Genomic DNA, 461,373 nt, shown 5'->3' on the forward strand with positions numbered 1-461,373 from the left:
TGGATCATGGATCCGTATCCCTTCTCTGTCTCTGGGGTCGATACCGACCGAACCCCGCCTAAAAAATCACCCCGCCACGGACGAACCGCAGCGGGGAGGAGCGGCCGCTTAGCCGTTCCCTCGGTGGAACACAAGGTTCCAATGTAAACCGTCATCCTGACGAAAGTCAGGACCCAGAGCCAAAGGCGTTGCACCTGGCAACTCTGGGTCCCGGCGTTCGCCGGGATGACGGGATCTCGGTTCAGCCCTCGGCCGAAGCCCGCTCCGGCGTCGCGTGGGTGTTGACCCGCTCGATCACCTTCCAGGTCTTCAGCTTGGAGATCGGTGCGGTCTCTTCGATCCGAACCGTCTCGCCCTGCTTGAACTCGTTGCTCTCGTCATGAGCATGATACTTCTTCGAGCGACGGATGATCTTCCCGTAGAGCGGGTGCTTCACCTTACGCTCGACGTTCACGACCACCGTCTTGTCGCCCTTGTCGGACACGACCAGACCGGTCAGCACGCGCTTCGGCATGATACGTTCCTTACTTCGCGGCTTCAGCGCTGGTGCGCTGAGCCTGCAGGGTCTTGATGCGAGCGATGTCGCGGCGGACCTCACGAACGCGGCTCGGCTTTTCGAGCTGGTTCGTGGCGGCCTGGAAGCGCAGGTTGAACTGCTCGCGCTTCAGTTCGCCGAGCGACTCCGACAGCTGGTCGTCGCTCTTGGTCTTCATGTCGTCGATACGAGCCATGATCTTACTCGCCTCCCAGATGCGAGGTGTCGCCCAGGCGGGCAACGACCTTTACCTTGATCGGCAGCTTCATGGCCGCCCGCTCGAACGCCTCGGCGGCGATCTTGCCGTCGACGCCGTCGAGCTCGAACAGGATCCGACCGGGCTTGACGCGAGCGGCCCAGTATTCCGGCGCGCCCTTGCCCTTACCCATGCGGACTTCGGCTGGCTTTCCCGAGACCGGAAGGTCTGGGAAAATGCGGATCCACAAACGCCCCTGGCGCTTCATGTGACGCGTGATCGCGCGGCGGGCCGCCTCGATCTGGCGTGCGGTGATCCGGTCGGGTTCCATCGCCTTGAGGCCGTAGGAGCCGAAATTGAGCGAGAAGCCACTCTTGGCGTCGCCCGAAATCTTGCCCTTGAAGGCCTTCCGGAACTTGGTCTTTTTGGTTGCAGCATGTCTGTTCCTGCCCCTTAGCGACGATCGTCGCGCTGCGGCCGCACGCCGGAGGTCTGAGCCTCCATCATGATGCGGTCGTACGACGTCGGATCGTTGCCGAGAATCTCGCCCTTGAAGACCCAGACCTTCACGCCGCACACGCCGTAAGACGTGTGCGCCGTAGCCTCGGCATAATCGATGTTCGCGCGCAGCGTGTGCAACGGAACCCGACCCTCACGATAGCTCTCCGACCGTGCGATCTCGGCGCCGCCAAGACGGCCACCGCAGTTCACCCGGATGCCCTCGGCACCGAGACGCATCGCCGACTGGACCGCACGCTTCATGGCGCGACGGAAGGCGATACGACGCTCGAGCTGATCGGCGATGCCCTGCGCGACGAGACGCGCATCGACTTCCGGCTTGCGGATCTCGACGATGTTCAGCGACACGGTCGACGACGTCATCTTGCCGATGGTCGAACGCAGCTTCTCGATGTCCGCACCCTTCTTGCCGATGATCACGCCAGGGCGTGCAGCGAAGATGGAGATGCGGGCCAGCTTGGCCGGACGCTCGATCACCACCTTGGAGATCGCGGCCTGCGGCAGCGTCTTCATGATGAATGCGCGGATCTTGAGATCCTCGAGCAGGAGCCGACCATAGTCGGCGCCTTCGGCGTACCAGCGGCTATCCCAGGTACGGTTGATCTGCAGACGCAGACCGATGGGGTTGCTCTTCTGACCCATTATGCTTCTTCCTGCTCGCGCACGACGATGCGCAGACGGCTGAATGGCTTGAGGATGCGGGTCGACTTGCCGCGGCCGCGGGTGGCGAAGCGCTTCATCGTGATCGACTTGCCGACCGAAGCCTCGGCGACGACGAGTGCGTCGACGTCGAGGTTATGGTTGTTCTCGGCGTTGGCGATGGCCGAGGCCAGCACCTTGCGCGCTTCGATCGCCATGCCCTTGGTCGAGAAGGCGAGGATGTTCATCGCATCGCCGACCTTCTTGCCACGGATCAGCGCAGCCACGAGGCCGAGCTTCTGCGCGGAACCACGGATCTGCGTACCGACCGAAAGCGCCTCGTTGTCCGCGACCTTGCGCGGGCTGACTTGCTTAGACATCAGCGCTTGCCCTTCTTGTCGGCGGAGTGGCCGGGGAAGTAGCGCGTGGGCGCGAACTCACCGAGCTTCATGCCGACCATGTCCTCGTTCACCGAGACGGGAACGAACTTGCGGCCGTTATACACGTTGAACGTGAGACCCACGAACGACGGCAGGATCGTCGAGCGACGCGACCAAGTCTTGATCGGCGAACGCGCGTTGGTGTCCTGGGCGGTTTCTGCCTTCTTGAGCAGATGAAGGTCCACGAAGGGGCCCTTCCAGACTGAACGAGCCATGTTAGCCCTTCCTCTTCGTCGAATGACGCGACCGGATGATCATCTTGTCGGTCGACTTGTTATGACGCGTGCGCGCACCCTTCGTCGGCTTGCCCCAAGGCGTAACCGGATGACGGCCACCCGAGGTACGGCCTTCACCACCGCCGTGCGGATGGTCGACCGGGTTCTTGGCGACGCCGCGCGTCAGAGGACGGATGCCCATCCAGCGCGAACGGCCTGCCTTGCCCAGGTTCTGGTTCTGGTTGTCGGGGTTCGAGACCGCGCCAACCGTCGCCATGCAATCGCTGCGGATGTAGCGCTGCTCGCCCGAGTTCAGGCGGACCATCACCATGCCCTTGTCGCGACCGACGACCTGCACGTACGTGCCGGCCGAACGGGCGATCTGACCACCCTTCATCGGCTTCATCTCCACGTTGTGGACGATGGTGCCGACCGGCATCTGACCGAGTTCCATGGCATTGCCTGGCTTCACGTCGGTCTTCTTGGCCGCGAGAACCTTGTCGCCGACGGCCAGACGCTGTGGCGCCAGGATATAGGCGAGTTCTTCGTCCGGGTACTTAACCAGGGCGATGAACGCGGTGCGGTTGGGATCATACTCGATCCGCTCGACGGTGCCCTCGACGTCCCACTTGCGACGCTTGAAGTCGATGTAGCGGTACTTCTGCTTGTGACCACCGGCGATGCCGCGCGAGGTCACATGGCCCTTGTTGTTACGGCCGCCGGTCTTGTGCTTACCTTCGGTCAGCGCCTTGACGGGGCGACCCTTCCAGAGCGACGACTTGTCGACCAGGATGAGACCGCGGCGTGCCGGCGATGTCGGATTATAATGCTTGAGTGCCATGGCCTCAGATCCTCGTCGTCACGTCGATGGACTGACCGTCCTTCAACGTCACGATTGCCTTTTTCATGTCCGAGCGCGAGTAGTTCGTGCCCTTCCACTTCTTGGTCTTGCCCTTCTGGACGAGCGTGTTCACGCCGACGACGTTCACGTCGAACAGCGCCTCAACGGCCGCCTTGATCTCGGGCTTCGTGGCGTCGTTCGATACCTTGAACACCACCGCGTTGTGCTCCGACAGAGTCGTCGTCTTCTCGGTGATGTGCGGGGCCAGGATAACGTCGTAATGACGATTATCGATGCCCGCCTTCTGCTTCTTAGCCATGGAAGCGCGCCTCCAGCTTTTCGACAGCGGCGCGCGTCAGCACCAGCGTGTCATGCTTCAGGATGTCGTAAACGTTCGCGCCGGCAGCCGGCATCACGTTCACTTCGTACAGGTTGCCCGCAGCGAATGCGAAGCTGGTGTCGACCATGTCGCCGTCGATGACGAGCGCACGCTTGCCGAAGCCGAGCTTTGCGAGATCGCCCTGCAGCGTCTTGGTCTTGCCACCCTCGACAGCCAGGCTGTCCATGATGACCAGCGAACCCGCCTTGGCGTGGCTGCTGAGCGCCATCCGCAGGCCGAGCGAGCGAACCTTCTTGTTCAGCGACGGGTTGAAGTCACGGACGCGTGCGCCGTGTGCCTTACCACCACCGATGAACACGGGTGCGCGACGATCGCCGTGACGAGCCGTACCGCCGCCCTTCTGGCGACCGAACTTCTTGCCGGTGCGTGCGACGTCTGCGCGCTCACGGGTGCCACGAGCCGTCTCGCGACGCTTCTCGAGCTGCCAGGTGACGACGCGGTGCAGGATGTCGGCGCGCGGATCGAGGCCGAAGACCTCGTCGTTGAGCTCGATGTCCGCTGCGTCAGTGCCGGCGAAAGATGAAACCTTGATCTTCACGCTCAGCCCTCCTGGCCGTCGGCTGCAGGTGCGTCGGTCGTTTCGGCCGGCGTGTCTGCTGCGGTGTTGCTGTTTGCGGTCTTGAGACCGGCGGGGAACGGTGCGTCGGCGTGGCGCGCGACCTTCACCGAGTCCTTGACGAAGAGCCAGCCGCCCTTGGAGCCAGGAACCGAACCCTTGACGAACAGGAGACCACGCTCGACGTCCGTCGATACGATCTCGAGGTTCTGCTGGGTGCGATACTTGTCGCCCATGTGGCCGGCCATCTTCTTGTTCTTGAAGACCTTGCCCGGATCCTGGCGCTGACCGGTCGAACCGAGCGAACGGTGCGAGACCGACACGCCGTGGGTTGCCCGCAGACCGCCGAAGCCCCAACGCTTCATGCCGCCCTGGAAGCCCTTACCCTGGGTCTTGCCCTGGATATCGACGATCTGGCCTGCGACGTAATGGTCGGCCGAGATCTCGGCGCCAACGTCGAGCAGGCCGTCTGCGTTCACACGGAACTCATGGACGACGGCCTTGGGCTCCACTTCGGCCTTGCCGAAATGGCCACGCTGCGGCTTTGCGACATTCTTCGACTTGGCGACACCTGCACCAAGCTGGACGGCAGTGTAGCCGTCACGATCCATTTCGCGAACGGAAACGACCTGATTGCCTTCGAGTGCCAGAACGGTGACCGGCACGTGCCGACCATCTTCCTGGAACAGGCGGGTCATCCCCATCTTCTTCGCGATCACGCCAGTACGCATGATCTTGTCCCTTCCTAGACAGAGGCCCCGTCGGACTATTCCTCGGGGGCTTGCGGACCATGTCCGGAGCGAGCTCCATGATGCGTCCACCTGACCCCATCCCCGGCAAAAGCCCTGAATGGAGTCGGTTCAACCCGGTAAATACGAAACGTGCCCCGTCCCGGGCTGGTGCTCCTGCAAATGCGGAAGCGTGACGGGGGACGCTGCCCCGTCGGTTTTCACCGACGGCGGTATCCCAATGTCGAACGGCGCGGGACCGTTACCGGTCGACCGCGCCGCGCCAGCCCTTAGGCCAGCTTGATCTCTACGTCCACCCCTGCTGCGAGGTCGAGCTTCATGAGCGCATCGACCGTCTGCGGCGTCGGCTGGACGATGTCCAACATACGCTTGTACGTGCGCACCTCGAACTGCTCGCGCGACTTCTTGTCGATGTGCGGGCCGCGGTTCACGGTGAACTTTTCGATGCGCGTCGGAAGGGGAATCGGACCGCGGATGAGCGCGCCGGTGCGGCGTGCGGTGTCGGCGATGTCGCCAGTGGCCTGATCGAGCACACGGTGATCGAACGCCTTCAGACGAATGCGGATATTGCTGTCCATAGTCCCTACCGATGCGAAAGAGCGGGCCCGTTTCCGGGCTCTTGCTGGTTGATGTTTAAACCGAAGGCGGGCCATTACGGGAGAGTCGGCTGAAATGCAACCGGGGGTTGCGGGTTTTCGCCGGTTACGAGCGAGGAATGGGACATCATCGGACGGTGCCCTATCCTCCCCTCCGTCGCCTACGGCGCCACCTCCCCCTGCGGGGGAGGATTGTAGCTGTCGACGCTTCGCCGCTAAGATCACCCCGCTACTGATCCTCCCCCGCAGGGGAGGTGGCGCCGAAGGCGACGGAGGGAGGCAAGCGATGCGGCTCGAAGGATCCCTACCCGCTCGCAGCAACGCCAAGCGCCTGCGAAAACAGATGACCCCGCCCGAGATCGCCCTTTGGCTAGCACTACGAGCTAACGAAGAAGATCTACGCTTCCGAAAGCAACACGCCGCAGGCCCGTACGCCCTGGATTTCTACTGCGCCCCAGCCCGACTCGCAGTCGAAGTCGACGGCGAAGCTCACAACCACGGCAACCGCCCAGAACGAGACGCAACCCGCGACGCCTGGCTAGTCGCCCAAAACATCCAAGTCCTCCGCTACCCAGCCCGAGAAATGCTAGCCAACCTCGACGACGTACTCCGCCAGATCACGTCCGTCGCACTCCAACGCCGAACCACCATCGAGAGCTAATCGCCCCTCCCCTCCGACGCCTCCGGCGCCACCTCCCCAAGCGGGGAGGATCGGGAAGGAAAGCGGACCGTCCGCTTTGGACGAAGCGCGGTAGTTAGCGGGCGTTCGTAGCCGAAAGAGAGCAACTGTCAGAACGCCCATCCCACGCGCCCCCTCGATCTAGGCAACGATCGTTCGCAACTAACCCCCGACCTGCCCAGCCAACCGCCATACCGACAATTAGCGCCAGCAAAATGATGAGCACGATACGGCGGTTCATATCGGCAAGCTGCCGGGTATATGGAGAATGGTCAATGTCCGCTGTGGAAGGAAAGCGGACAGGCCGCTTTAGGAGGCGACATTCCCAAACCGGTTACCAAGCCAGTCCTACAGTCGAAGAAAGCGATACGCGCTCGCCTACTCTGACGTCATGACATCCATGTTGGAGCGACGTGCGCTTCTTGCCAATGACCTGAGCGGTCGCGAACCAACGCTAGCACCCAACCGCCGCCTTGGCCGAACGTGCCGAACTGGCCTCTGGTTACGAGCGCGTGCTGACCGGTTGAATAAAGTGCAGCTAACGAAACGTCTACTATCATAACATCTTGATCTTTCGCGTCGATAGCTTTTGTAACTTCCACTTTACCAAAACGAACTCGACGGTTTTTTAGAAATGTGCGAACTGATAGGCAGTTAACCACCGCACTATAACGCGTATAATCACGATTTTTAAACTCAGACATCATACTTCGGGATGGTGACGCAGTGCCATTACCCTTTGCGTACTGCGTTGGCGACCAGTTATAGATCGAGTTCGATATCTCTGAAGTTTTAGCACCATCCCATCCGGAAAATATCAACGGGGTGTCTACGGCTTCGACCATGCTTTGAACTACAGACAACGAGGCAGCACAAGCCTTCTGCGTTGCGTCAGCCCGTAGCAACGGTAACCGATCGTGCGGTGCCATTGATTGTAAGGTAGCTGCGAGCACATAGCCGAGCATTAACATCTAATCTGCTGTCCTCTTATGCTGCGAAAGTGGCAGCATAAACCGCGACGCTGAATAGCCGCAAGTGGTCGTGTCCGGTCGGGCGCGTGGAACCAATGAGCGGGACTCGAACCCGCCAAACGAACGCCAGTACAGAGCCGCCCACGCCAACCGTGTCGGGGGCCGGCCGCAACTCAGCACCTGAATGAAAGGCGGCAATCAGGAACGTGGATCAAGGTGTTCGATGGCCAATAGTGGGCGTTAGCGGAATGGCCGGATAGGGAAGGAAAGCGGACCGTCCGCTTTGGAGGCCACATCCCAGGAAATCGACCACTGAACGGGTATCCTAGATGCACCAGTATTTTGCATGGCTGGAGCCTTCAGTTCCTGCCGTTTCTGAGCTGATGCGAAATCCGTGAATTGTGCATCACAAACGCCAAGATTGGGGACTGCCAAATAACCCTTAGGTGAAATCAGATCGTTGTTACGGATCGACGATCTTCGAAGGTGTAACTCAGCCCAGCCGCCAGTGCCCCCTCGTTGCGTGTACGGCGTCTTCGCCGCTGAACGCCGTTGGCAGCATGACCGTGGCTTCAGCTTGGCCATTTGGAAGCGTCTTGGGGCCGGACACTGGCAGAGCAGGTCGCAGCGCACCCTGGAGAGAGACAAAGCGCTTCACGTCGACCGTCGAGCCAACAACCGTCAATCGCTTCTGCACCTGCGTAGTTGTGCTAGATTTTTGGCTGCACCCCGACAGGGTTGTGAAAGCGACCGCCGAGGCCAACAAGACATGTTGTAAACGCATCGTCTTCTCTCCCGCACCGTTGAGTGACGTACGGTGGCATAGAAGACAGATGCTCGCAATTGTGCGTCAGTTGACCAGCATCCGCTTCTTCCTCTGATGCAAAAATCTTGATTTTTGCATCACGAGTGACCGATGCGAAATCAACCTGAACGAATGACCCCGTTCGGGAGCCGTGATCTGCAGCCCGAGCGTCCGGCATTGGGCGATAACGGACTACGTTGATCGATCTTGCCGCCAAGCTTTTCGCGCGCGCAAAACAAAAACGAAAAAGCCCGGCCTCTCTTGCGAGAAGCCGGGCTCTTCGATCACCTCCCGAAGGAGAAGATGCTTACTTGTCGATCTGGCTGACGACGCCTGCACCGACGGTACGGCCACCTTCGCGGATCGTGAAACGCTGGCCCACGTCCATGGCGATCGGTGCGATCAGCTTGATGCCGAGCGACACGTTGTCGCCTGGCATGACCATCTCGGTGCCCTCAGGCAGTTCGACGGTGCCGGTCACGTCCGTCGTACGGAAGTAGAACTGCGGGCGGTAGTTGGCGAAGAACGGCGTGTGACGGCCACCCTCTTCCTTCGACAGCACGTACACTTCCGAGTTGAAGTCGGTGTGTGGCTTGATCGTGCCCGGCTTGCAGAGCACCTGGCCACGCTCGACTTCGTCACGTGCAACACCGCGGATCAGTGCGCCGACGTTATCGCCAGCCTGGCCCTGGTCGAGCAGCTTGCGGAACATCTCGACGCCCGTGACCGTGGTCTTGCGGACGGTCGGGTGAATGCCAACGATCTCGACTTCCTCGCCTACCTTGACGATGCCGGTCTCGACGCGGCCGGTGACGACCGTACCACGACCCGAGATCGAGAACACGTCCTCGATCGGCATCATGAACGGCTTGTCGAGCGGACGCTCGGGCTGCGGGATGTAGTCGTCGACAGCCTGCATCAGCTCGGTGACGGCGTCGGCGCCGAGCTTCTGGTTCGAACCCGACAGTGCGCAGGTAGCCGAACCCTTGATGACGGGGATGTCGTCGCCCGGGAAGTCGTACGAGCTGAGCAGCTCGCGGATTTCCATCTCGACCAGCTCGAGGATTTCCTCGTCGTCGACCAGATCGACCTTGTTCATGAACACGACCATGGCAGGCACGCCGACCTGGCGTGCGAGCAGGATGTGCTCACGGGTCTGTGGCATCGGGCCATCCGTCGCCGAAACGACGAGGATCGCGCCGTCCATCTGGGCTGCGCCGGTGATCATGTTCTTCACATAATCGGCGTGGCCCGGGCAATCGACGTGCGCATAGTGACGGTTGGCCGTCTCGTACTCGACGTGTGCGGTCGAGATCGTGATGCCGCGCTCGCGCTCCTCGGGAGCCTTGTCGATGTTGGCGAAGTCGACGGCGGTACCGCCGGTCGTCTCTGCCAGAACCTTCGTGATCGCAGCGGTGAGCGACGTCTTGCCATGATCGACGTGACCGATGGTGCCGATGTTGAGATGCGGCTTGTTCCGCTCAAATTTTGCCTTGGCCATTGTTTCCTACCTTCTGATCTCGTATTCCGGTGCCACCCCGGGAACCGCGCGAACGCGGCCCAATAGCGGCTGTTAAAGCGTTGCGCCAGCCCCTGCTTAGGGAGAGGCCGACGCGGAAGTAAATTCCGCATCGTCGAACTTCGGTCGCTGACCGAAGCCGGCCGGCCTTTCGGCGTCTCCGAGCCAGGAAAACCCGGCTCGGCGCGCCTCGGGCTTACGCCAGCTTAGCCTTCACCTCGTCAGCAACATTCTGCGGCACTTCGTCATAGTGCGAGAACTGCATCGAGTACTGCGCGCGACCCTGCGTGAACGAGCGAAGCGAGTTCACGTAGCCGAACATGTTGGCCAGCGGGACCATTGCCTCGACCGTCTGTGCGTTGCCGCGGCTGTCGGTGCCCTGGATCTGGCCACGACGGCTGTTCATGTCGCCGATGACGTCGCCCAGGTAATCCTCCGGGGTGACGACTTCGACCTTCATGACCGGCTCGAGCAGCGTGATGCCCGACTTCTGTGCGACTTCGCGCATTGCGCCACGAGCACAGATTTCGAACGCCAGCGCCGACGAGTCGACGTCGTGATACGCGCCGTCATACAGCACGATCTCGAAATCGATGATCGGGAAGCCGACCAGCGAACCCGACGCAGCGGTTTCGCGGAAGCCCTTCTCGATCGCCGGCAGATATTCCTTCGGAATGTTGCCGCCCTTGATCTCGTCCTTGAACGTGATGCCCGAACCGCGCTCGCCCGGCGTGACCTTGACCTTCACGCGACCGAACTGGCCGGTACCACCCGACTGCTTCTTGTGCGTGTAGTCGACGTCGACCGGCTTCTTCAGATATTCGCGATACGCGACCTGAGGAGCGCCGACGTTCGCCTCGACCTTGAACTCACGCTTCATGCGATCGACCAGGATCTCGAGATGGAGCTCGCCCATGCCCTTGATGATCGTCTGGCCCGACTCGGGGTCCGACGAAACGCGGAACGAAGGATCTTCACGTGCCAGACGATTAAGCGCGACGCCCATCTTCTCCTGGTCGGCCTTGGTCTTCGGCTCCACCGACAGCTCGATCACGGGCTCGGGGAATTCCATCCGCTCGAGGATGATCGGTGCGTTCATTGCGCAGAGCGTGTCACCGGTCGTGGTGTCCTTGAGACCCGCGAGAGCGACGATGTCGCCAGCGAAAGCCTCCTGGATGTCCTCACGACTGTTCGCATGCATAAGGAGCATGCGACCGACCTTTTCCTTCTTGTCCTTGACCGAGTTGGTGACCTGCGATGCGGTCTCCAGCTTGCCCGAATAGATGCGGGCGAAGGTCAGCGTACCGACGAACGGATCGTTCATGATCTTGAACGCGAGTGCCGAGAACGGAACCTCGTCCGACGAAGGACGCTCGTCCGGCGTCACGCCGTCGAGCTTCAGACCCTGGATCGCGGGAACGTCGAGCGGCGAAGGCAGATAGTCGACCACGGCGTCGAGCAAAGGCTGCACGCCCTTGTTCTTGAACGCCGAGCCGCAAACGACCGGGACGAACGCCATGCTCAGCGTACCCTTGCGGATCAGCGCCTTGAGGTCGGCGACGCTCGGCTCGTTACCCTCGAGATACGCCTCCATGAGGGCATCGTCCTGCTCGACGGCCATCTCGATCAGCTCGCTGCGATACTTCGCAGCCTTGTCGGCCATGTCCTCGGGGATCTCGGCATATTCGAACTTCGCGCCCAGGCTCTCTTCGAGCCAGATAATCGCGCGGTTCTCGACGAGGTCGACGAGGCCCTTGAAGCCGCCTTCCATGCCGATCGGAAGATACAGCACGGCCGGGCGCGCGCCGAGGCGCTCGATGATCGAGTTGACGCAGAAGTAGAAATCGGCGCCGGTCCGGTCGAGCTTGTTGATGAAGCACATGCGCGGCACGCCGTACTTGTCGGCCTGACGCCACACGGTCTCGGACTGCGGCTCGACGCCGGCAACGCCGTCGAAGCATGCGACCGCACCGTCGAGCACGCGGAGCGAACGCTCGACTTCGATCGTGAAGTCGACGTGGCCGGGCGTATCGATGATGTTGATAAGGTGCTCTTCGCCCTTACCTTCTTCGGCGCGCCACTTGCAGGTGGTCGCAGCCGACGTGATCGTGATCCCGCGCTCCTGCTCCTGCTCCATCCAATCCATCGTCGCGGTGCCTTCGTGCACTTCGCCGATCTTGTAGGACTTGCCGGTGTAATAGAGGATGCGCTCGGTCGTCGTCGTCTTGCCGGCGTCGATGTGCGCCATGATGCCGATGTTACGGTAACGGTCGAGCGGATGGCTGCGGGCCATGATCGTGCTTCCTTAAGGATATGGGGAGCCGAACGTGCCGGCTCCCCATATATAGGTGTTTGCGTTACAGGCGAAAGACCGCCCGTGACGCGGTTACCAATGCTAGTCTTCGAAGCCCGCTTTTACCAGCGGTAGTGCGAGAATGCACGGTTGGCTTCCGCCATCCGGTGCGTATCTTCACGCTTCTTCACCGCGTTGCCACGGTTGTTGGCGGCGTCCATCAGCTCGCCCGACAGCCGTGCGGCCATCGTGTTCTCGCTGCGCGAACGCGCCGCACCGATCAGCCAGCGGATCGCCAGCGCCTGCGCACGCTCGGGACGCACTTCCACGGGAACCTGGTAGGTTGCACCACCGACGCGACGCGAACGGACTTCGATGCCCGGCTTCACGTTGTTCAGCGCATCGTGGAAAACGCCGATCGGGCCGCGCTTGGCGCGCTGCTCGACGGTTTCGAATGCACCGTACACGATCAGCTCTGCGACGGACTTCTTGCCGTCCAGCATGACGCTGTTCATGAACTTCGACAGAACCTCATCCCCGAACTTGGGATCAGGCAGAATGACCCGCTTTTCGGGACGACGACGACGTGCCATTTTATATTCCTTCTAAACTTCAGCCTTGGTGATCAGATACCTGATCGGCTTACTTCGGACGCTTGGCGCCGTACTTGGAACGCGACTGACGCCGGTCCTTCACACCCTGTGTATCGAGCACGCCGCGCAGGACGTGATAGCGGACACCGGGAAGATCGCGGACACGACCGCCACGGATCAGGACAACCGAATGCTCCTGAAGATTGTGGCCCTCGCCCGGGATGTAGCTGATGACTTCGCGCTGATTGGTCAGGCGAACCTTGGCCACCTTGCGCAGAGCCGAGTTCGGCTTCTTCGGGGTCGTCGTGTAGACGCGCGTGCAAACGCCACGCTTCTGCGGATCCGCTTCCATCGCAGGGACCTTCGACTTGGCCTTCTGCGGATCGCGGCCCTTGCGGACCAGCTGGTTGATCGTCGGCATTGAAGCCTTCACCTTTCAAGTGGTTACTTTGCTGGAGCCATGAGGCGCCTGAGAATACAAAAGGACCATAGGAGCGCGGAGCGCCCTCAGGCCCTGGAATGCATCCAGCAATGTTCAAGCATGCCCGGCGGGAAAGACTCCCGAAGAACAGGGCGCGCCTATAGGTCAGGACGGGGTCGGGGTCAACGGGGCGGAATCGGTTTGGTCGCGCAAGCCCTGGAGTTAACCGGGCCGAAACCGTCGCCGCCATATGCGCTGCCTATGCACCTGTCTCGAACATCGTGGCAACTGCCTCCGGTTGCGCTCACACTAGCGATTGCGGCGCTGGCGCACGCCGCGCTTTGGTCGTTTCGGGCCGAGGACGTGGATACCTTCCTGATCCCGTGGTTCGATCACATTCGTTCGACGGGCGTCATCGACGCGTTCGCGACGCCCTTCAGCAACTATACGCCGCCATATCTATACCTGCTGGCACTGGTCACCCCGCTTGGTGTCGTGCTGCCAGGTCTCACGGTACTGAAGCTCCTATCGATGCTGGGCACCGTCTCGCTCGCGGGCGCCTTGTGGCGCCTCTTCAGCGCGCTCGATGCACCATCGCCCCAGCGCGCCGCAGCGCTGACCCTGAGCCTGCCGTCGACCCTGCTCAACGCCCCTTTACTCGCACAGTGCGACGCGATGTGGGCTGCCGCTTGCGTGATGGCGTTGGCGATGGCCGTCGAGCGCCGCCATGCGTCGATGCTCACCTGGCTTGGCCTGGCGATCGCGTTCAAATTGCAGGCCGCATTCTTCGGGCCGTTCGCCGTCGCACTACTCTTGAACCGGCGTGTCGGCATGCATCTATGGCTCATCGCCCCCGCCACCGCGTTCGCAACTTTACTACCGGCTTGGGCGGCGGGCTGGCCGATCGCCGACCTGCTGACGATCTACGTTCGCCAAACAGGCCATTTCGATCTGCTTTCGCTGAACGCGCCAAATCCTTGGATCATCGTGCAGGCCCTGCCCGTCCTTCAGGACCTCCCCTTACAGGGATACGCCATGGCGATCGCGATCGGCGGAAGTGTCGCGTACATCGCGTGGCTAGCCTCACGCCGAATCGGGCCGGAACTCATTCTGCCCGCGGCGTTGTTGGCGCCATTGCTCCTGGTCGGCACATTGCCGCGCATGCACGAGCGTTATTTCTTCCTCGCCGATATTCTCGCCTTTGCACTCGCGGTGACGATGCGAAATCGGGCGGGGTAGTCGATCGCTGCTCTCGTACAGGCTGGCTCGAGCCTGGCGATCCTCGGCTATGTGTTCGACACGCAGGCGCTGTCGATGCTCGGCGCCGTCGCCATGATCGTCGCGACCTACCGGACGGCAAAGCTTGCAACCCGATCAATAGACAACCGAACCGCGGAAACATCCTCGCCCATTCCCTGCGAGGCCATCGCCCGTACCGCCACGACTGGCGGCGAGGCCCTCAGCGCTAGCGCCTGACCGACGGCGTCGCGATAGCCGTTAGCAGCGCTCTCTCGAAACGTGCGGGATCCTCGACTTGCGGCGAGTGGCCCAGACCTTCGAGCATGACGAGGTTCGCATTCGGCATCTGCTTCACCGCACGCGGTGCGACCGCCGGGATCGCTTCAAGGGACTTGCGTAGGTTCGCCGGCGCCTGCGCGCGGCCGAAGGCGGTTTTGTCGAGCGTACCGATGATCAGGGTGGTCGACGGGGTGATCCGGTAGAGTTCGTGCGCGACCGGCTGAGTCTTGATCATCTCGCTGGTCTTGGCCTGCGCCAGCGCGACCGTATCGCGCCCTGCCCCCTGATACATACCGGCCTGCATCCAAACCCAACGATCGTAGGCGGGCCTCCACACCCCATGGTAATAATTCTCGAGCTGATACGCCTTGATCGACGCGTAGCTCGTCTTCTTCTCGTTCGCCCAGAGCGTATCGACGTCGGTGTAGGGCACGCCCTCCTCGCCGCGATCCTTGAGGCCGAGCGGATTGACGAGGACGAGCTTCTCGACCGAGGCCGGGTAGAGAATGGCGTAGCGCATCGCGAGCATGCCGCCCATCGAGTGCCCGACGATCGTCGCCCGCGTGATGCCGCGCGATTCGAGCAGTCGCTTGGTGAACGTCGCCAGCATCTCGAAACTATACTGCGCCGCGCGTGGCTTGGACGATTTGCAGAAGCCGATCTGGTCGGGGACGATGACGCGGTAGCCGGTGTCGATCAGCGCCTGCGCGGTGCGGCCCCAGGTCGCGCCGCAGAAATTCTTGCCGTGGAGCAGGACGACGGTGCGGCCATTGGGACGCTGTGGCGCGATGTCCATGAACGCCACCTGCGCAGGACTGCCGACGATATCGACCTCCATCGTCTGGACCGGCCACGGGTAGGTGAAGCGTTCGAGCTGCGGCCCGAGATCGGGTACCTGCGGAACCGGCGCCGCCCCCATGAGAAGCGCCGCGACCGGCATCGCCAGCATCATCAATCCCGCCTGCATACGATTACGCTTTCCTACATCCCACGATACGGCGTACGGTTAACGGGCAAACACGACCGTGTGCAACGCATCATCCTCATGGTGACGAATTGCACGCGAGACGCTTGCCCTTCGCGAAAACGCTGGGTAAGGGGCGCGTCCGTGTAGGAGTGTAGCTCAGTTGGTTAGAGCGTCGGTCTCCAAAACCGAAGGCCCTCGGTTCGAATCCGAGCACTCCTGCCACCCCTTTAAATTCAAATTTTGAAGCGCACCGTTTCCGACGGTGCATTCGCACGTCCATCACGATTGCAGAAAGTGCATTTCGTAATGCATTTTTCGCAATTGCTCTATCCGGTGCTGCGATGCACAACGATCAGGCCTTTCAGGCATCCTCTCCTAAAAACTTTCATGGCCGGTCTCGTACCGGCCTTTTTTCGTCCGCGTTCGGCGTACACCGGCCATGCCGTCGTCAAGCCGAACGATAAACAGAAACCGTGGGAGCGGAGCCGCCGGTCAAACCGGCACCGGCAAGACGATCGTGCGGGGGATCGAGTGACCCAAGCGCTCTCCCCCGCCACTTCTTGGCCGACGCGCCACTTCTCCGGCCATCGCCCTCCTCTCTTCCGGCACGTGCCCTGCCCCTCTCCTGCCGCGCACTTGCTTTCACCTGTGACGGCAGCTATCTGCCGCGCTTCCGACAGCGAGGACGGACCTGCCGTCGCGGCCCTTCACAGGGAGCGGCTAGTGGGTTTATGCCTCGCATCTCAGTTTCTCAATCAGCGGGTTCGAAGAACATCGTGGCGAAGACGTCCCCCTCGAATTCATCCAGCAGGTCCGCAACGAGACCGCGAAGGTCACGTGGCCGACGCGTCGCGAGACGGTCATGACCGGCGTGATGGTGGTGATCATGACGACGATCCTCGCGCTGTTCTTCCTGGGCGTCGACTCGATCCTGCAAGCGATCGTCTCCGCCCTCCTCAAACTCGCTCAGTAAGCAAGGTTCCGTCATGGCGCGCTGGTACATCATTCACGCCTATTCGGGCTTCGAGGGCAAGGTCCGCGACTCGATCATGGCCGAGGCGACCCGGATGGGTCTCGAACAGCTCGTCGAGCAGATCGAAGTCCCGACCGAAACCACGACGGAAGCCCGTCGCGGCAAGAAGATCGCGGTCGAGCGCAAGTTCATGCCGGGCTATGTGCTCGCCAAGCTGAACATGAACGACGACGTGTATCACCTGGTGAAGAACACGCCGAAGGTGACGGGCTTCCTCGGCAGCATGGGCAAGCCGCAGGCGATCAGCGAGGCGGAAGCCACGCGGATGCTCAACAGCAAGGAAGAAGCCGCCGCGGCGCCCAAGCAGAAGATCAAGGTCGACTACGAGATCGGCGATCAGGTCAAGGTCCTCGACGGCCCGTTCGCGACCTTCAACGGCCTGGTCGAAGAACTCGACTTCGACCGCAGCCGCGTCAAGGTGTCGGTGTCGATCTTCGGTCGTGCGACACCTGTGGAGCTCGAGTTCGAGCAGGTCGAACGCAGCAAGTAGGCCAAGCCGCACGCGATCAGCCACAGGCTGATCGCGAGACGGCGCCAGCCCGGCCGGCGGGCCACCGGCCCGGCCGACGACGCGGGATTTACTCCCGCGTCGCTTTTTGCGTGACCTTACGCAGCGCGCGCGCCAACACCCCTCGTGTTCCGTCATTCTGACGAAAGTCAGGATCCAGAATTACGCTGGTGTGCTCGGCTCTGGGTCCCGACTTTCGTTAGGATGACGGAAAGAGACGAACGGTTTGCACCCGACAAATCCTTTTGGATTTTGACGACACCCAGCATGCAGAACCACTTGCCTCAAAACTACTCACTGTTCCGCCGACCACAGGACCCTGGGCACTCGGCTTTGGCGTTATGAAGGGGCAAGCGAAGCAAGCGCTTTTGATAGAAACGCCCAGTGTTGGCCATCCAGCCGAGCCTCCAGCATATCCGGAACCGGTCGCCTGTTCATTGCTCAGCCAAGGCCGATCAAACGGGGCGATTATACCTAACGGTTTGAGCGACACGCTTAGGCAGGCTCACCAGAAGCGGTCGAGCAGTTGCTGGCGAGCGATAGCGAAACGCAACGCTCTACGTACTTGCCTGGAACAAGCAGGGAACATACGTGTTGCACAGCGCGTGTCGTTGTGTTAGCGCGCTATGTAACTTGACGGGGACAAAATGACATATTCGCCGGCTGTCGAATCTCGCCTGTCGAAACCTCAAGTGCATAAATTTGCCGAGTCGATTGCCCAGCAACTCAGCTTCACGGCAGGCGATGACATTCATGCTCTCATCGAGAGGATGGGTGGAGTTGTCCAGATTGAAGACACGCTACTTACTGACCCGGAACACACCGGCAGTCTATACGTCGAAGGCCCATCCAAATTTAGGATTGTAGTCCCTTCGCACACCAGCCCGGAACGCGATCGGTTTACGGTTGCACACGAACTTGGCCATTATGTGCTTCACTATCTCTGGGCTAAGAAAAGAACCCGGCCCTCCCAGATCGGGTTGTCGCTTTCCGCCGTGGATCAGAACGCATTGAGTGGGAGGCAAATTGGTTCGCTGCGGCATTCCTAATGCCCGAAGCTTCGTTCCGTTCGGTGTATGCCGAGAAGGGCGGTGACATTAGATCGGTCGCCGATAACTTCCTCGTTTCTACCGCTGCGGCTGAAGTTCGCGCCAAGGGATTGGGGCTAATTAGTTGACGGTTCCGGTATGTCCGCCGTTTCTCGAGCTCCGTTTGCGCTTGTTTCTCAGCGCGGACATTGTGGGTTCAACATCACTAAAACAGACTCGCGGCCGCCCAGGGGGTCTGAGGACGACTGGAAAAGCGGTCCGGTTTGGTTTTCGGCCATCCAAGGTTTTCTACTTCGAAGCCGCTCAGGCATTTCTTCAGCAATGGGCAGATCGCAAAGCGAAGAGCGAGCTTCCAGTAGAGCTATACGGGAATGAGCCTGAGTTTTGGAAGTCGATCGGCGACGAAGTTTTATTTGTAAAGGAACTGGGCGACCACCGCCAGATCGCTACTACGCTCACGTGTTGGTTCCAAGCTGTCGACCGAATGCGAACCTTCCTTAAGGGGAGAGCTCATCCCTTGATGTTAAATGTACCGCTTGGGTAGCAGGATTTCCTTACCGCAATCGAGAAGTAGTAATCGGCAGATATCCGAGTGCCGCAAGTGAGCGCGTTGAGAACTATTACCAAGCCAGCGGCAACCTCCTCAACTCGATCTACACGGACAAAGACAGTACTGGTCTATCGGTGGACTATATTGGTCCCTCAATTGACACTGGCTTCCGCCTGACGGGTTTTTCATCGAGCCGTAAAATGGTGGTGAGTGTCGACGTTGCATACCTTATCTCGATGACGAGCTTCGACGGAGAAGTCAGCAGAATCGACTTGAACTACGATGGATCGCACACCCTAAAGGGGTGATCGGTGGCGCGTCTTACCCAGTTTTCTGGATCAACATGAGTGGCAGTCACTCGCTCGCAGTCAAAGAAGATAAGCTGCGAGCGCAAACTATTGTAAACCGTGAGGATATCAGGGAGTATTGCGACGCGTTCTATAAGGAGTATGCCAGCTTTACCTTCCGACCGTTCATCAAAGGCGACGTCGGCCAAACGTTGGCCAAGATGCCAACGTGGTATGAAAATTACCACGCTCTGCTCGTCAAAAACTTTAACCTGCCAGACAATGAGTATGACACCGAGGCGCCAGAACAAGACTTGCCCGGCGCAGACGCAGAGCAGGTAGTCGATCAAGAAGACTTCGACGAACTACTCGTTGATATTGCTCTAGCCGATGATGCAGACCGCCCCTCTTCCTTCGGTGCGGGCGACGCCGTGCATCATCACAAGTTTGGCGACGGAACTGTAACGGAGTTGACGGAAATAAGCTTGATGTCTTTTTCAGGGATGCAGGCGACAAGCGTGTAATGGACAGCTTTGTGACAGCTATCGAGCCTTTTTAGTCTTAGCTCGACTCAGTTGGTGGTAAGATCAAGGAACGTTGCCCAGCGTGCATCAATCCACTCCGCTTTCAGGCAGTTCGCGCGTTGGCAGGCGACTTCAACCTTGTTGCTGATCGTGTGGACCTACTCAATGACATGCGTTTGATTTGACAAGTTCCGTGATATGTATGTCCTGATCTTCTGGGCTGTTATTTGGCGCGCAAGCACATGACCAATAGTTCGCTAATGCGAACTGCCGCCGGAAATTGGTCATTCCACATAAGCCCTAAACTGAAAATGCTATTTCCGCCCTTTCAACCGCCACCCGCCGAACAGCGCAACATCGGGGTCGTGCGAGGTCTTCGTCGGGTCGGCCTTGCTCCAGCCGGTGACCTGATCGAGCGCCGGCAGGTGTACCGCCCTCGGCGCCGGATACGGGTTGGTCAGCGTCGGTTCGCCGCGTTCGTTGCGGGCGGCTTCGGCGAGGTCGAAGGCTTCGCGGTCGCGGGCTTGGCGGGCTTCGTACATTGCCGACAGGCGGTAGCTGTGGGCTTCGTTCGATTCGCCGCGGCGGCGTTTGATGTGGGGCGGCTCCTCCTGGAGGTGGACCGTCTTGGCGTGGAGGTGGAGGAGTTGCAGCGCCTGGTTCGCGGTCATCGGCGGGATCGGCGGGGGATCGTTGTGGCGCCATTCGTCATGGTCGTGCGCGCTGGGCAGCGATCCGGCGAGCAGCGCGGACTCGACCTGTTCGTAGCCGGCCTCCAGCGCGAGGCGCATCTCGCGGGCGAAGGCGGGGCTGGCTTGGCGGCGGGCGTAGAAGGCGGAGTGGCTGAAACCGGCGGCGGCGGCCGAGAGGCGGATGTTGGCGGTGGCGGATAGCGCGGTGAGGAAGGCTTGCTCGGCGGCGTGACCCAGGCGGTTGGCGGGCGGGCGGCGGAGTTGGAGGCGGCCGTTAGCAGTTCTTGTCGTGGTGGGCGTGGTGTCGGTGCGTCGCGGTTGGGGCGAGCCCCTCCACCCCCGACCTCCTGGTCGGCGGTCTCCCTCCGTTCCGGGGAGGATCTTTGAGAGCGGCGGAGGCGAAGGCGAGGGCGGCGTCCCATTTTGCGGCGAAGGCGGGGTGGGCGGCGCGGCGCTTGGTGAAGGTGGAGCGGTTATAGCCTAGCGTGCTGGCGGCTTCGCGGGCGTTGCCGGTGCGGCGGAGGGCGGCGAGGAAGACGGCGTTCTGGGCGGCCTCGGCGGCGGGTGAACTGGTCGGGGGTGAACGGGCGCGCCATCGCTAGTGGGTCTGCCTCGATATCCTACCATTGCAAGGGGGTTGTGCTGGGTTCGGTGGGGCTGAGAATGTTTCCCCGTGGAGGCGGGATTGAGGCTGGGCTCCCGCCTTCGCGGGAGAACAAGTAGGCGGACGATGGGAGTCGTTAGGAAGGGATTGTTCACGCGAAGGCGCGAGGGCGCGAAGAGAAGTTGGAGGAGAAGAAGATTCGGGGTTCGCGCGGAGGCGCGGAGGCGCGGAGACGCGGAGGAAAAGGGCGCGGAGAAGAAGGGGCAGCGGGTGTTGCCGCTTTGCGGGTTTTCGGGTATGCGCGCCGACTTCCACCTTGATTGTTGGAATTGCGGAGGTTGCCGACACGGTAGCCGCCATCACCGCTAGGCTCACCGGGCGAGGCGCTGTTGCGCTCAAAGCCCAATATAAGAGAGTGACATGGCTAAAAAGATTACCGGATACATCAAGCTGCAGGTGCCTGCAGGCGAGGCAAAGCCCGCGCCGCCGATCGGGCCTGCGCTGGGTCAGCGCGGCGTGAACATCAGTGGAGTTCTGCAAGGCGTTCAACGCCGGCACGAGCGAACTGAAGAAGGGCATGCCGATCCCGACCGTCATCACGGTCTATGCGGATCGCTCGTTCTCGTTCGAGACCAAGACCCCGCCTGCCTCGTACCTGATCAAGGAGGCCGCCGGTCTCAAGTCGGGTTCGAAGGAGCCGGGCAAGGTCGTCGCCGGCAAGATCAAGCGCAGCCAGCTGAGCGAGATCGCCACGACGAAGATGAAGGACCTCAACGCCAACGATATCGACGCTGCGACGAAGATCATCGAAGGCAGCGCCCGCGCAATGGGCCTCGAAGTGGTGGAGGGCTGAGATCATGGCTAAGCTGAGCAAGAAGCAGAAGGCCGTCACGGTCGACCTCGTCAAGCTGCACGGCATCGACGAGGCCATCGGTCTCCGCACGGTCGGGCGCCACGTCGAAGTTCGACGAGACGATCGAAGTCGCGCTGAACCTGGGCGTCGATCCGCGTCACGCAGACCAGATGGTCCGCGGCGTGGTGACGCTGCCCAAGGGCACCGGCAAGACCGTCCGCGTCGGCGTGTTCGCCCGCGGCGCGAAGGCTGAAGAGGCACTCGCAGCAGGCGCAGACGTCGTCGGCGCCGAAGACCTGATGGAAATCATCCAGGGTGGCACGATCGATTTCGATCGCTGCATCGCGACCCCGGACATGATGGGCATCGTCGGTCGCCTCGGTAAGGTGCTGGGTCCCGCGGGCCTGATGCCGAACCCGAAGCTCGGCACGGTGACGATGAACGTCGCCGCCGCGGTTCAGGCGGCCAAGGGCGGCCAGATCGAATACCGCGTCGAGAAGGCCGGCATCATCCATTCGGGCATCGGCAAGGCGTCGTTCCCGGCGGAAGACCTGCGCGCGAACTTCGACGCATTGGTCGACGCGGTGGTCAAGGCCAAGCCGACCGGCGCCAAGGGCGCAGTACGTCCAGAAGGTCGCGATCTCGTCGACCATGGGTGCAGGTATCAAGGTCGATACGGCTGAGGCTGCAGGCGCGTAGCCGCACGCGGCTAGCGAAAGCTAGCCACGAGACGGCGAGCGCCCGGCCGGCGCGGGCAACCGCGACCGACGAGGACGGATTTACTCCCGTCCTGCCGCTGGAGATAGAAAGGGCCGGAGCGATCCCGGCCCTTTTTGCGTGTGGAGCAAACCGGTCGTTCGACGCCCCCTCCCTCACGCCATCCTGACGAAAGTCAGGATCCAGAGTTACGGATGGTGCCCCATGTGGCTCTGGGTCCTGACTTTCGTCAGGATGACGAGAGTGCGTGATCCGCCCGAACGGCTCCGAGGCTTGTTTCCCGCGAAGGCGGGATCCAGACTGGGCTCCGCCTTCGCGGGAGAACAAGGAAGCGCGCGCGTGTTCGAGATCACACGCGCCAACGAACACGAGCCCCACCCCGAACACACAAACTTGACTCCCCGCCAATTCCGCTAAGGCGCACCTTCGTTCGGCGGGCTTGCTCGTCGAACTCCGTCCGAGACAGTGGGTGCACAGGGTTTGCCGGTGCTTAATCTCCCACCTAGACGGGGAATGAGATTTTGTCGGCCCATCTGCGCGCCGCCCCTCTCCCATGCCCCATCGACGAGACACCCCGGAAGCGCGGGTTTGTCTGCGCCTCCGGTTAGTAACCGAGATCACTGCGCAAGCGGTGAACTCGTAAAACGTGGAGAATGGCATGGATCGTGATCAAAAGACCGCGGCCGTAGCCGAGCTGAACCGCACCTTTTCCGAGGTCGGCGTCGTCGTTGTCACGCGCAACCTCGGCCTGACCGTCGCACAGTCCACTGTGCTGCGGAACAAGATGCGCGACGCCGGCGCGACCTACAAGGTCTCGAAGAACAAGCTTGCCAAGATCGCAATGGACGGCACCGACTACAGCTCGCTGGGCGACATGCTCACGGGTCCGGTCGGTCTGGCCAGCTCCATCGATCCCGTCGCGGCCGCCAAGGTGGTCGTGGAATTCGCGAAGACGAACGACAAGTTCGAAATCGTGGGTGGGGCGATGGGCGCGACGACCCTCGACGTCGACGGTGTGAAGGCGCTCGCAACGCTGCCCTCGCTGGACGAACTGCGTGCCAAGATCGTTGGCCTCATCGTGGCACCTGCCACGAAGCTGGCAACGATCACGCAGGCTCCGGCAGCGCAGCTCGCGCGCGTGCTTTCCGCCTACGCGGAGAAGGAAGCCGCCTGATCTTGCAGGCCTTTCGTTACCTTTTTTGAACTGATGGGGCACGAGCCCCGAGATGGAGATTTATCATGGCAGACCTGAACGCGCTCGTTGAGAGCCTGAGCGAACTGACCGTTCTCGAAGCAGCTGAGCTTTCGAAGCTGCTCGAAGAGAAGTGGGGCGTTTCGGCCGCAGCAGCGGTCGCAGCACCGGCAGCAGGCGGCGGCGCCGCTGCTCCTGCAGCAGAAGAGCAGACCGAATTCGACGTCATCCTGACCGGCGACGGTGGCAAGAAGATCAACGTCATCAAGGAAGTCCGTGCGATCACCGCGCTCGGCCTGACCGAAGCCAAGACGCTGGTCGAGTCGGCTCCCAAGGCCGTCAAGGAAGGCGTGTCGAAGGACGAGGCCGCCAAGATCAAGGCGCAGCTCGAAGCAGCCGGCGCTACGGTTGAGGTTAAGTAAGCCGCAGCTGGAAAGACGATTTAGCCAAGGCTAAATCGCATTCCAGCAAGGCCGGTCGGCGGCATTCATGCCGACCGACGAAGCAGGGGCTTTGCCCCTGCTGGCCGCAGCTAAGAAAAAGGGCGGCCCCAGCAATGGGGTCGCCCTTTTTCGTATCCGAGAAATCGGGCGGGTAAGGCCGCCCTCCCCGCCCCGTCAGTGTGCGGCTGCGATCATCCCATCAGACAGATCAGCCCGGCGGACGTTACCCGGCATCAGATCCACCCCAGCCTTCGACGCGGCACGCACTGCCGCGTAATATCCACCGGCCGCCATGGCTGCGGTCAGCCAGCCGACGAGCAGCGAATCGGCGATCAGAACCGGCCACAGCAGAACTTTGGGGCCAGCGATCGCGAGTGCAGCCGCGGCATAATGCGGGATCATTAACGGCAGGATCACCGCAATCGAAAAGGCGAAGGTCCACGGCACATGGCGCGCCATGATCGCGATCGACCGCCGCGGGCCGACGGTGGCGTTGCCGAGCGCGGCGGCCACGCCCCAGGCGAGCAGCAGATTGCCGACGATCATGCCGACGACGAAGCTCACTGCCAGGACCGCGCCCGTTTGGGGGAGGCCAAAGAGTTGCAGGGCGGCCAGTCCGAGCTGAAACATGCAATAGACAGCGAAGAGCCGGATCGCCTTCGGATCGGGCCTCGCGGCGAATGTGGCGTCACGATCGGGCTGAAAACGGGTGACCCAGTAGAAGGGTATGGTCAGCGCCGCGACCTTGAGCATACCGAAGGCCATGCGCAGCGGATGATGCTCGGTCGCCTTGGCCGTGGCGATGCTGTCGTACATGCCGATATGCACCTCGACCGCGTGCTGGAGCAGTTCGAATACGACCGGGACCAGCGCGAGCAACGGGCATGCGATGAGAACCGCCACGCTCCCGCTGTATGTGGCCTTGAATGCTTGCCAGAATGTCATGCCTCTTCCCCCTCTTGCGTAAAACTCAGTATCTCGCCCGGCTGGCAGTCGAGCACGCGGCAGAGCGCCTCCAGCGTCGAGAAACGGATCGCTTTCGCCTTGCCGGTCTTCAGGATCGACAGGTTCGCCATCGTGATGTCGACGGTCTGCGACAGCTCGGTCAGCGTCATGCCGCGCGCGGCGAGCACGGCGTCGAGCGTGACGATGACGGGCATCAGACGGTCATCGCCAGATCGTCGCGCATCGCCGCGCCGAGCCGGAACACGCGGGCGAGCACGAAGATCATCACCACGCCAATCCATCCGGTGAAACCGGGAACCCACGTCGCATGTTCGACGCCAATGCGGTCGAGCATCAGCACGATTGCGCCGAAGACGAGGTCCAGCATTTGATAGGCGCACAACGCCCAACCGATCCGCTGAAGCCGGTCGGCATTGGCGACGACGAACGGATCCCCAGCGCGCACGGTCTCGACGATCGCCAGCAGGCGACTGAAAAGCTGGTAGACGGCAGCGCAGACAGCGATGGTTATCACCGCAACGATGCGCAGGTACGCGATCGTCTCGGCGACGTGCTGGCCGTGATATTTGGTGGAAATCTGGGTTGTGAGCGCGTCGCCGAACACGAACGACAAGATGATCGCGATCACGAAACCGATAGCGACCACCCAGTTCAACCAGTGCGCAAACCGTACAAGTCCGCTTGCGATGCCTAGAAATCGATCCAGCATGCCACCCTCCGTTTATCGAAAAACGATATGTATCGTTTATCGATAAACGTCAAGCATGCGGTTTCTGCTGTCCGGTGCCCTCAGCGTTCGAACTCTGCACCGTGGGGCGAGCGGCAACGGTCGTGAACATGCGCGCGGGCGCGTCGAGCCAGAACGGGGCGAGCTTGGCGGAGTCGACGCGTTCGATGCCGACGACCCAGGCACGCGCCGTCTGGGCGTCGTCGCCGGCGGTGGCGTAGAGGATGTTGGTGGCGACGACGGGGACGAACATCGGGCGGTTGGCGGCGGTCATCGTCTGGATCGCGTCGCGGGCGATCGCCACGACGGTGCGGATGGTGCGCGATTCGCCGGGTGCCAGCGCGAGGCGGCGTGGCCGGACGACCGATCGGGGCGGCATTGAACCGGGCGAGATCGGTGTCCTGACCTGCGTGCGCGGTAAGGAGGGCGATACCGGTACGGATCGCCTCGGCTGGCGCGGCGCCGGTGTTGGTGACGACGAGTTCGCACTCGACCGTGGCGCTGAGAAGGTTGAGGCCGGCGCGCAAGGGGCGGAGATCGCAGGTGACGCGGGCTCGGGGGCCGCCGGCGGCGGCGGGGGCGTTTTCGCGCGGGGTTCGAGGAATTTCCGGCGCGGCGATCGCGGTCGTGGGGACTGGTGCGACGGCAGGTGCAGCCGGCGTCGCTTTGCCTCCACTGGGGTGGTGGCGGCGGTGGCGGCAGGACGCGCAACGGGTTCGGGTGCCGCGAGCTCCGGTGTTGGCTCGGCGACGGCTTCGAGCTCCATTTGGTCCTGACGACGGCCGCGAGGTTGCGGCGGAGCACCCACAGTGCGGCGAGCACCACGACGATGACGGCGAGCGAGAGCCAGAGCGGCATCGCCCTGCCCGTCTCCGGCGCGGTGATCGTCGGTTGCGAGGTCGGCGCGGGCGTCGCATCGGGTACGGTTTGCGGCGCGGGCTGCGGGGCTGCATCGGTAACCGGTGCCTCCGTCGGCGGCGGGGCCACCGTTGGCTCGGGTGCAGGTGTCGCTACCGGGGCAGGCTCGGCTACCCGGGCAGACTCGGCCGAGGTCGACGACCGTGCAGCGTCCGTGGCGTTGCGGGTCCGCGCTTCCGGTTCGTTGCGCGCGGCGGGACGTTCGGTCTTTGCCGCATTGGTCTTTTCGGTAGCAGGCTTATCCGTAGGGCGCGGGCTCGGCGTGCGCTGCGGTGTCGGCGTCTCGGTGGGCAGGACTATCTTCGGCGCGTCGGGGATCGGGACGGTCGCGTTGGTCTGCGGCGCGGGTTCGCCAGCTCTTCCAGTCCGCGAACGGGCGCGGTCTGCTCGGTCTGCGCCAGCGCCGGGCTTGCCGACGCGAGCATCGTCATGGTGGCGAGCAGGGCGGCCAGCGCCCCGCGGTCGGTCGTCATCGTCGAAAATCCCCTGCGCGCGGTCGTCGCGTCGTTGTGTGCGGGGGAGGCTGAACACGGCCCTACGGCAACCCGCGATGCGACGAGGCGCACCTGGGTAGCGGTGAGACGTGGGTGGGGTTGTGGTGGGGGTGGCGGATCGGGGGCGGTGTGGCGTTAGTCGATGCGGTTGCTTTGGGCGCGCTGTGAGCGACCGGAGGAGCGGACACAGAGCTGCGGTTTCGCGTGCTCCCCCTCCGTCTGGCAAGGGCCAGCCACCTCCCCCTGGCGGGGAGGATCGACCAGCCACCCCCTCTGGCGGGGGGAAGGATCGAAGGTGCCGCGGGGTTGCCCTATTCTCGACACCGGTACAGGCCATCGGGGATGCTTCCGACGATGAGATCGCCCGTGATGATGCTTCGATTTCTTCCGTTCTGCGCGCTGGCCGCGGCCCTCATGCCCGTGGCTGCGCAGGCCGATCCTGCGCCGTTCGACTTGACCGGGCCGACCCTGCGCGTCGCCGTCACGCATGGGACGACGACGCTGCCGATCGCGCGGGTGCCCAAGCTCGCGACCGGCGACCGCGTGTCGATCGCGGCGGATCTGCCAACCGGCAAGAAGGACGATGGCGCACGCTATCTGCTGGTCGCGGCATTCCTGCGCGGTGCGACCGAGCCGCCGCCGAAATCGTGGTTCTTCAAGGCCGAGACGTGGAAAGAGAAGAAGAACGCGCTCGCGTTGAAGGTGCCGGAGGGGCGCGGCAACTTGTCGTGTTCCTGGTGCCGGAGAGCGGCGGGTTCGATGCGGTCGTGTCGGCGGTGCGCAAGCAGCCGGGAGCGTTCGTGCGGGCGGTGCAGGATCTCGACCAGGCGTCGCTCGATCGCGCGCGGCTCGATGCGTTTCTCGACGGGATCCATGCGCTGGAGCGGACGCGGCCCGAGCGGATCGAGGCGGTGTCGCCGTTGCTGTCGCGCAGTCTGGCGATCAAGCTGAAGGCGGAGTGCCTCGATCTGGCGGCGGACCTGCAAGCCTCCTGCCTGACGCAAAGCCGCGATTCGCTGGTGCTGGCGGATGGGCAGAGCTCGACGCTGGCGGATACGCTGGTCGGTGCGCCGACCGATCTGGCGTTGCAGTTGAGCGCGACGCCGGAGGGCGGGCTTGGGTATTACAGCCCGTATATCGGCGTGGTGCGCGATCTTGCGAAGATCTTCGGCGCGTTCCAGTCGACGCAGTTCCGGTATATTCCGGCGCTGGCGCGGGCGCATGACGATCGGCTGGCGCTGTTGCTGAATGCGGCGCCGTCGTTTGCGAGCCCGAAATCGGTGATGGTGGTCGCGATGCCGGTGATCGAGACGGGCGCGCCGCAGACTCCGACGATGCGGCGGGCGGAGGCGGACCGACTCGTCTGTGCGGCGCGGCCCGATCTGGTGCTGCCGGTCGAGGGGGCGCCGCTAATCTATGCGACGAAGTTCGCGCACGACATGAGCTTGCGCGTGACGACGCCGCAGGGTGGCGTGGTCGAGCTGCCGGTGCAGGCGGATGCCGAGCGCGGCGGCTATGTGCTCGATCAGGTCGGGATGCGGACCGCTGGGCTTGGCAGCGTGACCGATGCGACGTTGCATGGCCGCTGGGGGTTCACGCCGTTCGACGGGCCGCGGTTTCGGTTGCAGGTGCCGCGCGCCGGCGGATGGACGATGGTCGATACCGATCCCGAGAGCCTGGTCGTAGGCCGCGACAATGCGGTGGCGCTGGCGGGGCCGACGCCGAGTTGCGTCGAGGCGGTGACGCTGGTGAGCGATGCGGGTCAGGTGCCACTCGCCTGGACGACGACGGGGATCGGATCGGGCTGACCCTGCCGCTGGCAAAGACCGCGCCGGGGAAACTGTCGCTGCTGGTGAAGCAATATGGCGTCGAGGCGCCGGACAAGATCGCGCTGACCGCGCTCGCCGAGGCGGGGCGGATCGATGGCCTGACGCTGTATGCGGGCGATGCTGCGGGGACGCTCGCGGGGACCAGGCTGGATCTGGTCGCGTCGATGACGGTGGACGGCGTGGCGTTCAAGCCGGGCGAGGTCGTGCGGGCCGACAAGGTGGATCGGCTGGGGTTGGTCGCGGATACGGCGCCAGCGTTTGCGGCGGGTCAGGCGAAGACGGCGCTCGTCACGTTGACGGATGGACGGAAGCGGTCGGTGAAGTTCGTCGTCGCGGTCGCGCGGCCAAAGGCGACGCTGATCGCCAAGAGCGTAGTGGCGCCGCCCTCGCCCGGGCTTCCGGTCGTGTTGACGGGCGATACGGCCATTTCCCAGGATGCCCGGCTGACGTTTTCGCTGCGCGCCGAGGGTACGCGGTTTTCCGCTGGCGATAGCGTCGAGATCGCGACGGCGGACGGGAAGACGACCACGAGTGTTTCGTCGGGGCGCGGGTTGACCGTGCAGAACGATCGGATCGCGGTGGCGACGGTCGAGCCGGGCAAGGCGCTTGGCGTTTCGGCGCATGGGCCGCTCAAGTGGCGACTGGTGCAGAATGGGGTCGCGGGCGACTGGGTGCCGTTGACGACCCTGGTGCGGGTGCCGGGTGTTACCGGGGTGACGTGTGCGGAGACGTGCATGCTGGCGGGGACGGATCTGTTCTTGATCGAGTCGGTGGCGGCGAATGCGGGGTTTGCGGAGGCGGCTCTGGTGCCGGAGGGGTTTACCGGGGGGCGTTTGCGGTGCCGAAACCGGTTGGGGGATGCTGTACCTGCGGTTGCGGGATGATCCGGGGTGACGGCTACGGTGGCGGTGACGGTGAAGAGCTAGAGGTCCGGTCCTGCGATCCTCCCCGCCAGGGGAGGTGGCTGGCTCTTGCCAGACGGAGGGGAGGCAAGCAAAACCGCCGCTCCGTGTCCTCCCCTCCGTCGCCTTCGGCGCCACCTCCCCTGGCGGGGGAGGATCGCGAAGCCTGCGTATTCTTACATCCCGCCCCCAAAGGCTCACGGGATCAGGCGGTCCGCGCGGAGTTGTTCGAACAGGTCGAAGAACGCGTCGTCGGTGGGCTGATACTCCTTGAACCCGAGCCGGCGGCTCTTGCCCATGTCCGTCACCACCTCGATCGGGCGGCCGAGATCGGCGTCGGTGTGCCAGGGAGACGCGAGGCGGGACAGATCGGCCTCGGCGAGGCCTTCGCGGGCGGCAATCTCGCGCCAGATGCCGGCGTCATCCTTCATCTGTTCCTCGAGCGGCAGGACGGTGCCGTCGAACGGGGCGGCCTCGATCCCGAACCAGTTCTGCGATGCGGCCCCACAGCCAGCTCCAACGGAAGACGTCGCCGTTGACGACGTTGAACGCCTCGTTGCGGGCGGTCGGCGTGGTCGCGGCCCACAACAGGTGATCGGCGAGCAGGCTGGCGCTGGTCATGTCGGTAAGGCCGTTCCACTGCGCGGCCGAACCGGGGAAGCGGAACGGGCGCCCGGTCTCGCGACACAGCGTCGCATAGACCGCGAGCGTGGTGCCCATGTTCATCGCGTTGCCGACCGCCTTGCCGATGATCGTGTGCGGGCGGTGGACGCTCCAGCCGAAGCCGTCGCGCTCCGCCGCCTCGAACACCGCGTCTTCCTGCGCATAGTAGAAATTCTCGACGTCGAGGCGCCCTTGTTCCTCGCGGAACGGGGTCTGCGGGAGGACGCCCTTCCCGTACGCCTCGAACGGTCCGAGATAATGCTTGAGCCCGGTGACGAGCGCGACGTGGCGGACGCTGCCGCCGGGGCTGAGCGCGCCGAGCAGGTTGCGGACCATGCCGCCGTTCACGCGGATGTTCTCCGCCTCGCTGTCCTGGCGCGACCAGGTTGCGATGAATACCGCATCGGGCCTGATGCCGGTCAGGGCCGCCTCAAGGCTGCCTGGATCCTGCAAGTCGGCGGCGACCGGCTGCACACCGTCCTGTTCGGTCGGCCGGCGCGCGAGGCCGTATACCGCCCAGCCCGCCTTCACCAACGCCGCCGCGGTCGCGCTGCCGACGATCCCGCTCGTACCCACTACCAATGCCGTTCCGGCCATGTGCAATTCCCGTATCTGGTGATGATCCCGTGACGTCCCAAACGCGCCGAATTTTGGAAGGGGTCCACGGCGTCCCGTTTGCGGTGGCGGCGGGTGCGCGGTTGTGGCTATGGGGCGCGGATGACCGCATCGGATCTCCAGAGCCTGTTCGTCACCAACCTCGTCCGGTACAATAGCGGCGATCGGCGGCGGTGGCGGCTGATCGTCGGCGATGTGAAGGTCTACAGCCTCGCGACGCACGCGCATTGCAACTGGGCGGTGACGCCGTCGGGCAGCGCGAGCGAGGTCGACGCAGTCGAGCGGCTGGCGGACCGACTGCGCGAGGATCATCCTATCATTACCGCCGGCTGACGGCATCTCATCTTACGCAGGAGCGACACATGGCGAAGCAATATTGGGCGCAGATCATCGAACTCGACGAGGAGATGACGGCCGCGACGATCCCGGGCGCGACGGATCACGAGGATGCGGCGGATTCGCTGGTGGCGGACTTCGTCGGCGCAATGGGCGGCGAGATCACCTCGGGCGCGGTCCGCGTCTGGGTGCAGGGCGGGGTCGAGAAGGTCTATGACTGGAAGGCCGACTTCACGATGCCCGACATGGATGAGATGGGCGACGAGGACGAGATGGAGGTCGAGGGCGAGATCGAATTGACCGAGCGGGTTTGATCGACTTGCTCCCCTCCCTGGAAGGGAGGGGTTGGGGGTGGGTCGGCCAGTTGTCGGACGTCTTCCTTCCCAAGCGGCCTACCCACCTCGGCCCCTCCCTTTCAGGGAGGGGTGAAGGTCAGGGGACGGTTTGGCCCGCCGGCGCGAGTTCGTGCCATTCGTGGCCGTCATGAGCCAGAAGCGTGTCCGCCGCAGCCGGGCCGAGCGTGCCGGCTTCGTACGGCTCCGGAATGCTCTGGTCGGTCGCCCATAGATCGAGGAACGGCTGCACCGCGGCCCAGCCGGCCTCGATCGCATCGGCGCGCTGGAACAGGGTCTGGTCGCCGGCGAACAGGTCGTAGATCAGCGACTCGTAACCGGTCAGGTGGCCGATATCGAACGCGTCGGCGTAGCGGAAGTCGAGCGCGATCGGGGCGGTCGCGACTTCGAGGCCGGGACGCTTGATGTTGATGTCCATGCTCAGCCCCTCGTCCGGCTGGATCTGGATGATCAGGCGGTTGGGCGGAAGCATGTCCGCCGCTGCGCCCGGGAACGAGGCGAACGGCACGGGCTTGAAGGTGATCACGATCTCGGTGTCGCGACAGGTCATCGCCTTGCCGGTGCGCAGGTAGAACGGCACCCCCGCCCAGCGCCAGGTGTCGACCATCAGCTTCAGCGCGACATAGGTCTCGGTATGGCTGTCCGGCGCGACGTCGGCGGTGGCGGTGTAGTCGGGGACGTCGTGGTCCTGCACCTTGCCCGCCGTGTAGGCGCCGCGGACGCCGTTGCGCTTGGCCTGTGCGGGCGAATAGGCGCGGACCGCCTTCAGCACCTTGCCCTTCTCGTTGCGGATCGCCTCCGCATCGAAGTTCGCGGGCGGCTCCATCGCGACCATCGCGAGCAGCTGGAACAGATGGTTCGGTACCATGTCGCGCAACGCGCCGGTCGCATCGTAGAATTTGCCGCGGGTGCCGACATCGACGGTTTCGGCAGCGGTGATCTGGACGTGCGCGATGCAGTCGGAATTCCAGACGCGCTCGATCATCATGTTCGCGAATCGCGCGGTCATGATGTTCTGCACCGTTTCCTTGCCGAGGAAATGATCGATCCGGTAGACCTGTGCCTCCGAGACCTTGTCGAGGATGCGCGCATTGAGATCGCGCGCGGAGGCAAGATCGTGGCCGAACGGCTTCTCGATCGCGATCCGACGGAAGGCGTGCGGGGTTTCGGCCATCAGGCCGTGCTCCGCGAGCTTGTCGACGATATCGCCGAAGAACTTGGCCGGGACCGCGAAGTAGAACGCGACGTTGCCGGTCACGCGGGTCTTGAGCTGTTCGTAGACGTCGTCCTTGGTGAAATCGCCCTGGAGATACCCGACGCGATCCTTGAGGCGGGCCCAGGCCTCGCCTTTCTCGCCCGCGCCCTCGCCGCCCTTGGCATCGAAGCTGCCAAGCGCATCGCGGAGCGTCTGGTCGTTCCCTCGTCGATGCCGACGCCGAGCACGTGGAAGTCGTCGCCGACCAGGCCCAGCCGCGTCATGTTGATTAGCGCCGGCATCAGCAGCCGGCGGGTGAGATCGCCGAACGCGCCGAAGATCACGAGCGTCGTGGGCGGTGCTGGCTTCACGGACTTGCTCATGATTTCGCCTCGGACATGCATCGACCCTTTCTACGGCAGTTCTGGGGTTTGGGTGGTTCTCTCAAACAGCGTAGCGTGCGCCGATGTTCCCGACACCCGGTTGTGTCGCGCTCACCCGGGCGATCAGGTCGCCGTGAGGATATTGTCGCCGAAAGAGCGTGCGTCGACCTCGGACCAGTCGAGTTCCTCCTGCAACCGACGATAGACGTCCTCGGCGATTTCGCCGCTGTCGCGCATCCGGTGGAGGACGACGCGCTGGCAGGCGATCATCTCGAGGTGGAGTTCGTCGAATTCGGAGGTGGCCTGCGGATCGTCCGCCTCGGCGGTGACCTTGCCGGCCGCGCCGTAGCGGAAGCGCAGCGCGTCCGCCGCCTCGCCGGCGCGCGCGGGCAGGACGGCGAGCCCGGCCTCGATCAGACGTTTCCGCGCGGGCGCGATCTCGTCCGCGAGCCCGGAATCCGCACCGAGGTTCAACCGTCGGATCAGCGGGCCGAGCGTAAGCCCTTGCAGCATCAGCGTACCGATCACCACGCCGAACGCGGCGAGCACGATCAGGTCACGGCCCGGCACCGAACTCGGGAGCGCGAACGCAGTGGCCAGCGTCAGCAGCCCCCGCATGCCGGACCAGGACAGGATCAACGACGCATTCCACGGCGGCGGCTAGGGAGCCAGGACGGCGTATAGCGGCTGGCGATCACGCCCTCCACGAAGCGCACGAAGAACACCCACGCGACTCGCGTCACCAGCACGGTCGCGAGAACCGCGGCGGCGAACCCGATCGCCGGCCAGCGCTCGGCCGCGGGCAGACGCTCCAGCACGTCGCGCGATTGCAGCCCCATGAGTGCGAAGGCGATGATGTTGAGGACGAGGACCGCCGCCGACCATACCGCCGCACTCTGAAGCCGGTCGCGGGCCGGCTGGCCGATCAGGCGGCGCTGCGACACGATCATGCCGAAGGTGACGACCCCCAGTACGGGCGAAATGTGCAGCCGCTCGGCCAGCAGCCAGATCCCGAAGGTCACTGCGAAATCGGCGAGGCTGGCGCCCAGCGTGCCTGCGAACAGCGGTGCGACGCGAAGATAGATCCATGCCGACAGCGCGCCGAAGACGATCCCGCCCGGCACCGCGGCGGCGAGCGCGAGCGGCGTCACCGGCGTGTCCGAATGCGTCGCGAACGCCACCGCGAGCCCGAACAGGAGCAGTGCGGTGGCGTCGTTGAGCAGGCTTTCGCCCTGAAGTAGCAACAGCCCGCGGCGGGGAATGCCAACCTCGCCCAGCACGGCCTCGGAAGCGGCGGCATCGGGCGGCGCGACGATCGCCCCCAGCGCGAAGGCGGCAGCGAGCGGTAGGCCGCCGAGCGTCATGCCGACCAGCGCGACCATCGCCGCGGTGACGAGCACCGCGAACACCGCCAGCGACAGGAGCGGGAACCAGTAGCGCCGCAACGCCCGCGGGCTGGTGTGATAGGCCGCGTGGAGCAGCGCCGGCGCGATGAACAGCGCGAGCGCCAGATGCGGCTCGACCGCGATCTTGAGTGCGAACGGCAGCAGCGCGGAGCCGAGTCCTGCTGCGGCGAGCAAGGTGGGATACGGGACGTTCAGCTTGCGCGCGAGGACCAGCAGGACCAGCGCGGCGAGCAGAATCGCATCGAGGCTTTCGAACAATTGCACGCGGGCGCAACGGGCGGCGGCGGCGGATGGGCCCGACGCTCGATCGGGGCGGGGCGGAAGGCCAAAAAACCACCCCGTGCGTGACGCACGGAGTGGCCTAGGTTCAGGGAGGAGGTACGCTATAAGCGTACCGTACGGCGCCGCGAAAGGGGGGACACGATGCCGTACAGGATCTAAATGGGTGAGCCCCGTTTTGGTTCAACCCTTGTTGCGACGCACCGCAAATAATTTTTCGCGCGGCGTTCTACCGACTGTTCAGCGACGCCGGAAAACCGGGGCCATCCGCTCCAGAACCGGATCGCGGAGCAGCACGTGATGACGCAGCGCGGCACCGATATGGAGGACGACGAGCGCCAGCATCATCCAGCCCAGAACGCCGTGCGCGTCATGCCCCAACCGACCCGTCGCGACCGACACCGGCAGGTAAGGAATGTCGAACAGACCGAACCAGTTCAGTGGCGAACGCTTGGCGCTGCCCGACACCATCAGCCACCCGGTCAGCGGCAGGGCGATCATGAATACGTAGAGCAGCGCGTGCGCGGCATGCGCGAGCGCCTTTTCCCACATCGGGGTATGAACGGGTAGCGGCGGCGGGCGATGCGCCAGCCGCCACGCGATCCGTCCTGCGGTCAGCACCAGCACGGTGATGCCCAGCGCTTTGTGCGCCCCCATCAGGCTGCGCAGCGCCAGCACTGAATCATGCAGGAGGCCGACCGCAATGTTGAAGATGACCAGCAGCGCGATCGTCCAGTGGAACCAGATCGCCACCCTCGAGTAGCGGTCCGGCACGTGTCCGTTCGGACGATCCTGCGCTGCCATGTGTCTTCCTTCGATAGAGGGCTATGCCGTCGCGATCATACGTTGAACGGGGTCGGCGCGGCCATCTGAGGCTGCGGCGTCTGGCCGAGCTGCGCCTGGCGCGCGAAGATGTCACGCATCAACGACAACGAGAAGAGGTGTGCGTAGAGCAGCGGAAGCATGCCCGACTTGCTCATCTTGCGCAGCGCGTCGCCGCGCAGGTCGATCAGCTTCTCCTCGTTGATCATCTGGAAGCCGCGATAGACGAACGGCTGCTCGGCACCATCGGGCTGGATCGTGACTTCGCCGTCCATCAGCAGGTCGAGCTCGCGCAGTTCCTTCATGAAGTTCTGCGTGCGTGCGCCGGCCTGTTCGAACGACTCGTTGAAGCCGAGGATGTTCTTGGTCAGCTCGGTCGGCTGGCCGTTCTCGAACAGCGCATCGCCGTCCTCGAACTCGCCGAGCGTCGGCGAGGTCGGATCGAAGCAGAGCGACAGCTCCTGTGCGTCCGGGTGCAGGCGCGCGAGCATGTACGGGTAGCGACGGACATAGGCGGGAACGTAGAACGTGCTTTCGGTCAGCTTGCCGTCGTCACCGACGAACACGTTGACGCCCTCGTTCAGGCCCATCAGCGCGAGCGGGATCGCATCGTCGCCGGTCGAGAAGACGATCGGCATGTGGCGCTGGACCAGCGGGAACTCGTCGACGGTGATCGGGATGGCGTGCTGGCCGACCAGGAACGGCGCGCTGTCCTGCGGGCGGACCTTGTAGTTGGCGTGCGTGTCGCTCGAGAGCGGCTCGAGGCCGTTGTAGAAAAGCGGAAGCTGGGCGGCGCTGGCCATGTTACTCTCCGGATCGGTCAGATTTGAGCCGGCGGCTGGTGCCACCGATTGGGGCGAGGCTGTATGGTGCGGGGCGGGCTGGTGCAAGTGTGACGCGCTTTTCGAGGGTGGGACGCGTGGTTCGGCTTCCGCGATTCCTACCCGCCGAGTGCTCCTTCGATCCTCCCCCGCCAGGGAGGTGGCTGGCACTTGCCAGACGGAGGGGGCGGAAAGGGAAACCTCTGTTCCGTGTCCTCCCCCTCCGTCACCTTCGGCGACACCTCCCCTGGCGGGGGAGGATCGAGCAATTCCGATGTTGCGGGTCGCGCTAGACGAGCTTGCCGGGGTTGAGGATGCCCAGCGGGTCGAGTGCGGCCTTGATCGCCCGGAGCGCGGTCATCCGCGCCGGCGACGAGAGGCGTTCGAGTTCGTCGCGCTTCATCTGGCCGATGCCGTGCTCGGCCGAAATCGAGCCGCCCGCCGCCGTGACGAGATCGCCGACGAAGCGGGTGACGACTGGCGCATCCTCGGCATACCAGTGCGCAGGGTCGGTGCCGGGGGCGGCGCGGACGTGGAAATGGACGTTGCCGTCGCCGAGATGGCCGAAACCGCTGGCGTGCGTACCGGGGAAGCGCGCGTCGCACACCGCCGCCGCCTCGATCATGAACCGCGGCATCGTCTCCACGGGAATCGAGATGTCGTGCTGCGTCGCGGGGCCGAGCGCGCGTTCGGCGGCGGACAGCGAGTCGCGGAGCAGCCAGAATGCGTCCGACTGGGCTTCGCTGGTGGCGATCGTGGCGTCCTCGATCGCGCCGTCCTCGAACGCCTTGGCGAGCAGGCGTTCGAGGAGCGAGCTGGGGGATTCGCCTTCGGTGGAGGCCTCGGTCGCCTCGATGAGGAGGTGCCAGGGGTGGTGACCGGCGAGCGGGGCGCGGGCGTTCGGGAGATGCGCCACCGCCGCGTCGAGCGACTCGGCGGGGAGAATCTCGAAGCTCTCGATCGCGTCGGTCTTCGCCTGCATCGTACGCAGGAGTTTCAGTGCAGCCTGGGGGACCTGATGCCGACCCACGCCGTACCGCGCGCCGCGATTGCCGGAGCGAGGCGGAGCGTAGCCGCGGTGACGATCGCCAGCGTGCCCTCCGCGCCGATGAACAGCTGGTCGAGGTCATAGCCGCGATTGTCCTTCTTCAGCGCGGACAGGCCGTCGTGGATGCTGCCGTCGGCGAGCACCGCCTCGACGCCCGCGACGAGGCCGCGCATCGTGCCGAACTTCAGGACCTGCGTACCGCCGGCGTTGGTCGAGACGAGCCCGCCGATCGTGGCGGTGCCGCGCGCGCCGAGCGTCAGCGGGAAGCGCCACCCCTGCCCTTGCGCGGCGCCGTCGAGGTCGGCGAGGATCACGCCGGCCTCGGCAATGGCGAGCCCAGCTTGCGCATCGACGCTGCGGATGCGGTTCAAGCGACGGAGCGACAGGATCAGCGCCCTGCCGTCCGACGGCGCGGTCGCGCCGCCGACCATAGAGGTGTTGCCGCCCTGCGCGACCAGCGGCACGCTGTGTTCGGCCGCCGCCTTGACGATCAGCGCCACCTCCGCAGTCGAGCTGGGCGACAGCATCGCGGGCGCCGCGCCGTGAAAACGGCCGCGCCAGTCGTGCAGCCAGGGATCGATGTCGGCGGGGTCAGTGACGATCGCCTTGGCGTCGAGATGCGGCGCGAGCGCGGCCAGCATCGCGGCTTGCGAAGGCGTCAGGGTTGCTGTCTGAATTTGAACCACGTGAGCAGCGCTGGACAAAATTCATCGCGCGTTCAACGATTGGCCCTAACGGTTACGTCAACATGATCCATCCCGCGATTCCCGCCACCCTGCTCGCGCTTGCGGGCCTTTCGTCGCGGCCCCTTTTCTGCGGGCGGGCGCGATGTCCCCCAGCCTGGATTCGAGCTGGACGGCGTGCAGGTCGCGCAGATCTCGATCCACCAGCGCGTCATCATCCGCGTGCCCCGGATGAGCCGGGCGCCGGCGCGGACCTTCTCGCCGCCGCGGGAGTGGAAGGAGCATAAGGGCCCCAAATGCATCGCGGTCGCCGAGATCGCCGGCGCGATGCTGAACAAGGAGGGCGCGGTCGACCTGGTGATGGACGACACGACCCGGCTGCGCGCGCGGCTCGACGGCGACTGCAGGCCGCTCGATTATTATTCGGGATTCTATCTGCGGCCGGGGCCCGATGGCCTGATCTGCAAGGATCGCGATGCCATCCGCATGCGCTCGGGCGCGCGGTGCGAGATCGATGGGTTCAAGAGTTTGCGGCTGAAGAAGTAGCGGGGTCGGGCCGCTAACGTGCTTGGCGGATGCAAGGTCACCTGTTCCGTCATCCTGACGAAAGTCAGAATCCAGAGTAACTGACGGTACGCTGCTTGGCCCTGGATCCTGACTTTCGTCAGGATGACGGGATTTTGCGGAAGTGCGCCAGCCACCGGTGCCTCTCCATCCTCCATTCACCGCGTTTCCTTGACATTTGTCGCTAAATCGGCGAGCGCCGGAACGCTTGAGGGCAGTGCATTTCACCCTCCATTTACCGGACATTTGCATGAGTTTTGCCGACCTCGGCCTCTCCGACGAACTGCTCAAGGCAGTCACCGACTCCGGCTATACCGAGCCGACCCCGATCCAGGCTGGCGCGATCCCGTCCGTGCTGATGATGCGCGACATCATCGGCATCGCCCAGACGGGCACCGGCAAGACCGCGTCGTTCGTGCTGCCGATGATCGACATTCTCGCGCATGGCCGCAGTCGCGCGCGGATGCCGCGCTCGCTGATCCTCGAGCCGACGCGCGAACTCGCCGCGCAGGTGGCGGAGAATTTCGAGAAATACGGCGTCAATTCGAACCTCTCGATGGCGCTGCTGATCGGTGGCGTGTCGATGGGCGACCAGCTCGCTGCGCTCGAGAAGGGCGTCGACGTCCTGATCGCGACGCCGGGCCGGCTGATGGACCTGTTCGGGCGCGGCAAGATCATGCTCAACGGCTGTTCGCTGCTGGTGATCGACGAGGCGGACCGGATGCTCGACATGGGCTTCATCCCCGACATCGAGGAAATCTGCACGAAGCTGCCGAAGCAGCGCCAGACGCTGCTGTTCTCGGCGACGATGCCGCCGCCGATCAAGAAGCTGGCGGACAAGTTCCTGACCAATCCCAAGACGATCGAGGTGTCGCGCCCGGCGTCGACCAACCTCAACATCAAGCAGTATCTGGTGCCGGTGCCGAGCCAGACCGCCAAGCGCGACACTTTACGTAGGATTCTGGCGCAGGAAGAGGTGACCAACGCGATCATCTTCTGCAACCGCAAGACGACAGTGCGCGACCTGAACAAGGTGCTGAAGCAGGCGGGCTACAAGTCGGGCGAGATCCACGGCGACATGGAACAGCCGCAGCGACTGGCCGAGCTCGAACTGTTCAAGACCGGCGCGGTGACGATCCTAGTCGCGTCGGACGTCGCGGCGCGCGGGCTCGACATCAAGGGCGTGTCGACGGTGTTCAACTATGACGCACCGTGGCATCCGGACGACTATGTTCACCGGATCGGCCGGACGGGACGCGCGGGGGCTACGGGCACGGCGTACACGTTCGTCGCGCCCGACGATGCCGAGAATATCATCAATATTGAGAAGCTGACCGGGCAGACGATCGAGCGGTTGAAGGGTGCCGAGCCCAAGGCTGCTGCGGCACCTGCCGTGACCGAAGACGAGGGCACGGCGCGGCGCGCACGGCCGCGTCGCGGGGCGCGGTCCGAGACGTTTGCGCCGGTGCCGGTTGCGGCGGCGGTTGCCGAGGAGTCGGATCGGCCACGTACGCGGCGGGTGCCGCGGGCGGATACGGTCGCCCCGGCGATCGTCGCCGAAGTGCTGGCTGCGGCCGAGCCGGTTGCGGCGGCCAAGCGTCCGCGCTGGGAGCGTACGCCGATCGACGAGCCCGTGCCCGCGGTGAAGCCGCGCGTTGCGGAACCGGCACGGGTCGAGCCGGTGCAGGTCGAACCGGCGTATGTCGAACCGGTTCGTGCCGCGCCTGCGCGGTCGGAGCCGGTGCGGTCGGAACCGGTGCGTTCGCAACCTGTTCGTTCGGAAGCCGCGAAGGTCGAACCGCCACGGACGGAGCGCATTCCTGCGGATCCAACCGGTGGTCGCCGCCAACCGGTCGCCGATACGCCGGCGGATGGCTGGAACGGACCATTCCCGAGCTTCCTGAATGCCGTGATCGGAGGATATGAATGATGTCGATGCGCCGTATCGCCGCGCTTGCCCTGCTCGCCACCGCGGTCGCGGCCCCTGCCGCTCCCCGTGCGAAGGTGGTGGCGCCGCATGTGAATACGGCGAGCTTCGACAAGTTGCCCCAGCCTTTGCCGCTGCCGTATAATGAGTCGGCGAACGCCAATGCGCAGGTTGCGGCAGCGCGTGCGCGGGCACTGAAGACGCACAAGCGCTTGCTGATCGACCTCGGCGGCAACTGGTGCCTCGACTGCCGACTGCTTGCGGGAACGATCGACCTGCCCGAGATGAAGCGCTTCGTGGACAGCAAGTTCGTGGTGGTGACGGTCGACATCGGCCGCTTCGACAAGAACGGGCAGATCGCTGCGGGCTACGGCATCAAGGGGCGGCTGAAGGGCGTGCCGGCGGTACTGGTGGTCGATCCGCGGAGCAATCGGTTGCTGAACGCTGGGCATGAGACCGAGCTGGCGGATGCGCGGTCGATGGGGCCTCAGGCTCTGGCGAACTGGCTGGCGAAGTGGGCGGCTTGATCCGGGATTTTGAAAAACGTTTAGCGCTTTTTTGTTGCTGACCTGAAGCGATTGACGGGGCTCGCCTGCTCCACTGCGTCGCCCTGTTTGGCTTGCCCTCACCTATCGCCGCCTTCGGCCTCTCTCCTCTCCCCGATGGGAGAGGGAATGGGTCCGAGGCAGCTTTACCGGGCGAGCTTTTGCTAGCGGTTGATGCTCGTTCGACACTGGCTTCGTCGTTGCGAAGCAGTCCGGCGCGCGCCTCTTGCTCCTTTAGTCGGGAATCCGTCGTGCGGCGTTGGTCGCGACGCAATCGGCTCTCCAGGGAGCCGGTTTATGCCGCTCCGTTCGCTCTAATCCACGCCGTCATCCTGACGAAAGTCAGGACCCAGAGCCACGGGCGTTAGCTCCTGAGATCCTGGGTCCTGACTTTCGTCAGGATGACGGGTTTGGTTGGCGGGTCGCTCGCTCTTACGCAGCGACCGGGATCAGCGCATCGTCCAGCGCGCCGGCGCGCACATAGCCCGGGCGTGCCTTCAACCGATCGGCATAGTCGGCGAACGCCGGGCGGTCGGGAAGCGAGCCGAATTGCAGGCCCCAGATGACCTGCGATCCGACATAGACGTCGGCGGCGGTGAAGCGGTTTCCAGCGATGTGATCATGCGCGGCCACCGCGCGCTCCAGCACGTCGACGGCGGTGTCGTAGCTGCCATAGCCGATCATGCGCTGCTGGCTGTCGGTGGGCACGACGCCGAGCGAGCGGTTGCTGATCGCGGCTTCGAGCGGGCCGGCGGCGTAGAACAGCCAGCGATAATAGGCGGCGCGTTCGTCGGGGTGCGGTGCGAGATCGGCGTCGGGGAATACATCGGCAAGATACGCGCAGATCGCGGCGCATTCGGTGACGGTCTGGCCGTTGTGAACGATCGTCGGGACCTTGCCCATCGGGTTGATCGACAGGAACGGCTCGGTCTTCATCGTCGAGGCGTAGTCGAGGACGACGGTGTCATACTCAGCGCCGACTTCTTCGAGCATCCATCGGGCGATCCGGCCTCGCGACATCGGGTTGGTGTAGAGCGTTAGCGTCATGCGGGCCTCCCGAGAACGGATCGTGAACGAAGATCTCATGGAGTAGGGCCGCGGTCAAGCGGCTGCTAGCGAAGTAAGCTTGTTCTCCCGCGAAGGCGGGAGCCCAGGCTGGGCTCCCGCCTTCGCGGGAGAACAGGGACGTGGAGGGCTGGGCTCGGTTGCGGGCCCCTCAACCTTCCCCCGTTACACCAGCGCCTTGTCGAACAGCGCGAGCATCCGCGCCCAGGCCTTGTCTGCCTGGGCTGCGTTGTAGACCTTGCTGTCGGGCGGGCACCAGCCGTGCATGGTGCCTTCGTACACCTCGATCTCGGCCGGCAATTTCGCTGCTGCGAACGCGGTACGAAGCGTGTCCTTTTCGGTGGGCGAGCGGGCGTCGTCGTTGGCGGCGATCGCGATCAGGTACCGGCCCTTCATCTGCGGGATCAGGAGATGCGGGCTGTCGGGTTTGTCGGTGACGAAGCCGCCGCCGTGGAAGGTCGCGCCGGCGCGGATGCGGCTCGGCACGGCCGCGGCGGTGCGCAGGACCATCGGGCCGCCCATGCAATAGCCGGTGCTGGCCAGCCCACGCTTGCGGTCGGTCTGCGGCTGCGCGTCGATGAACGCGGCAAAGGCCTTGCGTCGCGGACGGTGCCTTCGGCGGTGAGCGCCTCGCGGAAAGGCGCGATGCGGCTTTGACCTCGGGCTGATCGTAGGATCTCGCCGGGCTTCAGGAACGGCGCCTTGGTCGAGCGGTAGAATTGGTTGACGACGAGCACCGCGTACCCCGATTGCGCGAGCCGGTCTGCCATCTGGCGGAAGGCGGGGCGGAGGCCCATGATGTCGGGCCAGATCAGCACGCCGGGGTGCTTGCCGGTGGCGGGCGCAACGAAATAGGCGTCGGCCTTGCCGTCGGGGTGGTGATCGAAACGTCGCGGCCCTTGATGACGGCGGCGTTGGCGGGGGCGGGCAGCAGCATGGCGAGACCCGCCGCGCCGGTCATGACGCCGAACTGGCGCCGCGAGACGCCGGCCAGATACGCTTCGTTATCGTCTGCGGTATGCTCGTCGCACATGGGGCTATCCTCTTGAATTTGGCCGCATGCTAACTCAGGCCGCGCGCCACCACCATACGCCATCTTGGATGTCGCGGGTCGCTCGGCCTTCGACTTCGAGGCGGCGGAGATGCGCGAGCGCTTCGCCGGTCGCCATGCCGAGGACGTCGGGGCCGATCGCGCGGCGGAACAGGCGACCGAAACAGTCGACCGCGCGGCGGGGCTCGGCGAGGAAGACGGCGAGTTCGTCGAGTCGCTCGCGGTGTTCGAGGTCCATCGCGTCGAGGCGGGTGTGGAGGCCGGTGAACGGGTCGCCGTGGCCGGGGAGGACGAGCAGGTCTGCCGGCAGCGTCTTGAGTTTTGCGATCGAAGCGAACCATTCGCCCAGCGGGTCGGCGTTCGGTTCGGTGACGCCGAGCGAGACGTTGGGGCTGATACGCGGGAGGACCTGATCGCCCGCGATGAGGATGCCGCCGGCTTCGTCGTACAGGCACGCATGTTCGGGGCAGTGGCCGGAGCCGGTGACGATCCGCCAGTCGCGGGTGCCGATGGTGAGCGTGTCGCCGTCCTCGATGCGGGTGTAGCTGAGCGGGAGGGGCGTGATGATCTTTCGGAAGCCGGCCCAGCCCTTGGCGGTGGCGTGGTCGATCTGGTCTGGGCCCCAACCTGCGCCGCGCCAGAAGGCGAGCATTTCGTGCGGGACTGACTCGCGCGCGTCGGCGGCGAGCATGCGCGCGGTGAGCCACTCGGCTCGGGTCATGATCAGGGTGCGGCATGGTGGTCGCACATCCAGCCGGCGAGGCCGATATGGTCGGGGTGGAAGTGAGTGCCGATCATCTTCGTGATGCGAGTATTGGCTTTGGGACCGCTGAAGATGGCTTTCCAGGCGTCGCGGGCTTCGGCCGTGTTCATGCCGGTGTCGACCAGCGCGTCGCCATCGGTGTCGGCGAGGAGCCAGCAGTTTACGTGTTTCAGCGGGCCGGGGATCTTGAGGCGGACCCAGTCTATGCCGGGGCGACCTCGAATACGTCACCGGCTTCGGGCTCTGCGCCGCCGAAGGGGTAGATCAGGCCCTTGTGGCTGGTCGGCGCGAAAGCTTTGCTGAGTTGGGTTGCCATCCGTTGCGGTTAGCAACTGGATGTGGCGGGAGATAGTGCCGCTGCACTGTGGCTGACGCCTGGCTAGCTGAACCACGCGACCTTCTCGATCCTCCCCCGCCAGGGGAGGTGGCTGGCACTCGCCAGACGGAGGGGAGGCAAGCGCCACCTCTGTTCCGTGTCCTCCCCCTCCGTCACCTTCGGTGCCACCTCCCCTGGCGGGGGAGGATTAGATTGGCGAATTCGTGCAAGTTCCGTCGCCCCGGATCTGTTCCGGGGTCCACCCTTCCGCGAACTATATTCTATCGATTTTGCGGGACCGTGGATGCCGGAACGAGCCCGGCATGACGGATAAGGGGGTCGCCCCCGCTTCGGGTTGAGTCTGGGCTCGGCGGTTGGCGGCCCTCGCTAGCCGTATCGTAGGAGGTGAACGCGGGCCCACCTCTACCCCCTCCCGCTTGCGGGAGGGGAAGAAAGGTCAGCGCTTGAACGGGTCGTCGAAGAGCGGCTTGACGGGGAGGACGCCGCCGTCTGCCACGAACTGTGCGTCCGCGGCTGCCTGGGTGCGCTCGGCGCGGAGCTGCTGGAGGAGCACTTCGCGGTCGCCTTCGAGGCGGGTGTCGGTGGGGGCTTCCATGCCGGCTGCCTTGGCCGCCTTCGCCACTGCTGCGTCCAACTCGCGCTGCGAGGTGAGACCCAGCGTGACCGGGTCCTTCGGGGTGATATTGGCGATGTTCCAGTGGCTGCGGTCGCGGATCGCGGCGATCGTCGTGCGGGTGGTGCCGATCAGCAGCGAAATCGCGCCGTCGGTGATCTCCGGGTGGTTGCGGATGATCCAGGCGATGCCGTCGGGCTTGTCCTGGCGCTTCGAGACCGGCGTGTAGCGCGGACCCTTGGTACGGCGGACCTGCTCGGGACCCTTGATCATCTTGAGCTGGTAATCGGGATCGGCAGCACCCTTGTCGATCTCTTCCTGCGTCACCTCGTGCGCGCGGACGGGATCGCGACCGGTCAGCTTGGTCGACGTCGTGTCGTCGGCGATCGCCTGGATCTCGAGGATGTGCAGGCCGCAGAAGTCCGCGATCTGCTCGAAACTGAGCGCGGTATTGTCGACCATCCAGGCGGCGGTCGCGTGGGGCATGAGCGGCTGGGCCACGGCGGAAACTCCGTAAAAATAGAAAGGGCCGCCCCTTTCGGAGCGGCCTGACATGAGAGAGACTTAGTGCGCGGCGGGCTATCAAGCAAGCACGCAAGCATGAGGCGGCATCAGGCCGCCATGAGCGGACGGTCCAGCGGGCGATCGAGCGGCACCAGCGCGTGCAGGAACTGGCGCGCGCTGGCCGGCCAGCTGTAGCGCGCGGCATAGGCGGCGCAGGTGACGCGGTCGCGGGTGAGTGCAGCGGCGATCGCGCTGTCGAGGTCGTCGTGCATCGCGCCGACACGGGTGTCGAGGACATCGATCGGGCCCGTGACGGGATAGGCTGCAACGGGCGTGCCGCACGCCAGGGCTTCGATCATGACGAGACCGAAGGTGTCGGTGCGGCTCGGGAAGACGAGGACGTCGGCGGTGCGATAGGCGGCGGCGAGGTCGAGGCCCGAGCGTTGGCCGAGGAACACCGCGTCCGGAAACCGGCGTGCGAGCGAGGCGCGCGCGGGGCCGTCGCCGACCACGACCTTGGTGCCGGGATGCGCGGAGGACAGGAACGCCTCGATATTCTTCTCGACCGCGACGCGGCCGACATAAAGTTGGATTGGGCCGGGCAGCGCCGCCATCTCGGGGTCGCGCGCGCCGTCGAGGCCGAACTGCGCGAAGTCGACGCCCCTGCCCCATTCGCGGACCTGATTCAGGCCGTGTTCTGCAAGCGCCTTCGCAACAGATGGCGTGGAGACGAGGATCGACTGCGCGGGGCGGTGGAACCAGCGGATGTAGCGCCAGATCCAGTCGGGGTTCGCGCCGGTGCGGGCGGCGACGTAATCGGGGAACTGCGTGTGATAGGCGCTGGTGAACGGGAGTGCGCGGGCGAGGCACCACGAGCGCGCGGCGAGGCAGACCGGGCCCTCGGTGGCGAGGTGGATCGCGTCCGGCCCGAAGCTTGCCAGCATGCGGCCGACCGCGCCGGAGCGGGCGAAGGCGAGGCGGATCTCGGGGTAAGTCGGGCATGGCATCGAGGCGAAGCGCTCGGGGGAGACTACCAGGACCTGGTGGCCGATCGATTCGAGTTCGCGCTGGACCGACTGGAGGGTGCGGACGACGCCGTTGACTTGCGGGCTCCAGGCGTCGGTGACGATCGCGATACGCATCGGTCTTCTCTCCATTTTACCCCTCTCCCCAAGGGGAGAGGGAGGGGCCCGCCGCACTTGCGGTGGGAGGGTGAGGGCACGCTTTTGTTTAGTGCGGTGGACTTGCCCTCACCCTCGCCGCTTCGCGTCTTTCCCTCTCCCCGACGGGGAGAGGATTTTGGGTTAGGCGGCCAACGCGACGACCTTGTCCTTCTGCGCGCGGCGATTTCGTCGCCCCAATGGAGCAACTCCATGCGGCCGTCGAAATGCTCGACCAACGCGGTGCAGCCTTCGACCCAGTCGCCGTCGTTGTAATATTCGATGCCGGCGATCTCGCGCATTTCGGCGGTGTGGATGTGGCCGCAGACGACCCCGTCGACGCCGCGCGCATCAGCGGCGTGCGCGACGACCTCCTCGAAGTGCGAGATGAAGGCGACCGCGTTCTTGACCTTGGCCTTGGCGTGCTTCGACAGCGACCAATAGGGCATGCCCATCCGGCGACGCGCGCCGTTGACCCAGCGGTTGAGGCCCATCAGCATCGTGTAGGCCGCGTCGCCGATATGCGCGACCCAGCGATGCGCGAGCGTGATCGCATCGAACTCGTCGCCGTGGAGCACCAGCAGGCGACGCCCGTCGGCGGTCTCGTGGATTGCTTTGCGGCGGATCGAGATGCCGCCGAAGTCGAGCCCCGAATATTGCCGGAACACTTCGTCGTGATTGCCGGGGATGTAGACGACGCGCGTGCCGCGCTTGGCGCGCTTGAGCAGGCGCCAGAGGACGTCGTTATGGGCGGCGGGCCAGTAGAATTTCTTCTTCAGGCGCCACCCGTCGATCATGTCGCCGACGAGGTACATCGTCTCGCTGTCGACGTGATCGAGGAAGTCGTTGAGCATGCCCGCGTTGCAGCCCCGCGTGCCGAGATGGACGTCGGAGATCCAGATCGTGCGGTACTGGCGCCGCTCGACGATCGGCTCCGGGATGGCGGGGCGCGAGTGGATGAAGTCGGCGATATCGGTGATGTCGGCGCCCATGATGCTAGATGGCGAAAACGTCGTTACGGCGTTCATGAGCTCGTCCCCCGGCAAGGTATCCCTCGCCGCGAGTATTAGCGGAGTATTGTTACAGGGTGGTCGCAGTCCGGTGACTGTTAGAAGTCAGCGCCGATAGCGTGTTTCCCCGCGAAGGCGGGGATCCAGTCTGGGCTCCCGCCTTCGCGGGAGAACAAGCTTTGGTTTTGATTAGCGCCTCAAGGAGACCACCCCGGCGCAGGCCGGGGTGGTGCAGTTTGAGTGGTAGGCGTTTGCCCTCCCCTCACTCCATCGTCAGCACGATCTTTCCGACGTGGTCGCCGGCTTCCATCCTCGTATGCGCGGCGGGGGCGTCAGCGAAGGCGAACACGCGGTCGATCACTGGCTTCAGCTTGCCGGCCTCGACGTGCGGCCAGACGGTGCGGGCGAGTTCGTCGGCGACCAGCGACTTGAACGCGGTGTCACGCGGGCGGAGCGTCGAGCCGGTCAGCGTCAGGCGGCGGCGCATGATTTCGAACAGGGGGACCGTCGCCGTCATGCCGCCCTGGACCGCGATCGAGACGTGGCGGCCGTCCTCCGCCAGGCATTGCAGGTTGCGCGGGACGTAATCGCCGCCGACCATGTCGAGCACCGCGGCGACGCCCTTGCCGCCGGTGATCTGCTTCACGCGCTCGACGAAATCCTCGGTCTTGTAGTCGATCGCGTGGGTCGCGCCGAGGCTGAGCGCGGCTTCGCACTTGGCCTTCGAGCCGGCGGTGACGATGATGTCGATGCCGAAGACGTTGCACAGGCCGATCGCCATCGTGCCGATCCCGCTGGTGCCGCCGTGGACGAGTACCGTGTCGCCTTCGGTGGCGTAGGCGCGTTCGAAGAGGTTGGTCCAGACGGTGAAGAGCGTCTCGGGCATCGCCGCGGCTTCGACCATCGTCAGCGCTGCGGGCACGGGCAGGCACTGGCCGAACGGCGCGACCGCGTATTCGGCATAGGCGCCGCCGGAGATCAGCGCGCAGACCGACTGGCCGATCTGTTCGTCGCCGACGTCTTGGCCGACCGCGACGATCGTACCGGAGATTTCCATGCCGAGGATCGAGGGCGCACCGGGCGGGGGCGGATACTTGCCCTGGCGCTGCATGACCTCGGGGCGATTGACGCCGGCCGCGGCGACCTTGACGAGCACTTCGCCCGGCCCGGGCTGCGGCACCGGACGATCGACGAGCACCAGCACGTCGGGACCGCCGGGCTGTTCCGGGTCGATCGCCTTCATGACGTCAGGTACACTTAAGTTACTGGATTGGTTTTCGGGTATCGCGGTCATCTGCTCGTCACGTCCCTTTTGAATTCCGCGCCTTATTGACATCACTCGGGTGCGGGTCAACGTTGCAGACACGATGGACCTGGAAGACGCCCCCTCCCGTCCCGACGATCTGCTTGACGCACTTGTGCGGCAGGACCTCGATCCGTTGTCGGTCGCCGAACTCGATGCACGCATCACCGTGCTGCAGGGCGAGATCGCGCGCTGCCAGGTCAAGAAGGACCGTGCCGTCAGTCATCGCGCCATCGCTGACGACCTGTTCAGGCGGTGACCGGCGCGGCGGTGCCTCTGTTCGCTGCCACGGCATCGACCGGCACTGTTCGATCGACCATTGCCGCATGGCCCCATCCCGCCGTCATCCCAGCGAACGCTGGGATCCAGAGCCATAAGCGTCCGCGGTCTTGGCCCTGGATCCTGGGTCGAGCCCAGGATGACGGAGCAAGGAGGAGCGCCGCGTGATCTTTAACCGACGCAGGAACGGTCGGGCCACGGTTCAAGTGCTTGATGCGACCGATATCAGTTCCGACATAGTGGCAAAGGGCTTGCGTTCTCGCGGCCCGACAGGAGTATTGTAAATGCCATCATTTGCACCCGCCCTCGAGACCACGCTGCACAAGGCGCTCGAGGCGGCGTCGTCCCGGCGCCACGAATATGCGACGCTGGAGCATCTGCTGCTCGCGCTGATCGACGACGAACATGCGTCGAAGGTCATGACCGCGTGCAACGTCGAGATCGGCGAACTGAAGAATACCGTCGCGCATTACCTCGATAGCGAGCTTGATGCGCTGAAGGTCGATGCGGCGACCGACCCCTCCCCCACCAGCGGGTTCCAGCGCGTCGTCCAGCGTGCGATCCTCCACGTCCAGTCCTCGGGCCGCGACGAAGTGACGGGTGCCAATGTGCTCGTCGCCCTGTTCAGCGAGCGCGAGAGCTATGCGGTCTATTTCCTGCAGCAGCAGGACATGAGCCGCCTCGATGCGGTCAGCTTCATCAGCCACGGCGTCGGCAAGGGTGGCCAGCAGGCGACTGAAGCCTCCACGCCAAAGGGTGCCGACGACGAGAAGCCGGCCAAGGGACAGGAGAAGGGCAAGACGGAAAGCGCGCTCAAGCAATTCACGGTCGACCTCAACGAGAAGGCCAAGAACGGCAAGGTCGATCCCCTGATCGGGCGCGGGCCGGAGGTGGATCGTACGATCCAGATCCTGTGCCGCCGGTCGAAGAACAACCCGCTCTATGTCGGTGATCCCGGCGTCGGGAAGACCGCGATCGCCGAAGGCCTGGCGCGGAAGATCGTCGAGGGTGACGTGCCCGACGTGCTGTTGCCGGCGATCATCTACTCGCTCGACATGGGCGCGTTGCTGGCGGGCACGCGGTACCGCGGCGACTTCGAGGAGCGACTGAAGGCGGTCGTCAACGAGCTCGAGAAGCTGCCGGACGCCGTGCTCTTCATCGACGAGATCCACACCGTGATCGGTGCGGGCGCGACCAGCGGCGGCGCGATGGATGCGTCGAACCTGCTCAAGCCGGCTTTGTCGGGCGGCACCATTCGTTGCATCGGCTCGACGACGTACAAGGAGTTCCGCAATCACTTCGAGAAGGACCGCGCGTTGCTGCGGCGCTTCCAGAAGATCGACGTGAACGAGCCCACGATCGAGGATACCATCAAGATCCTCGCGGGCCTGCGCTCGGCGTTCGAGGATCACCACAACGTCAAGTACACGCCCGATGCGATCAAGTCAGCGGTCGAGCTGTCGGCGCGGTACATCAACGACCGCAAGCTGCCGGACAAGGCGATCGACGTGATCGACGAGGTCGGCGCGATGCAGATGCTGGTGCCGCCGAACAAGCGCAAGAAGACGATCACGCCGAAGGAGATCGAACAGGTCATCGCGACGATGGCGCGGATCCCGCCAAAGTCGGTGTCGACCGACGACAAGCTGGCACTGGCCACGCTTGAGACGGACCTGAAGCGCGTGGTGTTCGGGCAGAATGCGGCGATCGAGAAGCTGTCGTCCGCGATCAAGCTGGCGCGGGCGGGTCTGCGCGAGCCGGAGAAGCCGATCGGCAACTATCTGTTCACTGGGCCTACCGGTGTCGGCAAGACCGAAGTCGCCAAGCAGCTGTCGACGATTCTGGGCATTCCGCTCCAGCGGTTCGACATGTCCGAATATATGGAGCGGCATTCGGTCAGCCGTCTGATCGGTGCGCCCCGGGCTATGTCGGGTTCGACCAGGGCGGCCTGCTGACCGATGCGGTCGACCAGAACCCGCATTGCGTGCTTCTGCTCGACGAGATCGAGAAGGCGCATCCGGACCTGTTCAACATCTTGTTGCAGGTGATGGATAACGGGCGGCTGACCGACCAGCACGGCAAGTCGGTCGATTTCCGCAACGTCATCCTGATCATGACGACCAATGCGGGTGCCAGCGACATGGCGCGCGAGACGGTCGGCTTCGGGAATCTCACTCGTGAGGGCGAGGACGAGCAGGCGGTTCAGAAGATGTTCACGCCGGAATTCCGCAACCGTCTCGATGCGGTGGTGCCGTTCGGGTACCTCCCGACCGAAGTCGTGGCGCGGGTGGTGGACAAGTTCATCCTCCAGCTCGAACTCCAGCTGGCGGATCGCGGCGTGCACATCGTTCTCGACGACGAGTCGAAGGCGTGGCTGACGACCAAGGGCTATGACAAGCTGTACGGCGCACGACCGATGGGTCGCCTGATCCAGGAGAAGATCAAGCAGCCGCTCGCCGAGGAATTGCTGTTCGGCAAGCTGGTGCACGGCGGCGAGGTGACGGTGAAGATGAAGGACGGCGCGCTGTCGTTCGCGATCGAGCCGGCCGCGCCGAAGAAGCCGAAGAAGAAGGGCAAGGTGGAGACGGTCGACGCGAAGTAATTTCGGGTTGCGGTTGAGTTTGAAGGGCCTGACGTCGGAGCGATCCGGCGGCAGGCTTTTTGGGGCTGGGTCGGGCGGTCGTTGCGGGACGGGTCGACAGTCAGGGTTCGGTTCGGAACCGCTTGCCGCAAGGGAGCGTGTTCCCCTGCGAAGGCGGGGGCCCAGACTGGGCTCCCGCCTTCGCAGGAGAACAAGGAGCAGGTGCTGCGCCTGAATGCTTGGGCACTTCTACCCTAAACACCAGCCCCCCGACCGCCACCAGCCCTCCCCAATCGAACTTGCCCCGCCCCGCTTGCGATCCTCCCCGCCAGGGAGGTGGCGCCGGAGGCGACGGAGGGGAGGACACGGAACGCGGGTTATCCCTTACCTCCCCCTCCGTCTGGCAAGAGCCAGCCACCTCCCTGGCGGGGGAGGATTCAGTAGGGCCGGCACTAACGTTTACCGATAGTTGGGGAAGCGTTGCTAGCGTCGGGGCATGGAACGCTTGGCATGGCTGCGATGGATGATCGGTGCGCTCGCGCTGGCGTTCGGGCTTGCCGTCGCCGCGCCGGCCGTCGCGGTCACCGGAACGCCGCTTGCGGTATGCGTCCGCCCCGCGCTGCCCGGACAGACGGCGGCCGCGCTGTTCGCCGAGCCGGCCGGTTTCGACTGCGCCACCCCGCAGACGCGGTTCGGCGGCGGCGACTTCTGGATCCTGTCGCAGCGCCTGCCGACGGTCGACGGCGACGACGCTACCGTACGAATCGGCAGCACCTGGGTGAACCGGGTCACGCTGTTCGTGCTGTATGCCGACGGGTCGATCCGCCGGACCGGCTTCACCTCGCGCACCGCCGGGCGCTCGCTCGGGCTCGGCGCGGTGATCGTCCAGCCATTGCCGCGACACGATGCGACGCCGGTCCGGCTGCTCTGGCATGTCGAGGGCGCGGCGAACCTGCGCGGGTTGATGCTCGGCCCGGCGATCGCGAGCCACGACCAGCGCGACACTACCGAGATATTGCTGGCGGCGCTGTACGGCGGCTTCGGCGGCATGGCGATCGCGCTGATCGTCTACAATCTCGCGCTGTGGGGCGCGCTGAGGCAGGCGTTCCAGCCGGCCTATTGCCTGCTGGTGCTGTGCCTGCTCGCCTATGCGCTGACCTCGTCGGGGGCGCTCGGGCAGATGCTGCCGGGGCTGGACAATAATGATCGCCAGCGGCTGAACGCGCTGTTCCTCGCCGGTTCCGCCGCCGCCGCTCTGCTGTTCGCGCGCACCTTCTTCGAGCGCGCGGTGTTCGCCGGGTGGCTGCGCCCGGCGAGTACGATGGTGATGGCGGCGTTGCTGTTCACCGGGCTGGTATGGGCGGCCTTCGCGCCGTGGCATTTCCATATGCTCGATACGCTGCTGGCGAGTGCGTACCTCGCGCTGCTGGTGCTGATACCCGTCGTCCTCTTCCGGGCCTGGCGCGCGCGGAGCAATTTCCTGTGGCTGTTCGCGCTGGCGTGGAGCGTACCGATCGTGGTGGCCGCGCTGCGCGTCGCCAATGCCTTCGAACTGCTCGCGTGGAGCATCTGGCTCGACAATTCGACGATCCTGTCGATGGCGCTCGAATCGATGCTGTCGAGCCTGGCGATCGCGTACCGGATCCGGCTGCTCAGCGTCGAGCGTGATACGGCGCGCGAACAGGAGATCGCCGCACGGCTGCTGGCGGATACCGAGCCGCTGACCGGGCTGCTCAATCGGCGCGCGTTTTTGGCGCAGGCGATCGGGCGGCCGGGCGACCAGATGCTGCTGATCGCGGATGTCGATCACTTCAAGCGCGTCAACGAGAGGATCGGCCATGACGGCGGCGACGAGGTGCTGCGGGTGGTGGCGCGGGCGCTGCGCAACGCGGTGCCGCCCGACGCACTGGTGGCGCGGATTGGCGGCGAGGAGTTCGCGATCCTGCTCGACGCGACCAGTGCCATCGCGCCCGACGCCGTGCTGGAACGCCTGCGCAGCCAGCGTATGCCGTTCGACATCGTGGTGACCGCGAGCATCGGCGCGTGCACCGGGCCCCTGCTGTACGAGAAGGACTGGAAGCTGCTCTATAACTGCGCCGACCGTGCGTTGTTCGCGGCAAAGGCGGCGGGGCGCGACCGCGCGCGCGAGGCGCCGCCGGTGTGCATCGCCGCCTGACCGCCGTCTGCCCATCGTCTGCCCGCCGGGCGACTTGTCGGCGAAGGCGATTTGCGACATGATCGCGCGCATTGCCGGGGGGACAGGATGCGGAATCGTAAGGGAATGCTGGTGCTCGCAGGGGTGATCGCGTTGACCGCCATCGCCGTGCGCCACCCGACCGTCGACCTGCAGCTGGTCACGCATGATTCGCGCGATCCTTCGCCGCACCGAATGCAGGCGGCGGTCGACTTCCGCCTGGTCGGCGTGTCCGTGCTGTATACCTGGACGGTGAACCGGTTGCGCTGAACACGGGCGCCACGTCCTTGACCCTCGTCCGGTGCCTGCGCCATAGCGGCCGGCATGGACACGCCGATCGAAGACCTCGCGTTCGAGGATGCACTGAAGGAACTCGAGCTCATCGTCGGGAAGCTGGAAAGTGGCGATACGCCGCTGCAGCAGGCGATCGAGCTGTACGAGCGCGGCAACAAGCTGCGCCAGCGTTGTGCCGACCGGCTCGATGCGGCGCAGGCGCGGATCGAGGCGATCCGGCTCGATGGCGACGGCAAGCCCGCGGGCGTCCGTCCGTTCGCGGCAGGCTGACGCGGTGAGCGACATGCCTCCCGCGCTGTCCGCGGCGCTTGCCGAGGTTTCGGCCGAGATCGACCGGCAGTTCGACGAATTGCTGGCGATTCCCGACGATCCGCGCGGCGACCTGTACCGCGCGATGCGGCATGCGGCGATCGGCGGCGGCAAGCGGCTGCGGCCGTTGCTCGTGTTCGCGACCGCCAATCTGTTCGACGTGGCGCGCGAATGCTCCGCACGGGCGGCGACTGCGATCGAGGCGATCCACGTCTATTCGCTGATCCATGACGACCTGCCGTCGATGGACAATGACGACATGCGCCGCGGCAAGCCGACGGTGCACAAGGTGTTCGACGAGGCGACGGCGATCCTGGCGGGCGACTGCCTGCACGCGATGGCGTTCGAGATCCTCGCCGATCCGGCGACCCATCCCGATCCATTCGTGCGGATCGAACTCGTCCTCGACCTCGCACGCGCCGCCGGGCCGAACGGCATGGCGGGCGGCCAGAAGATGGATATCGAGGCGGAGTCGACGCGCTTCGACCTCAACACCGTCACGCGGCTCCAGCAGATGAAGACGGGCGCGTTGATCTCGGCGTCGGTCGAGGCAGGGGCCATCCTCGGGCGCCTGCCGTCCGAGGGACGTGTCGGGCTGCGCGGCTATGCGCATGACCTGGGGCTCGCGTTCCAGATCGCCGACGACCTGCTCGACGCCGAGGGTGACGAGGCGGTCGCGGGCAAGAAACTGCGCAAGGACGAGGGCGCCGGCAAGGAGACGTTCCTGTCGCTGCTGGGCCCCGAGCGCGCGCGCGAACAAGCGCGGATGCTGGTCGACCAGGCGGTCGCGCACCTGCACAGCTATGGCAAGGAAGCCGATCTGCTGCGGGATATCGCGCGCTACGTGCTCGAACGCGACCGCTGAACCGACAACCGGAGAGTCCGACATGACCGCACGCATTGGTGTCTATCCCGGCACGTTCGATCCGGTCACGTTGGGCCATATGGATATCATCCGGCGCGGCGCGAAGCTGGTCGACCGGCTGGTGATCGGCGTCACGACCAACCCTTCGAAGTCGCCGATGTTCACGATCGAGGAGCGGATGGCGACCGTCCGCCGCGAGGTCGCCGGGATCGGCGGCGACATACAGGTCGTCGAGTTCGATTCGCTGCTGATGGACTTCGCCGAGCGGCAGGGCGCGAAGGTGATCGTCCGCGGACTGCGTGCAGTCGCCGATTTCGAATACGAGTACCAGATGGCGGGGATGAACCAGCAGATCAATCCGCGCGTCGAGACGGTGTTCCTGATGGCCGATGTCGCGTTGCAGCCGATCGCGAGCCGGCTGGTGAAGGAAATTGCGTTGTACGGCGGAAATATCGCGAAGTTCGTGCCGGAATCGGTGCGCGAAGAGGTGGTTGCGCGGGTCGAAAAGATCGGCCGCAAGGGGAGCTGATCTTCTTCGCCCCTCCCTGGAAGGGAGGGGTTGGGGTGGGTCGGGTTCCGCTTGGTCCAGAGGTGGTGGCTCAAGCTGGCCTACCACCCCAGCCCCTCCCTTTCAGGGAGGGGAGCAGTTCGGCGTACTCTGCCCCCGCACGTTCAGATTGGCGCAAGCCGGGAATTGCTCTAAGTGGCGGCAGCCTGGTTGCGCCGGGCCTCTTGCGAGTGGGAATTTGATGCGCTTTTTCGTCGGAATGTTCGCGTTGCTCGGGTGCCTGGTCACGGTGCCGGTCGCGGCGCAGAAGAAGGATGTCGTGGCAGCCCCTGCGCGCCTGACGCCGCCGCTCACGACCGATACACAGAATCTGCTGCTGCTCGACCTGTCGACCGGTGGCCGCGTGACGATCTGGCTGCGGCCCGACGTCGCGCCGTTGATGGTCGAGCGGATCAAGACGCTCACGCGCCAGCATTTCTATGACGGCCTCGCGTTCCATCGCGTGATCGACGGCTTCATGGCGCAGGGCGGCGATCCCAAGGGCGACGGCACCGGCGGATCGACGCTGCCCGACGTGAAGGCGGAGTTCAATTACCTGCCGCACGTCCGCGGGGCCGTCTCGGCTGCACGGTCGGACAAGGAGGACAGCGCCAACAGCCAGTTCTTCATCGTCTTCCAGCCGCGCCTCAGCCTCGACAAGAAATACACCGTGTTCGGCCGCGTGATCGACGGCATGCAGTATGTCGACGCGATCGAGCGCGGCGAGCCGCCCGCGAACCCGTCGCGGATCGTCCATGCCTATATCGCGGCGGACAATCCTCCGGCGTATGTCGCGGGCCCGCCTGCCCCGGCGCTCGGCGCACCGGTTACGTTGCCGGGTACGGCGACCGGTCCGGATGCGGCCAAGCCCAAGCTCGCACCGGCTGCCCGCAAAGCGCAGGTCAATAAGGCTCCTGTAAAGAAGTGATCTCGCGTTGAACGTCGACCTTTTCGACTTCGACCTGCCGACCGACAACATCGCGCTCCGCCCTGCGGCGCCGCGCGATGCTGCGCGGATGCTGGTGCTCGAAGGTGATCACACCACGGATGCGGGCGTGTCGGACCTGCCTTCGCTCCTGCGGCGTGGCGACATGCTCGTGTTCAACGATACGCGGGTGATTCCGGCGCAGCTCGACGGGCAGCGCGGCGATGCCAAGATCGGCGCGACGTTGCACAAGCGCGAGGGACCGCGACGGTGGCGTGCATTCATCCGTAATGCGCGGCGGCTGCGCGATGGCGACGTGATCGAGTTCGCCAACGGCGTCAGCGCCGCGGCGGTCGATCGCGAGGACGACGGGAGTTACGCGCTGGTGTTCGCGGGCGACGAGCCAATCGAGCTGCTGCTCGAACGCGCGGGGCACATGCCCCTGCCCCCGTATATCGCCGGCAAGCGCCCGACCGACGAACGCGATGCGGACGATTACCAGACGATGTTCGCGTCCGAGCCGGGTGCGGTCGCGGCTCCGACGGCGGCGCTGCACTTTACGCCGAAGCTGGTGGCGGCGCTCGATGCGGCGGGCATCGGGCATGCCACGCTGACGCTGCATGTCGGCGCGGGGACGTTCCTTCCCGTGAAGGCGACCGATACGACCGAGCACAAGATGCATGCCGAATGGGGTCGGATCGATGCCGCCACCGCCGATCGGCTCAATGCGGTTCGCGCGAACGGTGGTCGTGTGATCGCGGTCGGGACGACGTCGCTGCGGCTGATCGAGAGTGCGACCGGCGAGGACGACGTGATCCGCCCATTCGATGGCGACACCGCGATCTTCATCACACCAGGGTATCGGTTCCGTGGGATCGACGGGCTGATGACCAATTTTCACCTGCCGCGATCGACGTTGTTCATGCTGGTGTCGGCGCTGATGGGACGCGAGCGGATGCAGGCGGCGTATGCGCATGCGATCGCTGAAAAGTATCGTTTCTACAGCTATGGCGACGCCTCGCTTCTGCTGCCATGACAGGCGGCATGCTGCTCGCTCTAGCTCTGCTCCAGGCCATTACCGCCGCCCCGCCGCCCGCGGGGACGCCACAGCCGCCCGCAACGATCTTCGCCGAGCCCGCGGCCATGTTCATCGCCGCTTGCGATGCGAATGGCGATGGCCGCGTGACGCAGGCCGAGCTGACCGCGTGTGTCGCGCGAAGCTATGCCACCGCCGAGGGCGCGGCGACGGGGTCGATCGGGTACATCGCCTATGCCGATTGGGCGCAGGCGTGGCTGGGTGATCGCAACGCGTTGCCGAGCCCGTTCGAAGTCGATCGCGACGGCGACAATCGGATCACGCTCGCCGAATTGCAGACGCGGTTCGCGCAATTCTTCGCAAGGTTCGACCGCGACAAGGATGGCATGCTGACCCGCGCCGAACTCATCACCATCCGCGGCGCGCCGGTCGGCGATCGCTACGGCATCCGCAAGAAACGCTGATACCATGACCCGCCCTCGCTTCGACTTCACCATCTCCGCCACCGACGGCAAGGCGCGCACGGGCGTCATCGCGATGCAGCGCGGCGACATCCGCACGCCCGCGTTCATGCCGGTCGGCACCGCGGCGACCGTCAAGGGGATGAAGCCCGCGGACGTGGTCGGTGCGGGCGCGGACATCATCCTCGGCAACACCTATCACCTGATGCTGCGACCGGGCGCCGAGCGGGTCGCGCGACTTGGGGGCTCCACGCGTTTTCGGGCTGGTCGAAACCGATCCTGACCGATTCCGGCGGCTATCAGGTGATGAGCCTCGCCGATCTCACCAAGCGCTCCGAGGAGGGCGTGTCGTTCAAGTCGCACCTCGACGGCACGCGGCATCTGCTCAGCCCCGAGCGGTCGATCGAGATCCAGCGGCTGCTCGGCTCGAACATCGTCATGGCGTTCGACGAACTGGTGCCGACGACCTCGACGCGCGAGGTGCAGGCGGCGGCGATGGAGCGATCGATGCGCTGGGCGAAGCGGTCGCGCGCGGCATTCGATAGCGGCGAAGATCATGCTGAGAACAATGCGATCTTCGGAATTCAGCAGGGTGCGCTGAACGAGGGATTCCGGAAGTCCTCGGCGGATGCGCTGATCGATATCGGTTTCGACGGCTATGCGGTCGGCGGACTGGCGGTCGGCGAGGGCCAGGAGGCGATGTTCGGCTGCCTCGACTTCGCGCCGGACCAGCTCCCGGTCGACAAGCCGCGCTACCTGATGGGGGTCGGCAAGCCGGACGACATCGTCGGTGCGGTCGAGCGCGGGATCGACATGTTCGACTGCGTGATGCCGACGCGGTCGGGGCGTACCGGCCAGGCGTTCACGCGCACCGGCCCGATCAACATCCGTAACGCGAAGTTCGCCGAGGATATGGGGCCGCTCGATCCCGCCTGCCCCTGCCCGGTCTGCGCGACCTGGGGTCGGGCGTATCTGCATCACCTCGTCCGGTCGGGCGAAATGCTTGGCGCAATGCTGATGACGGAGCATAACATCTGGTTCTACGAAACGCTGATGGCAGACCTGCGGGCGGCGATCGCCTCGGGAACGCTGACGCAGTTCGCGAATGATTTCCGCGCGGTGTATGCCCGGAAGAGTGAAGGAGAGCCCAAGTGACCATCAAGATCGATAGCGATACCCCGAACGAGATCCTCGCCGCCGCGAAGGAGGCGAAGCTGCAGGCCGAAGCCGCCGCGCACAACGCCGCCGAGAAGGCCAAGAGCTGGCCGCTCGCGAAGATCGGACTGGGCGTCGGGATCGGCTCGGCGGCGATCGCGGGCGCGGTGCTGTTCGCGAACCGCAACAAGTAAGGACCTCCATGCGCCTCCTCCGCTCCGCTTTGCTGCTGACCGCGGCATGTCTTCCCGTGGCGGCGGTGGCGCAGACCGCTCCCGCACAAGTTTCGGTCAAGCCGATCGCCTATACCGAGCGCACGCTGCCGAACGGCCTGCGCGTCTATGCGATCCGCGATACCGGTACGCCGAACGTGTCGGTGCAGGTCTGGTACGATGTCGGTTCGAAGGACGACCCCAAGGGCAAGTCCGGGTTCGCGCACATGTTCGAACATCTCATGTTCAAGTCGACGCGCAACCTCGTGTCGGAGCAGATGGACCGGCTGACCGAGGATGTCGGCGGGTATAACAACGCGTCGACCAACGACGACTATACCAATTATTACGAGGTGATCCCCGCCAACCACCTCCAGCGGCTGCTGTTCGCGGAAGCCGACCGGATGGCGAGCCTCGTCGTGGAGCCCAAGAGCTTCGGGTCCGAGCGCGACGTCGTGAAGGAGGAATTGCGCCAGAGCACGCTCGCTCGGCCCTACGGCAAGCTGTTCTCGCTATATTATCCGGCGCTCGCTTATACCGCGCACCCCTATGCGCGGGGGACGATCGGCAGCCTGGAGAATCTCGAGGCGGCCGGAATCGATGACGTTCGCGCGTTCCATGCGACCTATTATCGGCCGGACAATGCCATCCTGGTGGTGTCGGGCAATTTCGATCCGGCACAGTTGAACGGCTGGGTCGATCAGTATTTCGCCAAGATCAAGAAGCCGGCGGCGGCAATTCCGCGCGTGACGGTGGCCGAGCCGGCGCGAACCAAGGCGGTGACGCGCACCGTGTACGAGCCGAACACGCCGTTGCCTGCGGTGCTGGTCAGCTATCACGTGCCTGCCGACCGCGATGCGGATAGCGCGGCGCTGACCGTGTTGAACGCGGTGCTGGCGACGGGCGAGAGTTCGCGGCTGTACGAGAACGTGGTGTACCGCGACCAGGTCGCGCAATCGGCGGAGGCGTTCCTCGATACCAAGCAGTCGACCGGCAATCTGGTGGTCTATGCGATCATGGCGGGCGGCAAGACGGCCGAGGCGGGTGAGGCCGCCTTGAAGCGCGAGATCGCGCGGTTCAGGGATGCACCCGTGAGCGCGGCCGAACTGGCCGAGGCGAAGAACGAGATCCTGACCCAGTCGATCCAGTCGCGCGAGACCGCTGAGGGCAAGGCGAGCACGCTCGCCGCCGCGGTGTTGATCGATGGCGATCCGCAGGCGGCGGACAAGCAGCTTGCGGCGATCGCGCGGGTGACTGCGGCGGATATCCAGCGGGTGGCGCGAAAATATCTGGGCGAGAACCAGTCCGCGACGATCCGCTACATGCCGATCGCCGACAAGCCTGCGACCGGCGTTGCCGATACGATCGCGGTGGCGCCGACCGTCCAGGTCGCGGAGCTGAAGGCGCCTGCGGATATCGAGATCGTGACGCCTGCGCCCGACGGCCAGGGCGTGCAGCCGCCCGCGCCGAGCGCGCCGGTGTCGCCGACGATCCCGCAGCCGGTAGAGGTTCGCCTGGCCAACGGCATGCGGCTGGTCACGGTGGAGCGGCACGACCTGCCGATCGTCACCGCCTATCTGGTGACTGCCGGTGGTGCGGCGACCGATCCGGCGAACCGCGCCGGCGTGAGCAGCCTGGCCGCGGAATTGCTTACCAAGGGGACCAGGACGCGCTCGGCAACGCAGATCGCGCGGGCGATCGAGGGCTTGGCGGCGCGATCGGCAGCGCGGCGGGCAGCGATGGCGCGTCGGTCGACGTGACGGTGAAGTCTGATCAGCTTGCGCCGGCGATGGCGATCCTCGCGGACGTGGCGGTCAACCCGGCCTTCGCCCCCGAGGAAATCGAGCGAGCGCGCACGCAGCAGGTCGATGCCGTCACGCTGGCGCTTAAGAACCCCGCGCAGGTCGCCGGGCTCGTCGCGGACCGTGCGGTGCTCGGCGGATCGCCTTATGGGGCACCGATCGGGGGGACGCCCTTGTCGTTGAAGGCCATCACCCGGCCCGATATCGCCGCGGCCTATGCACGGAGTTTCCAGCCGGGCCAGGCAACGCTGATCATGGTCGGCGACGTCACCGCGGCGCGTGCGAAGGCGTTGGCGGAGGCGCAGTTCGGACGCTGGCAATCGGCTGGCGCAGCGCCGGCGAAGGCGCCCGAGGTCGTGTATCCCAAGCCTCGCGTGATCGTCGTCGACATGCCCGAGGCGGGTCAGGCAGGCGTGGTCGTCGCGCGGCCGGCGATTGCCCGGAACGATGCGCGCTATTACCCGCTGGCGGTCGGCAACACCGTGCTCGGCGGTGGCTTTTCGTCGCGGCTGAACCAGGAAATCCGGATCAAGCGCGGGCTTGCCTATGGCGCGAGCAGCGGGCTGGATGCGGGCAAGACACAGGGGACGGTCGCCGCGCGGACGCAGACCAAGAATCCGACCGCAGCGGAGGTCGTGACGCTGATCGCCGCGGAGATGGCGCGGCTGGGGTCGGCGCCCGTGCCCGCCGCCGAACTGGATACGCGCAAGGCCGTGCTGGTCGGTAATTTCGGGCGCGGAATCGAGACGACGTCGGGCGTTGCCGGTATTCTCGGCGCGTATGTCCAGAACGGCGTGCCGCTGGGCGAATTGCAGCGCTACACCGGACAAGTCGGCGCAGTCGATCCGGCGGCGGTGCAGGCGGCGGCGGTCGCGTTGCTCGATCCGAAGGCGGCGAGCATCGTCGTGGTCGGCGACGCCAAGCAGTTCATCGAACCGCTGCGCAAGGCGTATCCGAACGTGGAAGTGATCCCCGAGGCTGCGCTGAAACTGGATACCGCAACCTTACGGTAAGCCATCGGTGCTAAGCCGATCCGTGCCCCGACGGCCGATCGTGATCCGGAAGGGCATGACGCGTCGGTGGTAACGGCAGGGAAGGATATGTGAGATTATCGTCCTTCCCCTGTCGAGCCACGCATACCGAACCAGAGCAATGGGCGTTCTATGTTTTGGTACGGAGCAAGGCAGAAACCGCTCCGTCACCCCGGACTCGTTCCGGGGTCCACGGTTCCGCAAGCCCGAGTCCCTCGATCTTGCGGCACCGTGGATGCCGGAACCAGTCCGGCACGACGGAGAAAAGAATTGATTGGCGTTTAAACTGAATGTCGATCGGCCCCAGCCAGCTCCGTCCCGCGGTGGGACAGCCGAAATTCGGACGGGATCGGCCCGTGGAAATCGGCTATTCGATAGCATTGTTCAAGTGTGTGAGCATTCCGCTCATTCCGGCATCATGAGGTCATAGCGTGCGCGTTCGGGTGCAGACGGTTCGGCTGATGCGTCGCATCTGGTTGGCGATGGTCGCCACGGTGCTGGTGATCGGCGCCGGCATCTCCGCGCACGCGGCTCTCCGGGGCATTTCCGCGCGCAATGCTGCGCGCGATCGGGCGATGGTGGCGGCGGATACGCGCGCAGTGTCGAACGCGATGCCGTCTGTCGATCAGGAAACCGCGGCGCCAGCGGCTGGCGTGACGGGGACGATCGACCTGCCCGATCTGCCGATCCCCGCGGGCGCGGTGCTGGATGCGGGCGTCGTGCCCGCACGGCCGTTCTCGATGGCGGGCGCGTCGGCACTCGACCGTGACCGCGCGCTGCAATGCCTCACGGCCGCGATCTATTACGAAGCCGCCTCCGAGTCCGACGCCGGGCAACAGGCGGTGGCGCAGGTCATCCTCAATCGCGCGCGCCACCCGGCGTTTCCGGGGACGGTGTGCGGCGTGGTGTATCAGGGATCGGAGCATGCCGGCTGCCAGTTCAGCTTCGCCTGCGACGGTGCGCTCGCCCGTATGCCGGCGCGGGCGGCGTGGGTGCGCGCGGCGCGAGCGGCGGGGATGGCGCTGGCGGGCTATGTCTATGCACCCGTCGGGCTGGCGACGCATTATCACACCTATGCGGTGACGCCGGCATGGAACCGGGCGCTGGTGATGACCGACGTGGTCGGCGCGCATTTCTTCCATCGGTGGAAGGGGTATTGGGGCACGTCCGCCGCGTTCAATCAGCGCTATGCGGGCGGCGAGCCGGTGCCGGGGCCACATATGACGTTGCCCCCAGTCGCGCCGCCGACACCGCAGATGATCGCTGCGGCTGGGGCAGCGGCGGTCGCCGTTCCGGTGCCGGTCGCGCTTGCGGAGGTTAAGCCGGTGTCTGCCAAGCCAGCCGTGCCGGTCGTGACGGATATGCTGCCACCGGAATCGCAGATCCTCGATCGGTGGAAGGATTCGGGGAAGCCGTTGAAATAGGTGCCGGTATCGGGCTAGTACCTTTTCACCCTGCCACTCCGGGTAGGGAAAGATGCCCTTGCTCTGACGCGAGCACCGGTTGGATCAGGCCGGACGAAGAGTTTTTGCACGCGGAGGCGCAGAGGACGCGGAGATGGTGCGCTCGGGGGCCCCTACCCGACGTGCATGAGCAGATCGACTTTGGATTTGGTCTTGCAACCCAGAGTGACTCGACAGTGCGCAGGACCTTCAGCCAGGCGCAGAGCAGCTCCAACCGACAGAGCGCCGCACATCTCAGTGTCTTTCCCGCGCAGGCGGGGATCCCTGTTGGCAGGTTTCGGCGAACAGTCTTGGACATCTGAGGATATGGGTCCCCGCCTCCGCGGGGATGACCAGGGATCGTAAAGTTGCTCAGGCTCCTTGTGGCAGCGCGGCGCCAAAGCCGTGCAACTTCGCAAGATGTAGAATGCCGAAGCGCCGGTGTTTGATCACTGGCGGCTCGGCTGAAGCCTCCGCGCTCTCTGTGTCTCCGCGCGAACCCCTTCATCTTCGACCGAGGTCCAATGCATCGACGCGCAAGAAAAACCCGAGCGCATCGCTGCACTCGGGTTTCATTCAATGCGATCTGTAGTCGACGGTTCGCCTATTCGGCGGGGACCATCGACGGGGTGCCGATCATCATGCGTTCGCCACCGGGGGCGGCTTCGCGCGCGGCGCGGAGGATCTGGGTGCGTTCTGCGCGCGAGGCCATGTCGTCCCAGGCCTTTTCGGCGCGGCGGCAGCGATCACGAACATTGTCGAGTTGCGCAGCATCGCCGTTGCGACGCTCTTCATCAGCGCGGGCCCGGTAAAATTCTGGATTATCGGCCATGCTGGTGCGCTCCTGCGAGAGAATTAGATAGAGTTGGTGCGGCGATCCGAAGACCGCCGCACCGCAACCGAGATCAGGCGGCGGACCGAAATCCGCCAGCGAGATCAATCGGCTGGCTGGAGGTTCACGGCCGACTGCTTGCCGCGCTTGTCGGGCTCGAGCTCGTAGGTGACGCGCTGGTTCTGGTTCAGCGTCGGCATACCGGCGCGCTCGACTGCGGTGATGTGCACGAAGGCATCATTGCCGCCGCCATCCGGCGCGATGAAGCCATAGCCCTTGTCGGCGTTGAAAAACTTGACGGTTCCGGTGATAGCCATGAGGTGGCTCCTTCTTAGTAGAGAGTAACCCGACGTTCGGGCGACTCGTGCCGCGGAGCAGGGAAAGAAGGAGAAAGGTGCCGCAAAGCGCCAAGAACCGTCGATATGCGACTGTAGCTGAGCACTATATGGGCCAAGACCGCCGTAATTGCAAATCTTGCCGGTAAAATGGGTCAAGAACTGCGTCGATTACCGCACATATTATTTTTACGCGCACCGACCGAGACATCCATAATTTGAAACGACCGGCGCCGATATTTCGGCGCCAGTCGAGCAATTTAGCGGCAGCGGGTGTCGTTGCTGGAGCGATCGACCGCACGTCCGGCAAGCGCACCGCCGGCCGCACCGAGGACGGTGCCGAGCAGCCCCGAGCCGCCAGGCGCAATGACGTTGCCGAGGACGCCGCCCGCGACTCCGCCGACGATCAGCCCGGTGGTGCCATCGTTGCGGCGGCAGTAATAGCGGCCGTCGTTACCGCGATAGATACGCTCGTTGCGCGACAGGCGGCGCTCGCGATAGCGGCGGTCGTCGCGGTAGTAACGGCCGGCGTCGTAGCTGCCATAGGCAGGATCCGGCCGGTTATAGTCGTAGGACCGATAACGCGGGTCGACGCCGTAGCGGCTGCCCCCGTCGCCGACGCAGCCGGCAACCATGGTAGAGGCGGCCAGCAGGCCCAGCATCGCAACGCGCATTTCGTGTCCTTTCAGAGAGTTGGTACTGAAAGCGTAATGATCGGCGCCGACATTTGGTTGCCGGCGCCGAAACGGCCTTAGTCCTTGAGGTTGGCAGGCACCGTGCCGCCGTTCTTTTCCAGCTCGCGCATCACGGCCTTGATCAGCCACATGTTCATTTCGGCGCTGCCGTCCTTCGCACCGGTGTAGCCGAGCTCGGTGGCGAGTTCCTTGCGGTTGTCGAGGCTCGAGATCGAGATCGAGCAGCTTCATCAGGTCGACGATCGAGGTGCGCCAGTTGAGGTCGGAACCCTTCTTCGCAGCGATACCCGAGAGGACGGCCTCGACGTCGACCGCCTGGGCGGGTGCGGCCTGTGGGATCGGCGCGGCGGGCGTCGGCGTCGGCTGGGCGGCAGTGGTCTGCGGCGCGGGGGTCTGGGGTGCGGGGGCGGGAGCCGCCTTGGGCGTGCCGAAATGACCGCTGCCGAGCGGGCCCTTCTCACCAAAGATAGCGGACTTGATCTTGCTGAAGATGCTCATGGGGGTCTCCGTCGATTAGAGTGACGGCGGGAGAACGCCCGATCCGGGATTTGGGTGCAGGCCCGGCGAGCCGCTGCGGCGGATCGTCCGCGCGCTGCGACTGGGCGGGATTGGCTTCGGCGTCGCCTGTCCGTTGCGGATCGGGCTTGGGCGCGGGTTCGGGTCCGGGTTCGGGTTCGCTGTTGCGCGAGATTGGCGGGCTGGCGTGGGAGCGTGCTCGACCTTGGACTTTCGCGCAGGGCCGAGCATCGGCCATCGCGCGGAGCCCGTCGGAAGAGCGGTCATCTGCGCAGGGTCCTGGCGAGTGCTGTCTACGGTCGCGGTAGGCGGCGACCTCGGGCGCGACCGGGATGCGGCGGCGTCGACATTCGCTTGTTCTGCGAGGACGTAGCGGTCGGGGTCGCGGAAGGTGTGGGGGGATTGGAGTTTCGTAGCGAGGCGCGACGGTGTCCGCGCGACGTGGCTGCGGGGCGGCCGAATAGCGTGCCTTCGCCATGATCGATCCTCGCCTGACAGCAGGACCGATCGGGTATGCCGGATCGAAATGTGTAGGACAGCGGTCTCGGCCCCTCTTACCATCCCGTCATCCCGACGAAAGTCAGGATCCACGGGTATCAGATGTATCGTTCGAGGCTCTGGATCCTGACTTTCGCCAGGATGACGGCGTAGAAGGGGTGACGGCTGGCTCAGCAGCGGGGTGTGGAGCGAAGGCATGCCACGGCGCTTGGCAGAGGGGCGTGGCGCGGGCGCGCTCGCAGGCGCCCCCCGTCATACCGGGCTTGTTCCGGTATCCACCATTCCGCGTGACCGCCGCTATCGGGTGTGAGGAACCTTGGACCCCGGAACCAGTCCGGGGTGACGGGGCGGCGTCAGTATCGGGATCGACCGAGAGATTGTCCTATCCTCCCCCGCCAGGGGAGGTGGCACCGAAGGTGACGGAGGCGGAGGACACGGAACCTGCGTTGTCCTTGCCTCCCCCTCCGTCTGGCAAGTGCCAGCCACCTCCCCCTTGCGGGGGAGGATCAGGAAGGCCCGCCTCAGCCGAGCGTCGAACCGCGCTCCGCGGCGAATGACGGCGCCGGGCCGGTGGCGGGGCGGAGCGACTCGCGCTCGGCCTTGGTCGGGACGGCGGTGGGATCGGGGCGGAAGGCCTCCGGCGCGCGATCGTCGGCACCGGGGCGCGGCTTGTCGAGCGCGAGATCGGGCGCGGCATGCTCGGCGGGGTTCTTCTTCGAGCGCAGGAAGACCGCGAGCAACGCCCCGCCCAGGCCTATCGCCGCGGCGCCAATCGAGAGCGCGTTGCGGCCGAACGTTTTGGGCTTCGGCTTCCGGTTGGACTGGTGGGGATGGCGATGGTCGAAATTGGGCATGGAGTTCGTCCGGTGTTGTTGGCTCGGGAGACTCAACGGGTCGGGACGCTGGGGTGTTCCGCTGACGAGGCTTGACGATACCACCTGTCCGTCGCACCTTCCCGCCATGACGCTCGCCGGCTTTCCCCGCATCTCGATAGACCCCGGCGTTTGCGGCGGTCGGCCCGTTGTCACGGGCACGCGTGTTCGGGTTACCGACGTTCTCGAAATGCTGGCTGGCGGCGCGTGTATCTCGGAGATCGTTGCCGACTTTCCCTATCTAAGCGAAGCCGATGTGCAGGCGACATTGCGCTATGCGGCAGCGACGACCGATCATCCGGTGGTGCTGGCCGCCGAATGAAGTTCCTCGTCGATGCGCAGCTACCTCCGGCTTTGTGCAGGTGGTTGCGCGATCGCGGCGAGGACGCGACGCATGTTTCGGAGATCGAGATGCTTGCCGCGAGCGATCGGGCCATCGCCGCCCGTGCCGAGGTGGACGGATCGGTGCTGGTGAGCAAGGACGACGATTTCGGCTATCTCCGGCACCCGGACCGGTTCGCTCTGTTGTGGCTGCGCTGCGGCAACGCGTCCAATCGTGCGTTACTCGCATGGCTTGAGCCGAGATGGGATCAAGTCGCGTTGCTACTTCGGAACGGCGAACGGCTTGTGGAAGTTCGCTGAGAAGATAAGTTCTAGGACAAGGAACGCCGCCGCGTCGCACCGCGCCTAGAATGACGAGGACACGCCAGCGTAGACCGACGAACGGCTCGAGCGCGGCGAAGTAGCAGTCGGCGGCAAGGTGGTGCGGCCGGCGAACGGAACGCTCACGCAAGCAGGGCGGCCGCCGCTGAGCGACGCGGCCAAGCAGCAGGTCACGTTGCGGCTCGATCCGGACGTGCTGGCGAAGTTTCGCGAGGGCGGGCCGGGGTGGGAGGGGCGCATCAATGCAGCGCTACGGGCGGCGGTCGAACCTAGAAATGGCATTTGGATAACGGCGCAAATCTTGACGATCAGGTAACGACATAGGCGAAGATATTGTTCGACTCAATCGCCGCTGTGCATAATGTCGACGCGGCAGCAAGCATCGATGCGAAGACGTTCCATATCAAATTTCAGATACTGATTTTACCGTACCGTCAATTCCGGATTTTTTTAACGCCAATTCAATACTTTTCACGGCCACATCAGACGCTGGCTTGCCAAATGACACAATAACCCTGCCGCCCCCCAAATCTGTCCCAAAGAGACTAGATTCGTCCAAAATCGCTGCAATCAATGCATCTGCGCTGTGCAGATCCTGGTCGAATTCAACTAAGGCACCGGACATTGCCCTTTTTTGAATCACTTTCTGCGTCAGCGTAGCCGGATCTTTAATCACGAGTTTTTCTCTAGCACTAATAGTATCAAGACGAGCGGAGATTGCGTCCAACCTCTTCTCGACAAGCGTCTCAAACGGAACTGCTCTTCCCGACACATCAAGAAAATCTATTTCGACATCCTTTAGAAACGGCTCATATTTTCCAGCATCAAAGGCTTTATACTTCTCGATGATAGACAACTTGAGCTCATCGAAAAATTGCTCCATATCTATTATATTCAAATCACTTGGGTAAAATAGCGTTTGAAAGTCCTTAATATCGAATGGAATGACGCTACCGTTTTGGGCAACTACAATTGTAGGTTTTTTGACGTCAACCTCATTCCAAGCTCAAGCATTACATTGGGATTTAAATCACTAATGTCGCAAACTAAAATTGACACTGAGAATAGATTGCTCAATATACGAGGCGTAATTCTGTCAACGGAAGACCCCTCCCAAACATTTTGGGGGATAAATCCTGCGCCAACAATCACACGATGTATGAGCTGCTGAACACGAAGCCAGTGAATCGTTTCATGTTGTGCGGTTTTCGAGATTGGCATAACAACGCCACAAATATTTCGGGCTATGGCGACCTCACTTGTAGAATCATCGCCAATATCTGTGTTTTTTGGCTTTGTCATACGCCCCAACTCGCACCTAGATCAATCGGAATGACGATAGAAACCGCCAGCATTCACTTCCGGTGAAAGTATATGCCTTTTTAAATATCTCGATAGCCCTGACAAAGCATGTCCTATGTCGGAGCCATGCAAATACTAATCCATAGCCTCTAACACCCGCTTCTCCAGCAATGGCGCAAGATACTTCCCGTGAAGCTGCCCTTCGCCTTCGCCACCTTCTCCGGCGTGCCTTCGGCGACGATCTCGCCGCCCTTGACGCCGCCTTCCGGGCCCAGGTCGAGGACCCAGTCGGCGGTCTTGATGACGTCGAGATTGTGTTCGATCACGACGACCGTGTTGCCTTGCTCGACCAGCGCGTGGAGGACTTCGAGCAGTTTGCGCACGTCCTCGAAGTGGAGCCCGGTGGTGGGTTCGTCCAATATATACAGCGTGTTGCCGGTGGCGCGGCGCGAGAGTTCCTTGGCGAGCTTGACGCGTTGCGCTTCGCCGCCCGAGAGCGTCGTCGCCTGCTGGCCGACCTTGACGTAGCCGAGGCCGACCTCGACCAGCATCGCCATCTTGTCGCGGATCGGGGGACCGCCTTGAAGAACTCGGCGGCGTCCTCGACCGTCATGTCGAGCACGTCGGCGATCGAATGGCCCTTGAACTTCACCTCGAGCGTCTCGCGATTGTAGCGCGCGCCGTGGCAGACGTCGCAGGTGACGTAGACGTCGGGGAGGAAGTGCATCTCGATCTTGAGCACGCCGTCGCCCTGGCACGCCTCGCAGCGGCCGCCCTTGACGTTGAAGCTGAAGCGGCCGGGCTTGTAGCCGCGCGCCTGCGATTCCGGCAGGCCGGCGAACCAGTCGCGGATCTGCGTGAAACTGCCGGTGTAGGTGGCGGGATTGCTGCGCGGGGTGCGGCCGATCGGCGACTGGTCGATGTCGATGACCTTGTCGAGATACTGGAGGCCGGTGATCTTGTCGTGCTTGCCCTGGACGATGCGCGCGCCGTTCAGCTCGCGCGCGGCGGCGGCATAGAGCGTGTCGATCGTGAAGCTCGACTTGCCCGAGCCGGAGACGCCGGTGATGCAGGTGAAGGTGCCGAGCGGCAGGCTGGCGGTGACGCCGCGCAGGTTGTTGGCGACCGCGTTGTGGACGGTGAGCTTCTTGCCGTTGCCCTTGCGCCGCGTTGCCGGGACGGGGACTTCGCGCGTGCCGTTGAGATAGTCGGCGGTGATGCTGCCCTTCGACTTGAGGATCTGCTTCAGCGTGCCCTGCGCGACGACCTGGCCGCCGCGGACGCCGGCGCCGGGGCCCATGTCGATGATGTAGTCGGCGGTGCGGATCGCGTCCTCGTCATGCTCGACGACGAGCACGGTGTTGCCGAGATCGCGCAGACGGCGGAGCGTCTTGAGGAGCATGTCGTTGTCGCGCTGGTGCAGGCCGATCGAGGGCTCGTCGAGGACGTAGAGCACGCCGGACAGGCCGCTGCCGATCTGGCTCGCGAGGCGGATGCGCTGGGACTCGCCGCCGCTCAGCGTGCCAGAGGTGCGGTCGAGGTTGAGGTAATCGAGGCCGACATTGTTGAGGAAGCCGAGCCGCTCGACGATCTCCTTGAGGATGCGTTCGGCGATCGCGTTCTGCTGGTCGCCGAGATGCTGCGGCATGTCGGTGAAGAACTGGAGCGCGTCGACCACCGAGAGATGCGTGGCGTAGGAGATGTCCTTCATCGCGATCTTGACCGCGAGCGCCTCGGGTTTCAGGCGCGCGCCACCGCGAGACCTCGCAGGGGGCCGCGGACTGGTACTTGCTCAGTTCCTCGCGCATCCAGGCGGACTCGGTCTGGAGCATGCGGCGGTTGAGGTTGCCGATGACGCCCTCGAACGGCTTGGAGACGTCGTATTTCTTCTTGCCGTCGATGAAGGTGAGCGTGACGGGCTTGCCCTTCGAGCCGTGCAGGATGGTGCTCTGGACCTCCGGCGGGAGGTCGCCCCACGGCGTCTCGATGTCGAACTTGAATTCGCGCGCGAGGCTGCCGAGGACCTGCATGTAATACGGGCTCGGAGGGTTGGATTTCGCCCAGGGGACGACCGCGCCCTTCTTGATGCTGAGCATGTGGTTGGGGACGACCAGGTCTTCGTCGAACAGCAGCTTCTCGCCGAGGCCGTCGCAGGCCGGGCACGCGCCCTGGGGGCGTTGAACGAGAACAGGCGCGGCTCGATCTCGGAGATGGTGAAGCCGCTGACCGGGCAGGCGAACTTCTCGCTGAAGACGATGCGGCCGTCGGGGGCGTTGTTGCCGAGGATTTCGGACTTGGGGTGTGGGGTTCGACCGGGTCGGCGGGGTCGACATAGGCGAGGCCGTCGGCGAGTTTCAGCGCGGTTTCGAACGATTCCGCGAGGCGCGTGGCGATTTCGCCGCCTACCACCAAGCGGTCGACGACGACTTCGATGTCGTGCTTGTACTTCTTGTCGAGCGCGGGGGCTTCGTCGATGTCGTGGATCTCGCCGTCGATGCGGACGCGCGCGAAGCCCGCCTTCTGCCATTCGGCGAGTTCCTTGCGGTACTCGCCCTTGCGACCGCGGACGACGGGGGCGAGCAGGTACAGGCGCGTGCCCTCGGGGAGCGCCATGACGCGGTCGACCATCTGGCTGACGGTCTGCGCCGCAATGGGTTCGCCGGTGGCGGGGAGTACGGGATGCCGACGCGCGCCCAGAGGAGGCGCATATAGTCGTAGATTTCGGTGACGGTGGCGACGGTCGAGCGCGGGTTGCGGCTCGTGGTCTTCTGCTCGATCGAGATGGCGGGGCTGAGGCCCTCGATGTGGTCGACGTCGGGCTTTTGCATCAGTTCGAGGAACTGGCGGGCATAGGCGGAGAGCGATTCGACGTAACGGCGCTGCCCTTCGGCGTAGATCGTGTCGAAGGCAAGGCTCGACTTGCCCGAGCCGGACAGCCCGGTGATCACCGTCAGCGTGTCGCGGGGGATGTCGATGTCGACGTCCTTGAGGTTGTGCTCGCGCGCGCCGCGTACGGAAATCTTGGTCAGCATGAGGCGGTCTGTTCCATATTTGTTCGGATGCGGCAAGCCTTGTACGGCGCCGTCAGGTCGGTTGCAGAGATGGGTAACGCGGGTGCTTGGCGAAAGGGGGCATTGTGGCGCGGCCCGGTGATACTTACATGGTGTATTGGATAAGCAATACAGTTCTGGAGCGTGACATGGGCAAGAAGAAGGACGAGCGGAAACGGCGCGAGCGCGAGGTCGAAATCGACATGCGGGCAACCGGGCACGATGCGGGCGCGCGGGACGACGACGGGCACAAGCGCCACAAGCATGACGGTGGCAAGCATGCCGACCACAAGCATGGGGGCGCCAAGCATGAGGGCGGGGCACCGTTCGCCGGGATAGCCGCGACGATCGCGCGGCAGATGGGAACGCCGGTCGGTCGGCAGATGATCGCGGCTGGGCTGATGGCCGCGGCGACTGCGATTTCGAAGCATGACGCGAAGCCGAGCGTGCGACCGACCCCGCCGACGCCCCTGCCCCGCCTGTTCCACCTCTGCCCGACCCGCTGCAACGTCGGAGCCGACCGCTGCGAAGATCGAGCCGGATGCGGGTACAGATGCGGGCAAGTCGTCGGGTACCGGGCCGTTTGCTGGCGACACCGCCGAACTGCCTCGCAGCGAGACGAACGCGCTGCCGCCCGAGTTCGCCAAGGTGATCGATTCGGTCACGGTCGGGCTCGAACGGTTGTTCGTCGGGTTCGGGCGACCCAAGGATACGCCGCCTACGAAGTGACGGGACTTGCGTCAGATATCGAGCATGCTCTGGCGCGCTTACCCCGATGGATGAAGCTTTCCCGTCACCACTTCCAAAACGCGGCCTTGGTTGATTTCAAGCAAGGCCGCGATTTGACGCCGATATCGCGGTTTCCCATCGACAGGGCGTCGTGTCAGGCGGCTCTGGAATAGGGTTCGGACGTGCGGCGGCGGTCGCCCTTGGCGCGGTACATCGCTTGGTCTGCCCGCGCGATCAGGTCGGCAAGGGGTTGCCGGGCGTGGTCCTCGATCAGGCCGATGCTGACGCTTGGCGCGGAATCCGACGGGCAATACTGGGTCATGGTCCGGGCAAACTGGCTGGCGATGCGGTTGGCGATCGCGCCGGCCTGGTCCGCCGGGACGTCCGGGAGCAGGCCGAGAAATTCGTCGCCACCACAGCGGACGAGATGGCCATGTTTGCCGAGCGTTTCGTGGGCGATGTCGGCGAGCGTGCGCAATGCGGCGTCACCGGCCGCATGGCCCTGGGCGTCGTTGAGCGTCTTGAAGCGATCCACGTCGAGCATCATCACCGCGAGGCGGCGCGGCGCGTGGCGGCCGGTTAAGGTGCCGGCGATCCGGTCCAGCCCTGCGCGATTGAGCGCGCCGGTTAGCCAGTCGCGCTCCAATTGGTCGCGCAGGGCGTTCTGGCCGCGCTCCGCCTGGAGAATCAACAGCGCGAAGGCGCGGAAGATGATGAAGGCGATCTGGCCAGCGGCGAGCCAGGCGGCGAGATCGTCATGCACGCCGGTCAGACGCGTGCCGATATGGTCACCGCAGGCCAGCCATGCGCGACCCAGAAACATCGGTACGGTGACCGCGAACAGTGCGGCGACGATCCAGCCGGTCTGCAACGATCTCGCGCCGCGCCAAGCGGACCGCGGCAATCACGACGACGATATCGAAGCCGGCACGAACGGTGCTGAGATAGGCAACGCGAAAGTGGAAATACGCGGGGTCATCGCTGACGATCAACGGGGCGGCGAGGACGGCGGCGATCGCGAGCAGCGGTGCCAGGCGCGCTTCGGGACGGGCGAACCGTAGGACGGCGCCGGCGATCAGCGCATACCCGATCGCGGCAGCCGGGTTGCCCGCGTTCGGCGCCCACGCGACGCCGATACTGTCGTTCAGAACCGCCATCATCGTGCCGAACCCGACGACGAGGTGGCCGCCACCCCATAGCGCCGCCCAGCTGCCGAACCGGCCGGTTGCGACCGTGATGAGATGGACGAACCCTGCGACGAGCATGCCGAGCGCGGCGATCACGTAGAGGGTAGTAAGATCGAGCGCCACGGACACCTGCTTGTTCGTTCGTTTCGTGGGCTAATAGGCTGGCTTTGCTAAGGATTCGTTTGGGTTGGGTGGAGCGACGGAAGTTTGCGTTCGGGGTTTGGTATGCGTGCGGGTTCACGCGAGCGGTCGTTGGCTCCACAGGCCTCGCCGTGAATCGCGCGCCACTTTGCCGCGCTCACCCGTCCTTCGCATGTCGTTCCGGCGGATGCGGGGACCCATGGTCGCCGACCGGGTTATGATAGTCCTATCTCGCCGGGTTCACCGCGACCGTGGGTCCCGGCGTTCGCCGGGATGACGGATTGGGGGCGGCGGGGCGTTCCGGATGGTCTTGAGAGGGGTGCGGGGCTTGAAGTGAGATGCGGTTGGCGCCGGTGCGTCCTTTGTCCTGTGGACGCAAAGAGGGCGCCGGTGGGTTACCACCCGCGCCCTCTCAAAATTCAGCTTAGGCTTGGCTTGGCCGGACAGGGGCAAAGCCCCTGTCGTCGGACGGCGCTGGAGCGCCGCCGGCCGGGCAAGCCGCTTTGAATCCATATCTAGCTAATGCTAGATATGGATGGGCTTGCCCTGTACCGCCATAGCCGCTTCCTTGATCGCCTCGGCATGCGTCGGATGCGCGTGGCAGGTGTAGGCGATGTCCTCGCTGGTCGCGCCGAATTCCATCGCGATGGCGGCTTCGGCGATCAGCGTTCCCGCCAGCGACGAGACGATCCAGACGCCGAGGACGCGGTCGGTCTTGGCGTCGGCGATGATCTTCACGAAGCCGTCGGTGTCGCGGTTGGTCTTGGCGCGGCTGTTGGCGGCGAACGGGAACTTGCCGACCTTGATCTCGGTCTTTTCCTTGGCCGCCTCTTCCGTCAGGCCGACGCCGGCGATCTCCGGCATCGTGTAGACGACGCTCGGGATGACGTCCTCGTTGACGATTCCAGTCTGGCCGGCGATGTTTTCCGCCACTGCGACGCCCTCGTCCTCGGCCTTGTGCGCGAGCATCAGGCCGGGGATGCAGTCGCCGATCGCCCAGACGCCATCGACCTTCGTGCGGAAGCTGTGATCGGTCTCGATCTGGCCGCGCTTGTTGAGCTCCAGGCCGATGGCTTCGAGGTTGAGGCCGTCGACGTTCGCCTTGCGCCCGATCGAGACGAGCACCGCGTCGGCGGTCAGCGTCTCGGATGCGCCACCGGCGGCGGGCTCGACGGTGACGGTCGCGACGCCGTTATCGACGGTCACGCCGGTGACCTTGGTCGAGAGCTTCAGCTCCATGCCCTGCTTCTTGAAGAGCTTGGCGGTCTCGCGACGGACTTCGCCGTCGAAGCCGGGGAGGATCTGATCGACGAACTCGACGACCGTGACCTTCGCGCCGAGACGACGCCAGACCGAGCCCAGTTCGAGACCGATCACGCCGCCGCCGATGACCACCATGTGCTCGGGGACCTTCGGCAGCGCGAGCGCGCCGGTGCTGTCGACGACGGTGGTCTGGTCGACCTCGACGCCGGGGAGCGGCATGACGCTGGAGCCGGTGGCGATGACGATGTTCTTCGCGGTGACCGTCTGGCCGTTCACGTCGACCGTGTGCGCGTCCTGGAACGCGGCCTTGCCCTTGAGCCAGGTGACCTTGTTCTTCTTGAACAGGAATTCGACGCCGCCGGTGAGTTCCTTGACAGCTTTGGCCTTCTCGGCGTGCATCTGGTCGAGGTTGAGCGTGACGCCCTGGAAGTCGATGCCGAACTTGGTGAGGTGGCCGCCCTTGGCCTCCTCGTAGATTTCGGAGGCGTGGAGCAGCGCCTTGGACGGGATGCAGCCGACGTTGAGGCAGGTGCCGCCGAGCGTGTCGCGCGATTCGGCGCAGGCGGTGCGCAGGCCGAGCTGCGCGGCGCGGATCGCCGCGACGTAACCGCCGGGGCCCGCACCGATCACGAGGACGTCATAGTCGTAGTCAGCCATTGTCTTTGCTCTTCGCTGGGAGGGGAACAGCGCGGTCACGCTTCGTCCCGATGACAGTCATATGGCCATTGCACGCCTCGAATTCGAGTAGCGGCAACAACCGCGGAAGGATGTGTTCGACGTTATCCGGCTCGAACCGGACATAGATGATGCCGGGCGGCGGGGTCGCTTGCTTCAGGAAAACCAGTTCACCGAAATCACGATCACACGTAATTAGGAAGCGATCGTCGGCGACCGCATATGCGAGAATGATATCGTCTTTCTCGTCGGGTAAAATGACCGAAGCACGTACGACATCGTGTCCGGCTGTACTCAGAACGCGAGCGATGCGGCTACCGATGTTCGCATCGCACATCAGCCTCAAGCCGCGCGTGCCCGACCGATCGCGACATAGCTTTCGTCGTGCATGAGATCTGCGGCAAACAAGGCGGCGGCGCGGAGGTGCTCGGAAAGCACCCCGGATATTCTTCCGCGATCTGGTCATAAGACCAACCCGCACCGACCAGCTTCAGGACGCGTTCCACGGTATAGCGCGTACCCCGAAAAACGGGCTTGCCGCCCATGATGCCGGGGTCCGAGTGAATGTGGTCGCGCCAGTCCATTGCTACCTCACAGGTCGATAAGAATCCGCGTCGGATCCTCGATAGCATTTTTCAGCGCCACCAGGAACGTCACGGCTTCGCGGCCGTCGATCAGGCGGTGGTCGTAGCTGAGCGCGAGGTACATCATCGGGCGTATGACGATCTGGCCGTTCACCACGACCGGGCGCTCCTCGATGCGGTGGAGGCCGAGGACCGCCGACTGGGGCGGGTTGATGATCGGGGTCGACATCAGCGAGCCGAACACGCCGCCGTTCGAGATCGTGAAGGTGCCGCCCTTCATCTCGTCCATTTTCAGCGCGCCTTCCTTGGCGCGCTTGCCGAAGTCGCCGATCGTCTTCTCGATCGTCGCGACCGACATCTGGTCGGCATCGCGGATCACGGGGACGACGAGGCCGCCCGGCGACGAGACCGCGACCGAGATGTCGGCGTAATCGTGATAGACGATGTCGTCGCCGTCGATCGATGCGTTGACCGAGGGAATATCGCGCAGCGCCATGGTGGCGGCCTTCACGAAGAAGCCCATGAAGCCGAGGCGGACGCCGTGCTTCTTCTCGAACAGGTCCTTGTACTTGGCGCGCGCCTCGATCACCGCGGTCATGTCAACGTCGTTGAACGTCGTCAGCATCGCCGCCGTGTTCTGCGCTTCCTTGAGGCGCTTGGCGATCGTCCGACGGAGGCGCGTCATGCGGACGCGCTCTTCGCCGCGGCCGGATGCGGCGGGCGCTGCTGCCGGTGCGGGGGCTGCGGCAGGAGCAGGCGCGGGCTTGCTCGATGCAGCCGCGGTCACGTCTTCCTTGGTGATGCGACCGTCGCGGCCGGTGCCCTTGACGGTGCCGGGGTCGACGCCGTGCTCGAGCACCGCGCGGCGGACCGACGGGGAGAGTGCGGCGGGGGAGTCGCTGGTGCCGGCGCCGGACTGGTCGCCGTAGCCTGCGCCGGACTCGTCCTTGGCAGGAGCAGCGGCTGGCGATGCCGTCGCAGCAGGTGCGGGCGCAGGGGCCGACGCGGCGGCGCCGTCGCCTGCGTCGATCGTGGCGAGCATCGCGCCAACCTGCACGGTGTCGCCGACGGCGACCGCGTGCTGGCCCATGACGCCGGCGACCGGCGACGGGACCTCGACCGAGACCTTGTCGGTCTCGAGGCTGGCGATCGGCTCGTCGACCGCGACGGGCTCGCCGGGCTGCTTCAGCCACTCGCCGAGGGTGGCTTCGGTGATCGATTCACCCAGGACGGGGACGGTGACTTCGGTTGCCATGTTTGCTTCTACCTCTTCAATCCCCGCACGGGCGGAGATGCAGGAATTGAGTTATGCGCCAGCCTTGCCGGCAGAGCGTTCGTCTTCGGTTTTGCGCGCGCGGCGGATTTCGTCGCGTACGGAGTGGCCGAGCGCGTCGGCGACGAGAGCGCCCTGCTCGGCCTGGTGACGCTTCATCAGGCCGGTCGCGGGCGACGCCGAGGCGTTGCGGCCGGCATAGCGCGCCGCTTCACGGGTGAGTTCACCGTTGCCAGCGCCTCCTCGATCAGCGGCTCGACGAAGAACCAATAGCCGTTGTTCTTCGGCTCTTCCTGCGCCCAGACGATCTCTTCCAGGTTCGGCATCCGCGCGACGCGCTCGGCGATGGGCTCGCCCGGGAAGGGATAGAGCTGTTCGACGCGAACGATCTGCGTGTCCGTGTCGCCGTGGGCGTCCCGTGCCTCGATCAGGTCGTACGCGACCTTGCCGGTGCACAGCACGAGCCGCTTCGTGTCGACGTCCGCCGCACCGTTGGTGTCGGACAGGAGACGGCGGAAATGGCTGTCGCCCTGGAAATCCTCGGCGTTCGAGACCGCGAGCTTGTGACGTAGCAACGACTTCGGCGTCATCACGATCAGCGGCTTGCGGAAGTTGCGATGCATCTGCCGGCGGAGCAGGTGAAAATAGTTCGCCGGGGTGGTGCAGTTCGCGACCTGGATATTGTCGTCGGCGCACGACTGGAGGAAGCGCTCGGGACGCGCCGAGCTGTGCTCAGGCCCTGCCCTTCATAGCCGTGCGGGAGCAGCATCACGAGGCCGTTGGCGCGGAGCCACTTGGACTCGCCGGACGTGATGAACTGATCGATCATGATCTGCGCGCCGTTGACGAAATCGCCGAACTGCGCCTCCCAGAGGACAAGCGTCTTCGGGTCGGCGAGCGCGTAGCCGTACTCGAACCCGAGCACGCCATACTCGCTGAGCGGGCTGTCGAGCACTTCGAAACGGCCGTGTTCGATCTCCTGCAACGGCACGTACTTGTGCTCGTCGGTCTGGTCGACCCAGACCGCGTGGCGTTGCGAGAAGGTGCCGCGGCCCGAGTCCTGGCCAGACAGACGGACGCCATAGCCTTCCGAGAGCAGGCCGCCGAACGCGAGCGCTTCGCCCGTCGCCCAGTCGAAGCCCTTGCCCGACTTGAACATCTCGCGCTTGGCATCGATCACGCGGTTGAGCGTCTTGTGGATCTTCACGCTGTCCGGGATGGTCGTCAGCGTGCGGCCGAGCGAGTCGAATAGCTTCTGACTGAGGCCGGTCTCGACGTTGCGGCGTGCCGACGCGCCATCGGTGGGCGCGCTGAGGCCGGTCCAGCGGCCGCCGAACCAGTCGGCCTTGTTGGGCTTGTACGACGATCCGGCTTCGAACTCGCCTTCGAGACGGAGCGTGAATTCCTTCACGTTCTCGTCGATCCAGGCCTGGTCGATCACGCCTTCCTTGATCAGGCGATCGCCGTAGACCGAGCTGACTCCCGGGTGCTTGCGGATGATGTCGTACATCAGCGGCTGCGTGAAGGACGGCTCGTCGCCCTCGTTGTGACCGAAGCGGCGATAGCACCACATGTCGATGACGATGTCGCGGTGGAACTTCTGGCGGAATTCCATCGCCATCTTGGTGGCGAAGGTGACCGCCTCGGGGTCGTCGCCATTGACGTGGAAGACCGGCGCCTGGACGCCCTTGGCGACGTCCGACGGGTAGGGCGACGAGCGCGCGAACTGCGGCGAGGTCGTAAAGCCGACTTGGTTGTTGATGATGAAGTGGACGCAGCCGCCGGTGTTGTAGCCGCGGATGCCGGAGAAGCTCGAGGCACTCCCAGACGATCCCCTGCCCCGCGAACGCCGCGTCGCCGTGGATCAGCACGGGCAGGCTCGCGACGTGGTCCTTGAGGTCGTTGTTGAGCGTCTGGATCGCGCGCGTCTTGCCGAGCACGACGGGGTCGGCGGCTTCGAGATGCGACGGGTTGGCGACGAGGCTCATGTGAACCTTGTGGCCGTCGAACTCGCGATCGGTACTGGTGCCGAGGTGATACTTCACGTCGCCCGAGCCGCCGATGTCGTCGGGGTTGGCCGAACCGCCGGCGAATTCGTGGAAGATCACGCGCAACGGCTTGGCCATCACGTTCGCCAGCACGTTGAGGCGACCACGATGCGCCATGCCGATGACAAGCTCGCGCACGCCCATCTGGCCGCCATACTTGATCACGCTCTCGAGCGCGGGGATCATCGATTCACCGCCGTCGAGCCCGAAGCGCTTCGTGCCGACATACTTCTTGCCGAGGAATTTCTCCCACTGCTCGGCTTCGATGACCTTGTTGAGGATCGCCTTCTTGCCGTCGGTGGAGAATTCGATCGCCTTGTCCTGGCCCTCCATGCGCTCCTGGAGGAAGCGGCGCTCCTCGACGTCGGAGATGTGCATGTATTCGAGGCCGACATTGCCGCAATAATTCTTGCGCAACGTGTCGACGAGCTCACGGATCGAGACCCATTCGAAGCCCATCGTGCCGCCGAGATAGACCTTCCGGTCGATGTCGGCGTCGGAGAAGCCGTGATATTCGGTCTTAAGATCCTCGGGCATCTCGCGCTTCGACAGGCCGAGCGGGTCGAGATTGGCGGCGAGATGGCCACGGACGCGGTAGGTGCGGACGAGCAGCTGCGCGCGGATCGCGTCGGCGGCGGCCTTGGCAATCTCGTCCTTCGAGACGGGAGCTGGCGCTGCTGCGGCGGGGGCAGGCTTGCCACCCTTGGCGGGCTTGGGCGCAGGCTCCATCTGGGTGGGATCGAGCGCTGCGGTCAGGTCATCCGTCGTGGTGAGCGGCCAGCGGGCGCTCTCCCAGCTCGGGCCCTGCGCGGAACCTTCGAGACCCTCGAAGAACGCGCGCCAACCGGATTCGACCGAGGCCGGGTCCGCGTTGAACTTGGCGTATAGCGTCTCCACGAACGCCGGGCTGACGCCGGCTGCGATATCGCTGAAATCCTGGCCTTCGTAGCCCATCACAACCGTCCTCTTTGTGTCCCCGCGAAGGCGGGGACCCAGACTGGGCCCCGCCTTCGCGGGGGAACAACCTTCTTTAACTTAGCCCTTCAAGACGCTCAGCAGCGTCTCGCCGAGCAGGCTGGGGCTTTCGAAACGCGGATCCCGGCAGCTTCCATCGCCGCGATCTTGCTCTCTGCGTCGCCCTTGCCGCCCGATACGATCGCGCCGGCATGGCCCATGCGACGGCCCGGAGGCGCCGTGCGGCCGGCGATGAAGCCCGCCATCGGCTTCGACCGACCGCGCTTGGCTTCGTCGCGGAGGAACTGTGCCGCCTGCTCTTCTGCGTCGCCGCCGATTTCGCCGATCATGATGATCGACTGGGTTTCCTCGTCGGCCAGGAACAGCTCGAGCACGTCGATGAAGTTCGTGCCGTTGACCGGATCGCCACCGATGCCAACCGCGGTCGTCTGACCGAGACCTGCGTTCGACGTCTGGAACACCGCCTCATAGGTGAGCGTGCCTGAACGGCTGACAACGCCGACCGAGCCCTTCTTGAAGATCGAGCCGGGCATGATGCCGATCTTGCACTCGCCGGGGGTCAGCACGCCGGGGCAGTTCGGGCCGATGAGGCGCGACTTGGAGCCCGACAGCGCGCGCTTGACCTTGACCATGTCGAGCACGGGAATGCCCTCGGTGATCGCGACGATCAGCTCGATCTCGGCGTCGATCGCCTCGAGGATCGAATCGGCGGCGAAGGGGCGGCACGTAGATCACGCTCGCGGTCGCGCCGGTCATCGCCTTGGCTTCGGCGACGGTGTTGTAGACGGGGAGGTCGAGGTGGGTCGTACCACCCTTGCCCGGCGTGACGCCGCCAACCATCTGCGTGCCGTATTCCAGCGCCATCTTGGTGTGGAAGCTGCCGGTTTCGCCGGTCATGCCCTGAGTGATGACCTTGGTATTCTTGTCGACGAGGATGCTCATCTTGTCTCGTTCCTTACCACCCCGGCGAAGGCCGGAGCCCAATTGGGAAAGCGGTCATGGCAGTGCGATGCGATCGTAAAGGTCGTCCCAAGCGGGATTGAAACCGTTGATCTCACGCAGCTTCCAGTCTCGTTTCCACTCCTTCATGTGCAGCTCACGCTGCCGGGCGGCTTCCCAACTACCGGCCAACTCATACCAGACGAGCAGCTTGCAGTCGTATTTCTTCGTGAACCCGGCGACGACGGCGTTGCGGTGTTCCCACACGCGCTTTGCCAGGTTCAACGTCGAGCCGAGGTAGATCGTGCCATTATACCCGCTGGCCATGATGCAAACGAACGCTTGTTCTTCCATCAGCGGGGACTTCCCAATTGGGCCCCGGCCTTCGCCGGGGTGGTGCGATCCTTACCTCACCTCAAATCAGCTCACGTCTTCAAATCAGTTCAGCGAACCATCGATACCCTTGCAGGCCACGATCAGTTCCTTGACCGCATCGACCGAGACCTGAAGATTGCCCTTGGCCTCCTCATCGAGCTTGATCTCGACGATCTTCTCGACGCCGCCAGCCCCGATCACCACCGGCACGCCGACGTACAGATCGTCCAAACCATACTCGCCCGAGACATACGCCGCCGCCGGAAGCACGCGCTTCTGGTCGTACAGATACGCTTCGGCCATCGCGATGCCGCTGGTCGCCGGCGCGTAATAGGCCGAGCCGGTCTTCAGCAGCGCGACGATCTCGCCGCCGCCGCCGCGCGTGCGCTTGACGATCGCGTCGATCTTTTCCTGGCTCGACATGCCCATCGCGATGAGATCCGGCACCGGGATGCCCGACACGGTCGAGTAGCTGATGACCGGGACCATCGTGTCGCCGTGGCCGCCGAGCACGAAACTGGTGACGTCCTTGACCGAGACATTGAACTCGACGGCGAGGAAATGGCTGAAGCGCGACGAGTCGAGCACGCCGGCCATGCCGACGACCATGTGATGCGGTAAGCCCGAGAACTCACGGAGCGCCCACACCATTGCGTCGAGCGGGTTGGTGATGCAGATCACGAACGCATTCGGCGCGTTGGCCTTGATGCCCTCGCCGACCGCCTTCATGACCTTCAGGTTGATGCCGAGCAGGTCGTCGCGGCTCATGCCGGGCTTCCGTGCGACACCGGCGGTGACGATGATGACGTCCGCGCCGGCGATGTCGGCGTAATCGTTCGAGCCAGTGATCTGCGAGTCGAAGCCTTCGACCGGGCCGCACTGCGACAGGTCGAGCGCCTTGCCCTGGGGGATGCCCTCGGCGACGTCGAACAGGACGATATCGCCAAGGCCCTTGAGTGCTGCGAGGTGCGCGAGCGTACCGCCGATGTTACCGGCGCCGATCAGCGCGATCTTCTTGCGAGCCATTCCAATCCGTCTCCGTCTGATGTGCGGGGTGATTGGTGACGCCGGTTACGCGCATTATACCGCTACGGCAACCGCTAAAGCGGAAAAAGCACCTCGTTATTGCAACTCGTTCGCATGAGCAATAAGAAGCAACGTGTCAAATCGAACCACCCCGGCGAATGCCGGGGCCCAATTGGGGAACGTTGCTGACTGAGCACTGGACGCTGTTACTGCGACCTTCCCAAGTGGGCCCCGGCCTTCGCCGGGGTGGTATTTGGGGCGGATTAAAGGTGCCCTTCCGCCAGATATTCCTCGGACCGCATCTCCTCCAGCCGGCTGATCGTGCGGTCGAACTCGAACCTCCCGTCACCGCTTTCGTAAAGGTCCCCCGGCTCCGCATCCGCTGCCGCGAGCAGCTTCACCTTTATGCTCGTACAACGCGTCGATCAGCGCCACGAAGCGCGCCGCCTCGTTGCGGTTCTCAGGCCCGAGCTTGGGAATGCCAACCAGGATCACGGTGTGGAACTTCCGCGCGATGGCTAGGTAATCGGCCACCCCCTCGCCTCTCCGCACAGCTTCTTGAAGCTGAACACCGCGACGCCCTTGAGCGACTTCGGCACGCGCAGGGTTCGGCCCTGAACGATCAGGTCCTCGGCGGGAACGTGCTCGCTGTCGTCGGTCGAGAAGTCGGTAAGACGGAAGAACGCAGCCGACAGTTGCGCGGTCGCCTCGGGACCGTTGGGAACGAGCCACGTGTCCTGGCTGCCGAGCCGGTCGCGCCGATAGTCGACCGGGCCGTTGAGCGGGAGCACGTCGAGGCGCTGTTCGATGGTCGCGATGAAGGGCAGGAAATGCTCGCGGTTGAGGCCGTTCTTGTAGAGATCCGACGGCGGGCGGTTCGACGTGGTGACGATCGTCACGCCGGAATCGAGCAGCGAGGTTACCAGCCGCGACAGGATCATCGCGTCGGGGCTGTTGGTGACCATCATCTCGTCGAATGCGAGCAGGCGGGTCTCGTCGGCGATCGCGGTGGCGACGGGGACGATCGGGTCGCCGACTTCCTTGCGGCGCTCGGCGGCGATGCGCGCGTGGACCTCGAGCATGAACTCGCCGAAATGGACGCGGCGCTTCTGCTCGACGGGGGCGTTGGCGAAGAAGAGGTCCATGAGCATGGACTTGCCGCGACCGACACCGCCCCAGAGGTAGACGCCGCGGGGGTCGGGCTTCTTGGAGAAGCGGGCGAAGAAGCCGGTGAATTTTGGGGTGGCGAGTTCGGTGGCGAGGGTGTTGAGGCGGGCGGCTGCGGCGGCTTGTTCTGGGTCGGGGCGGAGTTCGCCTGACGCTACGAGGGCTTCGTAGGCTTTGAGTACCGTCATTTCCGTTCCCCCGCGCAGGCGGGGCCCAGGCCCCAGGCGTTGTATGTGTGGCTCCTGGACTCCCGCGTGCGCGGGAGAACAGGGAGGTGCCGGTGCTATCTGGCAGTCGGCTTGCGGATCGTGGCCGAGAAGGCGGCGATCTTGGTTTCGTCGTCCCCTTGCACCACGAGGCCCCGCAGGAACAAGAGCCGGCCGGTTTCCTTGAGGACTTCGACCTGCGCCTCGATCGGTGCGCCGATCTTTCCGCCGCCGATAAATTGCGTGTTGAGATCGAGCGTCACCGCGGTGCCGGCGGTTATCAGGCCGAAGCCTCTTGCGGCTGCAAACAGCGCGACGTCGATGAACGCGAGGAGCGCGCCGCCGTGGACGTTGTTCTGGAGGTTGGAGTGGCGATGCTCGGGGGTGATGCGGACGCGGACGATGTGCCCATCGACGCGGTAGAGCATGGGGCCGAGCAGGGTGTTGAAGCGGGTGGGGTCGGAAAGCGACCAGCTGCGCCAGCCTGGGTTGGCGGGGTCTTCGGCTTCGACGAAATGGGGTTTGTCAGTCATAAATTGCCGTTCGTGCCGAGTAGAGACCGAGCATAGTCGAGGGCTCGTATCGAGGTACATGTCCTTCGATACGCCTTCTCGACAAGCTCGATGGCTACTCGGGACGAACGGGAGTGGGGGCAAGAGATAGTGCCCTCACCAAACAACAGGATCAGACGATCCGTTCGGCTTCCATCTTCTTGATCTCGGCGATCGCCTTGGCGGGGTTGAGGCCCTTGGGGCACGCGTTCGCGCAGTTCATGATGGTGTGGCAGCGATACAGGCGGAACGGATCCTCGAGTTCGTCGAGGCGCTCGCCGGTCATCTCGTCGCGGCTGTCGGCGAGCCAGCGATAGGCCTGCAACAGGATCGCCGGCCCCAAGAACTTGTCGGCGTTCCACCAATAGCTCGGGCACGAGGTCGAGCAGCAGGCGCACAGGATGCACTCGTACAGGCCGTCGAGCTTCGAGCGGTCTTCCGGCGACTGGAGGCGCTCCTTGCCCGAGGGCGGCGGGGTGACGGTCTGCAGCCACGGCTTGATCGACGAATATTGCGCGTAGAAATGCGTGAAGTCGGGGACCAGGTCCTTGATCACGTCCATGTGCGGCAGCGGCGTGATCTGGACCTCGCCCTTGCAATCCTCGATCGCGGTGGTGCAGGCGAGCCCGTTCTTGCCGTTGATGTTCATCGAGCACGAGCCGCAGATACCCTCGCGGCACGAGCGGCGGAAGGTGAGCGAGGAGTCATGCTCGCTCTTCATCTTGATCAGCGCGTCGAGCACCATCGGGCCGGTGTCGTCGAGATCGAGCGCGAACGTGTCGTAGCGCGGGTTCTCGCCCGAGTCCGGATCGTAGCGATAGACCTTGAACGATTTCAGACGCTTGCTGTCCCCCGAACCCTGACTCGTAGAGGCGTGCTTGACGCCCTTCTTGACGACGCTGTTTTTCGGGAGCGAGAATTCGGCCATTGCGAGCGGTCCGTCCGTGGTGTGATTATAGGTTATGGGAGCCGATACATGACACGGGCCCCGCTCGCAAACGGTTAGCTTCGCGGGTGCAACATGGGTCACCCGCTGCGCCGCGCCGCCATTCGTGGCCTGCTCAGATGATATCGAGGATGAGGCCGAGGTCGCGCGCCTCTTCGGCCTCGATGTACCAGTTCGAGGGGGCCTTCTTCTTCAGCTCATCCAGCGATACCTTCGAACCCTCGACGATCGCGCGGAAGCCCTCCTCCTGGATGTTGATCGAGTCCTCGATCTCGTGGAGCTTGGCCTTGAGCGCGTAGGACAGCGTGTTGAGCGGGCCGTTGAGCTCGATCGTGCTCTGCATCTGGCGCTCGTGGATCATGATGCGGCTGCCGCGCGTCAGGAAACGGCTGTCGACCGGGAAGGCGGACATGAACGTCGCACCGGCGGAATAGACCGCGACCTTGCCGAGGAAGAGCGTCTCGCGGTCGGTGTATTCGCGGAGCAGGCGGATGTTGTCGCCCATCGCGCGGGCGACTTCGGGGTCACCGCCGAGCGTGGTGATCGAGACGACGAGCGGGCCTTCGGTGGGGGCCGCGACGAGCTGCGACTTGAAGGTATCGTACATCGCGTCGTCGACGGGGCCGTGGAGGTGGACGTGGGGGCGGCCAGCAGTGGGTAGTTGCGGGCGTTCGAGGCGGGGGATGTGTCGGTCATGCCGCGGCTAACTTTTGCGGGGGAGTGGGTTCCGGTTGGGTTGCGGCATATCAGCATATTCGGGATATCGTTATAACTTTGTAAGCACGCGCTACTGATGGTATCGGTGCGGGAGAAGGAAATTTACGATGCGGACGTCATTGCGGAAGATGGGTAATTCAACCGGGATGATCGTGCCGCGGTCGATCCTGGGGGCGATCGGCGTCACTACCGGCGCGGCGATGGATCTGCGCGTCGAGGACGGCAAGCTGATCGCGACACCGGCCGAGCAGGTCGCGCGGGACGGTTGGGCCGACGCTGCCGCCGGACTTGCTGCAACCGGCGAAGAGCAGGAATGGCTCGGCGTCGGCGTTGCCGACGACGCGACACTGACGTGGTGAGCGGCGCGTGAAGCGGGGTGAGATCTGGCTGGCGGCGCTCGATCCGACGGTCGGGAGCGAGATCCAGAAGACGCGGCCGTGCCTTGTCGTTTCGCCCGACGAGATGAACGATCATCTGCGGACGGCGATCGTCGCGCCGTTGACGACGGGGAGCCATCCGGCGCCGTTTCGGGTGGCGGTGACGTTCAAGGGGACGAGCGGGTTGGTGCTGCCGGATCAGATGCGGACGATCGACCGGGGTGGTTGATCAAGCGGTTGGGGCGGATCGATGCGCAGACGCTCCGCGCGGTGCTGGATGTGTTGGGGGAGATGTTCGCGGTTTAGGCGCGGCGGTCGGGGATCGCGGAACCCTCTTCGCCCCTCCCTGGAAGGGAGGGGTTGGGGGTGGGTCGGGTTCCACATATTCGAACCGTCGTGGCTCGAGCCGGCCGACCCACTCGGCCCCTCCCTTTCAGGGAGGGGGGACCCGTGGGTTTGGGTGGCTTTACGCTTCCCGGTTTGTGCGCTTGTGCTGGAGGATCCAGCCTACGAGGCCGCCGGGGACTCCGCCCACTAGCGAGAAGAGCGCGTAGAAGGTTATTGCTATCTTTTGGGGCTCTTCGCCTATGCCTCGGGTTTCTATGCCGTAGACGTAGATCGCGGTCAGGATGGCGACGGCCGCCGGCCACAGGAAGCCGGCGATCATCGGTTGGAAGCGCGTCAGGAGCCCCACCGCGACGGGCACCAGGAACCCGATCGCGATGATGGCCCAGATCATCAGTAAACCCGCTTCTTGGGCTTGATGTAGTCGATGTCGTCGGTGAGCGTGTAGTCGTGGACCGGGCGGAAATCGATCTTGGTCTCGCCGCCCTTGCCGCCCCAGCCGTCGAAGGTGGTGATGGTGTGCTTCATCCAGTTCGCGTCGTCGCGCTCGGGGAAATCCTCGTGCATGTGCGCGCCGCGCGACTCGGTGCGGTTGGCGGCCGAGTTCATCGTCACCACCGCCTGGCCGATCAAATTGTCGAGCTCCATCGTCTCGACCAGATCGGTGTTCCAGATCATGCTGCGATCCTTCACGGCGACGTCGGTCATCCGGTTGTAGATCCCAGCCATCTTCTCGACGCCCTGGTTCAGCAGCTCGGTGTCGCGGAACACCGCGCAATGCTTCTGCATGGTCTGCTGCATGTCGAGACGGATCTGCGCGGTGGGCGAACCGCCCGACGCGTTGCGGAACGTGTCGAGACGGGTGAGCGCCAGTTCCTCGGAACCCTTGGGCAGCGGGGCGTGGCTCGTGCCTGGCTTGAGCGTGTCCTTGATGCGCAGGCCAGTCGCGCGGCCGAACACCACGAGATCGATCAGGCTGTTCGAGCCGAGGCGGTTGGCGCCGTGGACCGACACGCAGGCCGCTTCACCGACCGCGAACAGGCCGGGGACGACCGCGTCGGGGTTGCCGTCGACGAGGTTGACGACTTCGCCGTGGAAGTTGGTCGGGATGCCACCCATGTTGTAATGCACCGTCGGCGTGACGGGCAGCGGCTGGCGCGTGAGATCGACGCCGGCGAAGACTTTCCCGGTCTCGGTGATGCCGGGCAGGCGCTCGGCGAGCACCTTCGGATCGATGTGATCGAGGTGGAGGAAGATGTGGTCGCCGTTCTTGCCGACGCCGCGGCCTTCGCGCATTTCGAGCGCCATCGAGCGGCTGACAACGTCGCGCGAGGCGAGGTCCTTCGCCGACGGGGCATAGCGCTCCATGAAGCGCTCGCCCTCGGAGTTGGTCAGGTAACCGCCCTCACCGCGTGCGCCCTCGGTGATCAGCACGCCCGCGCCGTAGATGCCGGTCGGGTGGAACTGGACGAACTCCATGTCCTGGAGCGGCAAGCCGGCGCGGAGCACCATCGCGTTGCCGTCGCCGGTGCAGGTATGCGCCGAGGTCGCCGAGAAATAGACGCGACCGTAGCCGCCGGTGGCGAGCACCGTCTGGTGGCTGCGGAAGCGGTGGATCGAGCCGTCTTCCATGCACAGCGCGATGACGCCGCGGCAGACGCCGTTTTCCATGATCAGGTCGAGCGCGAAATACTCGACGAAGAAGTCCGTGTTGTACTTCAGGCTCTGCTGATACAGCGCGTGGAGCATCGCGTGTCCGGTGCGGTCGGCGGCGGCAGCGGTGCGCTGGACCGGGGGCCCCTCACCCATGTTCTGCATGTGGCCGCCGAACGGACGCTGATAGATCGTGCCGTTCTCGTTACGGCTGAACGGCATGCCGGCATGTTCGAGCTCGTACACCGCCTGCGGGGCTTCGCGGCAGAGATACTCGATCGCGTCCTGGTCGCCGAGCCAGTCGGACCCCTTGACGGTGTCGAACATGTGCCAGGTCCAGTGATCCGGCGAGTTGTTGCCGAGCGAGGCGGCGATGCCGCCCTGCGCTGCAACCGTGTGCGAACGGGTCGGGAAGACCTTGGTGATGCACGCGGTCTTCAGCCCGCTCTCGGCGATGCCCATCGTGGCGCGCAGGCCGGAGCCGCCGGCACCGACGACGACCGCATCATAGGTATGATCGATGATCTTGTAGGCAGCTGACATTACGCAGGAGCTCCGGAGAAGGCGACCTTCAAGATCGCGAACAGGGCGATGCCGCCCAGCGTCAAGGTGAACAGGTTGAGGAGGATCATCGTCACGACACGGCTCTCGCCGTGCTGGTAATCCTCGATCACGACCTGAAGACCGAGACGGAAGTGATAGAATACCGAGAAGATCAGCAATGCCATCGGCACCGCGACCCAGGCGGACTGCAACCACAGGTGGACCGCGGCGTAATCATAGCCGGGCATCCGCGCGACCGAGATCATCAGCCACAGCATGAGGAACAGGTTCGAGCCCGCCGTCAAACGCTGCTGCCACCAGTGATGCGCGCCGTGTTTGGCGCTGCCCAGGCCGCGGACGCGACCGATTGCCGTACCGCTACCCATTACTTGATCCCCATGTAGAGCCAGAACACGATCGTCAGCGCGACCGAGGCGACCATCGTCGCGAGCGCGCCCATCTTGTTCCGCTTCAGTTCGTAGCCGGCGCCGATATCGAGCACCATGTGGCGGATGCCGGTCATCATGTGCTGGAACAGCGACAGCGTCAGGCCGACCGCGACGATGTAGCCGAGGATGTTGAGGCCGCCCGTGTCGGTGGTGAACACGTCGACGAAGGTCGCATAGGCCTGATCGCCCGCGGCGATCGCGGCGAGCCACCAGACGAGCAGCAGGCTGCCGACTGTCGCCATCCCGCTGCCGGTCGCGCGGTGCAGGATCGAGACCAGCATGTGCGGGCCCCATTTATAGACCTGCAGATGGGGAGAAAGCGGGCGTGCCGGGTTGCGCGATGCCAAGGGCGGAGTCCTCGAACCAGAAGATGACGAACCAAAATTATCTTGGTTCACAATATATAGATCGGGCGACCTATTAGCCACCGCGTGCTGCGATGCAACCCATTGGGCGCGGTGCGATAACCCATGACACCGCGAACCGTGCTGCTGCCGGAGCCACGATGCCGGACGGAATTACCGGACGGGACGGATGCGAAATGATTTTGCGCGGAGGCCGCGGTGCGACCGATCCCTAACCCGGCCTTAAGACATACGCTGTAGCGCCGGATGCGCATACCCGATCCGGAGTCCATCGTCTTGACCACCACCGACCTGCCGGTTCCCGGCGCGATTGCGGCCTCTATCGACCTCGCGGCACGGCTGCGGGTTTTCGACTTCGACGGGACGCTGAGCAACGCGAGCCGCGAAGTCTGGGCGGCGCTGGCTCCCGAGATCACACATGTCTCGAAGGCGTATTGGGAGCAGTGGCTGCGCTGTTTCTCCGACGAGCGGATCTGGGCACCGCACGAGACCGAGCAGATGATCGAGGTCGGCTGCACGTTCCTGCGCAATCGCTTCCTCGATACGAGCGGGCGCGCCTGGATCGAGTCGGTCGAGCGATCCGTCGCGGCGGCCTATGTCGCCGGTGTGTCGCCGATGGCCCTGCTGTCGATGATCAGCGCGAGCGACCGTGCTGCGCTGGAGGTGCTGATGCGGCGGGTCGACCGGTCGGATGCCAAGCTGCCGGTCTATATCGATACGCTGATGCGGCTGTCCGCGCTGGAAGGCGAGATCACGGTCGCGATCTACAATTCGTACAGCACGCATTCGGCGCGGGTCGCGCGCGATACGCTGGCGGCGGAGTTCCGTGACGGGATCGCGGCGATGGTCGAGACCGCGACCGACGAGGGCCACATGCTCCGCGAACAGGCGTTGCGCAGCTCGGCGTCGACGCGCGCGGTGCTGGGCAAGGCAAGCGAAGTCGCCGCCGCCGCCGAGCAATCCGCGGTGGCGATGCGCGAGGCGGCACAGACCGCCGCCGGCCTGATCCGCGCGATCGAGGATGCGCGCACCGAAGTCGAGGCGGCCGCCGAGATCGCCAACCGTGCGTCCGCGCAGGCAGGCCAGGCGGTCGGCATGTCCGAGACGCTGAGCGATCATGCGAAGTCGATCGAGATCGATCCTGGGGCTGATCCGCGACATTGCCGGACAGACCAACCTGCTCGCGCTGAACGCGACGATCGAAGCGGCGCGCGCGGGCGATGCCGGGCGCGGCTTCGCGGTGGTTGCGCAGGAGGTGAAGAGCCTCGCCAACCAAACCGCGCGGGCGACCGACGATATCGCCGCGAAGATCGCCGCGATCCAGTCGGCGACACGCTCGACCGTCGATACCAACGCCTCGATCAAGGCGACCGTGGCCGAGGTGCAGGAAAGCGCCGACCGGATCCGCTATGCGATGGAAGCACAGGCGCAGACGGTGACCGCGATCACCGCGGCGGTCGACGAGACCGCGCTGGCGGCGGATTCGATGTCGACCACGATCGCCGCGATCCGCGAGGATACAGAGACGGTCGCGACCGAGATCGACGGCGTCGGCCGCGGCTTCGACGTACTGGATACACGGCTGGGCAACCTCAAGAACAGCGCAGGCGATTTCGTCGCGAAGGTCGCTGCATAACGGACCCTCAGGAGGGGCGATGATCGAGCATCAGGAGAGGATTTCCAGCCCACCCGTCCAAGACGGGGGGCAGCCTGCCGGTTCCGAACGGACACGGGAGGGCGCGCGCACCGGCCCGAAACTGGGGCGGCGACCAACGGCCGCTGCGCGAACGCGTTCGTGACTATGACTGGGACGGGCTGATCGAGCCGGCCTGTGCCACGCTCAGCGCGCTGCTCGAACCCGAAGATCACCGCAAGATCGCCGAAACCTTCTGGCGGCATTATCTGTCGCTGGAATCGGCGCAGCATATCCGGCGTCATTTCACACCCGGCCTGCTCGAACAGCGGATCACGGCGAGCGGCAACTATGTCCGGCTGCAATATAGCGCGCCCACCGACGATGCCTGGAAGGCGATGGCGATCAGCCATGCGGAGGATTCGCATCGCTCGGGCATCCCCTGCCCGCGCTGCTCTCGTCGCTGGCGTTTGCGCACAGCGTCACCCTGAACCTGATTGCCGACCGGCTGGGTGCGGACATGTCGGCGATGCGGACGCTGAGCGACGTGGTGCAGCGGCTGGCGCTGATCGAGGCGGACATCATGGCGTCGCATCTCGGCGCGAGCGATGCCGAGGCGGCGCGGGTCGAACGTCAGACCCGCGCGACCGAGTTCCAGGGCAGCATTGCGGCGTCGATCGAGCACACCGCTGCGCTGGGGGCACGGATCCGGGTGCAGGCGGCGGGGGCATCGGCCTCGACCCGCAGCATGTTGTGCAAGGCGAGCGAAGTCGCGGCGGCGGCGGAGCAGTCCGCAGTGGCGATGCGCGAGGCGGCGCAGACCACCGCCGGGCTTATCCGCGCGATCGAGGATGCGCGCACCGAGGTCGAGGCGGCGGCTGCCATCGCCGACCGTGCCTGCACGCAGACCGGCGAGGCAGTTGGCGTGTCCGAGGCGCTGAGCGAGCATGCCAGATCGATCGAATCGATCCTCGGGCTGATCCGCAGCATCGCCGGGCAGACCAACCTGCTCGCGCTGAACGCGACGATCGAGGCGGCGCGGGCGGGCGATGCCGGGCGCGGCTTTGCGGTGGTGGCGCAGGAGGTCAAATCGCTCGCCAGCCAGACCGCGCGGGCGACCGACGACATTGCCGCCAAGATCGCCGCGATCCAGTCGGCGACCGCGGCGACGGTCGCGACCAATGCGGGGATCAAGGCGACGGTGACCGAGGTGCAGCACAGCGCCGACCGCATCCGCCACGCGATGGAGGCGCAGGCGCGCACCGTCAGCGCGATCACCGCTGCGGTCGACGAGACGGCGCTGGCGGCGGACTCGATGTCTATGACGATCGCGACGATTCTGGGCGAATACCGAGGCGGTGGCGGCGGAAATCGACCAGCTGGGCCACGCGTTCGGTGACGTCGACGACCAGCTTGGTGTGTTGCGCGGGGCGGCGGACGGGTTCTCGGCTAGCGTGGCTTGAGGGGGCGTCCTTTAATCTGGAGGGCGTGCGAAAAGCTTTTTCGCGCAGAGGCGCAGAGGACGCAGAGAGTGTAGCAGAACCGCAGGTTCCTCAGAATTGCCGTATTGGCACGCCCTCGCCCCGACGCGCCCGCCCTCTGCGTCCTCTGCGCCTCTGCGCGAACCCATTTCTCACTTGAGCTCAGGTGACGGCCATAGCCTGCGGCGCTAGAGCTGAGGCATGACCATTCTTCTTACCGGCTCCAGTCGCGGTATCGGCGCGGCTATTCATGCGGCGCTGACCGACGCGGGCGTCTCCGTCATTGGGCATGGGACCGCCAGCGGCATCCCTGCAGACTTTAGCGATCCTGCGGCGGCCACTGCGTTGTGGAACGCGGCGCTGGAGCAGGCTGATGGCGCGATCGATGTGCTGATCAATAATGCGGGGTGTTCGAGGCATCGCCGCTCGCCGACGACGACTGGACCGCGCAGTGGGAGCGGACGATGCGGATCAACCTGACCGCGTCGGCCGAGCTTTGCCGGTTGGCGGTGTTGCACTGGCAGGCTCGGGGATTCGGCGGGCGGATCGTCAATATCGCCAGCCGCGCGGCGTATCGCGGGGATTCGCCGGCGCACTGGCATTATGCCGCGTCGAAGGCGGGGATGGTGGCGATGACCAAGACGATCGCCCGGGGCTATGCTCGCGAGGGGATTCTGGCGTTTGCGGTGTGCCCGGGGTTCACGATGACCGGGATGGCGGAAGATTATCTGGCGAGCCGCGGGGGCGATGCGCTGCTGGCGGATATTCCGCTCGGCAAGGTTGCCGATCCGGCGGAGGTCGCGTCGGTCGCACGCTATTGCGCGCTCGAGGCGCCGGCTTCGATGACGGGGTCGGTGATCGACGTGAATGGGGCGAGCTATGTCCGATAGTTGGAAGCTCACCCTCCCCTGCACGCGGGCGGAGGCCGAGGCGATCGATGCGAGTGACGATCTCGGTGACGAGATTCCGGGCGACGCCGTCCTGATGACGACCGAGGAGATCGAGGACGACGTCGAATCGTGGCGGCTCGATGCGTATTTCGAGCAGGAGCCCGATGCCGATACGGTGGCCGCGGTGCGCGCGCTGGTGCCGAGTGCGGCGGGGGCGACAATCGCGGTCGAGCAGCTGGGCGATGCGGACTGGGTGACGATGAGCCAGGCCGGGCTGGAGCCTTTGTCGGTCGGGCGGTTCTTTGTGCATACGGGCGCGCATTCGGGGGCGGTGCCGGCGGACAAGCGGGCTTTTCTGATCGAGGCTAGCAGGGCGTTCGGGACGGGGCATCATGAGACGACCAGCGGGTGTCTGGCTATGCTTGATGGGTTGGCGGATGCTTCGTTTGCGAACGTGATCGATATCGGGACGGGGACGGGTTTGCTCGCGTTCGCGGCGGCGCATCTCTGGCCTGACGCGGCAGTGATGGGGACGGATATCGATCCGGTCTCGATCGATGTTACGGCTGAGAATGCTGAGCTGAATGGGGTCGAGGGGATCGATCTGGTTGTCGCGGACGGGACGCTGAACGATGCGATCGTGGCGCGGGCACCGTATGATCTGGTGATCGCGAATATTCTGGCGGGGCCGCTGGTGTCGATGGCGCCGGAGATCGCTTCGATTTCGGATGTCGGGGCGACTGTCGTGCTGGCGGGGTTGCTGGAGACTCAGCGGGCCGGGGTCGTGGCGGCGTATGAGGCTTGCGGGTGTTCGCTGGAGGCGGTCGACCGGCAGGGGGATTGGAGTGTGCTTCGGTTGAAGGCTGGGGCGGTGCGGTTCGTGGCGGAGGGGCCGTTCGATCCTAAGGGGCGTGATGGGTGGGCTTTGGATATCTGAGGGAGCCATGCCCCCCAGAAGGATGTTCGCAAAGGTTGCCCTCACCCACTTCCGGCACCACCCCGGCGGAGGCCGGGGCCCAATTGGGCGAACCTTCGAGATAGACCGGTCCGCCATTCCAATTGGGCCCCGGCCTTCGCCGGGGTGGTAGCCTCTCGGGGGACGCCTATGCGGTTTCGGCGGCCACTTTCGCGTTCGCGTAGTCCTGCGTACCCGCCGTCAGCACGACATCACCCGGCTCGACCCGCGCGACCGGAATATCCGGCAGCGCCTTCAGTTCCTCGTACAGCGGTGCGAAGTCCGTCTCTACCGTCAGCCGCAGCAACTCGTCGAAGCTCGGGATGACGAAATAGTTCTGCTGGAAATCGTCGATCCGGTACTCGGTCCGCATTACCCGGGCGAGATCGAGCGCGATGCGGTTGGGGCTCGGGTCGTCGAGCGCGAAGCGGGTTTCGGCGAAGCTGGAGACGATGCCCGAGCCGTAGATGCGCAGGCCTTCGGGTTCGGCGATCAGGCCGAACTCGACCGTGTACCAGTAGAGCCTTCCCAGATATTTCAGCGCGTCCAAACCCAAAGCGCGCTGGCCGCCGCGGCCGTAGGCGGCGAGGTAGTCGGCGAAGACCGGATCCGCCAGCATCGGGACGTGGCCGAACACGTCGTGGAAGACGTCGGGTTCCTGGAGGTAATCGAGCTGGTCGGGGCGGCGGATGAAGTTGCCGGCGACGAAGCGCCGGTTGGCCATGTGGTCGAAGAACACGTCGTCGGGGACGAGGCCGGGCACCGCGACGACCGACCAGCCGGTGAGCTTCATGAGGCGTTCCGAGAGTTCCTCGAAATCGGGAATGCCGGGCTTCGACAGCTTCAGCACGTCGAGGCCGCGCAGCCAGGCGTTCGAGGCGCGGCCGGGGAGCAGCTTCGACTGGCGTGCGAACAGCGTGTCCCAGGTCGCGTGATCCTCCGCCGTGTAGGCCGCCCAGTTCTGCGGGATCGTCCAGTCGGGGGCGCCTTCGGGCGGGGTGCTCAGTACGTGCGTGTCATTGGCCATGCGGCTGGTCTAGCATGACGGCATGAAGACGGAAACGCGCTGGATGCGGTGGATTTTATGGGCGGTCGCGACAGTTTTGGGGCTGGTTGCGAGCTATGCGGTGGCGGGGCTGATCGGTGGGTCGATCCCGAGCAATCGCGATTGGCGGGCGCCCGCCGAGGGCGTGCATATCTTCGTCGAGAGCAACGGCGTGCATACCGGGATCATCGTGCCGAAGGTGGCGGCCGGGGTGGACTGGCGCGGGGTGGCTCGGGCGGAGGATCTGCGTGACCCACGTTATGGCGCGTTCGACCATGTTTCGTTCGGGTGGGGGAGAAGGCGTTCTATCTGGAGACGCCGACCTGGGCGGACGTGAAGCTGCGCACCGTGGTCGGCGCGGCGTTCGGTAGCACGCGTACGTTGATGCATGTCGATCATTTGCCGAGGCCGCGTCAGGGGATGGGGCTCGGGAGATCGTTGTCACGCCGGCGCAGTATCGGCGGTTGGCGGCGTATATCCGGGCGAGCTTTCGCGATGGGGGTGCGCGGTATCGAGGGTATGCGGGGTATGATGCGTTTTACGAGGCTAACGGGCGGTATAGTGCGGTTCGGACGTGTAATGGGTGGACGGGGGATGCGCTGCGGTTTGCGGGGGTTCGGGTTGGGTGGTGGACGCCGTTTCCGGTTACGGTGATGAAGTGGTTTTAGTCGCTGTCCTGCCCGCTAGATTGTTCTCCCGCGAAGGCGGGAGTCCAGACTGGGCTCCCGCCTTCGCGGGAGAACAAGGAGGCAGACGGAGCATTTGTTCGGGCCACCACCCCGGCGCAGGCCGGGGCCCAATGGGAAACAGCGGTAACCGCGCGCAGTCCGTCGGTGGCGACGTCACCCAGCTGGGCCCCGGCCTGCGCCGGGGTGGTCGTGGAGGGGACGGGGTGGTAGTGCGGGAGGACGGCGCGCCGGGCCGCTCAGTTTCCTGCGCGGTAGCCCTGGTATTGGGTGCATTCGGAGCGCTGGGGGTCCTTGTTGCAGCGTTTGGCGAGTTCCTTGCGCTGCTTGCCCTCTTCGGCTTCCTGCTTGCGCATCTTCTTGCCGTAGTTGCGGTCCGATTCTTCCTGGCTGGTGGTGGTCCAGTCGACCGCCTTGCCGGCGACCTGGAACGGCGCCTTCACAATCGAGGTTGCGGTGCTGATGCAGCCACTTACGAGGAACGGCAGCAGCGCCAGCACGGGAAGATATCTACGCATTTACTTCACTCCTGCGCGTGCAGTTCCCGGACTCGGTCGCGCGCTTGGGACCCGTATAGCGGAAAATCGGTGAAGAAACCGTCGATACCTTGGGCAAGTCCTGCGTCGATCTCGGCGGCGATGTCGCCGTGCGCGGCGGGGTCGGGGCCGCGGCGGAAGCGGGTCGGTTCGAAGTAGTTTTCCGCGCGGTAGGTCCAGGGTGGACGCGCAGGCCGGCGGCGTGCGCGTCGGCGACCAGCGGCGTTGGGGTCGCGTCGGTCCAGAGCATCGCCTTGTCGGGGCCGATCCCGTACGCATAGGCCGCGATCGCCTTGAGCCCGGCCGGCGTGATCATCGCCGCATAGCTCGGCTGCGCGCCATCGGCCGGGGCGCCCTCCCCGGCCATCAGCTGGATCAGGCGGACCTTCGTCATCTTATGAAGGCGCTGGAGGTTGGCGACCTCGAACGACTGGATGAAGACCGGCGCCTTCGCCGAATCCCAGCCCGCCTCGCGCAGTTCGGCGACCAGTTTCGCGTCGGTCGGGTGGCCGATCTTCGCGAAATAGGTCGGGTGCTTGGTCTCGGGATAGATGCCGATCGTCCGGCCCGTCTCGGTGGTACGGCGCTTGGCCAGCGCGATGATCTCGGCGAGCGTCGGGATCTGGAACTGGCCGTCATACGCGGTGTTAGTGGGGCGGAGCTTGGGCAAGCGTTCCTTCGCGCGCAGCGTCTTCAGTTCGGCGAGCGTGAAATCCTCGACGAACCAGCCGGTCATCGTCTGGCCGTCGATCGTCTTGGTGGTTTTGCGGCTAGCGAACTCGGGATGGTCGGCGACGTTGGTCGTTTCTGCGATGTTGTTCTCGTGCCGCGCGACGAGGACGTCGTCCTTGGTCGGCACCAGATCGGGCTCGATGAAGTCCGCGCCCTGGTCGATCGCGAGCGAATAGGCCGCCAACGTGTGCTCGGGTCGGAGCCCGCTCGCGCCGCGGTGCGCTATGACGATCGGGGGCGACAATCGGGGAGAAGCTGGCGTCATCGCGGCAGCTTGCCCGCTCGTCGCCGCCAGTGCCAGCGCAACTATGTATGAGAGCCTGTCGCAATAGGAAACGATTGAGCGCATCGGCGTTGAGTCCTCGAAATCCGAACATTCCCGGCACATTCAACCAGGGGCACCGCCATGCATTTCACGATCAATGGTCAATCATATGACGCCGAGCCCGATATTCGTACGTCGGTACTCGACCTTTGCCGCGAGCATCTCGGGCTGACGGGCTCGAAGAAGGGCTGCGATCATGGCCAGTGCAGGGCTTGCACGGTGCTGATCAACGGACGTCGCGTCAATTCCTGCCTGACGCTCGCTGTCATGCATCAGGACGACGAGATCACGACGATCGAGGGGATCGGCCAGCCGGGCAACCTGCACGCGTTGCAGGACGCGTTCGTGCGGCATGACGGGTATCAGTGCGGGTATTGCACACCGGGGCAGATCTGTTCGGCGGTCGGCATGCTCGACGAGGTCAAGAAGGGCTGGGCCAGCCATGCGTCGGGCGACCTGACCGATCCGAAGTTCGACGATGCCGAGATTTCCGAGCGGATGAGCGGCAATCTGTGCCGCTGCGCCGCGTACCCGAACATCGTCGATGCGATCCGCGAAGTCGGTGGGGCCGAGCCCGCAGGCCGGACCGCGGACGAGAAGGATGCCGCGATGGAAGCTAACGCGCGCGGGGAGCTGGTGGCATGAAGACCTTCACGTACGAGAAGCCCGCTACGCCCGAGGCTGCGGTCAAGGATATCGATACCAGCGGCGCGAAGTTCATCGCGGGCGGTACCAACTTGCTCGATCTGATGAAGTTGCAGGTCGAGACGCCGGACAAGTTGGTCGACATCTCGCGGCTCGGTCTCGCGAAGATCGAAGAGCGCGAGGATGGCGGGCTGACGATCGGTGCGCTGGTGCCGAACAGCGATCTCGCCGCCGACCGCCGCGTCGTCGCCAAGTACGAGGTGCTGAGCCGGGCGTTGCTCGCCGGTGCCTCGGGGCAGTTGCGCAACAAGGCGTCGACCAGGGGCAATCTGCTCCAGCGGACGCGCTGCTATTATTTCTACGACACGGCCGCCGCGTGCAACAAGCGTGAGCCGGGCAGCGGCTGTTCGGCGATCGGCGGCTTCAACCGCATCCTGGCCGTGCTGGGGACGAGTGAGCATTGCATCGCGACGCATCCGAGCGACATGGCGGTGGCGATGCGCGCGCTCGACGCGACGATCGTGACGCTGAAGGCGGATGGCGATCGTCGGCGGATCTCGATCCACGACTTCTATCGCCTGCCCGGCGATACGCCGCAGATCGAAAACGCGCTCGAAGCGGGTGAGTTGATCACGCACATCGAGCTGCCGGCGCCGCCCAAGGGCAAGCAGGAATATCGCAAGGTGCGCGATCGTGCATCCTATGCGTTCGCGCTCGTCTCGGTGGCGGCGATCGTCGATGTGCAGGACGGCGTGATCGCGTCGGCCTCGCTCGCGTTCGGCGGGCTCGGGCCGATGCCTTGGCGCAATCCGGCGGTCGAGGCGGCGCTGGTCGGCAAGGCGCCGTCCGATGCCGTGTTCGAGGCTGCGGCGACGGCGTTGCTCGCCGATGCCAAGGGCTATGGCTCGAACGATTTCAAGATCCCCCTCGCCCGTCGCACGCTGATCGCGACGCTGCGCAACGTTACGGGAGCATGAGCATGTTTGGTCTTGGCACTACGAATAGCCTCACGATGGACAAGCCGCATCCGGACAGTCTTCTGGATACGGGCGTCCAGGGCGTCATCGGCAAGCCGCTCGACCGAATCGACGGGCCGCTCAAGGTTACCGGTACGGCGACCTATGCGGCGGAATACCAGTTCGCGAACATGGCGTATGGCGTGCTGGTCGGCACGAAGATCTCGGCGGGGAAAGTCGTCTCGATCGACGTCGATGCGGTCAAGTCGATCCCCGGCGTGATCGACGTCGTCACCGACTTCGACCGGTTCATCCGCGTCGCGGCGCAGGGTGGTGCGACCGATGCACCGACGCAGGGCGTGAAGGACATCGCGTTCTTCGGCCAGATCGTCGCGATCGTGCTGGCCGAGAGCTTCGAGGTCGCGCGCGATGCCGCGGCGCGGCTGCCGATCGAATATGACGAGGCCGAGGGCCAGTACGACTTCGGCGCGCATCGCGACGAGACGCGGACCCCGCCGGACGACGCGACGCCCGCGCATTTCAAGCAGGGCGACGTCGACAAGGCTATGGCCCAGGCGGCGGTGACGATCGACTCCACCTACATCACGCCGAGCCAGAATTCGGCGGCGATGGAGCCGCATGCCTCGACCGCGGTGTGGGAGGAGGACGGCTCGCTGTCGCTGTACGGCGCGTACCAGATGCCGACCTCGGATGCGCAGCAGCTCGCGAAGTCGCTGGGGATGTCCGAGAAGAAGGTGCGGATCATCGCGCGCTATATCGGTGGCGGGTTCGGGTCGAAGCTCGGCATCGCACCCGAGAGCGTCGCGGCGGCGATCGCGGCGAAGCAGCTCGGCCGTCCGGTCAAGGCGGTGATGTCGCGTCCGCAGGTGTTCGAGGCGACCGTGCGGCGGTCGAATACCGAGCAGCGCGTGCGGCTGGCGGCGGATGCGTCCGGCAAGCTGTCGGCGATCGGCCACGAGACGCTGGCGTCGAACCAGTCGACCGAGGATTATTTCGAGCCTGCGGGGATCGGCACGCATATGCTGTACGGCGGCGAGAACCGGCTGATCACGCATGAGCTGGTCGATGTGAACTTCGTCGTGTCGGGCTCGATGCGCGCGCCTGGCGAAGCGGTCGGGATGCTGGCGCTGGAAGGCGCGATGGACGAGCTCGCCGAGAAGCTCAACATGGATCCGATCGAGCTGCGCAAGCGCAACGATCCGACGATCGATCCCGAGAAGGACGTGCCCTATTCGTCGCGCAACCTGACGCGTGCGCTCGACGAGGGTGCAAAGAAGTTCGGCTGGGACAAGCGCACGAAGGCCGGGACGCGGCGCGAGGAGAGTGGCTGATCGGCATGGGCGTCGCCGGTGCGGTGCGCGGCAACATGCTGATGGAATCGTCTGCCAAGGTCGAGATCCATCCGGACGGCTCGGCGACGGTGTCGTCGGCGATGACCGATATCGGCACCGGCAGCTACACGATCCTGGCGCAGATCGCGTCCGAGATCCTGGGGATTCCGGTGGCGAACATCACGATGGCGCTGGGCGATACCAACGATCCTCCGGCGGCGGGTTCGGGCGGGTCCTGGGGTGCGGCGTCTTCGGGGACGGCGGTGTATCTGGCGTGCGAGATGCTGCGCGGGAAGATCGCCAAGGCGATGGGCGTCAACGAGGACGGCGTGACGCTGAAGGACGGCAACGCGATCGGCGACAACCGCTCGACGCCGATCGGCGAGCTGGTCGGCAAGGGGCTCGAGGCTACCGGGCACGTCAAGCCGGGCAAGCAGGAGAAGGAGACGACGCAGGCCGGGTTCGGTGCGCATTTCGCCGAGGTCGCGGTAAACGTCGTCACCGGCGAAACGCGGGTGCGGCGGATGCTGGGGTCGTTCGCGGCCGGGCGTGTGCTCAACGCCAAAACTGCGCGGTCGCAGTGCCTCGGCGGGATGACGTTCGGGATCGGCGCGGCGCTGACCGAGGATCTGATCCACGACACGCGGACCGGCAAGCTGGTGAACCACGATCTCGGCGAATATCACGTGCCGGCAAACGCCGACATTCCGCAGATGGATGTCCACTTCGTCGACGAACGCGATATCCATGCGAACCCGATCCACGCGAAGGGGATCGGCGAGCTGGGGATCTCGGGTGCGGGCGCTGCGGTGGCGAACGCGGTGTACAATGCGACGGGGATCCGGGTGCGCGAGTTCCCGATTACGCTCGACAAGTTGCTGGATCAATTGCCGGCTGTTTGAGGGCTGACCTGAAGTAGGGGCACCGCTCGAATAATCACCCCCCCGGCGGAGGCCGGGGCCCAATTGGGAAGGCTTTGATAACGGAGAATTGTCCTCCGTTACCTTGGTCTCCCAATTGGGCTCCGGCCTTCGCCGGGGTGGTTGCGGCGGATGAGGGGTGCCCTCGTCAAATGCCCCCGCCCTTCCCATATCTCACCCGCCACCCGAGGACTCCAGAATGAACGAACACGTGATGGATGCGGCGTTTCGGCCGGGTGGTCTCGACCGCGCGAAACAGGGCGTTCTGGGGCTTGGGCTCGACCGGATCGAGGGGCCGGCGAAGGTCACCGGCGTGGCGGACTATGCGTATGAGGGCACGCCCGACGGGATCGCCTATGCGGCGATCGTGGGTACGCCGGTTGGTAGCGGGCGCGTCCTCGGTATCGACGTTTCTGCTGCCGAGGCTTTGCCGGGCGTCATCGCGGTCATTCATGGCGACTCTCGCATGCCGGCCGGCGAGTCCAATTCGCGCGCGATGCCGAAGTTCGATACCGACGTCATCCTTCACCTCGGCCAGCCGGTCGCGATCGTCGTTGCGGAGGATCAGGCGATCGCGCGCGATGCCGCGGCACTGGTCGTGGTTCGCACCGAGGCGGGCGAGGATCGGTTCGACGTCGAGGCGCAGCCGGTCGATACCAAGGCCGAGATCGGCTTCCTGCCGCCGGTCGACAAGGGCGATCTCGACGCGGTGATGGCGGACGCGGCGGCGACGCTCGACCGGACCTACACGACGCCCGTGCATTTCCCTGCCGCGCTGGAGCCGCATGCGACCACCGCGTGTTGGGAGGGCGACAGGCTCACGGTCCGTACCAGCAACCAGGTGATCGGCGGCGCGCGTAAGACGATCGCCAAGGCGCTCAAGATCGATCCGGATAAGGTTCGCGCGCTCGCCCCCTATGTCGGCGGCGGGTTCGGCGGGAAGACCGGCGTCGGCGCGGAGGCGATCTTGGCCGCGATCGCGGCGGAGGTCGTCGGGCGCCCGGTGAAGATCGCCCTGCCCCGCCGCCAGACTGCATATATGGTCCATCACCGCTCGCACACGACGCAGCGGATCCGGATCGCCGCGGACGAGCACGGCGTGATTTTGGGGATGGGTCATGAGAGCGTCGTCGCGCAGAACGACGATGGCGAGTTTCTCGAACCGGTGCCGTTCGGGACGTTGCCGCTGTACCGGGGCGATGCGCGGCGGTTCAAGACCGACCTGGTGCGCGTCGACCTGCCCGCGAGCGGGGCTGTCCGTGCGCCGGGCGAGGCTGTGGGCACGTTCGGGGTCGAGTGTGCGATGGACGAACTGGCCGAGCATCTCGGGATCGATCCGATCGAACTGCGGCGGCGCAACGAGCCGGAGACCGATCCGGTGAGCGGCAAGCCGTTCTCCACGCGGCGAATGCTCGATTGCTACACGCAGGGCGCCGAGCGGTTTGGCTGGCCTAAGACCTTGCCGGCGCCGGGATCGGTGCGCGATGGCGAATGGCTGGTCGGGATCGGCATGGCGGCGAGCTTGCGCGGCAACTTCACGGTCGAGGCGCAGGCGCGCGTGCGGCTGGAGGCGGACGGGCGCGCGACGGTCGAGTGCGACATGACGGATATCGGCACGGGGACGTACACCATCCTTGCGCAGACGGCGGGCGAGATGTTGGGGTTGCCGGTGGCGGACGTGACCGTGCGGCTCGGCGACAGCGACCTGCCTGCGAGCGCGGGGTCGGGCGGGTCGTTCGGCGCTGGCAGTGCGTGTTCTGCGGTGGTGCTGGCGTGCGAGGATATCCTGGGCGCGCTGGCGTTGCGCATGAATGCCGCGCCTGAGGATCTGAGCCTGCACGATGGGTGCGTGAGTGCGGGCGGGCGATCGGTGAAGCTCGCCGATCTGGTGCGCGGCGAGCCGATCGTAGCGATGGGCAAGACCGGGCCGGGTGCCGAGAGCAAGCGCACTAGCCAAGCCAGCCACGGCGCGCACTTCGTCGAGGTCGCGGTGAATACGGTAACGGGCGAGACGCGCGTGCGGCGGATGCTGGGCGTGTTCGACGTCGGGCGCGTGCTCAACCGCAAGACCGCGACGAGCCAGATCACCGGCGGGATGGCGTGGGGGATCGCCTATGCGCTCAGCGAAGAGGGCATCGTCGACACGCGGACCGGGGCGTTCGTGAACCCCGATTTCGGCGAATATCATGTCGCGGTGAATGCCGACATTCCGCAGCTGGAGGTGCATTTCATCGAGGAGATCGACGACTCCGCGAACCCGGTCGGGGCGAAGGGCGTTGGGGAACTTGGGATCTCCGGCGCCGGCGCGGCGGTAGCGAATGCGATCTACAACGCGACGGGGTTCGGGTTCGCGACTTTCCGGTGACGCTCGACAAGCTGCTGGCGGGTTTGCCGGCCGTCTGACGGAACCACTCCGCCACCCCGGACTTGTTCCGGGGTCCACCGGACCGCACATCGAACGCTGAGGGTTTGCGGCACCGTGGATGCCGGAACAAGCCCGGCATGACGGAAGAGAAGACATGGCCGAAAACGATAGCGTGATTGCCGCCGCGAAGACCTGGAAGGGCGAGAAGATGGCGATCGCCACGGTCGTCTCGACCTGGGGCTCGGCGCCGCGACCCAAGGGGAGCCATATGCTCGTCCATGCCGATGGCCGGTTCGAGGGTCCGTCTCCGGCGGTTGCGTCGAGAGCGATATCCTCGCCACCGCCGCCGAGGTGATCGCGGGCGCGCCGTTCCAGGTGCGCAACTACGGCGTGGCGGATGCGGCGGCGTGGGAAGTCGGACTGCCGTGCGGCGGCGAGATCGCGGTGATGGTGCAGCCGGTGTCGGCGGAGGATTCGATCCCGAGCTGTTCGACCGGATCGCGGATGCGCGCGATCACGGCGATGCGCTGACGGTGACGACCGATCTCGAGACCGGGCATAGCGACGCGCGGCCGCTGGAGACGGGCGAGGTGTTCGTCAACCGCTACGATCCGCCGCGCCGTCTGCTGATCGTCGGCGCAGTGCAGATCGCGCAGGCGTTGGCGGGGCTTGCGCGCGAACTCGGGATCGAGACGGTGGTGATCGATCCGCGTGCGCGCTTCCTGACCGATGAGCGGTTTCCGGGCGTGACGCTCGACGATCGCTGGCCGGACGAGGCGATCGCCGCGTATCGCCCGGGGCCGTCGACCGCGGTCGTGACGCTGAGCCACGACATCAAGATCGACGATCCCGCGCTGATCGCGGCGCTCGCGTCCGATGCCGCCTATGTCGGTGCGCTCGGCAGCCGCAAGAGCCACGCCGCGCGGCGGAGCGGCTTGCCGCGGAGGGCGTTACGGCCGAAAATATCGACCGGATCGATGCGCCGGTCGGGCTCGACATTGGCGCGATCGGACCGTCGGAGATTGCGCTGTCGGTCGCGGCGGCGATGATAGGAGCGTTCAATGATCGCCGCTGAAGACGTCTTCCTGATCCTGCTCGCCGCAGGCCGCTCGGAGCGGTTCGGGATCCCCAACAAGCTCGAGGTGCCGTTCCTCAATAAGCCGCTCGGGATGCACGTCGTCACGGCGTTCGAGAACATCCCGTTCAAGCGACGGCTGGTGGTCACCGATGGCTGCAAGCTCGACTTCCTCAGCCATCATTTCGAGGTGGTGCATAACGAAGACCCGTCGTCGGGCATGTCACAATCGGTGAAGTTGGGCGTGCAGCGCGCGAAGGACGAGGGGGCGCAGGCAGTGCTGATCGCGCTGGCCGACATGCCGCGCGTGACTGCGGCGCATATTTACCGGATGCTCGATGCCGCCGACAGTGCCGGTGCCGTCGTCGCGTCGAGCGATGGCGAGAAGCCGAGCCCCTGCCCTGTTCGGGCGCGATCGGTTCGATTTCCTGCTGACGCTGGACGGCGATGCGGGCGCGCGCGACTTGGTGAAGGCGGGGCGGCACGTCGTGACCGCGCCGGCCGAGCTGATCGATATCGACACGCCCGAGGATCTGGACCGGCTGCAGGCGCTGGTCCACGATCCCAAGGCGGCGATCACTCGTGCCTTAACGCGTCGATAGGGTTCATCGCGGCGGCGCGGCGTGCGGGAAATAGCCGAACACCACGCCGATCACTGCCGAGATGACGAAGGCGAAGATGTTGATTTCGGGCACGAACAGCCACTGAACCTTGATCAGCGGCGCGATGATCGCGATCGCGAGCTGCGCGATGACGAGGCCGACGACGCCTCCGAGGCACGACAGCGCGATCGCCTCGACGAGGAACTGCATCAGCACCTCGCGCGCGACCGCGCCAATCGCGAGGCGGATACCGATCTCGCGCGTGCGTTCGGTCACCGACACCAGCATGATGTTCATGATGCCGATCCCGCCGACCACCAGGCTGATCCCGGCGACCGCGGCGACAATGCCTGTGAGCAATGTCGTAGTGCCGGTCAGCGTGTCCGAAATCTGCTTCGTATCGAAGATGTTGAAGTCGTCTTCCTTGCCCGCGGTGATCGTCCGGCGTTCGCGGAGCAGGTCGGTGATCGAGGCCTGGACGGTCGCGGTCGAGAATTTCTGATCGACGCCGACGAGCATCAGGCGGATGTCCCGGCTGCCGGTGAAGCGGCGCTGGACCGCCTTGATCGGCATGATGACGACGTCGTCCTGATCGCCGCCGAACCCGGCTTGGCCGCGGGCGGAGAGTACGCCGACCACGTCACAGCTGATCGCGCCGATCCGCATCCGCAGGCCGACCGCGTCCCCGCCACGGAACAGGTTGGTACGGACGGTGTTGCCGATGATGCAGACGGCCTTGCCAGCGGCTTCCTCGACCGGCGAGAAGATGCGGCCTGCGGCGAGCGGCCAGGGCTGGACCTGAAAATAGGCGGAAGTGGTGCCGTTGATCGTGGTCGACCAGTTCGCGCCCTCGTAGATCGCGGTGGCGGTGGCTTGCGCCTGCGGGGCGACCGCGGTGACGCCGGCGATCTGGTTGGCGATCGCCTCGACGTCCTCGGGCTTGAAGTCGGGCGGACGCGGCCCGCCGCCACCGCGGCCGAAGCCTTGGCCGGGGCGGATTTGCAGGATGTTGGTGCCGAGTGCGGAGATCGACTGCTGAACGGCGGCCGTCGTCGCCTTGCCGAGGGTGACCATCGTCACCACCGCGCCGACGCCGATGACGATGCCGAGGATGGTGAGGAACGACCGCAGGAGGTGGCGGCGGATCGAGCGGAGCGCGAGGGACAGTGTGGTGCCGAACATTACCGGGCAGCTCCGCTATCGAGGGCGCCGCACTGCTGCTCCCTCCCGCTTGCGGGAGGGGTCGGGGAGGGGTTCGCCCCACCGACCGGACGCCAGTACGTACGTCGCGCCCTCCCCTGACCCCTTCCGCAAGCGGGAGGAGAATGCGTTGCTCTGCGCGCTCACGATTCCACGCTTTCGCCCTGGCGGTGCTGGCTTTCGATGCGTTCTACCAGGCCGTCCTTGAAGTGGACCACCGTCCTGGCGAATGCGGCCATGTCGGGTTCGTGGGTGACCATCAGAACCGTGATGTTCTTCTCTGCGTTCAGCCGCGTGAGCAATTGCATGATCTCGACCGAGCGTTCGCTGTCGAGGTTGCCGGTAGGCTCATCCGCGAGCAGCACGTCGGGGCTCGTCACCAGCGCGCGGGCGATTGCGACGCGCTGTTGCTGGCCGCCGGACAGTTCGGCCGGGGTGTGGTCCCACCAGTCCGCCAGGCCGACCGTGTCCAGGCTCGCCATCGCCGCATCCCGGCGCGCGCGCTTCTCGTCGCCGCGGTAGAGCAAGGGAGCTCGACATTCTCCAGCGCGGATGTGCGTGACAGGAGGTTGAAGCCCTGGAACACGAAGCCGAGATACTTCCGACGGAGCAGCGCGCGCTGGTCGCGGTCTAGCGTTTCCACATGATACCCGCGGAACAGGAAGGTCCCGTCGGTCGGCACGTCGAGGCAGCCGAGGATGTTCATCGTCGTCGACTTGCCCGATCCCGACGGCCCCATCACCGCGACGAAATCGCCCGCCGCGATATCGAGGTCGACGCCCTTGAGCGCCTGGAACATCGTCGCGCCCTGCCCGTACGTCTTGGTGACGCCGCGCAGACTGATCAGCGGGGGCGGATTACTGGCCACCGCCCCCACCCTTGCTCGCGCCGCCCGAACGGCGTGCGCCGCCGCCGCTGCGCTTGGTGTCGTCCGATCCGCTGGCCAGCTGCCCGGTGATGACCTGCGCGCCGGGCTGAAGATTACCCGACAGGACTTCGGTCATCGTGCCGTTGGTGTCGCCGGTGGTGATCTGCACGGCTTGCGGCGTGCCGTCCGCACCCTTGACGTAGATCGTCTGCTGCGCGCCGCGGCCGAGCGTCGCGGTCCGCTCGGCCCCGCCGCCGCCACGCCGCGGACGGAAGGTCAGCGAGCCGGCGATGCCGCCACCCGCGTCGCCCGTCGCCGCGGTCGGCTTGAAGCGCAGCGCGGCGTTGGGGACGAGCATCACGTTGCGCTTGTCCGAGGTGACGATGTCCGCGGTCGCGGTCATGCCCGGGCGCAGCGTCAGCGACGGGTTCGCAACGGTCAGGTCGGCCGCATAGGACACGACCTGACCCGTGGTCGACGTCGTGGTCGTGGTGCTCGACGAGGTCGCCGAGCTGACCGTCAGGTTCGAACCGAGATCGACGCGGCTGATCGTCGCCGGGAAGGTCTGGCCGGGGAACGCGTCGACGGTGAAGCTGGCCTTCTGGCCGATCTTGACCTCGCCGACGTCGGCTTCGTCGATCGCGACCTCGAGCTTCATCTTGGTGAGGTCTTCGGCGATCACGAACAAAGTCGGCGTGTTGAACGACGAGGCGACGGTCTGGCCGGGATCGATCTGGCGCGCGAGTACGACGCCGGTAACGGGCGAGCGGATGATCGCCCGCGCCCGCTGAGTCTGGTTCTGCGCGAGGAGCGCGCGGCTGGCGGCGACGTTCGCTTCGGCGACCTTCTGCGCCGCGACGGCGCGCGCGTAATCGGCGCGGCCGGTCTGGAGTTCGGTCTTCGACGGAACGCGACCGCCCGACAGGCGCGAGACTTCCTCGAGGCGGTTCAGCTGCGCGCGCGCCTCGGCGACGGTGGCCTGTGCCTGCGCGACCTGCGCCTGGTTGGCGGCAAGCTGTGCGCTGGTCTGGCGGATCTGGTCGTCGAGCTGTTCGGGGTCGATCAGCGCAAGCGGCTGGCCGGCGACGACGCGGTCGTTGACGTCGACCACGACCTTGGTGACGAGACCCGACAGCTGCGAACCGACCGTGACCTGCGTGGTCGGCGCGAGCTTGCCGGTAGCCGAAACCGTGACCGTCAGGTTGCCGCGTTGGGCGGCCTGCGTCGAATATTGCGTCTGCTCCTTCGCGCCGAAGCACTTGGCGAGCAGCAGGCAGAGCAGGACCACGCCGACCGCGATCACCACCCACTTTATGTAGCGTTTCCAGGGGGCCTGCGGCTTCACGCCGAGGAAGTCGTCGATCGATGCGTCGGCCATCAGCGTGCCTCTGGATTGGATATGGGCGCTTGCGGGATCACGGTGGAATCCCAGCCGCCGCCGAGCGCGGCATAGAGTGCGATCAACGCGGTGGCGGCATCGGCACGCGCTTGCGTCGCCCCGTTGCGCGCGGACAGGAGCGCGGTTTCCTGCTGGTTGAGCGTGGTGAAATCGGTGAGGCCGGTGCGGTACTGGCTACGGCTGAGGATCGCGGAATTGTTCGACGCGTCGAGCGCGATCGCGAACTGGCGCTCGCGTTCCTGCGCGGCCTGGAGCGCGACGACGGCGTTCTCTACATCCTCCAACGCGGTGAGGATTGTGGATTTGTAGAGTGCGAGCGCACCGTCGGCGGCGGCTTCGCTGGTGCGGACCTGGCTTCGCAGACGCCCGCCGTTGAAGATCGCCTGCGTCAGCCCGGCGAACAGGCTGCCGGTGATCGCATCGCCGATGCTGCCGATCGAGGTCGCGTTGGTGTTCAAATTGCCGGTGATCGCGAGCGCCGGATAAAGCTGCGCCTTGGCCACGCCGATCCGCGCTGTGGCGGCGGCGAGCGCGCGTTCGGCCGAGCGGATGTCGGGGCGCTGGCGCAGCGTATCGGCGGGGATGCCGACGCCGACCGCGGCGGGACCGGTCGGGATCGCCTTCACGGGCGCCATCATCGCCCGGAGCGCGCCGGGCGCCTGCGCGGTGAGCACGCCGATCCGCGCGACCGCGGCGGCATATTGCTGGTCGAGGCTGGGGATCGTCGCGGCGGTCTGCGCGCGCTGGGCGCGGGCCTGTTCGGCGTCGACGCTGGAGACGAGCCCGGCCTGGACGCGGAAGCCGGCGATTTCGAGATTGTCGTCCTGGATCGCGAGCGAGGCGCGGGCGTTGGCGAGCTGCTGCTGATAGAGGCGGGCGAGAACGTAGTTGCGCGCAACCTCGCTCTCGACCGAGATCAGCACGGTGGCGTAGTCGTAGCCCGACGCGGCGTAATCGGCGCGGCTCGCCTCGACGGTGCGGCGGATCTCGCCGAAGACGCCGACCTGGTAGCTGGCGCTGGCGCCGAGCGTGAAGCTGTTGGCGCCGCCGCCGCCGGTATCGACGACGGTGCCGTCGGGCAATGTGAACGACCGCCCGCCGCCGCGGACATTCTCGTTGCGCTGATAGCCGGCCGAGCCGCTGAGCGTGGGGAGCAGCGAAGCACGGTTCTGGAGCAGGCTTTCGCGCGCCTGGCGGAGGCGGGCGACGGACTGCGCGATGTCGAGATTCGAGGCGGCGGCCTGCTCGACGAGTTGGCCGAGGACGGGGTCGTCGAACTTCTGCCACCAGCGGGTGAGGTCTTCGGGTTTGGTTTCGGGGGTGACCGAATAGGCGTCGGGAACGCCGAGCTCGGCCGCCGTCTTTGGGTGGTAGTCCGGGCCGACGGTGCAGCCGGCGAGCAGGACGCCTGCCGATAGGACGGGTGCGAGGAGGAAGGCGCTGACGCGGGACATGGGCGGCAGGCATGACCAACGGGCGTTTGCTAGTCCAGCGGTTTTGTGTCGCGAGGTGTCGCAGGCGGGGTGGATTGGAGGGGTGTGGGGCGCCAAGCGATGCGTCGGCGTCGTTGGTTACTCTCCTATCGCTGGGTTGGGAGACGGGATCGGGGGAAGACGGGGGCCGTCTTTCTCCCTCCCTGGAAGGGAGGGGCTGGGGTGGGTCGGTCCGCTCGTGCCACTGGCGTCGCGTGATGCGGAAGCCGACCCACCCCTACCCCTCCCTTCCAGGGAGGGAGAAGATCCCGAAGGTGGGCCGGCGCCGGATGTCTCTCCGCCCCAGTCATCCCGGCTACAGTCACCCCGGCGGAGGCCGGGGCCCAGTTGGAACGTCGGAGGGTCATGGAGCGCAGCGCGTATCATCACCGTCCCCCAACTGGGCCCCGGCCTTCGCCGGGGTGGGTGAGTTTGCGATGTCGTTAATGCCAATTTGTTTCCCCGCGAAGGCGGGGACCCAGACTGGGCTCCCGCCTTCGCGGGAGAACAATAAGGCGACGGATTCCGTGGAAGCCACCGAAAAATAATCGAACCGCCTCCGTTCCAATTTTGCAGTGCAGCGGAACGTAGCGGCACCTCTGCGGGTTGGGGGAACATGCTAGCCGAACGCCAGCCCGCGACTGATGTCCTCGCGCCGCCGCTTGCCGTGCTCGATCCGCCACCCGTGGCCCTCGACAATGTCAGTCTGTTCTTCGATTTCGACGGGACGCTCGTCGATCTCGCACCGACCCCGATGCCGTGCTGGTCGATCAGCGCCTGCTCGACCGGCTCGATACGCTCGCCGAACGCTTCCCCGGACGCGTGGCGATCATCAGCGGGCGCTCGATCGCACAGCTCGATGAAATGCTCGGCCGCCACGCACAGCTGTTCGCGGTCGCGGGCAGCCACGGCGCCGAACGTCGCACCCCCGAGGGCGGCCACGTCGCCGCCGAACGCCCCGCCTCGCTGGAAGCCGCCGCGGACGCATTGCGCGCCTTCGCCGATGCCAACGGGCTCGTCTATGAAGCCAAGAGCCTCGGCGCCGGGTTGCACTACCGGATGTCGCCCGCGTTCGAACCCGACGCCGTCCGCCTCGCCGAGGATCTCGCCGCCGCCCACGGCCTCACGCTCCAGCGCGGCAAGATGATGGTCGAGCTGCGGACCCCGGCGACAAGGGCGCGGCCTTGCGCGAATTGATCGCAGCGCCGACAATGGCAGGAAGCATGCCGTACTTCTTTGGCGACGACGTCACCGACGAAGACGGCTTCGAGGCCGCGCGTGCCCTTGGTGGCGCGGGCATTCTCATCGGCGAGCCGCGCCCGACCGCAGCCGCCTACCGCCTGAACGACGTTGCCGCGCTCCGTGATTGGATCGCCGCCATATTGGAATCATGATGACCGCACCTATCTCCGCCCTCGCCCAAAAAGCCGACATGAACCTCTGGCCGATCGGCAATTGTCAGGTCTCCGCGCTGATCGACAAGACCGGGACGTTCGTCTGGGGCTGCGTGCCGCGCGTCGACGGCGACCCGGCGTTCTGCGCCCTGCTCGGCGGCGATGCGCCCAAGACCGGGTTCTGGGCGATCGAACTCGAGGGCGGCGCGAAGACCACGCAGGCCTATATTCGCAACACGCCGATCCTGGTGACCCGGCACGAGGACGAGGCCGGCAACGCAGTCGAGGTGATCGATTTCTGCCCGCGGTTCGTGCGCGAAGGCCGCACCTATCGCCCGACCAGCTTCGTCCGGATCGTCAAGCCGGTCGCCGGCTCGCCGCGGATCCGCATCCGGATGCGCGTCGCAACGAACTGGGGAAGCCGACCGAGCATACGCAGGGGTCGAACCACATCCGCTTCCTGATGGACGACCAGACGCTGCGGCTGACCACCGACGCGCCGGTCGGGCATATCGTCGGCGAGAACTGGTTCCGGCTCGAGCGCCAAATGCACCTGTTCCTCGGCCCCGACGAGAGCTTCGCGGGCGTGCTGCACGAGGCGGCCGAGGCGATGCTGTCGCGGACCAAGGACGAGTGGCGGCACTGGGTGCGCGGGCTGGCGACGCCGGTCGAATGGCAGGACGTGGTCATCCGCGCCGCGATCACGCTGAAGCTGTGCCAGCACGAGGAGACCGGCGCGATCGTCGCCGCGCTAACCACCTCGATCCCCGAGCATGAGGGGTCTGAGCGCAACTGGGACTATCGCTACTGCTGGATCCGCGATGCCTATTATACCGTGCAGGCGCTGAACCGGCTGGGCGCGCTCGACGTGCTGGAGGGCTATCTCGAATATCTGCGCAACATCGTCGACGCATCGAAGGGCGGCCATGTCCAGCCGCTCTACGGTGTTGGCGGCGAGGCGATCTTGATCGAGCGGATCGAGAGCGACCTGCCCGGCTATCGCGGGATGGGTCCGGTGCGTGTCGGCAACCAGGCGTACGAGCAGATCCAGCACGACGCGTACGGCCAGATCATCCTGTCGGACGTCCAGGCGTTCTTCGACAAGCGGCTGTTCCGGATGTCGAGCGAAGAGGATTTCAAGAGCCTCGAACTGGTCGGCGACCGCGCGTGGGAGACGTACGACAAGCCCGACGCAGGGCTGTGGGAGCTGCGCACCAAGGCGCATGTCCATACGTATTCCGCGGCGATGTGCTGGGCGGCGTGCGATCGGCTGGCCAATGCGGCAGGAGTTCTCGGGCTCGAGGATCGCCGGACGTTCTGGGAAGAGCGTGCGAACACGATCCGCAACGTGATCGAGCAGTCGGCATGGCGCGAGGATACGCAGCGTATCTCGGCGACATTCGGCGGCGACGATCTCGATGCGAGCCTGATCCAGCTGCTCGACCTGCGCTTCTTCGCGCCCGACGATCCGCGCTTCCAGTCTACGCTCAAGGCGGTCGAGGAAGGCCTGCGGCGTGGGAGCCACATGCTTCGGTACGCGACCGAGGATGATTTCGGCCTGCCGCACACCGCGTTCAATGTCTGTACCTTCTGGCTGATCGAGGCGCTGCATGCGACCGGCCGGACCGCAGATGCGCGCGAGCTGTTCGACGAGATGGTCGCGCGGCGTACCCCTGCGGGCCTGCTGTCCGAGGATATCGATCCGAACACCGGCGAGCTGTGGGGCAATTACCCGCAGACCTATTCGCTGGTCGGGCTGATCAACTGCGCGGTCCTGCTTAGCAAGCCGTGGAGTGCCGTCCGATGAGCCGCCTCGTCGTCATCTCGAACCGCGTCCAGTCGGTCGATGCGCCTTCGGGCAACCAGGGCGGCCTCGCCGTCGCGCTGCTTGCCGCACTTCGCGAAAAGGGCGGGGTGTGGTTCGGCTGGTCGGGCGAGACCACCGAGACCTTCACCGGGCACATCAATTTCCAGCAGGGCAAGGGCGTCACCACCGCGACGATCGACCTCGAAGAGCAGGATTTCGACGAATATTACAACGGCTATGCAAACCGCACCTTGTGGCCGCTGTTCCATTACCGGATCGACCTGACCGAGTTCGAGCGCGATTTCTCCAGCGGCTATGCTCGCGTGAACAAGCGGTTCGCGGAGACGGTGCTGCCGTTGATCGAGCCCGACGATCTGGTGTGGGTGCATGATTACCACCATGTCCCGCTCGGCCGCGAGCTGCGCAAGCTGGGCGTCGAGAACAAGATCGGGTTCTTCCTCCACATTCCGTGGCCGCCGATGGCGATGCTGCTGTCGCTGCCGAGCCACCGCGCGCTGGTCGAATCGATGTTCGCGTACGACGTGGTTGGGTTCCAGACGCAGGACTGGCTCGACAGCTTCCTGCATTATGTTACGAGCCAGCTCGACGGCGTAGTCGGCGAGGATGGCTGGGTGACGGTCGGCGATCGTACGATCAAGGCGATCACGACGCCGATCGGGATCGAGACGGCGGACTTCGAGAAGTCGGCGAACAGCGACGCGGCGCGGCATTCGAAGGAACGGATGTATATGTCCGCGACCGGCCGTAGCCTGATCGTCGGGGTCGACCGGCTCGATTATTCGAAGGGTCTGGCCGAGCGGTTCGCGGGCTACGAGCGCTTCCTCGGCTCGCACCCGGATCGGCGCGGGCTGGTCTACATGCTCCAGATCGCGCCGCCCTCGCGCGAGAAGGTCGATACGTACCAGGAAATCCGCGCCAACCTCGATTCGATGTCGGGGCGGATCAACGGCGAATATTCGGACATCGACTGGACGCCGATCCGGTACGTCAACCAGGGCTTCCCGCGCGACGTGTTGGCGGGGATTTATCGCGCGGCTCGCGTCGGGTTAGTGACTCCACTGCGAGATGGGATGAACCTAGTCGCGAAGGAATATGTCGCGGCGCAGGATCCCGAGGATCCGGAGTGCTGGTGCTGTCGCATTTCGCAGGCGCAGCGACGCAGTTGAAGGACGCGGTGCTGGTCAATCCGTACAGCCCCGAGGAAATGTCCGACGCGATCGACCGGGCGCTGAAGATGCCGCTGGCGGAACGGAAGGCGCGCTGGGAGAAGCTGATCGACAACGTCCGGAAAGAGGACGTGATGTGGTGGTGCGAGCTGTTCATCACCGCGCTCGAGGCGGTGCCGGAGCACGTCGAGGCCTGACGTCTTGCCCCCTCCCTGACTTCTCGCCCCCTCCCTGAAAGGGAGGGGTTGGGAGTGGGTCGGCCTGGAACTGCCGGCTCGCTCGCCAAGCAGCCGACCCACTCCCGGCCCCTCCCTTCCAGGGAGGGGGAAGCTAGACCCGACCCGCCGGGTCCGCCGCCATTAGCAGGCGGTTCCTTGGAATCGCTTCGGGCATTTCCTCGCGGATATACTTCAGCAGCGCCTCACGGACATCACAGCGCAGGTCGAACGCGATCGCCGCATCCTTGGCGGTCATCAGCCCACGCAATTCGATGCAGTCCGTCTTCACGTCCGTCACCTGAAGGTTGTAGAACCTTTTGTCCCAGCGCGGGTTGGACGTGACGATCTCTCCCAGCTTCTCGCGCAGCCGCGGCACGTCGGCGGACGGATCGAGATACCAGAACACCGATCCCATCAGCTGGCTGGTCTCGCGCGTCCAGTTCTGGAAGCTCTGCTCGAGAAACTTCGAGACCGGCACGACGAGGCGGCGTTCGTCCCAGATCTTGATGACCACGAAGGTCAGGTTGATCTGCTCGACGCGGCCCCATTCGCCGTCGACGATCAGCACGTCGTCGATCCGGATCGGCTCGGTGAAGGCCATCTGCACGCCAGCGATCAGGTTCTTCAGCGCAGGCTGCGCAGCGGCACCGACGACCAGGCCCGCGATACCCGCCGATGCCATCAGCGTGACGCCGATCGAGCGGATGCCGGGGACGCTCAGCAGCATCAGGCAGACGCTGATGAAGATGATGAAGAACGTGCCGATGCGTCCCAGGATCGCCGCGCGCGTGCGCTTGCGGCGGGCGCGGAGATTGTCCTCGACCGAGATGTCGGCGCGGATCTCGATCACGTCCTGGAACGCACGGAGAGCCGCGACCGCGAGCCAGCCGAGCAAGGCGGGGACGAGGAAGCCAAGCAGTTGCTTCCACAGATCCTCGATGTCGTTGTCCATCGGCAGGATTCGCGCGACAAACGCGACCGACACCGACACGAATACCGCGCGCAGCGGGCGGCGGACGCGGGCGAGGACGAGGCCGTCGGTCTTGGCGGTCGAGCGGCGCTGGGCATGGCCGGCGATCCGCATCGTCAGCCAATGCGCGACCAGCGCGACGAGGACGGCCGCCGAGACGACGGCGACACTCTCCAGCCAGACCCATTCGGGGGTATGTGGAGCGATCTGAACATGCGCATTCAGGCGCAACGATCGGGTGGATCGGGATGTTCCGCTGCAGTGCAGCATTTTGATCGTCGAACCGAGGATTGAACCTCGGAAGGCCACCACTCCGGCGACAGCTACTACCCTTACCGAAGCCACCCGGCGGAGGCCGGAGCCCAGTTGGAAAGGTGGCAATAACGGCGGACCGTCCGCAGTTAATCCCGTCCCCCAACTGGGCTCCGGCCTCCGCCGGGGTGGTAATGCTTTTTGCTCCTGTTTACGTGCCGTCTCTGGCGATAGCCGATGACGTCTCCCCCGATCATGCCAGAACCACCCGACCATGATCGCCCAGAGAATCAGACACTTCCTGAGCGAAGAGGACTGGCAGTTCGCCGAACACGAACGCCCCGTCCTCCCTGGCTCCCCCGGCTCGCCACTCCATCCGAGACACCGCCAGATCGCCTATGCGCTAATCGGCATATTGCTCGGGCTGACGGTCGGCTTCGGCAACGCGCTGATCAGCGCCAACACCTACACGCTCCAAGGCGCACTCGGGCTCGATCCGGCGGAGATCGCGTGGTTGCCGACGGTCTACGTGATGACCAACGTCAGCATAAACCTGCTGATGATCAAGTTCCGCGCGCAGTTCGGGCTGCGGCCGTTCGCGATGATCTTCCTGATCCTCTACGTGCTGATCACGCTCGCGCATCTGTTCGTCCACGGCTTCGCGACCGCGATCGCGGTGCGCGCGATCAGCGGAATGGCGGGCGCGGCGCTGAGCAGCCTGTGCCTGTATTACATGATGCAGTCGCTGCCGGCGAAATGGCGGCTGAAGGCGGTCGTGCTCGGCATCGGCATTCCGCAATGCGCGACGCCGCTCGCGCGGCTGTTCTCGCCGGACCTGCTGGCGATGTCGCAGTGGCGCACGCTGTACCTGTTCGAACTCGGGCTCGCATTGCTCTCGCTCGCAGCGGTCGCCGCGCTGCGCCTGCCGCCGACCACGCGGAGCAAGGCGTTCGAGCCGCTCGATTTCCTCACCTTCGTGCTGTTCGCCGGCTCGACCGCGCTGTTCGCCGCCGTGCTCGGACTCGGGCGGATCGTGTGGTGGACCAACGCGCCGTGGATCGGCTGGGCGCTCATAGTGGCGATCCCGATGTTCGCCGCGGCGATCGTCGTCGAGCATCACCGCGCCAACCCGCTGCTCAACACCCGCTGGCTGGGCAGCGCCGACATCGTCCGCTTCACCATCGTCATCGTGATGGCGCGGATCGTACTGTCCGAACAGACCTATGCGTCGGTCGGGCTGCTGACCGTGCTGGGCCAGAACAACGACCAACTCGTGCCGTTCTTCCTGATCATCTTCGTGGCGTCGGTGGCTGGCGTGATCGCAAGCGCGGTGACCTTGGACGTCGAGCGGCTCGGCCATCCGATCATGCTGGCGATCGGTCTGGTCGCGGTGGCGGCGTGGTTCGATTCCTACGCCACCAGCCTGACGCGCGCGCCGCAGATGTACGTGCCGCAGGCGATCATCGGCTTCTCCGCGACGTTCTTCCTCGGGCCGGCGCTGCTGTTCGGCATGACGCGCGCGCTGAAGGAAGGCGCGGGGCACATCATCAGCTTCATCGCGCTGTTCGGGATCATCAATTCGCTCGGCGGGCTCGGCGGCACGGCGTTGCTCGGCAGCTATCAGGTGATCCGCGAGAAGGCGAACAGCGCGGCGCTCGTCCAGCAGATCTCGCCGACCGACCCGATCGTCACGCAGCGCATCGCCGCCGGAGGCGCAGCGGTCGGCCGGGTGATCGTCGACCCGACGCTGCGCAACGCCGAGGGCGCCGCGATCCTATCGCAAACCACGACGCGGGAGGCGAACGTGCTTGCGTATGCCGACGTCTTCCGGTTGATCGCCGTTCTTGCTGGCGCGACGTTCGGGTATCTGCTGTTCCTGCTGGCGAGACGCGCGCGACGCGAACGGCGCGCGCGGCTTGAGGGACTACATGAGCGACGCACGCAGCCCAGTGGCCGAGGGGCCGGCGACCGAAGAAAAAAGGCAGAGGTGGCCGCTGTACCGGCCACACCGGCCACGCCGGTCGGATCGGGCTGGCGTCCGCAACCGCCGAGCCGCAACGTCATCATCGTCATCGTGCTGCTCGCGGTCGCGGGCGTGTGCGCGGTGCTGGCGGCGTGGCGCCTGCCGCCGTTCGCGACGAGCTATCAGTCGACCGACAACGCCTATGTGCGCGGGCGGACGACGGTGATCAGCCCGCAGGTCAGCGGCTATGTGACGCAGGTGCTGGTCCGCGACTTCGCCGATGTGAAGCAGGGCGATCCGCTGGTGAAGATCGACGACCGCATCTATCGCCAGCGCGTCGATCAGGCACAGGCGCAGGTCGATGCGCAGGCCGCGACGCTCGCCAACAGCCGGCAGACGGCGGCCAGCCGCGAGGCGACCTTCGCGGCGCAGGACGCGGCGGTTGCCAATGCCGAGGCGCAGTTGATGCGCGCGCAGGCGGACATGGCGCGCGTCAACGATCTGGTAGTCGACGGATCAGTAGTCGCTGCGCGAGCGCGATCAGACGCTGGCGGCGCTCCGACAGGCGCAGGCGCAGGTCCAGCAGGCAAAGGCCGCGCGGGAAATCGCTCGTCAGGATATCCGCACGGTCGAGGTCGGGCGCGGTGGCCAGCAGGCGGGCGTCTCGGGTGCCGAGGCCGCACGACAACTCGCGCGGATAGACCTCGCGAATACCGTGATCCGCGCGCCGGAGACGGGGCGGTTAAGCGAGGTCGGCGTACGGCTCGGGCAGTATGTGACGGCCGGGTCGCAGCTGATGTTCCTGGTGCCGCCGGAGACGTGGGTGATCGCGAACTTCAAGGAAGCGCAGACCGCGCGGATGGTGGTCGGTCAGCCGGCGTCGTTCACGGTCGACGGGTTGGCGAACGCGCGGCTGACCGGGCGGGTCGAGCGGATCTCGCCCGCAGCGGGCTCCGAGTTCGCGGTGCTGAAGGCGGACAATGCGACGGGCAACTTCACCAAGGTGCCGCAGCGGATCGCGGTGCGGATTCGGGTGGATGCGGGGCAGCCGCTCAGCGCACGGTTGCGGCCGGGGATGTCGGTGCAGGCGCGGGTGGATACGGCCGGCGGGCCGGGGGTGCGGTGATGGGCCACCGTCACCGCAGACTTCCCCTCCCTGAAAGGGAGGGAAGACGCGGTAACGATACTGCACACTATTCTGTCGGTGAGAGCCGGCACCCTGACGCATGTCACCACGCCAGCAACGGCCACCACCCCGGCGAAGGCCGGGGCCCAGTTGGGGGACGGCTGTAACGGAGCGCAGTCCGCTATTACCTCGACATCTCCAACTGGGCCCCGGCCTTCGCCGGGGTGGCGTAGCGTTGCGGGGTGGCATCGCGCACCAACATGGCGGCGCAGTAAAAACGTAGGTGCCCTCACCCTCACCCTCCTCGCCACCGGATGCATAGGCCCCCGCCCCGAGTCCCCCGCGACAACCGCCGTCGCCCCGCCTCCAGCCTGGCGCACCGCACTCGGCACCGGGGCGCCGATCCGCGCGGACTGGTGGGCCGCGTTCGGCGACCCAGTCCTCACCGGCCTCGTCGCGCGGGCGCTCGCCGACAGCCCCGACCTTGGCTCCGCCGCCGCGCGCATCGACGAAGCGCGCGCCGCCGCCCGCCTCGCCCGCGCGCAACAGACGCCGCTCGTCAGCGGCTCGGCGCCGAGCACCACCGGCCAGACCGTCAGCCCGTTCGGGACACCCTCCGACGCGATCGGCACGCAGCCGGCGGTGTCGATCAGCTACGACCTCGACCTGTTCGGACGCCTCCGCCTCGCAAGCCAAGCCGCGCGTGCGCAGTTGCTCGCCAGCGAAGCGGCGCGCGACACGGTACGGCTGGGCATCGCGAGCAGCGTTGCGACCGGTTACATCACGCTCCGCGCACTCGACCAGCGCCTGGCCGTCGCGCGCCAGACGCTGGCGGCCCGCGCGGAAGGCCTGCGTATCGCGCGGCGACGCGCCGAGACCGGCTACACCTCGAACCTCGAACTGCGGCAGTCGGAGGCGGAATTCCACGCCACCGAACAGCTCGTCCCCGCCGCCCAGCTCGCGATCAGCCGGCAGGAGAATGCGCTGAGCCTGCTGCTCGGCGACAACCCCGGTCCGATTCCCCGCGGCCGGACGCTCGATCAGCTGGCCGCACCGGCGATTCCCGACGGCCTGCCCGCCGACCTGCTCCGCCGCCGCCCCGATCTCTATCAAGCCGAGCAGACCTTGGTCGCCACCGACCGCTCGCTCGACAGCGCGCGTGCGGCGATGCTGCCGAACCTTGCCCTGACCGGCTCGGCGGGCGTGGTGCTGTCGACGGCTCTGGCAAACCCGATCGCGGTGTTCTCGATCGGCGCGAGCGTGCTCAGCCCGATCTTCGACGGCGGGCGGCTCGGCGCGCAGGCCGATGCCGCGACCGCGCGCCGCGACCAGGCCGCGTTCGCCTATCGCCGGACTGCGCTCCAGGCGTTCCGCGAGGTCGACGACAGCCTGGCGGGGTGCAGCGCTCGGGCCAGCAGGCCGTCGCGCTCGCCGGCCAACGCGATGCGCTCGCGGGGCGTTGCGCAATGCCTCGAACCGCTACCGCGCGGGGTATTCGGCGTATATCGACCAGCTCGATGCGCAACGCGGGTTGCTGACCGCGGAGCTGTCGCTGGTGCAGGCGCGGGCGGACCGGCTGACGGCGTATGTGACGCTGTACCAGGCGATGGGCAGGGGCTGGTCTCGCGAGGATGCCGAGGCGGTACAGCGATAGTGTTTCGCCGCGGACACGGGGCAACCCGCCGGTAGGAGGCCGCCCGATCATGCATTTTCCTGCCACACTTCGCCCGTACAGCCTCACGCCATGAAGGCCATCATCCTCGCCGCGGGTCACGGATCGCGGTTGCTGCCGTTGACGCTCACCACGCCGAAATGCCTGGTCGAGGTGGGCGGTCGCGCGATCCTCGATCACCAGCTCGACGCGGTCGCCGCGGCCGGCTTCGACGGTGCGGTGGTGGTCGGCGGCTACCGGATCGACCAGATCGCCGCGCATCTGAGCGCGCGCATCGGTGGTCTGCCTACCGAGCTCGTCTTCAACCCGTTCTGGTCGATCGCCAACAGCATCGGCAGCGTCTGGGCGGCGCGCGCGTATCTCGAAGAACCGTTCGCGCTGATGAACGGCGACACGGTGTTCGATGCACCGATCCTGCGCGCTGCAGTGGCCGATCGGGTCGCGGGCGTGACGCTGGTGATCCAGCCGCTCGCCGAACCCGGCCTCGACGACATGCTGGTCGAGGCGGACGGCGACCGGATCGTCGCGGTCGGCAAGCACTTGGTCGGGCACAGCGCGACCGCGCGTTCGCTCGGGCTGATCGTGTCCACCGGCGGGACGACCTATGCCGACGCATTGCGCGCGGTGATCGGCGAGGAGGACGGCATCCATGCCTATCACCACGCCGTAGTCCGTCGCGCCGCCGAGACGGTTGGCGTCCACGCACTGCGGATCGCCCCTGACGCGCGCTGGCAGGAGATCGACCGGCCCGAGGACATCGCGCAGTGGCAGCACGACCATGATGCGCTCGCCGGAGACGGGTCGGGCGCATGACGCGGAAGGTCGCGTTCCTGTTTCTCGGCGAGACGTTGCTGATCCCGCATCTCTATCCGATCGTCGAGGCGCTGACCGCGACGTCCGATGTGCCGATCGAATTGTGGGTGAGCACGTCTGTGCACGAGACGTTGCTGGCGCGGTGGACCGCCCCCTTCCCCACCGTCCGGATCCGCCGCGCACCCGGATTTCGCGCGGTCGTGGATGACGGCAGCGGGCGCAATCCGGTGCTGCCGGCGAAGATGCCGATGCTGCTCCGGCTGCTGCCGTATCTCCGTAGGGTCGACGTCGTGGTGTGTGCGGAGCAGACGAGTCTGTGGCTGCCGCGGTTGTTTCCGATGCGGGCGAAGTTCGTGAAGACCTCGCACGGCGTCGGCTCGATGAGCGCGCGCGACGATCCAAGGCGGCGTGCGGCGGCGTTGACCCTGGTGCCGAGCGAGCTGGAGCGGCAGACGTATCTCGACCGCGGGTTCGCGCCGGAGCGGTTCGTTGCGACGGGGTATGTGAAGGCCGATTTCACGCACCGTACGCATGCCGCGCCGCCGTTCGCGGATACGCGGCCGGTGGTGCTGTATACGCCGCATTGGCAGCAGCATCGCTCGTCATGGTGGCGCTGGGGGGCGGACGTGGTGCGGCGGATCGTCGCGGACGGGCGCTACAATCTGATCTTCGCGCCGCATCAGCGTCTGATCGAGAAAGCTCCGGAGGTCGCGGACTTGATGCGCGAGATCGGCGATTTGCCGCATGTGCACTGCGACATCGACGGCTTCGCGATGGTCGACGGGAGTTATACCGGCGTGGCGGACGTGTATCTCGGCGATACGTCGAGCCAAGTGATCGAGTTCCTGATGCGCCCGCGGCCCTGCGTGTTTCTCAACGCGGGGGTGCCGCCTGGGAGGGCGATCCGAACTACGCGATGTGGGTTTGCGGGGAGGTCGTGGACGACGTCACGGATGTGGTGGCGGTGTTGGACCGGGCGGCTTTGATGCATGCGGAGTATGCGGCGATTCAGGCGGAGTTCGCCGGGCAATCGCTTGGGGCGGTCGAGGGAGGCGCGGCGCACGCGGCGCAGGAAGTCCGTCGACTAATGGAAGCCACGCCGGCTCGTTAAATCTGCACCACCCCGGCGAAGGCCGGGGCCCAATTGGGGGACGTTGCCAACGAAGGACTGCGCGAGGTTACTCCGGTCATTCCAATTGGGCCCCGGCCTTCGCCGGGGTGGTTCCGGTCGGGGCGGTGGTTCGGGAGGTATGTGCCTCCACCCACTCTCCCCTCTCGCTTTCACGACCAGATCGGGTAACGGGTGCGGGATGGTAGATTCGACAGCCCCTACGCCAGCGCTCCGCACCGTCCGGGCGAACGACACGCTGCTCTGGGGCATGACCAATGCCGAGCGGATCCGGCGGATCGGCGTCGCGCAGGGGTTGGCCCCGGATACCGACGACAGCACCGGCCCCGTCATCCTCGCCAACCTCGCCTACGCGTTCGATCCGGTCTGGATCGCGCATCTGAAGTCACGCCCCGGCACCGTCGTCACGCGCACCGGCGTCCCCGTGCTCGCGCATGTCCGCGACGCCGACGAGCGCGCGCGGATGACCGCAGCGATGCTCGGCGAGGCGCCGCTGGTCACGGGCCTCACCGTGATCGCCGCCGAGGCCGAGGAAGGCATCCTCAACGAAGCGTTGCGGAAACGCGAACGGCCGTTCGCCGAACTGCTCACCCCGGCCGCGGTGCCGGCGATCGAACGCGCGAGCTATGTCGGCGCGTACAAGGGCGTCACCGACCTGCTGACCAAGTATCTGTGGCCCGAATGGGCGCTGGCGATCACGCGGGTCTGCGCGCGCGCCGGGATCACGCCGAACCAGGTGACCGCGCTCGGATCGGTGCTGTGCATCGTCGCGACCGTGGCGTTCTGGCATGGCTGGTTCTGGACCGGCCTCGCGACGGGGCTGTTCTTCATGGTGCTCGACACCGTCGACGGGAAGCTGGCGCGGTGCACGATCACCTCGTCGAAGCTTGGCAACGCGTGGGACCACGGGGTGGATCTGGTGCATCCGCCGTTCTGGTGGTGGGCCTGGGCGGCGGGCTGCGCGCCGTATGGGCGACCGCTTGAGGACGGCGTCTTCTGGGCGGTGATCGGGACGATGCTGTTCGGCTATGTCGCGCAGCGGCTGATCGAGGGCGCGTTCATCGTTCGGTTCGGGATGCATATTCACGTCTGGGAGCGGTTCGACAGCTGGTTCCGGCTGATCACCGCGCGGCGCAATCCGAACATGGTGATCCTGTTCGCGGGGTTGTTGGTGACGCGGCCCGATTGGGGATCGTCGGGGTCGCGGCGTGGACCGCGATCTCGCTCGTGGTGCACTTGGTGCGCCTAGTGCAGGCGATGCTGCGCAAGGCTCGGGGCGAGACGTTGGTGAGTTGGTTGGCTTGAGGCTTCGCGGGGTCGCTACCTGCTAACGCCGAGCCCCTCCTTCCGTTCGTCCTGAGTAGCCATCGAGTAGCTGGTCTTGCAGCGTATCGAGATGGCGTATCGAAGGACAGGTTGGCGCGGTGAACATGTGCTTGATACGAGCCCTCGGTACGCTCCTGACGGAGCTACTCGGTCTCTACTCAGCACGAACGGAGATGGGGGATGCGGCGAGCCCTACCCCTCAACCAGCGTTTTCGGCCGGCCGATCCACCAGAGGCAGTAGATCGCGAGCGCGTACAGGAACCGGCTGTGATCCCGCCTCCCCGCGCGGTGATCGGCGAACACCTTGTCGACCGCGCCGGCGCGCCAGATGCCCTGCTCCCGCACGCCGCTGTCGCGCCAGAGCTGCTCCGCATACGCCCCGAAATCGCCCGCGAACCACGCCGCCAGCGGCATCTGGAAGCCCTGTTTCCGCCGGTCGAGAATCCCTTCCGGCAGCCACGGCGCGATGGCCTCGCGGATCACGAATTTGCCGATCTTGCCGTGCAGCTTCATGTCGGCGGGCATCGACAGCGCGAGGTCGACCATCCCCTGCCCCAGCATCGGCACGCGCACCTCTAGCGAATGCGCCATGCTCGCGCGGTCGACCTTGGTCAGCATCGCGCCGGGCAGGTTCAGCGCGAGGTCGGCGAGCCCGAACTGTTCGAGCGTGTCGGTCGAGATCGCGTCGGGATCGGGGAAATATTCCGCGACCAGCGCGGCGATCCCGCCCTCTTCCTCGGCGATGAACTCGGCCGAGAAGATCTCGCGGCGGAAGGCTTCGTTCGTGATCTGCGTCTTGGCGAAGAACCGCGCGATGCCGTTCGGAAGCGCGGCGCTGCCGGTGGTCTTTCGCCAGCGCTGCAACACCGCGTTTGCATGGCGCGACGGCAGGGTCGGCACCGCGTCGAGTGCGCGGGCGAGACGACGCAGCGGCGCTGGCAGCGCCCCGATCCGCCGCTCGGTCGCGTGGCGCTTATACCCGAAGAACAGTTCGTCGCCGCCATCGCCCGACAGCGCGACCTTCACCTCCTGCGCGGCGATCTGGCTGACGTACCAGGTCGGCACCGCGGACGGGTCGGCGAACGGCTCGTCATAGCAATGCTGGACCTCGGGCAGCATCGCCTGCGCATCCGCGAGTTCCAAGGTGCGCGTGACGTGGTGGCAGCCGAGATGCCGCGCGATCGCCTCGGCGTGCGGCGATTCGTCGAAGCGCGGGTCGGGAAGCCGATCGTGAAGGTGCGGACCGGGCGGTCCGACACCTGCGCCATCGCCGCGACCACCGCGGACGAATCGACGCCGCCCGACAGGAACGCGCCGACATCGACGTCGGCGACCATCTGCTTGCCGATCGTGTCGAGCCATTCGTCGCGGAACCGCTCGATCCACTGCGCCTCGGACCGCGGCTCGGCGGGATGATAGGCCGGCGTCCAATAGGCGCGCATCGTCGGCGTACCGGTCGCCTCGACGGTCATCACGTGACCCGGCGGCAAGGTCCGCACCTGCGCGTAGATCGAGCGCGGGGTGCGGACATGGCCGAAGCTGAAATAATCGTGGAGCGCGCGGCGATCGACGTCGAACGCCATGCCGGGCAGCAATGTCAGCGTCTTGAGCTCGGAGCCGAACGCGAACCCGGCGGCCTGGTCGGTATAATATAGCGGCTTGATGCCGATCGGATCGCGCGCGAGGATCAGGCGTCGGGCGTGCGCATCCCACACCGCGACCGCGAACATCCCGTCGAGTTTCGACCAGACGTCGTCGCCCCAGCGTTCGTAGCCGGCGAGGATCACCTCGGTATCGCCCGCGCTGTCGAACACGCGCCCCAGCGCCTGCAACTCGCGCCGCAATTCGCGGAAATTGTAGATCTCGCCGTTGAAGACGAGTGCATAGCGGCCGTCGGGTGAATGAAACGGCTGGTGGCCACCCTCGATGTCGATGATGCTCAGCCGGCGCATCCCGAACCCGAAATCGCCATCGGTCATCACGCCCTGATCGTCGGGCCCGCGGTGGAGGATCGCGTCGCACTGCGCCGTAATGAGGGGCGCGGTCACGAGGCGGGGCGAGACCGCAGCGCCACCTCGCGCATAAAGGCCGGCAATTCCGCAGATGACGAACGATCCCTCGCATGACGGCAGCACCGCCGCCCGATCGCGCGCGGTCTAGGAGCCGCCCGCCGCTTTGTCACCTTTGGGCGCCCCGACCCCTTCTTCACATCTGACGGCCCCCGAAACCTTGCCGCACCCGCCGTCGCGCTCTAGGGGCCGGTCGCAGATGGTTCAGGACCCTGCTCCTTCTCCGGCCCCGGCGGATGCGCCGGCACGTGCCGGCACGACCGGGATTTTCCGGGCGGCGGCGCGCAACCTCGGCTGGCTGCTCGCCAGTCGCAGCGTGCTGGCGATCCTGTCGCTCTTCTATCTCGGCTTTGCGACGCGCACGCTGGGCGTGGTCGATTTCGGCCGGTTCGCGCTGATCTCGGGGGCGGCGCAGGCGCTGGCGACCTTCGTCGGCTTCCAGACATGGCAGATCATCGTCCAATACGGTGTCGAGCCGATCCAGCAGGGCGACACGCCGCGGCTCGCGCGCCTGCTCCGGTTGTCGGCGATCCTCGACATCTGCAGCGCGCTGGTCGGTGCCGTGCTGACCGTCGCGATCCTGTTCGCGTGGAGTGACGGGTTCGGCATCCCGCCCGACCTGATGCGCGACACGCTGATGTTCGCGGTGGTGCAGCTGATCACGATCCGCTCGACCCCACTCGGCATCCTGCGGCTGCGCGACAAATTCTCGTTGTCGGCGGTGGCGGACAGCATGACGCCGATTATGCGCTTCGTCGGTGCGGGCGCGGCGATGATCTTCGAACCGACGATCCGCGGGTTCATGCTCGCCTGGGCGATCGCCGAGATCGTCACTGCCGCAACCTATTGGATCATGGTCGCGCGCAGTGGCGACCTGCGCCTGCTCGCGAGCGGCCGGGGAACGTGGCGGCAGGTCCGTGACGAGAATCCCGGCATCGTCCGCTTTTCGCTCAGCACCAACGCCAGCGCAACGCTGGGCCTGTCGAGCAAGCAGATCCCGCTGCTGCTGGTCGGCGCGTCGATCGGGCCGGCGGCGGCGGGTGCGTTCCGGCTTGCGACTCAGCTGGCACAGGCGCTGGCGAAACTGTCGCAGATGCTGTCGCGCGCCGCCTTCCCAGAGATCGTCCGCGCGGTCCGCACTGCCGAGCCGTCGCGCCTACGCCGCATCCTGGTCCGGACGATGCTCGCCAGCACCGCGGCGGCGCTCGTCATCCTCGCGATCGTCGCGCTGGTCGGCGAACCGATCCTGAAGCTGGTCGGCGGCAAGTCGTTCGTCGGCGCCTACCCGGTGCTGTTGTGGCTGGCTGCCGCCGGGTGCTTCGACCTCGCCACGGTCAGTCTCGACACGGTGATGACCGCGCTGCACCGCGCCGGCACGGTGTTCGCGATCCGCGCGGTCGGAGTCGGCCTGCTGTTCGTCGCGGCATTCGTGCTGATGCCCGCCTATGGATCGGCGGGTATCGCCGCGGCAGTCGCCACCGGATCGGTCGCGGTGGCGATCCTGCTGGGGTTCGCAGCGGCCCGGATGACCCGCACGCCGGACGAAGCGCAGCCCGCATAGAGCCCCCGGCAAGCTCCGGGCGGGGGCGATAAACGCCCTGTTCACGTCGCAAATGTCATCTGCGCGCCGCTCTATCGCCACTATTTTCGGGTCTTAGTCTGCCGATGAACCATGTAATTCTTATGGCGCTGGGTGCGGCCGTCGTGCTCGCGCCGGTCCAGGCGCATGCCGCCGAGACCTGCGAGGGCACACCGGGCAATGGCAACGCCAAGCTGATCCTCGAGGCGACGACGATGCACAACCATGTCGGCGAAGTCGCCTTCACGGTCTATCCTGACGACAAGAAGCGGTTCCTGGCGAAGGGCGCGAAGCTGGCGCGCGCGCGCGTGTCGGCGGCGAACCCGCGTGCCTGTTTCTGGCTCAAGCCCGGCTATTACGCGATCGCGCAATATCACGACGAGAACAGCGATCACGATTTCAACCGGACGCTGTTCATGCCGAAGGAGGGCTTCGGCTTCTCCAACGACGCCCCGACCTCGATCGGGCTGCCGTCTTTCGAATCGGCGCGTACTGCCCTGCCCGCCTCCGGCACCGTCGTACGGATGAAGATGCGGTATCGCCGATAATATGCGTCCGGACTGCGCCTGACGCGGAACGGAAATCTTGCTGACACAAATTTGTAGCGGTTCTGTACCGTGACGGGTATCTCTATATCGTGGCTGATGCTGTTTCGAACTTCGACGCCTTTGGCAGGCAATCGCTCTCCCCTCCAGTCGCGCCCGCGTGGCTGCCTGAGGGGATGTTCGATTCGGCTGCGTCCGAACGCGCCAGCGTGAACCCGCGCGAGGCAGCCGCGAAGATTCGCACCGGCATCATCTGCAACCCGAAGAGCCATCGCAACCGCAGCAGCGTCGAAGCGACCAAGCCGTTCCTGTCCGGCACCGTCCTCGCCGTCACGCCGCGTACCCAGGCCGAGCTGGCCGAGGTGCTGACCGATTTCGCGCGCCACGGCATCGAACTGCTCGTGATCGACGGTGGCGACGGCACGATCCGCGACGTGATGACCGCCGCCGCGCGCGTCTGGACCGGTGCCGCACCGCGCGTCGCGATCGTTCCCTCGGGCAAGACCAACGCGCTCGCGCTCGATCTCGGCATTCCCGACACCTGGACGCTCGATCAGGCGCTGACCGCAGCGCGCCATGGTCGCGTGAAGCTCCGCAGCCCGGTCGAGGTGATCCGCAAGGACAGCGGCGCGAAGCTGTGCGGCTTCCTGTTCGGCGCCGGTGCGTTCGTCGACGCCACCGCGCTCGCGCAGCGCACCCACCGCGCTGGCGCCTTCAACGGTGTCGCGGTCGGGCTCGCGCTGTGTTGGGCGATCCTGCAGACGCTGTTCGGCGGCGCGAACAGCGCGTGGCGCGCCGGCAACCGGATGCGGATCCGCTTCCAGTCCCGCGGCGACGAGGGCGCACACGCCGCCGGCAAGCATGCCGACACCGATCGCGCACGCTACATCCTGCTCGCCTCGACGCTGAAGCGCATGCCGATCGGCATCCGTCCGTTCGGCGTACCGCGCGCCGGACTGAAGACTTTGGTGGTAGACGCGCCGCCGCGCTGGCTCGCCGCCGCGACGCCGCTGATCGTCGCCGGCTCGCCCGCCGCCTGGCTCGACCGCGCGGGCTATCACCGGATCGATACACCGAGCTTCGACCTGTCGATCGACTCGGGCTTCATTCTCGACGGCGAAGTCTATCCCGGCGGCGACCTGACCGTCCGCGAAGCGCGCGCGCTCAGTTTCGTCGTCCCGTGATCACGCTCGGCGACGTCGTCCGCCGCCAGTTGCACGTCCCCACCATCCCCGCGGTCCGCGACGTCTCTGCGATACTCGCCGAGAGCGCGGTCGGGACTGTGGCGGTGCTGTTCTACGGCTCGAACCTGCGCACCGGCGCGACCGAAGGCGTGCTCGATTTCTACGTGCTGACCGCAGGCCCGCCCGAGCGCGGCATGTGGCCGACCGTCAGCTATCGGGAATTCGACCTGCACGGCGAGACGTTGCGCGCCAAGATCGCGACCATGCGCCTCGCGACCTTTGCCAAGGCGGCGGCGGCGCGGACGCTAGACACGACGATCTGGACGCGGTTCGTGCAACCCTCCGCGCTCGTCTGGGTCCGCGATCCGGATACCGCGGGGCAGGTGGCCGAGGCCATTGCCGACGCGGCCAAGTCCGCCGCGCGCTTTGCCGCCGCGCTCGGCCCCGAGACGGGCACCGCCGACGAGTATTGGCGCGCGCTGTTCCGCCAGACCTACGCCGCCGAACTCCGCGTCGAACGCAAGGGCCGCGAGGGGCAGATCCTCGGCTTCGACCCAGGCCGATATAGCGAACTCCTCCCGCTCGCCTGGACCGCCGACGGCATCGCCTTCCGCGACGAGGCCGGCATGTTGAAGCCCGACCTGCCGCCGGCACGACGTCGCGCCCTGCTCCAGGCCTGGGCCCACCGCCGCCGCGCCGGCAAACCGATCAACGTCGCCCGCCTGGTACGCGCCGCCTTCACCTTCGAGGGCGCCGCCCGCTACGGCATCTGGAAGGTCGAGCGCCATACCGGTGTCGCCGTGCCGCTGACCCCGTGGCGCGAGAAACATCCGATCCTCGCTGCACCCGGCGTGTTCTGGCGGGTCTGGCGCGCGCGGGCGCAGACCGGAGCCAAGACGGTATGAGCGCCTCTGCTGACCAAGGTTTCAGCGCGTTGATCCTTGCCGGATCGCGCGGCGGCGTCGACCCCGTCGCTGCCTATGCCGGCGTCTCGCACAAGGCGCTGATCGAACTCGACTGCCAGACCCTGCTAGCCCGCGTCGCGCAGGCGCTGCGCGAGGCCGGCGCGACGCGGATCGCAGTCTCGGTTTCCGACGATGCCGTCCGCGACGCCGCCACCGCGCTAGGCCTCACCGTCCTGACCGCCGCATCCGGCCCCAGCCGCAGCGTCCGCGACGGCATCGAGGCACTCGGCACGCCGCTGCTGGTCACCACCGCGGATCACGCGCTGCTCCGACCCGAATGGATCACGCGCTTCCTCGCCGACGCACCCGCGCACGCCGACGTCGCCGCGCTGCTCGCCCGCCAGGACGTGATCGAGGCCGCCGCACCAGGCACGCGCCGCACCTATCTCCGCTTCGCCGATGGCGCGTGGTCGGGCTGCAACCTGTTCCACTTCGCCACCCCCGATCGGTCGCCGCACTCGATCTGTGGGCGCAGGTCGAGGCGGATCGCAAGCGGCCCTGGCGGATCGTCCGCCGGCTCGGGATCGGCACGCTGGTCCGGTACATGTCCGGTCGCCTGACGCTGGTCGCCGCGCTCGCGCATCTGGGACGTCTCGCCGGCCTCGACGCCGCCGCGGTGGCGACTCCGTTCGGCCTCGCGGCGATCGACGTCGACAAGCCAGCCGACCTCGACCTCGTGCGGGACCTGATCGCCCGTCCCTGAGGCCGACAGCGCATGGCCGGTACCGCACCGCCGACCACGTCATCTTTCGCGGAGAAATTGCCTCAGGCTACCGCTCCCCCTGTCCCCGAACCGCCGCTTGGTGCAAAGCGCGACGCATGCAGACGCTCGCGCCCCACCCCGCCCCGACCGCCACCAGTTCGCCCGCGATCGGCATCTACGGCAGCGCCGGACGCATGGGCCGCGCGATCGTCGATGCGATCGAGGCGGCGGGCGCGTCGCTCGCCGGCGGCGTCGATGCCGGCGAAGACCCGCCCCGCTCGCGCGGACCGCCAACGTGCTGGTCGATTTCTCGACCCCTCCGCGGTCGAAGCCCATCTCGCCGCCGCGCGCGCTGCTGGTACCGCTATCGTGATCGGCACGACCGGCCTGTCGCCGCAGCACCAGTCGATGATCGACGCCGCCGCCGCCGACATCGCGATCCTCCAGACCGGCAACACCTCACTCGGCGTCACGCTGCTAGGCATCCTCGTCCGCGAGGCCGCCGCGCGGCTGGGCGCCGACTGGGACGTCGAGATCGTCGAGATGCACCACAAGCACAAGGTCGACGCACCGTCGGGCACCGCGCTCCTGCTCGGCGACGCCGCAGCCAAGGGCCGCGGATCATCGCTTGCCGAACTGCGCGTCGACAGCCGCGCCGGCCTGGTCGGCGCGCGCACCGAAGGCACGATCGGCTTCGCCAGCTTGCGCGGCGGATCGGTGATCGGCGACCATAGCGTCATCTTCGCAGGCGAAGGCGAGCGGATCGAACTCAACCACCGCGGCGACGATCGCTCGATCTTCGCACGCGGCGCGGTCCGTGCCGCGATCTGGCTCGCCGGCCAGCCCGCCGGCCGCTACCGGATGGGCGACGTACTCGGGCTGTGACGCGGTGAAGAAGGCCGACGTCATCGAGTTCTACGCGCGTCTGGCCGAGGCCGACCCGCACCCCGAGACCGAACTCGAATTCGTCAATCCGTACACGCTCGTCGTGGCGGTCGCGCTGTCCGCGCAAGCCACCGACATCGGCGTCAACAAGGCAACGCGCGCCCTCTTCCGCGAGGTCGACACGCCGGAGAAAATGGTCGCGCTTGGGATCGACGAGCTGAAGCGCCACATCAAGACGATCGGGCTGTTCAACACCAAGGCGAGGAACGTAATCGCGCTCTCGCAGATGCTGATCGACGATTACGGCGGCGAAGTCCCGAATGACCGCGCCGCCTTGGAGCGCTTGCCCGGCGTCGGCCGCAAGACCGCGAACGTGGTGCTCAACGTCGCATTCGGCGCGGAGACCTTCGCGGTCGACACGCATATCTTCCGCGTCGGCAACCGCACCGGCCTCGCCCGCGGCAAGGCCCCGCTCGCGGTCGAACTGAAACTCGACAAGGCCACCCCCAGCCGTTCCGCCTCCACGCGCATCACTGGCTCATCCTGCACGGCCGCTATGTCTGCAAGGCGCGGACGCCCGAATGCTGGCGCTGCATCGTCAGCGATCTCTGCGCCTACAAACCCAAGTCGCCCGCACCGAAGAGCAAATCGGTGACGCCTGTATCACCGGACGCGCTCACCGATCCGACACCCGAAGCGCCGTAAACGCGAAAACGTCTGGCGCGCGCTGTTTCGCTTTGCTAGGCGAGCCATCCGGCACCCGTAGCTCAGCTGGATAGAGCGCTGCCCTCCGAAGGCAGAGGCCACTGGTTCGAATCCAGTCGGGTGCACCAAACTTCGTCTGTTTCTCGAAATGCCCGATGCAGCGTCGGTGACTTTGGCCGTGAGGCGAGTGCTAGTCCGTAGCGGCATCGTTTGCAGGCAGGCGCTCAAGGGCTATGTCTGGGAATTAGCTGGACATCAATTCCTCGGTCCAAGCCCCCGCCACCGAGTTCGGCGCGCTGAGGATTGGGCCGCAGCGATTGGTCTCGATCCGACTTCGCGCGGGCGGTGCACCTATCGCGCGCTGGGCCGATCAGAACTCGGCGGCTGCTATCTGACTGGCGAGCGTACGATAACCACGCCAGTTGAGATGCACGCCGTCCACTGTGTATTCGGGCTTCAAATACCCCATCGGCGCCAGAGCGCGATTGGGGTTTAGGTAGGTGCAGGTGGGGGCCATACAGAGTTTTCGCTCAAATTCGATGATCGGGGCGAGCTTTGCATTGGTCGAGGGGATGCCGGTCTTCAGCGTCGCGACCAGGATCACGCGCTTGCCGCGGAGCGCCTGCAGGATGCCCCGAAGGTTCGCCTCGGTCGCTGCGCGCGGCAATTCCATCTTGAGATCGTTGACGCCCAGCATGACGATCGCGGTCCGCCCGACGACCTCGTTCCGGCTCAGGCGCAGCAGCAGGCCTTGCGTCGTATCCCCCGGAATACCGTGGTTGTCGACGTCGATCCCCTTCAGCAGCACGTCCCATTTGCCGAACGCGACGATCGAGTCCCCGAGGAACGTGACGTCCTTTCGATACGGCTGCTCGATGAACAACGTCGACAAGGTTCGGTACACGAAGTCCTTGTTCGGATCGAACGCCGACACCTTGTTGATGATCTTCACCGCATAGAAATACGGCTTCAGCTTGTACTGAAACGAGATCGCAGCAACCCAGAATCCGGCGGAGGCCGCCAACACCACCGCGAGGAGATAGAGCCAGGTCGAACGACCTCGCCCCCGCGAACCAGCAGTTGTCATGATCAAATTCTCTTTATCGAAAAAGCAGCGTCGTCAAACGTGGCGTTCGGACCAGCAACCGGTGCATTCGGTTTCGCTGATCGCCACCTCGTCACCGCATGAATGACAGCGACCGCCGCCAGAAAACTGCGTCCGGGCAAGCGTAACGAGCGGCGGCACCCGCAAAGCCTCCCGAAGCGCCCCCATATGCGCTGGAAGACGGTCAACACCCCTTCTCTCACTGACGTAATCCCCCGGATAGCGCTTGAACCAAATACCGCGTCAACACCTGCCAAGCCACGGAGAGTGGTCGACATAGTTCGACACTTACTCTCCGGGTTTTACCCTCGCACTGCGGTGTAAGACACGCCCACGGCCTCCCCAGACCGAGTAGGTTTAGAACACGAATCGTCGGCCCGAGGTCAAACTGTTTTAGATCGGCAACGACTCTATTGGACGAAAATAACACTCGCCTGCGTGGTCGGCCTGGTCAACTATATCCTATCCCGCGGATGACTGGCGGCGGTCCTCCGGCAATTCGCGCGCGCCCTCGCGCAACGCCCCGAGTAAGGATCGACCGCCACGCGCCCGTCTAGAACTGCCCGCCGATATTGAACGTGATCAGCTTGTCGTCGTCGCCGGGGGCCTTGAGCAGTGCTTTCGCCAGATCGATGCGCAAGGGACCGAACGGCGAGGTCCAGTTGACGCCGACGCCGACCGACAGGCGCGGGCTGGCGGTGTTGCCCGAATAGGTCTCCTTATAGGTGCCGAGCGAATAGGTGTACGGCGTGCCGGTGTTGGTGGTGGTACTGGCGCCGGCGGTATCGAGGTACAGGAGATTGCCCGAGCCATCGGTATATTGGCGGGTGCCGGCGACGCACGCGACCGAGGCGGCGTTGGCGGCGGCGCAGGTGTCGGTGAGCGTGGGTTTCTTGCCGCCGAACACCGCGCCGACGTCCATGTAGATCGACGGACGCAAGCCAAGCTCGCGCGCGCCCGACCCCATCGGCAGTTCGAGTTCGAGGCGCGCCTGGTAATAGGTCGTGCCGCCGAGCGCGGTCTGGGTGTTCGAGCTGTCGCTGGTCGACAGCGTCGCGGGGACGGTCGAGGTGTCGTAATAGGTGCGCGTCACGCGGGGCCGACGCCGCGGATGTCGAAGCCGCGCATCTGCGGGTCGCCGAGATAGAAGCGGTCGGTAAGCCGGACGTCCTGTCCCAGCCCCTTGATATAGCCGCCCTCGGCATGCGCCGACAGGATGAAGCTCGATCCGAGGTTCATGTACTTGGTGTAGTTGGCGGTACTCCGGATATATTTGGTATCCCCGCCGAGGCCCGCGAAATCCTGGCTGATGCTGAGCTTGCTGCCCTTGGTCGGGCGGACGCGGCTGTTGGTATTGTCGAACACCAGCGAATAGCCGACCGACGAGGTCCAGCGGTTGCCGACCGCGTCGCACAGATACGCGCCGGCGATCGCCGGATCGCACGCGCCGTTGGTGTAATATGTGTCCTCGTCGAGCGTGACCTGGTCGTAGGACAGCCCGTAGCGCGCGGTGGCGGACCAATATTCGGTGAGCGGAACGGCCGCGCGGATCTGGAAGCCGGTCGAGACCTGTTCGTAGGTGGTGTCGTTGCTGTCGCCGGTCGTGCTGTACGAGCTGTAGTCGCGGCGGAATATGTCGCCGCCGAGCGCGATGTTGGTGTCGAACATATAGGGCTCGGTGAAGCCCAGGCTGACCGATTTCGAATAACTCGACAGGCTGGCATTGGCGCGCAGTTCCTGGCCCATGCCGCGGAAGTTGCGCTGCGTGATGCTGGCCGAGGCGATGAAGCTTTCGAGACTCGAATACCCGGCCGACAATTGCAGCTCGCCGCTCGATTTCTCCTCGAGGTTGGTTTCCAGGATCACACGGTCGGGCGCGGAGCCCGGCAGCTGCTTGATCGTCATCTTGTCCTGGAAATAGCCGAGCGAATTGATCCGGTCCTCCGAGCGCTTGACCTGGAAGCTGTTGAAGGCGTCGCCCTCCGCGAGGCGGATTTCGCGGCGGACGACCTTGTCCTTGGTCTGTGTGTTGCCGTTGATCTCGATGCGCTCGACGTACGTGCGCTTGGCCTCGGCGATGTTGAAGTTGATCCCCATCGTCAGCGTGTCGGCGTCCTTCGCGAACTCCGGGTTCACTTCGGAGAAGGCGTAGCCGAACAGGCCTGCGGTTTGGCTGAGGTTGTCGACCGAATCCTCGACGAGCTTGGCGTTGTACCAGTCGCCTTTCTTGAGCGGCAGCGTGGCGGCGAGCTTCTTGCCGTCGAAGTCGCGGATCTGGCTGTCGACGGTGACGTCGCCGAATTTATAGCGTTTCCCCTCCTCCACCACGTAGGTGATGATGAAGTCCTTCTTGTCGGGCGTCAGTTCCGCCACGGCCGATGTCACGCGAAAATCGGCATAGCCCTGCGTCAGATAGAACTGGCGGAGCTTCTGCTGGTCGTAGCTGAGGCGATCCTGGTCGTAGCTGGTCGCCGACGAGAGCAGGCGTTTGAAGCGCGCCTGCTTGGTCGCCATCTGCGCGCGGATCTGGTCCTGCGAGAAGACGGTGTTGCCGAGGATGTTGATCTGGCGGACCTTCGACTTGGGGCCTTCGCTGATCTCGAACACGACGTCGACGCGGTTCTGGTCGAGATTGACCATCTTCGGGTCGATCACCGCGCCGAAGCGGCCCTGGCGGCGATAGAGTTCGAGGATCCGGGCGATATCCTGGCGGACCGCGGTGCGCGTGAAGATCTGGCGCGGTGCGAGCTTGATCTCCTTGGTGATCTTGTCGCTCTTCAGCGCCTTGTTGCCCTCGATCACGATGCGGTTGACGATCGGGTTCTCGCGCACGCGCAGCACGATGTTGCCATCGGCGACGCCGGCGATCGAGTAATCGGCGAACAGGTCGCTGGCCTGGAGATCCTTCAGCGCCTGGTCGAGCGTCTCGGTGGTGTAGGGCTTGCCGATGCGCAGCTTGGTGTAGCTGAGTACGGTCTCGGGCTCGATCCGCTGCGAACCCTCGACGCGCAGGGTTTTGATGGTCGGCGACGCCGTAGCGCCAGCGGGTAGCGGAACAGGCTTGGCCGTTGACGCGCTGGCACGGGGCGACGGGGTCGTCGGGGAGCCGTCTGCGCACGCGCGGGCGTTCCCAGCGTCCCTGCCATGACCAAGGCCAGGGAACCGGCGCCAAAATCGAACTTCATGCCTGCGTCTCCGGGGGTGAACCGCGGCGCTATGGGGGGCATGTTTCCCCAAAATGTTCCGCCGTGTCGGGAGATGGCAAGCCTGTAACACTGCCTGTCCCACCGCCCCGCGCGCCCGTCGATCGGCCCGGTCGTGTCCGGGTATGTCGCAATCATGTCACACGACGCGGCGCACGACATTCGCGGGACACCCGCCGATCCTAGCGAGACGTGGCGGGCAGCAGCCTCGTCCGCTTCGTGAAAGGTCCAGTATGCGCGTTGCCATCAAGGGTGTCTCGGCACCGGAACCCATCCGCCCCGCGGCCTCGCCCCCGATCGTCGACAATCCGTTCGCGCCGGAAATCTTCGCAACCGGGTTCACCGGGCTCGCCAATTTGAACGGCGTGATCGTGCTGACGCTGGAGAGCGCGCGCTGCGATCACACGCGGCAACCGCCCGGCGTCGACCGCGTCGTCGTCGGCCGGATCGCGCTGACCAGCGCCGCCGCGCAGGAACTCGTCGCCGGGCTCAACCAGTTCCTCGAACAACAGGGTCTGAGCCCGTCCAAGGCGATGGCGGCCGGGGCGACGTTTCAATGAGCGCGGTTCGGCAGGAGGCCACCGATTATGCATCGATCACGCAGCGTGTCGCGTTCGGGCGTGTGGCGTTCGGGCGCATCGTCGTGCCGGTCCGCATGGCGGGAACCGGCTGGGTTTCGGAACGGCTCGGGATACCGCAGGTGCGCGTGAACCGGGTCCGGTTCGCCTGACGAAGCAAGGCCGCACGCACGCGCCGCCGGTCTGGCGAATGGCGGCGGTCAGAAGACCTTGAACTCGACCAACCGGGTGCGCGTCGCCGGTGCCTGGGGGAAGCTGACCCGGATCTTGCTGGTCGAGACGGGCGTCCACCCGACCGCCGTGATGCCGTTCGCGACGGGTGTGGCCGGCGCACCGAGCGGCGTCCAGCGTGTGCCATCCCAGATCTGGATCCGGAGCGAGCGCGGGGCGGCGAAGTCCTTGCCGTCGGCGAAGAACGCCAGTTCCGCACGCGTCACGGTCACCGGTTTGCCGAAGTCGACCGCATACCACTGCGAGGTCGACGGCTTGGGTGACGACTGGGGCGACGATGCGGCTGGCACCTTGGCGGACGACCATCCGTTGGCGAGTTCGGGGAAGAACCAGACGCGACCGTCGATCGCATCATGGACGTTTTCCGCGTCGGTGGCGCTCGACGCGCTGCCCTTGGGGAAGGCGCCGCGGACGAGTTGCACGGTACGGTCGATGGGCCGGTCGATCGGTCGGTCGAGTTGGGGAACGGCCGCGCGCGCGACCGGTACGACGAGGCGCGACAGCGTGGGGCTGTGCGCGACGCGCCGCCCGTCGATCTCGATCGTCAGGCCCGGCGCGCCGCCATAATGCCGGCCGTCGACATCCCACGTCACCGCGACGCTGTGGCCGTGATAGGGCACGTCCTGCATCCGGAACCACGCCAGTCCTTGCGGATCGGCAGCGCCGGGCAGCAGCGGATTGACCTCGAGCATGTCGTCCGCGCGTGGGCGTATCCCGACCAGCCCGGTCAGGATCAGGTCGGCGAACCCCGAGTGGAAATAATGATGGCTGCGCGCCAGCCCGACGATCGGACGACCGGTGTCGGGGTGGTAATCCTCCTCCAGGTCGAGCCGGTCGCCCTGGTAATGCAGCGCCGCATATTGCCGCAGCAACCGCATGTAATCGCCGCGCGTCACGGTCGACTGGTGATAATGATCGAGCAGGTTGGCGATGCCGATCAGCACCTGCGTGGTCTGGAACGGCCAGATCGGGCCGTTCCACTGGCATTCGGGCGCGGTGCCTTCGTAGCGATATTGCCGCATGTAATGTTCGTAGCTGGGCTCGACCGTCCGCATGCCGGCGGGGCCGCCCAGCCCGTCCCTGCCGAGCAGATGCGTCCAGGCGCCCGCGAACTTCGCATCGTCGTCAGCGAGGTCGAACGTCCAGGGCAGATACCCGACGAGTTCGCGTCCGCGGATCGGCGCCCAGTATTTCACGAACGCATTGTCGACCTTGTAGCGATCGATGAAGTGGCCGAGCGGTTCGCTCCACAAGCTGGCCTGGACGCGGGCCTTTATCGCGGCGGCACGCGCGTCGTATCGGGCGGCGCCGGCCGTGTCGCCGGTCAGGGTCGACAGCCGGGCGATCGCGCGGGCGTTGGCGTACATGTACGCGTTGATCGACGGGCGGAACGAGTCGCCGCCGCGGAAGCCGTCCTTGCCGCCCGACGCGTCGATCGAGGAGATCGTGTATTCGGTCGCGTCGAGCAGCGGCTCGACCCAGTACAGTCCCTTGCTGGTGTCGAAATGGTCGTTCCACGCGGCGTACAGCCGCCGCATCGCCGTCAGGTGGCGGGTCGCGGCTTCGCGGTCGCCGTCGACGAGGAAACGGCCATAGACCGAATCCGCCATGTAATCGGTGAAGTGGCGGTCGTTGCCGCGCCGGTACATGAAATCGATATAATCGTCGGCGAAGCGCCGGTCGCGCAGCCAGCGCCCTTCCCCGAGGTGGAATCCGGTGGCGTCGTTCAGGCTGGCATAGGGTTCGAGCTGCCAGCCGACGTCGTCGAGGAACTCGGTCGAGATATACCCGTCGGCGCCGAGATCGCGCTGGTGCGCGCGGAACAGCGACCAGCGGTAATAATAGACCGCGTCGAGCCTGGGATCGGCGGATTCGAAGAACAGGATGCGGTTTTCGTACCAGGGCGCGTCGTTGCCGAACCGGTCGCGGGCGATGCGCTGGGTGTCGAGCGGCGGTGCGGTCACCGCCGGCGCGGCGACGACCGGGACGGCCGCCCCGATCAGCAAGGCGAGGCGGAGGATCGGCCTCATAACGCGTCCGAACATTCCGCCTCTCCTTTTTGGTCGTAATTACTCGGCCGAATTACTTGAACGTGTAGCGCGCACCGATGGCGAAGGTGCGGTCGATCAGCAGCGTACTGGAGTTGAACTGCTCGGGGTTACCGACGTCGCCGAACTTGTAATAATTCTGCTGCTTCGCCTTGGTCAGGTTCACCGCGTCGAAGGTCAAGCCGATATCCTTGTTCACGTTCAAGGTCAGCTGGAAGTCCAGGCTCTTTTCCGGGGCGCGCCAGAAGCCGATCGGATTGGCGAACGACCGGGCTTCGTTGCTCTGCAGGAAGCCCTTGCGCCAGACGTACGACAGACGCGCGCCGATCGGCCCGGTATCGTAGGCCAGCGTCGCATTGTACGACAGTTTCGATACGCCGAAGAACGCCGACTTCGTCGATCCGGTGATCTCTCCGGCAGCGTTGGTGAGCGGGATGGTCTGTTCGGAATCCAGGATCGTGGCACTGCCGGTGACCCCTAGCCCGTTCAAAGGACCGGGCAGGTAGCTCGGGAAATAGGTCAGGCCCAGTTCGACGCCCTTCAGCACACCGTCCGACGCGTTCACCGGACGGGTGATGTTGAACGATTCGGTATAGGTCTCGTTGCGCGGCAGATAGTTGTTCGGGATCGATTCACGCACCGTCAGCGGCACGACCAACCCGTCGATCTCGCGACGGAAGGCCGTCACATAGATCGCACTGTTGCGTTCGAAATACCATTCGACCGCCAGATCGATGTTCTTCGAATGGGTCGGGGTGAGGTTTGCCGTTCCCGACGTCCCCGAACCGAAGCCGATGCGCGACAGGTCGCCCGTGAGCACGGGATTGGGGTTCAGATCACCGAAACTGGGACGCCGGAGCGTCTCGCCATAGTTGAAACGGATGCGCAGATTGTCCGTGAGCGCATAGCGCGCGGTGAACGAAGGCAGCCACTTTTCCGAACCGTTCGACACGCTCGTCCGGGCAAAGTTCGCACCGCGATCGAAATAGTCATAATCGGTGTCGATCGCCACATAGCGCACGCCTGCCTGAAGCTGCAGCGGACGCCCGAAGATGCTGACCTCGCCATCGGCAAGGGCATAAGCGGCCAGGTTCGTTTCCGAGATGCCGAACACCTGGCCGAAGCTCAGCTGATCGGAGAGCAACAGGCCGGGCGCCACGGCGCGATACAGGGTGCGGACGGCATCCCGGTCCATCGTGCGGGGATCCGCCTGCACCCAGCTCGTGGGAATGTCCGCCCGACCGCCGAAGAAGCCGCTGTTGGTGAAGGGCTGGCCTTCACCGAAGGCCGCCAGCGTGGTGCCCAGCCCCCGCGCCCTGGTCGCGCACGAAAGTGTCGGCCTTGCGGTCGTCGAAGCGGAAGCCCGACTTGATGCGGCGCAGGAATCCGTCGTCCCATGAATATTCGCCGTCCAGCATCATCGTCAGCGCGCTGCCGGTATTCTTGGTACCGCTGTCGAACAGGTTGCCGACCGTCCATGCCGTCGCGTCGGTCAGCACGGCCTGATTGCCGAAGCTGTAGGACGGCAGCCCACCGCCCGCGTTGAAATCCACGTCGATGTCGAGCGGCCCGCGATCGGTGCGGATGGCGAAGAACGAGGTCTCGTTCTTGCTGTCCTGATATGTGAGGTCGGCCGAGATCTTGCCGCGGTCGGCCACGTCCCACTTGGCGTTCAATGCATAGACATAGCTGTCGGTCTTGCTGGTGGCGGTGTCGCCGCTGTTGAACCCCGCGACCGATCCGGCCTGACGCGACTTGATGATGTTCGTCCCGTCGAATAGCTCGAAGCTCGACCCCGGATTGGCCGGCAGGTCGCCCCACCAGTCGACGAAGCTGAAGTTCAGGCTGTTGAACGTCTTGCCCTTGAAGCCGGTGTAGAAGACTTCCGCCGTGTAGACCGAGCGGTCGTTGGGCGCCCATTGCAGCGCTGCATTGACCGCGCGACGGTCGCGCTTGCCGTAAAGATCGGACGCGATGACCGCGTCCCTCGACAGATAATATGGCGTATCGACGCCGTTGATGTTGAGCGTAGAGCCCGGCGCGGTCGGCAGGCCGGCATCCAGCCCCGGCGTCCAGTTCTGGTTCCTGTCACCCGGGAAGATGCGCTCCAGCGGGGCGAGGCCCGAACCCGCCGTCGGGTTTTCCGTCGCGAACGGCACGATCGCGCCGGCCTGCAAATTCTGGTTGCGGAATTCGGCGCGCGTGTAGCTGCCGTTCACGAGCAAGCCGATATCGCCGATGCCGGTTTCCCAACGGTCGCTGATCAGCAGCGCGGCGTTCGGGTTCACCTTGTCGGCGAGTTCCGAATAGAGCCCGCGGGCGAGGCCCGATATCGCGAAGCCGTCGAAATCGAACGGGCGCCGGGTCTGCACGTCGATCTGCCCGGCCAGACCCGTTTCCAGCTGGTCGGCCGAGCGGGTCTTGTAGACGTCCACCTGCTTGACGAGGTTCGCGGAGATATCCTGCAGGGCGAAGGACGTGCCCGCCGCAGTGAAGATGTTGCGCCCGTTCAGCGTCGTCAACGGATCGGTCAGACCTCGGATGGTGATCGTCGCCGCTTCGCCGCCGGCGCGGTCGGTGACCTGAATGCCGGTGACGCGCTGGAGTGCCTCGACGACGTTGTTGTCGGGCAGCTTGCCGACGTCTTCCGAGACGATCGAGATCGACGATCTGGATCGAATTCTTGCGGACGTTCAGCGCGCCGACGATCGAGGCGCGGACGCCTGTGACGACGATATCCTCGTCAGTCTGGTCGGTTGCACCCTGGTCGGTGGCGGGCTGGCCGGGCGCGGGCGGCGTCTGGACGGTGTCGCCATCGACGCGCGCGGGCGTACCGGTTGCCGGCAGGTCGGCCTGATCCTGCGGCGTGGTCGGCACGGCCTGCGCATTGGCGGGCGCGCCTAGCATCAGGGCTGCGATCGATGCGGAACACAGAATCAACGATTTCATCGCCATTTGGCCTCTCCCTGGCATGTCCATCCGACCTTATCCGCAGTCGGTATTACTCGGACATTCGCTATGAGAACGCGGGCATTGATGCAAGCGTTAATTTGCCAGGCAATGTGCCGGATAAAGCCCGCAGAAAGGTCAGCCGGAGGTAAGCCGATACAGCCCTGCACCGTGCGATGGCAGGCGCTTCGTCAGCGTACCAGACGCCCGCTCCAGATCGCGCCGCGCCCAGAGATCACGGACGCCGACCGGCCCGTTGAGGGCGATCATGTCGAGGCGAAGCTGCACGGACCGCTCTCTTTGTCTGTGTTAAAGAGCGCGAGATAGCGATCCTTCGATCCCGGCACACGCGCCGACCAGACCCGGATGCCATCGGCGACGAAGTGTGGCTGGTTGTCGTAGCTCGCTTGATTGACCGCGATGACCTCGGGATTGGTCAGCAGGTCGAGCGTCGGGCGGTCGAGATGACGCAGGTCGCCGCCCATGATCAGCGGCGAGCGGGCGATCGACCAGAGGGTCATCAGCGTGCGCTGTTCGTCGGGCGTGAACTTGGTATCGCGCGCGCCCAGCGCAAGGCGTCCGAGCGGCAGCATGTCCGCGTCGGGCCAGCCGCCGGGCACGCGGTGCGCGTTCCAGTTCTCCAGCCGGGTGAACTGCGCTTCGAGCAACGGCCATTCGTCCCAAAATCGTCGCTGATCCGCCACATCTGCGCGAAACGCCGAACGTGATCGGCGCGGGCGACCGGCGTTTCCCCGGGCGAGAGGCTGAGGATGATCGGGCGCCCGGTCGCGACGATCGCGGCATGCGCGCCCTCGATCTCGGGGGCATGCGCGTCATAGGGACGGCTCATATCGTCCATCTTGACCAGGTCGACGCCCCAGGACGCGTAGAGCGCGAACACGCTATCGTAATAGGCCTGCGCGCCGGACTTGCGCATGTCGACGCCGTACATGTCCGGGTTCCAGGCACAGATGCTGGCGGTGTCGGCGATGTCGCGGGCGCGGTATTTCGTGCCGAACACCGGCAGGTTGCGCTCCACCGCGAGCCGCGGAATGCCGCGCATCAGGTGGATGCCGAACCGCAGGCCGAGCGCGTGGACGCGGTCGGCGAGCGGGCGGAATCCCTTGCCGCCCGCGCTCGACGGGAACCGGTTCGGCGCGGGCAGCAACCGGCCATAATCGTCCATCACCGGCTTCGGCTTGGTCGCGTAGGTGTAGCTGCTTGCCCCCGGCTCGTACCACTGGATATCGACGGTGAAGATATCATAGCCCGACGGCAGCAGCTTTTCCGCCATGATCGTCGCGGTCTCGATCGCCTGCGCCTCGGTGATCGTCGTCGCGAAACTGTTCCAGCTGTTCCAGCCCATCGGCGGGGTCGGCGCGAGCAGGCGCGGCGCGTCCTTCGCGCGCGCCGGACCTGCGGCGCCGATCGCGGTGGCGGCCAAGGTGCCGGTGAGCAGCGTGCGGCGGTCGAGCGACAGCGTCATCCTCAGCTCACCAGGAACGTGGCGGAGGCACGGTCGGCGGGGCGCGTCGCGCTCCCCAGCGCCAAGCCGCCGCCGGTGTGACGCAAGACGCTACCGGGTTTGCCGAGCGCGGCGAAGGTCACGCCCTTGCGGTGCTCAAACCCGGCTGCGGCAGGAAGCTCGCGCGTTCCGCAAAGGCGCGGCTCGCGTCCTTCGTCGCAAGACCGATCCGTCCGTCGGCCTGCGCGACGAGATAGCGATCGGGCGCATCGATCGGCACCAGCGAAACGCTCCCCTGCCCGCGAGCCCCGGCATCTGCCGGAACTGGCTGGAGGAATGTCGCCGCGCCCGACCGAGACGCTGTCGCCGTCGTGACGCAGGAAGGCGGTCTTGTCGCTGGCCGGCGAGAACCGGTCGGGCACCGGTCCGTTACCGACCGGGATGCCGAAATCGGGCGTGCCGTCGGCGGTGTAATACAGCCGCTGCATCCGGGTGTGGCGGTTCGGGTCCAACAGCGGATCGCCCTTGATCGCGGCATAGTCACGGCCGTGATAGACGAGGACGTCACGCCCCTGTTCGTCGACCGTGAAGCTGTTGTGGCCGGGGCCATAGACGCCCGTCACCGACGACGAGACGAACACGGGCTTCGGCGATTTGGTCCAGGACTCCGCCTTCATGATGTCCGCATTGGCGTCCGCGGTCAGCAGGCCGAGACAATAGCGTGCGTCGGTCGCGCTCGCCGAATAGGTGATGAACAGCTTGCCGTTGCGCGCCAGCAGCGACGGCGCTTCGGCGACCTTGTAGCCCTGGATTTCCCAGTCGAGCGTCGGCACCGCGATCCGGATCGGCGGCTTGGCGAGCGTGATCGGCGTGGCGAGCGGCGCGAGATACAGGTTGCTGTTGGTCTCGATCCCCGGCTCGCGCTGCGCCCAGCACAGATAGCGCGTGCCGCGGTGGACGAACGAGGTCGAATCGAGGTTGAAGCTGTCCCATGGCGTCTTGAGCTGGCCCAGCACCGACCAGCGCGCGGTCATCGGATCGGGGCCGTCGGCGACCAGCGCATAGGTACGGATTCGGAACACGTCCTCGCCGCCACCGCTCGGGCCGGCGGCAAAGTACATGATCCAGCGGCCGTCGATCAGGTGCAGCTCGGGCGCCCAGATGAAGCCCGACAGCGGCCCGCTGGCGAGGTGGCGCCACAGGATCTGCTCGCGCGCGGTCGTCAGCCCGGCGAGCGTGCGCGAACGCCGCAGCACCAGCCGGTCGTATTCGGGCACCGACCCGGTCAGGTAATAATAGCCGTCGGTGTGGCGGAACACCTGCGCATCCGCGCGTTGGCGAACGACCGGATTGTTTGGCACCGGGACGGCGGCGGGCGTGCCGCCGGGCAGTCGCGCGATCGCGCCGCTGGCCGATGCCGCGGTGGCGCCGGCGAGGAACAGGCGGCGGTTCAGGTCCGTCATCGTCAATACTCCGCTACGGGCCAGCCATCGGCGCCCCAGTTTATCGGCGCGATCCGCAGCGTCGGCGCGCCATTCTTGGTCCGGTCGTACGCGTGGTAGACGACGTAATCCTTGCCGTCGGTGTCGTGCATCACGCCGGGATGGCCGGGCCCGCGAAAGCGTTGCTGCTCCTGAAGATCGGCACGGAGAAAGATCGTCCCCCGCCCTGCATCATCGCGCTGCCGTCCTTGCCGAGATACGGTCCGTTGATCGCCTTCGATCGGCCGACGACGGTGTAATAGGTGCTGTTCACGCCCTTGCAGCAATAGTCGTAGCTCGCGAGCAGCCAGTAATAGCCGCCATGCCCAATGATGAACGGCGCCTCGACCGGCGCGGGGCCGCCGGCGGGTGCGGGACGGCGGGCGATCGCGTATGGTTTCGCGGCCGGATCGAGCAGCTTGCCGGTCTTGGGGTTCAGCGCGAACAGCTTGATGCCGGTCCAGAAGCTGCCGAGCGACAGCCATTCGCGGCCCTGCGCATCGACGACGTGGTTGGGATCGATCGCGTTGAAATCGTCCTTGGCGGTGGACATCACCACCAGCCCCTCGTCGCGCCAGCCATAGCCGGGCGCCTTGGGATCGAGCGTCGGGCTGGTCGCAAGGCCGATCGCCGAGCGGTTCGAGCCGAACGTCGAGACCGAATAATAGAGCCGGTAGCGCCCATCGGTGCCGCGCGAAATGTCGGGCGCCCACATCCCCTTGGTGCCCGGCACCGCCTTGGTCGCCCAGTCGGGCAGGCGCGACAGCGGCGGCGTGCCTGCGGTCCAGTGGACCAGGTCCGGCGACGTCCGGGCGCTCAGCATCTGGCCGTCGAGCCCGGTACCGTAGACGTAATAGGTATCCCCCGCGCGGATCATGACCGGGTCATGGACCGGCGCGATGTCTCCCGTCAGGCTGGCGTTGAGTGCTCCGCGTGTCGGCGGCGCCTCCGCGGTCTGCGCCGTCACGCCAGTCGCGAGCGTAAGCGCGATCAGTCCGGTCGCCCATCGTGGTGCGGCCATCGTCTCTCTCCCGGTCTGTGCGCCCGCCGGTTGCTCCGGCGGGCGTCACGATCATTTCAGTTCGAGCATCACCACCGACATCGGCGGCAGCGTCACCGACAAGGTGCCGCCGCTGAGGCTGGCACCGTTGAAGGCCGTCGGTGCGACCGCATTGGGCGCCTCGAAGGTGTTGAGCGCGGTCATCGTCGGCGCGGTCAGCACCTGCCCGGTGACGGTTTGCGCGGTCACGCCCGGCAGCGCCGCGGAGACGCTGGTCGGCTTGTTCGGATCGAGGTTCGAGAGCGCGATCCGCACCACGCCGTCCTTGCCGCGCACGGCGGAGGCGCTGACCGACGGCATCGTCCACTGGTCCTTGTTGTACCAAGGCGACTTGATGTCGATCGGCAGCACCGTGCCGTCCATGTACGGCTTGTACATCGCGAACACGTGATAGGTCGGCGTCAGCACCATCTTGCTGCCGTCGGTCAGGATCATCGCCTGCAGCACGTTCACCATCTGCGCGATCGCGGTCATCTTCACGCGGTCGGCATGCTTGGCGAAGATGTTGAGGTTGATCGCCGTCACCAGCGCATCGCGGAGCGTGTTCTGCTGGCGCAGGAAACCGGGGTTGGTGCCCGGATCGCCGGCATACCAGGTGCCCCATTCGTCGACCGCGAGCCACATCGTCTTCTTCGGATCGACCTTGTCCATGATCGCCGAATGCTTGGTGATCAGCTCGTCCATCCGAAGCGTCTCGGACAGCGTCTCGGCCCAGCCGCGCTCGTCGAACACGGTCGCCGACGCACGCGGCGGCCAGCCGCCGGGGACGGTGTAGTAATGCAGCGACAGCGCATCGACCTTGCCGACCAGCTCGCGCGCCATCGTCTCGGTCCAGTTATAGTCGTCGACGTTGGCGCCGCTCGCGATCTTCATCACGCGCGTGTCCTTGGGCGCCTTGATGAAGGTGGCATAACGCCTGGTGACGTCGGCGGCATATTCGGCGCGCATGTTGCCGCCACAGCCCCACAGCTCGTTGCCGACGCCGAAATACGGGACGGCCCACGGCGCCTTGTGGCCGTTCTTGGCGCGCTCGTCGGCGAGCGTTCCCGAGGGCGAGGTCATGTATTCGACCCATTCCGCCATTTCCTGCGGCGTGCCGTTGCCGACGTTGCCGGCGATATAGGCCTCGGCGCCGAGCTGTCCGGCGAGGTCCATGAACTCGTGCGTGCCGACCGTGTTGGGCTCGGTCACGCCGCCCCAATGCGTGTTGATCTTGACCGGGCGCTTGGCCTTGGGGCCGATCCCCTCGCGCCAGTGATATTCGTCGGCGAAGCAGCCGCCGGGCCAGCGCACCACGGGCACGCCGATGCCGCGCAACGCGGTGACGACGTCGGTGCGGAAGCCGCGGACGTTGGGGATCTTCGACTTCTCGCCGACCCACAGCCCGCCATAGATGCCGGTGCCGAGATGTTCCGCGAACTGCGTGAAGATGCGGCGATCATAGGTCGGGCCGGGCGTATCGGCGTGAACCGTGACGGTCGCCCCGGCCGAAGTGGGCGCGGAGGCGGGCGCCTCGGTCTGCGCGGCGACGATGCCGGCGGTCGAGAGCAGCAGTGCGGCGGCGAGGCCCTTCAGCGTGCGGGTCATTTTTGCCTCAATCATCGAAAGCCTCCACGGATTTGCGGGTGCCGCGCAGGAATGCGTCGGCGACGAGAGTGAACGGGGTCGTGTCGACTTCGCTTTGGCCACCGCGGATCAGCGCGGCGAAGCGGGTGTAGAGGCCGGGATATTCCTCGTCGTCGTTATGCACCGTGCCGCTCGGCAAAGTGAGTACCGCGCCGCCCTTGGCGAGGCTCAGCGTACCGGCATCGGTATCGACGGTGATGTCCCAGCTTTGCGGGCCGGTCTGGCGCCAGTCGAGATCCATGCTGATCGGCGTGCCGGCGGCGCTGCGGAAGGTCAGGTCTGCAGCGATCGGCGCGGCGCGGTTGGCGGGCGTCGACAGCGTTGCGGCGGTCAGGAAGAAGGGCTGCGGCAGGATCTCGGTCGCGATCGACAGCGCGTTGATGCCGGGATCGAACACGCCAAGCCCGCCCGGCTCCCAGATCCACGCCTGCCCCGGATGCCAGACGCGAACGTCCTCGCGCCAGACGATCGACACGCGCTGGATCTGCCGGTCGGCGAGCCACGCCTTGGCCGGCGCGACACCGGCTGCGAACCGCGAATGCCAGCCGGCGAACAGCGTCGTACCGGTCTCGGCTGCCTGGGCTTCGAGCGCATCGACCTCGGCCAGCGTCGCGCCAGGCGGCTTTTCGAGGAACACGTGCACGCGCTTGGCGAGTGCCATCGCGGCCAGCTCGTAGCGCACCTGTGGCGGGGTGCAGAGCGCGATCGCGTCGATCGCCGGACCGTCGGCGAGCAGCGACTCGAGCGACTTGAAGTTGGCGACACCCTCGACGCCGGGATCGCGCGGGCTGACGCTCGCGACGAACTCGAAGTCTGGATTACCGGCGATCGAGGGGAGATGCTGGTCGCGGGCGATCTTGCCCATGCCGACGACCGCGATCTTTATAGCGGCCATTCTCAGAGCGCCTTCACGACGACGGGCTGCGGTGCGGCCTTGGTCAGCGTATTGCGCAAGGGAGCGTGAACGGTGCGGCCTCGATCTCGAACACGTCGCCTTCGCGCGTCGTCACGCCATCGGCGAACGACAGCGTCGCGGTGCCGAAGAAATGGACGTGGACGTCACCAGGACGGCGGAACAGATCATATTTGAAATGATGCGCCTCGAGGTTGGCGATGCTGTGCGACATGTTCGCCTCACCCGACAGGAACGGCTTTTCCCACAGCAGCGCGCCATCGCGGTGGATGCGGCTCGCCCCTCGATATGCTGGGGCGGGTTGCCGACCAGCAGTTCGGGCCCGAGCGACGCCTGGCGCAGCTTCGAATGCGCGAGCCACAGGTAATTGTGGCGCTCGGTGACGTGGTCGCTGAACTCGTTGGCGAGGCACAGGCCCAGGCGGAACGGCGTGCCGTCGGGACCGATCAGGTAGATCCCGGCAAGCTCGGGCTCCTCGCCGCCATCCTCGGCGAAGTCGGGCATCGTCAGCGCAGCACCGGGTGCGACGAGACCCGAGCCATCACCCTTGTAGAACCATTCGGGCTGCTGCCCGCGCGTCCCCGCGGCGGGCTTGCCACCCTCGACGCCCTCAAGGAACATCCGCATCGAATCGGTCTGCTTCTCGGCATCCGCGGCGGCGCGGTGCATCTTGTCGCGGCCCTCGGCCGAGCCGAGATGCGTCAGGCCGGTGCCGGTCATGATCAGGTGCGCGGGATCGACATGATCGATCGGCGAGGTCAGGCGACCGGCCTCCAGTTCGGCGGCGATATCGACGCTGTCGCCCGTTCCGCAGGCCGAAACCGCCCCGGCGAGATCGGTGCCGGATGCGATCGCGCGTTCGGCCAGCGCGCGGACGCTGTCTACGCCGGTAACGAACGCCGCCCCCTCGCTGGTGGCCGCGATCACCGATCGCGTGCCGTCGACGCCAACATGCTGCAACAGGCGCAAAGTCATCAGTCTCTTCCTAGTCGGGACGCCGTTGTTACGGTTCGCCCCCCGATATTTCGATTAGTGGGCGGGAACGCCGTCGATCAGCCGCGGCGCGCTCGTGCCGTCACGCAGCACCTCCGGCAGCAGTTCGGGCAACAGGTTCTGGTACGACACCGGCCGCAGGAAGCGATCGATCGCGAGGCTGCCGACCGAGGTCGTGCGGCCGTCCGAGGTCGCCGGGAACGGACCGCCATGCACCATCGCATGCGCGACCTCGACACCGGTCGGCCAGCCGTTCGCGAGAATCCGCCCGGCCTTGCGCTCGAGCAGCGGAATCAGCCGCGACGCCATCTCGGCATCGCCCGCGTCCATCTGGATCGTCGCGGTCAGCTGACCCTCGGCGGCGCGCAGTACGGCGTGCAGCTCGTCCTCGCTCGTGCAGCGTACCAGCAGCGACGACGCACCGAACACTTCATGGCCGAGTGCCTTGTCGCTCAGGAACTGCGCCGCGGTCGTCTCGAAGAACGCCGCCTGCCCCTGCGCGACGCCTTCACCGACCTTGCCGCGCGAAATCTCCTTCACCGCCGCATGGCTCGCAAGCGCGGCGATACCCTGCTCATACGCGGCATGGATACCGCCGGTGAGCATGGTCGCAGCGGGCGCCTCGGGCAGCGCGGTGGCCGCGGCGGAGACGAACGCGTCGAGCCCCTCGCCTTCGACTGCGAGCACGAGACCGGGGTTGGTGCAGAACTGCCCCGCACCCATCGTCAGCGACCCGACGAACGCCGTCCCGAGCGCCGCGCCGCGAGCCTTCAGGGCTTCGGGCAGCAGCACGACCGGGTTGATGCTCGACATCTCGGCATAGACCGGAATGGGGACTTCGCGGGCCTGCGCGAGCTTGACGAGCGCCAGGCCGCCGGCACGCGATCCGGTGAAGCCGACCGCGGCGATGCGCGGATCCTGCACCAGCGCGCTACCGAGATCGTTGCCGGGACCGACCAGATGCGAGAACACGCCCTTCGGCAGTCCGCAGGCCGCAACCGCAGCCTCGATCGCGCCGGCGACCATCGCGCCGGTCGCGGGATGCGCCGGGTGACCCTTGACGACGACCGGGCAACCGGCAGCCAGCGCCGACGCGGTGTCGCCACCGGCGGTCGAGAAGGCGAGCGGGAAATTGCTCGCGCCGAACACCGCGACCGGGCCGAGCGCAATCATCCGCAACCGCAGGTCGGGACGTGGCAACGGTGCGCGATCGGGGAGCGCGGGGTCGATCCGCAGCCCCATCCAGCCGCCGCGACGGACGACGCCCGCGAACAGCTTCAGCTGGCCGACGGTCCGGCCGCGCTCGCCTTCGAGCCGCGCGCGCGGCAGGCCGCTTTCGCGCATCGCGGTGACGATCAGGTCGTCGCCGAGCGCCACGATCTCGTCGCCGATCCGCTCGAGGAAATCGGCCCGCGCGTCGTTGCCGGTCGCGCGATACGCATCGAAGGCGGCGTCGGCGGCAACGCAGGCGGCCTCGACGTCGGCTGGACCATGGACCGCGATCGGATTACCCACCGCAAGTCCGGTGGCGGCATCGATGGATCGAAACGCCGAACGCTCGGTCTGGCTCGTGCTTGTGTCTGACATAGTATCCACTCCCTATACTCCGACATATAAGCGGCGCCGGGCTTTGGCAATCTTTGTCGTTCCTTGATCGCGCAGGGACTGTTACGCCGTGTCCAGGGAGCAAGCGTTATGACGGACGTCAATCGTATCGGGGATCGCATCGAGGATCCTGTGGAGGGCGGTAACGACGATGAAACGCCGGTCGCCCGCGTTCCGCGCGGCACGGGCCGGCGCCTTCACGGTGCGGTTGCGCACAAGCTCGGCACCGCGATATTGTCGGGGGAGTACGCACCCGGCGACACGCTGTCCGGCGAGGTCGAGTTCTCGAAAACGCTCGACGTGTCGCGCAGCGCCTACCGCGAGGCGGTCCAGGTCCTGACCGCCAAGGGACTGGTCGAAAGTCGACCGAAGATCGGTACGCGCGTCCTGCCGCGCAGCCGGTGGAACCTGCTCGACCCCGACGTGCTCGCCTGGGCGTTTGCCGGCGAGCCCGACATCACCTTCGTCCGCGGGCTGTTCGAATTGCGCGCGATCGTCGAGCCGGCGGCGGCGGCGCTTGCCGCGGAACGGCGCGAACGAACCGATCTGAAGATCATGAAGGATGCACTGGCGGCGATGCGGCGGCATACGCTGGCCACCGAAGCGGGCCGCGCCGCGGATCGCGAGTTTCACGACGCGGTGCTGACCGCGACGCGCAACGATGCGCTGATCGTGCTGAGCGCGAGCATTGGTGCCGCGGTCAACTGGACGACGCAGTTCAAGCAGCGCGCCCGGGCCCTGCCCCGCAATCCGATCCCCGATCACATGCTGGTCTATGACGCGATCGCCGCGGGCGATGCGAACGGCGCCAGCGCGGCGATGCGGACGCTGGTCGACCTGGCGCTGGAGGATACGAAATTGGCGATGGCGCGCTGATCGCACGCCACCGCCGTTTCGTCCTCGCCCGCTAAATCGGCGCCCGCTTGGTCGGCGCTAAATCGACGCCCCGGTCAAGGGGCGCCCCACTTCAAGACACCGCGACAGGATCCGGCAGCGCGTCGGTCACGCGCGAGCCCCAGACCGCGTAGAACAGGATGTAGAGTTCGCACGCCGCGGTCAGCAGGAACGAGATCTGCAACCCGTAGGTGTCGGCGAGCCAGCCCTGGACGATCACCAGCGCACCACCCGCGATCGCCATGATCAGCAGTCCCGACCCTTCCTCGGTCAGCGGACCGAGGCCGCGGATGCCGAGCGTGAAGATCGTCGGGAACATGATCGAGTGGAACAGCCCGACCGAGATCAGCGCCCACATCGCGACATGGCCGGTGGTGAAGGTCGCGATCAGCATGACGACGAATGCGCCGATGCTCGCCACCGCCAGCACGCGCTCGGCGGGGATCGTCCGCATCACGACGCTGCCGACCAGCCGGCCGACCATCATCCCGCCCCACAGGATGAACAGGTAATGCGAGGCCTGCTCGTGCGTCAGATTGCCGATCTGCGGCTGGCTGACGAAGTTGATGAACAGATTGGCGACGCCGATCTCGGCTATCAGATAAATGAAGATCGCCGGGATGCCGAGCACCAAGTTGCGGTGCGACCAGAGCGACAGCCCCTTGCGATCCGCCTTGGCCGAACGCTGCGTCGCGGCGCCCATCGCCGGCAGCGGGAAGCGCGCGATGACGATCGCGAGCACGACCAGCACGCCCGCGACGATCAGATACGGCAACACCACCGACTGTGCGTCGGCCAGCCGCTCGGCCGGTGTCAGCACCGCGGTCGACCCGGCAACCGCGGTGCCCGAGGTCGAGCGGCCGAGGATCAGATAGCCACCGAACAAGGGCGCCAGCGTCGCACCGGCCGAGTTGAACGCCTGGACCAGGTTCAATCGCGACGACGCGGTCTCGGGTGGACCGACGACGGCGACATACGGATTGGCCGCGACCTGGAGCAGCGTGATGCCGCTCGCGATCACGAACAGCGCGACCAGCGTGACGCCGTAGCTCGGCAGGCGCGCGGCCGGCACCATCATCAGCGCACCGACCGCCATCAGGCCGAGGCCGAACACCATCGCGCGCTGATAGCCGACCCGCTCGATCAGCTTGGCGGACGGGATCGACGCGAAGAAATAGGCGATGAACCAGACGCTCTCGATCAGCGTGGTCTGCGTGTAACTCAGGTCGAACACGCTGCGCAGATGCGGCAGCAGCGTGTTGTTGATGACCGTGATGAAGCCCCACATGAAGAACAGGCTGGCGAGCAGGGTCAGCGCGGAGCGATAACTGGGACTGCCCCCCGGCGGATCCTGTGTCGCTGCGCCCTCGACGGGTCGTTGCATCTGTATCGGCATCGCCATAATCGCTCACCCTCCGTGCCATGTCTGCGACTGAACGACAGTCTTTTACCGCATGGCTTGCTCAGAAATATATTGTCCGACTATATAGCCTCACAAGGCGCGTCAACGGCGTCGAGCGATTAAGGACGGGAACCGAAATGCGCGCAATCGGAAAAACGGGGATCATCATGGCGGCCGTGCTGACGGCGGTATCGACGCAAGCCGCGTCGGCCGCATCGGCCAAGCGCGAGTCGTTCGGCAAATTGCCCGACGGCACCGCGATCGAAGCCGTCACGCTGACCGGCACCAATGGTGTGAGCGCGCGAATCATGACCCTCGGCGCGACGCTCCAGTCGTTGAACGCGCCCGACCGCAATGGCAAGGTGGCCGACATCACGCTCGGCTATGACGATGCCGCGAGCTATGCCAGCGCGCCCAATTTCTGGGGCCAGACGATCGGCCGCTATGCCAACCGTATCGCCGGCGGCCGCTTCACGCTCGACGGCAAGGCGTATCAATTGCCGCTCAACGACAAGACCAACACGCTGCACGGCGGCACCGTCGGGTTCGACAAGCTGGTATGGAAGATCGTGTCGGTCACCAATGGCGCGCAAGCGAAGGTCGTGATGACGCTGACCAGCCCGGCGGGCGACCAGGGCTATCCCGGCACGTTGATGGCCAAGGTCACCTATGCGCTCGACGACAAGGGCGCGCTGACGATCGATTTCGACGCGACCAGCGATGCGCCGACGATCGTCAACATGACCAACCACGCGCTGTTCGATCTGGCCGGCGAAGGCTCGGCGACCGGGATCTACGGCCAGCGGCTGACGATCCCGGCGCGGCGCTACACCCCGGTGAACGCCACGCTGATCCCCACCGGCGAACTAAAACCCGTCGTCGGCACGGTGTTCGACTTCACCAAGGGCCGCGCGCTGTCCGACGGCATTCGCGACGGCCGCGATCCGCAGATCGTGATCGGCCACGGTTGGGATCATAACTTCGTGCTCGACAAGGGCGCGACGCCGGAGCCCGGCCTCGCCGCTCGGGTGGAAGATCCGGCGTCTGGCCGCGTGCTCGAAGTGCTGACCACCGAGCCCGGCGTGCAATTCTACTCCGGCAACTTCCTCGACGGGTCGCTGATCGGCAAGTCGGGCCATGTCTACCGGATGGGCGACGGTCTCGCGCTCGAACCGCAGAAGTTTCCGGACACGCCCAACCAGCCCGCGTTCGGCTCGGCGCGCGTCGATCCCGGCAAGCCCTATCACCATCGCATGATCTACCGCGTCTCCGTCGCGCGTTGATCCTACCGATCCCGATCTTCCAGAAAGCCTCCCGATGACCGACCCGATGACCGACATGCCCCCCGCTTCCAGCAAGCTCCGCAGCCGCGCGTGGTTCGACAACCCCGAGAACATCGACATGACCGCGCTCTATCTCGAGCGTTATCTGAACTTCGGGCTGAGCCTGGAGGAACTGCGCTCGGGCAAGCCGATCATCGGCATCGCGCAGACCGGCAGCGACCTGTCGCCGTGCAACCGCCACCATCTCGTGCTCGCCGAACGCCTGCGCGAGGGCATCCGTGAAGCCGGCGGCATCGCGCTCGAATTTCCGGTCCATCCGATCCAGGAAACCGGCAAGCGCCCGACCGCCGGGCTCGACCGCAACCTCGCCTATCTGGCGCTGGTCGAGGTGCTCTACGGCTATCCGCTCGACGGCGTGGTGCTGACGATCGGCTGCGACAAGACGACGCCGGCCTGCCTGATGGCGGCGGCGACCGTCAACATCCCGGCGATCGCGTTGTCGGTCGGGCCGATGCTCAACGGCTGGCACAAGGGCGAGCGTACCGGCTCGGGGACGATCGTGTGGAAGGCGCGCGAGCTGCTCGCGACCGGCGCGATCGACGACGAGGGCTTCATCAAGCTCGTCGCGTCGTCGGCGCCGTCGACCGGTTACTGCAACACGATGGGCACCGCGACGACGATGAACAGCCTTGCCGAGGCGCTCGGCATGCAGTTGCCCGGCTCGGCCGCGATCCCAGCCCCGTACCGCGACCGCCAGGAGGTGGCGTACAAGACCGGCAAGCGGATCGTCGACATGGTCGCCGAGGACCTGAAGCCTTCGGACATCCTGACCAAGGAAGCGTTCCACAACGCCATCGTCGTCAATTCGGCGATCGGCGGCTCGACCAACGCGCCGATCCACTTGGCCGCGATCGCGCGCCACATCGGCGTCGACTTGCCGATCGACGACTGGCAGACGCACGGCCACAAGGTGCCGCTGATGGTCAACCTCCAGCCCGCGGGTGAGTATCTGGGCGAGGATTATTACCATGCCGGTGGCGTGCCGGCGGTGGTGGCCGAGCTGATGAAGCAGGGCCTGATCCACGAGGACGCGATGACCGCCAACGGCAAGTCGATCGGCGACAATTGCCGGACCGCGACGATCGAGGACGAGCGCGTCATCCGCCCGTTCGCGACGCCGTTGCTGGAGGATGCCGGCTTCATCGTGTTGCGCGGCAATTTGTTCGACTCGGCGATCATGAAGACCAGCGTGATCTCGCCGGAGTTCCGCGAACGTTATCTGTCGAACCCGGACGATCCCGAGGCGTTCGAGGGCCCCGCGGTCGTGTTCGACGGGCCGGAGGATTATCACCACCGGATCGACGATCCCTCGCTCGGGATCACGACCGACACGTTGTTGTTCATGCGTGGCGCGGGGCCGATCGGCTATCCGGGTGCCGCCGAGGTCGTGAACATGCGGCCGCCGGCGTATCTGATCCGCGAGGGCGTGCATGCCCTCCCTGCATCGGCGATGGGCGGCAGTCGGGGACGTCGGGCTCGCCGTCGATCCTCAACGCCAGCCCCGAAGCTGCCGCAATGGGTGGCCTCGCGCTGATCCGTACCGGCGACCGGGTTCGCATCGATCTCGCCAAGGGATCGGCCAACGTACTGATTTCCGACGAGGAACTCGCCGAGCGCCGCCGTACGCTGACCGCAGACGGTGGCTATGCCTTCCCGCGTTCGCAGACGCCGTGGCAGGAAATTCAGCGCGCCACCGTCGGCCAGATGGAAACGGGTGCGATCCTGGAGGGCGCCGAGAAGTATCAGCGCATCGCGCAGACGATGGGCCTACCGCGCGACAATCACTGAGGCGTGACTGCGCGCCGCTCGATCAGGGCGGTGCGCAGGCATTGGCAAACGATCTCGTCGCGCTGGTTGATCAGCCGGTGCGTGAAGGTGACGATGCCTGCGTTCGGGCGCGACTTGCTGGGCTTGAGGTCGGTCACCTCGGTCTGGCAGCGCATCGTGTCGCCGATGAACACCGGCTTCGGATGCACCAGCTTGTCGTAGCCGAGATTGGCGACGAGCGTGCCGAGCGTCGTCTCGCCGACCGACAGCCCGACCATCAGCGCGAAGGTGAAGGTGCCGTTAACCAGGATCCGGCCGAACTCGCTCGCCTTCGCCGCCTCGATATCGAGGTGGAGCGGCTGCGGGTTGTGCGTCATCGTCGAGAACAGGAGATTGTCCGTCTCGGTCACCGTGCGGCGGATCTCGTGCTCGATCCGGTCGCCGATGCTCCAGTCGTCGTAATAGCGGCCTGCCATCAGGCGTCCTTTTCGATGCGGACGAGCATGGTGCCCTCGGTCACCTGCCCGCCCTCGATTGCGTTGAGGTCCGCAACAATGCCGTCGAACGGTGCGGTGAGGGAGTGCTCCATCTTCATCGCCTCCAGCGTGACGAGCTTCTGGCCCTTGGTGACCGTATCGCCCGCTGCGACGTCGACCGCGATGATGCGGCCGGGCATAGGCGACAGGATCGCGCCGTCCGCTGCCCCGCCCGCCGCCACGCCCGATGCACGCCAGGGCTTCAGCTGCCAGGTCTGGCCGGCTTCGGAGATCAGCACGTCTTCGAACGCGGGCGTCGTTCCGGCGTGTCCGTCGAGTTCGACCTCGACCGGTTCGCCGTCCAGCAGGAACGTTGCGCTGCGGCGGGGGCGGCGTTGAGACGGAAGCCCGCGATCGGATCGGCGGATACGAGCGCTCCGGCAGCCTCCGCCAAAGCCTCTTCGGTCGGGTGAGTCGGCGGCATGAGCGCATCGCCTTCGCGGGCGATCAGGCCGGTATCGAGCGTGCCCGCAACGAAGTCGGGGTGGTCGAGCGCCTCGACGAGGAACCCCGCGTTGGAGCGTACCGGCCAGACGACCGCGCCGTCGAGCGCGTCGGCCAAGGCTTCGCGCGCGGTCTCGCGGTCTTCGCCCCAGGCGATCACCTTGGCGATCATCGGGTCGTAGAAAGGCGAGATTTCCGCGCCCTGCTCGACCCCGGTATCGACGCGGGCGGTGGTGCCGAGATCGAAGCGTTCGAGCGTGCCGATGGAGGGCAGGAACCCCTTGGCGGGATCCTCGGCATAGAGTCGTGCCTCCATCGCCCAACCGTCGATCGCCAGCTCATCCTGACGTTTCGGCAAAGGCTCGCCGCTCGCGACGCGGAGTTGCCATTCGACCAGATCCTGCCCGGTGATCTCTTCGGTGACCGGATGCTCGACCTGGAGGCGCGTGTTCATTTCCATGAACCAGATGCGGTCGGCGCGGAGGCCTTCGCTGGCGTCGGCGATGAACTCGATCGTGCCGGCGCCGACGTAATCGACCGCCTTGGCCGCCTTGACCGCAGCCGAGCAGATGGCGTCGCGGGTGGCGGCGTCCATGCCGGGTGCAGGCGCTTCCTCGATCACCTTCTGATGGCGACGCTGAAGCGAACAATCGCGCTCAAACAAATGAACGACGTCGCCGTGGCTGTCGCCGAACACCTGCACCTCGATATGGCGCGGCGAGAGGATGTATTTCTCGATCAGGACGTCGGTGTTGCCGAACGAGGATGCCGCCTCGCGCTGACACGAGACGAGCGCGTCGGCGAACTCGGTGGCGGTATCGACGCGGCGCATGCCCTTGCCGCCGCCGCCGGCGACCGCCTTGATAAGGACGGGGTAGCCGATCGCGTCCGCCTCGGTCTTGAGGCGCTCGGGGGATTGGTCTTCGCCGAGATAGCCTGGGGTGACGGGTAGCGCCTGCGGCGATCATGCGCTGTTTCGCGGCGTCCTTGAGGCCCATTGCGCGGATGCTGTCGGGGTTGGGGCCGACCCAGATTAGCCCGGCGTCGAGCACGGCTTGGGCGAAATCGGCGTTCTCGGACAGGAAGCCGTAGCCGGGGTGGATCGCCTCGGCGCCGGTCTGCTTCGCGGCGGCGATGATACGGTCGCCGACGAGGTAGCTTTCGCGCGCCGGGGATGCGCCGATGTGGACGGCTTCGTCGGCCTGACGGACATGGAGAGCGTTCGCGTCGGCGTCCGAATAGACCGCGACGGTGCGGATACCGAGACCGCGTGCGGTGCGGATGATGCGGCAGGCGATCTCGCCGCGGTTGGCGATCAGGAGGGATCCGATCATTGCGCGACGCATCCCGTGGTGCGCGAGGACCATGTGATGTTGGCGATCTTCCAGCGACCGGCCTCCCGCACCATGTCGAAATGGTCGGTGCCGCAATGCGCGACCTTGCCGTCGATCGTGAAGACATAGGGCGACCAGACCATCGCGATGTCGCCGTCGATGTCGACCGCCGGATCGGTCAGGCGTTCGGCGTAGCGCTCTGGACCGGGTTTGATCATGGCGGCGAACTCGGGCCAGCTCATGCGGCGGACGGTGCGCGTGCCGTCGGGCTTTTCCTCGGCGACGGTGGCGCCGCCGTCGGGGCGGACCTGCGCAAGGATCGCCTGGCCGTCGCGGGCGGCAAGCGCGGCGAAGAGCGCGTCGATCGGGACCATGACGCCGGCCTCTTCGGTCATTACCGCGGGGGAAGGCCGGTGCCTTTGACGATCGGCTGGACCGGGGTGACCTGACCGGCGGCGAGCAATAGTGACAGCAGGATCATCGGGTTACATCCTGAACACGCCGAACGCCGGGCGTTCGGGGATGGGAGCGTTGAGCGTGGCGGCGAAGGCCAGGCCGAGCACGTCGCGGGTCTGGGCGGGATCGATGATGCCGTCGTCCCACAGGCGTGCGGTGGCGTACCAGGGGTTGCCTTCGTCCTCGTATTTCTGGCGGACGGGCGCCTTGAAGGCTTCGGCCTGTTCGGGCGACCAGCTTTCGGCGTCGCGGTGAACGGTGGCGAGGACCGAGGCCGCCTGCTCGCCGCCCATTACGCTGATCCGGCTGTTGGGCCAGGTGAAGAGGAAGCGTGGCGAATAGGCGCGGCCGCACATGCCGTAATTGCCCGCGCCGAAGCTGCCGCCGATGAGGACCGTGATCTTCGGGACGGTCGCGGTGGCCACCGCCGTGACGAGCTTGGCGCCGTGTTTCGCGATGCCCTCAGCCTCGTATTTGCCGCCGACCATGAAGCCCGAGATGTTCTGGAGGAACAGCAGCGGGATCTTTCGCTGGCAGGCTAACTCGATGAAGTGTGCGCCCTTCTGTGCGCTCTCGCTGAAGAGCACGCCGTTGTTGGCGAGGATCGCGACGGGGATGCCCCAGATATGTGCGAAGCCGCAGACGAGGCTGGTGCCGTAGAGCGCCTTGAACTCGTGGAACTCGCTGCCGTCGACGAGGCGGGCGATGACTTCGTGGACGTCGTAGGGCGCGCGGACGTCGCTCGGGACGATGCCGTAGAGGTCTTCAGGCGCGAACTTCGGCGGGCGGGGCTGCTGGAGATTCACCGCGGTCTGCGCCTGCGGTTGCAGCGTCGAGACGATGTCGCGGACGATGGTCAGCGCGTGCTCGTCGTTCTCGGCGACGTGATCGACCACGCCCGACCGCCGGCCATGCGTGTCGGCGCCACCGAGTTCTTCCGCGGAGATGACTTCGCCGGTAGCGGCCTTCACGAGCGGGGGCCGGCGAGGAAGATCGTCCCCTGCCCGCGGACGATGATCGTCTCGTCGGACATCGCGGGGACATACGCCCCGCCCGCGGTGCAGCTGCCCATGACGCAGGCGATCTGCGGGATGCCGAGCGCGGACATCTGCGCCTGGTTGAAGAAGATGCGGCCGAAATGATCGCGGTCGGGGAACACCTCGGCCTGGTGCGGCAGGTTCGCGCCGCCGCTGTCGACGAGGTAGATGCAGGGTAGGCGGTTCTCCTGCGCGATCTCCTGCGCGCGGAGGTGTTTCTTGACGGTCAGCGGGAAGTAGGTGCCGCCCTTCACCGTCGCGTCGTTGCACAGGATCATGCACTGGCGACCGGACACGCGGCCGATGCCGGCGATCACGCCTGCGCCGGGGACTTCGTTATCGTAGAGGCCGTTGGCGACGAGCTGGCCGATCTCGAGAAACGGCGAGCCGGGGTCGAGCAGGCGTTCGACGCGGTCGCGGGGAGGAGTTTGCCGCGGGCGGTGTGGCGCTCGCGGGACTTCGCGTTGCCGCCGAGGGCTGTGCGGGCGACGTCTTCGCGGAGGGTTTCGGCGAGCGCGCGGTTGTGCGCGGCATTGGCGCGGAAGGTTTCGCTGTCGGGGGAGAGGGCGGAGGTTAGGACGGGGGCTGACATCAAATCCTCCCTGCAAGGGAGGTGGCAGCGCGCAGCGCTGACGGAGGGGTATCGCCCTCTCGATGGGGCATCACCCCTCCACCGCTGCGCGGTCCCCTCCCCTTGCAGGGGAGGATTTTCTTGCGGCTCACTGTGCCACCTTCGGAGCAGCCCCAATCAACTCACGCCCGATCAGCATGCGGCGGATCTCGTTCGTGCCGGCACCGATGTCGAGCAGCTTGGCGTCCCGCATGAAGCGTTCGACCGGCCAGTCCTTGGTGTACCCTGCCCCGCCCAGTGCCTGGATCGATTCGAGCGACACCTTCACCGCGCTCTCGCTCGCCAGCAGGATCGCGCCGGCCGCATCGAACCGCGTGGTCTTGCCCGCGTCGCACGACTTGGCGACCGCGTAGACGTACGCGCGCGCCGAACTCAGCGCGACGTACATGTCGGCGACCTTGGCCTGGATCAGCTGGAACTGGCCGATCGCCGTCCCGAACTGCTTCCGCTCGCGCACGTAGGGGATCACGACGTCGAGGCACGCCTGCATGATGCCGAGCTGGATGCCAGCCAGCACCGCGCGCTCGTAGTCGAGGCCCGACATCAGCACGCCGACGCCGCCATTCTCGGGACCCATGACGTTCTCGAACGGGACTTCGCAATCGGTGAAGACGAGCTCCGCGGTCGGCGACCCACGCATGCCCATCTTGTCGATCTTCTGGCCGATCGCGAAGCCGGGCATGTCCTTCTCGATCAGGAACGCGGTAATCCCGCGCGAGCCCTCGCCGGTCTTCGCATAGACGACCAGCGTGTCGGCATAGGCCGCGTTTGTGATCCAGAATTTCGTGCCGTTGAGGACGTAGCCGGTGTCGGTCTTGACCGCCTTGAGCTTCATCGAGACGACGTCGGAGCCGGCGCCGGCCTCCGACATGGCGAGGCTGCCGACATGCTCGCCGGACACGAGCCTGGGGAGGTATTTCGCCTTTTGCTCAGGGTTGCCCCAGCGGCGGATCTGGTTGACGCACAGGTTCGAATGCGCGCCGTAGCTGAGGCCGATCGAGGCGGAGGCACGGCTGACTTCTTCGACCGCGACGACGTGCTCGAGATAGCCGAGGCCGAGGCCGCCAAACTCTTCCTCGACGGTGATGCCGTGCAGCCCGAGCTCGCCCATCGCCGGCCACAGCTCGCGCGGGAACCAGTCGTCGGCGTCGATCTTCGCGGCCAAGGGCGCGATCTTGTTGGTTGCGAAGCGGTGCGTGCTCTCGCGGATCATGTCCGCGGATTCGCCGAGCGCGAAATCGAAATCGGGTATCATGCAGCCTCTCCAGACCTTGTGTTGTGGCCTTGATACCCGGTCGCGGGCCCCAAGAGAAATTGATACGGCCGAACACATGCGATAGATCGTGTCTATGGTCGGGTCATGATCGAACGCTATGTGTTGCGCTATTTCCTGGCGGTCGTCGACCAAGGCAATTTCACGCGCGCCGCCGCGCAGTGCCGGATCTCGCAGCCGACGCTGTCGGTCGGGATCGCCAAACTGGAGGCTGCGCTTGGCCAGACGCTGTTCCTGCGGACCAACCGACGGATCGAACTTACGCCGTCGGGTACGCGGTTCGCGGTGCATGCACGCCGGATCGAAGCCGAGTTTGCGGCTGCCGAACGGGATTTGCATGACAGCGTTCCGACGAAACTGGTGCGGCTCGGGATCGCGACGACGCTGCCGCCGTCTTGGATCGCAACGGCATTGGGCCGAGCACGGCGGGCCTCCACCATCGAACGCCTCGAAGTGGTCGAAGGACGCAGCAGCGAACTCGTCGCATTTCTCGACCGCGGCCGGATCGACGTGATGCTCGGCGCGATCGACGACGATGCGCGCGGTCGCGTGCTGTTCGAGGAGGGTTTCGCGGTCGCGGTGGCGAAAGACCATCGCCTCGCAGGACGCGCCACGCTCGCGGTCGCCGACGTCGCGGAGGAGACGATGATCGTCCGCCGCAACTGCGAAGCGTTGGCCGAGACGAGCCGCTTCTTCACCGCTCGCGGCGTCCGCCCGTTCATGGCCGCCCGCACGGTAAGCGACGACCGCGCGCTGACCTACGTCCGCGCCGGGCTTGGGATGACGGTGATGCCGCTCAGCTTTGCGAGCGAGGGCATCGCGATGATCCCGCTGACCGGCTTCGACCCTACGCGCAGGGTTGGCGTACTGGTGGCGACCGACTCAGCCTCACGCATCGAAGGAAGCGTAATGGTCGCGGCAATCGAGGAGACGTTCAGGGACCTGCACGCGGCGCATATCGGCACCGACGGCATCATCTGAAGCTATCTGAAAACCTGTCCCGGCGGACCGGTCATCAACGGAAATGGTGGAGCCGAGGGGGATCGATTAAAATCCCCATAAGCACTGAGAAACAAAGAATATTTTTTTCGGCGTCGGGACTGTTGTGTTAGCCCTTTGTACTAGCTGAGGTCAACGGGATATCCGTGACGGTCGGCGCATTTCCTTGCCATAAGACTTCCATTGGTGTTTCGATCCCGTTGCCATTAGTTATTCCTAAATAACAGGAAATAATCTCAGGGCGCTTGATAGCTAACGCAACTGCCTTAGCCGCCGTTTTAGCGTTTATGTCAGGTAAAAGAGTGACTAGTTCTTGGCCTAGCGGTGTTAACGCTATGACCTCATATGCGAATGTCGTGTTGGGAAGTCCGTGCAGTAGCAATACTGTATTCTTTTCATAAAGAATAGACTTCCCGGTGCCATCAAACAATGTTGTGCTTTCAAGGCCCATCCCACTAGCGCCCTGTATTAAGCCTGCTGCCTCCAGATATATGAGGTCTCGGATATCTTTTTTGTTTCAGGAACAGCTAGTGATCTTGGTGCCATGTCCCCGAACGAATTTCGACAGAAGCTAGAGAATGCTAGGGCATCAGACTGAGAAAACTCTGAGAGAAATCTCAGCGTTCTCATTCCATACTTGCCCGGTGTCCTTACCTCTCCAGCAAGTACCCTCCCCCATAGCCTCTGCATCCGTTCAGACGAAGCATCTTCGGCATAACGCTCAAACACGTTCAGCCAATCGTCATCTATGGCTTGCGGCTCAACATTTGGCGAGCTTATCGTCACCGTCTCTTGCTCAGTCGAATTATTTTGCAATTCCTCCAACATGGCGGCGCTGACAGCCTCCTTGTTGTCAAGCTGACGATATGATTTACGAACCAGACTACCTAGAGCGCGGTCAGCAAACTGTTCGCTAGAACCAGCTTTCTCAGCAGCCTTAACTGTTATTGCACCGTCGATTGTTCGGAATGCTTCCGCTTGGCTTACAATCTTGGCTTTCTGATACTCCAACCATGCAACGGGAATGTCGACCGCTGCACCGATCAATCGATCCAGGGCCTTAACGCACGCTGGAACAAGCGCAGCGGGGATGCCGGCAACAGCAGCAGCAATCTGGGCGGGGAGGTTTGACGACTGTTCGGGATTGCTCATGCAAGAGGTTTTGCATTGCCTGTAATTAGTTACAACTGGCCACGGTCTGAAAATGGTAAAGATTTGCGAGAGGGCAATTCAGACAAGTGTGAGCGCGGTTCTCCCCGCATGCCCGGCCCCAGCCTCAGGCGATTATGACACGCCTAGCGCGACCTGCATTATCGCGCGTGGTTCTCCATCCCTGCATGACGTGTCACAGTCGCCAAACGATCCGCTTCCGGCACTGTCCAGAATTACCTAACGAGCGTTTGACAATTATGGACAGCGGTTCTACCTAGGCTTGGCAACAGGGAAGCCAGCCAATGCGAACCGTCACCTACTACCGTGTCTCGACTGCCAAGCAGGGCCGCAGCGGCTTGGGCCTAGATGCCCAGCGAGCAGCTATCGCCTCGTTCTGTCAGTCGCGGGATTGCCAGCCCCTAGCTGAGTATGTCGAGGTAGAGAGCGGCAAGCGGGATGATCGGCCTGAGCTTATCAAGGCGCTGCATCATGCCAAGGTGACAGGCGCTACCCTCGTCATTGCCAAGCTGGACCGACTGAGCCGTAACCTCGCCTTCCTTGCCAAGCTGCAAGATGCTGGAACCCGCTTCATCGCTGCCGACATGCCCGAGGCTAACGAGCTTACAATTCACATCATGGCAGCAATGGCCCAGGCCGAACGCAAGGCTATAAGCAAGCGGACGATTGAAGCCCTAGCCGCTGCCAAAGCCCGAGGCACCAAGCTAGGCAATCCAATGGGCGCTAAGGCGTTCGGGGAGAGCAAGGGCAACGAGGCAGCGGTGGAAGCGATCAAGGCCAAGGCTCAGGCGTTCGCTAGTGACGTTGCGCCCATCATTGAGGCTATCAAGGCTGACGGCCATACCAGCCTGAGGGCTATTGCCGGGGAGCTTAATCGGCGCGGGATCATTACAGCCCGAGGCGGCAAGTGGGCGGCTCAATCGGTTAGCGACGTAATGCGCTGCCACTCCCCAAGCTGACACCGGGCAGGCGACGGGAAGGCCCACGTATCCGCCACAGGGAGTCGCTGGGCTCGATTAGGAGGGGTCCGGGTACTTGCCCAGCCTGATTGCCGGAATGAGTCTGGGAGGGGCTTATTCGGGAGCGGAGTTAGCCCGGTAGGAAATCGTCCGCCATTTCGGGACCGTAGTCCAATAGGAAATCTCTCCTATCTGTCGGCCCCGGTATCATAAGGAATAACAGATGCGATCATTAGATTGATCCCTGAGATTTATCACAGGCTTGAACCTAAGCTCTCATGAGCAATCGGCTTAATTCAGTACCGTTCTTGATATAGAAACTTTGACAACGCCCAAGGTAGGTAGAGCCCTACGAAGAATGACAGCCTTAAGCTGTATGATACCACAGCCAGCAATGGTTAGCCGTAAGGCGACGAGCGTGGCGACTTTGCAGTCAATGTCATGGGTATCGGGACACCGGCAATACAAGCGACGTATGATCTAACTCACGATGATGCTGCTGTAGTTGGTCCCCTAAAGTGCCTCAATACGGATATCTATCTGTAGAAGGAAGGACGAGGGGACGACCGGATACAGCTCAATATTCCTAATCTACGATGATACCTGTAGTATTATATCATTTCATATACCATTGATACTCTACGGCCCTAACCCGTATTCCTGATAAGCATTCCTCCGATTAGCTCAGTAAGCTTTCGAGTTTATACCCACTGATCTAATCCGAGGAATGTAGAAGCGTTGAACCTTAACAGGTCCGCTTCATGGCTAGCAATATGTACGGCGCATAGGCTAGCCGCTCCTCTCCCTACGCATACTCGACAATCTGATGCCCATCGGCCCCGAGTATTGCCAGCCTGCTAGCTGTAGCATTGCCCATAGTTGGCAGTTAGCAGGCGACCAATTCAACATCGCTAATCTACCCGGTTCCTTTGCTTACGAGCAAGAGGGGCCTCTGTCTGTAATATTTGACTAAGTTACTCCGCCAATTTGAAGGACTATCCATGAACCCTGTACCTGTTGACCTCAGCCGCCTGAATGATCCCCGCGTTATCGACCACATCGAAAAGGTTGATAGCCGTATCCGTGGCGGCTTCCGCCTTTGCCTTGATGTTCTCGGCATCCCGCTTCCCGATTACGCAAAGTGCAAGCCCGCAGGTCGCCCGTCGATTGCGAAGCTTATGGCCGCTGCCGACGCTGATACCGGCACAATCCACAGCTACCGCCATGAGAAGCTTAAGATTGGCGCATTCGCTCCCCGCTAATATCCCCTCTATTTATTTTAAGGAAACTCAATGACCCAGAATCACACGCTTGCAGACATCGCCAACGAGATTGAAGCCCTGGATAACCAGCTTCGCAAGATCAACGAGCTTAAAGATATTATCGGCGAGCCCGCTATTCTCAAGGCGGACGATGTTGCCAAGGCTCTTGCGAATGCCAAAGATCGCTTTGCAGATGCCCTCGCCAATCAGGCCGAGTTCGAGCGGGAGGCGCGCCTTAAGCACTTCACCGATATTCGCATTGTCGCCTCACCCGGTCACAACGTGATGAATACGGCTTTCACGATCTATTACACTCGAAAGACTTGGGACAACGACGCCAAGGAGTCTCTCCCTAAGGTGCATGAATGCAGGGGGTTTGATGCGCTGGACGACGTTGCATACGAATATCTTGTAACGGTGAAGCCGGAGGCGATCCCTGCCGCGATTATGGAATTGGCACCGGGAAACCCGCAAGAGGCGTTCGGCCTGTACTTCGTCGGCAAGCAGCGGGGCTACGTTAAGGGCGCGGCGGTAGCGGCCTAATGTCTAACCCTGATGATCGGGGAACGGGATCGGCACCAAAGCCCTCCCGTCCCGATTACGTTCCCAAGGTCGCTCTAGTCCCGCAGACCCTAGACGATCTGATGCAGCGGGCAGGCCCCTACGCTGATGCCGTCAAAGCCCATCTGGAATGGTCCGCCGTATCGCTCTGGATAATGAAGGCAGGCGGCGAGCAGCTTGAACCCGCAGGATTGCCGGTCCCGGTAGCCTGCCTCTCCGTCATCCTGACAAGGGAAGCTGAGGAACATGCCGCCGACTGGCCCCGCCTATCAGGCCCTGCCGTAACTCCCGCAATCTACGGCTATTCCGCAGACAGCCAATGCGAAGCCCGACGCTCCGCCGCTCAGGCCCGTTCGATCTGGGAAGCTCAAGGTCGCCCGTACCTCAGGGCCAAGGATTGCAAGTTCGCCTTCCAGTACCTTGTCGCCGCCATCCGCTCCGGCGTGATCCCTCCCGTCCCGACGATCGGCGACGTGACACCTACCACGCCCGGCAAACCGGCACCGCCCCACATTCTGAATATGTTCAAGGAATAAACCAATGACCGCACTAACTCCCCGGCAAGCCGTAAAGGTGAAAGCCGCTCTTTCCCTAATTGCAGTGCATGGCCACAATCCCCGTACCGTACAGCAGCAGGCTAATAACGAATTGGCTAAGGGGTTGCCTGCCAATATCGCCTACAAGAATGCGCTAGATGCTTTCGCGAGTCGCGTTCCTGCATTGAAGAACACCCTAGAGATTGCTGTCGATCTTATCCATAATAGCGATGATGCTACCGTGTCGCTCTATGACAGGGCACTGACTGCATATAACAATACCGGCGACGAAACGCATCTAGATAACCTGTCACCTATGATCCTTGAGGATGCAAAGACTTTGGCTATTAGCAAGGGTGAAGTAACCGAGGCTGATGCAGCTAATTGGACGGTTGATGATGCCCTTGGCAGCACTGTCGAAGCCTATGCAGAAACGCCTGATGTTCCCGAGGCGTCTTCGATCCCGCCCGGTGAAACGGTGAATAGCTCATTCGCTTTCAATGCCCCTCCCGGCGCTACTCCACAGCCCGCTCAGCAGCCCGCTCAGGCCCAACAGACCGGCCCGCAATGGATCATGGGTCCGACCGGCTACACCCTCGTAGCGAAGGCTCCTACCGGCCCACAGACGGGACAGAGCATGACCGGCTATGATCCCTACAAGGGCGGACAGGACGTGACCGGCATTCGGGTAGCTCAGACCGGGGTGCAAGCCCGCCAGTCCCACGGCACTCCGGTAGGCGATGTTGCCGGTTTCCAGACCGATACGGGATACCGCGTCACCCCGACCGGGGAGCAGGCCCGCCGAGAGGCTGGCGTCCCGCTTGGCTATGATGCCTGATAGACGGGCTAGGAGAGTCGCTAAGAGGCGATAGTAAATCAGGCCATACAGATACCCGAACGCATCCGATTGATTCCCTCGGGGCTGATACGGGCGCAAACCGGGTATCTGTATGTTCGGCTATCAGCGCAAACGGTTTTGGCCGCATACCGCTTCGGCGTATCCCGGCTTTGATGCGGGAGCGGAAGGCGTTGCAAGTAATCTCACACCACGAACGCAGCCTTGATAGGGAGAGTAGTAAGTTTGGATACTAGCCGCAATAATAATGCCAAGGGCAATGATGATCGCACCTTTGATGGTATTATTCATTTAACTGCCCCACCTATTACTAGCCCCGGAACCCGGTAAGTTGCCATAGCTTCCGCCAAGCTGTGCAGATCATAGCCACTACCGTAATCGTCGGCTACGTCTTTGCCTGCATGGCCCATTAGCTGCCGCTGCACTCCCTCAGCGATCCTGGCCCTACGAACATAATCTTTGAAGGTATGACGGAAGGAATGAAAAACCTTACGCTTATCAGTGATACCGCATACATTACGCATGTAAGGCCCAAACCATTCGCCCCACTTTGCAGTAAGCCTACCGAATATATTGGGCTTAAGGTCCGGGAACACCCTTCCCTTTTGATCGGGCAGCTTCTCGACATAAGCGATAAACCCAAGCCGCTCTAGCTCAGGATGTAATGGCACAACGCGTTCACTGGCAGAGTTCTTAATCCTGTTCGCCTGCCCCTTGTCGTCGGTAGCGCCGGTGATGTGAAGGAACCAGCCTGACAGCATCTTGCCGTCTTGATCGGGGTATTCCTTAAGCTGCACGTCCGACACGCGAAGCTGGCCAATTTCCTCTAGCCGCGCCCCGGTGAATAGACCGAGCAACGGTAGCCAATATGCAGCTTCAAGCCTGCCACCCTTGGGCCGATCCCCGTTGGCATAGACCGGGCTGGAAAAGATGGCCTGTAAGTCGGACAGGGAGAACGGCTGGCACTGCATCTTGCCGCCGTCCGCTACCTTGACGCTGATGCCCTCAGCTACGTTCGATGGCGCTAGATCGTTCTGATACGCCCAACCTAGCAGCGTCCGCAGGCGGGATAGCTTCATGTTCGTATTGGCGACCGTCTGCCCCTCAGCGAGCAGCTTGTCTTTGAACGCCAGCACGTCCTGCCGAGTGATCCGCTCAACCGGCTTGCGCTCAGTCCGCTCATAGAACCAACGGGCTACGGCTTCGTGGGTATCCTTGCCCTTTTTGACGACGCCACGTTCAGCGGCCCAGCGGTCTAGGATATCCTTGTCGAGATACAGGCCGGACCCTTTAGCGGGCTCGCATTCAACGGCTTGATTTTGGCTTTCCGATGCGCGGGCATTTTGTCCGTTGCCGTATCGTGCATGGAGAGCAGCGACCAAGCTATCGGCCTTCTCCCGTTCATGCAGCACTAGAAGCCGACCGGCCCTAGCTATCTCAGCCGGGGAAGCGTCAGCCTCCTTACCCTCGCTAAGCGCATCCATGATCGGCCCTAGAGCTTCATGCTCCATATCAGCGGCGAATGATTCTGTCGGCGGAGTGCTCGGCTTGCTCTTGCTCAGCCTCCCACCGTTGCCGGTCCCGCTCAATCTGAGCGGCGGACTTAGCGGGCATCGGCTTGGGAGCAGGTTTCGCAGCCGTGTCACGATCCCGCTCAGCTTGCTTAAGCAGCGCATGAGCAGCCTTCGTCATATCGGGTATCACGGCCTTAGCGGCGTCACGGTCCTTTAGACCTAGCGAACGCTTTATCTCCCGCTTGCCCGCCATGAAGGGCCGCAGGTCCGCAGGTATGCCCATGCGGAAATAATAGACCCCGTTAGGGGCTCTGTGGAGGTATGAACACATAGGCTTCCGTCCTCGTACCTTTGTACTAGACGCTTGTAAAAAGCCTTTGTTTCCCAACACTTTACCGCGATTTCAACGGCTTAAAGAGAATGGTGGAGCCGAGGGGGATCGAACCCCTGACCTTTCGCATGCCATGCGAACGCTCTCCCAGCTGAGCTACGGCCCCATTCCCGTTGGGAGGCGGGTCACTAACCGGACCCGCCCGGGTTGGCAAGCGGCGTAAATGCCGCCTGCCAAATTTATTCCAATTAACGCCGATCTTCTCGGATCAACGCTCGTGCTCGTCCTGCGGCGTCTCGACGCCGAGGTCGTCGTCGCCGCCGAGATCGACTTCGTCGTCCGCCGACGGCTCTTCGTCCTCGCCGGTGATCGAGGCGATGTCCTCTTCCTCGTCATCCTCGAGATCCGCGTCCGGCTTCTTGGTGTCGGGCTTGGCGACCTCGAACGGCAACGGCTGCTTCGACTTCAGGATAGGCTCGGGCTCCCACGCATACCCACATTCGATGCAGGTCACGGGGTCGGCTTTTTCGAGGTCGTAGAAACGCGTCGCGCATTTCGGGCACGAACGCTTCGTGCCCCATTCCGGCTTGATCATGCCGATAGAACCTTTCGAATGGATAGATTGTGAGGGATGCCCTCGCAAAGTGGGCGCGCCTTGCCATAGCGCAAGGCCACTGTCAAAAGCCCGGCCCCATGGCACACCCTCCCCCAGCCGCTCGACGTCGTCGCACGCGGTCCCCTGACCGGTTCGATCGCGGTCCCCGGCGACAAGTCGATCAGCCACCGCGCACTGATGTTCGCGAGCCTCGCCGTCGGCACCAGCCGGATCGAAGGCTTGCTGGAGGGCGAGGACGTGCTCGCCACGGCTGCTGCGATGCGCGCGATGGGGGCGACGATCGAGCGCGGTGACGACGGTATCTGGACGGTCGATGGCGTTGGCGTGGGCGGGTTGCTCCAGCCGGAGACCGCGCTGGAGATGGGCAATTCGGGGACGTCGACGCGGTTGCTGATGGGGCTGGTGTCGAGCCATCCGATCTCCTGCACCTTCACCGGCGACGCCTCGCTGTCGGGGCGGCCGATGGGGCGCGTGATCGAGCCGCTGTCGCAGATGGGGGCGGACATCACCTCCTCGCCGGGTGGGCGGTTGCCGTTGATGGTGCGCGGCATGTGTCCGGCGGTACCGATCGAATATACGCTGCCGGTCGCGTCGGCGCAGGTGAAGTCGGCGATCCTGCTGGCGGGGCTCAACACGCCGGGGATAACGAGGGTCATCGAGCCCGTCGCGACGCGCGATCATAGCGAGCGGATGCTGACCGGGTTCGGCGCAAAGCTGACGGTCGAGGAGACCGAGGCCGGGCGGATCATCTCGATCACCGGCGAAGCTGACCTGAAGCCGCAGGATATCGTGGTGCCGGGCGATCCTTCTTCGTCGGCGTTCTGGCTGGTGGCGGCGTCGATCGTGCCGGGGTCGGATATCGTCGTGCGCAACGTCGGGCTGAACCCGACGCGGATCGGGATCGTCACGGCGCTGCGGATGATGGGTGCGGATATAACCGAACTCGACCCGCGCACTGTCGGCGGTGAGCCGGTCGCAGACCTGCGCGTCCGGCATGCGCCGCTGAACGCGATCGAGGTGCCGGCCGATCTCGCGCCGAGCATGATCGACGAATACCCGGTGCTGTTCGTCGCCGCCGCCTTCGCGACCGGAACGACGATCGCGCGCGGCGCACACGAGTTGCGGGTGAAGGAATCGGACCGGATCACGACGATGCGGATCGCGCTCGAAGCGTGCGGCGTCGTTTGCGAAGAGTTCGAAGACGGCATGGCGATCACCGGCTCTGGCGGCGCGGCGATGCGCGGCGGCGCTCGGGTGGCCTCGAAACTCGATCACCGGATCGCGATGAGCATGGTGGTCGCGGGGCTCGGTGCGGCCGAACCGATCACGATCGATGATGTATCGCCGGTGGCGACCAGCTATCCGGTGTTCTTCCGGTCGCTCGATGCGCTGACCGGACGGGGGAATAAGAATGATCATCGCAGTCGACGGTCCGGCGGCATCGGGCAAGGGCACCATCGCGCGTGCCTTGGCCAAGCATTACGGCCTGCCGTATCTCGATACCGGGCTACTCTACCGAGCGGTCGCGTTGAGCGTGGCGCGGATGGGGCTCGATCCGGAGCAGGAAGCCGACGCGGTCGCGGCCTGCGATTTCAGCGATGCTCTGTTGAGCGATCCGGCGCTGCGCGACGACGAGATCGGCGCGCTGGCGTCGGTGGTGTCGGCGCATCCGCTGGTCCGCGCGGCGCTGCTGCACCGGCAGAAGCGGTTTGCTGCGCAGGATGGGGGCGCGATTCTCGACGGGCGCGACATCGGCACGGTGATCGCGCCGGATGCGGATGCGAAGCTGTTCGTGAAGGCCACGCCGAATATCCGGCGCAGCGGCGGCATGCGGAGTTGCAGGCTCGGGGCGGGACGGCGAGCAAGGATCGGGTGTTGGCGGATATTCGCGCGCGGGATGCTCGGGATAGCGGGCGGTCTACGGCGCCTTTGGTGATGGCTGCGGATGCTGCACTGCTGGATACGAGTTTTCTGTCGATCGAGGCTTCGGTGCAGCGGGCGGTTGCGCTGGTTGAGGCGCAGCGGGCGAAGAAGGCCGCTTCGGTTTAAGGCCTACCTCGCCCCAATCACACCCCGGCGGAGGCCGGGGCCCAATTGGAACGTCCGCAGTAACGAATCGCGGCCCTCCGCAGCAACGTCCCCCAATTGGGCCCCGGCCTTCGCCGGGGTGGTTGCTCTGTTGGGGGTGACGGAAAGCGCATCCCCTTCTCGCTCCCCTCCCTAGAAGGGAGGGGTTGGGGGTGGGTTGGCCAGCTTGTGCCACCCCAGATCGTCTATGCGGAAGCCGACCCACCCCTGCCCCTCCCTTCCAGGGAGGGGAGATAGGCGCGCGCCTTTTCAGAAGGCGGGGATCAAGTCGCCTAAAGCGCCGCTGTTTGGCGCGTCCTAAAGCGCAGTAACCAGCGCAACCGCCCCGAACACCACCCCCGGAAAATTCGCCACGACGATCGGCCAGTCGCGGTTCTCCTTCAAAAACCCATACCCCACCCACAACGCGCAATTCACCATCGTCGCGAACGGCTGGACCACCGATCCCTTCTGACCCGCAAGGTTCAGCATGATCTGGTCGATGTACGACAGGTACATCACGATCGCCGTCACGGTGGCGACCCAGCCCAGCACGAGAATGCCGCGTTCGTTCAAATCTTCGCTCCTGTTGTGAGCAGCCCCCAACGAAGCCGAGCCGAACTTGCTCCGAGACCCGGTTTCGGCTATACGGAACTGTCCGGCGAGCGATGCTCGTGGAGGAAGGCGCGGAGACCCACGAGTCTCACGTGCCGTTTTCGCATTCAGCGTCTACGTCCTCTGCGCCTCGTGCCGTCCGGATGCTGCGCCGGCGTTCGGTCGTCGCGGCAACGAAGGCCAAGACCAGCGGACCCAACCGCTTGGCCGGAAACAGACTAGGATTACTGAATTCTATGGCAACCCAGGTAATGCCGACCCGCGACGATTTCGCGGCGATGCTGAACGAAACGCTCGGCGACGCCGACAGCTTCGAGGGCCGCGTGGTGCATGGCACCGTGACCGGCATCGAGAACGACATGGCCGTCATCGACGTCGGTTTGAAGTCGGAAGGCCGCGTGCCGCTTCGCGAATTCGCAGCGCCGGGCCAGAAGGCTGACCTCAAGGTCGGCGACGAAGTCGAAGTCTATGTCGACCGCGTCGAGAACGTCCACGGCGAAGCGATGCTCAGCCGCGATCGCGCACGCCGCGAAGCCGCATGGGACAAGCTGGAAACCGAATTCTCCAAGACGACCCGCGTCGAAGGCGTCATCTTCGGCCGCGTGAAGGGTGGCTTCACCGTCGACCTGAACGGCGCTGTCGCGTTCCTGCCCGGCTCGCAGGTCGATATCCGCCCCGTGCGCGATGTCACCCCGCTGATGGACATCCCCCAGCCCTTCCAGATCCTGAAGATGGACCGCAAGCGCGGCAACATCGTCGTGTCGCGTCGCGCCGTTCTCGAAGAGACACGCGCAGAGCAGCGTTCGGGCCTGATCCTCAGCTTGGCCGAGGGCCAGATCATCGACGGCGTCGTCAAGAACATCACCGATTACGGTGCGTTCGTTGATCTCGGCGGCATCGATGGCCTGCTGCACGTCACCGATCTCAGCTACAAGCGCGTCGGTCACCCGAGCGAAGTCCTGAACATCGGCGACACCGTCAAGGTGCAGATCATCCGCATCAACAAGGACACCCAGCGCATCAGCCTCGGCATGAAGCAGCTGGAGAGCGATCCCTGGGATGGCGCGATGGTCAAGTATCCGGTCGGCGCAAAGCTCACCGGCCGCGTCACGAACATCACCGAATATGGTGCGTTCGTCGAGCTGGAAGCGGGCATCGAAGGCCTCGTCCACGTGTCGGAAATGTCCTGGACCAAGAAGAACGTCCATCCGGGCAAGATCGTGTCGACCTCGCAGGAAGTCGACGTCATGGTCCTCGAAGTCGATTCCGAGAAGCGTCGCATCTCGCTCGGCCTCAAGCAGGCTCAGGCCAATCCTTGGGAGGCATTCGCTGCCGCTCATCCGATCGGTTCGACCGTCGAGGGCGAAGTCAAGAACGCGACCGAGTTCGGTCTGTTCATCGGCCTCGACAACGACGTCGACGGCATGGTCCACATGTCCGACATCGCATGGGGTGTTTCGGGCGAGGACGCGCTCAACCTGCATCGCAAGGGTGAGACCGTCGAAGCCGTGGTTCTCGACATCGACGCCGAGAAGGAGCGTATCTCGCTCGGCATGAAGCAGCTCGAGCGTGGCGGGCCATCGGCCGGCGGCATCGCAGCAGCAGGCGACAAGTTGAACAAGAACGCGATCGTCACGGTCACCGTTCTCGAAGTCCGCGACGCGGGCCTCGAAGTGCAGCAGGGCGACGATGGCGCGACCGGCTTCATCAAGCGCACGGATCTGGGTCGCGATCGCGACGAGCAGCGTCCGGAGCGTTTCCAGGTCGGCCAGAAGTTCGACGCGATGGTGACGGGCTTCGATCGTTCGAAGAAGCCGACCTTCTCGATCAAGGCGATGCAGATCTCCGAAGAGAAGCAGGCTGTCGCTCAGTACGGTTCGTCGGACTTCGGGCGCGACCCTCGGCAACATCCTGGGCGAGGCTCTCAAGGCCCGCACGGACGCCGAGAAGAAGTAAGCTCAACGGCTTAGCGAAGATTTGGCCCGGCATGTCGCGACATGCCGGGCTTTTTCTTGTCTGGGCCACTTTGGTTTTTGACTGTCCCTCAATTGGTGCTAATGACTCGCAGATTGACTTGTATCAACTTTCAAGCTCTTAGAATGGGCGGGGGCTCGAATGATCCGATCTGAACTGGTCCTGAAGATCGCCGAGGCGCATCCGGACCTTCAACCGAACGAAGTCGAGCTGATCGTCAGCACGTTCTTCGACGAGATTTCCAAGCGACTGGCCGCCGACGGCCGGGTCGAACTACGCGGTTTCGGCGCTTTCTCGACGCGCGCACGTGATGCCCGAACTGGCCGCAATCCCCGTACCGGCGAAGTCGTCGACGTCGAGGCAAAGCGCGTACCGTATTTCAAGCCCGGCAAGGAAATGCGCGCCCGCCTCAACGTCTGAGCGGGGCGTAGGGGCTTCGGTGTTCGAGGCCCCCGATCACGCCAGACGATCATGGCCAACAGGCGTTAATATGCCCGACATGGGTTGACCCGGCGAGCGACCTCGTCTTGTTGGCGGTGTGTGCGGACGTGGCGAAACCGGTAGACGCAGGAGACTTAAAATCTCCCTCCCTAGGAGTGCGGGTTCGAGTCCCGCCGTCCGCACCATTCGGGCTGTCCTGCTGGCTGGCGGCATCGCGGTGTCCGCCGCCGCGCTTAGCGGGTGCGATCGCCGGCCCGATACCGGGGTGGTCGTTGCCAGCGCGATCGGCGCCCCGCCCTGCGTCGCCGACGCCAGCCGCGTCCTGCTCGATACCCCCTCGCGACTGATGATGGACTCCACCGCGCAGGGGCTCGTGCGGTTCGATGCCGCCGGGCAGATCGAGCCGGGCCTTGCCGAGCGCTGGATCGTGATCGACGGCGGCATGAGCTACATCTTTCGCCTGCGCGAGGGCGACTGGGGCGACGGTACGCCGGTCACCGCGGAACAGGTGGTGGCGATGCTGGAGCGCCAGATCGCGCCGAACTCGCGCAATCCGCTCGCGCCGTTCCTGACCGCGATCGACGAGATCGTCGTTATGACGCCGCAGGTGATCGAGGTCCGGCTGTCCCGCCCCCGCCCCGACCTGCTGAAGCTGTTCGCGCAACCCGAGCTGGCATTGCTCCGCCTGCGCCCCTCGGGCGGGAGCGGTCCGTTTCGCGTCCTGCGCCGTGGCCGTGCGCCATTGTTGCGTCCCGCCTTCGATCCGAACCAGGCCGACCCCGACGACCAGCGCGAGGCCAAGCCCGAGGAGGACGTCCGGCTGATCGGCGAACGTGCGGCGCGCGCGATCGCGCGGTTCGCCAATCGCGATTCCGATCTGGTCAGCGGCGGCAGTTTCGTCGACTGGCCGCTGCTGGCGACGACAGACATCGCCGCGGGCAATGTTCGCGTCGACCCCGCGGTCGGCCTGTTCGGACTCGCGATCGTTCGCCGCGACGGGTTCCTTGCCGACCCTGCCAACCGCGCCGCGGTGGCCGAGGCGATCGATCGCACGGCGCTGACCGCGGCGATCGCACCCGCCTGGGATCCTGCCGACCGGATTCTGCCCGACATCCTCGATTCCGCCGCGCTGCCACAGGTGCCCGCCTGGACGCTGCTGACGCAGGACGAACGCCGCGCCGCAGCCCGGCAGAGGGTCGCGGCCTGGACTGGTGGACCGATCGCATTGCGGATTGCGCTGCCGGCGGGGCCCGGCGCCACCCTCCTCTATGCGCAGGTCGCCGCATCGCTGATCGCGGTCGGGATCACGCCGATCCGCGTCGGCATGCGCGATGCCGCAGACCTGAAGCTGGTCGATGCGGTCGCGCCCTATGACAGTGCGCGCTGGTATCTGGCGACCGCATGCGTGGTGTGCGGCGACGTGGCGCAGGCCGCGCTCGAAGCGGCGCGCGAGGCACCCACGCTGGTCGAGCGCGCGGCGCGGATCGCGGCGGCGGATGCGGCGCTGAACGAGGACGTCGCCTTCATCCCCTCGCCCGGCCGCTGCGCTGGTCGCTGGTGTCGCCGCGGCTGCGGCAATGGCAGGCGAACCCGCGCGCGTGGCACCTGCTGAACCGGCTGCGCGCCGATACCAACTAATGGCCATGAACCCACGCGTCACCCGCATCGCCTCCGGCTCGATCCTGGAAACCCTGCCGATGGGCAAGGACGCGCTGTCCGTCCGCCGCCGCGTCGAGGCGATGGAGCGCGTGATGGAGGGGCTGTTCGTCATCCCCGGTACCAATCGCAAGGTCGGCATGGACGTCGTGCTCGACCTCATCCCGTTCGCCGGCAGCACGATCGCTGCCGCGGTCGGCGGCTGGATGGTCTGGGAAGCGCGCAACATCGGCATGTCGAAGCTTCAGATGGCGCGGATGTTCGGCAATGTCGGCGTCGACTGGGCGCTGGGCATGATCCCGTTCGTCGGCGCGGTGCCCGATTTCTTCTTCCGCTCGAACACGCGGAACCTGCGGATCATCAAGCGCCACCTCGACAAGCATCACCCGTCGACGACCACGCTCGACGGGTAATCCGGCGACGCGGTCCCGCACCTCGTGAAGGTGCGCGCCGAGCCAAGCCATGGCTTTTCACGCTCGCCCAGGACGCATAGCATCCCTGCCTACGGGCACCGGGCGCAGAAACATACCGAACACATGCCCGGATTAGGATCGCGCCATGTATCCCAATTCCGTTCTTCCCGATGCGGCCAAACCCGTGTTGCTGGTGGTCGACGACGACCAGATGATCCGCACCCTGCTCGCCGAGAGCCTCGGCATGCACGGCTATCAGGTCGAAACCGCCACGAATGCGCGTGACATGGATGCCGTTCTGGCGCGGCGCAGCGTATCGCTGATCCTGCTCGACGTCATGATGCCCGGCGAAGACGGCCTGTCCGTCTGCCGTCGGTTGGCGGGCGTCGGCGCGCCGCCGGTCGTGCTGCTGAGCGCGCTGGGCGACGAACCCGATCGGATCCTGGGGCTGGAGATCGGGGCGAGCCATTACCTGTCCAAGCCGTGCAGCCCCCGCGAAATCCTCGCGACCGTCCGCGCCGCGTTGCGCGCACGCGAGATCCAGGATGCGGGCGAGAGCCGATCGTTCGGCTTTCTCGGCTGGCGGGTCGACTTCGCCGCGCACGAACTGTTCGATCCCGAGGGCACGCTGATCGACCTGACCGATGGCGAGTTCGCGGTACTGCGTGCGTTCGTCGAGCGGCCGCGCCGCGTGCTGGCGCGCGATGCGCTACTGGAGGCGGCGCGCGGCCCCGATACCGAAGCGTTCGATCGCGCGATCGACGTCCAGGTCAGCCGGTTGCGGCGCAAGCTACGGTCGCGCGGCGACGAGATCATCCGGACGATCCGCAACGAAGGCTATTTCTTCGTGCCCCGCGTCGCGCGCCAGTGACGACACTGCTGACGCCGCCCGGAACTCCTCCGGTGAAGAACAGCATGCAGCGTCCTTGGCCGCTGTTCCTGCGCATCTTCGCGCTGATGCTCGGCACGGTCATGCTGGTCCAGGTTCTGAACTTCGCGGTCGTGCTGCTGATCCCGCCGCCGATGCCGGTGATCTTCACCACCAACCGCGTCGCCGCGGTCGCGCGAACCGGGCATGATCCGGGTGGATTGCTCAAGGCGGAGCTGTCGTCCGGGCCACCCCGGCCGAGTGACAATCCGCGCGACAGCCGAGCTGGCCGCCTCGATCGCGACCGATCTCGGGCTGGCCCGCAACAAGGTGACGGTGGATACCGAACGCTCGGCGATGCCGATGTTCGCCGGTGCGCTTCGTCCACCGCTGCCGATGAGCATGGGTCGCCGACAACCCCGCCCCCGTCGTTCGACAACGCGCTGTTCGGCCCGTTCGTCGTCTCGATCGAGGCGCCGAACGGGCGGTGGCTGGTGATACGCCCGGCGCGCAGCACGATCGGGCCGTGGCGGATGCGGATCATCCTGTGGTTCCTCGTCGCGATGGCGGTCGCCGCGCCGATCGCCTGGGCCTTGGCACGACGCGTCGCCAAGCCGATCGGCCTGTTCGCTGCGGCTGCGGAACGGCTCGGTCGCGATCCGCGCACCGACCCGCTGCGCGTGTCGGGCCCACCGGAGATCGCCGAGGCCGCGAGCGCCTTCAACCTCATGCAGGAGCGGCTGAACCGATATGTCGAGGACCGGACGACGCTGATCGCGGCCGTCGCGCACGATTTGCGGACCCCGTTGATGCGGCTGTCGCTGCGGCTGGAAAAGGCGCCCGACGACATTCGCGCCTCGAGCGAAGGCGATATCCAGGAGATGAGCCAGCGGATCGGCTCCGCCATGGCGTTCGTCCGGGACATGACCCGCCACGTCCGCCGGCAGCGGCTCGACCTGCGATCGCTCGCCGAGAGCGTCACCGACGATTTTGCCGATCGTGGCGAATCCGTCGTCCTGCGCCCGGGCGCGGCGCTGACGATGGAGGGCGATGCGCCATCGTTGAAGGCGGTGCTCGCCAACCTGGTCGGCAACGCGGTCAAATATACCGGCCATGCCGATGTGCAGCTTCGTCGCGAGCGCGGCCTTGCGATCATCGAAGTGTCGGACACCGGCCCCGGCATGACGCCGCAGGACCTGGCGCGCGCGTTCGAGCCCTTCTTCCGCGCCGAACAATCGCGCAACCGCGATACCGGCGGCAGCGGGCTTGGCCTCGCCAGCGTCCGCGCGGTGGCCCGCGGGCATGGCGGCGACGCGACCATCGCCAACCGGCCCGGCGGCGGACTCGTCGCGGTGGTGACGCTCCCAGTCTGAGCGGGCAGTCTGAGCGAGCTGCCTGAGCCGGACACGTCGCGGCAATGATCGGCGTGTCTGACGCACGATCCGGCAGCAGGGAGTTTTGCATGCGTATCGTCCTAATGATCGGCGTCGCCGCTATGTTGGCGGGATGCGCCACGCAGGGTTCGCGGCATGGCGGATCGGGCGGCGCGTCCGGTCATGGTCCGCATCATGGTCCAGAGCGTGGTAGGGGCCAGCTTTTCATCAGTCCGATGGGCGAGCCGTTCCGCGCATCGGCGCGCGCGGGGGCGGCACAGGATCTTTGGTTTACCGGCGCGGATGCCGATGGCGACGGACGGATCACGCTGGCCGAATTTCAGCACGACGCCACACGGTTCTTCGCGGTGCTCGATCGCAGCAAGGACGGCGAGATCGATCCCGAGGACATCGCTTTCTATGAAAACGTCCTGGTCCCCGAGATCCGCGTCGCGTCGGGCGGACGCGGCCCCGGCCCGAAGGCGGCCGGCAGCGCGGTGGACGCGGCGGCGGACGCGGCCCCGGCGGCGGCGGTCCCGGCGGTGGTGGAGCTGGCGGCCAGGGTATGCAGTTCGGCAGCGGCGACGGCGACGGCAAGAAGAGCGCTGTCGTCCAAGAGCGTCTCGGCGCGGCCCGCTTCGGATTTTTCGACCTGCCGGAGCCGGTGATCGCGGCGGACGTCAATCTCAACCGGGGAATCGATCTAGGCGAGTTCGCCAAGGCGGCGACGACGCGGTTCGCGGCGCTCGATCGCAACCGAGACGGTGCGCTGACCCGCGGCGAACTGCCACGCGCCGGTGGCGAGACGTGGCGGAACGGCTCGGACCTGCCGGTCGTCCCGCCACCTGAACCGCGCGAGCCCTGACGTAGCCCCGGTTGCCGATGACCACGGTCGCCGACACTTGCCCTCGTCGCTCCGGTATTGACCGGAACGACTTGGGCGAGCGCCGCGATGGTGCGGTCACGCTCGCCGGATCAAGGTCGCGGTGGTCGCGGCCCCATCCCGCCCATTCCCATCGGCCCCGCGCCCATCGGACCCGGAACCATCGGACCCGGCCCCATCGGACCCGGCCCCATCGGACCGAACCCCGGCCCCCTGCCGTGCCGCACCCGTATCAGCGCCTCGAACGCGCGACGCTGGGTCGGATCGAGCGAATCGTAGAACGTGCGTGCGGCAGCGATGCGCTTCGTATCCTCGGCCGAGCGCCGTGCCGCATCCTGCGTCATCCGGTCGAGCTGCTGGGCGAATCCATCGGTTGGCGGCATCGTCTTCGGCCCGTCCTGCCCCGGCGCACCGTGCATCGGCTCACGCCATGGCGGCGGGGCGGCATCATCGAAGCCAGGAATGCCATCAGGGCCGGGCGTTGATCCGCCCGCAGGTTCAGCAGCAGGGCGGTATCGTCTGCCTCACGCGCCTGCATCTGGGCGATCATCGCCGGCGTCGGACCGGGGCCTCGACCGCCGCCATGGTCCTGCGCACACGCCGGCATCGATACCGCCAGCACCGCGGCGCCCATCAACGGCCCCGCCCATCTCGTCGTCTTCATGATGATAGTCCCCTCGTGTTGATGCGGTCGCCGGCTCAGCCGAGCAATCCGGAAACGATCCATCGGCGACTGACCGCAGACTTGACGATCGTCGCGCCGCACCGCCGGCAGGCCGAGCGCTGGATCGGCTCGTCCTTGATGTCGCGGTGCCGCGATCGCGGCGTGTGACGGCCGAGCGCGCAGGCGTCCGATGGTCGCGTTCGCGCACCTGATGTCTGCATCTCCAACGCCTGCCCCCGTCCGCCTCGATCGCCGAAAGATCGAACCCGCGATCTGGCCGTCAAACTTGTCCACCGTATTTCAACCAAATTGCCGCTGCCGCCGACACCGCCCGCGTGACGCCGTTTTCATGTAGCCATGCCGGCGGTTTCGGCGTTCATGGCGGACCCGAGCGCGGTGTCGTCGCCCCGTGTCTCGCCGCCACAGTGGAGCCGATCATGGCCGAAGCCGATCTCGTCACCTTCTCCAACATCCAGCTGCGCCCCGATCCGTCGCGGACCGTGATCCGCCCCTTCAACATCGAATATCCCGGGCCGTTCAAGATCGCCGGCCATCCCCGTGCCGAGCGCGTGATCGACCGCGTGCTGTCGCTGACGCACGACGAACTTCACGCCGAACGCGAGCGCGTCACCGCATCGCTGGACGAGCGCCACCGCGACGTCGACGACCTGCTGCTCCACCGTTTCGGCGAGGTCATGGCGGTGGTGCACGACACCCGCACGATCACGCGCGACCAACAGGTTCTGATCGGCGCGTATCTGAGCGGGGAATATTCGTTCGAGGCCGCCGCGCTGTTCAACCCGAGCATGGTGCTGCATCCCGACCAGACCGGCGCGCCCGACGACGGTCTCCGCTTCATCCTGTCGCTGCGCGGGATCGGCGAGGGTCACGTGTCGTCGGTCACGTTCCGCACCGGCCGCTGGTCGCCGCAGGATGGCTTTTCGGTCGATCCCGCCAGCCAGACCGCCGTGGCGCCGCGGATCGAGCCGTCGGACCAGGGCGCGACCGATGGCGGCCCGACCCGCCTGCAATGCGGCAATAGTCGCGAACTGTCGGAAACCGTGATCTTCCCGATCCTGCCGAGTCAGCGCCAGGGGATCGAGGATCTGCGGCTCGTCCGGTTCGAGGATGCCGGCGAGGTCCAGTATCTCGGCACCTATACCGCGTTCAGCGGGTCCGAAACGCGCTGCGAACTGCTGCGGGGCGAGGACTTCAAGACGTTCGAGATGCAGCCGATGCGCGGCGCGGTCGCGGCCACCAAGGGGATGGCGCTGTTCCCGCGCAAGATCGACGGGCGCTTCGCGATGCTCGGGCGGCAGGACAACGAGAACATCTGGTTCCTCAGCTCTGACGATCTGCTGACCTGGGAGGGCGGCACCAAGATCGTAGAGCCGAAATGGCCGTGGGAGTTCATCCAGATGGGCAATTGCGGTTCACCGATCGAGATCGACGAAGGCTGGCTGGTGCTGACCCACGGCGTCGGCAGCGTCCGCAATTACTGCGTCGGTGCATGCCTGCTCGATCGGGACGATCCGACCAAGCTGCTCGCGCGGATGATGGAGCCGCTGATCGTGCCGAGCCCGAAGGAACGCGACGGATATGTGCCGAACGTCGTCTACAGCTGTGGCGGGATCGTCCATGACCGCACGCTGTTGCTGCCGTTCGGGGTGGCGGACAATTTCGCGTCGTTCGCGACGGTCGATGTCGGGCGGTTGATTGCTGCGATGGCGTGATAGCCAGGCCCCACCGATCCTCCCCCGCCAGGGGAGGTGGCTAGCACTTGCCTGACGGAGGGGAGGAGACGCAACGGAGGTTTGCCTCACCTCCCCTCCGTCAGGCTAGCTGCCACCTCCCCTGGCGGGGAGGATCGTTCGGCCGGCGAAAGGGCGGGTCAAACGACGAGTGCCGCACCGGCGAAATCCTCCGCCGCGACCGCCTCGATCTGGCGTTCGATACCGCGCGTGAGCCCGGTCGGGACCGTCACCGCAAAGCTGCGCGCGATCAGGCCCTCGACGGCCCAGCGAACGCAGTAATCCGCTGCGACGCCGATCACCGTTACGTCCGTGACGCCACTCGCCGTCAACCCCGCGAAGAACGCTTCCCGTGGTGTCGTCGGCCGTCCCGCATCGCGCGCGTCCTCGATCGCCAGCCCCGGCTCGGCCCACATATCGAACACGCCCTTCTCGATCCGCCACGCCGGGATCGCCGCATCGATCAGCGCCACGTCGAGCATGTTGCCCCACCCTTGGGTGCCCCGAACACAGTGGATCGGAAACATCGCCGCCTCGGGCGATGCGGCGTAGGTCTCGACGAAATGCGTGTCGAAGGTGAAGAGCACGCCCGCGGTCTCCTCGGGCTTCAGCGCCGCCAGCCACGCCTGCATCGGCGCCACCAACGCCGCCGCTCCGCCCACGCTCAGCGCGCCGTCGGCCGCCATGAAATCCCACTGTGTATCCACCACGACCACGAACCGCGCCATCGCCCGTCTCCTTTGCCCGCTGCTTGACACACTCGCGTCTTCTCGGACACCCGCAGCACTCGCAACGCAGGAGCCCGCGCGCATGGCCGTGACCGATATCGCCACCCGGACGTATAATCACAATTTCCGGCTCGATCCGATCGTGCGCAGCCTGCTCGATACCGATTTCTACAAGCTGCTGATGTTGCAGATGATCCGCCACGCGTATCCGGACGTCAGCGCCACCTTCGCGTTGATCAACCGGACGAAGACGGTGCGCCTTGCCGAGATCGTCGACGAAACCGAGTTGCGCGCCCAGCTCGATCACGCCCGGACGCTCAGGTTCGCGAAGAAGGAGCTGATCTGGCTCGCGGGCAACAGCTTCTACGGCAAGCAGAAGATGTTCGGTCCCGAGTTTCTCGCCTGGCTCGCGGAGTTCCAGCTGCCGGCCTACGATCTGCGGCAAGTCGACGGCCAGTACGAGCTGCATTTCGACGGGCCGTGGAGCCACACCACGATGTGGGAAATTCCCGCGCTGACGATCATCAACGAACTCAAATCGCGCGCGGCCCTGCGCGACCGCGGCCGGTTCGCGCTCGACATCGTCTACGCGCGCGCCAAGGCGAAGCTGTGGGAAAAGGTCGAGCGGCTGCGCGAATTGCCCGACCTGGTGCTCTCGGACTTCGGCACGCGGCGGCGGCATGGGTTCCTGTGGCAACGCTGGTGCGTCGAGGCGCTGAAGGAAGGGCTCGGCGACCGGTTCATCGGTACCTCGAACGTGCTGTTGGCGATGGATGCCGACCTCGAGGCGATCGGCACGAACGCGCACGAACTGCCGATGGTGACCGCCGCGCTAACCAAGAGCGATGCCGAGCTGGCCGAGGCGCCGTACCGCGTGCTCGAGCATTGGCGGCAGCATTATAACGGCAACCTCCTGATCGCGCTGCCCGACGCGTTCGGGACGACCGCGTTCCTGCGCAACGCGCCGCACTGGCTGGCGGAGTGGACCGGCTTCCGTCCCGACAGCGCGCCGCCGATCGCAGGCGGCGAGCAGATCATCCGCTGGTGGGAGGAACAGGGCGTCGATCCGAAGACCAAGCTGCTGATCTTCTCCGACGGGATGGATATTGACACGATCGAGCAGACCTATCGGCATTTCCACGGACGCGTGCGGATGAGTTTCGGCTGGGGGACCAACCTGACCAACGACTTTCGCGGTTGCGATCCGGACGGCGCGGCCGCGCTGGAGCCGATCTCGCTGGTCTGCAAGGTGATCGCCGCGAACGGGCGACCTGCGGTGAAGCTTTCGGACAATCCGGCCAAGGCGACCGGTGAACCGGCGGAGATCGCGCGGTATCTCCGCGTGTTCGGCGAAGCGGACCGGGCGAGCGCGCCGGTGCTGGTGTGATGGCTCGTTAAGCTCCCCTCCCTGGAAGGGAGGGGTCGGGGTGGGTCGGTTTCCGTATCACGCAAGGTTGCGGCACGAGCCGCCCTACCCACTTCAGCCCCTCCCTTTCAGGGAGGGAGCAGAATCACTCGTTAGTCCTCGACCAACTTCATCAAGCGCCGCTCGACCGGCGCCAGCACCGGGCCCAGTTCGTGCCCGCGCTTCACCACCACGCCAGCTTCGCCAATCAGCGCCCACATGCCCTGCTTGTTGCGCAGCGCCGGGCGTTTCTCGATCCTGAACTCCGGACGTTCCGCGGCGCGGCGGAAGGCGGCGAACACCGCAGCGTCCTTGCCGAGGTCGATCGCATAGTCGCGCCAATGCCCGGCCGCGACCATCCGGCCGTAGAGATCGAGAATCCGATTGAGTTCGAGGCGTTCGAAGCCGACCTGCGTCGCCTTGGACGGTGTCGGAAACGGCACGACGCCCATCAGTTAGCCACTTCATGCGCGGTCGCGCCGGTCCTCTGGATGATCTTCGGCGAGCAACGCGTCGAGACGCTTGCGCATCGTCTCCAACTCGCAGCGCATGAGCTCCATCTTCTGTGTCGCGGGATCGAATGCCTCGCTGCACGGCGTACCGTAAGGCACGAACCGCGGCAGTTCGGGTGCGTTGCCGCCCTCGATCGTAGTCGCGCGCGCGGGAATACCGACCACCGTCGTGCCCGCGGGTACGTCGCGCGTGACGACCGCGTTGGCGCCGACCCGCGAGCGCTTGCCGAGCGTGATCGGGCCGAGCACCTGCGCGCCCGAACCGATGATCGCGCCATCGGAGATGGTCGGGTGGCGCTTGCCCTGGACGCCGTTGTCGGGACTGGTGCCGCCCAAGGTGACACACTGGTAGATCGTGACGTCGTCGCCGATCTCGGCGGTCTCGCCGATCACCACGAAGCCGTGGTCGATGAAGAAGTTACGGCCGATCGTCGCGCCCGGATGGATGTCAATCGCGGTTGTGAAGCGCGACCAATGGTTCACGCAGCGCGCGAGAAAATACAGCTTCGCCTTGTACAGGCGGTGCGCGATGCGGTGATAGCCGAGCGCCCAGACGCCAGGATACAGCATGATCTCGGCGCGCGAATGGGGGGCCGGGTCGCGGGCGCGGATCGAGATCCAGATAGGCCAGTAATCCGCTCGACATGCGCAGTCCCCTTCGCGATGTCCGTATCTAGGGTATCGAACGGCCGATTTCCAGAACCGGGCCCGCGAGCAGTGTCAGCCCCCATCAGCCCATCGGGATCGGGGTAAAGCCTATCTTTGTTGTAGGATAAGCCCGCGCGTTGCAGTTTGGGGCGATATTGAGGGGATGCCGATGTTCGACCTGACGACCTTGAGCTTCGAGACACTCCTGCCCTTCATCCTCGTCGGATTCGCCGCGCAGATCGTCGACGGTGCGCTGGGGATGGCGTTCGGGGTGATCTCGAACACGCTGCTGTTGTGGGTCGGCGTACCGCCCGCCGCGGCGTCGGCGGGCGTTCATACGGTCGAGACGTTCACGACCGCGGTGTCGGGGATCAGCCATGTGCTCCACAAGAACGTTAACTGGACGCTGTTCCTGCGGCTGATGATCCCCGGCGTGATCGGCGGCGTGCTGGGCGCGTACGTGCTGTCGAACATCGACGCGAGCACCGCCAAGCCGTTCATCCTCGCGTACCTGACATCGATCGGCGTGTACCTGCTGTACCGCGGGCTTCGCTATCCGCCGAAGCAGAAGGAGCCGAAGATCGTCGAGCCGCTCGGGCTGGTCGGGGGTTTCTCGATGCGGCGGGCGGTGGCGGCTGGGGGCCGGTGGTGACGTCGAACCTGCTGGTGCAGGGCGCGGCGCCACGGACCACGATCGGGACGGTGAATACCGCGGAGTTCTTCCTGACCGCGACGATTTCCGCGACGTTCATCACGCAGCTCGGCTGGGCGGCGTTTACGCAGGCCACGGTCGGGTTGCTGATCGGTGGCGTGCTGGCGGCACCATTCGGGGCGCTGCTGGCGAAGCGCGTGCCGGCGAAGACGTTGATGGTGCTGGTCGGGGTGATCCTGACGATCACGAGTTTGTTCGGCCTGTACCGCGCGATCTGGCACTGACGGAACTCCCCTCCCGCTTGCGGGAGGGGTCGGGGAGGGCGCGCCAACTACGACCCCGTGCTTGAGGCCAGCCCCTCCCTAACCCCTCCCACAAGTGGGAGGGGAACAGAAAGTCACAGCGTGGCGTGCACCGTCGCGACCGCCGACATCACCGCGCCGATCCGCACCGACGTCTGGATCGCCTCGGCCGTAACGCCGGCCTTCTTCAAAATCTGCTCGTGGCTGTCGATGCACATGCCGCAGCCGTTCATCGCCGACACGGCCAGGCTGAACAGCTCGAAATCGACCTTGTCGATGCCGGGCTGGCCGATCACGTTCATGCGCAGCTTGGCCGGCATGTTGCGGTATTCCTGGTTCCCGGCGAGGTGCGTGAAACGGTAGTAGACGTTGTTCATCGCCATCACCGCAGCCGCCGCACGCGCCGCGTTGGCGGCCTCGGGCGAGAGCTTCGGTGCGCATTCGGCTTCGGCGGCCTCGACCAGCGGCTTGTAGCCCGAGCCGTGCGCGCAGGTCAGCAACAGGCCGTATTTGCGCTGGTCGCTGAGGTGGGTCTCGTTGAGGAGCGAACCGACGTTGAGGCGGATGTCCTTGGCGTAGTCGGGCAGTTGCCCTGCGAATTCCTTGAGCGACATGATCTTACTTCCTTCTGCTCCCCTTCCGCCTGCGGGAGGGGTCGGGGAGGGACTGGAGACAAAAGAGAGGGCGGTCCATGTGGACACGCCCTCCCCAACCCCTCCCGTGAACGGGAGGGAGTTTTTACTTACGCAGCCAGCTGAAGGACGTCGTCGCCCTTGTTCCAGTTGCACGGGCACAGCTCGTCGGTCTGCAGCGCGTCGAGCACGCGGAGCGTCTCGGCGGGGTTGCGGCCGACGTTCAGGCCGTTGACCTGGACCGCCTGGATGACGTTATCCGGATCGATGATGAACGTCGCACGGAACGCGACATGCTCGTTCTTGTCGACGATGCCGAGCGCGTCGGCGAGCTTCGCGCCGTTATCCGCCAGCCACGGGAAGTCGGCTGCGGCAAGATCCGCGTCCGACTTGCGCCAGGCGAGGTGGACGTGCGCGGTGTCGGTCGACGCGCCGATCAGCACGGCGTCGCGGTCCTCGAAATCGCTGCGGATGTCGCTGTAGCCGACGATCTCGGTCGGGCAGACGAAGGTGAAATCCTTCGGCCAGTAGAACAGCACCTTCCACTTGCCCGGATACGCCGTCGTCAGATCGAGCGTCTCGCCGGCGGGCAGTGCGGCAACGCCCTGCTGGACGGGAATGGTCATCGATGGGAACTGATCGCCGATGGTCAACATGATGGAAGCCTCCTGAAAAATCTTTGGCTCCAGGCATCCTCACAGGCGGCGGGTATCCCGCTCGTTCGTTGTGCAATGCGGTATATGGGCACTGGTGTTATCGATCCAACGGTCTATTTATCATCCGATGATCGATTGAGGCGATTAATGGCAGTCACTTACCTACCCACGTTGAAACAGTTGCAATATCTGGTCGCGCTGAAGGACCATGGTCATTTCGGGCGCGCGGCGGAGGCGTGCTTCGTGACGCAGTCGACGCTGTCCGCGGGCCTGCGCGAGCTGGAGACGCTGATCGGCGTGGTGCTGGTCGAGCGTACGCGGCGAGTCGTGCGGTTCACGCCGCTGGGCGATCTGATTGCCGACAAGGCACGGCGCGTGCTGCGCGAGGCCGAGGAACTGGGCGATATGGCGCGCGCCGCCGGCCAGCCGCTGTCGGGCGACATGCGGATGAGCGTGATCCCGACGATCGCGCCGTTCATGCTGCCGAGAATCCTGCCGCGTTTGCGAAAGGATTATCCCGACCTGAAGCTGTTCCTTCGCGAGGAGCCGAGTGGTCCCGCGTGCGAGGGCCTGCACAATGGCCGGACCGATTGCGTGCTGCTCGCCCTCCCTTATGCCTGCGGGGAAGTGACGTCCGAAACGTTGTTCGAGGATCGGCTGTTCGTCGCCTATCCGTCGGGCGAAGTGCCGTCGGCGCTGCCCGCGATCCCCGCGTCGGCGATCGACGAGACACGGCTGTTGCTGCTCGAGGACGGGCATTGCCTGAAAGACCATGCGCTCGGCGCGTGCAACCGGCCGGAACTGCGTGCGGAGGCGACGATGCTGGGGACGTCGCTGCACACGATCGTGCAGATGGTCGACAACGGGCTCGGCATCACGATGCTGCCCGAGATGGCGCTGAAGGCGGGCATCCTCGACAACACCAACATTACCGCACGGCCGCTCGACGAGATCAACGCGGTGCGGCGGATCGCGCTGGTCTGGCGTCGCGCGAGCCCGCGGGAGAAGGACTTCCGGCTGATGGCGAAGGCGCTAGCCGACGTTCAATAGCCCCGCTTCTGCTCCCCGCCCTGGAAGGGGGGTCGGGGTGGGTCGGTTTCCGTATCAGGCAACGTCAGCGACATAAGCAGGCCTACCCATCCTCACCCCTCCCTTTCAGGGATGGGGGACCGTTGCGTTTCAGGCTCGCCCGTTCAGTTCCTGGACATCCGCCCACCCCGAGATTGGCACGGGTGCGCAACCAACTCGGCGTTCGATCGTATCTTTCGAACTTCCCGCTGGAGACCCGATGATGTCGAAGACGCTTCCGCTACTGCTAATGACGAGTGCGCTGGCGCTCGCTGCGTGCAGTGGCAAATCGAAGGACGACGTGGCCAGTCCGTCGACCAATCCCGCGCTGGCGGTGCCGAACGGCCCCCTGCGGTCGCCAATCCCACCGTCGGCGGCGTGCCGATGATGGCCACCCGGACGATCGTCGACAACGCGTCCGCCGCGCCCAACCTGTCGACGCTGGTCGCCGCGGTGAAGGCCGCCGATCTGGTCGGCACGCTGTCGGGGCCGGGGCCGTTCACGGTGTTCGCGCCGACCAACGACGCGTTCGGGCGGCTCGCACCGGGGATGGTCGACACGCTGTTGAAGCCCGAGAACAAGGCCTCCCTCACCAAGGTCCTGACCTATCATGTCGTGCCGGGCGCGATCACCGCCGACGACCTGCGCCAGCGCATCGCGGCCGGCGGCGGCACGGCGACGTTGACCACGGTCGAGGGCGATCCGATCACTGCGACGCTGGTCGGCGCGGTGATCACGCTGACCGACGTCAACGGCAACAAGAGTTATGTCGAGACCGCAGACGTGCGCCAGTCGAATGGCGTCGTGCATGTCGTCAACGGCGTAATCGTGCCGAAATTGAGCTGATCGGCACGACTGTCGGGCTCGGTTCGTCGCATCGATGGCGCGGCTGGTCCGCCAAAACATTGAAGACGGGCCGATCTCATACCTAACTTTTTCGTTCGAGTTTCTAATCGTCCCATCAATTATATTTGGAGTCGCACATGACTGTTAAGACGAACCTTCTGATTGCCGCCGCATCGAGCATGATCTTCGCCGCCGGTGCGACCGCACAGACCGCACCGGTCGAAACGACCGCGACGCAGACGACGACCCCTGCGGCACCAGCGCAGTCGGCCCCAGCCACCACCGCCACGCCGCAGGCAGCACCCGCGACTGCGGCTCCGGCCGCACCGACTGCCGCGCCGACGACGACGATCGCCGCCGCGCTGCCGACGCTGCCGAACCGCGCGACGCTGACTCAAGCTGGTCACTGCGGCCAAGCTGCAGTCGACGCTGGCAGGCCCCGGCCCGTTCACCGTATTCGCGCCGAGCGACGAAGCGTTCACCCGCCTGCCGGCCGGCGCACTCGACACGCTGCTGAAGCCTGAATCGGCGCCGACGCTTGCGACGATCATCAAGTATCACGTCGTTGCCGGCGCGGTGACTTCGGACCAGCTCAAGGCGCAGATCACCGCCGGCGGTGGCAAGGCGACGCTGACCACGCTCGCGGGCCAGCCGCTGATCGCCTCGCTGGGCCCGAACGGCAACATCGAGCTGACCGACACTGCCGGGATCAAGTCGTACGTCGATACGGCCGACATCAAGGAAACGAACGGTGTCGTCCACCTGACCAACGGCATGAGCGTTCCGAAGCTCGGCTAATGTGATTGCGGGCCGCGAACTCCTCAGCGAGCGCGGCCCGCTTCTTGTTTCCCCGCGAAGGCTGGGGTCCAGTTCTGAGCTCCCGCCTTCGCGGGAGAACAAACTCTGAATTAGCTCGTCGACTTGTCCCACCGAGCGGCAGCGGCATGGTCGCCATCGCGCGCTTCGACCCAGCTAGCTTCGACCCCGCGCGTTTCGCGTTTCCAGAACGGCGCATCGGTCTTCAGCCGATCAATCAAATACGCACAGGCCTCCAGCGCCGCGCCACGATGCGCCGCCGTTGCTGCAACGAACACGATCCGCTCGCCCGGCTGCATCGGCCCGACCCGGTGGACGATGATCGCCGCGCTCAGCCCCCAGCGTTCGATCGCGCCCTCGGCGACCTTCAGCAACGCCGCTTCGGTTGCGCCGGGATAATGTTCGAGTTCTAGCGTACCTACGCCATCGTCAGCGCGCACCAGCCCGGTAAAGGTCGCCACCGCCCCGGCCCCGGCCGCTTCGGCGCGCGTCATCTCCGCCGCGATATCGATCGTCGACTGCTGGACCGAGATATGGATCATCCGCCGGTCACCGGTGGGAAGATCGCGATCTCCTGCGCCCGACCGATCGGCGTATCCAGCGGCACGAACTCCTGATCGACCGCCGCGCGCAACCGCGAGCGATTCTCGAACGCTTCGGCGTGGCCGGCACTGGTTTCCGCCAGCCAGTCGACCAAGTCGGCGACCGTCGCGATGCTCGCGGGCGGCTCGACCATCTCCTCGCCCGTGCCGATACGCTCGCGCACCCAGGCGAAATACACCATCCGTATCTTCGCCATCGTCAGTCCATGTGCTTCAGGCCGACGCGGAGATAATCCCACCCGGTCAATACGGTAAGGACGGCCGCGCCCCACAAGGCGACGATGCCGACATTATGCACCCAGACCATCTCGGGCACCGCGCCGCCGAGGATGATGCCGCCGAGCGACACGAGTTGCAGCGTCGTCTTCCACTTCGCGAGCTGCGATACGGGAACGGACACCTGCACCTGCGCCAGGAATTCTCGCAGCCCCGACACCGCGATCTCGCGCAGCAGGATCACCAGCGCGGCGATTACATGGACGCCAGGAATATCGCGCGTGCCGACCAGGATCAGGATCACCGCGGCGACCATGATCTTGTCGGCGATCGGATCGAGGAAGATCCCCAATCGCGACACCGCGCCGCTCGACCGCGCCAGATAGCCGTCGAAATAATCGGTGATGCCCATCAGGCAGTACAGCACGAAGGCGATGCCGTAGCCTGCCTCCCAGTCGGGCCACCACAGGAACCAGACCAGCAGGGGCACCGCGACGATCCGCGACAATGTCAGGAGGTTAGGCAAGCTCAGCACCCATCACCTCTATACCGGTCGGCCGCGCGGCGAAACCGGTTTAAACGTTGGCGTGAGCATGACGCTGGGCTAAGGGTTTGCGGTATTTTCGCAACGATCAGGGCTATTTCCCGTCATGCTCAATGCCCTCGGGTTGCTGAAGCAACGTCGCTTCCTGCCCCTGTTCACCACGCAGTTTCTCGGCGCGTTCAACGATAATCTGTTCAAGACTTCGATGGTCCTGTTCGCCACCTATGCGGTCTTCAACGACCCGAAGATGGAGGCGAACTTCAACGCGCTGGCGACGGGACTCGGCATCCTGCCGTTCTTCCTGCTGTCCGCGCTCGCCGGGCAATTGGCGGACAGTCACGACAAGGCGCGGATCATCCGGATCGTGAAGACGGTCGAGATCGGCATCATGATCCTCGGCGCGACCGGACTGATGGTCGCGCGCGCCGGGCATCCGTCGCTGGGGATCGGGCTGATGCTCGGCGCGGTGCTGTGCCTGGGCGTCCACTCAACGTTCTTCGGCCCGATAAAATACGCGATCCTGCCGCAGCATCTGAAGCCCTGCGATGTGCTCGGCGGTACCGGGCTGGTCGAGGCGGGGACGTATCTCGCGATCCTGCTTGGCACCGTCACCGCGGGCTGGATCCCGATCGAGGGTGCCGCCGCCGGCGTCTTGATCGTCGCGCTGGTCGGCTGGTTCGCGGGGCGGCAGGTGCCTCCCGCTCCGCGCGAAGGGCCGCCACTGAAGCTCGACTACAACCCGTTCACGGCGTCGTGGCGACTGATCAGCGCGACGCTGCACATTCCGCGGCTGTTCCTCGCGATCGTCGCGATCAGCTTTTCTGGACGATCGGCGCGGTGCTGATCATCGTCTTTCCGCCGCTGGTGAAGAACGTGCTGACCGCCGACGAGCGAGTCGCGAGCTTCGTGATCGCGGTGTTCTCGGTCGGCGTCGCGATCGGCTCGGTGGTGATCAACACGATGCTGCGCGGGCGGATCTCGGCGAAGTTCTCGCCCGCGTCGGTGATCGCGATGGGTGGCTTCGTCGTGCTGTTCTCGTTCCTCGCGCGGACCTGGACGCCGGCGCCGGCCGGGCAGTATTACGACTGGGCGGGGTTCATCCAGCAGCCCGGCGCGATCCCCGTGCTCGGCACGTTGCTGGCGATCGCGATTACCGGCGGGATGTTCGTCGTGCCGCTCTATGCGTTCCTGACGACGACCGTCGAGAAGGACCAGACCGCGCGCACCGTGGCGGCGAACAACGTCGTCAATTCCGGCGCGATGACGGTCGGCTCGATTTTGGTCATCGGTATCACCGCGATGGGCGTCTCGCCGGAGGACATGCTGTTCCTGGTCGCGGCGATGTGCCTCGTCTCGGCGTGGCTCGCGCAGAAGCTGCACCGGGCGTGCGACGACGATGTCGGCGGATGCTTGCCGACGCTTCGCCACTAAAATCCTCCCCGCCAGGGGGTGGCGCCGAAGGTGACGGAGGGGGATGAAACGCAACGGTGGTTGCTCCCGTCCTCCCCTCCGTCTGGCAAGAGCTAGCCACCCCCTGGCGGGGGAGGATTGCTCGCTTCAAAAAATAAAGCTGTAGAAACAGGTGAAGAACGCCGCGAAGCTCAGGAAAAACAGCTTCACGTCCTGATCGTCGTTCTTCGCCGCCGCGACCACCGGCGGCGGTAACGACCGGCGCAGCGGATGACGGGCGGCTTCGTTGGTGAGGACTAGGCGTCTGGTCATGATGCAAACGTTAACGCCGCGTTTACTAATTCGACCAGTCGCAAAAATGGTTAAATCTGCCACGTCCGGGAATGGGACGGAATCGCGCCGGTAACAGCCCGCCCGACACCGCCGGCCGCCCCCTGTGCATGCTGCATCCCGCCGTCTAAGCTGTCTCCCATACCCCGCGACTCCGCGGCCAGAAGGACCCGAATTATCCAGCAGATTGCGGCACTTCCCTATGTGATCGACGCCGACGGCCATGCCCGCGTCATGCTGATCACCTCGCGCGACACCGGTCGCTGGGTGATCCCCAAGGGCAATCCGATCGTCGGGCTCGCCAGCCACGAGGCGGCCGCGCAGGAGGCGTATGAGGAGGCCGGCATCCGCGGCATCCCCTGCCCTACCGCGGTCGGCGAATTCGGCTATCGAAAACGCCGCCGCACCGGCCGCTACCGCGACATGATCGTGACGGTGTTTCCGCTCGCATTCGTCGAACAACTCGACGACTGGCCCGAGCGCCATCAGCGCGACACCCGCTGGTTTACGCTTGATCGCGCCGCGGAGGCTGTCAATGAGCCCGGCCTGAAAGCGCTGATCGCGGCTTTCCGCGAGCCGCCGATCCCGGCGTCGCTCGCGCAACGTATCTTACCCGTCGTGCGCACGAGTGCGAAAAGGAGAATTCCGATGCTGGGCTGGTTCCAGTCGCTGATGCCGAAGCAGGGACGGTTCTTCGAACTGTTCGACGCGCATGCCGCGACCCTGGTCGCCGGCGCCGATGCGCTCGCACGGCTGCTCCACGGCGAAGGCTCGATCGAGGGTCAGATCGCCGAGATCGTCAAGCGCGAACACGAGGCCGACGATATCACGCGCGAGGTGTTGCAGGACGTCCGCCGGGTGTTCGTGACGCCGTTCGACCGCAGCGCGATCACGGATTTGATCGGCGTGATGGACGACGCGATCGACCAGATGAACGGCACCGCCAACGCGATCGCGCTGTACGAGGTGACCGAGTTCTCGGCCGAAATGCGCGACATGGCCGGCATCATCGTCGAGGCCGCCCGGATCACCGCGGAGGCGATCCCGCTGCTCCGCTCGCTCGGCACCAATGCAGGGCGGCTGCACGACCTCACCGCGCGGCTGATCCAGATCGAGGGGCATGCCGACGACATCCACGACACCGGCCTCCGCGCGCTGTTCCAGGCGTCGAAGATCAGCGCGGACCCAATGACCTTCATCATCAACCGCGAAATCTACAGCAGCCTGGAAAAGATCGTCGACCGCTTCGAAGACGTCGCGAACGAGATCCAGGGGCTGGTCATCGACCATGCTTGAGATGTGGCACTCCGAGGATGCTCCCCCGGCGAAGGCCGGGGCCCAATTGGGGACGACAATAACGAAGGGCGGCGCGCAGTTACTGCAACCTCTCCACTTGGGCCACGGCCTTCGCCGGGGTGGTGCCTGTGGGCGAGCGACCACGCTCGGAGCGACCGCGTCTGCTCCCCTCCCTGGAAGGGAGGGGTTGGGGGTGGGTCGGCCCGAGAGGGAGCGCGACACCCGCCTCACACCGACCCACCTGCCCCTCCCTTCCAGGGAGGGGGCCGGGCGGCGCCTGGAGCGGCGGCATGATCCTCTCCCTACCGCTCCTCATCGGCCTGATCGGCATCGCGCTGCTGTTCGACTTCCTAAACGGCCTCCACGACGCGGCGAACTCGATCGCCACGGTGGTCTCCACGCGCGTCCTCAAGCCGCAATACGCCGTGCTGTGGGCGGCGTTCTTCAACTTCATCGCGTTTGCCGTCTTCGGGCTCCACGTCGCGCAGACCGTCGGCACGGGGATCGTCCAGGCAAACGTCATCGACGCGCAGGTGATCTTCGCCGCGCTGATGGGCGCGATCGCGTGGAACGTCATCACCTGGGTTCTCGGCATCCCCTCGAGCAGCAGCCACGCGCTGATCGGCGGGTTGCTCGGCGCGGGCATCGCCAAGATCGGCTTCGGCGCGATCGTCTGGAGCGGCGTGATCAAGACGGTCGTCGCGATCTTCGCCTCGCCCGCGATCGGCCTTATGCTCGCACTCGTGCTGGTGCTCGCGGTCGCCTGGACTAGCTTAAAGCTCACTCCGCTCGGCGTCGACAAGCGATTCCGCAAGCTGCAGCTGATCTCCGCCGCGCTCTATTCGCTCGGCCACGGCGGCAACGACGCGCAGAAGACGATGGGGATCATCGCCGTACTGCTCTATTCGCAAGGCCTGCTCGGCGGCGAATTCCACGTGCCGCTCTGGGTCGTCCTCTCCTGCCAAGCGGCGATGGCGCTCGGCACGCTGTCGGGTGGCTGGCGGATCGTCCACACGATGGGCTCGAAGATCACGCGCCTGACGCCCGCACAAGGCTTCTGCGCGGAAACCGGCGGCGCGATCACGCTGTTCGCGGCGACCTTCTGGGGCATCCCGGTCTCGTCCACGCACACCATCACCGGCTCGATCGTCGGCGTCGGTGCCGCGCGCAGATTGTCCGCGGTCCGCTGGAACGTCGCGAGCAACATCGTCGTCGCCTGGACGCTGACCTTGCCCGCAGCCGGGTTAATCGGTGCAGGGACGTACCTGCTCGTCGGGTTGTTCGTCTAAGCACCGATTTCGTTAAGGTCGATCGCCGCCGTCTCCGTCATATCGACGGAGCGGCGGCGTTCTGCTCGTCCGTACGCCGCTCCACCCCGAGCAACGCGACAGCGGCGATTTACTTCGGACCGTCGCCGCGCAACGGCGCCACCGCATCCTTGCCGAACTTCATGATCAGCTCGCCGATCTCGCGCGCCTGACTCATGCTGCGCTGGCTTCTGCTCGCGCAGATAATCGCCCTGGATCTTCATCACTTGCGTGAGGTCCTTGGCGCTGGCGGCCTCGCGCATCGCTGCGAAAGCCTCACGCGCATTCTGCTCGGCTTGGTCGATCATCGTCTTGCCGATCGTCGCACCACCCTCGGCGATCTTGCCGCCCGTCTCCTTCAACGCCTCACCAGCGCGCTTCGCCGGATCGACGACCTTCTCGGAGAACGCATCCCGCGCCTTCTCGCTATTCTCACGCATCGTGTCCGCGGCACCCTTGGCTGCATCCGCCGCGCGGTCGGTCGCCGCCTTGCTCGCCTTCGCGCCATCATCAACTGCCCGCTTTAAGTCGTCCGCCATCGTCTCGCTCCTCTATCGCGCTACCATTTGGTCGAAGTTTCAACCGGTATGGCCGGCTTTGGTTGCACCGACGGGGCCCTGCGCCACGCCGACCCCGTCAGGACGGCAGGCGGCCCCGGCAACATATTCCAGTCACTGGACCTTTTGCCGTTTTACCCTATATACCGAACGGTATGAATAGGCTTTGCACGCTCACCGCCCCCAAGGGCCGCCCCCGCGAGTTCGATCTCGACGAAGCGCTCGCGGGTGCGTTGCGCGTGTTCTGGCGCAACGGCTACGAAGGCGCGTCGATGGCCGAGCTGACCGCGGAGATGGGCATCACCAAGCCTAGCTTGTACGCGGCGTTCGGCAACAAGGAGGCGCTGTTCCACAAGGCGCTCGACCTCTACGAGCGCGAGAAGCTGGCCTATATGACCTCCGCGCTCGAGGCGCCGACGGCGCGCGCCGTAGCGGAAAGGCTTCTCCGTGGGGCGTTGCAGATGCAGATGAGCACCTGCGATCCCAAGGGATGCCTGAGCGTCATCAGCAGCGTCGCGTGCAGCGCCGAAGCCGAGCCGATCAAGGCCGAGGTCGCCAAGCGTCGCGCATCGTCCGAAGCCGCTTTGATGAAGCGCTTCGACGAGGCCAAGGCGGCGGGCGAGTTCCCCGACGGTCTCGAGTCGCATGCCCTGATGCGGTATCTGTTCGCGATCATGCAGGGCCTGTCGATCCAGGCCGGCTCGGGCGCGACCTGCACCGAGCTCAATCAGCTCGTCGAGACCAGCCTGTCGGTGTGGCCGACCAAGTAAGCCCGTCGGTCCGCCGACATAAAAGTCACGCTTCGTTACGGTCGCGATAAAAAATACCGGCCGGTACAAAAGTCTGTTGACTAGATGAACCCCAGGTTTATATACCGACTGGTATCGAAGCTCTCTCCTACTTCGGAGGGGGCAACCGGGGACACAAACCCATGACCACGGTTCAAACCTAACACCGGACGGCTTCGGCCGACCGGACTCTCGAAAATTCAAGCGGGCAAGCGCGGCACGAGGATGTGCCGGCAACGACCGCGCACGCCTTGCGACCAGCTGACGTCGGTGGATCGTCCACCGACGAAGGCCAGCGCTTGCCCGAAAAATCAAAAGGGGGACAATCCCATGGCTTATCTCGACCTCGACAACATGTTCGCTTCGCCCGTCACCAGCCGCACGCAGGCTGTAGCAGCCCCCGCCCCGACCGGCTTTTCCGCGCTCGAATGGAGTGTCATCGCGCTCGCCAAGCGCGACACGTTGCGCAGCCTGTCCGGCCCCAGCCGCATGTCGCGGGCGATGGGCAGCCTGTTCGGCCTGAGCACCGCATCGCGTCTCGCCGATCCCCGGCTCGAGGCACTGCGACGGATGGCGGTGTACGCCTGGCGCCGCGGCTTCGCGCTGCCGATGGCCGAGATCCAGAACTTCCTCGCCGCCGGCTTTGCCGAGGCCCAGATCGAGACGCTCGTCGAGAGCGTGACCGGCATGCGCGTCGGCGCCCAGCAGAAGCGGAGCATCGCAGCGTGAACCAACTTACCACAATCACGGCCGCGAACGACGCCGACCTCGCGTCGTCGCCGCCCACGGACCGTCATCGACGGCCGGCATGGCAGCGCGGCGCGATGGTGCTCGTGCCGATCGCGCTGCTTGGTGCGGTAGGCGTGAAGATGTTCGATCATCCCGACGCGGCGATGGCGGCGCCACCGCCCGCCTCGGTCACGGTCGCGTCGCCGCTGGTGCGGCAGGTCAGCGAGTGGGACGATTATGTCGGCCGCTTCGCACCGAGCCGTACGGTAGAGATCCGTCCGCGCGTCGCGGGCGAAGTCACGGGCATCCACTTCCGCGACGGCGAGATCGTCAGCAAGGGCCAGTTGCTCTTCACGATCGACTCCCGCCCGTTCGCCGCGGCTCTGGCTGAGGCGCATGCCAACGTTGCGAGCGCGAAAAGTGCTCTGTCCCTCGCCCGCACCGACCTTGGTCGCGCGCAGCGACTCGTCGCCGACGAAGCGGTTTCGGCCGGCGAAGTTGATGCCCTTCGCGGCAGGCTCGAAGCAGCCCAAGCCGCACTCGCAGCCGCCCAAGCTCGCGAACGTGCCCGCGCTTTGGACGTGGGCTTCACGCAGGTTCGCGCACCGATCGGTGGTCGCATCTCCGATCGCCGCGTCGATGCGGGCAACCAGGTCGCGGGCGGCGAAGGCACCGGCGGCACGGTGCTGACGACGATCAACGCGCTCGACCCGATCTACTTCACCTTCGACGGCTCCGAGGCGCTGTACCTCAAGACGCAGCGCGCACGTCAGCCCGGCGCGGCCCCCGCCGCAGTCGAGATCCAGTTGCAGGACGAGACCGAGCATCGCTGGAAGGGCAAGCTCGACTTCACCGACAACGGGCTCGACCAGCGTTCGGGCACGATCCGTGGCCGCGCCGTGCTCGCCAATCCGGGGTATTTCCTGACGCCGGGGATGTTCGGTAACATGCGCCTTGCAAGTGCGGGGACGCGGCAGGCTCTGCTGGTGCCGGACGATGCGGTGCAGACCGATCAAGCGCGGAAAGTGTTGCTGACGATCGATGCGAAGAACGTCGTGAGCCAGAAGCCGGTCGAACTAGGACCGGTGGTCGATGGATTGCGGATCGTGCGCTCGGGGATCGGGCCGAACGACCGGATCATCATCCAGGGTACGCAAATGGCGATGCCTGGCGCGACGGTTGCGCCGAAGGTCGGCCGGATCGTGGTGGCGTCGGGTGCGACTGCGCCGGCGTCGGTTCAGCCGATCTCGGGTGAGGCCACGCTCGCCAAGTAACCACCGCTCCCGGCGAAGGCCGGGGCCCAGGTGGGATAGCGTTTCGATGTAATTATTGCGGTTCGCCCAACTGGGCCCCGGCCTCCGCCGGGGAACGGCTGGTGTTGCGCGTCTCGTCCGCGGGCCCGCGCGCCCTCTACCGAGGAAATTCCCATGCGCTTCTCGCGCTTCTTCATCACCCGGCCGATCTTCGCGGGCGTGATCGCGGTGATCATCACGATCGTCGGTGCGATCGCCTACATGACGCTGCCGGTGTCGCAATATCCCGACATCGTCCCCCCACCGTCACCGTCAGCGCGACCTATCCCGGCGCCTCGGCCGAGACGGTCGCCGAGACCGTCGCCGCGCCGATCGAGCAGGAGATCAACGGCGTCGACAACATGCTGTACCAGTCGTCGCAATCGACCGGCGACGGCAGGGTCACGATCACCGTCACCTTCAAGATCGGCACGGACCTCGATGCGGCGCAGGTGCTCGTCCAGAACCGCGTCGCGATCGCCGTCCCGCGCCTTCCCGAAGACGTCCAGCGTCTCGGCGTGGTCACGCGCAAGACGTCGCCGGACTTCCTGATGGTGGTGAACCTCGTCTCGCCCGACAACTCGCTCGATCGCGGCTACATCTCCAACTACGCGCTGACCCAGGTCCGCGATCGCCTCAGCCGCATCGACGGCGTCGGCGACGTGCAGCTGTTCGGCGCGCGCGACTATTCGATGCGCATCTGGATCGACCCCGGTCGCGCCGCCGCGCTCGACCTCACCGCCGGCGAGATCGTCGCGGCACTCCGCGCGCAGAACGTCCAGGTCGCCGCCGGCACGCTCGGCCAGCCGCCGTACGACAAGGGCAACAGCGCGTTCCAGCTCAACGTCGAGACGCAGGGCCGCCTGACCGATCCCAAGCAGTTCGCCGACGTCGTCATCCGCACCGACGCGCAAGGCCGCCAGGTCCGCGTCTCGGACGTCGCCCGCGTCGAACTCGGCGCGCAGGATTACGGCGCCAACACCTATCTCAGCGGCAAGCCCACGGTCATCGCCGCGGTCTTCCAGCGCCCCGGCTCGAACGCACTCGGCGCGGCACAGGCCGTCACCGCCGAGATGGAAAGCATGTCGAAGCGCTTCCCCAAGGGGCTGGAATACAAGGTCATCTACAACCCGACCGAGTTCATCGCGCAGTCGATCGACGCGGTGAAGCACACGCTCTTCGAGGCGATGGTCCTCGTGGTCCTCGTCATCCTCGTCTTCCTGCAGAAATGGCGTGCGGCGATCATCCCGATCGTAGCGATCCCGGTCTCGCTGATCGGCACCTTCGCGGTGCTCGCCGCCGCCGGATACAGCCTCAACAACCTGTCGCTGTTCGGCCTCGTCCTCGCGATCGGCATCGTCGTCGATGATGCGATCGTCGTGGTCGAGAATGTCGAGCGCAACCTCGAACACGGGCTCTCCCCATTGGAGGCGGCGCGGACGTCGATGGACGAAGTGTCGGGCGCGCTCGTCGCGATCGTGCTCGTGTTGTGCGCGGTGTTCATCCCGACCGTCTTCCTCACCGGGCTTTCGGGCGCGTTCTACCGTCAGTTCGCGGTGACGATCTCGACCGCGACGATCATCTCGCTGCTGATCTCGCTGACGCTGTCGCCGGCACTCGCGGCGATGCTGCTCAAGCCGACCGCCCCCGCCGACTCGGGCAACCGCGTAACACGCGCATTGCGTCGCGCCGGCGACGCCTTCAACCGCGGGTTCGAGCGGATGGGCGATGCGTATGCCCGCCTCACGCAACGCCTGGTCACCGCGCCGAAGCGGATGATGGTCGCCTATGCCGCGCTGATCGCGGTCACGGTCGGCGTGTTCATGGTCACCCCGTCGGGCTTCGTTCCCGCACAGGACCAGGGCTACTTCCTGACCGTCATCCAACTTCCGCCCGGCTCGTCGGTCGAGCGTACCGATGCAGTCATGCAGAAGGTCGCCAAGCGCATCCTGCCGCTCGCCGGCGTCAAAGGCGCGGTGATGCTCGCGGGCTTCGACGGCCCGTCGCAGACGCTCGCCCCAACTCGGCCGCCGCGTACATCCCGCTGAAGAGCTTCGAGGAACGCAAGAAACTCGGCGTCACGCTCGCGAGCATCATGGCGGAGTCGCAGAAGGCGACCGGCGACATCACCGAAGCGCGTCTGCTGATCGTCCCGCCACCGCTGATCCAGGGCATCGGCTCGGCCGGCGGCTACCGCCTGATGGTGCAGGACCAGGGTGGCCACGGTTACGGCGAACTCGGCAAGACGAGCTACGCGCTGATCGGCCAGGCCAACCAGACCAAGGGTCTCGCCCAGGTCTACACCTTCTTCGACACCGCCACGCCGCGCATCTTCGCCGATGTAGACCGCGCCAAGGCCAACCTTCTCGGCGTCCCACCCGAGCGCGTGTTCGAAGCGTTGCAGGTCTATCTCGGCTCGGCATTCGTCAACGACTTCAACCTGTTGGGACGCACCTTCCGCGTCACGGCACAAGCCGACGCACCGTTCCGCAACACCACCGCGGACATCGCCAACCTGAAGACACGCTCAAATTCGGGCCAGATGGTCCCGGTCGGCTCGGTCTCGACCTTCAAGGACAAAACCGGCCCGTACCGCGTGGTCCGCTACAACCTCTTCCCCGCGGTCGAGGTCGATGGCGACACCGCCAAGGGCTACTCGTCCGGCCAGTCGCTGGTCGCGATGGAGAAGCTTGCCGATGCATCGCTGCCCGCCGGCTACGCGCATGAATGGACCGGCATTGCCTACCAGCAAAAGGCCGCCGGCAGCACCGCCGCGCTCGTCTTCGGCATGGCGGTGGTGTTCGTCTTCCTCGTGCTCGCCGCGCAATATGAGAGCCTGACGTTGCCGCTCGCGATCATCCTGATCGTGCCGATGTGCCTGTTGGCCGCGATGACCGGCGTGAACCTGCGGGGTATGGACAACAACGTCCTCACGCAGATCGGCCTGGTCGTGCTGATTGCGCTCGCCGCGAAGAACGCGATCCTCGTGGTCGAGTTCGCCAAGCAGGCCGAGGAACAGGACGGCCTCACCCCGGTCGAGGCGGCAGTGCGCGCGGCGAAGGACCGGTTGCGGCCGATCCTGATGACGAGCTTCGCGTTCATCCTCGGCGCGGTGCCGCTGGTGATCGCCGAGGGCGCGGGTGCGGAACTCCGCCAGGCGCTCGGCACCGCGGTGTTCTTCGGGATGATCGGCGTGACCGGCTTCGGCCTGCTCTTCACCCCCACCTTCTATGTCGTCGCACGGGCGCTGGCGATGCGGTTCGAACGCCGCCGTCCTGCAACCGGGGGCCCAGCTGCCCCCGCCGCGACTCTACAGCCAGCCGAATAGGACCAGCATCATGAAGTCCGTCCTCCTCGCGAGCCTCTCGGCGCTGACGCTCGCCGCCTGCGCCGCCGGCCCCGACTATGTCGCGCCGATCACCCCACCCAAGGCGGCGGCGTCGTTCGCCACCGCAAACGCCGCCACCGTCACGACGGCGCCCGACAACGACTGGTGGCGGATGTACCGCGACCCGGTCCTCGACGGCCTCGTCGCGGATGCATTGGCAGCGAACACCGACCTCCGCGTCGCCGTCGCGCGGCTCGACAGCGCCCGCGCCTCGTTGCGCGGCGCCAAGACCGACCGCGAGCCCCAGGTGAACGCCGGCGCGAGCGGCAACTATTCCCGCACCTCGCAACTCCAGAACCTCCCAGGTTTCGACCGCCAGCGCGCCACCTACGATGTCGGCCTCGACGTCAGCTACGAGGTCGATCTCGCCGGCCGAGTCCGCCGCAACGTCGAAGCCGCGCGCGGCGACGTCGGTGCGGCACAAGCCGATGCAGACGCGGTACGAGTCTCGATCGTCGCGGCAACAACCCGCGCCTATGTCGACGCAGCCTCGGCCGCCGAACGCCTCGCGGTCGCCAAGCGGATCGTCGACCTGCTCGACACGTCGAACACGCTGACCGGCAAGCGCGTCGACGCCGGCCGTGCAGCCCGCCTCGACCAGGTCCGGATCGCAGCCTTGCGGGATCAGCGCGCCGCCAACATCCCGCAGATCGAAGCCGAGCGCCAAGCCGCGCTCTTCCGCCTTGCCACGCTCACCGGCCGCACCCCGCAGGACCTGCCCGCGGCTGCCGGTGCCCGCACCACCACGCCCCGCCTCGACCAGCCGATCCCGATCGGCGACGGCGCGACGCTGCTCGCCCGCCGCCCCGACGTCCACGCCGCCGAGCGTCGCCTCGCGGCGGCGACCGCTCGGATCGGCGTCCAGACCTCGCAGCTCTATCCGCAGATCTCGCTCGGCGGATCGATCGGCTCGACCGCGCTCAGCGTCGGCGACATCTTCACCGGCGGCCCGGTCCGCTGGCTGCTCGGCCCGCTGCTGAACTGGTCGCTCAACCAGTCAGCCGCGCGCGCGCATCGCCGGTGCCGAAGCCGACACTCGCGGTGCGCTCGCCAATTTCGACGGCAGCGTCCTCGCCGCGCTCGAGGAAACCGAAACCGCGCTGTCCAACTACGCGCGTGAACTCGATCGTCGCACGCAGTTGCAGTCCGCGCACGACAACGCCGCCACCGCCGCCCGCATCACCCGCGCCCGCCAGCGCGAAGGCCAGATCGACTTCCTCGACGTCCTCGACGCGGAACGGACGCTGGCCGACACCGACACGGATCTCGCCGCCGCCGATGCGCGGATCGCTGGCGCGCAGGTCGACCTGTTCCGGGCATTGGGGGGCGGCTGGCAGGTCGCGCCCAAGCCCGCCTGAACGATCGAACCAGCGCGTTAACTAACTTTTGAAACACGCCCGCAACTAAACTGTATCAAGCAGGTTGGAACGATGGAGATCATCATGACCGACCAGGGCCTACCCGAGACCGAGTGTACGCAGGCGTGGCGTGCACAGGTTCGGTACCATCTGGACCGCGCGGAGCAGGAGCAGGGGCTTGCCCGCCGGTCTCGATCGGCCGCCGCGCGAACCGCGCATAATGTCCTGCGCGACCATCATCTGCAGCTCGCGGCGTCGGCTGAACAGGTCGCCGAGATGCCGAATGCCGAGCCGCCGCAGAGTTCGGCGCTCCAGCATACCGGCTGGCTGATGCGCGAAAGCTACCGCGACACCAACTGAGCCGTCGTTCAGTCGATGTCGACCTTGCCGAGGTTGATCCCGTCGTAGAGCGCGAGCAGAGCGGTCACTTCCTCGACGACGGTTTCCTGTTCGGCGCGCCAGCGGGCGGTCGCGTCGTTCTGCGGCACGCCGTCCATGCCGTCGTGCAGCGTGAACCCCTGGTCTATCAGCCAGATCGCATCCGACGCGCGCGAACGCTGCCGTCGCAGGTGATAGACCCATTGCTCGATGATCCCCGAAGGAACCAGTCTATCCAGATCGCCCATTCCGGATCGGTAGGCCAAGGTCGACGGCAATGCCAGCCCGCGAACCGCCGTTTTGTCCGATCTCGGGGCCTATTAACCCTCTCCTGAAATTCGACCGCAACACAACGGGTTCAGCACGGTGGGGATGGATATGCTGCCGCCCCTTCCGTGATCGAACGCCGCATGGACGATCAATCCGTTCTCGCCCACCGTGCGCGCAACGCCGACGTCGCTCGGATGCACGAGGATCTGGCGCGATTCTACCGCGAACAACTGATTGCCGTGCTCAGGGCCTGACCCCACGGACTGACAGCGCAGCCGTATGACGCCGCGGCGAAACGGCGCTAGACGCGACCGATGACTGCGCTCGACGAATCCTCCGATTTGCCCGTCTCATGCTGGATCGGAACCTATGCCGGCGGTGGCGGCGCGGGCCTCTATCCGTTGCCGGGTGACGGGGATCGGCTTGGCGTAGGCGCCCCCTATGGCGCCGCCGCGAACGCCTCGTTCGGCGTGTATTCGTCGCGGTTCGATCTTCACTATCTGGTCGACGAACGCGATGACGGGATGCTCGGGCTGTATCGGCATGCGGGTTCGGGCTGGACCTGTCTCGGGCAGGTGACGACGGGCGGCTCGGCCCCCTGCCATGTCGCGCTCGACGCCACGCAATCCTGCGTCGCGGTCGCCAATTATGCGAGCGGCAGCGTCGCGCTGTACCGGCTCGATGCCAGCGGAATGCCGGTCGCACCGCCGATCGTGCACGCGAACAGCGGCAACGGGCCGAACCCCGACCGCCAGCAATCGCCGCATGCGCACTGGGTCGGCTTCGGTCCCGACAACCGGACGATGTACGCCACCGATCTGGGAACCGACGAGGTTCGCGCCTTCGCCTTCGACGCCGAGCAGGGCACGCTCGATGCGCCGCGCACCGCGTTCGCCGCGCCGCCCGGCTCGGGTCCGCGCCATATGCTGTTTCATCCCCGCCACCCGCACACGGCGTATCTCGCCTGCGAACTCACGAGCGCGCTGGTCGTGCTGGACCTCGTCGGAACGGAGTTGCGCGAACGTGCCACGCTTTCCACGCTTCCCACCGGGTGGCCCGATGGATGGCAGGGAGCGAACATCCTGGCGCACATCGGCGCCAATGCCGCGGGCGATCGGCTGTACGTGTCCAACCGCGGGCATGAGAGCATCGCGGTCTTCGCGCTCGATCCCCATGGCGACGCGACCCTCATCCAGCATGTCGCCAGCGGTGGCCTGTCGCCGCGGTTCTTCCTGATCCTGGAAGCAGAGCGCCGGATGATCGTCGTCCACGAACGCGATCACCGCGTCACGATGCTCGATATCCTGCCGGACGGGACGCTCGCCCCGACCGGCCTCGCGGTCACCGTTCCCGGCGCCGCGTTCGCGCTCCTTGGCTGACGTTCGACCGGGTCAGCTGACGCTGGCGATCAACAACGTCAGTTCGTCGCGGACCGGGTTCACGTCGATCTGGAGCGGCTTCGCTGTCCGGCGCTTGACCGGATAGGATGCGCGCACCGCATCGCACAGATCCTTGACCGGCACGCGGACGCAGGCGCCCTCGTCGCAGACCAGGCGTGGCGTGTTGATGGACTGGGTGCAGGTCACGGGCGCGGCGGCCCAGGCTGGCATCGCGCCGGATAAAAGGCACGCGGCTGCGACCCGCAAAGCGGTGGTCTTGATCGTCATGGTTTCTGGCCCCCACAGGCATTTCGTAACTGGTAAACGGAGCGTTAGGGGCAAGTGGTTGCGATAACGTTTCTATTGCCCCGGTCAGCGGGTCATCGACCGCCTGTCATAAGGAAATGACAGTTCGCCTCAGTCCGCCGCGATCGGCCCCTGCGGCGGACTGGCACGGCGCGTGAACCAGACGATGATCACCATCGCCAGACACAGCCAGGCTGACAGGCGGAACAGGTCGGTCGACGCGAGCAGATACGCCTGCGCCACCATCTGCCGGGTGATCGCGCCCGCTGCCTGGACGTCGGTCAGCCCCATCCGCGTCAGCGCGCCCTGCGCCATCTGGTAGGGCGAGCCCGTCCCGATCGCCTCCGACAGTCGGCTCTGGTGCAGCGTCTCGCGGCGATCCCACGCCGTCGTGAAGATCGACGCGGCGAAACTGCCCGAGGTGATGCGCGCGAAGTTCGAGATGCCGGTCGCGGACGGCAGCCGCTCCGCCGGGATTCGGTCGAGCGAGATCGTCAGCATCGCGAGAAAGAACGTGCTCATCGCGATCCCCTGCACCATCAACGGCAGCATCAGGTCGTAGAAGCTTGCCCCCGTGGTGTAGCCCGAGCGGAGATAATAGGAGTAGCCGAACGACGCGAACGCCACGGTGGCGAGGATGCGTGCGTCGATCTTGCCGCTCAGCCGCGCCACGAACGGCGTCAGGATCACCGCCACCGCCCCCGATGGCGCCGCGACAAGGCCTGCCCAGGTCGCGGTATAGCCGAGCTGCGTCTGCAACCACAGCGGCAGCAGCAGCGTATTGGCGAAGAACACCGCATAGCCGAGGCAGAACGCGATCGTGCCGATGGTGAAGTTGCGGCTCTTGAACAGCGACAGGTTCACCGCCGGATTGGCGTCGGTCAGCTCCCAGATGATCCACCCGATAAAGCCGATCGTCGCGACGACCGCCGCGATGACGATCCGGTCGGCGGCGAACCAGTCGTCGTTCTTGCCGAGATCGAGCACGATCTGCAGCGCACCGACCCACACCACGAGCAGGATCAATCCGACCTGGTCGATCGGCAGTTTCCGTGTCGGCGTGTCGCGCTTGCCGAGCTTGTTCCAGCACACGAACGCGCAGAACATCCCGAACGGCACGTTGATCAGGAAAATCCAGCTCCAGTGATAATTATCGGAGATGTAGCCGCCGAGGATCGGTCCCATGATCGGCGCGACCAACGTCGTCATCGACCAGATTCCGAGCGCGGTGGAGCGCTTGTGGACGGGGAAGATCGCGATCAGCAGCGCCTGGCTGCCGGGGATCATCGGTCCGGATACCGCGCCCTGGAGAATACGAAAGCCGATCAGCGACGGCAGGTCCCATGCGATCCCGCACAGGAACGACGCGATCGTGAACAGGAAGACGGACACGCAGAACGTCCGCACCACCCCGAACCGGCCCATCAGCCAGCCAGTCAGCGGCACCGCGACACCGTTGGCGACCGCGAACGCCGTGACGATCCAGGTGGAGTTGTCGCTGGAGACGCCGAGATTGCCGGCGATCGTCGGCAGCGAGACGTTGGCGATAGTGGTGTCGAGCACTTGCATGAACGTGCCGAGCGCCAGCGCGAACGCGGTCAGCGCGAGCGAGCCGCCGACGAGTGGGGCTGGGCCAGGACCTGAGGGAGCGGCCATTATGCTGCGCTCCGATCAAGCGCGAAGCCAAAATAACAAGCACCACCCCGGCGAAGGCCGGGGCCCAATTGGGAAACGCTGCTGATAGAGGACGACGTTCCATTACGACCACCTCCCCAATTGGGCCCCGGCCTCCGCCGGGGTGGTGCGCCCAACACAGCGAACCGCCCCTTCCTGTTCTCCCGCGAAGGCGGGAGCCCAGTCTGGGCTCCCGCCTTCGCGGAGAACAAGAAGGGCATGCCGAATTCAGTCAGGCACGCCACACCCTCTTTGCTCACCACCCCTGATACCGCCCGATCATCACCGGTTCGCCGCAATGATCTGCCGGATCTTCGCCTCGACCGCAGCATCGCCCGCGCCCGTCGCCAGCCCCTTATACGCCGCCACCGCCGGCCGCCCGACCATCGTCCCCGACTTGTCCGCGGTATCGACGATCGTGTTGACCGACAGCCCGACCCGCAACGGATTGCGCCGCAATTCGCCCTTGTCGAGCGCGATGCGGACCGGCACGCGCTGGGTGATCTTGATCCAGTTGCCGCTCGCGTTCTGCGGCGGCAGCAGCGCGAACGCGTTGCCGCTGCCCGCACCCAGCCCGACGACCCGCCCGTGATAGACCAGGTCGTCGCCATACATGTCCGCCGTCATCGTCGCCGGCTGCCCGATCCGCAGATCGCGCAACTGCGTCTCGCGGAAGTTCGCGTCCACCCAGACGCGATCGAGCGGCACCACCGACATCAGCGGCATCCCCGCCGACACCTGCTGCCCGAGCTGCACGGTCCGCTGCGCCACCACCCCGTCGATCGGCGCGACCACATGCATGTGGCTGCGCGTGATCGCCGCGCGGCGATACGCCGCGATCGCCGCCATCACCGCCGGGTTGTTCGACACGGTCGTGCCGGCAACGCCGGTGCGCGACTGGGCCTGCTGGCTGCGCGCGAGTTGCAGCGTCGCCGCCGCCACCTTCACCTGATCCGCCGCATGGCTCAGCTCCTCACCCGAGATCGCGCCTTCCGCGGCCGCCCCGCGACGCCGCGCAAGATCGTTCCGCGCCCGCGCCAGCTCGGCTTCGGCCTGCACGACCGCCGCGCCGGTCTCGTTCACCTTCGAGAAGTCCGACCGGGTCGAGCGTACCGCCCGCGCCAGCTCCGCCTCCGCCGATGCCAGGCCGACATCCGCGCTCGCCGCATCGAGGTCGATCAACGGCTGCCCCGCCTTCACCACCTGCGTGTTGTCGGCATGGATCGCGGTCACCTGCCCCGGATCGCGCGCGGTGATCGCCACCACGTCGCCTGCGACATACGCGTCGTCGGTCTCCTGTTCGGGCGCGGCGAGCAGGAAATGGAACACCGCCCACACGATCGCGCCGATCACGACGACGACGCCGAGGATCGTCAGCGCCCGCTTGCGCGCTCTCGGATTGCCGGCCGGTGCGGGTGCGTCAGTGGGTGCGGGGGCCGGTGCGGGAGCCGGATCGGTCTGCGTATCGGTCATCGTGTCACATCCTGAAAATCGAAACCGCCACCCAGCGCCAGCACCAGCTGGACGCGCTGTTGGGCTGCATTGGCGGCAAGATCGGCATCCGCCTGTTCGGCGGCGAGCAACCGCACGTCGTTGTCGACGAGGTCGAGCCGGCTATCGAGCCCGCTGGACACGCGAATGGCGTTCAACCGCCCGGTCTCGGCATAGCCGCGCACCACCTCGCGTTGTCGTTGCCGGTCGGCGTCCAGCGCACCGATCCGCGCCACCGCATCCGCCGCCTCGCGCACCGCACCGACCACCCGGTCGTTATAGTCTGCGGTCGCCAGATCGAACGCCGCGGTCGCGCCCGCGAGATCGGCCTTCAACCGGCCATTGTCGAAGATCGGCAAATGGATCGCCGGCCCGACGCCCACCGTCCCGGCATCGAGCGATACCAGATTGCCGAGCCCGACCGCCTGGAACCCTGCCAACCCCGCCAGGTTCACGTTTGGATAAAGGCGCGCCGTGCCACCTGACGCCCCGCCGCTGCCGCTTCGATCCGCGCCTGCGCCGCACCGATATCCGCCCGCCGCGCGAGCAGATCGGCCGGCACCGTGCTCGGCAACGGCAGTACCGCATCGAGCTTCAACGCGGTCGCGCCGATCGTCGCCGGATAATCCACCCCGCGCCCGGCCAGCGCCGCCAGCGCGTTCTTCGCCAGCACCTGCGCGGCCTGCGCACGCACCAGCGCCTGCCGCGCCTGCGCCAGCAGCGTCGTCGCCGCCTGCGCATCCAGCTTGCTGCCCAGCTTGTTGCGGATCCGCACGTTGACCAGCCGCAGCGTATTCTCGCGCGTCGCGATCGTCCGCGTCGCGATCCCCGCCTGCGCCTCGGCGCGTTCGAGGTCGATATAGGTCTGCACCACCGCCCCCGACAGCGCCAGCCGCGCCGCCGCCACGTCGAGCGCCGCCGCGAGCACCGACGCGCGTGCGCCCGCGATCGCCGCCTTCTGCCGCCCGAACAGATCGAGGTTCCACGACAGGTTTGCCGCAACCGTCCCGACGAACCGGGTCGACCCGGCAAAGGGCGGCGGGATCGTGTACCGCCCGCTCAACCGCGCATATTGTTCCTGCGCATCGAGCGTCACGTCCGGGCCATTCTCCGCGCGGTTCGTCGACAACACCGCCTGCGCCTGCGCAACCCGCGCGAGCGCCGCGTCGAGCGACGGATTGCCCGCCACCGCGTCGCTCACCAGCCGGTCCAGTTGCGGATCGCCGAACCCGCGCCACCAGTCGGCCGCGATCACCGGTGCGGCATCCGTCGACAGTCCCAGCACGGTGGTCGACACCGGCTCGACGATGCCCTTGGAGGCGGGAATCGCGCATCCCGCCAGCAGCCCCGCCACCGTCACCGTCATCGCCACCGGCGCGAGCGCCAAACATATCCTCATGGCCCCCGATCTCGTGGCCCCCGATCTCATGGCCCCCAATTTCATGGCCTGAGTCCTTCGGTCAGAGCATCGTCGAGCGTCGTGCGGAGTTTCTGCATCAGTTCGATCAGCTTTTCGATTTCGTCACGATCCCAGTCCGTCAGCAGGACGTTCCAGTACGTGATGATGCGGTCGCGACAGCGGATCGCCGCCGCCTCGCCATCCGGCGTGAGTTCGAGATTGAGCACCCGGCGATCGTCGATCGCGCGCGACCGCGTTACCCAGCCCTGTTGCTCCATCGCGTCGACCAGCCGGGTCGTCGCGCCCTTGTCGTGCGAAAGGTCGCGCGCGAGATCGGCGCATGTCGAGGATCGTCCCGCCAGCATCGACATTAGCGCCGACCATTGCGTCCCCGACATGCCCTCCGCAGCGAAGACGGGCTCGATCAGGCTCTGCCCGATCTGGTGAATCCGGCGCGCGAGATAGCCGAGCGAACAGTCCGGCCCGAACGCTGCCTTGGTGTAGAAAGCCATATCATTGCCATGGCAACCATTGCTCAGGCAGTCAATTGTCCTTTATGCATGCCGGGACATCATCCGACGATCGAAGCCGCCGTTCTGCGATCCGAGTACCGACGAAGCTAAGAGACAACAAAACGACAACCCGAACGCCGGATCGGCCGATCAGGCGTCGCGCGTACCCTTCCGATCGAGTTCATCGAGACATTGGGCCAGCAACGCCCCGACGAGATGATCTAGTCGCTCGTCGGCGATCAGCAACGCTCGCGCGATCGCCTCGCGCAACGCGCCATTATCGTCCTGCCCATCTGCCATGCCGCGTGTTTGCCCGCCTCACAGGCGTTCGCAATTCACAAAGTTAAGTCCATATATCTTATACTGGATTAGTCCGACGCCGGCAGTCTTTTCCTGTGGCACGGCCGTCTTGCCCGGCCTAGCATCTGATATGACCATCGAAACCGAGTCGGCGAAGAACACATTGGCGCGGACGGCCGAGAACCTCATCCGGGTGCGTGCCCTGCGGACCGAGGTCTTTCCGAGCGACATCTTCGACGAGCATGCCTGGAATATGATGCTGCGTCTGTTCGTCGCGCAGGCGAACGACCATGCGATGTCCGAAAGCGAACTCATCGCGGCGACCGGTACGCCGCCGGGGGTGGGACAGCGCTGGCTTGCGCATCTCGTCGCCGACGGACAGATCGAACCCCATGCGGCCGGCGGCACGATAGCGCTGACGCCGTCGGCGCTGGAACGCATGGAGGGTTTTCTCCGCAACGCCAGCGCGACCCACCAGACCGATGGCCCCACCTGACGCCGGATTATGCTCGCCTGACGTCGGATTATACCCGCTGGATTATGATTGCGCAGGCCGGTCGAGGCCCGTCACGAAGATTAGCGCATTGACCGGCCCCCGCACCCTTCCCCGAAGCCCTCCCCTTGCTAAGGCCCCTCCGGTAACAGCATTTTTCGCTCGGTCCCCGACGCGCCCGCGTGGCCTATATGGCTGCTTTCCCTCGGCGCCCGGCGGCCCGACGCCCACGGGAAGGACCCCTATGACTGCCATTGGCCAGGATACCCTCAAGACCCGCACCAGCCTCTCCACCGGCGGCAAGTCGTACGACTATTACAGCCTCGCCAAGGCGTCCGAGCAGTTCGGCGACATCAGCCGCCTGCCGTTCTCGATGAAAGTCCTTCTCGAGAATTTGCTCCGCTTCGAGGACGGCGTGACCGTCACGCGCGAGGATATCCAGGCGATCGTCGACTGGCAGAAGGAGCGTCGCAGCGACCGCGAGATCCAGTATCGCCCCGCGCGCGTGCTGATGCAGGACTTCACCGGCGTGCCGTGCGTGGTCGATCTCGCCGCGATGCGCGACGCGATGACCAAGCTCGGCGGCAACCCCGAGAAGATCAACCCGCAGGTCCCCGTCCACCTCGTCATCGATCACTCGGTGATGGTCGACGAGTTCGGCACGCCCCAGGCGTTCCACGACAACGTCGACCTTGAGTACGAGCGCAACATCGAGCGCTACGAGTTCCTGAAGTGGGGTTCGAAGGCGCTCGACAATTTCCAGGTCGTTCCCCCGGCACCGGCATCTGCCACCAGGTGAACCTCGAATATATCGGTCAGGCCGTCTGGTCGTCGGCTTCGTCGGGTGACCACGGCGACGGCACGATGATCGCGTACCCGGACACGCTGGTCGGCACCGACAGCCACACGACGATGATCAACGGTCTCGGCGTGCTCGGCTGGGGCGTCGGCGGGATCGAGGCCGAGGCCGCGATGCTCGGCCAGCCCGTGTCGATGCTGATCCCCGAAGTCGTCGGCTTCAAGCTGACCGGCGCGCTGAACGAGGGCATCACCGCCACCGATCTCGTGCTCACCGTCACGCAGATGCTGCGCGCCAAGGGCGTCGTCGGCCGCTTCGTCGAGTTCTTCGGCCCCGGCCTGTCGTCGATGACGCTCGCCGATCGCGCGACGATCGCCAATATGGCGCCTGAATACGGCGCGACCTGCGGCTTCTTCCCGATCGACGACAAGACGCTCGATTACATGCGCCTCACCGCACGCTCGGACGAGAATGTCGAGCTGGTCGAGGCCTATGCCAAGGCCAACGGCTTCTGGCGCGACGAGAACGCGGAAGACCCCGTCTTCACCGACACGCTTGAGCTCGACATGGGCACCGTCGTCGCCTCGCTCGCCGGCCCGAAGCGCCCGCAGGATCGCGTCAGCCTCAACAAGGTCGATGAGGTGTTCAACAGCGACCTCCACAAGCTGTACCACAAGGAACAGCCCGCACGCGTCGCGGTCGAGGGTCGCGAGCATGACATCGGCGACGGCGACGTCGTGATCGCCGCGATCACCAGCTGCACCAACACCTCGAACCCGTCGGTGCTCGTTGCCGCCGGTCTCGTCGCACGCAAGGCCAACGCGCTCGGCCTCAAGTCGAAGCCGTGGGTGAAGACCTCGCTCGCCCCGGTTCGCAGGTCGTCACCGACTATCTCGACAAGGCCGGGCTGACCGCAGACCTGAACGCGCTCGGCTTCAACCTCGTCGGCTATGGCTGCACCACCTGCATCGGCAACTCGGGGCCGCTCGCGCCTGCGATTTCGGCCGCGATCAACGAGAACGACCTCGTCGCCGCGTCGGTGCTTTCGGGCAACCGCAACTTCGAGGGCCGCGTGTCACCCGACGTCCGCGCCAACTTCCTCGCCTCGCCGCCGCTCGTCGTCGCCTATGCGATCAAGGGCACCGTCACGACCGACATGATCGAGACGCCGCTCGGCCAGGGGTCTGACGGCCAGGACGTGTATCTGCGCGATATCTGGCCGACCAACGAGGAAGTCCGCACGACGATGGACGCCAACATCGACGCCGGCATGTTCGGCGCGCGCTACGGCGACGTCTATGCGGGCGACGCCAAGTGGCGCGAGATCGACGTCACGGGTTCGGACACCTACGCATGGCGCGCAGGCTCGACCTATGTCGCCAACCCGCCCTATTTCGAGGGCCTCAGCATGACGCCGTCGCCGGTGCAGGACATCATCGACGCCAAGCCGCTCGCGATCCTCGGCGATTCGATCACGACCGATCACATCTCGCCGGCCGGTTCGATCAAGGCCGACAGCCCCGCCGGCCGTTTCCTGCAGGAGCATCAGGTCAGCAAGGCCGACTTCAACAGCTATGGCGCGCGTCGCGGCAACCATGACGTGATGATGCGCGGCACCTTCGCCAACATCCGCATCAAGAACGAGATGGTCCCCGGCGTCGAAGGCGGCATGTCGAAGTACGACGGCGAGGTCATGGCGATCTACGACGCCGCCATGCGCTTCAAGCAGGACGGCACGCCGCTCGTGATCGTCGCCGGCAAGGAATACGGCACCGGCTCGTCGCGCGACTGGGCGGCGAAGGGCACCAACCTGCTCGGCGTCCGCGCCGTGATCACCGAGAGCTTCGAGCGCATCCACCGCTCGAACCTGGTCGGCATGGGCGTGCTGCCGTTGCAGTTCGCGGACGGTGTGGACCGCAAGACGCTCGGCCTCGACGGCTCGGAGACGTTCACGATCCTCGACGTGGCGAGCATCCGCCCGCGTCAGGACGTCACGGTGAAGATGACCCGCGCCGACGGGTCGAGCGAGACGTTCCAGACCAAGTGCCGGATCGATACCGTCAACGAGCTGGAATACTTCCTCAACGGCGGCATTCTCCACTACGTCCTGCGCAAGCTGGCCGCGTAAGACAACGCCCTACGATCCTCCCCCGCAAGGGGAGGTGGCGCCGGAGGCGACGGAGGGGAGGACACGGAACAGAGGTTTCCTTACCTCCCCTCCGACAGGCAAGTGCCTGCCACCTCCCCTGACGGGGGAGGATCGATAGGGTTGCACAATCTCAGGCTATTGCCGCGCGTCGCGCGATTCCCGAACGCTCCCAAACCAAAAGGCGGGGCGACCGTGAAGGTCGCCCCGTAGTTCAGGGAGAAGACCGGGACAGGGAGACCCGGTCAAGTCGCCGTCCACAGGGGAGAGGGAGCGGCGACGCACCCTCCTTCGGCTCGATATGTTGCAGTGATGTGTCGAACGGGGCGAATGACGAACTTTTCACCTAACAATGCAGAGATCGAAATCCTCCCCTGCAAGGGGAGGTGGCAGCGCGCAGTGCTGACGGAGGGGTGACCCGCTCTCGACAGGGCGACCCCTCCGTCGCTTCGCGCCACCTCCCCTCGCGGGGGAGGACAGCAATTCAGACCGATAGCGCCCGCCCCGCCACCACATCCAGCTTCGCCACCAACGCCGGATCGCGAGCCTCCCGCGCGGTAATGATCGCGCTGTCGAGACACGTATCGATCGGCGAAGCCTCCCGCTCAGCCGGCAGCGCGCGCAGCAACGCCATCACCATCACGCGCGCCTTGGCCGCATTGGCACCGAGTTGCGCGATCACCTGCGCGACATCGACGCCCGCCTCGTCCTCGCGCCAGCAATCGTAATCGGTGACCATGCCGACCAGCGCGTAGGAAGCTCCGCCTCGCGCGCGAGCTTGGCCTCGGGCATCGCGGTCATCCCGATCACATCGCAACCCCATTGGCGGTAGAGACGGCTTTCCGCACGGGTCGAGAATTGCGGGCCTTCCATCGCGAGATACGTGCCGCGATCGTCGACCTGCGCCCCGGCTTCGCGTGCTGCGTCCGCCGCATAGCGCGAGAGGCGCGGACAGACCGGGTCGGCCATCGAGACGTGCGCGACGAGGCCGGTGCCGAAGAAGCTCGACGGGCGCCCCTCGGTCCGATCGATGAACTGGTCGACGACGGTAAAACTGCCGGGCGGGCGGGCCTCGACCAGCGAGCCGACCGACGACACCGCCAGCACGTCGGTTACCCCAAGCCGCTTCAATGCATCGATATTCGCGCGGGCGTTGAGGTCTGAGGGCGCGATGCGGTGGCCCTGCCCATGCCGCGGCAGGAACGCCACCCCGACATGGCCGACGCGCCCGGTGTAGATCGCGTCCGAGGGTTCGCCCCAGGGCGTCTCGACCGTCTGCCAGCGCCCATCCTCGATCCCGTCGACCGCGTACAGCCCCGAGCCGCCGATGATCCCGATCGTCCAGCCGCTCATTCGGCCAGCGCTCGCGGCCGCGCGTAGACGAAGTAGATCACGAGCCCGAGCAGGTTCCAAAGCCCGAAATACAGCTGCGTCTTCGAGGGCAGGCTGAAGAACAGATACAGGCACCCGAGGATCCCGATCGCCCCAACCAGCGTCGCCGCCGGCGCGCGGAACGTCCGGACCGCATCGGGCGCACGGCGGCGCATCACTAGCATGCACGCACAGACTGCGACGAACGCGGCGAGCGTACCGGCATTGGCGAGCGCGGCAATCTCGGCGAGCGGCAACAGACCGGCGATCACCGCGACGATCGCCGCGGTGATCCAGGTGATGCGGACAGGTGCGCCACGCCTCGATACCTTGGCGAGGCTCAAGGGGAGCAATCCGTCGCGGGCCATCGTGAAGAAGATCCGGCTCTGGCCGAACAGGAAGGCGAGCAGCACGGTCGGGAGCGCGATCACCGCGGAGGCGCCGAGGAACGTCGCAAACCCGGGTCGGCCGATCTCGCGCAGGATCAGCGCGAGCGGCTCGGCGCTGCCGGCGAACCGCGTGTAGGACAGCGCGCCGACCGCGGCGACCGCGACCAGAATGTAGATCGCGATGCACGTGACCATCGACCCGACGATACCGATCGCGAGATCGCGACCGGGGTTCTTGGTCTCCTCCGCCGCCGTAGAAATCGCGTCGAAGCCGTAGAAGGCGAAGAAAATGATCGCCGCCGCCGCCATGACGCCGCGCTCGGCCCCGTCGGGCTGAACGGCCTTGGGAAAGCCGTAGGGCATGAACGGGTGTAAATTGGCGCTGTTGAAATACTTAAGCGCGATGAACACGAAGACGGTCAGTGCAATCATCTTAACGGCGACCAGCACCGCGTTCAGCGTCGCACTCTCGCGCGTGCCGAACGACAGCACGCCCGCGACGACCGCGATGATGAAGATCGCGGGGACGTTGAGGATACCGCCGAGTTCGGGGCTGAGCGTCAGCGCCTCGGGGAAGCCGAACGCGCCGCGCAGCAACGGCGCCGCGTACCCCGACCAGCCAACCGCGACGGTCGACACGACGAGCGAATATTCGAGGATCAGCGACCAGCCGATCACCCACGCGATCAGCTCGCCGAGCACCACATAGCTGTAGGTGTACGCGCTGCCCGAGGCCGGGATCATCGTCGCCATCTCGGCATAGGCGAGCGCCGCGCAGGCACAGATCCCGCCAGCGATCACGAACGACAGGATCACCGCCGGCCCGGCGAGCCCTGCGCCAACGCCGATCAGCGTCAGGATGCCGGTGCCGACGATCCCGCCGACGCCCATCGCGACGAGGTGCGGCCACGACAACGTCCGCGCGAGCTGGTGCTCAGGCGGCTGCTCGGTGACGATTTTTCGGCGAAACAAACTGGCCACGGATATCCCCTTTGTTGCCGCGGGGAGTGGCACAGGAGGGGCGCGACGGGCAAGGCCAGCGGCTTCTCCGCTCTTTGCGGCAAGCGCCTCCCGGAACGAGCCGGGCGGGGAGATTGCGCAATCAAAGAGACACTGCCCATCTTGCTCCCCTCCCTGAAAGGGAGGCGCTGGGAGTGGGTCGGCCCGCTTATGCCGCCGACGTTCGACGATACGGAAGCCGACCCACCCCGCCCCCTCCCTTCCAGGGAGGGAAGAAAATCGATCCGCCTAGTTTGAGCTCAGCGGCGTCTTAAACGGTAAAGCTCTCACCACACCCGCACGCACCCTTGGCGTTGGGGTTCTCGAATACAAAGCCGGCGGTGAAGTCGTCCTCGACCCAGTCCATCGTCGACCCGATCAGATACAGGATCGACCCGCCATCGACGAACAGCGTCCCCCCGGCGTATCAATTCGCTCGTCGAACGGTTTTGCCTCGGTGACGTAATCCACCGAATAGGCCAGCCCCGAACACCCCCGCTTGGGCGTCGACAGCTTCACCCCGATCGCGTCCGCCGGCGCGCGCGCCATCAAATCCGCAATCCGCGCGTGCGCGGTCGCCGTGAGGTTCAGCGCCGCCGGCCGTGCTCGCAATGTCGTCGCCATCACCAATTCCTTCTGCTCCCCTCCCGCCTGCGGGAGGGGTCGAGGAGGCCTTGACCAGCAATGTCACGCTCTCCCTCCCCTAACCCCTCCCGCAAGCGAGAGGGGACTGACTACAGCATGCCCAGCTCGAGCTTCGCCTCGTCCGACATCTTCTGCGGATCCCAAGGCGGATCCCAGACCAGGTTCACTTCCGCAAACCCGACCCCAGGCACCGACCCGACCCGCATCTCGACCTCGGCCGGCATCGACTCCGCGACCGGACAGTTCGGCGTGGTCAACGTCATCGCCACCACCGCATGGCCGTCCTCGGTCACCTCGACGCCGTAGATCAGCCCCAGGTCGTAAATGTTCACCGGGATCTCGGGATCGTAGATCTCCTTCAGCGCATCGATGATCGCATCGTACACCGCGCCACCGGGTTCGCCGGGCGCATCCACCTGCGGCTTCTGCGCCAGGAAACCCGCAAGATAATCCCGCTTCCGCTCCGCGTCGGAGTCCGTCTCCATGACGACCCGCGCCTTGGGCGGCGATGCGACGGCATCCACTTCCTCGATCTCGAACCGATCGCTCATCCAAAAATCCTCGTTACTCGCTCGATACCGCGCACCAGCGCCTCGACGTCCGCCGGCCCGTTATACACGCCTAAACTCGCGCGGGCCGTCGCCTCGACGCCCAGCGCCTCCATCAGCGGCTGGGCACAGTGATGCCCGGCGCGGATCGCGACGCGCTCCTCGTCCAATATGGTGCCGATGTCGTGCGGATGAACCCCTCGATCGTGAAGCTCACGATCCCCGCCGAGTCCGCGGGGCCGTAGAGGCGCACCGAATTGATCCCCGACAGCGCGTCGCGCGTCGCCGTCACCAGCGCGGTCTCGTGCGCGTGGATCGCATCGAGGCCGATGCTCTCGACATAGTCGATCGCCGCATGCAGCCCGAGCGCGCCGACGATATGCGGCGTCCCGGCCTCGAACCGGCCCGGCGGCGGCGCGTAGGTGGTCTTGGCGAACGACACCTTGTCGATCATCGACCCGCCCCCTGATACGGCGGCATCGCGTCGAGCAGTTCCGGCTTGGCCCAGAGCACACCGATCCCGGTCGGGCCGTACAGCTTGTGACCGGAGAACACGTAGAAATCGCACCCGATCGCCTTCACGTCGACCGCGATCCGCGGCACCGACTGGCAGCCGTCGAGCAGGATCTTCGCGCCGACCGAATGCGCGATCTCGGTCGCGCGCTTGGCATCGAGCACCGATCCCAGCACGTTCGAGACATGCCCGAGCGCGACCAGCTTGTGCGCCGGCGTGATCATGCGCTCCATCGCGTCGAGATCGATGCGGTGGTCGAGGGTGAGCGGGATGACGTCGATCGCCGCGCCGACGCGTTCGGCGATCATCTGCCACGGCACGATGTTCGAATGATGCTCGAGCATCGAGAGCAGGATGCGGTCGCCCGCCTTCAACTGCTCGCCGGCCCAGCATTGCGCGACGAGGTTGATGCCTTCGGTGGCGCCACGGACGAACACGACCTCGTCCGGCGAGCCCGCGCGGATGAACCGCGCGACCGCTTTCCGCGCGGCCTCATAGGCGACCGTCATGTCGGCCGAGCGCTGGTACACGCCGCGGTGCACGGTGGCGTAGGTCTCGCCATACGCGCGCGTAATCGCATCGACCACGACCTGCGGCTTCTGTGCGGTCGCTGCGGTGTCGAGATACGCCCAACCCTCCGGGATCGCCGGAAAATCGGACAGACGATCGAGGGGGCGCGTTTCGGTCATCACGGTCATCTTCCCCCTCCCTGAAAGGGAGGGGTCGAGGTGGGTCGGCCGCGGAGACTCGGTCACGCCAGCCAACGAGCCGACCCACCCCCAGCCCCTCCCTTCCAGGGAGGGGAGCGCGTTACGCCCGCTCACAACGCGCGCTCCAGCCACGCATCCGCATCCGCCACGAAAGCCTCCCGCACAGTCTCGTCCGCGATCTGCACGAACGCATCGCCGACGAACGCGCGCGTGAGCAGCGCCTGCGCCTTGGCATGCGGGATCCCGCGGCTCTGCATGTAGAACAGCGCGCGCTGGTCGAGCTCACCCACAGTGGCGCCGTGCGCGCATTTCACGTCGTCCGCGAAGATCTCCAGCTCGGGCTTCAGGTTGACCGTCGCGGTCCGCTGCAACAGCAACCCGCGCAGCGACTGCACGCCGTCGGTCTTCTGCGCATCGCGCGCCACCTCGACCCGCGCGGCAAGGCTCGCCGTCGACTTGTCCGCCGCGACTGCACGCCAGATCTGCTTGCTCTGCCCGTTCAGCGCGGCATGCCGCACCGACACCGCGCACTCCTGCCGCTGGTCGTTCCGCGTGAGCAACGCGCCGCCATATTCGGCAAACGCATCGTCGCCCGAGACGATGATCGACCCGTCGATCCGCGTACCCGCATCGCCGGCGCCCAGCACCGTCGCGATCAGGCTCGCGCCCGCATGGATGTCCACCTCGTCGCGCAACGACACGAAGCCATCGGTCTGCAACAACCGCACCGCGCGCGTCAGCTTCGCCCCCTTGCCGAGCGTCATCCGCGTCGACCGGTTCGACCAGCCGGCCCCGACATAGGTCTCGACCACCGACGCGCTCGCGCCCTCGGCAAGCAGGATTTCCGCCGGAAGCTGGTTCTCGCCACCGGTCGCGATGTGGACGATCTGGAGAAGCTCTGCCGCAGCGTTCGCCTCGACCCGGATCGACCAGCCGGTCCCGGTCGTGCGACGCCCAAGCACATGCGCGCCGCCATCGATCTGCGTGATCGCGACGTGCCGCAGATCGCTCCGCGCCTCGTCGAGCGCACCATCGACGAACACCGCCCGCGCACCCGGCAGATCGAGAAACCACTCGCCAGCATCCGGAGCAACGCCGCGCGGCAGTTCAGCCGCCGCCACAATCGCCGCCGGATCACCCCAGCGCCACGATTCCTCGCGCGTCGAGGGAAGTTCCATAACCGCGCTCATCGTGCACCCACTGCGCAGAAGAGGGGTTCACGCGGAGACGCGGAGACGCGGAGAAGAAGATTGGACTTGCCCGCAAGGGCTTCCAAATCATGAGCAATGAAGACACGCGGGAGCGTTGCCGAAGCGACGACACCTCCGCGTCTCCGCGTCTCCGCGTGAACCCAATTCTGCCTGCCTGCAGTGCTCAGCAAAGTCATGCGGCGATCCCCACATAGCCTTCGCTCTCGAGCTGCTGCGCGAGTTCCTTGCCGCCCGAGCGGACGATGCGGCCATCGGCGAGGACGTGGACGAAGTCCGGCTCCACGTAATCCAGCAACCGCTGATAATGCGTGATCAGCAGCACAGCCTTGTCGGGCGCGCGCATGATGCGGTTGATGCCGTCGCCGACGACGCGCAGCGCATCGATGTCGAGCCCCGAATCGGTCTCGTCGAGGATCGCGAACTTCGGGTTGACGATGCCCATCTGGACCATCTCGTTGCGCTTCTTCTCGCCACCCGAAAAGCCGACGTTCACCGGCCGCTTGAGCATGTCGTAATCCATGCCGAGCAGATCCGCCTGCCCGCGCGCGAGCTTCAGGAACTCGCCGCCCGACAACGGCTTCTCGTTGCGCGTCGCACGCTGGGCGTTGAGCGCCTCGCGGAGGAACTGGACGTTCGACACGCCGGGGATCTCGACCGGATACTGGAAGCCGAGGAACACGCCCGCCGCGGCACGCTCATGCGCCTCCAGCTCGAGCAGGTCGACGCCGTCGAACGTCACCGACCCCGCCGTGACCTCATAGCCGGGCCGCCCGCCGAGCACATAGCCCAGCGTCGACTTGCCCGCCCCGTTCGGCCCCATGATCGCGTGCACCTCGCCCGCGTTCACGGTGAGCGACAGGCCCTTGAGGATTTCCTTGCCGTCGATCTCGGCGTGAAGGTTTTCAATTTTCAGCATCGAATGTAGCCCAATTCCAAATCTCTAAAATGCGAGGCGCTGACTACGCCAACCCTACCCCGTCATTCCCGCGAAGGCGGAATCCACCCATCCGCATGCGCGAAAGGCGAAGTGGATTCCCGCCTGCGCGGGAATGACGGAACGAGGGGATCACCCCACGGAGCCTTCCAGCGAAATTCCCAGCAGCTTCTGCGCTTCCACCGCGAACTCCATAGGCAGCTGCTGCAGCACCTCGCGCGCGAAGCCGTTGACGATCAGCGCGACCGCCGCCTCCTGGTCCAACCCGCGCGACATCGCGTAGAACAGCTGGTCCTCGGAGATCTTCGACGTCGTCGCCTCATGCTCGATCTGCGCGGACGGGTTGCGGACCTCGATATACGGCACGGTATGCGCGCCGCACTGGTCGCCGAGCAACAGGCTGTCGCACTGCGTGAAATTCCGCACGCCCTCCGCGGTCGGCGCGACGCGCACCAGTCCGCGGTACGTGTTGTCCGAACGCCCCGCCGAAATTCCCTTCGACACGATCGTGGATCGCGTGTTCTTCCCGAGGTGGATCATCTTCGTGCCGGTATCGGCCTGCTGGCGATTGTTCGTCACCGCGACCGAATAGAACTCGCCGACCGAGCCATCGCCGAGCAGCACGCACGACGGGTATTTCCACGTAATCGCACTGCCGGTCTCGACCTGGGTCCAGCTGACCTTCGAGTTCTTGCCCTGGCACAATGCGCGCTTCGTGACGAAGTTGTAGATCCCGCCGACGCCGTTCTCGTCGCCCGGATACCAGTTCTGCACGGTCGAATATTTGATCTCGGCATCGTCGAGCACGACGAGTTCGACCACCGCCGCATGCAGCTGGTTCTCGTCGCGCATCGGCGCGGTGCAGCCTTCGAGATACGAGACGTACGAACCCTTGTCGGCGACGATCAGCGTACGTTCGAACTGCCCGGTATTCTCGGCGTTGATACGGAAGTACGTCGACAGCTCCATCGGGCAGCGGACGCCCTCCGGGATGTAGACGAACGTGCCGTCGGAGAAGACCGCCGAATTCAGCGTCGCGAAGTAATTGTCACGCTGCGGCACGACCTTGCCAAGCCACTTCCGGACGAGCTCGGGATATTCCTTGATCGCCTCGGAGATCGAGCGGAAGATCACGCCCGCGGCCTCGAGCTCCTTGCGGAACGTGGTCGCGACCGAGACGCTGTCGAACACCGCATCCACCGCGACGCGGCGCTTCGGGTTGCCGTCCGCGTCGAGCGGATCCTCGACCACGCCCGCCAGCATCTTCTGCTCGCCGATCGGAATGCCGAGCTTCTCGTAGACGCGCAGGATCTCGGGATCGACCTCGTCGAGCGACCCGAGTTTCGGCTTGGCCTTGGGCTCCGCGTAATAATACGCGTCCTGGTAATCGATCGGCGGGACGTTGAGCTTCGACCAGTCGGGCGCCTCCATCGTCTGCCACAACGCGAACGCCTTCAGCCGCCAGTCGAGCATCCACTGCGGCTCGCCCTTCTTGGCGGAAATGAAGCGCACCGTGTCTTCCGACAGACCTTTCGGCGCGAATTCCTGTTCGATGTCCGAGGAGAAGCCCCACTCGTACGTCTTGTTCGCGGCGGCATATGCCTCTGCGTTCCGGGTAGCCATTACGCTAGAACTCCTCCCCGGCGCAGGCCGGGGTCCAATTGGGTAGGTTGATGTAATTGCGCGCGATCTTCAGCCAATGCGCCGTCCCCAATTGGGCCCCGGCCTTCGCCGGGGTGGGTCGCCAGCGTGGCGAGCGACACACCGGCGAGCGCACCGCGAACCGCGCCGTTGACGGCGTTCCAGTGCGGCTTCACGCGGCAGCTCTGGTCGATGCAGCAATCCTGCGATGCGCCATCGACGCATGCGGTCAGCGCGATCGGCCCCTCGACCGCCTCGATGATGTCGGCGAGCGAGATCATCGCGGGCGGACGCGACAGGCGAAAGCCGCCGCCGGTGCCGCGCGTGCTCTCGATCAGGCCCGCGGCGGACAGCCGGCTCACCAGCTTCTGCACGGTCGGCAGCGGCACGCCGGTTTCTTCGGCGAGCAGCGTCGCGTTCAGCCGCGCGATACCGCCGCAATGACGCGCTGCGGCGCTCATCATCACGACTGCATAGTCGGCTAGGCTGGATAGACGCATGGTGGCTTCGGAGTCCAATCGGACCGATATGATCCGATTGGTCAAATGGGCTTTGTGCAGTGCATCGTCAACCCGGCGAGCGGTGCTAACGACTCGCAACTGGAAGCGGGTTTTATGCCTTGCGCACGACCCGAAAGCTTGACTTCCCCCTCCCTGGAAGGGAGGGGTCGAGGTGGGTCGGCTGCTGATGCGAGGGCACGCCAACCAACGGACCAACCCACCCCAGCCCCTCCCTTCCAGGGAGGGAGCAAGAATGAACCTTCCCGACCGATGGAGGGAGCAAGGATGAGCAATGGCCTTCTACCACCCGATCCTGTTCCGCCTCGACGCCGAGCGCGCGCATAGCCTGACCATCGCCGCGCTCGCCGCATGGGGCCGCGCCGGCACGCCCCTAGCTCCGAACGTACCGCGGCTCGCGACGACGGTTGCGGGGATCACCTTCCCCAATCCGGTCGGCCTCGCGGCAGGCGTCGACAAGGACGGCCGCGCGATCGACGGCTTCTTCGGGCTCGGGCTCGGCAGCGTCGAGATCGGCACGCTCACCCGCTCGCGCAGCCAGGCAACCCGAAGCCCCGCATCTTCCGCCTCCCCGAAGACCGCGCCGTCATCAACCGCCTCGGCTTCAACAATGGCGGCGTCGATGGCGCGCTTCCCCGCGCGCAGAGCGCAAGGCGCAACGGCATCCTCGGCATCAACGTCGGCGCGAACAAGGACGCCACCGACCGCACCGCCGACTATGTCCACGGCGTCACCCGCGCCGCGCCGCACGCCGACTACATCACGATCAACATCAGCTCTCCCAACACCCCCGGCCTGCGCGATCTCCAGCACGGCGCAGCGTTGCGCGACCTGCTCGCCGCCTGCACCGCCGCCAAGGGCACCACGCCGATCTTCCTCAAGGTCGCGCCCGATCTCGACCCCGCCGACATCGACGACATCGCCCGAGCAGCCCTCGACAACCGCATCGACGCGCTGATCGTCAACAACACGACCATCTCCCGCCCCGGCCTGCGCTCGGCCAATGCGAAGGAAACCGGCGGCCTGTCCGGTGCGCCCCTCGCCCCCTGGCCCGCCAACGCCTCGCCGATTTCCGCAAGGCAACGGGTGCCGCGATACCCCTGATCTCGGTCGGCGGCGTCGACAGCGGCGCGGAGGCCTATGCCCGCCTCCGCGCCGGCGCGAGCCTCGTCCAGCTGTATACCGCTTTGGTGTACGAAGGCCCCGGCCTCCCCGCCCGCATCCTCCGCGAACTGGACGCGCTACTGACCCGCGACGGCTTTGCCTCCGTCGCCGACGCGGTGCATGTCGACGCTCGCTAACCCTCCCGTCATCCCAGCGAAAGCTGGGATCCAGAGCCACGGACGTCGCCCTGTGTTGCTCTGGACCCTGGGTCGAGCCCAGGATGACGGACGTTTGGGGCTAACGGCTTGCCTCATACCCCAACCGCGCTACGCTCCCCCGCGATGAAGACCTCCCTCCTAGCGCTCGCCCTCCTCGTCCCCACCGCCACCGCAGAGGCGCGCCAACCCACCCCCGCCCCGGCCAATGACCAAGGCATGGTCAGCGCCGCCGACCCCCGCGCAGCCGCCGCCGGCGTCGAGATCCTCCGCGCGGGCGGCAGCGCCACCGACGCCGCAATCGCCACGATGCTCGCGCTCAACGTCGTCGAACCGCAAAGCTCCGGCATCGGCGGCGGCAGCTTCTGGGTCTCGCACGCCGCGGGCGGCGCACTCAGCACGATCGACGCGCGCGAAGAGGCTCCGCCGCCGCCGACGCCCGCTGGTTCTACGCCCCGACGGCACACCACTAAGCCACAGGGATGCGGTTCCCGGCGGCCGCAGCGTCGGCATCCCCGGCGCACTTCGCGGCATGGCGCTCGCACACCGTGCCTCGGGCAAGCTGCCCTGGGCGCAACTCTTCGCCCCAGCGATCCGGCTCGCCACCAACGGCTTCCAGGCCACCCCCGCCTCGTCAACGGCATGAAGTCCTACGGCGACCACGTCACGCCCGAGACCCGCGCGCTCTTCTCCGCCCCCGATGGCTCGCCGGTCGCGATCGGCGCGACGATCAAGAACCCGCAACAAGCCGCCCTCCTCCAGCGCATCGCTCGCCAAGGCCCCGACAGCTTCTACGTCGGCCCGCAGGCGCAGAAGATCGTCACCGCAGTCAACACAGCCGCGCGCAATCCGTCGAAGATGACGCTCGGCGATCTCGCCAGCTACGATGCCAAGAACCGCCCGCCGGTCTGCGTCAAATACCGCGTCTACCGCGTCTGCGGCATGGGCCCGCCCTCGTCCGGCGGCGTCACCGTGCTGATGATCCTGAAGCAGCTCGAACGCTTCGACATGGCAAAGCTCGGCAAGGACAACCCCCAGGCCTGGCACCTGTTCGCCGAATCCTCGCGTCTCGCCTATGCCGACCGCGACCTCTATGTCGGCGACCCCGATTTCGTCCGCGTGCCGGTACAGGGCATGCTCGACGCGAAGTACCTCGCGTCGCGCTCGGCCCTGATCTCCCCCACCACGACGATGGCGGGCGTCGCGCCCGGCACGCCCCCGGCGCCCCCGCCCGCACCCGCGCCCCGGTCAGCGAAGTCGCCGGCACCACCGACATCGCCACGGTCGACGCTAACGGCAACGTCGTCGAAGTCACGACCACCGTCGAGGGCTATTTCGGCTCCGGCATCACGGTCGACGGCACCGTCCTCAACAACCAGCTCACCGACTTCGACATCGTGCCCGAGAAGGACGGCGCGCTCGTCGCCAACCGCGTCGAGGGCGGCAAGCGTCCGCGCAGCTCCATGTCGCCGACGATCGTCTACGGCCCCGACGGGAAAGTCCGGCTCGCGGTCGGCGCGGCGGGCGGCTCGACGATCATAGCGCAGGTGGCCAAGGCGATCATCGGCGTGGTCGACTGGAAACTGTCCGCGCAGGACTCGATCGCGCTCGGGCTGCTCTACGCCCCCGGCCACGTCGCCGCGGCGGAAAAGGGCACGCAGATCGAGGCGATGATCCCCGCTCTGGAGGCGCTCGGCGAGACAGTGCGAGTCAAACCGCTCGGCCTGAAGGCAAACGCGATCGAACGCGTCGCCGGCAAATGGGTCGGCGCGGCAGACCCGCGCAGCGAAGGCGTCGCGATGAGCCAGGACGGCACCGTCACCCGGATCCAGCGCGTCGGCGCCCTCCAGCGCGCGCCGGAGTAGGACTCTCCGTCACCCCGGACTTGTTCCGGGGTCCACGGTCCCGCATCATCCAAGGCCTAAGAGTGCGCGGAACGGTGGATGCCGGAACAAGCCCGGCATGACGGGGAGATTCAACGCGGTATAGCTCGCTGCAAAGCCGTCATAAGACCAGCCGCATGAATGCCGGTCACAGAGCAGTTCAGGAGAGACAATGGCCCGCCAGCTCGAACGATTCCCGAACCTCGTCACGATGTTCTTCACACGCGCCGCGGAGAAAGGCGACGCGCCGTTCCTCTGGACCAAGACGAGCGGCACGTGGGTCGCCACGAGCTGGGCCGACGCCGCGCGGCAAGTCGCGAGCCTAGCCACCGCCCTCACCGCGATCGGCCTGAAGCGCGGCGACCGCGTCATGCTGGTCAGCGAGAACCGCCCCGAATGGTGCCTCAGCGACCTCGCGATCATGGCGGCGGGGTGCATCACCGTGCCGACCTACGTCACCAACACCGAACGCGATCACCTCCACATCATCGAGAACGCCGGCGCCTGCGCGATCATCGTCTCGACCGCGAAGCTCGCTAAGACGGTGCTCCCCGCGGTGATCCGGTCGAACCAGGCGCAGACCGTCATCGGGCTCGAGGACATGAAGGTCCCCGCGTCGATCGACTTCCACAACTGGCACGCGCTGATCGCCGCGCACCAGACCGCGCCCGCCGCCGCCGCGGCCCGCGCCGACTTCGCCCGCGAAGACCTCGCCTGCATCATCTACACCTCGGGCACCGGCGGCGCGCCGCGCGGCGTCATGCAGCACCACGGCGCGATCCTCCACAATTGCGCCGGCTGCGCGAGCGTGATCTCGGAGGATTTCGGCTGGGACAACGAGGTGTTCCTGTCGTTCCTGCCGCTCAGCCACGCCTACGAACACACCGGCGGCCAGCACTTCCCGATCTCGCTCGGCGGCCAGATCTATTACGCGGAAGGCCTCGAAAAGCTCGCCGCCAACATCGAGGAGACGCGCCCGACGATCATGTTCGTCGTCCCCCGCCTGTTCGAAGTCCTCCGCACGCGCATTTCAAAGACGATCGAGAAACAAGGCGGCGCGTCGGCGTATCTCCTCGCCCGCGCGCTCGACATCGGCGGCAAGCGCTACGCCGGCCGCCTCCGCCTGATCGACCGCCCTATGCAGGCCGCCGTCGCCACGCTCTTTAAACCGAAGATCTCGAAGAAGTTCGGTGGCCGGTTGAAAGCGATGATCTCGGGGGCGCCCCGCTAAACCCCGAAGTCGGCCTGTTCTTCGAGTCGCTCGGGCTCACCTTCCTGCAAGGCTATGGCCAGACCGAAGCGGCCCCCGTCATATCCTGCAACCGCCCCAAGGCCGGCGTCCGCATGGACTCGGTCGGCCCGGCGCTCAACGACACCGAGGTCCGCATCGCCGAGGACGGTGAAATCCTGGTCCGCGGCGAACTCGTCATGCACGGCTATTGGCGCAACGACGCCGAAACCGCGAAGGTCCTCAAGGACGGCTGGCTCCACACCGGCGACATCGGCGAGATCGACGACCGCGGCCGGATCCGCATCACCGACCGCAAGAAAGACCTGATCATCAACGACAAGGGCGAGAACGTCGCCCCGCAAAAGGTCGAGGGCATGCTGACGCTCCAGCCCGAGATCGCGCAGGCGATGATCGCCGGCGACAAGCGCCCGTACATGGTCGCGCTGGTCGTCCCCGATCCGGAATGGACGCAGGAATGGTGCGCAGGCAACGGCGACGCCTGCAGCTTCGCCCGGCTGGCCGAAAACAGCGAGTTCCGCACCGCAATCGGCCACGCGATCGAGCGAGTGAACAAGGACCTGACGGTGACAGAGCGCATCCGAAGGTTCGTACTCGCGGACGGCCCCTTCACAATCGAGAACGAGCAACTGACCCCGAGCCTCAAGATCCGCCGCCATGTGCTCAGGCAGGTCTACGGCGAAAGGCTGGACGGCTTGTATAAGAGCTGAGCTAAGCCACCGTATCCAATCTGCACCCCTCCCTGAAAGGGAGGGGCCGAGGGTGGGTAGGCTAGCGAGTGGCGCCGACCTCCGCCACGATCGCTTCGGCGACGCCATCCGGATTCCCCACGACGTCGGAATTCCAGAACCGGATTACGCGCCACCCCAGCCCTTCGAGAAACGCAGTTCGCCGCAAATCATAATCTGACTCGATATGCTGGCTCCCATCGAACTCGATCGCAAGCTTCACGCTACGACAGGCAAGATCGACGATGCAGCGGCCGACCACAAGCTGGCGCGTGAACCGCGGACGGAAGCCTGAAACTCGATGCCAGATCAGCCGCTCAGCTTCAGTCGCCTGTGTCCGCAGACTGCGCGCCCGGTTAGTCATCAAAGGCACGACGCGAGCCATACTCAGGATGCTGGGCCATCATAATACGGACGGCAACCCACTTCGGCCCCTCCCTTTCAGGGAGGGGTGAAGGATGGGCGGATTACTTGGCTGGCTTCTTCGCCGCAGCCGGCACGACCGCCATCGTCCAGTCCTTCTCCGGCCGCAGATACTTCGCCGCCGTCGCCTGCAACTCCACCGGCGTGGTGGCCACCAGGTCCGAAGCGATCCGCTGCGTCGCCGCGATCCGGCGCGGGTCGAAGGTCGCCCCGCCGAGCTGCTGCAACCAGAACTGGTTCCCGGTCGAGGCGCGCAGGATATACTGCCCCATCGGCTTCTTGATCCGGTCCAGCTCGTCCGGCGCGATCGGCGTCGACACCAGTTCGGCCGCGATCTGCCGCGCGATCTGGAAGAAGAACGACACCTTGTCCGGCGCGACTTGGCCTATCGCGACCATCCGCCCGCCGGTGTTCATCCCCACCGGCCACTGGCTCGACACGTTCGGGCTGTAGCTCGCCCCCGCCGCCTGCCGCAGCCGCTCGAACAACCGATCGCTGAACACCTGCGCCAGCACGTCGAGACGCCGCGCCTCGACGATATTGTCGATCCCACCACCCGTCGGCCAGGCGATCACCGCCGCCGCCTGGTTCTCAGGCCCGGTATGCGCGCGCATCACCGGCGTCGCGTTGTGCGCGGGGAAACCGACCGGTGCGCCGACCTTCGACACCGCCGTGCGCGGCTTCATCGCCCCGAACGACTTGGCGACCGCGGCGATCGCATCCTCGGTCTTCACGTCGCCGAAGATCGAGACCTCGATCGGCCCGGTCTTCAGGATCGGCTCCCAGAACGCGCGGAAGTCCTTCGCGTTGAGCGCTTCGACCGTCTCCTTCGACGGCGTCCCCCAGCGCGGATCGCCCGCGCGCAGCAAACCCTCGAGGTCGCGCGACAACACGCCATCCGGCGAAGAGTCATACCCGGCAAACCCGGCCAGCGCAGCGACCCGCGCACGCGCCACCGGCGCCGGATCCCAGGCCGGGAACGCGAGTTTTGCCGCCATCAACCGCAACTGGTCCGAATAATCCGCCGGCGAGGTGATCGCGCCCAGCGTGAACGCATCGTCGTCGATCCCGAAGTCGAGACCGATCCGCCGGCCCGCGGTAAGCTGGTCGAGATCGCCCTGGTCGAGCTTGCCGATGCCCCCGCGACCAGCGCGAGATCGCCCGCCCAGGCCGGCGTCGGCCGGTTCGACGGGATCGCGGTATAGCCGCCGCCGAACCGCACGCGCACATACACGCGCCCGGTCTCGCCCGCGTTCGGGAACAGCAGCACGCGCGTCCCGTTGGCGAAGTTCACCTGCTCCATGTCGAACGCGGCGATCTTCTCGCGGCTGGCCACGACGCCCGGCTTGCCGAGCGACGGCAGCTTCGAGAAATCGACCGCAGCCTGCGCACGACGCTTGCCGGCCAGGCCCGAAACATCCGCCTTCAGTGCGGTCGCCAGCTTGTTCGCAGCTCCCGCATCGGGGGTCTGCGTGTTCACCAGAGCGCGGGTCGCGGTCCCCTCGAAGATCGCCTTGCTCGACGCGAGCAGCGTGGCGGGCGTGAACATGCCCTTCGCCTTGGCGTCCTGCAAAATCTTGTACGACGTTTCCGGCCCGGCCACCGTCTCGCGGATGTCGAGCGCGCCGACCATGTCGTCCGCCTGCTTGGCGCCCGCCTCGACCCGCGCGGTCTCGACGCTGGTCCGCATGATCGTGTCGAAATCGGCATATTCGCGGTCGACCTCGGCTTGGCTCGGCGCGTTGGTCTGCGCGTCGGCGATCACCGCGCGGACGTCCTTCAACGCCGCTTCCCAGTCGGTGCCGATCGGCACGATGTTGACGCTGGTCAGGTTCGCCGAGCGCGACACGTCGTCGATCGACACGCCGGCCTGGAGGAAACTGCCGCCAGCCCGCGCCCGCGTCTCCAGCCGCCGGCTGATCAGCCGGGTGGCCAGCACGTCGACCAGCCGCTTCTGGTTCATGATCGCGGTATCGTCCTTATACTCCCAGGGCCGCACCACGCCGAGCGTCACCACCGCCGGGATCGCCGGCTCGGCGATCGTCGCGGAGACCGGCGCCTTCGGATCGGGCTTGCCGAAATCGGGCGCGGGCGTGACCGGGCCGATGCCCTTCCAGTCCGCGAAATTCTTGACGATCAACCGCCCGAACAGCGCCGGGTCCATGTCGCCCGAGATGATGACGACGGTATTCTCCGGCCGATACCAGCGATCGTGGAATGCCTTCACGGTGGCGCCGGTCGCGGCCTCCAGCGTCTTGATGTTGCCGATCGGCGAGCGATCCGCGAGCGGCTGCCCGGCGAAGAACGTCGCGCGGATCGCATCGCCGAAGCGCACCTGCGGCCCCGGCTGCTCGCGCTGTTCCGCCAGCACGATCGGGCGCTCGGCGGCGACCGACGCGTCGGTGATCGTCGGCTTCTCCATCATGCCGGCCATGATCTTCAGGCTCTCGTCGAGCCCCGCCTGGGTCGCCGAGGGAAGATCGAGCTTGAACGTGGTCGAGGTCGGCGTGGTCTGCGCGTTGGTGTCCGAGCCGAAGGTCGCGCCGAACCGCTGCCAGACGCGCTTGGCCTCACCGTCCGGCACGTATTCGGACCCGCGGAACGAGAGATGCTCGATGAAATGCGCGAAACCGCGCTCGCTGTCGGTTTCGTTCAACGAGCCGGCATCGATCCGCACGCGCACCGACACCTGGCCGGGTGGCACGCCGTTCTTGCGCACCGCGAACCGCATGCCGTTGGGCAGCGTGCCGAACTTCCACTCGGGATCGCGGGTGAGGTCGCTGCCCTTGTAGAGCCACGCGGTCGTATCGATTCCCGTCAGCTCGGGAAGCGTCGGCGCTTCTTTGGCGCCCCCTCGGCAACGGTGGAGGCGGCCTGCTGGGTCGCCATCTGGCCGCTCGCCGGGATAGCGAGGCCAAGGATGACGGGGAGCAGGACGGGAGCGCGATACAAGCGCGATAAGGATACCATGACGCATCTGTAGCGTCCCCGCGCGCGCATCGCCAGCGCCGCACAATACACCGCACAATCGAGGGTGGCCGCGCCTGCCATCATTTCGTCCAACACCAGCGGTATATCGTGTCCGAACAAGGGGATCGGCGCGATCGACGCGCCAGGATGCAGGATAGAAATGACGGTCGAAGCCGAACTGGGCCACAAACTGGGGCAGCCTTCATTGTGGCGGGAATCGGGCGGGCCGGCAGTACGCCGCAGCGCCCGTGTGCCCGATCTGAACGTGATCTCGGGCGCCCCGAAACCCGGCGCGCCGATGGTCGCCGAAGCCAACCGCCCGCTGATCATCCGCGTCGGCAAGCATCTGCGCGGCGTGTTCGACCGGATGATCGCCTCGTCCTCGCTGGTCGCCAACGATCCGGTGCTCGACGTCCGCGATTTCGCCTGGACCGCTGGGCTGCGTGAGAACTGGGCCGCGATCCGGGACGAAGCCGTCCATGTCGCGCTGCAAGGCGAGGCATCCCCAGCCTCGCGACGATCTCGCCCGATCACCGCTCGATCGCCGAAGTCGACAAATGGCGCTCGTTCTTCCTCTACGGCTATGGCTATCCGATCGAGGAGAGCCTCACGCGCTGCCCCAATACCGCTGCCGCCGTCGCGCGCATCCCCGGCCTCAACAGCGCGTTTTTCTCGATCCTCGCGCCCGGCACGCACATCCCCGAGCATCGCGGCGTGACCAAGGGCCTCATCACCTGCCACCTCGGCCTGATCGTCCCGCGCGACGGCGACGTCCGCATGCGAGTCCACGACCGCGTGGTGCGCTGGGCGGAAGGCGAAACGCTCGTGTTCGACGACACCTACAACCACGAGGTCTGGAACGACACGAGCGGCACCCGCGTCGTCCTGCTGATCCAGTTCGAACGCCCCTGCGCAACCCCGGCAAGTGGATCGCCGACCTGTTCCTCGGCATCGTCCGCCGCTCCGCCTTCGTCCAGGACGCGGTCCGCAACATCGGCAGCTGGAACGCCGCGGTGAAGGCGATGGACGTCTGAGCCTTTTGCCTTCTAACTCCCCTGCCCCTTCTAGCTCCCCTCCCTGGCAGGGAGGGGCTGGGGGTGGGTCGGCCGCTTGGCGAGCGTGACGACCATCACGAACCCACCCACCCCCAACCCCTCCCTTCACGAGGGAGGGGAGCAAGAAGAATGCCCTCCAACACACCCCCGAAAGAAACCGTTTCCCGTTCCCCGCTTGATCCCTCGCCCCCGCCGGGCCACATGCCCTTCATGCTGATCGAAACGGAATCCACCCCGAACCCCTCGACGTTGAAGTTCCTGCCGGGACGCGCCGTCATGGACGCCGGCACGCGCGACTTCGCCACCCCCGAGGAGGCCGAGACCAGTCCGCTGGCCGAGGCGATCTTCAATCTCGGCGACGTGACCGGCGTGTTCTTCGGCCGCGATTTCGTGTCGGTGACCGCCGCGCCCGGCGTCGCCTGGTCGGACCTGAAGCCCGACGTGCTCGCGATCCTGCTCGATCATTTCTCCGCCGCGATGCCGCTGTTCAAGCCCGCGCGCGCCGGCTTCTCGGTGCCGTCGGACGAGCCCGCGCTGTCGGACGACCCCGCCGATGCCGACATCGTCGCGCAGATCCGCGAACTGATCGACACCCGCGTCCGCCCGGCCGTCGCGAACGACGGTGGCGACATCGTCTATCGCGGCTTCGACAAGGGCAAGGTGTTCCTCCAACTGCAGGGCGCGTGCGCCGGCTGCCCGTCGTCGAGCGCGACGCTGAAGAACGGCATCGAGCAACTGCTGAAATACTACGTCCCCGAAGTCACCGAAGTGAGAGCCGTCTGATGCGCGCGAAACTCGACGATACCGTCCTCGACACCGTCTTCCGCGAAGCCCGGACCTATAATGGCTACACCGACGAGCCGGTCGCCGAGAGCGACCTGCACGCGATCTGGGACCTGATGAAGTGGGGCCCGACTTCGGCCAACCAGCTCCCCGCGCGGCTGATCTGGTGCGTCAGCGACGAGTCGAAGCAGAAGCTGGCGGACGCGTGCAGCGCGCAGAACAAGCCCAAGATCCTGAACGCCCCCGTGTCGGTGATCATCGGCATGGATACCAATTTCCACGAGCACCTGCCCGAGCTGTTCCCGCACGCCGATGCGAAGTCGTGGTTCGACGGCAACGCCGAACTGCGTGAGGCGTCCGCGTTCCGCAACTCGTCGTTGCAGGGTGCGTATTTCATCATCGCCGCGCGGATGCTCGGGCTCGATACCGGGCCGATGTCGGGCTTTGACGCAGGCAAGGTCGATGCGGCGTTCTTTCACGACACGCCGGCGGTGCGGACGAACTTCATCTCGACGCTCGGCCACGGCGATCCCGCGACGATCTACGCCCGCTCGCCCCGCCCCGACTTCGCGAAGTTCAACAGCATCGCGTAACTGGGAGGGACCTGCTCCTCTCCCCTGCGGGGAGAGGGTCGGGGTGAGGGGCAGTTGGGAAGGGCAGCGCTCGCGGCGCCCCTCACCCTGCCCTCTGCCCTGAGGGGAGAGGGTAAGAAGTCATGCGCACCTTAGTCATCGAGACATCCACCACCGCCTGTTCGGTCGCGCTCATCGAGTCCGGCGCCGTCATCGCGCGCGCGCATGACGTGGTCGGCCGCGGCCATGCCGAGCGCCTGATCCCGATGATCGCCGAGCTCCCCGATGGCGGCCGCGCCGACCGCATCGTCGTCGATTGTGGCCCCGGTAGCTTCACGGGCGTCCGCGTCGGCATCGCCGCCGCGCGCGGCCTCGCGCTCGGCTGGGGCGCGGAGATCGCCGGCTTCTCCTCGCTCCCGCTCATCGCCGCCGCCGGATTCGCCGCACGACCAACCCACGATATTGCGGTGATCATGGAAGGCGGGCATGGCGAGGTCTTCATGCAGGCCTTCTCCGCCGATCTGTCGCCGCGATCCGACATGGTATCGCTGAAGCCCGCCGCTGCGCTCGCCGCGCTGGCGGGACGGCGTGCGGTCGGCAACGGCGTCCGCTGGCTTTCTGCGCTGGACGACAGCCTGGATCTTACCGAAGCGCTGCCCGATGCAGCCTCCGCAATCCTGCTCCCCGCGACGCTTACCGGCCTTGCGCCAAGCCCGATCTACGGCCGCGCGCCCGACGCCAAGCCTTCGGTCCCGAAGTAATGGCCACCCGCCAGGTCGCGACCCGCGTGGTCTCCCTCCGCACCGGCGATGCGCGCGATCTCGCGATCGTCGACACGCTGATGACCGAGGCATTCGACCCGCGCTACGGCGAGGCGTGGACGCGCAGCCAGTGCCTCGGCGTTCTCGCGCTCACCGGAGTCCAGCTGACGCTCGCGTTCGTCGACGACTTTCCCGCCGGTTTCACGATGACCCGCACGGTCGCCGACGAAGCCGAACTGCTGCTGATCGCGGTCGCGCCCGACCATCGCCGCCGCGGCGTCGGCACGGCCCTTATCCGCGCGGCGATCGCCGAATGCTCGGTCGGCGCCATCGCGAAACTCCACCTCGAAGTCCGCGCCGGCAACGATGCGGTCAAGATGTACGGCGCACACGGCTTCACCAAGGTCGGCGAACGCCGCGCCTATTACCGCGGCAAGACCGGTGTAGCGTATGACGCACATACATATTCGCGAGTTATCAACGGTTAAGGCTTATTGCGAGTCACTATCCCTTTTCGCAACAGCGCGAACGCCCTACATGGCACTGAACGAGGGAATGACACATGCCGCGCAAGATCGATCTGGAAGCACTCTGCAACGAGAAGGGCCTGCGCATCACCGAGCAGCGCCGCGTCATCGCACGCGTGCTGTCCGAGGCGGATGACCATCCCGACGTCGAGAAGGTCTATGAGCGCGCCTCGCAGATCGACCCCGGCATCTCGATCGCGACGGTGTACCGCACCGTCCGCCTGTTCGAGGAAGCCGGCATCCTCGACCGCCACGATTTCGGCGACGGCCGCGCGCGCTACGAGCCCGCCCTCGAAGCGCATCACGATCATCTGATCGATGTCGAGAGCGGCAAGGTGATCGAATTCGTCGACCCCGAACTCGAGCAGTTGCAGAAGGCGATCGCGGAGAAACTCGGCTTCCGACTGGTCGACCACCGCATGGAACTCTACGGCGTCGCGCTGACCCGCAAGGACTGACGCGATCGGCCGGGTCCGCTTTGGCGCGCGACTGGCGGCGTTGCTGCTTGCGCTGATCGTCGCGCTACCGTTGCATGGAGCGTGGCGGCTGTTCGGGCGGAAGTCGCCTTGGCCGCCGCGGTTCCTGGGGCTGGTCGCGCGGATCGTCGGCGCTCGGGCGCGCGTCGTGGGCACCCTGCTCCGTCATGACGTCGTCTTCGTGTCGAACCATCTGAGCTGGATCGACATCCTGCTCCTCTCCGGTGCGACCGGCAGCGCGTTCGTGGCCAAGTCGGAACTCCGCAGCGCCCCGCTGGTCGGCTGGCTCTGCACGCTGAACCACACAATCTTCGTCAGCCGCGCCGACCGCATGGCCGTAACCGCCCAGATCGCCCAGATCCGCGACGCGCTGGCGGCAGACTGGCCCGTCACCCTCTTCCCCGAAGGCACGACGGGAGACGGCGTTACCCTTCTCCCTTCAAGGCCGCGCTGCTCGCCGCGCTCGACCCGCCCCCGCCGGGCGTAAAGTCCAACCCGTCCGCATCGATTACGGCACCGCGACGAGCGAACTCGCCTGGGTCGGCGACGAGCCCGGCCAGCACCACGCCGCCCGCGTATTGCAACGCAAGGGCAGCTTCGTAGCAACACTGCACTTCGCCGAACCCTTCGACCCAGCAGAATACGGCGACCGAAAAGCCATAGCCGCCGAAGCCCGCCGCCGCATGGAAGCGCTGTAACTCACGAACAAAGAATGTTCCCCCGCGAAGGCGGGGCCCAGTCTGGACTCCCGCCTTCGCGGGAGAACAAGGAAGGGAAGCTCCCCCATCCCCAACACACAAACACCACCCCGGCGAAGGCCGGGGCCCAATTGGGGGACGATGCTGGTGAAGGTCCGTGCTCCGTTACCGCGACCTTTCCAATTGGGCCCCGGCCTTCGCCGGGGTGGTGCCCGATGCCGCGATAGTGCCTGATGCCCAGGGGGTGGCCTGATGCCGGGGAGGTGCCTGATACTGGTTAGTGCCTCCCCAACAACGCCCCCTCCCCCAAGCCCACAAATTTGGTACGGCCCCCAGCATGTCCCCTCCCAAAACCTTCCACGTAAAATCCTTCGGCTGCCAGATGAACGTCTACGACGGCGAGCGCATGGCCGAACTGATGGCCGCCCAGGGCCTCACCCAGGCCGACGCGGTCGACGCCGACGTCGTCGTCCTCAACACATGTCACATCCGCGAGCGCGCCACCGAAAAGGTCTATTCGGACATCGGTCGCCTCCGGAAGGACCAGCGCCGCAAGTCCGGCAAGACCCCGATGATCGCCGTCGCCGGCTGCGTCGCGCAAGCCGAGGGCGAAGAGATCTTCACCCGCGCCAAGGTCGATATCGTCGTCGGCCCGCAAGCCTATCACAACCTCCCCGACCTCGTCGCGAAGGCCGCCGCCGGCACGCCGTCGCTCGACACCGACATGCCGCTATTGTCGAAGTTCGGCGCGCTCCCCCGCCGGAAGGTCGCACCCTCCGCGTTCCTCACCGTGCAGGAAGGCTGCGACAAATTCTGCACCTACTGCGTCGTACCCTACACGAGAGGCGCGGAAATCAGCCGCCCGTTCGCAGCGATCGTCGACGAGGCGAAGGCGCTGGTCGACGCCGGCGCGCGCGAAATCACGCTGCTCGGCCAGAACGTCAACGCGTGGTCCGAAAACGAGCGCGGCCTCCACGACCTGATCCGCGACCTCGACCGCATCCCGGGCCTCGCGCGGATCCGCTACACCACCAGCCACCCCAACGACATGACCCAGGGCCTGATCGACGCGCACCGCGACATCGAGAGCCTGATGCCGTTCCTCCATTTGCCGGTCCAAAGCGGCAGCGACCGCGTGCTGAAGGCGATGAACCGCAGCCACACCCGAGACTCCTACCTCCGCCTGCTCGACCGCGTCCGCGAAGTCCGCCCCGACATCGCGCTGTCGGGCGATTTCATCGTCGGCTTCCCCGGCGAGACCGACGCCGAGTTCGAAGACACGCTGAGCCTGGTCGATGCGGTCGGCTATGCGCAGGCCTACAGCTTCAAATACAGCCCCCGCCCCGGCACCCCCGCGGCGTCGATCGTCGAACAGGTCCCGGAATCGGTCATGGACGAACGCCTCCAGCGCCTCCAGGCCGCGCTCAACCGCGACCAGCACGCCTTCAACGCCGCCACCGTCGGCCGCACCTGCACGGTCCTGCTCGAACGCGCCGGCAAACTCCCCGGTCAGCTGATCGGCAAGTCCCCCTGGCTGCAATCGGTCCACCTGATCGGCAACCACGCGATCGGCGACCTGGTAGAGGTGACGCTCGCGGCAGCCGGCCCGAACTCCCTCACCGGCACCGAACGCATCGCCGAAGCCGCCTGAAAACTATTCTCCCCTGATAGGGAGGTGGCAGCCCGAAGGGCTGACGGAGGGGTGACCGCGCTATCGAAAGGGTATCACCCCTCCGTCTGGCAAGCGCCAGACACCTCCCCTACAGGGAGGATCAGGGAGGGCCTCTCGCTGCCTAGGCCCCAAAACAACACCGGCAGGCCATCAAGCACCCCCCGCGATTTCGCTGTCCTACACCCCGATCCCCTGTCACACTCGCCACCGATGCAGCTTCGCCCACGCGACTCGAATCATCTCTCAGCCAGCGCTCCGGCGCGGCTTGAACGCGTCGCTTGGCGTGCTCATCTCCAATCCGACGACACCGCGATCGCACCGTGCGTTGGCCTAACCCGGCCTAACCTTCTTTGCAAAAGCCCTTCTTTCCAAAAGCCTGTCCCTGAAAGGACCGTATGAGCCGTAAACCCGTTCCCGCCCAGTCCGGTGACCGCGCCCGTGTCGAGCTGCTGTTCGACAAGCCCCAATTGCTCGTCCGGCTCTTCGGCCAGTACGACCAGAACCTGGTAGCGCTCGAGAATCGCCTCGGCGTCTACATCACCGCACGAGGGAACAAGATCGGCCTGGAGGGGACCGCCGAACAGGTCGCCAAGGCCCGCGACGTGCTCCACGATCTCTACGCCCGCATCCAGCGCGGCGAGGACGTCGATACCGGCCTGGTCGATGCGTCGATCGCGATGGCCGACGAGCCCGTGCTCGAAGGCATCATCCGCGCCGATGCCGGCGGCGGCGGCGCCCCCGATCATGATCAGGACGCGCAAGAAGACGATCGTTCCGCGCACCCCGGCGCAGGCGCACTACATGCGCGAACTCGCCAACAACGACATGATCTTCGCACTCGGGCCGGCAGGCACGGGCAAGACCTACGTGGCCGTCGCGCAGGCGGTGCAGCAGCTCATCACCGGCAGCGTCCAGCGCCTCATCCTGTCACGCCCTGCGGTCGAGGCGGGCGAACGTCTCGGCTTCCTCCCCGGCGACATGAAGGAGAAGGTCGATCCCTACCTCCGCCCGCTCTACGACGCGCTCTACGACTGCCTCCCCGCGGAACAGGTCGAACGCCGCATCGCCAGCGGCGAGATCGAGGTCGCCCCGATCGCCTTCATGCGCGGCCGCACCCTCGCCGATGCGTTCGTGATCCTCGACGAGGCGCAGAACACCACCCCGCACAGATGAAGATGTTCCTCACCCGCTTCGGCCAGAACAGCCGCATGGTGATCTGCGGCGATCCCAAGCAGGTCGACATCCCCGGCGGCGTGGCGGCCTCGGGTCTGGCGGACGCCGTCACCCGGCTGGAGGGCGTGGAGAGCATCTCGATGTGCCGCTTCACCGTCGGCGACGTCGTCCGCCACCCGATCGTCGGCCGCGTCGTCGCCGCCTACGAAGGCACGGATGCTTGATGGTGGGGATATCCTGGAGTAGTATCCGGGATATCCCAGGAGCATGACGATGGCGTCTCTTTACATCAAGGATAGCGAAACCGCCGAACTCGCGACCGAGCTTGCAGCGCGCCTGGGTGTAACCAAGACCGAAGTTGTCCGCGACTTGTTGCGCAAGCGTAAGGCGGAGTTGGCGCCGGAAGACCCTGTATCGAGCCTGCGTGAGCGCTTGCGTGCATGGCGCGCGGCTCACCCACTAGGCGAGCCGACAGGGCTTGAGGCCGACAAGGCGTTTTACGATTCGCTGAACGATGAAGACGACGATTGACCATCCTCGTCGATGCCTCTGCCATAGTCGCGATCGTTTACGGCGAGCCGGAAGCTGACTATTTCGCCGATGTCATCGAGATCGCATGACGACCGCTGCTATTGCGCAGTCGGCGCGTGGGAAGCGGCGCAAGCCATCGCAAGGTTAAGGAAGGCAAGCCTTCAGCAAGCGGCCGACGCTATTTCGAGCTTTGCATACGAAGCCGGTCTGCGTCTCGTATCAATCGGCGAGCGTGAAGGCCGGGAAGCGATCATCGCGGCGGCGCGCTACGGCAAAGGGAACCACCCCGCAAAGCTCAACATGGGCGATTGCTTCGCCTATGCCTGCGCAAAGACCAATGGTGCGGAACTTCTCTACAAGGGTAATGATTTCGCCCAAACCGATCTCGCCTGAAGGACCTGCATGCTCGAAATCGCGCTCTCTTCCGATGCCCCCTGGCCTGAGCAGGACTGGGACGCTCTTGCCCTGCGCGCAGCGACCGCGGCCATCGAGCGGACTCCGCATGGCGAACTGCTGACCAGCGCCGCAACCGTCGAGATCTCGATCCGGCTAGCATCCGACGAAGAGGTCCACACGCTCAACAAGCAGTACCGCCAGAAGGACAAACCGACCAACGTCCTGTCCTTCCCGATGGTCCAGCCCGATCTGCTCGCCACGATCAGCCAGAATTCGGACGACGGCGAGGTTCTGCTAGGCGACATCATCCTCGCACACGGCGTCTGTGTGGCAGAGGCCACTGAGCGCGGTATTTCGGTCGAAGATCATGCCATGCATCTGATGGTGCACGGCACGCTGCATCTGCTAGGCTATGACCATATCGACGACGACGAGGCCGAGGGTATGGAGCAGATCGAACGCGACGCGCTCGCCGCTCTGGGCCTTCACGACCCCTATCTCATCAAAGAGGACTGACGACCACGATGGCCGATGGCCCCAATGCCGGTAACGGCGATAGTAGCGACAGTATCTGGCGCGGGCTCAAGGGCCTGATCTTCGGCAACCAGGACGAGTCTCTCCGCGACCAACTCGAGGATGCGATCGACCGGCACGAGGGCGATCCCGCGCCCGATGCTAAGGGCGATCTGACGCCGCTCGAGCGCCAGATGGTCCGCAACCTGCTGCACTTCAGCGAGCGCGATGCCGGCGACGTCGGCGTGCCGAGGGCGGACATCATCGCGGTCGAGGAGGACACGCCGTTTGCCGACCTCGTGAAGCTGTTTGCCGAAGCGGGCCACAGCCGCCTGCCGGTATACCGCGACAACCTCGATACGATCATCGGCATGGTCCACATCAAGGACGTCTTCAACATCCTCGCGACCGGCGCCGAGCATCCCGCGTCGATCGCCGGCCTGATCCGCGAGCCGCTCTATGCGCCGATGTCGCGCGGGGCGCTCGATCTGCTCGCCGACATGCGGCAAAAGCATGTCCACCTGACGATCGTGCTCGACGAATATTCGGGCACGGAGGGCCTCGTCACGTTCGAGGACCTGATCGAGGAAATCGTCGGCGATATCGAGGACGAGCATGACGATGCGCCGCAGGTGTTGATGACGCCGATCGAAGGCGGTGCCTGGGATGTCGACGCGCGCGCCGAGCTCGAAGATGCTGCGGAACTCATCGACGCGCGACTAGCGGAGGTCGATGGCGATATCGATACGCTCGGCGGCTTGGCGGCGCTGCTCGCGGGCCATGTGCCGCAGGTCGGCGAATGCGTCGATCACCCCAGCGGCTGGAAGCTCGAAGTCATCGACGCCGACGAACGCCGCATCAACCGCCTCCGCCTGCATCCTCCGGTGGTGGCGATCGAGGACGACGACTGAGCCCCATTCCCGTTCGCCCTGAGCGAAGTCGAAGGGCCGGCCCGAAATACAGGTCCTTCGACTTCGCTCAGCACGAACGGATATGACGACATATCACCCATTCGATCACTGCCGACGACGCAATCTATTTTACCGATCACCCGCGCAGTGCCATACCTTCTCCCAACTTCAGAAGACGCTGAAATGGAGATGGTATGACCACCGAAGCAACCACCGCAGCCCCGACGGCCGGCCAGTGCCCCGTACACGGCGGTTCCTCGCACAAGGCGACCAACGAGCCCGGCAAGATGGATGGCCCCGCCGTCCTGTTCGAGATGACCAACCGCACCTGGTGGCCGAACCAGCTCAACGTCTCGGTGCTCCACCAGAACCCGCCCGCCGGCGATCCGATGGGCGACGACTTCGACTATGCCGAGGCGTTCAAGTCGCTCGATCTCGCCGCGGTGAAGGCCGACATCGTCGCACTGATGACCGACTCGCAGGAGTGGTGGCCGGCCGATTTCGGGCATTACGGTCCGCTGTTCATCCGCATGGCGTGGCACGCCGCGGGCACGTACCGCATCGGTGACGGCCGCGGTGGCGCCGGCGCGGGCCAGCAGCGGTTCGCGCCGCTGAACTCGTGGCCGGACAACGCCAACCTCGACAAGGCGCGCATGCTGCTGTGGCCGATCAAGGAGAAGTACGGTCGCAGCCTGTCCTGGGCAGATCTGCTCGTGCTCACCGGCAATTGCGCGCTCGAGTCGATGGGCTTCCAGACCGCGGGGTTCGCCGGCGGCCGCATCGACGTGTGGGAGCCGGCCACCGACGTGAACTGGGGCGCCGAGCGCGAGTGGTTGGCCGACGAGCGTTATTCGGGCGACCGCGATCTCGCGCACCCGCTCGCCGCGGTGCAGATGGGCCTTATCTACGTCAATCCCGAGGGCCCGAACGGCAACCCCGATCCGATGGGCTCGGCGCGCGATATCCGCGAGACGTTCGGCCGCATGGCGATGAATGACGAGGAGACGGTCGCGCTGATCGCCGGCGGTCACACCTTCGGCAAGACGCACGGCGCCGCCGAGCCCGATCCCTATGTCGGGCCTGAGCCCGAGGGCGCGAGCATCGAGATGCAGGGTCTTGGCTGGGCGAACAGCTACGGCAAGGGCAACGCCGGCGACACGATCACCAGCGGCCTCGAAGTCACCTGGACGCAGGAGCCCACCAAGTGGACCAACCTGTATTTCGAGAACCTGTTCGGCCACGAGTGGGAGCTGACCAAGAGCCCGGCCGGTGCGCACCAGTGGATCGCCAAGGACGCGGCCGAGGACGTGCCCGACGCACATGATCCGTCGAAGAAGCATCGCCCGACGATGCTGACCAGCGACATCGCGCTGCGCGTCGACCCGGCCTACGAGAAGATTTCGCGCCGCTTCCACGAGAACCCCGACGAGTTCGCCAAGGCATTCGCCGAGGCCTGGTACAAGCTGACCCACCGCGACATGGGCCCCTACCCGCTGCTGCTGGGTCCGGAAGTGCCGGCAGAGCCGCGCATCTGGCAGGACCCCGTGCCCGCTCACAAAGGCGAGCCGCTGTCCGACGCCGATATCGCGACGTTGAAGGCGAAGATCCTCGACTCGGGCCTGTCGATCTCGCGTCTGGTGAAGACGGCGTTCGCGTCGGCCTCGACCTATCGCGGCACCGACAAGCGTGGTGGTGCGAACGGCGCGCGCATCCGTCTCGCGCCGCAGAAGGATTGGGCGGTCAACGAGCCGGCCGAGCTGGCCAAGGCGCTCTCTACGTACGAGGGCATCCAGCGCGACTTCGCAGGTAGCGGCAGGACCGTGTCGCTTGCCGACCTGATCGTGCTCGGCGGCAACGCGGCGATCGAGGCGGCGGCGAATAAGGCGGGTCACGACCTGAGCGTGCCGTTCACGCCGGGTCGCACCGATGCGTCGCAGGAGCAGACCGACGCGCCGTCGTTCGCCCCGCTCGAGCCGCGCACCGATGCGTTCCGCAATTATGTCGGCGAGAAGTCGGTCTATTCGGCCGAGGAACTGATGGTCGACCGCGCGCATCTGATGGGGCTCACCGCGCCGGAGATGACCGTGCTCGTGGGTGGCCTGCGCGTGCTGGGCGCCAATCACGGCGACTCGAAGCTCGGCGTGTTTACCGATCGCACCGAGACGCTGACCAACGACTTCTTCCGCAACCTGCTGCGGACGAGCTTCACCGCGAAGTGGACGGCGGTTGGTGACGGGACGTTCGAGGCACGCGACCGCAAGACCGGCGATGTCCTCTGGACGGGCAGCCGCGTCGACCTCGTCTTCGGGTCCAACTCGCAGTTGCGGGCGCTGGCCGAGGTCTACGCCGCCGACGATGCGAGCGAGAAGTTCGCGGCCGCCTTCGTGAAGGTCTGGAACAAGGTCATGAACGCCGACCGCTTCGATCTCGCCAAGGTCCGCGCGGAACAGGACGCCGCGATCTCGTAAAGCGACGTCCGAGTATCGAAGGGGGCCGTCGGCAGCGATGTCGGCGGCCCTGTCCTGTTATAGGCCCGGCCTACTGGGACTTAGTCCCTACCAGACCGGTCCCGCTCGCCTTCCGATGCCCGCGCATCGGCAAATCCGAACGCCGCCAGCAACAATAGGAACGGCGTCGCAAAATCGCGGTGGCGCTCGTCGAATTCGAACCAGACCCCGAACGCCAGCGTCTGCACGACGCACGCGAGTACGAGGAGCAGCAACAGCGTCATGCCAGGCGTCTGCCGTCTCCACGCCGAACGCACGGCTCCGGCCAGCAATCCCAGATGCGCCATCTGCGACACGGCGAAAACGATCGGTGGAATCAACGGACTGATAGTCGGCCGCAACCCCGCGATCCGCGAAGCGCCGCTTTCCGCTACGCCCCAGCCTCGCACCGCTTTTGCCATGGTGTTGCGCACGAAGTCCGCCGGGTGCTGGACGATCCAGTCGATGGCGATCGCCGCGGCGGCTTTGCCGAACGCGATCTCGGCCATGCCATATAATTGCGGCGGCGGCGGCATCCAGTGACCGGTAGCGTCCGGGTTGTTGCCGATCCACAAGCCATAACCGCCCGCGCTCGTCAGCGGAACGAAGGCGCCGAAGATCAGCGCATTGCGGATCCACCAGGGCAGCAGGATCGCAAGGACCGCGAACAGGACCGCCCGGAGCCCCGTTACAATCGCACGTCGCCATCCGCACTTAGCCGCAGCGACCAGCCCGAACACCATGACGAGCGGCGCTTCGCCCGGTTGCGTCAACGTGAGCACTCCGGCCGTCACCCCAAGACCCACCGCCGCGTACCAGCGTGCCGCGCCCGCGTCCTGTTTCGCAGCGAGCCTGACCCACTGGATCGCGAGCAACACCGCTAGCAGGGCACACACGCCTTCCTTTTGCGCCAGCGGCGCCGACAGCAGGACGGAAGGCCAGATCAGGTACAGCCAAGCCGCGGCGAGGCCCGCCGATCGATTGCCCAGCATGCGCGCCAGAAGGATCATCGCGCCCGCGGTCGCGAGGTCGAAGATCGTCGCCAACAGCGTCAGCGAGGCGGTGGAGAACCCGACCATCGCACCCCACGCCGCCAGCAGGATTGGGTAGACGGGCGGATACAGCGCACGCACCTCGACGCCCATATAATGGTCGGCGATGACCAATCCGCGCCCTTCGAGCAGATGCTGGGCGAGGACGACGTAGTTGTGCGCATCGCCCGGCGGGATGCGCCCATCCGCCACCACTGCCACCGCGATCCGCAACGCTATCGCCAAGGCCGCCATCGTCGAGATCGTCAACGCGGGCGGCGCACGGTGGAGCAGCATCAGCGGCAGGATCGCGGCCACGACCCATGCCGCCACGAACAGTGGCATGATCGCCGGAACCTGCCAACTCGCCCAGAGCCCGGGAAAGGACGACAGGCCATACCCGGCGAACATCGCCAACGACAGGGCGACGGCGATGCGCGCCGTGCGCCAATCGATCGATGAACGAGGGAAGACCATGCAGAGCGCTTACCCGTAAGATATTGACGACCGCTGAAATGCCGCGGCCGCGAACCGCTTTTGCATCTTCCGCCGCACGGGGTGTGCGACTATCCTCGCCCCATGCGCAAACACATCCTCATCGTCCTCGGCCTGATCCTGCTCGTGATCGCCGCGGGCGTCACCTATCTCGCCTGGCCCGACACGGCGAAATTGCCGGTCGATCAGGTCACCGGCAAGCTGCCCAAGATCACCGATCCCCGTATCCAGACGATCCCGACGGTCAAGGTCGCCAAGGTCGTCGGCTGGCAGAACGGCGCGATGCCGACGCCGGCCGCAGGCCTCAAGGTCCAGCCGTTTGCGACCGGGCTAGATCACCCGCGCTGGATGTACCGTCTGCCTAATGGTGACGTGCTGGTCGCTGAGACGAACTCGCCGCCGCGCGAGGGTGGCGGGATCACCGGCTGGGTGATGAAGGTCCTGATGGGCCGCGCGGGCGCCGGCGTCCCCTCGGCGAACCGCATCACGCTGCTGCGCGACGCAAACGGCGACGACGTGGCCGAGACGAAGTCGGTGTTCATGACCGGCCTCAACTCGCCGTTCGGCATGACCCTGCTCGACGGCCAGCTCTATATCGGCAACACCGACGCGCTGGTTCGCGTGCCGTACACCGATGGTGCGACCAAGATCACCGCCAAGCCCGAGCTCGTCATCAAGCTCAACCCCGGCGGCAATCACTGGGCGCGCAACGTCATCACCGCGGCGGACGGCAAGACGCTCTACGTCGGCGTCGGATCGGCCTCGAACATCGCCGAAAACGGCATGGACGCCGAGAAATACCGCGCCAACATCCTCCAGGTCTGGCCGAAGGACAAGAACTGGCGGATCTACGCCGCGGGCCTGCGCAACCCCAACGGCATGGCGATCAATCCCAAGTCGGGCGAACTGTGGACCGTCGTCAACGAGCGCGACATGCTCGGCTCCGATCTCGCCCCCGATTACCTGACGCAGGTCGAGTTCGGCGATCACTTCGGCTGGCCCTGGTATTATTGGGGCGGCTATCCCGACACCCGCGTCGAGCCGAAGAACCCCGCGCTCCAGCAATATTCGAAGCGCCCGGATTACGCGCTCGGCCCCCACGTTGCGGCGCTCGGCCTGACCTTCTCGGCCGACGCCAAACTGGGCGAAAAATTCGCCAACGGCGCGTTCGTCGGCGAGCACGGCTCGTGGAACCGCAAGCCGGTGTCGGGCTACAAGGTCGTCTATGTGCCTTTCGGCGACACCGGGTTCCCGGCAGCGAACGCAAAGCCGGTCGATGTGCTCGGCGGGTTCCTCAACAAGGACGGCGACGCGCAGGGCCGCCCGGTCGGCGTCATCACCGACAAGACCGGCGGCCTGCTGGTCGCGGACGACGTCGGCAACGCGATCTGGCGGGTCAGCGCGGGAGGCTGATCTGGCGGGGGACGCAACGCGCATTCTGTCTCCGCGGCCATCCCCTTCGAGCAAATCAAAGTCGGTGGTCGTACGGCACCACGCCCTTCCTTGTTCTCCCGCGAAGGCGGGAGCTCAGTCTGGATCCCCGCCTTCGCGGGGAAACACGTCTTACTTGCTCGAAAGCGATAGCCACCAGCGTGTTCCCTGGGGTCCACGGTTCCGCAAAGGGCGCGGCATGACGAAGAGTCAGTCCGGTAGAATGTCTCGCGCTGCCGCCAGATCATCTTCGTCGACCATGACGCGCACCGGGATCAGCAACCAGCTCCCCTCCATGATCGACATCCCGCCGTCGAACGCGATCGCCGGAATGCCCTCGCTTTCGAGCCGCCCGACGATGATATGCGCCTCGTTCCGGCCGTATCGCCCGAGTTCGACCAGGCTCATGCGCCGGCCCGGTCCGGCAGGACGGTCGCGAGCCGCACCGGCAACCCGTCGATGCTCGCGGTCGGCCCCGCCAGTTCCTCGATCCGTTCGGCCTCGGTCTGTTTCGCGTGATATTTCGACAGCGTCTGTCGCTCGCGATCGAGCGTCATGAACGGCACGCCCCAGCCGCAACTCGTCTGCACCTCGTCGACATCGATCACGAAGATCTGCCGCGTCCCCGGCAACGGCGTGAACCGCGCATACAGTTCGGCCCAGCCGTCGTCCTGCGGCAACACCGCGCGGCCCTTGCCATAGATCCGTAAGATCAGCGCCGGCTGGTCGAACGCGCAGAACATGATCGTGATGCGCCCGTCCGCGCCCAGATGCGCGTTCGTCTCGTTCCCCGACCCACCGAAGTCGAGATACGCGACCGTCTTCGCATCGAGCACGCGGAAACTGTCCATGCCCTTGGGACTGAGATTGATCCGCGCGCCCTCGGCGGCCGTCGCGACGAAGAACACCGGTTGCCGCGCGACGAACGCACGATGCTCATCGGTGAGCGCGGGAAAGAAGTCCATCGTTCGGCTCCGAATTGACGCGCGACATGTACGCGCATACCTTATGCGCATGAAGCATGATCCAATCGCCACCGGCAAGCGCAAATCGGTCAACATGTCGCTGGATACCGGCATCGTTGCAGCGGCACGCGAGGCAGGGCTCAACCTTTCTCAGATCAGCGAACACGCCATCAGGCACGCGACGAAAATCGAACAGGAGCGGCGCTGGAAGGAAGACAATCGGGCTGCGATCGAAGGCTGGAACCGCTGGTACGAACAAAATGGCGATCCGCTCGCCCATCTGCGGCCGCTCTGATTGGCACAGTTCGACGTCTACCGCATCCGCGGCAACGTGCTGGTGGTCGATTGCCAATCGGACCTGCTGTCCGACCTACAGACCCGATTCGTGGTACCGCTTCGTCCAACCGACGCCGTGATTTTCAAAAGGCTGATGCCCAGCTTTACGATCAACGGCGAAGTTCTGACGATGATCACGACGTTAGCCCGCGCGATCGACGTCCGTGACATCGAAGACACCGTAGCGACGCTCGATGCGGCGCAATTCGAAATAAAGGCCGCGCTCGATATGCTGATCTCGGGCTATTAGGCCGCCGTCCCGCCGACCGTGAGCCCATCGACCAGCAACGTCGGCTGCCCGACGCCGGCCGGCACCGACTGCCCGCCCTTGCCGCACATACCGATACCCTCGTCGAGCGCAAAGTCGTTGCCGATGCCGCGCACCTTGGTCAGCGAGCTCGGACCATCGCCGATCAGCGTCGCGCCCTTGATCGGGGCACCCAGCTTGCCGTCCTCGATCAGATACGCCTCGGTGCAGCTGAACACGAACTTGCCCGACACGATATCGACCTGACCGCCGCCGAACGCCTTGGCGAAGATGCCCTTCTTGACGCGCGACAGTAGCTCGGCGGGATCGTCGTTGCCGGCCTTCATGAAGGTGTTGGTCATCCGCGGCATCGGCGCGTGCGCGTAGCTCTCGCGACGGCCGTTACCGGTCGCCTCGACGCCCATCAGCCGCGCGTTGAGCCGGTCCTGCATATAACCCTTGAGGATGCCGTCCTCGATCAGCACGGTCTCGCGCGTCGGCGTGCCCTCGTCATCGATCGTCAGCGAGCCGCGGCGATCCTGGAGCGATCCGTCGTCGACCACCGTAACGCCCTCGGCCGCGACACGTTCGCCGATCCGCCCCGAAAAGGCCGACGTACCCTTGCGATTGAAATCGCCTTCGAGGCCGTGACCGATCGCCTCGTGCAGCAGGATGCCGGGCCAGCCATTGCCGAGCAGCACGGTCATCTCGCCCGCCGGCGCGGCGATCGATTCCAGGTTCACCAGCGCCTGCGACAACGCCTCGTCGATCGCGCGGTTGTACGTCGCCGGCTCGAACAGGTCGGTGTAGAGATAGCGGCCACCGATCCCGTAGCTGCCCGTCTCCCGCCGCCCATTCTGCTCGGCGACGATCGAGACGTTGAGGCGTACCAGCGGGCGGACATCCGTCGCGACGAACCCATCGGCGCGGACGATCTCGACCACCGACCACGTCCCCGAAAGGCTGACCGACACCTGCGCGACGCGCGGATCGCGGGCGCGGGAGGCCGCGTCGATCGTCTGGCACAAATTCACCTTGTCCGCGAACGGCACCAGATCGAGCGGGTCCGCGGCGGTGTAGCGGTGGCGGTTGGTGCCCTGCGGCGGACCGGCCTTCGCGGCGACCCCGGCTCGATCAGCGCCATCGTCTCGGCGGCACGGCGGATCGCGGCGGGTGTCATCTCGTTCGAATGCGCGAACGCGGTCATCTCGCCCGAGACGGCGCGCAGGCCAAAGCCCGAGCTCGTGTCGTAGGAGGCGGTCTTCAGCCGGCCGTCGTCGAAGCCGAACGCCTCAGCCTTGCGGTATTGCAGGTACAGCTCGCCGTCATCGGCCTTGCCGAGCGCCTTGGCGGTCAGCGCCTGCGCCTGCTCGGGGTCGAGCGTATCGCGGTAGAGGAACGAACGGGGGTCTGCTGCTATCGTCATCCGATAGATATAAGCGGCTTAGCGCCCTGCGCCATCCCCGTGATCGCGCAATGTCGACTGATCCGCGCCGTCGGCCGCGCCGCCGACGAGGATGAAGCGCCGGTCGCAATAGCCGCAATCGACATAGCCGGTCTCGTCGATCTGCAACCACACGCGCGGATGGCCGAGCGCTGCGCCGCCGGGAATGTCGGTGGCGCCATCGCAGGCGACGCGGGCGTGGGTGACGCGGGTTGTTTCGAGCGGCGGATGCATGCGGGGTCGATAGCAAGCGCGTGGCGGACGGGCAATTGGTTCTTCCTGCTCGATTTGAGGTGGAGAAGGAAGAATGGGTTCGCGCAGAGGCGCAGAGGACGCGGAGATGTTGCATCCAGCCCGACGATCGGGAGACGTCACTATCTGTTCCGCCGTAGATTATCGAAAGGTCGCTTCGCGACAAGCGCGACACCTCCGCGTCCTCTGCGCCTTTGCGCGAACAAATCTTCTTTGACACGCCCTGGGGGATGACCAGCCCGCGACGCCCCGCTATGCCGCTAGCATGACCGAAGCCGCGATCGCCATCAAGAACCTCTGCAAGACCTACGCCGGCGGCAAGCGCGCGCTCGACGGGGTGACGTTCGACGTCCCCCGCGGCCAGATCTTCGGGCTGCTCGGCCCCAATGGCGCGGGCAAGTCGACGCTCATCAACATCCTGGCGGGCCTCGTCAACAAGACCGACGGCAGCGCCGCGATCTGGGGCTTCGACATCGACGAGCACACGCGCAACGCCAAGGCGTCGATCGGGATCGTCAACCAGGAGATCCTGTTCGATCCCTTCTTCTCGCCGTTCGAGACGCTGGAGATCCAGGCCGGGCTCTACGGGGTCCCCAAGGCGAAGCGCCGCACGATGGAACTGCTCCGCGCAGTGCACCTCGAGGACAAGGCGCACGCCTATGCCCGCACGCTGTCGGGCGGCATGAAGCGCCGCCTGATGGTGGCCAAGGCCATGGTCCACTCGCCCCCGTCCTCGTCCTCGACGAGCCGACCGCGGGCGTCGACATCGAACTCCGCCAGCAGCTCTGGACCTATGTCCGCAGCCTCAACCAGGCGGGCGTGACAGTGGTCCTCACCACCCATTATCTCGAGGAAGCCGAGGAACTCTGCGACCGCATCGCGATCATCAACAACGGCCGCCTGATCGCCAACGAACCCACGCGCGAGCTGGTCGGCAAGGCGCAGGAAAAGATCGTCGCCGTCACTGTCGACCGCGACGTGACCGATATCCCCGCCAACGCCTGCTTCCAGAAGATCACGCTGATGGGCAACCGCACGCTCGAGATCACCTACAAGAAGGACCGCGTGAACGCCGGCGAAGTCTTGGCGGCAATCCAGTCCGGCGGCTTCGGGATCGTCGACGTCTCGACCAAGGAACCCGATCTCGAGGACGTCTTCCTCAGCCTGACCCGTGCCGCCAACGCATGACGAGCGACATCCTGATCGTCGGCTCGGGCGCCGCAGGTCTCACCGCCGCGCTCAACCTCGCCGACCGCTTCAAGGTCACCGTGCTCGCCAAGGGCGCGCTGAACGAAGGCTCGACCGCCTGGGCGCAGGGCGGGATCGCCGCCGTGCTGGAGCCCGGCGACACGTTCGAGAACCATGTCGAGGACACGATGGTCGCAGGCGCCGGCCTGAACGACCGCGCGATCGTCGAGATGGTCGTCGAAGGCGCTCCCGCCGCGATCGAGCGCCTGACGCACCTTGGCGTGCCGTTCGAAACCGAGGGCAATGCGTTGCATCTGACGCGCGAGGGTGGCCACAGCCATCGCCGCATCGTCCACGTCGCCGACGCGACCGGCTGGGCGGTGCAGGATGCGTTGCAGAAGGCCGCGGAAGCGCATCCGAACATCACCCTAGTCCCCGACCAGATCGCGATCGACCTCGCCACCGGCCGTCACGAGCAACGCTATTCGGGCGCCGGCAACGTCTGGGGGTCTACGCGGTCGACCGCAAGACCGAGCGTGTCGCACTCTACACCGCGCGCGCGACGATTCTCGCCACCGGTGGCGCCGGCCGCACCTATCTGTTCTCGACCGCTCCACGCGGCGCGACCGGTGACGGTATCGCGATGGCGTGGCGGGCGGGGGCACGCGTCTCGAACATGGAGATGATGCAGTTCCACCCGACCTGCCTCTACAACCTGGAGGTCAAGAATTTCCTGATCACCGAGGCGGTGCGCGGCGAAGGCGGGCGATTGATCAATCCGTCGACCGGCAAGCGCTTCATGACCTATTACGACCCCGCTCGGATGGAGCTTGCACCGCGCGATATCGTCGCCCGCGCGATCGATGCCGAGATCAAGCGCTACGGCCTCGACTATGTCCATCTCGACATCAGCCACATGCCCGCCGAGTTCATCCGCCACCACTTCCCGAACATCCACGAGAAGCTGCTGACGGTCGGTATCGACATGACGACTCAGCCGATCCCGGTCGTCCCCGCGCAACATTATACCTGCGGCGGGATCGTCATCGACGAACATGGCAAGACCGATCTTCCCGGCCTGTATGCCGCCGGCGAGTGCACCGGATCCGGCCTGCACGGCGCCAACCGCCTCGCGTCCAACTCGCTGCTCGAATGCTTCGTGTTCGGCGAGGCGGCGGCGGACAACATCGCCGCGAACTGGGACAATCTGCCCCCGCCCCCGCCGATCCGCCCCTGGGACGAAAGCCGCGTCACGGATTCGGACGAAGAGGTCGTCATCAAGCAGACCTGGACCGAAATCCGCCGTTTCATGTGGAATTACGTCGGCATCGTCCGCACCACCAAGCGGCTCGAACGCGCCAAGCACCGCATCGAATTGCTCAACGACGAGGTCGCGGAATATTACCAGCATTTCCGCGTCACGCCCGACCTGATCGAGTTGCGCAATCTGCTCCAGACCGCCGAGTTGATCGTGCGGTCGGCGCTGCACCGGCACGAAAGCCGCGGGCTGCATTTCACCCTCGATTATCCCGAAACGCTGCCCGACGCGGTCGATACGGTTCTCGTTCCCTGACATAGGGGCGACTCGGCGCACCCTCGGCGCGCTTCGTCGCAGTGGGGCGCGGGCCCTGTTTCCCGGGCCGGATCAACGGATAAGGGTCGCTGCTCCAGTGCAGGGCGTTCAATCCATCATGACATCGGCGAGTGCGTTCAAGCGGCTTCTGGCAACCACCCTCTTCGGCGTGGCGCTCGCCGGATGCGGATCGGCGTCGCGGCCGAGCCCGCCAGCGGTCACCCCGATGCAGCAGGCCGGGGATTCGTCTCGATCCCGGTGCCGCCACCATTACCGCGGACTCCGCGCCCCGCGCCAGCCAGCCTGGTCAACGCGATCTCCGAATTGCAAAGCGGATTCCAGGGCAAGGCCGGCATCGCCGTCCGCGCGGTCGACGATGGCTGGACGGTCGAGGCCGGGGGCGCCAGTTGTTGCCGCAGCAATCGGTCAGCAAGCTGTGGGTCGCAATGACCGTGATGGACCTGCGCGACCAGGGCAAGATCCGCCTCGACGAGCCGATCCTCGTGCGGCCGCAGGACCTGACTCTGTTCCACCAGCCGATCGCGATGCTGGTGAAGGGCGACGGCTATCGGACGACGGTCGGCGAGCTACTGACGCGCGCGCTGACGCATAGCGACAATACCGCGAACGACCGGTTGCTGACGCGGGTCGGCGGGCCGTCCGCGGTGCGGTCGATGATCGCGCGCAAACAACTCGGCGCGATCCGGTTCGGGCCGGGCGAGCGGCTGTTGCAGAGCGGCACGGCAGGGCTCGTCTGGCAGCCCTCCTATGCGGTCAACGGCGGCTTCATGACGGCGCGTAATCGGCTGTCGCCGGCGGTACGCGAGGCTGCGATGAATGCGTATGTGCGCAATCCGCCCGATGGCGCCGCGCCGATCGCGATCGCCGATGCGATTGCCCGGCTGGCGAAGGGTGATATCTTGTCGGAAACCTCGACCAAGATCCTGCTCGACACGATGGGGCGCTCGGTCACCGGCCGCGCCCGCCTGCGCGCCGCGCTGCCCGGCGGCTGGGAGATCGCGCACAAGACCGGCACGGGGCAGGATCTCGGCCGGCGCAATGCGGGATTCAACGACGTCGGCCTACTGACCGCGCCGGATGGGCGTCGCTATGCGATCGCGGTGATGATCGGCGACACGATTCTGGCCGATGCCAGAGCGGCAACGGCTGATTCAGGCAGCCGCGGCGGCGGTGGCGAAGTATGCGGGGACCACGCGGCCCTCGAACTGAGGGCTGAGACGCAGACGCTCTTCTGCCCCCTCCCTGGAAGGGAGGGGTTGAGGTGGGTCGGCTGGTTTTAGCCATTCCCGTCTGGAATATGCGGAAACCGACCCACTCCCTGCCCCTCCCTTCCAGGGAGGGGTAAGACGACGCCCTCAGTCGAAACCGTTCGCCAGGAACCGCTCCGCCACCGCGCAGTGCATCGCGATCCCGTGCGCCATCACGCGCTCATCGATCGTCATCTTCGTATTGTGCAGCGGGGATTCGTACGCGGATCACTCCCTTTGGCGCTGCACCGATAAAGGCCATCGCGCCCGGCAGTTTCTGAAGCACGTAGGAGAAGTCCTCCGCGCCCATCATCGGCGGCATAACCTGATACGCACCCTCGCCACCGATCGCGGTCGCGCACGCCTTCATCAGGTCGGTGGCGCGCTCGTCGTTGACGGTGACCGGATAGCCTTCCTCGATCGTCGGCGTGCCGACCGCGCCGTGTGCGGCGGCGATGCCTTCGACCATGCGGATGAACGCCGCGCGAACCTGCTCGCGCGTGCGCTCCGACAGCGTCCGCATCGTGCCGAGCATCTCGACGGTCGACGGGATCACGTTGTGCGCACTGCCGGCGTTGAGCTTGGTGATCGACAGGACCGCAGGATCGGTGACCGCGACCTGCCGAGCGACATAGGTCTGCAACGCCGTGACGATCTCGCAGGCGATCGGCAACGGATCGAGGCAGTCGTGCGGCATCGCGGCATGCCCGCCGCGGCCGGTGATCGTCGCGCGCAGCGTATCGGTCGAGGCCATCAGCGTACCCGCGCGGCTGACGACATGGCCCATCGGCATGTTCGGCGAGATGTGGAGCGCGAACCCAGCTTCGGGCAGCGGGAGTCGAGCAGGCCGTCGGCGATCATGTGGCGAGCGCCGTGATGCCCTTCCTCGCCAGGCTGGAACATGAAGACGACCGTGCCGGGCAGTTCGTCGCGGCGTGCGCAGAGTGCCTTGGCCGCGCCGACGAGCATTGCGGTGTGCGAATCATGGCCGCAGGCGTGCATCGCGCCGTCGATCTTGGAGGCGAACGGCAGGCCGGTTTCCTCCTGCATCGGCAGCGCGTCCATGTCGCCGCGCAACAATACCGTCCGCCCGTTACCCCCAGCAGTGCCGCCGCGCCCGCCACGTAGGATCGCGACGAAGCCGGTGGTGGAGGTGCCCTCGCGGATTTCCAGCGGCAGGCCGGCAAGCGCCGCCTTCACCTTGTCCGACGTCCGGGGGCAGTGAAGGCCGACTTCGGGATCGGCGTGGATCGCACGCCGGAGCACGATCGCGTCGTCGAGGCTGTCCTCGCCGACGGCGGTCCAGTCGGTCGGGGCCCAGTCGGTGGTGGATTCGAAATCGAGGGACATGAGGAACTCCTGTCTAGCATTTGAGCGCCACCCCGGCGGAGGCCGGGGCCCAGTTGGGGAACAGAGGTAACGTGGTACGACGCTCCGTTACATCGACCTTGCCAACTGGGCCCCGGCCTCCGCCGGGGTGATGTTTGTGTAGAGGGCAGGTCGCCCCCGATCATGCAACCAGTCTACCCCCGGAACAGCCCGCCTAAAACCCCGCGCAGGACTGTGCCCACCAGGCCGCCGCTCGACGACGACCGGCGCGACTTGGTGCCGAACACCTGCTTGCCGATTTCATTCGCCACCTGCTGCCCGATCGAAGAACTCGCCGCGCGGGTCGCCGAGGTCGCCATCTTGGTCCAAGGCGAGTTCGCAGCCTCGCGATCGGCCTCACGCTGTTGGCGATCCGCCTCGCGTTGTTCTGCAACCCGAGCCCGTTCGGCCTCTTTCGCCGCCTTCGCATCGAGCTTCGCCTGCGCGGCCGCAGCCTTCTCCGCCTCGGTCGTCGCCTTCGCCTCGGCAGCAGCGGCGCTAGCTTCCTGCGTCTTAGCCGCGAGCAATTCCTCCGCCGACTCGCGATCGACCAGCGTGTCGTATTTCGCACCGATCGCATCGGTCTCGATCATCACCTTCCGCTCGGCCGGCGTGATCGGCCCCACGCGCGAGGCTGGCGGCTTGATCAGCGTGCGCTCGACCGGAGTCGGCGCACCGTCCGCCTGAAGCAGCGACACCAGCGCCTCGCCGACCTTCAACTCGGTGATGATCGTCGCGACATCGACGCCGGGGTTCGCACGAAACGTTTCCGCCGCCGACTTCACCGCGGCCTGGTCGCGCGGCGTGAACGCGCGCAGCGCATGCTGGACGCGGTTGCCGAGCTGCCCCGCCACCGTGTCGGGAATGTCGATCGGGTTCTGCGTGATGAAATACACGCCCACCCCTTCGACCGGATTAGGCGGACGACCTGTTCGATCTTCTCCAGCAGCGCTTTCGGGGCTTCGTCGAACAGCAGATGCGCCTCGTCGAAGAAGAAGCACAGCACCGGCTTGTCGGGATCGCCGACCTCGGGGAGGTGCTCGAACAGCTCGCTCATCAGCCATAGCAGGAAGGTCGCATACAGTTTCGGCGAGGCCATCAGTCTGTCAGCGGCGAGGATGTTGACGATCCCCCTGCCCCGGTCATCGACGCCGATGAAGTCGTTCATCTCCAGCGCAGGCTCGCCGAAGAAATTCTCCGCGCCCTGCGTACGCAACTGGAGCAGCGAGCGCTGGATCGCACCGATCGACTGCTTCGAGACGTTGCCGTACGTCACGGTCAGCTCGTCCGCACGCCCGGCGCATTCGGTGAGCATCGCCTGGAGATCGTCGAGGTCGATCAGCAGCAGCCCTTCCTTGTCGGCGACGTGGAAGGCGATCGTCAGCACGCCCTCCTGAACCTCGTTCAGATCCATCAGCCGCGACAACAGCAACGGCCCCATTTCGCTGATCGTGGTGCGGATGGGATGCCCTGCTCACCGAACAGATCCCAGAACTGCACCGGGTTGTCGGCATAGGCCCAGCTATCGTCACCGATCGCCTTGGCACGCTCGGCAAACGTCGCATGCGTCTTCGCGGTCGGCGATCCGGCCATCGCAAGCCCCGACAGGTCCCCTTTCACGTCGGCGACGAAGCACGGCACGCCGTTCGCGGAAAAGCCCTCGATAATCCCCTGCAAGGTCACCGTCTTGCCTGTACCGGTCGCGCCCGCGATCAGGCCGTGACGGTTGGCACGCTTGAGTTCCAGCGTCTGCGGCTTGCCGTCTACGCTTGCGCCGATGAAGATGCCGTCGCTCATGGTTCTCGTCCTCTGTATACGCGCTGACCCTAACCCTGCGCGATGCAAAGAAAAGGACCGCCGCTCGGGAGAGCGACGGTCCTTTCGATCGGTCGGGTCAGTCGTGTCTTACTTGATCTTGACCGGCAGGAACTGCGCCGGGCCCCGACCACGCTTGACCTGTAGCAGGACCTGCGGACGCCCGGCGGACTTGGCGGTCGTCACTGCGGTCTGAACGTCGGCCGCGGTACGCACCGGCGTGCCGTTGACCGACATGATGACATCGCCACGCTTGAGCTTGCCATAAGCGTCGCTGGTCTGCGCGACCACGGCGATGACGACGCCCTGCGTGCCGGGCTCCACGCCAACCGCCTGTGCGATCGCCGGGGTCAGCGGCTGGACGCCGATGCCGAGCGCCGCGCCTGCCGTTGGTGCCGCGGTCGTGCCGGAATCGTCGCCGTCATCGCTGTCGTCACCACCGAACCCCTGCGCGTCGCCGCCCAGCGTCGCTGCCAGCTTGTCCGCGCTCGGCCGAGGAACGACGACCACGTTGGCGGTCGTCGGCTTGCCGTTGCGCAGGATGTCGAGACGCGCGGTCTGACCGGGCTTCACGTTCGAAACGAGATACGACAGCGACTGGTCGACCGTCACCGGCTGACCGTTCACCTTGGTCACGACATCGCCCGCGCGCACGCCGGCCTTGGCCGCCGGGCCGCCAGCGGTCACATCGTTGATCAGCTCGCCCTGGTTCTTGGGGATGCCGAGTGCCGCGGCGGTATCCTCGTTGATCGTGCCGCCCGGCTGGAGCTGGACGCCAATATAGCCGCGCTCGATCGTGCCGCCCTTCATGAAGGTCGCGATGATCGGCTTGGCGACGGCTGCGGGGATCGCGAAGCCGATGCCGATATTGCCGCCCGACTGGCTGAAAATCTGCGAGTTCACGCCGATCACGTTGCCGTTCAGGTCGAACATCGGGCCACCCGAGTTGCCCTGGTTGATCGACGCATCGGTCTGGATGAAGCGGTCATACGCGCCGCCCTGACCGGTGACGCGGTTGATCGCCGAGACGATGCCCGCGGTCACGGTGCCACCGAGGCCGAACGGCTCGCCGATCGCGACGACCCAGTCGCCGACGCGCGCGCCGTTCGAATCGCCGAACTTCACGAACGGCAGGTTCGCCGCATCGATCTTCAGCAACGCGAGATCGGATTCCTGATCCTTGCCGATGACCTTGGCGACATATTCCTTCTTGTCGCTCAGCGTCACGGTGATCGAATCGACCGTCGCGCCCTGCGCACCCGGTGAGATCACGTGGTTGTTCGTGACGACATAGCCGTCGGGCGAGATCAGGAAGCCCGAGCCGAGCGATGCGCCCTCGCGCTTCACCGGGGAGCGCCTGGAGCGCCGCCGCCGCCCATGCCGCCGAACAGGTCGCCGAACGGCGTACCCGCGAACGGATTGGCCTGCTGCTTCTGGACGATCGTCTGCTTGGTCGAGATGTTGACGACCGCAGGCTGGAGCCGCGCGACCATGTCGGCGAAGCTCATCGGCGCGCCGGGTTTCGGCGACACGGCCTGGATCGCACCGGGTTCGTTCTGCGCGACCTGCGCGCCGCTCGGCTGGAGCGCGAGCGTCGCGGTCGCGCCGCCGAGGAGAAGAGCACTGGTAATGGCGTAGGCGTAACGCACTAGATGTTGTCCTCTCGTTTCATCAATCGAAACAGGTATCCCGTAGGGACGCCGTTCTGAACAATGCTTGAATATGAACGGGGTTCAAAGGTTCCGCAGGCTCAACGCCCGCGGCCCTCGAATTCCCTCAGATAACTGTTGTTCGGCGAAAGAATGATCGAAGTCGATCCTTCGGGTGCCGGACCGCCATCCGCGCCGAACGTATGCCGATACGACTGCATCGCACGGTAGAAGTCGTAGAAATCGGCGTCCTTGCCGAAGCTCTCGGCATAGATCTTAGCCGAATCCGCATCGGCCTGCGCACGAACGATCTGCGCTTGCTTCTGGCCCTCGGCCCGGATCGTGATCGCCTCCTGCTGGCGCGCGCTAGACATGCGCTTGAGCGCGCTTTCGAGCGGCAGGCCGACGGGCAGGTTCGCCTGCTTGATCCGGACATCGACGATCTCGACGCCATACTGGCTGGCGACGCGCTGGAGGCCCTTCTGGATGTTGTCCATCAGTTCGGACCGCTCCGGGCTCAGCAGTTCGACGAAGCGCCGCTTGCCGAGTTCGTTGCGCAACGCCGACCCCAGGATCGGGCGCAGCTGATCGGGGATACGGTCCTCGCTGCCAACCGCGTTACGCATTTTCCGCGGATCGACGATCCGATAGCGCGCATACGCATCGACCTCGAGCCGAAGCTGGTCGGTCGACAGCACCAGCGTGTTGTCGAGTTCGAGATCCTGGACGCGCTTATCGATCCAGACGATCCGATCGACGAACGGGATGCGCCAGATCAGGCCGGCGCCGGTCTGTCCGAACGCGGTGTTGGGCTGCCATGCGTTCACCGTACGGATCGGCTGGCCGAAGCGCAGGATCACCGCCTGCTTGGTCTCGGGCACGATCGCGAACGTCGCGGCGGCGATGATCACCAGCAGCAGCGCGACGATCCCGGCCACGATCGGATTTCGGAAACTCACGGCGTTCACTGGGCAGCTCCAGACTGGGGGCAGCCGCCGCCGCGGCAGGCGCTGGCGTCGACTGGACAGCCTCCGGGTTCGGCAAGCGCTTGGCGTTCGACAGCGGCAGGTACGGCACCACCCCGCCCGGCGTCTCGACGATCGTCTTGTCGCTCTTGGCGAGCACCGCCTCCATCGTCTCGTAATACATCCGTCGACGAGTCACTTCGGGTGCGAGGCGATACTGCTCGTACACCTTATCGAACGACGCCGCTTCACCCTGCGCACGCGCCACGACCTGCTGCGCATAGGAGCGCGACTGGTTGAGGTTGGCGATCGCCTCCTGCTGCGCGGCGGTCACGGCGTTGAAGTCCTCGACGATCCGCGCGGGCGCGGCAGCCTGTTTGATCGCGACGCCCTGGATGCGGACACCCGATTTATAGTCGTTGAGGATCTGCTGCGTCAGTTCGGCGACGCGCTGTTCGATCACCGTACGCCCCGTGCCGATCGCCTGGTCGAGCGTGGTCGTTGCGACCACAGCGCGCATCGCGCTCTCGGCGGCGGCGCGGACGGTGTCGTTCGGCTCGGCAAGCTGGAACACGTAATCGCGCGGATCGGCGATGTCCCAGCGGACCGAATAAGCAAGGTCGATGATGTTCTGGTCGCCCGTCAGCGTCAGGTTCTCGCCATCACCGACAGGGAAGTTGTCGGTGCGGATCTTCTGCACGTCGACCACCGTCACGTCGGCGATCGGCGCGGGCATCGTCAGGCGAACGCCCGGATCGAGCGTACCGGCATATTTGCCGAAATAGGTGACGACGCCGCGTTGCTGCGGGCCGATCTGGTGGATCGAGGTAAACAGGATCCAGACGACCAGAATGATCGCGACCCCGATCGCCCAGAGCGCACGGGCATTAGCGCCCGATGGGAGGCCACCGAAGCCGCCATTGCCGCCGCCCCCGCCGCCCGAGCCACGCGCTTTGCGCAGGAACTCGTCGAGCGCAGTCGGCTTGGCCGCAGGTTTGCGACCACCGGGCGGCAGGGCCCAGGGATTGCGCGGGCCAGGGTTACCGTCGTCGCCCGAGCCGCCCCAAGGGCCTTTCGGTGTTTCGGTGGCGAGGATATCGGGGCGCCGGAACCAGCGCGAGAAGATCGTCATACCAACCTTTATAGGTGTGCGCTGGCGGAAAAACAGTGCCAAGCGGCCTTTGCGGTCCTATCTGGCGCGGATGATCGACATCGAAGCGGTAAAGGCGGCGGTTGCTGCAGTGGCGGGCAAGCGGGCGACCGTCCGGCTGGAGGGAACACGGGCCGGCATCATCATCGATGCGACCGGGCTCGACCCGCAGGCGCGCGATGCGCTGGAGGCAACCGTGCGGATGGCCGCGACGCAGCCCGGCGTGACCGAAGTGCGGATCGCGGTGACCGCCGAACGCTCGACCCGCCGGCTGATCGCGGTCGCCAGCGGCAAGGGCGGCGTCGGCAAATCGACGCTCGCCGCCAATCTCGCCATCGCGATGTCGCGCGCCGGTCGCCGCGTCGGGCTGGTCGACGCCGACATTTATGGGCCGTCCCAGCCTCGCCTGATGCATGTCGAGGGCACCCGCCCGACCGCGAAGGACAAGGTGCTCGATCCGGTCCCGACCCCGTACGGCGTTCCGTTGCTGTCGATGGGCCAGCTCGTCGAGCCGGGCAAAGCGATCGCATGGCGCGGACCGATGGCCGCGGGCGCACTCGGGCAGCTGGTCGAGGCGGACTGGGGCCTGACCGATACGCTCGTGCTCGATCTCCCGCCCGGGACCGGCGACGTCCAGCTGACGATGGTCCAGAAATATCGCCCGGCGGGCGCGGTGATCGTCTCCACCCCGCAGGATCTCGCGCTGATCGACGCACGCCGCGCGATCGACCTGTTCGAGAAGGCCGGCATCCCGATCATCGGGCTGGTCGAGAACATGGCCGGCTATATCTGCCCGCATTGCGGCGAGGCATCCGACCCGTTCGGCAATGGCGGCGCGGAGGCGGCGGCGCGCGAACTCGGCATCCCGTTCCTCGGTCGCGTACCGCTGACGATCTCGATCCGGACCGCGTCCGATGCGGGGACGCCGCCGGCTTCGAACCCCGACGATACTGTGTTCATGCCGATTGCGGCTCAGGTCGTCGCATGGCTCGGAAAACTGTGAAACCCGCGAGCCTGATCTACGTTGTCTCGATTACCGGTCGTACCCGACGCGTTGAGTTGCGGTACGAGCGGACCAGGTTTCCCCGATAGGAGGCATCGATGCCGTTGACCGCCGATGCCGACATCAAGGCCTTGCTCGAAGGCGCACGGACGATCGCGATGATTGGCGCGTCCGATCGCCCGGACCGTGCCTCCTACGGCGTGATGGCCAAGCTCAAGCACACGGCTACCGAGTCATCCCGGTCAATCCGCAGATCACCGGCGAGCACATCCACGGCGAGTTCGTCTTCCGTGAGCTGTCGCAACTCGGCGACCCGATCGACATCGTCGATATCTTCCGCAACTCGGCCGCAGCCGGCGAGGCGGTCGATCAGGCGATTGCAGCGGGTGCGAAAGCTGTGTGGATGCAACTCGGCGTCAGCAACGAAGAAGCGGCAGCGCGCGCCGAGGCTGCAGGACTGAAAGTCGTGATGGATCGTTGCCCGGCGATCGACATTCCCAGGCTCGGAGTCGCCAAGATCGAGCAATGATGCTTGCCCCGGCGCCCGATCGCGGTCAGTCTGAATGTCTGTCCGGGAGGCGCCGATGCTCGCGATGCTGCTGTCGATACTGATCGAGGACCCCCTGATGGCCACCGCAAAGGCGCGGATGGCCGCCGAGCAACCCTGTATCCAAAGCGCCGATGAGACCGATATCACGGTCTGCGGTATGCGTACCGCGGACCGGTTTCGTGTGCCGTTCGTCGTCCACGACGCGGGCGATCCCAAGCATGAGAGCGTCCGCAACGAACGGACCCGCTTGCTCCGCCGCACCTCGCCACTCGCCGATCTCGGTCCGTTCCAGGTCGGTGGCGGGATGGCGGGCGTGAGCATGACGATGGGCGGCGAAGGCGGCACGTCGTTCCGCAAGCCCGCGCCGTAAAGGGATTATCCGATGTTTGCCGCCATCCTGTCCGTGCTGATGCAGGTCGCCACACCGTCTCCGAACGCGAAGCCGGAGCGCTTCTCGATCCTGGTCGATCCGTGCGCGGCCGCCTCGAAGGATGGCAACGAGATCATCGTCTGCGGTGGCCCCGCAGCGAACAGCCCGCGCCTGCCACTGCCCGACGAGCGCGGCCCGCCCGACCACGCGGTTGCCTCCAACCCCAACCTCAGCGCCGTCCGCGCGCTGCAACTGGAGGCTACGCCGTGTGCGGCCAGCCAGCGCGGGTGCCAAGCTGGCTTTGGTCCACCGATAGCCCCGATCGCCAAGGCGGCAGTCGGGCTGATCAAGAGCGCGCTGGCGAAGAAACCCGACAAGCGAGGCCGCGTGCCGATCGACCTCGATGGTCCCGTCGGTACCGTCAACTAGGACTTTGGAGGCACTCTGATCCTGCTGTCGATCCTGTTGCAAGCCACCGCGCCGACGACGCCGATCGTCGCTCCGCCGCCGCAGAGCTGGTCGATCCTGAATCCCCCGCCTGCCCCGGTTCGAATCCGACCGAAATCGTGGTCTGCGGCAGCAACGGGTCGTCGGAGCAGCGCCTCCCCTGCCCGGCGAACGCCCGCCGCAGGACCGCCCGCGCCAGCCGACCGGCGATCCGCGCGCTGCGCTCGACAATGCCGGGCGGCCCTGCCCGCCGGGTGGCTGCACCGGCGTGGATTTGCTGACGGTCCCGGTCGTGCTGATCCGCGGCATCGGCGCGCTGATCGATCCGCATAGCTGCTGCGAAAATGGCGAGGGAAGGATCCGATGGCGCTGGTACGAGACGTGGCCGGCAAGTTCCGGAAGAAGCCGGATACGTCCAATCGCGTGCCGATCGTGCTGGATGATCCGAAAAACTGAGGCGCCCCCACGCTGGCGATCTACCCCCGCGTTGTTCCCCCGCAAAGGCGGGGACCCAGACTGGGCTCCCGCCTTCGCGGGAGAACAAGAGGGAGATGGGTCGAGCAGAAATCGGTACGACCGACGGTCTCTACGTAAGTTTTCTCCCTCCCTGGAAGGGAGGGGTCGGAGTGGGTCGGCTGCTTGGGAAGGCCAACCTGCAACCACAAGCCAACCCACCCCAGCCCCTCCCTTCCAGGGAGGGGAGCAGAAGACCTCAATCCAGACGATCGCCGCCACCCGGGCAAGGGTCAGATCACCACGCTGGCAAGCGTAACCACCCCGGCGAAGGCCGGGGCCCAATTGGGGGACCGGACTAACGAAGGGTGCGCAGCGTTACTGCGACCTCTCCAATTGGGCCCCGGCCTTCGCCAGGGTGGTTGACACCGAGGTTGCCCCCTCAATCCAGAATATGCATCCACATCGGCTGGCCCACGAGGCTCTGCGATCCCCGCAGCTTCTCCAGTGCCTGCGCAATCGACCGCTCCGGGCTTTCATGCGTCACGATCGCCACCAGCACGCTGCCATCCGCAATCGCCCCCCGCTGGATCAGGCTCTCGATCGAGACGCCCGCGTCACGCATCGCCGCCGCGATCTCCGCCAGCACCCCGACCCGGTCCGCAACGGTAAAGCGCAAATACGCGCGGCCGCGCCGTTCGCCACTATCCGCTTTCGACGCAGCAATGAGCGACACCACCGGCATCGCGAACGGCGGGCCGAACTCGCCACGCGCGATGTCGATCAGATCCGCGACGACTGCGCTCGCGGTCGGTCCATCGCCCGCCCCAGCACCCTGGAACAGCAGGCGGCCGACGAAATTGCCCTCTGCCACGACCGCGTTGAGCGATCCGGTGACGTGCGCCAAAGGATGGTCGATCGGCACGAGATGCGGATGCACGCGCTGGAACAGCCCGTCCGCCCCTGCTTCTGCCAATCCCAGCAGCCGCACGCGATAGCCGAGCGCCGCGGCCTCGGCGATGTCCGCGCCCAGCAAATGGCGAATGCCGCTGATCGCGACGTCGTCGAACGCCGGCTGCGTCCCGAACGCGACGGCGGCCAGGATCGACAGCTTGTGCGCGGCATCGACGCCGTCGATGTCGAAGCTCGGATCGGCTTCGGCAAACCCGAGCGCCTGCGCCTCGGCCAGCACCTCGGCAAAGTCGCGACCTTCCGATTCCATCTTCGACAGGATGAAATTGCAGGTCCCGTTGAGGATGCCGTAGACGCGCGCGATCTCGTTCGCGGCGGCGCCTTCGCGCAGACCCTTGATGACCGGAATGCCGCCCGCGACCGCCGCCTCGAACTTCAGCGCCACGCCCGCCGACTCCGCCGCCTGCGCGAGTTCCAGCCCATGATGCGCGATCATTGCCTTGTTCGCGGTGACGAAACTCCGCCCCGCGCCCAGCGTGCTGCGCGCCAGCGTCAGCGCAGGACCATCGGAACCACCGATCAGCTCGACCACGACATCCGCGCCCGGCTGCTTCGCCAGCGCGGTCGTGTCGTCGACCCACGCGAAGCGCGTCAGGTCGACGCCGCGATCCTTGCCGCGATCGCGTGCGGACACCGCGACGATCTCGATCTCCCGCCCGGCCCGCCGCGCAATCAACTCGCGGTTCGCATCCAGCAGCCGGATCACCCCGCCGCCTACCGTCCCCAACCCAGCCAGGGCTACGCGCAATGGTTCGCTCATTTTCGTCCTCCACTCGCGCGTCCGGTTACGTTTCACAGAGGTTTTGCGCAATCCTGATGACGCATGGGCGTTGCGCCCCTATCTGAGCGTCATGTCCGGCCGCTTCGATCACCTCCCCAACCGTCGCACGATCATCGATCGCCGCGCCGTCGCCGAAACCATTGCCGCGTTGGAAGGCGTCGACCCGACCGCGCTGCGCCGCGACGCGACCATGCTGTTGAAGACGGCACTCGATAAGGGCCGGATCGAGGTCGAACGTCGCCTCGTCGAACATCCGTCGCGCGGGTTGGAAGCGTCGAGCGCGCAGGCCTATCTGATCGACGCGTTGCTCCGCATCCTGTTCGATTTCACGACGCAGCGGCTGTATCCCTTGCCCAACCCGACGATCGGCGAGCGCCTAACGCTGATCGCGGTCGGCGGTTACGGCCGCGCGGAAATGGCCCCGCATTCGGACGTCGATATCGGCTTTCTCACGCCCGGCAAGCAGACGCCCTGGGCCGAGCGCGTGATCGAATCGATGCTGTACGCACTATGGGATCTCGGGCTCAAGCTCGGCCAGTCGAGTCGCTCGCTCGACGAGATGGTCCGCCAGGCGAAGAGCGACGTCACCGTCCGCACCGCACTGCTCGAGGCGCGCTACGTCTGCGGCGACACCGAGTTGTACGAACAGGCGTCGCACCGCTTCAAGACCGAGGTCCAGGCGGACACCGCGCGCACCTTCATCGCCGACAAGCTCGCCGAACGCGACGCGCGACACCGGAAGATGGGCGACACGCGCTACGTCGTCGAACCCAACATCAAGGAGGGCAAGGGCGGCCTACGCGATCTTCACGCATTGTTTTGGATCGGCAAATACATCTACGACGTCCAGCGCGCCGCCGAACTGGTCGGCGTCGGGCTGTTCACGAAGGCGGAATACCGCCTGTTCCACCGCGCCGACAATTTCTTCCAGGCGGTCCGCTGCCATCTGCACAGCATCACCGGCCGCGCCGAGGATCGCCTGACGTTCGACCTGCAACGCGAGATCGCCGACCGGATGCGGTTCTCGGACCGGCCGGGCAAGTCGAAGGTCGAACGGTTCATGCAGTTCTACTTCCTGCAGGCGAAGACCGTCGGCACCCTCAGCGGCGTGTTCCTCGCGCATCTCGACGAGAAGTTCGCGGCGCGTGGCCGGCGCTTCGGATTGCCGACGATCCGCCGCTCCCCGCGGAAGCTCAACGGTTTCGTGCTCGATCGCGGTCGGCTGGCACTGCCGAGCGACGACTTCTTCCAGGCCGATCCCGAACGCCTGATCGAGATCTTCCAACTGGCGGACAAGCACGGCGTCGAGATCCACCCCCTGGCCATGCGAGCCGCCGCCCGCGACGCGAAACTTGTCGATGACGTTCGCAACAGCCCCACCGCCAACGCCCTCTTCCTTGACGTGCTGACCTCGCCGCGAGACCCCGAGCTTGTGCTGCGCTGGATGAACGAGGCGGGCGTGTTCGGCCGGTTCGTGCCCGATTTCGCGCGTGTCGTCGCGCAGATGCAGTTCGACATGTATCACCACTACACCGTCGACGAGCACACCATCCGCGCGATCGGCCTGCTGGCGCGGATCGAAAACGGCCTGCTGAAGGAAGAGCATCCGCTCGCCAGCGCGATCTTCGAACAGATCGTGTCGCGGCGTGCGCTGTATGTGGCGGTACTGCTCCACGACATCGCCAAGGGCCGTGGCGGCGATCATTCGATTCTCGGCGCGGAGGTGGCACAACGGCTGTGCCCGCGCTTCGGGCTGACCGCCGCAGAAACGGAGACGGTCGCATGGCTGGTCCGTTGGCATCTGCTGATGTCCGCAACCGCGTTCAAACGCGACCTCAGCGACTTCAAGACGATCCTCGATTTCTGCGACGTGGTGCAGAGCCCGGAGCGTCTGCGGCTTCTGCTGACGCTGACCATCGTCGACATCCGGGCAGTCGGACCTGGGGTGTGGAACGGCTGGAAGCGCCAGTTGCTCGGCGATCTGTACGAGTCCGCCGAGGAGGTCCTGCGGCTTGGCCACAAGCAGAAGGGGCGCGCCGAGCGGATCGCCGCCAAACAGGAGCATCTCCGTGACGCGCTCGGCTGGGACGAGGCGACGTTTGCGACGCTCGTCCACCGTCTACCCGAAGCCTATTGGATTGCCGAACCCGAAGACGTGCTCGCGCACAATGCCCGCTTCCTTGCCACCACCGGCGACGCGCAACTCGCGATCGATGCGCACGTCTATCCGGAACGCGGCGCGACGCTCGTTACGATCTACGCGGCAGATCATCCGGGGCTGTTCTACCGCATCGCTGGTGCGATCCACGTCGCGGGAGGCAACATCATCGACGCGCGCATCCACACCACGCGCGACGGAATGGCGATCGACAATTTTCTCGTGCAAGACCCGTTCGGGCGTCCGTTCGACGAGTCTGGCCAGCTCTCGAGGTTGAAGACTGCGATCGAGGACGCGCTCGCCAACCGTGGCAAGCTGGCCGATCGACTGGTGGCAAAGCCCCTGCCCCGGACACGCGCGGAGGCCTTCGACATCGTTCCGAATGCGCTGGTCGACAACAAGGCGTCGAACCGGTTCACGGTGGTCGAGGTCAACGCGCGTGATCGGCCGGCGCTGCTGAACCAGCTCGCCAATGCGCTGTTCCAGTCGAAAGTGACGATCCATTCCGCGCACGTCGCGACCTATGGTGAGCGAGCGGTAGATACGTTTTATATCACCGACCTCACGGGAGACCGGATCACCCAGCCGGCTCGATTGAAGACCCTGGAGCGACGGTTATTGGCGGCGGCGGCGGGGAAGAGATCGACTTGGCGGCTTAGGGCGCCGTAAACGTTGCTCGCCAAGCCGGACTCCTTCCGGCATCCACCGGTCCGCGCGCTCAATAGCCGCTGATAGGCGGAACCGTGGGCCCTGGAACAGGCCCGGGGTGACGGATTGATTGGGGCCGAGCAATCTTCCCAAAAAACCGGCCCGCACCGAAGTGCGAACCGGCTTTTTCTTACCCTGATCCCGATCAGAAGCGGGTGCGTAGCGTCAGGCCGTAGGTGCGTGGTTCGGCCAGATACGAGGTGAAGATTTGGTTGGCCGTCGTGCCGAACGCCTGGGTCTGCGCCTGGCTGCCCGCCCCCTGGAACGGCGCGTTGAACGCGACCTGCTGGTAGTTTGTGTCGAGCAGGTTCTGCGCCCAGACTTCCAGTGCCCACTTCTGCTCGGGGCCGCGGAGACCGACGCGGGCGTTCATCAGGAAGAACCCGTCCTGCGCCTTTTCGGGGAACAGATCGGAGCCGGTGTTATAGTCGCTGGTCATACGGCCATCGACGTAGAACAGCGCGGTCATGCCCGACGAGCCGATATCCGGCGTCCATGCGGTCGACGCGGTCACGGTGTGCTTCGGCGCATTCGATAGGTTGCTGCCCGACAGCAGGAACAAGGCCGGATCGAGTGGCTGGCCGTCCTCGCTGCCGACCAGATTGTTGCGGAAGCGCGTGTTCGTGTAGGTGTAGCCAAGGTTCACCGAATAATTCGGCGCCGGGAACAGCCCAGCCTCGAGTTCGAAGCCCTGCGAGATGACGCCGTATTTGACGCTGCCCGTGCAGGCGCCCGTCGTCGCGCTGGCATCGCGATCCGCGCCGTTCAGGCTCGTATCGCAGGTGCTGATGTTCTGGACGATGAAGTTAGTGCCGTTGAAAGTGTTCAACTGGAAGTTCTTAAACTCCTGGCGGAAGCCCGCGACGTTGAACGTGAAGTCCTTCGACGTGAACTTCAGACCGAGTTCGTACGCGTTCACCGTCTCGGGATCGAAGCGCAGATTGGCGACGCTGGCGTTGTTCGGCGACGAGAAGACGTTCGCGGTCAGATCCGACCGGTCGAGGTTGTAGCCGCCTGCCTTGTAGCCGCGCGAGAAGGACGCATACAGTAGCGTGTCGGTACGTGGCTTGTACGAGATCACGCCGGTGCCGGTGAACTCGCCTTCCTTGAAACTGTCGTTCAGGTCGAGACCGTTGAGTGCGGAGGTCGAGTTACCCGTGCAGGTGAGCGTGATGATACCACCGACCAGCGTCTTGAGCGCGGCCGGGACCGCGGCACTGGCCAGCAATGGGCTGAGATTGGCCTGCTGAGCCGGGCAGACCGTGTTGTTGTTGTTGAAATCGGCGTGGAAATCCTTCGCCTCGCGCGTGTACCGCAGGCCGCCGGTGATCGAGAGCTTGTCGGTCAGCTTGAAGATATTGTGCGTGAAGAACGCGTAGTTCTCGCTGTCCTGATAATAGGTCGAGCGCTGATCGCCGAGATTGTTGAGCGTGCTGAGGCGATCGAGACCGGCGAGGATCGTTGGTCCGAGAGCGCCGAACCCTGCACCAAGCGCCTGTCGTCCATTCGCGCCGCCGAGCGCAGCCTGCGGCGTCGTGCTCAGGCAGCCCGGGTTGTTCGGGTTACGCAATGCCGCCAGCGGATTGGCCGTCGCGACGATGCGGCACGCGGCGAATGCACCATATTGCGTGCCGAACTTGAGATTGTCGGCAACGACCAGATCTTCCTTCGAGTAATAGCCGCCGACCAGCCAGTTCAACCGATCGTTGAACAGCGAGCCGTTCAGGCGGACTTCCTGACTGAAGGTGTGGAACTGACGATAACTGTTACCGTCGTCCGCACGATAGCCGATGTCGAGATTGCCGTAATCGATATCGGCTGCACCACCCGATTTGTATTCCCGGTATGCTGTGATCGAGGTGAGCGACGCACCGCCGAGATTGACGTCGATCTGGCCCGAGCCACCGTAATCGGTGGTGACGTTCGAATAGGCGCGGCCGGGCGAGTTGGCGATGCGGCGGTTATACGGATCGCCTGCGCTGGGGAACACCGCGCCCATGCTCTGCATGACCTGGACGATGCGGTTGCCCGAAGGGTTGATCGCGAAATCGCCGGTAACGCCGGGGGTCGTATCGATCTTTTCCTGCGTGTTGATATAGACCGCCCCGCAGCACTTCTCGTCGCGATGCGTGTAGTCGCCGATCAGGCGAACGGTGACGTCCGACGATGGCTCGAACAGCAACTGGCCGCGGACGAAATAGCGGTTGCGGTCGTTGTAGTCCGTGTCGTTGATAACGTCGTAATAATAGCCATCGCGCTTGCCGAACACGCCGTCGAGACGGAAGGCCAGCTTGTCCTTGATGATCGGGCCGGTCAGGGCGCCGGCGATACGGACGTTGTTGTAGTTGCCATACGTCGCCTCGGCATAGCCGCCGAAGTCATAGGAAGGCAGCTTTGTCAGGATGTTGATCGACCCCGCGGTGGCGTTGCGGCCCGACAGCGTGCCCTGCGGTCCGCGCAGAACCTCGATCCGGTCGACTTCACCGAGGTCGTTCAGGCCCGAACCCGTGCGGCTGCGATAGACGCCGTCGATGAACACCGCGACCGAGCTTTCGAGGCCGGGATTGTCGCCGACCGTACCGATGCCGCGGACGCGGGCGGAGGCGTTGGCTTCGCTGCCGGTCGATGAGATCAGTAGCGAGGGGACGAGCTGGGTGGCCTGACGGATGTCGTTGGCGCCGGTGTTCTCGAGAGCGGCCGAGCCGACAGCGGAGACCGCGATCGGGACGTTCGACAGGCGTTCGGAACGGCGCGTCGCGGTGATGACGATATCGCTGGCATTGCCGCCCGTGTCGGCCTGCGGCGCCACCGGGGCCTGACCGGCATCGACCGACCCCGCGGCGGTGCCGGACGTGGTCGTAGCGGTCTGCGCCTCGGGCTGGGTAGTCGGCACGTCCTGCGCGAATGCCGGAGTGACGAGCGCCGTGGTCGCGGCGGCAGACAACAGATATGCGATCATACGCATCGGCATTCCCTCCTGAGTGTTCGAATGTTTTCGAACTTATGGTTTGGACGTTAGGTAGAGCCACTCCTACGTGAACGTCTAGCAATTTCCGCATACGGAAAGAGATTTTTGAATGTTATGTCTCAAAAACGCCACACAGTGACAGAGACCAAACCCTAGTTTCAAATAGCAACCGTTTAGGATGGGTTTGGAAGGTAGCCCGAGCGGCGATAGAAGACGTCCTTCGGCTCGCGCGCGATCCGCCGCGGCGTCCCATATGCCCCTTCTGCTTGCCCCCTCCCTGAAAGGGAGGAAAAAGTGGATGCGCCTGTTCGTTGGCGCTCCGCGCCGCACTCCGCAGGCCGCAGCCGCAGCCGCAGCCGCAGCCGCAGACCCGAATGCGCCGCCCCCACGCACAAAAAAGGCCGGCCAGTCCCTCGGGACCGACCAGCCTTTCAATTGCCAATCGCTACGGCCGAAGCCGTCGCGCCGTTACCTAGGTGCGAGCACCATCAGCATCTGGCGACCTTCCATGCGCGGATACGCCTCGATCTTCGCGATCTCCGCGACGTCGTCCTGGACGCGCTTCAACAGGTTCATGCCGAGCTGGCCGTGGCTGAGTTCGCGACCGCGGAAGCGCAGCGTGATCTTGACCTTGTCGCCCTCGCCGATGAAGTCGTTCACCTTCTTCATCTTCGTGTCGTAATCATGGTCGTCGATGTTCGGACGCATTTTGATCTCCTTGATCTCCTGCGTCTTCTGTGACTTGCGTGCGAGGTTAGCCTTCTTCTGCGCCTCGTACTTGAACTTGCCAACATCGAGGAACTTGGCGACGGGCGGATCGGCGTTAGGCGACACTTCGACCAGGTCGAGGCCATGCTCGGCTGCCTGCTCGATCGCTTCGCGCGTGTACATCACGCCCAGATTCTCGCCCTCGTGATCGATCACGCGGACCTTCTGGCTCTGGATGAATTCGTTGAATCGCGGACCGTTCATCGCGGGCGTCTGCATCGGCCGGCGTATCGTGGGAGGACGTATGGGGGTTGCTCCTGAAGTTTCTGACAATATTTGGGCCGGCCTATAGCGCAGAAACACGCGCTAGAACAGCCGGCCCTTTACTTACATATCGGGTGCACGCGCCTCGATCGCAACCCGTGTGGTCGCATCGCCGAGCGCCATCATCTCCTGGCCCTGGCTGCCGAGACGACGAATGGCGACGGTACCCTCGTCCGCCTCGCGCTTGCCGACCACGAACAGCAGCGGCACCTTTGCCAGCGAATGCTCACGCACCTTGTAGTTGATCTTCTCGTTGCGAAGGTCGGTTTCGACGCGAAGCCCGGCCTTCCGGAGATCGGCGGCGACCTGATGGGCATAGTCGTCAGCGTCCGACACGATCGTCGCCACCACCACCTGGACCGGCGCCAGCCAGAGCGGGAAGCGCCCGGCATGATGCTCGATCAGGATGCCGATGAAGCGCTCGAACGTGCCAAGGATCGCACGGTGGAGCATCACCGGCCGGTGCCGCTCGCCGTCCGCGCCGACATAGGACGCATCGAGTCGCTCGGGCAGCACGCGGTCCGACTGGATCGTGCCGACCTGCCACGTCCGCCCGATCGCATCGGTCAGGTGGAATTCGAGTTTGGGCGCATAGAACGCCCCCTCGCCCGGCAGTTCCTCGAAGTTCGCCTTGATCGTGTCGCTCAGGCCCGACTGCATCACGGCCTCGCGCAGCTCCGCCTCGGCCTTGTCCCACATCGCGTCGTCGCCGAACCGCTTCTCGGGGCGCAGCGCGAGCTTCACCGCGTAATCCTCGAAGCCGAGATCCTTGTAGACGCTGTCGAGCAGCTCGCAGAACTTGCGCACTTCCTCGACCAGTTGGTCCTCGCGGACGAAGATATGCGCGTCGTCCTGCGTGAACTGGCGGACGCGCATGATGCCGTGCAGCGCGCCGTGCGGCTCGTTGCGGTGGCAGCAGCCGAACTCGGCCATCCGGATCGGCAGGTCGCGGTACGACTTGATCCCCTGCTTGAAGATCAGGACGTGCGCGGGGCAGTTCATCGGTTTCAGCGCCATCAGGTCGCCTTCGCCCGACAGCACGGCGCCCTCGTCCTCGACGTTCGGGATCTCGTCGGGGACAACGAACATGTTCTCGCGGTACTTGCCCCAGTGGCCCGACTGCTCCCACTGCTTGGCGTCCATCAGCTGCGGGGTCTTCACCTCGGCATAGTCGGCCGCGTCGAGGCGGCGGCGCATATACGCCTCCATCTGGCGCCAGAGCACGAAGCCCTTGGGGTGCCAGAACACCGAGCCCTGCGCCTCGGACTGAAGGTGGAACAGGTCCATCTCCGCGCCGATCTTCCGATGATCGCGCTTGGCGGCTTCCTCGAGGCGGAAGAGATGCTGGTCGAGCTGCTTCTTGTTGAGCCAGCCGGTGCCGTAGATGCGGCTGAGCATCGCGTTCTTCTGGTCGCCGCGCCAATAGGCACCCGACACGCGCGTGAGCTTGAAGGCGGCGGGATCGAGCTTGCCGGTCGACACCATGTGCGGGCCGCGGCACATATCGAGCCACTCGCCTTGGCGATAGATCGTCAGCTCCTCGCCCTCGGGCAGCTCGGCGGCCCATTCGGCCTTGAAGGTCTCGCCCTGCTGCGTCCAGCGATCGATCAGCTGCTGGCGCGACCAGACCTCGCGCACGAACGGCTCGTTGCGCGCGATGATCGCACGCATCTCGGCCTCGATCGCCGGCAGGTCCTCGTCGGTGAACGGGCGGTCCTTCGGCGCGAAGTCGTAGTAGAAGCCGTCGTCGGTGGCGGGCCCGAAGGTGATCTGCGTGCCGGGGAAGAGATGCTGAACTGCCTCCGCCATGACATGAGCCAGATCGTGGCGAACGAGTTCGAGCGCATCGGCTTCGTCGCGCGCGGTAACGAGGGCAAGCTGGGTGTCTCCTTCGAACGGCCGGTTGAGATCGCGCACCTGGCCGTCGATCCGTGCGGCGAGCGCGGCCTTGGCGAGCCCTGGGCCGATCGCCGCGGCGACATCCGCGGGGGTAGTCCCGGGCGCAACCTCGCGGACGGAACCGTCGGGGAGCGTAATGCGGAACATGGCGGACATGAGGGACTTTCTCGTGTTGGAAGTGCGCGGCTTATGCCGTCGCAGTACGTATATAGGCAACCCGCTTCGCTGGAGCCATGATGCGGGGGTTCGGGCGGTAGTTGGGCATCGGTACTATTGCACCGCCCCCACCTGCCACCTGCCACCTGCCACCTGCCACCGCCCTCCTCCTTTGCCCGCCATCCCAGCGAAAGCTGGGATCTGCCCATTCGGGTCGCAGCATCCGCCAGCGGGGATACCCCAGCTTTCGCTGGGGTGACGGTCAGGGTTGGGGGCGGCTTGGGTCGGGTCGGGTCGGGTTGTGTCGGAGCGGATGGGTTGGGTCGGGTCAGTCGGGTTGGTCGGGTCGGGGCTTCAAACCACCCCGAACGGCACCACGCGATTTGCCTGCGTATGCCCGACCTCCGCGCGGCCGAGATACGGCACGCCCATGTCGCGGCTCCAGCGTACCATCATGTAGTCGAGCGTCTCGCCCCAGGGTGGGTCGTTCTCCTGCACCGCGGTGACCGCGCCCAGGCGGAGGCCGGCGATGCCCTTCAGCTGCGTGGCGTTGGCGACTTTGAAGAGCATGCGGTCGATCGCATACATCGGCTCCGACACCTCCTCGACGATCAGTACGTGATCGGTCAGGTCGAGCAGCCACGGCGTGCCGATCAGCGAGGTGAGGATACTGAGGTTGAACGCCGCCGAGGACGCCCGTCCAAGCCTGGCTCAACCCTGCCCGATCGCCGCGCGCCATCCAGCCGAGCGACCGTGCGACCGTCGCGTCGCCGTCGTGCCGGTTGATGTCGCTGACCATCGGGCCGTGCACCGGTCGGCCGATCCGCCGAGCATAGAGCGCACCGAGCAGGAAGCCGACGTCCGAATAGCCGAGATACGTCTTGTGGCGTGCCGCGCGGCCGAGTTCGGGCATGACCATCGCCAGGATGCGGTTCGAACCGTAGCCGCCGCGCAGGAACCAGATCGCGTCGAAGGTCGGATCGTTGGCGTATTCGAGGAACGCCGCCGCTCGCCGGAAGTCGGAGCCGGCGAAGTGGCCGTCGGTCTCCAGGCATTGCGGGTGGAAGACCAGCTCGACCTCGGGGAAAGCCGTCGCCGCGTAGGCAGTCATCTTGGCGATCGCCGCGGGATTGGTCCGGCTCGACGCGGCGAGTACACCGATGCGCATTGTTCGTGTTCCCGACCTTGCCCCGTTACCAAACCGCCCATATCGCGGCGTCATGGATATCAGCAAATCTTCATTCGGGCCCTGCTTCTTCGTCGGCATCGGCGGCTCGGGCATGATGCCGCTCGCGATGATCCTCGCGGGGCGCGGCGCGACCGTCGCGGGATCGGACCGCAACCTCGACCAGGGCCGCGTGCCCGCCAAGTTCGACGACCTTGCCGCCAAGGGTGTCTCGCTGTTCCCGCAGGACGGCAGCGGAATCATTTCGGCGGATCAGTTGGTGATTGCTTCCGCGGCGATCGAGGCGAGCGTGCCGGACATGATCGCGGCGGATGCGCTCGGCTGCACCCGCTCGACCCGCGCGGCGATGCTGGCGTCGCTGTTCAACGACAGCCGGTTGCCGATCGGTGTCGCGGGGACGAGCGGCAAGTCGACCGTTACGGGCATGATCGGCTGGATATTGCATGCGGTCGGGCGCGATCCGACGGTGATGAACGGCGCGGTCATGAAGAACTTCGCCACCGCCGACGCGCCGTTCGCGAGCGCGCTGGTCGGGGAAGGCGATGCGTTCGTCAGCGAGGTGGACGAGAGCGACGGGTCGATCGCCGCCTATGCGCCGAAGATCGCGGTGCTCAATAATGTCAGCCTCGATCACAAGTCGCTTGAGGAGCTGCGCGTGCTGTTCGGGGACTTCGTCGCGAAGGCCGAGACGGCGGTGGTGAATGCCAATGATCCCGACGCCATCGCACTCACCGCCCGCTTGCCGCGCGGTCAGGTAACGACGTTCGCGATCGACGCGTCGGCAGACCTGCGCGCCGAGAACATGAAGCCCGAGCCGTTCGCAATCCGCTTCGATCTGGTGTCGCGCGGCGTGCGGACGCCGGTGAAGCTGGCCGTGCCGGGGCGGCATAACGTGTCGAACGCGCTTGCCGCGATCGGGGCGGCGATGGCGGCGGATGTGTCGCAGACCGATGCAGTGAAGGCGATTGCGGGGTTCACGGGCCTGCGCCGGCGCTTCGACCTGGTCGGAGAGGCTAGCGGCGTCGCGGTGATCGACGATTTTGGGCACAACCCGGACAAGATCGCCGCGACGCTCGACACGCTCCACGCGTTCCCCGGGCGGCTGCTCCTGATGTTCCAGCCGCACGGTTATGGCCCGTTGAAGGTGATGGGGCGCGAGCTGGTCGCGACGTTCGTCGAGCGGATGGCGGAGGACGATGTGCTCGTCCTGCCCGACCCGGCCTATTATGGCGGGACGGTCGTGCGCGAGATCACCAGCGCCGATATCGTCGGCCAGATCGTCGCGGGGGTCGCGATGCCCGGCATATCGCCGACCGGGCCGAGGCGGCTGCCGCGCTGGTGGCCGAGGCCAAGCCGGGCGACCGAATCGTCGTGATGGGCGCGCGGGACGACACGCTGAGCGTGCTGGCGGCGGGAATGGTCGACGCGCTGGCTGCTCGCTGATAGGATGCGCGACAGGAGACTGCCGATGTTCCGCCGCCTGTTCCTCGATCACCCTGCCACCGTCGGCGAGAGCTATGCCGAGCATTTTGGGGTCGCCAGCCGGTTCGGCGTGACAATGATCAAGGGCGGGCTCGGCGCGCTGGTCCATGCGTTCGTGCCGGCCTTGTGCAAGACGCGGGGGAGCGAGACGGTCGCAGACCTGCACCGCCAGATGGTCGAGAAGCGCGGCGCGGTCGCGGCCGATCAGACGCAAATGAAGACGGTCGAATTTATCATCTAATCCGCATCTTACGGCGCGCGAGAGCGCCCAGTCCAAAAAGAAGGTTAGGCAGGGTTAGGCCAAGAGCGAGTTCGCTCGGGCTGCGGCGTCGCCTGTCCTGTCGACATGCACGCTTGGCACTTTGTAAAGCTTGGTTGACAGGGTAGCTTGCCGCCATGTAAAGCACGCTTGTCCTTAATCAGGGAGACCCACCGTGCTCACCATGCGACAAGCCAACCGCCGCTATCTCAATCGCTTCATCCCCAGCATGACCTGCTACGCGGTGTTCCTGTTGGGATCGAACATGGTCGAGGCGGCCTACGCGCCGACCGGGGCCCCGCTCATTGCGCTCGCGATTCTGCCGGCGCTGCCGATCATCGCGGTCATCTGGGCGATGGGGATGGCGATCGTCGAACAGCCGGACGAGTATGTGCGGGCCAAACTGATCCACGCCATGCTCATCGCGACTGCCTTGATGTTGTCGGTCATGACGGTGTGGAGCTTTCTCGAGGATACCGGCGCGGTGCCGCACAAGCCCGTCCACCTCGCCTTTCCCTTGTGGTGCGCCGGCTTGCTGGTCGGTCAGGTCTGGCTGTGGGCGCGTGACCGGATCGCGGGTCGCGAGGCATGAAGAACCGCCTCAAAGTGCTGCGCGCCGAGCGCGACTGGAGCCAGAGCGACTTGGCCGAGCGCCTCGAAGTCTCGCGGCAGAGCGTCAATGCGATCGAGACGGGGCGCTACGATCCGTCGCTGCCGCTGGCGTTCAAGATCGCCGAACTGTTCGAGCTGGCCATAGAAGACATCTTCACCAGCCCGTCGAAGACGGTCTAAAGCTGGTGGCATGACTGATATCGCTCCCGCCGCCGCCGCCACACCTCCCGTCAAGGAGCGCCCTCGCCTCGCCTATCACCACACGCCCGGTACCGGCCCGACGATCGTGTTCCTGTCGGGGTACGCGTCGGACATGACGGGCACCAAGGCGGTGACGCTGGAGGCCTGGGCGAAGTCCGAGGGACGGGCGTTTCTGCGATTCGATTATGGCGGGTGCGGACAGAGCGAGGGGGCGTTCGAGGACCAGACGCTGGTCGACTGGCGCGACGACGTGCTGGCGATGATCGATGCGCTCGTGGAGGACTCGGCAATTCTCGTCGGATCGTCGCTGGGCGGGTGGCTGATGCTGCTCGCGGCGAAGATGCGGCCGGATCTCGTGAAGGGGCTGGTCGGGGTCGCGCCGGCGCCGGACTTCACCGACTGGGGCTTCACCACTGACGAGAAGATGGCGCTGCTGAGCAACGGGCGGATCGAGCGCAAGAACCCTTACGGTCCCGAGCCTACCGTCTACACCCGTGCGTTCTGGTCTTCGGGCGAGGCGAACCGGCTGATGTTCGGCGAGATCGCCTTCGACGGCCCGGTGCGGCTGGTGCAGGGGCAGCGCGATCCGGACGTGCCGTGGCAGCGGACCGCGCGGCTCGCCGAGCTGTTGCGTTCAGCCGATGTGCAGACATGGCTGGTCAAGGACGGCGATCACCGCCTGTCGCGCGATAGCGACATTTCCCTCATCATCCGGGCGGTCGAGGATGTGATCGCCGCCCTATGATCCCGATTTTGCTCGTTCTCGCCGCAGCTCAAGCCGGCCCCGTCGATGCGCAGGAGGGGCGGTTTCGGCAATGCGTCGCGCTGACCCGGACCGATCCGGCAGCGGCGCGTGCCGAAGCCGGGCGCTGGCGGATATCCGGCGGGCGGTATTTTGCGCGGGAATGCGCGGGGATCGCATTTGCGGCGGAGAAGAGCTGGCCTTCGGCGGCGGTTGAGTTCGAGGAAGCGGCGCGCGCGGCGCAGCTTGCCAAGGATGCGCGGGCGGCGAATTACTGGGCGCAGGCGGGGAACGCGTGGCTCGCTGCGGCGCAACCGGCCAAGGCGCGCACGGCACTCGATTCGGCGCTGACCGCGGGGACGCTGACCGGCTTGCCGTTGGGCGAGGCGCAACTCGATCACGCGCGGGCGCTGGTGGCGACGGGCGATCTGGAATCGGCGCGGACCGATATCGATCTGGCGCTGACCAATGCCGCGGACGATCCGCTCGCGTGGCTGTTGTCGGCGACGCTGGCGCGGCGCGAGGGGAATCCGGCGCGCGCGAAGAAGGATATCGGCGAGGCGTTGCGGCGATCGGCGGACGATGCTTCGGTGCAGCTGGAGGCGGGAAATATCGCAGCCTTGGCGGGCGACGAGGATGGCGCGCGGGCGGCTTGGGGGCAGGCGGCGCGGCTGGCACCGGATACGCCGGTGGGGCGGAGTGCGGTGGCGGCGTTGCGGCAGTTCGATACGCCGGCGAAGTAGGGTGACGTTGCTCCCCTCCTGGAAGGGAGGGGTTGGGGGTGGGTTGGCTGGTGGGGCACGGTATCGCCAGCCAACTGGCCTACCCACCCCGGCCCCTCCCTTTCAGGGAGGGGGAAGAACTGGGGTGCGGCCCTTTCACGGCCTTGCCCCCGTCCCTATCTGCTGGTCCGAACAACCCTCGGAGCAAGCATGAAATACCTCCACACGATGATCCGCGTGAGCGATCCGGCGAAGACGATCGCGTTCTTCGAGCTGCTCGGGCTGAAGGAGGTCCGGCGAATGGAGAACGAGAAGGGGCGGTTCACGCTGATCTTCCTTTCGGCGCCCGGCGACGAGGGCGCCGAGGTCGAGCTTACGCACAATTGGGATCCCGAAGAATATGGCGAGGGGCGCAATTTCGGCCACTTGGCGTACCGCGTCGACAATATCTACGACACTTGCCAGCGGCTGATGGACTCTGGCGTGACGATCAACCGGCCGCCGCGCGACGGGCATATGGCGTTCGTGCGGACCCCCGACAATATCTCGATCGAGCTGTTGCAGGCGGACGGCGCACTCGATCCCGCCGAGCCGTGGGCTTCGATGCCGAACACTGGCAAGTGGTGACACGCTAATGCTCGATATCGTCCGCGTGCCGGTGCTTTCCGACAATTACGCCTGGCTGATCCACGACACCGTCTCGGGCGAGACGGTGGTGGTAGATCCGGGCGAGGCGGGGCCGGTGATCGCCGCCGCGAAGAAGCGCGACTGGCGGATCGACCGGGTGTGGACGACGCACTGGCATCCCGATCACATCGGCGGGAATGCCGAGATGAAGGCGTATGGCGCAACGATCATCGGCCCGGCGGCGGAGGCGGACAAGATCCCGACGCTCGACGAACAGGTGCGCGAGGGCGACATCGTGCGTCTTGGTGAACACGAGGCGACCGTGATGACCGTGCCCGGCCACACGCAGGGGCATATCGCGTTCCACTTCGCGGACGATGCGGCGATCTTCACTGGGGATACGCTGTTCGCGATGGGCTGTGGACGGCTGTTCGAGGGGACGCCGGGGGATATGTTCGCGAACATGCAGCGCTATGCGGTACTGCCCGACGAGACCGAGGTGTTCTGCGGGCATGAATATACGCAGAGCAACGGGCGGTATGCGCTGGTCGCCGAGCCGGACAATGCGGCGATCGTGACGCGGATGGCTGAGGTCGACGCGTTGCGCGCGAAGGGCGAGCCTACCGTGCCGACGACGATCGGGCTCGAGCGGGCGACAAACCCGTTCCTGCGGGCGACGTCTGTCGAGCAACTGGCGGGCTATCGTGCGGCGAAGGATGATTTTCCCGGGTAAAAGGCGTAAGAGAATGGCGGGGGTTTTGAGGAGCGTTGCGATGCGGATGCGGACCCTGCCACTCTTGATGCTGCCGGCTGTAGTGCTGGGCGCGTGTACGCAGACCCAGGCAGAGGTCGAACGCGCGCAGGTGCGCGACGCTGGCGTGCAGGAGAAGCTCGCAAAGGAACTGGCCGGGCTGGTGCCCGGCAAGCCCGAGACGTGCATCAGCCAGTTCCCGCAGAAGCAGAGTTCGGGCTACGGCGCGACGATCCTGTACCGCGTCAATAACGGGCTGGTGTATCGCAGCGACACCGTCGGCGGGTGCGAGGGGATCGGGCGGGGTGACATCCTCGTGACGCGGACGCCGAGCGGGCAGCTTTGCCGCGGCGACATCGCGCAGACATTCGACCAGTCGTCGCGGTTTCCGACCGGGAGTTGCAGCTTTGGTGAGTTCGTGCCGTATCGGAAGCCGTGATGCGCGGGGCGGTTCTGGCGGCGGCGGGGCTGCTGACGGTGGGGATGCTCGGGGCGGGAAAGTCCGATCCGCTGGCGGGGCGGGTAGCGGGTGCGCCGGCGCGGTGCATCGATATCCAGCGGAACGGTGGGCCTGAGATCGTCGATTCTGCAGACGATCCTGTACCGGCAGTCGGGCAAGCGGATTTGGAAGACCGGGCCGGTCGGAGAGTGTGCTTCGCTGCGGCCGCTCGATACGGTGATCGTCGAGGTTTATGGCGGGCAGTTGTGCCGGAACGATCGGTTCCGGACGGTGTCGGTGGGTATGTCGATTCCGTCGGGATATTGCCGGTTTCGGGATTTCACGCCGTTTGACCGGGTGAAGTAGCGGGGGCTTCTCGACCGCGCTGCCGCTCCCTGCCCCTGCCCCTGCCCCTGCCCCTGCCCCTGCCCCTGCCCCTGCCCCTGCCTCGCGTCACCCGGCCATGCGTATCGCACCACCCCGGCGGAGGCCGGGGCCCAATTGGGGGACGGTGCTGACTGAGGACTACGCTCCGTTACTCCGACCTTTCCAATTGGGCCCCGGCCTTCGCCGGGGTGGTTGTAGGTGGGAAGTAGGAAACGCCTCTCCCGCACCGCTCCTTCCCGTCATCCTGACGAAAGTCAGGACCCAGGGTTACTAGGGACGGCGCGTGGTACTCTGGGTCCTGACTTTCGTCAGGATGACGGATACGGGTTACTCTCGTGCGGACGACGCGCGGCTCAGTCCACAAACACTGCGGCGCGCTTCTCCATGTTCGCGCGGACCTGCTCGACCTGGTTGGGGGTGCGGATGACCATCAGTTGCTCTTGGGTCTCGGCGAGGAGGACCGTCGCCGCGTCCGCATCTTCGGCGAGGTTGTAGAGGCGCTTCGAGCCCTGGATCGCGTGGGGGTTCCGCGCCGCGATCTCGCGGGCGAGCATCATCGCCTCGCCGAGCGGGTCTTCGGACAGGCGCGTGACGAAGCCGTGGCGCAACGCCTCGGCGCCGTCGAACTCGCGCGCGGTGTAGGTCAGTTCGCGCAGTACGTCGTCGCGGGCGAGCGTGCGCCAGAGTGCGATGCCGGCCATGTCGGGGACAAGCCCCCAATAGGTCTCGCGGATCGCGAAGCGCGCGCTCGGATGCGCGATGCGGACGTCCGCGCCGGACATGATCTGGAATCCGCCGCCGAACGCGACGCCGTGGACTGCGGCGATGACGGGCATGGGCAAGGTGCGCCAACCCCAGGCGACCTGCTGGGGGAGGTTTGCGCCCTCCGCCGTCCGCTCGCCGAGTGCCAGACCCGACCCGCCATTCGCCATCGATGCCATGTCTAGCCCGGCGCAGAACGCCTTGCCCTCGCCCGACAGGACGACGCAGCGGACGTCCGTCATCCCTTTGAGCCGGTCGATCGCGGCGGCGATGCCTTCGAACATCGCCGGGTCGATCGCGTTCATCTTGTCGGCGCGGTTGAGGCGGACGTCGGCGATGCCCTCGGCGACGGTTATTGTGACCCGCTCGTTCATTCTGGCGATCCTCTCGATCTTTGCGGGAACGCTAACCGGCCCCGGCCCCACCTGCAACGGCGCCCGCAATGTTGCGCAGGCGCACGCGGCGTGTAGAGGCTCCGCGCATGGCTGGTTTTGATCCACAATGGTTTGCGACGCGCGGGTTCGGCGGGCACGGCGCCGCGCTGGGGATGCGCTATCATGCGCATGGCGACGACTGGGCGGAGCTTGCGCTGCCCTATGACGAGCGTTTGATCGGCGACCGCGCGAGCGGCGTGATCGCGTCGGGGCCGATCATCACGATGATGGACATGGCGACGAGTCTGGCGATCTGGATCAAGCGCAACGCGTTCGTGCCGCATGCGACGCTCGACCTGCGCGTGGATTATCTGCGGCCGGCGACGCCCGGGAAGACAGTGATCGGGCGTGGGGAGTGCTACCGGATCACGCGCTCGATCGCATTCGTGCGCGGGCAGGCGCATGACGGCGATCCGGGCGATCCGCTCGCGCATGTCGCGGGGACGTTCATGGTTGTGGGCGATGTCGCCGGCATGGGTCTGAACAGAAGGATCGAGGCATGACGATCGGCTTGCCGCCCTATGCGGAGATCCTCCGCGTGTCGGTCGAAGCCGAAGACGGCGCGCCACCGGTATTGCTGATGCCGTTTGCGGATGACGTGCTGGGACGGCCGGGGTTTTTGCATGGCGGTGCGATCTCGGGGTTGCTGGAGATGGCGGCGATTGCGGCTTTGCAGCATGCGTTGGAGGCTGAAGGTGGCGCCGACGCGCGGATCAAGCCGGTGAATGTCACGGTCGATTTCATGCGGGGTGGGCGGGATAAGCCTACGCGGGCGGCTGGGGTTGTGACGCGGTTAGGGAACCGGGTGGCTAATGTCGAGGCGACGGCTTGGCAGGACGAGCGGGAGAAGCCGATTGCCGCGGCACGGATGAATTACCTGATCGTGCGCGACTGATCTTCCTCCCCTCCCGTAAGCGGGAGGGGACCGAGGGGTGGGCGCGCGGGTTCCGCGTGGTCTGACGGTGGTGTGTCGAGTGTGACATACTGCCACGTCAGCATTCGACGTGAGCGCGTGCCCCCTAGCCCCTCCCGCTTGCGGGAGGGGATGGCGTTGTGGCTTACTTCGCGGTCAGTTTGATCAGGCGGCCTTGCGATTCGCCGCCGTCCTCGAGCACCCAGATCGCGCCGTCGGGGCCTTGTTCGACTTCGCGGATGCGGGCGCCCATGTCCCATTGGTCGCCTTTTGCCGCGTTGGTGCCGTTCAGGTCGACGCGGACCAGCGCCTTCGATGACAGACCGCCGATGAACGCGTCGCCCTTCCACTGCGGGAACATGGCTCCCGAATAGATCATCAGGCCGCCGGGCGAGATCACCGGGTTCCACGATACCTTGGGCGGCTCATAGCCATCGCCGGGCTTGTGATCGGGGATATCGCGGCCGTCGTAGTTGCTACCGTTCGAGGCGTTGGGCCAGCCATAGTTGAGGCCAGGCTTAATCAAATTGACCTCGTCGCCGCCCTTCGGCCCCATCTCCTGCTCCCAGAGATTACCCTGCGCGTCGAACGCGATGCCGAGCAGGTTGCGGTGGCCGTAGCTCCAGATTTCGGGCGCGAAGCCCTTCGAGACCAGCGGGTTGCCGGGGGCGGGTTTGCCGTCGAGCGTGAGGCGCAGCACCTTGCCGAGTGTCATCTTCGGGTCCTGCGCGGGGGTGAATTTCTGGCGCTCGCCATTGGTGAAGAACAAATATTTGCCGTCGGGCGAGAAGGCGATGCGGCCGGAGTAATGGCCGTTGCCCTCGACGAAGGGCCGCGCGCTGAAGATCGTCTCGATCTCGCCTAGACGCTCACCGCCGCCGCCGTTCGCACGCAGACGGCCGCGCGCAAGGACGACGCCCTTGCCGCCCTCGCCTGCGGTCGAATAGCTGAAATACACGCGCTGGCTGGTCGCGAAGTCGGGGGCGAGGACGACGTCCATCAGCCCGCCCTGCCCTGCCGAATCGACTGTGATCGTCGCGACCGTCTGGCGCGACTTGCCGTCGGCCGAGACGAGCAACATCTGGCCCTGCTTTTCGGTCACCAGCATCCGCTTGTCGGGCAGCACCGTCATCGCCCAGGGCAGATCGAAATCGGCGACGACCGTCTCCTTGAACGGCTTGCCCCCGGCGCCGGTTGCGCGGAACAGGCAGTCGAGGCGAGTAGCGTGGCGGTCAGCAAACCCGTGGCGAACAGCGTCTTGCGAATCATGATCTTCTCCCGGAAATCTCTCCGCAAACGCGGCGTTACCGATGAAGGTTGCCCCGGCTTGCGGAGCGACACCACCCCGCGTATAGAGGCACCACTTCTCTACATCGCCAGATGAAGAGGCTGCGGGGCTTGCTCCGCGGCGGCAATCACCTGTGCTTTGGCCCTGTTTGGAATTTCGATGGCGAATATCGCCCTGCTGACCGACCTGATCGAACCCGAGGCGAAGGCGCTCGGCCTGAGCCTCGTGCGCGTGCGCATGCAGGGCGGCAAGTCCGATCCGACGTTGCAGGTGATGGCCGAGCGCCCCGACACCCGCCAGTTGGTGATCGAGGATTGCGCCGAGCTGTCGCGCCGTATCTCGGACAAGTTCGATGCGCTCGAAGCCGAGGGCAAGGACCCGGTCGGCGAGGACGCGTACCGCCTCGAAGTATCGAGCCCCGGTATCGATCGCCCTCTGACCCGGTTGCAGGACTTTGCCGACTGGGAAGGCCAGGAGGCGCGGATCCGCCTCGTCGAGCCGTTCGAGGATCGCAAGCAGATCTCGGGCAATCTGATGGGCGTCGAGGGGACGAAGATCACCGTCGACGTCAACAAGCACAAGATCATGACGATCGACTTCAGCCAGGTGGCCGACGCCAAGCTCGTCATGACCGACCGACTCATCGCCGCGACCGCGCCGCTTTCCACCGAAGGCGCGGACGAAGTTTTCTATCAAGACGTGGCCGAGCCTGATGCTCAGGGCACCGAGACCGAAGAAGGACAGCATTGATGGCCACGGCAGTCACCGCAAACCGCGCGGAACTGATCGCGATCGCGAATTCGGTCGCGTCGGAGAAGATGATCGACAAGGCGATCGTGATCGAGGCGATGGAGGACGCGATCCAGCGCGCCGCCCGCTCGCGCTACGGCGCCGAGAACGACATCCGCGCGAAGCTCGACCCGAACACCGGCGATCTGCGCTTGTGGCGCGTCGTCGAAGTGGTCGAGGCGGTCGATGATTATTTCAAGCAGGTCGACGTCAAGGGCGCGCAGAAGCTCCAGAAGGACGCGGCACTCGGCGACTTCATCGTCGATCCGCTGCCCCCGATCGAGTTCGGCCGCATCGCCGCACAGGCCGCCAAGCAGGTCATCTTCCAGAAGGTTCGTGACGCCGAGCGCGAGCGCCAGTTCGAAGAGTATAAGGACCGCGCCGGCGAGATCATCACCGGCGTCGTCAAGCGCGTCGAGTTCGGCCATGTCGTCGTCGACCTTGGCCGCGCAGAAGGCGTGATCCGCCGCGACGCGCAGATTCCGCGCGAAGTGGTGCGCGTCAACGACCGCATCCGCTCGCTGATCCTCAACGTCCGCCGCGAGAACCGTGGACCGCAGATTTTCCTCAGCCGCGCGCACCCCGATTTCATGAAGAAGCTGTTCGCGCAGGAAGTGCCCGAGATTTACGACGGCATCATCGAGATCAAGGCGGCCGCCCGCGATCCGGGTTCGCGCGCGAAGATCGGCGTGATCTCGCATGATTCCAGCATCGATCCGGTCGGCGCCTGCGTCGGCATGAAGGGCTCGCGAGTCCAGGCCGTCGTGCAGGAAATGCAGGGCGAGAAGATCGACATCATCCCCTGGTCGCCCGACATCGCGACCTTCGTCGTCAACGCGTTGCAGCCGGCTTCGGTCAGCCGCGTCGTGATCGACGAGGAAGAAGAGCGTATCGAGGTGGTCGTTCCCGACGACCAGCTGTCGCTGGCGATCGGCCGTCGTGGCCAGAACGTGCGGCTCGCGTCGCAGCTCACCGGCAAGGCGATCGACATCCTCACCGAGGCCGATGCGTCGGAGAAGCGCCAGAAGGACTTCGTCGAGCGTTCGGCGATGTTCGAGAAGGAACTCGATGTCGACGAGACACTCGCCCAACTGCTGGTCGCCGAAGGGTTCACGAACCTCGAGGAGGTCGCCTATGTCGAGGTCGAGGAGATCGCCGGCATCGAGGGCTTCGACGAGGACCTCGCGGGCGAGTTGCAGAACCGCGCGACCGAGGCGCTTGAGCGTCGCGACGCCGCCAGCCGCGAGGAGCGCACCGCGCTCGGCGTGGACGATGCGCTGGCTGGCATGCCGTATCTGACCGAGGCGATGCTGGTCACGCTCGGCAAGGCGGGCATCAAGACGCTCGACGATCTCGCCGATCTCGCGACCGACGAGCTGGTCGAGAAGAAGCGTGTCGAACCGCGCCGTCGCAACGAGGACGCGCCGAAGCGGCCTGAGCCTAAGGGCGGAATTCTCGCCGAGTACGGCTTGAGCGACGAGCAGGGCAACGAGATCATCATGGCCGCGCGTGCGCACTGGTTCGAGGACGAGGCGCCTGAAGCTTCGGCTGACGAAGTCGAGGCGGACGAGACTCCGGTGGAAGAGGCTTCGGCCGACGACGCTGTGGTTGAGGACGCTGCGGCTGAAGACACGACGGCCGACGAAGCCGTGGCTGAGGACGCTTCGACCGACGACGCTTCGGTTGAAGAAGAGGCGGACAAGACCGACTCGAAGAGCGAGGGCGACAAGGCCTGATGCCCTTCGTCAACATCCGCATCTCGGGGTCCGCCACCAAGGACCAGAAGTCCGGCATCGTCGCCGACGTCACCCAGTCGCTCGTGCAGCGGCTGGGAAAGAACCCGGCTGCGGTGCAGATCGTGATCGAAGAGGTCTCGACCGAGAATTACGGCGCGGGCGGCCAGTTGCTGGTCGACCGCGACGCTCCAAAGACGGCCCCAAATACTCCGGCGCAGGAGGACGCACATGCGGAACCCTCCCGATGACACCGCGCCGCTAAACTTCCCTCCCGCTCGCGGGAGGGGTCGGGGAGGGCAGTCACGGCTGCCGCCCTCGCGGATAACCCCTCTCTAACCCCTCCCGCGAGCGGGAGGGAATGAGCCAGTACGCAAGTGCATCCTCTCGGGTGAGCGCGACGTGCGGCCGCATCTGGTGCGACTCGCGTTGTCGCCCGATGGCCAGATCCTGCCCGATGTTCGCGCCAAGGCCCCCGGCCGCGGCGCTTGATCGGTGTCACGCGAATCGAGCTCGAAGCCGCGATCAAGAAGGGCAAGCTCAAGGGTGCGCTCGCTCGCGCGTTCAAGACCGGCGAGTTCACCATCGATCCCGAGCTCCCCGCCAAGATCGAGGCCGCGCTGGAGCGTAACGCGCTCGACCGGCTCGGGCTCGAATCGCGCTCCGGCACGGTGCTGATCGGCTCCGACCGGATCGAGCAGAACGCGCGCCAAGGGAAGCTGAAGACGCTCTATCATGCGTCCGACGCGGCTGAGGATGGCAACCGCAAGCTCGACCAGGCGTGGCGCATCGGCAACGATGTCGAGGGCTCGGGTTTGCGGGGTTGGCACTCCCTGTGTCGCGCACCATATTGGCGTTGGCGCTGGGACGGGAAAATGTGGTACACATCGGCCTGACAGACCGCGCTGCAGCAAAGCGGGTGAGCGAAGCGCTCGACCGTTGGCTGCATTTTATCGGCTCCGAACCATCGGGCCCCATGCAAAGTAATACTTTGATGGGTTCCCGTGCTTCCGTGTCTTGCGAAACGGCCTCGCAGGGCGCATCGGCGTCACAAAATATAGGGGCGTCCGGATCGACCGGACAACGCCCGGCCGTGGACATGACTGAGGAATTTGAGTGAGCGACACGGACAACGAGAAGCCGAAACTTGGCATGCGCGCACCTTTGGGTGTGAAGCGCACGGTCGAGACCGGCCAGGTGAAGCAGAGCTTCAGCCACGGCCGATCGAATACGGTGATCGTGGAAACCAAGCGTGCGCGCGTGCTGCGCCGTCCGGGCGAGCCCGACGTGCAGGTCGCGGACGCCCCGGTTGCCGCGCCCGCCCCGGCTGCGGCGCCCGCCGCTCCGGCACCGCAGGCGCGCGCGCCGCAGCCTGCGCCTGCTCCCGTACGCCAGCAGCAGAGCAATCTGTCGCCGCAGGAGCGCCAGGCCAAGCTGCTCCGCGAGGCCGAAGAGCAGCGCATGAACACGCTGGAGGAAGGGCGTCGTCGCCAGGAAGCCGAACGGGCCAAGGCGATCGAGGACGAGCGTAACCGCGCCGCCGAGCGTGCACGGGCCGAGGCGGAAGCCAAGGCGCCGAAGCCGGTCGAGGCGCCTGCGCCCGCACCTGCCCCCGTGGTCGAAGCGGCTCCCGCTCCGGTCGCGGCACCGACGCCTGCGCCTGCGCCGGCTCCGGTCGAAGCGCCCGTGGCTGCGGCACCCGCCCCGGCTCCGGTCGCTGCACCGAAGCCTGCGCCCGCGCCGGTCGCGGCGGCGCCTGCGCCGGCTCCCAAGCCTGCGCCGGCCCCTGTCGCACCGCCGGCACCGCCGCCCATCATCGAACTGACCCGCGATCCGGCCTTCCCGGCACCGCGCCGGTTCTCGCCGGTGGCGCGTCCAGAGCGTCCTCCACCGCCGCCGAAGCCTGTCGCGGCTCCCGCTGCCGCAGCGCCGGCAACGACGGGCAACGCCGGCACGACCGCCGCTCGCCCTGGTGCGACCGGTGCGAACGCCCCCGCTGGTGGCGTCCGTCGCGACGCCGTCCCGGCGCGTCCGCAGCAGCGTGACCGCAAGGGCGACGATCGTCGCACCTCGGGCAAGCTCACCGTCAACCGCGCGCTCGGCGATGGTGATGGTGCACGCGCGCGCTCGCTCGCCGCTTTGAAGCGTGCGCGTGAGAAGGAGCGTCGTGGTACCGGTGGTCCGCGCGAGCCGCAGGCCAAGCAGGTCCGCGACGTGGTCGTCCCAGAGGCGATCACCGTCCAGGAGCTCGCCAACCGCATGGCCGAGAAGGGTGCAGACCTCGTCAAGGCGCTGTTCAAGATGGGCATGCCCGTCACGATGACGCAGACGATCGACCAGGATACCGCGGAGTTGCTCGTCACCGAGTTCGGCCACAACCTGACGCGCGTCAGCGATGTCGACCAGGATCTGGCCAACGACACGATCGACGATGCCGAGGAGACGCTGAAGCCGCGTGCCCCCGTCGTCACGATCATGGGTCACGTCGATCACGGCAAGACGTCGCTGCTCGATGCCCTGCGCGGCACCGACGTGGTGCGCGGCGAAGCGGGTGGCATCACCCAGCATATCGGCGCGTACCAGGTCACGCTGAAGGACAAGTCGAAGATCACCTTCCTCGACACGCCGGGCCATGAGGCGTTCACGCAGATGCGTGCGCGTGGCGCGGACGTCACCGACATCGTCATCCTAGTGGTGGCGGCGGACGACGGCCTGATGCCGCAGACGGTGGAGGCGATCGCCCACACCAAGGCGGCGGGCGTGCCGATGATCGTCGCGATCAACAAGATCGACAAGGAGGGCGCCAATGCCCAGAAGGTGCGTGAGCGCCTGCTGAGCGAGGAGATCGTGGTCGAGGACATGGGCGGCGACGTCCAGGACGTCGAAGTCTCCGCGACCAAGAAGATCGGTCTCGATGCGTTGATCGAGAAGATCCAGCTCCAGGCCGAACTGCTCGAACTGCGCGCCAATCCGGATCGCGCGGCCGAGGGTACGGTGATCGAAGCCAAGCTCGACAAGGGCCGTGGTCCGGTCGCGACGATCCTCGTGAACCGTGGGACCTTGAAGGTCGGCGACATCTTCGTGGTCGGCGGCGAGAGCGGCAAGGTCCGTGCGCTGGTCGACGACAAGGGCAAGCAGATCAAGGAAGCCGGTCCGGCGATGCCGGTCGAGGTCCTCGGTCTGTCGGGCGTGCCGTCGGCGGGCGATCCGTTCCAGGTGGTCGAGAACGAGGCACGCGCCCGCGAAGTCGCGGAATATCGTCGCAGCGTGAAGACCGACAAGCGGACCGCCTCGGTTCCTGCCAGCCTCGAGAGCATGTTCTCGGCGCTGAAGGAAAAGCAGGCGATCGAATATCCGCTGGTCGTGAAGGCGGATACGCAGGGCACGGTCGAGGCGATCGTCGGGGCGATCAACAAGATTTCCACCGATCTGATCAAGGCGCGCGTGCTGAGCTCGGGCGTCGGTGGCATCACCGAGTCGGACGTCACGTTGGCGGCGGCTTCGGGGCTCCGATCATCGGCTTCAACGTCCGCCCGAACGCCAAGGCGCGTGAAATCGCCGAGCGCCAGAAGGTCGCGTTCAAATATTACGACGTGATCTACGACCTGATCGACGAGATCCGGGCGGGGATGGCAGGCGAGCTTGGGCCGGAAGCGTTCGAGACGGTCGTCGGTCGTGCCGATATCCGCGAGGTCTTCTCGGCGGGCAAGCACGGCAAGGCGGCAGGTCTGCTCGTCACCGAGGGCAACATTCGCAAGGCGCTCAAGGCGCGCATCACGCGCAACGACGTCATCATCTACCAGGGCGAAATCGCATCGCTGCGTCGCTTCAAGGATGATGTCGCCGAGGTCCGTGCGGGGCTGGAGTGCGGCGTGACGTTCACGTCGAACTTCGTCGACATCAAGGCCGGCGACGTCCTCGAGACGTTCGAAGTCGAGATGCGCGAACGCACGCTTTGATGAACTGAAGCCCTCTCCCCTGCGGGGAGAGGGTTGGGTGAGGGCTGTCCCAGGCGCTGACGTATGCGGCGCCCCTCACCCCGCCCTCTCCCCGAGGGGGAGAGGAGCTTAAAATGAAGACCGATACCCCAGAAGCAAAAGCCGTCCGCTCGTTGCGAGTCGGCGAACAGGCGCGTCATGCGCTGTCGGACATCCTCGCGCGCGGCGACGTCCACGATCCGGTGCTCGAAAAGCACCTCGTGACGATCACCGAAGTCCGCATGTCCCCGGATCTCCGCCACGCCACCGTCTTCGTGAAACCGTTGCTCGGCAAGGACGAGGAAAAGGTCCTGAAAGCGCTGCGGACCAATACCGCCTACCTCCAGCGCGAAGTCGCGAACCGGGTGCAGATGCGGTATGCCGCAAAACTGAAGTTCCTTGCGGACGAGAGCTTCGACGAGGGCACGCATATCGACCAGTTGTTGCGTGATCCGCATGTCGCGCGAGATCTGACCGAGGATTGATCTTGGCGGGCTGCTAGCGCCCCGCTTGCAGTCAGTCAGGAGTTACAGCGGGGTGAGCGATTGCTTCACCGCTGGCCCCCGTTGCCTGTCCCTCCGCTTTTCGTGCCCCTCCCTTTCCGTTCGTGCTGAGTAGAGACCGAGTAGGCTCGAAGAGCCGTATCGAGGACTCGTATCGAAGCACCGGTTCCCCGCGCCAACCCATCCTTCGATACGCCGCTTCGACAAGCTCAGCAGCTACTCAGGACGAACGGATGGTGAGGGCGGTCCCACGGGACGGGTGATTGGCGGCGGTCGTACGGGAGCAGCTTGCTGGTTGCGGAATTCCCACGCCAAGCCTGCGACGCCTCTGGACATCCGACCGCCTTCCCGCTCTTTGCCCCCAATGGCCAAGCTGTATTTCTACTACGCGTCGATGAACGCGGGGAAGTCGACGAACCTGTTGCAGGCGGACTTCAATTACCGTGAGCGGGGGATGCGGACGATGCTGTTTACTGCGGCGATCGACGATCGGTTTGCGGCGGGGACGATCACGTCGCGGATCGGGCTGGAGGCGCCGGCGATCGCCTTCGATGCAGCGACGGATATCGGGGCTTGCGTGCTTCGACAGCATGGCGAGGATGCGATTTCCTGTGTGCTGGTGGATGAGGCGCAGTTTCTGACGTCTGCGCAGGTGGATCAGCTTGCGCATATCTGCGACGTGGTGGGGATACCGGTGCTGGCGTACGGGTTGCGGACCGATTTCCAGGGGCGCTGTTTCCGGGGTCGGCTCGGTTGCTTGCGCTGGCGGACTCGTTGGTGGAGATCAAGTCGGTTTGCGGGTGTGGGCGGAAAGCGACGATGAACCTGCGGGTCGATGGGAGCGGGCAGGCGATTGCCGAGGGACAGCAGACCGAGATTGGCGGGAACGATCGGTATGTCGCGCTGTGTCGGCGGCATTTTTGTGAGGCTTTGGGGTAACGTCCCCACCTCCACCCCCGTCATCCTGACGAAAGTCAGGACCCAGGGTACCGAACACCGTCGCTTGTGGCTCTGGGTCCTGACTTTCGTCAGGATGACGGAGCGGGTGGGGTCCGCGCCCGCCTGAATCAGAAACAATGGAACTCGCGCATGCATGGCTGGATCATTCTCGACAAGCCGCTGGGGCTTGGGTCGACACAGGGCGTTTCGGCGGTGAAACGTGCCTTGCGCAATGGCGGGTATGGGAAGTTCAAGGTGGGGCATGGGGGACGCTCGATCCGCTCGCGACGGGCGTGCTGCCGATCGCCGTTGGGGAGGCGACCAAGCTGGCTGGGCGGATGCTCGATAGCGACAAGATCTATGATTTTACGGTGATGTTCGGGGTTCAGACGGATACGCTGGATGCCGAGGGGGTGAGCATCGCGACGTCCGATGTCCGGCCGACTCTGGCAGCGGTGGAGGCTGTGCTTGCGCAGTTCACCGGGCCGATCTCTCAGGTGCCGCCGGCCTATTCCGCGCTGAAGGTTGATGGGGAGCGGGCTTATGATCTGGCGCGGGCCGGGCATGAGGTGGTGCTGGCTAGTCGGGATGTGACGATTCATTCTCTCGTCCGTCACCCCGGACTTGTTCCGGGGCCCACTCCACCGCGGGCTCCGGAGCTTGAGGGACAGTGGACCCCGGAACAGGTCCGGGGTGACGGAGTGGGGGGATGGTCCCCTGCCCCACGCCCCGCTCGACGAGGTCACGCTTACCGCGCATGTGTCCAAGGGCACCTATATCCGTTCCCTCGCGCGGGACATCGCGATCGCCCTCGGCACCGTCGGCCACGTCACGATGCTGCGGCGTACCAAGGCTGGTCCGTTCGACCTCTCCTCCGCGATATCGCTGGACAAACTGGACGAACTCGCTAAGGCCTCCGCGCTTGAAGATGTACTTCTGCCCTTGAGGGTGGCGCTGGACGACATCCCGGCTCTCTCCTCACCCCCGACCAGGCAGGGGCGCTCCGACAGGGGCGTATCTTGGCCGGGATCGCCGCAGACGATGGCCAATACTTCGCCGAACTGGACGCTGTCCCGGTCGCGCTGGTCGAGGTCGAGGACGAAGACGTCCGTGTCGTTCGCGGTTTCAATATGTGATGTCGAGGACATGAATTCATGACGATTACCGCTGAACGCAAGACCGAGCTCGTCAAGGAGCATTCGCGCGCCGAGGGTGACACCGGTTCGCCGGAAGTCCAGGTCTCGATCCTGACCGAGCGCATCAAGAACCTGACCGAGCACTTCAAGGCCCACAAGAAGGACAACCACTCGCGTCGTGGTCTTCTCATGATGGTCAACAAGCGCCGGACGCTGCTGGATTATCTCCGTCACAAGGACGGCCAGCGCTACCTGGATCTGATCGCGAAGCTCGGTCTTCGCAAGTAACACGAACGGCTCCCTTCGGGGGCCGTTTTCGTATATAGGGTTTTGATTCCGCGCATTTCGCGCGGAGGCAAACGCCAGGACACAATTCGGTGAACTGGCAAGGAGCGACAACTCGCTCCACACCGCCGCGGGCCGGCTAAGCCCGCACATAGGCCCCAAACGCATCTGGCGTTTGGAGTGAAGGAAAAAGAATGTTCGATACCAAGACCGTAAGCGCCCAGTGGGCGGCAAGACGCTGACGCTCGAGACCGGCCGCGTTGCGCGCCAGGCCAACGGCGCAGTCCTCGCCACCCTCGGCGAGACCGTCGTTCTGTGCGCCGTGACGGCCGCACGGACCGTCAAGGAAGGGCAGGATTTCTTCCCGCTCACCGTCCATTACCAGGAGAAGTTCTCCGCAAGCGGCCGCATCCCCGGCGGCTTCTTCAAGCGTGAGCGTGGCGCGACCGAAAAGGAGACGCTGACCAGCCGTCTCATCGATCGCCCGATCCGTCCCCTCTTCCCAGAGGGTTTCTACAACGAGATCAACGTGATCTGCCAGGTTCTGTCGTATGACGGCGAGAACGAGCCGGACGTCCTCGCGATGGTCGCGGCCTCCGCGGCACTGACGATCTCCGGCGTGCCCTTCATGGGCCCGATCGGCGCAGCACGCGTCGGCTATGTCGATGGCGCGTACATCCTCAACCCGACGCTCGAGGAAGCCAAGGCTGGCGATCTGGACCTCGTCGTGGCCGCCACCGGCCAGGCCGTGATGATGGTCGAATCGGAAGCCAAGGAGCTTTCGGAAGAGATCATGCTCGGCGCCGTGCAGTTCGCCCACAAGGCCTGCCGCGAAGCCGCCAACCTGATCATCGATCTGGCCGAGCAGGCTGCCAAGGATCCGTGGGAAATGGCCGAGCAGGCCGATCTCTCGACCGCCAAGGACAAGCTGAAGAAGCTGATCGGCAAGGACATCGCGGCGGCCTACAAGGTGACCGACAAGTCCAAGCGTTCGGACCTGCTGAATGCAGCGCGTGCGAAGGGCAAGACGGCGTTCGCCGATGCCTCGCCGCAGGACCAGATGGCTGCCGGCAAGCTGATGAAGAAGCTGGAGGCGGAGATCGTCCGCGGCGCCATCCTCAAGGACGGCACCCGCATCGACGGCCGCACCACCACCCAGATCCGTCCGATCGAGGCTATGGTTCACTTTCTCCCGCGTACGCACGGCTCGGCCCTGTTCACGCGCGGCGAGACGCAGTCGATCTGCACCACCACGCTCGGCACGCGCGACGCGGAGCAGATGATCGACGGCCTGAACGGCCTGTCGTACGAAAACTTCATGCTGCACTACAACTTCCCGCCATACTCGGTCGGTGAAGTCGGTCGCTTCGGTGCGCCGGGTCGTCGCGAAGTCGGTCACGGCAAGCTCGCATGGCGCGCGCTGCACCCGGTGCTGCCGACCAAGGAAGAGTTCCCGTACACGATCCGCGTCCTGTCGGACATCACGGAGAGCAACGGCTCGTCGTCGATGGCGACGGTCTGCGGCGGTTCGCTGAGCATGATGGATGCGGGCGTTCCGCTGAAGCGTCCGGTGTCGGGCATCGCGATGGGCCTGATCCTCGAGGGCAAGAACTTCGCGGTTCTCAGCGACATCCTTGGCGACGAGGATCACCTCGGCGACATGGACTTCAAGGTTGCGGGCACGTCCGAGGGCATCACCACGATGCAGATGGACATCAAGATCGCCGGCATCACCGAGGAGATCATGGGCAAGGCGCTGGCGCAGGCCAAGGAAGGCCGCGCGCACATCCTGGGCGAGATGGCCAAGGCGCTCGACCACACCCGTGAGGAACTCAGCGCCCACGCACCGCGCATCGAGAGCTTCCAGATCGACAAGTCGAAGATCCGTGAAGTCATCGGCACCGGCGGCAAGGTGATCCGCGAGATCGTCGCGCAGACCGGCGCCAAGGTCGACATCGACGACGAGGGCGTGATCAAGGTGTCGTCGTCCGACCCCGCGCAGATCGAAGCCGCGATCAAGTGGATCAAGGGCCTCGTCGAGGAAGCCGAAGTCGGCAAGGTCTATGACGGCAAGGTCGTCAACCTGGTCGATTTCGGGGCGTTCGTGAACTTCATGGGTGGCAAGGACGGTCTCGTCCACGTGTCCGAGATCAAGAACGAGCGCGTCGAGAAGGTCTCCGATGCCCTGAGCGAAGGCCAGGAGGTCAAGGTCAAGGTTCTCGAGATCGATCCGCGCGGCAAGGTTCGCCTGTCGATGCGCGTCGTCGATCAGACGACCGGCGAAGAGTTGGAAGATACCCGTCCTGCTCGCGAGCCGCGTGAAGGTGGCGATCGTGGTCCGCGCGGTCCGCGTCGTGATGGCGATGGTGGTCGTGATGCCGGCAACGGCGGCGGCGGTCGTGGCCCACGCGGCGAAGGCGGCGGCGGTCGTGATGGGGGCGACCGTGGCTCGCGCGGCCCGCGTCGTGACGGCGACGGTGGCCGTGATTCGGGCGGCAACGGCGGTGGCCGCGGTCCCGTCGCGACGGCGGCGGTCAGGGCGGCGAGCGCGCTCCCCGTGCCGAGCGTTCGGACGGCGACAAGGCCCCGAGTTCGCGCCGGCGTTCCTGACGGGCGATCGCGACTAAGCCTTTGCCGCGTAACGGCAAATGATCGAGGGGCTCGGGAAACCGGGCCCCTTTTTCGTATGGCGCTCGGTCTGCCCGATTTAGCAGGGCAAACGCGACCGAAACGGAACGGACGTCCGTGCCGGATGTTCGAACCGCTATGAACGCCACTTCGAAGTCCGTTATTCTCGTCGTCGATGACGACGCCCTCGTCCGGGTCCACTCCAACTTCGCGCTGGAGGACGCCGGCTATGAAGTCGTCGAAGCCAGCAATGCGGCCGACGCACTGGCCAAGCTCAAGGAGCGGCCCGATATCGCCGCCCTGTTCACCGATGTGCGCATGCCGGGCGATTTGGACGGCATCGACCTCGCCAACGCGGTGCACGCGCAACGTCCCGACATCGCGATCCTCGTCACGTCCGGGACCGACAACGGCACGACCGCCGCCCTCCCCGCGGCGGCGCAGTTCGTGCAGAAGCCCTATACCGGCGCGCAGATCAGCAGGCTTCTTCGGCCCTGACGAAATCCTGACGTCGATCCGCTGAATATTCTGCATTTGATGCTAAAGGGCGGCATGTATCTTGCGACTTGCCGATCACGACAATTGAGATCATCGTCCTCCGTCTGAGCATCGACTCGCGGGGGCGACATGATGACCACGGCGAACATTACGCGCGCGACGCTGCAAGATGGCTTGGCGAGCGAGCGCCTTTTCTTTCTGGTCATGGCGATAGTCGTCGCGGCCACCGTGATCTTCGGCTTTATCGTGAACGCCGCGCGGATGCACTGGACGTTCTTATCGCTGCCTTGGCATGTTCATTTGCATGCCGTGGTATTCTCATCATGGATCATGCTTTACGTCGTGCAGAACTGGCTGATCGTGCGTGGTTCGGTCACGCGCCATCGCCAGTTGGGCATGATTGGCGCAGGTATTGCCGCGGCGATGGTCGTGCTGGGAATCGTGACTACGGTCATGGCGATCGAGCAGCACCGCGTGCCGCCGTTCTTTCCACCCGGCGTCTTTCTCGTGCTCGACGTGCTGGGCGTGATCGGCTTCGGCGTGCTCACGGCGTGGGCGATCGCGCTGCGGCGGCAGGCGGCGTGGCATAAGCGCTTGATGCTGTGCGGGACGATCCTGGTGATGTCGCCGGCGCTGGGGCGGATCCTGCCGATGCCGTTGCTGGGCGCGTTCGCACCGCTGGCGGTGTTCGCGTCGATGGCGGTGTTCGTCATCGCGGGGATGATCTACGATCTGCGCCTGCGCGGGCGGATACATCCGGCCTATTACTGGGGCTGCGGCGTATTGGTCGTGACCAACGGTCTGGTGGGTCCGCTCGGCTTCAGCCCGCCGGTGTTTCGGCTGGTCGAGCGCCTGGCCGCATGATCGAGGCCGCGTGAATCAGGGCTGCATGATCCGGAAAGTGGGGAGCTTCTGTTGCTCGGTGCTCCCCGTACCGCCGGTTTCCACTTCTGTTGCCCGGTGTGGCCTCGAACTGCGCTTTCGTCCGTATAACTTAGGTCGTTAGACCGTCAGTTATGCGGCAATTGCGAGTGCTTCGTTATCGTTGGCACTTGTGTATGGGCCGTTGCGGTGGTCCCATTCCGAGCGAAACATAGCGTCGTTGAACACACGTCGATCCTAGTTCGACCCCGTCATCGTCCCCTCTCGCGAAGAGGGCGGTGGTGGAGTCGCCGGGTACTGCCCCCGGGTCCGCTGTGTCTATGACACGCCACGGTTTATCGCCATAGCCGCCAAGAGAAGATTCCCCCGACGGCATGCCCGATATAGGCGCGCCGCAACGCGATGAAAAGCCCGGGTTCCGATGCTTTTTATCGAGAAACGCCAATGTCCTAGCACGCGGCGTGCCAAACCGCCTTCCGCTCGCCACAAAGCGCGTGCATAGCAACCTGCATTATGTTGACGCAGCGCTCCGCTACGCGCTTCGCGCGATGATCTTCCTTGGCGGCGCCCTCGCCGGTGGCCCGCCGATCCCGATGACGCGGATCGCCGCCGAGGCGAACGTGCCGCGCAAGTTTCTCGAGCTAATTCTCGCCGACCTGCGCGAGTCCGGTCTGTTGCACAGCCATCGCGGCAAGATGGGTGGCTATCGCCTGTCGCGCCCGAGCCATTTGATTTCGCTCGGCGAGATCATCCGGATCATCGAGGGGCCGCTTGCGCTGGTGCCGTGCGTGAGCCGCACCGCGTACCGGCCGTGCCTAGACTGCAAGAGCGAAGCAGACTGCGCGATCCGGTATGCGATGATGCGGGTTCGGGACGAGACTGCCCGGATCTTGGATGGGACGAGTTTGGCGGACGCGAACGCCGAGGACCTGGTCGCGGCGTGAAACTTTCCTTCTCCCTCGGGGAGAAGGTGGCGCGGTAGCGTCGGATGAGGGGCGTTGGGATGCAACGTCCCGAGCCTCAAGCCCCTCACCCTTCCGTCGCCTACAGCTCCTCCTCCCTCTCCCCGCAGGGGAGAGGGACAAGATGTCACCCTCTCGCCTTCAGTTCGTCGCGGATCTCACGTAGCAGCGCGATCTCGACCGGTTCGGGCGCGGGAGCCACGACAACCGCATCTTCCTCGCGCTTCAACCTTGCCGTCTCGCGCTCGATCAGCGCCGCCGTCCGGTTCACGACACGCAGGATCATGAAGATGATACCCGCGACGATCACGAAATTGACAAGCTGCGTCGCGAACGCACCATAACCGAGCAGCGGGACGCCGGCCTTCTTCAGCGCCGCGTAATCGGTCAGCGAGCCGACATAGCCCGCGGGCACCGCGCCCATCCGCCAGAAATAGCTGGAGAAATCGAGCCCGCCGAAAACCTTACCGATTATCGGCATCAGTACGTCGTCGGTCAACGACGTCACGATCTTGCCGAACGCCGCGCCTATGATCACCGCGATGGCGAGATCGAGCACGTTGCCGCGCATGATGAAGGCCTTAAATTCCTTGAGCATTACCGCTCCTTTCCCTGTTCGGGCCAAGGCTAACCACCGATTTCGGTTTCGCCAACCCTTCGGACTGTCCTATGAGGGTGACACAGGTATTCAGGAGATCTCCGATGTCACGTACCCCAATCGTCCGCGGTACCGCCGCGATCCTGCTCGCATCGGCGCTGGCCGGGTGCGGGATCAACAGCGTTCCGACCGCCGAGGAAAACGCCAAGGCGCGCTGGGCCGACGTCCAGAACAACTATCAGCGCCGCGCCGACCTGATCCCCAACCTCGTCGCGACCGTGAAGGCGGCCGGCGCGCAGGAGAAGAATATCCTCGTCGAGGTGACGCAGGCGCGCTCGGCCGCGAACTCGGTACAGGTTTCGCCTGCCGATCTGTCCGATCCGGCGAAGATGGAGCAGTATCAGCGCGTCCAGGGTGCCGTCGGCGTATCGCTGCAACGTCTCCAGGAGGCGTATCCCGAGCTGAAGAGCCAGGGCAATTACACCACGCTGATGAGCCAGCTGGAGGGCACCGAGAACCGCATCACGATCGCACGGCGCGACTATAACGGCGCGGTGCAGGCGTATAATACGAAGATCCGCACCTTCCCCGACGCGGTCGGTGCGAAGATCTTCTATGGCGCCAAGCCGATGGTGCCGTTCGCGGCGACCACGCCGGGTGCCGAAACCGCACCGACGGTGAACTTCGGCAACGCGAGCTGATCAGGGCATCATGCTCCGCCACCTCCTGACGCTGGCGTTCGCGGTGCTGCTTGAAGCAGCCCCGCGACCGCGCAAACGCTTCCCAAGTTTACCGGCTTCGTGGTCGATGCGGCGAACGTGATCCCGCCCGACCAGGAAGCGGCGCTGACCAAGCGGCTCGACGACCTGCAAAAGGCGACCGGCAACCAACTGGTCGTCGCGACCGTGCCAGATCTCGAAGGCTATCCGATCGAGGATTACGGCAATGCGCTGATCCGAAGCTGGGGCGTCGGGCTGAAGGATGCGAACAACGGCGCGATCCTGCTGGTCGCGCCGAACGACCGGAAGGTGCGGATCGAGGTCGGCTACGGGCTCGAACCGGTGCTGACCGACGCGTTCTCGAGCGTCGTCATCAACCAGCAGATCCTGCCGCGCTTCAAGGCGGGGATATCCCCGGCGGGATCGTTGCGGGGACGAATGCGGTGGCGGACCAGCTCGCGCTGCCCGATGCGGAGGCGCGCGCGAAGGTGACCGCGGCGGCGGCGGAGTATGACAAGACGCATCGTCGCGCGAATTCGGGTGGTGGCGGCGTGCCGATCGGGCTGATCTTCTTCGGCATCGTGCTGGCGGCGATCGTCATTACGATGATCTCGCGGCGTGCGGGTGGAAAGCAGTATGTCGATGGCGGGAGCCGCGGCGGTGGCAGCGGTGCCTTGCCGATCGTGCTGTGGAGCATCGCCGACGCGATGACCCGTGGTGGCGGCGGCGGCGGCGGCGGAAGCTGGGGCGGCGGCGGCGGCGGAAGCTGGGGCGGCGGTGGCGGCGATAGCGGCGGTGGCTGGGGCGGCGGCGGTTTCGGTGGCGGCGGCGGTGGATCCGGCGGCGGCGGCGGCGCATCGGGGAGTTGGTGACATGCGGCTGAGCGAAACCGATCACGACCGCGTCACCGCGGCGGTCACGCAGGCGGAGACCGCTACGACCGGCGAGATCGTCACGATCGTCGCGCGGCAGTCGGATGCGTATCACGACGTGTCCCTGCACTGGGCGGTACTGGCGATGCTGCTGACGCTGGCGCTGCTCGCGTTCCACCCGGTCGCGGCGGACCATATCTACGCGCGGCTGGTCGATCCGTGGGCGCAGTCGGCACCGCAGGGCGCGCTGTATGCGATCGCGCTGGTGCTGGTGACTCTGGTGTTTTTGGCGGTGCGGCTGGTGTTGGCGGCGACGTCGGTGAGGGTGGCGCTCACGCCGGGTGCAACCAAGGCGCGACGCGTGCGGCGGCGGGCTTTGCTGCTGTTCCGTGCGGGGGCCGAGAAGCGCACCAAGGGCTCGACCGGGGTGCTGCTGTACCTGTCGCTGGCCGAGCATCGCGCCGAGATCATCGCCGACGACGCGATCCACTCGCGCGTGCCGAACGAGACCTGGGGTGCGGCGATGGCGGCGGTTCTCGCCGGCGTCCGCGACGATCGCCCCGCCGACGGCATGGCGGACGCGGTCGCGCAGATCGGAGCGGTGCTCGCCGAGCATTTCCCGCGGACCGGTGCGCCGTTCAACGAACTTCCCGACAGGCTGATCGAACTATGAGCAAGACCGTATGGGCAGGCAAATTCCTGACCGTGCAAACCGAAGGCACGTGGGAATTCGCCGCACGCCAGGGCGAGATCGGGGCGGCGGTGATCGTCGCGATCGACGACGGCGACGTGATCCTGGTGGAGCAGTTCCGCGTGCCGTTGGGTCGCGCGTGTCTGGAGCTGCCGGCCGGCTTGGTCGGTGACGAAACCGCGGGCGAGAGCGTCGCGGTCGCGGCCGGGCGCGAACTGGAGGAGGAAACCGGCTACCGCGCGGACGCGATCGAAGATTTAGGGGTGTTCTACTCGTCACCGGGAATGACGTCCGAATGCTTCACGCTGGTGCGCGCTACCGGGCTGACGAAGATTGGCGAGGGTGGCGGCGATGGTGGCGAGAACATCATCGTGCACCGGGTGGCGCTGGCGGACGTGCCGGCGTTCGTGGCGGAGAAGCGGGCGGCGGGCGTGGCGATCGACACCAAGATGCTGCTGATCCTGGCGGGATCGATTCTCTAGCGGCGAGCGACCCGCTCGCTAAACCGTCCGTAGATTGTTTCCCCGCGAAGGCGGGGACCCAGACTGGGCTCCGCCTTCGCGGGAGAACAAGGAAGTGCGTGCTAGCGGACGCCCAGAGCGTCCACCTCCGTCGGCTTACTTGAAATTATCCGCGTAGCTCTGCAGCTTCAGCGTCTTCTGCGGCGCGGGGACGACGGTGTAGCCAAACCCCTCTCGCTCGCAGTGCACGATCGCCGCTTCGGCGGTCGGGAACAGCAGGCGCACCTGATCGCGCGTGTCGCCGCTGCCGGCCCAGCCGGTGAGCGGGTCGGGGCGTTTCGGCTCCGAGGGTTCGAATTCGAGCTGCCAGGCGTCGGTCCGGTGCTTGCCGGACTGCATGGCGTTCTTGGGGCGCTGGAAGATACGGGCGGTAGGCATGGATGCTCCCTTATCGCGAACCGGCGGCCCTTGCATCCGCCTTTTTCGTGCGCAGCGTCGCGGAGGCTGCGGCGGGGTCGTCCGGCCAGGGATGCTTGGGGTAGCGACCGCGCATTTCCTTGGCCACCGCGGTCCAGCTGCCCGCCCAGAAACCGGGGAGATCGCGCGTCGTCTGGATCGGGCGGCCGGCGGGAGATGTGAGGCTGAGGACAAGCGGCACGCGGGCCTCGCCGATCGTCGGGTGGATCGCGAGACCGAACAGGGCCTGGACGCGGAGTTCGACGCGCGGGCCGCCTTCCGCTGCGTAGTCGATCGCGTGCGTGCTGCCGGCGGGGCTGGTGAAGTCGGGCGGAGCGAGGCGGTTGATGGTCTGCATCGCGTCCCAGCCGAGCAGGTTGCGCAAGGCTTCGGCGAGCGCGCCGGGGGCGAGCGCGTCGAGTCGGCGCTTGCCGGCGAGCAGGGTGCGAGCCATTCGTCGGCGCGGTCGAGCAGGGTTTTGTCGTCGAGCGGTACGCCGGCATAGGCGGCACGGTCGCGCAACGCCTGCGCTCCTTCGCTCCACGGTAGCAGCGCGAGACCGTGCTCGCGGACGCCCTCGATGAGCGCGGCGAGGATGGCGTCGGGGTCCGCGCCGCTGTCCGGGCCGCTGGAGAGCCGGATCGCGCCTAGACGGCGTTCGCGGAGGGTTTGGATGCCGCCGGTTGTGGGGTCGAACGTCACGGTGCGGCGGGATCTCGATGCGGTCGGCGAAGAGGGTTTCGACGGTGGCCTGGTCGATCACCACGGCGGAGAGGATGCGCGCGCCGGCGGCCGAGCCTTGCGTGTCGGCGACGGCGAGCCATTCGGAGCGGGCCAGCGGCGAGGTCGGGTCGAGCTTGAACCCGCGGCCGCCGACCGAGGCCCAGGTTTCGCCCGACGCATCGCGGCGGCGTGCGACGCGATCGGGGAAGCCCAGCGCCACGCACACTTCTGCTCCTCCCGCCTGCGGGAGGGGTCGAGGGGCTGATCCAGCAGTGCCGCGCTCTTGGGATATGTCGCGCCCTCCCTCGACCCCTCCCGCAAGCGGGAGGGGAGCTAGTTTCGCCCAGCGATCCGCCATCGCCCTCGCCGCTTGCGCCTTGGGGCCGCGTTCGGTTTTCCATCTGCGGAGACGAGTTTCGAGGTCAACGTCCTGGCCGCCGATGCCGCGTTCGCCGAGCAGGACTGCGATTTGGGCTGCAACCGGCGCCAGGCCTCGCTCCCCTGCACGCAACAGCATGTGCGCGAGTCTCGGGGGCATCGGAAGTTTAGCAATCGCACGGCCGTGCGGCGTCGGGCGACCGTCCTCGATCGCTTCGAGCGTCGTCAGGCGCGCCATCGCCTCGTCGATAGCCGCGGCGGGGGCGGGTCGATCCAGCGAAGGTCGCGCGGATCGCCGACGCCCCAAAGCGCGCAGGCGAACACCAAGGCGGACAGGTCCGCTTCGAGAATTTCGGGCGGGTCGTAGCGCGGGAGTCCGGCGGTCGCCGCTTCTTCCCACAACCGATACGCGATACCCGGTCCGAGCCGCGCGGCGCGTCCCGCGCGCTGGGTGACCGCGGCCTGGCTCGCGCGTTCGGTCACCAGCCGCGTCATCCCCGCCGCGCGGTCGTAGCGGGGCGTCTCGCCAGCCCCGAGTCGACGACGATGCGGATGCCGTCCAGCGTCAGGCTGGTCTCGGCGATGCTGGTGGCGAGGACGACCTTCCGCCGGCCGTCGGGTTCGGGGAGGATCGCCGCACGTTGCGCCGCGGGGTCGAGGCTGCCGTGGAGTTCGTGGAGGACGATGTCGTCGGGCAAATTGGCGAGGCGGTCGGCGGTGCGTTCGATCTCCGCGACGCCGGGGAGGAAGGCGAGCACGCCGCCGTCTGCTTCGCCGAGCGCGCGGCGGATTGCGGCGGCGACCGAGTCCTCGATGCGCAGTTCGGCTTGGCGGCCGATGTGGCGGAGGGTGAGTGGGTAGCTGCGGCCTTCGCTTTCGATCACGGGAGCGTCGTCCATCAATGCCGCGAACCTTGCGCCGTCGAGCGTTGCGGACATGGCGACGATGCGCAGATCCGGGCGGAAGCCGGCTTGCACGTCGAGCGCCAGCGCGAGGCCGAAATCGCCGTCGAGGCTGCGTTCGTGGACCTCGTCGAACAGGACTGCGGAGACGCCGGCGAGTTCGGGATCGGCCTGGATGCGGGCGACGAAGATGCCTTCGGTGATCACCGTGACGCGGGTTGCGGCGGAGCGCTTGCTGTCCATGCGGGTCGCGTAGCCGAAGGTCTGGCCGACGGGCTCGCCGGCGGTGGAGGCCATGCGTTCGGCGGCGGCGCGGGCGGCGAGGCGACGGGGGAGAGGAGGAGGATCTCGCCGGTGCACCAGGGTTCGGTGAGGAGGGCCGGGGCGACTGCGGTGGTCTTGCCGGCGCCGGGGGGCTACGAGGACGGCCGAGGATCGGTCGCGTAGGGTTGCGAGGAGGTCGGGTAGTACGGTCAGTATCGGGAGCGGCGGCGGGGTCATCGGGGCCTGCTGCCACAGTGGCGGGGTTGGCGACAGGCTTTGCGGTTACGCGGGCATGTCGTTCGGGGGTGAGCGCCTGAACTTTGCGATCCTCCCCCGCCAGGGGAGGTGGCTGGCGCTTGCCAGACGGAGGGGAGGTAAGCGACGACCTGTCGTTCCGTGCCCTCCCCCTCCGTCACCTTCGGTGCCACCTCCCCTGGCGGGGGAGGATCGCTAGGTTGGGGAGACGTCGATTGGCTCTTTGCCATCAATCTAACCGAAAGCCGCACCACCTCACTAAAACCACCTCCCCGGCGAAAGGCCGGGGTCCAGTTGGGAAACGTTGCTGACGACGGTTGCGCGCCGTTGCTAGGACCTTTCCAACTGGGCCCGGCCTCCGCCGGGAGGTGCACTTTCTCTGATAGACGATACCCGCCGCATAAATCCCGTGAGATCATGTGCAAAGGCGGGCGCCCGCCCCCATCGCACCGGAGGCTGGCAAGCGCGCGCTAACCTGCTAGACGCTGCGGCAGTAATCATGGCGTCCGATCCCTCCCCCAACTCGACGACGGCGACAGGCCGCACCAGCGACCGGCTACGCGGCGGGTTCGCGCGCGCCTGGTCGAGCCGCTGGACCAAGGCCGCGCTGGCGCTTGGCGTGCTCGGCGTCGTCGCGATCTTCGCGTTCTGGTTCGCGGTCATGCGCGACCTGCCATCCGTGGATACGCTGCGCACCTACGAGCCGCCGCTGCCGACCAATGTGCGCGGGATCGATGGTGCGCCGATCCACAGCTACGCGCGTGAGCGGCGCGTCGAGTTGAGCTACGCCGAATATCCGCCGCTGCTGGTGAAGGCGTTTCTCGCCGCGGAGGACAAGTCGTTCTTCGAGCATCACGGCGTCGACTATCCCGGCCTCGCCGGTGCGGTGTACGACTATGTGACCAAGCTCGGCACCGGCAAGCGCGCCAAGGGTGGCTCGACGATCACGCAGCAGGTCGCCAAGAACCTGTTGATCGGCAACGCCTATTCGCCGTCGCGCAAACTGCGCGAGGCGGTGCTGGCGTACAAGATCGAGGACACGCTGACCAAGCCGCAGATCCTGGAGCTGTACCTCAACCAGATCGCGCTCGGGCGTAACGCGTTCGGCGTCGAGGCCGCGAGCCATGCGTATTTCGACAAGGAACTCGACCAGCTCGACCTCGCGCAGATGGCGTATCTCGCGATCCTGCCCAAGGGTCCGTCCAACTACGATCCGGTGCGCAATACCGAGCGCGCGATGATCCGGCGCAACTATGTGCTGAACCGGATGCTCGACAACGGCTTCATCACGCGTGCGCAGCGTGATCAGGCGAATGCGGAGCCGCTCGGCGCGGTGTTGCGGCGTACGCCGAAGTTCCAGAGCGTCGGCGGCTATTTCGTGGAGGAAGTCCGCCGGCAGCTGATGGCGAAGTTCGGCGAAAGCGCGAAGGATGGGCCGTACAGCGTCTATTCGGGCGGGCTGTGGGTGCGAACGTCGTTCGACGCGCGGCTGCAGGACCTGGCCCAGCAGGCGTTGCGCGACGGGCTGGTGCGGTTCGACAGCGGACGCGGCTGGAACGGCCCCATTCGCCATGTCGAGATCGAGGGCGACAACTGGCTCCAGCCGTTGCTCAACAGCAATATCGCGCTCGATTACCGGAATTGGGTCGCGGCGATCGTGACGGGTAAGGACGGGAATGCCTGGAGCCTGGGCTTCCGCACCGGCAAGACCGGCACATTGCCGCGCTATGCGGCGCAGATGGCGGTGCGCGGCAAGGGCGGCAACGCGTTCGGCGCGATCAAGGTCGGCGACATCATCGCAGTGGCACCGGAAGGCGGCCAGTTCGCGTTGCGGGCGATCCCCAAGGTGTCGGGTGCGTTCGTCGTCGAAGAGCCGGCTTCGGGCCGCGTGCTGGCGATGCAGGGTGGCTTCGACGACCGGTTGCAGGCGTTCAACCGCGCGACTCAGGCGATGCGCCAGCCGGGTTCGACCATCAAGCCGATCGTCTACTCCGCCGCGCTCGACAACGGTATGACGCCGGCGTCGATCATCGTCGACGGGCCGTTCTGCGTGTATCAGGGCGCGCGGCTTGGGCAGAAATGCTTCCGTAACTTCGGCAATTCGCGCGGCGCCGGGCCACACACGATGCGCTGGGGCATCGAGCAGTCGCGCAACCTGATGACCGTGCGGACCGCCGCGCAGACGGGCATGCCGAAGGTGGTCGCGACCATCAAGAAGATGGGGGTCGGCGATTATGCGCCCTACCTCTCGTTCGCGCTCGGCGCCGGCGAGACGACCGTCGGGCGTATGGTCAACGCGTATTCGATCTTGGCGAACAACGGCAAAGGCGGCCCGCCGTCGCTGATCGACTTCGTCCAGGACCGTCATGGCAAGGTGATCTGGCCGGAGAACTGGCGTCCGTGCGACCGGTGCAACGCGCCCGATTGGGACGGCAAGCCGATGCCGCGCCCGGTTACGCGCCAGCGCCAGGTGCTCGACGCGATGACGGCCTACCAGATGGTCCACATCACCGAGGGTGTCGTCCAGCGCGGTACCGCGGTGACGCTCCGCGATCTCGATCGACCGATGTTCGGCAAGACCGGGACGAACAATGGCCCGACCGACGTGTGGTTCATCGGCGGCACGCCGCAGTTCGTCGGCGGCCTGTATATCGGCTTCGATACGCCGCGGAATCTCGGTGGTGCGGCACAGGGCGGGACGCTCGCCGCGCCGATCTTCAAGCAGTTCGCGGTGAAGGCGTATGAGAACCTGCCCAAGCTGCCATTCCGCGCGCCCGCCGGAATCCGCATGGTCCGGATCGATCGCGGGAGCGGCCGCCCGGTCTATGGCACGTGGCCGAACACCGACGATCCGAAGCCGGCGGTGATCTGGGAAGCGTTCAAGCCGGAGAGCGAACCACGCCGTGCTGCTCGGCGTTCCGATGCCGCCCCGGCCGCGGCGGCGACCACCACCGCGGTGAAGAAGGCCGAAGCCCCGCGCGACAGCGATTTCTTGCAAAGACAAGGCGGAATCTACTAGCGCCCTTATATAGACGTCATCGCACATCAATCCGTCATCCCAGCAAACGCTGGGATCTCGTGGTAAGGGAGGACACTCCTCGCCGCAGGAGATGCCAGCTTTCGCTGGCATGACGAAGACCGGAGAATACCCATGCGCGCCGAAGCGCAGGCTCACGTAGACACCATCAACGACGCGCTGGCGCTGCTGCGCCGCTTCCTCGACTGGGACCGCGCGCTGCGTCGTCTCGACGAGCTGAACGCGCGCGTCGAGGATCAGGCGCTCTGGTCCGATCCCAAGGCCGCCCAGGAGGTAATGCGCGAGCGTCGTCGTCTCGACGAGGCGATCAGCGCGACGCGTGCGATCCAGAGCGAACTGTCGGACACGGCCGAGTTGATCGAGATGGCGGAGGCCGAGGGCGATACCGCGATGGAAGCGGACGGCGTCGCCGCGCTCGCCGAACTCGCCGCGCGGGCCGACCGGGACAAGATCAAGGCGTTGCTCGCGGGCGAGGCCGACGCCAACGACACCTATATCGAGGTCAACGCCGGCGCCGGCGGGACCGAGAGCCAGGACTGGGCGGGCATGCTCAGCCGGATGTATTCGCGCTGGGGCGAGCGCCACGGCCTGAAGGTCGAGCTGATCGACCAGCATTCGGGCGAGCAGGCCGGCATCAAGTCCGCCACGCTGCTGCTGAAAGGCGAGAACGCGTACGGCTATGCCAAGACCGAGAGCGGCGTCCACCGGCTGGTCCGGATCAGCCCGTACGACTCGGCAGCGCGGCGGCACACGTCGTTCGCCAGCGTCTGGGTGTACCCGGTCGTCGACGACAATATCGAGGTCGAGTACAACGAGAGCGACCTGCGCATCGACACGTATCGTGCGTCGGGCGCCGGCGGCCAGCACATCAACACGACCGATTCGGCGGTGCGTATCACGCACATCCCGACCGGCATCGTCGTGCAGTGCCAGAACCAGCGCTCGCAACACAAGAACAAGGCCGAGGCCTACAACCAGCTCCGCGCGCGTCTGTACGAGCGCGAACTGGCGATCCGCGAGACTGCGGCGAACGCGGAGAATGCCGGCAAGACCGATATCGGCTGGGGTCACCAGATCCGCAGTTACGTGCTCCAGCCGTACCAGATGGTGAAGGACCTGCGCACCGGCGTCGTATCGACGAGCCCCTCGGACGTGCTCGACGGCGACCTCGAAATGTTCATGGCGGCGGCGCTGTCGCAGCGCGTGACGGGCGAGGCCGTCGAGGTGGAGGACGTCGATTGAAGCTCAAGGGTGCCCTTGCCCTGATGCTGTCGCCGGTATTCCTGCTCCCATTATTCGCATTGGGCGCGTGCGACGGCAGCAAGCCGCTGATCAAGCGCGAGCCGAAGGAGCCGGTGTTCCCCGCCGCCGACCGTCCGGTCGCGTCGATCGTCTCGTCGCGCTGGTCTAACGAAGAAGCCCGCGACCGTCTCAACGAGGCGGGTGAAGTCATGAACAAGGCCGAGATCAGCAAGGGCATGACGGTCGCGGACATCGGCGCGGGCGAAGGCTATTACACGATCCGCATGGCGGCGCGGGTCGGTAAGGACGGCCGCGTGCTCGCCGAGGACATCGTCGCGAGCGTCCAGGACACGCTGGCGGAACGCGTCGCGCGCGAGGATCTGGCGAACGTCAGCGTGAAGCTGGGCGAGCCGAACGACCCCAAGCTGCCCGAGGCGAGCTTCGACCGGGTGCTGATGGTGCACATGTATCACGAGATCGAGCAGCCATACGAGTTCCTGTGGCGGTTGCGGCCGTCGCTGAAGCCCGACGGGCTGGTGGTGGTGGTCGATGCGAACCGCCGGACGCAGGACCACGGCACGCCGCCGGCACTGTTGAAGTGCGAGTTCGCGGCCGTAGGGTACACGCAGGTGGATATGGACGACATGCCGTCGGCGGGCGGCTATCTGGCGACGTTCAAGGCGACCGGGCCGCGGCCGAAGCCTGAGGCGATCCGGGCTTGCCGGTTGAAGTGAGATTGGGTTTTGGCTTCGGCCGCGGTTCCGATCGCAAGCCCTGACCTAACCAACTGCACCACCCCGGCGAAGGCCGGGGCCCAATTGGAAAGGTCGCAGTAACGGCGTCCCGCGCTTCGTTGGCAACGTCCCCCAATTGGGCCCCGGCCTTCGCCGGGGTGGTGAAATTAGAGGGAGCGTTCCTCACACCACTCTCATCGCCCTCAGACTCGTTACCTCATCGCCTGCGATCACCAGATGATCGAGCAACACCACCTCCAGCGTCCGCAACCCCGCCGCGAGCGCGCGCGTGAACGCGACATCACGCGCACTCGGCGTAGCATCCCCGCTCGGATGATTATGCGCCATTACGACCCCGTGAGCCCCGAAAGCCAACGCATCCACCGCGACCGTGCGGATCGAGATCGCCACCTGATCCCGCCCCCGACGACATGCCGCATCCCGAGAAGCCTCCGATTCGGATCAAGATACGCGACCGCGACCGTCTCGACCGTGGCATCACGCAAGCCAGCGAACAGCGCTCGCGCCGCATCGAGGTGGGCGATACGTGGGGAAAGCTCGGGCAGCGTCGGCACATACCCGCCTGCCCCGCGGCACGCGCCACCGCACGCGCAACTACATCCGCTTGAGCCCCGCCCCCGCGCCGCTACGCAAACCCGATGCGCCAATATCTAGACCTCATGGACCGCGTGCTCTCGACCGGCGTCGAGACGATGGACCGCACCGGCACCGGCACGCTCAGCGTGTTCGGCGCGCAGATGCGGTTCGATCTCGCGCAGGGCTTCCCCGTGCTCACCACCAAGAAGCTCCATCTCCGCTCGATCATCGTCGAGCTGCTGTGGTTCCTGCGCGGCGACACCAACGTCCGCTGGTTGCAGGACCGGAAAGTCGCGATCTGGGACGAATGGGCGGATGAAACCGGCGATCTCGGCCCGGTCTACGGCAAGCAATGGCGCGACTGGGTCGCCGCCGATGGCCGCCACATCGACCAGATCGCCGAGCTGATCGGCCAGATCAGGACCAACCCCGCGTCGCGCCGCCAGATCGTCAGCGCGTGGAACCCCGGCGACCTGCACGCGATGGCGCTCGCGCCGTGCCACTGCCTGTTCCAGACGCATGTCGCGAACGGCAAGCTCTCGTTGCAACTCTACCAACGCTCGGGCGACATCTTCCTCGGCGTGCCGTTCAACATCGCTAGCTATGCGCTGCTGACGCATATCCTTGCGCAGCAATGCGGGCTGGAGGTCGGCGAGTTCATCTGGACCGGCGGCGATTGCCACCTCTATTCGAACCATCTGGAGCAGGCGCAACTGCAACTGACGCGCTCGCCGGGGCCGCTGCCGCGGCTCGAGATCGTGCGGAAGCCGGACTCGATCGATGCGTACGAGTATGAGGATTTCGTGCTCCACGATTATGTGGCGCAGGCGCACATCAAGGCGCCGGTCGCGGTCTGACACGAGAGCGAATCGCAATAGGAACCGGGCTTGGCGCGCATGGTTGACCGTCCGAACCTATTCGGAAGGCCCAATCATGGACATCACCCAGCTCATTCTCGACGAACATGCGCAACAGCGCGCACTGTTCGCGCAGATCGATTCGATCGACGCGAAGGACACGGAGGCGCTGTCGGCGCTATGGACCCGGCTCAAGAACCTGCTCGACGCGCATGCCGAGGCGGAGGAACGCTTTTTCTACCCGCGACTGATGAAGATCGGCACCGGCGGCAGCGATGCCGAGTCGGCGGCGGAGGAAACAGAGGACGCGATCGAGGATCACAACGACATCCGCGACACGGGTGAGGCGGTCGACAAGCACCCGGTAGGCTCGGACGCGTGGTTCGCTGCGGTCGGTGAATGCAACAAGGCGAACAGCGATCATCTGGCGGAGGAAGAGCGCCAGGGGCTCACCGACTTCCGCAAGCATGCGACGCTGGAAGAGCGGCATGAACTGGGCGTGCGGTTTGCGGCGTTCGAGGCGAATCATCTGAATGGGGTTAAGGTCGTTGAGAAGGACCCCGAGGCGTATGTGAAGGAACATGCGCCGGGCTGAACCTCGCCACCACCATACTACCACCCCGGCGAAGGCCGAGGCCCAATTGGCAAGGTCGTAGTAACGTAGCGTAGCGCTCATCAGCGCCGGTCCCCAATTAGGCCCCGGCCTTCGCCGGGGTGGAGTTAGCGGCGGGGTGCCGACGTAAGCGGGGAGTAGCCCATTGCCCTCCATTCCGGCATGACCACCGCATGATCACCTTCTACCTCGCCCGCGCCAGCAACGGCGTCATCGGCCGCGACGGGCAGCTCCCGTGGCGCATCCCCGCCGACCTCAAGCGCTTCAAGGCGCTGACGATGGGCAAGCCGATGGTGATGGGGCGCAAGACGTTCGAGAGTTTCCCAGCCCCTGCCCGGCCGCCGCCACATCGTTCTCACGCGCGGCGACTGGACAGCGGCGGGTGCCGAGGTCGCGCATTCGGTCAAGGAGGCGCTGGCGATGGCGGGGGACGAGGTCGCAGTGATCGGTGGCGCGCAGATTTACGCGCAAATGCTCCCCCACGCGGATCGGATAGAACTGACCGAAGTCCACGCCGAACCCGAAGGCGACGCCACCGTCCCTGCGGTCGAAGGCTGGCGCGAGATCGCCCGCGATGATCATCCTGCCGAAGGTGAGCGTCCGGCATACAGCTTCGTCACGTTGACACGCTGACTTCCCCTCCCTGGAAGGGAGAGGCCGGAGGTGGGTCGGCCAGCTTGTGCCATCGGCGTCTGGAGCTTGCGGTAGCCGACCCACCCCTAACTCTCTTTCAGGGAGAGGAACGCGTCGTATCCGGTGACACCTAGCGCCACCCTTCCCGCCCCCTATAGCCCGCCTCCATGCAGCGGCTCGACGGCGGCGCTTCCATTCCTTCGCATCTCGCGAACGGGATCGTCGCGCTGGGCAATTTCGATGGATTTCACCTCGGTCACCAGGCGGTGGTCGCGCGCGCGATCGCCTGGGCGAAGGCCGAAGGCCGTCCCGCGCTGGTCGCGACGTTCGATCCGCACCCGGTCCGCCATTTCCGCCCCGCCACCGCGCCGTTCCGCCTCACCACGCTGGACCAGCGCGAGCGGCTGTTCGCCGATGCCGGCGCCGATGCGATGGTGGTGTTCCACTTCGACGGCGATCTCGCCGCGCTCACCGCCGAGCAGTTCATCGCCGACCGGCTGGAGCGCAACCTGCGCGTCGGCGGCGTGGTGACCGGCGAGGACTTCACCTTCGGCCACGCCAAGAGCGGCACCGTCCACACGCTCGCCGCGCGGGGCGCCGCGCACGGGTTTCGCGCGGAAACGGTCGGCGCGGTCGCGCTCGACGGCGAGACGGTGTCCTCCACCCGCATCCGCGACGCGCTGCGCAGCGGCGACATGGCGACCGCGACGCGCCTTCTCACGCGGCCGTTCGCGATCGAGGGGTGGTGCAGCACGGCGACAAGCTCGGCCGCACGATCGGCTATCCGACCGCGAATATCGACATGGGCAATTACCTGCGGCCCGCCTACGGGATCTACGCGGTGACCGGGCGGCTGGAGGACGGGCGCGTGCTGAAGGGCGCCGCCAACCTCGGCATCCGCCCGAGCTTCGATCCACCCAAGGAATTGCTAGAGCCGTATTTCTTCGACTTCGCGGAGGATTTGTACGGGCGCCGGGTCGAGGTCTCGCTGATCGAGTACCTCCGCCCCGAAGCGAAGTTCGACAGCCTCGAAGCGCTGACGACCCAGATGGACGCCGACTGCGCCCGGGCCCGGCATATTCTGGGGTCCTCCCCTCCCTGAAAGGGAGGGGTCGAGGTGGGTCGGCCGGTTGGCTGATGTCGTCCCCGCCTCAAGCCGACCCACTTCAGCCCCTCCCTTCCAGGGAGGGAGCAAGAGCGGGACGGGGGATGGCAACGCAGCCCCTCTCGGCTACAGCCCGGCCCACTTATGACCGATACTCCTGCGCCCGCCCGCGATTACCGCGACACCGTCTTCCTGCCGAAGACCGACTTCCCGATGAAGGCGGGCCTCGCTGCCAAGGAGCCGGCGATCCTCGAGCGCTGGGCCAAGCTCGGCATCTACGACCGGTTGCGCGAACAGCGGCTCGGGCGCGAGCGCTTCATCCTGCATGATGGCCCGCCCTACGCGAACGGCGACATCCACATGGGCCACGCGATGAACAAGGTCCTGAAGGATATCATCGTCCGCAGCCAGTCGCTGATGGGCAAGGACGCGCCCTACGTCCCTGGCTGGGACTGCCACGGCCTGCCGATCGAGTGGAAGGTCGAGGAAGCGTATCGCGCCAAAAAGCTCGACAAGGACGACGTGCCGGTCGCGCAGTTCCGCGCCGAATGCCGCGCCTACGCCGAGAAATGGGTCGACGTGCAGAAGGCCGAGTTCGAGCGGCTCGGCGTGATGGGTGACTGGGCCGATCCGTACCTGACGATGAAGTACGAGGCGGAAGCCACGATCGTCGGCGAATTGCTGAAGTTCGCGGAGAGCGGTCAGTTGTATCGCGGCGCCAAGCCGGTGATGTGGTCGCCGGTCGAGAAGACTGCGCTCGCCGAGGCCGAGGTCGAGTATGAGGACATCGTCTCGACGCAGATCGACGTCGCGTTCGAGATCGTGGACGCGCCGAACGCGCCCGAGCTGGTCGGCGCGCATGCGGTGATCTGGACGACGACGCCGTGGACGATCCCGGTGAACCAGGCGCTGAGCTATGGGCCTGAGATCGCGTATGTGCTCGTCGCGGACGGCGATCGCCGCTTCCTGATCGCTGACGCACTGATCGACAGCTTTGCCCGTACCGCCCGTCATCCCGGCGGAAGCCGAGACCCACTTACCAACGACGGAGACCGCGGCGAGGTGGGCCCGGCGTCCGCCGGGGTGACGGAGCGGAGGGTGGCGCTGCAATCCTTGGCGCGGGAAGGGTTCCGACCTCGCCGACGCGACCGCGCGTCACCCGATGCACGCCCTCGGCGGGTTCTTCGCGAAGCCGCGGCCTTTCCTCCCCGGCGCGTTCGTCACGACCGACGCGGGTACCGAGCTCGTCCACATGGCGCCGGACCATGGCGAAGACGATTTCGAGCTCTGCAAGCAATACGGCATCGACCCGGTCTTCGCGATCGACGGCGCGGGGATGTACCGCGCCGACTGGGCGTGGCTCGGCGGCCAGGGCAGCGTCATCAACAAGAAGTTCGTGAGCGCGGACGGCCCGATCTGCACCGACCTGCGCGAGGCCGGCGCGTGGCTCGCGGCGAGCGACGACTTCAAGCACAGCTATCCGCATTCGTGGCGCTCGAAGGCGAAGGTGATCTTCCGCGCGACCCCGCAATGGTTCATCCCGATGGACCGGAGCGACACAGAGTCCCCTCCCGCCTGCGGGAGGGGTTAGGGAGGGCAGTGCCGCGAATGCTGCGCTCGACGCCTCCCTCCCCCAACCCCTCCCGCAAGCGGAGGAGAGCAAGCAGAAGCCGGCAACGGCGCGACCCTCCGCGAGATCGCGCTCGACGCGATCGCCGCGACCACCTGGATCCGCACGCGCCGAAAACCGGATCACCTCGATGGTGCAGGGCCGCCCCGACTGGGTCATCTCGCGCCAGCGCGCCTGGGGTGTCCCGATCGCGCTGTTCGTCAACCGCGTCACCGGCCAGTACCTCAACGACCCCGCCGTCAACGCGCGCATCGTCGAAGCCTTCCGCGAGCATGGCGCCGACGCCTGGTACGCCGACGGCCACCAGGCGCTGCTCGGCCCCGACTACGACGTCGCCGATTACGAGGTCGTAAAGGACATCCTCGACGTCTGGTTCGACTCAGGCTGCACGCACGTCTTCACCGTGGAAGCACGCTACGGCGAAGGCACCCGCGCGAACCTGTATCTCGAAGGGTCGGACCAGCATCGCGGCTGGTTCCAGTCGTCGTTGCTCGAAAGCTGCGGCACGCGCGGTCGCGCACCGTATGACGCGGTCCTCACGCACGGCTTCGCGCTCGACGGCCAGGGGCGGAAAATGTCGAAGTCGCTCGGCAACGTCGTCGATCCGCTCAAGATCATCGGCGAGTCCGGCGCGGACATCCTCCGCATGTGGGTCGCCTCGACCGACTATTTCGACGACGTGAAGATCGGCAAGGAGGTGCTCGCGACCGCCTCCGACGCGTATCGGAAACTGCGCAACACCTTCCGCTACATGCTGGGCGCGCTCGAAGGCTTCGACGATTCCGAGCGCGTCGCGGTGTCCGACATGCCCGAGCTGGAGCGCTACGTGCTCCACCGCCTCGGCATGATCGACACCGAGCTGCGTCAGGCGGCCGAGGCCTACGAATTCAACCGCTACACGCGCCTGCTGACCGACTTCGCGAACGAGGACCTGTCCGCGTTCTTCTTCGATATCCGCAAGGACTCGCTCTATTGCGACGCCCCGAGCGACATCAAGCGCCGGTCGTACCGCACCGTCCTGGACGTGCTGTTCCACGCCCTCGTCCGCTACGCCGCGCCGGTGCTGTGCTTCACCGCGGAAGAAGTGTGGCAGTCACGCTTCCCGAACGACGACAGCTCGGTACACTACCTCGAATGGCCGTCGCTGCCAGAGGTGGAGGATGGCGTTGCTATCGGGAAGAAGTGGACGCAGATCCGTGCGCTGCGCGAAACCGTCACCGAAGCAATCGAACCTATGCGTCGCGAAAAGACTGTTCGCTCAAGCTTAGAGGCAGAGGTAACGATTCGATCGGTATCACCTCTTACGCCGAATGAAGCAGCGGAGTTGGCCGAAGCGTTCATCGTCGCCAAGGTCACGCCGGGCGACGACGTCACCGTGACCCGCACCGACTTCCACAAATGCGGCCGCTGCTGGCGCCATCTCCCCGAGGTGAAGGTCGACGGCGACCTCTGCGATCGGTGCGAAGAGGTGGTAGCGCATGCGTAACCTCCCCAAAGCCGGGTTCGGCGCGGCGATCGCGCTTTTCCTCGCCGATCAGCTCAGCAAATGGGCGGTGACCAAGCCGCTCGGGATCGACTCGCTGGGCGACTCGCAGACGATCACCTCGTTCTTCGACCTGCGCTTCGTGCCGAACATCGGCATCTCGCTCGGGCTGCTCCCCGCCGACGGCCACCTCACCCGTTGGGCGCTGGTGCTGCTGACCGGCGCGATCGCGATCGGCGTCGCGGTGTGGATGACGCGCGAGAAGAACCCCGCCGACCAGGTCGCGCTCGGCTTCGTGCTTGGCGGGGCGATCGGCAATATCCTCGACCGGATCCGGCTCGGCTATGTGGTCGATTTCTGCGACCTGCATATCGGCGAGTGGCGTCCGTTTTTGGTCTTCAATGTCGCCGATGCAGCGATTACTGTCGGCGTGCTCGTCCTGCTTGTTCGGGCGCTGCTCGTGCGCGAGAAGCCCCTGTGGAGAATTCCCATGCGTAAGTTCGTACCCTTGGCCGCCGGCCTCACCTGCGTCGCGCTGCTTTCGGGTTGCGGGGCAGGCCGAAGCCTCGATCGTGCGCGCCCGGACGAGTTCGCGGTCGCGCGCCAGGCACCGCTGGTGATCCCGCCCGATTTCGCGCTGGTCCCGCCACAGCCCGGCGCCGCCCGCCCGCAGGATACCGCGGCCAACGCGCAGACGCTCGACGCGCTGTTCGGCGGCACCGCGGCGCGCAGTGCGGCCGAAACCGGCGTGATCAACGACGCGGGTGCGGATAGCGACGATCCCGGCATCCGCTCCAGCGTCGGCGATCCCGGCACGACGGTGGTCGACAAGGGCTCGACCACGCGGGACATCGTCGCGGCCCCGGAAGGCGACGGCCAGGACGCGCGCACGACCGCGAATTGATCGGGGTTTTACCGGTGGACGAAAAAGGGCGGCTTCTCGCGGGGCCGCCCTTTTCGTGTCTGGTTGCTGCCCGCGGCATCGTCGGAAGCGGACCGTGATTCTATGGTCTTACGATACGTGACCGCACCCGGAACCAGACCCGCGCCGGCCCCACCCTGAATCCGTCATCCAGCGAAAGCTGGGATCTCATCGTGTGGCGAACGTCGCTGGCCTCAAGAGATACCCCAGCTTTCGCTGGAGTGACGGAATGAAGCTTGGAAACGGGGATCGGAATGGCCTCGGCACCCGCCTACTTGTTCTCCCGCGAAGGCGGGAGCCAGCCTGGTCCCCGCCTTCGCGGGGACGCAAACTTGTGGGTCTGAGATGGGGTGCGGAACGCTCGCCGCGCCCTTCCCTCAGCTCCTCAGAACGCCGCGGTCAGCGACACTAGCACCTTGCCGTTGGCGATCGAGCCGTTGCCGTCCTGGCCGCGGCTGAAGCTTGGCTGGAGATAGGCCGATTCGCCCTTCGTGATGTCGGTGTCGACATACGCCACGCCCAGCGTCAGCGGGGTGCTAGGGATCACGTAGTCGGCGCCGAACAGCCAGTCCCAATATTCGCCGGTCGGCGACACGCTGGTCGCGAACGGCCCGAGGCCCTTGTTGCCGTTCGAATAGCCGACGTGCGCCTTCACGGTCAGCCCGGTATTGGGAACGCCGCTGCTGACATCGCCCCAGAGGTACAGATTCGAATCCTTGGCGTTCACGCGGTCATAAACGCCGGCCGCTGCCGACGCGCCGTTCGAATACCATGGCCCGAGCGCCTGCTGCTTGGGTGCGTAGGCGACACCGGCGGTCAGGGCGACCAGGCCGGCGGTGCCCGACAGCTTGGCATAGGGCTCGATGAAGTCGGTATTGTCGAAGCCGCTCGGGTACATGTACCAGGTCGCGCCGACGTCGAGCGTACCGCCGCCGACCGGGACCTTGTAGCCCGCGATCAGATCGAGCTCCATGTTGGCGCCGCCGAACGTGCCCCAGCCCGCGAGGTTGGAACCCCAGGTGCCGATGTACAGGCCGCTCTTGTGCGCGATGGTGATGCCGCCCTGGACGGCGAGGTTCTCGTCCGACTGCGACACGCCGCGGAAGCGGTAATCGCTGACGAGCCCGACCGAGCCGGAGACCGTGATCTCCTTGGGCGGTGCGGTAGCCTCGTCCTGAGCGAACGCGGGGGTAGCGGCAGCCAATGCGATGCCGCCGAGAAGAATAGTGGTGAAGCGCATCGTTTCCTTTCGATACTGGAAAGTCGATGTCCCCGCCTGCCACCGCGGACGCCGCATCTATCGAGGCCTCAGCCTCCGAGTGCGGTCTTTCCTGCGGTGACGAATGTGTGACAGTCCATGGTGCGACGCACAAGCGAGATCTTGCGTACAATCGGGGTTTGACGCCACACATGTTGCGCGGCGGCCACACCGAATGTATCCGAGGGGCAACGATCGGGGTGAAACTACATCGTCGAGAGGGCACCGGAGCCGGCGGGACGACGCGATCACGTCAGGATCACGACGGCGACGCCCGCGACCGACAGGATGACGCTCGCTATCACGAGCCAGCGGACCGCCGGCGCGTCGCGCGATGAACTGGCGCGGTGCACAGCGGTGAGCATCAGTCCCGTACTTACCAGGACAATGAGGCTGCCCAACAGATCGCCTTGAGTTTCCGTCATCGCTGATCCCGTCGGCTGGCCTGCCAATAGGGTAGGGACGCGGACCTATCGCGGTGATGACGCGGCGATGAAAACTGCGGACGAACCGTTAGCCGCGCACCCTCCGAAAAGCGTCCAACCCTGCTTCGAGATCGGCGATCAGGTCGGCGGGGTCTTCGAGACCGATCTGGAGGCGGACCGTCGGGCCGGCGGCGTCGCGCTTGGTGACGCTGCGGTACCGTTGCGGATCGGCGGGGATGGCGAGGCTTTCGAAACCGCCCCAGCTATAGCCTATGCCGAACAGCTGGAGGGTGTCGATCAGCGCGGCGCGGGACGCTTCGTCTCCGCCGTTCAGGACGAACGAGAACAGGCCGCTGGAGCCCTTGAAGTCGCGGACGAACAGGTCGTGGCCGGGGCAGTCGGGAAGCGCGGGTGGAGGACCTGCGCGACTTCGGGACGCGATTGCAGCCACCTGGCGATCGTCAGCGCGCTCGACTGGTGCTGTGCGAGGCGGACAGCCATCGTGCGGAGGCCACGGCTGCCGAGCCAGCAATCGTCGGGGCTGGCGACCTGGCCGAGCTGGAAACTCGTCTCGCGGAGTTTCTTGAAATGGCCGGGTGCGGCGGTGACCGAACCGAGCATCACGTCCGAATGGCCGACGACGTACTTGGTGCCGGCAAGGATCGTCAGGTCGACGCCGCGCTCGATCGCGGGGAAGAACAGCGGGGTGGCCCAGGTGTTGTCGAGCAGCGTCGTCACGCCGCGCGCTTTCGCGGCGGCGACGATCGCGGGGACGTCCTGCACCTCGAAGCTCAACGAGCCGGGGCTTTCCATGAAGATGGCGCGCGTCTTGTCGCCGATCAGGTCGGCGATGCCTGCACCGATCATCGGGTCGTAATAGCGCGTGGTGATGCCGAACCGCTTGAGCAGCCCGGTCGCCATGCCGCGCGTCGGGTCGTAGGCGCTGTCGACCAGCAGCAGTTCGTCGGCGGGGGACAGCACGGACAGCAGAGCCGCCGCGATCGCCGCGACGCCCGAGCAATAGAGGAACGTCCCCTCGGCGCCGGGCTCGAGCGAGGTCAGCGCGTCGGCGAGGCTCCACTGGGTGGGCGTGCCCTTGCGCCCGTAGAACAAGCGGTGATGCGTATCGCGGGTGGCGCTGTCGCGGAGGTGGCCGACCGAATCGTACAGGATCGTCGAGGCGCGCCAGACCGGCGGGCTGACGATGCCTTGGGTCCATTCCTTGCGACGGCCGGCGAGGACGACCTTGGTCGCGTCGCCGACCGGCTTGCTCGTATCGCTCATGCCGTGCCTGTCGCCTTGGGTGTTGAGGGATCGCCGCCCCACTCGGACCAGCTACCATCGTACAACGCCGCGTCATTGCCGAGCAGATGCGCGCCGAATGCGAGCACCGATGCAGTGATGCCCGAGCCGCAGGTCATCACCAGCGGCTCCGTGAGGTCGACGCCCGCCTTATCAAACTCGGCCCTCAGCGCGTCGCCGGTCTTCCACGTGCCATCCGCGTTGAACACCGCGCCCTGCGCCAGGTTCTTCGAGCCCGGAATATGCCCCGGCGCGGTGCCCGGTCGTGGGTCTTCCTCGGCACCGGTGAAGCGCGCCGCGGACCGTGCATCGAGCACCTGCTCCGCGCCGCTCTCGACGTTCGCCTTCATCTGGTCGAGGTCACGCACGCCCTTCAGGTCCGCCCAGGTCGTGAAGTGACGATGCCGCGGCGTTTCCTTTCCCGACGCGATCTCGCGCCCCTCGGCCTGCCACTTGGCGAACCCGCCATCGAGGATCGCGACATTGTGCGCGCCGAACAGCCGCAGCATCCACCACGCCCTCGCCGACGTGTGCCAGGGCGAGCTGTCGTACAGGACGATCCGGCTGCCATCGCCGAGACCCAGCGTCTGCATCCGGCTCGCGAATTTCTCCGCCGACGGCAGCATGTTGGGCAGGTCGCTGTCGGTGTCGCGCAACTCGCTCAGGTTCATGAACACCGCGCCGGGAATATGCGTGGCCTCATACTCCGCCGCTGCATCGCGTCCTCGGCGTAGGTCGCGTCGACGATCCGCAGATCACTCGCGCCCAGTTCGTTCGCCAGCCATTCGGTGGTCACCAACGCGTCCATATGCGGCTCCTTGTGCTGAGAGGTCAGTAGCCAGCGGGACCGCTCGCGTCGAGGAGGCGAGGAACCCGGCCGCTTGCGCGCGCGTCGCCTCGCGGTCCGCCTCGGACTGTTTCGCCCAGTTGCGATACGGCATCGCCAGCCGGTTGTTACGGCCGAGCTTGTCCTCGTGCCGGTCGAGGAAATCCCAGTACAGCGCGTTGAACGGGCACGCATCGGGCCCGATCCGCTGCTTCACCTTGTAGCGGCAGGTCCCGCAATAATCGGACATCCGATCGATATACGCGCCCGACGAGATATACGGCTTAGACCCCAACAAGCCGCCATCGCCGAACTGGCTCATTCCCAGCGTGTTGGGCAACTCGACCCATTCATACGCGTCGACATACACCTCCAGATACCATTGGTGGACCTTGGCCGGGTCCGCGCCGATCAGCAGCGCGAAATTGCCCGTCACCATCAGGCGCTGGATGTGGTGTGCGTGCGCGGTCTCCAGCGTCTGACCGATCGCCTCGCGCAGGCAGTGCATGTCGGTCTCGCCGGTCCAGTACCAGCGGGGAGTTCGCGGTGGTGGTCGAGGAAGTTGCGCTCGACATACTCAGGCCCCTCGCGCCAGTAGATCCCGCGCATGTATTCGCGCCAGCCGATGATCTGGCGGATATACCCTCGACCGCGTTGAGCGGCGCGCGACCGGCACGATATTCCGCCTCCGCGCGCTGGCACAGGTCCAGCGGATCGAGCAGCCCCGAGTTGATGTAGGGCGACAGGATCGAGTGCCACAGATGCGGCTCGCCGGTGAGCATCGCATCCTCGTAGTCGCCGAACTGCGGCAGCGCGTGCTTGAAGAAGTTCACCGCCTGTCGCTCGGCATCCTCCGCGGTCACGGCGTACTCGAACCCGTCGAGGCTCCCGGATGCTCGGCGAACCGCTCCGCCACCATCGCCAGCACGTCCTGCGTGATCGCATCCGGCTTGAACACCAGCGGGCGCGGCATCAGCAGGTCGTTCTTGGCGGGCTTGCGGTTCTCCTTGTCGAAGTTCCAGCGGTCGCCCTCGGGCTTGCCGTCGGTCATCAACAGCCCGGTGCGAGTCCGCATCTGGCGATAGAACCACTCCATCGTCAGCGTCTTGCGCTCCGCCGCCCAGGTCTCGAAGTCGGCATGGCTGGCGAGGAAGCGGTTGTCGCTGCGGATCTCGACCGGGATGCCGAACAGAGTCTCCCAGCTTTCGAGCATCGCCATCACGCGCCATTCGCCGCCCTCGGTGACGATGATCCGTTCGGGGTCATGCCGCTCGACCGCCCGCGCGATCTCGCCGGTGAAGCTGCCCGCGTTGTCGGGGTCGTCGAGCGCGGTGTATTCGACCGTCCACCCGGCCTGGCGCAAAGCCTCCGCATGATGCCGCATCGCCGACAGGATATAGGCGATCTTGCGTTTGTGGTGGCGGACATAGGTCGTCTCCTCGGCGACCTCCATCATCAGCACGATCGTCGTCTTCGGGTCGCAGTCGCGGAGCGAGGCGAGGTCGATCGTGAGCTGGTCGCCGAGGATCGGTACGAGTGTCGTGATCGTCATTGCTCAAACCTCTCCGTCACCCCGGACCTGTTCCGGGGTCCACCGTTCCGCACACTCGCCGCCCGTGGAGTCCGCGGATGGGTGGATGCCGGAACGAGCCCGGCATGACGGCAAGAGGTATCACCCACTTTGCGTCATCCGAATCGCGTCCTACATGGCGCACTATGACCGCACCCGCCAACCCATTGCATCTGGGCCAGAACAGCGCCCTTCCCGCCTCTCCCGAAGAGGCCGTGCTCGATTACGTTCCCAACCCGCGGCCGGGTCGGACGTATCTCGTGCGGTTCGCGGCGCCCGAGTTCACGTCGCTCTGTCCGGTCACCGGCCAGCCCGACTTCGCGCATCTCGTCATCGACTATGTCCCGGGCGAGACGATCGTCGAATCCAAGTCGCTGAAGCTCTTCCTGAGCAGCTTCCGTAACCATGCCGGGTTCCACGAGGATTGCACCGTCGGCATCGGCGAGCGCCTGTTCGACGAGATGAAGCCGGTGTGGCTGCGGATCGGCGGGTATTGGTATCCGCGTGGCGGAATCCCGATCGACGTGTTCTGGCAATCGAGCGCACCGCCGCAGGATCTGTGGCTGCCCGACCAGGGGGTCGCCTCCTATCGCGGGCGTGGATGAAGGCTCGGGATGAGGGACCCGAAATATCAGATTGATTTAAATTGATATTTTTCCCGTGCTGCACTGCAGTATGTAATGAAACTTTATGCTACCTGAACCGTTCAAATGGATGCGCGACCGGGTTCTCCCAGAAGTGCGCGCTCAAACGAGGGACAGGGTATGGTGAAACCGGCGGACGGTGGGAATATCGCGCGACTGGCGCTGATCGGTAATTTCTTGCCGAGGCAGTGCGGGCTCGCCACTTTCACGACCGACGTTTTCACGGCCATGCGCGCGCGCTTCGAGATCGCCGTCGACGTCTACGCGATGGACGATCATCCGGGTAAATATGATTACCCGCCCGAGGTTACCGGCACGATCCCGGAGCACGAGCTGTCCGCGTACATCAACACGGCGCGGAAGATCGAGGCCAGTGGTGCGCAGGCGATCTGGCTCCAGCATGAATATGGCATCTTCGGCGGCCCCGCTGGCGAGCATATCCTCGCGCTGCTCGATCGCACCACGCTGCCGGTGATCGTCACGCTGCACACGATCCTCGAAAAGCCCAACGCCGACGAGCGTCGCGTGCTCGAAGGCCTGCTGCGTCGCGCCGCCCGCGTGGTGGTGATGGCCGAGCGTGGCCGCGACATTCTCCAGCGCGTCTACGGCGCCAATTCGCGCCAGATCGTCATGATCCCGCACGGCGTGCCTGATCGCGACCTGCTCGATCCCGCCCTGCTCAAGGACAAGTTCGGCTGGGAAGGCCGCAAGGTCATGCTGACGTTCGGCCTGCTCGCCCCCAACAAGGGAATCGAGACCGTTATCAACGCGCTGCCCGCGGTGATCGCGAAGCATCCCGACCTTCTGTACGTGGTGCTCGGCGCGACGCATCCGAACCTGGTCGCGTATGAGGGCGAGAAGTATCGCGACAAGCTGAAGGCGCTCGCCACGGAGAAGGGCGTCGCCGGCAACATCGCGTTCGTCGATGCCTTCCTCGAGCATGGCGAACTGCTCGACTATCTCCAGGCCGCGGACGTCTATGTGACGCCCTACACCAACCCCGCGCAGATCACGTCGGGCACGCTCAGCTACGCGATCGGTGTCGGCAAGCCCGTCATCTCGACGCCGTACGTGCATGCGACCGAGATCCTCGCGGATGGCCACGGCGTGCTCGTGCCGTTTGGCGATGTCGACGCGTTCGCGCGCGAGATCGACGCGCTGATGTCGAACGATCGCGATCGCAATCGTCTCGCCGAGCGTGCCTATGCGCGTGGCCGCACGATGATCTGGCCGAAGCTTGCTGAGGCGATGATGGCGGAGATCCGTGCGATCGTGGCGGCGCGCCCTTTTCGCCTTGCCAAGGTGCCGGCACCGCTGAAGCCGTTGATCCCTGATTTCGCCGCAGTCGAGCGAATGAGCGATCTCGACCGGCATGCTCCAGCATTCGATCTACTCGATCCCCGATCGTCGCCACGGCTATTGCATCGACGACAATTGCCGCGCGCTGATGCTGATGAGCGCGATGCCCGATCTCGACGACATCACCCGCGACAAGTGGATGACGATTTACGCCTCGTTCGTGCAATACGCCTGGAACCCGGACACGCGCCGCTTCCGCAACTTCATGAACTTCGATCGCACCTGGTGCGAGGATCTGGGGTCGGAAGATCTCGAACGGCCGCACGCTCTGGTCGCTCGGCGTCACCGCGCGCGATGCGCAGGCGGCCAAGCACCGCGACTGGGCGACCGCGATGTTCGATCTCGACCGCGTCGATGGCGCTCGAACTCGGCAGCTTGCGCGCGCAGGCGTTCGCGATGCTCGGCGCGGCGGCGATGCTGGAGGCCAAGCCCGGCCACCAGCTGTCGCTGTCGATCCTGGAGGCCTTCCCGAAGGTTCACCTGGACCTGCTTGCGAAAGCACGGCGTCCCGAGTGGCAGTGGTTTGAGATCGTGCTCGCCTACGACAACACCCGCCTTCCCCAGGCGCTGATCCGCGCGGGCCAAGCGCTCGGGCGGCAGGACCTGATCGATTGCGGCCTAGCCACGCTCGACTGGATCGTTGCCAAGCAGACCTCGCCCGAGGGCCGCTTCCGTGCGGTCGGGTCGGAGAGCTTCAACCGGCCCTATGCCGATCCGTTGCAGTTCGACCAGCAGCCGCTGGAGGCGCAGGCCACCGTCGATGCGTGCGCGGCGGCGTTCGAAGCGACCGGCGACATGCGCTGGCATGACGAAGCGCAGCGCGCTTATGGCTGGTTCCTGGGGGCGAACGATCTCGACCTGCCGCTCGCCAGCGTCGCCGATGGCGGCTGTTACGACGGCCTGATGCCGACCGGGTTGAACCGAAATCAGGGCGCGGAGTCGATTTTGGCCCTGCAACTCGCAAGTTGTGCCATTTCGGGGTATCAAAAGCAGCGCAAAGCGTGGCAGGAGCGACCCGCGTCGTCGCCTAGTTCGCTAGCGACAGCCTTGCAGGCGACGGTGCGCTGAGTGGAACGACGCGGGGCACTGCTACGATGGATCTGTTCAACCACCAGCTGCGGCTGCACGCGGATCCTTCGCGTGTTGTCGTGCGGCCGTTCCATATCGCCTGGGGCGGTCATGGCGGCGCACCGAGCCGCACCGAGCGGCTGGTCGGCGAAGTGCTGGAAATGTCGCCCGCACAGGCGCGCGCGCAGCTCGAGGTCGTGCTGAAGGATTTCGAGGCGCGCCACTGGCAGACGCGGCGCGTGTTCATGACGCGCTACGACCAGATCGAGGACATGCTCGGGCTGAACGGTGCGGAGATCGGCGATGAGAAGCGCCAGCTGATCGGCGCGTATTTCTGCCACGAGTACAGCTATGCCGCCGCTGCTTTGATGAACCCCAGCGCGGTGCCGCATTTCGACCAGTCGGGCATGCCACCGGGCTCGATGCGGATACTGATGTCGCTACGTGCGGTCGGCGAGGGTCACATCTCTTCGGTGGCGTTCCGCGAAGGTATCATCACCTGCGAAAACCAGATGAAGCTGGCGCCCGAACCGCCGTTCGCGACCGCGACCGACGCGGTCGGCAGCGGCGAGGACGAGATGCCCGAGGGCCCCGTCACCGTCTATCGCCACCGCGACAGCACGCTGAGCGGCACGGTGATCTTCCCGATCACGCAGGCGCAGTCGAAGGGCCTAGAGGATCTCCGGATCGTCCGGTTCCAGCACGAGAACGGCGAGTATGAGTGGATCGGCACCTACACCGCGTATAACGGCTCGGTGATCCAGTCCGAACTGATGCGCACCCGCGATTTCCGCGCGTTCGACCTCGTGCCGATGACCGGCCCCGCCGCGCGCAACAAGGGCATGGCGCTGTTCCCGCGGAAGGTGAACGGCCAGTATATGATGATCGGCCGGCAGGACGGCGAGAATCTGTTCCTGCTGAAGTCCGACACGCTGACCGACTGGGACGACGGCGAGAAGATCCTGACGCCCGAATATCCGTGGGAGCTAGTGCAGATCGGCAATTGCGGGCCGCCGATCGAGTTGGACGAGGGCTGGCTGCTGCTGACCCACGGTGTGGGCGCGATGCGGAAATATTCGATCGGCGCGGTGCTGCTCGACAAGGATGACCTGTCGAAGGTGATCGGCCGGACGAAGCAGCCGATTTTGGCGGCGAAGGATCAGGACCGCGAGGGGTATGTGCCCAACGTCGTCTATAGCTGCGGCGCACTGAAGCATGGGGATACGATCTTCATGCCGTACGGGATCGCGGACAGCTCGGTCGGGTTTGCGTTCGTGCCGATCAAGGACATGCTTGCTGCGATGAAGTGAGTCGGGGCGCGGTTTAACTCCTCCCACGCAAACCAAAGCACCACCCGGCGGAGGCCGGGGCCCAGTTGGCAAGGCTACAGTAATGAAGCGCGTTGCTTAGTTAGCAACGTTCCCCAACTGGGCTCCGGCCTCCGCCGGGGTGGTGGAATCGGACTAGGTCTGACCCAATCTTGTTCTCCCGCGAAGGCGGGAGCCCAGTCTGGATCCCCGCCTTCGCGGGGATACAAGCTATCTCGACGGGCGCCTTACCGCGAAGCCGCCATAGTCCGCCGGTACATCACCCAGGTCAGCACCGCGAACAACACCGTCCCGCCGACCAGCGCGACGCCAGCAAACCCATCCCCGACCAGCGCCAACGGCGTTTCCTGGTTGGTCAGGTACACGATCCCCGCAAAGCCGACGCCCCAGAGCGACTCCTCAACAATCATGCCGGTAGCGGTCAGCACCCCCATCCGCTTGGCGAGCTCGGGATCCCGAGCTCGATCCGCCCAGCGATCATACGCAAATCCGACGACAGCCCTGATCGTCACCGGCAACGTCACCGACATCGGCAGATACACGCCGAGCCCGACTCCCAGAGGCGGCAATCGCAGCTTCCCCGCCTTGCCCAGCAACTCGTCGGCCAGGATCACGAAAACGCCCGTCAGCGCGCCATAGCCGATCATCGCCCAGTTCAGATTGCCCCCCAGCACGCCCTTCGCCAGCGCCGAGATCAACGCCGCCTGAGGCGCCGCGAGCGCATTCGGCCCCGCTCCCGGCGCACCCGCGAACCCGAGCGTGCTGCCGAGCAGGTTCAACACCGGCGGCACCACGATCGAGCCGAACACCACGCCGATCAACAACGCGACCTGCTGTTTCCACGGCGTCGCGCCGACCAGCTGGCCCGTCTTCAGATCCTGGAGATTGTCGTTGGAGATCGTCGCGATCCCGAACACGATGCCGGTCACGATCAGCCCGTATGCCACCAGCGCCTGCGTCGTCCCCGGCTCGACCGCACGGCCGAACCACGACACCAGCAGGATCGACGCGGCCAGGATGGCGAGGATGCCGATCCCCGACACCGGCGAGTTCGACGCGCCGATCAAGCCCGCCATGTAGCCGCAGACCGCCGCGATCACGAGGCCGATGACGAGGATGAACGCAAGGCTGCCCGCGATCAGTCCGATCGCCGACGCCTCCAGCGGCCCGCCCTGCAAGACGGTCCAGAGCAGGATGCCGATCGGCACCAGCATCGCGAGCGACGCGATGCCGACGATCCCGATCGGAATGTCGCGCTCCTCCAGCGCCAGCACGACACCGCCCCGCTTGGCCGCCGAAGCCGCCAATGCCGAACGCACGCCGCCGACGACGGGCCCGGCGATCTTCAGTAACGTCCAGATCGCCGCAACGCCGATCACGCCCGCGCCGAAGAAGCGGACGTCCGAGCGGAACACGGTCGTCGCGATCACCTCGGCAGTGCCGGTGATGCTGCTGCCCGAGGTCAGGATCGGCAGCAGGATCCACCAGCCGATCACCACGCCCGCGAACATCGCCATGCCGACCGAGATGCCGACCAGATGCCCCGCGCCGAGCAACGCGAACGACAGCCCGCCCGAAATCCCGGTCGCACCCGCGCCGACGCGGAACCACGTCGCGGCTTCGGCCGCGACCAGCTTGGTCTGCGTCAGGATCGCGAACCCCGCCGAGACGACGGCGTTGGCGACGATGATGCCGAGCCCGCGCGCGCTCTCCTCGCCGCCCTCGCGACTGCCCGCGCCGACCTTCAGCACTTCCGCCGCGGCGCGGCCTTCGGGGTACGGCAACACCGTGTCGACGACGAGCGCACGGCGCAGCGGCACCGAGAACAGCACGCCCAGCACGCCGCCGAACATCGTGATCGCCGCGGTCGTGAAGAACGGAAAGCCCTGCCACCAGCCGATCATCACGAGGCCGGGCAGCACGAAAATGATCGCCGCCAGCGTGCCGGCGGCGGACGCGATCGTCTGGACGATGTTGTTCTCGAGGATCGTCGAATCCTTGAACGCCCGCAGCACCGCCATCGAGATCACCGCGGCCGGGATCGACGTTGCGAACGTCAGCCCGATCTTGAGCCCGAGATACACGTTGGCCGCGGTGAACAGCAGCGTGATGATCCCGCCGAGCACGATCCCGCGGAAGGTAAGCTCGCGCATGCTGGTTTCGGGTGCGCCCCGTGTCGTGTCGGTCATTCAGCAAGCCCCAAAGAATTTACGGGGCTTGTGGCATGATGTGGAGCGGGAGGAAACCGTATCGACTGTTACTAGCTTGTTCTCCCGCGAGGGCGGGAGTCCAGTCTGGGCTCCCGCCCTCGCGGGAGAACAGGAGGAGGGAACACCCCTCCCCAATCGCTACCGCGCCGCCATCCGCCGCGCGAAATTCACCTCGACGGCGCGCGTGACACTCTCCGCGATCCGGCGACGCCCTTCCTCGCTGTCGAGGAACGCCGCGTCCTGCGGGTTCGAGATATAGCCCGTCTCGAACAGGATCGACGGCATGTCGGGCGCCTTCAGCACCATCAGCGACGCCATCCGGTGGAAGTTCGCCTTCAGCGGCATCAACGGCCTCGCCTCGCGCCCAAGCAACCGCGCGAACGTCGCCGACGCGTTCATCGTCTCGCGCTGCGTCAGGTCGATCAGGATCGACGACACGTCCGCGGGCGCCTCGCCCAGGTTCACGCCCGAGATCACGTCCGCCTTGTTCTCGCGCGCCGCCAGCCGCGCGGCTTCCTTGTCGGACGCCACCTCCGACAAGGTGTACGCGGTCGCGCCGGTCGCATCCGCCGAGCCCGTGCTGTCGCAGTGGATCGAGATGAACAGGTCGCCCTTCAGCCGACGCGCCACGCCGTAGCGCTCGCGCAGCACCAGATACCGGTCGTCGCTCCGCGTCAGCGCCACCCGCACGCGCCCGGATGCCAGCAACTCGTCGCGGATGGCTTTCGCGACCTTCAGCGTCACGTCCTTCTCGCGCAGTCCGTTCGGCCCGATCGCCCCCGGATCGACACCGCCATGTCCCGCGTCGATCACCACCAGCGGCCGCGTGTCGTCGCCCTGCACGCGGGGCAGTTTCATGCCTCGCGCCTTGGGTGGCACCGGCACCGACACCTTGTACTTGGGCCGCGAGGCCGCACCGAAATTGAACGGGAAGAAGTTCAGCGGCCCGGCGATCCCGGCTTGCGCGAACTGGGCGTAATCGACCGTGCGCAATGCCAGCGTCAGTTCGCGACCGTCGGAATCGAACCCGCCATCGGTGACGATCGCCGGCTCGGCAAGGTCGAACACCATCCGCATCCCCGAGCGCCCGCTGCGCATCTGCGTGACGCCGGTCACCAGCCCCCGCGCGGCAATCTCGCGGCCCGGAGTCGCGCCGGTCACGTCGACCGCGATCTGGCGCGGCCCGGTCAGCACGCGGCTCGCGGCATCGCCGACCGCCTCGTCGAAGCGGATGACGATCCGCCCGTCACGAATCGCCACGCTCTGCACGGTCGCCGCCCAGGCGGGGACGCTCGACAGCCAGCCGGCCATGAGGGCGATTACCGTGAACACCCCGCGTCCTTGCCGTGCGGATCGACCGCCGGTCCAGCGAAAAGCCATGATACACCCCTTTGATCGATACATCCGATCGCTGCACGGAAGATAAGCCCCGGCGTCCCAAGAGCGCGTTGCGGTGTGCGGTTAATTTGCCGTTTGCCATGAATTTGCCGGCAAGGCTCTGCCGGGCCGGCAAGTCTGCGCCTTCCCGCCCTGAATTCGAGCCGAAACGCGGCCGAAAGCAGCCAATATCGGGCTAGTTGCGAGTTCGGGTATGCAGTGCTAGTCCTGTCGTACAGCCGTGTGTCGCCTGGATTTTACCAGCGACGCGCCGGTCTCCACGCCCGCCTGCGGATCCTTCGCCGGCGCGGCACTTCAGGTTGACGCTCGAATGACGCATTCCCCCGCCCCGCACTCCGACCGGCCTTCGCCGACGGACTCGCGGTCGTGCGGGCGCCGCAGGGAGAGTTCCCGCGGCATGCACTTCAAGCAGAGGCAGTTTCGCACACCATCCGCGAGTCCGGGCGTCCGTGCCCGACCGCATCACCATCAAGCGCGCGACGGCTGCCGACAGGCCCGGCGCGCGCGCGGAGAATCCATTATGACAACGCGTATGCTGATCGACGCACGCCACCGGGAAGAAACCCGGATCGCCGTCGTCAAAGGTAACCGGATCGAGGAATTCGATTTCGAGAGTGCCGAACGCAAGCAGCTCAAAGGCAATATCTACCTCGCCAAGGTCACGCGGGTCGAGCCGTCGCTCCAGGCGGCGTTCATCGATTACGGCGGCAATCGCCACGGCTTCCTCGCATTCAGCGAAATCCACCCCGATTACTACCAGATCCCCAAGGAAGACCGCGACGCGCTGCTCCGCGAAGAAGCCGAGCACGCCGCCGAGGAAGCCGCACTGCGCGCCGACTATGATCTCGGACGACGAAGAGGGTGACGACGAGGACGACATCGAGCGCTTCGAGGACGATGGTGGGGTAGATCCCGACGTCGCCGACGAACTCGAAGGCGCCGAAGAATCGGGCGAGGCCCCGCGTCGCAAGCGCAAGTCGAACGGCGACGATGCCGCGGTCGAGGATCTGCGCGAGCGTCGCATGAACCTGCGCCGCCGCTACAAGATCCAGGACGTGATCCATCGCCGTCAGGTGCTGCTCGTCCAGGTCGTCAAGGAGGAGCGCGGCAACAAGGGCGCGGCGCTGACGACGTATCTGTCGCTCGCCGGGCGCTACTGCGTGCTGATGCCGAACACGAGCCACGGCGGCGGCATTTCGCGGAAGATCAGCAACGCGGGCGATCGCAAGCGCCTCAAGACGATCATGGCCGACATGCAGTTGCCGCCGTCGATGGGCTGCATCGTCCGTACCGCGGGCCTCCAGCGCTCGAAGGTCGAGATCAAGCGCGACTTCGATTACCTCGCACGGCTCTGGGACGGCATCCGCGAGGCCACGCTGAAGGCGTCGGCCCCTGCGCTCGTCTACGGCGACAGCGACCTGATCAAGCGCGCGATCCGCGACATCTACAACAAGGAAATCGAAGAGGTCATCGTCGAGGGCGAGGACGGCTATCGCCAGGCGCGCGAGTTCATGCGCCTGCTGATGCCGACGCACGCGCGGCGCATCAAGCATTACGCCGACCCCGTGCCGCTGTTCCAGCGCGCCGGCGTCGAGGATCAGCTGTCGGCGATGTATCATCCCGTCGTCCAGCTGAAGTCGGGCGGCTATCTGGTCATCAACCCGACCGAGGCGCTCGTCTCGATCGACATCAACTCGGGCCGGTCGACGCGCGAGCATTCGATCGAGCAGACCGCGACCGCGACCAACCTCGAGGCAGCCCAGGAAATCGGCCGTCAGCTCCGCCTGCGCGACATGGCCGGGCTCGTCGTCATCGACTTCATCGACATGGATAACAATTCCAACGTCCGTAAGGTCGAGAAGGCGATGAAGGAGGCGCTCAAGAACGATCGCGCGCGCATCCAGATCGGTCGCATCTCGTCGTTCGGCCTCATGGAAATGAGCCGCCAGCGCCTGCGTACCGGCGTGCTCGAAGCGTCCACCCGCCCCTGCCCGCATTGCGAGGGAACCGGTCTAGTCCGCACCGCCTCGTCGTCGGGCATCTCGGCATTGCGCCTGATCGAAGACGAGGCCGCCCGCGGTCGCGGCTCGCTGCTCACCCTGCGCGCGAGCCAGGAAGCGGCGGTCTACATCCTCAACCGCAAGCGTGCCGATATCTCGGAGATCGAGGATCGCTACGGCGTGATCGTCGAGATCATCCCCGGCCAGGACGAGGAAGGCGCGCACATGACGGTCGAGGCCAGCGGCCCGCCGCCCGCGCACGCGCCCAAGTTCGTCCAGATCATCGAGGAAGACGAGGACGACCTCCCCGAGGAGATCGAGGACGAGATCGAGGAGGAAGAGGTCGAGGAGGCCGAGGCCGAGGCCGAGCAGCCGCGTCGTCGTGAGGGCGGTCGCGAGGGTAACGGCGAGCAGCGCGCACCCCGTGATGCCGATAGTGAAGGCGGCAAGAAGCGTCGTCGCCGCCGCGGTCGTCGCGGTCGCGCACGTCCGGGTGAGGAAGGTGCAGCGGAGGGCGTCAACGAGGACGGTTCGTTCGAGGACACCGACACCAACGTCGAGGAAATCGACGAGGTCGAGGGCGACATCGTCGAAGTCGGCGGTGGCGAAGCGGTCGACAGCGGCGCACCTGCCGAGCAGGCCAATGGCGTCGAGGGCGAAGGCCGTCGTCGGCGCGGTCGTCGCGGTCGTCGCGGCGGTCGCCGCTACGAGCAGGGCAACGTGGCCGTCAGCAGCATCGACGACGCCCAGCTGATCGCCGAGGCCCCCGAGCCGGAAGCGTATGAGCCGGTCGAGTCGACCTATGCCGAGCCGCCTTACGAGCCGGTCGTCGAGCCCGCTGTGGAGCAAGCCCCGGTCGCGGAAGTGGCCGAGGGCCCGAAGATGCGCCGTCGTCCGCGGGCACGCGCGGCGGCCGCTGCGGCGAACATCGCCGAGGCGGTGGCGGATGCAGCACCCAAGGCTCGTCGTGGTCGCAAGCCACGCGCGGTCGAGGCGGAAGCCGAGACGGCTGCACCGGAGCCAGTGGTTCCGGCGCCGATCGTTCCGGAGCCCGTCGCCGCCAAGCCGGCTGCCCCGAAGCCCGGTCGTCGCCGTCGCGAAGCGGTCGCAGAGGCGACGATGGACGAGGTGAGCGCAACGCCCGCCGAGACCATCGAAGCAGCGGCACCGAAGCCCAAGCGCACGCGTCGCAAGGCGTCGGACGCCGCGGTCGAAGCGCCAGCGGTTGAAGAGGCGGTCGCCGAGGCAGCACCCGCCAAGGTCGCCAAGCCCCGCGGTCGCCCGCGGAAGGTGGCGGTGGTCGAAGCCGGCGACGCCGCCCCGACCAGCGAACTGCTCGCGACGCGGATCGAGACCGTCCCGCCCAAGGCCGAAGTCCAGCCGCAGGACGTCGCGACGTCGGACACCAACGACGACCCCGACGGCGCCCCCGCCGCGGTTGGTGGCAGCGCACCTTCGGCTGACGCCGGACGCCGTGAACAAAGAACGGGCGCGACCGAAAGGCCGCGCCCGTTATCGTTTGTGGGAGAGTGCTGCGATCGTCCGGCCGCAAGCTATCCGTCAGCGCCAACGCCTACGGTGGCGACGGCGAACCGCGAAAAGCATGTATCCCCGCGAAGGCGGGGACCCAGACTGGGCACCCGCCTTCGCGGGTGAACAAGACGCGGGGCGATGCTAGGTGAGTTTGGGTTCTAGCGCCCCTGACGAGGCACGCCTGCCCCTCCACGCACACCACCACCCCGGCGAAGGCCGGGGCCCAATTGGAAAGGTTGAAGTAACGGAGCGCTGCCTTCAGTTAGCCCGGTTCCCCAATTGGACCCCGGCCTTCGCCGGGGCGGTAGTTATTGAGCGGCACCGTCTAGAGCGTACCCTGTCCACCCCAACCCATTCCCGTCACCCCAGCGAAAGCTGGGGTATCCCACGTGGCACGCGACACCCGCCAAACCATGAGATCCCAGCTTTCGCTGGGATGACGGGGGAAAGAAACGAGCACGACGTGCCCCCAGTGCCTCAACAGCCCCCTCAAACCCCTGTCCTACACAAGCAAACCCTGCTCCCCTCCCCCAATGCCAGCCACCCTCCCTTCTACCCCCGCAAACCGCTCCCAGCGCCTGCACTTCCTACACTTCACTCTACCGCACCCCCACCGCACGACGGTTGCCCCCCGCCCCCGATCGACGATACCCCGCAATATGAAGCGCTTCGTAGCCGCCGCAGCCACCGCCCTCCTCCTCTGGATGACGCCCCTCCAGGCCCAGTCGATCCTCCGCGACGCCGAAACCGAAACGATGTTCGCGGAGATGTCCAACCCGCTCATCAAGGCGGCCGGGCTCTCCACCCGCGACGTGAAGGTCGTCCTCATCAACGACGAATCGATCAACGCGTTCGTCGCCGGCGGGCAGACCGTCTACGTCCACTCAGGCCTGATCCAGGCCGCCGACAACGCCAACGAAGTCCAGGGCGTCATCGCGCACGAACTCGGCCACATCGCCGACGGCCATGTCGTCCTCGCCGACCGCGGCACCAAGCCCGCAATGGGCATGTACCTGCTTTCCATGGTCCTCGGCCTAGCCGCGATGGCGGCTGGTTCCGGCGAAGCTGGCGCGGGCATCATGGCGGCAGGCCAGCAGGCGGCGATGGGCAGCTACCTCTCGTTCAGCCGCGTCCAGGAATCCACCGCCGACGCGACCGCGGCGAAATTCCTCCGCCAATCCAACATCTCCGGCCGCGGCATGCTCAGCTTCTTCAAGAAATTGCAGCAGCAGGAATATCGCTTCGGCACCGCCAACATCGATCCGTTCATGCAGTCGCACCCGCTCTCGGGCGAGCGCGTCGCGACGCTCACCGCCGACCTGCAAGCCTCCCCCGCCTGGGGCAACAAGCCCGACGCCGCGCTGGAGGAACGCTTCCGCCGCGTGAAGGCCAAGCTCGCGGGCTACGTCATGCCCGCCGACCAGACGTTGCAGGCCTACCCGCCCAGCGACCAGTCGATCTACGCGCATTACGCCCGCGCCTATGCGTATCACAAGGCCGGCTACCCCGACAAAGCCGACGCCGAGGCCAACGCGCTGGTGAAGGCCGAGCCGACCGACCCGTATTTTCTCGAGATCAAGGGGCAGATCCTGCTCGAAGCCGGCAAGCCCACCGAGTCGCTGGTCCCGTTGCGCGAAGCGACGGAAGGCTCGAACAACAATCCGTTGATCGCCACCACCTTCGGCCATGCGCTGATCGCGACCGAGAACAAGGCGAACTATCCCGAGGCGACCAAGGTGTTGCGCACCGCGGTCGGCCGCGACGACCAGAACCCGTTCGCCTGGATGCAGCTCGGCACGGTCTACGAACTGACCGGGGATACTGCGCGCGCCGCCCTCGCGACGGCGGAGCGCGCGAGCATGGGCGGCGACATGCGCACCGCGTCGGCGAGCGCGCAATATGCGCTGGCGAACATCCCGGCGAACACGACCGACTGGATCCGCGCACAGGATATCGCGATGGCCGCGCAGAACGAGATGGACGACAATCCCAAGCAGTATAAGCGGCGCAAATGAGCAAATTTACATTCCCGGCCGTCGCTTTGATCGGCGCCACCCTCGGGGGCCTCGCGGTCTGGGGCTATGATCGCCAGGGCGGCGGAGTCGAGCGGGCGCAGGTCGAATCGATCGTCCACGATTACGTCCTCGCACACCCCGAGATCCTCCCCGAGGCGATGGACAAACTGCGCGACCGCGAGTCGGGCAAGACCGTCACCGCGAACCGCGACGCGATCGTCACGCCGTTCGGCAGCGCCTGGGCCGGCAACCCCAAGGGCGACGTCACGCTCGTCGAGTATTTCGATTACAACTGCGGCTATTGCCGCGCGAGCCTGCCGATGATCGCCAAGCTGATCGCCGCCGACCCGAAAGTCCGCGTCGTCTTCCGCGAACTCCCCATTCTCAGCGCGGAAAGCCGGATCGCCGCGCGAGCGAGTCCTCGCCGCCGCGCAGCAGGGCAAGTTCGCCACCTTCCACGACGCGCTCTACGCCGGTGGCCCGGTCAGCGATGCCTCGATCGCCGCGGCGGCGAGCAAGGCAGGGGTCGACACCACGCAGGCGAGCTTCACCAAGACCGCCGACGCGGAAATCGCCAAGAACATGGAAACCGCCGCCAAGCTCGGCATGACCGGTACGCCGAGTTGGGTGATAGGCGACCGCGTCCTGTCCGGCGCGCTGCCGCTGGAGGACCTACAAAAGCTGTCGCGGCGGCGCGGGCCGGCTGACCCCACCCACTCCCGTCATCCTGACGAAAGTCAGGACCCAGAGCTACAACCGCAACGCGCATGGCTCTGGATCCTGAGTCGAGCCCAGGATGACGGGATTTGGCTGGCCTGCCCCCTATCAATAGGAGCGCACCACCCCCATCTTCCCCTCACGAAAAGGGGTGCCAATGACCGAACCGATCCTGTCCATCGCGGGCGTCACCAAGACCTACAAGAGCGGCACCACCGCCCTCCACCCCGTCGACCTCGATATCCAAAAGGGCGAGATCTTCGCGCTCCTCGGCCCCAATGGCGCGGGCAAGACGACGCTCATCAGCATCATCTGCGGCATCGTCACGCCGTCCGCCGGCACGATCAAGGTTGCCGGCTACGACGCGATCAAGGACTATAAGCAGGCGCGCAGCCGCATCGGCCTCGTGCCGCAGGAACTCAACGTCGACATGTTCGAGACGGTGCTCGCCACCGTCACCTTCAGCCGCCGCCTGTTCGGCCGCTCGGGGCATAGCGATTACATCGAACAGGTGCTCCGCGACCTCTCGCTCTGGGACAAGCGCGACGCGAAGATCCGCGAACTGTCGGGCGGCATGAAGCGCCGCGTGCTGATCGCGAAGGCACTCGCCCACGAACCCGAAATCCTGTTCCTCGACGAGCCCACCGCGGGCGTCGACGTCGCATTGCGCCGCGACATGTGGAAGCTCGTCCACCGCCTGCGCGAGGGCGGCACCACGATCATCCTCACGACGCATTACATCGAGGAAGCCGAGGAAATGGCCGACCGCGTCGGCGTCATCAACAAGGGCAAGCTGCTGCTGGTCGACGACAAGGCGTCGCTGATGAAGAAGCTCGGCAAGCGCGAACTCGACATCGCGCTCCAGGACCCGATGACGACGATCCCCGCCGACCTCGCGGAGTGGGACCTGTCGCTGGAGGACGACGGCAAGCGCCTGCGCTACGTGTTCGACGCACAGGCCGACCATACCGGCATCCCGTCGTTGCTGCGGAAACTTGCCGAACTCGGCATCGGTTTCAAGGACCTCGAAACCAGCAAATCGAGCCTCGAAGACATCTTTGTCGACCTGGTGGGGAACGCGCATGAACACCCATGGCATCTGGGCGATCTACCGCTTCGAAATGGCGCGTGCGCTGCGCACCTTGTGGCAGAGCCTCGTCACGCCGGTCCTCACGACCTCGCTGTATTTCATCGTCTTCGGCGGTGCGATCGGCAGTCGCATGCAGAATGTCGGTGGCGTCGATTACGGCAGCTTCATCGTTCCCGGCCTGATCATGCTGTCGTTGCTCACGCAGAGCATCTCGAACGCCTCGATCGGCATCTACTTCCCGAAGTTCACGGGCACGATCTACGAGCTGCTGTCGGCCCCTGTCTCGGCGATGGAGATGGTGATTGGTTACGTCGGCGCGGCGACCACCAAGTCGGTGATCCTCGGGTTGATCATCCTGGTGACGGCGTCGTTCTTCGTGCCGCTGCGCATCGAGCATCCGTTCGCGATGCTCGCGTTCCTGATCCTGACCGCAGTGGCGTTCAGCCTGTTCGGGTTCATCATCGGCGTCTGGGCCAATGGGTTCGAGCAACTGAACTTCGTCCCCGCGCTTCTGATTACCCCGCTGACTTTCCTCGGCGGCGCGTTCTACTCGATCGACATGCTGCCCCAGCCTTGGCGGACGTTCAGCCTGTTCAACCCGGTCGTGTACCTGGTGAGCGGCTTCCGCTGGAGCTTCTTCGGGCAGGGTGACGTCGCGGTCGGGGTGAGCCTCGCGGTAACGGCCGGCTTCCTGGCGGTGTGCCTGTTGGTGATCGCGTGGATCTTCAAGACCGGCTGGCGGATGAAAAACTGAAGGAAGACAGACGCACCACCCCGGCGGAGGCCGGGGCCCAATTGGTGAGGTTGCAGTAACGACGCGCTGTCTCTCGTCAGCAACGTTTCCCAATTGGACCCCGGCCTTCGCCGGGGTGGTGCGTACATGCCGCTCGGCCGTCCAAACCCTACCGCATTACCGGCAACGTGATCCGCGACCCCGCACAAACCTTCTGCGTCGCTTTCACATAGTCCGCCGGCTTCGCCCGCGCGATGTTCGGCACGAACGATTGCGGGTTGCGGTCGATCATCGGGAACCACGTCGACTGGATTTGCACCATGATCCGGTGCCCCGCCTTGAACACATGGTCGTGGTCGCGCAGCGGCACGTCCCAAGCCACGACCTTCCCCGGAACCAACGGCTGCGGCGCCGTGTCGCTCGCCAGGAACCGCCCCCGCCGCACCTCCATCGCGATCGGCAACTGATAGCCGTTCAGCGTCTTCGCATAATCGCCCGGTTGCGCCGTGCGGCCGTCGAACGCTTCGGTATCGTCGGGCAGCACGTCGATCAGCTTCACCACGAAATCGCTGTCCGTGCCGCTGGTCGACGCCTGCAACGTCGCCGACAACGCCCCCGTCACGGTCAGGTCCGCGGTCAGCGGTTCCGACACATACCCCAGCACATCGGGCCGGTGGTCGACGAAGCGCTGGTCGTCCGCCTCCCACCACGACCAATCCGGGCTGGCATAGGTCGCCGACATCGGCCGCTTACGAAACGGCACCGGGTTCGCCGGATCGGACACGTAATCGCGACACCCCTCGCCCGCGGCCGGCGCGGTGAACGACAGGCTGCCGTCCGTGTGCAGGTACAGGTTCGTCGCCTTCGCGCCCGTCGGGGGCCAGGCCGCATAGGTCTTCCAGACGTTCGAACCCGACTGGAACATCTTCGCCGCAAAGTCCGGCCGCGGACCCTTGCCGTGCAGCCAATAGGCGAAGAACGGCGCCTGGATCTGTTCCTGGAACTGCGTACCGCTGGCGGTGCCGAGCGGGATCGGGCCGAGGTGATCCGCCGTACCCTGCCACCCGCCATGCCGCCACGGCCCAGCCACCATCTGCGCGAGATTGTCCGGATCGTTGCGCTTCTGCTTCGCGTAGATCTGCCATGAACCCCACGGATCCTCCTGATCCCAGAACCCGGCGACGTTCAACGTCGGCACGGTCGTCTTGCCGAGCGAGTCCGTCCAACGCTGCGCGGTGTAGAAGCCATCGTGGTTCGGATGATCGAGCAGCGACGTGAACATCGGCACGCGGCCCTTGAAGACGTTTCGGTCGATCGCCTCCGCCGACCCCGCCTTCAGAAAATAGTCGTACGTATCGCTCGGATAGGCAAAGTCGGAATTCTTCGTCTTGTCGAGTTGCAGCGACGACACCCAGTCGGTCGCATAGCTCAGCCGCAGCGCGCCGTTGCGGTGGAGGTCGTCCGACTGCCAGTAATCGATCCATGCCGCCTGCGGGGAGACCGCCTTCAGCGCGGGATGCGGGTTCGCCAGCGCGACGGCCGCGGCGAAACCGGGGTAGGAAACGCCCCACATGCCGACCTTGCCGGTGTTGGCGGGGACGTTCTTCACCAGCCATCCGACGGTGTCGTAGGCGTCCGTGGCCTCGTCGACCGCTTTCGGATCGCCGGCACCGTTGCCCTTGGCCTGCACTGCGGTCGACAGCGTGAAGACGCCGTCCGACTTGAACCGCCCGCGCATCGACTGGAAGACGAAGATGTAGCCGTCCTTCATCAGCGGACCGAACCGGCTGGCGTTGGGAAACGGCGCGTCCGGCACGCCGTAGGGGGTCCGCTGGAGCAGGATCGGCAGCGGCCCGGTCATCCCGCGCGGTCGCATGATGACGGTCTGCAGCTTCGCCCCGTCGCGCATCGGCACCATCACTTCCTCGAAGGTGAAAGGGATTGCGCCGCCGCCTGCACGCCCGTCTGCGCGATGGTTGCGCTGGGCACCGTGGCGGTGACTGCGAGCGCGAGCAGGAGAGCGTGGCGCGACATGGAATTTCCCTTCGTGAACCGTGCCGCGATTGGACGAACCCGCGCTCGCGAAGTCAAGCCGCGCGCCACGCTCCGGTCAGCGCCGGTCGCAATGCCAGCGAATTGAGATCGATCAGCGCATGCAGGAGCATCGCCAGCCACAACTCGCCGGTCATCAGATAGATCGCTGCCATCAGCGCGCCGACGAGCGTGGTCGCGATCACGCCTACCCGCCCCTGATAGCGGTGCATCGCGCCGAACACCGCGATCGCGACGCCGAACGCGACGAATGCGTTGCCGGACACGAGCGCGACCAGCAGCGGCAGGAACAGGCGGAAGGCGAGTTCTTCGGATATGCCCGCCGCGACCGACATGGCGGCGGCGTGCATGATCTCCGGCCGGTTGCGCGGGAGCAGCGAACCGACGTTGCCGATCGTCTTGAGGATACGCCAGTTGCGCCGCGTCGCGAGGACCGCACCGATGACCAGGCCACCAAGCGCGCTTCCGCCGATCATGCCGAGCAGTCCCGCGCGACTGTCGCCGGCGAGGCTCGGCAGGAGGCTGCGGAGGACGTCGAACTCAGGGGGACGGTGACGATGGCGTCGAGGCGACCCAGTAGCGCGAGGCCGACGATGGCCGGCAGGACGAAGGCGATCGCGGCCTTGGCGATCCACAGGCGGTAGGTTTTCTGGCGCGAGGCGGTGTCGGGGAGGCGCTTGATGCGGCGATAGCCGAGGAGGTTGCCCTTGAGGAACCAGACGAGGCTCATGAGGGTCGCGAGGAGGAGGGCGTTGGGAAGGATCATGCCGACACTTCGCCCCTCATGCGTTCCACCGCGTCCTTGTCCTCCCGCGAAGGCGGGAGCCCAGTCTGGGTCCCCGCCTTCGCGGGGACACAATACCTGGTCAGTCCCCTTGCCCTAGCCAAGTGCTCCACCCCGGCGGAGGCCGGGGCCCAATTGGGAAACGTCGCTAACGGAGCGATCCGCTTCATTACTCTGGACGTTCCACTTGGGCCCCGGCCTTGGCCGGGGTGGTGCTCCCCCGCTCGGGTCGCTGATCAATCCGTCCGATGCTCGCCCTTGACCCACCGCACCGTCCCCGAAGACGCGCGCATGACGACGCTCTCGGTGGTCATCTTGCCCTTCTTCCGCTTCACGCCGGCCAGCAGCGAGCCATCCGTCACGCCGGTCGCCGCGAAGATGCAGTCGCCCTTGGCCAGCTCGGACAGGTCGTATTGCTTGTCGAGGTCGGTGATCCCCACTTCGCCGCACGGCCGCGCTCGTCGTCGTTGCGGAACAGCAGCCGCCCCTTGAACTGCCCCCGACGCAGCGCAGCGCCGCGCACGCCAGCACGCCCTCGGGCGCGCCGCCGGAGCCCATGTATACGTCGATCGTCGTCTCGGGATCGGACGTCGCGATCACGCCGGCGACGTCACCGTCACCGATCAGCATGATCCCGCAGCCGACCTGCCGCAGCTCGGCGATCAGCTTTTCGTGACGCGGGCGATCGAGCACGCACACGATCAGGTCGCGCGCCGGCACGCCCTTGGCGGCCGCAACCGCCATGATGTTCTCGGTCGGCGTCTTGTCGAGATCGATGATGCCCTCGGGATAGCCCGGGCCGACCGCGATCTTGTCCATGTAGACATCCGGCGCGTTGAGCAGCCCGCCCTCTTCGGCGATCGCCAGCACGGCGAGGCTGTTCGGCCCCGCGGTTGCGCAGATCGTCGTGCCTTCGAGCGGGTCGAGCGCGATGTCGATCTTCGGGCCCTTGCCGATCGCGGAGCCGACCTTCTCGCCGATGAACAGCATCGGCGCCTCGTCGCGCTCGCCCTCGCCGATCACGACGGTGCCGTCCATGTACAGCGAGTTCAGTGCCTCGCGCATCGCCTCGACCGCCGCCGCATCGGCCGCCTTCTCGTCGCCGCGCCCGACGAGCGTGGAGGCGGCGATCGCCGCCGCTTCGGTCACGCGGACCATTTCGAGGACGAGTACGCGGTCGAGAACCTGGCTTGCGGCTGCGGTCAAAATATTTCTCCTCGGACTGTTTCGGCGGGGATAGGCAGCAGGCGCAGCATTGTCGACCCGATCAGTCCCTCAGCAGGTCGTTGATGCTGGTCTTGGAGCGGGTTTGTGCGTCGACCCGTTTGACGATTACGGCGCAATACAAAGCGGGCGTCACGTTACCGACCCCACCTATCGTGCCTGGCACAACGACGGCGTATGGCGGCACTTCGCCTTTGAACACCTCGCCAGTCTTGCGATCGATGATCTTGGTCGACGCGCCGAGATACACGCCCATCGACAGCACCGCGCCCTCGCCGACGCGAACGCCCTCGGCCACTTCCGCGCGCGCGCCGATGAACGCGCCGTCGCCGATGATGACCGGATCGGCCTGCAGCGGCTCGAGCACGCCGCCGATGCCCGCGCCGCCCGACAGATGGACGTTCTTGCCGATCTGCGCGCAACTGCCGACCGTCGCCCAGGCGTCGACCATCGTGCCCTCGCCGACATACGCGCCGATGTTGACGAAGCTCGGCATCAGGATCGCGCCCTTGGCGATGAAGCTCCCGCGCCGCGCGACCGCACCCGGCACGACGCGGATACCCGCCGCGCGGAACTCCACGTCGCCCCAGCCTGCGAACTTCGACGGCACCTTGTCGAACGCCGGCGCCCCCGCCGAACCGCCGTCGATCACGACATTGTCGTTGAGCCGGAACGAGAGCAGCACCGCTTTCTTCAGCCACTGATTGACCTGCCAGCCGTCAGCCGTCGGCTCGGCAACGCGCGCGGTGCCCGCATCGAGCATCGCCAGCGCGGACTCGACGGCATCGCGAATCTCACCCTTGGTATCGAGGCCGAGGTTCGCGCGGTCATCCCAGGCGGCGTCGATGATGGTCTGCAAGGTCATGATGTCTCCAGGATGGTTTCGAGCCACGGCGCAAGCACCGGCACGGTAAAATCGATGTGGTCGCGCGCGCCGCCGGGGATTGCTCGGAGCCGTTGTCGACCCACACGGTCGTCATCCCGATCGCCTTGGCCGGCGCGAGATTGCGCGTCATGTCGTCGACGAACAGCGACTCCCGCGGATCGATATCGAACGCCGCGCAGAAGCCCGCATAGGCCGACGCATGCGGCTTCGGCATCAGGTCCATCGCATGGATGTCGTGGATCGCCTCGAAGCTCTCGCCCAGCCCGAGCCGGTCGAGGATCTTGAGCGCATAGGGCTTGTCGCCATTGGTGAAGACCAGCTTGCGCCCCGGCAGCTTGGCGATCGCCGCGACCAGCGGCGCGTCATGCTCCAGCACGTCCATCTCGATATCGTGGACATGCTCCAGGAACGCGTGCGGGTCGACGTGATGTTCGGTCATCAACCCCGACAGAGTCGTGCCGTGGTTGTGGAAATACCCTTCTGCACGCGCCGCGCCTCGTCATGGTCGAGGCCGAGCAGATCCTGGATGAACCCGGTCATCCGCTGATCGACCTGCGCAAACAGGTCCGCGCTCGCCGGGTACAGCGTGTTGTCGAGATCGAAGATCCAGTTGCGGACGTGATTTAGGCGGGCAAGCATCGGCCGGAACCTCTAGGGAGCGCGAGGCGTGGCGACAAGCCGGCTGACGCTTGCTCAAGCGGACGAAAGTACCGCAATCCACATCAAGGGTGGATAAGCTACCGTTCGGTACCTATCTCTGGGACATGACACGCTATTCCCTGCTCGATCTCGTCCCCGTCGTCGAAGGCGGCACCATCTCCCAATCGCTCGCCAATGCGGCCGATCTCGCGCGCCATGCCGAGAGCGTCGGATTCCAGCGCTATTGGGTCGCCGAACATCACGGCATGACCGGGATCGCTTCCGCCGCGACCGCGGTCGTGATCGCGCACATCGCCGCAGCCACGAAGACGATCCGCGTCGGCTCGGGCGGCATCATGCTCCCCAACCACGCGCCGCTGGTGATCGCGGAGCAGTTCGGCACGCTCGACGCCCTGTTCCCCGGCCGCATCGACCTGGGTCTCGGCCGCGCGCCCGGTTCGGACCAGCGCGTCGCGCGCGCGATGCGCCGGACGCTTGAGACCGACGCCAACGCCTTCCCGCAGGACGTGATGGAGCTGCAAAGCTATTTCGCCAACGACGGCCAGACCGGCATCGTCGCCACGCCGGGTGCCGGCGCGGACGTCGACATGTGGATCCTCGGCTCCAGCACGTTCGGCGCGCAATTGGCCGCCGCACTCGGTCTGCCCTACGCCTTCGCCTCGCATTTCGCCCCCGACGCACTCGATGCCGCGCTGGCGATCTACCGCCGCGATTTCCGCCCGTCCGCGCGGCTTGCCAAGCCTCACGCAATGGCCGGCTTTAACGTGTTCGCCGCCGAAACCGACGCGGAAGCCGAACTGCTCGCCAGCTCGCAGCAACAGTCGTTCGTCGCGCTCCGCACCGGCAACCCGGGCAAGATGAAGCCGCCCCTTGCCGGCTACCGCGAGTCGCTAGGCGCGCAGGGCAACCAGATCCTCGACCATGTCCTGCAATGCTCGGCGGTCGGCAGCCCGGCCAAGGTCGCCCGCGGGATCGCCGCGTTCATCGATCGGACCGGGGTGGATGAAGTAATGGTGACCAGCGCGATCTACGACCATGAGGCGCGCAAGCGGAGTTTGTCGATCACCGCGGACGTGATGCAGGATCTGAAGATCGCCGCGTAGGGGCGCCGTCTTCCCCCTCCCTGGCAGGGAGGGGAGCCTGTTTGCCCTCTTGGCTGGCGACGCGCCTAATCCCCCGCCCATTCCTTCAACAACGTATACGCGATCGCATAAGGCGGCGGCGGCAGGAACGGTCCCTCTTCCCCCTGTAACACCGCGCGCACCATCTCACGCGGCACCCACATCGCATCCTCCAGCTCGTTCACGTCGAGCGTGATCGCGTCGTCCTCGGCCTCCGCCACGCACGCGACCATCAGCGACGACGGAAACGGCCAGGGCTGGCTCGCCACATACCGCACCTTGCCGACTCGCACGCCTGACTCTTCAAGGATCTCGCGCGCGACCGCCTCCTCGATCGACTCCGCCGGCTCCACGAACCCCGCCAGAGCGGAATAGCGCCCCGGCGGCCACCCCTTGCCGCGCCCGAGCAGCGCCCGCCCGTCATGCTCGGCGATCATGATCACCACCGGATCGACTCGCGGGAAATGCTCGGTCGCACAATTCGGACACTTCCGCGCCCACCCGGCACGAAACACTGCGGTCGGCGAACCGCACTTCGCGCAGAACCCATGCCGCACGTGCCAGTCGATCACACTGCGTGCGCCAGCATAAGTTGCCGCCTCGCCCGGCGCGAGCGCCGCCAGCACCGCCATCAGCGCAGGCGACCGCATCGCCGGCGCATTGTCGACGCGCATCCCGTTCAGCAACGCCGCAAAATGCGGCCGCCCGTTCTCGTCGAGCCCGAGCAGGATCGGCTCGGCATCGTCGGGCATGTCCGCCATCGTCGTCCAAGCGAGACGCCCGTCGTCGGTCGTGCCCGGCAGCAGCCCGTCGAGCACCAGCAATCGCGCGCGCCAATCACGCTGCGCCGCCGCCAGCCCTTCCGGATCGTGGCGCAGCGCATCGGAGCGATCGAGCGTCCCACCCGTGAATCCAGGTGCTTCCATCACGCTCATCGGCGTAACCTCGCCGCGTCCTGCATCAGCGCCGCGACCACTTGCTCGCGCAGCGGAATGCGGTCCGCCGGGAAGTAATTGACCATCACGCTGCCGCGCGAATGCTTCAGCGGATCGACCCACGCGATCGTCCCCGCCGCACCGCCCCACGCATAGGTGCCCTTGCCCGGCCCGTTCGGCGTCGTCGCGAGCACCACCGAACCGCCCGCGCCGAAGCCCATGTTGCTCCCCTTCGTGCCGCCGGTACCGCCGCTCACGCCACCATAGGTCACGCCCGCCGGCAACAGGTTCGACGTCGCGAGCGCGATCGTCTCGGGCTTCATCACGCGGACGCCGCCGAGCGTCCCGCCGTCCTGGATCATGTGCAGGAACCGGTCGTAATCGCGCGCCGACATCACGAGCCCGGCGCCACCGTACGGAAAGCTCGGCTTCTGCAGGAACACCGAGTTCGCCGCCGGATCGAGCGGGGTCCGCGTGTCGCCGACGAATGCGTAGTTGGTCGCGAGCCGGCCGACCTCGCTCTGCGGCACCTGCCAGAAGCTCGACTTCATCTTGAGCGGATCGAACAGCCGCGTCTGCACGAACCGTTCGAAGCTCATGCCCGATGCGACCTCGATCACGCGGCCCATCACGTCGAGCCCGATCGAATAGCTCCACTTGGTACCGGGGTCCGCGATCAGCGGCAGCGTCGCGACGCGATTGGCGAATTCCTCGAGCGACTTCGGCCGGACGGGCCGCATCTCTCTTCCATCGCCGCGCTGACCGACAGCGGCAGGATGCCGAGCCGCTCATATTCCTTGAGCAGCGGCCCCTTGGTGACGATCGTGTAGCCGAGCCCGGCGGTATGCGTCAGCAGGTTGCGGATCGTGATCGGCCGCGTCGCCGGCCGCGTGGCGAGCGAGGTGTCGGGGCTGGTCGCGACCTTCATGTCCTTGAACGCCGGGATATATTTGCTGACCGGATCGTCGAGGTTGAGCTTGCCGTCCTCGACCAGCATCATCGCCGACATGCCGGTGATCGGCTTGGACATCGAATAGACGCGCCACAGCGAGTCGAAGCTGGCCGCCGGCGCGTTCGGGTCATCACTGATCTTGCCCGCCGAGGGGAACAGCGTCGGGCCATCGCCGACACCGAACGCCCCGACGATCCCCGGCATCTTGTCCTGCGCGACGAGGCTGTCGAACAACTTGGTAGTGGCGGGCAGCAACGCGCTCGCCGGGATCGTCGCCCGCGGCGCCGCCCGGGCTGCGGTGTCGGCTGCGGCGAGGGCCGAGCCTGTTGGGCATAGGCCGCGACGGCAGCCGATGCGGCGAGGCCGCCCGTAATCCAGTGCACCAGTTTCATGCAGATCTCCGTGTGGCCCAATTCCGAATGGCTTTCCCGGCCTTGGCGAAAACGGTCGGCAGCCCGGCGGTATCCAGGTCGTCGATCGGCCACCATTCGCTTGCCGTTGGAATGCGCGGTTGATGCGCCTCGACCGTCGCCACCGCAAGCGTCAGTTGCAGATCGAAATGGGTAAATCCGTGCGCGACGGTTTCGTCCAGCATCCGCCACTCCGCCTGCGCCGGCGCGCCTTCGAAACCGGGTGGAGCCTCGCCCCAGGCCCCGGTCGGAAACGCCCGCATCCCGCCGAGCAACCCCGTATCCGGCCGCCGCACCAGCAACACCTGCCCGTTGCGCTCCAGCCAGAAGATCGTCCCGTAGCGCTGAGGCTTGGCCGCCTTCTTCGCCTTCACCGGCAACCGCTCTGGCGCGCCCTGAGCAAACCCCTCGCAAAACTCGCGGATCGGACACAGCAGGCACTTCGGCGCACGCGAAGTGCAGGTCCCCGACCCCAGATCCATCATCGCCTGCGCAAAGTCGCCCGCGCGGAGGTCGGGCGTAATCGAGTCCGCCGCCCCCGAATCGCAGGCCGCGCAGCCGGCAAAGGCGTCTCGAATCGCAAACACCCGAGCGACCACCCGCTCGACATTCGCATCGACCACCACCGCGCGTTCCCCGAACGCGATCGCCGCCACCGCCGCCGCGGTATACGCGCCCAGCCCCGGCAGTTCGCGCAGTTCGGCCTCGGTCCGCGGAAACACGCCGCCGTGCTCCGCGACAACCGCCTTCGCCGCCTTCACCAGGTTGCGCGCCCGAGCATAATACCCAAGCCCCGCCCAGGCCGCCATCACATCGGCATCGTCCGCCGCCGCCAGACTCGCGAAGTCCGGCCACCGCGCGGTCCACGCCAGGAACCGCGGCGTCACCGCGGCCACCGTGGTCTGCTGCAACATCACCTCGGACAGCCACACCCGGTACGGATCGACCGCCTCGCCCGGCTTCGCGCGCCACGGCAGGTCGCGGCGATGCGCGTCATACCAGTCGAGCAGGGCCGCGGAGACCGAAGAGCGCTTGGCGTTCACGCGTCGCCTATGGCATGGGTTCGCAGATGAGCAAGCCGTCTGGCCCTTCCCCGAAACCGCCCGCGTCACGCCGGGTAAAAGGCAAGACCGATCCCGATGCGCCGCGCGAGAATCGCTCGCGCGCGGTCGCCGAGCTGTTGCCCGCGATCGGCGGCGCGGCGTTCCGGCGATCTGGCTTCGTCCAGTCGTCGATCGTCAGCCGCTGGCCCGAGATCGTCGGCGCGAAACTGGCCGGCGCGAGCATCCCCGAATCGATCCGCTTCCCGGTCGGCAAGAAGCAGGATGGCGTCCTCACGCTCACGGTCCGCGGCGCACACGCCCCGATGATGCAGCACATCGCCCCCGAGATCATCGAGCGCGTGAACCGCTTCTTCGGGTACGCGGCCATCGTGAAAGTCGCGATCCGCCAGGGTGAAGTCGCCGCACCCGTGCCGCGCAAAGCCCCGCCGTCTATCCGCCCGGTCCCCGTCGATCTCGGCGCGAGCCTGAAGGGCATCGCCGATCCGGAACTGCGCGCCGTCCTCGAATCCTCGCCGCCGGCGTCGCCTCGACGCACGGCCTTCCCAGGATCACCTGATGCGCGTTCTTCTAGCCGTCTTCGCCCTCTTCCTGCTGACCGGCGCGACCCCGCGCGCGACTGGTCGCAGACCACGCGGCAACTCCCTCGGGCGCCTATCTGATCGGCAACCCCGCCGCGCGCGTGAAACTGGTCGAATATGCGAGTTACACCTGCTCGCATTGCGCCGATTTCTCGGTGAAGTCCGAACCCGTGTTGAAGCGCCAGATGATCGCATCCGGCTCCACCAGCCTCGAATTCCGCCACTTCATCCGCGACCGGCTCGATCTGTCGGCGGCGATCCTCGCACGCTGCACCGGCCCGAAAGGCTTCTCCGCGACATCGTCCGCGATCTTCGCCGCGCAGCCGCAATGGCTGCAACGTGGCATCGAGTATCAGCAGGGCAACGCCGCGCGCCTCGCCATGTACCCGGCCGCCGCCCAGATCCGCGCCAACGCCGACGGCTCCGGCCTGACCGCGCTGGTCAAGGCGCGCGGGCTGTCGGATGCGGCGATCAACGCGTGCTTCGCCAACCAGCCCGAGATCGACCGCATCGTCAAACTGACCGCCGACGCGCCCAAGGAGATCGATTCCACCCCGACCTTCTATCTCAACGGCAAGATCGTCCCCCATGTCGGTTGGGAACAGCTCGAACCCGCGCTCCGCAAGGCCGGCGCCAAGTGATCCATTGGAGTAACAGCATGAAGTTCGTAATCGCCCTCGCCGCCCTGCCGCTCGCGCTCGCCGCCTGCTCGAAGAACGATCTCGACCGGCAACGTCGACGCGCCCGCTGCGGCCCCCGTCGCCGCCGCCGCCGCGCCTGCCGGCCAGAGCTGGACCGAGACGGTCGTGAAGACCCCCGAGGGCTATCTGATGGGCAACCCCAACGCCGCCATCAAGCTCGTCGAATACGGCGCGCGCTCGTGCCCGACCTGCGGCGCGTTCGCCCGAGAGGCGTACAAGCCGCTGACGGAAAAATACGTCTCGACCGGCAAGGTGAGCTTTGAATTCCGCGACTTCCTCGTCCACGGCGCGCCCGACGTGGCGCTGACCCTGCTCGGCCAGTGCGGCGGCGTCGCGCCGTTCTTCCCGCTCCTCGAGCAGATGTACGGCAACCAGATCGCCTTCCTCGACAAGCTCCAGGCGATGACGCCCGCGCAGCAGCAGGGGCTGGCCAATCAGCCGCCGACGGTGGTCGCGACCAAGCTCGCCGAACAGATGGGGGCGATCGATTTCGTCAAGCAGCGCGGGATCCCGGAAGCGAAGGCGCGCGCGTGCCTCGCCGATCAGAAGCAGCTCGAGGTGATGGCGAAGCCGACCGAGAATGCGATGCAGGCGGGTACGGTGACGGGTACGCCGACGTTCCTGATCAACGACAAGAAGCTCGACCAGGTGGTGAGCTGGGATCAGATGGAGAAGGCGCTGAAGGCGGCCGGGGCTTAAGGCTCCCGCTTAGGAATAAGTAGGCAGCCTTACCGGCCGAACCACCGGCGGAGGCCGGGGCCCAGTTGGGGGACGTCGCTGATCAGCGTTGCGCTCCGTGACTGCGACCTTTCCAACTGGGCCCGGCCTCCGCCGGGGAAGTGGCGGTTTGTACGAACGGCAGCTCTTCCTTGTTCTCCCGCGAAGGCGGGAGCCCAGTCTCGATTCCGCCTTCGCGGGAATACAAGCTCCGCGGTTCGGGATAAGATCAACACCAACCGTCGGGGGCGCAAGAAATGCAGATCAAGCGCCTCCGCATCACCGGCTTCAAGAGCTTCGTCGACCCCGCCGACCTCCGCATCGAACCTGGCCTCACCGGCGTCGTCGGCCCCAATGGCTGCGGCAAGTCCAACCTCCTCGAAGCGCTCCGCTGGACGATGGGCGAGGCCAGCGCCAGGTCGCTGCGCGGCGCCGGCATGGAAGACGTCATCTTCGCCGGCACCGCGACCCGCCCGCCGCGCGACTTCGCCGAAGTCTCGATCCTTGCCGAAATCGCCGGTGACGAGCGAGAAATCGTCCGCCGGATCGAGCGCGGCGCCGGCTCCGCCTACCGGATCGACGGCCGCGACGTCCGCGCGAAGGACGTCGGCCTGCTCTTCGCCGACGCCGCCACCGGCGCCCACAGCCCCGCGCTCGTCAGCCAGGGCAAGATCGGCGCCGTCATCGCTGCCAAGCCCGCCGACCGCCGCGCGATGCTGGAAGAAGCCGCCGGGATCGCAGGCCTCCACGTCCGCCGCAAGGATGCCGAGGGGAAACTCCGCGCCACCGAAGCCAATCTCGCCAAGCTCGACGAGATCATTTCCGATCAGGACGCCCGCGCCGCCACGCTGAAACGCCAGGCCCGCGCCGCCGAACGCTATCGCCTGATCTCCGCGCAGATCCGCGTCGCCGAAGCGCGCACGCTTGCCCGCTGGCGCGAAGCCGCCGCCGCATCCGACGCCGCCAAGGCCGAAGCCGCCGCCGCCGAAGCCCGCGTCCGCGCCGGCACCGACGCCGAACGCTTGGCCGCTGCAGACCAGCTCCGCGCCGTCGAAGCCGTCTCCGCCGCCCGCACCGCCGCCCTCGCCGCCCGCGACCGCGTCGGCGATCTCGCCCACCGCCTCGCCGCGCTGAAAACCGAAAAGCCGGCGTCGAACGCAGGATCGCCGACCTCGCCGACGCCCGCACCCGCATCGCCGACGACCGCGCCCGCGAAGGATCGCTCGCCAGCGACGCCGCCGCCGCGCTCGCCCGCCTCGCCGACGAGGCCAAGGCGCTCGACACCGCGATCGACGACGCCACCGCCGCAATCCCCGATCTCGACGCCGCGCTCGCCGACACCGAACGCAAAGCCCGAGACGCCGAAGTCTCGCTCGCCCAGGCGCTCGCCACCCAAGCCCGCGACGCCGCCGAAGTCCGCGTCGCCAGCGCAGCCCTCGCCGCCGCCCGCACCCGCGCCGACCGCGCCGATCGCGACGCGGCCCAGATCGCCGCCGCTCTCCGCGCCCTGGGTGACCCCGCCCCGCTAGCCGCAGAACGCGAAATCGCCGCCGAAGCTCGACGCGCCGCGACCGCCGCAGCCGAGTCCGCCCGCCAGGCCATCGCCCGGGCAGACACCGACGAAGCCACCGCGGCTAGCGCGCGCGACGCCGCCGAAACCGCCCGCGCCACCGCCCGCGCAGACTTCGCCGCGATCGACAGCGAAGTGACCGCGCTCACCAAGGCAACGCAGCGCAGCGGCCGCAACCGACTGCTCGACCACGTCTCGGCCAGCACAGGCTATGAACGCGCGCTCGCGGCGGCGCTCGGCGACGATCTCGACACCGGCCTCGACGCATGGACCGGCGCCGAGCCCCACGACGAAGACCCCAAAGCGCCCGCCGACGCCGAACCGCTGGCAAAGCATGTCGAGGCCCCCACCGCGCTCGCCCGCAGGCTCGCACAGGTCTTCGTCGTCGACACCGACACCGACCAACACCTCGCCGTCGGCCAACGCATCGTCACCCGGGACGGCCGACTCCGCCGCTGGGACGGGTTCACCGCAACCGGCACCGGCGCGGCCGCCGCCGAACGCCTGGTCCGCCGCAACCGCCTAACCGCGCTTCAAGCCGCACGACCCGCCGCAGCCACGGCGCTCGACAAAGCCGAAGACGCGCGCGCCGCGATCGACGAGCGGATCGCCGAAGCCCGCCGCCAGTCGCAAACCGCCCGCGCCGCCCTGCAACGCGCCGAAACCACCGCGCGTGAGGCCACCCGCAACGAAGACCGAGCCACATCAGCGCTGGAACGCCTCACCACCCAACGCGCCGATCTCGACGCCCGCGCGCACCACATCGCCGACGACGTCGCCGATGCGCACGCCGAACGCACCCGCGCCGAGGCCGCGATGGCCGCCGTCCCCGACGGCACCGCCAACGCGCGCCGTGTCGCCACGCTGCAATACGACGCCGAACGCAGCCGCGCCGCTGTCGCGCAGGCCCGCGCCGACCGCACCACGCTAGACCGCAGCATCGCCACCCACCGCGAACGCCTCGCCGCCGCCCAAGCCGACACCCGGAGCTGGCGCGCGCGAGCCGGTGAAGCCGCCAAGCGCATCGCCGCCATGGACACGCGGAAACGACCCTTGGCGTCGACCTCGCCGCCATCGCCGATCGCCCCGCTACGCTCGAAGCGGAAATCGCCACGCTGGAGGGCGAACACCAAGAAGCCCGCACCACCGCCGACACCCTGCTCGCCACCGAACGCGCTGCAGAAACCACCGCCCGAGCCGCCGACGACGCCCACCGTGCCGCCACCGAAGCCCTGTCCCAAGCCCGCGAAGCCCGCGCCGGCGCGATCGCCCGCGTCGAAAACCACGAAGCGCGCCGCCTCGACCTGGGCAAACTTTCCGGCGAACGCTTCCAATGCCCAGCCTCGGTTCTCCCCGAACGCCTCGGCTTCGCAGTCGCCGACGTCCGCGCCCCAGCCGATGAATCCGCCACCCACGACCGCCTCACCACCGACCGCGAGCGGATCGGTCCGGTCAATCTCGTCGCCGAAACCGAACTCGCCGAACTCGAAGACGCCTCGCGCGGCAACGCCATCGAGCGCGACGAACTCGGCCAGGCGGTCAACCGCCTCCGCGGCTCGATCGGCACGCTCAACCGCGGAGGCCGCCAGCGCCTGCTCGCCGCGTTCGAGGCGGTGAACGGCCATTTCCAGCGGCTCTTCACCACGCTGTTCGACGGCGGCAGCGCGCATCTCGAACTGATAGATCTGGACGATCCGCTGGAAGCCGGACTCGAGATCATGGCGCAACCGCCCGGCAAGCGCCTCCAGTCGCTCACCCTCCTATCCGGCGGTGAGCAAGCGCTCACGGCCGTCGCGCTGATCTTCGGCCTGTTCCTCACCAACCCCGCGCCGATCTGCGTCCTCGACGAGGTCGACGCGCCGCTCGACGACGCCAATATCGAGCGCTTCTGCGACCTGCTTGATCGGATGTCGTGCGACACCGACACGCGCTACCTCGTCGTCACGCACAACGCCGTCACGATGAGCCGCATGCACCGCCTGTTCGGCGTGACGATGATCGAACGCGGCGTCAGCCGCCTCGTCTCGGTCGATCTCCAGGCCGCAACCGGATTGATCGCCACGGGCTGATGTTTGGGATAGGTTGGCCGCACCATCTAATTTTCGAGGATATGAAGCCATGGCCGTCAAGGTAGTTGCATTGGTTACCGTCAAGCCGGGCCAGGACGAGGCGTTCGTCGCCGCGGCGAAGATCTGCGTCGCGGCATCGCGGGCCGAGCCGGGCGTGCTGCACTACGAGCTATGGCAGGAAGGCGAAGGCGAGCGCCGCTTCGTATTCAACGAACTCTATGTCGATGACGCCGCCGTACAGCAGCACATGGCGTCGGATCACTTCAAGGCGTTCGGCCTCGCCGCGCGCGATCTCGCCGCGGCCCGTCCGACGATCATCGTGACGCATCCCGTCGACGTCGGCTGATCGAACGCTGACCCGGGTCAGGCGGCAAACCGCTGGGGCTGCTCCGGTAATTCGGGCGGCCCTCGACGTTCGCGGTGCGCTGTCGCCTTCTGAAGGACGCGCTCGAACCGCTCGATCTGCTCGTTGCCGGGCGTAACCGGCCGACCGACGAGATAGCCCTGTACGGCATCGCAACCGATCATCCGCAGCAGATCGAGCTGGTCCCTGGTTTCGACACCCTCGGCGTGCGTGAGGACGCCGAGTTCCTTGCCGACCCCGACGATCCCGCGCAGCACCGCCATCGATCTCGGATCGAAGCCCGCACGAACCACGAAGCTCCGGTCGATCTTGATCCGGTCGAACTTGAAATCGCGCAGATGCGAGAGCGACGACTGGCCGGTGCCGAAATCGTCCAGCGCCACCTTCACGCCGATCCTGCGGATCCGGTCGATCGTCGCCGCCGTCCGGTCCGCATCGTCGATCAGCGCGGTCTCGGTGATTTCGATCTCGACCCGCTCAGCGGCGATCCCGTGCACCAGGATCGCCTGGGTCAGGTGATGCACCAGCGCCTCGGACTTGAGCTGCGCGGCCGATACGTTGATCGCGACGTGCAGGTGCGAAGACCAGCCGGATAGCTGCCGACAGGCGTCCATGATCACCCAGCGACCGATATCCTCGATCAGGCCGCATTCCTCGGCGATCGGAATGAACAGCGCTGGCGGCACCCAGCCTCGCGTCGGGTGGTTCCAGCGGATCAGTGCCTCGTAGCCGGTGGTGATCCCGGTCGACAGCTGCACGACGGGCTGGAATGCGAGGGTGAAGCCGGCGGTCTGGAGGGCTTCGTGCAGGTCGTCGACGATGTGCTGGCGTTCGGCGAGGCGTTCGGCGAGACCCGGGACATAGGCCTGGGCGCGGCGGCGACCGAGCCGCTTGGCCTCGTACAGCGCCATGTCCGCGCGCTTCATCAGGTCCTCGGGAGAGAGATCGCCGGCGAAACCCGAGATGCCGATGCTGCAACTGGGCAGCAGCCGGCGTCCCTCGACCGTCACCGGGGCGCTCAACCGCACGACGATCGCCTCCGCCAGCGCGGTCGCCGCCCCGCCCATCTCGCGCACGATGATCGCGATCTCGTCCCCGCCCATCCGCGCGATGAAGCTGTCGCGCGGGACCAGCCCGGTGAGCTGCGTCGCGACATGCACCAGAAGCTTGTCGCCGACGCCGTGCCCGAACGCGTCGTTGATCCGCTTGAACTCGTCGAGATCGATCAACAGCAGCGAGAACGGCGCGCCCTGCGCGATCAGCGCCTCCTTCGTCTCGCGCAACGACCGACGATTGCCCAGCCCCGTCAGCGGATCGTGATAGGCGAGATGCTTGAGGTCGCCGAGCGCGGTCCGCTCCGCGCTGACGTCGGTGAAGGTCAGGACGATGCCCTGGCGCGGCACCGGACGGCACTGCATCTGATAGGTCCGGCCGTCCTCCATCTCGCATTCGCGGTCGAAGCCGGTGTCCGCCTCGACCCATTGCTTCATCGCGCCGCCGACCAGCGCGCGCTTTTCGGCAGGCCAGTCGCGATACCACGCGATCGCATCGAGAAAGCCGTCGATCGTCAGACCCGGCGCGATCGCCTCCGCCGGCGTATCGAACAGATCGAGGAAGCGGCGGTTGAAGTGACGCAGCCGCCCGTCCCTGTCGATGAACACGAGCCCGTCGCTCATGCTCTCCAGCACCGCCTTGAGCGTCCGCGACTCCTGCTCGCGCGCGGCTTTTATCCGGGTGAACGTCAACAGGCTGCCGAGGCACGTCACCGAGACGGCGAACGCCATGCAGGCGGCGACCAGCCCGGGCGACAACAGGCCACCCTGTCGTTCGTCGACGCTGCCGATGACGATGTCGCCGGACAGCGAGACGAAATGCGTCACGCACACCGCGAGCGCGAACAACAGGCACCCGGTCGGGCGCGAGCGCGACCAGCGTGCGTTGAACTGCCACGCCGCCACGATCGCCGCCCCGAGCAGCAGGCCGATCATGTTGGTCGGCCAGGAGAAGAAATGCGCGCAGTCCATCATGCCGGTGATGCCGACCGCATGCATGCACCAGATCCCGCCACCCGCGACGGCGCCCGCCAGGCTGCGCTGGCCCCGTGTGCGTGCTTGCGTGATCGCCACCATCGGCAGCCCGACCGCGGCGATCCCCACGAACGCCGACAGCACCGTCATCAACGCGTCGTAGCGAAGCAGAAGGTCGGGACGATAGGCGAGGATCGCGATGAAATGCGTGGTCCAGACGCCAAGCCCGGCGGCCAGCGCGAGCGCGACGTGCCGCCAGCCCATGGCCTCGCGCGCGGTCGGATCGGCGAGATCGGTGGTGAGCAGCGCCACCGACCACCCCGCGGTCAGGCAGATGCCGACCGCAACCGCCACCAGGGACCCGGAATGCTGAAAATGCAGATTGAAGAGAATAGGCACGACGTTCGCTTCGACAGTTTTTTATCTCGTCGCATGAAGGTGTTAAGGAAACTTGTTCCGTAACGGACCTGCCGGCAATCGTTTGCGAAGCCGACACCTAACTGTTCGCGTACACGCATTGATGTCGAGCCCCTCGCGACACACATGAGGGACGTCGATCGAGCCGGTTGCGGACGCGTTCGAACCAGGGATGACCGCGGGGGATTCGAGAATGCAGGACGATCGAACCCTTCTGGCGGTACGCGCGCTGGGCAAGTCGGTGCCGGGGCCCCGGCTGCTGTTCCAACACCTCGACCTCGACGTCGGCGCGGGCGAACTCGTCGCGATCATCGGCGAATCGGGCGTGGGGAAATCGACGCTGCTCAACATCCTCGCCGGGCTGGACAAGGCGGACGAAGGCAGCGTCGCGATCGACGGGACGGTGCTGGGGACGCTCGACGAAACCGCGCGCACGCGGCTGCGGCGCGAGCGGATCGGCTTCGTGTTCCAGGCCTTCCACATCCTGCCCTATCTGACGCTGCAGCAGAATGTCGCGCTGCCGTTGACGCTGGTCTCGCCCGACGCCGCCGCGGCTAGCAAGCGGGCGGAGGCCATGCTCGAGGCGGTCGGGCTGGGTGGGCGCGGCGACGGCTATGCGCGCGACCTGTCGGGCGGCGAGTTGCAGCGCGTCGCGATCGCCCGCGCGCTGGTCCACCGGCCTGCGCTGATCCTGGCGGACGAGCCGACCGGCAATCTCGATCCCGAAACCGCCGCGCGCGTGCTGTCGCTGTTCGCCGGAGCGGTGCGCGACAACAAGGCGGCGGGCGTGATGGTGACGCATTCGGACGCCAGCGCGGCGATCGCCGATCGCGTGCTGACGCTCGGCCGCGACGGATTGGTGGAGCGCCGTGATCGCTGAGCCGCGCCCCGCTCCTCCTCGCCCTCCGGAGCCCCGGCTCTGGTCGGCGCGGGTCGCGCTGGGCTGGCTGATCGCCGGCGAGTGGCGGTTCCACCCTGCCCGCTTCGTCATGACCGCGGTGGCGATCGCGGTCGGAGTCGCGCTGGGGTTCGCGGTCCATCTCGTCAACGGATCCGCGCTCGCGTCGTTCGACGGTGCGATGCGCGGGGTCAGCGGCGCGGCCGAACTGTCGGTGCGCGCGACCAGTCCGCTCGGCTTCGACGAACGCCTTTATCCCCGCGTCGCACGGACCGACGGTGTCGCCGATACGAGCCCAGTCGTCCGCCTCGACGCGCGGATCGGGACCAAACGCCTGACGTTGCTCGGCGTCGACGTGGTTCGCGCAGCCGTCGTGACGCCCTCGCTGATCGGCGCGCGACCGCAGGGGGCGGACAGCGGCAACGACGCCGTGTTCGACGAAGACACGCTGTTCCTGTCGCGCGCCGCACTCACGCAGGTCGGTGCGAAGATCGGCAGCCGGGTCACGGTCGTCGCCAACGGGCGGGCGGTGCCGCTTCGCGTTGCCGGCACCCTGCCGGCGACCGATGCCGCGGTCGCGGTCGGCGTCATGGACATCGCCGCGGCACAGTGGCGCTTCGGTCGGCTCGGCCGAATCGATCGGCTCGATCTGGCGCTGTCGGACCGACGCGCAGCCGAAACCGCGTTGCGCGCAACGTTGCCCGCTGACGCGATCCTGTCGACCGCCGAGACTCAGAACGCACAGGGCGATTCGCTGTCGCGCGCCTACCGGGTCAATCTCGACATGCTGGCGCTGGTCGCGCTGCTGACCGGCGGGTTCCTCGTCTATTCGGCGCAGTCGCTGTCGGTGGTGCGACGCCAGCGCGCCTTCGCCTTGCTGCGAACGCTCGGCATGCCGCGCGGCGGCGTCATCGCGGCGGTCGTCGTCGAGGGCCTCGCGATCGGGCTGGTCGGCGCGTCGGCGGGCTTGGTCATCGGCTATGCGCTGGCATGGGGTGCGCTGCACTGGTTCGGCGGCGATCTCGGCGCGGGGTATTTCGGCGGCGCCACCGCGCACGTCGTGATCCAGCCGGTCGCGGCGCTCGGCTTCTTCTCGCTCGGCCTGCTCGCGTCGATATTGGGAGTGCGCTGCCGGCAAGGGTGGCGGCACGCGCGGCCCCTGCCGCTGCGCTGAAGAATGCGGGCGACGTGCTCGATCCGCGGCGGCGCGTGGCGTGGTGGCCCGCGGTCGCGTTGCTTGTGGCGGGCGGCGCGGCGGCGTTGCCGCCTGCGGTCGGTGGCCTGCCGCTGTTCGGCTTTGCGGGCATGGCGTTGATGCTCGCGGGCGGCGTCGCGGGCGTACCGTGGTTCGCGCGCACGCTGCTGACCCCGCTGGCGAAGCGGACGCGCGGGAGCGTGCCGGGGCTGCTGGCGATCCGCCATCTGCACGGCGCGCCCGGCGAGGCCGCGACCGCGCTGTGCGGGATCGTCGCCTCGACTGCGCTGATGATCGCGATGGCGACGATGGTGACCAGCTTTCGCGGCGCGGTCGACGAGTGGCTGAACCAGGTGCTCGGCGCGGACCTGTATCTGCGCACGACGGCAGGCGCCACGTTCGATCCGGCGACGCGCACCCGACTAGCGACGACGGCGGGAATCGAGCGGCTCGCTTTCAGTCGGCAGATTCCCCTGACGATCGCCGCCAACCGACCGCCGGTAAGCCTGATCGCTCGACCCGAACGGGGTGGCCAGGATCCGTTGCTCGTGCTGATCGAAACCGCGCCCCTGCTCCCCAAGACTGCGCTGCCGGTGTGGGTCTCCGAACCGGCGCAACGGCTGTACGGTTGGGATCCCGGCGAGCGCATCACGCTGCCGATCGCCGGACGGACGCAGTTCGTGGTCGCCGGCGTGTGGCGCGACTACGGGCGCCAGGCGGGGGCGGTGCTGATCGACGAGGGCGACTATCAACGTCTCACCGGCGATGACGCGCGCGACGAGATTTCCGCGACGATCGCGCCCGGCCGGGATGCGGCGCAGATTGCGCGCGCGATGACCGCCAAGCTGCCGCCAGCGTTGCGCGATCAGGTCGAGGTGAGCCAGCCGGCGACGCTGCGACGGCTCGCGCTGACGATCTTCGATCGCAGTTTCGCGGTGACCTATCTGCTGGAGGCGGTCGCGATCCTGGTCGGGCTTGCCGGCGTCGCGGCGACGATGTCGGCGCAGACGATCGCGCGCGAACGCGAGTTCGGGATGTTGCGGCATCTCGGGCTGACCCGGCGGCAATTGACGACGATGCTGGCGACCGAGGGCGCGATCGTCGGACTGACCGGGGCGCTGGCCGGGATCGGACTCGGATTGCTGCTGTCGCAGGTGCTGATCCACGTGATCAACCCGCAGTCGTTCAACTGGACGATGACCACGCGGGTACCGATCGGCACGCTGATCGGCGTAGCGGCCGCGCTGACCGGTGCGGCGGCGGCGACCGCGGTCCTTGCCGGGCGGCGTGCGACCGCCAAGAGCGCGGTGCAATCGGTGCGGGAGGATTGGTGATGGCACGTTCCTGGATCCCGCTTAGCTGGATCGCGGCGGTCGCGGCGATCGCGCCTGCCGCCACCCCGGCCGTTTCGTATCCCGTCGTGGCGCCCGGCATCACGCTGCGCTTTCCCGCCGATCACGGGGCGCATCCGGCGTTTCGCACCGAATGGTGGTATTTTACCGGGTGGTTGCGCACCACGGACGGCAAGGATCTGGGCTTCCAGGTGACATTCTTCCGGACGCGCCCGCCGATCGATACGCGCAATCCCAGCAGGTTCGCGGCCAGGCAGGTGCTGTTCGCGCATGCGGCGTTGTCCGACCCTGAGACGGGCAAATTGTCGCATAGCGAGCGGGCGGCACGCGCCGGCTTCGGACTGGCCGAGGCGCGGACGGGGATGCCGATGTGTCGATCCGCGACTGGTGGTTGCGGCGCGCGGGCGACGGGCGCTGGGCGACCCGCGTGACCGCGCAGGATTTCGGGCTCGACCTGTCGTTCCAGCCGACCCAGCCGCCGCTGCCACAGGGCCGCGGCGGCTATAGTCGCAAGGGCGCGCGTCCCGACGAGGCGAGTTATTATTACTCGGTGCCGCATCTCCGAGTGCGGGGCCAGGTGACGCGGGCCGGCAAGACCGTTCCGGTGACCGGCGAGGCATGGCTCGATCGCGAATGGTCGTCGGATTATCTCGCGCCGGCGGCGCAAGGCTGGGACTGGACCGGGCTCAACTTCGACGACGGCTCCGCGCTGATGGCGTTCCGGATCCGGCGCAAGGGCGGCGGATGGTGTGGGCGGGCGGATCGCTGCGCCGTCCCGACGGCAGGATGACGGTGTTCGCGCCCGGCGACGTCGCGTTCCGCACGCTGGCGACGTGGCGGAGCAAGGCGACCGGCGCGGTGTACCCGGTATCGCAGGAACTGAGCGTCCGCGCCGAGGGTCGCGTCCAGCGCTGGCGACTGGTGCCGATGTTCGCCGCGCAGGAACTCGATACGCGACGCAGCGGGATGCCGGTCTATTGGGAGGGGCGGTACGAACGCGCGGCGGGCGCGGCTATCTGGAGCTTACCGGCCACGACCGCGCGCTCAGGATGTAGCGCTGCGCCGCCAGACCCAGCCGAACAGGCGACCGACGAATGCCGGCAGGCCAGGGCGCAACAACAGCCAGTCGCGGATCGGCGCGTCGATCGTGGCGCCTATGACCTGCTTGTAGCCGCTGTCGCCCGCGCCCCAGTCGACCCGGCGGATACCGCGATCGCGCGCCGCGACCAGGTTGCGCCAGTAGAGCAGTTTGCCCGGCGAATGCTTGGCGAAGCGTGGGTCGTAGCTGTTGGCGACCGCGTACAGCAGTTCGCCGGTGTCGATGTCGAACGAGAAGGCGGCGGGCCTAGTGTCGACCGTCAGCAGCGCGGCGCGGAACATCGCGGCAAGCACCGGATCGGCGACCGCAGCCTGCCAGAAGGCGAGATGCCCGTCGGCGGTGAACTTCATGCCGGTGCGATCGGTGTCGTGCGCGATCCAGCTCGTCTGCTCGATCGCGCCGAGATCGGCGAACGCGGCGGGCCAGTCCGCACCCGACAGGAAGCGCCAATCGGGTACGCCGTGTTCGGCAAGGTGCTTTTCGTGGAAGCGGTTCTTGCGCAGCGTCGAGGTGCGCGGCCAGGGCTGGCCTTCTCTCGCCAGCGGCAGGTCGAGCGACCAGTTGTCGCCGATGGTGCGGTCGATCGCGGTCCAGCCTTGCGCGCGAGCGGCCGCGATCAGCGCGGTCGCGGCGGGATCGGTGTCATAGACCGGGCCGATCCTCAGGCCGTTGACGTGGTTCGCCAGCGTCGACAGCGCGGTCTTCAGCGCGGTCTCGCCGGCTTCGAGCGCGAGGCCGAAGCTGCGGAACGGCCAGTAGCAGCCGGGGATCGTCGCCATCCCGAACATGCGCGGACCCAGCGGCACGAACGGCAGCGTCAGGACCGGCGCGTCGTCCTGCTCGACCACCAGCGTCCGCGCCTGTCCGCCATAGGCAGCGAGCGCGGCGGCGTACCAGCCGAAGCGCAGGAAGCGGTGGCTGTGCGCGCCCCGCTCCGCGACGATGTCGATCGCGGCGGCAAGCCCTCGACCACGTCGCCGCGGACGTTGGGCGGCAGCCGGACGAAGTCGGCCAGGAGCATCGGCTTGGACATTGCCCGCTAGATACCGCGCAGAAGGTTACGATTGCATGCTGTTTTGCAATCGCCCCTTTTGCAATCCGGCATTCCCCATCATGGTGGCGGCATGCCGACCATTCCCGCCATCTCGACCATCGCCCAGACGATCCAGCTCTGCTCGCGCCGGTGTTCATGCTTGCCGGCATCGGCCAGCTGCTGAACGTACTCGCGGGACGCCTGTCACGGGTGATCGACCGGGCGCGCAAACTGGAGCAGCTGCACCCCAATTTCTCCGCCGCCGAGCGGACTCGCTACGGCTGGGAGCTGCGGTTGCTCGACCGGCGGATGACGATCATCAACGCCGCGCTGTTCCTGGCGGTATCCAGCGCGATCATGACCTGCGTGCTGATCGCGCTCCTCTTCATCGCCGAACTTGCCAAGCTGCATTTCGGTACGGCGGTCGCCTTGTGCTTCATCCTCGCGATGATCCTGCTGATCGCAGCGCTTGTCTCGTTTATCTTCGAGGTCAGGATGTCGTTGCGGGCCTTCCGGATCCGGCCGGAATTGCTGCGGGACCTGCCATGATCGAGAAGCGCCTGCTGCAAGCCGTCATCGCCGTCGCGTGCCTGTTGCCGCTGATCGTCGGCGGCCAAGGCGTGCTGCTCGGCCCCGCGCCGTTCGGGCATCTCGCCGAAGTGCCGCGCGATCTGGACAGCCATTTCCGGTATATCTCGGGGATATTCTTTGCGACCGGCCTCGGGTTTCTGAGCTGTATTCCGGATATCGAGCGGAAGGGGCCGCGGTTTCGGCTGCTGGGCGGGCTGATCTTCGTCGGCGGCGTATCGCGCGGGATTTCTCTGCTGGCGGTGGGCGTGCCGTCGCAGGGGCATGTGCTCGGGCTGGTAATGGAGACGGTGGTCGTGCCGCTGCTGATGCTGTGGCAGTGGAATTTCGCCAACCGAATGGGCTGACTCCACGATCCTCCCCCGCCAGGGGAGGTGGCTGGCTTCTTGCCAGACGGAGGGGGAGGAAAGGGAAAACGGGCGTTCCGTGTCCTCCCCTCCGTCACCTGTGGTGCCACCTCTCCCTGGCGGGGGAGGATCGTGAGTTTAGCGGGCGGCGTCGAGGCCGGGGCCGACATCGGCAGTCGGCAGATACCGCGGCGCGACCCGAGCCTTCGCTCTCTGCTCATACGCATACCCGGCGCCCAGCACCGCCGCGTCACCGTATCTCGTCGCGATGAACGACAGGCCGACCGGCAACCCGCGCACCAGCCCCATCGGCACCGTCAGGTTGGGATACCCCGCGACCGCCGGCAGCCCGCTCGAACTCGGCCCGCCATATTGATCGCCGTACACCGGCTCGCTGAGCCACGCCGGGCCATAGGTCGGCTCGACCAATACCGTCGCCCCTGCAGCCTTGAGCATCGCGTCGATCCCCTCCGCGCCCGCCAGCCGCAACGATTTCGCACGCGCCGCCTTGTACGCCGGGTCGTTCAACCCCTTGGTTTTGGCCGCGGCCTCGAACGTTTCCTGCGCGAAGAACGGCATTTCCGTTGCCGCGTTGGCAGCGTTGAACGCGATGACCTGATCGAGCGTCCGCGTGCGCACCGCCGCGGGCGTGGTCGCGAGATAGGTGTCGAGATCGGCCTTCAGCTCGGTCTGGAGCACCAGCAGTTCCGCCTCGCCGAGCCCGTCGAGCTTGGGCTGCTTCACCTCGACCAGCACCGCGCCCGCGGCCTTCAGCACGTCGAGCGCCGCCTGGTACCGCGCCGCAAGGTCCGCGGTCATCTCCGGTCGGATCACACCAATGCGCAGCCCGGAGAGTGCGCTCGTCGACAGCCCCGCCGCATAGTCGCGCTTGTACGCGCCCGCCCCCGCGGTCGCCGCGTCCGCCGGATCAGCAGCGATCATCGCAGAGAACAGCGTCGCCACGTCGCGGACGCTGCGCGCCATCGGGCCGGGCGTATCCTGGCTGTGGCTGATCGGGACGACGTGCGTGCGGCTGACGAGGCCGAGCGTGGGCTTCAACCCGACCAGCCCGTTGATCGACGACGGACACACCACCGAGCCATCGGTCTCCGTCCCGATCGCCGCCGCTGCGAAGCTCGCCGCGATCGCCGCTCCGGCTCCGCTCGACGATCCGCACGCGGTCCGGTCGAGCGCGTAGGGGCTGCGGACCGCCGCCGACCGCGCTCCAGCCGCTCATCGACCGGGTCGAGCGGATGTTCGCCCACTCGCTGAGATTGGTCTTCCCCAGGATCACCGCCCCCGCCGCGCGGAGCTGCGCGACCACGGGCGCGTCGCGGCGGGTCAGATTGTTTTTCAGCGCGAGACTGCCCGCGGTGGTCGGCATGGGGTCGGCGGTCTCGACATTGTCCTTGATCAGCACCGGCACGCCGTGGAGCGGACCGCGTATGCGCCCGGCCTTGCGTTCGGCATCGAGCGCCTTCGCCTGCGCGAGTGCATCTGGGTTGAGCGCGATCACGCTGCGCAAGGTCGGCCCGGTTCGGTCCATCGCCGCGATCTGCGCGAGATAGGCGCGGACGAGATCGACGCTGCTCGCCTTGCCTGACGCCATCATCGCCTGGAGCTGGTCGATCGACTGCTCCTCGACCGCGACGGTCTTCGCCTCCGCCAACGCAGGAAGCGCGGTCGCGAGCAACAGCCCGATGATAAACTTGCGCATTTTCCGATTCCCCTTGACGGAAGGCTATCGGGGTTGTGCATCCGCGCCAAGCGGTCTGAACGATGCTCGGCACGATGCGTTGGACCAGCAACGGATAGGGGAACGGCGTGCGTCAGGTGTTGAAGGTCGTCGGAGGCATCGTGCTGCTGGCGATCGTGGTTCTGGCGCTGGCGGTGGCGATCGTCCCGCGCTTCCTCGACCGCATCTATTACCGCGGGCCGACTAGTGCCCATTTCGACGGCGAGCGCTTCGCCAATCCCGACAACGACGCCGATACGCAGCAGATCCAGCCCGCCGGTGGTGGGCGCGCGGGCTTTTCTGGCGCTATTTCACCGCCAGCGATGGCCGACCCACGTGGCCGAAGACGGTCGCGGTCAACCGCATTCCCCGCCCGCACGCGTCGAGGGCGACCGGATGATCGTGACGTGGATCGGCCATGCGAGTGTGCTGGTCCAGACGCAGGGGCTCAACATCCTCACCGATCCGGTCTGGGCGGAGACGGCAGGGCCGCTCGGCGCAGGGCCGCGTCGCGTCGCCGAGCCGGGGATCGCGTTCGATGCGCTGCCAAAAATCGATCTCGTGCTGGTCAGCCACAATCATTACGACCATCTCGACAAGGTGACGCTGCAACGCCTCTGGCAGCGCGATCGGCCGCGGATCGTCACCAGTCTGGGCAATGACAGCGTGATCGGCCAGACCGGGGCGGCGGCGACCGCGCTCGACTGGGGGCAGCGGGTGGCGATCAAGCCGGGTGTCGCCGTAACGGTGACGCGCAACCATCATTGGGGCAGCCGTTGGTTTACCGATCGCAACCGCGCCTTGTGGTCGAGCTTCGTCGTGACGCTGCCGGGTGGGAATGTGTTCTTTGCAGGCGATACCGGGATGGGCGACGGTCAGTGGCCGGTCGAGGCGGCGGCGCTGGGGCCGATCCGGCTGGCGCTGATCCCGATCGGTGCGTTCCGGTTCGTCGATGGGCAGATGGAGTCGGGCAGCCATATCGGGCCGGTCGATGCGGTCGAAGTGTATCGGCGGCTGGGCGCGGCGCACGCGATTCCGATCCACTGGGGGACGTTCCGGTTGTCGTTCGAGGGGTATGACACGCCGCCGAAACTGCTGGCGGCGGCGATGCGGTGTACGGGGCAGAGCGGGTTTGCGCCGGTGGCGATCGGGCGGCCGGTCGAGGTTGCGGGGTATGTAAAGCCGGCGGCGACTGCGCCTATGGCGAGAGCGACGTTGCTCAAGTGTCTCGATACGCCGCAGGTTCGTGCGTTGCGGTAGACCTCAGAGAAGCTGGCGCCTTCGCTGCAATGGCAAACACACCACCCCGGCGAAGGCCGGGGCCCAATTGGGGAAGGCTGCTAATGGTGGACAGCCCCTCGTTACCGCCACCTTTCCAACTGGGCCCCAGCCTCCGCCGGGGTGGTATCTCCCTCAATCGTGCCCGCCCTCACCCCATCTTGAATACGCAGAGCTTGTTGCCGTCTGGATCGCGGAAATAGGCGCCGTAAAAGCCCATCTGCTCGGGACCGCGCGAGCCCGGTGCGCCCTCGTCTGCGCCGCCGAGTTCGATCGCCTTGGCGTAGACCTGATCGACCTGCTCGCGCGAGTCGGCCGACAGGGCGACCATCGTTCCGTTGCCGGCGGTCGCGTCCTGCCCGTCATACGGCTTGCCGATCGCCAGCATCGGCTTCCTGCGCCGGCGCCGTAGAAGGTCAGCTTCCGATCGTCGGGCATCTGCATGAGCCGCTTGCCGCCAGCTGTCGCCAGCAGCGCGTCGTAGAACGCCAGCGCCGAGTCGATGTCGTTGGTGCCGAGCGTCGCGTAACCGATCATGGGTCTCTCCTCTTTGTTTGAGGCGAGTATTCGTGGGTTGAGCGGGAGAGGCAACTGGCTGCTCCTCCGCCTTCGCGGGGTCCAGGCCCGAACTCTCCCGGCATTCGACGCTACCGTAATCCCTGGGCCCCGCGTTCGCGGGGGAACACAAACCTTAGGGCCGTCAGCCGACGAACGCGCGCTCGATCACGAACGTACCCGGCTTCGAATTCGCCCCCTCCTCGAAGCCGTTCGCCTCGAGCATCACTGCGAATTCCTTGATCATCTCGGTCGAGCCGCAAAGCATCGCACGATCGGTCTCGGGGTTGAGCTTCTGATCGCCGCGCACCGGATGGCCGAACAGCGACGCATCCTCGATCAGCGCACCGATCCGGCGCGTGGTGCGGAACGGCTCGCGCGTCACCGTCGGGATATAGTGAAACTGCGTCTGCGCTTCTTCCGCGATCAGCGGGTCGTCCGCCAGCAACGCGACCATCTCGTCGTGATAGGCGAGGTCGCTCACGCGCCGCACGCTGTGCACGACGATCACCTGCTCATACGCCGCGTAGACGTCGGGATCGCGCATCAGGCTGAGGAACGGCGCGAGGCCGGTGCCGGTCGAGAACATGAACAACCGCTTCCCCGGCAGCAGCGCGTCGAGCACCAGCGTGCCGGTCGGCTTCTTGCCGAGATACACTTCGTCGCCGGGCTGGATCAGCTGGAGCTTCGAGGTCAGCGGGCCGTCCTCGACCTTGATCGACAGGAACTCCAGCTCCTCCGAATAATGCGGGGACGCGATCGAATAGGCGCGCATGATCGGCTTGCCGCCTCCTGGGGAGGCCGATCATCACGAACTCGCCCGAGCGGAAGCGGAAGGTCGAGGGCCGCTCGATCGCGAAGCTGAACAGGTGTTCGTTCCAGTGACGCACCCACAGTACCTTGGCGTTGAGGAACGCGGGCGTCTCGGGGATCAGCACGGGGGCGCGGCTTGCTTCGACGGTCGGGGCGGTCATGCGTCTATTCCTTCGGCCGCGCAGAATCGCGCTGGCGGGTCAATGCTTGCGAAACGGTCGCAGTATTGGCGTGCGTGCGGTGGGTCAACAACAGCTCAAACCTTGGCCTGACACAAACAGCGCCAAGCCCACGACAGTCGGCCTTAAGAAATCCTCCCCGCCAGGGGAGGTGGCGCCGAAGGCGTCGGAGGGGGAGGACACGCGACAGCCGTTGCGCCTGCCTCCCCCTCCGTCTGGCAAGTGCCAGCCACCTCCCCCTGGCGGGGAGGATTCTTGAAGGTCGAACCGCCTTGCGCCGCCTCCTCCGCGGAAGAACGCTAGCCGTTGCCGACTCGCCGTCTGTTCCCCATATTCCCCCTCAATGGCCATTCAGATCCGCACCAGCCTCGCCGAGCCTGAAACCGGCGACACCTTCGTGCCCCACCGCCCGACCGCGCGCCCCGACAAGGTCGAGGGCGGCAAGCGGTTCAAGCTCGTCAGCGAATACGAACCCGCCGGCGACCAGCCTACCGCGATCGCCGAACTGGTCTCAGCGATCGCCGACGGGGAGAAGGACCAGGTGCTGCTCGGCGTCACCGGCTCGGGCAAGACCTTCACGATGGCCAGCGTCATCAACCGCGTCCAACGCCCTGCGCTGATCCTCGCGCCCAACAAGATCTTGGCCGCGCAGCTGTACGGCGAGATGAAGTCGTTCTTCCCCGAAAACGCGGTCGAATATTTCGTCAGCTATTACGATTATTACCAGCCCGAGGCGTATGTCGCGCGCTCCGACACGTACATCGAGAAGGAATCGTCGACCAACGAGTCGATCGACCGGATGCGGCATTCCGCGACGCGTGCACTCCTCGAACGCGACGACGTGATCATCGTCGCGTCAGTGTCGTGCCTGTACGGCATCGGCTCGGTCGAGACCTATTCGGCGATGATCTTCGACCTGAAAAAGGGCACGACAGTCGACCAGCGCGAAATCGTGCGCAAGCTCGTGGCGCTCCAGTACAAGCGCAACGACGCGGCATTCCAGCGCGGCAATTTCCGCGTGAAGGGCGACACGCTGGAGATTTTCCCGTCGCATTACGAGGACAGCGCGTGGCGCATCTCGTTCTTCGGCGACGATATCGAGGAGATTACCGAATTCGACCCGCTGACCGGCAAGAAGGTCGCGTCGCTGAACTCGGTGCGCGTCTATGCGAACTCGCATTACGTGACCCCGGCCCCACGCTGAAACAGGCGGGCGAGGCGATCAAGCACGAGCTGGCCGAGCGGCTGAAGGAGCTGGTGCTGGAGGGCAAGTTGCTGGAAGCCCAGCGTCTCGAGCAGCGCACCAACTTCGATCTCGAGATGATCGCGGCGACCGGCTCCTGCGCGGGGATCGAGAATTACTCGCGCTTCCTCACCGGCCGCATGCCGGGCGAGCCGCCTCCCACGCTGTTCGAATATCTGCCCGACAACGCATTGCTGTTCGTCGACGAGAGTCACGTCACGATCGGCCAGATCAACGGCATGTCGCGCGGCGATCACCGTCGCAAACTGACGCTGGCCGAATATGGCTTCCGCCTGCCGAGCGCGATCGACAACCGCCCGCTGCGCTTCAACGAATGGGACGCGATGCGGCCGCCGACCACCTATGTCTCGGCGACGCCGGGCAGCTGGGAGATGGAGCAGACCGGCGGCGTGTTCGCCGAACAGGTCATCCGCCCGACCGGGCTGATCGATCCGCCCGTCGAGATCAAGCCGGTCGAGGAACAGGTCCAGGACCTGATCGTCGAGGTCGGCAAGACCACGGCGCTCGGCTACCGCACGCTCGTCACCACGCTCACCAAACGGATGGCGGAGGACCTGACCGAATATATGCATGAGGCGGGAATCAAGGTCCGCTACATGCACAGTGACGTCGAGACGCTGGAGCGTATCGAACTGATCCGCGACTTGCGGCTGGGCGTGTACGACGTGCTGATCGGCATCAACCTGTTGCGCGAGGGGCTCGATATACCCGAATGCGGGCTGGTCGCGATCCTCGATGCGGACAAGGAGGGCTTCCTGCGCTCCGAAACGTCGCTGATCCAGACGATCGGCCGTGCGGCACGCAACGTCGACGGTCGCGTGATCCTCTACGCCGACCGCGTCACCGGATCGATGGAGCGGGCGATGAACGAAACCGCGCGCCGCCGCGAGAAGCAGGTCGCGTACAACACCGAACACGGCATCACCCCGACGACGATCCGCCGCAACATCGGTGACATCATCGCGCACGTGGCGAGCCAGGATCAGGTGACGATCCCGATCGACGAGGACCGTCCGCACATGGTCGGCCACAACCTGCGCGCGTACATCGAGGATCTCGAAAAGCAGATGCGCAAGGCCGCGAGCGATCTGGAGTTCGAGACCGCCGGGCGTCTGCGCGACGAGATCCGCCAGCTGGAGAACGAGGAACTGGGCCTACCGGTCGACCAGCAGAAGGCGCCAGTCATGGGGCGTTCGAACGAAGGCAAGCCGGGCACGCGGAAGACGCGTTACGGGAAGAGCCAAAAGATGCGAATGGGAGGCTCGCGGTCGCGGTGATGTAATTCGCATTTATCCGTTTGACGAGTTTCCACGGGCGGCGGACGATAGTCTTTACGCTATGCCTAAACGGAAGCTCGTCGAATGACCCGGATATCGAAACTATACGCGTGGTTGCTGGACAACCGAAGCGGCACATTGCCCTTCCGCGATTTCGAGCGGCTACTGGCAGCGTTCGGATTTCGACATGCCCGGACCATAGGCAGTCATCGGCAGTACGTTCACAAATCGGTCCCGAGACCCTTTCCTATCCAGCCATCTGGCAAGGACGCCAAGCGCTACCAAATCGACCAATTTCTTGATATGGTCGAAGAATATGATTTGAGTATCGACGAATGAGCGACCCGCGTTATCACATCAATGTATTCTGGTCGGCGGACGACGCCTGCTGGATAGCAGACGTGCCCGATCTTCGCCCTTGCTCGGCGCATGGCGACACGCCCGACGAAGCCATCTTGAATATTCGCGATGCGGTGACGGGATGGCTGGAAACTGCGCGGGAACACGGTTTTGATATCCCCGAGCCCCGGTATCGACCCGCGATATACGCAGCCAAATTTGCAGCTTGAGGCAACCGGGCGCACATCTACAAGGGTCAGCTAACCGCATCCTTGAATGGCGTAGACACTTACGGACGTTTAAACGGATTTTTCTGGAAGGCCGAGCGAAAAGCTCAACGCCGCGCGGCACGTGACCGCGCGGCGATCGAAATTTAGCCGACGACGAGGTCCTCGCTGCTCGACCCGTAATAGCTCGCCACGCGGTCGGCATAAGCCTGGTCGAAGACAGGTGCGTTGTTGGACCAGCTCGGACCGCCTTCGAGGACGCGCTTGTCGATCGTTACGACGTAGAGGTCGCGGACCGCGTCGAATTGAGCAGCGCGAACGGCAGCGGGTAGAAGCTCTTGCCCATGCCGAGGAAGCCGCCGAGGCTGAGCACGGCGTGCGTGACGCGGCCGGTGCCCTTGTGGACCATGAACGCGTGGACCGAGCCGACAGCGTCGCCGTCGCGGCTCTCGACTTTCATCGTGCCCGAGATGTTCGACTGGACGAGCAACTGGGTCGGGGTCTGGGCGGCGGTATCGGACATGAGCGTTCTCCTGATTTCTTCCGTCGCTGAACCGGTACCACCGTGCGGCGGTTCCCGCCTAGAGCGCTTCGTCGTACTTGAGCGACCGCCGGGCGTGCCGCATAGCGATGCGATGCGCACTCCGTCCCCTCACCTCGTCGGCTTGCGATCGCTTGCCAGCCCCTGTCCTGGCGCGCCTTGCCGGTCTGGCGACGCTCGCGTCGATTGCCGGCTGCGTCCCACCGCCGCGGGCGGAAGCGCCGCCGCCGCCGCGCACCGTCGCGCCGCCCCCGCGCCGGCGCCGCGCCCGGTACCGATCGCCGCGGACTGGCGCGATTGGCCGTATTCGCCGGGCACCTGGGTCTATCGCCGCGACGCCCGCGGCTCGATCGCGCTGTTCGGTCCGGCGAATGCCGACGCGTCGCTGACGCTGCGCTGCGATACCGCGGCGCGCCAGGTCTATCTGTCGCGTGCGGGCACAACGGCGACCCCGATGACGATCCGCACGTCGAGCGTGACGCGCGCCGTGTCCGTCCAGCCGACCGGTGGCACACCGCCTTATGTCGCGGCCGCACTGATGCCGAACGATTCCTTGCTGGAGGCGATGGGGTTCAGTCGCGGGCGGTTCGTCGTCCAGCAGGCCGGAATGCCACCGCTCGTGGTGCCATCCTGGGCCGAGATCGAGCGCGTGACCGAGGATTGTCGTAGCTGATATCGGCCAAGCGACAGTCGGATAAGATCGGCCGAAAACTTCCACAAAACAAGACTTGTATCGCATGCGCGGTCGGCACACATTGCGGCTGCGGTCGGGCTTGGCCGCGTTGTTTCAACAAGCGAAAGGAGGTGATCCGATGTCTCATGGTTCAGCAGTGAGTTCGGTTCGGTTCGTTCGGGGGACGCACCGCTAACGCCGCCGGTCCGCGTGGGGAGTATCCTCTCCCAGTCAACACGTGGTCCATAGGATAAGCGGTACGCATGGTCCTCCGGGCTGGAGCTCTCCGGCCGCTGACCATGTCAGGAGGTTGTCGGGTCGTCGGGAGACGATCCGGCAGCCTCTTTTCATTTGTGCGGGTGTGCTTGGTTGCGATGATCGACCCAACTGCCATTTACGACAATGTTGCGGGAACCAACGACGTTCGCCGTCGTCGAAGCCACCCCGCCTTTTCCTAGCTGACGATATTGGCAGGCGCAGGCTGAGCGGGTGACCAACGCCTGCGGCGCACCCGTCATCACTTGTGTTCTGCCTTAACGGTGAGAACCCGAAATTAGAGCGCGCATCGGGCTAACCCTGAAGCAGCGGAGGACGCGAAAACGTCCCACGCCCACATCGTCATCCTGACGAAAGTCAGAACCCAGGGTCCCATAGGACAGTAACCCATTACTCTGGGTCCTGACTTTCGTCAGGATGACGTGAGATATGGTACGACGGAACGGGCACGACGGAGGGACTGGCTTATGCTTCCAGCTTTAACTGCCGCGCACGTTGCGCCCCGGCCGCCCTTAGCCCGCGGTCGCCCCTTTAAAGGAACGCCTTCGCCCGGTTGAGCACGATGCTGCACATCCGCGTCTTCACCTGCCCGCCCAGATCGTCGAGCGAGAACGCCTGCCCGTTCGGCGCCTGCACCTCGCCTTCTTGTCCCGCCGCGTAGCCCGGCGACGTTCTTACGCCCTGCCGCCCAGTCAGGCGCTGGAGGATCGACTGCGCGCCGGTGGCCGGCGCATTCGTCGAGCTGCCCGCTCGTGCCGCGGCATTCCGTCCGCCGGTGAGCGCGCCGAGCGCTCCGCCCTGCCCGAGCAGATTGTTCTTCAGGCAATAGCCTAGCAGTCCGGCAGCATTGCCGGCGCCGATCGATCCGACGCTCGGCAACGCACCACCGAGCAAGCCGCCGAGTCCGCCCAGATCGCCGAGCCCACCAAGTCCGCCAAGACCATTTTGCGACGACGCCGATTGCGGTGCGCTGGACTGCGCCGATGCGGAGGTCGCGAGGGCCAAGGCGGCCACGAGGGCGATTGCGGTCTTGGGCATGATAGGGTGCTCCGATAGGGTTAGTGTCACCAACGGGACTGGCCAAGGTGCGTTCGAAAAGGTTCGTTCAGCGACCGGCGAACAACGCGTCGGCCGATCCGCCATTAGCCTGCAACGCCGCCTCGACCCGTCGACGGACGTCGTAATATACCAGGGACGATGCGCCCGGATCGGTCGTGCGAAGACTTTCAGCATCCGCGTTCTAGCGGACCGGTGTAGACTGGACTGGCGCGCAACAAACCCTCGGCACGCGCCAGTTCGCTGCCGATCCGCGGACCGATCGGGCGCTCGGCATAGACGGTGACGGTGCCTATCCGCTGCTTGTACGGAAACGCGAGTAGCTGTGGCGCGTAGATAATTGCGACAGCAAGCAGAAGGAGGATGGAGGCGATCCACCGGACGGGCCCCTGCCCCTTCTGCGAACCCGCGTCGTCATGCCGGTGTCAGCAACCCTTCGCGTGCGATCTTCTCGCGCCAGACCAGAGGCGCAAGCTGATGGACGTTCTCGCCCGCGGAATCGACCGCGACGGTCACCGGGAAATCGGCGACTTCGAATTCGTAGATCGCCTCCATCCCGAGATCCTCGAAGCCGACGACCTTGCTCCCCTTAATCGCGCGCGCGACGAGATAGGCAGCGCCGCCGACCGCCATCAGATAGGCCGACTTGCGTTCGGCGATCGCCTTGGTCGCGTCGGCGCCGCGCTCGGCCTTGCCGACCATCGCGAGCAGGCCCTGGTCGAGCATCATCCGCGTGAACTTGTCCATCCGCGTGGCGGTGGTGGGGCCGGCGGGGCCGACCACCTCGTCGCCGACCGGATCGACCGGCCCGACATAATAGATCACGCGGCCCGCGAAATCGACCGGGAGCGGTTCGCCCTTCGCCAGCATGTCGGCGATCCGCTTGTGCGCCGCGTCGCGCCCGGTGAGCATCTTGCCGTTGAGCAGCAGGCGGTCGCCATGCTTCCACGTCTGCACGACTTCGGGCGTCAGCGTGTCAAGATCGACCCGGATCGCGGCCTTGTCGGGCGTCCAGTTGACGTCGGGCCACTCCTCCAGCTTCGGCGCTTCCAGATACACCGGGCCCGAACCGTCGAGCACGAAATGCGCGTGGCGCGTGGCGGCGCAGTTCGGGATCATCGCGACCGGCTTCGACGCGGCGTGCGTCGGCCAGTCGAAAATCTTGACGTCGAGGATGGTGGAGAGGCCGCCCAGCCCCTGCGCGCCGATGCCGAGAGCGTTGACCTTGTCGTAAATCTCGATCCGCAGCGCCTCGATGTCGTTCTTGGGGCCTCGCGCCTTCAGCTGCGCCATGTCGATCGACCCCATCAGCGACTGCTTGGCGAGGATCATCGACTTTTCCGCGGTGCCGCCGATGCCGATGCCGAGCATACCCGGCGGGCACCAGCCGGCGCCCATCTGCGGGATCATCTCGAGCACCCAGTCGACGATCGAATCGCTCGGGTTCATCATCTTGAACTTCGACTTGTTCTCGCTGCCGCCGCCCTTCGCCGCGACGTCGATCGAGACGGTGTTGCCGGGCACCATCTCGACATGCATGACGCTGGGCGTGTTGTCCTTGGTATTGCGGCGGGTGAAGGCGGGATCGGCGAGGATCGACGCGCGCAACTTGTTCTCGGGGTTGAGATAGGCTTTCCGCACGCCTTCATCGACGACCTCCTGCAAGGAGCGGGTCGAATCGAGCCGGCAATCCTGGCCCCATTTGACGAAGATCGTGACGATCCCCGTATCCTGGCAGATCGGGCGATGGCCTTCCGCGCACATCCGGCTGTTGGTCAGGATCTGCGCTATCGCATCCTTGGCGGCGGGGCTCTGCTCGGCCTCGTACGCGACGCCCAATGCGCGGATGTAATCCATCGGGTGGTAGTAGCTGATGAACTGGAGCGCGTCGGCGACGCTTTCGATCAGGTCGGCTTCGGTGATGACGGTCATGCAGCGCCTTTGCGGATGCGGGGATGCGGGAATGCGCGCGTCTTAGCCGCGTTCGGGCGATTTATGAAGACCGAGGGGGCGTCGGCACGCCATCAGTACGGGCCCGGCTGCAAAGAAGGTTAGGGTGGGTTAGGCCAACGCGCGCTCTTTCGTGGAGGGGGCAAAGAGCCGAGCGGTGTGCAAAGCATGATCGGCTTTGCACCAGGGCTGTGATCGACGATTTGAAAGAGCCGAGGACCGAGCGTGACTTCAAGGTCGCGTGTAGGACAGCGAAAACTGGCGGAGCTCGGCGACGATGATCTTGGCGGGTTCGCCCTTAGCGGACGTTTCGAAGCGCAATGCCTGTCGCTGAAAGCAGCCATTCGTTCACGTATGTCGGGCTGCCCGCCGGCGGAGCCAGTGGAGAATGCCGGTCACGAAAAGCACCGACGGAACGAGTCCGAGCAGGACCGCGAGGACCCGCGTGGTTATACCGCCGATCGTGCCGTCGTGTAGCGTGCGTACCCAGCTCGCTACGGCGGTTCCGGTCCCGGCACGCCGAACATCATGCGTCGCCAGTACCCCGCCCGAAAACTGGTCGATGAAGACATAGCTGCCGGGAAGCGCCGATGGGGATCGCCGGGCACCTGAAGCCGTACCCGGATTGCCGCGTCAGGCGCGCTGGGCACATCGACGAACACGACGTGACCGTCCGGCAGCGCCCGGTGCGCTGCGTGGAGTGCCTGGACGATCGAGATCTGCCCGGCTCCCCGTCGCGCGATTTCGGGGCACGCGACTTTGGGGCAGGTATCGCCGCGGGCGCCAGCAGGGCCTGTGTGACCGCGGGCAACGCCAGCAGCACGCCGGTCGCGACCAGCACGAAGAGCAGCATCATGCTCCACACACCGGACAGTTTGTGAAGGTCGCGCAAGCGCCGGATCGACGCCGCGTCGCGCTTGAAGGCGAGGCCTTGCGCCAACTCCCGCGCGGCCACCAGGCCAGCATGCCACTGGCTAGCAGCATCAGCATCGCTACACCCGACCAGCCGACTACCTGACTGCCGAACTCGCCGGCGAGCAGTTGCATGTGGAGCTGATAGAGCCAGCTCATGAGGTAGCCGCCCCACGGTTCGGCACGAATGACGCGCGTGCCATCGGCCGAGAACGAGACCATCATCCGGTCGCCATGGCGGCCGGGCGCCGGATAATAGCGCGCCGGGATCGCACCGCCCTCACCCGTTACTTCAAGCGTCCACTTGCCGCCCGTGTCGTGCCAGCGCCCCCGCCCGGTCGCCAGCGCGCGATCCCAAACGCGCGCGTTCAGATCGGGTGCGGGATCGTTGCGCCCGGCCTGGATCGCAGGATGAAGCGCCGTGTCGATGCCGGTGTAGAAGACCAGCGCCGACCCGGTGAGGCCCAGCACCACGAACAGCAGCCCGACGCTCAACCCCAGCCAGAGATGGACGCGGCGCACGAAGATACGCGCGCGCGACGCTGCCGATCGACGGTGCCTGGCCATGCTCAGAACCGCGTCGCCAGCGCGACCTCGAACGATCGCGGCGCGCCGATATAGACGTTGGTGGCGGGGTAGCCGGAATACTCGCCATAAAAGGCGTCCGTCAGGTTCCGCCCGCGCAGCGTCACGGTTGCCCGTGGTGCGACCGGGAACGACAGGCTTGCATCCAGCACGGTATGGCCAGCAACGCGGATAGTGTTGGCGGTATCCGTATAGAAGGCGCTGGCATGACGCAGAAACCCGCCCAGCGTCACCTTGTCCGCAATGGTGTAGAGCGCCGAGGCGTTGACCGTCGTAGAGGGTATGTTGATCGGGCGGTTGCCGCTCCGATCGATCCGCACCCCGCTCACCAGCTCCGACAGTTCGTCATATTGCGCGTCGGTATAGGAGACGCCGCCCGAGAGGCGCAGTGGCTTTATTGGGGAGAGGACGCCGGACAGCTCGACTCCCTGCGAGGATTGCCGCCCGCCCTGTACGGCCAAGGCCGGGTTGGTCGGATCGCGGGTCAGGATATCGCGCTGTTCGATCCGGTAGGCGGCACCTGTGACGCTTGCCCGCCCGCCCCATGCGCTCGCCTTGAAACCAGCTTCGTAGGCGCGGCCCGTGGTCAGTCGGAACCGGCTGTTCGCGATCGAGGCCAGCAGGATCGACGACACCGGCGATACCGCGGTCGTATATTGCGCATAGAGGGTCAGACCGGACGTCACGTCCCAGGTCGTCCCCGCCCGCCAGGATATGGGGTTGAAGGTCTGGCTGTTGCGATCGACCGCGCCGCCCACGTTCTGGATCGTCGTCCGGTCCAGCTCCATGTGATCCCAGCGTACCCCGCCGACCAGCAGCCATTTGGGGGTCAGGTTCAGCGCGTCTTCCGCGAACACCGAGGTCTGTTTGAGCTTGGAATCGAAGGTGACGTTGCCGGCGGTGAAGATCGCCGTCCCCGTGGGTAGGGTATGATCGCAGGGTTCCGCACGTCCACCGCCGGCAGGGCCGAGACGGGCGCCGTCTGACGCAAGCTAACGAAATCGGTGTCGTTATGCTCGACGCCCAAGGTGAAACGGTTGCGCAGGCCCGCGATGACGCTGTCGTTGCCAACGACCCCGCGCGCATTCCAGAACTGGTGATCGTGCCGGAAATCCTGATAGGTCTGGCGGAAGCTGCCGTTCGGAAACGCCGTGGCAGGCGCAACGAAGGCCTGGCTGTCCGCCAGCAGGAAATCGCGCTTCGCGGTATAGCCGGTCAGGTCGAGCGCGAAGGTCCAGCCGCTGCCGATCGACCAGTCGAGCCGCGAGCGCACCGTCGTCTCGTCGGCGCCGGAATAGGCCCCCTGCGGATTGTAATTGCGGCGTCGCAGCGCGCGATCGGCGACCAGGCCGTTGGCGCTCGTCACTGCATCGGTCGGACGCAGGGCGTATTGGCCGGGGATCAGGGGCAGGCCCTGATAGGTCGCGTCATAGCGATCCTCGAAATGATCGACCGCGACCAGCACCGACAGGCGGTCGCTCGGCTTCCATAGCGCGCTCGCGGTCAGACCGGCCGATAAGGTGTCGTTGTTATCGACGTCGTAGAGGCTGTCCGACCGCTGGTAGCTGGCGTCGGCGCGCACCGCGATCGTCGACGACACCGGCAGGTTGACCCCGCCGGCCGCGAACACCGTGTCGAAGCTCCCGACCGACAGGAGCGTATCGAGATGGCGTTCGCCCAGGACCGGTTTGCGCGTCACCTTATTGATGACACCGGCCAATGCGCCTTCGCCATAGAGGACGGACGCCGGTCCCTTCAGCACTTCGATCCGGTCGTAGTGCCAGTTGTTGCTGTCACGCTGCACGACGGTCGAAGCGGACACCCGCACCCCGTCCTGAAGGATCGACACGGTATTGCCGACGAAGCCGCGCATCGAGACGACCGCCGGGTTGCCGGGAACGTTGCCGGCGACGGCGCCCACCACGTCGTTGAACGTCTCGCGCGCGGTACGCAGTCCGCGCACTTGTAGATCGTCCTGCGTCAGCACCTCGATGCTCGCGGGCGTCTCGCGGATCGTCAGACCGAGACGGCTGCCGGCTTGTGTCTGATCGTTCAGCTTGAGCGGATCGCGCTGGCCGGTGACGATGATCGTCGCATCGGTTCGCTCGTCAGCAGTGTCGCGGGTCTGTGCGCTGGCCGGGACGGCCAGCAGCAGGCACGGCGCAGCAACGCTGGCCAGCAAAAACGTTCGGATCATGGGATTACCTTCGACCGGCCCGGTGCATGACATGCACCAGGCCGCAATTCATGAAAGCGCCGCGTGCAGCGGCACAGAATGACAGGTCAGAGGTAGGCCGGAGGACCGCGCAAGGGTGGCCGCAGGAACGCCGGCCGGGAGGGGCTGGCGGAACGGTCGCCGTCAGACCGATGGCCAGGACGAAGGCGATCAGCGCAGCAAGCTGGATCGGATCGACCGGACTCAGAACGGCTGCGGACAGCCCCGAGAACGCACAGGGCATCTCGGGCTTGCCGTGTTCCTTCGACTTGCCGTGATCGGGCATGTCGCCGTGCATTCCTGGCATGTCCATTGCCGCCGCCGCGGGTGCGATGCCTGAGCAGATGGTGATGGTGAAGCGACCGTGATCGTTCGCGATCATGTAGCCGGTCGGAACCAGCAGCTTCAGCAGCAGCGTCGCCGCACAGATCAACACGGTCAGGTGGCGTTGCGCCAGAAGATACCGACCTAGTTGCACGGGAGCCGCCTAACCCGGGCGGCGGGAGGTGTCACTTGGACATTCCGTCATGCTCAGTAATTTCACGGATGAGCGCCCCCTCGAAAACGGACGAGCGGCGCAACGTCCGCTATCGTCACCTGGGGCCATAGCAGCCTGACCGCTTTCCTTCCCGACCCGGCCATTCCGCTCACCGCTTATTCCTCGTGCGAAGTTCCCAGCGTGGCGGCACCCACGAGTAGCAGCGCGGCGAGCGCGACCGCGATCCACAGCGCTTTCAGATCCAGGATGGGGAACACTGCGGCGCCCGCGGTCGCTCCGCCGATCAACCCCAGCCACAGGAGGAGATAGGGCACCCAGGCAAAGCGGGGACCGCCGGCAAACGCGGTCGTGAGGTGCTGGCCGATCTTGACGAGCGTGCCGGTCATGTAGGTGACGCCGACGCTGACCTCGCCGTCTCGCTGGAACACCGCGTTCGCCGATCCCATCGCCACCGCCATCAGCAGCGGCGCCAGAACGAGGTCACCACCGCGCGTCGCCGTCGCAGAGGCGATCGCCAGCGCGACCAGCACGAACGCGAGTACCGCCTGCTTCCGCCGTCGTCCCGCGAGCCGCCCGACGGTTTCGCCGGCCATGACCCCGCCGACGAACGCCGCGATCAGTGCACCCGCGAACAGGCTGCCCGGCACGACACCGGTGATACCCGCCGCAAAGCGCGTCGAATTGCCGCTCATGAACGAGACGAACAGACCGCCGAGCTTCAGAAACCCCAGCGCATCGACGAATCCCGCCAGCGCAGCGAGCCCGATTGCCAGCAGACGCTGACGCTTTTCATAACGGCGCATGAGACATCATAGGCTTGGCGGCGAGAAATGGGAGATGGCGTCGCGACTGCGCGCCCTTCCGGACTGCAAGAATGCGGTTTATCCTGTGGCGATGCAGGACATCAGAAACATCGTCGTTCTTACCGGGGCCGGGATTTCGGCGGAGAGCGGGATCGCGACGTTTCGGGGGCCGGGCGGGCTTTGGGAGGGGCACCGGGTCGAGGATGTCTGCACGCCCGAGGCGCTCGCGGCGGATCCTGCGTTGGTGCACCGGTTTTACGATCTGCGGCGAGCGGCTTTGGCGGGGTTGAGCCCAATCCGGCGCACCGGGCGCTGGCACAGCTGGATGCCGCCTGGGACGGCGAGTTGCTGATCGTCACGCAGAATGTCGACGACCTGCATGAGCGCGCGGGGGCGACGCGGATGCTGCATATGCATGGGGAGCTGTTGTCGGCGCTGTGTGCTGTTTGTGGAGCGCGCGAGGCTTGGACGGGGCCTTTGCCCGAGGAGTCGGTATGTGGGGCTTGCGGTGCGGCGGCGCGTCGGCCGGACATCGTGTTCTTTGGGGAGATGCCGTACCAGATGGAGCGGATCGAGGCGGCGTTGGCGAAGGCCGACCTGTTCGTTTCGGTGGGGACTTCGGGGGCGGTGTATCCGGCGGCGGGGTTCGTGCAGACCGCGGCGTATCATGGCGCGCGGACGCTGGAGCTGAACCTGGATCCTTCGATGGGGAGCGTGTTCTTCGAGGAAACGCGGATCGGGGCGGCTGGGGTGTTGGTGCCGGCTTGGGTTGGGGAGGTTTTGTCGGACGCCTGATCCTCCCCTGCAAGGGGAGGTGGCTGGCGCAGCCAGACGGAGGGGTGACCCGCTCTCGATACGGCGACACCCCTCCGTCATCCCTTCGGGCTGCCACCTCCCCTTGCAGGGGAGGATCAGGGGGTCAGTCGACCCAGTCGAGGCCCATGTCGCGGTAGATTTCGCGGTCTTCGTCCCAGCCGGGTTTTACCTTTACGTGCAGGTATAGGTGGACGGGCTTGCCGGTAATCGAGGCGAGTTCGATGCGTGAGCGGGCGCCGATTTCCTTGATGCGGACGCCGCCCTTGCCGAGGACGATCGCGCGCTGCGTCGGGCGTTCGACCAGGATCTGCTGGTGGATTTCCAACGACCCGTCCTGGCGCTCGATATACTGCTCGGTCTCGATCGTGCTCGCGTAGGGGAGTTCCGCGTGGAGCTGGAGATAGAGCTGCTCGCGGGTGACCTCGGACGCCAGCGCGCGCTCGGTCGAGTCGGAGACCTGGTCCTCGGGGTAGTGCCACGGACCTTCGGGCATCGCCTTGGCGAGCTGCGTCTTGAAGTGCGCGAGGCCGTCGCCGGTGCCGGCGCTGATGAAGAACGTCTCGGCGAAGGGGAGCAGCGCGTTGAGTTTCTCGGCGTGGATCAGCAGCTTGGTCTTGTCGGCGAGGTCGACCTTGTTGAGGATCAGCCAGATCGGCTCGGTACGGCCGACCAGCGATTCGACGATCGTGGTGACCTTGCCGCCGATGCCGCCCTTGGCGTCGACCACCAGCGCGATGATGTCGGAGCCTTCCGCGCCACCCCAGGCGGCGGCGACCATCGCGCGGTCGAAGCGGCGCTTGGGCTCGAAGATGCCGGGGGTATCGACGAGCAGGATCTGCGTGTCGCCTTCGATCGCGACACCCATCAGCTTGGCGCGCGTGGTCTGCGCCTTGGGGCTGACGATCGCGACTTTCTGGCCGACGAGCGCGTTGACGAGCGTCGACTTGCCCGCATTCGGCGCGCCGACGATCGCGACTAGGCCGCAATGCTTGGTATCGGGCTTGGTATTCGTTTCAGTCACATATGCTCTTTTCGAACTGGTGTTGCGTTCGGCTGTACAGAAAAAACCGCCGTTCGTCATCGCGTCGCGAGAAGGCAGTTTTGTTCACGCGAAGGCGCAAAGGCGCGAAGATGGTGTGGATGGGGTTCGCGCCGGCCTTCATTATGCGCCGCCGAATATCTCGGAGCCGTTTGGGGCGAGACCCGATTACCTGAGCGCAACACCTTCGCGCCTTTGCGCCTTCGCGTGAACAAAACTCTTCTTAGCCCAGCTTCTCGAGCAACGCCTTGGCGGCGGCAGTCTCCGCTTCCTGTTTGCTGGAGCCGGTGGCGGTGGCTTCGGCGAGCTTGCCGATCGAGACGAGCATCGTGAATTTGGGGGCGTGGCCGGGGCCGGTGCGTTCGACGATGGTGTATTCGGGGGCTTGCGGTTGTGGGCGGCGGCCCATTCCTGGAGGGCGGACTTGGGGTGCTGCGGGGCTTTGCCGCCGGCCTGCACCCTGGCGCCCCAAGCGCCGCGGACGAACTTGCGCGCGGCGTCCAGGCCGGCTTCCTGGTACCAGGCGCCGATCAGCGCCTCCATTACGTCGCCGAGTACGTTGTCGCTGTCGCTCGCGCCGTCGTCGCGGGCCTGCTTGCCGAGCTTCAGATGCGCGCGGACCCCGAGTTCTCGGGCGACGTCGGCGCAGACGGGACCGGTGACGAGCGCGTTGAGGCGCTTCGACAGCGAGCCCTCGGGGTCGGTCGCGAACAGCTCGTACAGCCATTCGGCGATGATCAGGCCGAGGACGCGGTCGCCGAGGAATTCGAGTCGCTCGTAGTTTGCCGCGGCCTGGCTGCCGTGCGTCAGCGCGCGCTCATAGGGGCGAGATTGGTCGGTGTGCGGCCGAAGAGCGTCTTCAGCCAGCCGGTTAGGTCGCTCAAAAGCCTTCCCCGATACGGCTCCAGCGGGCGGCGCTGACCCAGGTCCAGGGTTTGAGCCATTCGGCGTCGCCGTCGGTCGAGAAGAAGTTGACAACCGCCTTGCCCTCGACGTTGGCGAGCGGGACGTAGCCCATGCCGTTCGGTGCGGGGAAACGGCTGTCGCCGCTGTCGTCGCGGTTGTCGCCCATCACGAAGATGTGGCCGGCGGGGATCGTGTAGAGCCCGGTGTCGTCGCGGTCGGGGAGTTCGGCCTGGTCGAGAACTTCGTACGAGCGGCCGCCGGGCAACGTCTCGCGGAAGCGGGGGTAGCGGCAGATCTGGACGTTGGCGACGACGTCGACGAACGGCGCGCCGCATTTCTCGGCGTTGAAATTGGCGGTGAGCGGGATCGTGAAGTCGGCGATGCGCTGCTTCGGGATCGCCTTGCCGTTGAGGTAGACGATGCCCTGGCGCATCTGGATCGTCTCGCCGGGGAGGCCGATGACGCGCTTGATGACGTCGTGGTCGAGCACTTCGGGCGCGCGGAAGACGACGACGTCGCCGCGGGTCGGGGTGCTGCCGAAGATGCGGCCGGGAATCAGCGGGATCCCGGCGGGGAGCGACCAGCGGGAATAGCCGTAGTTCCACTTCGAGACGAAGAGATAGTCGCCGATCAGGAGGCGGGGCAGCATCGATTCGGACGGGATGCTGAACGGCGCGAAGATGAAGCTGCGCAAGATCAGCACGACCAGCGCGAGCTTCAGCAGGAAGCGAAAGGTCTCGCTCGTTTCGGAACGCTTGGGTTTCGTCTTCACGTCATTTGCCATGTGCGCGGGTTTGCGCAGACGGCGCGTGTCGTCAAGCGTATGCGGGATACCTGTCACCGAAAGAGCGTTGTCGCGGTCTCGCGCTTGCAGCATGACCGGCGCGCACGTCTATTCGGAGAAGTAGCATGACCGCCGACTGGTCCAAGATCGAAGCCCTGCCCGCCACCAAGCTGACCGACCTGTTCGCGCAGGATTCGGAGCGACTCTCGAAGCTGAGCCTCGACGTCGCGGGCATCCATTTCGACTGGTCGAAGACGCATCTGACGACGGACATGGTCACCGCGTTCGAGGAGATGGCGAAGTCGCAGGATCTCGCGGGCAAGCGCCAGGCGATGTTCAGTGGCGAGATCGTCAACGTCACCGAGGGCCGCGCGGTCGAGCACACCGCCGAGCGCGGCGAGGGCAAGCCCGAGAGCGTCGCGATCGCACGCGCGAGCCACGCGCGGATGCGGACGCTGATCGACGCGATCGAGGCGGATGCGCTGGGGCCGGTGCGGCATATCCTGCATGTCGGGATCGGCGGATCGGCGCTGGGGCCGCAATTGCTGGTCGATGCGCTGGGGCGTGACGACAAGCGCTACGACGTCGGCATCGTCGCCAATGTCGACGGCGTCGCGCTGGAGGACATGTTCGCGAAGTTCGATCCGGCGGCGACGTTGCTGGTGGTCGCGTCGAAGACCTTCACCACGACCGAGACTCTGATGAACGCCGAAAGCGTCCTGCAGTGGATGACCGAGCATAATGTCGAGGATCCTTACGGGCGCGTGATCGCGCTGACCGCGGCGCCCGAGAAGGCGATGGAGTGGGGCGTGGACGAGACGCGCATCCTGCCGTTCGCGGAGAGCGTCGGCGGGCGGTATTCCTTGTGGTCGACGATCGGGTTCCCGGCGGCGATCGGGCTTGGCTGGGACCGGTTCGAGGAACTGCTGGAGGGCGCGGCCGAGATGGACCGCCACTTCCGCCTCGCCGCGCTGCATGAGAACGCGCCCGCGCTCGCGGCCTTCGCCGACCTGTATTACACGCAGGTGCGCGGCGCCGAGACGCGCGCGACGTTCGCGTATGACGAGCGGTTGCGGTTGCTGCCGAGCTATCTCCAGCAGCTGGAGATGGAGTCGAACGGCAAGTCGGTGACCGCGGAAGGCGAGCCGCTCGGGCGGCCGTCGGCCGCGATCACCTGGGGCGGGGTCGGCACCGAGGCGCAGCACGCGGTGTTCCAGTTGCTGCATCAGGGCACGCATCTGGTGCCGGTCGAGTTCGTCGCGTCGATCGAGCCGGGCGATACGCTGCCCGACGAGCATCACCGGGCGCTGTTGCTGAATGCATTCGCGCAGGGTGCGGCGTTGATGGCGGGCAAGCAGGTCGAGGACCCCGCGCGGAGCTATTCGGGTGACCGGCCGTCTTCGACGTTGCTGCTCGACGATCTGGATGCGCGGACGCTGGGGGCGCTGATCGCATTTTATGAGCACCGGGTGTTCGTGAACGGCGTGCTGCTGGGGATTAATTCGTTCGACCAGTTCGGGGTGGAACTGGGGAAGGAAATGGCGAAGGCGGCGGAGAAGGGCGGGCAGACGTTCGATCCTTCGACGGATGATCTGATCAAGCGCGCGTTCGGGTAACTCCGAGCGGAAACCTCTTTCTTGTTCCCCGCGGAGGCGGGGCCCAGGATACCACCCACAGCGATAGTGATCCTGGGCTCCCGCCTTCGCGGAGAACAAGAGAAGGTGGTGCGTTGAATCCTGATGCCCCTTCTTCTTGCCGTAGCGCTCGCCGCCTCCCCCACCCTCGCGCAGATGAAGTGGGAGCGGCGCGTACTAATTGTTGCCGCCGCCTCCGGCGAAAACGCGGCGCTTGCCGAGCAACGACGCATCGTCGCCGACTGGAAGGCTAACAGCGACGACCGTGACCTCACTGTCGTCGAAGTGATCGGCGACCGGGTCAGTGGTGCGGGCGACACGGCCGCTTCGATCCGCCGCAAATACCGCCTCCGCGCGCCCTTCACCGCGATCCTGATCGGCAAGGACGGCGGGGAGAAACTGCGCAGCGCGAAGCCCTTCCCCGCCGCCGTTCTCGAGCAGACGATCGACGCGATGCCGATGCGCAGGACCGGTCAGCGATAGAGCCGACCGATCAGCGTGATCGCCGCGCCGGGGTTGTGGCGTCGCGCCCCCTGCCCCAGATGGCATGCAAAGCTGCTCAGCGGCGCGTGACCTGCAAGGACTGCCTGTGACCGATACCCAATTCGACTATGACCTCTTCGTCATCGGCGCAGGCTCGGGCGGTACGCGCGCCTCACGTGTTGCTGCTGCGCACGGCGCACGCGTCGCGGTCGCCGAGGAGTACCGCGTCGGCGGGACCTGCGTCATCCGCGGCTGCGTGCCCAAGAAGCTACTGATCTACGGCGCGCATTTCGCGGAGGACCTGAAGGACGCAAAGCGGTTCGGCTGGCAGGTGCCCGACGATTGTGCGTTCAGCTGGCCGACGCTCCGCGACAACGTCATGGAGGAGGTCGACCGGATCAACGGCGCCTACACCACCACGCTCCAGAACAATCACGTCGACATCATCCACCAGCGCGCGGTCGTCTCCGGTCCCAACGAAGTCACGCTCGCCGACGGCAGCGTGAAGACGGCCGCGAAGATCCTGATCGCGGTCGGCGCGCATCCGCTGACCCCCGAGTTCCCCGGCTCGGAACACGGCATCACTTCGAACGAGGTCTTCCATCTCGACGACGTGCCGAAGCGCGTGCTGATTGCGGGCGCGGGCTATATCGCCAACGAGTTCGCCGGGATCTTCCACCAGTTCGGGGCGCACGTGACGTTGGTCAATCGGACCGACGTTATCCTGCGCGGCTATGACGAATCGATCCGCGACCGCCTGCTCCAGATCTCGATGAGCAAGGGCATCGATTTCCGCTTCAACGCCGCGTTCGAGAGCATCGAGAAGGACGAGGGCGGCTGCCTGACGGTTAGGATGAGCGGACACGAGCCGATCACCGTCGATCTCGTGATGTTCGCAACCGGTCGCCTGCCCAATACCAAGGGACTCGGCCTCGAGAGCGCGGGCGTGGAGATGGACGCGGTCGGTGCGGTGATCGTCGACGAGGACAACAAGTCGAGCTGCGACTCGATCTTTGCGGTCGGCGACGTCACCAACCGGATCCAGCTGACCCCGGTCGCGATCCGCGAGGGGCAGGCGTTCGCGGACACGTTCTTCGGCAGCAAGCCGACGCGCGTCGATTACGCCAACGTTCCCGCGGCGGTGTTCAGCCACCCGCCGATGGCCGGCGTCGGCATGACCGAATCCGCAGGCCAAGCAGGCGCTGGGATCGGTGAAGGTCTACACGTCGGACTTCCGGCCGATGAAGAACGTGCTGGCAGGCCGCAACGAGCGTTCGCTCTACAAGATGATCTGCGATGGCGAGACCGACCGGGTGGTCGGCATCCACATGATCGGCCCGGATTGCCCGGAGATCCTGCAATCCGCTGCGGTGGCAGTGAAGGCCGGGCTGACCAAGGCCGATTTCGACGCGACCGTCGCACTGCATCCGACGATGGCGGAAGAATTAGTCCTTATGAAATAAGGGGTTCTCTGTTTCTCGGCGACCAAACGTCGAGACGATCACGGCTCTGATCGTCAGAGAGGAGATGTAACTACCCGCAACACCTTATGTTGTTGCGGAAATGACACGTCTTGTCGCGCAATGAGCACTGCACCCGGCAGAAGGGTGGATGCTGGCAGAAACGCGGCGTAAGCCCCCGTCCCGGCATCATACGCAAACATGCGCGTCGCCGGGACCGTCTCCACGAGGAGCGGTTCGCGGGAGTGGATCAGGGCATGGAAGCGCGGGAAATCGCGACGCAGGATACCGACGGTCGGCGGATGTGCCGGCGGATCGGTGCGATGCGCACTCCGTCTGTCCCGATGTGCATTCCCTTCAGGGGACTTTGGGACATGAAGACGATGATGGCCACGGCGTTGCGCGCCGCACTGGCAACGACGACGATACTCGGCACTGCGGCGGCACTGGTTGCGCCCGCATCGGCGCAGACCACGACCGCGGCGATCCGCGGCCAGGTGCGCGACGCCGCCGGGGCGACGGTCGCCGGCGCGACCGTGGTCGCGGTCAATGACGGCACCAACCAGACCTTCCGCGCGACCACCAGCGCGACCGGCAGCTATGTGCTGAACGGCCTGCGCCCCGCCACTTACACGATCACGTTCACCGGTCCCGACGGCAAGATTTCGGCGCAGCGTATCTCGGTCGGCGTCGGCCAGTCCGCGACGCTCGACGCGGTGCTCGCGGCACCGACCGCGGCGGCCCTGCTGCCGGCGCGACCGCCGAAGGTGGCACGACCACCGGTGGGGCCAACGAGGGCGGCGAGATCATCGTCACCGCGGGCAAGCTGGTCGAGACCAAGACCTCCGAAGTCGCCACCAACGTCAGCCAGGCGCAGATCCGTATCCTGCCGCAGGGCGATCGCAACTTCCTGACGTTCGCCGCGCTCGCACCGGGCGTGCGCTACAACGACAGCGAGACCAACAAGGGCATCACCGCAGGCGCCTCGCCCGCCAGCCAGGTCAACGTCTTCATCGACGGCACCAGCCTGAAGAGCCAGACGCTGGGCGGCATCGCCGGCCAGACCGACAGCCGCGGCAACCCGTTCGGGCAGCTCGCGGTCGGCGAATTCCGCGTGCTGACGCAGAACTACAAGGCCGAATACGAGCAAGCCGGGTCGGCGATCATCACCGCAATCACCAAATCGGGCACCAACGATTTCCACGGCGAGATGTTCGGCCAATATACCGATCGCAGCCTGACCGCCGCCAGCATCCTCGACGAGCGCGCCGGTCGCGGCAAACCGAAGTTCGAGCGCAAGCAATACGGCATCTCGCTCGGCGGCCCGATCATCAAGGACAAGCTGTTCTTCTTCGGCGCGTACGAAGGCAACGACCAGGATCGTGCATCGAGCGTCACGGTCGGCAACCCTACTCCGGAAAACCTGGCGCGCTTCGGCCAGTATGAAGGCACCTATGTCAGCCCGTATCGCGGCGATTTCTATTTCGGCAAGCTGACCTTCACGCCCGACGAGCGCCAGGTGTTCGACCTGTCGTTCAGCCGTCGCCAGGAAACCGACGTGTCGGGGTTCGGCGCGAATTTCGGATCGGCCAACATCGCGTATTCGGCGGCGGTCAACAAGATCAACAAGACCGACACCTACACGTACAAATGGACCTATACCGGCGACAGCTTCGTCAACGAATTCAACGCGACCTATCTCGACACGGTCTACAACCCGTCGTCGCTCAACCCCGACGATCCGAGCTTTCAATATGAGGGCGTGATCACCTTCGGCGGCAAGGATTCGACGCAGCGGATCAGCCAGCAGAGCTACACGCTGCGCGACGACCTGACGTATAACGGCCTTGCCAACCACGTGATCAAGGGCGGTATCCGCTTCGCGTTCCAGGATTACGACTTCACCAAGAACTTCTACGTCCAGCCGAACTACTTCTTCCAGACTGACGCGGCCCGAGGACTCGATTTCAGCTTCCCGGCACAGGCGCAGCTCGGCGTCGGCAATCCGCGGATCATCGCGTCGAACTCGCAGCTTGGCGTCTACCTGCAGGACGACTGGGACATCACCAGCAAGTTGCAGCTCAACATCGGCCTGCGCTGGGATTACGAAAGCAATCTGTTCAACAACAAATATCGCACCCCCGCCGCGGCGGTCGCGACGTTGAACGCGCTGCCCAAGACCGATTATTTCGACCCCGCGGACTACGTCACCGACGGCACCGATCGCCCGACGCGCAAGGACATGTTCCAGCCGCGGATCGGCTTCAGCTATGACTTCAACGACGACCAGCGCACCGTGCTGTTCGGCGGCTATGGCAAATATTTCGATCGTAACGTCTTCAACAACACGCTCGACGAGCAATTCCGCCTGCAATACCAGACCGGCGTCTTCTACTTCTCGCGCGATGGCCAGCCGCGCGACGGCAACCCGACCGTGGTCTGGAACGACAGCTATCTGACGCGTGATGGCCTGCTTGCGCTGCGGCAGACCGCGCAGACCGGCCTGCCGCAGCTTTTTGCCGTGAAGAACGATGCCAAGGCGCCATCGACCGACCAGTTCAGCCTTGGCCTGCGCCAGAAGTTCGGGATCTTCCGCGCATCGGTGACCGGGTCGTATGTTCGCGGGCAGAACGGCTACACGCACCTGTTCGCGACGCGCAATCCGGACGGATCGTGCTGCGATACGACGATCCCGCGCGCGAACGGCTTCAGCAACGTGCTGATCGGCTATGACGGGTTGCGGACGCGCTACAAGGCGCTGCTGGTGACGATCGACAAGGATTACACGGTTTCGTCGGGCTGGGGCTTCAACCTCGCCTACACGCTGTCGAAGGCGGAGCAGGACGGCGGCGATCTGTTCAGTCTCGATAAGGTCACGCCGGATCAATATGGCTGGCGGCCGATCGCCGACCAAGACGAGCGTCACCGGATCGTCCTGTCGGGTATCGTCGACCTCCCCGTCGGATTCCAGTTCTCGACGCTGACGACCCTGGGCAGCGGCACCGCGTTCCAGTTGCTGGACCAGTCCGCCGGCACCAGCGTCAACCAGCAGACCATCCGATCGCTGTACCGCCCGAAGAACTGCCTCGGCAGCGTATTTGCGTTCTGCGAGGTCAATCTGACGCTCCAGAACAACATCAAGGTCTTCAACACGCACAACATCAACGTGGCGGTCGATCTGCTCAACGCCTTCAACAACAAGAACTACACCGGCTATTCGGGCAATCTCGGTGTCGGCGAAACCTATAGCTTCGGCGGGCCGACGAACCTGCCGACCGGGCTGCTCACCCTGCCCCGCCGCTTCCAGTTCAGGGTCGGATATCGTTTCTGATGCGTTAATCGGCGGGCGGCCATGTTGGTCGCCTGCCGCCATCGGCGGTCCCCGATCAGGAGTATCCATGCTCGATAGACGGCAGTTTCTGGGCACCGGCGCACTATCACTCGGTGGACTGACCGCAGGATGCACATCGGTCGGACGGCCGCTGGTCAAGGCGATCGAAAACGTCACGGGGACCGCGCCGCCCGAACCGCCGCCCTCTGCCAACCCGCTGATCGACAATCTGCAGGAGCGCGCGTTCCTGTATTTCTGGGACACGACCGATCCGGTGACGGGGCTCGCGCTCGATCGCTGGCCGACGCCCTCCTTCTCGTCGATCGCCGCGGTCGGGTTCGCGCTCACCGCGTATCCGATTGGCGTCGTTAACGGCTGGATCACGCGCGAACAGGCGCGCAAGCGGACGCTGGCAACGATGGAGTTCTTCGCGATCGCACCGATGGGCCCCGAGCCGACCGGCAACAGCGGCTACAAGGGCTTTTTCTACCACTTTCTCGGCATCACCAAGGGCCAGCGGTTCGCGCGCGCCGAGCTGTCGACGATCGATACCGCGTTGCTGCTCGGCGGCATATTGTTCGCGCAGAGCTGGTTCGATGGCGATCATCCCGAGGAACAGCGGATTCGCGCGCTGGCGGACCAGATCTATGGTGCGGTCGACTGGACGTGGATCACGCCACGTGCGCCGTTCCTGTCGATGGGCTGGCATCCCGAGAGCGGGTTCATCGCCAGCGACTGGAACATCTACAACGAGGGGATGCTGATGTATCTGCTCGCGCTGGGATCGCCGACGCATCCGCTGCCGCCGTCGACCTGGGGCGCGCTGACCGCGAAGTTCGAGCCGTCGTGGAGCGGCGACCATCTCCATTACCCGCCGATGTTCGTGCATCAATACAGCCATGTCTGGGTCGATTTCCGCGGCATCCGCGACGCGTACATCGCGACCAAGGACATCGATTATTTCGAGAACAGCCGGCGCGCGACGATCGCGCAGCGCGACTATGCGATCTCCAACGGTGGTGCGAATGGCCGCCAGTTCGCCGGCTATGGCCCCGACATCTGGGGACTGACCGCGTGCGACGGGCCCGGCGATTTCAAGGCGACGATCGCCGGTCGCCCGCGCGAATTCTTCAGTTACTCCGAACGCGGCCCCGGCGCGCGCGACGACGGGACGCTGGCCCCGACCGCCGTAGTCGGATCGATCGTGTTCGCGCCCGATCTCGTCATCCCGGCGATCACCGCGATGCACGACCGCTACGGCAAGGGCATTTACGGCAAATACGGCTTCTTCGACGCGTTCAACCCGACGCTGACCGAGATGGGTGAGCCGCTGAAGCATGGCCGGATCGTGCCCGGCGTGGGCTGGGTCGACGTAGATTATCTCGGTATCGACCAGGGACCGATCGTTGCGATGATCGAGAATTGGCGGACCGGCATGGTCTGGAACACGATGCGGCGTAACCCGCATATCCGCCGCGGGCTGGACCGTGCCGGATTCACCGGCGGTTGGCTCGCCCGCGTTCCCTGAGGGCTTTCCCCGCAACGCCGGAACGCCTAGAGCATCGACATACCCGATCCTCGAAAGGTTCCAGCATGCGTGAAGCCGCCATTGTCTCGACTGCCCGTACCGCTATCGGCAAAGCGTATCGCGGCGCTTTCAATGCCACCGAAGCGCCGGTGCTGGCGGGGCACGTGATGAACGCGGTGGTCGAGCGTGCAGGGATCGATCCGGCGCGGATCGACGAGGTGTTCTGGGGCGTCGGCAATCAATGGGGTACGCAGGGCGGCAACGCCGGGCGGATGGCGATCTTCGCGGGTGGGCTGCCGGAGTCGGTGCCGGCGTTCACGCTCGACCGGAAATGCGGATCGGGGCTGACCGCGGTGGCGCTCGCGGCGCGGACGATCATCTGCGACGAGGCGGATGTCGCGCTGGCGGGCGGGATGGAGTCTATCAGCTTCACCGTGACCAAGGACGCGCCGCGGTTCGTCAATGCGAGCGTGATCGCGAAGGAACCAGCGGCCTATATCCCGATGATCGAGACCGCGGAGATTGTCGCGGAGAAATACGGGATCAGCCGCGAGGCGCAGGACGAATATGCCGCTATGAGCCAGCAGCGTGCTGCCGCTGGGCTCGCAAGCGGAGCGTTTGCCGAGGAGATCGTGCCGATCACGGTCGAGAAGGCGCTGTTCGACAAGCAGGGCGCGCATGCCGGGATCGAGAGCGTCACCTTGTCGCAGGATGAGGGCATTCGCGCGGGCACCACGCTGGAGGGTCTGGGCGGGTTGAAGACGGTATGGCCGGGCGGTGAGTTCTCCGGACCGGGATCGAGCGTGACCGCCGGCAATGCCAGCCAGTTGTCGGACGGTGCTTCGGCTCAGTTGCTGATGGACCGCCGGACCGCGGAGGCCGAGGGGAAGGACATCCTCGGCATCTATCGCGGGTTCCAGGCGGCGGGGTGCAGCCCGGCGGAGATGGGGATCGGGCCGGTGTTCGCGATCCCGAAGCTGCTTGAGCGCGCTGGGTTGTCGGTGGGCGATATCGGGCTTTGGGAGCTGAACGAGGCGTTCGCGTCACAGTGCCTGTATTGCCGTGATTTTCTGGGGATCGATCCGGAGAAGTATAACGTCAATGGCGGCGCGATCGCGGTCGGCCACCCGTTCGGGATGACGGGGTCGCGGCTGGTCGGGCATGCGCTGATCGAGGGGCGCAAGCGCGGCGTTCGGTATGTCGTGGTGTCGATGTGCACCGCTGGCGGGATGGGTGCGGCGGGGCTGTTCGAGATCGTTTGATCTTCCTTGCCCCTCCCTGGAAGGGAGGGGTTGGGGTGGGTCGGCTTCCGTATCGTCGAGCCGTCGCGACCAAGGCCGGCGGACCCACCCTCGGCCCCTCCCTTTCAGGGAGGGAAGAGCGTTTGGGGCTTAGTCCGCGAAGAGCAGGACGGGGGTTTCCAGGTACTTTTTCAGGCCCTGGACGAAGCTGGCCGCGTCCCAGCCGTCGACGACGCGGTGGTCGCAGCTGATCGACAGGTTCATCAGTTTCGCGCGAACGACTTCGTCGCCCTTGAAGACGGGGCGTTCGACGATCTTGTTGGGGCCGATGATCGCGACTTCGGGGCGGTTTATGACCGGGGTGGTCGCGATGCCGCCGAGGGGGCCTAGCGAGGTTACCGTGATCGTGCCGCCGCCCATTTCGCTGGGGGCTAGCTTGCCGGCGCGGGCGGCTTCGGCGAGGCGCGTGATCTCGGTTGCGAGCTGCCAGACGTTGCGGTCCTGGGCGTCGCGGATCACGGGGACGGTGAGCCCCGCGTCGGTCTGCGCGGCCATGCCGAGGTGGATGGCGCCGTGCCGCGTGACCACGCCCGCCTCGTCGTCGTAGCGCGCGTTGAGCATCGGGAAGTCGGGGATCGTCTTGCAGATCGCGACGATCATCAGCGGGAGCATGGTGAGCTTGGGGCGGCCGCCGCGGTTGGCGTTGAGGTCGGCGCGCATCGCCTCGAGGGCGGTGACATCGATCTCGTCGACATAGGTGAAGTGCGGGATCGCGCGCTTCGACGCGGCCATGTTTTCGGCGATGCGGCGGCGCATGCCGATGACCTTGATAGGCTGGTCTTCGCGGGCGCGCGACGCGTGGGGGTGGTAGCCTTCGCCCGAGCCATAGCGGAGGTAGGCGTCGAGGTCTGCGTGTCGGACTCGGTCGGAGTCGGTCTTTACCGAGGCGAGGTCGATGCCGAGGTCGCGGGCGCGGGCGCGGACTGCGGGGGATGCGAGGGCGTGCGGCTTCTGCTCGGTCTCAGCCGCAGGAACGGCTTGCGCCTTCTGCTCCCTCTCCCTGCGGGGAGAGGGCTGGGAGTGAGGGGCTGGGGCAGCTGCCGGCGTTTCCGCCTGGGGCTGCCCCTCACCCCGACTCTTTCCCCGGAGGGAGAGGGAGTTGCTGCCACCACCTCTTCGACACCCGGGTTTTCGGCTTCATATTGCTCGGCGGTTTCGGCCTGGGCCGACGTGAGCGGCGCTGCGACGACTTCGTCCGTAGCATCCACCGCGTCCGTCTCGATGACCACGAGCGCGGCGCCGATCGACACCTGGTCGCCGACCTCGCCCGCGAGTTCGACCACAACGCCGGTCACCGGCGATTCCATCTCGACGGTGGCCTTGTCGGTCATCATGTCGGCGATCGGCGAATCCTCTTCGACGCGGTCGCCGATGGCGACGTGCCACGCGACGATCTCGGCTTCGGAGATGCCTTCGCCGATGTCCGGCAGCTTGAAGGTGAAGCGGGCCATTATGCGTCCTTCATGATCTTTTTCAGGGCTTCGCCGATGCGGACGGGCCCTGGGAAATACGCCCATTCGAGGCTGTGCGGGTACGGCGTGTCGAACCCGGTCACGCGCTCGATCGGCGCCTCGAGATGGTAGAAACAGCGTTCCTGGACGATCGCCGACAGTTCCGCACCGAAGCCGCTGGTGCGAGTCGCCTCGTGGACGATCATGCAGCGCCCGGTCTTCTTCACCGACGCCTCGATCGTCTCGATGTCGAGCGGGACGAGCGTGCGCAGGTCGACGATCTCGGCGTCGATCCCGGCTTCGGCGACGACCGCGGTGCAGACGTGAACCATCGTGCCGTAGGCGAGGATGGTGAGCGCCTCGCCCGCGCGGACGATCTTCGCCTTGCCGAGCTCGATCTTGTAATAGCCGGTCGGGACTTCGCCGGCGGGGTGCTTCGACCAGTTCTGCGAGGGGCGATCCCAATAGCCGTCGAACGGGCCGTTGTAGATGCGCTTGGGTTCGAAGAAGAGCGTCGGGTCGTTGTCCTCGATCGCGGCGATCAGCAGGCCCTTCGCGTCATAGGGCGTCGACGGGATGACCGTCTTGATCCCCGACATGTGGGTGAAGAGCCCCTCCGGCGACTGGCTGTGCGTCTGGCCGCCGAAGATGCCACCGCCGAACGGCGAGCGCACCGTGATCGGCGAGGTGAACTCGCCGGCCGAGCGATAGCGCAGGCGTGCGGCTTCGGAGACGAGCTGGTCGAGCGCGGGATAGATGTAGTCCGCGAACTGGATCTCGGGGACGGGACGCAGGCCGTACGCGCCCATGCCGACCGCGACGCCGATGATGCCGCATTCGGTGATCGGGGTGTCGAACACGCGCGTCTTGCCGTGCTTGGCTTGCAGCCCGGCGGTCGCGCGGAAGACGCCGCCAAAATAGCCGACGTCCTCGCCCATGACGATCACGTCGGGATCGCGCTCCATCATGATGTCCATGGCGGAGTTGATCGCCTGGATCATGTTCATGCGGGTGGTGGGCTCGGCGTCCGTTGTTTCAGACACGGCGGCTTCGATCATGTCGCTCATGCCTTGCGATCCCATGGACGGCCGCTGGCCGTTTCCTCGTCGAGCATCTGCTGACGCTGCTCCTTCAGATGCCACGGCAGTTCCTCGAACACGCCGTCAAACAGCGATTCGAGCGGCTGATGCAGGCCGTGCCCGAGGATGCCGTTCTTCTCGGCTTCCTTCTGCGCGGCCTTGACCTGCTCGGCGAGTTCCTTGTCCTGCGCGGCGTGGCGCTCGTCGTCCCATTCGCCGATCGCGATAAGGTGGTCCTTCAGGCGCTTGATCGGGTCGCCAAGCGGCCACGCGTTGGGTTCGCCTTCGCTGCGATACTGGCCGGGATCGTCGGAGGTCGAATGGCCTTCCGCGCGGTAGGTGAAGTGCTCGATCAGCGTCGGGCCCTGGTTGGTGCGCGCACGCTCGGCGGCCCATTCGGTCGCGGCGTACACCGCCAGTGCGTCGTTGCCGTCGACGCGGAGCCCGGCGATGCCGTAGCCGACCGCGCGCGCCGCGAACGTCGTCGCCTCCGCGCCCGCGAACCCGGAGAAGCTGGAGATCGCCCACTGGTTGTTGACGACGTTGAAGATCACCGGCGCGCGGTAGACCGCGGCGAACGTGCACGCCGAGTGGAAGTCGCCCTCCGCGGTCGAGCCCTCGCCGCACCAGGTCGCGGCGATCCGCGTGTCGCCCTTGGCCGCCGACGCCATCGCCCAGCCGACCGCCTGCGGATATTGCGTGGTGAGGTTGCCGGAGATCGAGAAGAAGCCGGCTTCCTTGACCGAATACATGATCGGCAGCTGCTTGCCGCCGAGCCTATCGGCCGTGTTCGAATAGATCTGGTTCATCATGTCGACGAGGCTCCAGCCCCGTGCGATTAGCAGACCCTGCTGGCGGTACGAGGGAAGCACATGTCTTCGTAATCGAGCGCATAGGCCGCGGCGACGGCGACCGCCTCCTCGCCGAGCGCCTTCATGTAGAAGCTGGTCTTGCCCTGGCGCTGTGCGCGAAACATGCGTTCGTCGAACGCACGGAGCAGCGCCATGCTGCGCAACATGCGGCGCATCACGTCGGGGGAGAGTTTGGGATCCCAGGGGCCGACCGCGTTGCCGTCTTCGTCGAGCACGCGGACCAAGGTGTAGGCGAGATCGGTGAAGTCGGACGCCTTGTCCGCGGTGTCGGGGCGGCGCGCCTCACCGGCAGTCGGCACGTCGACTTCGGCGAAGTCCACCGCGTCGCCGGGGCGGAACTTCGGCTCGGGGATATGCAACGCCAGTCTCGGAAGATTCCGGCCGGGCTGCAAATTGGCGCGCGGATGCTCGCTTGCCATCGTGATTCCATCTCCATGAGGCCGCTGTGACCGCGGAACACTCTTACCGAAGCGTGTTATTAAATTTCAACGGCGATTGCGAGGGGATTTTCCAGCCGGCGGCGATCGGGTGGTTTTCGTCGGTGAGGTGAGAGACTTACATCGGCTCCTCCTTGTTCTCCCGCGAAGGCGGGAACCCAGACTGGGTCCCCGCCTTCGCGGGGAAACAAGGAGTCGACGTGGCGACTATTCGACCGTCTGTTCGATCACGCCGAAGATCGGGTGGCGCTTGTCGTCCTCGGCCCAGATGCGGACGGTATCGCCCTTTTGAGGAACGGCGTGACGGGCTTGCCGCCGGTGATCGTCTCGATCGTCCGGACTTCGGCGAGGCAGGAATAGCCGACGCCGCCCTCGGCGATCGATTTGCCGGGGCCGCCATCGGGGCCGCGGTTCGAGACGGTGCCCGAGCCGACGATCGTGCCCGCACCGAGCTTGCGGGTCTTGGCGGCGTGCGCGACCAGCGTGCCGAAATCGAACGTCATGTCCTCCCCGGCATCGGCGCGCCCGAGCGGCTGGCCGTTCAGATCGACCATCAGTTTCCGGTGTAGCTTGCCGTCCTGCCACCAGTCGCCGAGCGCATCGGGGGTCACGAACACGGGCGAGAACGCGCTTGCCGGCTTCGACTGGAAGAAGCCGAAGCCCTTGCCGAGTTCGCCGGGGATCAGGTTGCGCAAGCTCACGTCGTTGGTCAGCCCGACGAGCAGGATCGCCGCCAGCGCCTCGTCGCGGGTCGCGCCCATCGGCACGTCGCCGGTCACGACGACGACCTCGGCCTCCATGTCGCAACCCCAGGCCTCGTCGCCGAGCGGGATCGGATCGCGCGGGCCGAGGAACCCGTCAGAGCCGCCCTGATACATCAGCGGATCGTGCCAGAAGCTGTCGGGCATCTCCGCCGCCCGCGCCTGGCGGACCAGCGCGACGTGATTCACGTAGGCCGAACCGTCCGCCCATTGATACGCACGCGGCAACGGCGACTCGGCGTCATGCTCGTGGAAGCGCCGCATTGGGATCATCTCGTGTTCGAGATCGGTCGACAGGTTCTTGAGATCGAGCGACAGCCGGTCCCAGTCGTCGAGTGCGGCCTGCAGCGTCGGCGCGATGTGGCTCGCATCGGCATACCAGGCGAGATCGTTCGAGACGACGACGAGCTTGCCGTCTCGTCCGCGCTCTCGCCCTTTGATGGCATCGGGATGCTTCAGGCTGGCCAGTTTCATGCGGCGGATCCTCTATTGTTTGCCCGCATCCTACGCTCGCGACGCAGTTCAAGTCGAGCACGCAGCGCGCGCAGAAACTGATTTTGGTAAGAGCGGAGCGTTTGTCGGCCTGTTATCATCGGGTTTGCGTAACGGTTGAGGAAGTCGAGCATGCCCAGATACTTCTTCGACATCGACAACCATAAATGCGTCAATGACGACGAAGGCACCGATCTGGCGGACGACGAGGAAGCGCGCGTCCAGGCGGTCATCTTCGCGGGCGATTACCTTAGCGACCATCCCGCCGTCGCACGCCATGGGGCGCGCTTCCGCGTCGCGGTGCGAAACGACGAGGGGAGCGTGCTGCTGGCGGTCGCCGTCATGATCGACGAGCCGGGCGACACCCCGGCGGCATAACCGGTTCACCGCATTCCTGAACCGATGGCGCCAGGCGTTGTCGATCGCCGAACGTGCCGGAACGGTCCGTCGTAACATAACATGGGTTTTGTCGGTCCGCTCAATCCTGGGATAAGGTGCGTTCCGCGCCGACGCGCTATCCAAGAGAGGGTGACAGCGAGAACCGAGTGCTCCTGCACTGGATGCGGAGAGTGCACGTGGATATGTCCACCGTGACTGAACAGGTTATACGTAAGTTCGAGTCGCGGATGGCGATGAGTGCGGACGACCGCGCCCAGATCGCAGCGTTGCCATTCAAAGTGCGGACGATCGATGCGTCGACCTATATGCTCCGCGAAGGCCAGCGCCCGACGCGGTGTGCGTTCATTCTCGATGGGCTCGCCTATCGGCAGAAGCTGACGCCCAATGGCGAGCGCGAGATCGTATCGATCCTAATGCCCGGCGAATTCGTCGACCTGCAGAACCTGTTCCTCGACGAATCCGATCACGACATCCAAGCCCTGACCCGGCTGACGCTGGCCGAGGTCCCGATCGTGGCGCTGCGCCAGTTCATCGAGGCGTGTCCCACCGCCGGCCAGGCCCTGTGGATCGATGCGCTGGTCGAGGCGTCGATCCACCGGGAATGGCTGCTCAACGTCGGCCGGAGGAACGCGCGCAGCCGGATGGCGCATCTGCTCTGCGAATTCTCGGTGCGATTCAAGAAATCGACGCTCGGCGATGCGATGGCGTACGAGTTGCCGATGACGCAGGAGCAGCTTGGCGACGCGCTCGGGCTGACGCCGGTGCACGTCAACCGGGTGCTGAAATCGCTCGAAACCGACGGGCTGATCGCGCGCAAGAAGCGCCAAGTGAGCGTGACCGACTGGTCTCGGCTGCGCGACGCCGCAGAGTTCAACGAGCGGTATCTGCACCTCGGCCAGATCCGGACCTAAATTCGCTACGGGTGCCGAAACGGGTCGAAGGTTGACTTTTCGACCATGATGCGCCAGATGGCCGTCATCGAGGCGTAATGCAGCGTGATTGGACCTTTACGGTCTTAGCTCCGCCTCGGTCGTTTCCAACGGGCTTCCCTTTTCACGCGGGGTGTCAAAACACCACCGCCCCTCGCGCCTCCTTGTGTGGATTCGCGAGCCCGGCATCTATTGAGAGACTATTCATGTCATTTGCAAACCTCGGCCTTGCCGAGCCGCTCGTCCGTGCGCTCGAAGCCAAGGGCTACACCGAGCCGACGCCGATCCAGGCGCAGTCGATCCCGATCCTGCTCGAGGGTGGCGATCTGCTCGGCATCGCGCAGACCGGCACCGGCAAGACCGCAGCGTTCGTGCTGCCGTCGATCCAGCGGCTGACCGAAAACCAGAAGCGCGTCCTGCCGACGCATTGCCGCATGCTGGTGCTCGCGCCGACGCGCGAACTCGCCAGCCAGATCGCCGACAGCGCGCGCGCCTACGGCCAGTTCAGCAAGATGTCGGTGACGACCGTGTTCGGCGGCACCAGCATCAACAAAACCGCCAGGACATGAGCCGCGGCGTCGACATCCTCGTCGCCACGCCGGGCCGCCTGATCGACCTGATCGAGCAGGGCTTCGTCAACCTGTCGATGATCGAGATCCTCGTGCTCGACGAAGCCGACCAGATGATGGATCTCGGCTTCATCCATGCGCTGAAGAAGATCGTGCGTATGCTGCCGAAGAAGCGCCAGACGCTGTTCTTCTCGGCAACGATGCCGGTCGCGATCCGCGAGCTAGCGTCGCAGTTCCTGCTCGACCCGAAGACCGTTTCGGTGAAGCCTGCCGCGACGACCGCCGAGCGCGTCGACCAGTATGTCACCTTCTGCAACCAGTCGGAGAAGCAGGCGCTGCTGACGATCACGCTGGCCGATCCGGCGATCGACCGCGCGCTCGTGTTCACGCGCACCAAGCATGGCGCCGACCGCGTCGTGAAGCTGCTCGCCGGCAACGGCATCGCCTCGAACGCGATCCACGGCAACAAGAGCCAGGGCCAGCGCGAGCGGGCACTCGGCGAGTTCAAGCAGGGCAAGGTCAAGGTCCTGATCGCGACCGACATCGCCGCGCGAGGGATCGACGTCTCGGGCGTCAGCCACGTCATCAACTTCGAGCTGCCGAACGTCGCCGAGCAGTATGTCCACCGCATCGGTCGTACTGCACGTGCGGGCGCGAGCGGCATCGCCGTCGCGTTCTGCGCGGACGACGAGAAGGCGTACCTGCGCGACATCGAGCGGATCACCCGCCAGAAGGTCCAGGTCCGCTCGCTGCCGGACGATTTCGTCAACCTGTCGAACCAGATCAAGCAGACGCGCGTCAAGACGATGGGCGCCGATCCCGAGGTCCGGATCGACCGTCCGCGCGATCCGGCACGGCCGCGCGCGACGCATTCGCCGAGGGCGACGGGTAGCACCGGTCGCAACTATGCGGGTGCGAGCCGTGGTGGCCAGGGTGGCGGCGGCCAAGGTGGTGGCGGCGGTCGTCCGCAGGGCGGTGGTCGTCCCGGCGGTCAGGGCGGCGGGCGTCCGGCTGGCGGCGGTGGCGGTCGTGGTCCTGCGCGTGGCGCGGGTTCGGGCCCGGCACGCTAAAAGGAGCATTCGTTCGCCTCGCGGGTTTGGTATAGACCAGTCCCGCGAGGAGAATGCTCATGGACGTTTCCACGACACCGGTTGCCGAACGCGTCGCGCGCGTGCTGGCGGGACAGCGGATCAGCTGCAACGCTGGCGGCGATGCCGAGTCGGCGTCGCGGCTGATCGACGATGCATGGCCGGACTATCTGCCTGACGCGCTAGCGGTGCTGAAGACGTTGCGCGAGCCTGACAAGGCGATGGCCGCGGCGGGTGATCCTGCGATCTGGGAGGCGATGATCCTGGCTGGGATCAAGGGTGCCAAGCCGGTGACGGTGGTTCTGTAGTCCCGTCATCCTGACGAAAGTCAGGATCCAGAGCCATAAGGGCGGCCCTCCGTTACCCTGGGTCCTGACTTTCGTCAGGATGACGGCTGGATAGTCGTCAACCATTCCGTGTCGTCTGCGCGATCGGTGCGCAGGGCGTTGGCGGGGGCGGTCTTGTCCTCGTGGCCGACCGCCATGCCGCAGAAGAGCATGCGGTCTTCGGGGATGTTGAGGAACCTCCCGATCGTTTCGGGATACATGGCCCAGCATTCCTGCGGGCAGGTGGCGAGGCCGGCGTCCACCGCAAGCAGCATCAGGTTCTGCAGGTACATGCCGAGGTCCGACCATTGTGGCGGGCCCATGCGCCTGTCGACCGTGCAGAAGTACGCAGCGGGGGCGCCGAAGAATGCGAAGTTTCGAGCGAACCATTTCTGTCGCGCGGGCTTGTCGTCGCGGGGGATGTCGAGGTGCGCGTACATCGCTTCGCCGACGGCGTAGCGGCGGTCCCGGTAGGGAGCGGTGAGGTCACGCGGATAGATGTCGTAGGCTGGGGTTTCGGTGGCGCTGGCGGCGATCTTCTCGACCATGGTGGCCTTGAGGCTGGCCATTGGTTCGCCGTGGACGATCGCTATGTGCCAAGGCTGGAGGTTGCCGCCGGTTGCGGCTCGGGATGCCTTCTTAGCTAGGTCGTGAAGCAGGATCGGGTCGACGGGGGTGTCGAGGAAGCCTCGGACGGAGCGGCGAGCGGCTATGGCTTCGGTCACGTCCATGTGTTCTCCGCATTTTCGAGTTTTCCTGCGAACGCAAGAACCCAGGGTACAGCACGCCGCGCCTGTGATCCTGGATTCCTGCGTTCGCAGGACAACGGTTGGGCTTGAGCCTCTACAGCACGAACCGGCTTAGGTCGGTGTTGCGCGCGATTTCCTTCAACTGGCTATCGACGTACGCGCCGTCGATGACGAGGTTCGATCCGCCGCGGTCCTCAGCGTTGTAGCTTACCTCCTCGAGCAGCTTTTCCATCACCGTCTGCAAACGCCGCGCGCCGATGTTCTCGATCTCCGAATTCACCTCCGCGGCGATGCGCGCGATGGCCGCGATGCCGTCTTCGGTAAATTCGATGCCGACGCCTTCGGTGGCGATCAGTGCCTTGTATTGCAGCGGCAGCGACGCCTTGGTGTCCGACAGAATGGCGACGAAATCGGCTTCGGTCAGACCCTTCAATTCGACACGGATCGGCAGGCGGCCCTGCAATTCGGGGAGGAGGTCGCTCGGCTTGGCGACGTGGAACGCGCCCGACGCGATGAAGAGAATGTGGTCGGTCTTCATTGGGCCGTATTTGGTCGCGACCGTCGTGCCCTCGATCAAGGGGAGCAGATCGCGCTGGACGCCTTCGCGGCTGATCGAGCCGCCGCGTCCGTCGGACACCGCGATCTTATCGATCTCGTCGAGGAAGACGATGCCGTTCGCTTCCGCGTCGGCCAAGGCTGCGCGGCTGACTTCGTCCTGGTCGAGACGCTTGTCGGCCTCTTCCTCGACGAGCTTGTCCCATGCCGCGTGGACGGTGAGTTTCCGGCGCTTGAGCTGCTGGCCGCCGCCGAACGACTTCATCATCTCGCCGAGATTGATCATCTGCGGCGCGCCGCCGGGGATGTCGAACGGCATAGCCGGGGCCTGCTCGATCTCGATCTCGACTTCGGCGTTGTTGAGATGACCGTCGAGGAAGCGCTGCTTGAAGCTCTCGCGCGTCGCCTCGCTCGCGTTCTTGCCGGTGAGCGCGTCGAGCAGGCGCGACATTGCCGCCTCCTCGGCCTTGTCCTTCACCGCGACACGGCGGCGTTCCTTTTCGAGGCGGATCGCTTCCTCGACGAGGTCGCGGGCGATCTGCTCGACGTCGCGGCCGACATAGCCGACCTCGGTGAACTTGGTCGCCTCGACCTTCACGAAGGGGCGTCGGCGAGCTTGGCCAGACGGCGGCTGATCTCGGTCTTGCCGCAGCCGGTCGGTCCGATCATCAGGATGTTCTTGGGCGTGACCTCGTCGCGGAGATCTTCGCTGAGCTGCTGGCGGCGCCAGCGGTTGCGCATCGCGACCGCGACCGCGCGTTTCGCGGCGGCCTGGCCGATGATGTGGGCGTCGAGCGCGGCGACGATTGCCTTCGGGGTGAGCTGGTCGTTCATTTGTTTACCTTCTCCTCCCGCTCGGGAGGGGTCGGGAGAGGCGTGGCCGCGACGGAAGGCGTGGGTGGGGTGTATTTTCAGCCCCTCTCTGACCTCCCGCAAGCGGGAGGGAATTAGCTAGTCGAGTCCATCGTTTCGACCGTGAGGCGGTCGTTGGTGTAGACGCAGAGTTCGGACGCGATGTGCATTGCCTTGCGGCACAACACCTCGGCGTCGGTCTCGTATTCGACCAGCGCGCGGGCGGCGGCGAGGGCATAGTTGCCGCCGGAGCCGATCGCGGCGACGCCGTTCTCGGGTTCGAGCACGTCGCCGTTGCCGGTGAGGATCAGCGTCACGTCCTTGTCGGCGACGATCATCATCGCCTCGAGATTGCGGAGGAACTTGTCGGTGCGCCAGTCCTTGGCGAGCTCGACCGCGGCGCGCAGGAGCTGGCCCTGGTGCGCTTCGAGTTTGCGTTCGAGGCGTTCGAACAGCGTGAAGGCGTCGGCGGTTGCGCCGGCGAACCCGCCGATGACGCTGCCGTCGCCGAGGCGGCGGACCTTCCGCGCGTTGGGTTTCATGACGGTCTGGCCCATTGAGACCTGGCCGTCGCCGATGACGACGACCTTGCCGCCGCGGCGGACCGAGAGGATCGTGGTGCCGTGCCATGTCGGCATGGCGTGGGGGTCGTTGCTCATGGCAGCGATGTAGGGTTTGGTTTTGGGGGTGCAACGGTCGGGAAGCGTCGCCTCTCGTCATCTCTCCCGTCATCCTGACGAAAGTCAGGACCCAGAGCCACGGACGGGCCGTTTGGAACCCTGGGTCCTGACTTTCGTCAGGATGACGGAGGGGAGGTCAGCGTCCCTTTCCCCATTCCCGCGCCACGGTGTAGCCCAGATAGCCGGTGCCGAAGAGGGCGTAGAGCGGTTCGGGGATTGCGTTCAGGTATGCGGACATGCCTGTGGCGATCGCCTGTGCCGTGTCCGGGCGGACGGCGGCGATCAGGCCGGCTGGAATTGCGCCGAGAAGCAGCGTGTACATGACGTAGAGGAAGGTCGGGCGGGCTCTGGTAACCCACAGGTCTGCCGGGGCGGGATCGGGTGCTGGATCAAGGGGTTGCGGGATCATTGGCTGCCTCCGGCAAAAGTGAAGTATAGGAAGTATAGACGCTGGGAGCGTTTCGTTCCGCGGTCTCAGGTGCGGTTGGCGAGCCAGCCGTAGAGGAAGGCTTCGTTGGCGGGGCGGGTCTCGGCGAGCGCGACGTAGCGTTCGCCTTGAAGCGCCTCGATCGCTTTCAGGAGCACGGTTTCTGCGCCGGGTTTTCGGCGGGCTAGGAAGGCGTCGAGGGCGGTGAGCGTGGCGGGGCCGATGCGGCCGTCGAGGGTCATGTCGGGATAGTCGGTGGCGCCGCGGTTCAGCGCGTTGAGGGCGCGTTGGAGGAAGGTCGCGGCCACGCTGGGCCCCATGTTGACGCCTGTGTCGAAGAGTTCTTCGGCGATCTTGGGGCTCGGGGGCGATCTGGTCGAAGGCCGGGCGGGTCCAGTAGAGGCGGCGGTAGATGCTTTCCGCTTCGTCGCGAGGGAAATTGCGCATGTCGCCGGGGTAGCCGTTGGTGCGGGCTACGCTTTCCGTGATGCCGTAGCGGGTGGGGCCGCCTCGGTCTGCAGGGTGGTTGGTGTAGCCGCCTTCGCGGTCGATTACGGCGTCGATCAGGGTGTGGATGGTCATGGCTGACTCCTGGGTTTGTTGGCGGGGAGCGAACCATATTGGTTCGTTGTAGGACAGCGGATTCGTCTACGGCTGTGCTGGCCTCCAGCCTTCCACTCCCCTCCCTGGAAGGGAGGGGTTGGGGTGAGTTGGCCTGCTTGGGTCCTCTTGCGTTCGTATTCGGAAGCCGACCCACCCCTGCCCCTCCCTTCCAGGGAGGGGGAAGGTTAGAGCTTTCCCAACCCTTTCCGCGTCTGCACCGCCCCGGCGGAGGCCGGGGTCCAATTTGGGGACGGGGCTGGCGGAGGGCGGCGCTTCGTTATGCCCGACGTTCCAATTGGGCCCCGGCCTTCGCCGGGGTGGTGTTATGGTGTGGGGTGACGGTGCCCCCCGCCCGCCACCCAAACCGACGCTACGTCCGCGCGGGGTTGGCGGATTGCCCCCCTGCGGCTATGCGCTCCCTCGAACAGTCGCCGCGAGCTTTGCCCGCGCGCCCACCCGGTCGCCGCCGCGGCCGACAGGTTAGGAAGACCATGGAAGACGATTTCCGCAAAGCCGCGCTCGATTATCACCGCTATCCAAAGCCCAGGAAGCTCTCGGTCGAGGCGACCAAGCGGATGGCGACGCAGCGCGATCTCGCGCTCGCCTACTCACCGGGCGTGGCCGCCGCGTGCGAGGAAATCGCCGCGGATCCGGACAAGGCGCGTGATTATACCGCGCGGGGCAACCTGGTCGCGGTCATCACCAACGGCACCGCGGTGCTCGGGCTCGGCGCGATCGGGGCGCTGGCGTCGAAGCCGGTGATGGAGGGCAAGGCGGTGCTCTTCAAGAAATTCGCCGGGATCGACTGCTTCGATATCGAGATCGACCAGCTCGATCCGCAGGCGTTCATCGAGGCGGTCCGCGTGCTCGAGCCGACGTTCGGCGGGATCAATCTCGAGGACATCAAGGCGCCGGAATGCTTCGAGATCGAGACGAAGCTGCGCGAGGTGATGAACATCCCGGTGTTCCACGACGACCAGCACGGCACCGCGATCGTGTGTGCCGCCGCAGTGCGCAACGTGCTCGAACTGCGCGGCAAGCGGCTCGACCAGATGAAGCTGGTGACGTCGGGCGCAGGCGCGGCGGCGCTGGCGACGGTCGATCTGCTGGTGTCGATGGGGCTCAACCCCGAGAACGTGACGCTGACCGATATCGCCGGTGTCGTGCATGCCGATCGCGGCGACGTGATGCCGCCGAACATGGCGCGGTATGCGCGCAAGACGAATGCGCGGACCCTGCCGGACGTGCTGGAGGGGCGGACATCTTCCTCGGCCTGTCGGCGCCGCGCGTGCTGAAGCAGGAGTGGCTGCATCTGCTGGCGCCCGATCCGCTGATCCTGGCGCTGGCGAACCCGGAGCCCGAGATCCAGCCGGCGCTGGTGCATGCGACGCGGCCCGATGCGATCATCGCAACCGGGCGTTCGGATTTCCCGAACCAGGTCAACAACGTGCTGTGCTTCCCGTTCATTTTCCGCGGGGCGCTGGACGTGGGGGCGACCGAGATCAACGAGGCGATGAAGGTCGCGGCGGTCGACGCGATCGCGGCCCTCGCACGCGCTACGGCATCGGACGTGGTCGTTACCGCCTATGGTGGCGCGACGCCGGTGTTCGGGCCGACCTACATCATTCCCAAGCCGTTCGATCCGCGGCTGATCCTGCATGCCGCACCGGCGGTGGCGAAGGCGGCGATGGATTCGGGCGTGGCGACGCGGCCGATCGAGGATTTCGATGCGTATCTGCGCGACCTCGAAGTGTTCGTGTACCGTTCGGGCCAGCTGATGCGACCGATCTTCGCGCGCGCCAAGCAGGCGGGGCGCTCGATCGCGTATGGCGAGGGCGAGGACCCGCGGACGCTGCGCGCGGTGCAGACGGTGATCGACGAGGGGATCGGTCGGCCGGTGCTGATCGGGCGGCGCGAGGTGATCGCCGAGAAGATTGAGTCGAGCGGTCTGCGCATGACGATCGGCAGCGACGTCGAGGTGCTCGATCCGGCTACCGATCGCGAAGTGTTCGAGCCGTTGCTGGCGGGCTATAGCGCGCTGGTCGGCCGTCGTGGTACGCCGCCCGACAGCGCCGAGCGGGCGCTGCGGACCCGGCCCAGCGTGGCGGCGGCGATGCTGTTGCGCGAGGGACGCGTCGATGCGGCCTTGTGTGGCGGGATCGGCGACTGGTGGACGCAGATGACCTACGTCATGCCGCTGTTGCCGCGGATGCCGGGCGTGTCGCGGCTGTATGCGATGTCCGCGGTGATCCTGCGGACCGGCAGCCTGTTCTTCTGCGATACGCACGTGACGGTCGATCCGACCGCCGAGCAGATCGCCGAGATGACGATGCTGGCGGCCGAAGCGGTCCGCGCGTTCGCGATCGAGCCGAAGGCGGCACTGTTGTCGCATTCGAGCTTCGGTGCGTCGCGCTCGCCGTCCGCGCAGAAGATGCGCGCAGGACATGCGTTGCTGAAGGAGTTCGCGCCGGAGTTCGAGTTCGACGGCGAGATGCACGGCGATGCGGCGCTGTCCGAGGCGCTGCGGCGGCGGCTGGTCGGGGATAGCCCGCTGACCGGGTCGGCGAATTTGCTGGTGATGCCGAATATCGATGCGGCGAACATCGCGGTGTCGCTGTTGTCCGCCTCGACCGAGATCGGCGCCGATGGGGCCGATGTTGCTGGGGCTAGCGAAGCCGTTGCAGATGCTGGTGCCGAGCGTGACTGCGCGCGGTATCGTGAATTTGAGCGCGATCGCGGTGGGTCAGGCGGCGACGGTGAGCGAGACGGCGTAAGGCTTTTCTCCTTCTCTCCTTCCCTCCTTCTTCGCCCCCTGGAAGGAGGGTTGGGGGTGGGTCGGGTTCCGCACATCCGGACCGTTGGGGCTCGAACCGGCCTACCCACCCCAGCCCCTCCCTTTCAGGAGGAGAGCGCGGTTGTGGACGCGGCGAGCGTGGCGCGCATCAACGGCTTGGCTGCCTTGAGCAGCGCCGCGTCTTTCCAGCGATGCAAGAAAATGGTCGGAGCGACAGGATTCGAACCTGCGACCCCCACACCCCAGTGTGGTGCGCTACCAGGCTGCGCTACGCTCCGACCGAACGGGCCGCAAGGCGACCCGAGGGGCGCACTACGCGGGGTCCGCGCCGGATGCAAGTGCGAACACCGCGGCAATGTCAGCAGCCATCTCAGATGCGCCCGGTCGCATGACGCCCATGTCTCATCCTGTGGCGATCTGTTGCGCGCGGTTCCAAGCGATGATAGCGGGCGGACCAATGCGGGCGCGATGCGCGACGTCCTGCCCGACCCATCCTTCAAGCCGGACTTGGCCCTCGGCCAGCGACGGCCAGCCAGATACGGAACTCGATGTTCATCTCACCAGCTTATGCCCAGGCCGCAGACGGCGCCACGACGGCCGGGGCGGGATCGCCTCGTTCCTGAGCCTCGCGCCGCTCTTCCTCGTGTTCGTCGTGTTCTATTTCCTGATGATCCGCCCGCAGCAAAAGCGCATGAAGGCGCTGCAGGCGTCGGTCGCCGCGGTGAAGAAGAACGACAGCGTCGTGACGTCGGGCGGAATCCTCGGCAAGGTCACCAAGGTCGAGGATAATATCGTCGAGGTCGAGATTGCGCCGAACGTCCGCGTGCGCGTCGTCAAGGCGACGCTGACCGACATCACCAGCCCGAACACGAAACCGGCCAACGACTGATGCTGGATTTTCCGCGCTGGAAGGTCGGGTCGATCATCGGGTTGCTGGCGGCATTGTGCCTGCTGGCGATCCCGAGTTTCCTCCCCGAGAGCACCACGAGCAAATGGGGGTGGATCCCGCATTCCCGCGTCAATCTCGGGCTGGATCTCGCCGGCGGCAGCTATCTGTTGCTCGAGGCGGATACCGCCGACCTCGCCGCGACGCGGATCGAGGCGATGCGCGACAGCGTGGCGGGCACGATGCGCAACGGAACCCCGCGGATCGAGATCGGCGACATCTCGACGCGTGGCGGCCAGCTGACCTTCCTGCTGCGTGACCCTTCGCAGGTCGATGCGGCGCGCGAGCGCCTGCTGGCGATCACCGGCGGTGGCGCGGGCATGAGCGGCCAGCGCGAATGGGACATCAACGTCGTCGACACGAGCCGCTTCGTGCTCAAGCCGACCGAGGCGGGCCTGACCCAGGCGATCGACACGGCGATGAACGATGCGACCGAAGTCGTCCGCCGCCGTATCGACGAACTCGGCACCAGGAGCCGACGATCGTTCGCCAAGGCGCGACGCGGATCGTCGTCCAGGTGCCGGGGCTGAAGAACCCGCAGGCGCTGAAGGATCTGCTCGGCAAGACCGCCAAGCTCGAGTTCAAGCTGGTCGATGAGAGTGCCGACCCAACTCAGCTCGCCAAGGGCATTGCGCCTGTCGGTAGCCAAGCGGTGCCTTATCCCGGCAATCCGAAGGGCAACCCGTTCGAGGCGCTGAAGCGTTCCGTGGTGATCTCGGGCGATCAGCTCGCCGACGCGCGGCAGGAGTTCGATCCGCAGACGAATGCGCCACAGATCGCGATCACGTTTGACGCGGTCGGCGGGCGTCGCTTCGCCAAGGTTACGACCGAGAACGTCAACAAGCCGTTCGCGATTATCCTCGACGGCAAGGTCATCTCGGTCGCCAACATCAACGAGCCGATCCTTGGCGGACGTGCATCGATCTCGGGCAATTATACGGTCGAGTCGGCGAACGCGCTGGCGATCTCGTTGCGATCGGGCAAGCTGCCGGTCGCGCTGAAGACGATCGCCGAGAGCACCGTCAGCCCCGATCTGGGCAAGGATTCGATCCGCGCCGGCGTGCTGGCGTCGATCGTCGCCGCGCTGCTCGTGATCGTGTTCATGTTCGTGACCTATGGCCGGTTCGGCCTGTATGCGAACCTCGCGGTGGTCATCAACATCCTGGTCATCGTCGCCGTCATGGCGATGCTGAACGCGACTTTGACGCTACCCGGTATCGCCGGGTTCGTGCTGACGATCGGTACCGCGGTGGATGCCAACGTGCTGATCAACGAGCGTATTCGCGAGGAGCGGCGACGCGGGCGTAGCGTCGTCCAGTCGGTCGAGCTTGGCTACAAGGAAGCGAGCCGGACGATCTTCGAGGCCAACGTGACCCACGCCATCACCGGCGTGATCATGCTGTTGCTCGGCTCGGGGCCGGTGAAGGGCTTCGCGGTCGTGCTGTTGATCGGGATCTGCACGTCGGTGTTCACCGCCGTCACGTTCACCCGGATGATGGTCGCGCTGTGGCTGCGGAAGAACCGCCCCACCACGATCAATATTTGAGGCGGGAGATAACCATGCGCCTGCTGAAACTCGTACCCGACAACACGAACCTGAAGTTCGTCTCGCTCCGCAAATGGGCGTTCGGGCTGACCCTGCTGCTGTCGTTGCTGGCGGCCGGACTCGTCGTCACCAAGGGCCTCAACATGGGCGTCGACTTCGTCGGCGGCGTGCTGATCGAAGAGAAGTTCGCGACCGCGCCGTCGATCGACGCGGTCCGCACCGAAGTCGACCGGCTCGGCGTCGGCGAGGCCTCGATCCAGTCGTTCAGCGATCCCAAGACGCTGTCGATCCGCCTGCCCGTTCCCGCCGGTGACGAAGGCGCGACCAACCGCCTCGTCAAGAAGGTATCGGACGATCTGGCCGTGAAGTTCCCGGTGCGACCTTCTCGAAATACGACACGATCTCGGGCAAGGTTTCGGACGAGCTGATCAGCAAGGGTCTGCTCGCGGTCGGCCTTGCGATCCTTGGCATCGCGCTGTTCGCGGTGGTGCGGTTCGAGTGGCAGTTCGGCGTCTCGACCGTCGTCGCGATCGTTCACGATCTGTTGATGACGCTCGGTTTCTTCGCGCTGACGCAGTTCGAGTTCGACCTGAACATCGTTGCAGCGGTGCTGACGATCATCTCCTATTCGATCAACGACAAGATCGTGATCGACGACCGTATCCGCGAAAACATGCGCCGGTATCGGAAGATGGACATGCGCGAGATCATCGATCTATCGGTGAACGAGACGCTGCCGCGTACCGTGATGACGTCGGTGACCATCCTGCTCGCGCTGTTCGCGATGCTGATCCTTGGTGGCCACGTGCTGCGCGGGTTCACCGCGGCGATGATCCTGGGTATCGTCGTCGGGACGTACTCGTCGATCTACGTGTCGTCGTCGCTGCTGATCACGCTGGGGCTGCGTGCCGATCCTGCACCGCGCAAGGGCGGCGTTCAGGATGGCGCCGAGCGGGTGGGTCCGAAGGTCGAGCGTTGAGGATGGACCGCGAGAAGACCGATGGGCCGATGATCTCGGCCATCGGTCGCGGTGGGTTCAAGGTCGACGACGGCTATTACACCGCGCTCGCGATCAGCCCCGAGCGCGCGGACGGCTGGGAGCCGCCGGCGTTCGAGGCGCTGGGCGAGGCGGACGTTGGGGCGTTGCTCGCGCTCGATCCGCCGCCCGAGTTCCTGTTGCTGGGAACGGGTTCGGCGTTGCGCCAGCCTCCCTCGCCTTCAAGCGCGCGGTCGAGGCGCGCGGGTTCGGGATCGAGGCGATGGACAGCCGCGCCGCCGCTCGCGCCTGGGCGGTGCTGCGCGGCGAAGGTCGCTGGATCGTGGCGGCGCTCTACCCCTCGAAGGGTGATCCGCGACTAGCGCCGCCAGATGCGCGTACAGCGTCGCGGTATTTCTCTCCCACGTAAATCCAGCGGCCATCGCCCGCGTCGCGGTGCACGGCGGCGGGTTCGCCAGCAGGTCGCCGATCGCGGCCGCGAACGCCAGCGGATCGCCGATCGTCACGCGACCGGCATCGGGTGCAGTCACGACTTCGCGCGCGCCACCGGCATTGGTGATGACGATCGGCGTACCGCAGGCCAGCGACTCTACCCAGACGTTGGCGAGGCCTTCCGAACTGGAGGCCAGCGCACCAACATCGGCGGCGGCGATCAATTCGGGCAATTCGGCATGCGGCACCGCGCCCAACAGGCGGATGCGGTCACCGACGCCGAGCTGGGCGATCAACGCCTCCAACGCGGCGCGCGCGGGTCCGTGCCCCGCGATCAGGAGGGTAACCCGGGTAATGCGGCTACCGCCTCGATGACGATGTCGTGGCCCTTGCGCGGCAAGAGCCCGCCGATGGCGATGACCAGCGGACCGTGCACGCCGAGCTTGGCCTTGGCCGATGCACGGTCGTCGGCGGGGCGGAAGCGGTCCTGGTCGACACCGGTATAATGGACCGTGATCCGCCCTGCCGGCATGCCGAGCGCGACCATGTCGGCCTTCATCGCCTTGCTGACCGCGAGCACGCCGGCGGCGCCCTGCCCTGCCCTGCGAACCTGCGCGGCGGTGGCGGGTGCCTCGCCCCAATGGTGGATGTCGGAGCCGCGCGCCTTGATCGACACGGGGACGCCGTAGCGCTGGCCGAGTGCGACGGCGGCGGGGCCGTCGGGGAAGAAGAACGACGCGTCGATCACGTCGAAGGCGAAGGTTTCGCGGAGAGTATCAAGCAGCGGCACGAGCGCGCGTTCCAACGCGGCGGCGTGGTAGCGCCCTTGGGTGAACGGGAGCGCGGTAAAGCGCGGGCGGTGGACATCGACGCCCTTCCAGGTTTCGCGCATCGGGAGGGTGGCGAGGCTGGAATAGTGGCCGATGCGGCGGAGTGGGCCCGGGGGTAGGCCGACCGGTGCTATTGCTACCAGCGACACGTCGGGGTGCGCAGCGAGGCCAAGCGTCTGGCGTTCGACGAAGACGCCGAAATTCGGGCAGGTCGCGTCGGGGAACAGCGACGAAAGGGTAAGGATGCGGAGCATGTGGGTAGGGATATAGCGCGGTGCGGGTTAATTGGGCGTTCCCCCTGGCTTTCCACCCCGGCGGAGGCCGGGCCCAATTGGAAAGGTGGCAATAACGGCTTGCTGCCATCCTTTAACAACGTCCCCAAACTGGGCCCCGGCCTCCGCCGGGGTGGTGTTCTCTCCAGAGCGGCGGAACTTCCATGCCCCGCCGCCGCCCAGTCAGATCCGCTTCGTGCCCGGGTATGCGAACAGCACGTCTGCGTCCGCGCTGGTCGACACCGTCTCGCTGCCGGTCATCGTGGCGCATTCACCCGCCTTGAACGCCACCCCTGCGACGTCGCCCGAGCCGGTGATCGGGATCACCCAGCCGGTCGTGCCCTCGGGAAGGTTGACGACATGGTCGCCGCCCTTCCAGCGTTCGAGCACGAATTTCGGTCCCTCGACCATGATCGTACGGCCGGTCTCGATCTCGATCGGCGGTGCGACGGGAACGTACGGGTTCGGGTCGGCGACTTCGACGCCATCGTCGAGGTGAAGCTCGCGGTCGCTGCCGTAGTCGTAGAGGCGATAGGTGGTCTCGGAATTCTGCTGGACCTCGATCACGGTCAGGCCGCCGCCGATCGCGTGGATCGTGTCGGACGCGCAGTACATGAAGTCGCCCGGCTTGACCGGCTTCCAGTCGAGCTTGTCCTCGATCGTGCCGTCGATCGCCGAGGCGCGCAGTTCGTCCTTCGACATCGGCTGCTTCGTGCCGACCGCGATCGTCGAGTCGGGCTCGGCGGCGAGGATCGTCCAGCACTCGTCCTTGCCGCGCGGCAGGCCGCGCTCGTGCGCCTGGTCGTCGTCGGGATGGACCTGGACCGACAGCTTCTGCGACGTGAACAGGTATTTGATCAGCAGGTCGGGCGTCGTGTTGCCGGGCTCCTGGAACCAGACTTCACCGATTGGCGGCGAGCCCGCGGCCGGATCCTCGAAACCAGGCCAGAGCGTGTCGCGACCCCAGGGCTTTCGACGCGGTGGGTGTGCAACAATGTGGCCGGCATGACATGATCCTCGACGTGAATGACGCAATGGGAATGGAGCGCCAACGCACGACTATTGCCGTGTGATCCGGCCGGCGGAAAGGCCCAATGCGGGTATGGCGAAAGGGATTGTTCGCCAAGCCCCGCATACGCTAAGGACAACGCCAATGCGTATCCCCCAGTCTCGTGCCCTCGCGGTCACGCTCATCGCCGCGCTTGCGCTCCCCATGGCCGGTTGTGCGAGCGGTCGCGCGTCCAAGGGCGACCTGCCCTATGTCGCGCGCGACGTGGGCACGCTGTATTCGACCGCCAAGGCGCGGCTCGACCAGGGACGCTACAAGGAAGCAGCCCAGCTGTTCGACGAGGTCGAGCGCCAGCATCCCTATTCGATCTGGGCACGCCGCGCGCAGATCATGTCGGCGTTCAGCTATTACCTCGCCAAGGACTACACCGCGTCGATCAGCTCGGCGCAGCGCTTCCTCGCGGTGCATCCGGGTAACCGCGACGCGCCTTACGCCTATTACCTGATCGCGCTCGGCTATTACGAGCAGATCACCGACGTCACGCGCGACCAGAAGATCACGCGGCAGGCGCTCGACTCGCTCGGCGAGCTGATGCGGCGCTATCCGAACACGCGCTATGCGTCGGATGCACGCCTCAAGATCGATCTGGTCAACGACCATCTCGCCGGCAAGGAGATGGAGATCGGGCGCTTCTACGAGACGCGCGGCCAGTGGCTCGCGGCGAACGGCAGGTTCCGCACGGTGATCGACAAGTTCCAGCAGACGACGCACACGCCCGAGGCGCTGATGCGGTTGACCGAGACGTATCTGGCACTCGGCGTGCCGGTCGAAGCGGAGAAGGCCGGTGCGGTGCTGGGGCGCAACTATCCCGGGACCGACTGGTATCAGCATGCGTATGATCTGCTGAAGAAGAACCAGGTGCCGGCCGTGCCGCCGCTGAAGCCGGGCGAGCAGGTGGTGCCGGTCGGAACCAAGGGTACGCCGTCGGTGATGGTCGAGCTGGACGAGCCGGGTTCGACCCCGACCGGCCCGGCAGAGCGCGCGCCGGCGCCGCGGTCGGCCGGGCAGCCGTCCAACACCGGAAGCTGACGCGCGTCCTCGGGCGATAGAGGCGCGGGTCGTCGGGTTGGAACATAGGGGGATCGCATTGCGCGCCCGTTCGTCTATGGCGGACATCCTATGCTGACCGAACTTTCCATTCGCGACGTGGTGCTGATCGAGGCGCTGGATCTGGGATTTGGCGAAGGGCTCGGCGTGCTCACCGGCGAGACCGGGGCGGGCAAGTCGATCCTGCTCGATGCGCTGGGGCTGGCGCTGGGCGGGCGCGGCGACAGTGGGCTGGTGCGGCATGGCGCGGCGCAGGCGGTGGTGACCGCGACCTTCGACGCCCCTGCCCCTGAATCGCCACTTGCGCTGTTGTTCGGCGAGAACGGGCTGGAGATCGAGCGCGGTGAACCGCTGATCGTGAAGCGGATCGTCAAGGCGGATGGCGGCAGTCGCGGGTTCGTCAACGACCAGCCGGCGTCGGCCGGGCTGCTGCGCGAGATGGCACCGCATCTGGTCGAGATCCACGGCCAGCATGACGAGCGCGGACTGCTGAACGCGCGCGGGCATCGGGCGTTGCTGGATACTTTCGGGCGGACCGAGCCTGGGGCTACCGGTAAGGCGTATGCGGCGTTTCGTGCGGCCGAGGCGGAGCTTGCCGCCGCCCGTGCGGATATCGAGACGGCCGCGCGGGATCGCGAGTGGCTGGAGCATACCGTTGCAGAGCTGACCGCGCTGGCGCCGGTCGCGGGCGAGGAAGAGACGCTGGCGGATACGCGGCGATCGATGCAGCGCGCGGAGAAGATCGCGGACGACCTGGCGGCGATCGACGATTTCCTCGAGGGCAAGGACGGCGGGATGGCGAAGCTGCGCCAGGCCGCGCGGGTGCTCGAGCGGATCGCGGAGGATCATGTCGCGCTCGGCAATGCGTTGGCGGCGGTCGATCGCGCGGTGATCGAGGCGTCGGTGGCCGAAGAGAGCCTGCGCGATGCGCGGGCGGACATGGCCTATGATCCGCGCGCGCTGGAGGATGACGAGGCGCGGTTGTTCGAGCTTCGGGCGATGGCGCGCAAGCACCGCGTGCAGCCGGATGACCTAGCGGCGCTGGCGGACGAGATGCGCGCGCGGCTGGAGCGGCTCGATGCGGGCGAAGGCGGGATTGCGGTTATTGAAGCGCGGGTGGCTGCTGCGCGGAAGGCGTTCGACGTGGCCTCGGATGCACTGACCAAGCGGCGGTTGGCGGCTGCCAAGCGCCTCGACGTGGCGGTGGCAGGGGAACTGGCGCCGTTGAAACTGGATGCGGCTCGGTTCCAGACCGTGGTTGCGCCGCTCGGCGAAGAAGGCTGGTCGCCGGCGGGCAAGGACCGCGTCGAGTTCGAGATCTCGACCAACCCGGGCGCGCCGTTCGCGGCGCTGACCAAGATCGCGTCGGGCGGCGAGTTGTCGCGCTTCATCCTCGCGCTGAAGGTGGCGCTGGCGGAAGAGGGCGGCGCGTCGACGATGGTGTTTGACGAGATCGATCGGGGGTCGGTGGTGCTGTGGCGAGTGCGATCGGCGAACGACTCGCGCGGCTGGCGCAGAGCACGCAGTTGCTGGTGGTAACGCATAGCCCACAGGTCGCGGCGCGCGGCGCGAAGCACTTGCTGATCGCCAAGAGCAGCGACGGAACGGTCACGCGGACCGGCGTGCGCGCGCTGACCGAGGATGAACGGCGCGAGGAGATTGCGCGGATGCTGTCGGGCGCGCAGATTACAGACGAGGCGCGGGCTCAGGCGGAGCGGTTGCTGGAGCAGGCTTGAGGCTTTGACGTACGGCCAACTTCTCTCCCTCCCTGAAAGGGAGGGGAGCCGACATTTCCGGGGCGGGGTCAGCTGAAGTCGGCCAGCTTTCCTACAGGCCTCCCGTTGGTCAGGGCATAGCCTGTCTCGGGTGGCCCAGATGGATCTTCAGCACCGGCACGACGATATAATCGCCGCCGACTTTCCGCAGGCCGTGGAGGGCTCGGCTGCCGAACGCGCCGTCTTTGTGGATCGCGGCGTGGATCGGCGCTTGTTCGGTGTGAATCATGTCGTCGAGCCCGGCCGCACTGGCGTCGGAGCGCGGCCATAACGATTGCTGGAGCCGGTCGTCGGCGGACGAGCCGTCGTTCCAGTCGTAGCCGATCGCTGGAGCCGACGTAGGGAAATGCGCTGCGCCGTGGCGGGAGCCGAGCAGAGCATCACGAACAGTGTAACTGCTGTTTTCATCGTACCCTCCCACATCCACACCGGCGAAGGCCGGGCCCAGTTGGGGAAGGTTGGTTGGTGACCTCGGCACTTGGTTACAACGGCCTTGCCAACTGGGCCCCGGCCTTCGCCGTGGTGTGATAGGGCGATTGGGGTGGACGACAGGCGCGTTACAGGACTCCGCTGCCACCAGTCGCCGCGAAGGCGCTGCCGCTGGTGAAGCTCGTTCCCGTCTCCGCCAGCGTCACGAACAGCGACGCCAGTTCCGCCGGCTGCCCCGCACGGCCGAGCGGCGTGTCCTGGCCGAACTCGCCCATCTGGCCCGGAAGCTGCCCGCCGGCGACCTGGAGCGGCGTCCAGACCGGGCCCGGCGCGACCATGTTGACGCGGATGCCCTTCTTGCCGAGCTGTTTCGCCAGCCCCTTGGTGAAGATCAGGATCGCGCCCTTGGTGGTGGCGTAATCCAGCAGTTCCTCGCCCGGATCGACCGAATTGACCGACCCCGTGTTGATGATCGACGCGCCCGGCTTCATCAGCGGGATCGCCGCCTTGCAGAGGTGGAACATCGCGTAGACGTTGGTCTTCATCGTCCGGTCGAACTGCTCGAAGCTGATCTCGGCGATCGACGCCTTCGACTGCTGGTAGGCGGCGTTGTTGACGAGGATGTCGAGCCCGCCGAGTTCGCGGTTCGCACGCGCGATCAGGTCGGTGCAGAATTTCGCGTCGGTCAGGTCGCCGGGGATCAGCACGACCTTTCGCCCCTCGGCGCGGAGCAGCTTGGCGACGTCCTGCGCATCGGGTTCTTCGGTCGGGTAATAGTTGATTGCGACGTCGGCGCCTTCGCGCGAGAACGCGATGACCGCCGCGCGACCGATGCCCGAGTCGCCGCCGGTCACCAGCGCCTTGCGGCCTTGGAGACGACCTGAACCGCGATAGCTGGTCTCGCCGCAATCGGGCACGGGGCGCATGTCGCGCTGGAGGGCCGGCCATTTCTGGCGCTGTTCGGGGAAGGGCGTCGAGACGAAGCGCGTCTGCGGATCGGCGAGTTGCGCCTGCCCCGCCCCTGCCCTTGCGCGAAGGCGGGGCTGCCGCAGCGGCGAGGCCGGTGACGGCGGCGCCCTTGAAGAGATCTCGGCGGCTGGTGTCGGTCATGATGGCGCTTCCCGGAAAGATTGTCCTGGAATGTCAGCGCGCAAGTCAGGCGAATGTTCACGCCATCTTGATCCAGGTCTTGTCGAAAGACGCCCCCTCCCTAACCCGGCACGATGACCGACCTTCCCGCGACCGAGACCGAAGCCGCCGCCGAGCTGGAGACGCTCGCCGCGCAGATCGCGTATCATAATGCGCGCTATCATACCGACGACGCGCCCGAGATCAGCGATGCGGAGTATGACGCGCTGGTGCGGCGCAATGCAGCGATCGAGGCGGCGTTCCCGGGCGCGGTGCGGAGCGATTCGCCGAGTCGGACCGTGGGTGCGGCACCTGCCGGGCATCTGGCGAAGGTCGCGCATGCCAAGGCGATGATGAGCCTCGACAATGCGTTCGCGGACGAGGAGGTCGAGGAATTCGTCGCGCGCGTGCGCCGGTTCCTGAAGCTGGCGGAGGACACGCCGGTGGCGCTGACCGCGGAGCCGAAGATCGACGGGTTGTCGTGTTCGCTGCGATATGAGGACGGGCGGCTGGTGCAGGCGCTGACCCAGGGCGACGGGCAGGTCGGCGAGGATGTTACGGCGAACGTCCGAACCATCAGCGACATCCCGCAGACCTTGCAGGGTGAAGCCCCGCGATCTTCGAGGTTCGCGGCGAAGTCTATATGGCGAAGGACGACTTCGCCGCGCTCAACGCGCGCCTGCTCGCCGAGGCGGAGGAGATCGGCAAGGACGCGCGGCAGTTCGCCAATCCACGCAACGCCGCCGCGGGGTCGCTGCGCCAGAAGGACGCGACCGTGACCGCCAGTCGGACACTGCGATTCCTCGCACATGGCTGGGGCGAGGCGAGCGTGGTACCGGGCGAAACCCAGGCCCAAGTCGTCGACACCTTGCGGGGCTGGGGTTTTCCGATCGCCGATGGGTTTGCGCGGGTCGAGGGGACGGCGGCGGCGCTCGACGTGTATCGTCGGATCGAAGCCGAGCGCGCCGACCTCCCGTTCGATATCGATGGTGTCGTCTACAAGGTCGATCGGCTCGACTGGCAGGCGCGACTCGGTCAGGTCGCAAAGGCGCCACGCTGGGCGATCGCGCACAAGTTTCCCGCCGAGCGTGCGCAGACGGTGCTGGAGAAGATCGACATCCAGGTCGGGCGGACCGGCGCGATGACCCCGTTGCGCGGCTATCCCCGTCACCGTCGGCGGTGTCGTCGTGACCAACGCGACGCTGCACAATGCCGACGAGATCGAGCGGCTCGGCGTCCGGCCGGGCGACCGCGTCCTCGTCCAGCGCGCCGGCGACGTGATCCCGCAGATCGTCGAGAACCTGACACCGGACGCCGAGCGCGAGGCGTATGTCTTCCCGCATGTCTGCCCCGAATGCGGGTCCGCCGCCGAGCGCGAGGAGGGCGAGGTCGTCTATCGCTGCACCGGCGGGCTGATCTGCCCGGCGCAGCGGGTCGAGCGGCTGATCCACTTCGCCTCGCGCCATGCGTTCGACATCGGCGGCCTCGGCCAGACGCTGATCGAGGCCTTCTTCCGCGACGGGTTGATCGAGTCGCCCGCCGACATCTTCCGCTTGACCGAGGAGCAGCTCGCCGCGCGAAGAAGGACGGGCGCGTGTGGGCGGCGAAGGTGATCGCGGCGATCGAGCAGAAGCGGACGATCCCGCTCGACCGGTTCCTGTTCTCGCTCGGCATCCGCCACGTCGGCGAGATTACCGCGCGTGACCTCGCGCGGCGCTATGTGTCGGCCCGCGCGCTTGGCTCGGTGCTGCGTCACGCGGTGTTCCTGCGCGGCCAGATCGAACCGGTGATCGGCGAACCCGAGCGGAAGTTCGTGCTTCGCCGCGATAAGCTGCTGGTCGGTGCGATCGAGACCGCGGGGATCGGCCCCGAGGTCGCCAGCGCGCTGGTCGGCTTCTGCGCCGAGCCGCACAACCGCCGAGTCGTGTTTGACCTGTTGCGCGAAGTGAAGCCTGCGGACGTGGTCCACGAAACCCGCGAGTCGCCGGTGACGGGCCAGATCCTCGTCTTCACGGGCAGCCTGGAAACGCTCAGTCGCGACGAGGCCAAGGTGCAGGCGGAGGCGCTCGGCGCGCGCGTTGCCGCGTCGGTATCGACCAAGACCGGGCTGGTGATCGCAGGCCCCGGCGCGGGCTCTAAACTGAAGAAGGCCACCGAACTTGGGATCCGCGTGATCACCGAAGCCGAGTGGGCGGAGCTCGTCGCCGCGAGCTGAAGCAGGGTCCAATCGCCTTTGGTTCCATCGCGGCCGAAACGGTTCCACTGCGTGGCTTTTGCAACGCAGCGAGACGGAGTTCGTTCGTGACACTTCCCGACTCGCCAATGTCACAGAACCGAAATATCCCGCGTGCAGGGGCACGGATGTCCGGTGGGAAAGCCGACATTCAGAGCTACAGGCTCTAAGGGGACATTATTCAGATGCGTACCATGCTTGCTTGCGGCGTTGCATTCGCCGCGCTCATGATTCCGGCTGCGGCCTTCGCTCAGTCTACCGGTTCACAGTCGTTCGATGAATCGAGCGAAATCGTCGTCAGCGGCACCAAGGAAAAGGCTGTCGGCGGCGTCGAGATCCCCGACTCGCCCAAGGCGAAGGTCCTGATCACGAGCGAGCTGATCCAGCGCCAGCGCGTCGGCCAGTCGATCAACGAAGTTCTCAACCTCGTCCCCGGTGTCAGCTTCACCAACAACGATCCCTGGGGTTCGTCGGGCGGTTCGTTCACGATCCGCGGCTTCAGTTCGGACCGCATCTCGCAGACGTTCGACGGTGTCCCGCTCAACGATTCGGGCAACTATGCCGTCTACACGAACCAGCAACTTGACAGCGAGCTGATCGAGAACGTCAACGTCAACCTGGGTTCGACCGACGTCGACAGCCCCACTGCATCGGCAGTCGGCGGCACCGTCAACATCAACTCCCTCGCCACCAGCGACACGATGGGCGCGCTGGTGACCGGGTCGTACGGCAACATCATCGCACCGGGTGCGGGCGACCGCCCCTATACGCGCGTATTCGGCCTGATTCAGACCGGCGACATCACCGGCCACGGCACCAAGGCGTGGTTCGCGGCGTCGAACCTGCACAACGAGCCCGCCTTTGCCAACTATGGCGGCGTGCAGAAGTCGCAGTTCAACGCGAAGGTTTCGCAGGACATCGGCAGCAACGGCGACTTCATCTCGCTGGCCGGCCATTACAACGTCAACCGCAACAACTTCGGTGGTTCGCCCTGACCGCAGCCGGATCGGTCGCACCGAACGGCGATATCGTCATCGACAAGCGCCGTCGCTTCTACAACATCGGCACGACCGCAGTTAACGGCGGCTACCCATGCAACACCGCCGCTGCACGCCCGGGCGTCGCGGACACGACCAACCTTTGCGGCACCCAGTTCGAGCGCCGCTTCAACCCGTCGAACACGGGCAACATCCGTCTGAACTCGCGCTACACACTGTCGGAAGGCCTCGTCTTCTCGGTCGACGGCGCCTACCAGACGACCAAAGCCAATGGCGGCGGCACCGTGACCGGTATCGAAGCTGCTGGCGGTACCGTCGCTGCGCCGCGCTTCGGCTTCGTCGGCAACGCCTATAATCTGGGTCGCGACCTGAACGGCGACGGCGATCTGCTCGATCGCGTCACCGTGCTCGCGCCGAGCCAGACCAAGACCGACCGCTACACCGCGGTCGCCAACCTGAGCTACGAGCTCAACCCGTTCAACCGCGTCCGCCTGTCGTACACCTTCGATCGTGCCAAGCATCGCCAGACCGGCGAACTCGGCTTCATCGATGCCGGCGGCGAGCCGTTCGACGTGTTCCCGGTCAACGATCCGATCGTCGACGCCAACGGCGCGGTGGTCCAGAAGCGCAACCGCAAGTCGTTCGCGACGCTGCATCAGGCTGCCGGCGAGTATCGCGGCCAGTTCATCGACGAGAAGCTGACCGTCCTGCTCGGCGCGCGCGTCCCGTTCTTCAAGCGCGACCTGAACAACTACTGCTACACCACGTCATCGGCCGGTTTCGTCGACTGCATCTCGAGCGGTTCGACGGCGGCCTACGAGGCTGGAGCCCCGTACGTCATCGCCGCCAATGGCGCCGCGTCGGGTTCCGCACCGCCGCAGTCGCGCACGTACAAGTATGACAAGATCCTGCCGAACGTCGGCGCGACCTTCCGCCTGACCCCGACGACCAGCGTCGCGGCCAACTATGCCAAGAACATTTCGGTTCCCGGCACCGACACGCTGTACAACTCGCTGTACATTCCCGCGAACAACGCTGCGGCGCAGCCCGAGGCGGAAACCTCGGACAGCTTCGACCTGAGCCTGCGGTATCAGCGCAGCATCGTCCAGGCGGCGATCACCGGCTGGTATTCGAAGTACCAGAACCGCATCGTTTCGGCTTACAACATCGAGTGCGACTGCTCGGTCGACACCAACCTCGGCGCGGTCGAGAAGTACGGCATCGACGGCAGCGTTTCGGTTCGTCCGATCCCGCAGGTCCTGGCCTATGTGTTCGGTTCGTACATCCATTCGGAGATCGAGAACGACGTTCCGGGGCGTTCCGGGGCGCTGGTCGCAACGGCCGGCAAGCGTGAGCGCAACACGCCGAAGTTCATGTACGGCGGCCGCCTGCAGGGGTCGTTGGGCGACCTGGATATCGGCGGCCAGGTCAAGTACACCGGCTCGCGCTTCCTGAACGACATCAACACGCAGAAGTTCGGTGGGTACACGGTGGTCGATCTCGACGTCCGCTACTCGCTCGCCAGCTTCGGCCTGCCGAAGACCGCGATCCAGCTGAACCTGACGAACCTGTTCGACGAGTTCTACATCGGTTCGTTCACCGGCGGCCTGACCACCGCAAACTCGACCAATGTGAACTTCGGTTCGCCGCGGGCGATCAGCGCTTCGCTCCTCGTCGGCTTCTAAGCCTTCGATACCGCAGCTTGAAAGGCCGCCGTTCCCCTCGAGGAGCGGCGGCCTTTTTCGTCTTTAGCGGGGGCGGAGGCGGTCGATGGTGATGACGAGACCGCGCATTCGGGGACGGGCCGGTCTTCTCCCTTCGCTGGAAGGAAGGGGTAGGGGGCGGCTCGGCCCGCTTGAGCCGCGAGATGGGGTTTGCGGAAGCCTACCCACCCCCGGCCCTCCCTTTCAGGGAGGGGGAAGATGGTGGCCGGTGGGGTGTTCTAGCGCGCTCTTTCTGGTCTTGGCTCCGGACCAGTAGGAAGCCACATTCCGAACTTACGCCCCTTGCACCGTCGCAGCTTTTGCGTGTCTCCGTCGCGGCGTGTAAGACCGCGGGCCAATGGCTACCCCTTCCGTCTCGTCCCCCGGCTCGTCCGCGCTCAACTCGTCCGCCCTGAACTCGGCCCGGCGCCTGCCCTTCACCGCGCGACCGTTCTTCGAGAACAAGGCGCGCGCGTTCTGGATTTTGCAGGCGGTCGGGTGGAGCGGGTATCTGCTGCTGCGCGGGGTCGTCTCGATCTCGAACGGGCTGTCGCTCGACGGGGTGATCCCGGTGATCGTCGAGGCGATCGTCGGATACCGCATCACGCTGCTGCTCTCGACGATGTACGGCCAGTATCGGCAGATGAACCGGCTGGTCGGGATTTTCCTGACGATCGCGACGCTCGCTGCGGCGACGTTCCTGTACGCGGTGCTCGACGCTTTCACCTTCTCGTTCATCGCGACGTCGACGCCGGGGGTGACGCTGACGCGGTTGCTGGGGTCGGTGTATGTCACCTTCACCGTGCTGTTCGGCTGGTCGGCGCTGTATTTCGGGATCAATTTCTACCTTATCGTCGAGGCGCAGATCGACCAGATGGAGCATCTGGAGAACCAGGCGTCCACGGCGCAGCTGGCGATGCTGCGCTATCAGCTCAATCCGCATTTCCTGTTCAACACGCTCAACTCGATCTCGACGCTGGTGCTGCTCAAGCAGACCGAGCGGGCGAACGCGATGTTGTCACGGCTGTCGTCGTTCCTGCGCTACACCCTGGCCAACGAACCGACCGCGCATGTCACCGTCGCGCAGGAGGTGGATCAGCTGAAGCTGTATCTGGAGATCGAGAAGATGCGCTTCGAGGATCGGATGCGGCCGAAGTTCGACATCGATCCGCGCGCCGAACGGGCGAGATTGCCGTCGCTGCTGCTGCAACCCCTCGTCGAAAACGCGATCAAATACGCCGTCACCCCGCAGGAAGAAGGCGCCGATATCCACGTCGAAGTGCGTCTTGCCGGGGAACGGGTGCAGATCGCCGTATCCGATACCGGTCCGGGCTTGATCGAGGGCCGGATCGGGTCAAGCCATTCGACCGGCGTGGGGCTCGCTAATATTAGAGACAGGTTGGTGCAGGCATATGGCCCCGACCACCGTTTCGAAACCCGCTCCACGCCGGCTGGAGGCTTCTCGGTGGAAATCGAGATCCCGTATCAGCTGGAAGACGTGAACAGAGAGGCCGCATGACCATCCGTACCATTCTCGTCGACGACGAGCCGCTGGCGATCCAGGGGCTGGAACTCCGACTCCAGGCCCATGAAGACGTCGAGATCATCGAAAAATGCTCGAACGGCCGCGAGGCGATCTGCGCGATCAAGACGCACAAGCCCGACTTGGTCTTCCTCGATATCCAGATGCCGGGGTTCGACGGGTTCTCCGTCGTGCAGGGCCTGATGGAGGTCGAACCGCCGCTGTTCGTGTTCGTCACGGCGTATTCGGACCATGCGTTGCGCGCGTTCGAGGCGCAGGCGGTCGATTATCTGATGAAGCCGGTCGAGGAATCACGGCTGGCCGATACGATAGAGCGGGTTCGGCAGCGTTTGTCGGAGAAGCGCGGCGTCGAGGAAGTCGATCGGTTGCGCGAAGTGCTGGCCGACGTCGCGCCCGATGCGGCGGCGGACATGCCGGACGGGGATGCCGTGTCGGCGAACCGGTTCGAGAAGCTCATCAACATCAAGGATCGCGGGCAGATCTTCCGCGTCGACGTCGACACGATCGAGCGGATCGATGCGGCCGGCGATTATATGTGCATCTATACCGGCGATAATACGCTGATCCTGCGCGAAACGATGAAGGATCTGGAGAAGCGGCTCGATCCGCGGCGGTTCCAGCGGGTGCATCGGTCGACGATCGTTAATTTGGATCTGGTGAAGCAGGTCAAGCCGCATACCAATGGGGAATGCTTCCTGGTGCTGAATTCCGGGGCGAGCGTGAAGGTTTCTCGGTCGTATCGTGATGTGGTGGCGCGGTTCGTTCACTGAGGTTTTGATCCTCCCCTAAAAGGGGTGGATGGCGAAGCCAGGCGGAGGGGTATCGCCCTCCCGATAGCGTGACACCCCTCCGTCAGCCCTGCGGGCTGCCCCTCCCCTTGCAGGGGAGGATGGAGGGGTGTCGAGCGCCCCTCATTAACCAGTCCCTAAAACCCCTCACCTAAAGCGGGGGGATGAAGACGTCGGGTTTCGGCCTTTATCCGCATGCGCTGATCAGCCTGCCCGCGTTGGTGATGGCGACCTCCTGCGTGCCGTCCGAGCGGCCTGCGGCGGTCGCCCGGGTTCAGCCCGAACGTAATTCTCGCGCTCTGTTGGAGCGGATGGCACTGCATGTGCCGGATGATATCTCGGCGAAGATCGCGACGGCCGCGCCTGATATGCCGTCTGCAGTTACGGCGCCATTCGTTGCGCCGCCCTTTGTGACTTCGAACTCTAGTGATGACGCCAGCCGGGCGGCGGAGTGCCTGACGGCGGCGGTGTATTACGAAGCGCGGTCGCCAGTCGGTGGAAGGGCAGCGGGCGGTGGCGCAGGTCGTGTTGAACCGGGTGCGTGACCGGGCCTTTCCGAACAGCGTCTGCGGAGTCGTGTATCAGGGCGCGGAGCGGCGGACGGGATGCCAGTTCAGCTTTACGTGCGATGGCTCGATGAACCGGCCGCAGGAATTGGGGGCTTGGGATCGCGCGCGCGCGGTTGCGGCGGCGGCGCTTAGCGGGAGCGTGTACGCGCCTGTCGGAGCGGCGACGTCGTTTCATACGACGAGCATTTTGCCGTGGTGGGCGTCGAGTCTTGCGCGGATCACGACGGTTGGGGCGCATGTGTTTTACCGCTGGCAGGGGCGCTGGAGCGGGCTCTGACGTTTCGGCAGGCTTATGCTGGGGTTGAGCCTGGGATTCTGGAGTTTTGATCTGGCGGGCGGCAATAGTGTGGCGGCGGTTGCGGCACAGGTTGCCGGGGTTTCGGTACATTATGGGAATCGGGAAGCCGTTGCGGACTTGAGTGAGGCACCGATAGACACGCCGCATGGGGTGACGGTGCACCGGGGGTGCCGCGCTCCGGCTCGACGATTGCGGGTGCCGCGGTCGTGCAGACGCGGTTGGTTTCGGGGTTCGGGTTCATGTCGGTGGGCGGGCCTCTGCGATGCTTGGTGGCGGTGAAAGCGTCGACGCGGTCGTCTCGGACGAAACCTGACCCACCCACAGCACCGCCCCGGCGAAGGCCGGGGCCCAGTTGGGGGACGTCGCTAACGACGGACCGCGCTGCGTTAAGACCACCTTCCCAACTGGGCCCCGCCCTTCGCCGGGGTGGAGGTAGGAGGAAACTGCCCTTGCCGTTGCTCCCGCACAATCCTCCGGAAGCCCCGTTCAAGCGACGTCCAGCAGGGTGACACCCCGGTTGGCGGGAACGACTTCTCCCCTCCCTGGAAGGGAGGGGTCGGGAGTGGGTCGGGTTACGCGTGGTCCGTCCATCGTGGCTCACACCGGCCTACCCACCCCTGCCCCTCCCTTTCAGGGAGGGGGCGCGGCTCGACCTTGGCGGGTTTGAGCCCGCTTCCCCTCCCTCGCAAATCCATGCTGCATCTGCTAACGGCACGCCCATGCTGAACCTGAACAATATCACGGTGCGCCTGGGCGGACGCGTTATCCTCGATGGCGCCACGGCCGCTTTGCCGCCGGGCAGCCGCGTCGGGCTGATCGGGCGCAACGGCGCCGGCAAGTCGACGATGGTGCGCGTGATCGCAGGGCAACTCGAGCCCGATGACGGTTCGGCCGACATGCCGAAGGGCGCGCGGATCGGCTACCTCGCGCAGGAGGCCCCACACGGCGTTAAGACGCCGTTCGAGACCGTGCTCGAAGCCGATCTGGAGCGCGCCGCGCTGATGATCGAGAGCGAGACGAGCGAGGATCCCGACCGGCTCGGCGACGTGTACGAGCGGCTGATCGCGATCGACGCCTATACCGCGCCCGCGCGCGCCGCGCAGATTCTGCTCGGTCTCGGCTTCGACGAGGATATGCAGGCTCGGTCGCTCGACAGCTTTTCGGGAGGCTGGAAGATGCGCGTGGCGCTTGCCGCGTTGCTGTTCTCGCAGCCGGACCTGCTGCTGCTCGATGAGCCTTCGAACCATCTCGATCTCGAAGCGGTGATGTGGCTGGAGGACTTCCTCAAGGGCTACAAGGCAACGATCGTGGTGGTCAGCCACGAGCGCGACTTCCTCAACAACGTCGTCGATCACATCCTGCATCTACAGGGCGGCAAGATCACGCTGTATCCGGGCGGCTATGACGCGTTCGAGCGGCAGCGTGCCGAGCGCCTCGCGCAGATCGAGGCGGCGCGCGCTAACCAGGCGGTGCAGCGCGAGAAGCTGCAGGAATATATCGCCAAGAATTCCGCGCGGGCTTCCACGGCGAAGCAGGCGCAGTCGAGGCAGAAGATGCTGTCGAAGATGCAGCCGATCGCCGAGAGCTATAATGATCCCACGCTGTCGTTCGGCTTCCCCAACCCGACCGAGCTGCGCCCGCCGCTGATCACGCTCGACATGGCGGCGGTCGGCTATGCCGACGTGCCGATCCTGAAGCGGCTCAACATGCGGCTCGATCCAGACGACCGGGTCGCGCTGCTCGGCCGCAACGGCAACGGCAAGACCACGCTGGCGCGGTTGCTGGCGGCGCAGTTGACGCCGATGGACGGCGAGATGTCGTCGTCGGGCAAGATGAAGGTCGGGTATTTCACGCAGTATCAGGTCGAGGAGCTCGACCCGACCGATACGCCGATCGAGCATATGTCGCATCTGATGAAGGGTGCGACGCCGGCTGCGGTGCGCGGTCAGCTCGGGCGGTTCGGCTTTTCGGGCGACAAGGCGACGACCAAGGTCGGCAAGCTGTCGGGTGGCGAACGTGCCCGCCTCGCCCTCGCGCTGATCACGCGCGACGCACCGCATCTGCTGATCCTCGATGAGCCGACCAACCATCTCGATGTGGATGCGCGCGAGGCTCTGGTGCAGGCGCTCAACGCCTATACCGGCGCTGTCGTGCTGGTCAGCCATGACCGGCACATGCTGGAACTGACCGCCGATCGGCTGGTGCTGGTCGACGACGGGACGGCGAAGGAATTCGACGGCAGCCTCGACGATTATATCGCGTTCGTCCTGAAGGGCGATTCGGGCAAGGGCGATGCGGCGTCGAAGGCCGACAAGAAGGCGGGGAAGAAGGCCGCTGCCGATGCGAAGAGCAACGATGCGGCTTTGCGCAAGGCGCTGCGCGAGATCGAGGAGCAGACCGCGAAGTTCACCAAGGAGCGTAATGCGCTCGATCGTGCGATGGTCGATCCGGCGAATGCGGAGCCGCGGTTTTCGCGGATGTCGATGGGGGATCTGAGCAAGCGTCGCGCCGAGGTGCATGCGAAGCTCGAGGCGAGCGAGGCGAAGTGGCTGGAGGCTAGCGAGGCGCTGGAGGGGGTGGCGGCTTAAAGGCCTTCTGCGCGCCCCTGGAGGAAGCCGCCTAGTCCGTTCTTGCCCCCCTCCCTGGAAGGGAGGGGTTGGGGGTGGGTCGGGTTCCGCGTGTTCAGGCGGTTGCGACTCGAGCTGGCTTACCCACCTCGGCCCCTCCCTTTCAGGGAGGGGGAAGATTGGTCAGCCTTCGTCTGTATCCGTCGCCGCCGGGCGCTCGAACCAAGCTTCCACCGGGCCGACCAGCTTCAGCGTCAGGGGATTGCCGTTGCGGTCGACCTTCTTGCCGAGCGCGACGCGGATCCAGCCTTCCGAGATGCAATATTCCTCGACGTCGTGGCGCACCTTGTCCTTGAAGCGGATGCCGATGCCGCGTTCGAGCAGCTCCTGCTGGAAGAACGGGCTGCGCTGGTTGATCGATAGGCGATCGGGGGGCGTGTCGCCGGTTGCGGCCGGGGTGGCGGCGGCTTCGGTCTCGGGGGTGTTTGGCGTGTCGGTCATGGTCGCGCGTCTAGCGGCAAGCGCCCGCCCCGCGCCAGAAAAAGCACGTGATGCAAAAGAGGCGCCGGGATTGCTCCCGACGCCTCCTTGCGATTGGTGTGTTCGGATCAGCTGCAGACCTGCACCGACACCCGGTCGCCGTAATAGGGATCGACCCGCCACTCGTTCCAGCACCGCGGACGATAATCCTCGCGGTAATAGGTGCGAACCGGCGGGCTGTAATACGCCACGGGCGGCGGCGCATAATAGCCGCGGTCGTAATAGCGCGGGCGATTGCTGCTCGCGATCGCCGCACCGACGCCCAAGCCAAGGATACCGCCGAGCACCGCCGCACCGGCCGCATTGCCGCCACCGCGATGGTGATACCCGCCCCAGCCATAGCCGCGTCCATAGCCGCCGCGGCCCCAGCGCTGCGCATCGGCCGGTACCGCGGCTGTCAGCGTGGTCGCTGCAAGGGCTACCCCCAAACCTGCCTTCTTCAAAAATCCGTTCATCATCCGAACTCCGTTACTAGTTACGCCCGGTCCGCCTGGGACAAACGCATAAGTGTCCGACCGTGTTTCAGGCTCTAGGCGATTCGGTCTGAACTGCGCCGGAACGGGCTGTTAACCCACGGTATAACTGTGTGGTCCCGCGCAGGGACACCCGGTAGCGGGGCACGTCTGGGCTTCGTCCACGAATATGGGATAGGGTGATGCCATGCGCAAAACCATGACGACGCGAGCGATCGCCTTTGCCGTTCTAGGGGCAGCGCCGTACTGATCGGCGGGCTGGCCTTGTCGGGATCGCCGGTGAAGGTGCGCGCCACGGAAGCGCCCGTGCGGGTGGCCGGGGCGCAGGTCGCGCCGCCTGTCCCGCAAGCCGTGCCGAAGCCAGCGACCGTCCCCTCCCTGGTCGCCGCCGCCGCCGCGGAGCCGGACGAGGGATATGTTGTGAAGCGGGTGCTGGATGTGCCCGAGCCGCTGCAGCATGGCGCCTATTACTGGGATACGGAGGGCGTGCCCGAGGGGCCGATCGTGATCACCGTCGACCTCGTCGCGCAGACCTTGTCGATCTTTCGCGCGGGGTACGAGATCGGCACGGCGGCGGTCATCTATGGCGCGGACGAGAAACCGACGCCGCTCGGCGTGTTCAAGATCACACAGAAGGACGCGCATCATGTGTCGAACCTGTATGGTGCGCCGATGCCGTACATGCTGCGGCTGACCAATGACGGGATTTCGATCCATGGCAGCGCGCTGATGGAGGGGAAGTACGCGACGCATGGCTGTGTGGGCGTGCCGACCGCGTTTGCGAAGCTGATCTTCGGGCAGGTCAAGCTTGGGGATCGGGTGATCGTGACGAGTGGCGAGATGTTGTCGCGCGGCGGGCGGATCACTGCTGCTTGAGGCGGGCGAACCGTAATCGGCCCACCTTGTAAGCAACTAACATCCAAACTCGTTGTATCGCCATTCGCTCTTAACGGTTGAGCGAATATCCTCCTGCCATGGCAAAACGGGGCGGGCGAAATAGGCTCAAGGCATGACGACGACGATCGATATCTGGTCGCCGACGACGTCTGGGGAAACATTCGACAAGGCAGCGCTGATCGAACGCGCACTCGCGCTGGCGGGAATGGGTGCCTGGAGCTGTGACCTGGCAGATCTCGTCGCTGCTGTGGACCGCAGGATCTACGACCTCTTCGGGCTGCCCGCGGACACACGGGTCGATCGGCGCGAGACCGTGGCGATGTACGCCGAGGAGTCTCGCGAGACCATGGAACGGGCACGCGCGCAGGCGATTGCGGACGCCGGGACGAGCGGGGACGCCAAGCGGGGCCGGTTTTCGGTCGATGCGGAAATCGTCCGGACCGATGGCGCGCGGCGGTGGATGCGGCTGACCGGCAACGTCGTCGTCGAAGGCGGGCGCGCGCGGCGGCTTTACGGGCTCAAGCAGGACATCACCGAGGAGAAGCTGCGCTGGGAGGCGATGCGGCAGCTCGCCGAGCATGACGCGCTGACCGGGCTCGCGAGCCGCGCGGTGTTCCAGAACCGGTTCCTCGATGCGCCCGCGGGCGGGTCTGGACTTGCACCTCTGGGGGCGCTGATCCTGTTCGACGTCGACGGCTTCAAGCAGGTCAACGATCGGCTCGGGCACGCCGCCGGCGATGCGTGCCTGCGCGTGGTGGCGGAACGGCTGGCGGCGGGGTTTCCGGACGCGCCGATGATCGCGCGGATCGGTGGGGACGAGTTCGCGGTGTTGGTCGGCGCGGAAACGCTGGGCGCGGCGCTCGAACTGCGGCTCGCTGCGGCGCTGGCCGATCTGCGGATGCCGATCGTCTGGGCGGGAGAGAACCTGCGGGTCGGGGCGTCCGCGGGGATCGCGATGGCGGGCGACGGCTATGCCTATGATGCCGAGGCGATGTTCGCGGTGGCCGATGCGGCGCTGTACGCGGCGAAGACGGCGGGCCGGAACACGTTTCGGGTCGGGATGCCCGGCGGTGAGGTCGAGCAGGTAATGCGGCTGGTCGGGTAATTTTGCGATCCTCCCCCGCCAAGGGGAGGTGGCACCGAAGGTGACGGAGGGGAGGACACGGGACCGAGGTTGCCCTTACCGCCCCCTCCGACTGGCAAGCGCCAGCCACCTCCCCCTTGCGGTGGAGGATCGAAAGAGGCTCCGTCGCCCGAGGTTCCCTCCCAAACAAAAAGGCCGGAGATTTCCCCCGGCCCTTCTTCGTTTCTTCACCAGAGCGACCCGGCGAAGCCGTGCCGTCGGACCTCGCCTGAGCGAGGCCGGCCGAGCTTGTAAGCTTGGCCGGCTTCGCCGTGCCAGGCTTACGCGCTCTGCTTAGCCCGGCTCGCCCGCTTACGCTCGTTCGCATCGAGGAAGCGCTTGCGCAGGCGGATCGACTTCGGCGTGACTTCGACCATCTCGTCGTCGTCGATGTAGGCGATCGCCTGCTCCAGCGTCGCGCGCTTCGGCGGGGACAGGCGGACCTGATCGTCCTTGCCGCCCGAAGCGCGGAAGTTGGTCAGCGCCTTGGTCTTCATCGGGTTGACCTCAAGGTCGTCCGGCTTGGCGTTCTCGCCGACGATCATGCCCTCATAGAGCGCCTCGCCGTGGCCCACGAACAGGATGCCGCGCTCTTCGAGCGGACCCAGCGCGTAGTTGTTCGCTTCGCCCGAACCGTTCGAGATCAGCACGCCGTTCTTGCGACCCTCGATCGGACCCTTGTGCGGGCCGTACTTCTCGAACAGCCGGTTCATGATGCCCGTGCCGCGCGTGTCGGACAGGAACTCGCCATGATAGCCGATCATCCCGCGCGACGGCGCCGAGAAGGTGATGCGGGTCTTGCCGCCGGTCGACGGACGCATGTCGGTCATCTCGGCCTTACGGGTGTTCATCTTCTCGACGACGGTGCCCGAATGCTCCTCGTCGACGTCGATGATGACGGTCTCGTACGGCTCGGTCTTCTTGCCGTTCTCGTCCTCGCCGAACAGCACGCGCGGACGCGAGATGCCCAGCTCGAAGCCCTCGCGGCGCATCGTCTCGATCAGCACGCCCAGCTGAAGCTCGCCGCGGCCGGCGACTTCGAAGCTGTCCTTGTCGGCCGCCTCGGTCACCTTGACGGCGACGTTCGACTCGGCTTCGCGGAACAGGCGCTCGCGGATCATGCGCGACGTCACCTTGGTGCCCTCGCGGCCCGCCATCGGCGAATCGTTCACGGCAAACCGCATCGACAGCGTGGGGGATCGATCGGCTGCGCGTGCAGCGGCTCGGTCACCGTGATGTCGGCGATCGTGTCGGCCACGGTCGCGACCGAAAGCCCAGCCAGCGAAATGATGTCACCGGCCTTGGCTTCGTCGACCGGCACGCGGTCGAGACCGCGGAACGACATGATCTTGGACGCACGGCCCGTCTCGATGATCTTGCCGTCGTTGTTCAGCGCGTGGATCGGCTGGTTGGTCTTCACCGTACCCGAATTGACGCGACCGGTGAGGACGCGGCCGAGGAACGGATCGCGGTCGAGCAGCGTGACGAGGAAGGTGAACGGCACGCCGGCGACTTCTACGGCGGGCGGCGGCACGTGCTTCACGATCGTCTCGAACATCGGGATCAGCGTGCCTTCGCGCGCGTCCATGTCGGTCGAGGCATAGCCGTTGCGACCCGATGCGTAGAGCACCGGGAAGTCAAGCTGGTCGTCGTTCGCGTCGAGCGACACGAACAGGTCGAACACTTCGTCGAGCACTTCCTGGATGCGCGCGTCGTTACGGTCGACCTTGTTGACGACGACGATCGGCTTCAGGCCGAGCGCGAGCGCCTTGCCGGTGACGAACTTGGTCTGCGGCATCGCGCCTTCCGACGAATCGACCAGCAGGACGACGCCGTCGACCATCGAGAGGATGCGCTCGACTTCGCCGCCGAAATCGGCGTGGCCGGGCGTGTCGACGATGTTGATGCGAATGCTCTCGGACTCGCCGGGAGGAGTCCAGTCGACCGAGGTCGGCTTGGCGAGAATGGTGATGCCACGCTCTTTTCGAGGTCGTTCGAATCCATTGCGCGCTCTTCGACGCGCTGGTTGTCGCGGAAGGTGCCGGACTGGCGGAAGAGCTGGTCGACCAGCGTCGTCTTGCCGTGATCGACGTGCGCAATGATCGCCACGTTGCGGAGGCTCATGAATGTATTCTCTTAATCGAGGAACGGGGTTGGCGCGCGCCATAGCGTAATTGTTGCGCCGCGGGAAGCCGCAGCGGCATTTCGTCGCCTTTAGAGGGAACCTCCGCGGCGCTTGTATGTTCCGGCGGCGAGAATCGCACGGGGTTCGCGGACCGCCAGCATCGCTCTCAATGCGGCGTGTTTGTCGGGCGCGGCTGCGTAGTAACGCTGCCAGATCCGCAGGCCCATCCAATAGCCGAGTTCGGGTGGCCAGCCGGCGGGCGGCGTCGAGTAGTTGCCGATCCAGCGCGCATAGGCCTTGGCTTCGGGTGAGCCTTCCTCCGGGTCGTCCTTGTCGGTGAGCTTGCGGGTGAGCGCGATGTCGGCCTGCATCTGGCGCCAGAGCTCGGCTTCGCGCGGGCTCGCCCAGGCTGCGCGGGCAGCGTCTGGCTCCTCGCCGGTGACGAGTTGCGCGATAAAGTCCGCGGCGCCCTCGACGAGGATCGCGGTGAGCAGCGGATCGCGGGCGAGCGTCATGCCGGCGTCTTGCTGGAACGAATGCACCGTCTCGTGCGCGAAGAAATGGCGCAGCGTCTGGCGGAGTTTCTCGGGCGTGGGGGACATGCGGCAGAGGACCTCAAGCCCGAGTACCTGCGCGCCGGGACCTGCCGTTCCGCCGGAATTGCCCGCGCCGAAGACTATATAGACTTGGGGCAGCTTCACGTCGAGGAGCGCGCCGTGGAGGCCGAGATAGATCGACCGGAGATCGGCGGTGGCGGCCTTCGCGACGGGGAGGCAGGTCTTGATCGCCTGTGCGTAGCGGGTGGGGTTGGTGGCGATCGCTTGCGCGAGGGTGTTCGCGTCGACGATGCGGCCGGGGTGAAGACGCCGATCCCGAAACTGCCCTTGTCGAGATAGTCGCGTTTCAGTTGCGCGGCGGTGGGTTTGCCTTTGGTCTTAGCGAATAGGGTTGCGAAGCGGTCGGCGTCTTCGGTGTGGATCGTGGCGGTGAGTGGGTCTGCTGGCGGGGGGCGATTCGTGGTGGCCGCGGGGAGAAGGGCGAGCGCGAGGATCAGCGGGCGGAGCATGGTGTAGAGTATCGTGTGGTTTGGTGGCCGCCAGTCTTATTCGGCGGTGAGATGCCCCACATCAGCCCAAAGCCGTTCCCCCGCGGAGGCGGGGGCCAGGGTTACGAGCGATGACACCCTTGGCTCCTGGGCCCCGCGTTCGCGGGGAACGAGAAGAAGGGTCAGGACCGCCCTTTATACCACCACCCCGGCGAAGGCCGGGGCCCAGTTGGAAAGGTGGCAATAACGACGTGCCGCAATCCGTTAGCAACGTCCCCCAACTGGGCCCCGGCCTTCGCCGGGGTGGGGCTTGAACTTAGGTGGCGATCATCGCCGAGTGGAATGGCTCAGAATCCCTCCAGCACGATCTTACCCTTGGCCGTATGGCTCTCGATCCGCTCGTGCGCCCGCCGCAAATTCGCCGCGTCGATTTTCCCAAAATTCTCCGCCAGCGTCGTCCGGATCGTCCCCGCATCGACCAACGCCGCGACCTCGTCTAGCAACCTACCCTGCTCGCCCATGTCGGGGGTCTGGAACAGCGAGCGCGTGTACATCAGCTCCCAGTGGACCGAGATCGACTTCTGCTTGAGCGGCGCGATGTCGAGCGTCTTGGGGTCGTCGATCAGGGCGAGGCGGCCCTGCGGCGCGATCAACGTCGCGATCTCGGCGATGTGCTCGTCGGTATGCGTCGTCGAGAACACGTACGCCGGCGCGCCGATCCCCAGCACCTCGACCTGCTCGGCGAGCGGCTTGCGGTGATCGATCACGTGGTGCGCGCCGAGATCTTCGACCCAGCCGCGCGTCTCGTCGCGCGAAGCGGTGGCGATGATCGTCAGGTCGGTGAGCTTGCGGGCGAGCTGGATCGTGATCGACCTCTACCCCGCCGGCACCGCCGATGATCAGGATCGCGTTCGCCGCACCGGGCACGGGCTTGCGCACGTCGAGGCGGTCGAACAGCGTCTCCCACGCGGTGATCGAGGTCAGCGGCAGCGCCGCCGCCTGCGCCCAATCGAGCGACTGCGGCTTGTGGCCGACGATCCGTTCGTCGACGAGGTGGTATTCGGCATTGGTGCCGGGCCGGTCAATCGCGCCGGCGTAGAACACCGCGTCGCCGACCGCGAACTTTGTCACGTCGGGTCCGATCGCGACGACGATACCCGCCGCGTCCCAGCCAAGCACCTGCGGCTTGCCGTCGGGATCGGCGCGGTTCTGGCGGATCTTGGTGTCGACCGGGTTGACCGACACCGCCTTCACCTCGACGAGCAGGTCGCGGCCGGTCGCTTCGGGCTTGGCGATGTCGAGATCGACGAGCGACTGCGGATCGTCGATCGGAAGCGACTGGGTATAGCCGATGGCGCGCATGCTGGAACTCCTGTGATGTCGGCCCCAAGCTGTCGACGCCGTCCCTTGGTTTCAAGGCGCGGTTGGCAAGAGCGGTGTGTTATCTATATATGCCACTTGAACGCGGGACGGGTTGCAGCCACGATGTCCCATCGAACGGAGATTACGCATGGCGACGACACCCGAGACGCTGAACGAAGAGCCGGACCTGGTTTTGACGCCGCCCGATCCCGTACCCACCGTCGCCGCCGCCAAGGCCGCCGGGCTGGTGCCCGTCGATGCCGGCGTGAAGTCGCAGCTTGAGGAGCGCGTGTCGGGCTTCGTCACCGATCTCGTCGCGCAGGACGTCAATTCGCCCGAGTTCGGCAAGCGGGTCGACGCGATCACGGCGATGGGCGCGAAGGAGATCCGCGAGGCCGCCGGCCAGTCGAACCGGTTCCTCGATCGCCCGGTCAAGGCGATGGATCAGGAGACCGGCGTCGGCAAGGACCTCGCCGAGCTGCGCCGCGTCGTCGAGGATCTCGATCCGGGCAAGAAGGGCAACCTGACCGCGCCGCAGAAGCTGTTCGGGATCATCCCGTTCGGGGGCAAGATGCGCAATTATTTCGACGGTTACAAATCGTCGCAGACGCACATCGCGCAGATCCTGAAGAGCCTCGGCTCGGGCAAGGACGAGCTGCTGATGGACAATGCCGCGATCGATACCGAGCGCGCGAATTTGTGGGCGGCGATGGGCCGGCTCGAACAGATGATCCATCTCTCGAAGACGATGGACGCCAAGCTGGAGGACGTCGCCAACGACCTCGACCATACCGATCCCGCAAAGGCCAAGGCGATCCGCGAGACCGCGCTGTTCTACACGCGCCAGCGCACGCAGGACCTGCTGACGCAGATGGCGGTCACCGTGCAGGGTATCTCGCGCTCGATCTGGTCAAGAAGAACAATGTCGAGCTGGTGAAGGGCGTCGATCGCGCCTCGACCACGACCGTCTCGGCGCTGCGCACCGCGGTGACGGTGGCGCAGGCGCTGACCAACCAGAAGCTGGTGCTGGAGCAGATCACCGCGCTCAACACGACCACCGCGAACATCATCGATCTCGACCGGCAAGCTGCTGAAATCGCAGACCGCGCAGATTCACGAGCAGGCGGCGTCGGCGACGATCCCGCTGGAAACGCTGCAACGCGCGTTCCAGAATATCTACGACACGATGGACGCGATCGACGTGTTCAAGCTGAAGGCGCTCGATCTCGATGAAGGTGACGGTCGGCGCGCTGTCGAACGAGGTCGATAAATCCCGCGGCTATATCGCGCGGGCCGAAGGGGCGACGCAGGGGCAGTTGGGCGGACCGTCGCCCAGCCCGTTCAAGCTGGAGGCGATGTAACCCTCGTGAGCGAAGTCGACGACGCCATCGCCAGCGCCCGCGCCTCCTGGTCGCGCATTTCCGACGACCGGACGGGCACCGTCATCGCACGCTCGCCATCGCGGGGGCGGGCGCGGCAGACGCAGGCGATCGGCAAGCGGCTGACCCGGATCGCGGTCGCCGACGTGTCGATCCTGATCGCGGCAATGGTGATCGGCTGGATCGTGCCGCTCGGGATCGGCGGCGCGATGCTGGTGATGGCGCTGCTGGTCGCCGCCACGGTGTTGTTCGCGGTCTGGCCGGCGGAGCGCGCGCCGACGCCCGAGCGGCTCGCCGCGGTCGATATCCGCGCGCTGCCGGCGCAGACCGAACGCTGGCTGGAGGCGCAACGCTCCGCCCTGCCCGCGCCGGCGATGACGCTGGTCGACAAGATCGGCCTGCGCCTCGAAACGCTGACGCCGCAGTTGGCGACGCTCGACGCGAACACGCAGGAAGCGGTCGACGTGCGCAAACTGATCGGCGAACAATTGCCCGCCTTCGTCAAGGATTACGAGAAAGTCCCGGCGTCGCTCCGCACCACCCCGCGCAACGGCCGCACGCCCGACGCCGAACTGGTCGACGGGCTGAAGCTGATCGAACAGGAGATCGGCGAAATGACCGCCCGCCTTGCGCAGAGCGACCTCGACAATCTGTCGACGCGAGGGCGCTTCCTGGAGATGAAGTACAAGGATTGAGCGGGTGAAGCGCACCCGGCTCAGCGTCTGCCGCAGAAAGGCGCGGTTCGTGTCGGAGGCAGACGCGCTGGTGGTGGCGGGAGCCGGGCGCGTGCCGCTCAGAGCATATCGGTGCGATCGGTGTTTGCAGTTTCATGTGACCAGCCGGACGAAGGGTAAGCGTGTTGGGTCAGGGCATCAGTAACGATCGCCCGGTTACGGTTATTCTCGATGCAACAAGTCCAGCCCAACTTGCGACATTTGTTCACGTGCTAGCGATCCGTACAATCACCCTCGCTGTTGCGGGCTTAGCCCGGATCGCTGGAATTACGGAATGAATGGTTGTCAGGCGGGCGATACCTTGAACCAATCGAAAGTATGGGAATGGATATTAAGATGATTTTCGGCGTGATTGACACACAAGACGCGCCGAAATGAGTGGGAGGAACAAATCAAAATACCATCATTGGTGGCCGGTTGTTTTACAAAATTACTGGTCCGACGAGAACGGCGATGTTTCTTGGATCGACGCGGCTGGAAATACCGGGAAGAAGAAAAGTGAAAACCGGAAGATCGGACTTAAGATTCACGGCCACACGCTGTTTCGTGGCGATGTTTGGGGTGATACAAATTTCGAAGACGAGTTCGATATCGACAACGAAGTTCACCGAATTATCGGCAACCTGAAGGACCTAAAGCCGCTTGGTAAATCGCTCTCGGCGTTAGAAAGTTGGTGGAAGTCCTTCCGGAAAATTGATCGAGTATTCACGGAAACCTGCTCCAAGCATCATATTGAGGAAAAGGCGAGCCGCGACCTTCTACTCCTGCTCTACTCGCTTCTGATTCGGAGCCCATCCTATCGATCGAAGTATGAGAACTTCCCCGCACAATTTGGACTGCCTGTGAGCGAGAACGTGGGAAAAGCAAATATGCGCCAGAGCTATTTGCTGGCGAAAAAGCTGTGCCAGAAAGGGGTTATGACGAACCGCTTCTTCGTTATCCTGCATTCGGATCACAGTCGCTTCATCTGTGGTGACGGCTATTTGGATTGGCTGTCCGGCAGCCTTCAGGCGAACCGGGTGGATGGCAGAGCGCTGATACCGCTCACGCCACATTTGTGCGTCTATATTTGCACCCCCACAGCCATGCGGACCGATCGGAACTGCGCTGCCATTCGAGCCGCACCATGGATGGTGGACCAAGTGAACGATATCACTCAGGTGTATTCGCGAGATCGGCTATTCTTCCTCGGTCGCAAGCCACGGCTGACTGTAAATTTCCTCAAACGGCAATTTCTGGAGCACAGCGATCACCGGGTCGATTTGCTCGATCAGTTGGATGAGATAGCTCAGCCTGCACCACGTTGGGGCAGTTTCGTTGAATTCAATCTTTAGTCGAACTCCCGTGCGTGTTGACGATTTGCTCGACCAGAAGCGCCAAAAGCCGCCATTCTGCTCTCTACCCGATCACCGTCGTTAACCCAGTACCGTGCGTGCTCGATCCGCTAGTCGCTCGACCGCCGCGGTGTGGATGCCTGGGGTGCAGGCCAGCACCCCAAACGCCTGCGGGCGCGGCTTGTTGAACACCAGCGGTGCGCCGAGCGCATCGCTCACCGTCGCCCCTGCTTCGCTCGCGACCAGCACCGCCGCGGCGATGTCCCATTCGTTGCCCCAGCGGAGGGTGGCGACGAGGTCGGCTTCGTCGGCGGCGACCATCGCGATGCGGAGCGCGATCGAGTTGGGTTTGTGGACCATGACGAGGTCGCGGTCGGCTTTGGGGAGGGCGTCGACGGGGTGCGGCTGCCGGCGAATTCCGTGCGGGTGCCGGTCTTGAGCGCCACGCCGTTGCGGGTGGCGCCCTGCCCGACCACCGCACGCCAGTGCTCGTCGCGCGTGGGGGCGTCGAGGATGCCGATCACCGGGCGACCGCGATCGACCAGCGCGACCGACACGCACCAGCCTGGCCTCGCGCGGATATAGTCGCGCGTACCGTCGATCGGGTCGACCACCCAGAGCAGGTCATGCGCGAGGCGGTCGGCGTTGTCGGCGGTCTCTTCGGACAACCATCCCGCCTCAGGGAGCAAGGTCGACAGCCGCGCCTTGAGCATCCGGTCGATCGCGATGTCGAGTTCGCAGACCGGGCTACCGGGGTCTTTTCCCAGCGCTGGAAATCGGTGTCGAAGCGGTCGTGCGCCATCGCGCCGGCCTCCATGGCGATCTTCGCGACGGCGTCGGCCATCGCGCGCAGCCATTCCGGCGACGGTTCCGGTCCGCGGCGGCGCGGATCAGCCACTCGCCACCGTCATGCCCTCCACGCGCAGGGTCGGCACGTTGACGCCGTAGCGAAATTCGAGGTCGTTGGCGGGCGTCATCGCGAGGAACATGTCCTTGACGTTGCCGGCGATCGTGAATTCCGCGACCGGCGTGGTGATCTGGCCGTTCTCGATGCGGAAGCCGGCCGCGCCGCGGCTGTAGTCGCCGGTCACGCCGTTCGCGCCGCCGCCCATCAGTTCGGTGACGTAGACACCCGATGCGATGTCGGCGATCAGCGTTTCGAGCGGGACATGGCCTGGCTCCATGAACACGTTGCTGGTCGCCACGCCGGGGCCGCCGCCGACACCGCGGGCGGCGTGGCCGGTGGGTTCGAGGCCGAGCTGGCGTGCCGAGGCGGAGTCGAGCAGCCAGCGTTCGAGCATGCCGTCCTCGATGATGTCGCTCGGCGAGACGGGCAGGCCTTCGCCGTCGAACGGGCGCGAGCGCAGGCCGTGCGGGCGGTGCGGATCGTCGCGGATGGTGATGCCGTGCGCGAACACCTGGCTGCCGAGCGAATCGAGCAGGAAGCTGGTCTTCCGCGTGATCGCCTGGCCGGAGATCGCGCCGAGCATGTGGCCGACCAGCGATCCGCCGACGCGACGGTCGTAGACGATCGTGGTGGGCCCGCTGACGAGGCGACCGGGGTTGAGGCGGGCGACCGCCTGCTCGCCGGCGCGGCGGCCGATCGCTTCGGGCGATTCGAGATGCGCGCGGAGGCGGGCGCTGCTGTGCGCGTAATCGCGCTGCATGCCGCCGCCCTCGCCTGCCAGGACGCTGGCCGAGACACCGTAGCCGGTCGCGGCATAGGCGCCGGCGAAACCGTGGCTGGTGGCGAGCGCCCAGACGCTGCGCGAGGCGCTGGCGCCGCCGCCTTCGCTGTTCGAGACGCCGGGGACTGCGCGGGCAGCGTCTTCGGCTTCGAGCGCTGCGTCGCGGAGTTGTTCGGGCTGACCTCGCCGCCGTCGTCGAGGCCGAGCATTGGGACGATGCCGTGGAGGAGGCGGTCGGCGGGGCTAGACCGGCCCAGGGGTCTTCCGGTGCCTCGCGTGCCATCGCCACCGCCCGCTCGACCAGCGCATCCATAGCCGCGGTCGACAGGTCGGAGGTGGAGACGCTGGCGGAGCGCTGGCCGACGAACACACGCAGGCCGAGATCCTCGCTTTCGGAACGGCCTATATCCTCGAGCTTGCCGAGACGGATCGACACGTCGAGCGCGGCGTCGGCGGCAAAGACCGCATCGGCGGCGTCGGCGCCCGCCGCCTTCGCACGCTGGACGATGTCGTGGGCGCGGTCGCGGGCTTGGTCTGGGGTCAGCATAGCAGCGACTTAAGGATGGAGGGACGTGCCGACAACCACGCAGGCGAGGAACATGAGCAGTCCGGCGAACCGGTTCGCGCGGAAGCGGGCGAGTGCGGCGGTGCCTGCGCCTTGGTGCGTGTCGGGTTTGAGCGTTGCGACCTGCCAGGCGAGATGAAGCGCGACGGGGACGAGCGCGGCGACCGCGAGCGGGTCGGGGCGGACTTGCCAGAAGGCGGCTGCCCATAAAGCGACGGCGGCGACGTAGAAGGCACCGATGCCGGTCTTGACGTGCGCGCCCATGCGGAGCGCGGACGAGCGGATGCCGATCATCGCGTCGTCCTCGCGGTCCTGTAGCGCGTAGATCGTGTCGTAGCCGATCACCCACGCGATCGAGCCGGCGTAGAGCAGCCACATCGGTCCATCGAGCGCCCCGGCGATGTCGCTCCAGCCGACCAGCAACGCCCAGGAGAAGACGATGCCGAGCCACGCCTGCGGCCACCAGGTGATGCGCTTCATGAACGGATAAGCGGCGACGGGGGCCAGGCTGGCGAGCGCGACGAGTCCGGCGAAGGGAGTGAGTTGGAGAAGGACGATCAGGCCGATCAGGCAGAGTGCGACGAGCCAGACCCAGGCGAGCTTGATCGACACGAGGCCGCTCGGGATCGGGCGGGCGCGGGTGCGGGCGACCTGCGCGTCGAGGTCGCGGTCGACGATGTCGTTGAAGACGCAGCCCGCGCCACGCATCGCGATGCTGCCGAGGAGAAGCCAGAGGATCAGGTCCCATCTTTGCACAGCGCCACCGGCGAGCGCGACGCCCCAGGCGCCGGGCCAGAACAGCAGCCACCAGCCGATCGGGCGATCGAAACGGGCGAGAAGTGCGAGGCCGCGGAGGGTTGGCGGGAGGCGGCCGACGAGACCGCGATGCTCGCTGTCAGGGACGATTTCCGCGTGGCTCGGCTGGGTCTGCATCCTGCGGGCGTAGGAAGACGGGGTTTGGCGCGCAAGCCTTGCCGGCTACCGGTGGGGCGTGTCGCGTATGGAGCCTCTTTGTGATCGGCCTTTCGGTCGCGGTCGGGCGATCTCGTCGAGGCGTTGTTCTGGGGGATCTTCCGGGTCGCCGGGGCGGTGGCTGGGGTATTGATTCTTGGGGTCGTGGTTTTGGTTGTTGCGTGGGTGGTGGCGCGGAAGATGTGGGCGCGGCGGAAGCGCTGAAATGCGCTGCTTAACTGCTCCCCTTCCTGGAAGGGAGGGGTCGGGGGTGGGTCGGCTGCTTGGCGAGCGTCTCGGCAGTTACAGGCCAACCCACTCCCAGCCCCTCCCTTCCAGGGAGGGGAGCTAGACGGTGCGCAAAATCCTCCCCGGCACGAGGAGGATTCAGCCGCTTCTTGATCCTCCCCCGCCAGGGGAGGTGGCGCGAAGGTGACGGAGGGGGAGGATACGGAACAGTCGTTTCGCTTGCCTCTCCTCCGTCTGGCCAGTGCCAGCCACCTCCCCTGGCGGGGAGGATCGATCGGGTCCCGACCCCTGGAACCGCGAGCATTATCATCGCGGCCCTCCCCGTACTCCGGAGGATTTGCTAAGGCCCTCACCATGCCTGCAACTCCCGCCTGGCCGCCGCAATCCACGCCGCGCCTCTTCGTCGATAGCCTCCTCGCGCCCGGCCCGCTCCACGTCGACGGCCAGCGGCGCATTATCTCGTCGGTGTGATGCGGATGAAGATCGGCGATCCGGTGAAGCTGTTCGACGATCGCACCGGCGAATGGCTTGGCGTCGCGTCGAGCGTTGGCAAGCGCGACCTCGTGCTCGACGTCACCGCAATGCTGCGGCCGCGTGAGGACGTGCCCGACCTGTGGCTCTGTGCCGCACCGCTCAAGAAGGGCCGCGTCGACTGGATGGCGGAGAAGGCATGCGAACTGGGCGTCGCGCGGCTGCAACCCGTCGTCACGCGGCGCACGATCGTCGACAAGCCCAATACCGAGCGGCTGCGCACGCAGATGATCGAGGCCGCGGAGCAATGCGGACGCACCGCGCTTCCGCAAGTGGTCGAACCGGTGAAGCTCCCCGCGCTGCTGCGCGACTGGCCCGCCGACCGCGCGCTGTTCTTCGCGGACGAGACCGGCGGTGTGCCTGCGCTGGAGGCGATGCGGTCGCGACCCGGTCCGGCCGCGATCCTGATCGGACCCGAAGGTGGCTTCGACGCCGACGAACGCGAGGCGATCCGCGCGCATCCGAACGCCGTCGGTATCGGCCTCGGTCCACGCATCCTGCGGGCGGAAACCGCGGCGGGTGCCGCCGTCGCGTTATGGATGGCGGCCGCCGGTGACTGGAGCGCCGATTGGAGCGCCGATCGGGCGGGTGCATGACATTGATACCGATTGGTCCGAATCCTCTAGCACCCTCGTTCATCGGCGCGTAAGGCGCGGCGATGACGACGAATCCAGCTCCGAAAAGACCAGCCCGACGATCGAGTCGCGCGACCAGTTGATCGCCAGCTTCGCGGGCGGCGAGAAGCCGAAGGACGCGTGGCGGATCGGTACTGAGCACGAGAAGTTCGTCTATGCGAACGGCGATCATCATGCGCCGTCCTATGACGAACCGAGCGGCATCCGCGCATTGCTCGGCGAGCTGGAGCAATATGGCTGGAAGCCGGTCATGGAAGGCGGCAACGCCATCGCCATGTCGGGTCCCGACGGCAGCATCAGCCTGGAGCCGGCCGGCCAGTTCGAACTCTCCGGCGCGCCGCTCGACAGCTTGCACGAGACCTGCGCCGAGACCGGGCGTCATCTGGAGCAGGTGAAGGCGGCGGGCGAGAAGCTCGGAATCGGTTTTCTCGGGCTCGGCATGTGGCCGGACAAGACGCGCGCCGAACTGCCGACGATGCCCAGGGGCGCTATGCGATCATGCTGCGCCACATGCCGCGCGTCGGCAGCATGGGCCTCGACATGATGCTGCGGACCTGCACGATCCAGGTGAACCTGGATTACGCGTCCGAGGCGGACATGGTGAAGAAATTCCGTGTCGGGCTGGCGCTCCAGCCGCTGGCCACCGCGCTGTTCGCCAACTCGCCGTTCACCGAAGGCAAGCCGAACGGCATGCTGTCGTATCGCAGCCATATCTGGTCGGACACCGATCCGCACCGCACCGGCATGCTGCCGTTCGTGTTCGAGAATGGCTTCGGCTACGAGCGCTATGCGGAGTACGCGCTCGATGTGCCGATGTACTTCGTCTACCGCGAGGGAAAATATATCGACGCCGCCGGGCTGTCGTTCCGCGACTTCCTCAAGGGCGAATTGTCGGTGCTGCCGGGCGAGAAGCCGACGCTCGACGACTGGACCGATCATCTGTCGACCGCGTTCCCCGAGGTGCGGTTGAAGACGTTCCTCGAGATGCGCGGTGCCGATGGCGGCCCGTGGAACCGGATCTGCGCACTGCCGGCCCTGTGGGTCGGGTTGCTGTACGACCAGGGTGCGCTCGATGCGGCGTGGGATCTGGTCAAGGACTGGTCGATCGACGAGCGCCAGACGTTGCGCGATGCGGTGCCGAAGCTGGGGCTGGATGCGCCGATCGCGGGCGGTGGCAAGCTGCGCGATATCGCGGCACAGGCGCTCGACATCGCCGGAACCGGGCTGACGGCGCGGGCACGGTTCAACCGGGCGGGCGACAACGAGAGCGGCTTCCTAGACCCGCTTCGCGAGATCGTCCGCAGCGGCAAGGTACCCGCCGAAGTGCTGCTGGAGAAGTATCACGGCGTCTGGGGCGGCGACGTTTCCAAGGTGTACGACGAGTCGAGCTTTAACTGCTCCCTTCCGCTTACGGGAGGGGTCGGGGGAGGGCTTGATCACTCGGTCTGTCGAGTAGACTTCAGCCCCTCCTAACCCCTCCCGCAGGCGGGAGGAATTAGCCCCGCAGCTTCGCGAAGAGCCGCGGCACCAGGCCGTTGCGGGTCATCCAGTCGAAATAGGCGTTGTAATCCGGGTCTAGCTTCAGATGCCGCTCCTCGGTTTTCGCGCGCCAGTAATAGACGCCGCTGACTGCTGCCATCAGCAGAGTCGCACGCGCGGCGTCGACGACGCTGCCGAGCGTCAGCACCGGGATCGTCGAGATCCACCAGAACACGTTCTTCGACAGATAGGCCGGGTGCCGCGACACTGCGTAGGGCCCGTGCGTCAGGATGCCGCGGTTGGTGAGGTTCGAAAAGCGGAAGCCGAACGCCATCGTCGCCCACGCATAGATCGCGGTCAGTCCGACCAGCACCGCGCCGATCAGCGACAGCAGGATCGGATGCCCCTGGAACCAATAGGCCCAGTCCGACGTGCCGGGATGATAATCGAGCGGCCCGCCGGGGGTCATCAGGATGAACGGCGGATAGCACATCAGTGCCGGCATCCACGCTGCCGCGAACGGGTTGGCGCTGCGGATGTGCGAATCGAGCGGGCGGAAGGTCAGCAGATAGCCAACCGTCGCGAACGCCACGTCGATCAGGAACATCAGCGTCACCAGCCAGCTCGACAGCGCGACCGGATCCCGCAGCACCGAGGCGACATCGCCGCGGACGAAATCGCCGAACCCCGGCGGCACGATCGCGAGCATGAAGGCGAGGAAGAAGGTCTTCACCCCCCAGGCGCGGAGATGGCCGTAGATCGCCTCGCGGTCGACACCCGCCTGCCCCGTCATCCACGCGCCGAGATGCCAGGCGCCGTCTCGCGGCTCGACCAGATAGCGGTCGATCCACAGCACGTACGGGATGGAGGCGACGAACAGGATCGGTGCGGCATTGGTGAAGCACCACATCGCGAACGCGAAATTACCCTGCCAGTAGAAGCGCCCGGCACCATAGATCACTGCGATCCCCGCCCAGGTCGCCCATAGCCCGGCCAGCTTGGTGAGGCTCAGGTCGAGCGTCTCGCGCCAGGGTTTGCCGGCCGACCAGTCGATGCCGGTACTCGGGTTCAAGTGGACCTTGTCGACCAGCAACGACCAGACGATCATCGGTGCGCCGCACGCGGCGACGTTGATCAGCGCCGAATAGGGCCCGTCCATGCCGAAATGCCGCGCGATGCCGATCCAGACAAGCACGCCAGCGAGCCCCGCCAAGCCCGCGCCGTGGCTGACCGCCGACTTGGGCCGGGAATCGCGGGTGGCAGGAATGGCAATCGCTGGGTCGTGATCCATGCCGGCGACCTAGCGCAATATGGTAATGAAGGCATGAAGCATGTTCGGGGGCGACCACACGGACGCTTGCGCCGGGCGCGTCGCGACGCTAGTTCCACCCTCGCTGCCATGCGTCGGGCGGGTATAGTACAATGGTAGTACAGCAGCCTTCCAAGCTGAATACACGGGTTCGATTCTCGTTACCCGCTCCAAATCGGCACCGCCGATCCTTAGCCTTGCCAGCGCCAGTCTAGCGTCCGCTGCCTTCATTCCGCGATGAACTGCGCCAACAGGCTTGCCATGCGCCGTCGGCCGAGCACCGTCAGCCGTACGTGCGAACGCCGACCGTCGCGTTCGTCGCGCGTCCGTTCGACCAGATCCGCATCCTGCAGCATCGTCAGATACCGCAGCGCAGTCGCCGAGGGCGCGCGCGCGCCGATGCAGACCGCCGACACGCTGAGCTGACGACGCTCGTGATCGGAAATGAACAGGTCGAGCAGGATATCCCATGCGGGTTCCGAAAACAGCGCTTCGCCGAGAAGTTCGTCACGAATCTTCCTGACGGTGTAGAGCCGCTTGGCAACCTCCACCAACGCCGGGGAAGATACCCCGCCCGACGGCGGATCGGCGACGGCCACGTTGGCGGCGGGCAGAAAAGCCACGCGCTTGGCGGCCGTGATAGGCACCACGGCAATTGCGTAAGTCATAAACGTCTTCCGAATATGCTTCAGCGGAGGGTCGGGTCCTGGCGACTCCAGTCGAGATCCCAGCCACGGGCTCGGATCCTGCGCGAGTGCCTGACTGTCCCGATCACGAGAAGCAGGACGATGGGATAGCTCCAGGCCGCGGAGAGGACGGCATAGACGAGCCGGATGACGTCAGGACTGATCGCCCGGGCCAGATGGGCCCCGTCCCCAACGCGTGGAGCGCAGTGGCCCAGGCTGGCCAGAACCGATCCGCCTTGAGCGTGATCGCGACCATCGCCGCGAGCAGGATCAGGTCGACGATCAACACGCCCGCCTCCAGCCCCGCGAACAGGAACGGAACGTTCCGCTGAACGAGGCCGGTGGAAACCGCCGCGAGCAGCAACGCCAATCCCGTCAACCGCTCCGGTGCGCCACCCCGTAGGAGGGCATAGCCGGACGCGGCCACCTGTATCGCGTAGAACAGCCACACCCGATCCAACTCTTACCTCCAAAGCAGGACCGAAACCGGCCGTTCAGGCCACCGCCGCCAAGCGAACCGGGCCGTCGGCACGAAGCGCGCCTTCGTTGGGCGGACATTCCGCGGTATCGCCATACCCATAGAACTGACCGAGCCCGATCTCCGCGCGGACATCGACCAGCGCGCGATGCGCTTCGACGAAGCGTTGCCGCGCGTTGATGATGTCGAGCGATGCCTGCGAGAGCATCTGCAACGCCATCACGCCGGTACCGACCGGCAAGTTGGCGGCGGCCCGCTGCTGCAACAGCGTCGATACGCACGATGCGGCGAGCATCGCTGCGTGATCGACCGCAGCCTCGGCCTTCAGAAAATCGACCGTGACCTTGTCGGTCGCCTCACGTCGCTGTTTCAACATCGTCGTTCTCCCCGATGGCGCCGTCGTTGCGGCACCGTGTACCGGAGCATTGCGGTCTCGGTTCGATCGCAACAGGCTGGTCAACGTCATCGCCATGTTCACGAGTGCCATCGACGCGACGGCGATCAAGACCATGAGTACGATCAGTCGGACTATCCTGTCGCCAACCGAAAACCGATTGCGCGCCGCTCCCGTCGATCCACTCGCTCCGGACAGTCCGAAGAAGCGGCGAACAAGCCCCCACGGCTCGATCTGAGCGCTGTCTGGGGTGTCGGAGGGGGGATGGGAACGTCGATTGGTTCGGATGGTAGCCGTTCGTATGTGGCCGCGGGCTCGGGGGACTGGGGTTCTTCACGAACCGGCGCGGGCTCGACGGTCGTGCCGCGCTCATGCTCCTCGAGCCGTCGCGCCGCTTCGAACCGCGTGCCGACGCCGAGGACCTGGATGGCGCGCTCGATCCGCTTGTCGATCGCGGACGGCGACACGCCGAAGATCGCAGCGATCTCCTTCGAATTGTGGTGGGTCAGCACCAATCGCAGGCAGGCGCGCTGGGCTTCGGTCAACTGATCGATACGTCCTGCGGTCATGGCAGGGTGGTAGCGTGAACGCGCGACGGTTGCACCTGTCACGTTCGAGATATCGGCGCGACGCCGGGCCGATCGAAACTACGTGGACTGCCGCGGGAAACGCAGAGGTGCCGAGCAAGGCTGGAGGCATTGGATGCGACCCGCGTCGGCACGGGCGGGAACGCGGCCGAGAACAGGGCGGCCCGACGGGCTTCAGTCTCGGGCGAAGATTTCCGTGTGCGGAATGACGAGGTCGAGCGAGGGAGCGCGACGTCGTGCGGCTGCGCGAACATATCGTCGCGCCATGTGGTCGGCCCGAGCCGCTGGACGACGCGGGTCAGTTCGTTCTCGGGGTCGGCGAAGACGATCGTGTCGATCGACGCGAGTTCGCGATATTCGGCGAGTTTGCTGCCCTGGTCGATCTTTGCGGTCGAGCCGGAGAGGACTTCGAAGATCACCTTGGGATCGGTGAAGGCGCGTTGTTCCTCGCGTTCGCGAGGTTGCCGCAAAAGACGCTGACGTCGGGGTAGCGTAGGTCGGTGTCGTTGACGCGGACGCCCATGTCGGAGTTGTAGGCCCGGCAGCCGGTGCCGCGGAGCTTTCCATACAGGAAACCGAGGATGTTGCTTGCCACGCGGGAATGCGCAGGGTGCCGCCGGTCATCATGCGGATGACCCCGTCGACCAGCTCGAACTTGCGATCGGTACCGAAGTCGATCGCGAGGAACTCGTCGACCGTGATCTTCTTGTAGAGGGGATCGTGCCGCATGGGTGGGTTTTACCACTTGTCTACGGACAAACAAAGGGCCGGGATTGCCCCCGGCCCTTTGCTTTGGTCGTTTGTTTGGCTTGGAACCGAGCATCGGCGAAGCCGCTGCTTTCGTCGGACGGGACTAGTGGCTTGCGCCACCAGCCCGCCGGCCGTCCTTGGGCGAGTCCGTAGCCATCGTGGCTACGGCCGCCCTTCGGATCAGAAGTCCATGCCGCCCATGCCGCCCATGCCGCCGCCGCCCATGGGCATGGCAGGCTTGTCTTCGGCCATTTCGCTCACGGCCGCTTCGGTCGTGATCAGGAGGCCTGCGACCGATGCTGCGTTCTGCAGCGCGGTGCGGACGACCTTGGTCGGATCGATCACGCCGGCTTCCACCAGGTTCTCGTACGTGTCGGTCGCGGCGTTGAAGCCGATCGACGTGTCGTTGCCGTCGAGCAGCTTGCCCGAAACCACCGCACCGTCATGACCTGCGTTCTGCGCGATCTGGCGAACCAGAGCCGTCAGCGACTTGCGGACGATGTCGATACCGCGCGTCTGGTCTTCGTTCGCACCGGTCAGGCCGTCGAGTGCCTTGGTCGCGTACAGCAGAGCCGTACCACCACCGGGGACGATACCCTCTTCGACGGCTGCGCGGGTTGCGTGCAGCGCGTCGTCGACGCGGTCCTTGCGCTCCTTGACTTCGACTTCCGACGAACCACCGACCTTGATCACGGCAACGCCGCCGGCAAGCTTGGCGAGACGCTCCTGGAGCTTCTCCTTGTCGTAGTCGCTGGTCGTGTTCTCGATCTGCTGACGGATCGCCTCAGTGCGGCCCTTGATCGCGTCGTGATCGCCGGCACCGTCGACGATGACGGTGTTGTCCTTGTCGATCGTAACGCGCTTGGCGGTGCCGAGCATGCCGAGCGTGACGGTCTCGAGCT

At 65.8% G+C, this 461,373-nt stretch carries 347 protein-coding genes, 6 tRNA genes, 1 other RNA gene and 120 pseudogenes (2 of these 474 cut by a window edge); 250 read left to right on the plus strand and 224 right to left on the minus strand.

What is annotated here, in order from left to right:
- From rplN to rpsJ, 12 genes are all read right to left on the minus strand, one after another.
- Positions 1–8, minus strand: the start of a protein-coding gene (gene rplN, locus AC0IX7_RS10230; RefSeq protein WP_031393755.1) for a 50S ribosomal protein L14. It extends 361 nt beyond the left edge of the window; 8 of the gene's 369 nt are visible here — the first part of the coding sequence; its start codon is at positions 6–8; its stop codon lies beyond the left edge, outside the window.
- Between the two features lie 233 nt (positions 9–241).
- Positions 242–514, minus strand: a complete 273-nt coding sequence (gene rpsQ, locus AC0IX7_RS10235; protein WP_031393756.1) for a 30S ribosomal protein S17 — start codon at positions 512–514, stop codon at positions 242–244.
- A gap of 10 nt (positions 515–524) precedes the next feature.
- The gene (gene rpmC / locus AC0IX7_RS10240; RefSeq protein WP_055872644.1) at positions 525–731 is read right to left on the minus strand and encodes a 50S ribosomal protein L29; all 207 of its coding nucleotides are present in this window, start codon (positions 729–731) and stop codon (positions 525–527) included.
- Between the two features lie 4 nt (positions 732–735).
- Entirely contained in the window at positions 736–1,122 is a 387-nt protein-coding gene (gene rplP, locus AC0IX7_RS10245; protein ID WP_416365596.1) for a 50S ribosomal protein L16, read from the minus strand.
- 62 nt (positions 1,123–1,184) lie between these two features.
- Entirely contained in the window at positions 1,185–1,892 is a 708-nt protein-coding gene (gene rpsC, locus AC0IX7_RS10250; RefSeq protein ID WP_055872646.1) for a 30S ribosomal protein S3, read from the minus strand.
- Positions 1,892–2,269, minus strand: a complete 378-nt coding sequence (gene rplV / locus AC0IX7_RS10255) for a 50S ribosomal protein L22 (protein ID WP_056047621.1) — start codon at positions 2,267–2,269, stop codon at positions 1,892–1,894. The genes rpsC and rplV overlap by 1 nt, the downstream gene beginning before the upstream one ends.
- Complete coding sequence (gene rpsS, locus AC0IX7_RS10260; RefSeq protein WP_031393761.1) at positions 2,269–2,544, minus strand: 30S ribosomal protein S19; 276 nt, start codon at positions 2,542–2,544, stop codon at positions 2,269–2,271. The genes rplV and rpsS overlap by 1 nt, the downstream gene beginning before the upstream one ends.
- A gap of 1 nt (position 2,545) precedes the next feature.
- Positions 2,546–3,385 carry a 50S ribosomal protein L2 gene (gene rplB, locus AC0IX7_RS10265; RefSeq protein WP_055872649.1) on the minus strand — a complete coding sequence of 280 codons (840 nt, stop codon included), beginning with the start codon at positions 3,383–3,385 and terminating at the stop codon, positions 2,546–2,548.
- Between the two features lie 4 nt (positions 3,386–3,389).
- A complete protein-coding gene (locus tag AC0IX7_RS10270) occupies positions 3,390–3,704 on the minus strand; it encodes a 50S ribosomal protein L23 (RefSeq protein ID WP_471811726.1) in 315 nt (104 codons plus the stop codon).
- Positions 3,697–4,323, minus strand: coding sequence for a 50S ribosomal protein L4 (rplD, locus tag AC0IX7_RS10275; protein WP_056047616.1), 627 nt, complete (start codon positions 4,321–4,323; stop codon positions 3,697–3,699). Before rplD ends, AC0IX7_RS10270 begins: the two co-directional genes overlap by 8 nt.
- Before the next feature lie 2 nt (positions 4,324–4,325).
- Positions 4,326–5,072 (minus strand): 50S ribosomal protein L3, encoded by a 747-nt coding sequence (gene rplC, locus AC0IX7_RS10280; protein ID WP_056060507.1) that lies wholly within the window; start codon positions 5,070–5,072, stop codon positions 4,326–4,328.
- A 287-nt stretch (positions 5,073–5,359) separates the two neighbouring features.
- A complete protein-coding gene (gene rpsJ, locus AC0IX7_RS10285) occupies positions 5,360–5,668 on the minus strand; it encodes a 30S ribosomal protein S10 (protein ID WP_007406109.1) in 309 nt (102 codons plus the stop codon).
- Positions 5,669–6,029: 361 nt separating this feature from the next.
- On the opposite strand from rpsJ, the gene AC0IX7_RS10290 reads away from it, so the two are divergent.
- A complete protein-coding gene (locus AC0IX7_RS10290; RefSeq protein ID WP_471813833.1) occupies positions 6,030–6,347 on the plus strand; it encodes an endonuclease domain-containing protein in 318 nt (105 codons plus the stop codon).
- A 407-nt stretch (positions 6,348–6,754) separates the two neighbouring features.
- On the opposite strand, the gene AC0IX7_RS10295 is transcribed toward AC0IX7_RS10290, so the two are convergent.
- The 5 genes from AC0IX7_RS10295 to rpsL all read right to left on the minus strand — a co-directional run bounded on the left by AC0IX7_RS10295 (position 6,755) and on the right by rpsL (position 12,967).
- Positions 6,755–7,330 carry a hypothetical protein gene (locus AC0IX7_RS10295; RefSeq protein ID WP_471811729.1) on the minus strand — a complete coding sequence of 192 codons (576 nt, stop codon included), beginning with the start codon at positions 7,328–7,330 and terminating at the stop codon, positions 6,755–6,757.
- A 1,118-nt stretch (positions 7,331–8,448) separates the two neighbouring features.
- Positions 8,449–9,642, minus strand: a complete 1,194-nt coding sequence (gene tuf, locus AC0IX7_RS10300) for an elongation factor Tu (RefSeq protein ID WP_031393767.1) — start codon at positions 9,640–9,642, stop codon at positions 8,449–8,451.
- A 214-nt stretch (positions 9,643–9,856) separates the two neighbouring features.
- Positions 9,857–11,953 (minus strand): elongation factor G, encoded by a 2,097-nt coding sequence (gene fusA / locus AC0IX7_RS10305; protein ID WP_471811731.1) that lies wholly within the window; start codon positions 11,951–11,953, stop codon positions 9,857–9,859.
- Positions 11,954–12,075: 122 nt separating this feature from the next.
- Positions 12,076–12,546, minus strand: coding sequence for a 30S ribosomal protein S7 (rpsG, locus tag AC0IX7_RS10310; protein WP_471811733.1), 471 nt, complete (start codon positions 12,544–12,546; stop codon positions 12,076–12,078).
- Between the two features lie 49 nt (positions 12,547–12,595).
- Complete coding sequence (gene rpsL / locus AC0IX7_RS10315; RefSeq protein WP_471811735.1) at positions 12,596–12,967, minus strand: 30S ribosomal protein S12; 372 nt, start codon at positions 12,965–12,967, stop codon at positions 12,596–12,598.
- Positions 12,968–13,168: 201 nt separating this feature from the next.
- On the opposite strand from rpsL, the gene AC0IX7_RS10320 reads away from it, so the two are divergent.
- A complete protein-coding gene (locus AC0IX7_RS10320; RefSeq protein WP_471811737.1) occupies positions 13,169–14,206 on the plus strand; it encodes a hypothetical protein in 1,038 nt (345 codons plus the stop codon).
- Between the two features lie 51 nt (positions 14,207–14,257).
- Positions 14,258–14,443, plus strand: coding sequence for a hypothetical protein (locus AC0IX7_RS10325; protein WP_471811739.1), 186 nt, complete (start codon positions 14,258–14,260; stop codon positions 14,441–14,443).
- Here the strand turns inward: AC0IX7_RS10325 and AC0IX7_RS10330 are convergent.
- Positions 14,433–15,452 (minus strand): alpha/beta fold hydrolase, encoded by a 1,020-nt coding sequence (locus AC0IX7_RS10330; RefSeq protein WP_471811741.1) that lies wholly within the window; start codon positions 15,450–15,452, stop codon positions 14,433–14,435. The genes AC0IX7_RS10325 and AC0IX7_RS10330 overlap by 11 nt on opposite strands.
- A gap of 145 nt (positions 15,453–15,597) precedes the next feature.
- Here AC0IX7_RS10330 and AC0IX7_RS10335 point away from each other — a divergent pair.
- From AC0IX7_RS10335 to AC0IX7_RS10360, 6 genes are all read left to right on the plus strand, one after another.
- Positions 15,598–15,674, plus strand: a tRNA-Trp gene (locus AC0IX7_RS10335).
- A 532-nt stretch (positions 15,675–16,206) separates the two neighbouring features.
- On the plus strand, positions 16,207–16,425 hold the full coding sequence (secE, locus tag AC0IX7_RS10340; protein WP_333924229.1) for a preprotein translocase subunit SecE: 219 nt from the start codon (positions 16,207–16,209) through the stop codon (positions 16,423–16,425).
- 13 nt (positions 16,426–16,438) lie between these two features.
- Complete coding sequence (gene nusG / locus AC0IX7_RS10345) at positions 16,439–16,975, plus strand: transcription termination/antitermination protein NusG (RefSeq protein ID WP_471811743.1); 537 nt, start codon at positions 16,439–16,441, stop codon at positions 16,973–16,975.
- A gap of 665 nt (positions 16,976–17,640) precedes the next feature.
- On the plus strand, positions 17,641–18,042 hold the full coding sequence (locus tag AC0IX7_RS10350; protein WP_471811745.1) for an ImmA/IrrE family metallo-endopeptidase: 402 nt from the start codon (positions 17,641–17,643) through the stop codon (positions 18,040–18,042).
- Complete coding sequence (locus tag AC0IX7_RS10355) at positions 18,042–18,170, plus strand: hypothetical protein (protein ID WP_471811747.1); 129 nt, start codon at positions 18,042–18,044, stop codon at positions 18,168–18,170. The genes AC0IX7_RS10350 and AC0IX7_RS10355 overlap by 1 nt, the downstream gene beginning before the upstream one ends.
- Before the next feature lie 726 nt (positions 18,171–18,896).
- Positions 18,897–19,403, plus strand: coding sequence for a hypothetical protein (locus tag AC0IX7_RS10360; protein ID WP_471811749.1), 507 nt, complete (start codon positions 18,897–18,899; stop codon positions 19,401–19,403).
- A gap of 314 nt (positions 19,404–19,717) precedes the next feature.
- Here the strand turns inward: AC0IX7_RS10360 and AC0IX7_RS10365 are convergent, their stop codons facing one another.
- Complete coding sequence (locus AC0IX7_RS10365) at positions 19,718–20,194, minus strand: hypothetical protein (RefSeq protein ID WP_471811751.1); 477 nt, start codon at positions 20,192–20,194, stop codon at positions 19,718–19,720.
- A 925-nt stretch (positions 20,195–21,119) separates the two neighbouring features.
- On the opposite strand from AC0IX7_RS10365, the pseudogene rplK reads away from it, so the two are divergent.
- From rplK to rplL, 4 genes and pseudogenes are all read left to right on the plus strand, one after another.
- Positions 21,120–21,552 (plus strand): annotated as a pseudogene (gene rplK, locus AC0IX7_RS10370) (50S ribosomal protein L11).
- Positions 21,553–21,556: 4 nt separating this feature from the next.
- Positions 21,557–22,251, plus strand: a pseudogene (rplA, locus tag AC0IX7_RS10375) (50S ribosomal protein L1).
- Between the two features lie 676 nt (positions 22,252–22,927).
- A complete protein-coding gene (gene rplJ, locus AC0IX7_RS10380) occupies positions 22,928–23,443 on the plus strand; it encodes a 50S ribosomal protein L10 (RefSeq protein WP_055879768.1) in 516 nt (171 codons plus the stop codon).
- A gap of 65 nt (positions 23,444–23,508) precedes the next feature.
- Positions 23,509–23,883: a 50S ribosomal protein L7/L12 gene (rplL, locus tag AC0IX7_RS10385; RefSeq protein ID WP_056047577.1), complete on the plus strand. Its 375-nt coding sequence runs from the start codon at positions 23,509–23,511 to the stop codon at positions 23,881–23,883.
- A 195-nt stretch (positions 23,884–24,078) separates the two neighbouring features.
- Here the strand turns inward: rplL and AC0IX7_RS10390 are convergent, their stop codons facing one another.
- From AC0IX7_RS10390 to AC0IX7_RS10410, 5 genes are all read right to left on the minus strand, one after another.
- Positions 24,079–24,720 carry a hypothetical protein gene (locus AC0IX7_RS10390; protein ID WP_471811753.1) on the minus strand — a complete coding sequence of 214 codons (642 nt, stop codon included), beginning with the start codon at positions 24,718–24,720 and terminating at the stop codon, positions 24,079–24,081.
- 125 nt (positions 24,721–24,845) lie between these two features.
- On the minus strand, positions 24,846–25,064 hold the full coding sequence (locus AC0IX7_RS10395; RefSeq protein ID WP_332746574.1) for a helix-turn-helix domain-containing protein: 219 nt from the start codon (positions 25,062–25,064) through the stop codon (positions 24,846–24,848).
- Positions 25,064–25,474 (minus strand): DUF2975 domain-containing protein, encoded by a 411-nt coding sequence (locus tag AC0IX7_RS10400; protein ID WP_471811755.1) that lies wholly within the window; start codon positions 25,472–25,474, stop codon positions 25,064–25,066. Before AC0IX7_RS10400 ends, AC0IX7_RS10395 begins: the two co-directional genes overlap by 1 nt.
- Before the next feature lie 154 nt (positions 25,475–25,628).
- Positions 25,629–25,976: a hypothetical protein gene (locus AC0IX7_RS10405; RefSeq protein ID WP_471811757.1), complete on the minus strand. Its 348-nt coding sequence runs from the start codon at positions 25,974–25,976 to the stop codon at positions 25,629–25,631.
- An 835-nt stretch (positions 25,977–26,811) separates the two neighbouring features.
- Complete coding sequence (locus AC0IX7_RS10410) at positions 26,812–26,988, minus strand: hypothetical protein (RefSeq protein WP_471811759.1); 177 nt, start codon at positions 26,986–26,988, stop codon at positions 26,812–26,814.
- 821 nt (positions 26,989–27,809) lie between these two features.
- Here AC0IX7_RS10410 and AC0IX7_RS10415 point away from each other — a divergent pair.
- Entirely contained in the window at positions 27,810–28,817 is a 1,008-nt protein-coding gene (locus tag AC0IX7_RS10415; RefSeq protein WP_471811761.1) for a hypothetical protein, read from the plus strand.
- A 44-nt stretch (positions 28,818–28,861) separates the two neighbouring features.
- Entirely contained in the window at positions 28,862–29,722 is an 861-nt protein-coding gene (locus tag AC0IX7_RS10420) for a hypothetical protein (RefSeq protein WP_471811762.1), read from the plus strand.
- 215 nt (positions 29,723–29,937) lie between these two features.
- On the opposite strand, the pseudogene AC0IX7_RS10425 reads toward AC0IX7_RS10420, so the two are convergent.
- Positions 29,938–31,000, minus strand: a pseudogene (locus AC0IX7_RS10425) (SDR family oxidoreductase).
- 120 nt (positions 31,001–31,120) lie between these two features.
- On the opposite strand from AC0IX7_RS10425, the gene AC0IX7_RS10430 reads away from it, so the two are divergent.
- On the plus strand, positions 31,121–31,351 hold the full coding sequence (locus AC0IX7_RS10430; protein WP_056047557.1) for a hypothetical protein: 231 nt from the start codon (positions 31,121–31,123) through the stop codon (positions 31,349–31,351).
- 29 nt (positions 31,352–31,380) lie between these two features.
- Positions 31,381–31,668 carry a hypothetical protein gene (locus AC0IX7_RS10435; protein WP_056047554.1) on the plus strand — a complete coding sequence of 96 codons (288 nt, stop codon included), beginning with the start codon at positions 31,381–31,383 and terminating at the stop codon, positions 31,666–31,668.
- 118 nt (positions 31,669–31,786) lie between these two features.
- Here AC0IX7_RS10435 and zwf read toward each other — a convergent pair.
- The 7 genes and pseudogenes from zwf to AC0IX7_RS10470 all read right to left on the minus strand — a co-directional run.
- Positions 31,787–33,004, minus strand: a pseudogene (zwf, locus tag AC0IX7_RS10440) (glucose-6-phosphate dehydrogenase); the annotation flags it as partial.
- Complete coding sequence (locus AC0IX7_RS10445; RefSeq protein ID WP_471811764.1) at positions 32,962–33,306, minus strand: hypothetical protein; 345 nt, start codon at positions 33,304–33,306, stop codon at positions 32,962–32,964. The gene AC0IX7_RS10445 and the pseudogene zwf, both read right to left, overlap by 43 nt.
- A 102-nt stretch (positions 33,307–33,408) precedes the next feature.
- Complete coding sequence (locus AC0IX7_RS10450) at positions 33,409–33,924, minus strand: hypothetical protein (RefSeq protein ID WP_471811766.1); 516 nt, start codon at positions 33,922–33,924, stop codon at positions 33,409–33,411.
- Positions 33,921–34,955, minus strand: coding sequence for a cation:proton antiporter (locus AC0IX7_RS10455; RefSeq protein WP_471811768.1), 1,035 nt, complete (start codon positions 34,953–34,955; stop codon positions 33,921–33,923). The genes AC0IX7_RS10450 and AC0IX7_RS10455 overlap by 4 nt, the downstream gene beginning before the upstream one ends.
- Positions 34,956–35,210: 255 nt before the next feature.
- On the minus strand, positions 35,211–35,774 hold the full coding sequence (locus AC0IX7_RS10460) for a cytochrome b (RefSeq protein WP_471811770.1): 564 nt from the start codon (positions 35,772–35,774) through the stop codon (positions 35,211–35,213).
- A 35-nt stretch (positions 35,775–35,809) separates the two neighbouring features.
- A complete protein-coding gene (locus AC0IX7_RS10465) occupies positions 35,810–36,595 on the minus strand; it encodes a SapC family protein (protein WP_187505154.1) in 786 nt (261 codons plus the stop codon).
- Between the two features lie 307 nt (positions 36,596–36,902).
- Positions 36,903–38,302: pseudogene (locus AC0IX7_RS10470) on the minus strand (FAD-binding oxidoreductase).
- A gap of 219 nt (positions 38,303–38,521) precedes the next feature.
- Here AC0IX7_RS10470 and AC0IX7_RS10475 point away from each other — a divergent pair.
- The 3 genes from AC0IX7_RS10475 to AC0IX7_RS10485 all read left to right on the plus strand — a co-directional run bounded on the left by AC0IX7_RS10475 (position 38,522) and on the right by AC0IX7_RS10485 (position 41,362).
- Positions 38,522–38,890, plus strand: coding sequence for a hypothetical protein (locus AC0IX7_RS10475; protein WP_471811772.1), 369 nt, complete (start codon positions 38,522–38,524; stop codon positions 38,888–38,890).
- A 268-nt stretch (positions 38,891–39,158) separates the two neighbouring features.
- Positions 39,159–40,838 (plus strand): DEAD/DEAH box helicase, encoded by a 1,680-nt coding sequence (locus AC0IX7_RS10480; protein ID WP_471811774.1) that lies wholly within the window; start codon positions 39,159–39,161, stop codon positions 40,836–40,838.
- A gap of 5 nt (positions 40,839–40,843) precedes the next feature.
- Positions 40,844–41,362, plus strand: coding sequence for a thioredoxin family protein (locus tag AC0IX7_RS10485; protein WP_471813835.1), 519 nt, complete (start codon positions 40,844–40,846; stop codon positions 41,360–41,362).
- Between the two features lie 450 nt (positions 41,363–41,812).
- Here AC0IX7_RS10485 and AC0IX7_RS10490 read toward each other — a convergent pair whose 3' ends face one another.
- From AC0IX7_RS10490 to AC0IX7_RS10535, 10 genes and pseudogenes are all read right to left on the minus strand, one after another.
- Positions 41,813–42,427 (minus strand): glutathione S-transferase family protein, encoded by a 615-nt coding sequence (locus tag AC0IX7_RS10490; protein ID WP_471811776.1) that lies wholly within the window; start codon positions 42,425–42,427, stop codon positions 41,813–41,815.
- Between the two features lie 183 nt (positions 42,428–42,610).
- Entirely contained in the window at positions 42,611–43,195 is a 585-nt protein-coding gene (locus AC0IX7_RS10495) for a dienelactone hydrolase family protein (protein ID WP_471813837.1), read from the minus strand.
- A gap of 14 nt (positions 43,196–43,209) precedes the next feature.
- Positions 43,210–43,263 (minus strand): annotated as a pseudogene (locus tag AC0IX7_RS10500) (hypothetical protein); the annotation flags it as partial.
- Entirely contained in the window at positions 43,257–43,478 is a 222-nt protein-coding gene (locus AC0IX7_RS10505) for a hypothetical protein (protein WP_471811778.1), read from the minus strand. The gene AC0IX7_RS10505 and the pseudogene AC0IX7_RS10500, both read right to left, overlap by 7 nt.
- Positions 43,479–43,512: 34 nt before the next feature.
- Entirely contained in the window at positions 43,513–44,217 is a 705-nt protein-coding gene (locus tag AC0IX7_RS10510; protein ID WP_471811780.1) for an MBL fold metallo-hydrolase, read from the minus strand.
- 2 nt (positions 44,218–44,219) lie between these two features.
- Positions 44,220–44,369, minus strand: a complete 150-nt coding sequence (locus tag AC0IX7_RS10515; protein ID WP_471811782.1) for an MBL fold metallo-hydrolase — start codon at positions 44,367–44,369, stop codon at positions 44,220–44,222.
- Positions 44,370–45,032: 663 nt separating this feature from the next.
- Entirely contained in the window at positions 45,033–45,710 is a 678-nt protein-coding gene (locus AC0IX7_RS10520) for a DUF1013 domain-containing protein (RefSeq protein ID WP_254688307.1), read from the minus strand.
- 110 nt (positions 45,711–45,820) lie between these two features.
- Positions 45,821–46,855 (minus strand): glycosyltransferase family 4 protein, encoded by a 1,035-nt coding sequence (locus AC0IX7_RS10525; protein ID WP_471811784.1) that lies wholly within the window; start codon positions 46,853–46,855, stop codon positions 45,821–45,823.
- A 176-nt stretch (positions 46,856–47,031) separates the two neighbouring features.
- Positions 47,032–47,901: pseudogene (locus tag AC0IX7_RS10530) on the minus strand (UDP-2,3-diacylglucosamine diphosphatase); the annotation flags it as partial.
- A 244-nt stretch (positions 47,902–48,145) separates the two neighbouring features.
- Positions 48,146–49,126: an NAD(P)H-quinone oxidoreductase gene (locus AC0IX7_RS10535; RefSeq protein WP_471811786.1), complete on the minus strand. Its 981-nt coding sequence runs from the start codon at positions 49,124–49,126 to the stop codon at positions 48,146–48,148.
- A 124-nt stretch (positions 49,127–49,250) separates the two neighbouring features.
- On the opposite strand from AC0IX7_RS10535, the gene AC0IX7_RS10540 reads away from it, so the two are divergent.
- The 15 genes and pseudogenes from AC0IX7_RS10540 to AC0IX7_RS10610 all read left to right on the plus strand — a co-directional run bounded on the left by AC0IX7_RS10540 (position 49,251) and on the right by AC0IX7_RS10610 (position 64,301).
- The gene (locus tag AC0IX7_RS10540; RefSeq protein WP_176501302.1) at positions 49,251–49,445 is read left to right on the plus strand and encodes a DUF1192 domain-containing protein; all 195 of its coding nucleotides are present in this window, start codon (positions 49,251–49,253) and stop codon (positions 49,443–49,445) included.
- 304 nt (positions 49,446–49,749) lie between these two features.
- Positions 49,750–52,067, plus strand: a pseudogene (gene clpA, locus AC0IX7_RS10545) (ATP-dependent Clp protease ATP-binding subunit ClpA).
- Between the two features lie 502 nt (positions 52,068–52,569).
- The gene (locus AC0IX7_RS10550; RefSeq protein ID WP_471811787.1) at positions 52,570–54,222 is read left to right on the plus strand and encodes a GGDEF domain-containing protein; all 1,653 of its coding nucleotides are present in this window, start codon (positions 52,570–52,572) and stop codon (positions 54,220–54,222) included.
- A 132-nt stretch (positions 54,223–54,354) separates the two neighbouring features.
- A complete protein-coding gene (locus AC0IX7_RS10555) occupies positions 54,355–54,510 on the plus strand; it encodes a hypothetical protein (RefSeq protein WP_471811789.1) in 156 nt (51 codons plus the stop codon).
- Between the two features lie 54 nt (positions 54,511–54,564).
- The gene (locus AC0IX7_RS10560; protein WP_056060585.1) at positions 54,565–54,804 is read left to right on the plus strand and encodes an exodeoxyribonuclease VII small subunit; all 240 of its coding nucleotides are present in this window, start codon (positions 54,565–54,567) and stop codon (positions 54,802–54,804) included.
- Positions 54,805–54,817: 13 nt separating this feature from the next.
- A complete protein-coding gene (locus AC0IX7_RS10565; RefSeq protein ID WP_471813839.1) occupies positions 54,818–55,708 on the plus strand; it encodes a polyprenyl synthetase family protein in 891 nt (296 codons plus the stop codon).
- Positions 55,709–55,730: 22 nt separating this feature from the next.
- Positions 55,731–56,237, plus strand: coding sequence for a pantetheine-phosphate adenylyltransferase (gene coaD / locus AC0IX7_RS10570; protein WP_332798779.1), 507 nt, complete (start codon positions 55,731–55,733; stop codon positions 56,235–56,237).
- A 220-nt stretch (positions 56,238–56,457) separates the two neighbouring features.
- A complete protein-coding gene (locus tag AC0IX7_RS10575) occupies positions 56,458–57,183 on the plus strand; it encodes a peptidylprolyl isomerase (protein WP_471811792.1) in 726 nt (241 codons plus the stop codon).
- A 7-nt stretch (positions 57,184–57,190) separates the two neighbouring features.
- A complete protein-coding gene (gene queA / locus AC0IX7_RS10580; protein ID WP_471811794.1) occupies positions 57,191–58,216 on the plus strand; it encodes a tRNA preQ1(34) S-adenosylmethionine ribosyltransferase-isomerase QueA in 1,026 nt (341 codons plus the stop codon).
- A gap of 8 nt (positions 58,217–58,224) precedes the next feature.
- Positions 58,225–58,680: an EF-hand domain-containing protein gene (locus AC0IX7_RS10585; protein ID WP_471811796.1), complete on the plus strand. Its 456-nt coding sequence runs from the start codon at positions 58,225–58,227 to the stop codon at positions 58,678–58,680.
- Between the two features lie 73 nt (positions 58,681–58,753).
- Positions 58,754–59,832 (plus strand): annotated as a pseudogene (tgt, locus tag AC0IX7_RS10590) (tRNA guanosine(34) transglycosylase Tgt).
- Complete coding sequence (locus AC0IX7_RS10595; protein ID WP_197978314.1) at positions 59,829–60,026, plus strand: hypothetical protein; 198 nt, start codon at positions 59,829–59,831, stop codon at positions 60,024–60,026. The pseudogene tgt and the gene AC0IX7_RS10595 overlap by 4 nt, the downstream one beginning before the upstream one ends.
- Before the next feature lie 8 nt (positions 60,027–60,034).
- Positions 60,035–61,804 carry a M16 family metallopeptidase gene (locus tag AC0IX7_RS10600; protein ID WP_471811798.1) on the plus strand — a complete coding sequence of 590 codons (1,770 nt, stop codon included), beginning with the start codon at positions 60,035–60,037 and terminating at the stop codon, positions 61,802–61,804.
- Positions 61,801–62,859, plus strand: a complete 1,059-nt coding sequence (locus AC0IX7_RS10605; RefSeq protein WP_471811800.1) for a M16 family metallopeptidase — start codon at positions 61,801–61,803, stop codon at positions 62,857–62,859. The genes AC0IX7_RS10600 and AC0IX7_RS10605 overlap by 4 nt, the downstream gene beginning before the upstream one ends.
- Before the next feature lie 479 nt (positions 62,860–63,338).
- A complete protein-coding gene (locus AC0IX7_RS10610) occupies positions 63,339–64,301 on the plus strand; it encodes a cell wall hydrolase (RefSeq protein ID WP_471811802.1) in 963 nt (320 codons plus the stop codon).
- 622 nt (positions 64,302–64,923) lie between these two features.
- On the opposite strand, the gene AC0IX7_RS10615 is transcribed toward AC0IX7_RS10610, so the two are convergent.
- The 5 genes and pseudogenes from AC0IX7_RS10615 to AC0IX7_RS10635 form a co-directional block, all read right to left on the minus strand.
- Positions 64,924–65,151 carry a hypothetical protein gene (locus AC0IX7_RS10615; RefSeq protein ID WP_471811803.1) on the minus strand — a complete coding sequence of 76 codons (228 nt, stop codon included), beginning with the start codon at positions 65,149–65,151 and terminating at the stop codon, positions 64,924–64,926.
- A 104-nt stretch (positions 65,152–65,255) separates the two neighbouring features.
- Positions 65,256–65,468 (minus strand): cold-shock protein, encoded by a 213-nt coding sequence (locus AC0IX7_RS10620; protein ID WP_031394996.1) that lies wholly within the window; start codon positions 65,466–65,468, stop codon positions 65,256–65,258.
- A gap of 278 nt (positions 65,469–65,746) precedes the next feature.
- Entirely contained in the window at positions 65,747–66,160 is a 414-nt protein-coding gene (locus tag AC0IX7_RS10625) for a glycine zipper 2TM domain-containing protein (RefSeq protein WP_471813841.1), read from the minus strand.
- A 291-nt stretch (positions 66,161–66,451) separates the two neighbouring features.
- Positions 66,452–66,679: pseudogene (locus AC0IX7_RS10630) on the minus strand (DUF3597 family protein); the annotation flags it as partial.
- A 1,037-nt stretch (positions 66,680–67,716) separates the two neighbouring features.
- Complete coding sequence (locus AC0IX7_RS10635; protein WP_471811805.1) at positions 67,717–68,049, minus strand: hypothetical protein; 333 nt, start codon at positions 68,047–68,049, stop codon at positions 67,717–67,719.
- A 106-nt stretch (positions 68,050–68,155) separates the two neighbouring features.
- Between AC0IX7_RS10635 and AC0IX7_RS10640 the strand changes: the two genes are divergently transcribed.
- The 3 genes from AC0IX7_RS10640 (at position 68,156) to AC0IX7_RS10650 (ending at position 69,046) form a co-directional block, all read left to right on the plus strand.
- On the plus strand, positions 68,156–68,389 hold the full coding sequence (locus tag AC0IX7_RS10640; protein WP_471811807.1) for a DUF433 domain-containing protein: 234 nt from the start codon (positions 68,156–68,158) through the stop codon (positions 68,387–68,389).
- A 44-nt stretch (positions 68,390–68,433) separates the two neighbouring features.
- Positions 68,434–68,709 carry a DUF5615 family PIN-like protein gene (locus AC0IX7_RS10645; protein ID WP_471811808.1) on the plus strand — a complete coding sequence of 92 codons (276 nt, stop codon included), beginning with the start codon at positions 68,434–68,436 and terminating at the stop codon, positions 68,707–68,709.
- Between the two features lie 121 nt (positions 68,710–68,830).
- Positions 68,831–69,046, plus strand: coding sequence for a BrnA antitoxin family protein (locus AC0IX7_RS10650; RefSeq protein WP_471811810.1), 216 nt, complete (start codon positions 68,831–68,833; stop codon positions 69,044–69,046).
- A gap of 87 nt (positions 69,047–69,133) precedes the next feature.
- On the opposite strand, the gene AC0IX7_RS10655 is transcribed toward AC0IX7_RS10650, so the two are convergent.
- The 3 genes and pseudogenes from AC0IX7_RS10655 to AC0IX7_RS10665 all read right to left on the minus strand — a co-directional run bounded on the left by AC0IX7_RS10655 (position 69,134) and on the right by AC0IX7_RS10665 (position 73,513).
- Positions 69,134–69,613: a hypothetical protein gene (locus AC0IX7_RS10655; protein WP_471811812.1), complete on the minus strand. Its 480-nt coding sequence runs from the start codon at positions 69,611–69,613 to the stop codon at positions 69,134–69,136.
- 554 nt (positions 69,614–70,167) lie between these two features.
- A pseudogene (uvrA, locus tag AC0IX7_RS10660) lies at positions 70,168–73,064 on the minus strand (excinuclease ABC subunit UvrA).
- Positions 73,058–73,513, minus strand: coding sequence for a hypothetical protein (locus AC0IX7_RS10665; protein WP_471811814.1), 456 nt, complete (start codon positions 73,511–73,513; stop codon positions 73,058–73,060). The pseudogene uvrA and the gene AC0IX7_RS10665 overlap by 7 nt, the downstream one beginning before the upstream one ends.
- Here AC0IX7_RS10665 and AC0IX7_RS10670 point away from each other — a divergent pair.
- A complete protein-coding gene (locus AC0IX7_RS10670; RefSeq protein ID WP_471811816.1) occupies positions 73,512–73,811 on the plus strand; it encodes a hypothetical protein in 300 nt (99 codons plus the stop codon). The genes AC0IX7_RS10665 and AC0IX7_RS10670 overlap by 2 nt on opposite strands.
- 154 nt (positions 73,812–73,965) lie before the next feature.
- Here AC0IX7_RS10670 and AC0IX7_RS10675 read toward each other — a convergent pair whose 3' ends face one another.
- From AC0IX7_RS10675 to AC0IX7_RS10740, 14 genes and pseudogenes are all read right to left on the minus strand, one after another.
- Positions 73,966–74,682, minus strand: a complete 717-nt coding sequence (locus AC0IX7_RS10675; protein WP_471811817.1) for a GGDEF domain-containing protein — start codon at positions 74,680–74,682, stop codon at positions 73,966–73,968.
- Positions 74,600–75,127, minus strand: a complete 528-nt coding sequence (locus AC0IX7_RS10680) for a hypothetical protein (RefSeq protein WP_471811819.1) — start codon at positions 75,125–75,127, stop codon at positions 74,600–74,602. The genes AC0IX7_RS10675 and AC0IX7_RS10680 overlap by 83 nt, the downstream gene beginning before the upstream one ends.
- A 537-nt stretch (positions 75,128–75,664) precedes the next feature.
- On the minus strand, positions 75,665–77,059 hold the full coding sequence (lpdA, locus tag AC0IX7_RS10685) for a dihydrolipoyl dehydrogenase (protein WP_471811821.1): 1,395 nt from the start codon (positions 77,057–77,059) through the stop codon (positions 75,665–75,667).
- The gene (locus tag AC0IX7_RS10690) at positions 77,052–77,414 is read right to left on the minus strand and encodes a DUF5615 family PIN-like protein (protein WP_471811822.1); all 363 of its coding nucleotides are present in this window, start codon (positions 77,412–77,414) and stop codon (positions 77,052–77,054) included. Before AC0IX7_RS10690 ends, lpdA begins: the two co-directional genes overlap by 8 nt.
- Positions 77,392–77,709 (minus strand): DUF433 domain-containing protein, encoded by a 318-nt coding sequence (locus tag AC0IX7_RS10695; RefSeq protein ID WP_471811824.1) that lies wholly within the window; start codon positions 77,707–77,709, stop codon positions 77,392–77,394. Before AC0IX7_RS10695 ends, AC0IX7_RS10690 begins: the two co-directional genes overlap by 23 nt.
- Positions 77,669–78,916 (minus strand): 2-oxoglutarate dehydrogenase complex dihydrolipoyllysine-residue succinyltransferase, encoded by a 1,248-nt coding sequence (gene odhB / locus AC0IX7_RS10700; RefSeq protein ID WP_471811826.1) that lies wholly within the window; start codon positions 78,914–78,916, stop codon positions 77,669–77,671. The genes AC0IX7_RS10695 and odhB overlap by 41 nt, the downstream gene beginning before the upstream one ends.
- Before the next feature lie 51 nt (positions 78,917–78,967).
- Positions 78,968–81,936 (minus strand): annotated as a pseudogene (locus AC0IX7_RS10705) (2-oxoglutarate dehydrogenase E1 component).
- An 81-nt stretch (positions 81,937–82,017) separates the two neighbouring features.
- Positions 82,018–82,899: pseudogene (sucD, locus tag AC0IX7_RS10710) on the minus strand (succinate--CoA ligase subunit alpha).
- Between the two features lie 54 nt (positions 82,900–82,953).
- Positions 82,954–83,250 (minus strand): GIY-YIG nuclease family protein, encoded by a 297-nt coding sequence (locus tag AC0IX7_RS10715; protein ID WP_471811827.1) that lies wholly within the window; start codon positions 83,248–83,250, stop codon positions 82,954–82,956.
- 84 nt (positions 83,251–83,334) lie between these two features.
- Positions 83,335–84,297, minus strand: coding sequence for a malate dehydrogenase (gene mdh / locus AC0IX7_RS10720; RefSeq protein ID WP_471811829.1), 963 nt, complete (start codon positions 84,295–84,297; stop codon positions 83,335–83,337).
- 263 nt (positions 84,298–84,560) lie between these two features.
- A pseudogene (gene zapE / locus AC0IX7_RS10725) lies at positions 84,561–85,652 on the minus strand (cell division protein ZapE).
- Positions 85,653–85,747: 95 nt separating this feature from the next.
- On the minus strand, positions 85,748–86,203 hold the full coding sequence (locus tag AC0IX7_RS10730) for a PaaI family thioesterase (protein ID WP_471811831.1): 456 nt from the start codon (positions 86,201–86,203) through the stop codon (positions 85,748–85,750).
- 151 nt (positions 86,204–86,354) lie between these two features.
- A complete protein-coding gene (locus AC0IX7_RS10735; protein ID WP_254687679.1) occupies positions 86,355–87,149 on the minus strand; it encodes a succinate dehydrogenase iron-sulfur subunit in 795 nt (264 codons plus the stop codon).
- Between the two features lie 133 nt (positions 87,150–87,282).
- The gene (locus tag AC0IX7_RS10740) at positions 87,283–87,774 is read right to left on the minus strand and encodes an ATP-dependent Clp protease proteolytic subunit (protein ID WP_471811833.1); all 492 of its coding nucleotides are present in this window, start codon (positions 87,772–87,774) and stop codon (positions 87,283–87,285) included.
- 217 nt (positions 87,775–87,991) lie between these two features.
- Here AC0IX7_RS10740 and AC0IX7_RS10745 point away from each other — a divergent pair, with 217 nt between their 5' ends.
- Together AC0IX7_RS10745 and AC0IX7_RS10750 are read left to right on the plus strand one after the other, a co-directional pair.
- Positions 87,992–88,243: an AbrB/MazE/SpoVT family DNA-binding domain-containing protein gene (locus tag AC0IX7_RS10745; protein ID WP_471811835.1), complete on the plus strand. Its 252-nt coding sequence runs from the start codon at positions 87,992–87,994 to the stop codon at positions 88,241–88,243.
- Positions 88,244–88,250: 7 nt separating this feature from the next.
- Positions 88,251–88,490 carry a type II toxin-antitoxin system PemK/MazF family toxin gene (locus AC0IX7_RS10750; protein WP_471811837.1) on the plus strand — a complete coding sequence of 80 codons (240 nt, stop codon included), beginning with the start codon at positions 88,251–88,253 and terminating at the stop codon, positions 88,488–88,490.
- A 237-nt stretch (positions 88,491–88,727) separates the two neighbouring features.
- On the opposite strand, the gene AC0IX7_RS10755 is transcribed toward AC0IX7_RS10750, so the two are convergent.
- From AC0IX7_RS10755 to sdhC, 4 genes are read right to left on the minus strand one after another with little or no spacing between them, the layout of a single operon-like run.
- The gene (locus tag AC0IX7_RS10755; RefSeq protein WP_471811838.1) at positions 88,728–89,000 is read right to left on the minus strand and encodes a hypothetical protein; all 273 of its coding nucleotides are present in this window, start codon (positions 88,998–89,000) and stop codon (positions 88,728–88,730) included.
- Positions 89,000–90,802 (minus strand): succinate dehydrogenase flavoprotein subunit, encoded by a 1,803-nt coding sequence (sdhA, locus tag AC0IX7_RS10760; RefSeq protein WP_471811840.1) that lies wholly within the window; start codon positions 90,800–90,802, stop codon positions 89,000–89,002. The genes AC0IX7_RS10755 and sdhA overlap by 1 nt, the downstream gene beginning before the upstream one ends.
- Complete coding sequence (gene sdhD, locus AC0IX7_RS10765; RefSeq protein WP_471811842.1) at positions 90,802–91,188, minus strand: succinate dehydrogenase, hydrophobic membrane anchor protein; 387 nt, start codon at positions 91,186–91,188, stop codon at positions 90,802–90,804. The genes sdhA and sdhD overlap by 1 nt, the downstream gene beginning before the upstream one ends.
- Positions 91,188–91,598, minus strand: a complete 411-nt coding sequence (gene sdhC, locus AC0IX7_RS10770) for a succinate dehydrogenase, cytochrome b556 subunit (RefSeq protein ID WP_332746625.1) — start codon at positions 91,596–91,598, stop codon at positions 91,188–91,190. Before sdhC ends, sdhD begins: the two co-directional genes overlap by 1 nt.
- Positions 91,599–91,907: 309 nt before the next feature.
- On the opposite strand from sdhC, the pseudogene AC0IX7_RS10775 reads away from it, so the two are divergent.
- The 4 genes and pseudogenes from AC0IX7_RS10775 to AC0IX7_RS10790 all read left to right on the plus strand — a co-directional run bounded on the left by AC0IX7_RS10775 (position 91,908) and on the right by AC0IX7_RS10790 (position 96,557).
- Positions 91,908–93,252 (plus strand): annotated as a pseudogene (locus tag AC0IX7_RS10775) (methyl-accepting chemotaxis protein).
- Positions 93,253–93,769: 517 nt separating this feature from the next.
- Positions 93,770–94,648: a methyl-accepting chemotaxis protein gene (locus AC0IX7_RS10780; protein WP_471811844.1), complete on the plus strand. Its 879-nt coding sequence runs from the start codon at positions 93,770–93,772 to the stop codon at positions 94,646–94,648.
- A gap of 283 nt (positions 94,649–94,931) precedes the next feature.
- Positions 94,932–95,620 (plus strand): annotated as a pseudogene (locus tag AC0IX7_RS10785) (SDR family NAD(P)-dependent oxidoreductase).
- On the plus strand, positions 95,610–96,557 hold the full coding sequence (locus tag AC0IX7_RS10790) for a 50S ribosomal protein L11 methyltransferase (protein ID WP_471811845.1): 948 nt from the start codon (positions 95,610–95,612) through the stop codon (positions 96,555–96,557). The pseudogene AC0IX7_RS10785 and the gene AC0IX7_RS10790 overlap by 11 nt, the downstream one beginning before the upstream one ends.
- 166 nt (positions 96,558–96,723) lie before the next feature.
- Here the strand turns inward: AC0IX7_RS10790 and phhA are convergent, their stop codons facing one another.
- Entirely contained in the window at positions 96,724–97,602 is an 879-nt protein-coding gene (phhA, locus tag AC0IX7_RS10795; protein ID WP_471811847.1) for a phenylalanine 4-monooxygenase, read from the minus strand.
- Positions 97,603–97,624: 22 nt separating this feature from the next.
- Between phhA and AC0IX7_RS10800 the strand changes: the two genes are divergently transcribed.
- Together AC0IX7_RS10800 and AC0IX7_RS10805 are read left to right on the plus strand one after the other, a co-directional pair.
- Positions 97,625–97,957 (plus strand): hypothetical protein, encoded by a 333-nt coding sequence (locus AC0IX7_RS10800; RefSeq protein WP_471811849.1) that lies wholly within the window; start codon positions 97,625–97,627, stop codon positions 97,955–97,957.
- Between the two features lie 127 nt (positions 97,958–98,084).
- Entirely contained in the window at positions 98,085–98,288 is a 204-nt protein-coding gene (locus tag AC0IX7_RS10805; RefSeq protein ID WP_471811850.1) for a DUF2459 domain-containing protein, read from the plus strand.
- Between the two features lie 257 nt (positions 98,289–98,545).
- On the opposite strand, the gene AC0IX7_RS10810 is transcribed toward AC0IX7_RS10805, so the two are convergent.
- Positions 98,546–98,824, minus strand: a complete 279-nt coding sequence (locus AC0IX7_RS10810) for a hypothetical protein (protein WP_471811851.1) — start codon at positions 98,822–98,824, stop codon at positions 98,546–98,548.
- Positions 98,825–98,829: 5 nt separating this feature from the next.
- Positions 98,830–99,839: pseudogene (locus tag AC0IX7_RS10815) on the minus strand (glycerophosphodiester phosphodiesterase).
- 141 nt (positions 99,840–99,980) lie between these two features.
- On the opposite strand from AC0IX7_RS10815, the gene AC0IX7_RS10820 reads away from it, so the two are divergent.
- From AC0IX7_RS10820 to AC0IX7_RS10850, 7 genes and pseudogenes are all read left to right on the plus strand, one after another.
- Positions 99,981–100,544 carry a 2Fe-2S iron-sulfur cluster-binding protein gene (locus AC0IX7_RS10820; protein WP_471811853.1) on the plus strand — a complete coding sequence of 188 codons (564 nt, stop codon included), beginning with the start codon at positions 99,981–99,983 and terminating at the stop codon, positions 100,542–100,544.
- The gene (locus AC0IX7_RS10825) at positions 100,541–101,521 is read left to right on the plus strand and encodes an FAD binding domain-containing protein (protein WP_471811855.1); all 981 of its coding nucleotides are present in this window, start codon (positions 100,541–100,543) and stop codon (positions 101,519–101,521) included. Before AC0IX7_RS10820 ends, AC0IX7_RS10825 begins: the two co-directional genes overlap by 4 nt.
- Positions 101,518–103,754 (plus strand): annotated as a pseudogene (locus AC0IX7_RS10830) (xanthine dehydrogenase family protein molybdopterin-binding subunit). The gene AC0IX7_RS10825 and the pseudogene AC0IX7_RS10830 overlap by 4 nt, the downstream one beginning before the upstream one ends.
- Positions 103,755–103,971: 217 nt before the next feature.
- The gene (locus AC0IX7_RS10835; RefSeq protein WP_471811857.1) at positions 103,972–106,137 is read left to right on the plus strand and encodes a molybdopterin cofactor-binding domain-containing protein; all 2,166 of its coding nucleotides are present in this window, start codon (positions 103,972–103,974) and stop codon (positions 106,135–106,137) included.
- Positions 106,138–106,291: 154 nt separating this feature from the next.
- Positions 106,292–107,212, plus strand: a pseudogene (locus AC0IX7_RS10840) (XdhC family protein).
- Positions 107,199–107,573: pseudogene (locus AC0IX7_RS10845) on the plus strand (NTP transferase domain-containing protein); the annotation flags it as partial. The pseudogenes AC0IX7_RS10840 and AC0IX7_RS10845, both read left to right, overlap by 14 nt.
- Entirely contained in the window at positions 107,551–107,814 is a 264-nt protein-coding gene (locus AC0IX7_RS10850; protein ID WP_471813988.1) for a hypothetical protein, read from the plus strand. The pseudogene AC0IX7_RS10845 and the gene AC0IX7_RS10850, both read left to right, overlap by 23 nt.
- On the opposite strand, the pseudogene AC0IX7_RS10855 reads toward AC0IX7_RS10850, so the two are convergent.
- From AC0IX7_RS10855 to AC0IX7_RS10875, 5 genes and pseudogenes are all read right to left on the minus strand, one after another.
- Positions 107,789–108,996, minus strand: a pseudogene (locus AC0IX7_RS10855) (ABC transporter permease). The gene AC0IX7_RS10850 and the pseudogene AC0IX7_RS10855 overlap by 26 nt on opposite strands.
- Positions 108,997–109,157: 161 nt before the next feature.
- Positions 109,158–109,394, minus strand: coding sequence for a hypothetical protein (locus tag AC0IX7_RS10860; RefSeq protein ID WP_471813990.1), 237 nt, complete (start codon positions 109,392–109,394; stop codon positions 109,158–109,160).
- 21 nt (positions 109,395–109,415) lie between these two features.
- A pseudogene (locus tag AC0IX7_RS10865) lies at positions 109,416–109,813 on the minus strand (ABC transporter ATP-binding protein); the annotation flags it as partial.
- 58 nt (positions 109,814–109,871) lie between these two features.
- Positions 109,872–111,260, minus strand: coding sequence for an efflux RND transporter periplasmic adaptor subunit (locus AC0IX7_RS10870; protein WP_332795204.1), 1,389 nt, complete (start codon positions 111,258–111,260; stop codon positions 109,872–109,874).
- On the minus strand, positions 111,260–112,735 hold the full coding sequence (locus tag AC0IX7_RS10875) for an efflux transporter outer membrane subunit (protein ID WP_471811858.1): 1,476 nt from the start codon (positions 112,733–112,735) through the stop codon (positions 111,260–111,262). The genes AC0IX7_RS10870 and AC0IX7_RS10875 overlap by 1 nt, the downstream gene beginning before the upstream one ends.
- A gap of 777 nt (positions 112,736–113,512) precedes the next feature.
- Here AC0IX7_RS10875 and AC0IX7_RS10880 point away from each other — a divergent pair.
- The 4 genes and pseudogenes from AC0IX7_RS10880 (at position 113,513) to AC0IX7_RS10895 (ending at position 117,338) form a co-directional block, all read left to right on the plus strand.
- On the plus strand, positions 113,513–113,950 hold the full coding sequence (locus AC0IX7_RS10880; protein ID WP_471811860.1) for a trehalose-phosphatase: 438 nt from the start codon (positions 113,513–113,515) through the stop codon (positions 113,948–113,950).
- Positions 113,938–114,147 carry a hypothetical protein gene (locus AC0IX7_RS10885; protein ID WP_471811861.1) on the plus strand — a complete coding sequence of 70 codons (210 nt, stop codon included), beginning with the start codon at positions 113,938–113,940 and terminating at the stop codon, positions 114,145–114,147. The genes AC0IX7_RS10880 and AC0IX7_RS10885 overlap by 13 nt, the downstream gene beginning before the upstream one ends.
- Positions 114,147–115,954 (plus strand): annotated as a pseudogene (locus AC0IX7_RS10890) (glycoside hydrolase family 15 protein). The gene AC0IX7_RS10885 and the pseudogene AC0IX7_RS10890 overlap by 1 nt, the downstream one beginning before the upstream one ends.
- A pseudogene (locus AC0IX7_RS10895) lies at positions 115,951–117,338 on the plus strand (alpha,alpha-trehalose-phosphate synthase (UDP-forming)). The pseudogenes AC0IX7_RS10890 and AC0IX7_RS10895 overlap by 4 nt, the downstream one beginning before the upstream one ends.
- Before the next feature lie 133 nt (positions 117,339–117,471).
- On the opposite strand, the gene AC0IX7_RS10900 reads toward AC0IX7_RS10895, so the two are convergent.
- Positions 117,472–118,560 carry a mechanosensitive ion channel family protein gene (locus tag AC0IX7_RS10900; protein WP_471811863.1) on the minus strand — a complete coding sequence of 363 codons (1,089 nt, stop codon included), beginning with the start codon at positions 118,558–118,560 and terminating at the stop codon, positions 117,472–117,474.
- 295 nt (positions 118,561–118,855) lie between these two features.
- Here AC0IX7_RS10900 and AC0IX7_RS10905 point away from each other — a divergent pair.
- The 6 genes and pseudogenes from AC0IX7_RS10905 to AC0IX7_RS10930 form a co-directional block, all read left to right on the plus strand.
- Positions 118,856–120,493 (plus strand): annotated as a pseudogene (locus tag AC0IX7_RS10905) (MFS transporter); the annotation flags it as partial.
- Between the two features lie 910 nt (positions 120,494–121,403).
- Positions 121,404–121,670 carry a hypothetical protein gene (locus tag AC0IX7_RS10910; RefSeq protein WP_471813843.1) on the plus strand — a complete coding sequence of 89 codons (267 nt, stop codon included), beginning with the start codon at positions 121,404–121,406 and terminating at the stop codon, positions 121,668–121,670.
- 318 nt (positions 121,671–121,988) lie between these two features.
- Positions 121,989–123,324 (plus strand): annotated as a pseudogene (locus AC0IX7_RS10915) (efflux transporter outer membrane subunit).
- Positions 123,325–123,414: 90 nt separating this feature from the next.
- Positions 123,415–124,155, plus strand: coding sequence for a phosphocholine cytidylyltransferase family protein (locus tag AC0IX7_RS10920; RefSeq protein ID WP_471811865.1), 741 nt, complete (start codon positions 123,415–123,417; stop codon positions 124,153–124,155).
- Complete coding sequence (locus AC0IX7_RS10925; protein ID WP_471811867.1) at positions 124,152–125,141, plus strand: hypothetical protein; 990 nt, start codon at positions 124,152–124,154, stop codon at positions 125,139–125,141. The genes AC0IX7_RS10920 and AC0IX7_RS10925 overlap by 4 nt, the downstream gene beginning before the upstream one ends.
- 324 nt (positions 125,142–125,465) lie before the next feature.
- Positions 125,466–126,533, plus strand: a complete 1,068-nt coding sequence (locus tag AC0IX7_RS10930; RefSeq protein WP_471811869.1) for a CDP-alcohol phosphatidyltransferase family protein — start codon at positions 125,466–125,468, stop codon at positions 126,531–126,533.
- A gap of 269 nt (positions 126,534–126,802) precedes the next feature.
- Here AC0IX7_RS10930 and asnB read toward each other — a convergent pair.
- Positions 126,803–128,745: pseudogene (asnB, locus tag AC0IX7_RS10935) on the minus strand (asparagine synthase (glutamine-hydrolyzing)).
- 133 nt (positions 128,746–128,878) lie between these two features.
- Between asnB and AC0IX7_RS10940 the strand changes: the two are divergent.
- The 9 genes and pseudogenes from AC0IX7_RS10940 (at position 128,879) to AC0IX7_RS10980 (ending at position 135,373) form a co-directional block, all read left to right on the plus strand.
- Positions 128,879–130,240: a lipopolysaccharide biosynthesis protein gene (locus AC0IX7_RS10940; RefSeq protein WP_471811870.1), complete on the plus strand. Its 1,362-nt coding sequence runs from the start codon at positions 128,879–128,881 to the stop codon at positions 130,238–130,240.
- A 122-nt stretch (positions 130,241–130,362) separates the two neighbouring features.
- On the plus strand, positions 130,363–130,806 hold the full coding sequence (locus AC0IX7_RS10945; RefSeq protein ID WP_471811872.1) for a DUF2141 domain-containing protein: 444 nt from the start codon (positions 130,363–130,365) through the stop codon (positions 130,804–130,806).
- An 89-nt stretch (positions 130,807–130,895) separates the two neighbouring features.
- Positions 130,896–131,987: a diacylglycerol/lipid kinase family protein gene (locus AC0IX7_RS10950; RefSeq protein WP_471811874.1), complete on the plus strand. Its 1,092-nt coding sequence runs from the start codon at positions 130,896–130,898 to the stop codon at positions 131,985–131,987.
- Entirely contained in the window at positions 131,984–132,892 is a 909-nt protein-coding gene (locus AC0IX7_RS10955) for a hypothetical protein (RefSeq protein ID WP_471811876.1), read from the plus strand. The genes AC0IX7_RS10950 and AC0IX7_RS10955 overlap by 4 nt, the downstream gene beginning before the upstream one ends.
- Complete coding sequence (locus tag AC0IX7_RS10960; protein WP_471811878.1) at positions 132,889–133,512, plus strand: nucleotidyltransferase family protein; 624 nt, start codon at positions 132,889–132,891, stop codon at positions 133,510–133,512. The genes AC0IX7_RS10955 and AC0IX7_RS10960 overlap by 4 nt, the downstream gene beginning before the upstream one ends.
- On the plus strand, positions 133,497–133,655 hold the full coding sequence (locus AC0IX7_RS10965) for a hypothetical protein (protein ID WP_471811879.1): 159 nt from the start codon (positions 133,497–133,499) through the stop codon (positions 133,653–133,655). Before AC0IX7_RS10960 ends, AC0IX7_RS10965 begins: the two co-directional genes overlap by 16 nt.
- Positions 133,656–133,771: 116 nt before the next feature.
- Positions 133,772–134,540: pseudogene (dapB, locus tag AC0IX7_RS10970) on the plus strand (4-hydroxy-tetrahydrodipicolinate reductase).
- A 4-nt stretch (positions 134,541–134,544) separates the two neighbouring features.
- Positions 134,545–135,245 (plus strand): annotated as a pseudogene (gene nth / locus AC0IX7_RS10975) (endonuclease III).
- 51 nt (positions 135,246–135,296) lie between these two features.
- Positions 135,297–135,373: transfer RNA gene (locus tag AC0IX7_RS10980), tRNA-Arg, on the plus strand.
- A gap of 242 nt (positions 135,374–135,615) precedes the next feature.
- Here AC0IX7_RS10980 and AC0IX7_RS10985 read toward each other — a convergent pair.
- Complete coding sequence (locus AC0IX7_RS10985) at positions 135,616–136,332, minus strand: GDSL-type esterase/lipase family protein (protein ID WP_471811880.1); 717 nt, start codon at positions 136,330–136,332, stop codon at positions 135,616–135,618.
- A 571-nt stretch (positions 136,333–136,903) separates the two neighbouring features.
- Positions 136,904–139,535, minus strand: a pseudogene (gene bamA / locus AC0IX7_RS10990) (outer membrane protein assembly factor BamA).
- Positions 139,536–139,786: 251 nt separating this feature from the next.
- On the opposite strand from bamA, the gene AC0IX7_RS10995 reads away from it, so the two are divergent.
- Positions 139,787–140,113 (plus strand): hypothetical protein, encoded by a 327-nt coding sequence (locus tag AC0IX7_RS10995; protein ID WP_187502750.1) that lies wholly within the window; start codon positions 139,787–139,789, stop codon positions 140,111–140,113.
- Complete coding sequence (locus tag AC0IX7_RS11000) at positions 140,110–140,283, plus strand: hypothetical protein (RefSeq protein ID WP_471811882.1); 174 nt, start codon at positions 140,110–140,112, stop codon at positions 140,281–140,283. Before AC0IX7_RS10995 ends, AC0IX7_RS11000 begins: the two co-directional genes overlap by 4 nt.
- Positions 140,284–140,331: 48 nt before the next feature.
- Here the strand turns inward: AC0IX7_RS11000 and AC0IX7_RS11005 are convergent, their stop codons facing one another.
- From AC0IX7_RS11005 to AC0IX7_RS11055, 11 genes and pseudogenes are all read right to left on the minus strand, one after another.
- Entirely contained in the window at positions 140,332–142,407 is a 2,076-nt protein-coding gene (locus AC0IX7_RS11005; protein ID WP_471811884.1) for an MGH1-like glycoside hydrolase domain-containing protein, read from the minus strand.
- Between the two features lie 37 nt (positions 142,408–142,444).
- Positions 142,445–145,365, minus strand: a pseudogene (locus AC0IX7_RS11010) (TonB-dependent receptor).
- 132 nt (positions 145,366–145,497) lie between these two features.
- Positions 145,498–145,647 carry a hypothetical protein gene (locus AC0IX7_RS11015; RefSeq protein ID WP_471811886.1) on the minus strand — a complete coding sequence of 50 codons (150 nt, stop codon included), beginning with the start codon at positions 145,645–145,647 and terminating at the stop codon, positions 145,498–145,500.
- Positions 145,626–145,952: a hypothetical protein gene (locus tag AC0IX7_RS11020; protein WP_471811888.1), complete on the minus strand. Its 327-nt coding sequence runs from the start codon at positions 145,950–145,952 to the stop codon at positions 145,626–145,628. The genes AC0IX7_RS11015 and AC0IX7_RS11020 overlap by 22 nt, the downstream gene beginning before the upstream one ends.
- On the minus strand, positions 145,880–146,845 hold the full coding sequence (locus tag AC0IX7_RS11025; RefSeq protein WP_471811890.1) for a hypothetical protein: 966 nt from the start codon (positions 146,843–146,845) through the stop codon (positions 145,880–145,882). The genes AC0IX7_RS11020 and AC0IX7_RS11025 overlap by 73 nt, the downstream gene beginning before the upstream one ends.
- A gap of 2 nt (positions 146,846–146,847) precedes the next feature.
- Positions 146,848–148,287, minus strand: a pseudogene (locus AC0IX7_RS11030) (family 43 glycosylhydrolase).
- Between the two features lie 2 nt (positions 148,288–148,289).
- Positions 148,290–149,326 (minus strand): annotated as a pseudogene (locus AC0IX7_RS11035) (arabinan endo-1,5-alpha-L-arabinosidase).
- A 51-nt stretch (positions 149,327–149,377) separates the two neighbouring features.
- Positions 149,378–150,952 (minus strand): alpha-N-arabinofuranosidase, encoded by a 1,575-nt coding sequence (locus tag AC0IX7_RS11040; protein ID WP_471813845.1) that lies wholly within the window; start codon positions 150,950–150,952, stop codon positions 149,378–149,380.
- 7 nt (positions 150,953–150,959) lie between these two features.
- Positions 150,960–151,886, minus strand: a complete 927-nt coding sequence (locus tag AC0IX7_RS11045; protein ID WP_471811892.1) for a Gfo/Idh/MocA family protein — start codon at positions 151,884–151,886, stop codon at positions 150,960–150,962.
- A 2-nt stretch (positions 151,887–151,888) separates the two neighbouring features.
- Positions 151,889–152,879, minus strand: a pseudogene (gene araD1, locus AC0IX7_RS11050) (AraD1 family protein).
- A gap of 54 nt (positions 152,880–152,933) precedes the next feature.
- Entirely contained in the window at positions 152,934–154,484 is a 1,551-nt protein-coding gene (locus AC0IX7_RS11055; protein WP_471811894.1) for an aldehyde dehydrogenase (NADP(+)), read from the minus strand.
- A 108-nt stretch (positions 154,485–154,592) separates the two neighbouring features.
- Between AC0IX7_RS11055 and AC0IX7_RS11060 the strand changes: the two genes are divergently transcribed.
- The gene (locus AC0IX7_RS11060; RefSeq protein WP_471811895.1) at positions 154,593–155,378 is read left to right on the plus strand and encodes a FadR/GntR family transcriptional regulator; all 786 of its coding nucleotides are present in this window, start codon (positions 154,593–154,595) and stop codon (positions 155,376–155,378) included.
- A 91-nt stretch (positions 155,379–155,469) separates the two neighbouring features.
- Here AC0IX7_RS11060 and AC0IX7_RS11065 read toward each other — a convergent pair whose 3' ends face one another.
- Positions 155,470–156,780: a sugar MFS transporter gene (locus AC0IX7_RS11065; RefSeq protein WP_471813847.1), complete on the minus strand. Its 1,311-nt coding sequence runs from the start codon at positions 156,778–156,780 to the stop codon at positions 155,470–155,472.
- 155 nt (positions 156,781–156,935) lie between these two features.
- Between AC0IX7_RS11065 and AC0IX7_RS11070 the strand changes: the two genes are divergently transcribed.
- Both AC0IX7_RS11070 and AC0IX7_RS11075 read left to right on the plus strand, forming a co-directional pair.
- Positions 156,936–158,081 (plus strand): aldose epimerase family protein, encoded by a 1,146-nt coding sequence (locus AC0IX7_RS11070; protein WP_471811897.1) that lies wholly within the window; start codon positions 156,936–156,938, stop codon positions 158,079–158,081.
- A 46-nt stretch (positions 158,082–158,127) separates the two neighbouring features.
- Positions 158,128–159,929: pseudogene (locus AC0IX7_RS11075) on the plus strand (IlvD/Edd family dehydratase).
- Here AC0IX7_RS11075 and AC0IX7_RS11080 read toward each other — a convergent pair.
- From AC0IX7_RS11080 to AC0IX7_RS11100, 5 genes and pseudogenes are all read right to left on the minus strand, one after another.
- Positions 159,923–160,384: a MaoC family dehydratase gene (locus AC0IX7_RS11080; RefSeq protein WP_471811899.1), complete on the minus strand. Its 462-nt coding sequence runs from the start codon at positions 160,382–160,384 to the stop codon at positions 159,923–159,925. The pseudogene AC0IX7_RS11075 and the gene AC0IX7_RS11080 sit on opposite strands and share 7 nt — an antisense overlap.
- A pseudogene (locus tag AC0IX7_RS11085) lies at positions 160,384–162,222 on the minus strand (acetyl/propionyl/methylcrotonyl-CoA carboxylase subunit alpha). The gene AC0IX7_RS11080 and the pseudogene AC0IX7_RS11085 overlap by 1 nt, the downstream one beginning before the upstream one ends.
- The gene (locus tag AC0IX7_RS11090) at positions 162,219–162,596 is read right to left on the minus strand and encodes a nuclear transport factor 2 family protein (protein ID WP_471811901.1); all 378 of its coding nucleotides are present in this window, start codon (positions 162,594–162,596) and stop codon (positions 162,219–162,221) included. The pseudogene AC0IX7_RS11085 and the gene AC0IX7_RS11090 overlap by 4 nt, the downstream one beginning before the upstream one ends.
- Positions 162,597–162,707: 111 nt before the next feature.
- Positions 162,708–164,307, minus strand: a pseudogene (locus AC0IX7_RS11095) (carboxyl transferase domain-containing protein).
- Positions 164,308–164,434: 127 nt separating this feature from the next.
- Positions 164,435–165,601: an isovaleryl-CoA dehydrogenase gene (locus AC0IX7_RS11100; protein ID WP_471811903.1), complete on the minus strand. Its 1,167-nt coding sequence runs from the start codon at positions 165,599–165,601 to the stop codon at positions 164,435–164,437.
- Positions 165,602–165,706: 105 nt separating this feature from the next.
- On the opposite strand from AC0IX7_RS11100, the gene AC0IX7_RS11105 reads away from it, so the two are divergent.
- On the plus strand, positions 165,707–166,600 hold the full coding sequence (locus tag AC0IX7_RS11105; RefSeq protein WP_471811905.1) for a LysR family transcriptional regulator: 894 nt from the start codon (positions 165,707–165,709) through the stop codon (positions 166,598–166,600).
- Positions 166,601–166,727: 127 nt separating this feature from the next.
- On the opposite strand, the gene AC0IX7_RS11110 is transcribed toward AC0IX7_RS11105, so the two are convergent.
- Both AC0IX7_RS11110 and AC0IX7_RS11115 read right to left on the minus strand, forming a co-directional pair.
- Entirely contained in the window at positions 166,728–167,069 is a 342-nt protein-coding gene (locus AC0IX7_RS11110; protein WP_471811907.1) for a hypothetical protein, read from the minus strand.
- Between the two features lie 17 nt (positions 167,070–167,086).
- Positions 167,087–167,770, minus strand: coding sequence for a DUF2806 domain-containing protein (locus tag AC0IX7_RS11115; protein WP_471811909.1), 684 nt, complete (start codon positions 167,768–167,770; stop codon positions 167,087–167,089).
- A 302-nt stretch (positions 167,771–168,072) separates the two neighbouring features.
- Between AC0IX7_RS11115 and AC0IX7_RS11120 the strand changes: the two genes are divergently transcribed.
- The 5 genes from AC0IX7_RS11120 (at position 168,073) to AC0IX7_RS11140 (ending at position 171,944) form a co-directional block, all read left to right on the plus strand.
- Positions 168,073–168,747 carry a recombinase family protein gene (locus tag AC0IX7_RS11120; RefSeq protein WP_471811911.1) on the plus strand — a complete coding sequence of 225 codons (675 nt, stop codon included), beginning with the start codon at positions 168,073–168,075 and terminating at the stop codon, positions 168,745–168,747.
- Positions 168,748–169,748: 1,001 nt separating this feature from the next.
- Complete coding sequence (locus AC0IX7_RS11125; protein WP_471811913.1) at positions 169,749–170,009, plus strand: hypothetical protein; 261 nt, start codon at positions 169,749–169,751, stop codon at positions 170,007–170,009.
- Positions 170,010–170,039: 30 nt separating this feature from the next.
- Entirely contained in the window at positions 170,040–170,552 is a 513-nt protein-coding gene (locus AC0IX7_RS11130) for a hypothetical protein (protein ID WP_471811914.1), read from the plus strand.
- 101 nt (positions 170,553–170,653) lie between these two features.
- A complete protein-coding gene (locus tag AC0IX7_RS11135; RefSeq protein WP_471811916.1) occupies positions 170,654–171,106 on the plus strand; it encodes a hypothetical protein in 453 nt (150 codons plus the stop codon).
- Positions 171,107–171,110: 4 nt separating this feature from the next.
- Entirely contained in the window at positions 171,111–171,944 is an 834-nt protein-coding gene (locus AC0IX7_RS11140) for a hypothetical protein (protein ID WP_471811918.1), read from the plus strand.
- Between the two features lie 123 nt (positions 171,945–172,067).
- Here AC0IX7_RS11140 and AC0IX7_RS11145 read toward each other — a convergent pair whose 3' ends face one another.
- From AC0IX7_RS11145 to AC0IX7_RS11165, 5 genes are all read right to left on the minus strand, one after another.
- Positions 172,068–172,253, minus strand: a complete 186-nt coding sequence (locus AC0IX7_RS11145) for a hypothetical protein (protein ID WP_471811920.1) — start codon at positions 172,251–172,253, stop codon at positions 172,068–172,070.
- On the minus strand, positions 172,250–173,344 hold the full coding sequence (locus AC0IX7_RS11150) for a site-specific integrase (RefSeq protein ID WP_471811922.1): 1,095 nt from the start codon (positions 173,342–173,344) through the stop codon (positions 172,250–172,252). Before AC0IX7_RS11150 ends, AC0IX7_RS11145 begins: the two co-directional genes overlap by 4 nt.
- A gap of 130 nt (positions 173,345–173,474) precedes the next feature.
- Positions 173,475–173,807, minus strand: a complete 333-nt coding sequence (locus AC0IX7_RS11155; RefSeq protein ID WP_471811923.1) for a DUF6538 domain-containing protein — start codon at positions 173,805–173,807, stop codon at positions 173,475–173,477.
- 90 nt (positions 173,808–173,897) lie between these two features.
- Positions 173,898–173,973 (minus strand) — tRNA-Ala (locus AC0IX7_RS11160).
- A gap of 102 nt (positions 173,974–174,075) precedes the next feature.
- Complete coding sequence (locus AC0IX7_RS11165; protein ID WP_128454229.1) at positions 174,076–174,402, minus strand: TIGR02300 family protein; 327 nt, start codon at positions 174,400–174,402, stop codon at positions 174,076–174,078.
- Positions 174,403–174,546: 144 nt separating this feature from the next.
- Here AC0IX7_RS11165 and aroA point away from each other — a divergent pair.
- Positions 174,547–175,818 (plus strand): annotated as a pseudogene (gene aroA, locus AC0IX7_RS11170) (3-phosphoshikimate 1-carboxyvinyltransferase); the annotation flags it as partial.
- Positions 175,819–175,834: 16 nt separating this feature from the next.
- Positions 175,835–176,472: pseudogene (gene cmk, locus AC0IX7_RS11175) on the plus strand ((d)CMP kinase).
- A gap of 336 nt (positions 176,473–176,808) precedes the next feature.
- Here cmk and AC0IX7_RS11180 read toward each other — a convergent pair.
- A complete protein-coding gene (locus AC0IX7_RS11180) occupies positions 176,809–177,066 on the minus strand; it encodes a SemiSWEET family transporter (protein WP_471811925.1) in 258 nt (85 codons plus the stop codon).
- A gap of 275 nt (positions 177,067–177,341) precedes the next feature.
- Here AC0IX7_RS11180 and rpsA point away from each other — a divergent pair.
- The 9 genes and pseudogenes from rpsA to AC0IX7_RS11225 all read left to right on the plus strand — a co-directional run bounded on the left by rpsA (position 177,342) and on the right by AC0IX7_RS11225 (position 184,695).
- A pseudogene (gene rpsA, locus AC0IX7_RS11185) lies at positions 177,342–179,061 on the plus strand (30S ribosomal protein S1).
- A 159-nt stretch (positions 179,062–179,220) separates the two neighbouring features.
- The gene (locus AC0IX7_RS11190) at positions 179,221–179,499 is read left to right on the plus strand and encodes an integration host factor subunit beta (RefSeq protein ID WP_187502770.1); all 279 of its coding nucleotides are present in this window, start codon (positions 179,221–179,223) and stop codon (positions 179,497–179,499) included.
- A gap of 122 nt (positions 179,500–179,621) precedes the next feature.
- Positions 179,622–179,705 (plus strand) — tRNA-Leu (locus AC0IX7_RS11195).
- Between the two features lie 32 nt (positions 179,706–179,737).
- On the plus strand, positions 179,738–181,132 hold the full coding sequence (locus AC0IX7_RS11200) for an ABC transporter substrate-binding protein (protein WP_471811927.1): 1,395 nt from the start codon (positions 179,738–179,740) through the stop codon (positions 181,130–181,132).
- A 31-nt stretch (positions 181,133–181,163) separates the two neighbouring features.
- Positions 181,164–181,589: a DUF4112 domain-containing protein gene (locus tag AC0IX7_RS11205; protein ID WP_471811929.1), complete on the plus strand. Its 426-nt coding sequence runs from the start codon at positions 181,164–181,166 to the stop codon at positions 181,587–181,589.
- Between the two features lie 145 nt (positions 181,590–181,734).
- On the plus strand, positions 181,735–182,460 hold the full coding sequence (locus AC0IX7_RS11210; RefSeq protein ID WP_471811930.1) for a response regulator: 726 nt from the start codon (positions 181,735–181,737) through the stop codon (positions 182,458–182,460).
- A complete protein-coding gene (locus tag AC0IX7_RS11215; protein ID WP_471811932.1) occupies positions 182,457–183,830 on the plus strand; it encodes a sensor histidine kinase in 1,374 nt (457 codons plus the stop codon). Before AC0IX7_RS11210 ends, AC0IX7_RS11215 begins: the two co-directional genes overlap by 4 nt.
- A gap of 89 nt (positions 183,831–183,919) precedes the next feature.
- Positions 183,920–184,498: an EF-hand domain-containing protein gene (locus tag AC0IX7_RS11220; RefSeq protein ID WP_471811933.1), complete on the plus strand. Its 579-nt coding sequence runs from the start codon at positions 183,920–183,922 to the stop codon at positions 184,496–184,498.
- Positions 184,495–184,695, plus strand: a complete 201-nt coding sequence (locus AC0IX7_RS11225) for a hypothetical protein (RefSeq protein ID WP_471811934.1) — start codon at positions 184,495–184,497, stop codon at positions 184,693–184,695. Before AC0IX7_RS11220 ends, AC0IX7_RS11225 begins: the two co-directional genes overlap by 4 nt.
- Positions 184,696–184,805: 110 nt before the next feature.
- On the opposite strand, the gene AC0IX7_RS11230 is transcribed toward AC0IX7_RS11225, so the two are convergent.
- Together AC0IX7_RS11230 and AC0IX7_RS11235 are read right to left on the minus strand one after the other, a co-directional pair.
- On the minus strand, positions 184,806–185,132 hold the full coding sequence (locus AC0IX7_RS11230) for a hypothetical protein (RefSeq protein WP_471811936.1): 327 nt from the start codon (positions 185,130–185,132) through the stop codon (positions 184,806–184,808).
- Between the two features lie 280 nt (positions 185,133–185,412).
- On the minus strand, positions 185,413–185,598 hold the full coding sequence (locus AC0IX7_RS11235) for a hypothetical protein (protein WP_471811937.1): 186 nt from the start codon (positions 185,596–185,598) through the stop codon (positions 185,413–185,415).
- Positions 185,599–185,814: 216 nt separating this feature from the next.
- Between AC0IX7_RS11235 and AC0IX7_RS11240 the strand changes: the two genes are divergently transcribed.
- Positions 185,815–187,110, plus strand: a complete 1,296-nt coding sequence (locus AC0IX7_RS11240) for a glycoside hydrolase family 130 protein (protein ID WP_471813849.1) — start codon at positions 185,815–185,817, stop codon at positions 187,108–187,110.
- A gap of 158 nt (positions 187,111–187,268) precedes the next feature.
- Here the strand turns inward: AC0IX7_RS11240 and AC0IX7_RS11245 are convergent, their stop codons facing one another.
- Positions 187,269–187,856, minus strand: a complete 588-nt coding sequence (locus AC0IX7_RS11245; RefSeq protein ID WP_471811938.1) for a cysteine hydrolase family protein — start codon at positions 187,854–187,856, stop codon at positions 187,269–187,271.
- A gap of 82 nt (positions 187,857–187,938) precedes the next feature.
- Here AC0IX7_RS11245 and pncB point away from each other — a divergent pair, with 82 nt between their 5' ends.
- Positions 187,939–189,243 (plus strand): nicotinate phosphoribosyltransferase, encoded by a 1,305-nt coding sequence (gene pncB, locus AC0IX7_RS11250; RefSeq protein WP_471811940.1) that lies wholly within the window; start codon positions 187,939–187,941, stop codon positions 189,241–189,243.
- Positions 189,244–189,374: 131 nt separating this feature from the next.
- On the opposite strand, the gene AC0IX7_RS11255 is transcribed toward pncB, so the two are convergent.
- Both AC0IX7_RS11255 and epsC read right to left on the minus strand, forming a co-directional pair.
- Positions 189,375–189,713, minus strand: coding sequence for a DUF2794 domain-containing protein (locus AC0IX7_RS11255; protein ID WP_471811942.1), 339 nt, complete (start codon positions 189,711–189,713; stop codon positions 189,375–189,377).
- A 12-nt stretch (positions 189,714–189,725) separates the two neighbouring features.
- A pseudogene (gene epsC, locus AC0IX7_RS11260) lies at positions 189,726–190,419 on the minus strand (serine O-acetyltransferase EpsC).
- A 171-nt stretch (positions 190,420–190,590) separates the two neighbouring features.
- Here epsC and AC0IX7_RS11265 point away from each other — a divergent pair.
- A pseudogene (locus tag AC0IX7_RS11265) lies at positions 190,591–191,357 on the plus strand (sulfite exporter TauE/SafE family protein).
- A gap of 113 nt (positions 191,358–191,470) precedes the next feature.
- Here the strand turns inward: AC0IX7_RS11265 and ahpD are convergent.
- The gene (gene ahpD, locus AC0IX7_RS11270) at positions 191,471–191,989 is read right to left on the minus strand and encodes an alkylhydroperoxidase, AhpD family (protein ID WP_471811943.1); all 519 of its coding nucleotides are present in this window, start codon (positions 191,987–191,989) and stop codon (positions 191,471–191,473) included.
- Between the two features lie 128 nt (positions 191,990–192,117).
- Positions 192,118–192,663: a peroxiredoxin gene (locus AC0IX7_RS11275; protein ID WP_128454213.1), complete on the minus strand. Its 546-nt coding sequence runs from the start codon at positions 192,661–192,663 to the stop codon at positions 192,118–192,120.
- A 147-nt stretch (positions 192,664–192,810) separates the two neighbouring features.
- On the opposite strand from AC0IX7_RS11275, the gene AC0IX7_RS11280 reads away from it, so the two are divergent.
- The 4 genes from AC0IX7_RS11280 to AC0IX7_RS11295 all read left to right on the plus strand — a co-directional run bounded on the left by AC0IX7_RS11280 (position 192,811) and on the right by AC0IX7_RS11295 (position 195,375).
- A complete protein-coding gene (locus AC0IX7_RS11280) occupies positions 192,811–193,713 on the plus strand; it encodes a hydrogen peroxide-inducible genes activator (protein WP_471811944.1) in 903 nt (300 codons plus the stop codon).
- A 294-nt stretch (positions 193,714–194,007) separates the two neighbouring features.
- Complete coding sequence (locus tag AC0IX7_RS11285) at positions 194,008–194,577, plus strand: fasciclin domain-containing protein (RefSeq protein WP_471811945.1); 570 nt, start codon at positions 194,008–194,010, stop codon at positions 194,575–194,577.
- A gap of 137 nt (positions 194,578–194,714) precedes the next feature.
- Complete coding sequence (locus AC0IX7_RS11290; RefSeq protein WP_471811946.1) at positions 194,715–195,101, plus strand: hypothetical protein; 387 nt, start codon at positions 194,715–194,717, stop codon at positions 195,099–195,101.
- Positions 195,007–195,375 carry a fasciclin domain-containing protein gene (locus AC0IX7_RS11295; protein ID WP_471813851.1) on the plus strand — a complete coding sequence of 123 codons (369 nt, stop codon included), beginning with the start codon at positions 195,007–195,009 and terminating at the stop codon, positions 195,373–195,375. Before AC0IX7_RS11290 ends, AC0IX7_RS11295 begins: the two co-directional genes overlap by 95 nt.
- A 110-nt stretch (positions 195,376–195,485) precedes the next feature.
- On the opposite strand, the gene AC0IX7_RS11300 is transcribed toward AC0IX7_RS11295, so the two are convergent.
- The 3 genes from AC0IX7_RS11300 to pgsA are packed head-to-tail and all read right to left on the minus strand — an operon-like array spanning position 195,486 to position 196,746.
- Entirely contained in the window at positions 195,486–195,935 is a 450-nt protein-coding gene (locus AC0IX7_RS11300; protein ID WP_471811947.1) for a molybdenum cofactor biosynthesis protein MoaE, read from the minus strand.
- The gene (moaD, locus tag AC0IX7_RS11305) at positions 195,932–196,192 is read right to left on the minus strand and encodes a molybdopterin converting factor subunit 1 (RefSeq protein ID WP_471811948.1); all 261 of its coding nucleotides are present in this window, start codon (positions 196,190–196,192) and stop codon (positions 195,932–195,934) included. The genes AC0IX7_RS11300 and moaD overlap by 4 nt, the downstream gene beginning before the upstream one ends.
- Positions 196,193–196,194: 2 nt before the next feature.
- On the minus strand, positions 196,195–196,746 hold the full coding sequence (gene pgsA, locus AC0IX7_RS11310) for a CDP-diacylglycerol--glycerol-3-phosphate 3-phosphatidyltransferase (RefSeq protein WP_128454207.1): 552 nt from the start codon (positions 196,744–196,746) through the stop codon (positions 196,195–196,197).
- 115 nt (positions 196,747–196,861) lie between these two features.
- Here pgsA and AC0IX7_RS11315 point away from each other — a divergent pair.
- Positions 196,862–198,186: pseudogene (locus tag AC0IX7_RS11315) on the plus strand (MFS transporter).
- Between the two features lie 126 nt (positions 198,187–198,312).
- Here AC0IX7_RS11315 and AC0IX7_RS11320 read toward each other — a convergent pair.
- Positions 198,313–198,477 (minus strand): hypothetical protein, encoded by a 165-nt coding sequence (locus AC0IX7_RS11320; protein ID WP_187502787.1) that lies wholly within the window; start codon positions 198,475–198,477, stop codon positions 198,313–198,315.
- Between the two features lie 195 nt (positions 198,478–198,672).
- Between AC0IX7_RS11320 and AC0IX7_RS11325 the strand changes: the two genes are divergently transcribed.
- Both AC0IX7_RS11325 and AC0IX7_RS11330 read left to right on the plus strand, forming a co-directional pair.
- Positions 198,673–199,791 carry a DUF47 family protein gene (locus tag AC0IX7_RS11325; RefSeq protein ID WP_471813852.1) on the plus strand — a complete coding sequence of 373 codons (1,119 nt, stop codon included), beginning with the start codon at positions 198,673–198,675 and terminating at the stop codon, positions 199,789–199,791.
- A gap of 290 nt (positions 199,792–200,081) precedes the next feature.
- Entirely contained in the window at positions 200,082–201,080 is a 999-nt protein-coding gene (locus AC0IX7_RS11330) for an inorganic phosphate transporter (RefSeq protein ID WP_187505147.1), read from the plus strand.
- Here AC0IX7_RS11330 and AC0IX7_RS11335 read toward each other — a convergent pair.
- Positions 201,077–201,637 carry a phasin family protein gene (locus tag AC0IX7_RS11335; protein WP_471811950.1) on the minus strand — a complete coding sequence of 187 codons (561 nt, stop codon included), beginning with the start codon at positions 201,635–201,637 and terminating at the stop codon, positions 201,077–201,079. The genes AC0IX7_RS11330 and AC0IX7_RS11335 overlap by 4 nt on opposite strands.
- Before the next feature lie 173 nt (positions 201,638–201,810).
- Between AC0IX7_RS11335 and AC0IX7_RS11340 the strand changes: the two genes are divergently transcribed.
- From AC0IX7_RS11340 to AC0IX7_RS11365, 6 genes and pseudogenes are all read left to right on the plus strand, one after another.
- Positions 201,811–202,425, plus strand: a complete 615-nt coding sequence (locus AC0IX7_RS11340) for a TetR/AcrR family transcriptional regulator (protein WP_248522854.1) — start codon at positions 201,811–201,813, stop codon at positions 202,423–202,425.
- Positions 202,426–202,773: 348 nt separating this feature from the next.
- Positions 202,774–203,172: a hypothetical protein gene (locus tag AC0IX7_RS11345; RefSeq protein ID WP_187505145.1), complete on the plus strand. Its 399-nt coding sequence runs from the start codon at positions 202,774–202,776 to the stop codon at positions 203,170–203,172.
- Positions 203,169–204,446 (plus strand): efflux RND transporter periplasmic adaptor subunit, encoded by a 1,278-nt coding sequence (locus AC0IX7_RS11350; RefSeq protein WP_471811952.1) that lies wholly within the window; start codon positions 203,169–203,171, stop codon positions 204,444–204,446. Before AC0IX7_RS11345 ends, AC0IX7_RS11350 begins: the two co-directional genes overlap by 4 nt.
- A 153-nt stretch (positions 204,447–204,599) precedes the next feature.
- Positions 204,600–207,792, plus strand: a pseudogene (locus AC0IX7_RS11355) (efflux RND transporter permease subunit).
- Positions 207,793–207,802: 10 nt separating this feature from the next.
- Positions 207,803–209,210 (plus strand): annotated as a pseudogene (locus AC0IX7_RS11360) (efflux transporter outer membrane subunit).
- 84 nt (positions 209,211–209,294) lie between these two features.
- Entirely contained in the window at positions 209,295–209,570 is a 276-nt protein-coding gene (locus tag AC0IX7_RS11365; protein ID WP_471811954.1) for a hypothetical protein, read from the plus strand.
- A gap of 8 nt (positions 209,571–209,578) precedes the next feature.
- On the opposite strand, the gene AC0IX7_RS11370 is transcribed toward AC0IX7_RS11365, so the two are convergent.
- Entirely contained in the window at positions 209,579–209,836 is a 258-nt protein-coding gene (locus AC0IX7_RS11370) for a hypothetical protein (RefSeq protein ID WP_471811955.1), read from the minus strand.
- Between the two features lie 147 nt (positions 209,837–209,983).
- Between AC0IX7_RS11370 and AC0IX7_RS11375 the strand changes: the two genes are divergently transcribed.
- Both AC0IX7_RS11375 and AC0IX7_RS11380 read left to right on the plus strand, forming a co-directional pair.
- Positions 209,984–210,112, plus strand: a complete 129-nt coding sequence (locus AC0IX7_RS11375; protein ID WP_471811957.1) for a hypothetical protein — start codon at positions 209,984–209,986, stop codon at positions 210,110–210,112.
- 60 nt (positions 210,113–210,172) lie between these two features.
- The gene (locus tag AC0IX7_RS11380; protein WP_471811959.1) at positions 210,173–211,237 is read left to right on the plus strand and encodes a lactonase family protein; all 1,065 of its coding nucleotides are present in this window, start codon (positions 210,173–210,175) and stop codon (positions 211,235–211,237) included.
- A gap of 12 nt (positions 211,238–211,249) precedes the next feature.
- Here AC0IX7_RS11380 and AC0IX7_RS11385 read toward each other — a convergent pair whose 3' ends face one another.
- The 7 genes from AC0IX7_RS11385 to AC0IX7_RS11415 all read right to left on the minus strand — a co-directional run bounded on the left by AC0IX7_RS11385 (position 211,250) and on the right by AC0IX7_RS11415 (position 216,919).
- On the minus strand, positions 211,250–211,525 hold the full coding sequence (locus tag AC0IX7_RS11385) for a hypothetical protein (protein WP_471811961.1): 276 nt from the start codon (positions 211,523–211,525) through the stop codon (positions 211,250–211,252).
- A 129-nt stretch (positions 211,526–211,654) separates the two neighbouring features.
- The gene (locus AC0IX7_RS11390; protein WP_471811963.1) at positions 211,655–213,199 is read right to left on the minus strand and encodes a DHA2 family efflux MFS transporter permease subunit; all 1,545 of its coding nucleotides are present in this window, start codon (positions 213,197–213,199) and stop codon (positions 211,655–211,657) included.
- A 300-nt stretch (positions 213,200–213,499) separates the two neighbouring features.
- Positions 213,500–214,690, minus strand: coding sequence for an EmrA/EmrK family multidrug efflux transporter periplasmic adaptor subunit (locus AC0IX7_RS11395; protein ID WP_471811965.1), 1,191 nt, complete (start codon positions 214,688–214,690; stop codon positions 213,500–213,502).
- Positions 214,687–215,163, minus strand: a complete 477-nt coding sequence (locus tag AC0IX7_RS11400) for a TolC family protein (RefSeq protein ID WP_471811966.1) — start codon at positions 215,161–215,163, stop codon at positions 214,687–214,689. Before AC0IX7_RS11400 ends, AC0IX7_RS11395 begins: the two co-directional genes overlap by 4 nt.
- A complete protein-coding gene (locus tag AC0IX7_RS11405; RefSeq protein WP_471811968.1) occupies positions 215,160–216,107 on the minus strand; it encodes a TolC family protein in 948 nt (315 codons plus the stop codon). Before AC0IX7_RS11405 ends, AC0IX7_RS11400 begins: the two co-directional genes overlap by 4 nt.
- Positions 216,108–216,148: 41 nt before the next feature.
- Entirely contained in the window at positions 216,149–216,619 is a 471-nt protein-coding gene (locus tag AC0IX7_RS11410) for a MarR family winged helix-turn-helix transcriptional regulator (RefSeq protein WP_187505180.1), read from the minus strand.
- 150 nt (positions 216,620–216,769) lie between these two features.
- Positions 216,770–216,919 (minus strand): hypothetical protein, encoded by a 150-nt coding sequence (locus AC0IX7_RS11415; RefSeq protein WP_471811970.1) that lies wholly within the window; start codon positions 216,917–216,919, stop codon positions 216,770–216,772.
- Positions 216,920–217,049: 130 nt separating this feature from the next.
- Here AC0IX7_RS11415 and AC0IX7_RS11420 point away from each other — a divergent pair, with 130 nt between their 5' ends.
- The 3 genes and pseudogenes from AC0IX7_RS11420 to AC0IX7_RS11430 all read left to right on the plus strand — a co-directional run bounded on the left by AC0IX7_RS11420 (position 217,050) and on the right by AC0IX7_RS11430 (position 220,339).
- Positions 217,050–217,415 carry a hypothetical protein gene (locus AC0IX7_RS11420; RefSeq protein ID WP_471811972.1) on the plus strand — a complete coding sequence of 122 codons (366 nt, stop codon included), beginning with the start codon at positions 217,050–217,052 and terminating at the stop codon, positions 217,413–217,415.
- A 508-nt stretch (positions 217,416–217,923) separates the two neighbouring features.
- A pseudogene (acnA, locus tag AC0IX7_RS11425) lies at positions 217,924–219,292 on the plus strand (aconitate hydratase AcnA); the annotation flags it as partial.
- 327 nt (positions 219,293–219,619) lie between these two features.
- Entirely contained in the window at positions 219,620–220,339 is a 720-nt protein-coding gene (locus tag AC0IX7_RS11430) for a hypothetical protein (protein ID WP_471813853.1), read from the plus strand.
- Between the two features lie 502 nt (positions 220,340–220,841).
- Here the strand turns inward: AC0IX7_RS11430 and AC0IX7_RS11435 are convergent.
- From AC0IX7_RS11435 to AC0IX7_RS11475, 9 genes and pseudogenes are all read right to left on the minus strand, one after another.
- Positions 220,842–221,710: pseudogene (locus AC0IX7_RS11435) on the minus strand (S-methyl-5'-thioadenosine phosphorylase).
- Entirely contained in the window at positions 221,707–223,098 is a 1,392-nt protein-coding gene (locus AC0IX7_RS11440) for an amino acid permease (protein ID WP_471811974.1), read from the minus strand. The pseudogene AC0IX7_RS11435 and the gene AC0IX7_RS11440 overlap by 4 nt, the downstream one beginning before the upstream one ends.
- A gap of 289 nt (positions 223,099–223,387) precedes the next feature.
- A pseudogene (locus tag AC0IX7_RS11445) lies at positions 223,388–223,740 on the minus strand (HesB/IscA family protein).
- A gap of 110 nt (positions 223,741–223,850) precedes the next feature.
- Positions 223,851–224,312, minus strand: a complete 462-nt coding sequence (locus tag AC0IX7_RS11450; protein ID WP_471811976.1) for an SUF system Fe-S cluster assembly protein — start codon at positions 224,310–224,312, stop codon at positions 223,851–223,853.
- A pseudogene (locus AC0IX7_RS11455) lies at positions 224,309–225,521 on the minus strand (cysteine desulfurase). Before AC0IX7_RS11455 ends, AC0IX7_RS11450 begins: the two are co-directional and overlap by 4 nt.
- Positions 225,522–225,643: 122 nt before the next feature.
- Complete coding sequence (locus AC0IX7_RS11460) at positions 225,644–226,723, minus strand: SufB/SufD family protein (RefSeq protein ID WP_471811978.1); 1,080 nt, start codon at positions 226,721–226,723, stop codon at positions 225,644–225,646.
- A gap of 193 nt (positions 226,724–226,916) precedes the next feature.
- Entirely contained in the window at positions 226,917–227,660 is a 744-nt protein-coding gene (sufC, locus tag AC0IX7_RS11465) for a Fe-S cluster assembly ATPase SufC (protein WP_471811980.1), read from the minus strand.
- A 150-nt stretch (positions 227,661–227,810) separates the two neighbouring features.
- On the minus strand, positions 227,811–229,301 hold the full coding sequence (gene sufB, locus AC0IX7_RS11470) for a Fe-S cluster assembly protein SufB (protein ID WP_471811982.1): 1,491 nt from the start codon (positions 229,299–229,301) through the stop codon (positions 227,811–227,813).
- A complete protein-coding gene (locus AC0IX7_RS11475; protein WP_471811984.1) occupies positions 229,301–229,819 on the minus strand; it encodes an SUF system Fe-S cluster assembly regulator in 519 nt (172 codons plus the stop codon). Before AC0IX7_RS11475 ends, sufB begins: the two co-directional genes overlap by 1 nt.
- Positions 229,820–230,111: 292 nt before the next feature.
- Here AC0IX7_RS11475 and AC0IX7_RS11480 point away from each other — a divergent pair.
- The 6 genes and pseudogenes from AC0IX7_RS11480 to AC0IX7_RS11505 all read left to right on the plus strand — a co-directional run bounded on the left by AC0IX7_RS11480 (position 230,112) and on the right by AC0IX7_RS11505 (position 234,998).
- A pseudogene (locus AC0IX7_RS11480) lies at positions 230,112–231,138 on the plus strand (quinone-dependent dihydroorotate dehydrogenase).
- A gap of 327 nt (positions 231,139–231,465) precedes the next feature.
- Positions 231,466–231,522 (plus strand): annotated as a pseudogene (locus tag AC0IX7_RS11485) (hypothetical protein); the annotation flags it as partial.
- Between the two features lie 76 nt (positions 231,523–231,598).
- The gene (locus AC0IX7_RS11490) at positions 231,599–231,802 is read left to right on the plus strand and encodes a gamma-glutamyltransferase (protein ID WP_471813855.1); all 204 of its coding nucleotides are present in this window, start codon (positions 231,599–231,601) and stop codon (positions 231,800–231,802) included.
- Positions 231,724–232,296: pseudogene (locus tag AC0IX7_RS11495) on the plus strand (gamma-glutamyltransferase); the annotation flags it as partial. The gene AC0IX7_RS11490 and the pseudogene AC0IX7_RS11495, both read left to right, overlap by 79 nt.
- 134 nt (positions 232,297–232,430) lie before the next feature.
- Positions 232,431–233,021, plus strand: a complete 591-nt coding sequence (locus AC0IX7_RS11500; RefSeq protein ID WP_471813857.1) for a gamma-glutamyltransferase — start codon at positions 232,431–232,433, stop codon at positions 233,019–233,021.
- Positions 233,022–233,211: 190 nt separating this feature from the next.
- A pseudogene (locus AC0IX7_RS11505) lies at positions 233,212–234,998 on the plus strand (AMP-dependent synthetase/ligase).
- A gap of 61 nt (positions 234,999–235,059) precedes the next feature.
- Here the strand turns inward: AC0IX7_RS11505 and AC0IX7_RS11510 are convergent.
- The 3 genes from AC0IX7_RS11510 to AC0IX7_RS11520 all read right to left on the minus strand — a co-directional run bounded on the left by AC0IX7_RS11510 (position 235,060) and on the right by AC0IX7_RS11520 (position 238,416).
- Positions 235,060–235,380, minus strand: coding sequence for an endonuclease domain-containing protein (locus tag AC0IX7_RS11510; RefSeq protein WP_471811985.1), 321 nt, complete (start codon positions 235,378–235,380; stop codon positions 235,060–235,062).
- A gap of 103 nt (positions 235,381–235,483) precedes the next feature.
- Positions 235,484–236,437 (minus strand): M16 family metallopeptidase, encoded by a 954-nt coding sequence (locus AC0IX7_RS11515; protein WP_471811986.1) that lies wholly within the window; start codon positions 236,435–236,437, stop codon positions 235,484–235,486.
- Positions 236,437–238,416, minus strand: a complete 1,980-nt coding sequence (locus tag AC0IX7_RS11520) for a M16 family metallopeptidase (protein ID WP_471811987.1) — start codon at positions 238,414–238,416, stop codon at positions 236,437–236,439. Before AC0IX7_RS11520 ends, AC0IX7_RS11515 begins: the two co-directional genes overlap by 1 nt.
- Before the next feature lie 533 nt (positions 238,417–238,949).
- On the opposite strand from AC0IX7_RS11520, the gene AC0IX7_RS11525 reads away from it, so the two are divergent.
- The 14 genes and pseudogenes from AC0IX7_RS11525 (at position 238,950) to katG (ending at position 250,945) form a co-directional block, all read left to right on the plus strand.
- Positions 238,950–239,426 (plus strand): aspartyl/asparaginyl beta-hydroxylase domain-containing protein, encoded by a 477-nt coding sequence (locus tag AC0IX7_RS11525; protein WP_471813858.1) that lies wholly within the window; start codon positions 238,950–238,952, stop codon positions 239,424–239,426.
- 248 nt (positions 239,427–239,674) lie between these two features.
- Positions 239,675–240,247: a NifU family protein gene (locus AC0IX7_RS11530; protein WP_187504735.1), complete on the plus strand. Its 573-nt coding sequence runs from the start codon at positions 239,675–239,677 to the stop codon at positions 240,245–240,247.
- Positions 240,247–240,840: a malonic semialdehyde reductase gene (locus AC0IX7_RS11535; RefSeq protein ID WP_471811989.1), complete on the plus strand. Its 594-nt coding sequence runs from the start codon at positions 240,247–240,249 to the stop codon at positions 240,838–240,840. The genes AC0IX7_RS11530 and AC0IX7_RS11535 overlap by 1 nt, the downstream gene beginning before the upstream one ends.
- 122 nt (positions 240,841–240,962) lie before the next feature.
- On the plus strand, positions 240,963–241,580 hold the full coding sequence (gene tsaB, locus AC0IX7_RS11540) for a tRNA (adenosine(37)-N6)-threonylcarbamoyltransferase complex dimerization subunit type 1 TsaB (RefSeq protein WP_471811991.1): 618 nt from the start codon (positions 240,963–240,965) through the stop codon (positions 241,578–241,580).
- Positions 241,580–242,068: a GNAT family N-acetyltransferase gene (locus AC0IX7_RS11545; protein WP_471811993.1), complete on the plus strand. Its 489-nt coding sequence runs from the start codon at positions 241,580–241,582 to the stop codon at positions 242,066–242,068. The genes tsaB and AC0IX7_RS11545 overlap by 1 nt, the downstream gene beginning before the upstream one ends.
- Positions 242,069–242,142: 74 nt before the next feature.
- The gene (locus AC0IX7_RS11550; RefSeq protein ID WP_471811995.1) at positions 242,143–242,565 is read left to right on the plus strand and encodes a Fur family transcriptional regulator; all 423 of its coding nucleotides are present in this window, start codon (positions 242,143–242,145) and stop codon (positions 242,563–242,565) included.
- Positions 242,566–242,605: 40 nt separating this feature from the next.
- Positions 242,606–243,070 carry a lysophospholipid acyltransferase family protein gene (locus tag AC0IX7_RS11555; protein WP_471811996.1) on the plus strand — a complete coding sequence of 155 codons (465 nt, stop codon included), beginning with the start codon at positions 242,606–242,608 and terminating at the stop codon, positions 243,068–243,070.
- A 548-nt stretch (positions 243,071–243,618) separates the two neighbouring features.
- Complete coding sequence (gene miaB, locus AC0IX7_RS11560) at positions 243,619–244,932, plus strand: tRNA (N6-isopentenyl adenosine(37)-C2)-methylthiotransferase MiaB (protein ID WP_471811998.1); 1,314 nt, start codon at positions 243,619–243,621, stop codon at positions 244,930–244,932.
- Between the two features lie 416 nt (positions 244,933–245,348).
- A pseudogene (locus AC0IX7_RS11565) lies at positions 245,349–246,350 on the plus strand (PhoH family protein).
- A 49-nt stretch (positions 246,351–246,399) separates the two neighbouring features.
- Positions 246,400–246,657: a type II toxin-antitoxin system VapB family antitoxin gene (locus AC0IX7_RS11570; RefSeq protein ID WP_471812000.1), complete on the plus strand. Its 258-nt coding sequence runs from the start codon at positions 246,400–246,402 to the stop codon at positions 246,655–246,657.
- 69 nt (positions 246,658–246,726) lie between these two features.
- Positions 246,727–247,050, plus strand: a complete 324-nt coding sequence (locus tag AC0IX7_RS11575; protein ID WP_471812002.1) for a type II toxin-antitoxin system VapC family toxin — start codon at positions 246,727–246,729, stop codon at positions 247,048–247,050.
- Positions 247,051–247,059: 9 nt separating this feature from the next.
- Positions 247,060–247,569 carry an rRNA maturation RNase YbeY gene (ybeY, locus tag AC0IX7_RS11580; protein ID WP_471812004.1) on the plus strand — a complete coding sequence of 170 codons (510 nt, stop codon included), beginning with the start codon at positions 247,060–247,062 and terminating at the stop codon, positions 247,567–247,569.
- Between the two features lie 8 nt (positions 247,570–247,577).
- Positions 247,578–248,477: a hemolysin family protein gene (locus AC0IX7_RS11585; RefSeq protein ID WP_187504032.1), complete on the plus strand. Its 900-nt coding sequence runs from the start codon at positions 247,578–247,580 to the stop codon at positions 248,475–248,477.
- A gap of 194 nt (positions 248,478–248,671) precedes the next feature.
- Positions 248,672–250,945 (plus strand): catalase/peroxidase HPI, encoded by a 2,274-nt coding sequence (katG, locus tag AC0IX7_RS11590; RefSeq protein WP_471812006.1) that lies wholly within the window; start codon positions 248,672–248,674, stop codon positions 250,943–250,945.
- An 80-nt stretch (positions 250,946–251,025) separates the two neighbouring features.
- Here katG and AC0IX7_RS11595 read toward each other — a convergent pair whose 3' ends face one another.
- Positions 251,026–252,471, minus strand: coding sequence for an ArnT family glycosyltransferase (locus AC0IX7_RS11595; protein WP_471812007.1), 1,446 nt, complete (start codon positions 252,469–252,471; stop codon positions 251,026–251,028).
- Positions 252,472–252,573: 102 nt separating this feature from the next.
- Here AC0IX7_RS11595 and AC0IX7_RS11600 point away from each other — a divergent pair, with 102 nt between their 5' ends.
- Positions 252,574–253,902: a PQQ-dependent sugar dehydrogenase gene (locus tag AC0IX7_RS11600; protein ID WP_471812009.1), complete on the plus strand. Its 1,329-nt coding sequence runs from the start codon at positions 252,574–252,576 to the stop codon at positions 253,900–253,902.
- Between the two features lie 228 nt (positions 253,903–254,130).
- On the opposite strand, the gene AC0IX7_RS11605 is transcribed toward AC0IX7_RS11600, so the two are convergent.
- Positions 254,131–254,328: a putative signal transducing protein gene (locus tag AC0IX7_RS11605; RefSeq protein ID WP_254686396.1), complete on the minus strand. Its 198-nt coding sequence runs from the start codon at positions 254,326–254,328 to the stop codon at positions 254,131–254,133.
- On the minus strand, positions 254,325–254,885 hold the full coding sequence (locus AC0IX7_RS11610; RefSeq protein WP_471812011.1) for a pyridoxamine 5'-phosphate oxidase family protein: 561 nt from the start codon (positions 254,883–254,885) through the stop codon (positions 254,325–254,327). Before AC0IX7_RS11610 ends, AC0IX7_RS11605 begins: the two co-directional genes overlap by 4 nt.
- Positions 254,886–254,934: 49 nt before the next feature.
- Between AC0IX7_RS11610 and AC0IX7_RS11615 the strand changes: the two genes are divergently transcribed.
- Together AC0IX7_RS11615 and AC0IX7_RS11620 are read left to right on the plus strand one after the other, a co-directional pair.
- Positions 254,935–255,180 (plus strand): type II toxin-antitoxin system CcdA family antitoxin, encoded by a 246-nt coding sequence (locus tag AC0IX7_RS11615; RefSeq protein ID WP_471812013.1) that lies wholly within the window; start codon positions 254,935–254,937, stop codon positions 255,178–255,180.
- The gene (locus AC0IX7_RS11620; RefSeq protein WP_471812015.1) at positions 255,181–255,471 is read left to right on the plus strand and encodes a CcdB family protein; all 291 of its coding nucleotides are present in this window, start codon (positions 255,181–255,183) and stop codon (positions 255,469–255,471) included.
- Here AC0IX7_RS11620 and tldD read toward each other — a convergent pair.
- Together tldD and AC0IX7_RS11630 are read right to left on the minus strand one after the other, a co-directional pair.
- Positions 255,468–256,894 (minus strand): annotated as a pseudogene (gene tldD, locus AC0IX7_RS11625) (metalloprotease TldD). The gene AC0IX7_RS11620 and the pseudogene tldD sit on opposite strands and share 4 nt — an antisense overlap.
- Before the next feature lie 18 nt (positions 256,895–256,912).
- The gene (locus AC0IX7_RS11630; RefSeq protein ID WP_031393477.1) at positions 256,913–257,146 is read right to left on the minus strand and encodes a zinc-finger domain-containing protein; all 234 of its coding nucleotides are present in this window, start codon (positions 257,144–257,146) and stop codon (positions 256,913–256,915) included.
- A 283-nt stretch (positions 257,147–257,429) separates the two neighbouring features.
- Here AC0IX7_RS11630 and AC0IX7_RS11635 point away from each other — a divergent pair.
- The 4 genes and pseudogenes from AC0IX7_RS11635 (at position 257,430) to AC0IX7_RS11650 (ending at position 261,226) form a co-directional block, all read left to right on the plus strand.
- Positions 257,430–258,352 (plus strand): annotated as a pseudogene (locus AC0IX7_RS11635) (ABC transporter ATP-binding protein).
- Positions 258,349–259,925 (plus strand): annotated as a pseudogene (gene nadB, locus AC0IX7_RS11640) (L-aspartate oxidase). Before AC0IX7_RS11635 ends, nadB begins: the two co-directional pseudogenes overlap by 4 nt.
- A 183-nt stretch (positions 259,926–260,108) precedes the next feature.
- A complete protein-coding gene (locus AC0IX7_RS11645) occupies positions 260,109–260,375 on the plus strand; it encodes a hypothetical protein (RefSeq protein ID WP_471812017.1) in 267 nt (88 codons plus the stop codon).
- Positions 260,372–261,226 (plus strand): serine hydrolase, encoded by an 855-nt coding sequence (locus tag AC0IX7_RS11650; protein ID WP_471812019.1) that lies wholly within the window; start codon positions 260,372–260,374, stop codon positions 261,224–261,226. The genes AC0IX7_RS11645 and AC0IX7_RS11650 overlap by 4 nt, the downstream gene beginning before the upstream one ends.
- A 148-nt stretch (positions 261,227–261,374) precedes the next feature.
- On the opposite strand, the gene AC0IX7_RS11655 is transcribed toward AC0IX7_RS11650, so the two are convergent.
- The 6 genes and pseudogenes from AC0IX7_RS11655 to hflK all read right to left on the minus strand — a co-directional run.
- Positions 261,375–261,986, minus strand: a complete 612-nt coding sequence (locus AC0IX7_RS11655; RefSeq protein WP_471812021.1) for a M20 metallopeptidase family protein — start codon at positions 261,984–261,986, stop codon at positions 261,375–261,377.
- Positions 261,947–262,543 carry a M20 metallopeptidase family protein gene (locus AC0IX7_RS11660; protein ID WP_471812022.1) on the minus strand — a complete coding sequence of 199 codons (597 nt, stop codon included), beginning with the start codon at positions 262,541–262,543 and terminating at the stop codon, positions 261,947–261,949. The genes AC0IX7_RS11655 and AC0IX7_RS11660 overlap by 40 nt, the downstream gene beginning before the upstream one ends.
- 173 nt (positions 262,544–262,716) lie before the next feature.
- Positions 262,717–264,358, minus strand: a pseudogene (locus tag AC0IX7_RS11665) (helicase HerA-like domain-containing protein).
- A 108-nt stretch (positions 264,359–264,466) separates the two neighbouring features.
- Positions 264,467–266,025 (minus strand): annotated as a pseudogene (locus AC0IX7_RS11670) (Do family serine endopeptidase).
- Between the two features lie 101 nt (positions 266,026–266,126).
- Entirely contained in the window at positions 266,127–266,993 is an 867-nt protein-coding gene (gene hflC / locus AC0IX7_RS11675) for a protease modulator HflC (protein ID WP_471812024.1), read from the minus strand.
- 25 nt (positions 266,994–267,018) lie between these two features.
- Positions 267,019–268,122 (minus strand): annotated as a pseudogene (gene hflK / locus AC0IX7_RS11680) (protease modulator HflK); the annotation flags it as partial.
- Positions 268,123–268,192: 70 nt separating this feature from the next.
- On the opposite strand from hflK, the gene AC0IX7_RS11685 reads away from it, so the two are divergent.
- The 4 genes and pseudogenes from AC0IX7_RS11685 to AC0IX7_RS11700 all read left to right on the plus strand — a co-directional run bounded on the left by AC0IX7_RS11685 (position 268,193) and on the right by AC0IX7_RS11700 (position 270,492).
- The gene (locus AC0IX7_RS11685) at positions 268,193–269,143 is read left to right on the plus strand and encodes an Mrp/NBP35 family ATP-binding protein (protein WP_471812026.1); all 951 of its coding nucleotides are present in this window, start codon (positions 268,193–268,195) and stop codon (positions 269,141–269,143) included.
- A 98-nt stretch (positions 269,144–269,241) separates the two neighbouring features.
- A pseudogene (locus AC0IX7_RS11690) lies at positions 269,242–269,672 on the plus strand (CoA-binding protein).
- Positions 269,673–269,727: 55 nt separating this feature from the next.
- Positions 269,728–270,063, plus strand: coding sequence for a hypothetical protein (locus AC0IX7_RS11695; protein ID WP_187504038.1), 336 nt, complete (start codon positions 269,728–269,730; stop codon positions 270,061–270,063).
- A gap of 12 nt (positions 270,064–270,075) precedes the next feature.
- Entirely contained in the window at positions 270,076–270,492 is a 417-nt protein-coding gene (locus tag AC0IX7_RS11700) for a hypothetical protein (RefSeq protein ID WP_471812028.1), read from the plus strand.
- A 913-nt stretch (positions 270,493–271,405) separates the two neighbouring features.
- Here AC0IX7_RS11700 and AC0IX7_RS11705 read toward each other — a convergent pair.
- Positions 271,406–272,695 (minus strand): homoserine dehydrogenase, encoded by a 1,290-nt coding sequence (locus AC0IX7_RS11705; RefSeq protein ID WP_471812030.1) that lies wholly within the window; start codon positions 272,693–272,695, stop codon positions 271,406–271,408.
- A gap of 91 nt (positions 272,696–272,786) precedes the next feature.
- Between AC0IX7_RS11705 and AC0IX7_RS11710 the strand changes: the two genes are divergently transcribed.
- The gene (locus AC0IX7_RS11710; protein ID WP_471812031.1) at positions 272,787–275,543 is read left to right on the plus strand and encodes a [protein-PII] uridylyltransferase; all 2,757 of its coding nucleotides are present in this window, start codon (positions 272,787–272,789) and stop codon (positions 275,541–275,543) included.
- A 184-nt stretch (positions 275,544–275,727) separates the two neighbouring features.
- On the opposite strand, the gene AC0IX7_RS11715 is transcribed toward AC0IX7_RS11710, so the two are convergent.
- From AC0IX7_RS11715 to AC0IX7_RS11730, 4 genes and pseudogenes are all read right to left on the minus strand, one after another.
- On the minus strand, positions 275,728–278,547 hold the full coding sequence (locus AC0IX7_RS11715) for a TonB-dependent receptor (RefSeq protein ID WP_471812033.1): 2,820 nt from the start codon (positions 278,545–278,547) through the stop codon (positions 275,728–275,730).
- Between the two features lie 471 nt (positions 278,548–279,018).
- Positions 279,019–279,537 (minus strand): translation initiation factor IF-3, encoded by a 519-nt coding sequence (infC, locus tag AC0IX7_RS11720; RefSeq protein WP_471812034.1) that lies wholly within the window; start codon positions 279,535–279,537, stop codon positions 279,019–279,021.
- Between the two features lie 108 nt (positions 279,538–279,645).
- The gene (thrS, locus tag AC0IX7_RS11725) at positions 279,646–281,637 is read right to left on the minus strand and encodes a threonine--tRNA ligase (protein ID WP_471812035.1); all 1,992 of its coding nucleotides are present in this window, start codon (positions 281,635–281,637) and stop codon (positions 279,646–279,648) included.
- Between the two features lie 354 nt (positions 281,638–281,991).
- Positions 281,992–282,805: pseudogene (locus tag AC0IX7_RS11730) on the minus strand (LD-carboxypeptidase).
- Positions 282,806–282,857: 52 nt separating this feature from the next.
- On the opposite strand from AC0IX7_RS11730, the pseudogene AC0IX7_RS11735 reads away from it, so the two are divergent.
- The 10 genes and pseudogenes from AC0IX7_RS11735 (at position 282,858) to AC0IX7_RS11780 (ending at position 289,024) form a co-directional block, all read left to right on the plus strand.
- Positions 282,858–284,266 (plus strand): annotated as a pseudogene (locus tag AC0IX7_RS11735) (glutamate ligase domain-containing protein).
- Positions 284,267–284,291: 25 nt separating this feature from the next.
- A complete protein-coding gene (locus AC0IX7_RS11740; RefSeq protein ID WP_187504007.1) occupies positions 284,292–284,546 on the plus strand; it encodes a DUF6356 family protein in 255 nt (84 codons plus the stop codon).
- A gap of 193 nt (positions 284,547–284,739) precedes the next feature.
- Entirely contained in the window at positions 284,740–285,156 is a 417-nt protein-coding gene (locus tag AC0IX7_RS11745; RefSeq protein ID WP_332743642.1) for a hypothetical protein, read from the plus strand.
- On the plus strand, positions 285,153–285,356 hold the full coding sequence (locus AC0IX7_RS11750; protein ID WP_471812037.1) for a helix-turn-helix transcriptional regulator: 204 nt from the start codon (positions 285,153–285,155) through the stop codon (positions 285,354–285,356). The genes AC0IX7_RS11745 and AC0IX7_RS11750 overlap by 4 nt, the downstream gene beginning before the upstream one ends.
- A 10-nt stretch (positions 285,357–285,366) precedes the next feature.
- Positions 285,367–286,122, plus strand: a complete 756-nt coding sequence (locus tag AC0IX7_RS11755) for an alpha/beta fold hydrolase (RefSeq protein WP_471812039.1) — start codon at positions 285,367–285,369, stop codon at positions 286,120–286,122.
- Positions 286,119–286,862, plus strand: a complete 744-nt coding sequence (locus tag AC0IX7_RS11760; protein WP_471812040.1) for a tetratricopeptide repeat protein — start codon at positions 286,119–286,121, stop codon at positions 286,860–286,862. The genes AC0IX7_RS11755 and AC0IX7_RS11760 overlap by 4 nt, the downstream gene beginning before the upstream one ends.
- A 189-nt stretch (positions 286,863–287,051) precedes the next feature.
- A complete protein-coding gene (locus AC0IX7_RS11765) occupies positions 287,052–287,468 on the plus strand; it encodes a VOC family protein (RefSeq protein ID WP_471812042.1) in 417 nt (138 codons plus the stop codon).
- A 7-nt stretch (positions 287,469–287,475) separates the two neighbouring features.
- The gene (gene gloB, locus AC0IX7_RS11770; protein ID WP_471812044.1) at positions 287,476–288,201 is read left to right on the plus strand and encodes a hydroxyacylglutathione hydrolase; all 726 of its coding nucleotides are present in this window, start codon (positions 287,476–287,478) and stop codon (positions 288,199–288,201) included.
- Between the two features lie 40 nt (positions 288,202–288,241).
- Positions 288,242–288,658 (plus strand): hypothetical protein, encoded by a 417-nt coding sequence (locus AC0IX7_RS11775; RefSeq protein WP_471812046.1) that lies wholly within the window; start codon positions 288,242–288,244, stop codon positions 288,656–288,658.
- A gap of 126 nt (positions 288,659–288,784) precedes the next feature.
- Positions 288,785–289,024 (plus strand): hypothetical protein, encoded by a 240-nt coding sequence (locus AC0IX7_RS11780; RefSeq protein ID WP_471812048.1) that lies wholly within the window; start codon positions 288,785–288,787, stop codon positions 289,022–289,024.
- A 374-nt stretch (positions 289,025–289,398) separates the two neighbouring features.
- Here the strand turns inward: AC0IX7_RS11780 and AC0IX7_RS11785 are convergent, their stop codons facing one another.
- Positions 289,399–290,181 (minus strand): crotonase/enoyl-CoA hydratase family protein, encoded by a 783-nt coding sequence (locus AC0IX7_RS11785; RefSeq protein WP_471812050.1) that lies wholly within the window; start codon positions 290,179–290,181, stop codon positions 289,399–289,401.
- Between the two features lie 107 nt (positions 290,182–290,288).
- On the opposite strand from AC0IX7_RS11785, the gene AC0IX7_RS11790 reads away from it, so the two are divergent.
- Complete coding sequence (locus AC0IX7_RS11790; RefSeq protein ID WP_133030289.1) at positions 290,289–290,744, plus strand: PaaI family thioesterase; 456 nt, start codon at positions 290,289–290,291, stop codon at positions 290,742–290,744.
- A complete protein-coding gene (locus AC0IX7_RS11795) occupies positions 290,741–291,136 on the plus strand; it encodes a PaaI family thioesterase (RefSeq protein ID WP_056065922.1) in 396 nt (131 codons plus the stop codon). Before AC0IX7_RS11790 ends, AC0IX7_RS11795 begins: the two co-directional genes overlap by 4 nt.
- 163 nt (positions 291,137–291,299) lie before the next feature.
- Here the strand turns inward: AC0IX7_RS11795 and AC0IX7_RS11800 are convergent.
- Positions 291,300–292,343 (minus strand): annotated as a pseudogene (locus AC0IX7_RS11800) (PQQ-dependent sugar dehydrogenase); the annotation flags it as partial.
- Between the two features lie 258 nt (positions 292,344–292,601).
- Here AC0IX7_RS11800 and rimP point away from each other — a divergent pair.
- The 12 genes and pseudogenes from rimP (at position 292,602) to AC0IX7_RS11860 (ending at position 305,794) form a co-directional block, all read left to right on the plus strand.
- Complete coding sequence (gene rimP, locus AC0IX7_RS11805; RefSeq protein WP_254688069.1) at positions 292,602–293,192, plus strand: ribosome maturation protein RimP; 591 nt, start codon at positions 292,602–292,604, stop codon at positions 293,190–293,192.
- Positions 293,192–294,967 carry a transcription termination factor NusA gene (gene nusA / locus AC0IX7_RS11810; RefSeq protein ID WP_471812052.1) on the plus strand — a complete coding sequence of 592 codons (1,776 nt, stop codon included), beginning with the start codon at positions 293,192–293,194 and terminating at the stop codon, positions 294,965–294,967. The genes rimP and nusA overlap by 1 nt, the downstream gene beginning before the upstream one ends.
- Entirely contained in the window at positions 294,967–295,215 is a 249-nt protein-coding gene (locus AC0IX7_RS11815) for a tautomerase family protein (RefSeq protein ID WP_471812054.1), read from the plus strand. The genes nusA and AC0IX7_RS11815 overlap by 1 nt, the downstream gene beginning before the upstream one ends.
- Positions 295,216–295,345: 130 nt before the next feature.
- A pseudogene (locus AC0IX7_RS11820) lies at positions 295,346–296,084 on the plus strand (DUF448 domain-containing protein).
- A pseudogene (infB, locus tag AC0IX7_RS11825) lies at positions 296,081–298,923 on the plus strand (translation initiation factor IF-2). Before AC0IX7_RS11820 ends, infB begins: the two co-directional pseudogenes overlap by 4 nt.
- A 113-nt stretch (positions 298,924–299,036) precedes the next feature.
- Positions 299,037–299,426, plus strand: coding sequence for a 30S ribosome-binding factor RbfA (gene rbfA, locus AC0IX7_RS11830; protein WP_056051571.1), 390 nt, complete (start codon positions 299,037–299,039; stop codon positions 299,424–299,426).
- Between the two features lie 382 nt (positions 299,427–299,808).
- Positions 299,809–300,383 (plus strand): annotated as a pseudogene (locus AC0IX7_RS11835) (thymidine kinase).
- A gap of 150 nt (positions 300,384–300,533) precedes the next feature.
- Positions 300,534–301,519 (plus strand): annotated as a pseudogene (gene truB, locus AC0IX7_RS11840) (tRNA pseudouridine(55) synthase TruB).
- Between the two features lie 18 nt (positions 301,520–301,537).
- Entirely contained in the window at positions 301,538–301,807 is a 270-nt protein-coding gene (rpsO, locus tag AC0IX7_RS11845) for a 30S ribosomal protein S15 (protein WP_307089093.1), read from the plus strand.
- Positions 301,808–301,998: 191 nt separating this feature from the next.
- Positions 301,999–304,431 (plus strand): annotated as a pseudogene (gene pnp, locus AC0IX7_RS11850) (polyribonucleotide nucleotidyltransferase).
- A 139-nt stretch (positions 304,432–304,570) separates the two neighbouring features.
- Positions 304,571–304,930, plus strand: a complete 360-nt coding sequence (locus tag AC0IX7_RS11855) for a response regulator (protein WP_471812056.1) — start codon at positions 304,571–304,573, stop codon at positions 304,928–304,930.
- Positions 304,931–305,062: 132 nt separating this feature from the next.
- Positions 305,063–305,794 carry a hypothetical protein gene (locus AC0IX7_RS11860; protein ID WP_471812058.1) on the plus strand — a complete coding sequence of 244 codons (732 nt, stop codon included), beginning with the start codon at positions 305,063–305,065 and terminating at the stop codon, positions 305,792–305,794.
- A gap of 75 nt (positions 305,795–305,869) precedes the next feature.
- On the opposite strand, the gene ssrA is transcribed toward AC0IX7_RS11860, so the two are convergent.
- Positions 305,870–306,225, minus strand: a transfer-messenger RNA (tmRNA) gene (gene ssrA, locus AC0IX7_RS11865).
- Between the two features lie 100 nt (positions 306,226–306,325).
- Here ssrA and AC0IX7_RS11870 point away from each other — a divergent pair.
- A pseudogene (locus AC0IX7_RS11870) lies at positions 306,326–306,756 on the plus strand (RrF2 family transcriptional regulator).
- A gap of 145 nt (positions 306,757–306,901) precedes the next feature.
- On the opposite strand, the gene mscL reads toward AC0IX7_RS11870, so the two are convergent.
- Positions 306,902–307,372, minus strand: coding sequence for a large conductance mechanosensitive channel protein MscL (gene mscL / locus AC0IX7_RS11875; RefSeq protein ID WP_471812059.1), 471 nt, complete (start codon positions 307,370–307,372; stop codon positions 306,902–306,904).
- Between the two features lie 104 nt (positions 307,373–307,476).
- On the opposite strand from mscL, the gene AC0IX7_RS11880 reads away from it, so the two are divergent.
- The 5 genes from AC0IX7_RS11880 to AC0IX7_RS11900 all read left to right on the plus strand — a co-directional run bounded on the left by AC0IX7_RS11880 (position 307,477) and on the right by AC0IX7_RS11900 (position 310,136).
- On the plus strand, positions 307,477–308,073 hold the full coding sequence (locus AC0IX7_RS11880) for a LemA family protein (RefSeq protein WP_471812060.1): 597 nt from the start codon (positions 307,477–307,479) through the stop codon (positions 308,071–308,073).
- A gap of 99 nt (positions 308,074–308,172) precedes the next feature.
- On the plus strand, positions 308,173–308,583 hold the full coding sequence (locus AC0IX7_RS11885) for a TPM domain-containing protein (RefSeq protein WP_471812062.1): 411 nt from the start codon (positions 308,173–308,175) through the stop codon (positions 308,581–308,583).
- Positions 308,535–308,963, plus strand: a complete 429-nt coding sequence (locus tag AC0IX7_RS11890; RefSeq protein WP_471812064.1) for a hypothetical protein — start codon at positions 308,535–308,537, stop codon at positions 308,961–308,963. The genes AC0IX7_RS11885 and AC0IX7_RS11890 overlap by 49 nt, the downstream gene beginning before the upstream one ends.
- Position 308,964: 1 nt before the next feature.
- Positions 308,965–309,636: a TPM domain-containing protein gene (locus AC0IX7_RS11895; protein WP_471812065.1), complete on the plus strand. Its 672-nt coding sequence runs from the start codon at positions 308,965–308,967 to the stop codon at positions 309,634–309,636.
- Positions 309,633–310,136 carry an NUDIX hydrolase gene (locus AC0IX7_RS11900; protein WP_471812067.1) on the plus strand — a complete coding sequence of 168 codons (504 nt, stop codon included), beginning with the start codon at positions 309,633–309,635 and terminating at the stop codon, positions 310,134–310,136. Before AC0IX7_RS11895 ends, AC0IX7_RS11900 begins: the two co-directional genes overlap by 4 nt.
- Positions 310,137–310,271: 135 nt before the next feature.
- Here the strand turns inward: AC0IX7_RS11900 and AC0IX7_RS11905 are convergent, their stop codons facing one another.
- A complete protein-coding gene (locus AC0IX7_RS11905; protein WP_471812069.1) occupies positions 310,272–310,553 on the minus strand; it encodes an ETC complex I subunit in 282 nt (93 codons plus the stop codon).
- Between the two features lie 10 nt (positions 310,554–310,563).
- Positions 310,564–313,075, minus strand: a pseudogene (hrpB, locus tag AC0IX7_RS11910) (ATP-dependent helicase HrpB).
- Between the two features lie 517 nt (positions 313,076–313,592).
- Here hrpB and AC0IX7_RS11915 point away from each other — a divergent pair.
- The 3 genes from AC0IX7_RS11915 (at position 313,593) to AC0IX7_RS11925 (ending at position 318,106) form a co-directional block, all read left to right on the plus strand.
- On the plus strand, positions 313,593–316,112 hold the full coding sequence (locus tag AC0IX7_RS11915) for a penicillin-binding protein 1A (protein ID WP_471812070.1): 2,520 nt from the start codon (positions 313,593–313,595) through the stop codon (positions 316,110–316,112).
- A gap of 132 nt (positions 316,113–316,244) precedes the next feature.
- Positions 316,245–317,372, plus strand: coding sequence for a peptide chain release factor 2 (prfB, locus tag AC0IX7_RS11920; RefSeq protein ID WP_187505189.1), 1,128 nt, complete (start codon positions 316,245–316,247; stop codon positions 317,370–317,372).
- Positions 317,373–317,395: 23 nt separating this feature from the next.
- Positions 317,396–318,106 (plus strand): class I SAM-dependent methyltransferase, encoded by a 711-nt coding sequence (locus tag AC0IX7_RS11925; protein WP_471813860.1) that lies wholly within the window; start codon positions 317,396–317,398, stop codon positions 318,104–318,106.
- Positions 318,107–318,289: 183 nt separating this feature from the next.
- On the opposite strand, the gene AC0IX7_RS11930 is transcribed toward AC0IX7_RS11925, so the two are convergent.
- Positions 318,290–318,517 (minus strand): JAB domain-containing protein, encoded by a 228-nt coding sequence (locus AC0IX7_RS11930; protein WP_471812072.1) that lies wholly within the window; start codon positions 318,515–318,517, stop codon positions 318,290–318,292.
- Positions 318,518–318,765: 248 nt separating this feature from the next.
- Here AC0IX7_RS11930 and AC0IX7_RS11935 point away from each other — a divergent pair, with 248 nt between their 5' ends.
- From AC0IX7_RS11935 to AC0IX7_RS11965, 7 genes and pseudogenes are all read left to right on the plus strand, one after another.
- Entirely contained in the window at positions 318,766–319,560 is a 795-nt protein-coding gene (locus tag AC0IX7_RS11935) for a thymidylate synthase (RefSeq protein ID WP_471812074.1), read from the plus strand.
- Between the two features lie 76 nt (positions 319,561–319,636).
- The gene (locus AC0IX7_RS11940) at positions 319,637–320,155 is read left to right on the plus strand and encodes a hemerythrin domain-containing protein (RefSeq protein ID WP_471812075.1); all 519 of its coding nucleotides are present in this window, start codon (positions 319,637–319,639) and stop codon (positions 320,153–320,155) included.
- Between the two features lie 191 nt (positions 320,156–320,346).
- Positions 320,347–320,806, plus strand: a pseudogene (locus AC0IX7_RS11945) (dihydrofolate reductase).
- Between the two features lie 167 nt (positions 320,807–320,973).
- Positions 320,974–321,908: pseudogene (locus AC0IX7_RS11950) on the plus strand (bifunctional riboflavin kinase/FAD synthetase).
- A gap of 147 nt (positions 321,909–322,055) precedes the next feature.
- A pseudogene (locus AC0IX7_RS11955) lies at positions 322,056–325,027 on the plus strand (isoleucine--tRNA ligase).
- A pseudogene (gene lspA / locus AC0IX7_RS11960) lies at positions 325,020–325,496 on the plus strand (signal peptidase II); the annotation flags it as partial. The pseudogenes AC0IX7_RS11955 and lspA, both read left to right, overlap by 8 nt.
- A gap of 18 nt (positions 325,497–325,514) precedes the next feature.
- Positions 325,515–325,928: a DUF3035 domain-containing protein gene (locus AC0IX7_RS11965; RefSeq protein ID WP_471813862.1), complete on the plus strand. Its 414-nt coding sequence runs from the start codon at positions 325,515–325,517 to the stop codon at positions 325,926–325,928.
- Positions 325,929–326,331: 403 nt separating this feature from the next.
- Here the strand turns inward: AC0IX7_RS11965 and AC0IX7_RS11970 are convergent, their stop codons facing one another.
- The 5 genes and pseudogenes from AC0IX7_RS11970 to AC0IX7_RS11990 form a co-directional block, all read right to left on the minus strand.
- Positions 326,332–327,186 (minus strand): TorF family putative porin, encoded by an 855-nt coding sequence (locus tag AC0IX7_RS11970; protein ID WP_471812077.1) that lies wholly within the window; start codon positions 327,184–327,186, stop codon positions 326,332–326,334.
- A 266-nt stretch (positions 327,187–327,452) separates the two neighbouring features.
- Positions 327,453–327,629: a hypothetical protein gene (locus AC0IX7_RS11975; RefSeq protein ID WP_471812079.1), complete on the minus strand. Its 177-nt coding sequence runs from the start codon at positions 327,627–327,629 to the stop codon at positions 327,453–327,455.
- An 88-nt stretch (positions 327,630–327,717) separates the two neighbouring features.
- A pseudogene (gene metC, locus AC0IX7_RS11980) lies at positions 327,718–328,835 on the minus strand (cystathionine beta-lyase).
- A 74-nt stretch (positions 328,836–328,909) separates the two neighbouring features.
- Positions 328,910–329,739, minus strand: a pseudogene (locus AC0IX7_RS11985) (sulfurtransferase).
- A gap of 52 nt (positions 329,740–329,791) precedes the next feature.
- Positions 329,792–331,309: pseudogene (locus AC0IX7_RS11990) on the minus strand (cryptochrome/photolyase family protein); the annotation flags it as partial.
- Positions 331,310–331,473: 164 nt separating this feature from the next.
- Here AC0IX7_RS11990 and queF point away from each other — a divergent pair.
- The 3 genes and pseudogenes from queF to AC0IX7_RS12005 all read left to right on the plus strand — a co-directional run bounded on the left by queF (position 331,474) and on the right by AC0IX7_RS12005 (position 335,708).
- Positions 331,474–331,932, plus strand: a complete 459-nt coding sequence (gene queF, locus AC0IX7_RS11995) for a preQ(1) synthase (RefSeq protein WP_133030263.1) — start codon at positions 331,474–331,476, stop codon at positions 331,930–331,932.
- A gap of 159 nt (positions 331,933–332,091) precedes the next feature.
- A pseudogene (locus AC0IX7_RS12000) lies at positions 332,092–334,361 on the plus strand (glycosyltransferase family 4 protein).
- A gap of 63 nt (positions 334,362–334,424) precedes the next feature.
- Complete coding sequence (locus AC0IX7_RS12005; protein ID WP_471812081.1) at positions 334,425–335,708, plus strand: glycoside hydrolase family 130 protein; 1,284 nt, start codon at positions 334,425–334,427, stop codon at positions 335,706–335,708.
- A gap of 245 nt (positions 335,709–335,953) precedes the next feature.
- Here the strand turns inward: AC0IX7_RS12005 and AC0IX7_RS12010 are convergent, their stop codons facing one another.
- Both AC0IX7_RS12010 and AC0IX7_RS12015 read right to left on the minus strand, forming a co-directional pair.
- Positions 335,954–337,915 (minus strand): OPT family oligopeptide transporter, encoded by a 1,962-nt coding sequence (locus AC0IX7_RS12010; protein ID WP_471812083.1) that lies wholly within the window; start codon positions 337,913–337,915, stop codon positions 335,954–335,956.
- Between the two features lie 159 nt (positions 337,916–338,074).
- The gene (locus AC0IX7_RS12015) at positions 338,075–339,316 is read right to left on the minus strand and encodes an N-acetylmuramoyl-L-alanine amidase (RefSeq protein WP_471812085.1); all 1,242 of its coding nucleotides are present in this window, start codon (positions 339,314–339,316) and stop codon (positions 338,075–338,077) included.
- 550 nt (positions 339,317–339,866) lie between these two features.
- Here AC0IX7_RS12015 and AC0IX7_RS12020 point away from each other — a divergent pair.
- The 6 genes and pseudogenes from AC0IX7_RS12020 to AC0IX7_RS12045 form a co-directional block, all read left to right on the plus strand.
- Positions 339,867–342,435: pseudogene (locus tag AC0IX7_RS12020) on the plus strand (Rne/Rng family ribonuclease); the annotation flags it as partial.
- A gap of 1,091 nt (positions 342,436–343,526) precedes the next feature.
- Positions 343,527–344,882, plus strand: coding sequence for a M48 family metalloprotease (locus AC0IX7_RS12025; protein WP_471812087.1), 1,356 nt, complete (start codon positions 343,527–343,529; stop codon positions 344,880–344,882).
- Positions 344,879–345,220 (plus strand): annotated as a pseudogene (locus AC0IX7_RS12030) (DsbA family protein); the annotation flags it as partial. The gene AC0IX7_RS12025 and the pseudogene AC0IX7_RS12030, both read left to right, overlap by 4 nt.
- A gap of 145 nt (positions 345,221–345,365) precedes the next feature.
- Positions 345,366–345,506: pseudogene (locus AC0IX7_RS12035) on the plus strand (DsbA family protein); the annotation flags it as partial.
- Between the two features lie 250 nt (positions 345,507–345,756).
- A pseudogene (locus AC0IX7_RS12040) lies at positions 345,757–346,671 on the plus strand (ABC transporter ATP-binding protein); the annotation flags it as partial.
- 10 nt (positions 346,672–346,681) lie between these two features.
- Entirely contained in the window at positions 346,682–347,443 is a 762-nt protein-coding gene (locus AC0IX7_RS12045) for an ABC transporter permease (RefSeq protein ID WP_248524478.1), read from the plus strand.
- Between the two features lie 148 nt (positions 347,444–347,591).
- On the opposite strand, the gene AC0IX7_RS12050 is transcribed toward AC0IX7_RS12045, so the two are convergent.
- From AC0IX7_RS12050 to AC0IX7_RS12075, 6 genes and pseudogenes are all read right to left on the minus strand, one after another.
- Positions 347,592–349,340: a CocE/NonD family hydrolase gene (locus AC0IX7_RS12050; RefSeq protein WP_471812089.1), complete on the minus strand. Its 1,749-nt coding sequence runs from the start codon at positions 349,338–349,340 to the stop codon at positions 347,592–347,594.
- 169 nt (positions 349,341–349,509) lie between these two features.
- Positions 349,510–349,950, minus strand: coding sequence for a CPBP family intramembrane glutamic endopeptidase (locus tag AC0IX7_RS12055; RefSeq protein ID WP_471812090.1), 441 nt, complete (start codon positions 349,948–349,950; stop codon positions 349,510–349,512).
- Complete coding sequence (locus AC0IX7_RS12060; protein WP_471812092.1) at positions 349,947–350,240, minus strand: hypothetical protein; 294 nt, start codon at positions 350,238–350,240, stop codon at positions 349,947–349,949. Before AC0IX7_RS12060 ends, AC0IX7_RS12055 begins: the two co-directional genes overlap by 4 nt.
- 254 nt (positions 350,241–350,494) lie before the next feature.
- Positions 350,495–351,416, minus strand: a pseudogene (gene glpX, locus AC0IX7_RS12065) (class II fructose-bisphosphatase).
- A 109-nt stretch (positions 351,417–351,525) separates the two neighbouring features.
- Entirely contained in the window at positions 351,526–352,347 is an 822-nt protein-coding gene (gene dapD, locus AC0IX7_RS12070) for a 2,3,4,5-tetrahydropyridine-2,6-dicarboxylate N-succinyltransferase (protein WP_471812094.1), read from the minus strand.
- Positions 352,344–353,007, minus strand: a pseudogene (locus AC0IX7_RS12075) (pyrimidine 5'-nucleotidase). Before AC0IX7_RS12075 ends, dapD begins: the two are co-directional and overlap by 4 nt.
- Before the next feature lie 125 nt (positions 353,008–353,132).
- Between AC0IX7_RS12075 and AC0IX7_RS12080 the strand changes: the two are divergent.
- Positions 353,133–354,131, plus strand: a complete 999-nt coding sequence (locus AC0IX7_RS12080) for an LLM class flavin-dependent oxidoreductase (protein WP_471812096.1) — start codon at positions 353,133–353,135, stop codon at positions 354,129–354,131.
- A gap of 65 nt (positions 354,132–354,196) precedes the next feature.
- On the opposite strand, the gene nudC is transcribed toward AC0IX7_RS12080, so the two are convergent.
- The 4 genes from nudC to AC0IX7_RS12100 all read right to left on the minus strand — a co-directional run bounded on the left by nudC (position 354,197) and on the right by AC0IX7_RS12100 (position 357,489).
- Positions 354,197–355,075: an NAD(+) diphosphatase gene (gene nudC / locus AC0IX7_RS12085; protein ID WP_471813864.1), complete on the minus strand. Its 879-nt coding sequence runs from the start codon at positions 355,073–355,075 to the stop codon at positions 354,197–354,199.
- A 5-nt stretch (positions 355,076–355,080) separates the two neighbouring features.
- The gene (locus AC0IX7_RS12090) at positions 355,081–355,824 is read right to left on the minus strand and encodes a serine hydrolase domain-containing protein (RefSeq protein WP_471812098.1); all 744 of its coding nucleotides are present in this window, start codon (positions 355,822–355,824) and stop codon (positions 355,081–355,083) included.
- On the minus strand, positions 355,761–356,291 hold the full coding sequence (locus tag AC0IX7_RS12095; RefSeq protein ID WP_471812100.1) for a serine hydrolase domain-containing protein: 531 nt from the start codon (positions 356,289–356,291) through the stop codon (positions 355,761–355,763). Before AC0IX7_RS12095 ends, AC0IX7_RS12090 begins: the two co-directional genes overlap by 64 nt.
- A 133-nt stretch (positions 356,292–356,424) precedes the next feature.
- Complete coding sequence (locus tag AC0IX7_RS12100) at positions 356,425–357,489, minus strand: A/G-specific adenine glycosylase (protein ID WP_471812102.1); 1,065 nt, start codon at positions 357,487–357,489, stop codon at positions 356,425–356,427.
- A 26-nt stretch (positions 357,490–357,515) separates the two neighbouring features.
- Here AC0IX7_RS12100 and AC0IX7_RS12105 point away from each other — a divergent pair, with 26 nt between their 5' ends.
- The 5 genes and pseudogenes from AC0IX7_RS12105 to AC0IX7_RS12125 all read left to right on the plus strand — a co-directional run bounded on the left by AC0IX7_RS12105 (position 357,516) and on the right by AC0IX7_RS12125 (position 363,491).
- Positions 357,516–358,169, plus strand: a complete 654-nt coding sequence (locus AC0IX7_RS12105) for a DUF721 domain-containing protein (RefSeq protein WP_471812103.1) — start codon at positions 357,516–357,518, stop codon at positions 358,167–358,169.
- 20 nt (positions 358,170–358,189) lie between these two features.
- Positions 358,190–358,729 carry a DsbA family protein gene (locus AC0IX7_RS12110; protein ID WP_471812105.1) on the plus strand — a complete coding sequence of 180 codons (540 nt, stop codon included), beginning with the start codon at positions 358,190–358,192 and terminating at the stop codon, positions 358,727–358,729.
- 165 nt (positions 358,730–358,894) lie between these two features.
- Entirely contained in the window at positions 358,895–359,488 is a 594-nt protein-coding gene (locus tag AC0IX7_RS12115; RefSeq protein WP_471812107.1) for a thioredoxin domain-containing protein, read from the plus strand.
- A 275-nt stretch (positions 359,489–359,763) separates the two neighbouring features.
- Positions 359,764–363,145 (plus strand): annotated as a pseudogene (locus AC0IX7_RS12120) (chromosome segregation SMC family protein).
- Positions 363,146–363,194: 49 nt separating this feature from the next.
- Positions 363,195–363,491: a putative quinol monooxygenase gene (locus AC0IX7_RS12125; protein ID WP_471812109.1), complete on the plus strand. Its 297-nt coding sequence runs from the start codon at positions 363,195–363,197 to the stop codon at positions 363,489–363,491.
- Positions 363,492–363,508: 17 nt separating this feature from the next.
- Here AC0IX7_RS12125 and AC0IX7_RS12130 read toward each other — a convergent pair whose 3' ends face one another.
- A complete protein-coding gene (locus AC0IX7_RS12130) occupies positions 363,509–365,890 on the minus strand; it encodes a bifunctional diguanylate cyclase/phosphodiesterase (RefSeq protein WP_471812111.1) in 2,382 nt (793 codons plus the stop codon).
- Between the two features lie 256 nt (positions 365,891–366,146).
- Between AC0IX7_RS12130 and AC0IX7_RS12135 the strand changes: the two genes are divergently transcribed.
- The 4 genes and pseudogenes from AC0IX7_RS12135 to AC0IX7_RS12150 form a co-directional block, all read left to right on the plus strand.
- Positions 366,147–366,833 carry an ABC transporter ATP-binding protein gene (locus tag AC0IX7_RS12135; protein WP_471812112.1) on the plus strand — a complete coding sequence of 229 codons (687 nt, stop codon included), beginning with the start codon at positions 366,147–366,149 and terminating at the stop codon, positions 366,831–366,833.
- Complete coding sequence (locus AC0IX7_RS12140) at positions 366,823–368,025, plus strand: ABC transporter permease (protein WP_471812114.1); 1,203 nt, start codon at positions 366,823–366,825, stop codon at positions 368,023–368,025. The genes AC0IX7_RS12135 and AC0IX7_RS12140 overlap by 11 nt, the downstream gene beginning before the upstream one ends.
- Positions 367,992–369,380, plus strand: a complete 1,389-nt coding sequence (locus AC0IX7_RS12145; protein ID WP_471812115.1) for an ABC transporter permease — start codon at positions 367,992–367,994, stop codon at positions 369,378–369,380. The genes AC0IX7_RS12140 and AC0IX7_RS12145 overlap by 34 nt, the downstream gene beginning before the upstream one ends.
- Positions 369,380–370,334: pseudogene (locus AC0IX7_RS12150) on the plus strand (lipocalin-like domain-containing protein); the annotation flags it as partial. The gene AC0IX7_RS12145 and the pseudogene AC0IX7_RS12150, both read left to right, overlap by 1 nt.
- A gap of 108 nt (positions 370,335–370,442) precedes the next feature.
- On the opposite strand, the gene AC0IX7_RS12155 reads toward AC0IX7_RS12150, so the two are convergent.
- The gene (locus AC0IX7_RS12155) at positions 370,443–371,345 is read right to left on the minus strand and encodes a GNAT family N-acetyltransferase (protein WP_471813865.1); all 903 of its coding nucleotides are present in this window, start codon (positions 371,343–371,345) and stop codon (positions 370,443–370,445) included.
- Between the two features lie 66 nt (positions 371,346–371,411).
- Here AC0IX7_RS12155 and AC0IX7_RS12160 point away from each other — a divergent pair, with 66 nt between their 5' ends.
- From AC0IX7_RS12160 to AC0IX7_RS12170, 3 genes are all read left to right on the plus strand, one after another.
- Complete coding sequence (locus AC0IX7_RS12160) at positions 371,412–371,540, plus strand: hypothetical protein (protein ID WP_471813992.1); 129 nt, start codon at positions 371,412–371,414, stop codon at positions 371,538–371,540.
- A 146-nt stretch (positions 371,541–371,686) separates the two neighbouring features.
- On the plus strand, positions 371,687–372,079 hold the full coding sequence (locus AC0IX7_RS12165) for a DUF2721 domain-containing protein (protein WP_471812117.1): 393 nt from the start codon (positions 371,687–371,689) through the stop codon (positions 372,077–372,079).
- Positions 372,076–372,465 (plus strand): DUF4345 domain-containing protein, encoded by a 390-nt coding sequence (locus AC0IX7_RS12170; protein ID WP_471812118.1) that lies wholly within the window; start codon positions 372,076–372,078, stop codon positions 372,463–372,465. The genes AC0IX7_RS12165 and AC0IX7_RS12170 overlap by 4 nt, the downstream gene beginning before the upstream one ends.
- Before the next feature lie 138 nt (positions 372,466–372,603).
- Here AC0IX7_RS12170 and AC0IX7_RS12175 read toward each other — a convergent pair.
- Positions 372,604–374,182 (minus strand): annotated as a pseudogene (locus AC0IX7_RS12175) (amidase).
- Between the two features lie 116 nt (positions 374,183–374,298).
- Between AC0IX7_RS12175 and AC0IX7_RS12180 the strand changes: the two are divergent.
- Positions 374,299–375,460: pseudogene (locus AC0IX7_RS12180) on the plus strand (MBL fold metallo-hydrolase).
- A gap of 169 nt (positions 375,461–375,629) precedes the next feature.
- Here the strand turns inward: AC0IX7_RS12180 and AC0IX7_RS12185 are convergent.
- Positions 375,630–375,866 (minus strand): VOC family protein, encoded by a 237-nt coding sequence (locus AC0IX7_RS12185; RefSeq protein ID WP_471812119.1) that lies wholly within the window; start codon positions 375,864–375,866, stop codon positions 375,630–375,632.
- A gap of 312 nt (positions 375,867–376,178) precedes the next feature.
- Positions 376,179–377,007: pseudogene (locus AC0IX7_RS12190) on the minus strand (ferredoxin--NADP reductase).
- 361 nt (positions 377,008–377,368) lie between these two features.
- On the opposite strand from AC0IX7_RS12190, the pseudogene uvrB reads away from it, so the two are divergent.
- From uvrB to AC0IX7_RS12205, 3 genes and pseudogenes are all read left to right on the plus strand, one after another.
- Positions 377,369–379,566, plus strand: a pseudogene (gene uvrB, locus AC0IX7_RS12195) (excinuclease ABC subunit UvrB).
- An 84-nt stretch (positions 379,567–379,650) separates the two neighbouring features.
- On the plus strand, positions 379,651–379,905 hold the full coding sequence (locus tag AC0IX7_RS12200) for a type II toxin-antitoxin system HicA family toxin (RefSeq protein WP_471812120.1): 255 nt from the start codon (positions 379,651–379,653) through the stop codon (positions 379,903–379,905).
- The gene (locus AC0IX7_RS12205) at positions 379,902–380,135 is read left to right on the plus strand and encodes a type II toxin-antitoxin system HicB family antitoxin (protein ID WP_471812122.1); all 234 of its coding nucleotides are present in this window, start codon (positions 379,902–379,904) and stop codon (positions 380,133–380,135) included. The genes AC0IX7_RS12200 and AC0IX7_RS12205 overlap by 4 nt, the downstream gene beginning before the upstream one ends.
- Positions 380,136–380,406: 271 nt before the next feature.
- Here AC0IX7_RS12205 and AC0IX7_RS12210 read toward each other — a convergent pair whose 3' ends face one another.
- Entirely contained in the window at positions 380,407–380,655 is a 249-nt protein-coding gene (locus tag AC0IX7_RS12210; RefSeq protein WP_471812124.1) for a PRC-barrel domain-containing protein, read from the minus strand.
- Positions 380,656–380,767: 112 nt separating this feature from the next.
- On the opposite strand from AC0IX7_RS12210, the gene AC0IX7_RS12215 reads away from it, so the two are divergent.
- A complete protein-coding gene (locus tag AC0IX7_RS12215; RefSeq protein ID WP_471812126.1) occupies positions 380,768–381,346 on the plus strand; it encodes a hypothetical protein in 579 nt (192 codons plus the stop codon).
- Positions 381,347–382,153: 807 nt separating this feature from the next.
- Here AC0IX7_RS12215 and AC0IX7_RS12220 read toward each other — a convergent pair.
- From AC0IX7_RS12220 to AC0IX7_RS12255, 8 genes and pseudogenes are all read right to left on the minus strand, one after another.
- Positions 382,154–382,660, minus strand: a complete 507-nt coding sequence (locus AC0IX7_RS12220; protein ID WP_471812128.1) for a DUF2501 domain-containing protein — start codon at positions 382,658–382,660, stop codon at positions 382,154–382,156.
- 432 nt (positions 382,661–383,092) lie between these two features.
- Positions 383,093–384,610, minus strand: a complete 1,518-nt coding sequence (locus AC0IX7_RS12225; protein ID WP_471812130.1) for a fumarate hydratase — start codon at positions 384,608–384,610, stop codon at positions 383,093–383,095.
- A 366-nt stretch (positions 384,611–384,976) separates the two neighbouring features.
- Positions 384,977–385,198, minus strand: a pseudogene (locus AC0IX7_RS12230) (PepSY domain-containing protein); the annotation flags it as partial.
- A pseudogene (locus tag AC0IX7_RS12235) lies at positions 385,155–386,107 on the minus strand (PepSY-associated TM helix domain-containing protein). The pseudogenes AC0IX7_RS12235 and AC0IX7_RS12230, both read right to left, overlap by 44 nt.
- A 2-nt stretch (positions 386,108–386,109) precedes the next feature.
- Positions 386,110–386,982 carry a TonB-dependent receptor gene (locus AC0IX7_RS12240; protein WP_471812132.1) on the minus strand — a complete coding sequence of 291 codons (873 nt, stop codon included), beginning with the start codon at positions 386,980–386,982 and terminating at the stop codon, positions 386,110–386,112.
- Entirely contained in the window at positions 386,961–388,322 is a 1,362-nt protein-coding gene (locus tag AC0IX7_RS12245; RefSeq protein WP_471812134.1) for a TonB-dependent siderophore receptor, read from the minus strand. The genes AC0IX7_RS12240 and AC0IX7_RS12245 overlap by 22 nt, the downstream gene beginning before the upstream one ends.
- A 4-nt stretch (positions 388,323–388,326) precedes the next feature.
- Positions 388,327–388,818: a hypothetical protein gene (locus AC0IX7_RS12250; protein ID WP_471812136.1), complete on the minus strand. Its 492-nt coding sequence runs from the start codon at positions 388,816–388,818 to the stop codon at positions 388,327–388,329.
- 176 nt (positions 388,819–388,994) lie between these two features.
- On the minus strand, positions 388,995–389,642 hold the full coding sequence (locus tag AC0IX7_RS12255) for a YoaK family protein (protein ID WP_471812138.1): 648 nt from the start codon (positions 389,640–389,642) through the stop codon (positions 388,995–388,997).
- 91 nt (positions 389,643–389,733) lie between these two features.
- On the opposite strand from AC0IX7_RS12255, the pseudogene AC0IX7_RS12260 reads away from it, so the two are divergent.
- Positions 389,734–390,437: pseudogene (locus AC0IX7_RS12260) on the plus strand (NAD-dependent deacylase).
- A gap of 124 nt (positions 390,438–390,561) precedes the next feature.
- Here AC0IX7_RS12260 and era read toward each other — a convergent pair.
- The 3 genes and pseudogenes from era to lepB form a co-directional block, all read right to left on the minus strand.
- Entirely contained in the window at positions 390,562–391,479 is a 918-nt protein-coding gene (gene era, locus AC0IX7_RS12265) for a GTPase Era (RefSeq protein ID WP_353443548.1), read from the minus strand.
- Positions 391,480–391,720: 241 nt separating this feature from the next.
- Positions 391,721–392,441, minus strand: a pseudogene (rnc, locus tag AC0IX7_RS12270) (ribonuclease III).
- Positions 392,378–393,187 (minus strand): signal peptidase I, encoded by an 810-nt coding sequence (gene lepB, locus AC0IX7_RS12275; RefSeq protein ID WP_471813867.1) that lies wholly within the window; start codon positions 393,185–393,187, stop codon positions 392,378–392,380. The pseudogene rnc and the gene lepB overlap by 64 nt, the downstream one beginning before the upstream one ends.
- Positions 393,188–393,312: 125 nt before the next feature.
- On the opposite strand from lepB, the gene pgi reads away from it, so the two are divergent.
- The 7 genes and pseudogenes from pgi (at position 393,313) to AC0IX7_RS12310 (ending at position 402,885) form a co-directional block, all read left to right on the plus strand.
- On the plus strand, positions 393,313–394,803 hold the full coding sequence (gene pgi, locus AC0IX7_RS12280) for a glucose-6-phosphate isomerase (RefSeq protein WP_471812140.1): 1,491 nt from the start codon (positions 393,313–393,315) through the stop codon (positions 394,801–394,803).
- Positions 394,804–394,926: 123 nt separating this feature from the next.
- Entirely contained in the window at positions 394,927–395,304 is a 378-nt protein-coding gene (locus AC0IX7_RS12285; RefSeq protein ID WP_471812142.1) for a DUF4174 domain-containing protein, read from the plus strand.
- A gap of 64 nt (positions 395,305–395,368) precedes the next feature.
- Positions 395,369–396,767, plus strand: a pseudogene (gorA, locus tag AC0IX7_RS12290) (glutathione-disulfide reductase).
- 254 nt (positions 396,768–397,021) lie between these two features.
- On the plus strand, positions 397,022–397,678 hold the full coding sequence (locus AC0IX7_RS12295; protein WP_471812144.1) for a carboxypeptidase-like regulatory domain-containing protein: 657 nt from the start codon (positions 397,022–397,024) through the stop codon (positions 397,676–397,678).
- 23 nt (positions 397,679–397,701) lie between these two features.
- Entirely contained in the window at positions 397,702–400,095 is a 2,394-nt protein-coding gene (locus tag AC0IX7_RS12300) for a TonB-dependent receptor plug domain-containing protein (RefSeq protein ID WP_471812146.1), read from the plus strand.
- A 67-nt stretch (positions 400,096–400,162) separates the two neighbouring features.
- On the plus strand, positions 400,163–401,623 hold the full coding sequence (locus AC0IX7_RS12305; protein ID WP_471812148.1) for a glucoamylase family protein: 1,461 nt from the start codon (positions 400,163–400,165) through the stop codon (positions 401,621–401,623).
- A gap of 65 nt (positions 401,624–401,688) precedes the next feature.
- Complete coding sequence (locus AC0IX7_RS12310; protein ID WP_471812150.1) at positions 401,689–402,885, plus strand: thiolase family protein; 1,197 nt, start codon at positions 401,689–401,691, stop codon at positions 402,883–402,885.
- 129 nt (positions 402,886–403,014) lie between these two features.
- Here AC0IX7_RS12310 and AC0IX7_RS12315 read toward each other — a convergent pair.
- The 4 genes and pseudogenes from AC0IX7_RS12315 to AC0IX7_RS12330 all read right to left on the minus strand — a co-directional run bounded on the left by AC0IX7_RS12315 (position 403,015) and on the right by AC0IX7_RS12330 (position 407,998).
- Positions 403,015–404,375 (minus strand): annotated as a pseudogene (locus AC0IX7_RS12315) (dihydrolipoamide acetyltransferase family protein).
- Positions 404,375–405,382 (minus strand): alpha-ketoacid dehydrogenase subunit beta, encoded by a 1,008-nt coding sequence (locus AC0IX7_RS12320; RefSeq protein ID WP_253072416.1) that lies wholly within the window; start codon positions 405,380–405,382, stop codon positions 404,375–404,377. Before AC0IX7_RS12320 ends, AC0IX7_RS12315 begins: the two are co-directional and overlap by 1 nt.
- A 56-nt stretch (positions 405,383–405,438) precedes the next feature.
- Positions 405,439–406,745 (minus strand): annotated as a pseudogene (locus tag AC0IX7_RS12325) (thiamine pyrophosphate-dependent enzyme).
- Between the two features lie 225 nt (positions 406,746–406,970).
- Positions 406,971–407,998, minus strand: a pseudogene (locus AC0IX7_RS12330) (fumarylacetoacetate hydrolase family protein).
- 150 nt (positions 407,999–408,148) lie between these two features.
- Here AC0IX7_RS12330 and AC0IX7_RS12335 point away from each other — a divergent pair.
- The 4 genes and pseudogenes from AC0IX7_RS12335 (at position 408,149) to AC0IX7_RS12350 (ending at position 411,309) form a co-directional block, all read left to right on the plus strand.
- A complete protein-coding gene (locus AC0IX7_RS12335; RefSeq protein WP_471812151.1) occupies positions 408,149–408,394 on the plus strand; it encodes a DUF6894 family protein in 246 nt (81 codons plus the stop codon).
- Between the two features lie 248 nt (positions 408,395–408,642).
- Positions 408,643–409,326 (plus strand): Crp/Fnr family transcriptional regulator, encoded by a 684-nt coding sequence (locus AC0IX7_RS12340; protein WP_471812153.1) that lies wholly within the window; start codon positions 408,643–408,645, stop codon positions 409,324–409,326.
- Between the two features lie 224 nt (positions 409,327–409,550).
- Positions 409,551–410,983 (plus strand): annotated as a pseudogene (locus AC0IX7_RS12345) (DEAD/DEAH box helicase).
- Positions 410,984–411,042: 59 nt separating this feature from the next.
- Positions 411,043–411,309, plus strand: a complete 267-nt coding sequence (locus AC0IX7_RS12350; protein ID WP_471812155.1) for a hypothetical protein — start codon at positions 411,043–411,045, stop codon at positions 411,307–411,309.
- Between the two features lie 74 nt (positions 411,310–411,383).
- Here the strand turns inward: AC0IX7_RS12350 and AC0IX7_RS12355 are convergent, their stop codons facing one another.
- The 5 genes and pseudogenes from AC0IX7_RS12355 to AC0IX7_RS12375 form a co-directional block, all read right to left on the minus strand.
- Positions 411,384–412,058 (minus strand): nitroreductase, encoded by a 675-nt coding sequence (locus AC0IX7_RS12355; protein WP_471812157.1) that lies wholly within the window; start codon positions 412,056–412,058, stop codon positions 411,384–411,386.
- A 112-nt stretch (positions 412,059–412,170) separates the two neighbouring features.
- Positions 412,171–413,465 (minus strand): annotated as a pseudogene (gene hslU, locus AC0IX7_RS12360) (ATP-dependent protease ATPase subunit HslU).
- 113 nt (positions 413,466–413,578) lie between these two features.
- Entirely contained in the window at positions 413,579–414,121 is a 543-nt protein-coding gene (hslV, locus tag AC0IX7_RS12365) for an ATP-dependent protease subunit HslV (RefSeq protein WP_055875241.1), read from the minus strand.
- A 178-nt stretch (positions 414,122–414,299) separates the two neighbouring features.
- Positions 414,300–414,527: pseudogene (locus AC0IX7_RS12370) on the minus strand (3TM-type holin); the annotation flags it as partial.
- A 110-nt stretch (positions 414,528–414,637) separates the two neighbouring features.
- A pseudogene (locus AC0IX7_RS12375) lies at positions 414,638–415,172 on the minus strand (glycoside hydrolase family 108 protein).
- A 512-nt stretch (positions 415,173–415,684) separates the two neighbouring features.
- Here AC0IX7_RS12375 and AC0IX7_RS12380 point away from each other — a divergent pair.
- A pseudogene (locus AC0IX7_RS12380) lies at positions 415,685–417,967 on the plus strand (NADP-dependent malic enzyme).
- A gap of 222 nt (positions 417,968–418,189) precedes the next feature.
- Here AC0IX7_RS12380 and AC0IX7_RS12385 read toward each other — a convergent pair.
- A tRNA-OTHER gene (locus tag AC0IX7_RS12385) sits at positions 418,190–418,265 on the minus strand.
- Positions 418,266–418,630: 365 nt separating this feature from the next.
- On the opposite strand from AC0IX7_RS12385, the gene yajC reads away from it, so the two are divergent.
- From yajC to AC0IX7_RS12405, 4 genes and pseudogenes are all read left to right on the plus strand, one after another.
- The gene (gene yajC, locus AC0IX7_RS12390) at positions 418,631–418,876 is read left to right on the plus strand and encodes a preprotein translocase subunit YajC (RefSeq protein WP_471812159.1); all 246 of its coding nucleotides are present in this window, start codon (positions 418,631–418,633) and stop codon (positions 418,874–418,876) included.
- A pseudogene (secD, locus tag AC0IX7_RS12395) lies at positions 418,876–420,479 on the plus strand (protein translocase subunit SecD). The gene yajC and the pseudogene secD overlap by 1 nt, the downstream one beginning before the upstream one ends.
- Positions 420,480–420,493: 14 nt before the next feature.
- Positions 420,494–421,458, plus strand: a pseudogene (gene secF / locus AC0IX7_RS12400) (protein translocase subunit SecF).
- A gap of 29 nt (positions 421,459–421,487) precedes the next feature.
- Positions 421,488–421,885 (plus strand): annotated as a pseudogene (locus AC0IX7_RS12405) (Mth938-like domain-containing protein).
- On the opposite strand, the pseudogene AC0IX7_RS12410 reads toward AC0IX7_RS12405, so the two are convergent.
- Both AC0IX7_RS12410 and AC0IX7_RS12415 read right to left on the minus strand, forming a co-directional pair.
- Positions 421,830–422,992, minus strand: a pseudogene (locus AC0IX7_RS12410) (glycosyltransferase); the annotation flags it as partial. The pseudogenes AC0IX7_RS12405 and AC0IX7_RS12410 sit on opposite strands and share 56 nt — an antisense overlap.
- A gap of 201 nt (positions 422,993–423,193) precedes the next feature.
- Positions 423,194–424,017, minus strand: a pseudogene (locus tag AC0IX7_RS12415) (class I mannose-6-phosphate isomerase).
- Between the two features lie 146 nt (positions 424,018–424,163).
- Between AC0IX7_RS12415 and AC0IX7_RS12420 the strand changes: the two are divergent.
- Entirely contained in the window at positions 424,164–425,108 is a 945-nt protein-coding gene (locus AC0IX7_RS12420; RefSeq protein ID WP_254685131.1) for an outer membrane protein assembly factor BamD, read from the plus strand.
- A 90-nt stretch (positions 425,109–425,198) separates the two neighbouring features.
- Positions 425,199–426,862, plus strand: a pseudogene (gene recN / locus AC0IX7_RS12425) (DNA repair protein RecN).
- Between the two features lie 109 nt (positions 426,863–426,971).
- Here recN and AC0IX7_RS12430 read toward each other — a convergent pair.
- Complete coding sequence (locus AC0IX7_RS12430) at positions 426,972–427,322, minus strand: hypothetical protein (RefSeq protein WP_471812161.1); 351 nt, start codon at positions 427,320–427,322, stop codon at positions 426,972–426,974.
- A 136-nt stretch (positions 427,323–427,458) separates the two neighbouring features.
- Entirely contained in the window at positions 427,459–428,256 is a 798-nt protein-coding gene (locus AC0IX7_RS12435) for an SDR family oxidoreductase (RefSeq protein WP_471812163.1), read from the minus strand.
- A gap of 297 nt (positions 428,257–428,553) precedes the next feature.
- Here AC0IX7_RS12435 and ligA point away from each other — a divergent pair.
- The 7 genes and pseudogenes from ligA to AC0IX7_RS12470 all read left to right on the plus strand — a co-directional run bounded on the left by ligA (position 428,554) and on the right by AC0IX7_RS12470 (position 439,178).
- Positions 428,554–430,673: pseudogene (gene ligA / locus AC0IX7_RS12440) on the plus strand (NAD-dependent DNA ligase LigA).
- 203 nt (positions 430,674–430,876) lie between these two features.
- A pseudogene (locus tag AC0IX7_RS12445) lies at positions 430,877–433,374 on the plus strand (TonB-dependent receptor).
- 376 nt (positions 433,375–433,750) lie between these two features.
- A complete protein-coding gene (locus AC0IX7_RS12450; RefSeq protein WP_471812165.1) occupies positions 433,751–434,911 on the plus strand; it encodes a sensor histidine kinase in 1,161 nt (386 codons plus the stop codon).
- The gene (locus tag AC0IX7_RS12455; RefSeq protein WP_471812167.1) at positions 434,908–435,705 is read left to right on the plus strand and encodes a LytR/AlgR family response regulator transcription factor; all 798 of its coding nucleotides are present in this window, start codon (positions 434,908–434,910) and stop codon (positions 435,703–435,705) included. Before AC0IX7_RS12450 ends, AC0IX7_RS12455 begins: the two co-directional genes overlap by 4 nt.
- Positions 435,706–435,887: 182 nt before the next feature.
- Complete coding sequence (locus AC0IX7_RS12460) at positions 435,888–436,268, plus strand: hypothetical protein (RefSeq protein ID WP_471812168.1); 381 nt, start codon at positions 435,888–435,890, stop codon at positions 436,266–436,268.
- Entirely contained in the window at positions 436,261–436,569 is a 309-nt protein-coding gene (locus AC0IX7_RS12465) for a cell wall hydrolase (RefSeq protein ID WP_471812169.1), read from the plus strand. The genes AC0IX7_RS12460 and AC0IX7_RS12465 overlap by 8 nt, the downstream gene beginning before the upstream one ends.
- 740 nt (positions 436,570–437,309) lie before the next feature.
- Positions 437,310–439,178 carry an ABC-F family ATP-binding cassette domain-containing protein gene (locus AC0IX7_RS12470; RefSeq protein WP_471812171.1) on the plus strand — a complete coding sequence of 623 codons (1,869 nt, stop codon included), beginning with the start codon at positions 437,310–437,312 and terminating at the stop codon, positions 439,176–439,178.
- A 162-nt stretch (positions 439,179–439,340) separates the two neighbouring features.
- Here AC0IX7_RS12470 and AC0IX7_RS12475 read toward each other — a convergent pair whose 3' ends face one another.
- Both AC0IX7_RS12475 and AC0IX7_RS12480 read right to left on the minus strand, forming a co-directional pair.
- The gene (locus AC0IX7_RS12475; protein WP_471812173.1) at positions 439,341–439,658 is read right to left on the minus strand and encodes a DUF3297 family protein; all 318 of its coding nucleotides are present in this window, start codon (positions 439,656–439,658) and stop codon (positions 439,341–439,343) included.
- Positions 439,659–439,765: 107 nt separating this feature from the next.
- Positions 439,766–440,152 (minus strand): hypothetical protein, encoded by a 387-nt coding sequence (locus AC0IX7_RS12480; RefSeq protein ID WP_471812174.1) that lies wholly within the window; start codon positions 440,150–440,152, stop codon positions 439,766–439,768.
- Positions 440,153–440,449: 297 nt separating this feature from the next.
- Between AC0IX7_RS12480 and AC0IX7_RS12485 the strand changes: the two genes are divergently transcribed.
- Together AC0IX7_RS12485 and AC0IX7_RS12490 are read left to right on the plus strand one after the other, a co-directional pair.
- Positions 440,450–441,046, plus strand: coding sequence for a L,D-transpeptidase family protein (locus AC0IX7_RS12485; RefSeq protein ID WP_471812176.1), 597 nt, complete (start codon positions 440,450–440,452; stop codon positions 441,044–441,046).
- 133 nt (positions 441,047–441,179) lie between these two features.
- Entirely contained in the window at positions 441,180–442,172 is a 993-nt protein-coding gene (locus AC0IX7_RS12490; RefSeq protein WP_471812177.1) for a diguanylate cyclase domain-containing protein, read from the plus strand.
- 299 nt (positions 442,173–442,471) lie between these two features.
- Here the strand turns inward: AC0IX7_RS12490 and typA are convergent.
- The 4 genes and pseudogenes from typA to AC0IX7_RS12510 form a co-directional block, all read right to left on the minus strand.
- Positions 442,472–444,314: pseudogene (typA, locus tag AC0IX7_RS12495) on the minus strand (translational GTPase TypA).
- Positions 444,315–444,404: 90 nt separating this feature from the next.
- Entirely contained in the window at positions 444,405–445,016 is a 612-nt protein-coding gene (locus AC0IX7_RS12500; RefSeq protein ID WP_471812179.1) for a DUF2268 domain-containing putative Zn-dependent protease, read from the minus strand.
- Positions 445,013–445,381 (minus strand): hypothetical protein, encoded by a 369-nt coding sequence (locus tag AC0IX7_RS12505; protein WP_471812180.1) that lies wholly within the window; start codon positions 445,379–445,381, stop codon positions 445,013–445,015. The genes AC0IX7_RS12500 and AC0IX7_RS12505 overlap by 4 nt, the downstream gene beginning before the upstream one ends.
- Positions 445,382–445,707: 326 nt before the next feature.
- Positions 445,708–446,722 (minus strand): annotated as a pseudogene (locus tag AC0IX7_RS12510) (zinc-binding alcohol dehydrogenase family protein).
- Between the two features lie 148 nt (positions 446,723–446,870).
- Between AC0IX7_RS12510 and AC0IX7_RS12515 the strand changes: the two are divergent.
- From AC0IX7_RS12515 to AC0IX7_RS12525, 3 genes and pseudogenes are all read left to right on the plus strand, one after another.
- Positions 446,871–448,083: pseudogene (locus tag AC0IX7_RS12515) on the plus strand (toxic anion resistance protein).
- A 5-nt stretch (positions 448,084–448,088) separates the two neighbouring features.
- Entirely contained in the window at positions 448,089–448,796 is a 708-nt protein-coding gene (locus AC0IX7_RS12520; protein WP_471812182.1) for a hypothetical protein, read from the plus strand.
- Between the two features lie 413 nt (positions 448,797–449,209).
- The gene (locus AC0IX7_RS12525) at positions 449,210–450,169 is read left to right on the plus strand and encodes a hypothetical protein (RefSeq protein WP_471812184.1); all 960 of its coding nucleotides are present in this window, start codon (positions 449,210–449,212) and stop codon (positions 450,167–450,169) included.
- 81 nt (positions 450,170–450,250) lie between these two features.
- Here AC0IX7_RS12525 and AC0IX7_RS12530 read toward each other — a convergent pair.
- From AC0IX7_RS12530 to ubiA, 3 genes and pseudogenes are all read right to left on the minus strand, one after another.
- Positions 450,251–451,013 (minus strand): annotated as a pseudogene (locus tag AC0IX7_RS12530) (3'(2'),5'-bisphosphate nucleotidase CysQ).
- Positions 451,014–451,059: 46 nt separating this feature from the next.
- A pseudogene (locus AC0IX7_RS12535) lies at positions 451,060–452,404 on the minus strand (TldD/PmbA family protein).
- A 9-nt stretch (positions 452,405–452,413) separates the two neighbouring features.
- Entirely contained in the window at positions 452,414–453,355 is a 942-nt protein-coding gene (ubiA, locus tag AC0IX7_RS12540; RefSeq protein ID WP_471812185.1) for a 4-hydroxybenzoate octaprenyltransferase, read from the minus strand.
- Between the two features lie 621 nt (positions 453,356–453,976).
- On the opposite strand from ubiA, the pseudogene AC0IX7_RS12545 reads away from it, so the two are divergent.
- The 3 genes and pseudogenes from AC0IX7_RS12545 to AC0IX7_RS12555 all read left to right on the plus strand — a co-directional run bounded on the left by AC0IX7_RS12545 (position 453,977) and on the right by AC0IX7_RS12555 (position 456,261).
- Positions 453,977–454,749, plus strand: a pseudogene (locus AC0IX7_RS12545) (16S rRNA (uracil(1498)-N(3))-methyltransferase).
- Positions 454,742–455,008: pseudogene (locus AC0IX7_RS12550) on the plus strand (hypothetical protein); the annotation flags it as partial. The pseudogenes AC0IX7_RS12545 and AC0IX7_RS12550, both read left to right, overlap by 8 nt.
- A gap of 140 nt (positions 455,009–455,148) precedes the next feature.
- Entirely contained in the window at positions 455,149–456,261 is a 1,113-nt protein-coding gene (locus AC0IX7_RS12555; protein ID WP_471813869.1) for a glutamate--cysteine ligase, read from the plus strand.
- 22 nt (positions 456,262–456,283) lie between these two features.
- On the opposite strand, the gene AC0IX7_RS12560 is transcribed toward AC0IX7_RS12555, so the two are convergent.
- Positions 456,284–457,558, minus strand: coding sequence for a methyltransferase family protein (locus tag AC0IX7_RS12560; RefSeq protein ID WP_471812187.1), 1,275 nt, complete (start codon positions 457,556–457,558; stop codon positions 456,284–456,286).
- A 117-nt stretch (positions 457,559–457,675) separates the two neighbouring features.
- Between AC0IX7_RS12560 and AC0IX7_RS12565 the strand changes: the two genes are divergently transcribed.
- Positions 457,676–457,749: transfer RNA gene (locus AC0IX7_RS12565), tRNA-Gly, on the plus strand.
- A gap of 54 nt (positions 457,750–457,803) precedes the next feature.
- Here the strand turns inward: AC0IX7_RS12565 and AC0IX7_RS12570 are convergent.
- The 6 genes and pseudogenes from AC0IX7_RS12570 to groL form a co-directional block, all read right to left on the minus strand.
- A complete protein-coding gene (locus AC0IX7_RS12570) occupies positions 457,804–458,199 on the minus strand; it encodes a winged helix DNA-binding protein (protein ID WP_471812189.1) in 396 nt (131 codons plus the stop codon).
- A 148-nt stretch (positions 458,200–458,347) separates the two neighbouring features.
- Positions 458,348–458,689: a hypothetical protein gene (locus AC0IX7_RS12575; protein ID WP_471812190.1), complete on the minus strand. Its 342-nt coding sequence runs from the start codon at positions 458,687–458,689 to the stop codon at positions 458,348–458,350.
- A 67-nt stretch (positions 458,690–458,756) separates the two neighbouring features.
- Positions 458,757–459,251 carry a hypothetical protein gene (locus AC0IX7_RS12580; RefSeq protein ID WP_471812191.1) on the minus strand — a complete coding sequence of 165 codons (495 nt, stop codon included), beginning with the start codon at positions 459,249–459,251 and terminating at the stop codon, positions 458,757–458,759.
- A 17-nt stretch (positions 459,252–459,268) separates the two neighbouring features.
- The gene (locus AC0IX7_RS12585; RefSeq protein WP_471812193.1) at positions 459,269–459,703 is read right to left on the minus strand and encodes a sigma factor-like helix-turn-helix DNA-binding protein; all 435 of its coding nucleotides are present in this window, start codon (positions 459,701–459,703) and stop codon (positions 459,269–459,271) included.
- 38 nt (positions 459,704–459,741) lie between these two features.
- Positions 459,742–460,544 (minus strand): annotated as a pseudogene (locus AC0IX7_RS12590) (Uma2 family endonuclease).
- A gap of 107 nt (positions 460,545–460,651) precedes the next feature.
- On the minus strand, positions 460,652–461,373 hold the 3' end of the coding sequence (gene groL, locus AC0IX7_RS12595) for a chaperonin GroEL (protein WP_254685161.1). 922 nt of this gene lie beyond the right edge of the window; the window shows 722 of its 1,644 coding nt (coding positions 923–1,644); its start codon lies beyond the right edge, outside the window — the gene reads right to left on this strand; the stop codon is at positions 460,652–460,654.

It is taken from the genome of Sphingomonas sp. AC411 (assembly GCF_979253035.1).

Excerpts from the sequence above, each read along its gene's own strand:
- rpsQ (WP_031393756.1), bottom strand. The coding sequence starts at position 514 with ATGCCGAAGCGCGTGCTGACCGGTCTGGTCGTGTCCGACAAGGGCGAC.
- rpmC (WP_055872644.1), bottom strand. The coding sequence starts at position 731 with ATGGCTCGTATCGACGACATGAAGACCAAGAGCGACGACCAGCTGTCG.
- rpsC (WP_055872646.1), bottom strand. The coding sequence starts at position 1,892 with ATGGGTCAGAAGAGCAACCCCATCGGTCTGCGTCTGCAGATCAACCGT.
- rplV (WP_056047621.1), bottom strand. The coding sequence starts at position 2,269 with ATGTCTAAGCAAGTCAGCCCGCGCAAGGTCGCGGACAACGAGGCGCTT.
- rpsS (WP_031393761.1), bottom strand. The coding sequence starts at position 2,544 with ATGGCTCGTTCAGTCTGGAAGGGCCCCTTCGTGGACCTTCATCTGCTC.
- rplB (WP_055872649.1), bottom strand. The coding sequence starts at position 3,385 with ATGGCACTCAAGCATTATAATCCGACATCGCCGGCACGCCGCGGTCTC.
- AC0IX7_RS10270 (WP_471811726.1), bottom strand. The coding sequence starts at position 3,704 with ATGGCTAAGAAGCAGAAGGCGGGCATCGATAATCGTCATTACGACGTT.
- rplC (WP_056060507.1), bottom strand. The coding sequence starts at position 5,072 with ATGCGTACTGGCGTGATCGCGAAGAAGATGGGGATGACCCGCCTGTTC.
- rpsJ (WP_007406109.1), bottom strand. The coding sequence starts at position 5,668 with ATGGACAGCAATATCCGCATTCGTCTGAAGGCGTTCGATCACCGTGTG.
- AC0IX7_RS10290 (WP_471813833.1), top strand. The coding sequence starts at position 6,030 with ATGACCCCGCCCGAGATCGCCCTTTGGCTAGCACTACGAGCTAACGAA.
- AC0IX7_RS10295 (WP_471811729.1), bottom strand. The coding sequence starts at position 7,330 with ATGCTCGGCTATGTGCTCGCAGCTACCTTACAATCAATGGCACCGCAC.
- tuf (WP_031393767.1), bottom strand. The coding sequence starts at position 9,642 with ATGGCCAAGGCAAAATTTGAGCGGAACAAGCCGCATCTCAACATCGGC.
- fusA (WP_471811731.1), bottom strand. The coding sequence starts at position 11,953 with ATGGCCCGCAGCCATCCGCTCGACCGTTACCGTAACATCGGCATCATG.
- rpsG (WP_471811733.1), bottom strand. The coding sequence starts at position 12,546 with ATGGCACGTCGTCGTCGTCCCGAAAAGCGGGTCATTCTGCCTGATCCC.
- rpsL (WP_471811735.1), bottom strand. The coding sequence starts at position 12,967 with ATGCCGACGATCAACCAGCTGGTCCGCAAGGGCCGCGATCCGCAGAAG.
- AC0IX7_RS10330 (WP_471811741.1), bottom strand. The coding sequence starts at position 15,452 with ATGCAGGCGGGATTGATGATGCTGGCGATGCCGGTCGCGGCGCTTCTC.
- nusG (WP_471811743.1), top strand. The coding sequence starts at position 16,439 with ATGGCGCGCTGGTACATCATTCACGCCTATTCGGGCTTCGAGGGCAAG.
- AC0IX7_RS10350 (WP_471811745.1), top strand. The coding sequence starts at position 17,641 with ATGACATATTCGCCGGCTGTCGAATCTCGCCTGTCGAAACCTCAAGTG.
- AC0IX7_RS10355 (WP_471811747.1), top strand. The coding sequence starts at position 18,042 with ATGCCCGAAGCTTCGTTCCGTTCGGTGTATGCCGAGAAGGGCGGTGAC.
- AC0IX7_RS10365 (WP_471811751.1), bottom strand. The coding sequence starts at position 20,194 with ATGCGCCTCGCGCTGGAGGCCGGCTACGAACAGGTCGAGTCCGCGCTG.
- rplJ (WP_055879768.1), top strand. The coding sequence starts at position 22,928 with ATGGATCGTGATCAAAAGACCGCGGCCGTAGCCGAGCTGAACCGCACC.
- rplL (WP_056047577.1), top strand. The coding sequence starts at position 23,509 with ATGGCAGACCTGAACGCGCTCGTTGAGAGCCTGAGCGAACTGACCGTT.
- AC0IX7_RS10390 (WP_471811753.1), bottom strand. The coding sequence starts at position 24,720 with ATGTACGACAGCATCGCCACGGCCAAGGCGACCGAGCATCATCCGCTG.
- AC0IX7_RS10395 (WP_332746574.1), bottom strand. The coding sequence starts at position 25,064 with ATGCCCGTCATCGTCACGCTCGACGCCGTGCTCGCCGCGCGCGGCATG.
- AC0IX7_RS10405 (WP_471811757.1), bottom strand. The coding sequence starts at position 25,976 with ATGCCGCCCCGATCGGTCGTCCGGCCACGCCGCCTCGCGCTGGCACCC.
- AC0IX7_RS10410 (WP_471811759.1), bottom strand. The coding sequence starts at position 26,988 with ATGACGACCGACCGCGGGGCGCTGGCCGCCCTGCTCGCCACCATGACG.
- AC0IX7_RS10430 (WP_056047557.1), top strand. The coding sequence starts at position 31,121 with ATGACCGCATCGGATCTCCAGAGCCTGTTCGTCACCAACCTCGTCCGG.
- AC0IX7_RS10435 (WP_056047554.1), top strand. The coding sequence starts at position 31,381 with ATGGCGAAGCAATATTGGGCGCAGATCATCGAACTCGACGAGGAGATG.
- AC0IX7_RS10445 (WP_471811764.1), bottom strand. The coding sequence starts at position 33,306 with ATGCATGTCCGAGGCGAAATCATGAGCAAGTCCGTGAAGCCAGCACCG.
- AC0IX7_RS10460 (WP_471811770.1), bottom strand. The coding sequence starts at position 35,774 with ATGGCAGCGCAGGATCGTCCGAACGGACACGTGCCGGACCGCTACTCG.
- AC0IX7_RS10465 (WP_187505154.1), bottom strand. The coding sequence starts at position 36,595 with ATGGCCAGCGCCGCCCAGCTTCCGCTTTTCTACAACGGCCTCGAGCCG.
- AC0IX7_RS10480 (WP_471811774.1), top strand. The coding sequence starts at position 39,159 with ATGAGTTTTGCCGACCTCGGCCTCTCCGACGAACTGCTCAAGGCAGTC.
- AC0IX7_RS10485 (WP_471813835.1), top strand. The coding sequence starts at position 40,844 with ATGCGCCGTATCGCCGCGCTTGCCCTGCTCGCCACCGCGGTCGCGGCC.
- AC0IX7_RS10490 (WP_471811776.1), bottom strand. The coding sequence starts at position 42,427 with ATGACGCTAACGCTCTACACCAACCCGATGTCGCGAGGCCGGATCGCC.
- AC0IX7_RS10505 (WP_471811778.1), bottom strand. The coding sequence starts at position 43,478 with ATGTGCGACGAGCATACCGCAGACGATAACGAAGCGTATCTGGCCGGC.
- AC0IX7_RS10510 (WP_471811780.1), bottom strand. The coding sequence starts at position 44,217 with ATGACCCGAGCCGAGTGGCTCACCGCGCGCATGCTCGCCGCCGACGCG.
- AC0IX7_RS10515 (WP_471811782.1), bottom strand. The coding sequence starts at position 44,369 with ATGAACACGGCCGAAGCCCGCGACGCCTGGAAAGCCATCTTCAGCGGT.
- AC0IX7_RS10525 (WP_471811784.1), bottom strand. The coding sequence starts at position 46,855 with ATGCGTATCGCGATCGTCACCGACGCCTGGAGCCCGCAAGTCAACGGC.
- AC0IX7_RS10535 (WP_471811786.1), bottom strand. The coding sequence starts at position 49,126 with ATGAAGGCGATCGACCCGGAACAGCCCGGCGGTCCCGACGTGCTGGTG.
- AC0IX7_RS10540 (WP_176501302.1), top strand. The coding sequence starts at position 49,251 with ATGGACCTGGAAGACGCCCCCTCCCGTCCCGACGATCTGCTTGACGCA.
- AC0IX7_RS10550 (WP_471811787.1), top strand. The coding sequence starts at position 52,570 with ATGATCGGTGCGCTCGCGCTGGCGTTCGGGCTTGCCGTCGCCGCGCCG.
- AC0IX7_RS10560 (WP_056060585.1), top strand. The coding sequence starts at position 54,565 with ATGGACACGCCGATCGAAGACCTCGCGTTCGAGGATGCACTGAAGGAA.
- AC0IX7_RS10565 (WP_471813839.1), top strand. The coding sequence starts at position 54,818 with ATGCCTCCCGCGCTGTCCGCGGCGCTTGCCGAGGTTTCGGCCGAGATC.
- coaD (WP_332798779.1), top strand. The coding sequence starts at position 55,731 with ATGACCGCACGCATTGGTGTCTATCCCGGCACGTTCGATCCGGTCACG.
- AC0IX7_RS10575 (WP_471811792.1), top strand. The coding sequence starts at position 56,458 with ATGCGCTTTTTCGTCGGAATGTTCGCGTTGCTCGGGTGCCTGGTCACG.
- AC0IX7_RS10585 (WP_471811796.1), top strand. The coding sequence starts at position 58,225 with ATGCTGCTCGCTCTAGCTCTGCTCCAGGCCATTACCGCCGCCCCGCCG.
- AC0IX7_RS10600 (WP_471811798.1), top strand. The coding sequence starts at position 60,035 with ATGCGCCTCCTCCGCTCCGCTTTGCTGCTGACCGCGGCATGTCTTCCC.
- AC0IX7_RS10610 (WP_471811802.1), top strand. The coding sequence starts at position 63,339 with ATGCGTCGCATCTGGTTGGCGATGGTCGCCACGGTGCTGGTGATCGGC.
- AC0IX7_RS10615 (WP_471811803.1), bottom strand. The coding sequence starts at position 65,151 with ATGGCCGATAATCCAGAATTTTACCGGGCCCGCGCTGATGAAGAGCGT.
- AC0IX7_RS10620 (WP_031394996.1), bottom strand. The coding sequence starts at position 65,468 with ATGGCTATCACCGGAACCGTCAAGTTTTTCAACGCCGACAAGGGCTAT.
- AC0IX7_RS10625 (WP_471813841.1), bottom strand. The coding sequence starts at position 66,160 with ATGCGCGTTGCGATGCTGGGCCTGCTGGCCGCCTCTACCATGGTTGCC.
- AC0IX7_RS10635 (WP_471811805.1), bottom strand. The coding sequence starts at position 68,049 with ATGCCCAATTTCGACCATCGCCATCCCCACCAGTCCAACCGGAAGCCG.
- AC0IX7_RS10640 (WP_471811807.1), top strand. The coding sequence starts at position 68,156 with ATGACGCTCGCCGGCTTTCCCCGCATCTCGATAGACCCCGGCGTTTGC.
- AC0IX7_RS10655 (WP_471811812.1), bottom strand. The coding sequence starts at position 69,613 with ATGGAGCAATTTTTCGATGAGCTCAAGTTGTCTATCATCGAGAAGTAT.
- AC0IX7_RS10670 (WP_471811816.1), top strand. The coding sequence starts at position 73,512 with ATGACGCGAAGCCGAGCGTGCGACCGACCCCGCCGACGCCCCTGCCCC.
- AC0IX7_RS10665 (WP_471811814.1), bottom strand. The coding sequence starts at position 73,513 with ATGCTTCGAAATCGCAGTCGCCGCGGCCATCAGCCCAGCCGCGATCAT.
- lpdA (WP_471811821.1), bottom strand. The coding sequence starts at position 77,059 with ATGGCTGACTACGACTATGACGTCCTCGTGATCGGTGCGGGCCCCGGC.
- AC0IX7_RS10690 (WP_471811822.1), bottom strand. The coding sequence starts at position 77,414 with ATGTGCGATGCGAACATCGGTAGCCGCATCGCTCGCGTTCTGAGTACA.
- AC0IX7_RS10695 (WP_471811824.1), bottom strand. The coding sequence starts at position 77,709 with ATGCTATCGAGGATCCGACGCGGATTCTTATCGACCTGTGAGGTAGCA.
- odhB (WP_471811826.1), bottom strand. The coding sequence starts at position 78,916 with ATGGCAACCGAAGTCACCGTCCCCGTCCTGGGTGAATCGATCACCGAA.
- AC0IX7_RS10715 (WP_471811827.1), bottom strand. The coding sequence starts at position 83,250 with ATGGAAGAACAAGCGTTCGTTTGCATCATGGCCAGCGGGTATAATGGC.
- mdh (WP_471811829.1), bottom strand. The coding sequence starts at position 84,297 with ATGGCTCGCAAGAAGATCGCGCTGATCGGCGCCGGTAACATCGGCGGT.
- AC0IX7_RS10730 (WP_471811831.1), bottom strand. The coding sequence starts at position 86,203 with ATGACTGACAAACCCCATTTCGTCGAAGCCGAAGACCCCGCCAACCCA.
- AC0IX7_RS10735 (WP_254687679.1), bottom strand. The coding sequence starts at position 87,149 with ATGGCCGAATTCTCGCTCCCGAAAAACAGCGTCGTCAAGAAGGGCGTC.
- AC0IX7_RS10740 (WP_471811833.1), bottom strand. The coding sequence starts at position 87,774 with ATGTACGATACCTTCAAGTCGCAGCTCGTCGCGGCCCCCACCGAAGGC.
- AC0IX7_RS10745 (WP_471811835.1), top strand. The coding sequence starts at position 87,992 with ATGCGGACGTCATTGCGGAAGATGGGTAATTCAACCGGGATGATCGTG.
- AC0IX7_RS10755 (WP_471811838.1), bottom strand. The coding sequence starts at position 89,000 with ATGATCTGGGCCATCATCGCGATCGGGTTCCTGGTGCCCGTCGCGGTG.
- sdhA (WP_471811840.1), bottom strand. The coding sequence starts at position 90,802 with ATGTCAGCTGCCTACAAGATCATCGATCATACCTATGATGCGGTCGTC.
- sdhD (WP_471811842.1), bottom strand. The coding sequence starts at position 91,188 with ATGGGTAGCGGTACGGCAATCGGTCGCGTCCGCGGCCTGGGCAGCGCC.
- AC0IX7_RS10780 (WP_471811844.1), top strand. The coding sequence starts at position 93,770 with ATGTCGGCGATGCGGACGCTGAGCGACGTGGTGCAGCGGCTGGCGCTG.
- AC0IX7_RS10790 (WP_471811845.1), top strand. The coding sequence starts at position 95,610 with ATGTCCGATAGTTGGAAGCTCACCCTCCCCTGCACGCGGGCGGAGGCC.
- phhA (WP_471811847.1), bottom strand. The coding sequence starts at position 97,602 with ATGGCCAATGACACGCACGTACTGAGCACCCCGCCCGAAGGCGCCCCC.
- AC0IX7_RS10800 (WP_471811849.1), top strand. The coding sequence starts at position 97,625 with ATGAAGACGGAAACGCGCTGGATGCGGTGGATTTTATGGGCGGTCGCG.
- AC0IX7_RS10810 (WP_471811851.1), bottom strand. The coding sequence starts at position 98,824 with ATGCGTAGATATCTTCCCGTGCTGGCGCTGCTGCCGTTCCTCGTAAGT.
- AC0IX7_RS10820 (WP_471811853.1), top strand. The coding sequence starts at position 99,981 with ATGCATTTCACGATCAATGGTCAATCATATGACGCCGAGCCCGATATT.
- AC0IX7_RS10825 (WP_471811855.1), top strand. The coding sequence starts at position 100,541 with ATGAAGACCTTCACGTACGAGAAGCCCGCTACGCCCGAGGCTGCGGTC.
- AC0IX7_RS10835 (WP_471811857.1), top strand. The coding sequence starts at position 103,972 with ATGAACGAACACGTGATGGATGCGGCGTTTCGGCCGGGTGGTCTCGAC.
- AC0IX7_RS10850 (WP_471813988.1), top strand. The coding sequence starts at position 107,551 with ATGCCGCCGACAGTGCCGGTGCCGTCGTCGCGTCGAGCGATGGCGAGA.
- AC0IX7_RS10870 (WP_332795204.1), bottom strand. The coding sequence starts at position 111,260 with ATGGCCGACGCATCGATCGACGACTTCCTCGGCGTGAAGCCGCAGGCC.
- AC0IX7_RS10875 (WP_471811858.1), bottom strand. The coding sequence starts at position 112,735 with ATGTCCCGCGTCAGCGCCTTCCTCCTCGCACCCGTCCTATCGGCAGGC.
- AC0IX7_RS10910 (WP_471813843.1), top strand. The coding sequence starts at position 121,404 with ATGGTGGTCGGTCAGCCGGCGTCGTTCACGGTCGACGGGTTGGCGAAC.
- AC0IX7_RS10920 (WP_471811865.1), top strand. The coding sequence starts at position 123,415 with ATGAAGGCCATCATCCTCGCCGCGGGTCACGGATCGCGGTTGCTGCCG.
- AC0IX7_RS10925 (WP_471811867.1), top strand. The coding sequence starts at position 124,152 with ATGACGCGGAAGGTCGCGTTCCTGTTTCTCGGCGAGACGTTGCTGATC.
- AC0IX7_RS10930 (WP_471811869.1), top strand. The coding sequence starts at position 125,466 with ATGGTAGATTCGACAGCCCCTACGCCAGCGCTCCGCACCGTCCGGGCG.
- AC0IX7_RS10940 (WP_471811870.1), top strand. The coding sequence starts at position 128,879 with ATGGTTCAGGACCCTGCTCCTTCTCCGGCCCCGGCGGATGCGCCGGCA.
- AC0IX7_RS10945 (WP_471811872.1), top strand. The coding sequence starts at position 130,363 with ATGGCGCTGGGTGCGGCCGTCGTGCTCGCGCCGGTCCAGGCGCATGCC.
- AC0IX7_RS10960 (WP_471811878.1), top strand. The coding sequence starts at position 132,889 with ATGAGCGCCTCTGCTGACCAAGGTTTCAGCGCGTTGATCCTTGCCGGA.
- AC0IX7_RS10965 (WP_471811879.1), top strand. The coding sequence starts at position 133,497 with ATGTCCGGTCGCCTGACGCTGGTCGCCGCGCTCGCGCATCTGGGACGT.
- AC0IX7_RS10985 (WP_471811880.1), bottom strand. The coding sequence starts at position 136,332 with ATGACAACTGCTGGTTCGCGGGGGCGAGGTCGTTCGACCTGGCTCTAT.
- AC0IX7_RS10995 (WP_187502750.1), top strand. The coding sequence starts at position 139,787 with ATGCGCGTTGCCATCAAGGGTGTCTCGGCACCGGAACCCATCCGCCCC.
- AC0IX7_RS11000 (WP_471811882.1), top strand. The coding sequence starts at position 140,110 with ATGAGCGCGGTTCGGCAGGAGGCCACCGATTATGCATCGATCACGCAG.
- AC0IX7_RS11005 (WP_471811884.1), bottom strand. The coding sequence starts at position 142,407 with ATGTTCGGACGCGTTATGAGGCCGATCCTCCGCCTCGCCTTGCTGATC.
- AC0IX7_RS11020 (WP_471811888.1), bottom strand. The coding sequence starts at position 145,952 with ATGCTGCCGCTCGGACGCCTTGCGCTGGGCGCGCGCGATACCAAGTTC.
- AC0IX7_RS11025 (WP_471811890.1), bottom strand. The coding sequence starts at position 146,845 with ATGACGCTGTCGCTCGACCGCCGCACGCTGCTCACCGGCACCTTGGCC.
- AC0IX7_RS11040 (WP_471813845.1), bottom strand. The coding sequence starts at position 150,952 with ATGACCCGCACGCTGAAGGGCCTCGCCGCCGCACTGCTGCTCTCGACC.
- AC0IX7_RS11045 (WP_471811892.1), bottom strand. The coding sequence starts at position 151,886 with ATGGCCGCTATAAAGATCGCGGTCGTCGGCATGGGCAAGATCGCCCGC.
- AC0IX7_RS11055 (WP_471811894.1), bottom strand. The coding sequence starts at position 154,484 with ATGTCAGACACAAGCACGAGCCAGACCGAGCGTTCGGCGTTTCGATCC.
- AC0IX7_RS11060 (WP_471811895.1), top strand. The coding sequence starts at position 154,593 with ATGACGGACGTCAATCGTATCGGGGATCGCATCGAGGATCCTGTGGAG.
- AC0IX7_RS11065 (WP_471813847.1), bottom strand. The coding sequence starts at position 156,780 with ATGCAACGACCCGTCGAGGGCGCAGCGACACAGGATCCGCCGGGGGGC.
- AC0IX7_RS11070 (WP_471811897.1), top strand. The coding sequence starts at position 156,936 with ATGCGCGCAATCGGAAAAACGGGGATCATCATGGCGGCCGTGCTGACG.
- AC0IX7_RS11080 (WP_471811899.1), bottom strand. The coding sequence starts at position 160,384 with ATGGCAGGCCGCTATTACGACGACTGGAGCATCGGCGACCGGATCGAG.
- AC0IX7_RS11090 (WP_471811901.1), bottom strand. The coding sequence starts at position 162,596 with ATGGTCCCGATCGACGCGCTCTTCGCCGCGCTTGCCGCCCGCGACGGC.
- AC0IX7_RS11100 (WP_471811903.1), bottom strand. The coding sequence starts at position 165,601 with ATGATACCCGATTTCGATTTCGCGCTCGGCGAATCCGCGGACATGATC.
- AC0IX7_RS11105 (WP_471811905.1), top strand. The coding sequence starts at position 165,707 with ATGATCGAACGCTATGTGTTGCGCTATTTCCTGGCGGTCGTCGACCAA.
- AC0IX7_RS11110 (WP_471811907.1), bottom strand. The coding sequence starts at position 167,069 with ATGGGCCTTGAAAGCACAACATTGTTTGATGGCACCGGGAAGTCTATT.
- AC0IX7_RS11115 (WP_471811909.1), bottom strand. The coding sequence starts at position 167,770 with ATGAGCAATCCCGAACAGTCGTCAAACCTCCCCGCCCAGATTGCTGCT.
- AC0IX7_RS11120 (WP_471811911.1), top strand. The coding sequence starts at position 168,073 with ATGCGAACCGTCACCTACTACCGTGTCTCGACTGCCAAGCAGGGCCGC.
- AC0IX7_RS11125 (WP_471811913.1), top strand. The coding sequence starts at position 169,749 with ATGAACCCTGTACCTGTTGACCTCAGCCGCCTGAATGATCCCCGCGTT.
- AC0IX7_RS11130 (WP_471811914.1), top strand. The coding sequence starts at position 170,040 with ATGACCCAGAATCACACGCTTGCAGACATCGCCAACGAGATTGAAGCC.
- AC0IX7_RS11135 (WP_471811916.1), top strand. The coding sequence starts at position 170,654 with ATGCAGCGGGCAGGCCCCTACGCTGATGCCGTCAAAGCCCATCTGGAA.
- AC0IX7_RS11140 (WP_471811918.1), top strand. The coding sequence starts at position 171,111 with ATGACCGCACTAACTCCCCGGCAAGCCGTAAAGGTGAAAGCCGCTCTT.
- AC0IX7_RS11145 (WP_471811920.1), bottom strand. The coding sequence starts at position 172,253 with ATGAATAATACCATCAAAGGTGCGATCATCATTGCCCTTGGCATTATT.
- AC0IX7_RS11155 (WP_471811923.1), bottom strand. The coding sequence starts at position 173,807 with ATGTGTTCATACCTCCACAGAGCCCCTAACGGGGTCTATTATTTCCGC.
- AC0IX7_RS11165 (WP_128454229.1), bottom strand. The coding sequence starts at position 174,402 with ATGATCAAGCCGGAATGGGGCACGAAGCGTTCGTGCCCGAAATGCGCG.
- AC0IX7_RS11190 (WP_187502770.1), top strand. The coding sequence starts at position 179,221 with ATGATCCGATCTGAACTGGTCCTGAAGATCGCCGAGGCGCATCCGGAC.
- AC0IX7_RS11205 (WP_471811929.1), top strand. The coding sequence starts at position 181,164 with ATGAACCCACGCGTCACCCGCATCGCCTCCGGCTCGATCCTGGAAACC.
- AC0IX7_RS11210 (WP_471811930.1), top strand. The coding sequence starts at position 181,735 with ATGTATCCCAATTCCGTTCTTCCCGATGCGGCCAAACCCGTGTTGCTG.
- AC0IX7_RS11220 (WP_471811933.1), top strand. The coding sequence starts at position 183,920 with ATGCGTATCGTCCTAATGATCGGCGTCGCCGCTATGTTGGCGGGATGC.
- AC0IX7_RS11230 (WP_471811936.1), bottom strand. The coding sequence starts at position 185,132 with ATGCACGGTGCGCCGGGGCAGGACGGGCCGAAGACGATGCCGCCAACC.
- AC0IX7_RS11235 (WP_471811937.1), bottom strand. The coding sequence starts at position 185,598 with ATGCAGACATCAGGTGCGCGAACGCGACCATCGGACGCCTGCGCGCTC.
- AC0IX7_RS11240 (WP_471813849.1), top strand. The coding sequence starts at position 185,815 with ATGGCCGAAGCCGATCTCGTCACCTTCTCCAACATCCAGCTGCGCCCC.
- AC0IX7_RS11245 (WP_471811938.1), bottom strand. The coding sequence starts at position 187,856 with ATGGCGCGGTTCGTGGTCGTGGTGGATACACAGTGGGATTTCATGGCG.
- pncB (WP_471811940.1), top strand. The coding sequence starts at position 187,939 with ATGGCCGTGACCGATATCGCCACCCGGACGTATAATCACAATTTCCGG.
- AC0IX7_RS11255 (WP_471811942.1), bottom strand. The coding sequence starts at position 189,713 with ATGGGCGTCGTGCCGTTTCCGACACCGTCCAAGGCGACGCAGGTCGGC.
- ahpD (WP_471811943.1), bottom strand. The coding sequence starts at position 191,989 with ATGTCGCTCAAGGAATTCGCAGGGCAACTGCCCGACTACGCCAAGGAC.
- AC0IX7_RS11275 (WP_128454213.1), bottom strand. The coding sequence starts at position 192,663 with ATGTTGACCATCGGCGATCAGTTCCCATCGATGACCATTCCCGTCCAG.
- AC0IX7_RS11280 (WP_471811944.1), top strand. The coding sequence starts at position 192,811 with ATGGCAGTCACTTACCTACCCACGTTGAAACAGTTGCAATATCTGGTC.
- AC0IX7_RS11290 (WP_471811946.1), top strand. The coding sequence starts at position 194,715 with ATGACTGTTAAGACGAACCTTCTGATTGCCGCCGCATCGAGCATGATC.
- AC0IX7_RS11300 (WP_471811947.1), bottom strand. The coding sequence starts at position 195,935 with ATGATCCATATCTCGGTCCAGCAGTCGACGATCGATATCGCGGCGGAG.
- moaD (WP_471811948.1), bottom strand. The coding sequence starts at position 196,192 with ATGGCGAAGATACGGATGGTGTATTTCGCCTGGGTGCGCGAGCGTATC.
- AC0IX7_RS11320 (WP_187502787.1), bottom strand. The coding sequence starts at position 198,477 with ATGACCAGACGCCTAGTCCTCACCAACGAAGCCGCCCGTCATCCGCTG.
- AC0IX7_RS11330 (WP_187505147.1), top strand. The coding sequence starts at position 200,082 with ATGATCCTCTCCCTACCGCTCCTCATCGGCCTGATCGGCATCGCGCTG.
- AC0IX7_RS11335 (WP_471811950.1), bottom strand. The coding sequence starts at position 201,637 with ATGGCGGACGACTTAAAGCGGGCAGTTGATGATGGCGCGAAGGCGAGC.
- AC0IX7_RS11340 (WP_248522854.1), top strand. The coding sequence starts at position 201,811 with ATGAATAGGCTTTGCACGCTCACCGCCCCCAAGGGCCGCCCCCGCGAG.
- AC0IX7_RS11345 (WP_187505145.1), top strand. The coding sequence starts at position 202,774 with ATGGCTTATCTCGACCTCGACAACATGTTCGCTTCGCCCGTCACCAGC.
- AC0IX7_RS11365 (WP_471811954.1), top strand. The coding sequence starts at position 209,295 with ATGACCGACCAGGGCCTACCCGAGACCGAGTGTACGCAGGCGTGGCGT.
- AC0IX7_RS11370 (WP_471811955.1), bottom strand. The coding sequence starts at position 209,836 with ATGGGCGATCTGGATAGACTGGTTCCTTCGGGGATCATCGAGCAATGG.
- AC0IX7_RS11380 (WP_471811959.1), top strand. The coding sequence starts at position 210,173 with ATGACTGCGCTCGACGAATCCTCCGATTTGCCCGTCTCATGCTGGATC.
- AC0IX7_RS11385 (WP_471811961.1), bottom strand. The coding sequence starts at position 211,525 with ATGACGATCAAGACCACCGCTTTGCGGGTCGCAGCCGCGTGCCTTTTA.
- AC0IX7_RS11390 (WP_471811963.1), bottom strand. The coding sequence starts at position 213,199 with ATGGCCGCTCCCTCAGGTCCTGGCCCAGCCCCACTCGTCGGCGGCTCG.
- AC0IX7_RS11395 (WP_471811965.1), bottom strand. The coding sequence starts at position 214,690 with ATGACCGATACGCAGACCGATCCGGCTCCCGCACCGGCCCCCGCACCC.
- AC0IX7_RS11405 (WP_471811968.1), bottom strand. The coding sequence starts at position 216,107 with ATGAGGATATGTTTGGCGCTCGCGCCGGTGGCGATGACGGTGACGGTG.
- AC0IX7_RS11410 (WP_187505180.1), bottom strand. The coding sequence starts at position 216,619 with ATGGCTTTCTACACCAAGGCAGCGTTCGGGCCGGACTGTTCGCTCGGC.
- AC0IX7_RS11415 (WP_471811970.1), bottom strand. The coding sequence starts at position 216,919 with ATGGCAGATGGGCAGGACGATAATGGCGCGTTGCGCGAGGCGATCGCG.
- AC0IX7_RS11420 (WP_471811972.1), top strand. The coding sequence starts at position 217,050 with ATGACCATCGAAACCGAGTCGGCGAAGAACACATTGGCGCGGACGGCC.
- AC0IX7_RS11430 (WP_471813853.1), top strand. The coding sequence starts at position 219,620 with ATGACGCCGTCGCCGGTGCAGGACATCATCGACGCCAAGCCGCTCGCG.
- AC0IX7_RS11450 (WP_471811976.1), bottom strand. The coding sequence starts at position 224,312 with ATGAGCGATCGGTTCGAGATCGAGGAAGTGGATGCCGTCGCATCGCCG.
- AC0IX7_RS11460 (WP_471811978.1), bottom strand. The coding sequence starts at position 226,723 with ATGAGCGCGGTTATGGAACTTCCCTCGACGCGCGAGGAATCGTGGCGC.
- sufC (WP_471811980.1), bottom strand. The coding sequence starts at position 227,660 with ATGCTGAAAATTGAAAACCTTCACGCCGAGATCGACGGCAAGGAAATC.
- sufB (WP_471811982.1), bottom strand. The coding sequence starts at position 229,301 with ATGGCTACCCGGAACGCAGAGGCATATGCCGCCGCGAACAAGACGTAC.
- AC0IX7_RS11475 (WP_471811984.1), bottom strand. The coding sequence starts at position 229,819 with ATGCGTCTATCCAGCCTAGCCGACTATGCAGTCGTGATGATGAGCGCC.
- AC0IX7_RS11510 (WP_471811985.1), bottom strand. The coding sequence starts at position 235,380 with ATGACTAACCGGGCGCGCAGTCTGCGGACACAGGCGACTGAAGCTGAG.
- AC0IX7_RS11515 (WP_471811986.1), bottom strand. The coding sequence starts at position 236,437 with ATGGCGGCAAAACTCGCGTTCCCGGCCTGGGATCCGGCGCCGGTGGCG.
- AC0IX7_RS11520 (WP_471811987.1), bottom strand. The coding sequence starts at position 238,416 with ATGCGTCATGGTATCCTTATCGCGCTTGTATCGCGCTCCCGTCCTGCT.
- AC0IX7_RS11530 (WP_187504735.1), top strand. The coding sequence starts at position 239,675 with ATGCTGATCGAAACGGAATCCACCCCGAACCCCTCGACGTTGAAGTTC.
- AC0IX7_RS11535 (WP_471811989.1), top strand. The coding sequence starts at position 240,247 with ATGCGCGCGAAACTCGACGATACCGTCCTCGACACCGTCTTCCGCGAA.
- tsaB (WP_471811991.1), top strand. The coding sequence starts at position 240,963 with ATGCGCACCTTAGTCATCGAGACATCCACCACCGCCTGTTCGGTCGCG.
- AC0IX7_RS11545 (WP_471811993.1), top strand. The coding sequence starts at position 241,580 with ATGGCCACCCGCCAGGTCGCGACCCGCGTGGTCTCCCTCCGCACCGGC.
- AC0IX7_RS11550 (WP_471811995.1), top strand. The coding sequence starts at position 242,143 with ATGCCGCGCAAGATCGATCTGGAAGCACTCTGCAACGAGAAGGGCCTG.
- miaB (WP_471811998.1), top strand. The coding sequence starts at position 243,619 with ATGTCCCCTCCCAAAACCTTCCACGTAAAATCCTTCGGCTGCCAGATG.
- AC0IX7_RS11570 (WP_471812000.1), top strand. The coding sequence starts at position 246,400 with ATGGCGTCTCTTTACATCAAGGATAGCGAAACCGCCGAACTCGCGACC.
- AC0IX7_RS11575 (WP_471812002.1), top strand. The coding sequence starts at position 246,727 with ATGTCATCGAGATCGCATGACGACCGCTGCTATTGCGCAGTCGGCGCG.
- ybeY (WP_471812004.1), top strand. The coding sequence starts at position 247,060 with ATGCTCGAAATCGCGCTCTCTTCCGATGCCCCCTGGCCTGAGCAGGAC.
- AC0IX7_RS11585 (WP_187504032.1), top strand. The coding sequence starts at position 247,578 with ATGGCCGATGGCCCCAATGCCGGTAACGGCGATAGTAGCGACAGTATC.
- katG (WP_471812006.1), top strand. The coding sequence starts at position 248,672 with ATGACCACCGAAGCAACCACCGCAGCCCCGACGGCCGGCCAGTGCCCC.
- AC0IX7_RS11595 (WP_471812007.1), bottom strand. The coding sequence starts at position 252,471 with ATGGTCTTCCCTCGTTCATCGATCGATTGGCGCACGGCGCGCATCGCC.
- AC0IX7_RS11600 (WP_471812009.1), top strand. The coding sequence starts at position 252,574 with ATGCGCAAACACATCCTCATCGTCCTCGGCCTGATCCTGCTCGTGATC.
- AC0IX7_RS11605 (WP_254686396.1), bottom strand. The coding sequence starts at position 254,328 with ATGAGCCTGGTCGAACTCGGGCGATACGGCCGGAACGAGGCGCATATC.
- AC0IX7_RS11610 (WP_471812011.1), bottom strand. The coding sequence starts at position 254,885 with ATGGACTTCTTTCCCGCGCTCACCGATGAGCATCGTGCGTTCGTCGCG.
- AC0IX7_RS11615 (WP_471812013.1), top strand. The coding sequence starts at position 254,935 with ATGAAGCATGATCCAATCGCCACCGGCAAGCGCAAATCGGTCAACATG.
- AC0IX7_RS11630 (WP_031393477.1), bottom strand. The coding sequence starts at position 257,146 with ATGCATCCGCCGCTCGAAACAACCCGCGTCACCCACGCCCGCGTCGCC.
- AC0IX7_RS11645 (WP_471812017.1), top strand. The coding sequence starts at position 260,109 with ATGCGGATCGGCGTCGCGGCCGAGCCCGCCAGCGGTCACCCCGATGCA.
- AC0IX7_RS11650 (WP_471812019.1), top strand. The coding sequence starts at position 260,372 with ATGACCGTGATGGACCTGCGCGACCAGGGCAAGATCCGCCTCGACGAG.
- AC0IX7_RS11655 (WP_471812021.1), bottom strand. The coding sequence starts at position 261,986 with ATGCCGATGGGCCATGTCGTCAGCCGCGCGGGTACGCTGATGGCCTCG.
- AC0IX7_RS11660 (WP_471812022.1), bottom strand. The coding sequence starts at position 262,543 with ATGTCCCTCGATTTCGAATCCACCACCGACTGGGCCCCGACCGACTGG.
- AC0IX7_RS11685 (WP_471812026.1), top strand. The coding sequence starts at position 268,193 with ATGATCGACATCGAAGCGGTAAAGGCGGCGGTTGCTGCAGTGGCGGGC.
- AC0IX7_RS11695 (WP_187504038.1), top strand. The coding sequence starts at position 269,728 with ATGCTCGCGATGCTGCTGTCGATACTGATCGAGGACCCCCTGATGGCC.
- AC0IX7_RS11700 (WP_471812028.1), top strand. The coding sequence starts at position 270,076 with ATGTTTGCCGCCATCCTGTCCGTGCTGATGCAGGTCGCCACACCGTCT.
- AC0IX7_RS11705 (WP_471812030.1), bottom strand. The coding sequence starts at position 272,695 with ATGAGCGAACCATTGCGCGTAGCCCTGGCTGGGTTGGGGACGGTAGGC.
- AC0IX7_RS11710 (WP_471812031.1), top strand. The coding sequence starts at position 272,787 with ATGTCCGGCCGCTTCGATCACCTCCCCAACCGTCGCACGATCATCGAT.
- AC0IX7_RS11715 (WP_471812033.1), bottom strand. The coding sequence starts at position 278,547 with ATGCGTATGATCGCATATCTGTTGTCTGCCGCCGCGACCACGGCGCTC.
- infC (WP_471812034.1), bottom strand. The coding sequence starts at position 279,537 with ATGCAGACGCCCGCGATGAACGGTCCGCGATTCAACGAATTCATCCAG.
- thrS (WP_471812035.1), bottom strand. The coding sequence starts at position 281,637 with ATGTCCGCCATGTTCCGCATTACGCTCCCCGACGGTTCCGTCCGCGAG.
- AC0IX7_RS11740 (WP_187504007.1), top strand. The coding sequence starts at position 284,292 with ATGTTCCGCCGCCTGTTCCTCGATCACCCTGCCACCGTCGGCGAGAGC.
- AC0IX7_RS11750 (WP_471812037.1), top strand. The coding sequence starts at position 285,153 with ATGAAGAACCGCCTCAAAGTGCTGCGCGCCGAGCGCGACTGGAGCCAG.
- AC0IX7_RS11755 (WP_471812039.1), top strand. The coding sequence starts at position 285,367 with ATGACTGATATCGCTCCCGCCGCCGCCGCCACACCTCCCGTCAAGGAG.
- AC0IX7_RS11760 (WP_471812040.1), top strand. The coding sequence starts at position 286,119 with ATGATCCCGATTTTGCTCGTTCTCGCCGCAGCTCAAGCCGGCCCCGTC.
- AC0IX7_RS11765 (WP_471812042.1), top strand. The coding sequence starts at position 287,052 with ATGAAATACCTCCACACGATGATCCGCGTGAGCGATCCGGCGAAGACG.
- gloB (WP_471812044.1), top strand. The coding sequence starts at position 287,476 with ATGCTCGATATCGTCCGCGTGCCGGTGCTTTCCGACAATTACGCCTGG.
- AC0IX7_RS11775 (WP_471812046.1), top strand. The coding sequence starts at position 288,242 with ATGCGGATGCGGACCCTGCCACTCTTGATGCTGCCGGCTGTAGTGCTG.
- AC0IX7_RS11785 (WP_471812050.1), bottom strand. The coding sequence starts at position 290,181 with ATGAACGAGCGGGTCACAATAACCGTCGCCGAGGGCATCGCCGACGTC.
- AC0IX7_RS11790 (WP_133030289.1), top strand. The coding sequence starts at position 290,289 with ATGGCTGGTTTTGATCCACAATGGTTTGCGACGCGCGGGTTCGGCGGG.
- AC0IX7_RS11795 (WP_056065922.1), top strand. The coding sequence starts at position 290,741 with ATGACGATCGGCTTGCCGCCCTATGCGGAGATCCTCCGCGTGTCGGTC.
- rimP (WP_254688069.1), top strand. The coding sequence starts at position 292,602 with ATGGCGAATATCGCCCTGCTGACCGACCTGATCGAACCCGAGGCGAAG.
- nusA (WP_471812052.1), top strand. The coding sequence starts at position 293,192 with ATGGCCACGGCAGTCACCGCAAACCGCGCGGAACTGATCGCGATCGCG.
- AC0IX7_RS11815 (WP_471812054.1), top strand. The coding sequence starts at position 294,967 with ATGCCCTTCGTCAACATCCGCATCTCGGGGTCCGCCACCAAGGACCAG.
- rbfA (WP_056051571.1), top strand. The coding sequence starts at position 299,037 with ATGAAGACCGATACCCCAGAAGCAAAAGCCGTCCGCTCGTTGCGAGTC.
- rpsO (WP_307089093.1), top strand. The coding sequence starts at position 301,538 with ATGACGATTACCGCTGAACGCAAGACCGAGCTCGTCAAGGAGCATTCG.
- AC0IX7_RS11855 (WP_471812056.1), top strand. The coding sequence starts at position 304,571 with ATGAACGCCACTTCGAAGTCCGTTATTCTCGTCGTCGATGACGACGCC.
- AC0IX7_RS11860 (WP_471812058.1), top strand. The coding sequence starts at position 305,063 with ATGACCACGGCGAACATTACGCGCGCGACGCTGCAAGATGGCTTGGCG.
- mscL (WP_471812059.1), bottom strand. The coding sequence starts at position 307,372 with ATGCTCAAGGAATTTAAGGCCTTCATCATGCGCGGCAACGTGCTCGAT.
- AC0IX7_RS11880 (WP_471812060.1), top strand. The coding sequence starts at position 307,477 with ATGTCACGTACCCCAATCGTCCGCGGTACCGCCGCGATCCTGCTCGCA.
- AC0IX7_RS11895 (WP_471812065.1), top strand. The coding sequence starts at position 308,965 with ATGCGGCTGAGCGAAACCGATCACGACCGCGTCACCGCGGCGGTCACG.
- AC0IX7_RS11900 (WP_471812067.1), top strand. The coding sequence starts at position 309,633 with ATGAGCAAGACCGTATGGGCAGGCAAATTCCTGACCGTGCAAACCGAA.
- AC0IX7_RS11905 (WP_471812069.1), bottom strand. The coding sequence starts at position 310,553 with ATGCCTACCGCCCGTATCTTCCAGCGCCCCAAGAACGCCATGCAGTCC.
- AC0IX7_RS11915 (WP_471812070.1), top strand. The coding sequence starts at position 313,593 with ATGGCGTCCGATCCCTCCCCCAACTCGACGACGGCGACAGGCCGCACC.
- prfB (WP_187505189.1), top strand. The coding sequence starts at position 316,245 with ATGCGCGCCGAAGCGCAGGCTCACGTAGACACCATCAACGACGCGCTG.
- AC0IX7_RS11925 (WP_471813860.1), top strand. The coding sequence starts at position 317,396 with ATGCTGTCGCCGGTATTCCTGCTCCCATTATTCGCATTGGGCGCGTGC.
- AC0IX7_RS11935 (WP_471812074.1), top strand. The coding sequence starts at position 318,766 with ATGCGCCAATATCTAGACCTCATGGACCGCGTGCTCTCGACCGGCGTC.
- AC0IX7_RS11940 (WP_471812075.1), top strand. The coding sequence starts at position 319,637 with ATGGACATCACCCAGCTCATTCTCGACGAACATGCGCAACAGCGCGCA.
- AC0IX7_RS11965 (WP_471813862.1), top strand. The coding sequence starts at position 325,515 with ATGCGTAAGTTCGTACCCTTGGCCGCCGGCCTCACCTGCGTCGCGCTG.
- AC0IX7_RS11970 (WP_471812077.1), bottom strand. The coding sequence starts at position 327,186 with ATGCGCTTCACCACTATTCTTCTCGGCGGCATCGCATTGGCTGCCGCT.
- AC0IX7_RS11975 (WP_471812079.1), bottom strand. The coding sequence starts at position 327,629 with ATGACGGAAACTCAAGGCGATCTGTTGGGCAGCCTCATTGTCCTGGTA.
- queF (WP_133030263.1), top strand. The coding sequence starts at position 331,474 with ATGACCGCACCCGCCAACCCATTGCATCTGGGCCAGAACAGCGCCCTT.
- AC0IX7_RS12005 (WP_471812081.1), top strand. The coding sequence starts at position 334,425 with ATGGATCTGTTCAACCACCAGCTGCGGCTGCACGCGGATCCTTCGCGT.
- AC0IX7_RS12010 (WP_471812083.1), bottom strand. The coding sequence starts at position 337,915 with ATGACCGACACGACACGGGGCGCACCCGAAACCAGCATGCGCGAGCTT.
- AC0IX7_RS12015 (WP_471812085.1), bottom strand. The coding sequence starts at position 339,316 with ATGGCTTTTCGCTGGACCGGCGGTCGATCCGCACGGCAAGGACGCGGG.
- AC0IX7_RS12025 (WP_471812087.1), top strand. The coding sequence starts at position 343,527 with ATGAAGCGCTTCGTAGCCGCCGCAGCCACCGCCCTCCTCCTCTGGATG.
- AC0IX7_RS12045 (WP_248524478.1), top strand. The coding sequence starts at position 346,682 with ATGAACACCCATGGCATCTGGGCGATCTACCGCTTCGAAATGGCGCGT.
- AC0IX7_RS12050 (WP_471812089.1), bottom strand. The coding sequence starts at position 349,340 with ATGGTGCCGATGCGCGACGGGGCGAAGCTGCAGACCGTCATCATGCGA.
- AC0IX7_RS12055 (WP_471812090.1), bottom strand. The coding sequence starts at position 349,950 with ATGATCGGCGGAAGCGCGCTTGGTGGCCTGGTCATCGGTGCGGTCCTC.
- AC0IX7_RS12060 (WP_471812092.1), bottom strand. The coding sequence starts at position 350,240 with ATGATCCTTCCCAACGCCCTCCTCCTCGCGACCCTCATGAGCCTCGTC.
- dapD (WP_471812094.1), bottom strand. The coding sequence starts at position 352,347 with ATGACCTTGCAGACCATCATCGACGCCGCCTGGGATGACCGCGCGAAC.
- AC0IX7_RS12080 (WP_471812096.1), top strand. The coding sequence starts at position 353,133 with ATGACACGCTATTCCCTGCTCGATCTCGTCCCCGTCGTCGAAGGCGGC.
- nudC (WP_471813864.1), bottom strand. The coding sequence starts at position 355,075 with ATGGAAGCACCTGGATTCACGGGTGGGACGCTCGATCGCTCCGATGCG.
- AC0IX7_RS12090 (WP_471812098.1), bottom strand. The coding sequence starts at position 355,824 with ATGCGGCCCGTCCGGCCGAAGTCGCTCGAGGAATTCGCCAATCGCGTC.
- AC0IX7_RS12105 (WP_471812103.1), top strand. The coding sequence starts at position 357,516 with ATGAGCAAGCCGTCTGGCCCTTCCCCGAAACCGCCCGCGTCACGCCGG.
- AC0IX7_RS12125 (WP_471812109.1), top strand. The coding sequence starts at position 363,195 with ATGGCCGTCAAGGTAGTTGCATTGGTTACCGTCAAGCCGGGCCAGGAC.
- AC0IX7_RS12135 (WP_471812112.1), top strand. The coding sequence starts at position 366,147 with ATGCAGGACGATCGAACCCTTCTGGCGGTACGCGCGCTGGGCAAGTCG.
- AC0IX7_RS12165 (WP_471812117.1), top strand. The coding sequence starts at position 371,687 with ATGCTTGCCGGCATCGGCCAGCTGCTGAACGTACTCGCGGGACGCCTG.
- AC0IX7_RS12170 (WP_471812118.1), top strand. The coding sequence starts at position 372,076 with ATGATCGAGAAGCGCCTGCTGCAAGCCGTCATCGCCGTCGCGTGCCTG.
- AC0IX7_RS12185 (WP_471812119.1), bottom strand. The coding sequence starts at position 375,866 with ATGCTGGCGATCGGCAAGCCGTATGACGGGCAGGACGCGACCGCCGGC.
- AC0IX7_RS12200 (WP_471812120.1), top strand. The coding sequence starts at position 379,651 with ATGACCCGGATATCGAAACTATACGCGTGGTTGCTGGACAACCGAAGC.
- AC0IX7_RS12205 (WP_471812122.1), top strand. The coding sequence starts at position 379,902 with ATGAGCGACCCGCGTTATCACATCAATGTATTCTGGTCGGCGGACGAC.
- AC0IX7_RS12210 (WP_471812124.1), bottom strand. The coding sequence starts at position 380,655 with ATGTCCGATACCGCCGCCCAGACCCCGACCCAGTTGCTCGTCCAGTCG.
- AC0IX7_RS12215 (WP_471812126.1), top strand. The coding sequence starts at position 380,768 with ATGCGCACTCCGTCCCCTCACCTCGTCGGCTTGCGATCGCTTGCCAGC.
- AC0IX7_RS12220 (WP_471812128.1), bottom strand. The coding sequence starts at position 382,660 with ATGCCCAAGACCGCAATCGCCCTCGTGGCCGCCTTGGCCCTCGCGACC.
- AC0IX7_RS12225 (WP_471812130.1), bottom strand. The coding sequence starts at position 384,610 with ATGACCGTCATCACCGAAGCCGACCTGATCGAAAGCGTCGCCGACGCG.
- AC0IX7_RS12245 (WP_471812134.1), bottom strand. The coding sequence starts at position 388,322 with ATGATCCGAACGTTTTTGCTGGCCAGCGTTGCTGCGCCGTGCCTGCTG.
- AC0IX7_RS12255 (WP_471812138.1), bottom strand. The coding sequence starts at position 389,642 with ATGCGCCGTTATGAAAAGCGTCAGCGTCTGCTGGCAATCGGGCTCGCT.
- lepB (WP_471813867.1), bottom strand. The coding sequence starts at position 393,187 with ATGGCAAATGACGTGAAGACGAAACCCAAGCGTTCCGAAACGAGCGAG.
- pgi (WP_471812140.1), top strand. The coding sequence starts at position 393,313 with ATGACCGCCGACTGGTCCAAGATCGAAGCCCTGCCCGCCACCAAGCTG.
- AC0IX7_RS12285 (WP_471812142.1), top strand. The coding sequence starts at position 394,927 with ATGCCCCTTCTTCTTGCCGTAGCGCTCGCCGCCTCCCCCACCCTCGCG.
- AC0IX7_RS12295 (WP_471812144.1), top strand. The coding sequence starts at position 397,022 with ATGGAAGCGCGGGAAATCGCGACGCAGGATACCGACGGTCGGCGGATG.
- AC0IX7_RS12305 (WP_471812148.1), top strand. The coding sequence starts at position 400,163 with ATGCTCGATAGACGGCAGTTTCTGGGCACCGGCGCACTATCACTCGGT.
- AC0IX7_RS12310 (WP_471812150.1), top strand. The coding sequence starts at position 401,689 with ATGCGTGAAGCCGCCATTGTCTCGACTGCCCGTACCGCTATCGGCAAA.
- AC0IX7_RS12320 (WP_253072416.1), bottom strand. The coding sequence starts at position 405,382 with ATGAACATGATCCAGGCGATCAACTCCGCCATGGACATCATGATGGAG.
- AC0IX7_RS12335 (WP_471812151.1), top strand. The coding sequence starts at position 408,149 with ATGCCCAGATACTTCTTCGACATCGACAACCATAAATGCGTCAATGAC.
- AC0IX7_RS12340 (WP_471812153.1), top strand. The coding sequence starts at position 408,643 with ATGGCGATGAGTGCGGACGACCGCGCCCAGATCGCAGCGTTGCCATTC.
- AC0IX7_RS12350 (WP_471812155.1), top strand. The coding sequence starts at position 411,043 with ATGGACGTTTCCACGACACCGGTTGCCGAACGCGTCGCGCGCGTGCTG.
- AC0IX7_RS12355 (WP_471812157.1), bottom strand. The coding sequence starts at position 412,058 with ATGGACGTGACCGAAGCCATAGCCGCTCGCCGCTCCGTCCGAGGCTTC.
- hslV (WP_055875241.1), bottom strand. The coding sequence starts at position 414,121 with ATGCCGACATGGCACGGCACCACGATCCTCTCGGTCCGCCGCGGCGGC.
- AC0IX7_RS12420 (WP_254685131.1), top strand. The coding sequence starts at position 424,164 with ATGCGTATCCCCCAGTCTCGTGCCCTCGCGGTCACGCTCATCGCCGCG.
- AC0IX7_RS12435 (WP_471812163.1), bottom strand. The coding sequence starts at position 428,256 with ATGCGCCCCGTGCCCGATTGCGGCGAGACCAGCTATCGCGGTTCAGGT.
- AC0IX7_RS12450 (WP_471812165.1), top strand. The coding sequence starts at position 433,751 with ATGGCTACCCCTTCCGTCTCGTCCCCCGGCTCGTCCGCGCTCAACTCG.
- AC0IX7_RS12455 (WP_471812167.1), top strand. The coding sequence starts at position 434,908 with ATGACCATCCGTACCATTCTCGTCGACGACGAGCCGCTGGCGATCCAG.
- AC0IX7_RS12460 (WP_471812168.1), top strand. The coding sequence starts at position 435,888 with ATGAAGACGTCGGGTTTCGGCCTTTATCCGCATGCGCTGATCAGCCTG.
- AC0IX7_RS12470 (WP_471812171.1), top strand. The coding sequence starts at position 437,310 with ATGCTGAACCTGAACAATATCACGGTGCGCCTGGGCGGACGCGTTATC.
- AC0IX7_RS12475 (WP_471812173.1), bottom strand. The coding sequence starts at position 439,658 with ATGACCGACACGCCAAACACCCCCGAGACCGAAGCCGCCGCCACCCCG.
- AC0IX7_RS12480 (WP_471812174.1), bottom strand. The coding sequence starts at position 440,152 with ATGAACGGATTTTTGAAGAAGGCAGGTTTGGGGGTAGCCCTTGCAGCG.
- AC0IX7_RS12490 (WP_471812177.1), top strand. The coding sequence starts at position 441,180 with ATGACGACGACGATCGATATCTGGTCGCCGACGACGTCTGGGGAAACA.
- AC0IX7_RS12505 (WP_471812180.1), bottom strand. The coding sequence starts at position 445,381 with ATGCTCCGCCCGCTGATCCTCGCGCTCGCCCTTCTCCCCGCGGCCACC.
- AC0IX7_RS12525 (WP_471812184.1), top strand. The coding sequence starts at position 449,210 with ATGAGTGGGAGGAACAAATCAAAATACCATCATTGGTGGCCGGTTGTT.
- ubiA (WP_471812185.1), bottom strand. The coding sequence starts at position 453,355 with ATGCAGACCCAGCCGAGCCACGCGGAAATCGTCCCTGACAGCGAGCAT.
- AC0IX7_RS12560 (WP_471812187.1), bottom strand. The coding sequence starts at position 457,558 with ATGGATCACGACCCAGCGATTGCCATTCCTGCCACCCGCGATTCCCGG.
- AC0IX7_RS12580 (WP_471812191.1), bottom strand. The coding sequence starts at position 459,251 with ATGGTCTTGATCGCCGTCGCGTCGATGGCACTCGTGAACATGGCGATG.
- AC0IX7_RS12585 (WP_471812193.1), bottom strand. The coding sequence starts at position 459,703 with ATGACCGCAGGACGTATCGATCAGTTGACCGAAGCCCAGCGCGCCTGC.